A 461,373-nucleotide genomic window follows, 5' to 3' on the forward strand; every position below is an offset into this window, starting at 1 on the left:
TGCAGTATTTGACGATCGCGCTGATGCGAATAGCGATGCGATGTCAAAAGCGATCTCGCTGTGGGAGAATTTATTAGAACAGCAGGAAAAGCGCGATCGCCAAAATCAAGCAGACTGCGAGTCCCAAAAAGTGTGGCTGGCTGACAAACGTCGAGAACTCGAACAAGTACAAAATCAAATTCAAACAATCTTAAATCAAAGTGCCCGCTAATTCAATGAGTAACGGGTAAGCGCAAAAAAACCATAGTACCTTGTGAATACTATGGTTTTTTTGGCAATGACCTACTTATGACCGCGATTTCTACGCCAAAACTGGCACCGGTTGCGGCCAACGGTTCATGACTTTACCAATAACGGCCAATTCTTCCATCAACTTGTCGAACTGATCCGGTGTTAAAGATTGCGGCCCGTCAGACAAAGCTTTTTTCGGATTCGGGTGCACTTCAATCATCAGCGAATCTGTACCAGAGGCGATCGAAGCAAACGCCATTGACGGTACAAACTGCGCCCAACCGGTGCCGTGACTCGGGTCAACCATAATCGGTAAGTGAGTCAGAGTCCGCAACACTGGTACTGCCGACAAATCTAGCGTATTGCGCGTATATTGCCTGTCATACCCGCGAATTCCGCGCTCGCACAAAATCACGTTCGGATTGCCAGAAGCCATGATATACTCAGCAGCCATCAACCATTCTTCAATGGTGGCGGAGATGCCGCGCTTCAGCAAAATTGGTTTGTCTTGAGCTCCGACTTTCTTCAAGAGTGAGAAATTCTGCATATTTCTCGCCCCGACTTGGATCACGTCGGCTACTTCTACGATCGCACTTAAGTCGGCCGCATCCATAACTTCTGTGATAATTCCCAAACCGCTAGCTTCCCGCGCCGCAGCTAGCAATCCCAAAGCACTCTCACCGTGGCCTTGGAAAGCGTAGGGGGAAGTTCTCGGTTTGTACGCGCCACCACGGAGAAAATGAGCTCCAGCAGCTTTGACCCGCATTGCCGTTTCCACAATCATTTCTTCGTTTTCGACCGAGCAAGGGCCTGCTACGATCGCGATCGGGTGATGCAGGCCAATCATCACATTTCCTAAAGGAGTAGCAACTTCTACTGTGCTGGCTTCTCCTTGGCGGTACTCCAGACAAGCGCGTTTGTAGGGTTTTTCCACGCGCAGCACTTCCTCAATCCAGGTGCTCATTTCGCGCAGTTGCATCGGTTCGAGCTCGGCGGTGTCGCCTACCAAACCCATGACAACTTTGTAACGGCCGACGATTTTTTCTGGTGTCAAACCCCAGTTAGTGCGGAGCTCTTCGTCTAGTCGATCGATCTCGGCTTCTGGAGTGCCGGCTTTCATTACAATAATCATATTTTTTTTGCCTTTTTAGTTGGGCTAGAAACGGATGATGACTCTGATGCACTGAGAAAAATAGATGCAATGGCGATCGAGAATCTATTTATATCAGTATTTTTAGCATTGTTGTGGGGCGGGTTCTTGTTCCCTCCCCAAATACTAACTCGCTAATGGTTAACAGCTTAGTTTTTAGCTAATGACTAATGACTAATGACTAATGACTAACTTTTTGGCTTCGCGGCGCGCCACGCTTCTCGCATCCGTCCAAAATTGGTATTAAATTCTTCCCACCCCAGAGTGCTTCCTGAAACTTCTTCATCCCAGGAAGCCGAGAGGACTCCGTAGCTTAATCCCAGAACGCCTAGACCAAAACAGCCCATGCTTACCAGCAATACTGCTGTGTTGGGCAAATCAAACAAGCCGCTGCGGACTACGAAATAGCTGACAAAAAATGTGCAAATTCCCAATAGGGTAGGTATGCCACAGAATACCGCTATGCGGGATATCATGCGTTGGCTGACTACTTCTGGGATGGATTGCGACTCTTTTCCGGTTTTTTTAGCTTTCGGCTGCTTGTCGGCAGAATCCGACTCTAAGGCTAGGCTTGCTTGGGGTTCTGGGGGCTTTTTAGGCGTTTTTTTACGATTCGTTGCCGGTTCAAAGGGCAAGCGCTTGCGGGGTGGTTCGGAGGACATATTTTATCTCTAACCTGAAATCTCGAACATTTTTCAATAAGTCTTGGTGTTTGCCCAAGATTAAAGAATATTGTCGCAAATTTTGGCTTTAGTGTTTAGCCGCGAATGCCTAGACGGGCAATCAATGCTTTGTAGCGATCGACATTTTCCCTTTGGATGTATGCTAGCAGGCGCTTGCGGCGGCTGATCATCATCATCAAACCGCGCCGGGAGGCGAAGTCTTTTTGGTTGATTTTCAGGTGGGCGCTGAGTTTGGTGATGCGATCGGTCAGCATGGCGACTTGGAGATCTGCTGAGCCTGTATCGGTTTCATGGGTTTGGAAGTCGCCCATGATTTCTTGTTTGCGCTGTTGTGTAAGAGCCATGAATTGATTTTAGTTTTTTTTGTACGATTGTCACAATCTCCTATGTTATCACAGGGGAAGCATAACAACGATAAAATTTTTGCCAAGGATGGGTTTGTTTTTTGAGCAGAATAGACTTGAATTGCAAACATACTTAGGACGGGCGGGACGCCCATCCCACAGGAAAAAAAATTGTGGGATGGGCGTCCCGCCCGTCCTGGGTGTTTATTCCCGGCGGCTAGATGTTGTAGGCGATTATCGGCTCAAATAGGCGATCGCCTCACGTATCCAATCATCCGCATCACCTTTGGCGGACAAAGTGCTGTCTTGACTGAGGGTTTGCAGCGCTTGCAAGACTTCAGCCGCAGTGTATCCCATCGCCAGCAGGATCATCTCGACTTCTTCTTGAATAGCTGGGGGGACTCCGGCGGCGACTGAAGTTGTCAAACCTGCTTGCTGTCGCCATTCCGAGAGTTTGCTTTTGAGTTCCAGGGCGAGACGTTCTGCGGTTTTTGTACCCACGCCCGGTGTTTTGGCGAGGATGCGGGTGTTACCGCCGACGATCGCCTGGACTAAATCTTGTAATCCTAAAGTATCGAGAAGTGCGATCGCCAGTTGAGCACCCACACCGCTGACACTCGTCAACTGCCGAAACAAATCGCGTTCTGCCGCGCTGCCAAAACCGTACAATACGATTTGGTCTTCCTTAACTTGCTGGTGGGTAAAAATTTGGGCGACTTCGCCGGATGCTGGCAATTGACCGGTCACGCGGGGCAAAATTTGGATTTCATAGCCGATTTGATTGACTTCCAGAGTCAATATGACGCGGTTGCTGCCTTTGGCGATATCGGCGACTGTGCCTTTGAGATAGCTAATCATAGAGTTAATAATACACCGCTGTTGGCTTTCATCAAACTCGGCGATGATGTTGCGGATGGAGTTGAGGCTAATATTTGTGCGATTCCCTACCCTTCGGGAACTCCTGCGGGAAGATAGCTTCGCTTCACGGATTTTGAGTAAATGGTTAACAAAAGTACGATCGACGGCTATTGAAGTTGATCGATCGTGCGATCGTCTAAAATCTAAAATCTAAAATCTAAAATCTACAATCTAAAATCTAAAATCTAAAATCTAAAATCTAAAATCTAAAATCGATCGATGCCCTCCCACATTTGAGAAAGAGGTATTCGCTGTCCGGCTTTGGCTTCCTGGAATGCCCTTTTGAGACTAGCTTTCACTTCTGCAACTGGAGTATCGTCGGGGTCGTCTTCAGCTTCATCTGTAGGTTCGGGAAGAAGGACGATAATTCGCACGGGGCCCGGAGTGTCTAGTGTTAAAGGTCGATCGAGAATTAATTGACCTTTTTCGTCGATCGTTCCTGTGACTTCAAAGGCTTTCATGTGTTTTACCTGAATTTTTTTGAGTTAATACTATTATATAAGGCAGCCCGAAAAACTTTGTTTTTGTCATATCGTTTCCGGTTGCATCGGGATAAGAAAATCGAGTCAACAGTTAACACTCAACCCTTCAGTTTTTCGACCCGCCCGTCAACAGTCAACAATAATGCCGATGCCACCGGAATTGATATCAATTCAAAATAAGATGCTGTTTAACCAAAGACAAATCCGTCTTACCAAAATTCACAACCAAAGCCACATTGAAATTTTCCAAGGATTTGACAAACCACATAATTTCATTAGAAGCTTTACCTTCATAGTGATTAAACAAAATAGAAAATCGCTTTTCCAACTCTGGTTTAACTTTGCCCGAAAGCAGTACCAGTTTGAGCAGTAAACCCATTGTCCTGCTGGCACCGAGGTTGTACACCAAATCGTAAAAAACGTAGTGGCTGGGGTGTTGGGCATTTTCCACTACTAAGAAGTTGAACAACTGGTGGCAAGTTCCCGCTAACAATATATTATTGAATTTCACGGAGTCATTTTCTCGCAATGTATTTTTGATTTGTTTGTACAAACGGTCATTAAATTGACGCCCGCCGTATTCTGGTTCAACCGAGGATATTAAATATTCATATAAATCCCTTTTAAATGAGGCGTAAGATGGAGTTTTTCTGGCATCTCTCAGGAAAAATTGAGCCTCTTCTTTGTAGCTGCGATCGCCTGCTACTTTTCCGGCAAATTCCCTGACCGCTAAGTGCAGTTCTGCATCGTTCAAAAGTGTGGGATTAGCAGCTCGCTGCACAATTCCTATTTCTGTATTTCTCGGCTCAACCAAATAATTTAAATATTGAGACAAATGTGTTTCAAATTGTCGCTGTCTTTGAAATGCCAGTTTTTGAATGGTTTGTTGGTCTTCCTCAATGCTGCCCTTGCTCAGCAGAGAATACCCGTACAAATAAGGATACCGACAGATCAATTCGCCCAAAGGAGAATCTGTATCTTGTGTCTGCGGTTCCGCCTCTCTATCTAAGGCTTTTACTAAGCGCTCTAGCGTCTGAAATTCTTCACTTTTAGTAAAGAAAGCTATTTGTTCTTGCAAGCGCTTGACTATGTAAAATTCCGTCCCGAATCGGGGAGAACTCTGCTTAAATAAAGCTACTAAATTTGCGATCGCGAACTGGTTGTGTGATTGCAATTGCCAGCGGTTGATCGGGATGTAGCAGCAGCGGTGGAGGATATATTTAAAGTGCTGATCCAATCGCTTGACGGAGACTATACTGTACAAAGTTGCTTCAATCTCTCGATCGGGATAGCCCATGCCGTCGATAAATAGCTTTCGGAACCGCTCGATCACCTGTGCGGGGGATTCTGTTTCCACGCAGGAGACGATGTGATCGTACAATGTCTGTTCGTTGCTGCCACTTGGAACCGTCTGTGAGGGCGGGGTGAGGATGCTGTCTGCATCTGTGTCTACGCTGCTGTCTGCAACTTCTGCGACAACGACTGTCGGTTGTTCCCCCAAAGTTCGATCGGGATTCAAGAACCAATAGTGTTCTTGGCTTAATTGTTTGTTCGCAGCCCAATCTAAAGCTGACTGCAAACTTTCCCCTGTCAATAACAGCGATTCATCTTCGCGGTCTGAAGCCAGCCATGCTTCTAGCGCGGAGCGGTACGGAGCCAATTTTCCTAGCTCTTTTTCTACCCAAAATCGATTAAAAACTGACTGATAAATTAGGTTGGCAACTATTAATTTACCCTGAGATTTAACCACCAGTCCTGACAGTTGCAATTCGATTTTTTCGGGAGAGTATTCTGCTGGTAGTCCCTGCGATTCCCCCGGTTTTGTTGCCTTGACCGGTTGCAAAGCTTGCTGGTACACCGTTAACAGCCGCGTGAGGTCGCAGTGGCTATGGAAAATGCGATCGCGTATGGGTATCAAATGTTGCGGTTCGTCTTCTTCTTCCCAATTTTTAATAATTCTGTGTTTGATTAGTTTTTCAACCTGCTGAGCTTCCGAATTTCTGCCAATAAAAGGCCCGTATTCAAGTACCAAGTGGCAAAGTTTGTGAGTGAGAAACGGTTGGCCGCCCGTCCAAGCTAATATTTCTTGGAGCACTTTTTGGGGGCGAAAAGCTTTCAGGGCTAATCCTTTTGCTAGCGGCAAACTTTCGTGCAGTTGGAATCGACTTAAATGAATCTGCCGTCCAATATTAAAAGGGTTGCATCTTGGATCTCGGATCAATTCTGAGGGGGCTGCTACTCCCATAACAGCAAAAGTCAGGCGATTGTATTCCGGTTGCTCTGCCCGCTTGGAGTAACAAGCCCGGATCAAAGCAAAAAAATCGCTGGTACTGAAATTTAGGCTGCTGATGCTGTCAATGTCATCTAAGAAAATTACCAGATTTTGCTGAAGTGACTTGAGCAAAACTTTTTCGATAAATATCTCCAATCGCTGCACCGGCGATAGCAGTTCGCGATCGTTCCACCACTTGATGGCATCAAACCTGTTTGTGAAGTGTAAACTGCTTGCCATGCGGTACATGATTGCCGCATACCACTTTTGGGGGGAGATATCTGGGCTGCTGATGCTTCTCAATTTGATGGCAGCAAAAACTGTACCTTCGGCTTGCAACCTTTTGGCCGTTTGCACTAGCAGGCTGGACTTTCCCATTTGGGGCGAACTCAACACGTAGCAGAAGTCACCGGCTTTGAGTCCTTCGTAGAGATCGCTGTCTGCCGATCGCCTGACATAGGTGGGCGCCCCGGCAGGCAAATATCCTCCAACTTGATATTGGTACGTTGAGTTGACTTCTGCTGTCATCTGGGAATTCATCAAGATTTTACGCCCCTATGCTGTGCGATCGAAAGGTTACAAATTGCAATTATGGCCAGCTTATACCCTTTTAGAGTTTAAATTTTAGATTTTAGATGGGCGAATGACTTATTCAATAAGGGTTTGGAGTTTGCCGGTTGCATTTGCATTGTTTTTTTTGAATCGGCCTTACTATGGTAGAAAATTTTTGTACCTCTTTCTCTATTGTCTACTAGCTCAGCTTTATCCTCGTCAATCTTTACCGTATCTTTGCAAGCGTTCGCCCCAAATCCTACGATCGGCTGAATCGTAGTGCCGCACTTGATTTTTTACACTCGTTCACATAATTAGATGAATTTTCACTCGATCGGATTGAGAACCCTAAAACGCCGTTTCTTTCACATTTTTTTACAATAATACTTTAAAATTCACCCGGTGGTATGATGTTGGCAGGGAAACTCCTAACCACAGCGCCGTCAACCTTCTGCCTTCAGACAGATCCGCCTGCCGGATGCCGGAGAAAAACGCTGAGGAATGGCTGCCAATAAAAAACCCCAGCGTTTTGCTGAGGACTGCTTGAGTGGGAGATATCGTTAATCTGCGTTTTTTTAGTTGACTTAGATTGCATGGAATTCCATGCTGCTGACTTTCCCCGGGCTTTCGCCTTCGGGGATTCCTAAGAACAAACTTTTCAGGAGGCATCCACAAAAAGTTTAATTCTTAAAGGCTTTGTCAGTACCAGGCTAACCACTTACTCAACTATAAAAGTTAAGTCTGTGGTTAATTGTAGAAGATGCGCCCTGATGGCTTAACTACCCGATGGATTAGCACCCTGATGGCATAACTCCCTGATGGATCGACGCCCTGATGGCTTTCGCTCCACTACCCAAAAAATTCGGGTTGATGGATGATCGTGGACGTTAGTAACACGTCACTTCCGGCGTTTCCGATCACAAGCGGGTGTGCCTGTCTGAATTGATTATGGCAGGCAGATTTATCAGAAGACAAGTGGGCTATTGCATCAACCCATTTCTGACAGATCGGGTTAGCCAAAAAGTGTCAATCTAGGGAAATCAGGGTCATCGAACATGAAAAACAGCATCTTAGTATTAGGGGTAATTGCCTCGGCTGGCTTCGGCTTTTTCCAGGCAGGCAGCGCCAACGCTTCAGCCATCGCCCCTCAACATTCATCAGCCAGCAGTTTGACGGCTTGGGAGAGTCGTCCCGACTTTAACTACACTGGAACGAATGAGGATGGGGAGGCAGAAGAGGTAAAAACGGGTAGTAAAGGCAGGAAATAATTGGCGCTATTGTATGGTTCGCTCTGATGCGGTTGTGGTTGTAGTTGTGGTGCTTGTTGTCCCAACGGCCTCTGATCGAGGTAGTTAAAACTCGATCCCAAGATCAGTCTACCTAATCCCAGGGGTGGGGATCAGTTTCAGAGAACGGTGGATGGGAAAATAAATAGGTAAGGCGAGTCTGTCGGTGGAGTTTCCCGCCTATCAACTTCCTTACCTTCTGATGTTCGGGATTTGGATCTGGCACAATCGTATTTCATCTCGTAAAAACCCAATGGAAAATACTCTCGAAACTACCCGCAGACAGCGCGTATTGACAAGAACCCAGGAACGGCGTCAGGCAACACCCAAAGAAAAACAGTTGATTCACCTGCTGGCCAATATGGCTTGCAGTTTGATTAAATACGACTACAAACACGCAGCGGGGAAGGGCACCCTCCCGCCTTCGGAAAGCAAGCGTTTAGCGGAATGGCACTACCTGCGAGTTCAGCAAATTCGCCGGATCGAACGCTCATTGGAGCCCGTAGCGACCCTTAAGCGCGTGTACTACAAGAGCATCCTCAGTCCGAGAGATCTGAAGTCTTTGAAACTTCTGTGGCTGGAGGAGGACAAAAACCGCGTCAAACGTGTCGATCCTGAGTTGGACGACATTCTCAGCGAAGCTTTGGATCGGGGAGATACTTTAAAACAGCTATTTCACTCGATCGAAGTTAAAGAACGCACCTTTGCAGCAACTCCTCGCCCCGGCGCCGTCCCGCTGTGGGTCAAAGAGTGGGAAGAGTCGGAATATGATATAAACTTTTTTCCGCCTTCGTTCTCTGCATGGGTTTCGATCGTGGACGACTAGGTTCAAGAAAAACTCTTTGACATGGCATCGATCGTAAATTTCAGATGGTAGACTGATTTGCTCTTGCTGCCATTGACGAAGAGTTGGCGGGTGTGAGGCTAAACTAGGCGGCGTTGCGTGCAGGCATCCGAGTACAGAGAAGTAAATCGGAGTCAGTACCATTGTACAATGGGGGAAAACCAGGGCTTCAGCTAATAGCTGATAGCTGATAGCTGATAGCTGATTGTTTCTCATGACTGACTCGATTTCTACTTCTCCTCTAGACTCGGCGGCCGATACAGCCGAACTCCGCTCTCAGTTGAGGTCTGGTTCGGAAAAAACTCAACTGCAACTGCTGCAACAACAAATAGCAGATTCCGGTTGGGATGTATTGATGGAATTTTTATTAGAGCGCAAGTCGGATGCACCGACTGCGGTAATGGGTAAGGCTTACCAAATTCTTTACAGTGCTAATTCTCCGAGAGCGACGGAGTTTTTGCAAGCGAATTTTCCAACTGGGGTTGTGCCGCTGCGATCGGACTCTAACGTTGATTACACTCCGCTGCAACAATTATTGGCGTTACAGGAATTTCAAGAAGCCGATCGCTTGACTTTAGAGAAGCTTTGTGAATTAGCGGGTGAGACAGCTTCCATGAGAAAGTGGCTGTATTTTACGCAAGTTGAGAGTTTGCCGGTGGCGGATTTGCAAACAATTAATACGCTGTGGAAAGTTCATTCCGAAGGCAAATTTGGCTTTTCGGTGCAGCGGGAAATTTGGCTCGGTTCGGGCAAGAATTGGGATAAGTTGTGGCCGCTAATTGGCTGGAAGAAGGGGAATAATTGGACGCGGTATCCGCAAGAGTTTATTTGGGATTTGAGCGCGCCTAGGGGTCATTTGCCGCTGTCGAATCAGTTGCGGGGAGTGCAGCCTTTTGCCGCTTTGATGGCTCACCGTGCCTGGTTGAAGTGAATGGTTTTGGGGCTGGCGTTGCTTAATCAGGGTATGAAAAAAATAACTTGAAAATCCCGAAGTTTTGTGGATACTGGTTTCTATGACTTGCATATTTAGGCTTTCATACCCTAAATCAGCAACGCCTTATTATCAACGAGGCGAACAAAATAAAAAGTCAAAAAGCCCGATCGACCTTTCATCGCTCAATCCGTGACTTTCCCTCTCAGAGCTTTAATCTGGCCTCGCTTGGTTTTGCTATCGAGACGCTTGCGCTGGGAACTACGAGTTGCTTTGCTGGGTTTGCGCCTTTTCGGTATGACGATCGCACTTTTAATGAGTTCTTGCAGCCGTCTCAAAGCCTCCTCCCGGTTTTGTTCCTGGCTGCGGTGTTCCTGCGCTTTGATGACAATCACACCTTCGGAGGTGATGCGCTGGTCGTTGATTTGCAACAAACGCTGCTTGTAGCGATCGGGCAATGAGGAAGCTGGGATATCAAAGCGCAAGTGAATCGCACTCGCCACCTTATTTACATTTTGTCCCCCCGCGCCTTGAGAGCGAATCGCACTAATCTCGATTTCGCGATCGTCTATGAACACTGTATTAGAAATTTGTAGCATGATTCATCAGTGAGATTAAAGATACTGGGAAAGCAGTGCATCTTTTATATATAACTTACTTTGGTAGATCAATTATTTACACTTCTTAGCTGTCAGGATGAATTCGATGAGTTTTTTTCGATCCCATAACTCTATGTCGTTAGATTCAGCAAGGTTGTAAGCATTTTCGGTAAATCTGTTGTTGGTGATGACTCTGCCTTTATTTCCTTTGTAATGTCTGACGGCTCCTGCTACTTCTTGAACTGCTTTAATCCCAACTGTATTTTTGCTTCTTTTCGCTTGAACCACAGTTTTTAATCCATCTTTGTATAAAATTAAATCCGCCCCATAATCTTGACTATCTTGAGTTAAAGTAACAGTATAACCAAAGTTTATAAAATGAACCTCTAGAAAATTTTCAAACTCTTTTCCCGTCATTTCATCCACTTCCAGAATACCACTGTCTAATAAACGCTTTTTTTCCTCTTCTTCTTTCACTGTATCCAATACCGATGTCGCAATCACACCCAAAACGGCAGCGGCTCTTCCAATAAAAGATTTCATAAAATTACATTTTTTTAAAAGGAGTAGTTATGATGGTAGCAGATTTGCTCAGTATAGTTATCTACTAAGATCACAAGTAAGATCACAAGCACAGTGTGATCTTACTTACTGATTTTTTTAGATTCCCGATATTGGACTGGGGCTTTTTGTCTGCACTCAAGTTCAAGTATGGTTCAAAGAGCCAGGTGAAAGTCAAGGGATGTTATAGTTTAGAACTGTAACAAAACTTTAATCACACCCAAACCTTAGGTTTACGAAAAATTACGGCGGATACAGTGACAATGGGCAATGCTGTAGCCTAAGATCGGTTTAAATTGTCAGTATCATCTCAAGGCAAGGGTGCAAAATGGCAGATATCAACGGCACGATGATGCAATATTTCCACTGGTACATTCCCGATCGAGGAACCCTGTGGGATGAGGTGAAAAATCAAGCGAAAGAATTGGCTGATGCGGGTTTTACCGCACTGTGGCTGCCGCCAGCTTACAAAGGAATTGGTGGCAAAAGCGACGTTGGATATGGGGTTTACGACTTATTTGATTTGGGAGAATTCGACCAAAAAGGTTCAATTCGCACCAAATATGGTACTAAGCAGCAATATGTGGAGGCGATCGCAGCCCTGCACAAATCTCAGATCCAAGTATATGCCGATGTAGTTATCAACCACAAAATTGGTGCAGATACAGCAGAGATATTTAAGGCAACTCCTTATCCTCAAAACAATCGGCTAAATCCCAAAGGTGGATTGCAAGAAATCAAAAGCTACACCCATTTTAACTTTCCCGGACGCCAAGGTAAATATTCCCAATTTGAATGGCACTGGTGGCATTTTGACGCAGTAGACTACAACGAATACAATAAAGACGATCGCAGCACAGTCTATTTGGTAGAAGGGAGAATTTTTGATGACTATGTTGCCCTAGAAAATGGCAATTTTGCATATCTGATGGGGTGCGATCTGGATTTTCAGGATCAAGGGGTACGAGATGAAATTATACGCTGGGGTAAGTGGTATCTCGACACAACAGGTGCCGACGGTTTCCGTTTAGATGCAATCAAGCACATATCGTCTTGGTTTTTTCCGGAATGGTTGGATGAAATGGAGCGATATGTTGGCAAAGATTTGTTTGTTGTCGGTGAGTATTGGGCACCAAATATCGATATCCTGCACTGGTATGTCGGTTCAGTTAAGGGCAAAATGTCAGTTTTTGATGTGCCGCTGCATTACAACTTTCATTACGCCAGCCAACAGGGCGGTAACTACGATATGCGCCGCATCTTAGACGGTACAATGATGCAGCAGCAACCGGCTCATGCAGTAACGTTTGTCGAAAACCACGACTCCCAACCGCTGCAAGCACTTGAATCTGTGGTAGAACCCTGGTTTAAACCTCTTGCTTATGCGATTATTCTATTGCGAAGAGAAGGTTATCCCTGCGTTTTCTACGGCGATTATTACGGTGCAGAATATGAAGATTGGGGGCGTGATGGCAATCGGTATAAGATTGTTAGGCCGTCTCATCGATCGCTAATTGACAAGTTTCTCCATGCTCGCAAACACTTCGCCTACGGCCCTCAATATGACTATTTCGATCATTGGAATACCATTGGCTGGACGAGATTGGGCAACGGGAAGCATCCACAAGCAATGGCAGTAATTATGAGTGACGGCCCGGAGGGTTTCAAGTGGATGGAAGTTGGTAAACCTCATGCTAAGTTTGTGGATTTAACAGGGCATATTCAGGAACCTGTTTCTACTAACGAGTGGGGGTGGGGCGAGTTTCGCTGTCAAGGCGGTTCAGTATCCGTGTGGGTTCAGGAAAAAGATTAGTTGCCAGTAATCTGATTTTCTATCTGTAAGGTGCGCCGAAACGCACCCTACAAAAATTAATAAGGTGCGCCGAAACGCACCCTACAAAAATTAATTAATCACCACTACCGGTTTGCAGCGACTCTTCAGAAACTTGCGTCCACTCTGAGTGGAAGAATTCGCCACGCGGTTTGTCGGTGCGTTCGTAGGTGTGAGCCCCAAAATAATCCCGCTGAGCTTGCGTGAGGTTTTGTGGCAATCGAGCGCGCCGGTAGCTGTCGAAATAGTCTAGCGAGGCGCTAAATGCTGGCACTGCAATCCCCAGTTGGCAAGCAGTAGCTAACACGTCTCGCCAAGCCGATTGGCGATCGAGAATGCTCTGTTTGAACTCCGGCGCTAACAGCAAATTCGGCAGATCGGGATCGTCATTGAAAGCTGTTTTAATCTTGTCCAAAAATCCAGCCCGAATAATACAGCCACCCTTCCAAATTCGGGAAATTTCGCTCAAACTTAAGTCATAGTTGTACGACTTCGATGCCGCGCTCAAAAGTGCCATGCCTTGCGCGTAGGAGCAAATCTTCGAGCAGTAAAGCGCATCCCGAACTTTGTTCACAAACTCTTTAGTATCGCCTTCGTACTTGCCACTAGGCCCCGTCAGTTCTGCGGAAGCTCTGACGCGCTCGTCTTTGTAAGAAGACATGATTCTCGCATTCACAGCAGCGATAATTGTGGGAATGCTCACGCCCAATTCCAAAGCACTCATTACAGTCCAGCGGCCGGTACCTTTTTGGCCCGCTGCGTCCATAATTACCTCAACTAAAGGTTGCTTAGTTTCCGGGTCGTTGTACTTGAAAATGTTAGCCGTAATTTCAATCAAAAACGAGTTGAGTTCGTCTGTGGTATTCCATTCGGCAAAAACTTCCTGCAACTGCTGGCCCTCCAATCCGGCAACGTTTTTGAGCAAATCGTAGGCTTCAGCAATGAGCTGCATATCCCCGTACTCAATGCCGTTGTGAACCATTTTCACGTAGTGGCCGGCGCCACCAGGGCCGATGAATGTGACGCAGGGGCCATCATCTACTTGAGCCGCAATTTTGATGAGAATTGGCTCTAGTAGGCCGTAAGCAGTGCGGGTGCCACCGGGCATCATGCTAGCACCGTTGAGCGCGCCTTCTTCGCCGCCGCTGATGCCCATGCCGACAAATCCCAGTCCCATCGATTCTAAATCTTTGGTGCGGCGTTCGGTGTCGTCGTAGAGCGAGTTGCCGCCGTCAATAATCATGTCGCCCGGTGACAGCATGGGTTTGAGCTGGTCGATGACTGCATCTACGGGTTTCCCAGCTTGCACCATGACTAAGATTCTGCGCGGGGTTTCTAGGACATCGACGAATTCTGTCAGAGTCTTGGCGGCTACAATGTTTTTGCCGGGGGCGCGTTTGGCCATGAATTCGTCGGTTTTAGCTGCTGTGCGGTTGTATACAGCCACGGAGAAGCCTCTGCTTTCGACGTTGAGCGCGAGGTTCTCGCCCATCACTGCTAGACCGATTAAACCAAAATTTTGCTTTGTCATGCTAATAACCCGCTGGTTGTTCCCGCTTGAGGATTGATTTGCGAGAGAGGAAAGCGAGGCGGGGTGTACCGCTTTCCGGTGGACTAAAAGTATCGGACAATAGACCTATGAAGTTTAAGCTAACATCTTGCACCATTGTGAATCAGTCTTTCACGGGCGGGCAGGATGCCCACCGCACAAGAAAATTTACTCTTTGCTTCACAGGCATCTTGCGTGTTGTCGATCGTGGTGCAAGATGTCAGTTTAAGTGTATTTTTATATTCTAAAAATTGATGTTTGGTGAATCAGTAGGGTTTTTTTAAGATTTAAGCGATATTAATGACGCGGGTAGGTGATGATAAGGCAGGTATTATGTCGATCGCGGTAACGGTAGATACAAACAAGCGGACATTTTAAGGAAAATTGAGGAGACTGTTGTAACTATGGAAGATTTGCAGTATCTCGCGGCCTGGGTGAAGGAGCAACACGCTCGCGAGTATATTTTGACTTGGCTACTGAGTCAACAGGGGCTGTGGTGGTCTGATGGGGATATTTATCAGGCCGTTTTGCAAAAGTCGGGAAAGCTTTTGAAAGCTTATGTTCAAAAAAGGCAAGCGGGAGAGTTATTTGAGGGAATTTCTGAGAAGTTGGTGGGAGATGATAATTGGGATGATTTGGTGCTGAGTTTAGGGCGAATTGTTGCTGTTTATCAAGAGGAATTGCTGAAGCTGCAAGAGCGAGATCGCAAGGGGGATGGGCTAAAAAAAAATTTGATTAGCCAACCGTTGAGTGGGGATGCTTTGTCGCTTTTGGAAGTGCAGCAAGCTTTGCCCGATCCTTATGCGGATACGTTGACGGGGAGATAATTTGCGATCGACTTTTCGGAGGCACAAGAATCTCAGAAACCGGGTTTCTTCCTATATCTCTCGTACTCAACCAAAACTTGTCGTAGAAACCCGGTTTCTCGCCACGCAGTGAATCCCAAAAACCGGGTTTCTTCCTATATCTCTCGTACTCAACCAAAAAATGTCGCAGAAACCCGGTTTCTCGCCAGCCAACTAAAGAAAATGGATCGATATTCAAGGATTGAGAATAGGTGTAATATCTAGAAGAAATCCGGGAAGTACATCTTCACCCGAAAGTGTAGGCGGTTGGTCAAAAGAGAAATTAATAACTTCTGCTACCTCTTCAGACAACCGATAGATTTCTACTAAAGGCGTTTGCGGGTCAATTAGCCAACCTAAGCGACAGCCGTTAGTTCGATAATACCGCATTTTAGCCCGCAATGTTTCTAGGGAATCACTTTGCGATCGCAATTCTATTACAAAGTCCGGGCACAGGGGAGGAAATTTGCGCTTATCTTCTGCGGATAATGCTTCCCAACGTTCTAGGAGTACCCAAGCAGCATCAGGGGAACGCTTCGCACCGTTGGGTAATTGAAAGACAGTGGAAGAGTCAAAGACTTTTCCCAATCGAGTCTGACGATTCCACAAATTTAGGTCTGTAGTCAAATCGGAATTTCTGATGCCGCTTTCGCCGCCTGTTGGAGGCATAATAATTAGTTCTCCTTCGGGGGTTTGTTCTAATCGCCACTCTTCATTAGCGATGGACAATTGATAAAATTGTTCGTCGGTTAAAGCGACGGCGGCAGGTAGGTTGAGAGTTATAGTTTCCATCGTTGATATTATCGCCAACTAGGTTGGTTTTATTATAGCTCGCACTTTCTGACAATTTTCTCAAAAAGATCGCATTCAACAGTAAAACAGCTATCTCTGCTGTACCTCGAAGGCTAGATCCCCCTAAATCCCCCTTAAGAAGGGGGACTTTGAATCGAACTTTTATCCCCTCGTTAAGAAGCGGGAATTTGTATTTGACTTTTGTCTCCCCCTTTTTAAGGGGGACTAGGGGGGATCGAGACTTTGCCACAAAACAAATGAGATTAATCTATCATAAATCTATCTCGCACAATCATCCCAGAAACCGGGTTTCTTCCGATATTTCTCGTACTCAACTGAAAATTGTCGCAGAAACTCGGTTTCTCGCCACCTAACGAGAGAAATTAGATCGCAAATCCGCGATAATTTATCACAATCACCCGCGCCAAATTCCCCACGCTAACCCACAAGTCCGCCGGGGGTTTTCAACCCCCGTCTCATAGCAAAAGTCCTCTCAAAGAGGACTGAAAGACACATTTTTGAACAAGCATTGCAATATCTCCCCAGTCGGTTTCAACCGACTTTCGCTATGAGACAGGGGTTTTAACCCCTGGCGGATTGTTTGTTTCACTCTAAATATAGCTGCTAGCTTGACGGGTGAACATCGAGCAGTAAATTCCGTTTGATGCTATCAATTCGTCGTGAGTTCCTATTTCTGCTATTTTACCGTTTTCCATGACGGCGATGCGATCGGCAATTTTTGCTAATCCCAATCTGTGACTGATGACTATTGTTGTTTTCCCGGCGGCTATGTGGCGAAAGATGCTGTAAATTTCGTGTTCTGTCTTGGGGTCGAGGGCGGCGGTTGGTTCGTCAAAAATTAGCACTTCGGCTGTAGAAAGCCGCATTAAGGCGCGGGCGATCGCAATTCTTTGCCACTGTCCCCCCGATAAGTCGATGCCGTCTTCTAATTGTTTTCCCAACGGAGTCTCTAAACCTGCGGAAAGACTATTGACTTTTGCGCTAATTCCTGCTTCGGAAATAGCTTCATTAATTGCGGTGTCATCCGACAGTGAAAGCAAGTCGCCGAAACCGACGTTTTCGCGGACTGTGGAGGGGAAACGGGCGTAATCTTGCATAACGACGGCGATGCGCGATCGCACGTATGCTAGAGAGTACGATCGCAAATCTTTGCCATTCCAGTCGATCGTACCACTTGTCGGGTCGTACAGGCGGCCGAGGAGTTTGCCAAGGGTTGTTTTACCCGCGCCATTTTCACCGACAAGCACTAGCATTTCCCCCGGATTAATCGTTAAGTTGATATCTTCAACCGTGCTTTTATTGCTACCGGGATAGCAGAAAGATAGATGCTTAATTTCGATGCCAATTTTATCTTTTGTGGGGCGGAAATCTTGCCCGCCATCTGGTAAACTAGGCAGGCGAGATGCCACATCAACAAGCGGAGACTGCAATTCTGGTTTGAGTTCCAAAAGTTGAAAAATCGGACTAACGCCGAGGGAAATATCGTACAAATTAGTATAATTGCCAATCAGTAATTGCAAACTTTGCTCCACCTGGACAATCAAACCCGAATAAAGCGCCAAATCCCCCAAGGTATAGCGCCCTCCCAAAGCTCCCATTACCACATAAACAAATGGCAAAGCTACTCCTACTCTACTAAACACTGACCAGAAAAGTACAACAATTGCTCCTTTTTTTCGGATGCGTTGCATCTCGCTAAAAAACTGCACAAACTGACTTTGCCAGCGTTTGAGCCAAAGTTCCTGCAAGCCAAACAAACGCAATTCTTTAGCGTATTCTTCCCCGGTCAATACTCTAGCGGATAAGTTCATCTCGCGGCTGATTTTAGCTTGCTTTCTTTGAACTCTCCAGATGATTCTGCTATATTTTCTTTGAATGTAAATTGAGGGAGATGATGAGATTAACATTAGGACTGGCACCCACCAAGCTATGGTAGCAGCAAGGCTAATAGATGGAATAAATATAAAAATTCCCGTGATGGTCATGCTGAGGGTAAATGCTAGTTGCTGTATTTTGGAGACTCCGGTTTTTGCGAGTTCTACTATATTTAATAGTTCCGGGTTTTCAAACAGGGCAATATCGTCGAAATTGGCGACTTTTTCCAGGACTTTTCCTTCGACAAAGCCTTGAACGCGATCGCGCAGGGATGTGGCGGCAAAGGAGCTCATTGTTTCGAGAGAGTCGCCGATTAACTTGAGACTTAAGACTCCCCCAATACTCCACAGCAATATTGGCCGGGAAAGCATCAAAGCAAAAGGCTGTGCTGTTTGGGTTTGCGACAGCAACCGAGATACTTCATCAATGATTAATTTATCTAAAAATAGCACGGCAGATGGGGCGGCACCGCGAATAATGTTGAGTAATATTAAATTGCGGAGTTCTATTGGTGCGGCTTTGATTATCAGGCCGAGGCTGCGCCACAAAGCTTGGAATGTGGTAATTTGGATGGGTTGCATTATTTGTGGGTAGGTGTCGGGTGTAGTCATCCCCGGACGATATATTGTAACAAAGGAAATCCTACGTTGTCAGTAGTAATTTTTCTATTCACTTCTGTCAGGAAGACCAAGGCGCTGATATAGTTCTTTTTGCTTAGGATAGAGGAAAGAATCTTTAAAAGTTTTGCGAGTTTGTGAAGTCAACTCCTCTAACACTCTCTTAAAACTTTTGTGTTTTAAATCTTGAAGCACTTGAGATAAATGAATGCCCGCTGCTAGATGAGGCTGCAAAAGTTCTAGCTCACCAATTGAGAGTATTTGCCAATCTAGATTGACGATTTCTTGCTTTTTCAATAACTCATTTATGTGAGCGCGAAAATCATCACTATTAATTAAATACATCTCTTCAAGAGTAACTAACACTGGCATAAATCTGCTGCAGTCATGAAATTCATCTAGATTACTTGCTCCGGCTTGGCAGGCTTTGATAAAGGTATCAATTTGTATTAAACCTTTTATGACTTGTTTCAAACTATCATTGATCGCCTCTTCAGATGAGAGAGTTTGAGCAGGTAATTTAAATTTGGTTGCTTTACACTCCAAAACTATCGCTACACTACCATCAATAATTGCATAATCAGGAGATTGGGATTTTATATGATTACCAAGGTCGCGTATATCAATAAATTTTTCTGAATTAATAGAGTTATTTAAGATGAGTTTTAAATACTCTTCTAAAACATATCCAAAATAATCAGAAAACTTGTTTGTAAAATTATTAAATAGTTGATAATATATACCAATAGACATTTTATCATCAATTAAACCAGGCACTGGAGCGCACATAAATTCTTGTCCCAAATTCCCAAAACCCTTACTTTTGCAAGGAAATACTAGGGGATATGTCCGCAGAGGATTAAAATCATACATTCTAAATCTACGATCGGTGTTTTTACGCTTGTCATACAAGGTTGTAATTTTAACTTTATCGCCTGCTAACTGGTGAACGACCTGAGAGATAGCTTTATCATCAGGAAGACTAAGACCTTGAGAGCGCAGTTTTTCAAACCCGTTTAAGGAGAACGAAAAATTATTTCTTGCAAATGCAGATGCTGCGAATCCAATATTGATAAATTCATATATAGAGACTCCATTAAGAATTAAAAATTCTTTTTGTATATCGAATTCTGGAATACCTGCCTTACCTACTAAACTATTTGGAATTTCATGGTAAAGTAAGATAGGTCTTGAAAATTGACTGAATTCACTCACCTCAAATGGAAATTGGCTACAGGCTAATCTCAACATCACAAAAGCCGGATTAGAACCCATAAAATTATTCTCTAACTCTTGGTCAAAGGTTATAGGATCGGCTAGTAAGTAATCAGAAACAAGTCTTATAATTGTATTAATGTTTAGTGATTTAAAGTTTTGGCTTGCTATGCTAGGCAACGAAAATCTAACAGCAAATAGGGCAACTCCCGCAGCTATAAAGGGACGCAAGCTATCTTTTCTTTCATAGACAGAGTACAAAACATCACCTAGCCTGAATTTGCTAATTTTCTGACGAATCTTGAGCTCAAGTTTATCTAAATCATCTAAGGTGTTAATTTCCATTTTTTTAGTTTTGCTGTACTTGCTGATTAATTCGATGGCACCACAATGGAATCACAGACGATCGCCCTTTCTATCTCAAACTCTACCAGATCGAGCGATCGCCCTGAATGCCACCATAGCATAAACCGCTTTATGCCAAAGTTATCCAAATGTCAAACGCCGCGCCGTACCATCATCTGTAAATCGCTGTTCGCCAACGCCAACAACTTCCACAATAACTTCGCGTTCAGAAATCGAAAATTGACCCTCGCGCGCGGCAATTTCAACGATGATTTTTTCCTCTTCCAAATACACTTTGTAATTAGTCGTTGCCCAGACACCTTGTTCATGTTCAAAACTGTGTCCGTCGTCCTCATAAAGCGTCCATTCACCGCTTCCGGGCCAAATTCGCATTTTTAATGACTCAACCGGTTCTTCGCTGACAAATTGCCTCACAGGTTCCATCGCAATTATGCCGCCGCCCCGCACGTAAAGCGGCATTCTCTCCAAAGGTGCATAAGCTAAAATGTGCGTCGGGCCCTGATAGCATTCGCCCGTCCACCAATCGTACCAAGTACCCTCGGGCAAATACACGGCGCGGTGTTCAACACCCGGCCGGTAAACAGGTGCAGCCATCAGCGACGGGCCGAGCAATACTTGATCGTAAAGATGATAAGTTGCCCGATCGCGCGGAAATTGATATAGTAACGGTCGCAAAATCGGTGTTCCCGTCGTCGCAGCTTCCCAAAACAACGTGTAAATATAAGGCAACAACTGATAGCGCAAATTCATGTATTCGCGGCAAATCTTCTCAGTGCGATCGCCAAAAACCCACGGTTCGTGCTGCGCCGTACTAATCGCCGAATGACCGCGCATCAAGGGATACAGCATTCCCACCTGCATCCACCGCGCGAACATTTCGGCGGTTGCATTCTCCGCAAAACCCCCGATGTCGCAACCGACAAACGCCACGCCGGAAAGCCCCATATTGCAAAGCATTGGTAGCGACATTTCTAAGTATTCCCACTGCGATTGATTGTCGCCCATCCATACCGAGGAGTAACGCTGAACGCCCGCAAAACCCGATCGCGTCAGCACAAAAGATCGTTCGCCCGAGCGCACTTTTTGCAACCCTTCCGAACAAGCTTTCGCCATCATTAAACCATACAAATTGTGCGTTTCCGCGTGGGTGGCGCCCTCGGATTCCGGGCCTTGCGGTGCATCCAGCGGAAACCAGACGTGTTGGTGGCCGTCGCCAAAAGGCCGTTCTGCGATCGAAGGTTCGTTCATGTCGTTCCAAATCCCCGCAACCCCCATATCTGTAAGGTTTTTGTGCAATTCGCCCCACCACTGGCGCACCTCTGGCCGCAGGAAGTCTGGAAACACCGCTTTTTCGGGCCAAACGTAACCGTGGAATAGCCTTCCCTCTGCGGTGCGGACGAAATAGTCATTCTCCACACCCTGATCGAATACTTCATAATCTCCTTCCGGTTCGTACTTGACACCGGGATCGACAATCGTGACAACCTTAAAACCGGCTGCTTTCAAGTCTGCGAGCAGTTTCGCGGGATCGGGGAAACGCTTCGGGCTCCAGGTAAAAATGCGGTAGCCGTGCATATAGTCGATGTCGAGGTGGATGACATCGCAGGGAATCGCCCGATCGCGAAATTCCTTCGCCAACTCCCGCACAACGTCTTCGGAGTCGTAGCTCCAGCGGCATTGGTGGTATCCCAGCGCCCATTTTGGCGGAAGCGGCATCCGACCGGTTAACTGCGTGTAGGTGGCGAGAATTTGGGCGGGTTCCGGGCCGTAAATGATGTAGTAATCGAGTTCCGGGCCTCTGGTTTCCATCCGCAAAACTCCCGGTTGTTCGGCGCCGATGTCGAATCGACTCCAAAATGTAGTGTTGAAAAAGATGCCGTAAGCGCGATCGGGATTCAGGGCGATGTAAAATGGGATCGCCTGGTACATTTCATCGCTGAGGGAATTGTAGTCAAGCGCGTCTATTGTCCAGTGTGTCTTGACTTCGGAGAGTTTGTCGAGAAAGCCGGTGCGTTGTCCGAAACCGTAGAAGTGTTCGTCTGCTTCGATGCGTTTCCAAGCTGCGGTTGCGTCGGTGCGCCATCCCATACTGGGATCGCAGTCGCTAGCAAAGGGTTTTCCCGATTTGTCAAAGCATTCGACGGAAGCGCTATCGCGCTTGACTGAAATCGTTATTTGCGCTGTTTCAATTTCTATTTTTTCGTCTGTTTCTCGCACTTCAAATGGTGTGATTTCCCACTCTTCGTCAGGGACAGTTATTGATTGCGATCGGCTTTTGAATTCACCTGTCGGGGACATTCGCACTCTGATTAAATTCGGCGCGAGGATGCTGAGGTTTAGGGAAGTTTCACCGCAATTAAAGTGAAAGGTGCGATCGGTTTTATTTATGGATTCTACCGAACCGATTGTTGACCAAGGCTGTTCGGTTTTTTGAAGTTTTCCGAAGTATTGCGGCATATACGATTTGGTAATTGGTAATTGGCAATTGGTAAACCGATCGTGCTATCCGCACTTGACTACCGTCATCTAGCTAAAGGAGGAATATAACTTGTCAGGATTTCAAGTAAATGAACAAATGCCGTAAAATATACTTCAGCCCTACCGGGGCTAGCCGAATAAGCTACTATAAAAAATCAAACAAGTATCAATAAACCCAGTCAAAAATAACTGACACCTTGCACCCTTCTCAATCAGGCTTTATGAACAGGCAAGATGCCTGTCTCACAAGAAAATTTAGTCTTTGTGGAACAGGCATCTTGCCTGTTCTTGATAACGCCAGATGCCTGTTCCACAAGAAAAATTAGTCTTTGTGGAACAGGCATCTTGCCTGTTCTTGATAACGGTGCAAGATGTCAGAAATAACTTAAATCCACTACTATATCGATCGCGCGATTGCTTACCACAACTCCTACGGGATAGCGATTAAATAACTATAGGAATGCTCGCATTAAGTGTGAACTCTTCTCTTCCTTCGCCTCTTCGCGGTTCATTATATGCGGCAAAAAACAAAGTGGAGCTTTCGCTGCACACTTACGAAATCTCCACTTTTATCACTATTCTAGTGGGTGCAAAAACCCTGTTGTCTTCACTCCATTTTACTTGTACAAAACAGCATCTTTCAAAGTAGCGATCTTAGCTAGCGCTTTATCAAGGTCCTCTTGGGACGCGCCGTGGGCAATGATGGCATCGGTCAAATGGTTCACAATTGCATCAAAGTGTTCAGGCTGTAAATTCAAACCTGCGTGTGCTTTCTCCATTGAACGGCCTGAGTATTGCTGGGAGCCGCCAAGGGCATAAGAGATAAAAGCAGTTTGATGGCGGCGCTGCTTTTCCATATCTGTATGATCGAAGAAATAGCTCACTATCTCGTCAGCCAAAACATCGCGGTAAAAATCATCAACCATCTCTTTAATGGCTGACTCTCCACCCATTTTTTCGTACAATGTTGTTGGCATATCGTTTCAGCGAGTTGTTGTTTTTACTTACTCTTTAATTATAGCTGGCAGCTTGGCTTTTTTCGGCTCTGTGAAATATTAATATAATCGCAAATAATTACTTAGTAACTGTTGCGACTGGTGGTATTTTTTAGACCACCCTCTATTTGTCAACTTTATTAACGTTCTATCGCCAGTTAGATATTGTCGATCGCCTTCCCAGCATTTTGACCTAATTCACGGAGTGCTTGTTTTAGCAAGATGTTTGCGACCAAGCCCCAACACGCATCTGTTTTCCAGCTAGCAAACTCAAGAAATTAGTGATAAACCAGATGCCGGATGCGCTCCCGGAAATTAGGCTCGCCCCTGCAATTCCACAAGTTAAAATAAATGGGCGATCGGCTGCTGAGCGGCATCATGTATAATGGAATTGCAAATATAATCGACTCACGACAACGATCGCCTGTATACTGATATTCTGCCGTTGCTAGTGGGTTGCGACACTTCCGGGCGATCGCCCGCAGTTAAGAAAAACCTTTGATTTAAGTACGCGGACTTAAATCAACATTATGATATCCTCCGCCAGGAACGAAGCAATCCCAAGTCTGAGCGATTGCTGCATTTCTATCTGCTGTTTCCTTAAAATTTGATGATTTTTGAGTGCCTTGAAATACTATAGCCAACATCCTAACGCTTTCTCGATCGACTACCTCAACGACTTGCGAGGAGCAATTCTAGCCTCCCCTTATCTAGCCATCAACAACCTCAATCGCGATTTCATTGGCACAAAAGGGTTTTCCGTAGTGTTTCAACGTTCGGAAATCGCCGAAGTAGAACGGCGGTTCCCTTTGTTCAAACCCTATCTAGACCAAGCATTACAGCCTGAATGCAATGCTTTTTACCTCAACCCTTTGTTGCTGGGTGAAGGTTCCCGCGTCGATCCGCATATCGATCGATCTTTGCGATCGTACTGCAAAACTGTTGAACCTCCCGCAGCCGTCAGCGTTTTGTACGTACAAGTACCGCCAAACTTGCAAGGGGGAGAGTTGATACTGCGGCGCAACAAACAGCAAGTCGGGCAAATTAAGCCGCAAGCCAACTCGCTGATCTATTTTCAAGGAGATTTGACTCACTCTGTCAACGCTGTTAAAAGTACCGGAACTCGTTTGAGTTTGGTTTGCGAACAGTACAGCTTGAGCGAAACAGAACTGCAAGATATTCCAGGATTCACAGTAGAGTCTAGGGCCGTGAAAGCAAAAATTAAGTAAGGTTTATTCGCTCCTGGGTGGGGTCGCTTTCACTTGGGTTTACGGTAAACTTAAGGCTCAATCTAAATTGGGACTTTTGAGCATTTCCATCAACTTCCGCTTGCGACTGTGTACTTGCATCAGTTGAGAACGATAAGCAGACCACTGAAGATTTTGCCCACTGTGTAAATAGGCAGCGCGGGCTTTTTCCAACCACTTAATCGCAAGAGTGTACTCGCTTGATTTCCCTTGATCCATAATCGATGCAGCACGCCGACAAGCATTGGCGATTACCCAATCGGGGCTGTGGCTGATAGCAGCCCCCATTACTCGGTGAATCAGTGCTGAGTCGTAATAACTCAAGCCATCAGCAAGGGCGATCGCATCTTCAATCATTCCCTCATCCAGAAAAATATCAACCTTCGCCTCAGTAAAATTCCAACTTTCATTACTTTTCAGAGTTGCTAACAAATCTGCTTTCAAAGTTGACCAACTATCTCTTGCTAACTCCTTCACTAAACTATAATCGCTAAAAGACGGTTTGATTTTAAATATCTGGATTCTAGCATTTAACGCAAGTTCGTCTTCGCCCAACTCAACAGCCAACTCACTCATCGAGATTGCCAGTTGGTAATGGCAATGACCTGACAAATTTAACCCAGCTTGGCAAATTTTCAGAGCTTGTTCTAAGGCTCCCTGTTGTTTTAAAGTTTGAACGAGAGCCAAAGCATCTTCCGCTGATTGCATCTGGGTAGCAGCAGCTTCCACTGCTTCTTCTACTCTCCCCAAACGAGTTAACATCGTCAAGTATTGTTGAGTACAACCTTCTGCTTGGGCTAAGTATAAGTATTCTCGATCGCGTTCCTGGCGATCGAGGATTTGCAAGCGGATTAATGTTAAGTCCTTAGCACAGTCTGGTGCGTCACCAGCCCACACTCCTGACCCAGTAATGTTTCCTTCAAGTACCTGTTGGAGTAGGGGGTCGTCCCAACCTTGGTGTAAAGCTTCCAAGCTCATGCTGAAATCACAATCCCATTCATCTTGCCAAGCTTCTAACATCACCTGGAGATCGATCTCTTCTTCAGCAGTTAGTTGAGCCGTCAAAATGGCTTCTGTCCAAGCTTCATTCAAAGCGTTAGCTATCTCAGAATTGTCAGCGCCAAACTCTTCTACATCATTCCAATCTTCAACGCAGGCTGTGGTGATGGCTTCTAAAATTACTAAGGCGTTGTTGCCATCTCCCTGTGCGCTGAATTCCTGGGCTCGCTGAATTACATCTAAAAGTTCTTCTGTAATCGGGTCTTCCTCCCATCCATCCTCCAAATACCTCACAGCCTCTCGCAAAATTCGTCGTACTTGGTGCCGAAAGGGAGCAGGATCGATGGAGGTGTGGCGGGGTGCTTTGGTAGGTTGGTTTGAAGGTGCAGGAATAGCACTTAAGTTAATGTATCGTTCGATATCATCAATGAGTGATGGTTCTTTTTTTACTAAATGCTGTATTAATTGCTGGGTTTGTACATCGTTGAGGCGATCGAGCAATTGTTCCAGTGTCGGGCCCTGCTCAATTATTTCTGGTTGCCGCATACACAATAACAGCGTCGCAACAATGTGTTTACACCACCCACCGTTATCGTAAGCACAAGTGCAGAATAATGTAGATGCTAATCCGGCATCATCAAAGGGCAGGGTAACACGGTAGGGTTCTACTTCGGAACCCTCCACTACTGCTTGCACCATATTGCCACGCCGGACTGCCCTAGTAACATTGCCCGCTAAATAGTAAGCTTCACCCCGCTTGAGGGATTGGGCAGAGGTGTGAAGCTCGATGGTTGTTTCACTGAGTTTAGGAATGGGCATGAGACTATGCCTCAGCAATTAAAGGATTAGACTCGATTTTACCTGAGAAATACACTTGCTCTACAATTTAATTGCGTCCCGATTTGAGGTTTCCATAAATTTTAATAATCTGTAAAAAAACCCGGTTTCTCCACACCCGTGCCTAAGTGCTGTCTCTGTCTAACTACCAAAATCGGAATAATAGCCAAACTTTTGATGAGTAACAGCCCATACAGCTAGTTTAGCGGGACAACCTCAGCTTAAGATTCCCACAAACAGCGAACAACCCCAAAGATGAAAATAGAACGATACAAAGCATTTTCGACCGACATAGGATGTCGGAGTCAATGAAGCTGCTGGTTGGGTAAAATGCCAAAGGCGATAGACTCACCAATAAAACGGCCAGATTAATTTAAACTAATTAAAAATTAGGCTGCGAAAATCCGATGATCCACAAGAAGAACCGCAAAAAGTTACCCTTATTGGCAGCGTTCTTAGTCTCGCCATTTATTTCTTGGTTCCTGAGTGCGATCGGGCTATTTCTCAGTCTCTGGGTCATCGTACCAGCACCCACGATGTTCTTGTACCCTTTGGCGGTGGGAGCACCCGAAATCAGTCCTTGGTTGGTCGGTATCAATACGATCGCCCTTCTGCTGAACCTGCTCAGACGGCATCAAGGCAAAGTCTACATTATTTTACTCATTTGTAACCTGTTCGCCCTCATCCTGGGCCTGCTTCCCCTGATTCAGTTCCCAGCAGCCAATGCAGCCATAGCTACCCAAATGCAAGCTGTTCTAGGGGAAAACTATTTAGCAGCCGTTCCTCAAGCCGATCGCGCCCAGCTACGCCCTCAACCGTTTATCCTCGCAGATGCCTTCGGAGGAATTCCGATTAGAGACGTTAGGATCGATCGGGCTATTGGATTTGCCCACCCTGACGGAGTTTCACTGCAACTAAACCTTTATCGGCCGATGCAAATTGGCAAATATCCGGCGATTATCACCCTCTACGGGGGAGCTTGGCAGAGAGGCAATCCCGATTCCAATGAGGAATTCAGCCGCTATATGGCCGCCCAAGGCTATTGTGTTGTTGCAATTGCTTACCGCCACGCTCCCAAGTATAGATTTCCTGCTCAGCTTGAGGACGTACAAGCCGCTCTTTCCTATATCAAAACTCATGCTGCTGATTGGGAAATCGATCGAGAGCGAATTGCTCTGATGGGAAGGTCTGCAGGGGCCCATTTAGCAATGCTAACTGCTTATGATTCTAGTGTGCTTCCAGTTCGAGCAGTGGTGAACTATTACGGGCCAAATGACCTGCTCCGGGGATATAATGACCCACCTTTTCCTGATGCCATAAATGTTCGAGCCGTCTTGCGTGCTTTTCTGGGAGGAACGCCAGACGAACTCAACGAGCTTTACCGTCGGGCTTCTCCCATAAATTATATTAAACCGAATCTTCCCCCTTCTCTACTGGTTTATGCAGGTCGCGACCATATCGTTCAGCCTAAGTTTGGCCGATCGCTCTACGAACGATTGCGAGCCACGGGCGATCGGGCTATTTTGCTCGAAATTCCTTGGGCTGAACACGCCTTTGATGCAGTTTTTAATGGCCCGAGCAATCAATTAGCTTTGTACTACACAGAACGCTTTTTGGCTCATGCTCTGAAGTCTTCGGATTACCAACGAGTTAAATAAAAGTTTAAATTTTACTCATTTATGCTCAATAAACGGCGTCTCAAAGTGTTTGAACTATTGCTCTAAGTCTCTTAATTTTAAATTCATAGAAATCCCCATTACTGCGCCGAGAAAGTTTTGTGGTGCGGCAGAATCAAAGCTTACTTCGTCAGCGGTGCGGCAACCACGGGGGGATTGGCCCTACAAATTTCATAGCCGAATTCAGCAACGTCAAAGCGAGAGCCCTTTCTTGGCACACTATATATAGTATCCCTGGGTAAGTCCTGTAAATGTACGATCGCCCCTCAGTTTCAGCGCCCCGCGTCCTGTTACACTGAAATCCTGCGGTTGTGTGCGATCGGTGCGACCCTTCTGAAAAAAACCTAAAATTCTGTAGCCTACAATACATTTATTTGGTTAATGATTGTTTAAACTCTCCAAGTGTAGATTGTGTACTCTCCATAATTCTCCAAAACCCCTAAACGAGTGCGTTGTTTGCTGGACTGCGATTTATCGATCGTCGAACCGTTAAAAACCATAAGTAGTTTTGACCTGAATTCATCGGAATTGATTCGCACAAAATTTTTGAGCTGACCAGGGTGAAGATTAGTTACTAAATTTGTGCAGTGCAGACATCTATCATGTTGACTCAAGTTAGTACAGGCTCTTGTCATCTATTTTATTGCTGCTAATAACCAAAATCCAATCGCATCTGACACTGGATTGTCACGCCAGATGGGCGAAGTGATAGGGCCTCGCTCATCCAATCTTTTAGAGCCTGCCAAAAAAGGCATTCTACCCAAAGTTAGCTTTGACAAAAAATCTTGGGTAAATCCAACATATTCGTCAATAGTTAGACTTTTGCTAACATCTATTTTTTCACAACTACTCGTCCTGCAACCCCAATAAAAATAACCATGAGTGTAAACGAATCGCGCGTTCAAGCCATTTCTCAAATCGTCAACCGCAAACTGATGCCTGCCCGGCCTCCCAAGCGGCTAGAAGATCTGTGGGCAACAGACGTTTTTAGTCTGAGCAAAATGCAAGAAAGTCTGCCCAAAAGTATTTTCAAATCAGTAAAAAACACCGTTCAAACAGGCCAAAAACTCGATGATTCCGTAGCTGATGTAGTTGCAGCAGCAATGAAAGATTGGGCTATTTCCAAAGGAGCCCTGTACTACGCCCACGTATTTTACCCGCTAACCAACAGCACCGCCGAAAAGCACGATGCTTTCATCTCAGTGCAAGGCGATGGCTCCGTCATCTCAGAATTTGCCGGCAAAGTTCTCGTACAAGGAGAACCCGATGGCTCCTCATTCCCCAACGGCGGCATTCGCTCGACTGCGGCCGCTCGCGGATATACAGCCTGGGATGTCACCAGCCCTGCTTATGTCATGGAAACAGACAACGGCATGACCTTGTGCATTCCCACTGTTTTCATCTCCTGGACAGGTGAAGCCTTAGACAAAAAAACGCCGCTTTTGCGTTCCATTGCCGCAATGAACAAAGCAGCAACCCGAGTGTTAAAGCTATTAGGAAATACCGAAGTTTCTCCCGTCAATTCCAGTTGCGGACCCGAACAAGAATACTTCCTGGTAGATTCCAATTTCACCACCAGCCGCCCCGATTTACTGCTAGCAGGTCGCACCCTTTTCGGCAAACCTCCTGCCAAAGGTCAGCAATTTGACGACCACTATTTTGGAGCGATTCCAGAGCGCGTTCAAGTCTTCATGCAGGAAGTAGAAGAAAGAATGTACCGGCTGGGGATTCCTGCAAAAACCCGCCACAACGAAGTAGCTCCCGGTCAGTTTGAAATTGCACCAGTTTTTGAAGCAGCAAACGTCGCCAGCGACCACCAACAATTAACCATGACAATTCTTCGCAACACTGCGAAGAAACACGGTTTTATGTGTTTGCTGCACGAGAAGCCTTTCGCCGGCATTAACGGTTCTGGCAAACACGTCAACTGGTCGGTCGGCAATGCCACCCAAGGAAACTTATTAGACCCGGGCGATACACCGCACTCGAACGTGCAGTTTCTAGTTTTCTGCGGCGCTGTGATTCGCGGAGTTCACAAATACGGGCCGCTGTTGCGCGCGGTAGTTGCTACTGCTAGCAACGACCACCGATTGGGTGCAAATGAGGCTCCGCCAGCAATTATCTCTGTCTATTTGGGTTCGCAATTAGAAGATATCTTCGGGCAAATTAGCCGGGGAGAAATTAAGGACTCTCAAGGTCGGGGAATTATGAACTTAGGTGTAGAAACACTGCCTACTTTCATGAAGGATGCTGGGGACAGAAACCGGACTTCGCCCTTTGCCTTTACTGGAAACCGATTTGAATTCCGTGCAGTAGGTTCCGGTCAGTCTGTTTCCGGGCCGCTGGTGGCAATGAATACAATTCTTGCAGATTCTTTGGACTGGATTGCTAACAAATTAGAAAGCGATTTGGCTAACGGAACTGAACTGCATGCTGCCATCCAAACAATTCTGAAAGAAGTGATGGACGAGCACGGTGCGGTTATATTTGGCGGCAACGGCTATTCGGAAGAATGGCACAAAATGGCCGTTGAGGAACGGGGTTTAGCTAACTTGCGGACTACGGCAGATGCTTTGCCCGTGTTGAAGGAAGGGTACATTGAAGAGTTGTTTGAAAAGACAGGTGTTCTGACTCCCGTTGAATTAGAAAGCCGTTACGATGTTTATGCAGAGCAGTATTTGCTGGCAATTGAAGTCGAAGCAAAACTGGTAATAAGCATGGCCAAAACCATTATTTACCCCGCAGCGGTGAGGTATTTAGCTGAACTTTCCGGCACGATTTCTAAATTGAAAGAGATTGGGATTGAACTGGAAAAAGAAAGTGCCGAAAAAGTAGCGGTGCTGGTTAAGTCCATGATGGATACTGCGAGCAAATTGAGTGATGCTTTGATCAAGCACGATTTTGCTTCGACAGAAGACCATATGCAGTATGCTTCGCAAACAATTCGTCCTTTGATGGATGAGGTTCGCCAGTATGCGGATGCTCTGGAAGGTGAAGTGGCTGATGATTTGTGGCCTCTGCCTACTTATCAAGAAATGCTGTTTGTTAAGTAATAGCAAATTCGGTTAATTGCAGGTTAGATTTGTAAGGACACGGCACTGCCGTGTCCTTACTTGTTTTTGAGCTTAAATCAGTGGTACGCTGAATCTGTCAGAGTCATTAAATACGAACGAGAGTAAGAGTTTTGAAGATTGTTGAGATAGCTAGTAAAAGTATAGGCATTTATGACATGACATGGGAGGCGTTAAGTCCCTCCCCTTTCGCTTTCACTTCGAGCGGATTGACCCGCCTTGGCTGAACTACACAGCTCCCTATCCCATTGCTAAACGCATTTGGGATTGCTTTTATCAGAATATTGTAAGACCCGTTAACATCGGAATTAATTAATTGACCTACCGATGTTTTGTACAACCCTCTTTTGATCCGCCTGCCACTAAATGCAATATCTTTGTCAGTCTTTCCGTACACAGGGATTGGATCTAAACCCAGAAAATTTGCTCGTGAAGTATAAGACTCTTCTTGCACGATCACCTTAATCCCAACCAGTCGAGCTTTGTATTCCAACATCTCAAATAGTCGAGCATGAGGAATGCTGACAAAGTTTTGATTGGTTGGTTTTCCTAAATCAATCTCAGTTTTCCACTGTGCATTCTTGCCAATTACTAAAGTCCCAATTTGTTTCGCGCTTAAAACGCCAACAATTAGGCGACTGGCATGATGTAAGTAATTGTCGATTTTTTGATTGCGACAGCGAGTCAATTGTTGAATGCCGGGTGAAGTTTTGCGATTTTCTTTCAATTGAGATTGTAATTGTGCCTTGCGTTTATTGTAGAACTGATTAATCGACTTCAATGGTCGCCCGTTAATCAGGAGAGGGGTAAAACCCGGCTGATTTGAAGTTAACGCCACTAAGTTATCCAGTCCTAAATCAATGCTAGCTACAAATTTATCATCGTCCAGGGTGGACTCCTGTTCATTATAAATTACCTCAATTACATACGAATCGCATTTTGGTACCAGCCTAACTTGACAAATTCGATCGGGACTGACTTTGGTTTTGATTGAGAGATTAGTACCCGAAAGCTTAATAATTCCTTTCTTCAGCAATTTGCTACTAATTGCTTGAATCGTGTAGGCGAGAATGTTTCGCCCTTTGACCTTATCTTTGTACTTGGGCAGTTTCGGGCGATCGCGTGAATTTAGAGTCATCAACTTTGTAAGCTTTAACCGCTTCAAAAAACGATTTCCAATTCTTGTCCAATATCATCAAAATTTGTTGACTAACCTTAGCAGGTAAAGCCTTGTATGCTTCATGAGACTTTATCAAACGGTTCATTTCGTTGTAATTGATATAGCCCCATCCATAAACAAAACTCTGACGAATGACGTAATTGGCGGCATTGTAGAGATTTTTGGACTTAAAGGCTAATTCATCAATCTGGGCGAAACGGTGTTCCGTAGATTTGTAGATTTAATGATGTGTCGCTCTGTTAGTTGCATTCAGAACCTCCATCTTTCAACAAACGTAACCTTTTTTGTTGACCCTACTGATTATATGATACTATTATTGTTTATCGATGCTTACAAAATTATTAAAGTTTTACAATACCGTTCAACAAATTTAGCGGCGTAGAAAAAGTAATATTGCTGCGAAAAGCTATTATGCGAATTCAATCTCTCTTGAAACAAATGACTCTGGCGGCTCTAGCTTTGGTTTTTGCGATCAGTTGCAGTCGATCGACTCCGAACGTAAACTCTTCTCCTGAAGCAACTACCTCTAGCAGCTTTAGAGTGGCAATGGTCACCATAGGACCTAAAGATAACCACAGTTGGGCTCAATCCTGCTTTGAAGGATTGAATCTAATCAAATATAAATTTAATGCTCAGGTAGACATTACTGACAGTATTGACGGTGAACATAGTGAAGCTGCCATTCGCAAATATGCCCAGTCAGGCTATGACCTGGTAATTGCCGCCAGTGGTGCCTATCTCAAAGCTGCCGAAAAGGTCGCTCAAGAATTTCCGCGAACGAAATTTGCCCTGGTTACAACGTATCCAGGGAATAACAGAAATTTGGGGGCTGTTGCCTTTCGATCGGGTGAGGTGGGGTACCTCACAGGCGCTTTGGCTGCCATGAAGACCAAGAGCAATAAAGTTGGCTATATTGTGGGTGCACCTTATCCGGTTTACAAAGAAGAAGAAGCCTTGTTTAGGCGGGGAGTGAAGGCAACGAATCCCTCTGTTCAAGCCTCGACTGCTTTTCTCAACACTTGGAGTGATACGGACAAAGCCACCAAAGTGGCAACGGATATGGTTGCATCTGGAGTAGATGTTTTGGCATTCAACGCGGATGAGGCAGGGTTAGCCGCGCTAAAAACCGTTACGCAAAAGCCAGGAGTCCTTGTGATTGGTTGGGGAAAGGATCAGTACAAACTGGCTCCCGGCAAAGTCCTAACTAGCGTTCTGGAGGACATTCCCAATCTGGTGCTCAATGCGGCGGTGTTAACCCAGGAAGGTCGCTGGGAAGGAAAACTTTACAAGTTTGGGCTCAAGGAAAAAATCTACGACTTTGCCCCTTTCCGTGGTAGTCTCACGTCTCAGGAAGAGGACACTTTCAAGATTATCCGAGATGCTGTGACGACTGGCCAAATTGATGTTTCTCCTTAGTGTACCGATTAATTGATTTACCAATATTGATCCTAAGTCCGATGCAAAATCAACGCAACGAGCGCGTTCTGCCGATTGCCAGAAGCTCCCGTTCTCATCCCTGGCAACGCTTCTTTTCTATTGCACATCAGCTCCGCTATGGTTTGATATTTTTGGTTCTCCTGAGCTTACTGCCCACAGGTGGCTTGCTGATCTACCTCAGCTTTCAGGCGCAGATCCAGCAATCGCGATCGCTCCAACAAGAGCGTAGTCAGACAGCAGCAGGGCAGATTGATAATTATCTAGATGACTTGAAACGAAAACTGAGCTATTTAGCTAGGGTCAAAGGACTCACAAACTTTCAACCTCAAGCGCAGCAGAGCCTGTTGGAAGGGTTGATTCGTCATCATGATGCTTATGAAGCCGTTGCCATTTTGAACCGGAAGGGAGAAGTTGTCACGTCAGTTTCACCCTACGAACCGCTTAAGTTAGAAAATCCAGCCAATTCGCCACTGTTTATTCGTGCTTTTAAACAACAGGAAGATTATGTCAGTCCTGTAGAAATTAATCCTAAAACTCACCAACCAACCACCATTCTGGCGGTTCCGATTCGGAATGAGCGAGATGAGGTGGATGGGGTGCTATTAGCAGAGATAAATCTCAACTTTCTCTGGTTTGTTGTTTCCCAAATCGAGGTTGGCAAGACGGGTTATGTCTATGTAGTTGATGAGCGTAATTTTCTCATTGCTCAAAAGGGTAGTAACCCAGAAACGTTTCAACTTCAAGATATTTCTAAGCGCCCCTTCTTTCAATTTTTGAAAGCCTCCGAAGATACTAAGCACCTTAACGTTTATCCGGGCCTAAAGCAGGTAGAAGTATTGGGAGCCAGTGCCTTAGTTCGGAGCGTGAATTGGAATGTGGTTGTAGAACTGCCAACGGCTGAGGCCTATGCTCCCGTTTACCAAATGCTCTCAATTATGGGAGGCTCATTGGCGGTGGTGACGATCGTCGCTGTTGGCATTGGCTTTCTATTTATTCGGCAAATTGTGGTGCCACTCCAGCGCTTAACCACGGCAGCTACTGAACTCAGTGCGGGGGAATTAGAGACGCGGGTCAACATTGATAGCCAAAACGAACTGGGGACATTGGCGATCGCCTTTAACAATATGGCAACCCAGTTAGAGGAACTGATTAAAGCAGTTGAAGTGGAACGCAATTTTGTTTCAGCCATTCTTGAAATTGCAGGTGCCCTGGTAGTTGTGCTCGACACGCAGGGACAAATCGTTCGCTTTAACCGAGCTTGCGAACAAATGACTGATTACTCGTTTAGTCAAGTGAAGGGGCGCTACATTTGGGACTTGTTCCCGAACTCAGACTTAGCTGGACAAACCAAAACTACTTTTGAGTCTTTAAAAGCTGGTAATTTTCCCCAGCAGTATGAAGGCAGTTGGGTGAGCAAAGATCAACAACTCAGACGGATTGCCTGGTCAGATACTGCTTTAGTGGACGATCGGGGTGAAATTGAGTACATCATCAAAACAGGGATTGACATTACTCAACGGAAACAGGCAGAAGAGGAACTCAAAGCGTCGGAACAGCGGCTATCTTTTCTATTCCGCCAAAGTACACTGGCAGTGGTGGAATGGGATTTAAACTTTCAAGTCACTGCCTGGAATCCAGCGGCAGAGCAGATTTTTGGTTACACGGCTACAGAGGCGATCGGACACCATGCCGCAGAATTAATTGTGCCTGCGTCTGCCAGAAAGGTGGTCGATCAAGTTATGAACGAGTTGTTGAGTCAGGTTGGAGGAATGTACAGCGTCAACGAAAATATTACGAAAGACGGCCAAACCATTATTTGCGAATGGTTCAATACGCCTTTAGTAGGGGATGCTGGAAAGATTGTTGGAGTTGCATCCTTGACACTGGATATTACTGAGCGCAAGCAAGCCGAAGCTGCTTTAAGGCAAGCAAAAGAGGAAGCTGAGGTTGCACTCAAAACCTTACAGCAAACTCAGGCACAGCTTATTCAGGCAGAGAAAATGTCAGGTTTGGGGCAACTGGTTGCTGGTGTTGCTCACGAAATTAATAATCCAGTCAACTTTATCTATGGCAACCTGAGCCATACTGCCGACTACACGCAAAATTTACTAAAGCTGATTCAGCTTTACCAGCAAACCTATCCAACTAATGCCCAAATTCAGGAAAAAATTGAAGAGTTCGATCTGGACTACATTAGTGAAGATTTGCCCAAAATGCTGACTTCAATGAAGGTAGGAGCCGATCGCATTCGTCAAATTGTCCTGTCGCTACGAAACTTCTCCCGGCTGGATGAGGCAGAAATGAAGCCAGTTGATATCCACGAGGGAATTGACAGCACATTGATGATTTTGCAAAATCGACTGAAGGCAAAACCGGATCATCCTGCTATTGAAATTGTTAAAGAGTACGGCGACTTACCGCGAGTAGAGTGCTATGCCGGACAGCTGAACCAAGTCTTTATGAATATTCTGGCAAATGCGATCGATGCTTTAGAAAACTACGACAATCACCGTTCTCCAAAAGATATCCAAAAGAATCCCAGTTGCATCACTATTCGGACTAAGCTAGTCACAAAAGAAACTGGGCCCGGTTATTCTAAAAACGTGGTCATTCAAGTTCAAGACAATGGATCTGGGATGAGGGAAACTGTTAGACAACAGGCGTTCAATCCCTTCTTCACCACAAAACCAACTGGTAAAGGAACTGGATTAGGGCTATCCATCAGCTATCAAATTGTAGTTGATAAGCACGGTGGCTCCATCGAGTGCTTCTCTCAACCCCATCAAGGAACAGAGTTCCGAATTGAAATTCCTGTTTTGCAAAGCGGTGCTGTAGCACTCGTTGGTAAATAACTGCTATCACATTCCTCATATAGCGTTTCTCATAATAGACACCTATGAAGCTAGCTACAAATCGCGCTGCGATAGTTTATCGAACAGGTTTCGTGAGGGTTTGATGAACGGCATTGTGGGTTTTGAGAGGGCTGTTATATCATTCCGGTGCAACGGGAATTGATATAAAAGGTCGATCGACCTCACAGCCCAGTTTAAAATTGTATCAAATGTCAACACCATGATTTAGCTGTGCTTGTTAGTTGTCGTTCGGTGAGGGCGATCGACTTGGTAAGTCATCGGGAATTTTGGTTACGTCTAATCCTAAAACCTCAAACATAGTTTTTAGAGAAACCTGGTACAGGTTAGCCATAGCAAGTATGTTTTCAGCATTAGGTAGAGCCTTGCCTAATTCCCAGTCAGCTTGTCTTCGCTCGGAAATTCCGATTTTTTCTTTGACTTGAGGGCGTGTTAGTCCAGCTTGTTCTCTGAGTAGTCTCAATGGAGACTTCTCCTTTTCTTGTAAATCTTCTTCTATCATAGGACGGAATATTCATGATGTAAACGTCTTGACAAAGAGTGTGATAAGACGTAAACTTCATGTTGGTAGGCACAACAAAGGCCGCTCAACGAGCCTCCAAGGTCAAAATGCAGGTCTGAAGAACCGCCTTTTTTGTAGTGTCTACCCATTATGCCTGCATACCCTTAGTATTTTCCGGGCTTGGGTGCATGACTCAAGCCCTTTTTCTCAAGACCGAAAAGGTGGTGCCATGTAAAAGGTCGATCGACCTTGCAGCCTGACTCAAAATTGTATCAGCAGTAATTTTTTAACTGTTGGTTTGGTTTGATTGCTTCTTCGGGCCAAAGCTCTCTGGAAGTTCATCTATTTTTTCTATTTGTAGTTCTCGGCAAATTGCTTTCAACTGTTCGAGAGAAAATTTGGGCTCTGTTGCTCCAGATATCCATCTGTGATAGGTGGCGCGGGGAATCCCACATTTAAAAGCGAACTCATCTTGTGATAAGTCGGTTTTGTGGATTCTTAGGGCTTCCAATGGTGAATTGCCCTCCTGTCTTCGTTCTTTTCTTGATGACATTGGATCGTAAAATCTCATATTGAGATGTCATACTTGACAAAATTAAATTGACATCTCATAATGAGACAAAGGTGACATGACAAAGGGCGGCGAGCGCGAGCCTCGTCAAAATGCAGGTTTGAAGAACCGCCTGATTTTTCGTGTCTATCAATTGTGCTGGCATACCCAAGCGTTTTTTTGCGGCAAGGGCGCATACCTCAAGCCTCTTTCCCTCAACGCCGAGAATGACGTGCTATGTAAAAGGTCGATCGACCTCACAGGACAACACAACTCAAAATTGTATCAAAGATCCAGACCATGACTTTGCTGTGCTTGTTAGTTGTCGTTGGGCGAGGGCGATCTTATCAAAGGGATATCGTCAGGGATGTTGGAGATATCGATGCGTAGCAATCTAGCCACGGTTTTGGGCGAAAGCTTTAACTCCCGGCATAGGGCGAAGAAATTATCCGCCCGTGGCATTTTCCGACAATTAACCCAGGAGTTCACTGTATTTAGAGAAACTCCTAGGTTTCGGGCTAGTTGTTCCTGAGTAGCTTCAGCCAATTGGATAGCTTCTTGAATAGTTTCTGGTTTGAGATAGTCTATATCTTGATTCATTCAACTAAAGTTATACAGCTTTAGTTGGCAAAGAGAAACTTTCCAACTAAAGTTGTAAGTGACGGACATGACAGAAGACGGTTGGGCGAGCCTACTTTCGTCAAAATGCAGGTTTGAAGAACCGCCTGATTTTTCGTGTCTATCAATTGTGCTGGCATACCCAAGCGTATGTTCCGGGCAAGGGCGCATACCTCAAGCCTCTTTTCCTCAACCCCGAGGAGGTGATGCCATGTAAAAGGTCGATCGACCTCACAGGACAACACAACTCAAAATTGTATCAAAGATCCAGACCAAAACTTCTCCTTTGCGATCGCACAACTTCCGTGCTATCGTGCCCTTTCTCGAACCATTCCAGATCATGTCCACATCAATTGACAACTTCTACCTAGGCGATGTCGCCTCCAACTTTCACTTTGCAGGCCCGCTGCTAGACTTTGAAGAAGAAATCCAGAATCAATCTCCCTTTCACGATTTAGACTACCTGACAGGCGAAATTAAAAGGGGATTCCTCGACTACGTGCGTCAAGGAATCATGCTAGACGCGATCCGAAAGCTGCGATTGTACAAAGACAAGTTCAAAACTTTTAAAAGTTACTGCGAACAAGCATTAGGTCGGCAGTATTTTTACTGCACACAAATTATCAAAGCTGCTGGAATTTGCCTGCGCTTAATTAAAGCAGGATTTGAGATTTTGCCTAGCTGCGTTGCTCAAGTTGTCCCTTTGTTCAAACACGCAATTACCGACCAATATGGCGACTGTCGTTTACAGGAAAAGTGGCAAGAAGTTGTCGATGTCATACCAAAAGAAAGGATTACTGCAGTAACTATTGCCGAAACCGTTGACAACAATCCCAACCTCCGGCTCAAACAAATTCGCATTAAAACCGACACCTACGCCCTTTTAACGAAAAAAGCAGCCGCAGCAGGCCTGTCAATTTCGGAATTTTTGGCAAGGTTGGTTGGCGAATACAATCCCAGAAATTTAGAGCAGCCAGCGGAACATACTCCCGAACAAGAGGAGATTTTAGACCAATTAGACGCGGAGTTTAAGAAGCCGGCAACGGAAAAGACTTCAACTTCTGCCCAAGGCAAAGTTAAGTCTAAAGGTTTTGGCGTGAAAGTGGAGCCGAAAGGTGGTAAAAAGGAAGTTAAGGCGAAAAGTTCTGAAGGGGAAGTTAAGGCGAAAAGTTCTGAAGGTGAAGTTAAGTTGAAAAATCGGCAAGCTGAAATCAAAGCCGAGAAACAGTCGAATTCATTTAATGAGAAAAATCATGAAGTCATCTGCCCAAAATCCAATCATGCGTCAACTGAAATTAATGGAGGTTCAACTGAACGAAATTCAGTGCCACCTTATTAAAGCCACTGTGTTGAATTGGTGGCAAATAGTTTTGCCTGACGGTCAGAAGATTGCGATCGAGCACGCGGGCGCCGGACACTGGATTTTTCGGGCGAACGGGCTTGAGAAATCTCATCCAGAAGTGCGGCTAGCGGTGTTAAGAGCGATCGCCCAAGGCTGTCGCAGGTAAGTTATCAGAAGGACACGGTTCAGTGCCGTGTCCAGAGAGGGGCTGATGGGGTGGTGGACTGGTGGGCGATCGACATTGCTTAAGGTTGCGATCGGAGTCCAAGATTTAGGCGATCGAGTAATGCTTCTAAATTCGTAAGTGTTCGTTGTTTTATCTTTTAATGCTTCGGTAATCGTGTTTTTTCTCGATGGTGGCGGGAGTTGTCGCAGCAATCCCTTTTTTTAGCTCGATGGTAGCAAGTCATGGCTGTCAGTTGCACTGAGTCAGGGGCTGGGGTGCGAATGGGCGATCCTAAGTAAGGTAATATAGATTGATGGAGTAGCTACGCCTTGACATGAAACTACCTGACTACACCACTGCTTATAAATACCCGATTAAAAGTAAGGTAGAACTGGAAGCGGAGTTTAATAACCTCGCAGAATAATGGCGTGCCCAGACAAGGATGCTGTCATTGGTTGCACAGAAAGAAGTCAATGCAGCCAACTTATCAGAGAATTATTGGCATGGGACAGCCTGTTGCACCATTGATTTTGCGCTATCTTGAACAAAAACCCGATCGTTAGTTTTGGGCGTTGAGCGTCATTAGTGGTGAAAATCCAGTAAAAACCGAACAGCGCGATCGGATGTCCCAAATGGCTCAAGCGTGGATACAATGAGGGAAAAAACGGTTATGTAATTATATTTAGACATATGGTTAAAATTATCTGGACTGACTATATGCAATATAGAGCCGAGTTAAGGGGGTTTGACTTAAGTATCTTGGAAAATATTATTAGATTTTCGGGAGAAAGGTATGATGACACAGTAACGGGAACTCAAATTGTTGTGGGTAAACATAATCAGGAATTGGTTATGATACCTTATGAAACAAACGAAGATTCTATTACTCCGATCACTGTGCATACAACTACTCGTCAACAAATAAAGTTTCGTTTAACAAGTGGGAGATTTGTAATTTATGAATAATCCAAAAATGGCGTATTTTGAAAAAGAGGATATTCTTCATTTAAGGATTTCTGATGAACTGGAAGTCGGAAGTGTGGAAATTAGCCCTAATATTACGGTAGAACTTAATGAAGCGGGTGAATTAATTGGGATAGAGATTATTAATGCTAGTGCTTTTATTCGAGATTCAATTTTAGAATCTGTGCAAGCGAGATTATTAACAGTCTGTGGAAATAAGTAGTTGATTCGTTAATTAGAATGATAAAATCCTAATTATCATGGGTTGTTCAAGAAAATTTAATAATAAGTAACCTATACGGGGTGACTAAAAATATGACTGTAAATGAGCCGACCATAAGATTTAAAATAGTCATACCAGATGAATGGAGTAATAAGGAAAAAGGTGATTTTTGGGAAGATGTGTCAGCAGCTTTATTCCGTAAATATCAATGGGAAGTGACTCAAAATATAGAATTTGAAGGAATGCAGACTGATATCTACGTCAAGAATTCAGAGACTAATGAAAGAGGATTAATTGAATGTAAATTTCAGAAAAATTCTATAGATATAGATCCTCGATATATAGATGCTCCTACTATATTCAAGTTAATGGGTCAAGCTCTTTACAAAGAAGTTGACTTTGCCTACTTACTCTCAACTTCCGATCTTAATGGAAAGGCAAAAGCGGTTGTTTATGAATATAAAGATAAACAAAATAAACCATTTACGTTAGTGAGTTGGAGTTCAGATAAACTTGCTAAAGTATTTATGGATTTACATAATATTAAACTCCCTGAAATCGATCAAATAAGTGGTCGTGTTGAAACCATTACATTATTAGTAACGCATAAAAAAGAATTTTTTTGGGTTGCGGAAGAAATGGGAGAGAGTAATATTCCAGAGTGTGCTACTATTTTCCCAACTCCCAAGACTAAAAGCTATTTGAGTTCAGAAGAATGGAAAAAATACTTTTCCCTTCATAAAATCTGGGAAAATCTTGAAATTACTGTTTTCAATCCAAGAGTAATTGAGCCTAAAGATAAATTAACTAACCAGTCGATTTTAGAAGTTAAAAAAGTAACAGTATCGAAAATTAATCAGGCTGATAGTTTTGATGATTACCATCGTCCATCCCGCCCAGAAGATTTTTTTGGACGTGAGACACATCAAGAGAAGTTTTGGGAGTTTGTCAAAAATGTAAGGGATAAAACCACAGACTTAAGAGTTGTTTCTTTTTCGGGAAATACAGGGTTAGGAAAATCATCTTTAGTTCTTAAATTAGCATCACAATGCGGTAGTAAATCAGAAAACGAAGATAAGAGAAATGTCTATATATATCATATAGATGTTACGAGCGTCAACGAAAAAAACGCAAATCTATTTGTAAGTGCCGCTATTATAAAAGCATTAGAAGGTGCTATTGATAGTAGATTTGTTGAGATTCCTAATCACCTAGTATCTATAAATCCTGAATCACCTTTTCATAGTGAATCAATTCGATTATTAATAGAAAATCTTGAAAATAGTGATAAGGTGATCGTAATCTTTTTCGATCAATTTGAAGAAATTTTGACTAAAGATGCACTTTCATCTCTTTACGGGTTGTTTAAGGACGCAGCTTATGAGATTGATTCTTTAAAAAAGAATATAGTTTTAGGTTTTTGCTGGAGAACCGATGTTCATTTACCCCCAGAACATCCAGCATCTTCTACATGGGAAAAGCTACAAGAGCGACTAAAAAATATTAAGTTGGCTGAATTTTCTGAGTCAGAATCATTAGAATTATTAGATGGATTTCAGGAATATGTAACAACTAAGAAAGATAAAGAATTAGAAATAATTACAAAAGCCACTTCGTTGCGTGACAATCTTTCTAGTCAACCTTGGTTCAATCAACCTTGGTACTTAAAAAGAGAGTGCGGTGAACTTTATAATCAAGATATTGATCAATCTAAACTTGATCCAGACCAGAACAAGGTTATAACCAAGTCTGATATCGAAACAAGCTTTAATAAAGATATTCAGGGAGCTATTATCACTGGAGATGATAAGTGTTTAAAGTATATAGCTAAATTTTCTCCAGTTTCTAAGATGGATGTACGCCGCGAGTTTAATAAAGATGTAATTAGTAGCCTCTTAAAAAGCAAGCTAGTTATTGAAACTGGGGAAAACTATAAAATCTACTGGGATATATTTCGTGAATATTTGTTGGATGGTAAGCTACCTGAAATGATAATAAGCTATAGACCCCGAACTAAGATTTCAACTCTTTTAAAAATCTTTAGATTACTTAAGAGTTGTGAAACAATATCTGACTTAGCAAGTGGATCGGGATATGGGAATGGCATAGTTACAAATGCTGTTCTGGATTTGCAAAACTTTTTTCAAGTAACAAGAAATAAGGAAAACGATAAAATAAGAGCATCAGAGATATTTTTAAATTTAAAAAATGAGGAAATAGCTGAAGAATTAGCGGAAAAAATTGAGGCTCATGTAGTTATCAAAAAAATGTACGAAAAACTGAATCCAGGTGAATCAATGTGGCAAGATGAATTTCATAAATTGCTCGGAGAAATATGGTTTGAGGGAAAAGAAATGAACCAAAAAACTTTAAGCGATTACGCCAGCAAAATGTTGTCCTGGTTTTATTTTGCTGGTTTGCTTGAAAGAAAAGAAGATTGGCTAGTAGTCAGACCAACTCATCCAAAGCAGGGAAAACAAAAGGGGAAACCTGAAGATTGTGATGTTAGTAATAAGCGTAAAATATCTAAATGGAGCGTAGGACACCCCTCCTTATTGGACTTGTTATAATCACAAAGTGATATTTAATTTTTAATGGGTGATATTAGTTATCTACTACATTACTCATCTACAAAAAATCTCGGCTGCAAATCCGATCGCACCAAACCAAAATCACAGGCTAACCAGACATTAAGGATGCGATCGCCCTCGACCTATCAAGTTCTACCAGATCGAGCGATCGCCCTTTAAAATCCCACCATACCATAAACCGCTTCGACGAAATTTTCGGAGATGTCTAATACTCTGCCTTACTCTATTGGATGAAGCAATTTCTCAATTGTCTCCACTAACCTTTCAGGCTCAACAGGCTTGGGAAGATGCCTGTGAAATCCGGCTGCTAGTGCGTGCTGTTGATTTGTCTCACCTGCATACGCTGTCAGGGCGATCGCGGGAATCTCTCCTCCCTCCTGTGTGGATAGTTGTCTGACTTGACGAATCAACATATAGCCATCAATTTGTGGCATTCCAATATCAGCAATCAAAACATCTGGCTTAGATTCATTGAGCTTTTGTAGCGCATCTTTTGCCGAAGATACAGAGATCACTGTGGCTCCCGCTTCCTCCAAAATACATTGAACTAACTCTAAATTGTCTACTTCGTCATCAACGGCCAGGATACATAATCTAGCCAAGGGTGAAGTGTGAGCTTTGAGTGATAGATTATCGTTGTGGTCACTGTTTGCATCATTGCTTCTGGCTAATAAGGGAAGTGTGACAGTAAATGTTGCTCCCTGTCCTTCTCCAAAACTTTCGGCTTTGACAGTTCCACCATGTAGCTCAACGACGTGACGCACGATCGCTAATCCCAGCCCTAACCCACCAAAGGTTCTGGTAATACTGCTATCGGCTTGTCGAAATGTGTCAAATACATAGGGAATAAATTCTGGCTTAATCCCTTTCCCTGTATCCCTGACTTGAATTTGAGCACAGGAATCAATCCTTTTTAGCTCAACTTCAACTCGACCTCCAGTTGGAGTGAACTTAATGGCATTTGTGAGCAAATTCCAGACAACCTGTTGCAATCGGGTAGCATCTCCTAACACATCGCCGACATTGGGTTCTAGGTGAGTTTGAATTTGAATGTTTTTCGCTTGGGCGGCTAAACTAACTGTTTCGATTGCGGCTTTAAGAGTTGTTTTCAAATTAATAGGAGTAGAGTTCAAACTCAGCTTGCCTTGCAGAATGCGAGAAATATCCAGCAAATCCTCAATCAGTTGAACTTGCAACTGGGTATTGCGTTCAATCGTTTCGAGAGCTACCGCCGTCTTGCCAGAATCCAGAGTTCCCCTTCGCAGCAGTCGAGTCCAACCCAGAATCGGATTCAACGGAGTTCGCAATTCGTGCGACAAGACAGCTAAGAACTCATCTTTAATTCGGTTAGCTGCTTCTGCTTGTGTCCGTGCTTGCGCTTCTGACTCGTAGAGCCGTGCTCGGTCGATCGACTGCGCCGACTGCTGTGCCAATGCCAAAACGAAAGCGCGATCGCTCTCGGAAAGTGGGGGAACCGTCGAAAAACTCAGCGACAGTCCACCAACGGCTTGTCCTTCAATCAACAATGGCACTGAAATCCAGGCTTTTGAACCAACCTTGGCATAAGCTTGGGCTAAATCAGGATAACGGGCAATTCGGTTTTCGATAGTTTCTAGCCAAACAGGTTGCCCACTTCGCACCGCTTCTGCCAGAGGATAGGGTGCATGAAGCGAAAAACTGCGCTGAAATTCTCCTACGTGCTCAAAGCCGATCGCTTGAATAATCTCCAGTTCGCTTGCATCCTGGTTTAATAGCGCAACCAAACCAGAACTCGCTCCCAGTGCGGACATTCCCTGTTCAATAATCACCTGAGCCACTTGAGCCGAGGTTAGCGATTCAGACAAAGCCGTCATCACCGCCAGCAGTCGAGCCGTCCGGTTTGCAGCGAGTTCGGCGGCTAATTTCGCTTGTTGTGTTTCATTATAGAGACGAGCGTTATCAATGGCGATCGCTGCTCGCTGAGCCAAATCTTCAGCCAGGGCAATATCTTCCAGGCGGTAGTGGCGATCGGATTCAGTAAACACAAAGGTAATGCTACCCAACACGCGCCCGCGTGCCTGTAGGGGTGCAATGATGCAGGACTTTAACCCAACTCCACGTAAAATTTCCAGGTATTCAGCATTCGGCACTATGGCAACTAACTGTTCATCTGTAATCTCAGTCAGAATTTCAACCTGTCCTGTTTGTATGACTTTAGCCATGCCATACCCATCATCGAGATGTCTGGGAAAGCGTTGAGCCAACTCCCAGCCAAACTTCACTTTTTCAGGATCACAATGAGCCACTGCAACCCGACCAATTGTGCGATCGTCATTCAGCAGATCAACACTACACCAATCTGCAAAATAAGGAACTGCCAACTTTGCAACGCTTTGGAGAGTTTGTTCATACTCTAGCGAAGAGGAAAGGACAGCACTCACTTCCGCTAAAAATGCTGATTTTTCCTGAGAAACCTCTGCTAAAGCACGGGCTGCCTGTTCTTGAACAAGCTGTACTCGTTCGTCTTCGGCTTGCTTGCGTTCAGTAATGTCGCTGAAAGCAGCAATGATATTGATAATTTGTCCCTCTGCGTCAAACAAAGGGGAAGCATTGATCGAGAGAATCCTGCGAGTTCCATCGGCATGGCTAATGCCATGTTCTATACCATAAACAGGCTCACCTGTTTGCATCACCCTCGCAAACGGCAGTTTCTCTTCTGGGAAAGGATGACCCTCCACGGTTGTAATGAACCAGGATGGATCGTTATAGCCTCGCTCCACAATGTCGCTGCGAGTTAATCTTAAAATCCTCTCTGCTGCCCTATTTGCGGCAATAATCTGTCCGGTAGAATCTAGAATAGTGATGCCATCAGGAATAGTTTGGAAGATGCTGGATAATTGCGCTTCACCCTCACGCAGAGCAGTTTCTGCCTGCTTGCGTTGTGTAATGTCGTGCATCACAACAACAGCACCCTGTTTTTCGCCGTTTGCGGCAATAATCGCCTGTCCAGTTGCTAACAGCATTCGCGCCGTTCCATGCTGGGGAACAATCATCATTTCCACATCACGAACGTTGTGTCCTTGCAAGGCCTGGAACAGGGGAATATCCTCTGTATTCATGAGTGTTTTGCCGTCGGGCAAATACAAGTTATAATACTGGGCCCATTTATCCGGTGGAACTGGCTGCTGAGGTAATCCATGAAAATCTTTAGCTGCTTGGTTAAATACCGTCAATATGCCATCGGCATCGCAAGCCACAATGCCAGCTTGAACGTTGTGTAGAATTGCCTTCAAAAAGTGCTGTTCTTTCTGAAGAGTGGCTTCCACCTGCTGGGACTTGGCGATTTCGGCTTTCAATTGTCGATCGCGTGACGATGTTTCAGTGGTGTCTTGGAAGTAAAGAAGTAAGCCATCTTCACTTTTGATGAGGCGAATTTTTAACCACTTGTTGAGTGAGGGGTAGTGTTCTTCAAACTCGATCGCCGTTGGCGTTACGATCGCTCGATGACAATACTTATATAGCTCCGAGGTAAGATCGACCGAAAATACTGTGCATATATTTTTGCCTATCAGGTGTTGCCGCTTCCTGTTTAAAAGCTGCTCTGCTTTATGGTTGACATAGGTGCAGCGCCACTCTGAATTAATAGAAATAAAAGCCTCAGCCATGTGATCGACTATCACCGCAAATCGTCGCGCTTCGAGTGCTTGGCAGTCCGTACATAGCTCTTGAGGAAAATTTACAGTAAGCTCTTCTCGATCATCCAAGGAGTGTGTACGTTCTACATTCATTGCGGTTAGTCCTGCCTATTTACCTATTATGCCAGTTATTGTTAGGGAATCAAGATATAATATGCCCAAAACCTAAGTCATTGAGTGTTTAAGCACACGGGCGATCGGCACTCATGGGAGAGCACCGCTAAAAATTCGTCTTTAATCCGGTTAGCCGCTTGTGCTTCGGATCGTGCAAGGCGATCGCATTCTAACAGTTGTTCTCTTTCTTGTTCTGCTTGCTTGCGCTTTGTTCACGGATGGGGATAGTGCCGACGAGAATCAAGCTAGCGTTTCTTTAACAGCGAACTCATGCAAACTACGCAACTGCCCAGCAACACCCTCGACAAAACGTGGCGACTGTACTAAATCTCTGCCCTAGACATATTCTGTCATTCCTAATTGATAATGCCAAATCCACCAGTTTGGTTGTATAAAAAACAAAACCCGCTTTGTGGGCGGGTTTTAGGTATGGACACAACTGGACTCGAACAAGTGACCCCTACCATGTCAACGTAGTGCTCTCACCAACAGAGCTATGCGTCCCCCGATCGCTTATCCACCGTTAAAAATTTGCTTAGCGGTCAAATTTAACTCGGGAAACACTGCTGATTCAATTCTTTCATCTCCCCGAAACAGCTTAATTTGATACTCACCATCTACTAACTGATAAACCGATAAAGTAGGCTGTTTTGGATAACCAATATAACGGCTACCCCCTAAACCCAAATAATCTACAATCCAATATTCAGGAATCCCTAATGCTTCATAATCAATCATTTTATGTGCATAATCATCGCGCCAATTTGTGCTGACAACTTCAATAACTAATTTAACTGAATTTCCCTGAGTAATAACTGATTCTCTTTCCCAGCGAGACTCATTGGCTTCTACCACTTGTTTATCTAATACAATCACATCTGGATCGTAGCCAGAGTTATCGTTAAATTTAATTGTACATTCCTTGGGAATAAAGTAAGGAAGTTGTAATCGCCTGATTTCTAAACCCAATTCTATCGCTTGAAAACCCGCGCTCGCTGAATGTTTACCAGTTGGATTTGGCATTTCAACAGTAACTCCGTTATGTAATTCATAGCGTCCGTTTTCGGGTTTTCCTTCCAGAAATTCATCAAAACTCATTAACTTCGATATTGCTTGAGTCATGGTAAAGTCTCCAATGCTCTAATATCATTTGATTCTGATTCAGTAGGGTGCGTCAGATTTTTAAGTTCATTATCTAACTAATAGGTTAATTGTCTCGCGAAAGACAAATCTCTCGGTAGGACGGCAAACCTAAAACCCTTGATTTATAAATGATTGAAATTCATGGACACAACTGGACTCGAACCAGTGACCCCTACGATGTCAACGTAGTGCTCTAACCAACTGAGCTATGCGTCCTCACGAATTCCTAATGTAGCAGAACATTCGATCGCCTGTCAAGCATAAATATGAGATTTTTTAAGCGGGCACTCTTGACATCGCCCCTAATGGCGAATCCCCCGCCAAATCTTCACAGTTCGATCGCCCGCACCGCTAGCCAAACTCCCCCCATCAGCACTAAACGCCACCGACAAAACCTCCCCCCCGTGGCCCGTCAGAATTTCCAGCAAACCCCCCGTACCCGCATCCCACAAATAAATCGTGCCATCCCGACTCCCCGTCGCCAAAACCCGACCATCGGGACTCAACGCCACACACAAAACATCCCCAGAATTGTCCCTCATACTCCGCAACAGCGTTCCTCGCCCCTGTGCATCCACCCGCCACAGCTTCGCCGTACCATCCCGACTCCCCGTCGCCAAAACAGATCCCCCCCAGCCCCCCCTTGAGAAGGGGAGATAGAAGAAATCGCAGCAAAAACGATCGCCCGCACCCAATCCCCGTGCTCTGCTAAAGTACAAATCGATCGACCCTTTTGCCAATCCCACAACTGCACAGTCTTGTCCCGACTCCCACTAGCCAAAAACTCCCCGCCAGCACTAAAAGCCACCGCCTCCACCCCGCCAGCGTGACCAGTCAAAGCCGACATCCGCCTTCCCTTATTCAAATTCCACAACTGCACAGTTTTGTCCCGACTGCCGCTAGCCAAAACCTGACCATCCCGACTAAACGCCACAGCAGAAACCCTGTCAGAATGACCAGCCAAAGCGTACCACCACTTACCCTTATTCAAATCCCAAATATGAATCATTTTGTCCCGGCCGCCACTAGCCAAAGTCGCGCCATCAGGACTAAACGCCACACAAGTCACCCAGTCAGAATGACCCGTGAGAGTGTACCACCGCTTACCCGCGTCCAACTTCCACATCTCAATCGTCTTGTCCTCACTGCCGCTAGCTAAAGTCGCGCCATCAGGACTGAAAGCTACCGACGTGACAGCATTAGAATGCCCTACCAGAGTATGAACACACCTCCAAGTAGGCGCGCGTGCGGGTACAACCCTCTGCATCGGCGGCACAGGTATAATTGTGCCTGCAAGCGTTGGCGGCACTGCATTCTGCACCACAGGCGTCCTCTGCGGCGCGGAAATAGCAGGGGCCGCCGGAGTCGGAACCTGTGCCGCCGACTGCTGCGGCTGCAAATCTTTCAATACCTCAGCTACAGATTTGTAGCGCCGACTGAGACTCGATTCGATCATTTTGTCGAGGATGCGACTTAATTTCGGATCAATTGGAACCTTCAAAAAGTCTCGCCAAACCCAAGCATCTTGATTGATATCAAACAAATCAAAAGGAGATATTTGAGTCAGCAAATAAATGCAAGTTACTCCCAAACTGTACAAATCGCTGGCATAAACCGCTTGACCTCTAATTTGTTCCGGGGCCACAAATTCGGGAGAACCGATGACTGTACCTGTTTCTCTCAAACCCTCCACAACTTTTGCAGCGCCAAAATCAACTAAAACTAATTCCCCCGTTAATGTGGGGTAAGTATAAATGATAGGAGTTTGAGAAATGCGGCGGCGGATAATATTGGGCGGTTTAATATCTCGGTGAATTACACTGCGATCGTGCAGGAACTGCAATACTGGCAATAAATCCTTCAGCAGACTGAGAATCTGACTTTCGCTGAAAGGCCCAGCCCGCGCCAACTCTTCTTGTAAATTCTGACCTTCTATAAATTCCTGTACCAAATACTGATAGCGTTCCTGCTGAAAGTGCGCTAGCAGTTCGGGAATTTGCGGGTGTTTCCCCAACTCGTCCAGCCGCACCGCTTCTCGGTTGAATAATTCTGCTGCTTTCTCGCTGCTGCTGGTACCTTGAGATAGCGGGAAAAACTGTTTAATTGCACAGCGCGGTTTTGAGGGTTTGTCTTGGTCTACTGCTAAAAAAGTGCGACCGAAACCGCCGCGCCCCAGGGGTTTGATGCCGCGGTAACGCTCTCTCAGCAACAGTTTGGAGCCGCAATTCAGGCAGAATTGGGTACTATCGGCATTTTGCGGTTTTTGACAAGCGGGGTTTAGGCAGTAACTCATAACTGAACCGAGAAGGAATCAGCAGCACATCTCTATGATACTGAGGCACAAGGGCGATCGACTCTCGCGTTACAATTATAGTCCTGGACGCACGGGCGACCAGAAACCGGGTTTTTAACCAAAATATTTGCTTAAAACTTTCAATCTAGGTTCAAAAACCCGGTTTCTTTGTTCGGGTGCATAAGTCCTAAATTAGAAATTAAATGACTGAAGTCCTTACTACAAACTGGTTAGTAGTCATGACTTTAGTCCTCATAATTTAAGATGTTGCTTTCACTTCCAGAGCATACTCTTTAAACCTTTCCAAGTCAGCCATAAGAGTCGATTCAACTACTCGCGCTAGAAATGAATTGTCCATCAATTTTGCCAGCCAGCCGGGAACTCCATAAGCTACCGTCAGTTTGACAATGCTGCTGTTTTTGCGATCGTAAAATCTTATCGCACCCCGATTTGGCAAACCGTCTACCGATTCCCACTGAATTATCTGATTCGGCACTACTTTGAGAATCCGAGAAAGCCAGCTAAATTCTAACCCGCCAGTTGCGAGTTTCCAGCGCGACAATTCCGGGTTGTCTTCGAGAATGCGAACTGATTCGATCCACTTCATCCAGCGCGGCATTTGCTCTAAGTCTGACCATAGTTGCCACGCTAATTCGATGGGAATTGCTACTTCTACTTGGACGCTGTGTTCTAACCAATCAGTCATACGATTTTAGATTTTAGATTTTAGATTTTAGATTTTAGATTGTGGATTTCTCGTTACTAGGCAGAGCCTAGTAACGCATTTCACTCTTGCTCTGCTTCGCGTTTCCTGTCTAAATACTGGAGGCAGAGCCTCCTGATAGGCATTCCCAGGCTATGCCTGGGAACGAGAGAAAACGAGAGAGGACTAATGACTAATGACTGTAAGCTTCGAGAATTGCCTTAGCCGCTTGATGACCTGAAAGTGTCGCTCCTTCCATGCTATCAATGTAGTCTTGCTGAGTGTAACTTCCTGCTAGAAAGAAATTGGCGATCGGAGTTTTTTGAGCAGGGCGGAAAACATCCATTCCCGGTGCTTCGCGATACAAAGATTGAGCGAGCTTCACTACACTGTACCAAGTCATGTTTAATTCCCGCGCTGACGGGAATAAATCCTGAACTTGCTTAAGTACGTGTTGGGCGATCGCCTCATTACTTTGTTTAATAAACGGATCTCCCGGTGTCAGCACCAACTGCAGCAGCGAACCTTGTCCTTCTTGATAATAATCTTTGGGACTTGTCAGTGCCAAATCTGCAAAACAAGAAAAATCTGCATCTGCTGAATATAGCAAATTATCGATTCCTACAGCGTGGCTCAACTGTTTGCGCTTGGCTTCGTCTTCGAGTTCCGTTACCCAACCGTCGAACCGCAATTGTACTGTAGCCACCGGCACCGCATCTAATTTATAAATGTTGTCAAATTCTGACCATTTGCGCCAAGCTGGGGGCAATATTTTCTGAATTCCGGGCACGTCGCAGGCGAAAACGTAAGCGTCTGCGGTAATATTTTCTTCTGTTTCGCCGTTAGCTACTAGCAAGCCTGTTACGCGGGTTTCTTCGCCTTCTTCAAACTGAATTTCTCTTACTCTGCGCCGCGTGTAAATTTTGGCTCCTTTGCTTTCCAAATATTCCACAATTGGTTTGTGCAAATATTCGTTGGGAGAACCAGCTAGCATCCGCATGACAGAGGCTTCGGTTTTTGATGCAAAGAATTGGAAGATTGTCAACATACACCGGGCTGAAATATTTTCAGTGTCGATAAAACCCAGTGCGTAGGCGATCGGATTCCACATTCTTTTGAGCGAGTTTTGGTTGCCACCTTGGCTGCGGAACCAGTCAGCGAAGCTAACTTTATCCAAATCGCGGATAGTTTTCATTGCCCCGTCAAAGTCTATCAAACCTCGGACGATCGGGCTAGTTCCCAGGGCGATCGCGTTTTGAATTTTGTCTTGTACGGATAGCTGAGATGTCGTGAAAAACGCCTTCAATCCGTGCAAAGGAGCACCCACGGGAAAGCGAAAATCTAAAGAACCAGTTTCGCCGCCTCGATTAATAAAAGTGTGGACGTGTTCTTTGAGGAGCAAATCGTCAAAAGCTCCCACTTTTTTCATCAGCGCAAATAAGTTATAATAGCAGCCGAAGAAGACGTGCAAACCCATTTCAACGTGATTCCCATCGGGATCTACCCAACTGCCGACTTTACCCCCGACAAAGGGGCGGGATTCAAAAATTTCTACTTCGTGGCCAGCCTCCACTAAATCGACTGCTGTGGTCATTCCAGCCAGTCCCGCACCTGCGATCGCAACCCGCATTTTACCTATCCTTTACAGTATTTTTACAAATTGTAACAAAATTTAGAATATCAGAAATATTATTAAAGTTCATAAATGCCGATCGCCATTTGTATAGCCCTCTGAATTCTTGCTAGGACATCGGCACTAAGTTGACCGTAAGGGTCTTGTTCTAGATAAGTCTTTTGGACAGTTATAATTTGCTCGCAGACAGCCAGCGAGTCAGATTCTAAACCTCCTTCACCAGCAGGAATCAAAACCCGAGTCGGAGTTTCGCCTCCTCTAAAATCGCTAGTAAAAGGGACAATCAGTACAGTACGGCTAAATTCATTCCGGCTATCTATGGAAACGACAGCAACAGGACGCTTTTTGGTATCTCCGATCGTTCGCAAAGCTCTAACAAGATAAACTTCGCCTTGTCGCGGATAAGTTTCTGTCATTGTCTCAAAGACCTTCCTCTATTAAAATTTCTTCCATTTGTTCCTGAGCAAATGTTGCCCATTCTTCCTCAAACTCAATATCTTCTTGGCTGCGGTTTTGATAAAATTTCCGCAACTTATCTTCGATTTGCTTAGCGTACCAGAGACGGAGAGCTTGTTCTATCGCCTCCGTCCAATTATCAGTAAGTTGGTCTATTTTATCAGCGAATTCAGCATCAAGGGCTACTAACACTTCTCGCTTTTGAGTAGAATTTGACATACTCATTCTCCTTAATAATTTAAAAACGAGGGTGCGCTGCGGCGCACCTTACAAATTACTTTTACCTCTTTCTTCTCAAAACAGTCAACAGTCAACAGTCAACAGTCAACAGTCAACAGTCAACAGTCAACAGTCAACAGTCAACTAACTTCAAAACATCGGCATCAACTGAAGCGGCCCAATTCCCAACTCTTTAGCAGACACCCAACGCACCTCAAGCAAAGCAACCATATCCTTAAACTGAGGCTGACCGCGAGAAGCACCCATCAACCCTTTGGCAATAATTAAACCGCACCAACCGTTGGTTAATTTACAGCGGCGGTCCCACTTCTTGCGGGCTTCCTGATGCACCGGGTCCTCTTCATTAAACTCCCCAAATAAATACAGCTCGCCATTTTTAGTTTGCAAAATACCTAAGTCGTATTGCTCATCTTGAAAAGGATTTTCGCCCGGATTAAAACCAATCCCCTTCACGCCTCCAGCTTCTTTCAAATCCTGAATCATAGTTTTTGCCTTCGGATGAGAAGTTTGGATCATCACCACCGGCAAACCATCTCCGGCGGTATTAATATCAATTTCTGCACTTTGGTGAAACTGGACACTTTCGCGCAGGAACTCTACCGTTTCCCAAGGTACGGCGCCGAGACTCAAAAATGAATTTTGCGGCACCAAATCGTCCCGCAGCAGTGGCTTGTCAAATTCATCATCATCATCGTCATCATCGTCATCATCGTCATCACCGAGCATCTGTAATAATTCGTCTGACACCTCGGGCATCGTGGAAACTTTAACGGATACCTGTTGAATTTCTCCGTCAGCCTGCGGAACCGGGATGCGGTAGCGGCTGCTAAGAGTGGGAAACGTCTCTGATCCCAATTTCCGGCGGCCGTTGCGGAAAAAGCGATGAAATGCTTCGAGAGCAACTAACATCGTGAGGGCTTCTTCTTCGTAAAGAATCGATCGCAATCCTTCTAAAGGATGCAGGTTGCCGAAATTTGGTTCAATTTCCGAGGGAGGCAACTCGGCTAAATCAATTTCTTCCTCGTCGTCCTCATCAATATCGGTGGCACTTTCAAAGGTGAGAAACAAACAGTCTTGCCCTAAAAAAGCCTGTTCTAAATCTTCAAAAGATTCATCATTGACGACTCGTTCTCGAAACCGTTTTAAGGATTCTAGAGAACGGTAAAGTAAAACTCCGTAATCCATTCTGCCTTGCCCCAATACGGACACGTAGAGGCTGGCGACATCCCACTGATTGATTTCAATAGATATAATTTGGTGTTCGCTCAAAGTCCGCCACGGAGCATCTTGCCAAATTTGAGCAGCTTTTTCCATTAAAACATCAGCATACTGAGGGGGCAACTCAGGAGGTCTGTTGATCGCGACCTCTTCCATGCCGCGAAATATTTCGTCAATTAGGGGCAATTCCGGCACATAGTCAATGGAAATGCCTAAATCTTGAAGTACGCCCCGCAGATAAAATTGAATTTCTCGGTTTTTGACTACTATTTTTTGGGGGCGGACTGCGGGGGCCGGACTTTGGGGATGTTCCATTGCCCGTAGCAGGGCCCGGACGATCGCCTCTGGGCCAGCATCTGGGCCTACCATGTCCATAGCCCTGACGACTCCTTCGGAGCCATCGACCCAGAGAATGCACTCGCCACCAGCTTCTAGAACGTCATCGTCATCTATCATCATGTGTGAGTCAGCATTAGATAAGGGTCGGCGATCGCCCTCCCACACGCTGGGAATTTGAGGTAAGTTTTGTAGCCGACGAAGAGTAGAGCGATTCAGCGCTGCCATAGAGTAAGCCCGTTGGGTGAAGCATTGTTGCGGTGCCGGTAGCCGGTCAACCGCTGCTTCTCAATCATAAACCCTATAGGGGGAGAGGGCATCAAGCTTGGGAACGAGGCGCCACGGGAATTAAAAATTAGAAGCTAAAAATTCTGCCTTCAGCATCTAACCCAATGCCTTCTGGCGAATGCCTGTACAATGGAGCAATAAGATTAAACTCTTAGTATTAGACAGTCTCAGGAGTTCGGCAAATTATGACTCAAGCCATTTCTGAAAAGCGCGGCATTCAAATGACGGACTCTGCTGTCCGTCAAGTTTTAGCCCTGAGAGAGAAACAAGGTAAAGACCTCTGCTTGCGGGTAGGGGTGCGCCAGGGCGGATGCTCTGGAATGTCCTACGTGATGGATTTCGCAGATCCAAGCACTGTGAAATCCGACGATGAAGTGTTCGACTACGACGGTTTTCAGGTAGTTTGCGATCGCAAAAGCATTCTTTATCTCTACGGTTTGGTTCTCGACTTCAGCGATGCTATGATCGGGGGCGGCTTTCAGTTTACTAACCCCAACGCAACTCAAACTTGCGGTTGTGGCAGTTCTTTTTCTACATAAATCGGAAAAGAGGGCATGGGGCAGAAAGTTGTTAACTGCCCCATGCCCTTTTCCATGCAACATCCCAAATCTAAAATCCAAAATCGAATGACCCCTGAAGAATTGTTTAAAGACGGTTTCGATCGCTACCAAGCTGGCGAAGCCCCGGCTAATCTGATCCCCGTGTTTAAAGAAGTGTGCGAAAAAGCTCCCAAAAATGGCAATGCCTGGGCTAGCCTCGCGTGGCTCTACCTGTTGGAAAATAAACCTGCACCGGCTCAAAAGGCAGCGAAAACAGCCGTTAAATTGAACCCTCACGACCCCCAAGCTCGCATCAACCTAGCAGTAGCCATTCTGGATCTCAAAGAAAAAGGAGTGCGGCCCCATGTAGAAGTGGCTCAGCAACTCCTGATGGCTTCGGAAGAGTTGCTAGACGAAGTTAAGAAAAATTTTGAAGAAGGATTAAACAGAAAACCCGACTGGAAGAGTCTCGCCCGCGTTAAACAGTGGCTTCTGGAGCCGTAACCACGCAAAAAAGTCGATTTTGAGGCGGGGATCGAGGAAATCGGCTTTGCGGTTTATTACGACATCGTAATAAATCAATAAATAACTTTATGGAAAACTCAGAAAGTCAGTGCTAGTATTTGAAAACTTAGACGATTCACAAATCCGCTCAGCGGTTTTCAGATTTTACTACGATAATACTAGGAGTTGTAAAAACATGAGCAATGACAGCCACGTTAACATCAAACCAGCAACCCGCAACCACAAAGGTTTCTTTATTCAGCCCGCTTCTTACAAATTGATGAGCATCGATAAATCCGGCTGGGCCTTGATTTGCATGGACAAAGCAGTTTGTCACTATGTAGATCCGGATGATTTGCAATTGCCGAATAAATCGGGAATGTCTGAAGGTTAATTCTGAAGTTTTGAGAGACTTTAAGATGCTTTATTTGAGTAGCTGCCCTCTATGGAGGGCAGCATCTTTTTTTGGTCAGAAAAAAGTCCGGCAACAAAGTCGTGTACAGGATTTAAGGGATAAAAGGATAGAAGGAAGAATTACCGATTACAAATTAGCGATTACAAATTCCCTAATTGTTAGATTTCAAGGCAAAAAGCATCTCCAACTGAGCAGTTGTCGGTTGTGTAGAAGCTGTGGCTACGCTAACTCCTCGGAGAGAATTGAGCAATTCAGCGGCTGCCGGCGAAACTAAATTTGGCTGTACTGCAAGCAAATATTGGTTAGCCCAAGACATGGTTTTTTCCATATCTATGTAAAAGTAACCTTGGTTGGCCCGCGGTAAAGAAGTAGCGATCGCCTGAAAACTCGCACTGCTGCTTAGCGGTTGCGGTGGCGTCGAAGTAATCACATCGACTAAAGGCCCGCCGAAAGCTACAAACACAGAATTTTCATTCAGCCAACCGTGCCCGAATAAAGTGCCTTGCTGGGGTATTTGCCACTCCGTAACTTCTTTGCCCTCAACGGTTCTGGGGGCGACACTGACTGTAGGATTGCTTTTGGCGATCGCATCAAGTTTTTTCAGAGTTGCTTCTGCAGCAGGGCGATCGCTCGTTTCAAAAATCATCGCCGCCCCCAGGCCCAACTGAGACAAAATGCCTTGATTGGAACCGATCGCCCCGATCGCAAATTCCCCATTCATCCAACCAAAAACCTCACGATCGGCATCCAAATCCAACCGCTTAAAACTATTCCTCACCTGCTGAACTCCCCTGTCAACTTCCGGGCTATCTTGTGCCTCAGCGGTTACTTGCGACCAAATTTTATCGATTCCCTTGCCGCCGACTAAAGCAATAGTTTCATCCGGAAATCTGGGCAACAATTTCGATGCGAACTGTGGATTTGGCTGCACGAATTTAGGGTCTAACTGAGCAATAGTTTTTACCCTCAATCCCTCACTATCTGCTCCAATTCCCGCAACCATTGACTTAACTTGTTTGAACTGCGACAACACTGTCCAAGGCAACTGGATATCTGCGGGCAAATTCGCTTTCAATTGCTCAATTGCAGCAGGATAGTCAGCAATATAAACAGTTGCGATGGGATTCTTGACACCAGCACTCTCTGCAAAAAACTTAGTTGTACTCTGCTGCGTAGCGAGGGAGGGTTCTCCTTTAAAAGTATCGATCGCCAATTCCACAGGCTTTTTCAAAGGAGCCATCACTAATTGGTCGTTCAGCAAAGCCACACTGTAGCGCTTGCCAGTTGGCTCTGCAATCTCAAAGATTTTAACTCCTTTATACTCGCTTTCTTGAGTAGTTGCACCGGGCTGAGATTTTAATTTATTAGCAAAATTCCAAGCGCTAATTTTATTTTTCACGCTGACTACTACCAGCAGTTTTGGAGGCTCTGTATTCGTCGCAGCATCAGGGGGCAGCAAAGCGACCATCACCCCCCCTAACCAAGGCTTTAAGTCCCTGTCAAAGTCGATTTGAGTGCCTGCCAAGCTTTGTTCTTGAAAGCCCTTCAAACCCTGACCGATCAACTTTTGAGCTCCTGGCGTGCCAAATCGCTGCAACTGGGCCAACGCTTGGGGATTGGGGGAGATAAACGCGGCCATCATTGCTTCGTCGGGTACAATTTTGGCGCTGTCTTGAGGGTTGGATACTTGTTGGCTCAAACCCTGGAAGTAAAAGTAGACCGCAGCGCTACCTGCTGCGACGGTGGAGGCAGCAATTAGAAGCTTTGATTTTTTTGCAGGCATGGTTTGTGTTCCTTGTGTCCCATATCAGTTTAATCAAAATACAGAAAGCTTGTGAGGAGGCGATCGGGCCGACGCTCTAGTTTTGTATAATTCAAAACAAGTTTGGACGATCGTCTAAACTGCTAGAACTGTGCATTATTGGTAAAAGATGAAAGTAGCGATCGCGGGAGCAACGGGATTTGTAGGTAGCCGGCTGGTGGAGAAGCTGCAAGCTGCGGGACATCAAGTGGTGGTTTTGAGCAGGGATGCGGCGAAGGCTGGCCGAGTTTTTCCCGCTTCAGCTTATCCGAATTTGGAAGTTGTCGCCTACACTCCAGCGGAGTCTGGTGATTGGCAAAAATCGATCGCGGGCTGCGACGCTGTTGTCAATTTAGCAGGGGTTCCGATTGCAGAGGAAAGGTGGACGGAGGCGCGCCAGCAAGCAATTCTGGACAGTCGCAGACTGACGACGGCAAAATTGGTCGAGGCGATCGTCAATGCTAATCCTAAACCATCGGTGTTTGTTAGCGCATCGGCGATCGGCTATTACGGAACCAGCGAAACCGCTGAATTTGACGAAACTAGCCCTGCTGGGGATGATTTTTTAGCAGCAGTTTGCAAAGACTGGGAAGCAGCCGCCCAACCTGCAAAAAATGCGGGAACGCGGCTAGCAATTTTGCGGCTGGGGATAGTTTTGGGAATGGGAGGCGCGCTGGCAAAAATGCTGCCACCTTTTAAACTATTTGCAGGTGGGCCGCTGGGCACTGGGAAACAGTGGTTTTCTTGGGTTCATCGCGAGGATGTGGTTGATTTAATTTTGTACGCTTTGCAAAATTCGCAAGTTGAAGGCGTTTTGAATGCGACAGCACCGAATCCGGTGCGGATGAATGAATTGTGTCAAACTTTAGGGGAAGTTTTAAAGCGGCCTTCTTGGTTGCCGGTGCCAGGTTTTGCTTTAGAAATGCTTTTGGGAGACGGGGCCAAACTTGTTTTGGAAGGGCAGAAAGTGTTGCCGAAACAAACTTTAGCTAGTGGTTTTCAATATCAATATCCGACGCTTAAATTAGCACTCGAAGAGATTTTATCGGCAAGTTAGGAACCTCCGGAATAGAACCCGCCGAATAGAATTCGGGGCTAAACAAACAAAGTCCGCCTGCGCGGACTCAAACAAAATTCCTCGTTACCAGGCTCTGCCTGGTAACGCATATCCAGAGGCTCTGCCTCGCTTTCGCCGAAAGCAGATGAACCATCAAGAAATAGCAACCGGGTTGACAATTCCCGCCGAACTCCCATTCCTTCAAGCTATCTGCTGGCAAATTGCTGATGTAAAAAAATTGAGTTTCACGGAAATGCTAAGCCGCTACGAATCCGGCTGGCATTATTGGGGAGTTTTGGGGAAACCTAGCTCCGAGGAACTGGCTTTTATTCAAGCAATTAGCCAACAGCATCAATCTTGGTTAATAGCGGAACTGGGAAGCAGTTGCTCGCCAAAAACCCCCGAAAATTGGGTAAGTTCTCAAGCAATGTTTAAACGCGAAATTCATCAAAAGATATTAACTGTACTCAGCCACTTGAATGTCGAATTTCTACAGGAATGTCGGGGGTATTTTGGCGGCGGAACGCTGGTAAGTATGGAACACGGAGAATATCGGTTGAGCCAGGATATTGACTTTATGTGTCCGATGGATGATGGCTACCGTCTCCTGCGCCGAAAAGTTGCCGAAGGAGGCTATGATGTGATTTTTGCTAGTCGCGATTCCCTTGGGGATAGCTTCGCTTCACGCATTGTTCTGCCGAACGATATTCAAGCCAACCAGTATGGGATAAGATTTCCAGTTATTGTTGGTGGCACTACTATTAAGTTCGAGATGGTTTGTGAAGGGCGAATTGAGTTTGGCGAACCAAATTATCCAAATTGGTCGCCTGTTCCTTGCTTGAATCAAATCGATAGTATAGCAGAAAAGCTTTTGGCAAATGCGGATCGATGGCCGAGCGATCGTGTAAATTCTAGAGATTTAATCGACTTGGCTATGCAAAGGTTAGCGACTCCGATTCCTCAAGAGGCGATCGACAAAGCTGAAGCAGCTTATCAAGTTATGGAACCGCTCGATCGAGCGATTCAGTATTTCCAAGATCGTCCCGATTATCGGGAAAAATGCTATGAAGTTTTGAGTATCGCAGAGTCAAATAAAGTTATTGACGGTATCGATTTACTAGCTCAGGATTTAGCCCGGGAAATCACAGTCAGGACATTTAGCGAGACTATTTCCTCGTTCCCAAGTAAGCTTGAAGATTAGATGCTTAAATGCTAGATTTGGTATACCTCTCCTCGTTCCCAGGCTCTGCCTGGTAACGCATATCCAGAGGCTCTGCCTCGCTCTTTTCCCTTCTTTTTCCCCTCGTTACCAGGCTCCCCTCGTTCCCAGGCTCTGCCTGGTAACGCATATCCAGAGGCTCTGCCTCGCTCCTTCAAACAAATCATCCGACTCAACAATCAATCAAATCAACTGGCAACAATCCATCCTGACCCATATAATTTCGATAACTAGAATATCTCCAACAAGCTGGATCGTCAACATAGCCGCGCCTAACAGGATTATTGTGGATATACTCCAATTTTTGCAACAGCATTGCCTCATCCAAAATAGCTTGCGGGTGGAACCCTTCTTGCCATAGCTGATATTTTTGGTATTTTTTGTGTAGCTTTTTATAGAAGGCGAGTTGATCGAGGATGTTGGTAACTTGATTTTTTTCAAGCAAGTCAATTATGGAGCGAGCAGTAAATGATTTAAAATTTCTCATTTGCGTTGACAATTCAGAAGAAGTTACGATTAAGTGCAAGTGATTTTCCATCAGCACGTAACCGTGTAAAGCTAAACGCTTCTCCCGTTGCATAAAACTTAAGGAATCTAAGACTATTTGTGCTATTTCTGCTTGAGAAAATACAGGAATCCAGTTGATAATTGTAGTGGTGACAAAGTGCGGTTGGTTGTCGGAATATATTACTTTGTATCTGCTTCTTCCCATTGGGGCGATCGAGGGTTTGTTGGTGGGTTAGGGCGAGGCGGAGCCTCTGGATATGCGTTACCAGGCAGAGCCTGGAAGGGAAATTGAGGGTTTGTTTGAGGGTTGGGGCGAGGCGGAGCCTCTGGATATGCGTTACCAGGCAGAGCCTGGAAGGGAATGGAGGGTTTGTTGGCGGGTTAGGGCGAGGCGGAGCCTCTGGATATGCGTTACCAGGCAGAGCCTGGGAACGAGGGATTTCCTGTTTAAATTATCACACGATCGTAATAATGGTGGCAATATAAAAATATTAATACTCATCTACAAACTGAGGATGAACCCACAGAAATTCGCGGCGTCTGTTCTGCACCCGCACCAAGCCACCAAAGCCAGGATCTTTTGCTTTTAGCAGCGCGTGTAATTCTCGCAAAATCGAGCCTTGGGCACGGATGGCTGCTTCGCCCTGTTGCCAATCAGGGGCATCTCTGTCGCTAGACAAATTAGTCGCTAAATCGCTTCCTTTCAAGGTAGACTCGATGCTTTTTTGTCCTAAATCGAGTTCTTCTTCAATACCTTTGTAGGTGGCTTCATCTAGCATTAGCTTGGTTGCCGAGGCTGCTACAGGTAAGACTAAACTAAGGGTTCCGCTCAAAATTTTGAGATAGGGGGCTGCGTTGGTAAACCATTCGCGCGACACTTCCAATTCATAAACTCCCTTCTTTTTGTCGTTAGGATTTAAGGCGGGAAGCGGTTGACGAGAGTGTTCGCACCAGAGGGTAATTTGCAATTTTGTACTTATCCATTTGGGGCGATCGAAAAACTTCGGATCGACGGGCTTGAAACTGAACAGGCGCGGGCCATCTTTCGCTTCATCGGTGAGCATTTGCATCAGCGACGCAAATTCCTCATCGACTTTGCTGAGAATTATCCGCTGATCCTGAGACAATGACTGAAAGCGTTCTTCACCTCGACGATCGAAAATCACTAAATCTTTTCGGATGATTTTTAGCTCGTCTTTGAAAATATTTCGCAATTGCTGAATGCCGATTTCTTGCGATGGGGGTTGAGCAGTCGGCGCGTTATTCAGCAGACAATCGATGTTTTGCCATTCACCACAGCTTGAAATGGGACAGGGATACTCATCACGATTCTTCTTTTTGCTCTCAATTAGTTTCTCAACCTCAAATAAACCGTTTCCCGGCGCATTCTTACCACAAGTCGCAATGCAGGGAACCATCACATTACATCGCAATCCTTCCCAGAAATTCTCGACTAGCCATTTAATCTCTTCCGTGAGATAAGACAAGAACCGTTCTGGATAAGCAGCCCGCACCGTGATTTTTACATCCGTGTTAACATATTCCAGCAAAGCCCTACCGTTGTAGTCGTTGTCCAGCATCAAACCCCGTTGCCAATGGATACTTTTTTCGTAATTGCAGCGCCCCAGTGAGTATTTGTGCAAGCGCACAATCAATTGATAAAACAATCCTTCTGCTACTGCAAGTTGTCCTCGATCGTCCACAATCCGGCATATTTGCACTTGTTGTCTATCTCCCGCTTCCGGTTGCTCTCCCCAATTGGGCAATTCCGGGCGTGTATCGCGTACAAGTTGAGCAATCAAGCTGGTATTGCTGGGTTTAGCTGGGTCGAGCACCACCCGGTAGGACAAATCGAAGCGTTCCATCAGCTTGAGAAAGATGGGATGTAGTTCTTGCCGGTAGCCGTCCTCGCCTGGAAACGGGGGATTACTCCATAATTCGCCCAGATGCTGAAAATCTACTAAACCGTTGCGACGGCGGGTTGTTTCATCATCGAGTACGAAGCTGATTGCCTTTGCTAGCCAGTCGGGTTTGAGGATGACGATATCCCGCAGTATTGGATCGTAATGGTAATGGATGAAATGCCCCAAGGTATGGGAAATGCGAAGGAAAAGTTCTGCTTGTTCTTTATCGATTCCCTGTTGAGCGCAGATGGCAAGGACATCATCGTAGGGCAGATAGGCTTTGTCGTTTGTCTGCAAGATTTCCCGCACTCGCTGCCACTTGGCGGGAACGGAACGTCCCATTTCGGGAAGAGATGCGGCGACACTAGCAATCTTTTGTTTTAATTCTGCCAGCCCGGTGCAGGAGTTCTGAAGGTCGGGTTTGCTGTCTATATGGAAGAAGTCAAGCACCGTATCACTGCCGAATCGATCCTGAATTTCCTGTCTGTCAATGTCGGGTTGTCGCTGTCCGGGGCCGCCGTGGGTTGCGACTACTAGCACTTTGGCATCTGGTTCCCGATGTTTGATCAGGGTAATCCACTCTTTGACAAAGCCCTGCTGGGGGCCTTCCCGTGGCTTCCACACCACCAGATACACGGCTGGTGCACTGAAAAACAACTGGTGTGTGGGTCGATAAATCGGTTGACCGCCAAAATCCCAACCATTGAGTGAGATATCTGTGTGGCTGTCGGGATGGGTGACAATAACTGGCTTAATTTCAACGCCGTGAGTGGTGGGACGACTTTCTAGCCATTCATCCTCGCGCAATGCTCCCAACAGACAACTCTTGCCCACCTCACCTTCACCGATCAAAATCAGTTTGGCTTCATTCAGGGTGATTTGTGCTTGTGCTTTTGCCCGCAGGTATTGCAAGACGGCTTCAGTGCCTTGCTCATAGGCAGCAGCGAGGTCAGGATTGAGAGGGTTGTTTTTGAGGTCAAGCAGTTGCAACCTGGCGAGGGATGCGATCGCCTCTAGTAGTTCCCTCAGTTGGTTGTTTTTGAGGTCAAGCTCTTGCAACCTGGTGAGGGATGCGATCGACTCTGGCAGTTCCCTCAGTTGGTTGTTGCTCAGGTCAAGCTGTTGCAACCTGGTGAGGGATGCGAGCGCCTCTGGCAATTCCGTCAGTTGGTTGTTGTAGAGGTAAAGCTGTCGCAACTGGGTGAGGGATGCGAGCGCCTCTGGTAGTGACCTCAGTTGGTTGTAGGAGAGGTAAAGCTGTCGCAACCTGGTGAGGCAGCGTATCGCCTCTGGCAGTTCCCTCAGTTGGTTGTTGCTGAGGTCAAGCAGTTGCAACCTGGTGAGGGAGCGTATCGCCTCTGGTAGTGACCTCAGTTGGTTGTAGGAGAGGTAAAGCTGTCGCAACTGGGTGAGGGATGCGATCGCCTCTGGCAGTTCCGTCAGTTCCATGTAGCTAAGATCAAGTTCTATTGCTCCCTGTCGCCGTGCCTGTTCAATGCGCTGCTGTACTTTCCGATAAGCCTCATTTCCTAACATGGCCAATTCCTTGTTTGGATTTTTGTATATGAGTGCGATCGCCTTTTGAGATGACTCGGGCGATCGCCAGACATGATTTGATTTTGAATATTGCTTAACCTCACTTCAAAATAACATCAATATTTTGTTGATCGTGAGGTTTGAGTAAAGGAGAGAATGGAGGGTTTGTTAGAGGGTTAAGGCGAGGCAGAGCCTCTGGGAATGCGTTCCCAGGCAGAGCCTGGGAACGAGATCAACCCCGTTTTTGAGTTTCTGCGCGATCGCCCAAGCATCCTAGAAACCGGGTTTCTGCGATTATTCTGGCATCTTCACGCCGGATTTTGTTAAGAAACCGGGTTGCTGACTCGTGCGCGATCGTGAGCTTTGAGCAAACTCGCCGGATCGGGCCCAGCGGGGATAATGCAGCCGGGATTCAGCGGGAACAAATTGCCGTAATAATCGCGCTTCACAGCCTCCAAATCGCAAGTGCCTGCAACTCCCGGTAACTGGTACAAATCGCGCAGATAAGCTCCCAAATGCTCGTAATCCTGAATGCGGCGCACATTGCATTTGAACAAGCTGTAATAAACAGCATCAAAACGGAATAGAGTAGTAAAAAGCCGCACGTCTGCTAAAGTCACTCGATCGCCACAAAGGTAACGACTCCTCAAGAGCGATCGATCGATCTCGTCTAAAACAGCAAACAATTCACTGCAAGCCGAGTCATAAGCAGCTTGAGATTGCGCGAAACCGCAGCGATAAACGCCGTTATTCACCGATTGGTAAATCTTCTCATTCCACTCGTCAATTTGCGATCGCAAATCCAGAGGATAAAGATCCATTTGAGGATTGCTAGCAAACTCGTTAAACTCCGAGTTTAGCATCACAATAATTTCCGAACTCTCGTTATTGACGATCGTCTTTTTCGAGTCATCCCAGAGTACCGGCACCGTACACCGCCCCTGATAGCCCGGTAAAGCCAACTGGTAAAGTTCCGGCACCGTGTTGCAGCCAAAAGTCTCCGACTCCATCACCCACATTCCCCCTTCAGAGGGATAGACAATCGACACCGATATCGCATCTTCAAGCCCTTTGAGCGCCCTCGTCACCAGAGTGCGGTGCGCCCAAGGGCATCCCGTACCCACAAAGAGGCGATACCGTCCCGCAGCGGGTTGGTAAGGGTTGTCTGGTGCAGTGCTGACAAAGTTGCGGAAACTGCTGGTGGGGCGAATGTATGCTCCGGTGCGATCGGGCGGCGCTAGTTTTGACATCATTAATTGCCACATTGATGTCCAGACAAATTTGCCTAGCTTGACTGTTACGGATGAAGGAAGCGATTTGTTTTTCACAATGCGATTAAAAGAGGTTTGCTAAACATAATCTGCTTATTTTAACTCACATTGCGAGGTTTATTCCCTCGTTCCGAGGAAGAGGCTGGGAACGCAGATGCTTTGGCTCGGCCTCGATTTTGGTTTTGAGTTATAATAATCTACTAAGTCCTTGGCGCTTAACTCAAATTTATGGATTTCACAGGCACTTTAAATCAGATCGTCGCCCTCAGCGTTCAAGATCGGATTCGTCTTGTACAAGCAATCTTAGACAGTATAGCGACAGAACAGGTTCACCCAGACCTGACAGACTTTCAAAAGCAGGAAATCGATCGCCGAATTGATGATTCTGAAGCAAATCCTGATAATGTGCTGACTTGGGAAGAAGTTAAAGCTTCAGTCAAAGCACGAAAATAAACTATGAATTATGCGTTAGTATTCCGTCCAGAAGTTCGTGAAGAAGTGGATGAAGCATACACTTGGTATGAAAGTCAGCAACTAGGACTTGGTGACGAGTTTTTAGACTGTATTGACGAAATGCTCGATCGAATTTGCCAGATGCCGGAGTCATATCCAGTTGTCTATCGCGATGTTCGGCGATCCGTGGTGCGTCGCTTTCCCTATGCTGTGTATTATCGCATTGTATCAAGCCGAGTGATAGTGACCGCCATTTTTCTGGCGTAGCAGAGACTCAACAGCATGGCAAACGCGAACCTAACCAGTTCCCTCGTTACCATGCTCTACCTTCCTCTGTTCCCTCATCTGGGAAGGACTTTTCTAGTCTCTGCCAGAGGCTATTTCAGCATAAGCTCGATCGATCAATCGGCGAGCAACCGTCTGAATTCCCGTATGTTCGTAATAATTGGTAGTCATGTCTAAAAACGCCGCCACATAATCCAATTTGTCATCGGCAACATCAAGGTATTGCTTGAGATGGCCTAAAACTATGGCGGGAGTTAAGCCGCGAGACTGTACTAAATTGTTCATCCAACCTTGCGCTGAGGCGAAACTTGCTGTCACAAATCCGAACTTTTGTGAATTATTTGCGCCGGGAATTAGGTTGCTGATATTTTGGAATGTTGAGTTTTGCTGCAAGGTTGAAGGATTCAATCCGCCTAGGGTATTTTGTGCTACTCTAATGAAGTCCGGGCCGAGGGGAATTAAACCGTCAACACACACTAATGCAGCCATCCGCATCAGAGATTCGCCTCTGTAATGGGATAAATAATTACCAAAGCTTCCCACATTGTCAAGGGAAATATTGTTAAGTTTGCAGAAGGCAATTAGCTCGATCGCCACTTTGACGCACAAGTCGATCGTTTGAGTGGTGTCAGCTTTGGGAGTGAGGCGGTTGAGAAAGGAAAGAAAGCCGATGTTTTCGCCGATTTTACTGGCCATAGCCGTTGCACCTAACGCACTGTCGGCGCTGTCGGCTAACTGGTAAAGCCTGACTACGCCTTGATACGGCTCGTTGGGGTTGGCGTAAAGCTCGATCGCGCGATCGCGAATTTTCCCAACTAATTTGCGCTTTGTTTCCCCTGTCACCGCTTGAATAGTATTATCAAAACCCGTTACATTGTTCCACTCGCCCGGAACAACAAAATCGAGAGATTTTAACATCTTCACAGTGACGCCATCAGACGGCAAATTGTCAACCAATTCCACAATAGATTTGTTCATCACAAACTCCTGAATAGCCAGATTTAAAGTGTTCTTCCAAATACTCCAACTTCGGAAAATCAGATTCCCGATTCCAGATGATTTCCCCAGAACTAAGTAGGTAAGCACAAATAAATATTAGACGACCCGCTCCATTTTTGCAATCCTCTGAGCTTTTGTCTCTTCTCTAACTCTGCGTTCTCTGCGGCCTCTGCGGTTCATTAAAAAAAGTCTTTTCCACAAAACATTTGCATTTCACTCGCCAGCACAAAGTTAAGTTTCATTATATTGACCGACTCAAAATCGCCTAAACGTGTTAAAATAAATGGCGCAAAATAGCAAAAAATAAAATATGACTGTTGCAGTTAACAAAACTCCAGGATTAGCATCGCGCTTAGTAAATGGCGTACTCTCCATCAAGCCTTTGGCCAATCTAGCCAAGCACCAAGCGCGGGAAATGATGATAAAAAGAGCTGAAAAAATCGGAGTGCATTGGCGACAAGAATCCCAAGCACTTTTAGCTCGAAATTGGGATGCAGAATTGCTCAGCGTCCAAAATCCCGATCTTGTTTACCCGAAATATTATCTAACTTCATTCCACGCTTATGAAAAAGGTAATATGAGTTGGGAAGCTGCTACAGAAGTTGAAGTGGCAGCCCGTACAGTTCACGCCGGAATTTGCCCGGAAGCGGGTGCCGAAGGCGATGCTAAACTCCGCGCCAGCTATCACGAAATTATCAAATCTCAAATTGCTTCTTCACCGAAAGATATTGTCGATTTGGGATGCAGCGTGGGAATGAGTACCTTTGCTCTTGGGGATGTTTACCCGGAAGCGAAGATGACTGGGGTGGAGTTGTCGCCTTATTTTTTAGCAGTTGCTAAATACCGTTCTCAACAGCGAGAAGCTGAAGCTTTAAATCAAAAATCTCCGACTTGGGTTCACGCTGCTGCGGAATCTACGGGTTTGCCTGCGGCTGGTTTTGATTTAGTTTCTATTTGTTTAGTTTGTCACGAATTGCCGCAGAAAGCTACTAGAGAAATCTTCCGGGAAGCGAGGCGTTTGCTACGTGTTGGCGGACACTTGACAATTATGGATATGAATCCTCAGTCGGAAGTTTATGCCAAAATGCCTCCTTATATTTTGACTTTGCTCAAGAGTACGGAGCCTTATTTGGATCAGTATTTTGGGTTAGATATTGAGCAAGCTTTAGTAGATTCGGGTTTTGCACAGCCGACAATTACTTGCAATACAGTCCGACACCGCACTATTGTTGCTGAGGCAATATAGCGCTTTTCAGTATAGTGAAGTAGAGATATCGGGTAGGACACGGCAGTGCCGTGTCTAAAGCTGTATTTATTTAATTCGATTGAAAACGGCTATAAATGGTAAAATTGCATAGATATTATTCCATCCTTGGGACGGTGCGTGAGTGTAAATAATCTAATCTGTGGATTTTAAAATTTATGCGATCGCGCCCCCTACCGATAAATAATTCCCGTCCTACCGGATTGGATATTAGGCAGCCGTAGGAGCTATTAACAGCGCCATTCGTTACACATTTTGATAGAACCCTAAAAGAAGGACATCTTCATGAACCCGACAGCCCCCTCTCAAAACGTCATCGATTGTTTGCAGGTTATCTTGGATGCCACTGCATCGAAAAATTACGAGCTTTTTACTACAGTCGGTGATGCAGGCTACAAAGCGAGTATTACACAAAAAATGTTTGACGATGTTAGCGAGCAGCTTGCTTCACGCCTGCAAAAGGGATATTCAATTACTTATTTTGGTGAGATAAAACAAGGTAATTCTCCGATTTATTTGTGGAAGCTGAGTTTTGAAGATGGTGGAGATGAATTTGTGGCACACATGACTATGAATGGAGACCAAGTTGCTGGGATTTTCATCGAATAACATATCTTGCTTGACACGGCGTTTCACTCTCATCTAACGCCGATCGCCTACAACCGTTAATCGGAATCGATCGGGCGGAACAAAGGTGATTCCCCGGCGCGCCGGACGAATTGGCCGATCGATATTCGATACAAACTCACGCGAAGACAGCACCGTTGCTAAAACAAGTTTCATTTCAAACATCGATAACGCCATCCCGATGCAGCTTCGACTCCCGCCTCCAAACGGTAAAAATTCAGAGGCGGAAAACTTGCGCTCTAAAAAGCGATCGGGATTGAATTGAGCGGGATTTTCGTAGGTTTCAGGGCGACGGTGCGCCAAATAGACACAGGGGATTAAAATCGTTCCCGGTTGATATGTATAGCCTTCGAGTTCGATCGTCCGTTTCACCTTGCGCGGCTGCGAAATTAAGGCAATTGGATAAACCCGCAGCGCTTCCTTGCAGACTGCTGTTAAGTAGGGCGACTGCGAAAGCGCGATCGGATCGGGATTCTCGCCCAATTCATCCAATTCCTGCCGCAATCTAGCGAGACATTCGGGAAACTGATGCAGCCAGTAAAACGCCCAAGTCAACGCCGATCCAGTCGTTTCATGTCCCAATAACAACAGCGTCATCAACTGATCGCGCAATTCTCGATCGCCGATGGATTCGCCCGTGTCGTCGCGGGCCATCATCAACACCGACAGAATATCCGTGCGAGACGAATCGAGAGAATGCGATCGCCTCTCGGCAATTTCCGCATAAATCAGCGAGTCAATCTCCGCCATCTGCTGCAAAAACTGCCCCCACGGGCTCCAAGGGCCCAAATTTTGCTGCAACGGTTCAAAGAAAAATTGTATGGAGTAAAGCTCAGAGGTAATCGCCTCTAAAAGCTTGCTGAGCAATTGTTTCAGGCGTTCGTAGCGCTCTCCTGGCACTAATCCAAACACGACTTGCAAGATTACTTGCAGCGAAATTTCTGACATTTCTTCGCGGACTGCGATCGCATCTGGGGCTTTCCAGTCGATCGTCTGCTTTTTCGTCAAATCAACAATCAAATGCCCTTGACTGTGCAACTGTTCCCGATGCAGCGCCGGCATTAATAGCTGTCGCTGTCGCAGATGTCGCGGCCCTTCATTCATAATTAGGGATTCATTTCCCACCAGCGGGCGAAATACGTTGGTCACTTTGCCAAACTCAAAGGCATCGGCTAACGTCGTAAACACCGCCTGAATCGCTTCTGGACGGCCCAGAAACACCACGGGGGGCGAAGCGGGCCCCAACACGCGGGCGGTAAATGTATCGCCGTATTTGGCAGAGTAGCGATCGAAAAATGCGATCGGGTCAGCTACCAGCGAAAGCGTTTGGAACAGAGCAGGAGAACGAGATCCGGTAGGCAGCGTCATTGCAAAACTGGCGATACACAATATTTCTAGTGTATTTTGACATACTCCGAAGTCCTCGATCGACCTTGCACCCTGAAATTTATCTGCGATCGATTGCGAAGGCAAGTAGCAAAAATAGTAATGCTATCGGGATCGATCGCAGATTGTACGGCTAGCTTCCCAGCCTAAACTGCTAAAAGTTGTAGGTTTAGATGAAATGGATGGTAGCGCTCCTTTGGGCATTATGCTCACGAAAATCAAAGGACTTTGGGATACAATTGTTGTAAAAGCTGGTAGCCAGTTGGCTAAATTTGTTATGACATTAACATCCCGTGTTGTTCATAGCGACCCCGATATTCTGGGGGGAACCCCTGTTTTTGTGGGGACTCGTGTACCAATGAGAACCCTACTTGATTATCTTGAGGCTGGTGATTCATTAGAGGTATTTCTAGACCATTTCCCTAGTGTCAGTCGGGAACAGACAATTGCAGCTCTTGAATTAGCCAAGGAAATGCTGACAGCCTATGCGAATCCTGCTTGATGAATGTGCCCCACGACCTTTAAAGCGTGAACTTGCTGATTACGAGATACGCACAGTTGTTGAGATGGGATGGTCAGGAAAAAAGAACCGTGATTGAAGTCGGAGGTTCTTAAAAGTTCTCTAGGCGACGCAGCAAAACAACGCCCATGCACCCGATCGCACAGAGGTTATGTGTTGGGAGCACAGGTAGTCTGCTGCGGGTGATTGACACCGTTAGATCGCTCTATTTCTGCGAGTGTGGTTCCGCAGATTGTACGGCTAGCTTCCCAACCTAACATGACTGTTTTACGCTCTACTCCCCAGCAATAGCCACCGAGTTCTCCAGATTCTCGAATGACTCGGTGACATGGAATTAGATAGCCAATCGGATTGTTACCGATCGCATTTCCTACAGCTCTCGCAGCAGTTGGGCGAGCTACCAGTTGAGCTATAGTCTGATAGGTCGCGATCGCACCAAAGGGCAATTTCAAAAGTGCTCGCCAAACTTGAATCTGAAAGTTAGTGCCTTTTACCAAGAGCGTTAGTGGTTTTTGCTCGCTCAGAGTTTCTGAATTGAAAATCCGGTCACACAATGATTGAGTGGTTTGCTCATCACGAATGATTTCAGCGTTTTTCCAGGTCAATTGCAGTCTTTTTTCGGCGGTTTGTTCGTCTGTTGTCTCTAAGAAATAAAGATTACAAATACCACGAACCGTTGTCGCGATTAGAGATGTGCCAAAGGGGGTATCATGAATGCCATAGCGAATTTGTAAACCTGCTCCGCCTGCTTTGAACTCCCCTGGTGACATTGCTTCCAAGTTCACAAATAAATCGTGTAATCGTCCGGGACTCGATAGTCTCACGTCCAATGTTAGGTCGAGAAGGCTTTTAGTGTGAGTGATTTTTGACTTGGCATATTCAACTGTCAGATATTGCAAAAACCGCTTGGGGCTAATGCCGGCCCATTGAGTAAATAGCCGTTGAAAATGATATTCACTCAGTCCGATGTGTTGGGCCACAGTTGCCAGATTGGGCTGGTTTAGGTGGTGTTGTCGCATAAAGGCGATCGCCCGAGCAATCCGGTGATAATCTTCGCTAGCATAGACACTCGCATTCTGCATCGAAATCATCTAGTCTAAATCAAGGGAATTTTGATGTTTCCTTACTTTAGCCATAGAGTCGGCTCAAAGCCACCCGTTTCTTGCGGTGAATGCAGTCAGTCGATTTTAGATTTTAGATTGAAGAAAGCCACCTAACTGCTAAACCCCGGGGCTTGCGATGAGGATTCAAAGCTTTTTTCTCGATCCACGGATGCCTCGGGCGACTTGTAACCAAATTTATTTCGGTTAGTCAATTAACCGAACTTTCGCTCTCACCCTCCGCGCAACTGCGTCACCAAGTGAACTAATTCAGGTAAAATTAGCTTTTCCACAGCTAGTTTCACACCATTGCTAGAGCCCGGGAGAGAAAAGACTAACTTGCCTTGATACACGCCTGCAACGGCGCGAGAGGCGATCGCCCTTGAACCAATTTCTTGATAGCTCAAAAACCGAAATATCTCCCCAAATCCCGGTAAAATCCTGTCTAGCAAACTCTCCATCACATCATAAGTCGTATCTCGGGGAGCGATGCCCGTGCCGCCGTTAAAAATGATTGCATCCACATCTTGGCGCTGGGAAAAAGCCTGCATTTGCAATACAATTTTGGCCGCATCATCTTTAACAACAGTGTAAGCTACCACAGAGTGACCCGCATCTTTTAGCAGCTTCTTAGTTAACAAGCCGCTATTGTCTGTTTCACGCGAGCGGGTATCGCTAACAGTAATGATAGCGCAATTTACGGTTATTTTAGATAAGTCGGGGTGAGGAATTTGCGTCATAGTTTCTTCTTCTAAGCAATCGGCAATCGGCAACGGGCGATCGGCTAATTACCAATTACCTATTACCAATTACCAACTACCCATTATGCCTTGCTAAATCCTAAGCCGTTTGCTTCCGAGTAGCGTTCCATGAAACGCATAAATCGATCCCATTCTTCGGGACTTCTCATTAGATAAAGAGCTTCCAAACCCGCAGGCTGGCCGTTGATGAACTTAGCCTTAACCTCGCGAGTGAGGAGTTCGCCTTCTTCGTCGATCATGTACATCCCAGTAATGTCTTCGGTACTGGTGCTGCTGAGAGCTTTGGGATTTTCAAAGATAAACGTGGCAGTGCCTTGAGCTCCCGTTTTAGAACGGGTTAGGCGCACTTCGGGCACAGCATCTTCGTCTATACCCCGAGAAAATTGAATTTTAGCCATAATCTGACAGTCGAACCTTAAGGATTGCTTAATTTCTTAATGTTTAATCATAAAACGATTCGGGTACTCGCAAATCAAGACTTGAGAGAGTGGAAGTGGGTGAGAGTTGGTGAGAGTCGGCGAGAGTGAGGGAATTGGAGACAAGGGCGAGGGGAGATGGGTTGGTTCTTCTGAGATATTGCACCATTCTCAATAATCCTTTCAGGGCGGGCAGGATGCCCACCCCACAAGAAAATCTACTCTTTGTGGAACAGGCATCTTGCCTGTTCTTAAGAATGGTGCAAGATGTGAGTTTTTTGTACCTCAAGTTATCCTCTCCCTTGTCTCCCAATTGCCTTAGACGATGTAAGGAGAGTTAATAGGATCGGCCCGCTTTATGGCTACGAGAGTTTGGTAGAGGAGGGCGGATATCTCGCCACGGGTGATATCGTGGGCGGGGCAAAGCTTTTCGCGCGCGGGATAGTTGACCACGATTTTGCGCTCTGTGGCGGTTGCTATCTCGTCGGTGGCAAAACTGGGAATCTGAGCTCGATCGACATAAACGCTCAAAGAATTGGGGTTGCCGCCCGCCAACTGCAAGCCGTTTACCAAAGATACGATCGCCTGAGTTCTAGTCAAATTCTGCTCCGGGCGAAACGTGCTGTCTGGATATCCAGCCAAAAAGCCAGCTCGATTAGCTTCGACGATCGCACCTTGCGCCCAAAAATCCGCCGCCACATCCTTAAAAACCGTCGCCTCACGGCGCGGCACCAATTCCAACGCCTTCGCCAACATCGCCGCATACTGAGCTCTAGTTACAATCTCGTAAGGTTGAAAAGTGCCGTTAGGAAACCCGCTAACAATATTCATCTTTGCCAAGCGATCGATAAAATCTTTAGCCCAATGGGTGCTGATGTCGCTAAACTTTAGCCCGCCAGGAGTCGGAGTTGGCGTCACATTGCCCAAATCAAATAAACCTTTCACCCGCGAAGAATTGAGCTGATTTCCCACCGCAAAAATCTTAATCCCAGTCGCATTTTGCAAGTCGAATTCGCCGTTATTCTGAAAGATATTCCCGCCCAAATCTTGAGCATTACCCATATCTGGCCGCGACTTCCCCGCCGCAGTCAAACCGTATTCCGTATTTTTTTCGATGCGATTATTGCGTAAAATCGGCTGAGATTCCCCCGCTACAACTATACCGGAGCGATTTTCCAAAATTTGGTTATCAGCAATCAAAGGAGCCGACTGAGCTTGCAGAGAAATGCCGAAACCGGTCTTTTGAAAAATATTGCGGCGTATTGCTCCTTTAGCAGTTCCCGTCATAATCACCCCAGCCGCAGAGTTTCCCACAAATATGTTGTCGAGAATCGCAGGATTAGCGCTGCCCGTGGCAAAAACGCCTTCGCGCTCGCATTGAGTGAAAGTGCAGTTAGCCACAGTGGGAGAAGTTGACTCAATCCAGACTCCCGTGCCACGACTATCGAGATTAGTAACAGTTACTCCCCGCAATTGGGAATTAGTTGCTAGTAGTATGGTGATATTTTGGTCTGCAGCGGTGGGACTGACAAATTTGCCGCTGCCTTGAATCAGAATGCCTCTACCTTTGTTAGCTTCATTGCCAATAACTTTTACTCCCGAGGGAATTTCCAAGGGGAATTTTTCGCCACTAGCTGCGCTGTAAGTTGCCGGTGCTAGGTGAATCGTAGTTCCTGATGCAGCGCGGGCGATGATGGCGCGGGCTATAGTTTTGAATGGAGCCGATTGGGTGCCGGCTGCGGAATCGCTGCCTGTTTGTGGGTTGACGTAAAGTGTTGCCATGTTTTTGCCCAAGAGATAATTGGCGATCGAGCTTTTGTGGAATTTTCATTGTCTACCAAGCAGACCCCGGATCTATATTCACCTTTGAGGAGATTATTTAATTGCACCATATCCGCAACATTACTCATCAGCAGTGGCAACTGCAGGGGGATTGTCCCTACAAATCACTAAACTACTAATTTTATGGTCGCCAACCGGGTTTTTTGCCTCCAGTTCAACCGGAAAACCGAGATTTTTAGTCGATAGACCCGATTTTTTTCTGGTTCCCAGTCAGAGGATGGTAACGGATTTATTTCTGGTTCTGATCCGTCTTAATTCCCGGTCAATTTTACAATACAAGACGCATCCAAAACCACTACAACTTCATTCTGAAAAACAGCACAGCTTGTCATTGCTGAAGCTAAGGTGGGAATTTTCCCTTGTTCGAGAGAAAGCCTCGCCTCCGGTGTAGCATCAAATTGATTTAGCCAGCCATCATCCTTTACATACTGAAGAGTCAAAGCATGGCGATCGATCATCCAAAAATCAACTCCATAGCTATTAATAAAGTTTTGCAATACAGCTTGATCTGGAGTGTATTGAGCGCGAATTAAATCGTTAAGTCGCTGCCGATATTTGCTGTAGTAGCCTTTCTGATACGGCACTGCATATTCCTTTGCCACCAGAACCGAACGCTGACTAAATGTTGGCAACTGGTCAGTCTCTGCCGCGATTGAAGCAATCAGGATATCTTTAGGTTGTTGCTCAAAAAATTTGTACAAAGCCGGCATTTTACCTTCTACATACCCGACTATAGGGAATTTTTTGACAAAGCAGGGATAAAGCACCACGGCGACAGCGATTATCGTTGTCGTAATTAGTGCAACAAGATTTTTTATATCAAATATTGTTGCGGTTGTTGATGCCCAATAACCGACTCCATCAATGATTAACGTTAGGGCGATCGCAGTTATCAACACAACAATAAATCGCAAGCTGTAGGCAGTATAGCGACCTGGTTGATACAGCTTAAAAATGGTAGCGTGAGCCGCAAAAAACATCGCTGATGATGCTAAAAATAGCTGAAGCAAAAGCCAGATTTTGCTTTGAATCTGATTTGCTAAGGGAAAAGCCGATCGCAAAAACAGCAGCAGCGGAAATAACAGCCCGACACAGTGAGTTACAGGCGTAAACAGCGACTTGGGAAACATCCCGCTGCCCCGCCCTGTCAACCAATAATCTTTAGGATTTGGATGAAAAAAAGCATTTCTGCCCTTGGGGACAAATTCGGCCATTTGCTTCGCTTCTGCTGCGGTATAAGTTGGGCCAAATTCAGAGTTATCTAAGGCATAGGGCAGCATTACTAAAAAGATTACTCCCAAACCTGTAGTGCAAAATAGGTAATTAGTTCGATCGCCCGACAAGCGCAAACCGCCGTTTTTCCAGCATAGCAGGCGCAAAACTAAAATTCCGGCAGCAACCAAGGCGTAAGGAGGATAGAATAGTCCGATAAGTGCGATCGCTCCCAAACAAGGCAGCAAGGAACTGCGGGACAAATAATATAAAAAAGCCAGAAATATCGGATAGATAAAAGCTCTTGCCGTTGTGGAAGCCAAATCATCTGTCATCCACATATGCTGATTTAGCAGCAAAGATGCAATAAATCCAGTCATCGGCACTGGCAGCATTTCTAGGCAAAGGCCAAAACAGTAATAAGTGGAGATTAAGCCGAGAAATAGCGGCAATATTTTGTGAAGAAATAGCGGATGAATGCCAATTGTTGTGGCTAATTTGTAGAGCGTGCTGTATCCTGCGGGGGCGACTGATTGAAAGTAATTAGCAATGAAATCGTTGGGGAATAATTCAGGATCGACAAACCGCATCATCCAGAAAACGTGCTGCCTCGCATCGTCTTGCACCATATACTCGGCGCTAAAGACTTGCTTGAGTCCTAAAATAGCATAAAGTGCAGCAAATGTCAAGCTTAAAGTCAACCAAAATATTGTGTGCGATCGGGATGTGCGATCGACTGTAGCAGTTAGAAATTTGTGCAACCGAGCTATTAATACCATTTGAGATTTGAGATTTTAGATTAAAGAATTGGGAATGACTGATTTTCCAAAGTACGATTATATTATGCCCGCTCAATGACCCCTAATAAAAAGTGTTTGCCGTAAGGACTTTAGTCCTCACGACAAACAGCTTTACTTTCAACTGCGCCCTATTTTAGATCATTTTCCAGCCCGCACGCCCGCAATTTTAAGGCGAATCCGATACAGACTTGTACTTCCCGTAATATAAAGCGTTTTGCGATCGCTTTCTCCCCAAGCCAAATTAGTCGCCGTCTCAGGTACAGAAATCTTCCCCAAAAGCTTACCATCCGGCGAGAAAATCCACACTCCCCCCGGCCCGGTGCTGTAAACATTCCCCTCTACATCAACTTTTAAACCGTCGGGAACTCCGCCTTGACTAGCGTCTTTTAACTCCGCAAAAAGCTGCTGGTTGGTAACAGTTCCGTCGGGTTTTACATCAAAAACGGCAATGTATCCTGCTTCCGAATTGTTGACATACAGTTTTTGCTCGTCGGGTGAAAAAGCGATGCCGTTCGGCAGCACCAAATCCTTAACCAGCAGAGTTAATTTTCCGTCGGGGGTCAGCCTGTAAACACCGTAAAAACCCAATTCTTCCTGCTCTTTACTAACACCGTATGACGGATCTGTGAAATAAATGCTGCCGTCCGATTTAACGACCAAATCGTTCGGACTGTTGAGCCTTTTTCCCTCATATCTATCCGCCAATGTGATAACTTTGCCGTCTTTTTCTGTGCGGGATACGCGGCGATTTTCGTGTTCGGCAGTAAGTAGGCGATTTTCTTGGTCTAAAGTATTCCCGTTGGCTTTTCCCGAAGGGCTGCGAAATACCTCAACTTGCTGATTTGAGCCGAATTTATAGATGATATTGGCGGGAATATCGCTGAACAGCAAAAAGCCGTCGGGATGCCAAATTGGGCCTTCTATAAATTGGAAATCGCTAGCTAGTTTTTCTAATTTTGCGCTGTCATCAAGAATACGTTGCATGGTATTTTTTTTGTCCTGGTTTTCCGTTTGGGCGGTCAACTTTGTTAAGTTACCCCTGAGTTTCTGGCTGGGGTTGCTGACTGCTAAACTTAATACTATCAACAAGAAACTGATTGTAGCAATTTTGATTGTCATGTTTGCTCGTAACTGAATTACTTCCTTCTCACCATAAGATTACCTATCTTCTTTTTTATTTCTTCCTTTCTTATTTTTTTGCTACAAGAGCGCTATCGCGCCCCTGCGCTAACAGGTCGAAAGCGGTTCGTCAACTCACTATTTGGATAAAAAAAACATAATTCAGAGGGGTATTAAATTCGATAGTACCGTATCTAAGAAAAAAAAGAAGCTCGAAAATGCGAGCTTAATTATATTTAACTTAAAAGGTTTCACCTGTCAACTGTTAAGCTGGAAATGAAACAAATAGCACCGCAATCCCAAGAACGATCGCCCCTATACCCATCACAACAGACCAGAAGCGGTGATAACTCTTAACCGTGGTACCGCTATCGCTTTCAAGCTGAATCAAATCCATCCAAGGTGCAACACCCCGACGGAACCAACCCAAAGCGCTAACATCCATTCCAATCAAACTTTCAACCCGTTTCATGCCAAACATAAAATTACCAATTGGCCCAAAACGAGAAGCATAGCGCAGATAAATCATTCCCGTTGAGTCTTGCAGTTTCAAATCAGAACCGAAGGTATAACCCGCATCACCGCGACCAATTAATTCGCCTTGTAGTTGCGCCGGTTGACCCCGCAAGGGACTTGCGTAAGGGTCAGACATTAAGGTTAAAACATCCAAGTGTTCTGCTTCTTCGTAATTGGGGAACATCACCAAAGTCTTGACCAAAATTCCTGCACCCAAACCGATTAAAGGACAAGCAACCATCATCATCGGGTTTACAGCATACAGCGAAATGCCGATCGCAAAACCCACCGCTAAGCCCAGAGTTTCTGCACTGTACAGTAGCAAATCGAACACAAAATTGCCGTACAATCTCCGCTTGCTCAAATCGTTGCCTTCGCCGATAATTCGGCCCATGTCAAACTCAATATCCAAGCCTAATTGTTCGGCATAAGTGCTCAAAGCGCGAACTCGTTTACCAGTCAGCGGATGAGTCGAGTTCAACTCCATCCACCAACCCCAGGGATTAAACATATCCCACAAAAACACTCGCCCAATTTTTTCCGGTTCCGAAGTAATCCTGTAAGCAGTGCCGGTAGATGTGGCAGCTTTGGCATCGTAAATGCCTAAAGCGCGAGTTCCTTCTAATAAGTGGCTGGGTTCGGTGGCTCTTTGTCCTTCTTCCAAAATACCGTAAGCAATTTTTACCAAAGCGCGAGACAAAGCATTGGGATTTCCGGTTGTTTCGGCTGCAAAATGGTCGGCAAAATATTCTCGCGTCCGCGACAAATACAGTAATAAATAAGTCCCTGCGATGTAAAAAAAATAAGCCACAGCAGCTACAGTACCGGCAGCATCTTTAGCTTTGTCGCCACCACTTCGACCCATTCTTTGAGTTGTAGTGTAAATTAAATAAGTAATCTGCACCAAAGTCGAAGCTAAAGTCATTACTGCAAAGTCCCAGTGGACGATGTGACCGAGTTCGTGGGCGTAAACAGTGGCAATTTCCTCGTCGTCTAAATAGGTAAAAAGACCTTGACTGACGACTAAGCGAGCGCTGTTTGGAAATGAACCGTAAGTAAAAGCAGTAGGGTTTTGGTCGTCGATAATTCCTAAACGCGGAGAAGAGAGTTTTTTCTGCTTGCAAACCTTCTGAATAACTTTTGCTGTTTCGGGACTTAGGCTTTCAATTTCTGCTAGGGAAACCCAGCGCGTATGGTAGAGCCACTTTTGGCTTAAGTCCATCAAGTAAGGCGATAGGAAAAAAGCAGCGATGTTAAAAATCAGAGTTATGGGAAGTGCGATCGCCAATCCGGCGACGGGATCGGGACTGTTGAGAATCAAAACTGAGGCTAATGATAGCGCTAACACCATACCAAACAGCAGGCTGATGGTGACGCCGGAAGCTAAAACGAGATTTCCGCCAGTTTTCTGTATCAGTTTAACGCCGGCTTTGGTGGCTCGCCCTGCCTTGCGTAAAGGGGCATGAGATGACATAATAATCTCCAAAGGTTATTGACAAATGGAAATGACCGTGGGATTTTCTCTATATTTCACTGTTGTAACCTGTTAATACGGATTGCTGTAACGGGTCTCAACAAAAATATAGAATTTCCTCTAGAATTGTTAAGACTGAAAACCGCCCCTAAATTTATTTGTGCGGATTCAATTCACAACTCAAAATTCAAAACCCAACAATCAAAACTATTTAAAAGTTACTGCCATGTCTATTATTGAAATTGCCCAAAAAACGCGCGTATCTGCTAGAAAGTTGGCAGTTTTGTCCGCTGATGCCAAAAATCAAGCTATTGAAGCTATTGCGAAAGCTTTAGAAGCTGCTGCGCCGGATATTTTGGCGGCGAATGCGGCTGACTGCAAGGCGGCTGAGGTGGAGGGAATTGCGAAACCGCTGTACGATCGCCTCAAGTTGGATGAGAGCAAGTTGAAAAGTGCGATCGCGGGCGTGCGCGACGTTGCGAAACTCCCTGAGCCGATCGGCGTCGTGCAAATTCACCGTGAATTGGATACAGGATTAATTCTGAAGCGTGTAACCTGTCCTTTGGGCGTTTTAGGCATTATTTTTGAAGCGCGCCCAGAAGCTTTAATTCAGATAGTATCATTGGCAATCAAATCGGGCAACGGCGTCATTCTCAAAGGAGGCAAAGAAGCAGTCCGTTCCTGCGAAATCTTGACAAAAGTGATACATCAAGCATTAGCAGAAACCGCAGTCAATCCCCAAGCCGTGCAGTTGCTGACAACGCGGGAAGAAACAATCGAACTCCTCAAAATGGATGAATATGTAGATTTGATTATTCCCAGAGGTTCTAATTCCTTCGTGCGGTTCGTGCAGGAAAACACGCGGATTCCCGTGTTAGGACACGCCGACGGAATTTGTCATTTGTACGCAGACAAAGCGGCGGATATTCAGAAAGCAGTAGAGATTTCTGTCGATGCAAAAACTCAGTATCCAGCAGCCTGCAATGCCATTGAAACCTTGTTAGTTCACAGTGCGATCGCCCCTAAAATCCTGCCCGCTGTTGCCGCAGCTTTGCAGCAGAAAAAAGTTGAATTGCGGGGAGACGAAAAAACTCGCGCCATCCTCGAAAATATTGCCGAAGCGACAGAAACAGATTGGTCTACAGAATACAGCGATTTGATTTTGTCAATCAAAATAGTAGATTCTCTGGAAGAGGCAATTAACCATATCAATACATACGGTTCCAGACATACCGATGTCATTGTTACCGAAGACAGCGAAGCAGCCGAAACTTTTTTAAATGGAGTCGATGCGGCCGGAGTTTATCACAATTGTTCGACTCGATTTGCCGACGGTTTCCGCTATGGTTTCGGTGCAGAAGTGGGGATTAGTACGCAGCAAATGCCACCTCGCGGGCCGGTCGGTTTAGAGGGGTTGATTACCTATAAGTATCGAGTTGTTGGAGATGGCCATGTGGCCGCGAGTTATGTAGGAAAAGATGCTAAGGGATTTACACATCGAGATTTGTAATACAAGATTTACGCAACTGGCATAATTAGTAGGGTGCGTCCGAACCCGAGTTCCTGAATAATCACCCTAGAACTGCGTCTGACCCACCCTACAACTCGATAGAACTGTGACACTTACCTAAGTCCCGATTATGACAGAAAATCCAAATCAACCCAGAGAATACGATGCTGTCCTTGGTGGTGAATCTCAAGTGCCATTGTCGGCAGCCGTTTTAGGCGGGATTCCCGGCGTTAAAAGTCGGTTAGCTTCTCCCATTGTTGAGGTTAAAATTGCTGCACTGTCTGAAGCGCTGAAATATGGAGAGCCAGGTTTAGAATTAATAATTGGGGCACTGCAAGATGAATCAATCGCGGTGAGATTTGCAGCCTATTCGCTGCTCAAGGATAGAGATGAATTAAATTTAAAAGGGCAGTTCCAAAAATATTTGCCTAATTATGAGTTTGATGTAATAACAGTAAATGCTCAAGGAAAAGAAAACAGTCGCCGCCGTCATTATGCTCACTTCTTCCCCGAAGACTTAGGGAATGGAAGTGTACAGGAAATGGTTTATATTCCCGGCGGCACATTTATGATGGGTTGCCCAGCAAGAGATAAATATAGAAGAGATAAGGAAAGTCCGCAGCATCAAGTAAGAGTACCCGCTTTTTTTGCAGGCAAATATTCCATCACCCGAGGACAGTGGCAAGCACTGATGGGAAACAACCCATCGTGGTTAAAATTTGAAAAACGTCCTGTACAAGTATCGTGGGATGAGGCCGTCGAATTCTGCGATCGACTCTCGCAACAAACGGGGAAAAAATATCGCCTCCTGAGTGAAGCAGAATGGGAATATGCCTGTCGTGCGGGTACAACAACCCTATTTCATTTTGGGGAAACCATTACCCGGCAATTAGTCAACTATGAGGACGACTACCCCGACAGACCACTCCACTCGAAACAACCAACCGATGTCGGGAGTTTTCCCCCCAATGCCTTTGGACTGTACGATATGCACGGCAATGTTTGGCAATGGTGCAGCGATAGGTGTCACGAAAACTATAACGGCGCACCAACTGACGGAAGTTCCTGGGAAACCACAAATAATTACCGAGTGATGCGTGGCGGCAGTTGGGCTAACTTCGCGGGCCTTTGCCGCAGTGACTATCGCTGCTTGGTCTCGGAGGGCGGTAGGAGGGTGTACGGGGGTTTTCGCGTAGCGGTTTCTTCCTCGTCCTAGTTTTCCCGGCGAGGACTCTTCTTTACCCTTTTACCCTCTGCACTTTTTCCTTTTCCATGACGGCCGAAGGGCGATCGAAATCGCATTTTACCTAAATTTTAAAAGAGAAAGCAGTTAGAAGCTTTCAAAGAGCATAAGTTAGGAGAAAAAGTAGGTGAATAAGCGCGATCGCAGTTGGGATGATTTTAAGAGTGCGCTGTTATATTATTGTTTGTTTCCCACATAGATGGCTGGTAAAACCCACCCAATAGCCTGTAGATAGTGAATCTTAAGCAAAGTGTCCCTCCTTTTTCATCCATCCCAAAAAAAGCGATCGCCCTGACATTCAAACAAACTTAGCTACAATAAGCTATACTGTGCTCGGCGACTCCCCAACTCGAACAATTTGCCGTGGTTTATGTCTAACTCCTCCCTCCTCGCCCCCGGTTCGACTCTCGAAAAACGCTACCGCATTCTCCGCGAATTAGGCCGTGGTGGCTTCGGGCGCACTTACCTCGCCGAAGACATCAACCGCTACAACGAATCTTGCGTACTCAAAGAGTTTTCTCCGGTAGTTCATAGCCCGAAAGCTGCCGAATTGTTCGATCGCGAAGCGAGTATGCTTTACCACCTCCAACACCCGCAAATTCCAAGATTTCGAGAACTCCTGCGAACGGATTTGGGCGGGAATCCATCTTTATTTTTAGTGCAAGATTATATCAAGGGTCAAACCTATGAAGAAATATTGATATCGCGCCAGCAGCAAGGTAAAAATTTTACCGAAGCCGAAGTTACTCAACTGCTATTTCAGCTTTTACCGGTTTTAGAATACATCCACTCAAAAAATTTAATTCACCGCGATATTTCCCCGGATAATATTATTCAGCATGACGCTGACAAACTACCCTTTTTAATTGATTTCGGTTCAGTCAAACAAATCGCAGCCAATGCCGTACTTCAGTTTAACGGACAATCGGATACGGCGATCGGGAAACAGGGTTATTCGCCGGCCGAACAAATGCGGCTGGGTAAAGTTTCTGCTGCTAGCGATTTGTACGCTTTAGCCGTCACGGCTTTGGTACTGCTAAGCGGCAAAAAGCCTCAAAAATTGTACGATATCAATAATAAAACTTGGGATTGGCGATCGCACGTCAGTGTCAGCCCAAATTTAGCCAGCGTATTGGATCGGATGTTAGCAGAACAACCGGGCGATCGCTACCAATCTGCAAAAGCAGTCCGCGAAGCACTCAAAGATCCAAAACTCTCTCACATTGGCAATATAATTTCCCAAATGGTGACAATGAACTTTGTCGGCCGCCCTTTCAAAAACACCACTCAAACTGCTACCAATAATCATACTCCTGTTCACCAAAATCCTCAAATTGTTAATAACAACAGCACATTCAACTTAATTCCTTGGAAAACCCTAGGCAGTTTAAGTGTGATTTTGGTGCCAGGAATTTTAGCTTTTAGTGTAGTCAACTCTGGTTTCACGTTGCCCAAGTTGCCGGAATTACCTAAATTTTCTTCGCGCCAGCCACCTCCCGATACATCCTTAGAGCAAGCCGAAATAATTCGTCAAGAAAAGATTGGTCAACGACGCAAAAATCTCAACATTAATCAAGATATTTTTTATCAAAAAGTGGATGAATTATATTACAATAAATATCCAGAATTCCAAGGTCGTACCTTGACAGAAAAGCCAGAAGATGCTGAAATTAGGCGGAAATGGTATGAAGTTGCTGAGGATTTATTGGACAAGTTGGAGAAAGGAGGAGAGTTGTGAAATTTAAGATAAAATAGGAGTGATTGAACCGCAGAGGGCGCCAAGAGCGCAAAGGGAGAAGGAAAAGGGCAAAAAAAGAGAGGGAAGAGAAAGATAACTTTATCTGGTTTAATACAAATTGGTATAGGCAACGCACTTTTAGTTTATTGCAAAATGGATTCTATTCAACTTACAGGAATTCGCTGTTACGGATATACCGGCTATCTGCCGGAAGAGCAAGTTTTGGGGCAGTGGTTTGAAGTGGATGTTACTCTCTGGCTCGATTTATCGCAAGCTGGAAAAAGTGATGATATTGAACATACTCTTGATTACCGCAGCGCAATTACTTTGATTAAAAAGCTAGTCCAAGAGTCGAAATTTTTATTAATCGAACGCCTAGCAGATACTATTGCTCAAGCGCTTTTACAACTACCGTTAGTCCAAAAAGTTAAACTACAACTCTCGAAACCTGCTGCCCCCATCCCTGATTTCGGGGGTAGAATTACTCTAGAAATTACTAGAAGTCATTAGTCATGAGTTCTTAGTTCTTAGTTCTTAGTCCTTAGTCATCAGTCTTTAATCTGCATTAGTTTGTCGCTAATTACTGATGACTGATGACTGATGACTATTGATTAATTACCACTTCAGCAAGTTAAATTCTTCCATGTCTACGGTATTGCGGTTGCGATAAATCGCCAAAACAATTGCCAAACCCACCGCCGCTTCAGCCGCCGCTACCGTAACTACAAACACGGTAAATACTTGGCCCTTAATTTGTACAGGGTCGAGATAATTGGAGAAACCCATCAAATTGAGATTGACAGCATTCAGCATCAACTCGATCGACATCAACACGCGCACTGCATTTCTGCTGGTAATCAAACCGTAAATACCAATACAGAAAAGTGCGGCGGCTAATAACAGGAAATACTGGAGTTGCAGTTGCATAAATTTTGCGATTTTGTCTCAATCTAAAGTTACTACAAAACTAACACTATGGTGCGCTTAGCGCACCATAATATTACTTAGATTCTGGCGAAGACACATCTCCGGCAGAAACTAATTCGCGAGGTCTTTCCGGCAAACTCAAAGCAGGTGTTTCGGATAGCTTCTTTGACAACAGTTCATCCGGGAAAAAATCACGGCGCGCCAACACAATTGCCCCTACCATTGCCATCAACAAAAACACTGATGCTAACTCGAAAGGCAGCAAAAAGTCGGTGAAGAAATGTTTGGCGATAGTGACGATCGAACTTTCGGCCGGTGCTCCTGTCGTTGCGACAATAGCCCAAGGAGTAGACACCACCATCGTACCCAAAAGCGCAAATAAGCCTACGCAAACTACTGCTGTTGCTATTTGACGCACCCAAGCGTTGGGAATTATGCGGAAATCTTCTCGCTTGTTTACTAGCATGATGGCAAACAAAATCAAGACGTTAACAGCACCAACATAAATCAATACCTGCGCGGCTGCTACAAAATCAGCATTCAGCAACAGGTACAAGCCGGCAATGCTGGTAAATACGCCGCACAGCAAAAATGCTGAGTAAACGATATTGGAGAACAGCACTACTCCTAATGCTCCTCCAATCATCATTACGGATAGTATGCCAAATGAAACAATTTGAACCCCTTCAGCTAGATTCACAATTTTTTATCCTCAATCATTAGTTTTCTATTGTTCGTTTTTACTCATTAGTTAGCAGTCATTAATAATTGGTTATTTCACTAATGACTGATGACTACTGACTAATGACTAATTACCTACTTTTCGAGAATTTCCTCTGAAGGTAGACCTGCGCGCCGATCGCTGCTGGGAACTTCATGAGGGTTAATCACACCTTTCGGCAAATAAGCGAATTCCCGCAGCGGTGTCACCATCGGGTCATCTGTAACCTTGTAAGGTAAACGTCCGAGGGCTACGTTGTCAAAATTCAGTTCGTGACGTTCGTAGGTGGCTAACTCGTATTCTTCTGTCATGGACAAACAATTAGTCGGACAATATTCTACGCAGTTGCCGCAGAAGATACACACTCCGAAATCTATACTGTAGTGCTTGAGCTGTTTCTTCTTAGTTTCTTTGTTAAATTCCCAATCCACCACAGGCAAATTGATCGGACACACCCGAACGCAGACTTCGCAGGAGATGCACTTGTCAAATTCAAAGTGAATTCTCCCCCGAAAACGTTCGGAAGGAATTAGTTTCTCGTAAGGATACTGCACCGTAATCGGTCGGCGTCTCATGTGGTCAAAAGTAACACCTAGACCTTGACCGATATACTTAGCAGCTTGAAGAGTCTCTTTGGCGTATTCGCCTACTTGATTGAGGAATTTTAGCATGGTGTTCTCTCTCTGTACTTGAGTTTTTGGTAATTGCTAATTGATAATAGGTAATTGGTTAACAGCTATTTTTGTTTAGCTGTTGCCCTTTACCTATTATTAATTAACCGCCAAAAGCAAAGGGAAAGGCAAGTTTCAAAGCTGCGGTCAATAGCAAATTAACTAGAGCAACGGGAAGTAAAAACTTCCATCCCAAATCTAGCAATTGGTCGATCCGAACTCGCGGCAGAGTCCAGCGGAGCAGAACTGCCAGAAACAGGAAAAAGTAGGCTTTCAACATGGTCATCGTAATGCCCAGCAAGCCAGTAATTACCTGCAACCAAGGAGTCGTCTCGCTCAATCCCAGGGCATTTGTGAGCACTTCGACAGGAATCGGGCATTCCCAGCCGCCGAGGTACAAAACTGCTACTAGCAGGCAAGAAAGGACGAGGTTAACGTAGGAAGCGATATAGTACAAGGCAAATTTCATGCCCGAGTACTCAGTCTGATATCCTGCTACCAATTCTTCTTCTGCTTCCGGGAGGTCAAAGGGCAACCGTTCGCATTCTGCTAGTGCTGAGATCCAGAAAATCAGGAAACCTGCGGGTTGTCGCCAGATATTCCAGCCGAGAATGCCGTAGTCGGCTTGCTGGTGTACGATGTCGATCGTACTGAGGCTGTTGGACATCATCACAACTGCCAATACTGCCAAAGCTAGGGGAATTTCGTAGCTGATGGATTGAGCGGCTGCTCTGAGTCCACCTAGGAGGGCGTATTTGTTGTTTGAAGCATAGCCGGACATCAGCAAGCCGATCGGCTGAATGCTAGACAGGGCAATCCACAGAAATATCGCTGTCCCCATATCGGCGATCAGCATATGCTCTCCGAATGGCACGATTAAGTAGGAGAGAAAAACTGGAATCACCACAATTACCGGGCCTAGGGTAAATAGTAGCGCGTCAGCTTTTGCCGGTACAATGTCTTCTTTGAATACCAACTTCAGACCGTCAGCAACGGGTGCTAAAACTCCCAGAGGGCCGATGAATTCCGGGCCTACCCGCTGTTGAGCGGCGGCGGAAATTTTCCGTTCCAGCCAGACGCTAGTGAGTACCCCGAAAACGGCAGCGACAATCATCAGCACCATTGGCAGTGGTAGCCAAAGCACTTGGGCGATGTCCGCCGGTAAGCCCCAATTCATGAGGGCTTCTACGAAACTTCCTTGTAAGTCAATTCCTGGGTTCATTTGTCCAGCTTTTGAGCGATCAGCATATAATTTTTCACCCGTCCTTTGTAGGAGTAGGCTTAGAAATCGGGGTCTTTGTAAAGATTTTTAATGCTTTACCGCCTAATAGTATATCGCCCGACAGGCTCCAAGAACGCACAGACAGGGTGAAGTTCTAATTATATGAGCCTGCAGCGTAGCTAATAGGTTGGTAATTTATGTTTGATGGTTGACGGTTGACGGTTGACGGTTGACGGTTGGCTGTTGACTGTTGAGTGTCCGATCGATTTTGAGTAAGAAATCAATCTGGATTTACGTACTCTCGTGTCTCCAACCTCGCTCCCTCCTAGCCCTTCTTAATAACAGGGGGAAACAATATCTGTAGGGGCAAACCCCCCGTGGTTGCCCCGATGCCTGAAACGGCCATTCGAGCGTCGGTGGGGGGTAGGCACGGGGGCACTACCCCTACAAAACCATGATTTTCCTGAGAATGAAACAGCCCTGGGATGCGAGGGGGATCTAGACTCAGCTATAAGTCAGATATAGGCCAAACAAAAGGGCCCAGAGTTAACTCTGGGCCCTTTTGATGCTTTAAAGTGCCTTTCAAATGGTTTAAACCATTGATTTTACGTCACTTCTTTTATGGAACTGGGCAGAATCGAACTGCCGTCCAAAGCGGGTATTTACCTTCCGATCGTTCACAGGTTTATCCCCTCTAATCCTCAGGGCGGGAACCATCTTTATCCCAAATGGGGGGATTTTCTAGTAATTGCTTTCCCAGCTAGCCGACTAGAAACGTTTAGCTAGGGCATCCGTTGGGGGTTGTTATGCTACCGTTAACGGAGTGAGGTGGCATACACTCTAAACCAAGCTCAAGAAGTTTTTAGGCTACAGCTACGGCTTTGCGAGCGAAAGGAACGATGTTGTTCGCATTTACTATTTTTTTTGAGCCGATATTAACGAGAGTAGACTCCCTCTCGACCTGCATCACGGAGCAGCTTTCGCCACCCTGTCGAAACCATTACAGCCCCTCGTGTGTTCTTTAATCATAGACAATATTTCGTGTTCCGTCAAGTCGATTTTGGATTTTGGATTTTGGATTTTCGATTTTGGCACAAAGCTGAGTCGGGAATATTTACATCTTGCACCATTTTCTTGAACAGGCTTTCGGGCCTGTTCCACAAGAGTTGAGTTTTCCTGTGGGGTGGGCATATTGCCCAGGTTTATTGACAAGGGTGCAGGATGTCACCGCTGCCAAGTTTAATGCAAGTTGTCGTCCCAGACGCCGATGTAAATCCGATCGCGCTCGTTGCGTTCGATCGTCCCTTCCAGCGAACCCTTCCTAAACGTAAACCGATTACTTCGGCGCTGCTGCACGTCGCCCAAGCCTTGCAAAATCTCCCGGCTAGCGCCGCCCACCATCCCGTTTAACGCGGTTCGCACTACCAAATCGTCCACCGACGGGGCAAAAGAACCCTCTGTTTGTACTAGCTCGCCCGAATCGCGATCGTAAATGTAGCCGAGAGTAATCCGATTGGGCAATATTTCGTAAAGTGCGGTGCGAGTATTTGGCCAATAGCCCTGCGCTTGAGAGTCAGTGGGTTCTCCCAATTCGGATAAAATCTGACTTTCCGCCGTACCAACGGCATACCCAGGGATTGTGGGAGTCTTCTGATAATTGGTTCCCGCTTGTTCGCTGGGTGCGGGCGATCGATCGGGCGGCAACTCTTTGTCAACAAGTTTTTCTGTTGGTGTGGGTTCGACAGCCTCGGGAGAAGGCGCTGGTGTTGGCGCTGGGGCTGGTGTTGGAGTTTCAGCATCCGGCGCTGGAGTTTCAGCATCCGGCGCTGGAGTTTCAGCAGCCGACGGCGGAGTTTCTCTGGGAGTCGGTGCTGGCGTTGGTGTGGGCGCGGGAATTGGTGCGGGGCTGGAGCGCGCGTCTGGATCTACAGGGGCCGAAGTGCGATCGTCCTGGGCCACCGGTGCGGGTTCTGAAGACGGCCGGTTGAGGAAAACCCTAGCAATCCCGACCAAACCTGCAACAATAAGTGCGATCGCCACGAACCCCAAAATCCACCAAACCTTGCGGTTGTTGTTCCCTGAAGGCACCACAGCAGGCGCTGTTCTCGAACCCGCAGGCGACTGAAACCCGTGTCCCGGAATCACCGCCACCGTCGGCCCGGTGCTCGGCGACGCTGCACCAAGAGGCTGCCCATGCAGCAGCGACAGCCACTCATCCACGGTAGCAGGGCGATTTTGAGCTTCTACCGTCATCCCCCGCATCACCCCAGAGCTGACAGCCGCACTTAGCTGAGGCCGCAAGTCGCGGGGCGAAGGCATCGGCTGGCTGGTACGCAAAATTGCAGCCACCGGCACTTGTGCTGTCAGTAAAGTGTAAAGCGTCGCCGCCATACCATAAACATCTGTGGCGGGCGTATATTTTCCTTGGGCGAAATACTGTTCTGGCGGCGCGTAGCCGTCGGACACCATATTAGTGTGACTTTGGGTTGCACCGGGAGTAAACTCGCGGGCTATGCCAAAATCAATCAGCACGACTTCCTGAGTACCTTGGCGCAAAAGAATGTTTTGTGGCTTGACATCTCGGTGCAGCAAACCCTTTTGATGAACAACTTTTAAAGCAGCGCCAATTTGAGTGATGTAGAGAATTGCAAGATTTTCTGGTAGCGGATTATTTGAACCGACTACATCGCCCAAGTTCTGACCGGCTATGTAGTCCATCACCATGTAAGGCTGGCCGTCTTCCACAAAGAAATCGCTGACGCGCACAATATTCGGATGAACGCAGGAAGCCAACCGCCTCGCTTCGTCTTGAAACTTGCGATCGAACTCAGCAAAATTGGGTTGCTGCCGCAGAGATTCGTTGAGGGTTTTAATGACTACAGGCTGTCCTAAATAGCGGTGATTTGCCCTGAAAGTTATTCCAAAGCCGCCGCGGCCCAATTCTTGTTCGAGGGTGTACTTTCCACCCTGTAAAGTTTTGCCGATTAGCGCATCCATAGGTTCAGGCGATCGCGTACCAGAGAATATGGCTGATTATTGCACGTATGGTCGGCTCTCCTCACCACTCCAAAGAGCGATCGCAATCCTCGATCGGCGTTGCCACTCCTTCCCGAATTGATTCCCGCATCCCCGGCACTGAGAGAAGATACAGTGTCTCCTGCACAGATGCGGAGTCAGAGTCAGATAATAACACTGGATTGCTAGTGTGTCCTGCGATCGCGATCGGTTGAAGTGACTGAATCATGGGAGCGATCGACTGTTGCAACTGCTGTTGATCTTCATTAATTGGGATCATAATTTTCCACTTGTCTAAATACACTTTTCTAATTGATATTGGCTGGCTGTAGACACTGCTACAACTGCCCCAGAAACTTGTCGTACTCTGCGTGTGAACCAACCCAAAACCAGATTACAGTGTCTCCATCCAACTGACCAACTGCTCGATAGTTTTTGGTAATTCGGGCTGAGTAGATTGGTAAGTCTGGATGCACCTTCTTGAAACGCAGGCTTGGATGACTTGGGTCTTCCTTGAACTGGCGATACGCCCCGCGTGTCTGCTGTTGAACTTGTTCGGGTAAATCAGCAAATAATCTACGGAACTCGGTTGTAGTGCTTGACTTCACAATGTTTCTGGATCGAGTTCTTGGGTTTTGCCTGCACGATACTCAGCCATTGCGGTCGCTGCGAGTTTAGCAAGAGCATCTGGGGAACGGGAGAATGCTTGATCCCAGCGCCTCTCGTCTTCAAGTTCTTCCAGAATCATTGAAGCGAGGGCATCTTGCTCGCTGGCAGACAATGTTTTCAACTTGGCGATCGCACGTTCGAGTAACTCAGTCATGGCTACCACACTTTTACAATGAAAATGGCATCCTATCCATTATCCCTTGTTTCAGGCAAGTTGAGGGTAGGTCAAACAAATGCTAGGCTAATTCTCATCATTAATAACTACGGAAAACCCACTTCTATGTTTTCTACTAGCTTTTCCATGTACTTAAATACATCTCTATATCTCGCAAATGCAGGGATTCCACTATTCACTCAGAGTGTTTTATATCAAATTATTTTGGTCATTCCCATTATCATAATAGAAGCTTATATTCACAAAAAGCTACTCAAGCTCAGTATCCTAAAAGCATCTTTTATTGCTTTTATAACAAATATCATATCGACGATTGGGGGAGGTTTTATTATCCTATGTATTGGGGCGTTTATTGGACATATCGTCTTCCACACAACCGTGCCTGTACAGCCTGGTTCTTTTCCATTTCTGCCGTTGGAAATTATGATGACACTCATTCCTATGTTTTTCTTTTCCGTTTACCTAGAATTATTAATAGGGAGTTGGGAAGTAAAAGAAATGGAAAAAAGCCAAGTGAATAAATCATTTTTAATAGCTAATTTATTCACTTACTTAATGCTTGAGGTATTAGCTTTTACCCAACTTGTCAAGGGATACATTGAAGGGCGTGGCTAACCAAAACTTTCTATATCGTCGGCTCGCTGATTGACATCTTCAGCCACCATCATTGCATTGATATGGGTAAAGATGCGATCTAATTCCCCAATGGCGTCGAGTTCCGCTGCCTCTTCTGCCATTAGTTGATCTGCCTTTTTCTTCTCTAACAATTGTTCCATGCGCTGTTGGAGCGATTCACTAAATTTGAACAACTTCCAGCCATCGACTTTTTCAATGCAAATCTCATGGATTAATGAGGAGGGTTTGTTGAGAATTGAAACCATTGTAGGCTCCGAGCTTAGGGTTTTAGGTAGTGAGTAGATTATAGCTTTTGCAGTCCTGGACGCACCATCGAGCGATTCACGGGCAACCACGGGGGATTGCCCCTATAAAAGACCATATATATCGGCTCACCGCGCTCGCAGTACAATACACTATCGAAACGCTGTTCTCGGAACCCTGGCGAGTTGGTAAGCACCCCGACTGTCCAACAATTGATATTGATTTGGCTGCAATCCTAATTGCACAAATTTCTCTGGATATCCCAGCAGCAAAATAGAGGGAGAAGTTGGGTTTTTAGATTCCTTAATGTAGTCGATCGCGCTTCTGACAGCTCGGTAGTAAGTCACCGGCTCTTGGGTATAAAAAACCAGACTTGGTTTCCAGAAACCAACCATAATAAACTCTTCCCCCGGCAGTTTTTGTTGAACCGCAACCTGCGCTAACTGTCTCAGAGGTAACTGGCGGTTGATATCGACCACTTTGTAGGCGGGAGTAAGACCAAAGATGATAAATGCTACTAACCCGATGAGGTTAGCAACCAAAATCCAGCGCTGTTGCCGCTTCCAGAGTAAAAGTGCGATCGCCACCGCTGTAATTATCCAAATCGTACCGCCGACAATCAGCAATCCCGACTGCTGAATTGCTTGGGGAAAATTGGGCATTGCCGGGTCGTCTCCCAGCCAGTTGTAGCAGTAGAAAGTTGCTCCGGCTATAATTAATAAAAATACGACATTGAAAATGTATGTAGCTAACAGCCCTCGCGGTAAAGAATTCGGTTTTTTTTCTAACTTTATCCGCCTGTTATCGGGTTCGTTACCTGCAATAATATCGCTCCACAGCAGCGTTACCAAAATCGCAGCGGCGGGGATTAAAGGCAATACATAACTGGGCAATTTGGTCACGGCGATCGTGAAAAAGCCAAAGATGCAGCCGAACCAAAATAGGGCAAATAAACTCAACTGAGCCGATCGCGGTTGACGACGCCAGTAACTGCGCTGCCAAAAACGGGTGCGGGCGATCGCCACGGGCAAATAAATCGACCACGGTGCAAAACCAACTAGCACTACAAAAAAGTAAAAATACCAAGGCGCGGAGTGCTTGTTGACTACTCCGGTAAAACGCTGGAAATTGTGATAGCCAAAAAAGCTGTCAATATAAGTTTGACCGTTGGCTAAAATAACGAAAATGTACCACGGCAGGGCGATCGCCAGAATAATCAAGATTCCCGACACCGGACGCATTTCGCGCCAAAGTTGTCGAAAATTTCCCAAATACAGCCCGAAGCTGCCAACAATCAGCGCTGGCACGACAATTCCCACAGGCCCCTTAGCCAGAATTGCTAAGGCAATTAGTACGTAAAAAGTCAGATACCACTTATTAGGAAATCGGGAAGCAGAAACGGTGGAAAATTCTGCTTGTTCTCTCTGTTCTTCTAGAGTGTAACCGAGGAAAAATGCGAGGAGTGCCGAACACATACAGCCGACTAATAGCATATCTGAAACGCCAGTCCGTCCCCAGGCAATAGTTTGGGGATTTAAAGCTATTAGGGCCGCACCAATCCAAGGAGTAGAAAAAAAGATTGGGAGATTGAGGGAGTGTCCGAGGGGGGGAGTGTCCGAGGGGGGAGACTTTCCTTCTTCCTCATTCTGTCTTCCTTCTTCCTTCTTCCTTCTTCCTTCTTCCTTCGATAAGGTATAAAATCCGAGGCAAGTCAGACCGATCGCGCACAAAGCCGAGGGAAGACGCACGGCCCATTCGTTAACGCCCAGAGTGCGGTAAGCCACCGCCATCAGCCAGTAAATCAACGGCGGCTTGTCAAACCTGGTTTCGCCGTTGAAATAAGGGGTGATCCAATGCCCTGTCAGCGTCATTTGACGGGCGGCTTCGGCAAACAACGGTTCCGTTTCGTCAACTAAACCGATGTTGCCGAGATTCCACAAGAAACCTACCCAGGCGATCGCGCACAGCCACAACAGCGACAGCAGCTTTGGTGCAATCGGGCGCTTCCTAAACTCTGACAAATTTTTAATAACTTCCTTCACCCAAACTTCCTGCGATTTTAGATTTAAAATTTTAGCTCGCATAGAGAGTCTACCGAAAGATTCGCATTCTCGAAACTCCCAACTCGATCGAATCCGGTTAAACAGAGATCTTGCACCATTCTCAATAAGCTTTGTATGAACAGGCAAGATGCCTGTTCCACAAGAAAATTCACTCTTTGTGGAACAGGCATCTTGCCTGTTCCTGAGAATGGTGCAAGATGTGAGTTAAACAGAGATGTTGCACCATTCTCAACAAGGCTTTCATGGGCGGGATCTCCTGCCCAACCCGTACTCCCCACAAGAAAATTCACTCTTTGTGGAACAGGCATCTTGCCTGTTCTTTATAATGATGCCGCTATGTGAGTTTAACCTCCCATAGCGGCACCATTCTCAACAAGACCGTATAAACCTGCTTTCCCGACCAAAATCTCGGCACCAGCAGCTAAGCGTTCACGGCTGCAAAATTAATTGCCATTCTCTGGCTTTGCTGTTCCAAGCCGGCGAGGATGTCTCCCCGGCGACGAAAGGCCCCCAGTAGCGGCGAGAACCATCCTGAGCAAAAACCACCAGAATGTCTCCCCGTTTGACTTGTAACTTGCCCTCCGGCAGCGATAGCATCAGTCCCTTGCCGCCGCCTTCCCCCGGCGCAAAATCCCAGTGCGCGGGTTTGCCGTAGGATTCCTTGGCTTGCCGCTTCGACAGCAGGGCCACTCGCACTGGGTGTTCGCTGCGGTTGCTGACGCGCAAAAGGCCGGAGGCCTTAACATTTATAGGGATTGAGGAAACCAATTCCTCCTCTGGATCTGGGGGGGTTGGTGTTGAGTCGGGCTTGGGCTCGCTGGCGGTGCCTGCAGAAGCTGTCGGGACTGGGGGAACCGGGGGTGTGCGGGGATGGGCGGTGGCTTGTGAGGGCCAATCGCTCGACTGATTTGAACCGTTGGAGATAGTGATTTCAAAACGTCCTAAAAACATTCCTGTAATTAGGACGATCCACACTCCAATTATGATCTGGTAAATTTTAAGATTCATAAATTTTAGGATTAAAGGATAGGCTGCCCCCGAAAGTAGTCTTAACTATTTTTAATGTAAAACCCGGGGCCGCTGTGCCACAAGATACAGTTACACTTAATTCCTTGACCGTTCTCGGCTATAAGTCCGCGATCGCTTAGTACCATCTTAGATGTTAAATTTTAGATTTTAGATGGCGAGATACTGACCCCGGTAAGAATTTGGAGTTGGTCGGGAGGGGCATTTGTTTACTCATCGGTTTAGCTTTTAAGACCCGTTGAAAAAAAGAGTACCACTATAGGCCCGTACTGCCAACCCCAATAGTCATCAGTCATTCCGCATCTCAAATCTCAAATCTCAAATCTCAAATCGTATAACTTTTATGCAGAATACCCGAATTAACAGATTAATTGATGTTCTGGGCGATCGCCTCCGAGGCTGGCTGAAAAATCCTTGGCGACGGATTTCGCTCCTGCTAATTAGCCTGCTGTTCGGCACTTTTTTGGGAACAGCTATTTCGACAATCACCGGACAATCTGCAGATTGGGATATTATCGCGGCCGGGCTGTTGGTGTTGTTGACGGAGTTCGCCAACTGGCTGGTTTACGCCGGCCCGCGGCCTGTAGCAGGTTCTTTTTGGGTGGATATGCTCAATGCTCTGAAAATTGGCGTGACTTACAATTTATTTGTGGAGGCTTTCAAACTTGGCTCGTGAAAAATGGTGAAATATTTGTCTGCTGTAGATAGTATTTATATAAACCTGTTCTTAAAAAAATCTTAATTTGAACTAGGGTCGGAAGTTTTGAACTCTCCACGACCGGAGTTGGGGCTTGTATCCGTTTTGAGTGAGGTCAAATATTTGTCAATTGCAGATAGGATTTGTACAAAACCCGCTCTGGCATCAAGAGTTTTGAGAAGATGGATCGATCGACTGTAACTCCTGTTGAAATTTTACATCGGTGGCAAGCGGGCGTTAGCGAAGCCCTCGAAGAGGATCGCCCCATCGCTCCCGACTTCGATCACCTGGCTTTTTGGGAACTGGCAGATGATCTGCGAGCGCGCGCTTTTGGCATTACTCCCGACAATGTAGCCGATGTTGTCCGCTGCAAAACCGATTTATTCTTTTCTATTCTTGACGAACTGCATACTTTCCCGCTAAAGTCAAGTGTTTTTCTAGAAACTTTGTGGAATCTTTGGCTGCCGCTGGCCATGCAATTATCGGCTGCCAAACAAAGTTTAAACCGTCCTTTAATTCACGGAATTTTAGGAGGGCAAGGAACGGGAAAAACTACTTTATGCCAAGTTTTGACGCTGATTCTGGGAAAATTGGGATATTCTACTGTCAGCCTTTCTTTAGACGATCTTTACAAGACTTATGCCGATCGCCAACAACTCCAAAAAGCAGACCCGCGTTTAATTTGGCGCGGCCCCCCCGGCACTCACGATATTGACTTGGGAATCGCAGTTTTAGACAAGTTGCGGGGTTCTAAAACTCACAATTTAGCAGCAGTTGACAATCCCAAATCTGATGCCCTCAAACCGGATTTAATTAATAAAAATATAGAAATCCCCAGGTTTGACAAATCAGCCTATGGAGGTGCAGGAGATAGAAGTCAACCCGAAATTATTTCCGGTGCGGATATTGTACTTTTTGAAGGTTGGTTTGTCGGCGTGAATCCGGTGGTTGATGCCAAATTAAACGAGTTTTTGGCGGGTACACCGTTTCCGATTTCCACAGAAAGCGACTGTCAGTTTGCGCGCGATATGAATGCGAAGCTGTACGAGTATCTGCCGCTGTGGAACCGATTAGATCGGTTGATGGTTTTGTATCCCGAAGATTATCGCATTTCTCAAGTGTGGCGCAATCAGGCGGAACGGGAAATGATGGCGGCGGGGAAGTCGGGAATGTCAGAGGCCGAAATTAATCGGTTTGTCGAATATTTCTGGAAAGCGCTGCATCCCGAGTTATTTATTAAGTCGATGGTTGAGGAGGGCGATCGAGTGGATTTAGTAATTGAAATTTTGGGCGATCGCACTGTCGGCAAAATTGGTCGGGCGATCGACTTAAAATTAAGCGATTAGGGACACTTAAAACTAACGGTTTAAGGACACAACAATGTTGTGTCCCTACTGTATTGCAGCTTATCGTGCACTCACTTGACCATTCAGGAGTTATTTATGCAAAAAGTGAGTTGACGCGCGAATTAGAGGGGTAAGGCGCGCCATAAGCACCCTACAATACAGAGGTTTTGCATCGAGGATGGAGAATTTCTAAATTAACTGCCAGGAGTACCAAGATCGAGCGCTTTCTGGATCAAATCGTCGGTAACTTCGCCCGGTGTACCAGAAGGCGTAATGTCGTGAGCCATCGAACGAAAAGCATCGGGATTGCCGCTTGAATCTGCCGGCAGTGGGATCTCTGTAGGAGCGGGAATATCAAATTTAGGTGCAGTTGCAGCGGCTGCGGCTTCGGCGCCGGCACCCGTGCGATCGATGTCACTAACGCTGAATTCTTTTGAAGCTTCGTAGTCTGCGGATACATCAACGGTCGGCAACTTTTGTTCTCCAGCTTCCGCGCTTTCAGTGATCTGCTGAGCCTCAAAGTTTTCAGTGTTATTGACTTCTGTATTATTGATTTCAGACATAGCCGACTCCTTGCTAGTTTTATTTAACAATTCACTGTATCAATTATTACTTGAATCCCAGGCTTTTTCATCTACCCGCAGATGTATCGTTGGCTTCTATCTTAAGGATGATTTATTCTAGGGTAGTGGCTCAACCTTACACCAGTTTCTTAAAATAATGTAAATTTAGGCAAGCTCCAAACCCATACATACTCAGCCATTCCCCATGGTTTTATCTAAAATCTAAAATCTAAAAACTAAAATCGTATTACCTCTCGGGGATGGTGACTTGCACTTACAAATCTTGATATTTATATATTCTGGAAACATTTTTAAGGAATTTTATTTATGAACTCACCCGCCGCGACCAATCCTCACTCTCTCTCCAACGACACTCAAAACATCGTTCAGGCAATCAACGGGTTGGGTACAGATGAAAAACTGGCGTTGCTCTACTTTGTTTATGAAAAAATGGGAGATTCAGTTACACCAGCCGCTCCCGCTGCGGCCGACCCACAATTAGCTCCCATGCTGCTTGATGATTTTTACAAGCTTTCCCATGACCAACAACTGAATATAATGCGCGGTATTGTCAACCGCGACGACACGCCGTATTCTCACGCTTACGGAGCTTTAACTGCTAACAATCAGTTGGTGGTTTGGTATGCTTGGGCTATTGGTATGGGAGAAACAATTGTCGATATCCCCGAAGGATATGAGGCAACTGAGGCGGTCAATGGCGTGTTGGGTCAAATTGAAGGTCTTGAGTTTGAACAGCAAATTACAGTGCTGCGCGACGTAGCTAATAATATGGGCTACACCGATGTTAAACCAATTGCTACTCAGGCGGAAGTAGGGAAAACTTCTAGTCTTTAGAGAAGACTCGGCGGTTCAAACCGCTGCAGAGAGTCAAGCCCAGCCTGCGGATAGACTGATCTTCGCCCTACGTCATCCGCAGACTGAAGAATAAAGGAGACATTAATATCAATTCCGGTTGCACTCATACATGATTGTTGACTGTTGACTGTTGACTGTTGACTGTTGACGGGGGTCGAAAAACTGAATAGTTGAGTGTTAACTGTTGACTCGATTTTATTATTCCGATGCAACTGGAAACGATATAAAACCAGATTTTCTCTGATTAGCCGACATAAATAAACCTCATTGTGTCCGCAGGTTTGTATACTAAATCCGGTTTTAATACTTGCTTTTTTTAGTTGCAGAAGTATAGGGTGTCATGGCGAGCGATCGCAAAACAATCGCTCGCCATGACTATTACATCACTCTTGAGAGCAGCAATTTCCTGTAAATATAATACCCGTTTAACAAAGTCTTGCGACAGCACATTTCAACAGAGTGAACTACATTCACTTCACTCACCCTATCGGGAACACTCTCCTGATTCAAGAGGAGGAGAGGAGGCAGGATTATTCTTGTTCCTCCCTTAATAAGGGGGGACTTGCGGGGGGTGAATTTGACTTTTGCAAGAACTTTAATCATCAATCTTATACCAATTATTAAAAGTCGAAGCACCCCGCGCCAGACTTAGTTCTGGGCGTTTTCATACAGATGCTCCCCTATAATACAATACGGTTCAGTTAAGCCCGATCCCCCCTAGCCCCCCTTAAGAAGGGGGGGACAAGAACTTACTCACAGTCCCCCTTCTTAAGGGGGATGCGAGGGGGATCTCCTAGGAATAAACAGTTTTAACCCAAGCGTATTGCCCTATAATAGACCTCTTGCAAAAAAATAATTAGGACGGGCTCTCCGGCCCATCCCACAAGAAAAAATAACTCTTGTGGGATGGGCATTTTGCTCGTTCCATCAACTGATGAAAAGGATGTTTGCAAGAGCTCTAATCTATATATATCCCTATTTTTCAGAAGTTCTAGAAAAAAGGTTTTCAGTCAGCCACTGAGTTTTTTAGGGCAAACTTTTCGCGGGAATTCCATCCGAAATGTCGAACCTTTTTTAGGTTGACTTTCGGCAGTAATTGTGCCGTCGATCATCTTGACTAAAGAGGCACAAATAGCTAGTCCTAAACCGGTGCCTGCGTATTGGCGAGTTGTTGTTTGGTCGCCTTGGCGGAATTTGTCGAAAATGTGGGGAAGATCGGTTTCACAGATGCCGATTCCTGTATCCCGAACGGTGAGAATTAGCCGATCGCAATTTAATTCCCGCACCTCAATGCAAATGCTGCCCTCATGTGTGAATTTAACCGCGTTGGAAACGAGATTGACCAAAATTTGCCGCAAGCGCAACTTGTCATTAACTATAAACTGATTCTGCAAGGACACGCTGACGGACATGGCCACATTCTTCTCGGTGGCTTGATTTCCGAATTCCAGGGCGACATCCATTACTAAATGCGCTAAATCAAATTTTTCAGTTTTTAATTCTGTGCCGCCACTCTCGATTTTGGAGAGGTCGAGGATATCGTTAATTAGCAGTAGTAGATTTTTGCCGTTATGTAAAATGCGCCCCACCATTTCTGTTTGCTGGCGCGTCAGCAGTTGTTTGTGCTGGCGCAGCAGCAATTGGGAAAAGCCGATAATCGAATTCATGGGAGTTCGCAATTCGTGGGACATGATGCCCAAAAATTGCGATTTTAACTTGGCTGCTTCTAGCAATTGCACTTTTTGCTGTTGAATGCGTCGCCCCTGATTTTCCAGTTCTTCCTGCTGACGAATTAGCAGCTCGTTTTGCAAGTCTAAAAGCTGTTCCTGCTTTTTTAATTTTTCGATCGCCCGCGCGCTGTTAATCGCGATCGCAGCTTGTTTTCCCATCACCGCTAGCAGTTGCTGAGTATGGGCGTCAATCGCCTTAGTGTCTTTCCCGTTGCCGATCGCCAACACACCCAAACGCCCGCTTTCCCCCGACTCGATCGCCGCTGCACAGGCCGCCGCCGGCAGCCCGCCCTCGCCACACTCCGACCGCCACAGTACAGACTCTCCCGTCGCAAATGCTTTCCACAGCAGCTTGTTCTGCACGTGCGGGGTTTGGCCCTCAGCAAAGTTTTCCGTACCCCCGACAGCGGTGAGTTTGAGGCCGCTGCAATCGCACTCCAGGAGAGCAACTAGGCAAAATTCAGCTCCTGCGATCGCCTCTAAAGTCGCGTCCGCAATGGATTGCAACAACTGACCCAAGTTACCCCGGCGCTGGCTCAACAGATTTGTAAAGCGATCGAGCGCCTGCAACTGCCGCCCTCCGTCCCTTACAGTCCCGGCTTCGCACAACTTTTCTGCTGTGAAGTTGGCTTCCGAGTGCGCTTGATGGGGCAAAAATTCTGGTCCTGCTTGAGGATCAACTTGAGTTTGTTGAATCGCGTCCATATCTGTGTACGTTCCCACCCATTCCAAAACTTCCTGACTTTCTGGATTAGCGGGGGTTGCTCTGGCCAGATTCCAGCGGTAAGCGCCCTCTCGTGTCCGCAGACGAAATATAATTTCGTAACTTGGTGGCGGGGACTTAGAAGAGTGCGATCTCGCCAAAAGACGAGGACGGTCTTCTGGGTGGATCTGCGCCAGATAGCCAAAACCCAAAGCTGCTGCTGCTGGTACCCCCGTATATTCCTCCCAGCGCTCACCTAAATAAGTCACCCAGCCGTCGGGATAGGCTTTCCAAATTATGTGAGGAGTTGCCGACCACAGGCAAGCGTCGTGAGTTTCGCACTCACAAACTTGCTGCTGGGGGGATGTTATTTCAGATACTTTGTGTACTATTTCCGGGTCGGAAAACTCCGAGGGAAATGACTTATTGCCGTGATAGGGAGTCATAACTGGTTTTATAAATAAGCAGTGAACTAGAGCCCTAACACCGGCTCTCGACTCGTGCTGCTAGCTTTATTGATTTTGACTGCCCAAGTGCGTCAAAATTTTTTATACTTTAAACTTATCGGGGTAGTGGTATCTTTACCTCTATCAAGGGGCGGACAATGAGATAATTCAGTTAAACTGTTGAAACATTGAGAGCTTACCTGTCCCGATCAAGGCTCGTGCAGACATCGCCGCAAAATAACTTAAAAATTAACTTGCTTTCTTGGCGGCTGCATGAGTATGCTTAAAAATGATGTGCGGCCTGTCAAACCATAAATCAGGACACATTCTCACATTTACTCAGTTTGACTGAGTGAGTTGACGAACGATATTTTAAAAGTTTAGCGGACTATTGGAAGAAAGATGAGTAAAATTCGCGTTGCTTTGATAGAAGACCATGACCTGACAAGAGTCGGCATCCGCACAGCTTTACAACAGCGTGACACTATAGAAGTTGTCGGCGATGCAGCTAACGCTACAGAGGGATTGAAACTGCTTCAGTCTTCAAAACCTGACGTGGCAATTGTAGATATTGGGTTGCCTGATTTTGATGGCATTGAACTTACACAAAAGTTCAAAAAATCCGTAGCGGAGTCTGATCCGGATACCAAAATTTTGATTCTGACTTTTCAGGACAATGAAGAAGAAGTTCTGGCAGCTTTTGCCGCCGGAGCTGACTCTTACTGCATGAAAGATATTAGCTTCGATCAGTTATTAGATGTAGTAAAAGTAACTCACGAAGGTAACTCTTGGATCGATCCGGCGATCGCCCGTATCGTCCTGAAACAAGCTCGCACTCAGGAAGCCACCCCGGAAGAACCGAAGGCTGAGGGCAAAAGAGTCACAATTAAGGCTGCCGAACCCGAGTTTAGCCACATTATTGAGACTTACCCTTTAACCGAACGGGAATTAGAGGTTTTGGAACTGATCGTCCAGGGTTACAGCAATGCTGCCATAGCCGAAAAGCTTTACATTACTGTCGGTACAGTCAAGACTCACGTCCGCAATATTTTGAACAAGTTGTGTGCTGATGACCGCACTCAGGCTGCTGTTCTCGCCCTGCGTTCTGGCTTGGTTGGATGAAGCCTTAATCATCAGGCAAAATCAAGTTAAAAGTAGGGTGCGCTGGGCGCACCTTACGACCATTGATTTAGGGTGTGCAGTGCACACCTACTGACTAATTGTTAGCCAAAAATTAGGGTAAGCAGTGTGTACCCGCCGAGCAATTGTTTGTTGTGAAAAAAGGGATAAAGTGGAAATCAGCATCTATCCCAGTACAGATATTTTTTTAAATATTTTAAAAACTAAATATACCTTAAGATAGATACTAAAAAACTATCCTATTACTAATACTTATTGTTGAGCGATCCCCAGTTAGAGAAATTTCGCTGGCACTGCCAATATTGCGCGATCTCACTTCATAAAAGGCGCAGCCAGAGGCCAGGTTACGATACTTTTAGGAATAGTTAAGCCTTAAAGAAATTATATCCGCAGAGCGATGCTGAGTTCGCTTAAATTTGCGAAATTAAAAGTATCAACTGCTACTGAAATATTTTAGAAAGAGGTATTATGCCCGCTCCAATTGAATTCAAGTTATTTGCTCCCTACAACAAAGGAGCTGCCTTGATTGGCTCTTTTTCTAATTGGGAAGAGATTCCCATGGAAAAAGACGAAGAAGGTTATTTCCGCACGCGAGTTGACTTGGAGGATGGCGTTTATCAATACAAATTTCGCGTTCAGTCGAAAAGCTGGTTTGTGGAAGCGGATCAGTGGGTAGATGTGGTCGATCCCTACGCGACTGACATTGACGATCCTAGTCAAAACGGCCTTGTTCGGATCAAAGACGGCGATCGCATTGTCGATACCTACGTCTGGAAACACGATGACAAACCGCTACCAGCCGATCGGGAATTAGTGATTTACGAAATGCACGTTGCTGACTTTTCCGGCGGCGAAGCCGATCCCCTAGCCCGCGGCAAGTACAAGCACGTCGTCGAAAAACTCGATTACCTCGTCGAACTCGGCATCAACGCGATCGAACTCATGCCCCTCAAAGAGTACCCAGGCGACTACAGTTGGGGCTACAACCCCCGCTACTTCTTCGCTGCCGAGTCCAGCTACGGAACCACCGAAGAACTCAAAAACCTGATAGACGAGTGTCACGGGCGCGGTATTCGCATCATCATGGACGGGATTTACAACCACGCGGAAGCATCGAGCCCCCTCACTCAAATCGATCACGATTATTGGTTTCACCACGAACCCCGCGATCCAGACAACAATTGGGGCCCGGAATTTAACTACGAATTCTATGACGAAAACTTAGGAACTTTCCCCGCACGCCAATTTGCTGGCGATACAGTCCGCTTCTGGATTCAAGAATATCATCTCGACGGCATTCGTTTCGACGCGGCGCGACAAATTGCTAACTACGATTTCATGCACTGGATCGTTCAAGAAGCCAAAAGTGTCGCCGGCCCCAAACCATTTTATACCGTTGCCGAATACATTCCCGAAAATCCCAGCATCACGAATGTAGACGGGCCGATGGACGCCTGCTGGCACGACAGTTTCTATCACTCCATAATTCCACAACTCTGCGGGGACAATTTTGATTTAGAACGGCTCAAAGAGGTAATCGACTGCAAGCGGCAAGGTTTCTTGGGTGCTACGAATGTAGTCAATTATTTGAGTAATCACGACCACGATCGCGTTTTTGCCGAATTGGGCGATCGGGGAATTTTGGATGAAGCAGCATTCAAGCGGGCGAAGTTGGGAACCGTACTGTTAATGACAGCAGTTGGCGTGCCGCTGATTTGGATGGGCGAAGAATTTGGCGAATACAAAGGCAAAACAATCGAGCAATCTAAAATTGACTGGACGCTGCTAGGAAATGACCTAAATAAAAGTTTGTGGGAATACTACAAAGGCTTAATTCACCTGCGTAAAAATAACCAAGCACTTTACACAGAAAATATCGACTTTTTCCACGAAGACCCCGACTCAAAAGTTTTTGCTTACACTCGCTGGAACGATGAAGGTTCGAGAGTTGTAGTAGTGGCGAATATGTCGGAAAATTATCTAGCAGGTTACAGCGTGCCCAACTTCCCGGCAAACGGAACTTGGCACGAATGGACAGGGAATTATGATATTGAATCTGGCGATCATAATATTATGATTGACTTGCCGGAATACGAAGCGAAAGTGTTTGTTTGGCAGTAAGCTGTCATATCAATTCCGGTTACACCGGAATCATTGTTGACTGTTGACTGTTGACTGTAAGTCAAAAAAATGAAAATTGCGCGAATTATTTGTTGGTTGATTCGACTTTACGCCCGACGATGAAGCGCGGATTTGATATCATTCCGGCCTGCGCCGGAATTGATATCACTACAAACTTATAAGGGTTATTTGACAGGTTCTTATCTATAGCAATCCTAAATGATTTGTGTAATTCTTGTAGGGGCAAACCCCCCGTGGTTGCCCCGCCTTGGCTGGGGTAGGCACTCTTAGCACTACCCCTACATATTTTTACAACTGATTTAGGATTGCTATAATTCACAACTCAAAACAGAAACTCTTTTGTGTTCCGCTTCCCGATTGTTAATTTAAACTCCTTATTTCCCCCGATTGATTTTCTAAGCACAATTGCGTTATAGCCGCCGCCGGTATTGGTTTGCTAAAGAAGTAACCCTGACCCATATCGCACTGATGCGACTGCAAAAATGCCAACTGTTCTGCTGTTTCCACTCCCTCCGCAATCACCTGTAAATTCAGGCCTTGTCCCAAGGCGATCGCCAATTTCACAATAGTAGCACCGCTGCTGCCAGTCACCAAATCGGCCACGAAAGATTTGTCTATTTTTAAATTATTGAGGGGAAAGTTTTTCAGAGACCACAGCGAAGAATAACCAGTGCCAAAATCGTCCAGAGAAATTTGAATTCCCATGTCCTGCAACTGCTGCAATACCGACACCGTAAAGCTCACATCTGTCATGGCAATGCTCTCGGTAATTTCTATTTCTAAATACTCCGGCTTTAACTTGGTTTCTGATAAAATTTCAGCGATAATTTGTACCGTGTGAGGTTGCAGAAACTGGCGGGCTGATAAATTCACTGCTATCCGCATCGGCGGCAATCCCAGTAACTGCCACGCTCGATTTTGCAAGCAAGCAGTCCGCATCACCCATTCGTCAATTTGGCAGATTAATCCTGTTTCCTCAGCTAAGGGAATAAAACGATCGGGAGGAATCAAACCGCGTTCAGGATGCTCCCAGCGAATCAGAGCTTCCATGCCCACTATTTTGCCAGTCTTTAAGTTTATTTGCGGTTGATAGTGCAGTACAAACTCAGATTTTTTTAGAGCTTTGTAAAGATGATTTTCTAAGTTAAGATCCTCGGAGACTTTACTGCCGATCGCCTGCGTGTAAAACTGATAATTATTGCGACCTTTCTGTTTAGCTTTGTACATCGCAGCATCAGCATTTTTTAGCAAAGTTTCTGCATCTTCTCCGTCGTAAGGAGCCAAAGCAATTCCCAAGCTAGCCTTAATATAAAGTTCCAGACCCTCAAAATCAAAAGGACTGCTTAAACTCTGGATAATTAGCTGGCAAATCTTAGTTGCTTCCTCAGGGGTGTTGATATTGTACAGCAGCACAGTAAATTCATCTCCGCCCCAACGAGCCATCGAATCCCCCACGCGCAAACACTTAGTCAAACGCCGAGAGACACTTTGCAGCAATAAATCGCCCACTGGGTGACCGAGAGTATCGTTAACATTTTTAAATCTGTCCAAATCGAGAAAGATTACTGCCAGCATTTCTCCATCTTGGTGAGCGCTAGCTAAAGCTAAAGACAGCCTTTCATTAAACAGTAATCTATTAGGTAAACCGGTTAATGGGTCGTGAGAAGCTTGATGTCGGATCATCGCCTCGACGCGCCTCTGCATTGCAGCCATGTACAGGTGAGTTCCTAAAGATTGTGCTAGCTTCTGTTCCTCGCTGCTCCACTTTTGAGCTTCGCCGGTTTTGATTTCTTTCCAAGCTGCAAAGGATTGTCGGGGACGATCGTTCCGGGCGTCCGAACTGCAACGGCCCGCCCACAAAATTTCGGTTTGTATAGGGCTGCGAAAAACGGTGAGACAGCCGATGCACTGTTGGCGATATTGCAGCGGTACTGCCAAAAATGATCGAATGGAAGCTGCGACTAAATTGGCCGATACAGATTTAAGTTGAGGTTCTTTAGAAATATCAGAAATTGCGTACAAGTGCGGTACGAGAAAGCTGGAAACATTGGTGTCAATGGAACTGTAATGCTGAGAATATAGATTTTCAAAAATACCTAATTGGCTGGGATGATTAGCAGTTTGTGCTCGATCGCCTTGGTTGTCCAACCCCATGATCTGCTGCCAAAACGGGCTGAGTTCAAGGTCGATGTCCGGGGGCTGCTGGCCACAGGTATAAAGCAAAGCGGGTCGATCGCCAAACTCGGCTGCAATGTAGAGTCGCCCTCCCGAACCATGCAAATGCTTGACTGTTTGTTCGAGAACTGCTTTCCGAATTTCGTTGAGTTCCAGAGGAGAATGCAGCAAACTGGTAATTTGGTTGATAACCGCTTCGTCGCGCGCTTGCTGTCGAGCTTGACTGAGTAGAAAAGATTGGGCGATCGCAATTGAAAGTTGATCCACCAGCAACTGCACCATTTTCAATTCTCGATCGCTAAACCGTTTCGGTCGGCTGTGGTGAGACACCAACAATCCCCAAAGCTGATTTTGATGCACAATCGGCACCGTCAGAGAAGAACGTGCCCCCATAGCCTTCAGATATTCAGCGTGACAGGGGTCTACAGGGCGATAGCTAATATCTTCAACTGCTAAAGTTTTGCCGGTGTCGGGACAATCTAACCGATTAATTGTTTGATGGTTCAATTCCACATCTACAATCACTCGCTGCCGCGCTTTGAGAAACATTTCCCGAGCACTCTGGGGAATGTCGCCTGGTGGAAAGCGCAAACCCAGCATAGATGGCAAATTGTCGCCGTTGATGGACTCAGCAATTACCTCACCACTACCGTCTGCCTCAAAGCGATAAACTTTTACTCGATCGCTCTGTAAAAAGCTGCGGATTTCTCGGGCAGTTGTCGTCAAAATCTCCTGGAGTTCTAAAGAGTTGCGAATGCGATTGGTAATTCGATTGAGTAAAATCTCTTGTTCTAAAGTCGATCGTGACATTTGTCTAACTTTTGTGCGGGCCATCTCTTTTGATCTCCCGGGCTGTTGACAGCATTTTTACGAGCCACCGTCTTAACTTGCCCTGTATTATACATTACAACACTTTCCCTCTGTCTAGGGGCTTGACCTAACCCAAGAGCGAGAAACTCGGTATCTGGGGATATTTCTGGTTTTCCGACAAATTTGGGTGATAAACGGGGTTTTTCACCGCATTTACAAGGCAAAGAAAGAGCGATCTGACAATTAGTGAGGACGAAAGTTCGATCGAGTTTGAGCACGGCTCAAGTTCTTACTACAAAACAATTGCAGAGTTACAAGGCAAGAGATATAGAGAAACCGGGCTGATGAACCAGCATTCTGGCTCAAGAGCGCAGAATGCTGGGTCGTCAACCCGGCTGGTAAGTATTTATACCCGGAAAGATTGCGTTAAGCCGAGGCCCACATTTCCCGAATTCGATCGGGCAAAAAGCCCGCTATTTCCTGAATTCGCTCCTCGGACAACTCATCCTTCGTTGCCGAAAATACAGCCGCGATCGCAGTTTCCGGTTTTACTCCTGAAGGAAGTGAGCCTTCTAGTTCCACCCTCCGTGCAAACAAATTGCCATCGATCCCCGCAGGTGCAGGCGGGCCGGTCAAAGGCTGACGTATGCGGCTGAGCAATCCCACCAGCGGATTTGTATCTTTCCAGAGGTCTGCTATTTCTTGTTGCAGGGTTTTGTCATCCGTAGGCAAAACTTCTTTGTGCAATTCAGATTCCACGTGCTCGATGGCATCTTTTGTCATCACGTCGCGCATGACCCGGTACACTACTTCGGTAATGTCCCTGGCATCAAAAATATCCTCCAAGTGACCGTTTACCAACACTTTTTCCAAAAACGGCATATCCTTTGAAGCGATAGGAACTGCCGATCCTTTGTGGTGGAGCGAAGTCGGAGGATTCGTTTCCATTTTTTGTAACAGTTTGCGGCCTTTTTCTGTTAACTCAGCTTGTTGAAATGCCACTAAAGGCGGCACTAACTCAGCTCCTCCGTAAGGTTCTCCACTAAAGTCCGCTTTGATAAATTCTCTTTGGTTGAGGTAGTCCAAATGACCGAGCAATTCCGCTTCCGCCACATTGTGACCGACATATTCTTCCGCTGCATTCCTAATTTCCGACTCTCCCTTGGCGTTGCCGCTGCCAATCTTTTTCAGCAAAATGTAAGTCAGGTCGTCTCTGATTGGAATTGTCATTAAAACCTCCTAGGTTAATATCCGGTAAATAAAGCTCATGTAAAAACTGAATTTTTTTACTGGCTTAAATGGTGATGATTACTACTTAAAAACATTGAAGTATAAAGTAGAGTAACAAGTATCTCTCAGCAGATGGAAGTTATTAAAATTAAGTATCGGTTAGAATCTTCCTTTAGGTAGATCCATCTAGGGGAACCCCTGTGTAATGTGTTGAGTATCTTAAAAAGCTGTCGCCACTCTTCAATGCTATTAAGCGAGGATACTTTATTGGTAATGTTTTCCGTATTTATTGCGTGTTGTTACCAAGGCTGACGCACAAAGAGCGCCTAAGTTGGTAATTGGCGCTGGGAGAGGTAGAATTAAGCAGATGCTATGGTGTTAATCAACTGCGGTCGTTTGGTCTGCAGCTTGTAGCGATATGGTATCGGGTTAGACCAAAAACCGATCATGGGAGAGCTACACATACGAGCCAATCTGTTTCAAGTGCCAGTGCGCCACTTGAAGAATGCCTCGGGGAGAAGTTTTTTGATCGTGTTGTTTTTCGATCGGCATTTATGAACTACCCTCATTGGAACAATAAATTGGAATCCTCGTCTTTTATGAGCGGTCAACCCCCGGTTGACAAGCGTCCTGTAGTCTTGGCTGTAGACGACAATCAGGACAACTTAGAGCTGCTGACACAAATACTCGATTTATTGGGATGCGAGTGCGTGGGAGCAGTTGACGGGTACGCAGCTATTTCAGCAGCAGTCGATCGACATCCCGACCTAATCGTACTGGACATTTGTCTGCCGGATATAGACGGTATGGAAGTAGTAAAGCGCGTCCAAGAAAACCCCGATATCAGACATATTCCGATTGTTGCTGTCACAGCACTAGCAAAAGCAGAAGATCGCGCTCGAATTCTCCAAGCCGGCTGCGTGGAATACCTTTCCAAACCTTTTAACATCAAAGATTTAGAAACAGTTATCCGCCAGCATCTCAACTCTTCTCAAAAGCTTTTGATTGAGTTTTAGATTTATAATTAGAATCTCGAACTTGAGGTGCAGAGTCCAAAATGGCGATCGTTCCCGTGCGGCCCGTCTCCAAGGTCGCATCGCGGAGCAAATCAGTGACTCCCACGCCCAAAACCTTTTGGATTAATTCTTTCAGGGGCACTTCCAGAACTGATTCTAATTGTGTCCGCACTTCCAAAGCCAAATCTTGCTGACCGTTCTGAGCCAGTAGTTTTTCGGGTTGAGTAAGCCCATTTTCGACAACAATTATCAATTTGTTATCCAAAAGATTGCAGAGCGCCTGACTCGTTGGGTGTCCGAGTTGAGAGCGGTACAAAGCTTGAATCCCCTGCGAAAGAGTCCGCTCTAAATTCCCCCGAGTAGGTTCTAAGGTTTCCCCTGTCATATTTTTTAGTGAGATAAAGATAAATCAAAAAAACAGTTAACTGTTAACTACTAACTGGTTAACTGTTAACTGCTAACTGTTAACTGTTAGAAATAACCGTCGCGCTATCCGACAGTAACTTGATCAGTTTCCACGCCAGTTGCACCCTTAACACCTTTAGCAATTGTCACTAACTTGTTGACAATTGCCTGATCGGGAACTGTACCTTTGAGAACCACCGTAGTGCCATGTTGAGCCACATAAACAGTCTCAATATCCGCAACATCTGGATTTGCATCGAAAGCCTGAGCCACCCGTTTAGCTAAGCCGCTTTGATCGTATTCTCCATTCAAGCCCATGCGTTCCGGCGGGATTGTCTGAGCGCCCGCAGTAGGTTGAGCTTGTTGAGATTGAGCTTCCGCTACAGGTGCTTGGTAAGCAGGAGCGTCAACAGTTTCTTGATTTTCTAGTTTTTCTAAACCAAACAATCTTTTTAGCCAGCCCATAGAATTTGTCCTCCCACAAAGTTTGTGTTAATTGACTTGTTAATTGACAGTTGGCACGTCGCCGTGCAATTTTTATTCTCAATACCAGGAATTACGATCGCACTCTTGGATGCAGAAACCGATTTTTTTTACAAAAAAGTATCGTTACAGCCATCCACCCCGGTAAAAAAACCCGGTTTGTTGAGTTTGGTGCGCCCATCCTAAATATAATTTACTGTTGTACAACTCCGGCACTCATCTGCCTGGAGACATAATTCTCCGGCTCTCAAACAAATACTTGCGCTGACCATTCCGGCAAATCAAACTTAAACCCTTCTTCCCCAACTTCTACGATTTTGTTGTACATCCACTCGTGCCAAGTTCCCGCAGCCGGAAACTTAGGAATACAGTAATCAGATAGATAAGTATCCGAAAAATTAGCGACAACTACTGCTCGCGTTCCCTCATCGCTCCAGCGGTAATAAGCCAGCACTTTGGCTTCGGGATTTTCGTGGATAAATTCAATATTTTCGGTATAAAGTGCCGGCAAATGTTGCCGCAGCCGAATCACCTGTTTGTAGTATTCCAACAACTCATGATTTGGCTGATTTTTCAACAAAGACCATTGCAGTTTATTCGACTGGTTGGGAGTTTGCCGAGTCGATTGTCCAAACTCTTCCCCCATCCACAGCATCGGTATTCCTACTGCTGTGACTAACAAAACCGCTCCCAATTTAGCGCGTTTAAAAGCCGCTTCTTGATCGATATCTCGAAAGCTGGCTTCGGCCAGCAAGTGGTCACGGTCGTGAGTGGCTAAATAATTGATCACATTAGTTGTGGTTTGATAGCCTTGTTGTTTGGCATCCAAAACTTGCTTGAGCTTTTCGATATCGAAAGTATTCCCCGCGAGATTTTCTATGGCAAAAATGCGAAAACTTTCGTGCCAGCACCCGTCCATCTGCCCGTCTGCAGCGACGAGTTCGGGAAGTTCGGGAATGTGTTCTGCTATGTTGTAAAATGGCTTTTTGTCGGCGGTTTTTTTCGCTTCACGAGTTATCCAGTGTAGGAAATCTCGATTGTCCAACTGCCGCACGGCATCCTAGCGAATCCCGTCGATGTAAACTACCCGCCGCTAATTCGGAGTACCGAATCTAGCGGGGGCTTTTAAGAGAAGCCCAGAGTTTACCCGACTAAGTACCTTGTGTACTTCGTTTTAGAAGCCATCACACCTACGGATACGAAGCCAGTCTGTAGCTCTGTGGTCAACGATTAAACAGGCATATCGGGTCGAAACCAGTGTCGTTGACGTGACAAACTTCTAAAACATTGTCAAGGCTAACATTACCCGCAAGGAGACTCATTCGTGAGTAAAGTTTTCGTTCTAGACACCGACAAACAGCCTCTTAATCCTATCCATCCAGGTAGGGCGAGAATGCTGTTGTCTCAGGGTAAAGCTGCGGTTTTAAGGGCGCACCCTTTCACGATAATCCTGAAAGAGGCGGTATTTAATCCTGATGTAGAGCCACTTCGTATCAAGATTGACCCAGGTGCCCAAACAACTGGATTAGCTCTGGTCAACGACAGCACAGGCGAAGTTGTTTGGATAGGTGAACTACAACATCGTGGCTTCCAAATTCGGGACGCTTTAACTTCACGCCGCCAATTAAGGAGGTCGCGTCGTAACCGTAAAACCCGTTATCGCAAACCTCGTTTCCTTAACCGCACCCGTAACACGGGATGGCTACCGCCGTCTTTAACCAGTCGAGTTGCTAACATCCTGACTTGGGTTAAGCGACTATCTGCACTGTGTCAGATTACTGCCATTTCTCAAGAGTTGGTCAGATTTGACACACAACAGATGGAGAACTCCGAAATTAGCGGAGTTGGTTATCAACAAGGAACTTTAGCCGGATACGAAATTCGTGAGTTTCTTCTTTCCAAGTGGAACAGAACTTGTGCTTACTGCGGTGTAAAAGACACCCGACTTGAGATTGAACATATTCAACCTCGGTCAAAAGGAGGTTCAAACCGAGTCAGCAACCTGTGTTTAGTCTGTCTCCCTTGTAATCAGAAAAAGGGTAATCAGGATATCAAAGACTTTCTCAAAGGTAAACCTGACTTGCTCAAACGAATCTTGGCACAAGCTAAAAAACCCTTGGCTGATACGGCAGCCGTTAATGCAACCCGATGGAATCTGTACGAAAACCTCAAAAAAACAGGCTTACCTGTTGAAGTTGGCACAGGGGGTCGCACAAAGTACAACCGCACGATTCGAGGTTTACACAAGACGCATTACTGGGACGCGGCTTGCGTGGGAGCATCTACTCCAGAACGGTTAATCACAAATGGAGTCAAGCCCTTACTGATTGCCGCTAAAGGGCATGGAACCCGTCAGCAATGCCGCACAGACAAGTTTGGTTTTCCAGTTCGTTATTGTTCTAGAACCAAATTCCACAAAGGTTTTCAGACAGGTGACATTGTAAAAGCCAATGTTACCTCTGGGAAGAAGGTTGGGACTTACGTGGGTCGAGTAGCTACTCGTGCCACTGGAAGTTTCAACATCTCAACAACCGATGGGCTAGTTCAAGGAATTAGTCACAAATACTGCATACACATTCACAAAAAGGATGGCTACGCTTATGTTGCCTAGACCCCGCCCCCCTTTTCCTCCCACCACCAATCTGGGTACAGATATGGTGGGGGTCTCCAAGGGGGAAGAAAGATGAATTTCCCAGCGGGACGAATGCCGAGTTTTGGGTCGAAGTTTTCGTAGTTAAACTCCGGGCCCCAGTAGTTAGCCGGATCTTTGGGAGAGTGTTTGTCGCGGTAGTACCAATAATTGCGATCGATTAGCAATAAGGGACATTCTTCATCGCAGTGGTTCTAAATCCCGTCCAGAATCACCCGAATGCCCCGTCCGTGGCACTCGTCAATCAATTGCTTCAAATCTGCGGTTGCGCCGTAGCTGGACTCTACGGCAAAGAAATCGCGGACTTTGTAGCCCCAGCTATAATCGCCCGGATATTCATTAACTGGCATTAGTTCGATCGCATTTATCCCCAAATCGCACAGATAATCTAATTTCTGCCTCACCTGCTGGAATTTACTGCAACTGTCGGAACCATCCGGCCCCGAAAAATCAGCAACGTGCAGTTCGTAAACGACTAATTCCTCATTTTCCGGGAGTTCTTTGTCGTCGTGCTGCCAAACATAGGTATCAATAATTCGCGCGCCTGCTTTGATGCGAACTGTACTTGTATTAGTAGTGCGGTCAATTTCAGTCGCGTAGGGGTCATTGACTTCTACCCATTCGTCCGGTTCAAAACATGGACTTTGCGACTGAACTCGGAATTTGTATTGATAAATACCGTCTTCTAACTTAATGTTAGTGCGGAAATAACCTTTCTCATCTTTTTCTCAGGAAATTTCTGCCCATTGGGAAAAGGAGCCGATCAGTGTTGTTGGGAGCGAAGAGTTTGAATTCAAGTGCAGCGGCCATGAATACCTGCTTTGCAGAACTTCTAACTGTGATTAGTATTCATTTTTACAATTCGGCAAATTTGTCGCCATCGTTCTTAAGAGTTAAACGTGATTTTAATCAAAAATGTAATTAAAGTAACTAAAACAGAACTTAGGCACTCAAGGGCGTTAACTCAAGGGTTTGAGACTTGTGTTGAGCGTAGGCGAAACCTTGCTTCACTACCTTCTCTGCGGACAGAAACTCGTACTACGTGGGTAAGTCCTATAAAAATTATTCAGCCCTGTTTATGAAAAATAGTCGGGACTGTTTTTAGTTCGGAGTCTGAAACGCTTGATTTTTCGTTGGTAGCGAACTTGCCTTGGAGCCTTGAACCCTTATTCTACGGTTGGCTATCAAAAACTGTCCGAAGTTTTATATGAAAATTAATTTAACTTTTGATAACTAGATAAATCGTGGTGAATATTTAACATTTGTAACTAAAGAAACATTTTTTAGCGGACAGGAATAATACCGTAGAAAGAGGTCATTTTCTGCGGAAACAGCGAGGATGAGCTTGTAATTATAAGGCAAGGGAAACCAGAACATGAATCCTTTATTCAACTGGGTTTTCCCGCGACTTTAAGCCAAGTTTGAGCCGAGAATAGCAATGATTATTTTTGCTTATGTCTTGGTAGCACTTGTTTTATAGTTGTTGACCGGCAAACTTTGTAGAACCAAAATCAGCTTTAACGACTGCTGCTACCTCAGTAATTGGTAATTGGTGAAAATCTCATTCGTCCCTGTTACCCGTTAGATATTCCGAGCAGTGGGTCTAAGGCTCTAAAAGTTTAATGTGGGATGTTGGCGAATTACCGTTACTGTAAAACTCTGGAGTGTTAAAAATGCTAAAACAAATGTGTTGGTTGCCCAGACTCGGAGGCAAGGGAGAAAAGATATTGCACTTACGCACCGATGCCCGTCAGGGGTGGCGGCCTTATACAGCTTGTCCGCAGTTCGCTGTACCCGACTACCGGGAACCGGGCGGTTCTAAGGGATGGGCAACTTATCAGAAGCTGAGAGTTCAAGGGTGGAATTTAATATCGACCGCAGAAGGGCAGCAGTCGATTTTTGGCGAACAGAAAAGTGCTTAAAGAACCAGAAACCGCACCAATAAAAGAAGAGGTAAAATCCTCTTCTTTTTATTAGTTTGGGAGACAGAAACTGGGTTTTTAACCATCCTACTTGGTAGAATGGGTAAGGTGTGCAGTGCTCACCTTACATAATTTTAAGATGTTTGCCAGTTGCAAGTAAATTAGGCGAGCTCCCTTTGTCTCTCTGCTATGGTTGCTCTGCTATCAAACACCGGCTGGCGAGTTTTCAAGTTAAACCGGTATCCGTGGGGGAGGATGTGCAATTTGGCCCCGCAAATCGCTAAACCCTCATCCTTCAAGCGTCCCTCAATATTGTCGTGGAGTTTTTCCGACTCGTCGATGACAGTTACAGCGCTTTCGCCAATGACTTCCAACTCGTCACCGTGGACTAAAATAGCTGTATTTTCGTCAATACCAAATCCCAACACAGCCGGTTGCAGCAAGAGTGCCGTAACTAAGCGTCCCAGACGACCTCGTTGGGCGAAATGCTGGTCGATGACAACTCCTGGAAGGAAACCCATTCCCGGGCCCATTGCTACCACATCAACGCGGGGATTTGTCTCCGAGTCTCCTTCAATAATCATCATGTCTGGCATCATCGCCGCGCCGGCACTGGTGCCGCCAATGATAATCCCTTCAGAGTAGCGTTTGTGCATAGCTGCGTCGAGTTTGGTGTCTTTCAAGCAGCTAATAATCCGCGCTTGATCTCCGCCGGTAAAGAATATGCCCGTGGCTTGTTCGATTGCTTCTAAATAATCTTGATTTTTGGCATCTTCGGGTGTCTGGGTGTCAACTACTCGCACATCTTCAGCGCCGAGTCGCTCAAACACTCGGATGTAATTATCTCCTACTTCTCCCGGCAAGCTTGTCGCAGCCGTCATGATCACAATGTGGGCTTTAGTGCCTCCGGCACACCGCAAGAATTCCCGCAGAATTTTGCAGTCCCCCTCTTTGTCTTCCGCGCCACCAATAATTAGCAACTTTCCCTGAGTTTCCTGGCTCGCCATATTATCTCCACTGTTAATTTATTTAACTTCACTAAAACACAAACTTCTTTTTTCCGAAAACGGCCCAAAGGTATATATAGATACAAAAAAATCTCAGACTTCTACCTCTCCAGGACGCACATAGCTCAAACATTCGGGTTGTTTTTTACTCTGGCTTTGAGCTGTAACAATGTTTTTGTTAAACAAAACTTAACCCTCCCCTAACAAGATAGAGGTGGGTCAAAAATTGAGTTGAATTTATCAAGACTTACCGGCGCGGGGTAATCAATCCGGTTTCTGACGGGATTCTTCGCGACTCCTCCTATTAGTTTCTCCTAGAAATCGGATTGATAAGCGTAAGTCATCAATTAGTCCGATCGCCCGTTAGTGCGATCGCTCGATCAAATTGCTCAATATGGTACTCGCCCGTTCTAAAGGTAGGTGTCTGGGTTTGCCGTTCCAGACAATCTGATATTCGTTGCTGTTTTGACCATCGCCGTAGCCAGAAATTAGCTTCCGGTGAAATGCTTCCTCAGCTAAGTGGTGAACTTTGTCCCTGAGAGCAGTTTGTGCAATCTTCATAATTTGCTGCCTCTTAAATTTTCTTTCACTGTCATAAACAATTATAACTGGGCGGTGTACCTCTCTAAAGTTATAGATTTTATTCTCAAGGTGGAAGGAAGTAGTCATTAGTTATTAGTGCTTAGTTATATGTGCTTAGTTATATGTGCTTAGTCATGAACCTTTAGTCAGATATTGCAGGAAGAAGAAATATTTTCTTACTCTCCTACTCTTCCGCAATGCTGAAGGCAGAATTGCGGAAGAGTAGTTGTCTTAACTGAGCAGTGCAATAATATCTATGCCCGCAGGTAGTATCCCCTGTACCGCCTATAAAGTTAACGTTAAAAATTAGCTCAAAGGAGGTTAGAAAATGCTGCAAGAAAAAAGCACCGAAACAGCCCGCGTTAATGCTCGAAAAACCGATATTTTTGATGTTTTCAATTTCAAACACTATATCGGGCCCAACCCTTATTTAGACACCGCGGCTTTAGTTTTTGATGTAGCGGTAACGGGCGCGAGCGAACCTTTGCCGATCGCACATTACCAGAAAATTATTGGCGATCGCTACCCGCAAATCCTGCACGAAACTTTCTCGAACCATGCCCAACTGTTCGGCCGTACCGCATCAGAAGTAGCCAAACTCGACATGGGTTTGCACTTCCAACACTGGAACATCAAGCCGTGTTCTCACTTTCACAGAATCAGCATAGAAGCACTTCACGCCCGCACCGGCAGAGCAGTAGTGTACGCAGTTTGGGATTGGTTTGAAGCGATCAATCAAAATCAAGACTTTCCCTTGGAAGCACAAATGGGCGCGCTGCAAAATATGTTCCGGCAGTCAGTTTACGGAGGCCCGACAGTTTATTCGTTAATGCGAGCTGCATCTCAAAAAGACATTCCCGTATTTTATTTGTGGGATGAAGGATTGATGCAATACGGGTACGGCAAAAAACTCGTGCGCGGCTCTGCAACTACTTTTGATTCTGACAGCCATTTAGACTCAGATTTTACCACGCGCAAAGACGATTGTAAAGCTTTTCTCGCTACATTAGGATTTCCTGTTCCCAAAGGCGATATCGTCTCCACAGAAAGCGGAGCTCTGGCAGTTGCTAGAGACATTGGCTATCCAGTTGCTGTCAAACCAGTAGTCGGTCATAAAGGAATTGGCGTCACAGCAGATATCCGAGATGCGGAGGAATTGCAGGCCGCTTTTAAAAGAGCAGTTAAGGCAATTCCCGAAACAGAATCGGTGCGAGTAATTGTGGAAAACAGCATCAAAGGATCGGATTTTAGGCTATTGTGCGTTGACGGCAAATTTGTTTCGGCAACTGAACGCCGACCCGCTTGGGTAACAGGGGACGGCGACTCAACAGTTCGCGAATTGATCCGCCGTGAAAACCGCAAACCCCAACGTTTGGATACGCCAACTTCGGCCCTGAGCAAAATTCAGTCCGACGAAGCGATGGAAATGTATCTGGCAGAACAAGGGCTGTCATTGGATAGTGTCCTAGAGGGCGATCGCATTGTGTATCTACGCAAAGTCGCCAATCTTTCCGCAGGCGGCGTCAGCATCGACGCTACCCGCAATATTCACCCGGATAACATTGTTTTGGCTCAAGATATCGCCCTACATTTTCGGTTAGCTTGTTTGGGGGTTGATGTGATAACAGAAACTCTCGCCAAATCTTGGAAAACAGGCAATTTTGGGATTCTCGAAATCAATGCCGCGCCGGGAATTTTTATGCACCTCAACCCGTCTGTCGGCGAAGGTGTGGATGTGCCTTCGCATATTATCGAAACTTTCTTTGAATCGGAAAAATCCGCCAGAATTCCGATTATTACTTTCAACCGAATTTCGGTGCACGATCTGCAAGAAACAATCGACCACATTCTGTTGCAGCATCCCGATTGGACGATCGGTGCCGTTTGTCGCGGGGGACTTTTTGTCAACCGTTCTGAGAAAGTTTTGAATAAGAGTTACAATCTTAACGTGCAAAGTTTGCTGCGGAATCCCAAGCTCGATTTGTTAATTGCTGAATATCCCGGAAATATTTTGGAAGCTGAGGGAATGTTTTATCGGGGAAGCAATATGGTGGTGCTGGACAATCCGGGGGAAACTGAGATGATGTTGGTCAGAGAAAGCACTGATGACGATACTGTTGTGGTGAGGGAAGGAAATAGTATTTCTCTTCGCCGCCAAGGGTTGATCGAACAGTATACTCTGGGAGATGATGAACCCTTCACACGGGTTTATTTGAAGGAAATAGGGACTGTTTTGTAAGCTGTGCCACATTTAAGTTGGCTTTGTAGGGCGGGTATTAAGTACCCGCCCCACCAGATAAAGGCTTTTTCTCGTTCCCGAGTTCTTCCGGAGAAGGAAGTTGGGGATCACCCAGATTGGAACTCGCTTCGTTACACTTAGTTACAATTGGTTTCAATTCCTCAGTCGTGGATGCAGTATTCGTAAGAAACCCGGTTTCTCCCCAGGTTTCTCGTTACCACACCAAGATTTTCGTAGAAATTGGGTTTCTTACGGTAAGTCCTATTGCTGAGATCATAAGTTTTTAAACAATTTAGTTTCTGCGCTGTCGATCGTGCTATCAAGGAACTTCACAAGTCTTTAAACAATTGCACTCCGGTAGCAGAAGGTGTGGAAATATGAATGTTGCGAGCAATTGGTTTAATTCGCTGAAGGAAAGTTTACTGTCCCACCGTCGCTACATTCCAGCAGCGCTGACTGTTTGCACCGGCACGAGTTTGTCATTGGCAGCCGCAGCCGTTGTGTGGCATTCAGAAAACCAACGAATGCAAGTTCAATTTCATCAGCAAGCCGATCGCCTGAATGTAGCATTGCAGCAAAGCATTAACAAAAATTTAGAATTTCTGTACTCACTTGAAGCATTCTACAGCGCATCTAGTGAAGTTAGCAGACAAGATTTTAAGCAATTCACTCAACCTGCACTTTCCCGAAATTCTGCTATACATTCTGTTAACTGGATTCGGCGCGTGCCGGGTGCCCAAAAAGCAGCTTATGAACAAACAATTCGAGCCGAAGGTTTTCCGGCATTTCAAATTTACGAGCGAACTCCTGACAAAAAGCAGGTCAAAGCAAAAGTGCGATCGGAATATTTTCCAATTATTTACAGAGAAGCACTAGAAGAAGATAACAAAGTTATCGGTTTTGATGTTGCCTCCAACCCCGATCGCAAAACAGCTTTAGAGAAATCGGTGAATACCGGGAAAATAGCCGCTTCCGGGCGGATTAGATTAGTCAGCAACAATCAACCGGGATTGCAAGTATTTCTACCAGTACCCCGCCGCACAACTTCTGCTGATAACTCGGTCAACGGCCGCCCAAACCTAATGGGAGTTATTGCGGGTCTGTTTCAGATTACCAATATGGTCGATTTCTCTTTAGAATCGCTAAATTTAGACAAGATTAATTTTTACCTATACGACAACTCCGCTACAGAGAAAGAACGCTTTCTGGTGCGCTACGACTCACAAGCTAAGCAGTTGATAGATAACCCAAAACACGAAAAGCTAGAGTTAACTAATCTCGGACAAATCTGTCAAAATCCTAGTGCTTGCACTCGCCTATTTAACGTAGCAGACCGCCAGTGGAGGCTGCTAGTTTTGCCTGGGAATGGGTACAACAGTATGAGGACGCATCAGGGTTCGCTGGCAATTGGCGCGATCGGGCTATTGATGACTGGCAGCTTGACGATTTACCTGTTGATGTCCCTAGAACGTACCGCAAAAGTAGAACAGCAAGTGTACGATCGCACAATTCAACTAAAACAGCGCACCGCTGAACTAGAAACGGCACTAAAAAATTTGCAGGAAGCTCAATTTAAACTAATCCAAACTGAAAAAATGTCCAGCTTGGGGCAGTTAGTGGCTGGAGTTGCCCACGAAATTAATAATCCTGTCAACTTCATCTCTGGCAACCTGATCCATACAGGCGCATATACCCAAAACTTGCTGGAACTTGTGGAAATATATCAGCAGCAATATCCCAACCCAACGCCCGAAGTGCAAGCGAAACTACAAGAGATTGATTTGGAGTTTATCACTGAAGACTTGCCTAAAATCCTACAATCTATGAATATGGGAGCTGAACGAATCAGCCAGATCGTGCTTTCTCTGCGGAATTTTTCGCGCTTGGATGAAGCTGAAATGAAGTCGGTTGACCTTCACCAAGGCATTGACAGCACCTTGATGATTTTGGATAGTCGGCTGAAAGCCCAACCTGGTTTTCCGGGCATTCAACTCATCAAAGAATACGGAAATTTGCCCTTAGTGGAGTGCTGGGCGGGACAATTGAATCAGGTATTTATGAATGTTTTGAGCAACGCCATTGATGTTTTACATGAAAAAAAGAGTCACATTTTACCAAATGGTAAAAATTCCTATGCTCCGGCTTTTTTACCTAGGATTCGGATTCGCACTGAACTTTTAAGTTCTAATTGTGTATGCGTGCGAATTGCTGACAATGGAGCGGGCATGACGGAGAATGTAAAAAAACGTTTGTTTGATCCGTTTTTTACTACCAAACCTGTAGGCAAAGGTACTGGGTTGGGATTGTCGATCTGCTATCAAATAGTGGACAAACACCAAGGTTCGCTCAGGTGCCTATCGGCTCCGGGAGAGGGAACAGAATTCTGGATTGAGGTGCCGGTGCGACAACAGTCTAAGCAATCTGTTTCTAAGGTTTCACCTGCGGTAAGTGCCAGTTGGAATTAGCGGGAGAAATCTCGCTTCTAGCTGAGTCTTACTGCGAGCATCTCAATGAAAGCAGCCAAGCCCAAAATTGGAGTTTGGAGCCAGGAGACAGGAGCCAGGAGGCAGGAGCCAGGAGGAAAGAGGAAGAAGAGAGGAGGAAGAAGGAAAGAGCCAGAAGAAGTGTTTTTACAAATATGAGATGCTCCCTAATTCCTGTTTAGAAAAGGTGAACTATCCGCACTCTACTGGGGAAAGGTGCGGATTTCGCACTCTACTTTTAACAGTTAACACTTAACAGTTAACTGTCAACTGTCAACTGTTATATTTATTAGCAAGCGGGTGCTAATTTCAGTGAAATATGGTCGAAAAGAAATACAGCACTTCCGGATGTTATGAGGTACAGTAGCAGCAATTAGTAAACCAGTTTTTGAGATGTTTCGGATTAATTAAGTCAAGAGCCACAGCAATTATCGTGTCAACCATTTTAGTGCTGGTTGGTGAAAACTGTCGCAATAAAGATTTAAGTTGCGACCACCATAATTCAATCGGATTAAAATCAGGAGAGTATGGGGATAAACATAAAATAGAAGCACCCACCACGGCAATCATCGATGTAATTGAATCTACTTTATGCGCTGGTAAGTTATCCATCACTACTACGGCTCCGGGCCACAATTGTGGCACTAAACATTTCTCGATAAACACCTCAAATGCTTTGCTATCCATCGAGTTGTCCAGGGTCATTAATGCCACTACTTTCGTGAGGCTAATTGCACCAATTACTGTGACTTTCTTGCCTCGATAAAAAGGTTTGACCGCATAGGCTCTAGTTCCTCGTTGCGAACGTGCATGAGTTCTGGTTAAACCTAGCAATACTCCAGTCTCATCTAAAAATACTAGATTTTTTGGCTCGATATCCTTGACTTTTTCCCAATAGTCTAACCTTAACTTCATCACTCTTTCTGTGCCTGCTTGGCTACTCCTGACTGTTTTTTTTTACGATTTAATCCCAACTTCTGTAAGGCGCTACACATGGCTGTTCTGCCTACCCAATTTCCTGTCTTTTGGGCGAACAACTCACACAATTCTACCAAAGTTGCATCGGGATGTGTGACCACTATTTCTCTTAACTCTTGTGACGCATTATTCAAATGACTGAATCTGGGTTTACCCCTCGGTTTAGGCTGTAAATTCCCCTCTATTTTTTGTTGCTTGACAAGTTTTTGAACTAAGCTTTTACTGCAGGCAAATATTTCTGCTGTTTTTCTGATCGACAGCTTCTGCTCGACATGGGCTGCTACTATTTTGGATCGCAAATCTACTGAGTATGCTTTCATTGGTATATTATTTTTAGTCGATTCTATTGTACCTCATAACATCCGGAAGTGCTGTATCTGGGGTTTTAGCCGTCGTGACAATTTATAATTGTAGCGATGCCAGATTACCAATTATTAACTACGATGTCTTTACAATTTATTAGCATTCCGCCAAAAACCGATCGCAAACCTGTCGCTTTGGTTGTCGCTTTGCACGGATGGGGTGCTAATGCTCGCGATTTGACTTCCTTAGCACCCGTTTTCAATTTGCCGGATTATCAGTTTATGTTTCCCGATGCCCCATTTCCCCATCCCCAGGTAACGAGCGGCAAAGCGTGGTATAACCTTCAAAGCAAAGACGCTCAGGGATTGGTACAAAGTCGGGAATTGCTGAGGGAATTTTTGCTGTCTTTGGAAAGCAGCACGGGTGTGCCTTTGTCTCGCACAATTTTAGGCGGTTTTTCTCAAGGTGGAGCGATGACTCTAGATGTGGGATTGACTTTACCCGTAGCGGGTTTAATTTGTCTGAGTGGTTATTTGCACCCGTCGATTTCGCCAGTTGCTGGGAGTGCTTTGCCACCTGTTTTAATCGTGCACGGTACTCAAGATACTATTGTGCCTGTTAGTGCTGCTGTGCGATCGCGCGAGAGTTTGACGGCTTGGGGAGCTGCGGTGCAGTATCAAGAATTTAAGATGGGACACGAGATTCTGCCGGAAGTTATAGATGTAATGCGAAGTTTTGTTGTAGAAACTGTGTCGAAATCTGATTAAAGGTTTAGTATATAGTATGGCGGAAGTCTCGGGCAGGGGAAAAAAATGAAAACTTTAACCAAAGCATCGCGCGATATTGCTGTACTTACTTCTCAGGACGTGGCAGAATTGGCTGTCCGTTTGGAAGTTGACGATTATACAGATCCTTTTGAGGGATTGAATGATTGGCATTTGTTGCGGTCGCTTGCCTTTCAGCGGCCGGAGCTGGTTGAACCTTATCTCCACCTTCTGGATATGGAAGCCTACGACGAAGCATAGACTGAAAAATCTAGCTCAAAAATTTCGACGGGATTGAGGAAGAAGTTAGCAGCATATTTTGTTGCGGATTAAACAGATGAATTAGAGATTTGAGTCTGTTTTTATCTTAATTTCTTTCTTGATTCTTTTTTATGAAAAAATGACATGAAAGGCAGACGAATTTTACTCGGCGTTAGTGGCGGGATTGCGACTTATAAAGTTTGCGAAGTAGTTTCAACTTTAGCAAAAGCTGGAGCGGAAGTTAAAGTTATTCTTACTGATGCGGCCGGGGAGTTTGTAACGCCTTTGACTTTTGCTACTCTTTGCCGCCATCCTGCTTTTACTGACAAAGATTTTTGGCAAGCAAGTCACGGCCGCCCTTTGCACATTCAATTGGGAGAATGGGCGGAGGTTTTTGTGATTGCTCCTTTGACAGCTAATACTTTGGCTAAGTTGGCGGGGGGTTTTGCTGATAATTTGCTGACTAATACTGTCTTAGCTTCTAATTGCCCAATTTTGCTGGCACCGGCGATGAATACGGATATGTGGGAACAGCCGGCGGTGCAGCGGAATTGGCGGGAAGTGTTGACTTATCGGCGCTATCATGCTGCGAATCCGGGGGCGGGAATGCTGGCGTGCGATCGCGCGGGTGTCGGCCGGATGGCAGAACCTGGTGAGATTTTGCCTCATATTGAATCGCTGTTGTATGCGAAGGGCGATCGAGATTTAGGGGGGCTCCGGGTGTTGATCAGTGCGGGAGGAACGCGGGAACACCTCGATCCGGTGCGGTTTATCGGCAATCCTTCCAGCGGCAAAATGGGTATAGCTTTGGCGCAAGCTGCACAGCACCGGGGCGCGACAGTGACGCTGGTACACAGTATAACTGGGGAGTTGCCGCTCTCAGGTTTGCGGGCGATCGCAGTTACGAGTGCACAAGAAATGCGGCAGGCGATGCTGCAATGCTTTGACGATGCGGATTTGACGGTGATGGCGGCGGCGGTAGCAGATGTGAAGCCGGCTGAGTACAGTAGTGAGAAATTGCCGAAGCGATCGCTCCCGAATTGTTTACCGTTGACACCGGTAGCCGATATTGTGGCAGAGTTGGGAAAATTGAAACAGCCGCACCAAAAATTAATCGGGTTTGCAGCACAAACTGGAGATATTGTCAAGCCTGCTTTGGAGAAATTGCGGACAAAGAAACTCGATGTAATTGCCGCAAACCCGATCGATCAAATAGGTGCAGGTTTCGGCAGCAATACCAATCAAGCAATATTAATTAATGCTGCCGGCAAGCAAGTAGAAATAGCACCTTGCAGCAAGCTAGAAATGGCTCACCGATTGTTTGATTTTGTGAGGGAAGGGTGAGGGCGCGATTTACTCATTAACTGGGATTAATTACTACTGGTTCGGGCGAGAATTCTGATTCCCCAAAATCCGTTGATTCCGAGTCAGCCGACAACTCAGTATCTGCGACAGTAATTTCTAGTTTAAATCCTAATGCTTCGAGCAATTCTACCAAACTATAGATTTCCGAACCTGCACTTTCACTCAGCATCTTGTCGAGTTTTTCGTGATGCTGTTTTGCTGGCTCCGAAAGAGTATTCATCTTGATTCGAGCCTCAATCACCTTTCGGATGGCATTTCTCAAAAGTGCGGGTTCAGGGTCTTTTTCTTCCAAGATAGCGCCGATAAAACCAGCAGCTTCTTCCGGCTCGTGGAGAGATTCAATTAGGTACTCCCGGTGGTTATCACTTGTCGGTGCTTTCACGTTTTTCATAATCTATCCAGTATTCTATAGCTTGTCGAATTTTCTGTTTTTGGGTGCTTTTATCCCCAGCTATGAGGATTACCACAATTGTCACGCCGACTTGTCCGAAGTAGACGCGCTAGCCCGGGCCATAATTAATTCTGAGTTCAAAAACTCATTGTCCCGCTGACTTGAAATCTCCGAGATTACCTTGATCAACTCGGTCAAGGCTAGATTTGATCCTAACTCTAACATTCCGATCGCGGAGGGCATCAAGCCACTCGGTTAATGGCGCCCTACCCTCTGCTGTAGTGTAACGTCGAATTTCTCGGGGTTGTACTTCCATGATTTTATCGTACTTGATTAACAATTTCTCTCGTAAGGGCGATCGACACCGCATTAAATGGGCAAATCATACTTAAGGCAGAGGTATTCGCTCAGCTTTAAGGTACACTTTTTGGCAGGAAACTTTGATTAAAACAGGGCCTTGTGAATGAATTTTAAATCGATCGCAAAAACAAATCTACTATTCGGCAGTTTGATAATTAGCCTCGGATTGCAAGCACTTCCAGCCACAGCGCAAGCAGTCACCGACGCGCAAGTTTCCGCCCTCGTAGAAGCGCTGCGACAAGCCGCCCCGCCTCAAACTGCAAATGACGGAATGTACAGTCAGTGGCAAGTTTTACCAGGCAATATTTCCCGCTGGGCAAAATTCTGTACCAAACAAGATTTAACACCGCAACAATTTGAGGCCGACGCGACAAAAGCCAAATCAATTGTTACCTGTATCGTGGGCGATTTGCTGCGCGACGAATACAAAGCTAGCAGCAACAATGAATTAACCGCTGTACGCCGCGCCGCTTGCTGGTGGATGACTGGGGAATCCGCAGCTTGCAAAAGTGGCGCCACTGCTACTTATGCCGATAAAGTTGTCAACGTTTACCAGCAGCAGCAACCTAAAAAGTAAAGTTTGAGCTAGGGGAATTTAGATTTTTTTGACCGCAGATGGACGCAGATGGTTTTGTGCCGATAGACAGATAAGAGCGATTTGATATCAAATTCAATTATCCTATAAGCGCCAAAGATTCTTGAGAACATTAATCAGCTCTTTCTGTCGTCGAGCGATTACTTCTGCCGTCCATTCCTGTTCCCGCAGCACTTGGGTAGTAAGTGCAAAGGGTGAAACACCTGTATTAGTGGTGAAATACTTCTGTTTTTTCACATCAAAATCATAATTTTGTGCCAGAGTGTTTTTCGCACGAGATAGTAAAACTAAGTTGCCAAGACGATGCACATATTGATCTCGCTCTTCCTGACTAGGAAACCACTTCATCCACTCACTATTAGCCCCTGGATTTTGGGGAAGTACGTGCTCGACAGTAATGTTGGAGAAGTTGTAAGATGCTTCACCTTCTGACAGAGCAGCATCTAAGCGCAGCAAAACATAACGACGAATTTTTTGAACCAGGTAAAGGTCACTATCGAGGACTCTAAGGATATTGTTTGACTCTTCAGGACTAAACTGGAGCGGTGAATTGGAATTGAATAAATCTTCCTCTTGCTCAATAGCAGTAAGCAATTTGCTGTAACGTTCAATGCGCTCATTGATATTGGCGCGGACAATCATTAAACCTGCGGCTAGGCGGTCTAAATCAGTAAAAAAACGCACCAAATTATCCGGGTTATTACGGTTGCGCGACAGGTAGAGAATCGCAGGAGGTATCCAGTCAAAATTATCAATTTTGTTTAACCATTTAAATAGTTGATTAATTTCCTCGGCACGTCGCTCGCTTTCATAGGTTAAGTTTTGAATTTCGGAAAAAGCCTTAGCATAAGGAGCTAAAATTTCATCAATGAATTGCTGAGACCCGGCGGCAGGATTGATGTTTTCCTGAAACTCTTTAAGGATACTCTTGCTAAGTTTTTTCTTTTCCTTAATCATCCGAATATGAGAAAACAAATCTTTGAATAACTCGCGTCCCAGATTCTCCTCGGTATCTTCCCACTTTTTAGTATATTTTTCTTGTTGGCTTTCGGGTATTTTTCCAATAATGTCAGCTTTCAAGATATCAGTTAGGGAGAGATCTAATCCCCTAGTGTTCAACACAGAAAATATACGATATGCAGAGTCAAAGTCAGGCGTAGAAACCACTACCAAGAAGCACTGAGTAATGATGAACTGGGCAAGGCGTATACAGCACTCTTCGCCTATCGCATGGAAACGTTGCAAGAATAAATGTGCATTTTCTCTAATCAGCTTCTGAGTATCCATCAGCTCAACACTGTTCAATTCTTTGAGCTTGTTAATACCACCTTCATTTTGAATATATGCCTTGAAAAAGTCTGCATCTCGCTCGCGCAAAGTCAGACGGTAACGATTATCTATACCCGCGATTAAGCTGCCTTTTTGGTATAGATAAGTGGTCAAGTCATTGGCGTGTTCTGTTGGCAATGATGCCCTGAGAGCAGCTAGTAGTATGGTGAGAGTTGTTAGACGTTGCTGACCATCTACAATTTCAGCATCTGGCGGCCCAGATTTGATCAAAACAATGCTGCCTAGAAAGTACGGGTTGAGTTTATCAATCGTGTCGTTACCATCTCCCAATGATGTTAGCAGGTCTTCCAGCAGTTCCCCAGCTTGCTCATTTGTCCAAGCATAAGGACGCTGGTAGAGGGGAATGGTGAACATAAAGTCATCGCTAAAGATTTTTCTAATGGGGTGTTCCTCACCCTTGATGCTGACACGGTTCATGCTTGGTTCCTGTGTTAGGTGTGGTTGGTAATTGCTTCCCGAAAGTCAATTTTCCCTGTTGCTAGAATACCATGCTCAAGCTTGGAAAGGCGAACTCTCAACTTAGCCTGTGCAGGCTGGTTTCATTCGTCCCGCTGTAGGCTTAAATCTGCGACTGAATTACCCATTTTCGGCCTGGCTTCTCATCAACTTTTGCACGCTTGCTAAAGCTCGATTTAATTCGTAACTCTTTCTTTCTGAATTCTGCAAAAAAGCCTGCTGTTCTTCCTCAATCATTAACACATCCTGCCGCACCAAACCATCTAATAACTTTTGAGCCGCGCCGAAACAAATATTTTTGATAAACCTGCGAAACCACACAGGCAATTTGTGCAGCCGCCAAAACGCATTTAATGAGGTAAAATGAATTAAATAAGCGCGAGTTGCTGTCTCGCTAAGCGGACAAAGCAAGCAGTAAATCTTAAAGTCGCTCCCCAAAGTTGAAACCCAGTGCGGGTAAACGTAGCTCACCTCTAACGGTTCCGGGTGCAGTCGGCGCAGAGATTTAAAAAATAACTGAGAAATTGACCATATTTTATCTATTTTGTAATAACTTTGTGCCTGATAGCGAGCAGTTACTTGATGCTCGTTTTCTTCTAAAGTATCTAACACTGGATTTGCCCAAGCTTGCCAATCATCGTGCAAGTGTCCGTGGTACATATCCATCAAGTTTTCAATTAAAAATGAATAGTGTGCCTGACAGTCGATAACTGAAACTGTGGCAATATAATTGAGATGTTCCCACTCTGGCAAATCCAGTAAATCTATTTTTTTTGCTTGCATTTCCTCGCCGGGAAACAGCCAGATAAAACCGTTTTTTTCCTGGACTGGGTAGCAGCGAATTTTGCAGTTAGGTAGCTTTTGATTTTCTGCTAAATAATCGACTTCGGCGCATTCACCGCTGGCATTTAACCGCCATCCGTGGTAAGCACATTCGATTAAATCGCCTTTAACTTTGCCGTGGCTGAGTTTAACTTGCCGGTGCGGACATCTATCTTCTAAAGCGTTGATTTTGCCGGCACTGTTGCGGAAAAGTACGATCGCCCGATTCCAGATTTTCGCAGCGATGGGCTGAGTTTGTACCTCGGTGCTGCGGGCGATTGCATACCAGCGATCGAGATTAATGCCCAACTCGCGGATGTGAGTTTTTTCGGCCCTTACAGAACCCGATTTTATCGCGTTGTTTTGCATTACAAATGTTCCCAGATTACGCCCATAAAACAACCCAATTTTACAAAATAACAGCCCGGAAAGCAACGACCGTAAATTTTTCTAAATCTCCGTTCTGACAAATACCTATCGCTAGCCAAATGCTTCAACCAGCTTGGCGACAATCTAAATTTTAATAATCTTAAAGCATTGCGAAAGCCGTAGGTGGAACAGTCGGGCCTAAAATCTCTCGTTGCCCCTAATATGTAGCCTATTGTAGCAGGTGTCTCGACTTCCGATATATTATCTAAAAAGACGATTTTTCCGTGCGGATTTAACAATTTTTTAATTGCATCGAGGGCGGTCGGGAGGTTGGGCAGGTGGTGAAAAGTAGCAGCACTAACTATTAAATCAAATTTGCGATCGAGCGCTAATTGACTGGCATCCATTTGGATGTATTCGATATTGGGGGCTGAGCGTTTTTCACGGGCGATGTCCAGCATTTTTGCAGATAAATCGACGGCCACTACATTATCGTAATACTGGGCTAATTCCAAAGCAAGAATTCCCGAGCCGCAGCCAATATCTAATACTGCACCTTTGCTGGTCGATAGATTTTTAATAAAGAAATCGTTCTGGCTTTGCAAGGTGGCAGCGAAATCGTATTCTGTTGCAAAAGCATCAAACATTACAGATTTATTGCGAATTTTGCAGTTACTCTTCAGCATCTATTATTGCTTTATACTCATTCAATAATATTTTAACCGTATATCCACCCCCCTCAACGCAGATATTTTTTTTGTTCGCAAGCTCTGCCTTTTATCTTCCGGGAAACCACACCCAGAAACCGTAACTCATCTTAACAAAAGAATGTAACTGTAGGAAACCTCCAAACCCTTATTGAATCAGTCATTCTCCTTCCTTAAAATCTAAAATCTAAAATCTAAAATCTAAAATTTAAAAAGGTAGGGCTGGGGGCGGGTTTCACCGAGAATAGCAGCCCATAATGGACGATTTATACAACCCACCCCGCTGCAAACCTTAGATTTTTAACACGCCTTCGGGATTCACGGTCAAGAGCGATCGCCTCTGCAAACCCTCCTGGTATAAAATAGCATTAGCTGCCAACAAACCGCTGCTCACTGCCCTTTCCATTAAACCGCACGGAAACGGCATTTTTACCCAATCTCCCGCAAACAAAAGATTAGGTACAGCGCAGCAAGTCTCCGGGCGTTCCGCATAACTACCGGGCGGATAGCCAGAGAAATTCTTTTGATTTACCAATTCCCGGTGCAGCATATTTGCCTCTTTTAATTCCGGTACAATTTCGTACAATTCTTGCTCAAAAGTCGCCAGCAAAACTTCCTGATTCGGAAATTCCTTCTCCTTGTAACAATAAGCGTGCAGTTCCACAACACTACCGCCAGTTTTCTGATTCCACTCGATGAACTGATCCTGAATTCGGTGGTAAAGCGTAATGCTGTCAGTCAGTTTGTAGCCGGAAAGCGAACTGAAATGGCTGTGTTCCCAGGGAAATTCGCGATCGAACCAAAAACGACAGACCGCAAATGGATCGGCTATATTCAAACTCTCGATCCGACTCTGCACCTGCGGATTCACCTCACCGCTAGCCAAACTAAACAAATGCTGCATCCCCGGAACATCAGCCGCCAAAACATAATAATCAGCCTTCAATGTTTCCGCCAATTTTTGCGGCTGCGATTGGTTAACTGCTGCGGCTAACTGTACCTCATCTGCTTTTTCATCGACTACCTTAAATCGAGGCAAATCCCGCTGAGCAGGCCCGCTCACCACTCGTCCTTCGGCATCAAAAACTGCCCCGTGACAAGGACAGTGAAATTGACCGTCGTTCTGTTTCTGAACTGTGCAGCCTTGGTGAGTGCAGCTCAGAGAAATGGCCTCTTTTCCCGACGGTGCGGCGGCAAATACGCTGTCCCCAGCGCCGAAATATTCGGTAGAGTTGCTGTCAGTTAACAGCGCGTTTCGCTTCACCCAAAAAGGTATTTTACTTTGCACGTCTCCAGACTGGTAAGTCAAAGAATCAATCTTGCCGTTTTCCCAACGAATCTCACTGACTGCGACATCTGTCAATACTTTGCCGCCTTTGCTTTCAATGGATCGGGCAATAGGCTGCACCAAACTCGTACCCATATCTTGCCGCGTGCCGTTGAAGGCCAAACCCTCTGGATTTCCGAAAAAGTAAAAGTGGAAAAATTGCATTAATTCTCCCGCGCTCAATTCGTCGGGAGCATTGAGGCTGGATTTGGCAAAAGGCAGAAAATACAAGTCATAAAGCCCGCGCGGAAATTCGCCTTTTACCCAGTCGGCAACTGATATATTGTCGAGGCGATCGAAAGTTTTTTTAGTTTGAAAACCACCGATTTCCCGAAATACTTGCCAGTGAGCGGGTTTTGTAAGATTGATTCCCCACTTGAGCCGATTGGGAGAAGATATCCCCAAATCAACTATATTCCAGGGAAAAGCTGAATGGTTGGGACGGAAAACTTCGGGTTTGTATTTGCCGTCTCGAAACAGAACGGCGTAGGATTCTAAGGATACAAAGTTCTCAGTAATTTCTAGTTCTTCAACCACACTTTTGAGGTTGTAGTATTGCGGAAAAAAACCGTGGAAACCGTGTTCCATCATAAAAGTTTCGTTCCCAACTTGAATCGGCCAACTAGCAATTTTGCCACCTAGTTGCGGCGACTTGTCGAGCAATGTTACGGCGAAACCCCGCTGGGAGAGTTCGTAAGCACAGGCAAGCCCGGCCAAGCCTGCCCCTACAACTGCAACGGTTTTGCGCTGATTCAGCATTCGTGGCAAGTCAAGAGAATCTTGCACAAAAATGGTGGGCTCTGGCTTGGAAAATCGAGAGTAGCCCAGCAGCCCGCCGGCGGCACCGACTCCGAGGAATTTGAGGGCGGTTCTTCGAGAAACTGGTTCGGATAGCGGTGAATTGGTTGATTGACTCATCAGCGGTACGCGGTAACAGGCTTTAAACACAAATACGCCATAAGGCATATATCATAGACCGAAAGCATGATATGTGAAGAAATACTAAGACGCATCCCCCAATTGGATCGCACCGTGCCAAGTTCGATCGCACACAATGTATAGCGGAACGAACAAGGCTTTAGTTATCTAGGAGAGAAACAAGAATCAATAAGGAAAAAGCGATCGACCCCATAGCATAAAATCCTCTAAATAATTAAGGGTTTTTATTTATGTTGCTCAACTCTTGGCAACCGCCGCCAATGATTCTACAAAACTAGGAGATTTTCAGGCAAAATCTTAGGCAAAAGGCAGTCTGGACGAATTGTACGAAATAACTGGAAAGATATCCGAGGGAAAACAATTAACCAGTCGAGTTTTAAGTAAGTGGTCGAGAAAAAACTTAACTATTTTAAAACCAGTAAATACAGAGAATCTATCTACTGAAATCAGTCAATATCTGGTCGCTCGATTCATGATATTCCTCATTCAACACCAAGACCAAACCCGATTTAACTTGAGAAGTCCAGATGTGCCGCAAAAAGTCAAAGACGGCCGTAGAGGTAATGCCGATTAAACCACATCTTGCACCATTCTTAAGAACGGGCAAGATGCCCGTTCCACAAGAGATGAATTTTTTGTGGAACAGGCATATTGCCTGTTCATAAAAGGATTATTGAGAATGGTGCAACATCTCAGTTAAATGCACCTGGCTGCTAGGTAAAAAACAGGACTTACTACGTGAAGAAACCGGGTTTTTGCATAAGTCCTCCTTATGCAAAACTTCTGCATAATTTACAAAACTTTACATTACTCGTGAATTTATTGGTGCGGGGACTCGGTTGGTGCTGGTGTCCACACCCTACGGTAGATATTTGCGGTTGACCTTGAATGCTATAATCCTGCGGCGATCGCCAGCACAGTCAAAATTCCCACCCACATCCCAACTTTTGCCAACTGCTGCCGCCAACGGCGCCCTCAACCGCCCCAAAATCATGCACTACCAATCCCAGCAGCAACGCCAAAAACACACGACTCAGAAAAAAATTAAAAAAGCTATTTTTTACGGTTTGATAGCAATATTTTTCTGCTGGAGTACCGCGAACCTCCCTACAATTGCCCAAAACACAGGCCAGGGCGGGCTTAACGGCCAGGAAATGAGAAATTTGCTCGATCGGGGCAACCTCACTGAAGCCGTAACCAGAATCGAACAAAACTGGGAACAAGACTATCAAAAATACTTTGAACAAGACTTTGCAGCCCGTGCGAAAACCGCCGAAGCAATATCAAAAACTCTCTCCCGCCTAGCAGTTCAAACAAAGAAAAAACCTGCTTTAATTTACGCTATCCCGCGCACCGACCAACTAGAATTAATCTTAATATTGCCCGATCGCCCGCCCATTCTCCGCAGCGTCCCGGAAGCCAAACAAGAGAAACTCCTCTCTGTAGTCCAAGCATTCGGCAGCGAAATCACCAATCCCGTAAAACTCAACACCACCAGCTATCTAGAACCAGCCCAACAACTCTACCAATGGATAATTGCACCCCTAGAAACCGATTTGCAAACAGCAAAAATTGAAACCTTGCTGTTCTGTGTCGGCGCAGGTTTGCGAACCGTACCCCTAGCAGCAATGCACGACGGAAAGCAATTTCTGATCCAAAAATACAGCCTCTCCCGCATCCCCGCCTTCAAACTCACAGACAGCAATTACACCGACATCAGAAACGTGCAAGTCCTAGCAATGGGAGCATCAGATTTCGCAGAAACGGCAAACAAAGAACCGCTGCCAGCAGTGCCGTTAGAACTCGGCGCGATCGCCCGACAGTGGCCCGGTCAATCCTTTCTCAACCAAGATTTCACCATAGTAAACTTGCAATCCCAGCGACTGCAACAAAAATACGGAATCATCCACCTTGCCACCCACGCAGAATTCCGCCCCGGAACCCCAAATAACTCCTACATTCAATTTTGGGACACCCAACTCGGTCTCGATCAAATGAGAGAATTAAAATGGAACAATCCGTCTCTCGAACTATTAGTATTAAGCGCCTGTAGAACCGCCTTGGGAGACAAAGAAGCAGAACTCGGATTTGCAGGTTTAGCGCTGCAATCAGGAGCAAAATCAGCCCTCGCCAGCTTGTGGTACGTCAGCGATGCGGGGACTCTCGCCCTGATGACAGAGTTTTACCAGCAGTTAAAAATCAGCAGGCCAAACGACCCTCCAATCATTAAAGCTGAAGCTCTCAGGCAAGCACAAATTGCCGCGATCGAAGGCAAAGTGACGATCGAAGGCGGTCAACTGCGAAGTGCCCGAGGCGACATTCCCTTGCCCCCGTCCATCCCCAAACTCGACAGCAAAGATTTATCCCATCCGTATTATTGGGCAGCTTTCAGCATTATCGGCAGTCCTTGGTAAGTGGGCCTCTTGACCGACAGTGGTGATAGGCTATAAAACATAAGTAATTTAATATCTGTAGCTGTCGCTCAACAAACCACCACCAACCTGTGACGAATCAAGCGGGAGCCTTCAAGGGGAAAGAAAGATGAAAAAATTAGAATTTTTGCTACAGAAAGAAGGCGATCGCGCCTGGTTGCCCCTAGAAAACTCCGACGTGGAAATTCTAGAAGGCAAATACCGTGTGGTTGCTCGCATTCAGCACCCCAACACCGACATCGAAATTCGCGTTACCCATACTTCCTTCGACCAAGGGGCGCAGCGGAAAGTCCAAAGTCGATCGGCCCGCACCAACCCCGAAGGATTAGTCGTGATCATTCCCTACACCAGGCTCAAACCCGGACTGTGGGAACTCTCATGCTTGCCAGATCCCAAAGCAACACCACTAAAACCTTGGCAGTACGGCGTTCAGTTGGAAGTATTGCCCGCAGAATCGGAAACCTCCGAACCCCTACCGCCGATCGACCAAACCGAACCCGCAACCTCCCCCGCAGCAACACAAATCGCAGCACCGGTCGATCGCCCAGCTCCACAAATTGCAGCACAGATCGATCGCCCAGCCCCACAAATTGCAGCACCGGTCGATCGCATAGCCCCACAAATCGCAGCACAGATCGATCGCCCCGCACCAACCCAAATCGCAGCAGCCGATGCAGCACCGCCGCAGACCAAAATCTACCAATTCCCCATTCCCCAAACCCCCGAACCCAAACCGGGCGTCCAACTCGAACTCGTCCTCGATCGAGAAACCTTCGTCACCCAACTCGGTCGCCCCTTAATCATTTCCGGCAAAATCGACATTCCCCAATCCCCCCAAAAAACCAGAAAAACAGCAACTCTCCTCCCCGAATCCGAAGCCCTAGAACTCAAACAACTCATCGGTTCAGCACAACTGCAAATTTACCTGCGCGACCCCCAAACCTCAAAAATTCTCGCAGAAATCCAGCAGCCGATGCCAGAACAAGTTCCCCCCTGCATCTTTGCTTGCGTCACCTACATTCCAACCGAATGCAAAAGCCGCCTAATTTTAGGAGAAGCAATTCTTAGCAGCGGCGGCGTCACCCTAGCCACCAAACTATTCACAATTACAGCTCGTTTAGAGCACCTTCTACAGGAAATTAAAGACAATTTCATCGAAGAAAAGCATCAAGCTGAACCCTCCCCAACAGCCTCAAAACCGTCTGGAAGCGCCAAAAATATATCCTTCCTCAAGCTAGTAGAAAAATCCTTAGACCCTCCCTCCCCCGCCGAAGCCCCAACCACTGAAGCCCTACCCCCTCTACTGGCTTCGCGTCACACCCCAAGTGCAGGCGGTCTAGAATTGCCCGCATTCGGTAACAAACTGCCCGACAGCAGCCGATCGCAATTGCTGTCAGAAATCTCCAATTCGCCTCGAACGGTCGTAGAGTCGATCGACCCACAAACCAAACCCTCAGACACCCCAACTTCCCCTAAAACAGCGGAAATAGGAGCGATCGACCAAAAACCCGAAAACAGCCCCGAACTAGAAACAACCGCCCCAGAAACCCCGCCAGCACCCACAAGACAGGCATTTCAAACCTTAAACGTCGAAAGTCGATTTTGGTCGCGACTGAGTTCCTTAGCCAGCAACGGCGAATCCCCCGACTGGCTCAAAGCAACCACCCTGTCACCAACTCCAACAGCCGGCGCAAATAGCAGCGACGAAATTGCCGTTGTGGAAGAAAGCAGCTTAACCCAACAGCAACTCGAAACCAGCGAAACAATTTCCGACCCCAAATCCACTAGCCCGGAAGCCAGAGAATTTGTCGTTTTTGACGAACCCCCGCAGCCGAAACAAGTTGCTCAAAAAACCAGAACTGTCGCAGTAGAAGACACTCCCCCGACTCCCTACGTTTTGCCAGAAGACGAGTTAGTACCGATGCCGATTTTGGAATTGCCGCGGGCCGAAATCCTCGCCGGCGGGCCAGTAAAAGTGCAAGTGCAACTGCCGGAATTAATGCCCCGGATTTATGTGAAAGTTTGGGTGTACGATCGACAAACCTACCTGATTCTTGACGGGCCGCGCTGGATTACCGAATTTAAATCTAACGGGTTGGGAAATGTTCGAGCAAGTGTCGAGTTAGAGATTCCCTACGGCTGCATGGAAGTCGAATTTGAGGCGATCGCCGTCGAAATGCAAACTCAGCGGGAAAGTCACAAAGTAAGTGTTCACCGCCAAGTTTTACCCCCAGCCGGGCCAACTTTACCCTTGGATGAGTAAGCCAAAATCCGCGTGCATCCCGGTTCATCCGCTGACATCAGCGGTAAAAAAAAGCCTCTTGACAAAAGACTAGAAAAATCAGGACTTGGCGGCGAGAAGTTGAGGAATATTCTCCGTTTCTCGCCGGCGCGCCCCAGTCTTAATCTACTTATTAGTCAACTGGCGAAACTTCTTTTTAAACTTATTCTTATACACGTAGATCGATCGCTGTAAATCCTCAACTTGCAGCGACATTTGGGCGGCAAAACCGGTGCGGTTCCAAACATCCTCCTCACACTTGCGGCGACAAAAATTCATTGGTTCTGAGTAAACTTTCCTACTAGATAAAGTCGGTTTTGGGCCGCACCAGTGAATCACCGTCGCCTGAGTGCGATCGCCCGCAGGCCCGCTTTCTTCCACCGGAAACTGCTTTCTCAGCAAATCCTGGTCAAAATCCGGCACCAACAACTGCATATCCACATTCTGCACCCGCAGTCGATTTTCTTGTGCCGCCCGGAAAATCATAAAGTTTAAAAACCCCATTTCTCCGTACTTAAATATCCCCGGATTTGCAGCCGTAAAATCTAAAATTTCCACGTATTCTTCCAAGCTAAAAACGCCGCGTTTAGCAAAGAAAGTACCTGTGCAGAAATAGTTCGATCGCGATTCCGACCAACGAAAATTCGGGAAATGCTTCTCAACGCCCGGAATGTCAAAGAAAAATTCCGAAACATCCGCATCCGGGTAATCGTAACAAGGCTTATCTACAATAAAGTCAAAGTCTTGAAAATTAGCCAATTTGAGAACATCGCCCCAGACGATCGTATCGGCATCCAAAACCATAAAATTTGACCAAGGACTTTCCCAGAAAGCAATCATTTTAGTTTTGCCCCAACCAAAACTTCTTTTTCTGAGAACTTCTTCAGAAACAGTTGTGCGATTGATAACTCGCACTCCATAGGATTTTTCCAAGGCACTCACAGAAAACGTACCGTCAATCAACAGACAAATCGGCACATCTCCCAGGAAATAGCGGATGCTAGCACAGCAACCCTTAGCAAACAGATAATCCTGGTCGCAGCAGGCAATAATAATACCAAAATCTTCCATAAACCCTCACTCTTTTACACTAATACCAGTTACCCAAAATAATGCAACTGTAGGCAAGATCCAAACCTTTATGTCATCAGTTATTGCCAATTATTTAATCGAAAATGGTATAACTTGCTCACCCCCAGCGTTTGGGTTTTTTGTTCGGCCAGCAGCTCTATTTTCGACTTCGGCATTTTCGCCAGCTTAACACTAAACTCCTGCAATCGTCTGTAGGCAAAAACATCGTTAAAACCTCTAGGAATCTTGGATCTAGTGGTCGGCCAAGCCACTGAGCTTTCCTGGCGCCAACAGCGGGTCAAGCACCACCCGTTGCAGCCATACTCAAACAACAAAAAAGTTGTGTTAAAATAGCGGGAAATTAAACCCGCCGACGGTTAGTCTCAAAAAGGGCGATCGTCCTGGCAAGTCCTGACGGCAGCGGGCATCAAAAAACCAAAATTGGTCAAGCCTGAACTTTGGTTTGGACTGCGTAAATCTACTTGCCTTTAGGTCTTAGTTCCCCACTCATGGCGGGAAAATAGCCCCGGCTAGGTCGCGAGGTTTAAAGTTAGGTTAAAAAGCTTGACATTAGAGGAGCAAAAGCTGTATAAGGGATGCGACAAGCAGCCATAATCCTACCTAATAAATAATAACTGTCTGTTAAGTCTGGCGTAACCGAGGACTCTGGGCAGTTGTCAGTTAGAGGCAGATTGTGGTCGAACCCGTAGAACCAGTGGTCGATCGCCCGCAGAGCAACTCAAGCAAGTCTGGCGATCGAGAGATGAAATTAGCCCGTGATGGTATAATCAACTGTAATGTAATGTGGGCTTGACCTGAATTGATGCCTGGGCGGTATAAGGGCTCAGCCCCTTAAGTTCAAGCAGAAGTAGAGACGCCTACTGTGAATCAACAGTTATGGATAGGTTCTATTTTGGCAGTTATTGTCAACAGGCAAGCAACCACAAAAATTAGCAGTTGGGAATTGCTGGTCGTCGAGTTGAATAGAGTGTGAAGGTGTGAGGAAAATGAACAGAACTTTTTGGAATTTACTGCTAGTATCCCCGGCAATTCTGGGGCTATCATCAGTCATGAGTGCCACTGCGATCGCCGCAGAAGCAACCGCAACCGCTGAAGCCAACCAGCTAGCTACAGCTCAGTCATCTGAGTCAAAAATTGCAGAAATAGTTGGAGAAATAGTTGCAGAACCAGTTGCAGAACCAGTTGCAGCAGCCCCTGCTGCCCCAGAAAACCTGGCTTTAAACAGCAGCGACGCAGCGGCCCAAACCCCGGTCGTCAACGAAGCAGACGCTGAAAAACTCGCCTCAATCGAACCAGAAACCAGCGAAGCAGCAGTGCCAACAACACTGCCAACAACACTGCACACAACAGGGAGCGACATCGAGTTAGCAGCCCCAAGCGCTCCGACCAGCGCCCCAGTAGCGACTGAACCCCTAGCAGCAGCAGGCACAGCCGAACCCTCGTCCCAAGCATCCGACTTGGCAGTGCAAAGCAGCCAGACAGACACTCCTGGGAAAATTGAAGTGCCAGCAGTCGCCAGCACCCCAGCTATTACCCCAGTTACTACCCCAGTTACTAAGGTAGAAATTGCTCAGACACCAGCCGCCGGAATGGGCGGCCCCATCGTCCCTGTCGCTCCCCAAGCGCTGCCGGCCCAACCGACCGGAACGATGTCCCAGGTGACATCAGTCACTCAGCTCTCCGACGTGCGCCCGACAGATTGGGCATTCCAAGCCCTGCAATCGCTAGTCGAACGCTACAGTTGTATCGTAGGTTATCCCGACGGCACCTACCGCGGCAACCGCGCCCTGACTCGCTACGAATTTGCAGCCGGCGTCAACGCTTGCTTAGACAACATAACCCAGCTAATTGGGTCAACAGGTAACTTAGTTACCCGAGACGACTTAGCCATCCTGCAACGCCTGCAAGAAGAATTTGCAGCCGAACTTGCTACCCTGCGCGGACGAGTAGACGGCCTAGAAGCTCGCACCGCAGAACTCGAAGCCAACCAGTTCTCCACCACCACCAAATTGAATGGAGAAGCCGTTTTTGCCGTCAGCGACACCTTCGTGGGAGATGGTATCCGCCTTGAGGACGATAGAACAGTCACCAACTTCGGCTACCGGGTGCGCTTGAACTTATTGACAAGCTTCACCGGTCGAGACTTGCTCAGAACCCGCTTGCAAGCAGTCAACGTCGCCAACTACGGAGCATCAACCGCTACCGGCACTAACATGGCTCGCTTGGCCTTTGACGGCCAGGAGGGCAGCCAATTCACACTAGACGAACTGTACTATCGTTTCCCGGTCGGTCCGGCTACAGTCTTTGTCGGTCCTAAAGGACTTGACCTGGATGAAATTGCAGACACGGTAACACCCTTTAACTCTACGGGTACTGGTGCCATTTCCAGATTTGGAGTTCGTAACCCGGCCGTATTCCGCGGGCCGCAGGGAGCTGGCGCAAGTTTGACTTTCAACTTGGGCCCCCTCCGAGCTACTGGGGGCTATCTTGCCTCCGACGGCGATGCTCCCGACCCCGCAAACGGCCGGGGCGTTGCCGACGGTTCTTTCAGCGCTCTGGGTCAGATCGGCTTTTTTAGCAGACCGTTTGATTTGGCCTTCACTTACACCCACAAATACAATCGCGCAGGCGATGTTGGCATCATGGGCGGTACGGGCAGTGCCTTGGCTAACCGGCCCTTCGGTCAAGCAACCACTCAAGCAGATAACTATGGCGTGCAAGTTAACTTCAAACCCAGCCGTCGCTTTCAGCTTGGCGGTTGGTACGGTTATACGAAGGCTGAGCAACTGCGGGGGGGCGGCAATGACGCGACGATCCAGAATGGTGCTATCACTTTGGCCCTGGCAGATTTTGGCCGGCAAGGCAACCTCCTCGGCTTCGTCTTCGGTGTACCGCCAAAAGTTACTGAGAGTGATGTCGCCAGAAACCGCGACACCTCTTATCACTTAGAAGGTTTCTATCGCTTCCAAGTCAATGACTTTGTGTCAGTGACACCGGGCGTTTACGTGATTCTGAATCCAGAACACAACCACAGAAACGACGATATCTGGGTCGGACTCCTCCGTACTACCTTTACTTTCTAAGGTTTCCAGACCTCTAGTTACAGCTAAAAGCGGCAGGCGACTGTCGCTTTTATTTATTGGTCATCAGTGGATCGATTTTAGATTTTAGATTTTAGATTTTAGATTTTCAACAGTTAACAGTCATCAGTCAACAGTCAACAGTTCACAAATTATGAATTTTGGCGGCAAATCCCGAATACGGATGTGTAGCCGTGCAGAAATGTGCTACCGCCGACGGGGCCGATTTCGCCATTGCAGAAAAAGCCACCCAGGGGGATGTTTTTGAGGTATCGGCCAAACAGTCGGGAGTCAAAGTTCGATTCGCCGTAAAGCCCTTCACCCCGCCCCAGACAAGAGAACATTAAGGCGCCGACGCTGGATGTACCACTGTACTCGGCGGCCCGCTGATAGCGATCGAGCAGCATTTCTAGGTCTTCTGCGGAGGTGCGCGCGTCCCGCAGGTGAAATTGGATGCGCTGTCCGGGACGGACTCGATCGCCGATCGCAATTGCCCCCACTTTCGGATCTACTCCCAACAGATTGCGGATTAAAAAATCTCCCGGCTCTAATGTCAGCTTGAATTCATCGCTGACTAAGCCTACAAATAACGAATGCTGGGCTAATTCTCGGTCTTCTTCGCTCAAAGTTTGAACTAACTCTCGCAAAGCCTCTAAGGGCGATCGCTCGATGCCCCCGCTGTCGGTATCGTCGGTTTGTTCTTCGAGTTTTAGCAAAATATTGCGCTCTCCTTCCGTCACCCGATAAGGATGCCCGATCGGCCGGCAGCCTTGAGCTACGATCGTTTCCAAAACTATATTGCCGCTCAAAGCTACCCCAACCGTCCCTTCTCGGTAAAGCTGATAGTCGCAAAACAGCGCCGCCCCTCGGCCCGCACCGTCCCCCCCGGCGAGCCCCCCTACCTTGGCCGCGCCCGGATAGGCATAATCTAGCCCTTGGAGCAAATCGTTAATTTTTGCGGAAAAGGGGTCGGCCAAGATGATGAACTGCGGTTCTTCCTGGGCCGGCACGCCCAAGAGATCCACCCAAGTATCCGGGGGACTATCTAAGTCCGGCAGTTCTTCTGCACCGACGTGAAAAGTTCTGACATTCACTCCCGGCAAACGCGCTAGACTCAAGCTGACTGCGGGAGATCCCTCGACTTCTTCGGTGAGGCCGCCCCGGTTCGTGCCGATGACTCCTCCCCCGCCACAGCCCAGGATCGCGGGTACTGGCAGCAGTTCTCGCAGTAAAGGCATCAGCCGAGAATACTCGCTGGCAAAGGCAGACGAGATAAATATCAGCGCTAAATCAGCCGGGCCTTCTAGGTCGCGATCGGCTTGTTCTACAACTTCTTTGAGCGCTGATTCCAAAGACGGACGGGTTGATAAGGCGCTGACCCACTGCATTTGGTTTTCGGTGTACATAAGGCAAACTTCTCTATAAAACTATCTCTATACATTAGGCTAACCGGAACTGGCCACTGGGGGGACGCTATTCTGGGGCGATCGATTCCCCATCGATTGCCGTTCTTGTGTTAACATAAGTTAACATGAGTGTCCCCTTAATCTGTTTAGTGTTAAATGCCGTATTCAGCTAAATCTTAAAAGATAAAGCTCAATACAGTTTGACACACCAACCTCGTGTAATGTTTTCATCAAAAGTAAGGTCAGCTCGACCTACATTGATGCCTGTGGACTCTTCCCCCGCCGACGGGGTAGAGTAAAGCAGGAAGTAGAGACGGGCTGCGATCGTAGTTATGGATGGTTTCTATCTGGGCTGCTGCAACAGCAGCGCATCTCAAGCTATTATTAGCTGGGGTCGCCAGACCGAAACTGCAAATCCCACCCAAACTAACATCCAAAAAGAAAACCTTTCTTACTTAATAAGGTCAACGACCCAGGTCTAAAGACACGCTCGCTTCGAGCCTAAGACTTAAACCACAGTTGACCGGCCTCAGACTTTAGAGGTCTACGTTTTTTGAGTTATGACACCAAGCGGATGCTTAGCTAGTCCCTTGCTCTGTCGTTAACGGTTAAACATCTTTATTTGGGTTAAAGACGTGCCGTTAGCCGAACAAGCTCACTAAACAAAGGCGCGTGCTAACATTACCTAGAAATAGGTCGGGGACAACCATATTCTCCTACACTTTCATACCAACAAGTTTTATGACAACAACACCCCCAGGCAACATCCAAGAAAAAATTGAAGAAGAACTAGAAAGCGCTCGTACCGTCTGTGACACCAAGGGCGCCACTTCCGGGGAATGCGCGGCTGCGTGGGACGCAGTTGAAGAACTGCAAGCAGAAGCTTCCCACCAAAAGCAAGTCAAACCTAAGAATTCTTTTGAAAAATTTTGCGACGACAATCCTGACGCTGCTGAGTGCCGCATCTACGAGGAATAAACGAGCCATTTAGCTCTATCCCTTCCCTCCCGCACCGAAATCTCTATTTTGGGGCGGGAGAATTTTATTTTAGGGGGTTGATCCTGGAAATAATGGCGAGATTTGCCCACTATCCCAATACAATTCAAATCCGCCACATTCCCCCTCGCCGCCAGGGCTGTTTCATTCTCTTGTAGGGGCGGCCCCAATGTCTGAAAGGCTTGTGCAATCGTCTGTGGGCGGGTAGGCATTCTGGGCACTACAAGAGTCAAAATCGCGATTTTCGTGAGAATGAAACCGCCCTGCCCCCAATGGGGACAAGAATTTGCTCTTGCGTCCCCATTGGGGGCCAGGATGGGAAGGAGAGAGCTCAGGAATAAACAGTTTTAACTCAAGCGTATTGCCGTCTATCGTGTCTCAAGTACCCTTCAAACCGCGCCAAGTACCTTAGAAAAGGTAGCAGTAACTAAAACATTAAGACCGTGTTCTGGTTGCTGATTTTTTAGCATTTTTGTAGTAAAATTTGTGACAAATAAGTGAGTATATTTTCCCAAAGATGTTGAGTCTTTTATTGGCAGCCACCGGGCCTTGGTTTCAACCGCTAGTCTGGATGGATTACCGGTTGTCTGTGTTATTAACAATTTCGATCCCGCTGGTAGTGCTGATTTGGGCTGTTGTGGCAAAAGCTGAGGCGATCGTCCGTTTGTCGATTATTTATTGGCGGGTGGCGAGTTTGCTGGCAATTACCCTTTACCTGATGATGGCTGCGCTGCCTGTGAGCTTTGTGTCGTCGGTGATTGGGAGGGCCTTAATTCCTGCTAGTCTGTGGTTTTGGGAGGATTTAAACGAAGAAATTGCCGATCGACCGCAGTCGCCCCTGAAACTGGCTTTTACAGCTTGGCGGTGGGCGATTACTGTTTACAGCGGTTTGGGCGCACTAGCTCAACTTCCCTTCTTAAGCTGTGCCTTTAAATCTCAAATTGAGGTAATTGACGAACCTTTTTGCCGCGTTTGGTTAGACCCACCTTGGCTCTACAAACAAATGTTTCACCCTACCGCAACCCCTCAATTTTTGGGATTTTTGGGTCTGATAGGTTTAGGAATCTATGTAATTTACTTCTCATACTTTGTGCTAATTAGACTAGGAAAACAGGGGAGGTCAGCTACCGGAAATTAAGGGGATTTTAAGTAAGTATTTGCCTCTTAAATAGCCGCTCAAGTCTTCCACAAAAAGCTCAAAAATCCCAACTCACAAAAGCGGAGCCGCATCTAGGAAAAAATTAAACTAACAGCAGGGTGGGTGACGTGAAGTTGCCCAAAAACGGATACAAGCCGCCGACTCCAGTCGTCGAGATCTAACAATTTTAGACTAAGGTTCCAGCTTCCAGATCCATCTGTCGAGAAAATCTAAAATCTAAAATCTAAAATCTAAAATCGACTGACAGCAATGTTATTGGGAAAGACTGTGATGGATAGCAAACAAGCCTACTTACAGTGCTTAGACAGGCTGATTTGGGCCCTCGATAGCCTGGAAGCAAAAGTCGAACCAAGTGAAGTCGCTCGGATTGCCGAACTGATTGTTCAGCCGATGATGGGGCCCTGGCGGTTTTTTCACACTCCCGAACATATTTTTGAGGTGGGGGGAGATGAAGACGCGATCGAGGTTTTGGCAGCTTTATTTCACGATACAGTCTACGTGCAAGTCGATCGCAGCATTAACTTTAACGTCAGCTACTACATCACTCCTGTTGCAAAAGAGGTTAACCAACAACTACAAATTCGGGATCAATCTGAACTGCCGGCGGATGCTATCTTCGAGATGGTAATGCTGGTATTCAATTTTGTACCGGGCCAAGTCCTCCATCCTTTTTCGGGACAAAACGAATTTCTTAGCGCTGTGGTAGCAGCCAAAGCTCTAGAACCATTTCTCAAACGCGAGCAATTGCTTCAAATTGCAGGCTGCATTGAAGCAACCATTCCGTTTCGCTCTGCCGAGTCCGGAGTAACAGTAAGCCAGCGTCTTTATGAGCGCTTGCAAGCAATAAATAGCCTGTTTAACCTCAGTTTGACTGACGAGGAAATGCGGGAAACGGTGAAAAAATCCGTGCGAATCTCTAACCGGGATGTGATGAGTTTTGCTCACCATAGTTCAGCCCATTTTTTGGCAAATACCTGGAATTTACTGCCGGAAACCAATCACAATCTCATCTGCTGCGGTTTTTACACGGTTCGCGACTACCGAGTTGCTTTGGTTAAGATGGAAGGTTTTCTGAATTATCTCAAGCCAGAAATAATTTTCCGGCAGTTTGAGGGATATCCAGACGATCGCACCTATCAGCGGTGGGAAACTACTGCTAAGTACAATCTCGAAATTGCGAAGCTTTATTTGGGGTGCAAGCTGTCTGCTCTCGCCCTGCTAGAAGCTCTCTCTTCTGGTTTGGGAATCGATGTTTCTCTGGCGATGATGATGGGAGGAATTCCGGATCAATCTGTTAACTGTGTGCGCCTGGAAAGCTTTTTCCCACAGATAGAAAAACCTTATCAACCTAAAATTGGTTTAGAAGCGGAAGTATTAAATTTATTAGAAAATGGGCGGGCTAAAAGCACTTCTAAAACCGATTTGGAGAATTCGCCACTGACAACGTTTGTGGTAAAAATTGTTGGCTTTGAGGAAATGCGCTATCAGTGCGCTCGAGCTAAGGAATTTTTTCTACAAAATCTCGACGCTGACGACTTTATTTCCGACTTTAACCCGATAGTTACAGAAATTGTTATTGATTCAATTCTCAAGTTATTTGACACCCGGAAATCTACTATCTACCGATACTACGATATCACTTCTAAGTTAAAGTCCCAACCCGAGAGCCATTTTCCCGATCGCCATTTTCGATCAAAGGGTTAACTAGCTTTAAATACAGTATTTTTGCCTCCTCTATAGAAAAGATTATTCCTCAGCTTATATAAGAGTGGAGCGATTGCACCGTGACAGGATTGATTGACTCGCTTTCTCTACGTCAATCAGCCTATCCATCCCCACACCAACAGCCCTACAGGTAAGTAAGTAGGCGGAATTAAACCGCATAATCTAACACTAGGTAAACAGGTTTAAGTCAGGCAGTAGAGAGCCTGTGGAGACTTGACCGTCGTTTACATAGGGGGGTTTTTTGGCGCCGACTTACTGATGGTGTGGGGCTGGTGGCAAAGATGCTAAAAGTTGATAAAAAATGGAAATTCGCTGCTGTTTGCCTTTGACAATTACTGTGTACAAAACGGGTTTGATAGCTGGCTGTCACTCATCTGAGCTACCCCCGATCAGCGTCACTATAAAAAGCGACTGTTAAAGCACTTCTCCCCACAGCTACAACTGGGGAATAGCAAGTTCAAACAACTTGCAAACCACTAATCCCCAATCAAACCATGCAAACCACAAATTCAATTTACGCTCAATTGCCTCTTTGCTCTTCACTGCCCACACTGAAACGAAATAATACCACTCTTGCCAATCAAAACGTGCGCTATCTCCAACAATCCTTAGTTACAAACGGATATCCCGTCGCAACTGATGGATTTTTCGGCCCAAAAACCGAACAAGCAGTCATCAAATTTCAAAAGGAAAATAAGATTGCTGTTGATGGCATTGTCGGCCCTCAAACTTGGAGTCTATTAGGCGCTTGTTATACAGATGAACCCGGATGTTAAATCAAAGTTAACTAATCTTAGTCGCGCGGGTAGCAAGAAACTGGGTTTTTTCACAGCAATACTTCCTTTACGCCCCCAGAAACGCTAAAAAACCTGGTGGTTGAGCGAAGCCAAAACTCCGTTTATGCCAGTCAAGAGTTTACCCAGGACTATTAACATCATTTCCGCACTTCTGTGCTTTCAAACAACTTGTAAACAACCAATGGAGAATTAAACCATGCAAACCACAAACGCAATTTACATGGAATTACCTTCCTGTAGTTATTTTCCCCTACTCAAACGCAACGATGGCGTCACGCAAAATGAGGACGTTCGCTACCTTCAGCGACTCTTGAACGCCAATGGGTTTTCCGTAACTACTGATGGAGGATTCGGCCCGAAAACCCAACAAGCAGTCATCAATTTTCAAAAGCAACAACAAATCGTTGCTGATGGCATTGTCGGCCCTAAAACTTGGAATAAATTGGGTGTTTGTACAACTATATTTTAAAGTTTGTGCAACCATCTTTTAAAGAGAGTAGGGCGTGCAGTGTGCGCCCTATTTCTCCGTCGAAGTTTCCACCCCACACCACCCATCGGGGGCTCCGTACATTCGATACTTGCGAGCTCGTTTGAAATACAGCATTGCTACCCGATCGTCGGGATTGATTTGTAAAATATTGTGAAATACTTTTTGGGCGGCAACAAATTTTTGTTCGTAGTAAAAATTGAGAGCTTCTTGAAAAACCTCCGCAGTTTGCTGCTTAAGTACAATGCTCTGCTCGGTTTCTGTCTCGTAAATTTCAAACACCGACACAGCATTTGTCTTTCCTTTCACCATTACTCGATCGACAAATCTGTATTTATATTTTTCTGGATCGTCTAGGCGATCGATAATTGCACCGCTAACTAGAATGCCCGAGCCGTAAACCTTAGTCAATCCTTCCAAACGAGACGCGAGATTCACCGCATCAGCAATCACCGTACTTTCCATCCGTTCTCGCTCGCCAATCGTACCCAACATCAAATTGCCCGCGTGCAAACCAATGCCGATCGCGATCGGAAACAAGCCATTTTTTTCTCGCTGCTGGTTATAGATATTCACTTCTTTTTGCATATCAATTGCTGCTCGCACACCATCAGATGGAGAGGTAGGAAACAGTGCCATGACTGCATCACCAATGTATTTGTCAATAAATCCGTTATTTTTCCTAATTGCAGGGCTAACCCTTCCCAAGTAAGTATTAATAAATGCAAAATTTTCAGGTGGTGTCATCTGTTCTGAAAGCGCCGTAAACGAGCGAATATCAGCAAACAGCACGGTCATATCTCTTTCCTGGTTTTCACCTAGTTTTACTTCAATAATACTCGGCTTTTCCAGCAAGTTGAGAAAATCGTGCGGCACAAATCTGCCGTAGGCTGCATTCAGTTTAGCAAGGCGAATTTGCGTGTTAATTCGGGCAACCAATTCCTTTTTGATAAAAGGTTTAGTTACATAATCATTTGCTTCTAAGTTAAAAGCTTCTACCAAATCGGTAGTTTGATTTTTAGCCGTCAGCATCAGAATCGGCATTTCTAAAGGCGAGTATTTTTTGCGGACTTCTCGGCACACTTCATAACCAGTCATCCGCGGCATCATTACGTCAAGTAAAATTAAGTCTGGCTTCAATCCTGATTCAATCAGATTTAAAGCTTCTAAGCCGTTGCTCGCTTGAGTTATCTCATAGTTTTCTATAGAAAGACTGTTAATGATGACTTGAATATTAATTGGTTCATCATCGACAACCAAAATTTTTATTTTTTCATTTTCTACCAAGTCGCTATTGTCTGATAGCTGAGAATTTATTATAGAGGATTCGCCCGCGAATTCAGGAGTGATTAAAATGGGAGAACCCTCGGTTAAACCCGGCTGTATGCTACTAAATTCCGGCTGAGTCTCAGATACAGGCAGAGTAAAGATGAATTGGGAACCGAGGCCTACAGTTGAAGATACCCAAATTTTACCTCCGTGCAATTCCACTAATTGCTGAGCCACCGTTAACCCTAAACCCGTGCCGCCATATTCTCTAGCAGTGGAACCGTCAGCTTGTTCAAAGGATTCAAAAATTCGCTCTAATTTATCTTCGGGGATGCCAATGCCGGTATCGGATACAGTAATGGCTAATTGGGAATTAGGCGGTGATTGTGCGGTGTCAGTTACCAATTCTGCGGAAATTTCTACTTGCCCACTTTCGGTAAACTTAATCGCATTGCCGATTAAGTTGTAAAGTATTTGCTGCAAGCGATTCTCGTCGGCTGCTATTGGCGGCAATCCAGGAGGAACTGAGTTAATCAACTGCAAGTTTTTTTTGCCTACTAATGGCTGAGACAAAGTGAGAATTACAGAGACTATTTCTCGAATACCGACGGACTTAATTTGCAGTTCTATCGTTTTGTGTTTGAGCTGAGAAAAGTCCAGAATATCGTTAATTAAAGAAGACAATCTTTTGCCCGATGATGAAATCAAAGCTAAGTTAAAATTTGTTGACTCAGGCAGTTGTCCAGTAGCACCGTCTATTAAAGATTCTGCAATACCAATAATGCCGTTGAGGGGAGTGCGAAGTTCGTGGGAAGTATTGGCTAAAAATTCGTCTTTCAGTTTGTCGAGTCGCTGCAATTCGATATTTTTAGTTTCTAAGGCAGTAAATGATGCTTGCAATTGTGCAGCCATGCTGTTAAAAGCAGCGGCAAGTACGCCCAACTCGTCGGAACGATCGAGCTTTACAGTTTGGTCAAATTGTCCTTCAGACAAAGCTTTAGCTGCATCTTTTAATTTTAAAATAGGTTGGATAATCCAGCGAGAAGTGAGAATTCCTAGCACAGTTGCCATGCCCAAAGCTGCCAAACATAGCAACACTGTAGTTCGGTTGCCGGCATGAATCTGTTCCATAAAGTCGGCTTCGGGAACGACGACGACAATCAGCCAATCTAAACTTTTGCCGTCTTGGAATGGTAGGACTTTTAAAAATTTCTGCTGACCGTTTATCTCAACATTTATTTGCTGCGGTTTTGTAATTTGGTGCAAGTTTTGAAAGTGATTTTCTAAATATTTAGCTGTAGTTTGCGTTACTGGATCGCTGCTTTCTGTAACTTTAAACAGTTCTTTTTTACCGTTTTTGGTGCGGAAAGGTTTTTCGGGTGTGGAAGTTGCCAGCAGCGTGCCGTTTCTTTTGATAATAAAAGTTTGACCGGATTTGCCTATTTTGAGGCTGTTTAAAAATTGACCGATACTGTCGAGACGCAAAGCAGCAATTAATACTCCTTCTAGCTGTTTCTGGCTGTTGTAAACTGGTTGCAGCGCGCTGACGATCAATGTGGGTTCTAGTAAGGATACATAAACTGAACTCCAAGTTGGTTTCGCTTCTAAAGCCGCATAGATGTAGGAAGGGTGCTGTCGGATGTCGAAGTTTTTGACGTAGGCTGCTACTGTCGTGCGATCGCCCCTATCATTAGTATTGTAAGAATAAAAATTAAAACCTCTAGATTGACCCGATGCGTTAATCAATAAAGTGCCGTTCGACATCTTTTCGCCAGTGCGATATTCTCCATCTTGATTAGCGATCGACGTAAAATTGATATAAGGATATAATTGTACTTGCCGCCACAGATACTTTTCCCAAGCTGACAAGTCTTTCATGTTCACAAAACCCAGTTTCACTGCATCCAGCTTGCTTTGATTGATTTGGTGCGGAGTTTGCAGATAAGTTCTCAAATTTTGCTCTATGCGATTGCTTACCTCGCTCATCAACTGATCCGCAAGGTCATTTACTGCTCTTTGAGAGTTCCTAAATGATAAATATCCCACAATACCCACCGCTGCAAATACTTGCAAGACAAACGGAACTATGAGTACAGTTTGGAGCGTCGCTTTTCCTGAAAGTTTGGCCACCAAGCGCTTGAGAGAAAGAGTGGACATAACATTAATTTAGCTGGAAAGACACAGTTAATACTCGGAGCGAAGATTTACCGCTGGTAAGCATTCTAAACCATTTTGTACTTAAACAAAACTTACGCAAGAAAAGCCTGATTCTTGGTTTCTTCCTTAATCGCTATCCAACCTGAGATTTCTCAGAGAAAATGAGTTTATTTCTCGCATACCTTTCTGCAGTATATTCGAGTTTGAAGTCAAAAGCAGCGCACTCGACAGCGTATCTTTCAGGAAAACTCCCAATTTTGGAGCGGAATGCTTCAGCCTGAATGTATTATGACTGAGGCCAGGTACAAAAAACTGCATAAACACATAAAAATTTATGCTGTCAGCTTAATGCTACTTTTACTACTTTTCATCTAAATCTTCTATTCCAGACCCTCCTTCGGGCACTCTATACATTCGATTCTTCAGAGAGCGCTTGCAGTAAATTGCTGCTAACTTTTCTTGAGGATGTCTTTGGCAAATCTTATTGAATATTTTTGGCGCTTTAGTAAAACTTTGCTCAAAATAAAGCTCCCGACCTCAACGATAGTTGGAACCTAGTCTTGATATGGATCATAAAATATCTGACAAGTAGGTTTTGTAGGATTAAAATGGTTGATACTTTTTTGACATAACTTATAGTATGTGCACTGAGTTCCTGTTATTAAGAAAGGTCGAATTAAAAATAAAAAATTAGCTATCTCTCGCTGAAATTAGCCGCAAAATTAAGCTATATTGTAGCAGATTTCAGGAAAGTGAGATTTGCTATGGCTGACTCTATTGCTCGTCGCTTGGAACAATACACGGTAAAACGATCGCACGAAGTTTTAATCGTCAAGGCCCAAATAGACGGCGAATTCGATGAAATTGCTATTTTTAAAGGCTTTTCTAGCTCCCTGACACGATCGACTGCTTTCGATCCAGAGGTTCCTGTTTTGCCGGAGGAAGCAAAAATTCTCAGTGTCGATCGCGTGGAGAGCCCCTACAATCCAAATAACCCCCGCTATCTTCAGCAGGGGTTATCTTGGGAAACAATGCAGTCTCTATTGTCCGAGGCGGGAGTTTAGCAAAACATTAGGGACACAACGTGAGAAAAACAGTAGGGACACAACATTGTTGTGTCCCTACTACAAAAGCACTATGTCGTTACCCTTAGAGCTAGAGCGTGCCGCCCGCAGCTTGGAAACGAGCTCTCGCACGTTTAATTGCTTGCTTAGCTTTAATTTGCTCTTGGTCAGTGCCACTAGCGGACTTTTCCAAACGAGCTACTGCTTCGGTGTAAGCAGTACGAGCAGCTTCTTTATCAATGGTTTCGCCTTTTTCAGCGCCGTTGACAAGAATAGTAACTTTGTTTTCTTGGATTTCTGCAAAGCCACCCATCAGAGCAATAGACACCCATTCCTTGCCGGGACGGACGCGCATCACTCCGGTATCCAAAGCTGTCAACATTGGAGCGTGACCGCTTAAGATACCCAATTGGCCTGTGGTGCTCGGCAGAATTACTTCTTCAGCATTAGAATCCCAAACAGTTTTGTCGGGGGCCACTACGCGCACAGTTAATGTCATAAATTGTCCTTAGTCATTAGTCATTAGTCAGTAGTCAGCAGTCATTAGTAATTAGTCATTAGTCAGCCGTCGGCTATCATCAGTCACTTAGTTGTTAACTGTTAACTGTTAACTGTTAACAACTAATGACCAATGACTAATGACCAATGACTAATGACCAATGACTAAAATTACTTGGCGTCAGCTTTCATTTTTTCAGCTTTGGCGATCGCCTCGTTGATATCGCCCACCAAATAGAAAGCTTGTTCAGGTAATTCGTCAAGTTCGCCAGCCAAAATCATCTGGAAGCCCTTAATGGTGTCTGCCAGCTTGACGTACTTGCCAGGGGAACCCGTGAACACTTCAGCCACAAAGAACGGTTGAGACAAGAACCGTTCAATTTTGCGAGCGCGAGAAACGGTCAAGCGGTCATCTTCAGACAGCTCGTCCAAGCCCAAAATTGCAATAATGTCTTGCAATTCCTTATAGCGTTGCAGAGTAGACTGCACCTGACGAGCAACACCATAGTGCTCTTCACCGACAACGCTAACTTGCAACATCGTAGACGTAGAATCCAGCGGGTCAACCGCAGGATAAATCCCCTTCGCAGCCAAACCGCGAGACAACACAGTTGTAGCGTCCAAGTGAGCAAAAGTCGTAGCCGGCGCGGGGTCAGTCAAGTCATCCGCAGGTACGTACACAGCTTGAACCGAAGTAATCGAACCTTCGGTAGTCGAAGTAATCCGTTCTTGCAAGTCGCCCATGTCTGTACCGAGAGTCGGCTGATATCCCACAGCCGAAGGCATCCGACCCAACAGAGCCGATACCTCAGAACCCGCTTGCACAAACCGGAAGATATTGTCAATGAACAGCAGCACGTCTTGCTTGCTGACATCACGGAAGTATTCGGCCATCGCCAGAGCCGACAGGCCCACGCGCATCCGAGCACCAGGCGGCTCGTTCATTTGACCGTAAACCAGAGCAATTTTTGATTTGCTGCGGTCTTCTTCGTTAATAACCCCCGACTCGATCATTTCTTTGTAGAGGTCATTACCTTCGCGGGTGCGCTCGCCCACACCACCGAACACGGACACGCCACCGTGAGCCTTGGCGATGTTGTTCACGAGTTCCATCATAATCACGGTTTTGCCGACGCCTGCGCCGCCGAACAAACCGATTTTGCCACCGCGACGGTAGGGTGCGAGCAAGTCAATCACCTTGATCCCGGTTTCAAACACCGAAGGCTTGGTTTCCAGTTCGGTGAAAGCCGGCGGGTTGCGGTGGATGGGCATACTTTCGGAAGTATTGACCGGGCCGAGGTTGTCTACGGGTTGACCGATGACGTTAAAAATCCGGCCGAGAGTTGGGATTCCGACGGGAACTTGGATCGCTTCCCCGGTATCTACTACTTCCATGCCACGCACCAAGCCGTCGGTGGTACTCATGGAAACTGCACGCACTTGGCTGTCTCCGAGCAGTTGTTGAACTTCGCAGGTAACGGCAATGTCTTGACCTGCTTCGTTTTTGCCGGAAATCGTGAGAGCGTTATAGATTTGGGGCAGTTTGCCGCCTGGGAATTTTACGTCTACAACCGGCCCAATGATTTGGGTGATGTAGCCTACGTTCGTTTTTGTTGCGGTGGATACCATGAATAGTGCCTTTGTTAGGATGCTATTTTTCCCGTTATGGAAAAAGTCTTAACATTTAGAAATGCTATTCCTCAGATTACCACTGAACAGACGCACTATTTAGATTTGTATGGGGCTGGTTAAGAGTGATTTTTATGGTTAGTGCCCTCGCTTTTTTTTCCTGTGAGCCGCAGCCAAAGCCCCCATACCCAGCATAGTCCCGAACACTGTGAGTGGTTCGGGGACTGGTTCGGCGGCTAACTCAGCCGACATGGGGAAGTCTTGGAAGCCAAGGTTTTTTCCTGGGCCATCGCCGAAGGAGATTTGTCTGCGCTGAGCCTGTTGGGTCATTTTTTCGGGGGCTAACTCAGCCGAGACGGTGAAGTCTTGGAAGTCAAGGTCGTTTCCTCCGGCATCGTCGTAGGAGATTTTTGTGCCCTGAGCCAGTTGCGCCATTGTGACGGATGAATATTGCCCTGGGCCCTTACCGCCGTTGATGTTTGTAAATGAGTCGTTGGAGTTGTTGTCGAGCCTAAAGTTGCCAAACACGGCTTGCTGACAACCCGCCACCAGACACTCATCTCTCCGGAAGTGGGTGCCGGCGGCAAACCATTCGGGGCTATTCATGAAGGTGCTCGACGAGACGTACTGCTCGAGTGGTTGACCGGTGCCGGTGTCGCTCCACAGCAGCAGGGCATAAATTTGATCCTGCAAAAATGTGAAGGTTTGGGTGATGGAGCCGTTTTCGGAGGTGACTGCGTTGCCGAAGCTTCCCTGCCAGTCATCGGCGCTGCCGTTATCTGAGGGTTTAGTCTCGTAAAACAGTCTGGCGATGTTGCTGTAGCCAGTGTTTGCTGAGTCAGCTTGGGCTACCCACAAGCTCGACTGGTAACCGCCGTGAGATTCCTCGAAGGTAAAGTTTATAGTGGTATCTCGATCGAACTGGATGCCGCGAGTGCCAAACATGAAAGCTCGGACGGGCGTGCAGATGCTGAGCAACATTGTGGTTGCCAAGCTGGCGACTGTAAAAGATGTTTTTTTGACTAGCGTTAAGGTAGTCATAACCCTGATTCCTCCAGTATTGTTACGTAGTAAGGCGCAAAAAGCCATGTTGCCGTGACGCGAATCGACGATCGCGAGCCTGCTATATTTAGGACGATCGTCAAACCTAAAGAAGAGGCTCCACACCAGTGAATCTACAGACAGATCTCACTTAAGGGTGTTTTGGAGTAAATGAGTGCTTCTTCTAAGAGTTTTCACTGACACCAGATTGGCACAGTTTAATCTATCAGAGCAAGATTTTCATCCTGCCTAGACTTCAAACCTACTACATTTACTTCGTTTCGGTAACAGTCTAAAGTTGAGTGCAAGACGGGCAAATATTGGCTTTCATCAAAAATACATAAAAATTTTACTCGAGCTTTATGAAGTTTTGGTAAAGTTCATCCATAAAATATAAAGTTTTTGCGAAAACGTCGGCTGTTCAGTCAGTTGTTCATGAAAGCGGGCTGCAAGCTGCTGGCCCGATGCAGAAAGCAGCGGCGGCGACCGCGAGTAGGGATGTGAGCGAGTTTTTTGCCATTGGAAGCAAGCGGGAGAACAGACCTCGATACTTACGTACTTTTGACTAATATTCCGAGTTTTTCCAACCCCTAACCCTCGCATTCCGCGCCATATTTTCACCAACAGTCCCGGACGCATTAACCGGGTTTTTTAAGGCAATTGGGTCAGGGAAGCAGTGAAAGTCAAAAAAAGAAACCAAGTTTCATTTCCCGCGCCTGACTTCTAGTAAAAAAACTGTTTTTACGTAAATCATAGTAATTAAAAACATACATTTCCTTTTTCAGTCCTAATTATTCGACCAGCAAAAATAGGCGGCTCCTATTGACATGAGAAATTTTTAGGAGTACAAGTAGTAGAAATAAATACGATCGCACTTTAAGCACAATATTTAAACACAATGACACCCAACAAACTACATTTGCTCGGATGGTTATTCATTGTTGGCTGGCTGAGTGCAGCGGCGGGTTCGGCCAACGCGCAACCCATCGCCCCGGCAGCGGACGGCACTAACACACTTGTTACTCCCAACGGCAACCGCTACGACATTTCCGGGGGGGCATTCAGCGGAGATGGGGCTAATCTTTTTCATAGTTTTACTCAGTTCGGCCTCAGCGAGGCTCAAACGGCTAACTTTCTGACTAATCCCAATATTCAAAATATTTTGGGAAGGATTACTGGGGGTAATCCTTCTTTAATAAATGGCTTAATTCAAGTGACGGGAGGAAATTCCAATTTATTCTTGATGAATCCTGCCGGCATAATTTTCGGGCAGAATGCGAGTCTCAATGTGCCTGGATCTTTTAATGCTACTACGGCGACAGGGATTGGTTTTGGGAACAATCAGTGGTTTAGTGCAATCGGCAATAACAATTGGGCAACATTAATCGGGGCACCGAATAGTTTTGCGTTTACAAATTTGCAAGGGGGAAGCATTGTTAATACAGGCAATCTGACGGTGACACCAGGTCAAAGCTTAAGTTTGATCGGCGGTACGGTTGTCAATAATGGTCAGGTAAATGCGCCTAGCGGCAATATTCTGATCAGCGCCGTACCGGGTAACAATTTGGTGCGAATTAGTCAAGCTGGAAATTTATTGAGTTTGGATATTCAGCCGACAGGAAATCAAAGTTCGCTGCCGAACAATTGGACGCAGCCCGTGTTATCTTTGCCGGAGTTGCTGACTGGACAAGGTGTGGCACAGGCGACGGGTTTGACGGTAAATCCCAATGGCGAAGTTGTGTTGACGGGGAATGTTTCTGTGCCTGTAACTGCGGGAACTGCGATCGCATCCGGCAGTATCAATGTCTCTGGCAATACTGGCGGTACTGTAAATATTTTAGGCGACAAAGTAGGAGTTATTGCAGGCAAGATCGATGCTTCTGGGATTAACGGCGGCGGTAATGTACTGATTGGTGGAGATTATCAGGGTTTGGGGACTGTGCCCAATGCTTTGCGGACTTTTGTTAGCAGCGACTCGACAATTAATGCTGATGCTATTAGTAATGGGAATGGCGGGCGAGTCATAGTTTGGGCTGATGAAACTACTCGCTTTAATGGCAATATTACGGCCCGAGGCGGCTTATTTTCTGGGAATGGCGGCTTTGTGGAAGTGTCGGGAAAGCAATCGCTGGATTTTCAAGGATTAGTTGATTTGCGATCGACCTTTGGCATCGCTGGCACCTTATTGTTAGATCCTACTGATATTACTATTAGCGCAGATGCGGATGCAGGCGGGACTTTAGCTGGGGGAGCATTTACGCCCTCGGCGGGTACTTCTACAATTAATAATGGGACGCTGCAAACACAGCTAGGCTTGGGAAATGTGACTATTTCCACTGCGTCGGATTTTCCGAATCAAGGTAATATTACCGTCAGCGCTCCGATTGCTTGGGCTAATAGTAATTCCCTGACTCTGACTGCTAATAATAATATTAATATTAATAATACCAATATCACCACTCAGGGAGGCAATATTACTCTGAATGCTGATAGTGATAATCTAAACGGTGGTGGTGTCCGTATCGTAGGTTCGACGATCGATACTAATGGTGGTAATTTCCTGGGTAATGGTCAGGGGAATCTTGTGTTCGGGCCGGGAATCAATGTCAATAACAGCACAATTAATGCCGGAGGTGGAAACATTGACCTGAATGGTATTGCAGGAAATTCGACAGGGGGAAACAATGTCGGTATTTCTATTTCGGGTGGTACCACATTACAAACTACTGGCAGCGGCAATATTACTCTCAACGGTACTGGCGGGAAGGAGATATTCCTCAAGAATGAAGGTATTGTTGTTACAGGCACATCTAAGGTGACTTCAGCGGATGGAAATATCAGCCTGACAGGGATTGGGACTGGTAACGGAACTTTAGACGGCAACAACGGGATTAACATTAATACCACCAGCACAGTGGAATCGATCGGAACAGGAAGTATTACTTTCAACGGTACTGGCGGGAATGGGACAGATGGTAATAAAGGGATATCTATTGACAGCAGTACAGTGGAATCGCTCGGAACAGGAAGTATTACTTTCAACGGTACTGGCGGCAACGGGACATTTAAGAATCAAGGGATATCTATTACCAACACGAGTATATAGCATTTCTCAGAAAGATGAGGTATGATATAACAGACTTGAACGGAGTGAAAAATATAGAAACCTAAAATGTTATGCAGCTCTAATTAAATGGAAGGCTCTTCGAGCAGTATAGCAATCCTAAATCATTATCATGATTGTGATCTGGGGGGGTGACAAAGAGGCCTAGGAGATAGACCCCATCAGGGTTGCAGCCCGCATACCTTGTTGATAAAAGCGACGTTTATTTGGAGTTAACTTTATTAACTGTTCCACCACATCAGAATATTGTTCGAGATAATTAACCCACTTTTCTCCATCTAAGCCAACACCAAATGTACTCCGTCTTCGATATCTTTTTTTAGGTTCTTGACGCCGACATACATATTTTTCTACCTGCTTTTTCCGAAGAGATGTGCCTTCAAATATTGCCGAACTGTAGGCGAGTGTCATGAGCAGAATTATGTTAATAAGTCGATTTTCTTTTAAGCTAGTTCCTTCCAGATCGTAGCCTCCTGTTTTACAATCTCTAAACATTTCTTCAATGCCCATCCGTTGCTTGTAAGCATCGATAGCTGCCGATAATGAACCTAAATCTGTGAGAATAAACCATGCTTCATCAACCTTCCAGGCTCCATAGTTTCTTTTCCACTTACAAGCAACATCAAATCCAGTGGGACGCCCGTGTTTTCCTAACTCTTTTACCTTGAAAATATAAAGAGGTTCCTGCTACTATTCCTAATTCATCTAACCGCTGCCAAACTAAATGTTCTATTTCGATACAATGATTCCTCTTTATTCTTAAGCAAAAAGACACACCCTTTTCCTTCAGCCAGTTTCCTAAATCGACCGAACAAAATTCACGATCTCCTAAAACGATGACTTTATATTCTGAAAACAATGGTAAAACTTGCTGTAGATTTGTAGTTTGTTCCTCGAAGTTGCTGCTGCCCAATTTCGGCAACAATGACCAGTACAATGGAATTGCTCTTCGCTCCCAGATTAAGCTAACCATGAACAGATTAATACAGCCCCATTGACTGCGATCAATTGCGATTGATAAGCGAGTACCAACACGGCAATAAGTGGTCAACCAATAAGTAATTAATGGGAACCAAATTAATTCGATTGTTAAGTTCTGTAAATCTAAAAATCTTTGTAATTTACGTCGCCGACTTTCGGCTGTAATTAGACAGGGAAATACTCGGGAGAGCCGCTCTAATCTCACTTGTTTTTCTGATTGCATCAAGGATAGCAAAATTGTCATCACCAAAAACTGAGATGGCGTCAGGTGTTTTTGTAAATGAGTCTGGTAGAATCTTGGTATCATTATTTTTTTGGATAGGCAAGCGTGTAACAACTCTGCTGCCTATCTTTTTTTACCACAAGTTGGCTCAATCCTTACTAAATATGGGTTTGGGGCGGGTCGTCACCCCCCCAGGCGATCGGACTATGGTTTTATTACTATTAACAAGAGCTGGTAGAAATATATCTATCCCTTTATTACTTTCGGTGCCATTTCCCCCCGTCCCGGTGATGGTGACAGTCCCGTTCCCCGCCGTTGACTCCACTGTAGAGCTGTTTAGATAAACGCCGGTGTTTTCATTTAAAGTTCCAGCACCTTTACCCGTCAGGCTGACATTTCCCCCAGCCGATCGCACTATAGCGTTTCTCAGAAAGATGAGGTACAATAACAGCAGTGAGTAAACCAATTCCAAAGATCGGATAATGTAACTTGATTGAACGCAAACTCTATCGCTTTTGCTAATTCTCGATAATTAGTCGTCTTGATAGAACGGAGAATGTTTTTGAGTTTTGACCATAAATGTTCAATTGGTGAGAAGTCGGGCGAATAGGGCGACAAGTATATTAATTTTGCCCCTTTCTTTTTGATGGCTTTTTCTATTTCTTCTCCGGTATGAATAGTACAATTATCCATCACTACACAAACCGCTTTCCAGAGTTTTGGTACTAGCTTTCGGATAATAAAAGCCTCAAATGTAATTGTATCAGTTGTCTGGGGGGGTGACAAAGAGGTCTACGAGATAGACTGTATAAGGGTTGCAGCCCGCATACCTTGTTGATAAAAGCGGCGTTTAGAAGGAGTTAACTTCATTAACTGTTCCACCTCCAAAGAATATTGTTCTAGATAATTAACCCACTTTTCTCCATCTAATCCAACACCAAATGTACTCCGTCTGCGATATTTTTTCTTTGGTTCTGTGCGACGAGATACATATTCTTGTACCTGCTTTTTCTTCAGTTCATTACCTTGAAATATTGCTGAACTGTACGCAAGTGTCATGAGCAGAATCATGTTAATAAGTCGGTTCCCTTTGAGGCTTGTTCCTTCAAGATCGTAGCCTCCTGTTTTACAGTCTCGGAACATTTCTTCAATGCCCATCCGCTGCTTATAAGCATTGAGCGCTGCTCGCAATGAGCCTAAGTCCGTGAGAATAAACCAGGCTTCTTTAACTTGATATTTCCCATAGTTCCTTTTCCACTTACAAGCAAGCTCAAATCCGGTAGTAGGTAGAGTTTTCCTCACTTTTTTCCCTTGAACATACAAAGAAGTTCCGGGTACTATTCCTAATTCATCCAACCGTTGCCAAACTAAATGTTCTGTTTCGATACAAAGATTCTTTTTCAGTCTTAAGCAAAAAGACACACCCTTTTCCTTAAGCCAGTTTCCCAAATCAACAGAACAAAATTCACGGTCTCCTAAAACGATGACTTTATATTCTGAAAATAATGGTAAAACTTGCTCTAAATTGGTAGTTTGTGACTCGAAGTTACTATTTCCTAATTTGGGCAACAACGACCAGTATAATGGAATTGCTCTTCGCTCCCAGATCAGGCTAACCATAAAGAGATTAATGCACCCCCATTGACTGCGGTCGATTGCAATTGATAAACGAGTACCAATGCGGCAATAAGTGGTCAACCAATAAGTAATTAAGGGGAACCAAATTAATGAGATAGTTAAGTTTGGTAAATCCAGAAATCTTTGTAGTTTTCTACGCCGACTTTCCGTTGTAATTGGGTAAGGAAATACCCGTGCCAGTCGTTCTAATCTCACTTGTTTTTCTGATTGCATCACAGATAGCAAAGTTGTCATTACAAGAAACTGAGCTTTGGTCAGTTGTTTTTTTAAATGAGTCTGGTAAAATGTTGGTATCATTATTTTTTGGATAGGCAAGCGTGTAACAATTATGCTGCCTATCTTTTTTTAGCACACATTGGCTCAATCCTCACCACCTCTGGGTTTCAGGCTGGTTGTCACCCCCCCAGTGGGGGAACCAAAAGCTTTAGGTTCCCTGACAACAATCAATTCTTTCAATGTTGAGAGTCCGATCGATTTTTCGATTAAAACTACAGGCAATATTACCGTTGGTAGTATGAAAAATCCCGGACGGGCGATCGCCCTTACCAGCACTAATGGTGATATTAATACGACTGCAGGGGCAATTGATACGACATCCACTACCGGAAATGGTGGCCCGATCGCACTCAGTGCTAACAATAGGATTGACGCTAGCAATCTTAACTCTAGTTCCACTGCTGGTAATGGCGGAAAAATCGCTCTCACTAGCACAAATGGCGATATTATTGCAGCCCCAGAAGTAGTTTGGAATTCTAGTTCTAATTCTGGTAGCGCCGGAGATATTGCGATCGCAACTCCCAATCAAGTTGAAATACAAGGCATTGATGCTAAGGGATTGCCCGCTACTGGAAATATTAGCATTAGCGGCAATGAGATTGGCTTTTTGGGAGGCCCAAATTCCGTGCAGGGTAAAGGTACTTTATCAATTCAGCCTTTGCCAGATTTCGGAATTCGCTTCCAGGATGGACTTCCTGACGATGCAAAGGCGATTGATTTAGGGCCACTGTTTTTATCGTCATTGGCTAATGGTTTTAGTGGAATCGTTTTCGGAGGTAACACTACTACAGGCAATATCACTGTAGAGAATTTGCCAGCATCTTTTAAAGACCCTGTAACTTTCAATACTCAAGGCACTATTTCTGTAAATCCCGATAGCTCGATTTTGGGAACTGATAATGCTTCAATTACTCTCAACGCTACAACTAATAACTTAAGTGGCGATATTACTACCCAATCTCAAGATATCACAGTTAACGGCAATACCTTAGTTGGAGATAGTGTCTTAGTCAGCAATGGCAATTCAGCAGGTGGCAATATTCTGTTTAACAATAACATTGATGGCACTGGCAATCTCACTTTAGAAACAGGTACTGGAAAAATTGAGGTAAAAGGTTTGATCGGTGACGCGACAGTATTAGGAAATCTCACCGTCAACAGTGCTGGTACAACTACCTTTAATGCTGTCAAGGCTACCAGTTTCACCACCAATGCTGGCGGTACAACCGAACTTAAGGGCGATGTCACTACAATCGGCGCTCAAACTTATGGAGATGCAGTTACAATTGCCAACAATCCCATTCTCGCAGGCAGCGAAATTACTTTCAACGATACTGTAGACGGCAGCAGCGATTTGACTGTGAAGGCGGTTAGCGGTAATCTTACCTTCAAAAGTACGATCGGCGAAACAATTCCTCTCACAAATTTAACTGCCAACAGCAAGATATCTTTAGGAGGCAATGTCACTACAAGTGGTAGTCAAACTTATGGAGATGCAGTTACAATTGCCAACAATCCGATTCTTTCAGGTGACAGCATTACTTTCAATAATACTGTTGATGGTACCAGCGATTTAACTGTGAAAGCGGCTAGCGGTAATATTACCTTCAAAAGTGCGATCGGCGAAAGGATTCCTCTCACTAATTTAACTGCCAACAGCAAGATATCTTTAGGTGGCAATGTTACTACAACCGGCAGTCAAACTTATGGAGATGCAGTTACAATTGCCAATAATCCGATTGTTTCAGGCGACAGCATTAATTTCAATAATACTGTTGATGGTACCAGCGATTTGACTGTGAACGCGGCTAGCGGTAATATTACCTTCAAAAGTGCGATCGGCGAAACAACTCCTCTCACTAATTTAACTGCCAACAGCAAGATATCTTTAGGCGGCAATGTCACTACAACTGGCACTCAAACTTATGCAGATGCTGTGACTGTTGCCCCAAAATCGGTGTTTTCAGGCAGCGACATTACTTTCAACAAGACAGTTGACGTAGCTGGCAATCTCGGTATTGCGGCTGATAATGTTAATCTAAAAGGAACTGTAACAACCACCAATGACGGCACGCTGACTATTACCAATAAGGTGAATCTCAATATTGATAAAAACCTGAATTTAGACGGTGCATTTATTCAAAAAGGCGGGGGAACTGTTGCGATTAACGGAAATATCGCCACAACTAATGATAACATTAGTTTTAGCGACCCGGTGACATTAAAAGCTCCTGTAAATTTTACACTGGGAGATGCAACAATTGCTTTCGGTTCGAGTTTATCGGCAGGTAGTAACCCGCTGAATTTAACAGCCAGTGAAATTGATTTTTCCGGCAATGTTTCTGGTACGGGCGCGTTAACGCTGCAACCCGCAACAGCCGGACAAAATATTGTTGTTGGTGGAATTGATAACAATACTAGCGCTTTAGATTTGACGGCATCGGAACTTAATTTGATTCAAAATGGATTTAGCTCGATCGCGATCGGGCGATCGGATAGCACCGCCAAGGTTAGCATACCCTACAATCTCACCTTTTTAGACCCCCTAAGTATTCAAGGGGGAACTGGTACGATCGCACTTGATGGCACTCTTACCGGCAATGACAACAGCAGCATTGCTCTCAACGCTTCCACAATTAATTTGAATTATGGCATCAATACCAATAAAAATCCGATCGCTATCAACGGCACTGTCACACTCGGCAACGATATTAATCTCAGTACCGGCGGCGGAGATATTAAGATAATTGGGGCGATCGACGGCAACCATTTGTTGAACTTAGATGCAGCTACAGGCAATGTGCTGGTGCAAGGAAATATCGGAGGGACAGCACCACTTTCTGCTTTGAATGTGACTGCAACGCAGGCGGAATTCACAGGTAACATGGCGAGCAATTCTGGTTTAAATATTGCTGCTGCAAGCACTAAGTTGGGTGGCAATGTTACTACTAATCAGGGCAATATCAATATTAACGGTGTTCTCGGGTTGACGAAAGATGCGATATTGAGTACAGCCGGGGGGAATATTACCTTTGGAGGTGCGATCGACAGTGACAGCATTAATGCCCGCAACTTAACTCTAGCCTCCGGTAGCGGCAGCCTCACTTTCAACGGTGCGGTGGGGGCTACCAGCAAGTTAGGAAATGTTGCGATCGAAAATGCTGGCAATGTGACAGGAAACTCGACAATTAACGCGCAACAATTGACAGCACAAAACACGGAAAAAGTCAATTTATCGGGAGATGTCACCGCAGGCAAAGTCGATATTACTGCCAAGGGCGATATAATCGTTAAAAATATTACTACTAATGGCGGAGAAATTCTCTTTACAAGCGGTAACAATTTCACAGCAGGCAATTTGAATACATCGGCAAACAGTGGCGGTAACATAACTGTTAAGGCGATAACTTCAATTACGGCCGGACAAATTAACTCTAGCGGTATAGTCGGAAATGCCGGCAATGTGTTCTTAGATCCGATCGGCGATATTCAAGTAGAGTGGATCAATGCCCAAGGCGGTACTGGCGGCACCGGGGGCGAGGTCTTTATTGAATCGACGGGAGGATTTTTCCGCGCTACGGGTGCTTTTTCCACCCCACTGTCGCCGACGGGATTTGCTAGCATTTCTACTGCTGGCGGCGCAGGTGGTGGCAAAATTACAATTGTGCACGCTGGGGGAGATGCTGGGCCGCCGATTCAACCGTTTGTGGTGGGGGATGCTGCTAGCAACGGTACGGCGGGTGCAATTACAACAGGACAATCTACCATTACATCGCAGTCGTTTCCGCGTTCTAGTAGTGTTGGTAATATTGTGTTTTTGACGGATGACGCGATCGACCCGACGCCAACCGTTCCGCCCACACCGGAAACAATCCCCCCAACCGTTCCGCCCCTAACGCAAACAATCCCCCCAACAATTCCGCCGACAACGGAAACAATTCCCCCAACAATTCCGCCGACAACGGAAACAATTCCCCCAACAATTCCGCCGACAACGGAAACAATTCCCCCAACAATTCCGCCGACAACGGAAACAATTCCCCCAACAATTCCGCCGACAACGGAAACAATTCCCCCAACAATTCCGCCGACAACGGAAACAATTCCCCCAACAATTCCGCCGACAACGGAAACAATTCCCCCAACAATTCCGCCCCTAACGCAAACAATTACCCCAACACTTCCGCCTCTAACGCAAACAATTACCCCAACACTTCCGACCACAGTCCCGCCAGCAATTCCGCCCCTAACGCAAACAATTACCCCAATAATTCCGCCAACAATTCCCCCAATAACGCGAACCGTTCTGCCAACAATTCCGCCAACAATCCCCCCAATAACGGAAACCGTTTCGCCAATAACGGGAACCGTTCCCCCAATAACGGAAACAACGGGAACCGTTGTGCCAATACTTCCGCAAACAACGGGAACCGTTGTGCCAATACTTCCGCAAACAACGGAAACAAATCAGCAGGTTACGGAAACAAATCAGCAGGTTACGGAAACAAATCAGCAGGTTACGGAAACAAATCAGCAGGAAAATCAGCAAGTAACGGAAACAAATCAGCAGGAAAATCAGCAAGTAACGGTCATCAATCAAGAGGAAAATCAGCCGGTAACGTCAGCCCTAGAATCTGTAGAATATCCCTTAAAGCCGATCGCACCTGTGACAACACTAGCATCGCCCACAGCCGCAGATACACCCGCACCGCAACCTTCAACCCCTGATTCCGAAGACTTTCAACCCCCGAAAACTCCACCGCGAGACAATCCCGCTGTTGCTGCTTCCGATCGAATTTTAACCATCGATCAAAGTATCACCAGTCAATTACCCACCGACATCGTACCGTCCCCACCAGAATCAAAACAACCACCAAAAGTCAACCCTACTTCTAATTTAGTTCTGGGATATGTTCCGTCTCTCGATCGACTTTTTGAAGGTAACGACATACAGAAAATAGTCTGGGGAATCGAAGAAATGAGGAATCAAGAATTTGGAGAATACCTGGGGGTAAAAGCCAACCTCCCAGAGGAAAAAACCTTGATTTCGACATTCCAAGAAACTTTACAAAATATCGAACAGCAAACAGGCAAGCGGTCTGGTATTATCTACATAGTCTCGCGAGCCGATCGACTGGAACTAATTTTAGTTGGTCCGGTGGGGCGGCCGATTCACTACAGCGTCCCCGAAGCCAAAAGAGCAGCTCTTTTCCCCACCGTTAAGGAGTTGCGCGATGAAATCACCAATCCCGCAAAACGCGCTAGTACCAGTTATCTAGCCCCCGCCCAGCAACTATATAAATGGGCGATCGCACCCATAGAAAAAGACTTAGAAAACTTAGGAATTCAGACTTTGTTAGTGTCAGTCGATGCGGGATTGCGAAGCCTGCCCTTTGCCGCTTTGCACGACGGTAAAGGCTTCTTGATGGAAAAATACAGTTTCAGCCTAATTCCAAGTTTTAGTTCGACTAATACCGATTATAAAGCAGTTAGAGATGCCACAGTGATAGCAATGGGAAGGTCAGAATTTGTTGACCAACAGCCCTTGCCCAATGTGCCGATCGAATTGCAGGCTATTGTGGCTCAGTGGCAGGGCCCATCTTTCCTCAATTCCACTTTCACTTTAGATAATCTCAACTCGGAACACGCCAAGGGAGCATTTCGGATCGTTCACCTAGCAACTCACGCTGAATTCAAACCGGGAAAACCGAGCAATTCCTACATTCAACTGTGGAATTCCAAATTGCAGCTCGATCGCATGGAGAGTTTAAATTGGCGCAATCCGCAGGTAGACTTGTTAGTATTGAGTGCTTGTAGAACAGCCTTGGGCGATCGGGAAGCAGAGTTAGGTTTTGGAGGATTAGCAGTAAAATCCGGCACGAAATCTGCTTTAGGGAGTTTGTGGTATGTTGACGATGGAGGCACTTTGGGGCTGATGAGCGAATTTTACAACCATTTGCGAGGAACCACAACTAAGGCAGAAGCTTTGCAACTGGCTCAACAAGCAATAATGTCCGGTAAAGTGCGGCTGGAAAACGGACAGCTAGTAACAACAGGCGGCAAGTTAAATTTACCTGCTAATTTACAACAAGCAAACCAAAATTTTTCTCATCCTTACTACTGGAGTAGTTTCACCATGATCGGAAGCCCCTGGTAAACTGCCATCTTTATTTTTCACCCTCCGCTTCTTAAGGAGGAAAGTTCCTAGAGTAGGGGCAATGCTCACTTGGGAGGGTTGGGGGGGGTTCCCCAATTTCAACTGGCGATCGATCCAGGGGGTTTGGAACTCTATTTCTGTTTCATCACCACCAAAGTAATATCATCAAAAACCTTCTGAGCGCTAATATACTGCCGCACATCATCTATCACAGATTACCTAATGACAATAGCAGGTAAGTCTACTTACCTGCTAATTTACAACAAGAAAAACAAGAGTTTTCCGGTCTTTATTGCTGGAGTCTTTTCACGGTGAGAGTTTTTTTGTAACTCCCATATTTTAAGTAGCAAATTTGTTCCTTCAACAATCATCTCTAACCCGCAGATGGTCTATCTAGGGTTGATTTGTCTCGGATTTACTGCCGCAGTTCCGTAATTGACTCGACAGCCGATATTGAACAAACTCGAACTGCACTCAAGAGGGACAATCTGCTGATCGAGGAGGGCGCTGCAACTGACATACTCGTCGTTATTAGTATCTCTTACCATACATTCGATAGGCTGAGCTCCCGATCGCGCCGACCAACTCTTCATACCTACGACTGCAATCATATGCTGCCAGTAGAAAGCAAATAGCAAAACTCCCAAAAGTACAGCAACGGCTAATCCTGCTTTCAACTTCCAACTATTTAGGACGTTTCCCAAACTATTTTTCACGTTTTCCACTCCAGAAATTGAGCTTTCGGTAGTTATTTCTGGAGTTGTCAAGTTTGTTTGTGTTTGTTCTGTTGGAATTTCAGACATAATGTATCTCCTATGATTGCTGGGATTCGGCTAAGCTGGCAGTTGCCATCGCTATGGCAAACTTTATCAAATTTTAACAAAACTAGCCTGTACCGACAACCGATTCGGGCATCACCGCCAGGGAAGTATGTATATTCACCAAGTGCGATCCTCTTCGTTGGCGTAGCCCCCGTAGGGGCGGGCTTCGCTAACGCCATTTCTATGCCTTTTGAGGTATTGCCCAATTCGCGTTAGCGGAGACCTCGAAGAGGATCGGCTATTTTGCACCGGGCGCAATAGAATAGTTGGTGATGTTCTCGGAAAACGGCTCAAGTGAATCAGCTTTTTTACGAACCGCAGAGAGCGCAGAGGGCGCACAGAAAGAAAAAAGAGAGATATATTGACTTTCACCAATCATTTAGGGTTTCGATAGCAGTTCTAATAACTCAGCTTCCGAAAGTAGTTGAACCCCCAAAGATTGAGCCTTTTCCAACTTAGAACCCGCATCTTCTCCCACAACCACATAATCTGTTTTAGCACTCACAGAACTTGTGACTTTACCGCCTGCTTTGTGAATCAAATCTTTAGCTTCATCTCGTTTCAAAGTGGGCAAAGTTCCCGTCAGCACAAAAGTTTTGCCTGCAAGTTGTAAATTTGTGCTGGCTAAATTGGAATTTTTCACTTCTGACTGCAATTGCAAGCCTGCAGTTTTCAACCGTTCAATTAAACTTTGATTTGCCGGCACTCGAAACCACTGATAAACAGCTTGAGCAATTTCTGGCCCAATACCGTAAACGCCCTCAATAGCTGGGGCTGATGCAGAAGACAAATCTGTCACATTGGTAAATCTTTCTGTCAGCAATTGAGCATTCACGCTGCCGACATGGCGAATTCCTAAAGCATACAATACCCGCGACCAAGGTTGAGTTTTGGAATTGGCGATCGCACTTACCAACTTTTCTGCTAACTTCTTACCCATGCGTTCCAAACTCATCAATCTTTCTACAGTCAAATCGTACAAATCCGCCGCAGAATTGAGCAGATTGCTATCCACCATCTGCTGCACCAACTTTTCGCCAACCCCGTTAATATCGAGAGCATCCCGGCTGCAAAAATGAATCAGCGAACCCCTCAAAATTGCCGGACAAGATGTATTAATGCAGCGAGTAACGGCTTCCCCTTTTTCCCGAACCACAGGCTGTTCGCATTCGGGACAGCAACTAGGCATTTGGAAAAATTGAGCATTTTGGGGGCGAAGTTCTGGCAAAACTCGCACAACTTCTGGTATAATTTCCCCAGCTTTTCTAACAATTACAGTATCGCCAATGTGCAAGTTCAGATCGGATAGTCGATCGCTATTATGGAGAGAAGCCCGCGAAACCGTCGTTCCAGCCAACTGCACCGGTTTCAGTTCCGCTACAGGCGTCAGAGCCCCGGTTCTCCCTACCTGCACGGTGACAGCTTCTACTATTGTAGGCACTTCGGCCGCGGGATACTTCAGGGCGATCGCCCAACGCGGAAATCTCTGAGTAAAACCCAATTGTTTTTGCAGCAAAACCGAATTAATCTTAACAACAACCCCATCCGTCATATAAGGCAAATTTCGCCGTTCAGTATCCCAATATTCGTAATACTCCCGAACCTCATCCAAAGAATAGCAAATCTTGCGATTGGGATTCACCTTAAACCCCATTCGTCGCAACAATTCCAGCGATTCCCACTGCGTTTTACCCTCGTTATCCTGATCTAAATGCAGAGTATAAGCAAAGAAATCCAACCTGCGCTTATCCACAATTTTAGAATCCAACTGCCGCAGCGTACCCGCCGCAGCATTGCGAGGATTAGCAAACAATTGTTCCCCTGCTTTTTCCCGTTCCCGATTAATTTCCTCAAACACAGCTAAAGACAAAAAAGCTTCTCCCCGCACTTCCACAACAGGCGGCGGATTATCTAAATTGAGCTTCAGAGGAATCGAGCGAATAGTTTTTACATTTTGAGTAATTTCCTCTCCCGCAATGCCGTCTCCTCGCGTCGCACCGCGAACTAAAACCCCATTTTCATAGGTTAACGCTAAAGCAGAACCGTCAATTTTTAACTCGCAAACATAGGAAACCCCCCCCAGCCCCCCCTTGCTAAGGGGGGAGTAATTTCCGTCTTTTCCTGATTGCTAATGGAAGATGTTATTCCCTCTTGTCCCCCCCCTTGATAAGGGGGGGTTAGGGGGGGTGCATTTCCTTCTTGAGCGGGGGTTAGGGAGGGTGCATTTCCCTCTTGTCCCCCCCCTTGATAAGGGGGGGTTAGGGGGGGTGCATTTCCCTCTTGAGCGGGGGTTAGGGGAGGTGCTACCCTTTGCCAGCGTTCCTGCCATTTAGCAAATTCTTCAAAATTAAAAGCATTTTCCAAACTGTAGAGAGGAATATTGTGTTTGACACTAAAAAATTGAGTAGCAGGCTGTTCTCCCACCCGCTGAGTAGGACTTTCCGCAGTAATTAAGTCAGGATAATCCGATTCTAATTCTTGTAACTGGCGATAAAGTCGATCGTACACTTCATCTGGCATGATCGGCGCATCGAGAACATAGTAAGCATAGCTAGCTTCCTGTAGCTGCTGCCTCAACTGTTGAATTTGCTGCTGAATTTCTGCTGCCATATCAATTTAAGGTTTTCGATTTTTGATGTTAAATTTTTGATGATAACTCTTCATTTTAGCTCAAAAAAAAGGAGCAAGCAACCTATCTGCTGCCAGAGCGATTTTAGATTTGAGAGGATTAATCTCAATTTGAGCTAAAAACAAAGCTCCAGCAACCAGAAAATCAAAACTTATCCTAATTATCACCCTGCCCAAAAACGGATACTTAATTTCCGACAGGAGTCGCCCGTCGGCCAAAATTTTCGACTCTTGTTCAACCTCCCAGATTAATCTATGGAGTAAATTTCACATCCTTCGACTGATTGAAAGCCGAACTTTGCCAAATCTGTCACGCCGAATTCTCAATTTTAAACTCCCCTGACTCGCCCTTATTTATGCCAAATTCTGGGCATAAATAATCACAAATTTAAGTCGGGAAACTCGGTAAATTTCTTGTTTTCCCCGGACATTGAAGGTTGAAGCTCCTCACCATCTTTTTCGCCGTTCAAGTTGCTAGTGGCGCGGGATTTGGTGAATTCTTGAGCGTTTGGCTTGGTAAAAGCGAGCGGTTCAGCGTGTTCAACCTGAAATACGTTGGCGTAGAGGTTGGCAATAATCTGTTTGCCTCCCTGGGTCAATTCCAAGTAGTTCAAAGCTGCTGGAATGTAAGGAAAAACTCCATTCCAATAAAACTTGGCGTAATTTTGCCGCAAATCTCCCGGAGACTTGTATCCCAAGATTTTATTAGTGCCGACTTCCTCAAATTCGTAGAACAGGGCACTTATTTTTCGCAGGTAATTTGGGTCGCTCAACTGACCGATCAAATCGGCGGCTCTAGCGAGTCCAGAATAATTGTTTCTGTCTTGATGAGTTTCGCTAGCAGGAACTGGAAAGCGCGTCAATTCAATATTGCGCTTGATTTGTTCGGCATCAATTAATGTGTGGCCGCCGAAGCGTTCGTCAATTACGAGTTTTCCTCGATCGACATGATAAGGAGTTAAACTGGCAGAAGTTGCGCCGATTGGCACAGACACCATGCCCCCGTCAATACCCGTAGCGTAGAGTCCCACAGCTTCTTGGTCTTGGCGACAAACACCTTTGACGTAGCCGATATCGTGACACAGCAGCGAAATCAGGTAGTGCAGCCAATCTTCCGGCGACACTCCCCCTTCGCGAATATGCTTGCCCCGGAGAATCTCTTGTCCCACCAAAGCCACGAGCATTGTGTGTTCCACATTGTGGTACAGAGCATCGCAGTTAGCGATATTTTCCAGAGCCATAGTCCCCGCCCAGGCGATAATTTCAGGGTAGTCAGGCTTATACTTGCCGTAGGTGCGGCGGTAGCCGGCCTGCAGCTCTTGCACAAAAGCGTCAATCAGGATAGCAGTTGCATTGAACATCATAAATTCTCCCACTCAGACTGTAGTTACAAACTCGATCGAAAATATCTTGCATAATAGTGGGACTTAAACATTTTCGAGCCGCTTTAGGAGCTCTAACCCCTCGCTGCCAATAGAAAGAGGTCGATCGCCTAAAAATGCCTGAAACCTTTGGTCTAAGTAGATTCATCCCCATTCGAGCTAACAGTTTTTCTCTATTTGGGTTGGAAGCTATTTTGGCTTCAGTTTTTGTTTAAGTCCCGATAGCTGAAAAAATAATCAATGGGCATTCCAATAGGTTTGACCCCTCGGCGTTGAATTTTAAATTTCAGCTAGTCTTGTCAAATCAGAAAATTGCTCTCAAGACTATGCTTCCCAAGATAACCTAATTTCCGAAGCATCCGAACCAACAGAGCGATTTTCGGTATTAAATAGTGGTGAAACAATTTACCTCGTTTCACCGACTAATTATTTGAAGTCCTAGGTGTGAAAGTTATGAACTGTCTGTTTCGGAGTCTCTCCACTGCTACCCTTCGCACTCGCCGGTCGATCGCCCCAAAATACCTAGGATTGTTTGCATTCACGGCTGTTTGCACCGCCGCACCGGCAATGGGTGCGGAGCGAATTTACGTAACTTACGGGGCGCTAGAAGAATCGGTTCCCATCGAATCCCTGACACTCTTCGCCAAAGAAGGCAAAATAGACTCAAACTTGGACGGCTTCGCTCAGTACATCAAAGAATCTCAGCTTACTGAGATTCGCAGCGCCCTGCAAGCGAAAGCTGAAATCAGCCACGTGACGATCGCCCAATTTCTCTACACACCTCAAGGAGAAGTGCTGCTGAAACGCTTGGGCCGAGTAATTCAAACCAAAGCTCGGCAGCCCGGATTTTATGCCATCCGAGCCGCCCTGATTTTAGCAGCCTCAGATCCAGAAGGCCTGACAATTCTCAACGTACTGCAGAAATTCCCCACTTATGGCATCAGGATTGACATCGCTCGCGGCTTGGGTATCGCCAACGAGCTGACATCGCTGATTAATCGTTCCAATCAGACGATCGCCGGAGTCGTCCAGTTGTCGGAAGCACAAGCAGCCTCAGAACCCGCCATACCGGGTGCGGCAATGCTGCAGCCCCAGCTACCGGGCCCCTATACTTGGAAAAAATCATCGGTAATTCTGACGAGTCCAAATCGCCCTCGCACGTTTGATATGGACATTTACTTGCCACAGGGGAGCCGGCAACCTGCTCCAGTAGTAGTAATTTCCCACGGTTTAGGTTCCGATCGAATTTCCTTCCAGTATTTAGCCAAACACCTAGCCTCCTACGGCTTTGCCGTCGCCGTCCCCGAACATTCCGGCAGCAACGCCCAACAAATCCAAAACTTAGTAACAGGTAGAGCCAGTGAAGTAGCAGAACCTACAGAATTTGTCAACCGCCCCCTCGACATCAAAGACCTGCTCGATTATTTAACCAAACTTTCTACAACCGATCCGGCCTACCAAGGGCAGCTCGACTTGCAGCGAGTCGGCGTCATCGGCCAGTCTTTCGGGGGCTATACGGCTTTAGCATTAGCCGGGGCAGGGATTAATTTTGCACAGCTAGACAAAGATTGCGGACTCGAAAACGATACTTGGAACCTCTCCCTGCTGTTGCAGTGCCGCGCCCGCGGTTTAGAGCGCAACGAGTACAATTTCGGGGACCCGCGCGTCAAAGCTGCGATCGCCATCAACCCCATCGTCAGCAGCATTCTCGGAGAAACAAACCTCAGCAAAATCCAAATCCCAGTCATGGTAGTAGCAGGCAGCGCCGATACTGTCGCCCCCGCTTTCCTCGAACAAATTCAACCGTTCACATGGCTGACATCGCTCAACAAATATCTGGTATTGATGATCAACGGGACTCACTTCTCAACGATCGAGGAATCCCCTCAAAGCCTCTTTTTGCCACCAGCAGAGGCGATCGGGCCCGAACCAGCTTTAGCCCGCCGCTACCTCAGCGGACTCAGCCTAGCTTTCATGGAAAGCTATTTGAACAACAAATCAAATTTCCGCCCGTATTTGGAGCCATCCTACGCTTTAAGCATCTCCCGAGACACTCTCGGACTGAGAATTTTGCGATCGCTCACCCCGCAACAACTCCAGCAGTTCAGGTTTTCTCCACCTGCTCGCAGGCCAGTCTCTCCACCTGTCCTCGCTCCTGTTCCTCTACCTTCTCCACCTCCCATAGCTCCCGCTCGTTAGGGTTGAGGTGCGCCTAAGAGCACGCTGGCATATCTTTTGGCGCGGGGACGATTACATCATCGCCTTCATCGCAGCCCCTCCAGTGGACATCGACGGCATTCGCGAACCAGTAGCAGGTTCCTTGATGTACGGTAACAACATGATCACAGGTGCAGTTGTTCCCTCATCAAGCGCGATCGGCTTACACTTCTACCCAATCTGGGAAGCTGCTTCCCTCGATGAGTGGTTGTACAACGGCGACTCTTACCAATTGGTAGTTTTCCACTTCCTGATCGGTGTATTTTGCTACATGGGTCGTGAATGGGAATTGTCCTACCGTTTAGGTATGCGTCCTTAACCAAGAGTCTTCGTGGCTCAATCTTGTTTAGGTAGAGGAGAATATGGTGGTAAGTACACCAATGTTTCAAAAAAATTTTTGTTCAATAAATAACCATCAATAGCTGTGCGATCGAGCTTTGTGATTTTCCCATCCCTGAAGTGCTACGAAGCTACTGCAAAATCTGTGTACTGCCGCATCCCAGGCTCGTGAAATGCCAAAACAATATCTTCCTTGGGAACTCCAGCGCGCACCAAATCCGTTGCAATCCCATCTTCTGTCCAGTCTTCCTCGATCCAGAATTGGCGATCGCGAATCCGAACGTAAACAGTGATACCGGTAATGCGATCGCCCTTTGGCCACCCCAGGTTCATCCAGATGTAGTGACCGTTTTGTTCGTCGGTAATTAAGAATGTTTCGATGTCTTGTTGGGAAGAGCGAGCGCACAATTCTATATACTCGGTCAAAATACGCTTGATTAGTTTGGGATACTCGATTAGTTTATCCATTGTACAATTTCCTTTACTTCTGTATTACTGCAAAGTTATTTATTTTGGAAGTGTTGCTGATGTGGTTGTATAATGGCAATACCCTAATTGAAAGGAAATTAGATTATGCAGGATGCTGCATCCCTAGCCGAAGAGATTGTTCAAGGCAAAGGCTATGTTTTATTGCCCGAACTCTTCACGCCCGGGGAAATTTCAGAAGCCAGATTGCACATTCTCAAGCAGGCCACAGAACAGCCCGCAGGACGCTTTTTGAGGACTGGTGAGCGATCGCGGCTATACAGATTGCTGGATGAAGCAGCAATTTTTGAGAAAATGGTACAGCATCCACGAGTTATTGAAGTTGTGGAGGCGATTTTGGGAAGCGATATGACCCTGGGCGGATTCTCTGCCCATATCCTCTATCCAGGTGCTACGAATATGGGAGCACACGTCGATTATCCCTACTTCACCATGACTCCTCCCTATCCAGCAACACCGGTGATGGAAGTTCAAGCAATCTGGATGATGGAAGACTTTACAGAAATTAACGGTGCTCCTTTGTTTGCAGCAGACACCCAGAAACTGTGCCAATTTCCAGACAAAAAAAAGTTTGCGGAATTAGCCAAGAAAGTCACTGGAAAAGCAGGCTCAGTTGTTCTTTCCCACGGTCTTTGTTGGCACGACACATCAATTAATCACTCAGACCAGCCACGTGTTTCGGTACTAGGAAATTACAATCCAAAATTTATCCGACCCTTGGAAAACCCAGCTCAGCAAATGTCGCCAACTTTCCTAGAGCAAGCCAGCCCAAAACTGAAACAGTTACTCGGTTATGAGTTTCACGCTGCTATTTTCAAGGATGTGCAGATGTTGCAGTCCCACAACAGTGTTGCAGCGGAATAACACTTTTTCCTAGAGCAGAATTTATCAACTTCCTTACGCAGCAAAACTATTAGCAAGTCTTACTGTAGGTCTATCTGCACGGGTTGGCAATCGCAAAAAAAATCCAGGTAGCGTGGCAAGAAATTAATAACAAATTGAAATTGTTAAAACCTTGTGTATTTAGTTAAACAGCAAAGTTATTTTTTGGGGAATTATTGCTTGGTTGTATGGTGGTAATACCTTATTTCCCTAGAGCCTTGCTAAGGATACTGGCAACCGCTGAACATGAACGTTATATTTATTGCGAAAGAAAGCCATGAATCTTCTTCTTCCGATTGTAAATGAAATTATAGAATTGGCAGAAACAGGTAATTTTTTGGGGAGGACAGATGTCTCCTTTAGTTTTTTTTACGGTGGGGGCAATCCTATCTACTTCGTAAACGAAAAAAATATAATCAAATATCGTGAGGCACTATCAAGGGCATTTGATTCAGATGAGGAAATTAAAAGAACCTATACGTTAAAGAAATATGAATCCCTGCTACTAGAGCATTTTAGAGAGTGTTTTTTAAAAAAATGCTTAGCTAAAAACGAGGATGTATCATCGTTTGTGAAAAATCTTAAGGCGGAAAGGATAAAAACATTTTCTGTATTTCGAGACATACATGGAATAGTTTTAAACAGCCCCACAAGTCCCTTGTTATTGGGTGGTTACACAATATACGATCATTGGTAACAAGTTAAGGCTGCATGGCAGTTGTCAAGGGGATTTCCATAGCAGCCTTAAAGAAAAATTGCTCAGGGTCTCGCTGTCGTTCTGGAAAAGGCGCGACAATTAACTTAATATTTGGTTTTCGTTGTCGTTTAACAATACCTAAATCTTGATTTTCTCTGGAAGTGAAATATGAAATCGGGTCCGTTGCCTTACCTTGTTGATGGGCGACGTAAAAATGGTAAAGACCGCGGTAAATCATTTCTAACGAGATGGCATCTATTGGCAAACAGAGTTGGTCAGCAACAGTATCACCTAAATCGACCAAGACAGCATAAAATAGCCAAGTGGCCCAAATTTGTAACTGAATACCGTTGAGAGAACCCGTCCACAAATAACTTAAGCCCAAGAGTCTTTTAACGGTATTAAAGGCTTCTTCAATTCGCCACCGCCTGCGATATAAATCTGCCACAACGTAGGGAGGTAATATCTTAGGGTCAAGTACACTTGTTAAATAAGAATGCCAGGTGTTACCCGAACGAACCTCAATCAAACGTAAGGTGATATATGGCGTTTTTGTGGTTCCTGAACCCAAACGGATTAGACTATCTCGGAGGTCGTAACTCTGGGTGAATACTTGCTCGATTTTAATTGAGGCTCCTTTTTTTAACCGAGTAATTAGGTGAATCTCTCGTTCGATTAATTTGAGCCAAAAGCTAAAATGATAGAAACCCCTATCCAGTAAAAGTAATGTTTGGCCTTCAACCAATTGCAGAATATTTTCTTCTAACTTCACATCAGAAGCTTTGGGATTTTCCAGAAACCAAATTTCGACAGGCAGCCTGGTCATTAAATCTATAACTGTTGCCATTTTCCCGGCCAACTGCCCTTTGGGCAAATCTTCCAGGCTTTTGAGCTTGCAAAATAATGCTTCGAGGGTCGAGCTATCTACTATCCAAACTCGTGAAAATTTCCGCAAGGTAAATTGAATGCTTTCTGGTAGGGGTCGTTGATTTCTCTGGTGCCAAGATGTTCTTAAACTCGGTAATAAATTTTTGAAGACTCCCTCAAATAGTTGAGCTGGAAAACTTAAAAATCTTTGAGACATTGCTTGTTGAGTGACAGTTGTGGGTCGGCACCACAAAAAACCTTCTCTTGCCAGCATTCTTGTGAGTTCTGTCACTCCCGCCACGTCTCGCCACAGTAAAGTTAATACCGCTGCTACCATCAACGGTAGGTTAAGAATTCTCCCTCGTAAACCCAGTTGACGGTAGTAATTTTCTTGTGAGGTGATGGCTGGTGTAAGTAATGCCGATAGTTGCGAGGCAATCACCTCGTCTTCCACCATCGGTCTGGTGGTTTTTTTGGCATGGTCACGGTTGGTTTTTTGACTCTTAGCCATATTTACTGACCTACACAATTGCTCAATTTTTTGTCAATTCTATCGTTTGATAATACCAACGCCCGCAACTATCATGCGGGCCCGCAACTACCAGCGCTTGCCCGCAACTACCAGCGCCGGCCCCCAACTACCAGCGCCGGCCCCCAACGCCAGTCGAGTACACCACTTATTAATAATGATAATCGCTGTCGGTGGGATAGTCCGCCGTATTCAGACTATCCCACCTTTACCCCCTTGTTTGATTATCATTATTATTCAATTATCTTTCTATACAAAGGAGTATTGACAAAATTTACTCCCTTCTAAGTTGTTACCAATGATATACGATTTTGCTTCACAAAAAGACTTTATTGAGTCAAAAATTGACTCAAAAATAGATTCATGTCCTCAAATAGAGTTCAAGGACGATACAGAATATTTAATTGAATGGAAAGCTGAAGCAAGACACTTTGAAAAAGCCATTGAAATTGCTGACGAACATTTTGAGCGATTCGAGCTTATCCTAAGATATGTCCTAGGTTCCGCCACAAATCGCTTTGAAGTTGGCGTTTTAAACTACCAAGGCTGGCGTCATCGTAAAGCTTACATATTGTCTGATATGGGGGAAGTGTCCAACTCATGGACTAGGCATGGCCCAAGAGAGCCGATACCACTTGATGATCCATGTTTTGTAAAGGAGGATACTGGATATCACACTGTTTGGGGTTTTACTACAAAGAAAAATCTTAATAAGTTTCAAAAAAGAATTATGTTGGCAGTTGAATGGATCGGGCAATCAATGGCTGATCCCTCACCACCAAGTGCTTTTATCAAGGCGGCTATCGCTCTAGAAATTATCTTTACATATAACGAAAGGGACATTATTACTCCCTCAATTATGAATCAAATTTCTGAAAGTATAGCTCTTATATTAGGCAGCTCCGTCGATGAAAGATTAAAACTCGAATCAAGCGTAAAAAAATTGTATGGCTTGAGATCGAAGATTGTACACTCTGGCAACAAAGATATTAGTCAAGCCGATTATAAAGCTCTGCTTGAAATAGCACGTTCTGTAATAATAAAGATACTCACATCAGACAAGCTTAATAGCGTTGATTCTGTAGAAGAATTATATACTATTCTCAAAAAAATTAAGTATTCGGGTGATGCAATATCACAAAGCGCTGGAGTCTGATAAACTACTCGCTGATCTCATAATTTACTCTGGCACCGCCAGTCAATACAGCTATAACTCCTGCTCAAACAATAGCCATTAAAGTAGTTGATAGTTGGTAATCGATCGCTCGTGAGGAATAGGTAATTGATTGTTACTAACAGCCATTACCCATTCCTCATGCTAAACCCTAGCTGCCGCCAATTCGAGCGACATCGCGAGCGTTTTCTTCAAACGCAGCCGTCAGCGCATCATCACCGCTTAAACCCGATGCGATCGCCCTTTCAATAGCCTGCAACACCCGCTTATAATCCCTCGGCATCACCTTCACAAACACCGGCACCATCTCATCCCACGCAGCCAGAACCTTCGATGCCTTCGCACTTCCAGTCAAATCAACGTGAGTTTGAAGCATCTGCCGCAAATCGCTAATTTCCTCAACATCCTCCAGTTTTTCCAAATCCACCATCGACATATTGCAGCGAGTTGCAAAATCCCCCGCTTCATCCAAAATGTAAGCAACACCGCCACTCATACCCGCGGCAAAATTGCGCCCGGTTTCACCCAAAACTACAACTTTGCCGCCAGTCATGTACTCGCAACCGTGATCGCCCACACCTTCAACTACTGCGTTAACGCCGGAGTTACGCACCCCAAAACGTTCGCCCGCCATCCCTCGGATGAAAACCTCACCAGCAGTGGCGCCGTAAAGCACTACGTTACCGACAATCACGTTTTCCTCTGCGACGAAGGTAGAATCTGGCGACGGATATAGGATGATTTTGCCGCCGCTGAGGCCTTTGCCGAGGTAGTCGTTAGCTTCGCCTTCGAGCTCCAGGGTGACACCCTTGGGCACGAATGCGCCAAAGCTTTGTCCGGCGCTGCCTTGGAAGTGCAGGTGCACCGTGTCATCCGGCAAACCTTCCCAGTGGCGTTTGGTGATTTCGTTGCCGAGAATTGTGCCGACAACGCGGTTGACATTGGTAATCGGCAGTTTGGCGTGTACTTTTTCACCGTTTTCGATCGCACCTTTGCACAAATCCAACAGTACACTCATGTCGAGAGACTTGGACAACCCATGATCCTGCGCCATCTGACAATAGCGCCCGACATCCGCCCCAACCTCCGGCTGATAAAGGATTTTCGAGAAATCCAAACCCTTAGCCTTCCAGTGTTCCACAGCTTGCTGAGGTTCCAAAACATCAGTCCGCCCCACCATTTCATTCAGCGTGCGGAAGCCCAACTGCGCCATAATTTCCCGGACTTCCTGCGCGACGAAGGTCATAAAGTTTACCGTGTGCTCGGGGTCGCCGGTAAAGTTTTTCCGCAGCAGCGGGTCTTGGGTCGCCACGCCCACCGGGCAAGTGTTCAGGTGACAAACGCGCATCATGATGCAGCCCAATGTCACCAGCGGCGCGGTAGCAAAACCGAATTCCTCAGCGCCAAGCAGTGCAGCAATTACTACATCGCGGCCGGTTTTCATTTGACCGTCAGTTTCCACGACAATCCGGCTGCGGAGATTGTTGAGTACCAAAGTTTGGTGAGTTTCAGCCAGTCCCAATTCCCAAGGTAATCCCGCGTGTTTGATCGAAGTTTGCGGCGAAGCGCCGGTACCGCCGTCGTAGCCGGAAATCAACACGACATCGGCGTGGGCCTTAGCAACCCCGGCCGCGATCGTCCCGACTCCAACTTCCGACACGAGTTTCACGCTAATCCGTGCTTCCCGGTTGGCATTTTTCAAGTCGTGAATCAATTCTGCCAAATCTTCGATCGAATAAATGTCGTGGTGAGGAGGAGGCGAAATCAAACCCACACCCGGAGTCGAGTTTCGTACCTTGGCAATCCACGGGTATACTTTTTTACCGGGCAACTGTCCGCCTTCACCGGGTTTTGCCCCTTGCGCCATCTTGATTTGCAGTTCCCGCGCTTGCGAAAGGTACAAGCTGGTAACGCCGAAACGCCCGGAAGCAACTTGTTTGATCGCGCTGTTTTTCGAGTCGCCGCGATCGTTCGTCCAAGTGTAGCGATCGGGGTCTTCCCCGCCTTCACCGGTGTTCGATTTGCCACCAATGCGGTTCATCGCCACAGCTAAAGATTCGTGGGCTTCTTTAGAAATCGAACCATAACTCATCGCCCCAGTTTTAAAGCGTTTGAGAATAGATTCGATCGGCTCAACTTCCTCAATGGGTATCGATTCCCGCTGTTTGAATTGCAACAAACCGCGCAAGGTAAAATGCTGCTGGTTTTGTTCATTAACCAGCCCCGAATACTGTTTGAAAAGCGTATAACTGCCGTCGCGCACCGACTTTTGCAGCGCGTGAATTGTCTGCGGACTAAACAAATGCGCCTCGCCTTCTTTCCGCCACTGATATTCGCCGCCAACATCGAGAGTATGTCCGCTGGATGGGCGATCGGGGAATGCGTGATTATGGCGTAAAATAGCTTCTTGGGCGAGGACTTCGAGGCCTACGCCTTCAATCCGCGAGGCTGTCCAAGCAAAGTATTTATCGACTACGGATTTGTTTAAGCCGATCGCCTCAAAAATCTGCGCGCCGCGATAACTTTGAATTGTGGAAATCCCAATTTTCGAGGCAACTTTCGTCACACCTTTAGTTGCGGCTTTGACGTAGTTTTTGCAAGCTGTTTTGTACTCGACATTTAGCAGCAATCCTTCGCGGATCGAATCGGCGATCGTCTCAAAGGCCAAATACGGATTAATCGCGCCGCAACCATATCCAATAAGTGTCGCAAAGTGATGAACTTCGCGCGGTTCGCCGGATTCGAGCACGAGTCCTGCCCGCGTGCGCGTACCTTTACGGATCAAGTGGTGGTGCAGGCCCGCAACTGCCAGCAGCGCCGGAATTGGGGCTTTGTCTGGACTAATCCCCCGATCGCTCAAAATGATGATATTCACCCCGGAGGCGATCGCGCTGTCTGCTGCTGCAAAAACCTCTTCTAAGGCTTGTTCAAGACCTTTCACACCGCTTTTGGGATCAAACAAAATCGGCACGGTGATGGACTTGAAATTGCCCTCATTTACGTGTTGGAGCTTAGCTAATTCTTCATTGCTGAGAATTGGCGTTTTCAGTTCAATCAAATGACAGCTTTCCGGTTCCGGTTTGAGCAAATTGCGTTCAGCGCCGATCGTAGTTTCGGCAGAAGTTACAATTTCTTCGCGGATAGAATCGATCGGCGGATTGGTAACTTGAGCAAACAACTGCTGGAAGTATTCATAAAGCAGTTTTGGGCGGTTGGAAAGCACCGCCAGCGGCGTATCCGCACCCATCGCGCCGACAGCTTCCACGCCATCTTTTGCCATCGGTGCTAACAGCAACCGCAGTTCTTCAAAGGTGTAGCCAAAGGCCATTTGCCGCTGCAATAATGTTTCGGGATGAGATTCTGCTACTGCAGGCGCATCTTTGAGTTTGGCGATTTCGACCATGTGCTGGTCGATCCACTGGCGGTACGGGTGTTCTGTGGCGATTTTGGTTTTAATTTCCTCGTCAGAGACGATGCGGCCTTCCTCGGTATTTACCAGGAACATCCGCCCCGGTTGCAAGCGACCTTTTGATACAATTCGTTCTGGGGCGATCGGCAAAACTCCGGCTTCCGATGCCATAATTACCAAGTCGTCTTTGGTGACGCAGTAACGGGAAGGGCGCAAACCGTTGCGATCGAGCACGGCCCCGATCGAAGTACCATCAGTAAAGGCGATCGAAGCCGGGCCGTCCCAAGGTTCCATCAAGCAAGAATGGTATTCGTAGAAAGCTTTTTTCTCGTCACTCATCGACTCGTGGGCTGTCCAAGGTTCGGGAATCATCATCATTACAGCGTGCGGCAAAGAACGCCCAGCCAAAGTCAGCAATTCCAAAGCATTGTCAAAAATCGTCGAGTCGCTGCCTTCGATATTGATTAAATTGGGGATTTTCTTTAAGTCATCGCCGAATAGTTCCGACTCGAACAGCGATTGCCGCGCGTGCATCCAGTTAATGTTGCCGCGCATCGTGTTAATTTCGCCGTTGTGGGCGATGTAGCGGTAAGGGTGCGATCGTTCCCAACTCGGAAAAGTATTCGTGCTGAAGCGCGAGTGAACCAGGGCTAGAGCGCTTTCCATGTCGGGATCGTGCAGTTCGGGATAGTAATCGCCGACTTGCACCGGCATTAACATACCCTTGTAGACGATCGTCCGGCAGGAGAGTGTGGAATTATACCAATATGGGTCTGTGTCAGTCCTGCGGATGGCATTGTGAGCCCGTTTGCGGATGACGTACAGTTTCCGCTCGAAAGCCGCCTCATCGATACCTGCGGCGCGCCGGAGGAACACTTGCTGCATGAAGGGTTCGCTAGATTTGGCGGTGTCGCCGAGGGACGAGTTGTCGGTGGGAACATCGCGCCAGCCCAGCACTTCCTGGCCTTCTTCGGCGGCGATTTCCTCAAAAATGCGTTTGCCGTTTTCGCGTTCACTTTGATTTGGCGACGAGTAAATCGCGCCAACGCCGTACTCGCCTGCTTCGGGAAGTTCGATGTTTAGGGCCGCAGTTACTTTCTTGAGAAACTTGTGGGGCACCTGCATCAAAATCCCTGCCCCGTCTCCGGTGTTGGGTTCGCAGCCGCACGCGCCTCGGTGGTCGAGGTTCAAGAGGATTGTCAGCGCCTGCTCGACAATTTCGTGGGATTTGTTACCCTTCATGTGTACGATGAATCCGACTCCGCAAGCGTCGTGCTCGAACTGCGGATCGTACAGACCTTGCTTTTGTGGCAGTCCGTTGCTGTTCATTTTGATGCTCCTGTCAAAGTGGCGAAAAGATGTTGATCTAGAGTAGAGGATGGGATGTCGATCGCTCTAGTATCATGTATTATATGTGGATCTACTCAATTGGGTATATGTACCCAAAAATCCAAGCTTATTCGATCCGAGTAAAAAAATAGTTAAACCCGATAACTTAACTAGGGAACCCGAAGGTCTCAATATTTATGCTTGAACACTCTTCAATTATTAGCGTATCTCCTGAGATTATGGGCGGAACCCCAGTATTTGCTTGTACTAGGGTTCCGGTACAAACACTTCTGGACTATCTAAAAGCAGGAGAATCCATTGATGATTTTTTAGATGGATTTCCAACCGTAACTAAAGAGCAAGTTATTGCGTTGCTGGAACAGGTAGAAAAACAGCTCGTTGGCATGGTAGCATAACGCATGAAGCTTCTTTTGGATGAGTGTATAGATCGCAAATTTGCCAGAGAATTTGTTGACTATGAGATAAAAACAGTTCCACAAATGGGATGGGCAGGTGTAAAAAATGGTCAACTTCTTGCACTTGCAGAAGCAGAGTTTGATGTTTTCATCACCGTCGATCGCCACTTATCATTTCAACAAAATTTACCAGAGTTTGATATTGCGGTAATTGTTCTACAAGCACCATCTAATCGCTTGGCAGATTTGAAGCCTTTAGCTTCAAAAGTTTTAGCGATTTTAGCAATGGCAACTACTGAACAAGTTACGATTGTCAGTGCATAGTTTTAATAAATACGCTCTATGCAGTTATTCCCAACTACTCAATCCCCCATCGCCAATCAACTCTATAATAACTTTATCGCACTGTTAGTCCGACTTTATCCTCAGCGTCTGGGTGACATTCTCCACCAGCATTGTGCCTTCTCATCAGCAATGAGTATTTCTGAAAAATTGCAAAAAGTCGATCGACTCAAAGCCTGGTTAGATAGCTTTCGGCCGCTTTCTCCCACCCTGGTTGCAGAATTGAAAAAACTCTACGACGTTCGGTTCACTTATCACTCCAATGCGATTGAGGGAAACACCTTGACGCAACGCGAAACCGAATTAGTCCTCGAAACCGGCATCACTGTCGGTGGCAAAACTTGGCGAGAACACCTAGAAGTCATCGGACATCGAGATGCGATCGACTACATTGAAATGCTAACGCGATCGGACACTGCGATCGGTGAATGGGAAATTAAACAAATTCACCACTTAATTATAAGGGCGATCGCCCCGGAGGAAGCTGGACGCTATCGGCAGTTAGATGTCAAAGCCGCCGGTACCGAATACCTCTATCCGCCTCATTATTTGCTTTCGGGTTTGATGCCGGAATTTATCCAATGGCTCAACAGTGATAAAATCAGATCGTTACATCCGCTAGAGTTGGCAGCCGAAGCACATCTTCGCTTTGTTTTGATTCATCCATTTCGGGATGGTAACGGACGCACCGGGCTGCTATTGATGAATCTGCTGCTGTTGGGGGCGGTATATCCCATTGTCATTATGTCTAACCAGATGCTAGCAGTTTTGCAGCAGTCTCAAGAGCTGGATTAGGATTCACCTTTAATCAATATTCAACAACCAGCGCCCTTTCTATGAAGATTTGATGTAGATTGGGGCGATCGAGCTAATAACAGGTGACAACAGCTATGTTGGTTTTGCTATGGTTGTTAAGGCAAGTCGATCGGGCTGAGCACAACTATTGCAAAACTCTACAGTCGGCTAACCAGTCCCCGCAGGTGGGCTTCGATGTTAACTATAGATTAGTTAATCTCAAAAAACAACGTCGTTTACCAAAGGATTCCGCAAGCAATCCTCAAGGAGTAAAAATCATGGTTCAGATTCAAGAAATTTCTCAAGTATCTACCCTGCACGCACCTGCAGCACCCAACGGAATAGCCGCTACAGAATTGCGGCCTTGGGGCTCCTTTACGACTCTAGAAGAAGGCCCAGGATATAAAATTAAGCGGATCGAAGTTAAGTCGGGACACCGCCTCAGCCTGCAAATGCACCACCACCGCAGCGAACACTGGATTGTGGTTTCTGGTACTGCAAAAGTTACTTGTGGCGAAACTGAACAAGTTCTGTTTACAAATCAGTCTACCTACGTTCCTCAGTGCACTTCTCACCGCCTGGAAAATCCGGGAGTTATCCCCCTGGTTTTAATTGAGGTGCAGAATGGCGAATATCTCGGAGAAGATGATATTATCCGCTTTCAAGACGATTATGCTCGTAATGAAAAGGCTAAGTAACTCAAGTTGCTAAAAATATAGGGGTAAGGTGCGCGGCGCGGCGCACTTTACATTCTCCGGGTAAGGTACATGTCTAGGCACATTCTACATTTTCAAAACTCAACATTACTTCCCAATTACCAATTACCAATTACCAATTACTCATAATGATTCATCTGAGCAAAACAGCAGCAACAGAAGTAACGCGCCTCAAGTCGAAGCATCCCAACCCCAATGCTTTATTTCGTCTGGGCGTGGAATCGAGCGGCTGCTCCGGTTTGTCTTATACAATGGCATTTGACGATGCGCCAGCCCCAGAAGACGCTGTATGCGAGTCGGAGGGAATTGAAGTTGCGATCGACCCCCAGCACTTAAAATATCTCAATGAGCTCACCTTGGATTATTCAGAAGACTTGATGGGCGGCGGTTTCCGATTTCACAATCCCAACGCCGCCCAAAGCTGTAGCTGCGGCAACTCCTTTTCTGCCAAGGAATAATCCCTAGGGTGAGACTCAAAGACTTAGAAAAAAGCCAAAAAACCTTCAAATAAGCCGGTCAAGACTACCGATATCGACGCCTGTTCAGGATTAGGAATTGACGGCAATCTCGAACTCATAACTCCCGATACTTACCCCATTAGGACTGAAGCCAACTGTCACAAATAGGGGTGTAAATTTAGGTATGTAGTTGCGCTTCAGCGCTCTTCTCTAAGTTAAGAGCGCTGAAGCGCAACTACATACCTTTGTTTAATGTGCCAGTTGCGTAAGTCCTATATACCTAGGTTCCTAGAAAATTATTCTGGTAAGGTGCGTCGCCCGAAACAATCTGCAAGTGTCATCGAACATCTAACAGTTCCCCACCTACAGATTAGCACCACATCATATACCCTGGATGAGTACAATTAGGTGTATCTCACCTCCGTGATAAGCGCTATAGATGGTTGGTAAAATCCGCTTTTACGATCGCGCAACTTATACTATCACGAATCAACCAGAAATGACCTACAAGCTCGATCGACTATCAACACCATCAAGCTGGCGTACCGAGAATCATCCACTGCATTAACTGCTGCCACTCGGGAGATTGAGCTAATAAATCTGCATCGAATTCATTTCCCGCATCCTGCGAAAACTCGGCGAAAGCTTCCGCCCAATTAATTAGTGTTTCCACAGGCAAATAAGGCGTATAATTCCAAGAACGCTGCAAAAACTCTAGCATCTCAACAGAATGACCAGTGCGGTACAAATACCAAGCAATCCAAACTAAGGTACTGTACTTGATTTGCTTTTCCAACAAACGTATTTTATCGGGCAATTCGGGGCGGGCAAAAAAATTGTCCATGACTGCGGCGAGGGATTTAGCCTGCGGTAAACCTTTGTACATGGCGCTTTGTTCGTGCTGGCGGTAGCAAACAGTTACTTGTTGCAACCACTCTGCTTCGCATCCCATTAAGGCTAAACGCAGCACTAAATCTGTATCTTCCGCCGGGGGAAATCGAGGATCAAATCCGCCGACGCGCTCTAACCACTGACGGCGAAATACCATCGCGCTGGGTAATACTGGTTTCCACCGCAGCCACATTTCTAAGTCTAATTTAGGAACATTTTGCCAGAGTTTGACATCTTTTAGCGGTTCGCCTATACTATTAACTAGACGCCAGCCGCTGTGGACGATTCCTAGATGGGGTTTCGCTGCAAATACAGCCATTTGTGCTGCTAATTTGTCGGGTAAAAAGTAGTCGTCAGCATCGAGAAAAGCTATGAATTCTCCTCGCGATAGCTCGATGCCGTGATTTCTGGCAATCGAAACTCCTTGATTTTGTTGGTAAATGTAGCGAATTCGATCGCCATATTTCTCTAAAACTAATCTGGTATCGTCTCGGGAGCCGTCGTCTACGACAATAATTTCCCAGTTAGTATAGGTTTGGTGCAGAACGCTATCTACGGCTTGGCCGACGTAAGCAGCGCAGTTGTAAGCCGGAATTACTACGCTCACCTGCGGGGTGCGATCGCTCGTAACATTACTCATAATTAATTATCTTAAATTCGATTGCGTCTTTATTTTACAACGAGCGTAGGGTGCGTCAGGAACTGACGCACCCAGTAAGGGCTTCTTGTGTTCATTAATTTGTGGTCAAGAATTTGCCAAGGTAAGTTGGTGCGAGTTCAGTAAATCATGGGGGCGAATTGGCAAAGGGTAGCGATCGCCTTTTACCTTCAAATACTTGTCAACTATTTGCAACACCTGTTCGGGATTGGCTGGCTTGCTCAAAAAATCGGAAGCACCTGTCAATTTCGCTCGGGTGCGGTCAATTATACTGTCTTGACTGGTCAAAAACACGATCGGTGTTTCCCGAAAAGCCGGTGTCTTCCGCAAAAAATTGCACAAAGCAAAGCCGCTTGTCTTCGGCATTACCACGTCCATAAAAATTAAGGCAGGCTTTTGTTTGGCGAGGATGCCCACTCCCTGCATCGGGTCTTGAATTTTTAGGACTCGATACCCCTCCGGCAACAAAATCTGCTCTAAAAATTCGCATACTGTCGGACTGTCATCGATACAAGCAATCAAAGGGCGACCCGGCCCTGCGATCGCCGCGGCCAGGCGCCACTGTTCTATAGGCGACGGCAAGTCTGGTACTGTTCGGAAATTTACTAAACCCTGCTTGATGTAATTAACTAAAGCGCGAGTTGCCACTGTCACGCACTGCTTTTTCTTAAAGGCAATATCCCAAAGAGTATTCTCGCCGTTGAATACGTTACCCAAAGCGATCAAAGAATTAGAGCTAAATCGATTTTGCTGCAACTGGGCCGACGCTTTTAAAAGCGGTGCTTGTTCTGGATCTACCAGCCACAAACCCATTCCTTTCCACTTCTGCCAAATTTCTTCTGTACAACACAGAACTTTCTCTACTTCTGTTAAAGACAGCAGCAAAGAAGAGGTAATTGTAGAAAAATATTTCTGGGACGGACGCCACTCCCGGCGCAAACCCGATTGACCGATCAGAGCAAATAACACTTCGGAAAGGCTGGTGTGGACGATCGCCCTAGCTTGTTCCAAACTCATTTCGCTGGCTGCTATCCCTCGCTGAAGCAGTTGATATTCCCATAGTTCTCCAGCATCCAGGTCTCTGAGATCCACTTGAAAGTTTCGACAGTGTTGCCCGATCGCCCTATACCAGCGCCTCGATCTGTGCGCTCCTCCTGTGGCATACACCAAACAACCCTGAAAAAAGTAAAGTTGCCATTGTTGCTCCCCTTGCTCTAACAGCAGTTTTCCCGTTGCTTGTTTCTGGCTGAGTACAGCCAGAGTATGGGACAACATTTTGTATCCGATTGCGGTAGCAGACATATCAACTCGCATCCCCTGTACTCTGTTTGTACCATTATATAGCTGCTAAGTTTTGAAAGATAACAGTAATATTACTGAATTTGGGTTAAAAAACACCACTAATTGTGTGAATTTAACCCTCTTAGGGAGTGATTCCCCTCAGTAGTTTTAGCCATGAGGATGCAACGCCTATTTGCAATATTAACTAATAACTAAAATACTATTTATGACTAATAACTAATTACCCTCGCTATCTTTGGGAGGTACTGGATCGTAACCCCCTGGATGAAAAGGATGACAGCGTAAAATTCGCTTAACTGCCATTGAGCTGCCGCGGGCCGGCCCAAATCTTTCTATTGCTTCGATCGCGTATTGCGAACAAGTTGGCTGAAATCTACAGGCGTTAGGCAGGTAAGGAGAAATCCCCATTTTGTAGCCTCGGATTAATCCAATTAGCAATATTTTCACAATTTTTACCTCAGCGATTGATTAGATTAATAGCCAAACCTCGTCCCCTACCGCTGTCAGCTAGGTGAATCGAAGGCATTTTCAGCATTTATAATTAAGCAAACTTTTCCCGTCCTAATTATACCTATTTTCCTTTTTATTTTAGATAGTTAAAGCACAATTTGAGGAGATAATATGGTACTTGTCTCTGAGTTCGCTACTTGACCGATACCTAAAAAATTACCGTCTCGATCGTAAACCTGCAACGGATAGGGATGTTGGGGTATTGGGTTGTCGGGGGGGTGGTTGCTACTTTCTTCCTCTCCCCCGATCGGCGTTTCGGGAATTGGGAGGCGCTGTCCTTGAAACCAGCGTTTGGTATATTCAGGGGAAAGGACGATCGCCCCTAAATGTCCCAAAACCGCCGATGGCAAAATCGGGGAGAATTTATTCTCCTGCAATTGCAGTTCCAATTCTTCAAAACTGAGACTTTCCTCGATCGAAAAACCGCTACTTTCGGTACGAGTCAAACAAGCCAAAGTACCGCCTGTATTCAACACCGCGCCCAAATCCCGCGCGATCGCCCGAATGTAAGTACCCGCCCCGCAGGCGATCGACAAATCCAATTCAGGAAAATCCCCCGATCGCCAATCCAAGATTTCCAGCCGGAAAACCTCCACCTTCCTAGCAGCAACTTCCACAGTTTCGCCTTTTCTAGCTAACTCATAAAGGCGTTTTCCTCCCACCTGAACCGCACTAAAACTCGGCGGAAATTGCTCGATTTTTCCTACGAATTTTGGCAGTGCAGCTTGCACTTTTTCCAAACTCAACTCTGGCACCGGTCGAGAATGGATAATTTCTCCTTCTAAATCGTCAGTAGCAGTAGTTAAGCCAAAACGAATCGTGCCTCGGTAAGCTTTATTGTGTTGCAGATATTGCAGCAGTCTGGTTGCTTTGCCAAGGGCGATCGGTAAAACGCCAGTCACAGCAGGATCGAGGGTTCCTCCGTGTCCGACTCGCTTGAGTTTCAATAGCCGGCGCACTCGTCCCACGCAGTCGTGAGATGTCATGCCGGCAGGTTTGTTGAGATTGAGAAAACCGTCAGTAGTCATTAGTCTGAGGGGAGAGGGAAGAAGGAAGAAGGAAGAGGGAAGAAGGAAGAGGGAAGAGGGAAGAGGGAAGAAGGAAGAAGGAAGAGGGAAGAGGGCAACGAACGAAGCAGTGTACGGGATTTAACGGAGAGAAGGAAGCAGGAAAAAGGAAGATGAAAAGTTTTGAAATTGCTTTCATTCGGCTCGCGAAAGCTAACTTTAGTCGCAACGCGAAAGGGGTTTTAAGTTAAAAAGTTCAACATTAAAAACTTAAAACTACAAAGTACCCGCCCAATTATCAATTCCCAATTCCCAATTAGAAAATAAAGTCCGCCTGAGTGATAGAAGAGGGGGCAACTCCGAATAAAGTAGCCAGATTTTCCTTGCTGCTTGTAAGCTGAATAATTGTACTCGGCGAAGTTCCAGTCCCAGCGGAAATGGTGAGTTCGCCAAAGGTGAGGCCGGCCGTCAAGCGAATTTGATCGATACCATCAGTAAAGTCTGTAATCACATCACCATCTGCCGATCGCCCGATCGCAAAAGTATCGTTTCCGGTGCCGCCAGTTAAAGTATCTGCGCCGCGATCGCCGGATAAACAGTCATTGCCGATGCCACCAAACAGCGAGTCATCGCCGGCACCCCCAAAAAGCGTGTCATCGCCCGCGCCTCCCAACAAAGTATCGGTGTCTTGGTTGCCAAACAGCAAATCAGTGCCATCGGCGCCCAGCATTGAGTCAGAACCTTTGCCACCGTAGAAAGTATCGTCGCCGGCGCCGCCCAAAACGCTGTCACGGCCGGCACCGCCGAACAGTATGTCATTACCAACGTCGCCCAGCAGTGAGTCATCGCCGTCGCCGCCGTAGAGGGAATCGTCTGCGGCTAAGCCCAAAATGCTGTCAGGGCCACCCAAACCAAATATCAAGTTAGCCCCCGCAGTACCTCTGAGGGAGTCGGGGCCGCTGGTGCCGCGAGTGCCGCCAGGTGCCCCTCCGGGACTGGTACCGCCGCCGCTGGGGGTTGGGGTTGTGATGGGAATTGGTCGAATTGGCACTGCTGATGGCATGATTCTGAAGATGGGTAGAAATTTGCAATTCTAACTTAGCCTAAAACCGGAAGCTATAAGCTCGCCAACCGCCGAGATGAGAAATATCGATCGCATCCGCCACAGCATAAGATTCGCACAAAAAGCCCTGCACCGGGGAGCCGTCCTCCAACACCAGCGTACCAATTCCCAAAGGCGGGGGAATTTTAGCGACAAATCCGCCGAAAGCGGAGATCGACAACTCCCAAACTTCCACCTCGATCGCGCTACCGCCCTCTATCTGACGCACCAATCCCGGCTTGCCCAGAGCAGTACCCGTCAAAGCGTACAGCTTGTAAATCGGGCTGGTACGGCAGGCGCGAACCAAAATGCCTCCCCCCTCGATTAGTTGATAATTCAGCGGCTCACCGCTCAAATGAGCGCCAACTACGGCTATTTTGACTCGTTCTTCTGAGGAAGATTTGGCGGCGATGGCGGGTTCTGGGACGGTTGGCAGCGGTAGGTTGGTTGCGCCCATAGTTCCCCCCAAGCTAGCGTGCAAAGCAGATCCCAGGCTGCAGAGCGATAAATCGTGCCACGCAGGAGCCATCAGTGTCAATCCTGCGGGCAATCCGCTGCTTTGAAACCCGCTGGGAACTGCGATCGCACACAAATCGAGCAAATTCGCAAAATTCGTGTAGCGCCCGAGATTGGTGTTCAGCGCGATCGGCTCGGCTGCAACTTCTGCGACAGTATAAATCGTGCCTGTCGTGGGAACCGCCAACACATCCATTGACTGCCACTGAATTTCTGCCTGCTGGCGGAGTTCGGCTAACTGGTACGACGCGCGGTAAGCCGCGACGGCATCGTAGCGTTTGCCGCCGCTGATAATTTTGTAGACAATCGGATCGAGATCCTCTGGGTGCGCGTCGAGGAAATCGCCGATCGCGGCCAACCTTTCTGCTACCCAAGGGCCGCCGTAGAGCAGTTCGGCAGCATCCGCAAAGGGTTTGAAGTCAATAGGTGCGATCGTGCAGCCCAAAGATTGCAAGCGCGCGATCGCATCCCGGTAGCGCTGTTCGGCTTCTGCATTCCCGAAAAATTCGAGTTCGCCGTCTCCGGGAACTCCCACCCGCAAGCGGGATAAATCCGGCAAAACTTTCGTTTCAGGGTGACGAGAAAACGCATCCTCAGCGTCAAAACCGCTGGCTACTTGCAGCACGGAAGCTGCATCCGCACAGGTGAGAGCGAACACAGAAACGCAATCGAGCGATCGCACCGCCGGTAGCAGGCCACGAGTGCTGATCGAGCCGCAACTTGGCTTCAGTCCGACAATGTTGGTAAAAGCAGCGGGAACCCGCCCCGATCCTGCGGTATCGGTACCCAGAGCAAAACTCACCAATCCGGCCGAGACTGCTGCGGCGGAACCAGAACTCGATCCGCCCGGAATGTAGCGCGAATCGAACGGATTGCGGCAAACTCCATAAGGCGTGCGGGTTCCCACTAATCCTGTGGCAAATTGATCCATGTTTGTTTTGCCGATCGCGATCGCACCTGCCGCGCACAGGCGCTCGACGACTGCGGACGATCGCGCTGGAGTGCTAGCAAACTGTGGACATCCCGCCGTAGTCGGAACGCCCGCCCAATCGAGATTATCTTTGATCGCAAAAGGTATCCCGTAGAGTGGTAGCTGCTGCGGATCTAGGTTTTTCAAGGCTTTGGCGCGTTCGAGGGTTTCCGCCAGCGGTGCTAAATAAATCCATACCGCCGGATCTGCATAGCGTTCGATCCGATCGTACACGCTCGCGATTACATCTGCAGGCGCGATCGAGCCGGTGCGGTAGCGATCGAGCAGCGAATGAATGTCGAGACTGTTGCTGTAGTTAAATTTTTCCATAATGCACCGTCAGTCGATTTTAGATTTTAGATTTTAGATTTTCGATTGAACAATTGAGTTTACAGGCTTTGCTGGGCGATCGTTATTACTCACGCCCAGAGTACCATTCTCGCTTAACAGGCAAGATGGCTGTTCCACAAAGAGTGTATTGCTTTCTTCTTGTGGGGTGGGCATCCTGCCCGCCCATAAAAGGCTTATTGAGAATGGTGGAACATCTCAGTTCTTACAAATAGAAAGTTAGTTTACCGCATTGGCGATCGTACTCGCATCCAGTCTAGGGCTCGAACTATTTCTTGAGAAATATTTAACCCTGACCTTGCGGGTTTCGTCTTTGTGTGCAGGCAAACTTCGCGATTTCCCATCGCCCCGTCTCATTCCCCGGTTTAATCTTCCAAAAATTTTAATTTTATAAATTCCAGAAAAACCGTTTTTTGTAACATTTTACACATTTTCGCATCAAGTTTGCTGTTACCGTTTGAAACGTAGCAATCTAGTAAGATTGCAAACTACAGTATGCTTACCTTTCAAAAAGCTAAGTGCATTGCTGTTAGTGACAGTCTCGCATAACTCCTTGGGTTGCAAACAGGACTTATACAGACAAAAACCGAAAAAATTTAACCGCTTCTAGGGTTCCGATTTGAATCAGTTTCTAACTCAGCTTAGAAAGTTCAAGTGCTGGTCCGAGAGAAGCAGACTGGTTCTCCCAAGATTTTAATTTTAGGGAAACACTAGCCAGTTACACGGCGGGATAAAAGCCCGGGAGAAACGCGATCGGTCATCAAGACTCGGTTCGTTAGCTCTCGGGCTTTATCCTTGTATATCAGGGGGTTTGCGGAAGCTAAGGAAGCCAAAGAAGGTGCAAAAGCTCGATCGATATATTCACCTCTAATCAGCAACCAGAATCTGCTATGAATATCCCATATTGCTCCCCCAAAATAACGCGATCGCCCTTATCCTACTGCGCCCTATTTTTTATCACCTTGTTTTTTGCTGTCGGCTGCGTCAACCCCGCAATTTATATCAAAACCACGACAGAAACCGAAGCAGCTTCTTCAGTAAGTGCTAACGCAGTTCGCCTCGGATTCAGTGCGTGGCCCGGCTGGTTTCCTTGGCAAATTGCCAAAGAACAAAAGATATTTGAAGTCAACAATGTTCCTGTAGACTTAAAATGGTTTGACGGCTACTTAGAATCGATCAGCACCCTCACAGCAGGACAGATAGATGCTAACAGCCAAACCCTCGGCGATACAGTAAACTCTATATCAGGCGGCGCCGATCAAGTAATTGTTTTAGTCAACGACAACTCGACGGGAAATGACAAAGTGATTGTCGCCGAAGGCATCAATTCCGTTGCCGATTTAAAAGGAAAAAAAGTTGCAGCAGAGGAAGGTACAGTGGATCACTTTCTATTGCTGTTAGGGCTGAGAAAAGCAGGTTTATCAGTGCAAGATATTCAATTTGTACCGCTGGAAACCGGCCAAGCTGCGGCGGCTTTCGTCGGAGGACAAGTCGATGCGGTGGCAGTATTTGCGCCGTTTACCACCCAGGCATTAAAACGCTCGAATAGCAAGGAACTGTTTAGTTCAAAAGATTTTCCGGGGGCGATTTCCGACCATTTGGTATTCACGCGAAAGTTTATCAGCGAACACCCAGATAGAGTCCAAGCCCTGGTCAATTCATGGTTTGCAACATTGGAATACATGAAAGCAAATAAAGAGAAATCTTACGAAATTCTAGCCAACCGCGCCGGAGTTAGCGTTGAGGAATACAAAGAATATGAAAACGGTACTAAGATATTTACGATTGAGGAAAACTTGAAAGCCTTTCAACCGGGAAATGACATGACATCATTGCAGTTTGCGGCGGCAGAAATGACTAAATTCCTCGTCGATGTAAATTTAGCCAAAACCCAACCAGATATCAGCACATTATTTGACGATCGCTTTATCAAAGCTTATGCCGAAGGTAAAAGCTAGGAGGCAAAATTTACGATTTTGCAGACACAAAAAACCTAAAAAAAAATACTTTTTATAATCCCCAAAATCTACTTCAATTACTCGCTCAACTGTTCTGCCATTAAATCATGCCACCAAATCCCGAACCCCGATCGATCCAATCCCACCTCAAGCAAAAAAGCCTAAATCCCACCGTTTTCTGGCGGATTGCGGAAGAGATACCACAACCCCTCAATATTGGGTTAACGGTAACATCGATCGCACTGCCGGTGCTGCTGTGGTGGCTAGTAACAACCTTCGCCAACGTAGACCCCAAATTTTTGCCTTCCCCCGGCAAAGTTTTAGAGGCATTTGGTCGGCTGTGGAACACTCGCGAACTTTTGAAAGACACGGTAGCGAGTTTGTGGCGGGTGGGAGTGGGCTTTCTGTTCGCCTTGGTTTTTTCCATACCAATTGGCGTGCTGATGGGCAGTTTTTCCAGTATTCGTGCCTTGCTTGAACCCATGTTCGGCTTGATGCGATATATGCCCGCACCAGCATTCATTCCCCTACTAATTCTTTACTTGGGCATCGGCGAAGAACCAAAAATAATGCTGATATTTATCGGCGTCTTTTTCTTCAATTCGCTGATGGTGATGGATACGGTCAAGTTTGTTTCAAAAGACTTGATCGAAGCTACTTATATGTTGGGCGGGAATCGCTGGGAAATCCTAACTCAAGTTATTTTTCCCCACGTTTTGCCGGGAATTCTTGATGCTAGCCGCATCAACCTAGCTGCGGCTTGGCAATTGGTAATCGTTTCGGAGTTGATTGCGGCAACCGAAGGCTTAGGCCGCCGGATCAGCGTCGCAGGTCGATTTCTCCGAACCGAGGAAATTTTTGTGGGGCTGATTGTCATTGGGGCAATCGGACTGACTTTTGACTTGCTTTTTCAATATCTGCTGCGGGTTTCTTGTAAATGGTCAATTCAGAAACAGTAAGCAGATGTTGAAGGAATGGGGAAGAAGGAAGAGGGAAGAAGGCAGTGGTGTAAAATACAATTGAAACCCACGCTAGATATCGTTTTTACTCCTAAAATTTGCCGATTTTGGGAATGAAAAAATCAATTTTTTACTTACAATACAGAGGATAAACTCATGTTTCTACAAATCAACAACCTGCACAAAAACTTTGAAACGAAAAACGGTAAATTAGTTGTCCTCAAGGACATCAATATGAGCATTAAGCAAGGCGAATTTATCTGCGCGGTAGGCGCATCCGGTTCGGGCAAATCTACTCTGTTGAGGCAGATTGCGGGATTGGACAAGCCTACAACAGGGGAAGTGAAAATTGACGGCAAGGAAGTTGTTTCGCCTGGGCCGGATCGAGGTATGGTATTTCAGCATTACACTCTTTATCCTTGGATGAACGTGCAGGAAAATGCCGAGTTTGGCCTCAAACTTCAAGGCGTGTCCAAGAAAAAGCGGCGCGAACAAGCTAGCTATTATTTGAGTGTGGTAGGATTGACGCAGTTTGCTTCGTCGCTACCGAAGGAATTGTCGGGCGGGATGAAACAGCGGGTGGCGATCGCCCGCGCCCTCGCTTCTGAACCTAAAGTGTTATTAATGGATGAACCTTTCGGCGCCTTGGATATCCACACTAAAGAATCGATGCACGAATTCATGCTCGATTTGTGGCGTCGCACTCAGATTACAATCTTTATGATTACCCACGATGTCGAAGAAGCGGTGTTTCTTTCCAATCGGATTTATGCTTTGGGCGCTCGTCCCGGTACAGTGAGAAAGGAAATGTCGATTAATTTGCCCGATCGCACTCCCAGCATTAAACGGCACGCCAAATTCCACGATTACCGCGACGAGCTCATGGATTTGATGCGGCAACATGGACAAGAAGCAGTTGCAATGGCTGCTTAAATAGAAATAGGTTTGTATTTGCACTTTTTGGGCGGGCAGGATGCCCACCCCACAAGAAAACTCACTCTTTGTGGAACGGGCATCTTGCCCGTTCTTGAGAATGGTGCAAGATATAAACGGACAGGAAGCAGTTGCAATGGCTGCTTAAATAGAAATAGGTTTGTATTTGCACTTTTTGCACCCGCGCCAACAGTACAACGGCCAACCTAAGTAAGTGGAAACTTAACATCTTGCACCATTGTCAATTACCTATTTAGGCACGGGCAAGATGCCCGTTCCACAAAATTCAATATTATTGTGGAACGGGCATCTTGCCCGTTCTTGAGAATGGTGCAAGATATCAGTGGAGATAAATATTACTTTGGGAGAGGGTAAGTTTTGCCACTACAAAATACTATTGTTTTGTTTCGCTGACCCCCCCAAATACATCAAGAGGAACTTATGGTGCAACTATCATCGATCGACACAAACTCAGAAATTGATTCTGACCTCGTATTAATGCAAGAAACCGTACCAGGCGGCGCGTACTGGTCTGGAGTCGTCAAGCGGGGAAACACCCTGCGAATCACCGATTTAGAAGGCTCTCGCGGCGTTTCCATGCTGTGCTACAACGCCGACAATGCGATCGAACGTTTCAACGCAGCAGACACCGCCAAAATTCAATTCAACGCCTTTCTCAAACAAGGCATGGTGATCTACACAGACATGGGACGCATCCTATTTTCCATCACCCAAGACACATCCGGCTGTCACGATTTGCTAGGAGGATGTAGCAACGCCGTTAGCAATGCTAAAAAATACGGCGAAGGAAACTGGAAAAACTCCCGCGACAACTTCCTCAAAGCCCTAACTCGGTGGGGATTGAGCAAAAAAGATATTATGCCCAACCTCAACTTATTTACTCGCATTGCCGTCAAGCCCGACGGCACGATGGAGTTTCGCGAAGGCTGCGAAAAACCGGGGAGTTTTATCGATTTGCGAGCAGAAATGAACGTATTGACCGTTATCTCTAACTGCCCCCACATCCTGCATCCTGGGTCAATTTACGATCCAAAACCTATCCAAATTCAGATTGTGAAATCCCCCGCACCCGCACCAGACGACTTGTGCCGCACCGCCAACCCGGAAGCCGTGCGCGGGTTCACTAACACCGATGCTTTGTTCGTGCAATAAACTCGATTCCCAACTCAATCTTATCCGCATCAATCTGCGGTGAAATATTCTACAATTTCCTCACAAAAAGTGAACCATGACTGCAACTACCCAACAACTTCTCGATCCAAAAACTGCAATTTATAACGAAGTTTTACCAGCCACATATCCCTGGGCTCGTGTCATCAAAAAAGGACAGATTCTCCGCATTGTAGATTTAGGCGGAAATCAAGCAGTAGATTTTTTAGTTTACAATGCGGATGACCCTTCCGAACGCTACAGCGCCCCCGATACGATCGTCAATCAAGGCAACATCTTTGTCACTACAAACAGCAAACTCATTTCCAACGAAGGGCGAGCCATGATGACCATAATTGCTGACTCCTGCGGGCGGCACGATACCTCCGGTGGCGCCTGTAGCTGCGAGAGCAATTCGGTGCGGTTTGGGTTAGATAAAAAATACCAGCACGCCTGTGTTGAAAATTTCCTCGCCGCAATTCTTCCCCACGGTTTGGGTAAGCAAGATTTAGTCAGCAATATCAACTTCTTTATGAATGTTCCGGTTAGCGAAGATGGCACGCTTGAAATTGTTGACGGCATCTCCGATCCGGGAAGTACAGTTGATTTGCGAGCCGAAATGAACGCGCTAGTTGCTATTTCTAACTGCCCGCAAATGAACAATCCTTGCAATGCTTACAATCCTACGCCGATTCAGTTGATTGTTTGGGATTCCGTGTAAAGTAGGGTGGGCACTCCCTCCGCAATTTTTTTAGGGGCGGGCTAGAAGCCCACCCCACAAGAAAATTTAATGTTTGTGGAACAGGCATCCTGCCTGTTTTTCAGGATAGTTTTAGGGGCGGGCTAGAAGCCCACCCCACAAGAAAATTTAATGTTTGTGGAACAGGCATCCTGCCTGTTTTTCAGGATAGTTTTAGGGGCGGGCTAGAAGCCCACCCCACAAGAAAATTTAATGTTTGTGGAACAGGCATCCTGCCTGTTTTTCAGGATAGTTTTAGGGGCGGGCTAGAAGCCCACCCCACAAGAAAATTTAATGTTTGTGGAACAGGCATCCTGCCTGTTCGACCCACAAGAAAACTCACTCTTTGTGGAACAGGCATCCTGCCTGTTTTTCAGGATAGTACAAGATGTAAGCAGACACCCCTGCAATTCCCAATTACCAATTACCCCAATGTTTAACAAAGTTTTGATTGCAAATCGCGGTGAAATTGCCTGCCGAATTATCCGCACGCTCGATCGCCTCGGAATTGCTTCGGTAGCAGTATATTCTGAAGCCGACGCCCACGCCAAACACGTTTTCGCCGCCAGCGAAGCCGTTTGTATCGGTGCAGCCGCCGCAGCCGAGAGTTATTTGCGGTTCGATCGCATTCTCGAAGTTGCGCGCCAAACAAAAGCTCAAGCTATTCATCCGGGTTACGGCTTTTTGAGCGAAAATGCTGAATTTGCCGAAGCTTGTGCAAGCGAAAATATTGCATTTATCGGCCCGACTCCGACTCAGTTGCGCTGCTTTGGATTGAAGCACACCGCGCGGGAAATAGCCGCTGCAAATCAAGTGCCGCTAACTCCCGGAAGCGAACTTTTAGCAAGTTTAGAGGATGCCCAAAAAGCCGCTGGGGCGATCGGCTATCCGGTAATGCTCAAAAGTACCGCAGGCGGTGGCGGCATTGGTTTGCAGGCTTGTTTTGGCGATCCAGATTTGGCAGAAGCATTTGAAAAAGTACAGCGTTTGAGTCAAAGCAATTTTAAACAAAGCGGCGTTTTTTTAGAGAAATACATTCAAACAGCCAGGCACATTGAAGTCCAAATCTTTGGAGATGGCAAAGGAAATGTCATAGCCTTGGGCGAGCGAGATTGTTCAGTGCAGCGGCGCAATCAAAAAGTAATTGAAGAAACCCCCGCCCCTGCTATTAGCGACGAACAGCGAAATCAGTTGTACGGTGCAGCAGTGCGGCTGGGAAAAGCCGTAAATTACCAGTCAGCCGGTACTGTTGAATTTGTCTTTGATGTCGATGCGAAACAGTTTTATTTTTTGGAAGTCAACACGCGCTTGCAAGTTGAGCACGGCGTTACTGAAGCTGTCAACAACATCGACCTTGTTGAGTGGATGGTAAAACAGGCTTCGGGAGATTTGTTCCCCCTGGAAGAGTACCGCTATCGGCCGCAGGGACACTCAATTGAGGTGCGAATTTATGCGGAAGATGCCGGCAAGAATTTTCAGCCGAGTTCCGGGTTGCTGAATCAAGTTGCCTTTCCCGAAAACGTCCGCTGCGACAGTTGGATAGAAACCGGCACGGAGGTTACTCCTTTTTACGATCCGCTGCTAGCCAAAGTAATCGTTTGCGGGGATAATCGAACCCAGGCGATCGCTCAACTCAAAGCTGCTTTAGATGGCAGTGAAATAGCGGGAATTGAAACTAATTTAGATTACCTCCGCCAGATTTTGGACGATTCCAGATTCAACCGGGGCGAACTGAGCACGCGCTTTTTAAACTCTTTTGAATACGCACCTTTAACGATTGATGTATTGGATGGGGGAACCTACAGCAGCATTCAAGATTATCCGGGGCGGATTGGCTATTGGGATGTTGGCGTGCCGCCTTCTGGGCCGATGGATCATCTGGCATTTCGATCGGCAAATCGTTTAGTAGGAAATCCCGAATCGACAGCAGGATTGGAATTCACAGCGACAGGCCCAACTCTGCGCTTTAATGCCGATACAGTTATTAGTTTGACGGGTGCAACTATGAAGGGAACGCTAAACGGCGAATCGGTGCCGTTTTGGACGGCAATTCCCGTAAAAGCTGGCAGCATTCTCAAGTTAAAAGGCATTCAAGGCGGCGGCTACCGCACTTATTTAGCGGTAAAGCACGGCTTTAATGTTCCCGATTATTTGGGCAGCAAATCAACTTTTGTACTGGGCAAATTTGGCGGACACGCGGGCCGCACGCTGCGTCCGGGAGATGTGCTTAAACTGCTTCAAACTGCAACTCTGGAAGCGGAAATATCTTTGCCTTCGGAACTAATTCCCACCTACAGTAATAATTGGGAAATCGGCGTTTTGTACGGGCCTCATGGCGCGCCGGATTTCTTTACTGAGTCAGACATCGAAATGTTTTTCTCCACAGAATGGCAAGTGCATTACAACTCGACGCGGACGGGCATTCGGCTGATTGGCCCGAAGCCCACCTGGGCGCGTCAAGACGGAGGAGAAGCGGGTTTGCACCCGTCTAACATTCACGATAATGCTTACGCGATCGGCACGATCGATTTTACGGGCGATATGCCTGTAATTCTCGGTCTTGACGGCCCGAGTTTGGGAGGTTTTGTGTGTCCTGCTACTATTGTGCAGTCGGAATTGTGGAAAATCGGGCAACTGAAACCGGGGGACAGCATTCGCTTTCACTGTTTGAGTTTTGCTGAAGCTTTGCAGCGGGAATTAGCACAAGATAAGCAAATTGCTACTTTTTGTTTGCCTGTTTTTGGGAAAAATGCGGAGGAATTGCCCGCAGTTTCCGCTTCTCCAATTTTGCACGAAATTCCTGAATCTCCGGGACAGGTTGCTGTTACTTACCGTCAAGCTGGGGATAAATATATTCTAGTTGAATACGGCCCGTTGGTGCTGGATTTAAATTTGCGTTTTCGGGCGCACGCCTTGATGGAACAGTTGAAAGCAAATCCGTTGCCTGGTGTTATCGAATTAGTGCCGGGAATGCGATCGCTCCAAATTCATTTTGACAGCCGCCCGATTTCGCAACAGCAGCTCATGCAGGCGCTGATTGCGGCGGAGGCGGAACTTCCGGCGATCGAGGATTTGGAAGTGCCGGCGCGAATTGTGCACTTGCCTTTATCTTGGGAAGATGAATCGACGCTGTTGGCCATTGAAAAATATATGCAGTCTGTGCGATCGGATGCACCTTGGTGTCCCAGCAATATTGAGTTTATTCGCCGCATAAACGGGCTTGACAGCATCGAACAAGTCAGAGAAATTGTATTTAATGCTAGCTATTTAGTGATGGGTTTGGGAGACGTTTATTTAGGCGCGCCCGTCGCAACTCCCCTCGATCCGCGCCACCGTTTGGTTACTACTAAATACAATCCCGCCCGCACTTGGACTCCTGAAAATGCAGTTGGCATTGGCGGCGCGTATTTGTGCGTTTACGGGATGGAAGGGCCCGGAGGTTATCAATTTGTCGGCCGCACGGTGCAAATGTGGAATCGGTTCAAACAAACGGCGGATTTCCAGTCTGGTAAACCTTGGCTTTTGCGCTTTTTTGACCAAATCCGATTTTATCCGGTTTCTCATGAGGAATTGCACCGCTGTCGGGAAGAATTTATCGAAGGGAAGTTTCAATTAAAGGTTGAGGAAATCACTTTTAATTTGAGAGAATACAATGAGTTTTTGCATTCTATTGCGGGCAGTGCTGCTGAGTTTAAAGCGCAGCAGCAAGCCGCATTTAATGCAGAGCGCGATCGCTGGGCCGCATCCGGGGAATTTGAAGCTGAAGTGGCAGCAGAATCCTCGGCGGATGTGGGTTCTGAGACGGTGGCGGAGGTTACTTTGCCGATCGGCTGTGAGGCAGTTGTCGCTCACGTTTCGGCGAATGTTTGGCAGGTGCTGGTTAATGTTGGAGATGCGGTTGCTGAAGGCGATCGCCTGTTAATTTTGGAAGCGATGAAAATGGAAATTGCTATTACTGCTGATGTTGCCGGCACTGTTGCCCAGTTGTTTTGTGAAAAGGGGCAAACGGTGACAGCCGGACAAATTCTAGCGGCTGTTCAACCGAATTAATCCCTCTGTTGTCAGTTCGGGGACAGTAGAAGCCGTTGCATAATTGGGGGATGATTTTGATTGTTTTGTGGGATGGGATATCCTAGCCAGTCTAATGTCTTTTCACCTGAGATGTTGCACCATTCTCGCTTAACAGGCAAGATGCCTGTTCCACAAGAGATGAATTTTACAGCACTTCCGGATGTTATGAGGTACAGTAGCAGCAATTAGTAAACCAGTTTTTGAGATGTTTCGGATTAATTAAGTCAAGAGCCACAGCAATTATCGTGTCAACCATTTTAGTGCTGGTTGGTGAAAACTGTCGCAATAAAGATTTAAGTTGCGACCACCATAATTCAATCGGATTAAAATCAGGAGAGTATGGGGATAAACATAAAATAGAAGCACCCACCACGGCAATCATCGATGTAATTGAATCTACTTTATGCGCTGGTAAGTTATCCATCACTACTACGGCTCCGGGCCACAATTGTGGCACTAAACATTTCTCGATAAACACCTCAAATGCTTTGCTATCCATCGAGTTGTCCAGGGTCATTAATGCCACTACTTTCGTGAGGCTAATTGCACCAATTACTGTGACTTTCTTGCCTCGATAAAAAGGTTTGACCGCATAGGCTCTAGTTCCTCGTTGCGAACGTGCATGAGTTCTGGTTAAACCTAGCAATACTCCAGTCTCATCTAAAAATACTAGATTTTTTGGCTCGATATCCTTGACTTTTTCCCAATAGTCTAACCTTAACTTCATCACTCTTTCTGTGCCTGCTTGGCTACTCCTGACTGTTTTTTTTTACGATTTAATCCCAACTTCTGTAAGGCGCTACACATGGCTGTTCTGCCTACCCAATTTCCTGTCTTTTGGGCGAACAACTCACACAATTCTACCAAAGTTGCATCGGGATGTGTGACCACTATTTCTCTTAACTCTTGTGACGCATTATTCAAATGACTGAATCTGGGTTTACCCCTCGGTTTAGGCTGTAAATTCCCCTCTATTTTTTGTTGCTTGACAAGTTTTTGAACTAAGCTTTTACTGCAGGCAAATATTTCTGCTGTTTTTCTGATCGACAGCTTCTGCTCGACATGGGCTGCTACTATTTTGGATCGCAAATCTACTGAGTATGCTTTCATTGGTATATTATTTTTAGTCGATTCTATTGTACCTCATAACATCCGGAAGTGCTGTATTGTGAACAGGCACCTTGCCTGTTCATAAAAAGCTTATTGACAATGGTGCAAGATGTCTTTTCACGGAAGGCGGGACACGCCACAAGAATCATCCTCAAATTGTGCAACCCCCGCTCATTTAATCAAGGTTTAGCAGCAGTTACCCCTCCAAAAGGGTGGGGATACCTTAATCAAGCAGGCTAGTGGAAAAGTGCCCCCCAATTTTCGGCGGCGGGCAGTTTTTCGGAAGGCTTAGCCGCTGTCAAGCGCGATGACAAATCTGGCTTTATCAATCAAACTGGAAAGCTATTCATTTAGCAGGTTCGATGCTCTGTTTAGGCTTTAAATTTGTTTAAGTCTCGTTAACTTAACTCCAGCCGCTCAGAATTGAGCGGCAAACCATCCTCAAATACCAGCAATTCTCCCGGCTGAATTTGCGTCCAAACTTCGTTATCTGTCAGCGGAAAAGTGGCAATAACAGCCACGCGATCGTCCTCGTTGGTCAATTCTCGAAAATCGACAGTTACATCTTCGTCGATCGAGTGAGCGCTAGCAAAAGGTGCTTGTCGCACAATATAATGCAGATTAGTAGAACAGTGGGTGAACAAGTGTTCTCCATCGGAAAGTAAATAATTAAAAATTCCGTGTTGTGCTAAAGTTTTAGTAATTTCCTCTAGTACCGGGTAAATTTCCCCTAAAGCAGGCTTACTTTGAGGAAAAGTAGAGCGCAACTTTTCTAATATCAAACAAAATGCTTTTTCGCTGTCAGTTTTGCCAACCGGTTTGTAAACTCCGGCACATTCTGGATGAAAATTTTCGAGATTTCCGTTGTGAGCAAATACCCAATAACGTCCCCAAAGTTCCCGAATAAAAGGGTGGCAGTTTTCCAGAGCAATTTTGCCTTGCGTGGCTTTGCGGATGTGAGCAATGACGTTAGTTGAATGAATGGGATAGCGACGCACTACTTCTGCAACCGGAGAAGCAATCGCAGGTTTAGAGTCTATAAAAAGGCGACATCCCAAACCTTCAAAGAAAGCAATTCCCCAACCGTCTTGATGAACGTCCGTTTTGCCCCCCCTTGCAGAAAAACCCTCAAAAGAAAAGCAAATATCTGTCGGAACATTGCAGTTCATTCCCAGTAATTGGCACATAGCTTTTAAGTCTCTGGAGTGTGGATCGATCGCGCAGCTATTGGCAGCTACAGATTTGCGGTGATAATATTATAGTATTAACGGGTTAAATACACTTAATATTTGGCTTAATCAACCTTAATAATACTGAAGTTAAAAACTTGGCTAGCTAAAACAATCGATTGTGTTTCTGTCGGAACGATGTTACACGCTGACTCGCTCCCCACTTTTTACGTGCATACAGCGAGTCTAAAGTATTAGCGCTATGGAAAAAATGATATAATTTTGATTATTTTGTGACCTCGTTTGAAGGGAAATAATAACCGTCCGCAAATTCAAAAAATTTTCCTGCACCTCTGGATAAATAAAATATCATGGCTGAATAGAGGACGAGCTTTTTTAGGAGATCCCTCTATTTGCGCGATCGTACTTCGGAAGAACATTAGAACCAGTAAAAAAGATGGATGAAATAAAGTCTGGTTTAAATATTATCTGGGAAAATCCGAAAGTTGTTTGATATCCCTCAAAACAATTTGAGGCTTCCCTTTGTACTGTTCTACCTTCCCGCTAATATAAACGTAGCCGCGTCCTTGACCCGCATAACGCTTGTCAATCAGCCGCTTTAAAGGTGCCATCGTCTCAGTCTCAGCATCCGGTATCCACAAGTCTAATTTATGATAAACCGAACCAGCATAAATTAGAGCATTATTGCCTATCCATTTATTAATCCCAGCCTGCAAATCGCAGAAAATAGTAATAGATTTAGCTGTCTCGGAAGCTGCCAATATTTTTGGATAATCCAACCTCAAGGAAAACGTTCCTCCCGTTGGTTTCGACAAGCGAAATTCTTCAACAATTGAGGCGCGCATCGACCACCAAGGCAGTAAATTAGCATAGTTGCGACAGGGAATTTTGGCATTGGTAATCGGATTCCAAATCATCAGATTGTAAGCTTTTGCTGCCGATTCTGCCTCAGTCATTTGGCGGTGGTACAATCGGGAGCGCCCGTATTTCACAAAGTAGGGACTCCAGCCTTCTGCAATCAGTTTTAGATTGTAATTTTCCTCATCTTTATGCACGTAACAAAGGAGGCGACCATAATTGTCGCGGTGTTTTTCCACCGCAATTTCTATGGGATCATCTGTATCAAATTCTATGTCAATTTGAGCAAGTCCGCCATCTGCTGTGGCGAAGTATTTTTTAGCCATTTCCGAAGCTGCTTTGCCCGCAGCAGTTATAGGTTTGGAGCCTCCCGAATGACTTTCTTCTGTATCGACGCAAATCAGGCGCAGAGACTCGGTTTTGCCGTTGAGAGAAATTTTGATGCTGTCGCCATCAACTACTTTAGTTATTTGCAGGTTCTGAATTCTGGTTGCCATATTTTGAACCCTGTTAGACCTGAGATTTGATGCACATATTGGTAGAATTGTACATGAGTTTGCTATCTGTTGACACTGCAAGCTGTATTTTTATATTAATTTTTGCAAAGTGTTGCACGATTAATCGTCAAACACGTCAATCAAATCTTTTTAGTTCAAAAACTATACGCTCCTCCTGCAATAAAACTATTATTTTAGTTATGATAAATTATTCAATAATCCCCTAAATTATTATTTACTTTATGACTGACCTAATTTCGGAACTAGCTCCCGAACAAAAAGCTCTTATTCCAGTTTATATGGAAAAGTGGGAAGGCATCATTCTTTCTACAAAATCTATTAACTATCAGGAAGCTACAGCAGCTATCCAACTGGCTTACGCCACGCTAGGGAGACAAAAACCTATAATTATTTTTTGTAGTAGTCCTTTTGCTGCTTTGTCGCGAATTATCGAAATTCAATTATCCATTCAGTTTGGCGATCGCTTACAAGCATTGACAAATATATACTTCGATCCCTACTTCCAAGCAATGTTTAGAGTACACCGAGAAATGGACAGATTAAACAGAGAGAATTATAGAGATATCTGGTCATTAATGCGATGGCACTATAAGCTTTTCTCCACAATCCAAGTTATATATAGATTAAACATGACGAATAAGCTCAGAATGATACCTGACGATGAACTAACATTTTACTTGCAGAAATATCGTAAAAATTTATATCTAAATCCAATAAATTGTGCAGGTAATTATATTAGTGGAAAAGTAGAATTAGGGTCGGGAGCAATTGATTATTGTGTTGATGTTTTGAATTTGTACGAGCGCACCAAATGGCAAGTGATTCTATCATTAATTCAGGAATGTGGCTGGATTTTCGCTTTTGAAGGCATTGCAATTGTATGCGATCGCCCGATCAAAATATCTTTGGACATTAACAACTGGAGTTTAGACTAAGCACCTCTTAAAGCACGGTTAGATTTCAACTTAAGAACGGCAATGGTCGCTGGTGAAGAGCTATGAGGCTCAACCACTAGCATAGATGCCGACGACCGTTGACGTTCTCTTCGGCTGACAACCTCAAAAAAAAACTGTCTGCGATAGTTTCAACAGACAGCGTAAGGGTAGAAGATTGAGAATTCAGCTAAAAATCTCAAATCTACCTGCCATGAAGTTTGAACAATTACGGGAATTTCGTCAACAAGCTTATGAATGTCTCGGCAATGCCAAAGACGCCACCTTTGAACTAGCAGACGCGATAATGACGACTCGCCACGTCTCATGTTTAGGAGATTTAGCCCTCAATCCCTTATTTCGGCGTGAGTGGTCAAGCGTCTACGAAGCGCTGCAAGATTGTAGACCAGACCGAGACCAATTGATGCAACTATATATCCAACAGATGTCACAAGTGGAACGTCCAGTATTAGCGATCGATCATACAGCATGGTTGAGACCCCATGCACCTACTCTCAAAGAACGGACCTATGAACATCAACCCACAGCCTTACCTCACGGCATACCTGTTGGTATCGGTCAAGGATATAGTACGATCGCACTGATACCAACGATTAGCGGGAGTTGGGCGCTGCCATTAAGACACGAACGTATTACCAGTTGGGACAACCCAATCGGTAAAGGCGCTGAACAATTGGCACAAGTCTGTGAATATCTTCAGAATAGACCCATCGCCCTATTTGATAGTGAGTATGGGTGCGCCCCTCTGGTTAAAGCTACTGCTGCGATCGCCGCTGATAAACTAATGCGTATTCGCTCCAATCGTTGCTTATGGTCAACACCCCCAGCCTATAGTGGTAGAGGACGGCCAAAAATTCATGGAAACCAGTTTAAGCTTAACGACTCCTCAAGCTGGTGGGAACCAGAACAAACCCTGGAATCCCTTGAGCCGAAACTCGGACGAATCAGGTTGAGAACATGGGATAACTTACATTTCCGAGGTAGTCCCAAACATCCGATGACTCTGATTTTAGTAGAACGCTTAGACACTGTAACGGGTCAATTAAAAACTCAACCTTTGTGGTTAGTTTGGGTTGGTGTTCAAATGCCACCTCTTACAGAAATTTGGCAACTATATCTACGTCGTTTTGCCATCGAACACTGGTATCGCTTAGCGAAACAAACATTGCATTGGACAATTCCGAAGCTAAGCACTCCAGAACAATGTGAACGATGGAGTGATTTGATGCCATTGCTAACTTGGCAATTATGGTTAGCTCAAGATTTAGTCAGGGAAATTCGTCTACCCTGGCAAAAGCCTCTCCCTGAATTGACACCTGGAAGGGTTGCACAATCAATGCTTCCACTTTTAATTAGGATTGGGAGTCCGGCTGTTGCTCCCAAATCCCGAGGAAAATCGGCTGGATGGTCATCCGGTAAACTGCGCGCTCAAAGATGTCGCTATCCCGTGGTCAAAAAGGGTAAAGGTCGGTTCCAAAACTCTCCCAAATTCGTAATTTAACCTTAGAAAACTCTTTCTAAATTCACTAGAATTTCACTCAGCGTTAGCTGAGTCAATTTGTGCTTAGTCTAAACTCCAATTAACAACTACCTCGCAGCCGAAGGAAAATCTGCTATTCAGTTCGCCGATGGTTATGGTATGTCTCTCGAATTGAGCGATAAACTAACGTTCTGGAACCCGTGTCAAGTTGGTCGGTAATTTGATATGCCGATCAGGCGATGGCGCCACCCCAAGCATCGGTATTTTTATTCAATAGGATATTAATGCTTGAATTTTTTTGCATAATTTATCAATTCAGGGAAAAAAGCCCGAAAATCTGATTCAAGCTGCTGATAATTAGCCGTCAAATCTTCAACTCCACCTGCTAAGTTATTTGTCCGCTTAAGTCTGGCCGACATTCTTGTAAGAGTGATGCCTATTTCGGCAATTTCCTGGTACGAGCAGAGCAAGTCACGGGCAATTATTGTTGGCAGCACCCGCTGGAGAGATTCAGGCAATATATCGCGGTTGTCTTGCAGGATTTTATAGACATCCTGAGAAAAATCGCGGAGCGGAATTTCTGAATATTCCAGCCAATTTTTAGCCAAAAAGTGGTCGTAAAACACGTCAATCAAAACTCCAGCAAACCTGCGTCTGTGACCGCAAACAAGGCTTTTACTCGATCGCACTATTGGGTGAGAGTCCGTGTAGCTATCTACTTTGCGGTGCAAATCGATGCCCTTCCTAATTTCATCGGGATAAAGGTTGACGGCCGTTCCTTTGACAAAATCTCCTAAGAGGTTGCCAATCAGGGATTCTGGCGTGCCTTTTGATAAGAATAGATGAGCCAAATAATTCATTGCTACCGTAAAAATATCTAAGATAGCATAATGAGAAAGAATAATGGCTGTTCTAGAATGTGTAAAACCGGGTGCTAAACTCGGTCAAATTATTCTTGCGGCCGCTCTTACTGTTCTCGCTGCTGTCGATCGCGTTCTGGCAAAAATTCAAGACTTGGGATATGACCCAGAAATTCGTCATGTCAACTATCCGTCTGGAGTTCACGTCTTGGCAATTCTCAAAGACGAACAGCACAAGCAAGCAGTTGATGATGACTACTTGCTGGAGGATTGGCTACAGGTAAGGTCTGAAATTAACGCCGATGCCGTTCATCTGTGGCGCGGTAAATAAGCTGTTTTTGGTATATCCGTGAATCTTGGATAACAAAAGAGCGATCGCCTAACTGTAGTATGCGGGCGATCGATCTACCCACCTTCAAATATTGCTTGCGATCGATTGATGCTCGATCGCAAGCAACAAGAGCTTAAATCTTTCATACATAATTTGCTAAATTACGATCGGCTACATCTCTCGACGGAACAATCTAATAGCTTCTCCAGCATCAGTTTCGGCCATCAAAATACAGCGTTTCATCAAATCGAGATCGAGGTTGTTGAGTCCGGGTAGCTGACTGCGATCGCTATTTTCATAGCTACCATCTTGGAGATGATATATCTTCAGTAATCCATCTTCCCAAAACCACACCTCTGGAACACCCAAAGCTTTATAGCGCTCTAACTTACTGATTCCTCCACTGGTAAAGACAACTTCGATCGACAAATCGGGAATTGGTTTTACACTCCCAATGTAGTAGGATTCGTCTGCTTGCACAGAGACAACTCCCGATCTTTCCTGCGTCATTGCCCCTGTGGGCTTGAAGAAAATTCCCTGTTCGACGAGAAAGGTAGTCACTAAGTAACCGATAACATGAGCAAAAGTTTCGTGGTCTTCTCCAGGCATCAGAATCTCAATCGTCCCATCATAGTAAAATAGTCGCACTCTAGGGGAGCCTTCAAAGCCTTTTTGGATAAATTTAAACCGTTCCCACATTCCATGATGAACAATTCGCTGATCTGTGGTTTTGCTAAGTAGTGGAGGCATCGCGCTCAGATCCAGTCCAGAAGTTATCTTGATTGTAGCTCATATTTAACAATTAAACCACAGATGAACGCTGATGTAATTTTATCTGCGTTCATCTGTGTTTATCTGCCTACATCTGCTGTTACAAAATACCCCTACGCACCACCCCGCAATTTATCCAAAACCGTCCGGTCTTCCAAAGTCGAAGTATCCCCAGAAACCTCTTGTCCCGCAGCCAAAGAACGCAGCAAACGCCGCATAATCTTCCCGCTTCGAGTTTTCGGCAAAGCATCGGTAAATCGAATTTCGCCGGGACGGGCGATTGCCCCAATTTCCTTAACAACGTGCTGCTTCAATTCCTTAGCCAATTCATCGCTAGGTTGCTGCGAGTTGTCCAGCGTGACAAAAGCCACAATGTCCTCACCTTTAATCTCATCCGGTTTACCAACAACCGCAGCTTCCGCCACCGCTGGATGCGATACCAAAGCTGACTCGACTTCCATCGTGCCGAGTCGGTGTCCGGCCACATTAATTACATCGTCAACGCGGCCCATTACCCAGAAATAACCGTCTTTGTCCTTGTGCGCGCCGTCCCCTGCAAAGTACACGAATTCCCCATCTTTCGGGTGCAAATATTCCCAATAAGTGCGGCGGAAGCGATCGGGATCGTTGTAAAGCGTCCGCATCATTCCCGGCCAAGGATGTTTCACCACTAAATAACCGCCACTTTCGTTAGTTACTGGTTCGCCATCTTGGTCAACAATATCGACCACAATTCCAGGGAACGGTAGGGTTGCAGAACCGGGTTTTGTAGGAATTGCACCGGGCAAAGCGGTAATCATAATTCCCCCGGTTTCTGTTTGCCACCAAGTATCGACTATCGGACAATTCGAGTTGCCAATTACTCGTTGATACCACATCCAAGCTTCAGGATTAATCGGTTCGCCGACGGTTCCTAACAATCGTAAAGATGACAAATCTCTGGCATTTGGCAATTCTTCACCCATTTTCATAAAGGTGCGAATGGCGGTGGGTGCAGTGTAGAAAACTGTGACGCCGTATTTTTCAATTACATCCCAAAAACAGCCGGGATTAGAAGGGCGAGGAGCACCTTCATACATTAAAGTTGTCGCGCCGTTGGACAGCGGCCCGTAGACTATGTAACTGTGTCCGGTAATCCAGCCGACATCAGCAGTACACCAGTAAACATCGGTATCTTGGAGGTCGAATATCCACTTGGTTGTCATGTGGGTATAAAGGTTATAACCCCCCGTTGTATGGACGACTCCTTTGGGTTTTCCGGTACTTCCAGAAGTGTAAAGAATGAATAGTAAATCTTCGCTATCCATCGGTTCGGCAGGACAGTCAGCGGATGCACCTTTTTGCAATTCATGCCACCAGCGATCGCGCCCTGGTTCCATGTCAATTTGCTGCTTGGTGCGCTGAACTACCAGAACGTTGGTAACGCTGGGTACGGCATTATTTGCTAGTGCTTTGTCTACTTGTGTTTTGAGACCAACTGCTGCATCTTTGCGGAAGCCTCCGTCGGCGGTGATGACGAGTTTTGCTTGGCCGTCGTTGAGGCGATCGCGCAAAGCTTCTGCACTAAAACCGCCAAAAACAACGCTGTGTACTGCACCGATTCTGGCGCAGGCTAGCATGGCGATCGCAGCTTCAGGAATCATGGGCATATAAATGCCGACGCGATCGCCCTTTTGAACTCCCAATTCTTTGATAACGTTCGCCATTTGGCAGACTTCGCGGTGGAGTTGCGCGTAGGTGAGGGTGCGAGAGTCTCCGGGTTCGCCTTCCCAAATCAGGGCGGCTTTATTTTTGCGCCAAGTGGTTAAGTGGCGATCGAGACAATTGTAAGAAATATTAATTTTACCGTTGACAAACCATTTAGCAAAAGGCGGCTGCCAGTCGAGCACGGTATCCCACTTTTGGAACCAGTGCAATTCTTGGGCCGCGAGTTCTGCCCAGAATGCTTGGGGGTCAGCTTTGGCTTTGTCGTAGAGGGCTTGGTACTCTTCTAGGCTTTTGATGTGAGCTTTTTCGGAGAATTCAGCGGGCGGCTGAAATAGCCGTTTTTCTTGCAGAATTGATTCGATGGTATCTTGTGACATCGTTCTTAACTTTAGCTTCGGTTAGTCTTTTTAACTATTGTTTGCATAAGTTGGGGCAAAAGTATGTTTATTTTCCTTAAGACTTTGGGGAATTTTCTAAATGTTGGGACTGTATTAGAAATTATGGTAGCGGTAAATGCTCAATTTTATCTTGGTACTCATCATCAAACGATCCTTGATAAATCAAAATCAGTTCGTCAATATTTTGACCAACACTCATCTTGGTATTCAGGATAAATATTCCTGGAATATGGCGATTTTGCTCTAGATGATCTGTTAAATGAACAGGCATAGAGCGACGGTTGTTGGTAACAAGAATGAAATTGTGGATTTCGCACCAAATAAGAATTTCTGGATCGAGAGTGCCTTTGGAAGGGGCTGTTAGTTCTCCCACTGCTAGAACAACCTGATCGGGATTGCGTCTGCGAATTTGGTTGACATACGCAGGCTCGACATTTTCATCAAAGAGATACTGGATTGGCATCAGCTTTTCTCCTTGCATCTCTTTCTGCTCTCAGTTTGCGGATTTTTTCATATACTGGACGAGGATTGCGACGTTGTTCTTCTCGCATTTTTTCTCCCCATTCCAACCATTCGGTTATGTACTTACCGACTGCTTCTTTGTTGTGCAGGTAGTACAAAATGGTCGCATAAACTTGTTCGAGGGTGAGGGATGTATAAATGTTAGCGATTTCTTCGGGAGTTCGGGCGCGAAACAGGTATTCATAAAGAATGGTTTCGATGCCGATACGGGAACCTTTGAGCCGAATATCGTCAGGTCTCAGGAAGTTGAAGTAGTCTTCTAGTTGCGTGGTTTGGTGGTTGGCTTCATGAGATTGCTTGTCTTTATTAATTTCTGTTACCTCGGGAACCAGCACAATTACTTCGGCTCGGCTGTTGCGATATAACTTGAGCGGTTCACCAACGCACAATTGTCCTCGATCGTCGATCGTTGCCATCACTTTAATTGCTTTCATACAATCTACCTACCCGATTTACAGGAGCGATATCTGGTAAGATTATATCATAACAAATCCGATGGTAATGCTTTTATAATTTACATTAACAGCCGATCGCACTAAAGCCATGACCCAAAAATTGGAAGCAAGCCAACTTTCTCTAAACGACGTTCGCCGCCTTCTCAAATTGGAAAGACAAACAGGAGGAGGTTTTACTGATTTTTTCTCTCTGGAACCTCTGACGGATTTTGAACAGCAGGAATTATTGCTAATCGGTAAGCACTTTTGGCGTCATCTAGAAGCAGGGAAAGTTTCTGCAAAACTGGTTAAATTTTTAGTGCTTTCACCGTTAATGAGATTAGCAGGATTTTTTGATATTCCGATCCTGCTGACAATGGAAGATAGCATCCCGATCGAGGTTGAAGATGGGGATACTTTAATTAAAGGGCGGTTGGATGTTTTAGCCGTAAATCAGCCGGATGCAGAGCTCGCGGCTGCACAGTTTTGGATTTTGGTAGTGGAGGCGAAGAATAGTGCGATCGCACCTTTGACTGGTTTGCCGCAACTCCTGACTTATACTTATAAAAGTTTGCAGCAGCAATCGTCTGTTTGGGGATTGACGACGAATGGTGAAAGTTATCGGTTTGTGCGGGTGACGCGCGGAAATCCTTGCACTTATCAGATTTTACCGGAATTGAATTTGATGGACAAAGAGCGATCGCTCTTGTTGGCGCAAGTGTTGAAAGCTATTTGCAAGTTGCAGAATGTGCAGTTGCAGTTGGCTTAACAAGGGCGATCGCATCCGATGTTATGGTGACGGTGGAGTCCTGTGCTCGATCGGTGGAACCTTTTGTACAGGAGTTGGCGGTTGTTCAGTCTGCAAAAGTTCGATCGTACTTGGTGTTAAAGGAATCGTCACTAGGAGGATGGGTACAAAAACTTTCTCTAAGAACCATTTGATATCTGAGTTAGACTGCTTCTTCAAAAAGTTCCGTCTATTATTCGGTTTTTCTGGTTTCATTTTTTTTAATCTCTCTCTACATTTCCTACGATATCTGGATTTTTTGTGTTCGGGGGCGATCGTCAAATTAGCCTCCCAAATTAGTTGTTAAGTAAAATTTTGAAGAGATTGTGAGTTGGGATTGAATGATTTGTGAAAGAGTTTGTGAGAAAAAACTCACAAATCACTTTTGGCTTAGAAATTTGTGAAAATTAACTAGGAATTGACTGAACAGCTATGCTAAAGCTCTGAGTTATGCTAATTTAAGAGAAAGCAGGCAAGTCAATGATTGAGGTAATATCGAGATGATGAGTCAACAAGAGTTCGATGCCATTTACCCAAACGAGCTTACTCCAAAACAGCATAAAGTGCTAGAGGGGTTCTTGAAAGGAGAGTTAGATAAAACAATCGCTAAGTATATAAATCCTCAAAAGAAAATAAACCCCAACTCTGTCTCTAGTCATATTTCAAATATTTGCCAGGACAAATTTAATATCAAAAATGAGCCGGGTGGAGGATATACGCAACGTGAAGAGCTGATTCTATTATTTGTCAAATATAAACCGGAATTAGTTTGTGAAGAGTTATTAAAGGAATTCAGGGAAAGAACCCCTGAAGCTCCAAAAGCATTAGAATGGCCAGAAGGGCCAGTGCGATTAAATTCTGAGTTTTATATAGAGCGTTCTAGAATGGAATCTGACTGTTATCAACAGATTTTACAGCGGGGGTCAATGATTCGCATTAAAGCTCCCAAGTTGATGGGGAAAACTTCTTTGTTGTATCGCATTATGGAATGCGCGAATACCAATAATTATCGGTTAGTACGTTTAGATTTTAGAGAGGCTGAAAAAGAAATTTTTAGTGATATAAATAAACTTATTAAATGGTTTTGCTTGAATATCAGCCGAGAGCTCAAACTAGAATCTAATATCGACAAACTGCAGGCGGGTGGAGGCATTCTTATGAATTGCAAAAACTACTTTGAAGATCAAGTTTTAGCAGCTAAAGATAGTCCTTTAGTATTGGCTTTAGAAGAAATAGACTGTATTTTTTGTTATAAGGAAATTTCAGAAGATTTTTTTAGTATGTTACGAAGCTGGTTTGAAAAAAGTCGGAAAAGGGAAGGATGGGAAAAATTGCGAATGGTGCTGCTTTATTCTACAAATGTGTACGTGAAATTACCTGTTAATCAATCCCCATTTAATGTCGGATTTGAAGTAGAGTTGACAGAATTTAGCCAGCAAAATATTCTAGATTTAGCCAGCCGCCATCAATTATCTTGGGGAACTGATGAAGTTGTCGCATTGATGGCAATGATTGGCGGTTATCCTTATCTGGTACGCAAGGCGCTTTATCATTTGAAGGATTCCAATCTATCTTTAGCAGACATTTTGCAAAATGCAGCTACAGAGGTGGGAATTTACCGCCAGTATTTGCAGGATCACTGGGCCAACTTGCAAAATTATTCTGAACTCAAAGCCGCTCTCCAACAAGTTGTTTCTGCAGACAGTGCGGTCAAATTAGAACAGGTGCTAGAATTTAAGTTATTGAGTACGGGTTTAGTCAAGAAAAATCAGCATGGTATCACTCCTAGCTGTCGGTTATATCGGGATTATTTTGGAGAAAAATTTCGAGATAAGAGTCGGGAGTAAAACCATATTATGGCGGTTTATCAATATCAAGTTGGTGGCTGTTTAGAGTACGAACATCCTACCTATGTTAAGCGTCAGGCCGACAGCGAACTTTATGACAGTTTGATAGCCGGAGAATTTTGTTATGTGTTGAACTCCCGGCAAATGGGCAAATCTAGCTTGCTAGTACAAACGATGAAACGCTTGCGCGAAAAAGCAGGCTTTAAATGTATGGAGATAGATTTAACAGATATCGGTAGGGAGAGTTCAGACTGCTGGTATTTTGGGATTATTTCTGAGTTAGTTCGGGATGGCGCACTCTCAAGAAAGGTGGATGCTGACAGTTGGTGGCAGCAGCGACAATTGCTGTCGCCATCTCAACGATTGAGTCAGTTTATTGAAGATATTTTACTAACAGAAATATCGCAAAATATTGTTATTTTTATTTATGAAATTGATTCGATTTTAAATCTGAGCTGGAAAGATGACTTTTTTCTTTTAATTCGGGCTTCTTATAACAAAAGAGCAATGAATTCTGAATATAAGCGCCTTGCCTTTTGTCTTTTGGGAGTTGCGACGCCAGCAGATTTGATTCGCGATAAAGACCGAACACCCTTTAATATTGGCAAAGCTATTGATTTAACAGGGTTTACTTTTGAGGAAGCTCGACCTGCTTTAATTCCTGGCTTAATGGGAGAGCGATCGCCAGAGATATCGGAGGAGATATTAGCTGAGGTTTTTAATTGGACAAACGGGCAACCTTTTTTAATGCAAAGACTGTGCCGACTGATGGTATATCAATCTGCCCGTGGGATTTCTGATGTGAAAGCTTTAGTGCAAAAGTACGTCATTGACAATTGGGAAGCAAATGACGAACAAGAACATTTAAAAACAATTAGAAAGCGCTTGCTGCTTGACTATCAAGACCGGACGGCGCTACTGCTGGGTATTTATCAGCAAATATTGACGGACGCAGATCGGAAAATTTGTGCAGATAATAGTCTAGATCAAAGAAGGTTACAACTCTCAGGATTGGTCGTCAAACGCAACGGATATCTGCAAGTTTATAACCCCATATACGCAGATATTTTCGACCTCAATTGGGTACAACAAGAATTAGCGAAACTCCGCCCCTACCAGGAAAACTTCGCCGCTTGGATCGCCTCAAATCGTGAAGATACTTCCCGACTGTTGCGTGGTCAAGCATTGGATGATGCGTGGGAATGGAAAAAAGGAAAACGTTTGAGCGACGAGGATAATGATTTTTTGGAGGACAGTCGAGATGAGAAACTAAAAGAATTAATGACAAATAATGAATCATTAAGAGAATTCCGTAAACAATTCAGGGAAGTTTTCCAAATTGAAGAAGCTGGACGCAATGCCTTAAAGCTTTTTCAGTCGAAGAGAAAACAAATAGAAGCCTTGCGGGCAGCTATAAAAGCAGGAGAAGATTTAAAGAAATGGATGCCAGACAATCCCCCGCTTTCCGAATATCCTATTACCAATATCCTGTTAGCTTTGCAGGAAATTCTTGCTAAAATCCGCGAACGATGCCAGTTTGTCGGACATAATGGCAGGGTAAATAGCGTCTGTTTTAGCCCCACTGGAAATGCGATCGCTACTGCTTCAGATGACAGCACGGCCAAATTGTGGGACTTGCAAGGTCACTGCTTGATGAATTTCATTGGACATAATGGCAGTGTAAATAGTGTGAGTTTTAGTCCCACAGGAGATGCGATCGTTACTGCCTCAGATGACAAAACCGCCAAATTATGGGACTTGCAGGGCAATTGCTTACTCACTTTCACCGGACATAATTACTTGGTGAAAAATGTCAGTTTTAGTCCAACTGGAGATGTGATCGCTACTGCCTCATTTGACGGCACAGCCAAATTATGGGACTTGCAGGGCAATTGCTTACTCACTTTCGCCGGACATAATTACTTGGTAACAAATGTCAGTTTTAGCCCAAATGGAGATGTGATAGCTACTGCCTCATCTGACAAAACTGCCAAATTGTGGGACTTGCAGGGCAACTGCTTATTAACATTCACCGAACATAATGACTCAGTATGGAGTGTCAGTTTTAGCCCAAATGGAAATGCGATCGCTACTACTTCATCTGACAAAAGTGCCAAATTGTGGGACTTGCAGGGCAACTGCTTACTAACATTAAACAGACATAATGACCTGATAACAAGTGCCTATTTTAGCCCAAATGGAGATGTGATCGCTACTGCATCAGATGACAAAACTGCCAAATTGTGGGACTTGCGGGGCAACTACTTGGTGAGTTTCACAGGACATAATAACTGCATAAATAGTGTCAGTTTTAGCTCTACAGGAGATGCGATCGCTACTGCATCAGATGACAAAACTGCAAAATTATGGGACTTGCAGGGCAAATGCTTGGTAACATTCACCGGACATAATAAATCGGTAACAAGTGTCAGTTTTAGCCCGACAGGAGATACGATCGCTACTGCATCAGATGACAAAACTGCGAAATTGTGGGACTTGCAGGGCAACTGCTTGCTAACATTCACCGGACATAATGACTCGTTATGGAGTATCAGTTTTAGCCCGAATGGAGATGTGATCGCGACTGCCTCATCTGACCGAACCCCGAAATTGTGGGACTTACAGGGCAAATGCTTGATAACATTCGCCGGACATAATCACTTGGTAAATAGTGTTAGTTTTAGCCCAAATGGAGATGTGATCGCTACTGCTTCATCTGACAGAACCGCAAAATTGTGGAACTTACAGGGCAACTGCTTGGTAACATTCACCGGACATAATAACTCGGTAAATAGTGTCAGTTTTAGCCCGAATGGAGATGCGATTGCTACTGTCTCATCTGACAAAACTGGTAAATTGTGGGACTTGCAGGGCAACTGCTTGGTAACATTTACCGGGCATAATCACTCGGTAAATACTGTCAGTTTTAGCCCCGCAGGAAATGTGATCGGGACTGCCTCATCTGACAGAACCGCAAAATTGTGGGACTTGGAGGGCAACTGCTTAGTAACATTTATCGGACATAATCACTTTGTAAATAGTGTCAGTTTTAGCCCCACAGGAGATACGATCGCCACTGCTTCATCTGACTGCACTATCAAATTGTGGGACTTACAGGGGAATTTACTGGCGGACTTTAGCGGATATAAAGGCAATTTGCTCAAAGGTGAGGCAGATTTTGTGGAGTTAAAAAGTCCGATTTATAGTATTTGTTTTAGTCGGGATGGGAAATTTTTAATCACGGGTTCCCAGGATGGAAAGGTGCGGTTTTGGCCCGTGGAAAGTTTGGACGAATTGTTGGCGAGGGGCAGGGAATGGCTTGGTGAGAAAATTTAACCGCTGATGCACGCGGATGATTTGAATTTAGCAACGATTTTACGATTCTTTTTCACTTGATCAAACTGCTATTAGCTTTACCCACTTTAGACACCAGAATTATTGAATAATTCGGGTATCTAGCAGACTACAAGCCGGAAATTTAAAAGTCAAGATTTATTAAGATTTTACAAAAAAGCGATGACAAATCACAAATTATGTATCTAAAATAAGAGACAATTTGACCCGGAAACTGAAGGTAAGAAAATGTCTGAACTTAGACAAAATCTAATTACCAGAGATTGGGTAATCATCGCCACCGAACGGGCGACAAGACCGGATCAATTCGCTAACAAAAAAAAGTGGGCTGCCGTAGTGCCACCGCACCGCGCCGATTGCCCGTTTTGCGTGGGAAATGAGGAAGACGCAACCTTAGAAACTTGCCGTTTGGGCGATCGCACTGGCTGGAAAGTCAGGGCAATTTGCAACAAATATCCCGCCCTCTCCCCGACAGCAGAATGGATGAGGATATCATCGGGAATTCACCGCACGATGGCGGGAATCGGCTTTCACGAAGTAATTGTCGAACATCCGCGACACGATTTGACGACAGCTTTGTTGAGTGTTGAAGAAGTTGAAAACATACTTTTAGTATACCGCCAGCGCTATGTAGAAATTAGAAAAAATCCCCACATTGAAACAATTATTATCTTCAAAAATCACGGCGAAACTGCCGGAACTTCTCTCGAACACCCCCACTCGCAGATAGCAGCGACACCCGTGGTACCCAGCCAATTCCGCAGTCGCATCGACGAAGCTATTAGATATTTTGATGACACGGGAGAATGTCTGTTTTGCCGGACTTTGGAAGACGAATTAGCGGCGAAGGAAAGAGTGATTTGTGAGAGTGAACATTTTGTGGCTTTTATCCCTTACGCTGCACTTTCACCGTTTCACACTTGGATTTTTCCGCGCCGGCATTCCTCTTCGTTTGATGAAATTACTGATGCGGAAATTACGGATCTGGCTGATACTTTGAAAACTGTACTGGCTAAGCTTTATTACGGATTGAACAATCCCGATTACAACTATAATGTTCGATCGGTGCCGATCGCTCAACGGGCAACAAAATACTTTCACTGGTATATTGCAATTATTCCCAGAGTCACCAAGCAAGCTGGGTTTGAGTTGGGCAGTGGGATGTTTATCAATACTGCTTTGCCGGAAGAAAGTGCGGCTTTTTTGCGATCGATCGAAATTCCTAGCGACAGTAATTTCCCCCCCATCTAAAGTATCCTACATCACAATACGTCAAATTTACTTCAAATTGGGGTGGAAATGCACGCAGCCACTCTGATTTGCGAGTCTGTCTTGGGAGAGGAAACTGATATTATTGGAGATTTGATATTTGAGATTAAAGAATTGGGAATAACGAATGCTCTAATGGTTTAGATCATCTGCCTAAAGTTGGATTCTTTTTTTAAACTGGTATAACTTACGCTCTCAAGTTATGAACGTACAAATACTTATGGATTTTACCAAACTCACAATAAACTTTCGAGATACTGCCAGCCGTCGTCGCTAAAAGTAGCTCTCAACATATCTCTAATTTTGGCATCGATCGATAATATCCCCTCGCCCGAGTCACCATTCTCGCCGATTTCGCAACTGTCTTCAGACATATGTTCTTGGATATGGGCCAGAGTAGAGGCGAAATTAGCCAGAAAATAATGTTCGTGCACCCACGCTGTCGGATCTGGTATTTCTGCACTCCCAAAAGCTCGATCGACTAAATCTTTGTTGGCAACATCGTCAGTCTGGTTTTTCATGTTGAGCTCGATTTAGGTAGAACTGGTAACTTATCCCATTTTAAGCTTAATAGTCAACAGGATCGCGATCCTGATCGACCACAACAGTGACAAATTTGTGTCGTTTGTGCGATCGCGATCTTAATTTTTTTGTCGATCGCGTGTTATCATTTTACCTCAAACTCCGTGACCAATAATTTTCACCTCGGGCAAAATACACTTGGGTATCATTCCGTGAACTCCTTTTTGGGGATTGTTGACAGCCTGCGTAATCCGAAAATTTACCGCGATGGAACACCAAACATAAGCCTCTTCTTCTTTGAAACCTGCAAACTTTTGCAGCCAATAAACCGTCTGTTTTACCGCCATCTCAAACGCTTCATCTAATGTTCTACCGAATCCCATAATCACAATATGAGTAGGCGTTTCTGCAAACGGAAATATCAGAAAAAAATCTTTGTGTAAGAGGATTTGAATAGTCCCGTCCATCGAAGTTTCTATAGCAGTACCGCCAACTTCACCATCTCCTTGTGCCGAATGTCCGTCGCCGATGGACAGTAAACCGCCACGCAGAAAAACAGGTAAAAATAGCCGCGTTCCTGCTTGCAGTTCCTGATTGTCCATATTGCCGCCGTAGCGCTCTGGAGGAATAGAAGAACGGTTGATTTCGGCATTGGCAACGCCGATAATTCCAAAAAAAGGATGCAGGGGAATCCCAAGGCGGCTACCTGGGGGAAATTCGGCAGTTTTTTGCTGTAAATCTAGCGGAATAAACCGCAATTTAGGTTCGGAAAAATAGTCAGGTAATGCTCCCCATCCGGCGCGAATTGCATTAAATCCTACTGGTAAACTCGGGTAAACATCCTCAATGTGAATTTCTAAAACGTCTCTTGGTTCGGCATTGTTAACATAAATCGGGCCGGTCAGCAAGTGGGGGCCGGGGCCAACTTTGCGGTGGGGAGGCAAATTCTGACAAATATCTAAAAATTCGGGGGTGAGAAATTCCGGCGGCGCTTTGTCAGCAACATAATATCCTGAATAGGTTTCGATGTCGATGCGATCGCCCGAATCCACCCTTAAAGCAGGTTCGATATTCGGAGAAAAACCGCCCAAGTGTACGGTGTTGCAGTTAGCCTTGAGAAGGTGGCGAGTCATGGGATTTTAGATTTTAGATTTTAGATTTTAGATTGAAGGAAGGGTGTTAAGAATGTTATATCGCAAGTCTCAAGCATTTTTGACAAAGATTTTTTTTAATGAACCGCAGAGGGCGCAGAGGGCGCAGAGAAAGAGAATTGAGAGATAAGAAGAGGTGAAAAAATGGTTCAAGTTTGTTAGATGTGAGATATTTTACTAATTTCTTAACTTTTTGATAACTTTGGTAGTTTAAAATTTCGAGTCGAGAATCTAAAATCGATGGTTTTTTTTCTTCAGACTAATGACTAATAACTAATGACTAATGACTAATGTTGACACCATTGCCCGATCAATTAAAAAATTCTAGAGATTTGCCCCGCAATCCCTGGTTTTTTGCTGTTTTGATTTTGATTGTCCTACTGCTAGGTTTCATTATGCAATCTTACCTCAACCAACCTCAACTTTTAACCGATCCGTTTCTGCAACTCCCAACAGTAAACTCGGTGCGAGTTGTCTGGTTTACCGAGTTTGCTGGTACTCGCAACACTGTTGCTTACGGCGAAAATTTGAATCAAACTGTGACGGCAAATACTACCAAGCTGAGCCGCACTCGCGAAGACAAAGACTCTCACATTTCCGATGAAATCAAACAAAGCATAATTGACAGCAATCCAATTGTCCGCGACATCTGGCGCCACGAAGCAGAAGTCCCCAATTTAAAACCCGGTGTTCGCATTCCTTATCGAGTCACCAGCGAAAGGAAAGACGGCGCATCTGTCAGCAGCAAACTTTTCACTCTTTCTCCGACACCAGCAGCAGGAATTGCGCTCAAAATCCTCCTCACTTCCGACCATCAATTGATGCCTATGACAGCAGCAAATCTCCAGAAAGTAGCCGAAACAATTGGGAGAGTTGACGCGGTTTTTATGGCAGGAGATTTAATTAATATACCCGATCGCGCTTCCGAATGGTTTGACGACTACCGAGGCCGCGCCTTCTTTCCCTCTCTGCAAGGTCGCGCATTTTCCGAAGTGGACAAAAACGGCATCAAAACCGTTTACAGCGGCGGCGAACTGATCCAACACGCGCCTTTATTCCCCGCGATTGGCAATCACGAAATCATGGGTCGCTTTGCAACCAACAGCACACTCGGGGACCAATTTAACGATCCTTTTCCCCGCGCCGCTGCCGAAAAAATATACGCTCAACGTGCTGCATCTGTGAATCCCAAAAATGACTCTTCAGTGCGGGAAATATGGCTAAAAAACAATAGTTTTAATAGCGATACCTATGACGAAATTTTCAATTGGCCGGGAGGCAAAAATTACTATGCTGTGACTTTTGGGGACGTGCGGTTAGTTACTTTGTATGTTACGAATATTTGGCGGACTCCGAATTTAGATCCAGGTGCGAGAGGCAGGTATCGCGAACGGGACGAAGATTTTAATAATCCCGAAAAATGGGGATACGGACAGCATATTTTTGAGCCGATTGTCAAGGGCAGCGCTCAATATAATTGGCTGCAACAAGAGTTAAAGAGTGCGGAATTCCAGCAGGCAAAATATAAAATTGTGATGTTTCACCACCCGCCGCATTCTCTGGGCGACAATATTGTACCTCCTTATACTGACCCAGTGCAAATAGTCGATCGCGCTGAGAATGGCGAGATTAAAATGGTGCGTTACGAGTATCCGAAACAGCAAGATTATCTGATTCGGGATGTAGTGCCGCTACTAGAAAGAGCGGGGGTGCAGTTGGTATTTTACGGGCATTCGCACTTGTGGAATCGGTTTGTAAGTTCCAGCGGAATGCACTTTTTGGAGACTTCTAATGTTGGCAACAGTTACGGTGCTTTTGCGGGGGAAAAGCGCCGATTTGTGCCGCCGGGATATCGGGAAGATTACAGCGCAATTGGAGACCCGAACGGATTGGAACCTGTGGTGCCGACTGTTGCGCCTTTGTTGGCAGAAGACGGGCGGCCGCTGCCTTATATTGATAGCAATGATATTACGGCTTTTACTATTTTTGATACGGGTAGTGGTGTTGTGAGTAGCTACTATTTTGATACGCGGAAACCCGAGTCGGAAGTGGTGAAGTTTGATGAGTTTAAGTGCGACAGGTAAGGGCACGGCATTGCCGTGTCCCTACAAATATCTGAGTCAACTGAGATGTTGCACTATTGTCAATTAGCTGTTTAGGAACGGGCAAGATGCCCGTTCCACAATAAAGAAATTTATTCTTTGTGGAACAGGCATCTTGCCTGTTATTGAAAATAGTGCAATATGTAAGATTAAACTGAGATGTGGCACCCTTCTTAATTACCTGTTTAGCAACGGGCAAGATGCCCGTTCCACAAGAAAGAAATTAATTTTTTGTGGAACAGGCATCTTGCCTGTTCTTGAGAAGGGTGCAAGATGTAAGATTAAACTGAGATGTTGCACCCTTCTTAATTACCTGTTTAGCAACGGGCAAGATGCCCGTTCCACACAACTCAATTTTATTGTGGAACAGGCATCTTGCCTGTTCTTCAAAATGGTGCAAGATGTAAGATTAAACCTTGTCTTTCGCAGGCGGTACTAAACCTGTTTTATTCAAACCGGCATCAATCTGCCTGAGCAATTTAAAATCGTCTTCGGGTAAAGAATTAACAGGCGAGTGTTTTTCCAGAAACGAGAATGCTTGCCGAAATTCACGCGGCCGGGAGTCGATCGCACCATCGAAGTGACAAGGTACAATCTTTTGAAAGTCCCAACTCGCCACTTTATCCACCCAATCAAGAGTTTCCCTCGGCGCGCGGTTGAGAATCAGTGTCTGCAAAATCGGCGCGACAAACAACCGCCCTCCTCCCCGCAAAGCCTCAAACGATCGCTCCCAATGTGTTTTCCACTGGAACGGGTACAACCCGAAATAAGCTTTCCTAGAGCGTTCTGGCGCTTCTAGTGCCCTGGCAAATACCTCCGACCACCGCGGCACTTCCAGCACGCTAGGCGTAAAATACATGGCAAATAAGGCGATTCTCTGCCACCCTTTGCGCCGATTTTCGTGGGTGTCTGCCACCGTGTCCAAGGCGGTGTCTTTGGCGTGAAATAGCAGTGGGTACGAGTCGAGTTGGACGATCGCGGGCGGATTTTCGGGAATCGAAACCACGGAATCTGTTAACATCAGCGTGCGCGATCGCCTGTGAAATAACGCAACTTCTGCAAATCTGCCCAAACCGAGGTCGAGGGGGCCGAGAATTGCCCAGTCAAATTGATCGGCTAAGGGCGTGTTGCTGCTGTCTAGGGGCAGTACAGAGGTGCGTTTCGCGGGAAAACCCAGCCAACTCAGCGGCAAATTCATGGGGAAACTCCACTGCTGCGGGGCGACCAACACCTGCGCTTCGGGAAAACACCTCGCAAAGGGGCCGACAAAAACTTTGTGCTCGATCCCCGAAACCGTTGTCAGCAGGATGTACTTAACCTCGCCGTGCTCTGCTACTAACTCTTTTACCAAGCGGATGCACTCAGGAGTCGGTGCAACGGGGGCGTAGACGAGAAGGCCTTCGGGTTCTAGTTTAATTACTGTCATCCGAATCGGGACGACAACGTAAAAAATGCCTTGTAGCTGGTCAAAAGTCCAGATTGTGTCCTTGACTATTTCCTTGCGGATGGTGCGCCGCTTGCTGTAGGGATAGAGGGGGACGACCGGCCAAAAGGCCCAAGAATAGTCCCGAGAATCAATCTGTGCTGATGTTGGTATGCCTTCGCCCTCTGCCACTGCGCGACTCCTTGCCGATGTTTTTGTACGTGCGTGCGATCGAACTGTTTTTATCTTATTTCACTCGTGTTGCGCGGATTCGAGGAGTTGAAAAGGGGTTATGGACGATTCCCTACGGGATAGCTGCGCCGCGCGTGCTTTTGGAACACTCAAGCAAGAATTACGCATGGGGGCTAGAAACCCGGTTTCTACGAGTTTTGGGACGAGTCACGAGAAATAGAAGGAAGAAACCGGGTTTCACCAGGCCTGGGTGCGAGAACTATTAAACCAACTGTTCAGGATCGATGCCTAGTTCCCGCAACCGCGCCGCTAGTCTTTCCTCTCGCTGTTGAGATTCTGTCAGTTGCTGTTGAGATTCTGTGAGTTGCTGTTGAGCTTCAATTACTTGCTGTTGAGATTCTATCAGTTGCCGTTCCGCCGCCGTTGCTCTTTCACCCGGACTCAAAATCAACCCTCCTTGGGCCGTAAACCACCGCAACCACAACCGATTCATACTCTTATAAGTGCCTTGCCACCAACCTAAACTCAACTGCAACTCAGGAATAAATAACCGCCCATCAATTAATTCTGCAGGTTCATAGTGGCCTCCTACAAGATGAAAAGCTCGCAATTCATCCGTGTAGCGACTGAAAATAAAATAGTAAGGAATCCGCAAAATTTGTTCATAAACTTGCCACTTAGTCGGCGGTTCCCCAGCTTGCTGAACAGTCCGCCCTAAATCTTCATCTTCAGTGCCCGGCGATAGCAATTCCACCACCACAAACGGATTTACCCGTTCTTGCCAAACTACATAACTCAAACGCATATCGCGCCCTTGATAAAGCCTTGGCACACCCACCGCAGCAAACCAATCCGGGCGTTTATGCCAGCGCGGTTGTGTTGCATCGTAATACAAATTTAGGTCACTGGCTGTAAAGACTTGTTCCGCATCCCATCCCGGCGGCAAAAACGTGAATTCCAAGAGTTGCGGCTGATCTAAATGAAATGTATCTGGCAAACCGGGCTCCTTTGGATCTTCGCTAGGTAAATCATACATTGTTGGCAAACTCTGCCGGGGGTCTAAAGGCGGTTCAGCTTGAGCAGGCGGGTAAGTCGGGAATGTCATAATGAATTCTGAGGTTGCTTATCCTGATATGATTATAACCTTGTGAGAATGTCTTGCATTTTCAAAGAATTCCCATTAACTCTCAATCTCAAATCTCAAATCAAAACTCCAAAATCGATATGACTCAAAACTACCGCATCACTCTTTTACCAGGAGACGGCATCGGCCCTGAAATTATCGCTGTGGCGGTAGATGTCCTGAAACTTGTCGGTCAACAATTGGACATCGGCTTTGAATTTCAAGAAGCTTTAATGGGCGGTGCTGCTATTGACGCAACAGGCCATCCGCTGCCAGAAGAAACACTGGAAAAATGCCGCAACTGCGATGCAGTATTGTTAGCAGCAATTGGCGGTTACAAGTGGGATAATTTGCCCCGCGAACAGCGCCCGGAAACTGGATTATTAGGACTGCGCGCCGGATTGGGATTGTTTGCAAATTTGCGTCCGGCGACTATTTTACCGCAATTGGTTGATGCTTCTAGTTTGAAACGGGAAGTTGTCGAAGGCGTGGATATTATGGTCATCCGCGAACTCACAGGCGGTATTTATTTTGGCAAACCGAAAGGCATTTTTGAGACGGAAACAGGCGAAAAACGCGGTGTTAATACGATGGCTTACACCGAGTCGGAAATTGACAGAATCGGGCGAGTGGCTTTTGAGACGGCCAGGAAGCGCGGGAAAAGGCTGTGTTCCGTTGATAAAGCGAATGTTTTGGATGTTTCGCAACTGTGGCGCGATCGTATTATTGCCCTTTCTTCAGAATACCCTGATGTCGAACTTTCTCACCTCTATGTTGACAACGCAGCCATGCAGTTAATTCGCTGGCCCAAACAGTTCGATACAATTGTCACCGGCAATTTATTCGGCGACATTCTTTCCGATGCGGCGGCAATGCTAACTGGTAGTATTGGGATGCTGCCTTCTGCTAGTTTGGGAGCAAGCGGGCCGGGGGTTTTTGAACCCGTGCATGGTTCCGCACCTGACATCGCTGGACAAGATAAAGCAAATCCCATCGCCCAAGTTTTGAGTGCGGCAATGATGCTGCGCTACGCCTTAAATCAACCGGAAGCTGCTAATAAAATTGAGCAAGCAGTTGTCGAAGTTTTGGATCGAGGTTATCGCACTGGTGATATCATGTCGGAAGGCATGAAACTCGTTGGCTGTCGGGCAATGGGCGATGCTTTAATTGAAGTTTTGCAAGGTTGATTTATTTACCTTTACTCGTTCCCAGGCTCTGCCTGGTAACGCCTTTCAGGAGGCTCTGCCTCCATTAAAACAAAGCAAACGAGACATAAATTTGGAGGCAGAGCCTCCGGGTATTAATTACCAGGCAGAGCCTGGTAACTAGAAAACGAGACAATTAATTCTTACTCGTTCCCAGGCTCTGCCTGGTAACGCATTTCAGGAGGCTCTGCCTCCACTAAAACAAGGCAAAGGAGACAGAATTTTGGAGGCAGAGCCTCCGGATATTAATTACCAGGCAGAGCCTGGTAACTAGAAAACGAGACAATTAATTCTTACTCGTTCCCAGGCTCTGCCTGGTAACGCATTTGAGGAGGCTCTGCCTCCATTAAAACAAGGCAAACGAGACAGAATTTTGGAGGCAGAGCCTCCGGATATTAATTACCAGGCAGAGCCTGGTAACTAGAAATTTTAATGTTCCGCTGTCAAAAGCTGAAATTGCTCGGTATCGATGCGATTTGCTTGATACAAAGTTTGAGCAATTTCCGAAAGCGCTAACACAGAATGTGCGCGATAACCATTAGCCTGCAATTTATCTTTAACTCCCTGTTCGTGGTCGATCAATACTACAATATCTTCCACATTCAACCCAGCCGATTTTAACTTGCCCGCGCCTTCCATCACGCTTTTGCCACTAATCAAAATATCATCGACTACGACAATCGTTTCTCCTGCCTGAAAATGCCCCTCAATCAATTTGCCAGCACCGTAAGTTTTCACCTCCTTACGCGGGAAAATCATCGGGCGTTCCATCCGCAATGCTAAACCGGTTGCGGTGGGTAAAGAACCGTAGGGAATTCCGGCAATGCGATCGAATTTTAAATCCTTGAGAATGTCTGCATAAGCGCTGACAATTTGGTGGAAAATCTGGGGAATTGAGATAATTTTCCGCAAGTCGATGTAATATGGAAATACGGCTCCCGATGCTTGTACGTGGTCGCCAAAAACTACGCAGCCGATGTCATAAAGTTGCAAGATTAAATCGCGGTGAGGTTCCGGTTGCAAAAAGCAAACATCCGGCAGCCACAGTTCGCAAGTGGGACTACCTTCGATCGCCCGCAGCCTCTGTTGATTAATATTATCCCGCAATTTCTCAATTTCTCGGCGCGGCTCTTTCCCCGCTAATAAACTCGGGGGGACGGGCAGCAATAAACCTTCACCATTCTTGCTTAAACCGGCCGCCAGCAGTTGTGCGAGGTCATTTTCTTCTGTGAGGTCATTTTCTTCAGCGATGTCTCCTTCGACTAAAATTAGGCGTTCAGGAGCAGCTTGGCGGATGCGCGCCAACATATCCGGCATTACTCCTACTTCTAAACCGACTTTTTCGGGAGTTCCCCAAGTTTGAGAGAGTCGGACTAATTGCAAGTACAAAGGATTTTTTGGCGTCGGGTATTCTTGCACAGCCTCGGCTGAGGGGTTGGCGGTGGCACAGAGTACAAAAACAGTTTTTCCAGCGTATAACAAAAAAGGCGCTACTTGGTCGAATCCGGCATAGGGACTTAAGGTAATAGCGTCAACTTGCCAGTCTTGAAATACAATTTTGGCAAATACTGTGCTGGTATTTAAATCGCAGTGTTTGGCATCTAAAATTACTGGCAGGTGAGGGGGAATAATGTTTAAAATTTCTTGCAGCAATGCCCAACCGGGAATACCGAGAGATTGGTAAAAACCGAGGGTGATTTTGCAGGCACAGATTAAATCGGCTGTTTCGTCGATCGCACTTTTTACCTTTGCAAACAAATCAGTTACAAAACTTTGAGTTTCCTCCCCAGTCATAGAAACCTGCGGGGGCAAGGTTTCCGGGTCTGGATCGAGGGCTAAATACAGCAAACTTTGATTGGTTTCAACAGCCGCTAACAGTTTATCGAAAAAGTCGGTTCGATCGCTCATAGTGTGTTAGGAAGGTAAGGGGAATTAAAAAAATTGCAGCTCAAAGTGGGATTGGTGTTGTGCCGGAAGAAACCGATCCCCGTTGAAATTGAAATTAAGAATCTTTTAAGATTGTAGAATGTAAAGAGCAGGAAATCTGTAACTTTGGGAGCAGTTTCATGGGGAATGATTTTCTGGTTGGCTACACCGGTGATTGCACCTAAGCCGCAGCAAGTCAATTAGTTGTGGTAAAGTAACCAGTGTCCGGGCGGGGATTTTATCGGCATTCCCTGCGGTACGCGAGTTTAGCAAATGCGAATTTGCCAGGGGCAGATTTGAGAGAAGTAAATTTTAGGGAAGCTAATTTATCGGGGGCAAATTTGAGCGGCGCTTCTTTGTGGCCAGCTAATTTACAAGGCGCTAATTTGACTCAAGTTAATTTAATCCAGAGCCCGTTTGACGGGGTTAATCTAAAAAATACTACCGTTGCAGGTGTTATTTCGGTTGACGGTAGTATTAAATAGAAGCAGAAGTTAAAGCAATGCCCGCCTTATATTATGGATAGTAATAAATGAGCGCTACGATCGACTTTAGGATTTGGGACGAGTTGCTGCAACGCTACGTTGACGATTTGGGCCGGGTCAATTATCGGGGCTGGAAAGCTGAGGGGGCAGAGGTTTTGAGGGCGTGGCTGGAAAGTTTGGCCGATGTGGATTTGGCGGATTTTACTGATGCGGATGCGCGGCTGGCGTTGTGGCTGAATGCGTACAATGCGATCGCAATTTCTCAAGTTCTCGAAGTATATCCGATCGCGTCGATCCGTCCCAAAGTTTTGGGAATTCCCAACTGGCTGAGTTTTTTGGATTTTTTCACTCGTTCAAATGTGATTATTGGCGGCAAAAAGTACAGTCTCAATCAAATCGAACACGCAATTTTGCGGCCGGAATTTGCGGAACCGCGCATCCATTTTGCATTAGTTTGCGCTTCTGTCGGGTGCCCGCTGCTGCGTCGCGGGGCTTATTTCCCGGAGTCGGTACGGACTCAACTAGAAGCGGATGCCAGCCGTTTTATTCACAATCCTGATAAGGTGCGATATGATGCCCAGAAAAAGACGCTTTATTTGAGCAAGATTTTTAAGTGGTACGGCGAGGATTTTGTGAAGGCGGCGGGTTCGGTGGCTGATTATGTGGGCGGTTATTTGGGGCCGGAGGCGGCTGTGGGCGATGGATGGGCGATCGTTTTTTTGCCTTACGACTGGAATTTGAATCGGGTTGATGGATAAAATTTGCGCCTGTGGGTAGGTGTTTTTTTGAGGGAGTAATTTTTTTCGGCTGTCGTTACCCCTTCAAATTGCCAGATTCAACAGGGCGATCGGACGGCTGCACTCGCACTCCCAGCGCTGGCAAGGGTTCAAAATGCAGTATCTATGGCTTTGTGAGGGGTTTTGGGGTGATTGGATAGCTGGCACGGCTGACACTGCCACAATCGCACTCTAACCACGGCTGCACGGTCGGAGCGCTGGCAAGGTAGCAAGGTCGGAGCGGCTGTACGGCTGCACGACTGCACAGGCTGGCAAGGTCGGAGCCGTCGCACGGTCGCACTTTGTTACGGTCGGAGCCGTCGGAGCGGTGACGGTCTAGCTTTTTTGCGTCACAGTCCCACGTCACAACACCACACTTTTTTATTCTTTTCCTAAATACATCTGTCTTTGTTTGTCTAGTTGAATCTCATAAAATTCATCAATTGTATAGTTGTGTTTTTGCATGGTAATAATATCTATCCATTTAAGTTGCCTAAAATTTTCTTCAAATTCAAGGTCTATCAGTTCATATTTAAGACATTTTAAACAGCAATATAAAGTTACTCCATCTTTAATCAAATATTTTATCCTTGTTTCTTTTTGGCAGGCTGAGCAAATTGGGTCGTAGTCTTCATCTCTTTCAAATCCTCTTATTTTTTGTAAGTAATCATGTTTATTATATTTTTTATCACAAACAAAGCATTGGCATTCTTTTATATCATTTTTAAATACGACAAAGCTTAATGATGAACAGTCAGGACATAATACTCTCAATCCGCTTTCACTCGTCTCAATACTATCTATTTCTTTTTTAAACTTATCTAATCTTTGTTTTCTATAAGCTTTAAACTCAGTGGCAATTGATTTTATTTTTTGAAACTTTTGTTGTTGTTTAACTGTACTGTTAACTTTTAAATCGCTTTCCCAAAATTTTATAATTTCGTCTAAGGCTAACGCTACGGTATATTGACATTCACTTAATGCTATATTAACTTCAAAATGTTCAATTTTATTTCTCAAAGATTTAAGATTCTTTATAGGTTCCTCATTAAAATTAAAGTTTGGAATAATTTTTTTTAGTCTTTTAATTAACTCATCATAATACACGCTACTAAAATCCCCAGTTACAAGTTTTTCGGGGGTTGCTTCCTCTGTTTTTTGAAATATTAAACTCCAATGTTCTTGTTTGAGTCTTTCTTTTAGTAATAATTGAATTCCCGCATACAGGTGCAGAACAGAATATTTCCATGAATCCTTAGATTGGGAAGTTTTCTTCAACATAGGTTTTACTGCTGTATAAATATAATCTATGCCGTTATCTAATAAAGTTAATTTAATATTTTTTTCCATTTATTTAACACTAAAGGTAGTTGTACAATTTCTCAAAGCTTAAATTAATTAATATGAGATATTGAGGTGATTATAACCTATAGTCGATTTATGTCAATAAGTTGAGGTAGCTCTAAAGGTTACTAGCTTTAGGTGGTGGGGAAATATCGAAAGGGTCGGAGCGGTCGGAGCGGTTGCAGCGCTTGCACGGTCGCACCTTACCACAGTCAGAACGGTGGCGGTATAGCTTTTTTTTTTCGTCTAGGCTGCGAGAGGTTCTAAATTTTGAGGTCTTGACATCTAGTGTTGATGTGAAATAGGATATGATTAAAAAATAAAAGTTATTTAGGAGACAAAAAATTATGACTATGAATAAAGCCTCTGTTCGTGATTTAATTTGGCAAGATAAAAGAAAAGATTTGAAAGACTGGTGTGAAAATACTTGTAAGCGTAGTTTAAATCAAATGATTATTCGGGATACTCTAAAAAATTCAGATACTACCTCTGATGTTAAAAAAATTTATGATATTTTTTTAGAAATAGTCCATAAAATACTGCTTCCACAAGATCCTCATGAACAATTTAAATATAAACGTTCAATATCAGAATCTATTAGCAAAATTTTTAGGGAACACTATTCTCTAACCGATATTCAGAAACCGATTATAGATAGTTCTAAATTTTTAGGTGAAGAAGTTTATAAGTATTTAGATTATGTAACAGATGTTGATAAATTTTTTAAACATCTTTGGCAATGTTTAAAAGATTATAAATATGATGATGAAATAATTGGTATTGCTTGGGTAGCTGCATCAGAATTAGTATCTGTTGGGTAATTGTAGCGGTATCAAGTTCTAAATCTAGTTTTTTTCATGACGTACCGATAAGGCTTGTAGGCACTAGGCGGGGAAATTAGATTATTCTGATAGAGCTTTCGCGGTTGCAAGTTTTAAACGGGGATAAACCTGTTTTTTCCAACAAGCTAAATTTTTGTCACAATAAAATAAATGTTACTGAGAGGTACACGACATGACCCGAGAGGAAGTAGTGCAACGAATTGAGCGGGCTGCCAATCAAAAATTTAGTAGACTAGATTTATCAGGGTTGCAGTTGGAAGAAGCGCCACCGGAAATTGCCAAGTGTATAAATCTGGAAAAGCTTAACCTCAGTTGCAATCAGATTACTTCCATTCCCGAGTGGCTCGGGCAACTGCCGAATCTGGAATGGCTTAGCCTTGAGGGAAATCAGATTACCTCCATTCCAAAGTGGTTGGGGCAACTATCCAATCTGACAGGGCTTGTCCTTAGTAAAAATCAGATTACCTCCATCCCAGAAACGCTGGGGCAACTGTCGAATTTGGAACACCTTGACCTCTATAAGAATCAAATTACCTCCATCCCAGAAACGCTGGGGCAACTGCGTAATTTGAGAAGTCTTTTACTCCCTGAAAATCAAATTATCTCCCTTCCGGAATCAATTGGGCAACTGTCCAATCTAAAAAATCTTTTCCTTCATGAAAACCAGATTACCTTCCTCCCGGAATCAATTGGGCAACTGTCCAATCTAAAAATTCTTTCCCTCTATAAGAATCAGATTACCTCCATCCCGGAAGCGATTGGGCAACTGTCCACTCTGGAAGTGCTTAACCTCAGCCAGAATAAAATTACTCAAATTCCAGAGGTGATCGGGCGACTGTCCAATTTGAAAAAGCTGATCCTCCATGAAAATCAGATTACCTTCCTCCCGGAATCAATTGGGCAACTGTCCAATCTAAAAATTCTTTCCCTCTATAAGAATCAGATTACCTCCATCCCGGAAGCGATTGGGCAACTGTCCACTCTGGAAGTGCTTAACCTCAGCCAGAATAAAATTACTCAAATTCCAGAGGTGATCGGGCGACTGTCCAATTTGAAAAAGCTGTTCCTCCCTAACAATCAAATTATCTCCCTTCCGGAATCAATTGGGCAACTGTCCAATCTAAAAAATCTTTTCCTCCATGAAAATCAGATTACCTCCATCCCGGAATCAATTGGGCAACTGTCCAATCTGGAAAAGCTTAACCTCAGCCAGAATAAAATTACTCAAATTCCAGAGGTGATCGGGCGACTGTCCAATTTGAAAAAGCTGTTCCTCCCTAACGATCAAATTACTAAAATCCCAGAGGCGATTAGTAGTATGAAGAATTTGAAAAAACTAAATTTGCGAGGTAATCCGATGTCGATGCTCCCGAAAGTTCTGGGGCACGGTCAAGATTATGGAGGTTGTGGTGATTTGCGAACTATTCGCGACTCTTACTTCCACACCAGCAATTTAGCCCTACCTGAGCTAGATGCTAAGCACCAAAAAATTGAATCTGAGGGAGATTTTGACGCTGAAACTCTTCAAGATGCCAAACGACGGATAACTGCTTCTATTGTGCAGCGACAGGGACAGGCTGAATTTCGACGTAAGTTGTTAATTGCTTACGGGGGTCGATGTCCAATAACTGATTGTGATGTAGAGTCAACTATCGAAGCAGCACATATAATCCCCTATCAAGGTACTCACACCAATCATTTAACAAATGGTTTACCACTCAGAGCTGACATACATACTTTGTTCGATTTGCATCTACTGTCAATTCGACCTGATACCAAGGAAGTGGTAATTGCCCCTGAACTCGTTGGCACGTGTTACCAAGGTTTGGCTGATCGAAAATTGACTTTACCTCAAGATCAAAAAACAACACCAAATCAGAACGCTCTCAACAAACATTATGAAACTTTTCTCAGCAAATCCAAGATTAGTCAGCTCAACGTTTATAATTTCTAGTTTGGAAAATTTGAGTTTCCCTGCCTATCCGTTTATAAAAATAGTGCTTTTTTCCTCAAAGCAGCACTGATGTCCGTTTATGGCAATGGTATTAACTGCCCAGCAACTAATCCTGTCTTACAGTTATGTCTTACGTTTCGCTATTCCGTAAGGCAACCGAGCCACACCACTTCCACGTTCTAGGCGGGAAAATTTGATATCCTGATGTAGCAGCAAGGGTTACAAGTTCTAATGGGGGGGAAATGATTTATGACGAGTAACTACGATAACAGATTCGATGGCAAGCGTATCTATAAATTTGCGAGTGGATCACAAGCTGAATACGAGATTCGTGGAAACAGAATTCACAAATTCATGTCAGGATCGCAGGCTGTGTTTGAAATTCGCGGTAACCACATTCACGAGTTTACGACTGGTTCCCAGCCGACTTACGAGATTCGAGAAAACAAGATTCATAAGTATATGTCAGGATCACTACCTGACTACGAAATCAGGTAATTTGCCTATCCTGATGTAACTCCAATGGGTTCAGGCTCTAGGCTGGGAAATAGGTTTTTCCCAGCCTATATTTATTTAGCAAAGTAAGGTTGGTGATATTCTCACGTCACTATCTAAAAATGGTGTGACTGTTAGCCAAACTTACAGGTTGCAATCAACCTAAATCCCTATCAGGGATTGAAACATGGCCTCAATCAGGTTGAGGGTGGAGATTTTCACTAATCGGTAGGTGGTTAGATGAATGCTAACCAATTAGCTATTGATCCGCCATTAAACCTCTCCACTCAAAATCTGTTGAACCGTCAAACTTAGCTGTGGAAACATCGGAGATACGATCGCCTCCCCATCCCGAAACACCCCAACCTCAACATATTGCCCATCCTGAAGCCGCAAAACCGTCACAACTTGTTCAATTGGATCGATCGCCCAATACTCTGCAATGCCCCGCGCTGCGTACTGAGCTCGTTTGCGCTCGTAATCCCGATCCCTGCCCACTCTACCCCGACTGACTACCTCCACAACAAACCGAGGAGGCAACATATCGAAAGTGATAGTTAGCCTGTTTGCTGTCAGGGGAATGTGTTCAAGTTCCAGAATTATCAAATCCGGGTAGCGGTTGGCGGCATCTCCCGATCGCAAAACAGCAACTTGAACCTCGCAATTATGCGTTTTAATCAGTCTAAGTGGCACTAGCCCGCTGCTAGCCACATAGAAAAATAGATAGTTAGCAATGAAATTATTAGGTTCAGATTCTGGCGGCAAAGCGATTAATTCCCCATCAATTAACTCATAGCGTTGATCCGTATCATTTGAGTAATTAAGGTACTCGTCAAAAGTTAATTTTTTAGATTCAGCTTGTACCATAAAATTACCTTCCTTAATTTATTCGTCCCTTGCTGCTGGGAGTTTGTTTATATAGAAACGGTTTCAACCGCCGAAAGATATCAATCAAATCTGCTGTGCAAGTTCAGCAGGTGTCCCAGCCTCCATCGACAATCAACCCACAAGTGACATATTAATAACTATCACAGTTCAAATCCTCTGGAATATTAAAAATGATTTCAGATAAATTTCGACGCGAGTTGCGGGAACAAGCCAAACTCTGGCAAGCAGAAGGACTCATCGATACTTCATTCTACCAACAACTTTCGGAACGCTACCAATTCAACACACTCGAAACCGCCTCCCGCAACCGTTTCCTCAGCATTCTCATCAGTCTCGGCGGCATTCTCCTCGGTATAGGAGTCATCACCTTTGTAGCCGCAAACTGGCAAGTTTGGTCGCGAGAAGTGAGAGTTGCGCTGCTGCTAAGTCTTTTCGTAGCAGTCAATGCAGCAGGTTTCTATCTGTGGCGCATTCCCCCATCCCGAAACAAAAACTCCAATCTCAATATTCCCCTAACAATAGGGCGAAACAAACTCCTAGGTGAAGGATTGTTGCTGTTAGGATCTCTGATTTTAGGAGCCAATATGGCTTTGATGGCACAAATGTTTCACATTGGCGGTTCTTCCTACGGACTTTACCTCACTTGGGGAATCGGCGTGCTCGGAATGGCTTACAGTTTGCGGTTGACTTCCTTGGGCGTTTTGTCCGCACTTTTAGTCGGTTTAGGCTATTGGCTGGCCGTGTTAGATTGGTCTTCCAAAGTCGAGTTTTCTTGGCTGGAAGTTTTGGTGCGGCAAATGCCGATCGCAGCCAGTATAATGTTTGTGCCGCTGGCTTATTGGTGTCGATCGCGTGCTATTTTTGCCCTAGGTGCGATCGCGATAATTTTCTCCCTACAAGTTTCTATTGTCCAAGGGTTAAATCCAACCTGGGGTACAGCAATTTTTTGTGCTTTACCGCCCGCTTTGCTGTGGGGATACGACGATGCAATCTGGCCGAAGGTACACAGCAGGCTGTTTCAACCTACGGCCCGCAGTTTAGCACTGCTGTTTCTCGCCAGTTTGTTTTATTTTCTTTCTTTCCACTGGTTGTGGCAAGATTCGCCGAATCCTGGCCAAACGGAGCCCGATTGGGTTTTGCTGGCAAATGTGGCTGTGTTGGGCGGTTTCACGGTGTTTGAATGGCTGCGCTTGGGACGTTTGGAACTGCGGCGGCCAAAACAAAAAGCAGTGGATTTGACTACAAGTGCGATCGGCATTTTAATCCTCGCCAGCGCCTTAATACCGCTTTTTCACCTCAATTTTACTCCCATTCCTCAATTAGCGACTTTTCTGTTCAATGTTTTATCATTTCTGCTCGCTGTCGGCTTAATCCGAGAAGGTTTAGCATTAGGCAACCGCCAGACTTTTTGGGGAGGCATGGTATTAATCACCCTGCAAATTATCAGCCGAGTATTTGAATATAACACAGGATTGTTGCTCAAATCTTTTGTATTTGTTTTGTGCGGAATTGGCGTAATTGCTGCGGGTTTGTGGTTCGAGCGCCACTTCGCAAAAATCCCCGCTGAATAGAAAATATTCATCTCTCTCTTCTCTAACTCAGCGCCCTCTGCGGTCTCTGTGGTTTAATCATTCCGAAACAACCGTAAACAATATAACCCATACCTAATATGAACACAAACAACATTGACTTATTAGTTGAAAATCCAGATACAACAAATGTGTTTCAGCTTCCCCCGGAAGCAAAACGCCTTCCTGCGTGGCGGCTGTGGATTCCTTTGCTCTTGCAAATCGGACTAATTGCCGCCGTACCTGCCACCGCCGTTTACACTTTTATTACTGGCAAAACAGTTGTCCTGCAAACAGCACCAGTAGACCCTTACGACTTTTTGCGCGGATATTACCAAGTTTTGAGCTATGATATTTCTGCTAGCACAAATCTCCAAAAACTCCCCGGCTGGAAAGATTTGCCTAAGGAAAAAATATATTGTTCGGCCGGAGTTGTTTGTCCACAAAATACGAACACTGTCAAGGCAAAAACCAGTTTTTATGTAATCTTAGAAGCGCCAAAAGCCGCCACTAATCCCGGCCGCCCCCAAGCTTGGAAACCCGTCCGCGTCAGTCTGGAAAATCCCACTAATTTGCCAGCCAATCAAATCGCAATTAAGGGCAAATATAACGGTTGGCAGATGGAATACGGCTTAGAAACTTATTATATGCCAGAGGATGAAAGGGAAAAAGTCAATCAGGAGATTAGCGAAGCTCAAAGGAACCAGCGACAATCATTTTTGGTAGAAGTAAAGGTTGACAAAACAGGCCATGCTGTGCCTGTGAGTTTGTGGGTGCGCGATCGCAATTATCGATTTTAGCCAAAAAGGGCCAAAGGTCGATCGGGCTTTTGGTCTAGCTTTGAGTATTTTAGCTTAGGGAGGAGGCTGCTGGTGGGCGATTCCCTACCGCAACGGGCCCGCAGGCGCGATCGGGATAGCTTCGCTGGCGCAGACATTTCAATTGCCAACAACCCAGGAGAATCTATTAAGATATATAAGACTTGTGCAAATCTTGCCAGTTCAAGGGCGCAAGTCATGACTCTACTGGAGCTTCTCATGTTAGCCGAGCTAATCTCTGCCAGACGAATACTCAAGACCAAACTCCTCGACTTCTTAGGACTTCCCGAAAATTGCCAAGACAAAACAGATCAACTCGTCAACCGAATTGTCTCCCTGGTGGAAGCAAATCCAGCCGAACAAGAAAGATTTTGGGAGACATTCAAAAGTGAATTAGCCGTCGATCCGGTAGAATTAGAAACAATACTCAAGTGTTCGCCTGCAGAACGCCAGCAGTGGATTGAACAAGACAAACTTCCTGTTCTAGAATACCGCTCTTTCCGCAAATCAGGAATCCATTTAGAATATCCCGTTCACGACAGAAGATTCATCTTAAGTCTAACGCCAACCGATATTAATAATTGGCGCAAAGAACCCAAAGGACTAATTAAAAATAATCCCCAAATACCCACCCCAATCAATACAGAAAACCCCGCAGAAAACGAACAATCCCGAGTAGCTTTTAGTTCCGAGTGGGAAAAAATCATTGCCGACTGGAAAGAACAAGGTTCGGCGGAAATTTCAGCAACCTTCCAGCTAGCTTACTGGACAGTTTGGGCGTCGCGCTGGGCAAAAGAAAATCAGCTCAACAGCTTTAAAGCAATTAATAAATATAAGGAAATCTACGAAACTCACCAGCAGGAATGGTATCAGCGAAAAAATCAAGCAGTCAAGTTACTGATTGAAATGCCCTACGCCATGCTTTACTTCTACCGTCCGGCGGATGCTGACAAATTATATCTCGAACTGTGCGACGACCACCAGGAAATGATGAAAGATGCCTACTATTGGGACAAGTGGGACTTTTTCTATCAGAACCGCAAACTTGTAAATAAGTGCCGCGAATGTGTGTACTGCGAAACCAAAGATTATTACTCGCTTTACTACCTGGAAATCAAGAGCGACAAGTTTCCCGATTTTAGTTTTTCTTTCCACACGCCGTACACAATAGGCAGAAAGTTTTTGCCGCATCCAGAAACGCTGCCTTATGTAGACCACGTAGAACAAGACGGCATTTTTCGCTTTGGCCGTCCGCTGCTGGAACAAGAGAAAGCTATTCACACAGAAAAGGATGTATTGCTCAAGTTTGAGGCGGCTTTGGCAGAAGCGAAAAAGTTTGTTTAGTTATTAGTTATTAGTGATTAGTCATTAGTCATTAGTAGACTTATTGCAGATTTTTTTGATTGATAGGGAAACGGCCGATAAACGCAGATGCTTTTACAGATTGTTTGCAAGGAAAGGCAATCTTGTCTACTAATGACTTTTGACTAATGACTTTTGAACTTGGATTACTTGAATGCTGCCGCCAGCATAAAGTTTTGGTTGTTGAGTTCATTCTGAATTGTACGATCGCAATCCCACCTCGGCAAACCAACTCCCCAAGTCAGTTTCGCTCAGCTTCCAAGCAGTTTCATTCTCAGACAACCACCAAAATACAGCCAACCCTGGCCAAAATACCGGATTTGTATGCCGAGGAAAATCTACCAAAATGAATAGACAACCGGGCTTGAACACGCAGTATACTTCGTGAAAGATTTGTCGCAATTGCGCCGATCGCATTTCGTGCATCGCAACGCTGCTGTGTACTCCTGTCAAACTGACAGTCGGGAAAAGGCATCGACTCAGCAAAAGCCTCTACATAATTGGCTGATAGTAAATTTTTCCTGGCCCGTTCGAGCGATCGCGGCGAAGCGTCAAGCCCTGTGATATCCTGGGAATATTGCACCAGAAATTGCCTAGTTTGACCGCTACCGCAGCAACGGTCTAAAACTTTAGTTTCCGCGCTGACGGTCAAATTTTGCACGGCTAGTTGGCCCAAACGAGCATCGCCGCCTACGCTCAAAGCAGCAAGACGCGCGATCGCATCGTACAGTCACTGATACCGATAACTTAAATCTCTAAAAATTGTTCCCATAGTTAAAATTATGTATACCTTGCTATCGACTTAAGATATTATTAACTTATATGATAAAGATAAGTAACAGAACTGAGATATTGGGAGAGCTGTAACCGCTATGGGTCGTGTGGGAGTATTGCTATTAAACTTGGGCGGGCCAGATCAAATCGAGGATGTCCGTCCTTTCCTGTTCAACTTGTTTGCTGACCCGGAAATCATTCGCATTCCGTTTCCCTGGATGCAAAAACCGCTCGCCTGGTTGATTTCGACCCTGCGCTTTCAAAAATCCCAGGAAAACTACCGCCAAATCGGGGGCGGCTCTCCTTTGCGGCGGATTACCGAGGAACAAGCGGCTTCGCTGCAAGAAGTCTTGCAGTCCAAGGGACAAGATGCTCGAGTATACGTGGGGATGCGCTACTGGCATCCTTTTACCGAAGAGGCGATCGCCAAAATTAAGCGCGATCGCATCGAACATTTGACAATCTTGCCGCTGTATCCTCAATTTTCCATCAGCACCAGCGGTTCTAGCTTCCGGCAGCTAGAAGAAATGTGGGGCAAAGATCCAGCCCTCAAGGATATCGAATATACCGCGATTCCTTCTTGGTATAAGCGGCCAGGCTACATTCAGGCAATGTCGGAACTGATAGCCCAAGAACTAGACCACAATCCTGAACCCGATCGAGTTCACATCTTTTTCAGCGCCCACGGCGTCCCCCTCAGCTATGTAGAAGAGGCTGGAGACCCCTACCAGCGCGAGATTGAAGATGGCACTCGTCTGATTATGGAACATTTGAACCGATCGAACGAACACACTCTAGCTTATCAAAGTCGGGTTGGCCCGGTGGAATGGCTCAAGCCTTACACCGAAGACGCGATTACCGAATTGGCAGAAAATGGAGTCCAAGATTTGTTGGTAGTTCCGATTAGTTTTGTTTCCGAACACATCGAGACTCTGCAAGAAATTGACATGGAGTATCGAGAATTAGCAGAAGAATCAGGGATTAAAAATTTCTACCGAGTGCCGGCACTGAATACTCATCCGGTGTTTATTGAAGCCTTGGCCGATTTAGTCATCGAGTCGATCGAATCTCCCAACGTTAAATTCTCTGATGTTATACGCCCTTCCAAGAAAGTGAAAATGTACCCTCAAGAGCAGTGGGAGTGGGGTTTGACCACGGGGGCGGAAGTCTGGAATGGTCGTGTGGCGATGATTGGTTTTGTGGCACTATTGCTGGAGTTAATTACGGGTCAGGGCCCGCTACATTCGATCGGATTGCTTTAAATTGACAGTTGACAGTTGACAGTTGACAGTTGACTGTTGACTGTTGACAGTTGACAGTTGACTGTTGACTGTTGACTGTTGTTACAAATGACTAATGATATCAAATCGGTTGGTATCGGAATTATTCATCTCTCTCTTCTCTTCCTCTGCGGTCTCTGCGGTTAAATAATTCCGAAACAACCGCAAACAATATGACTAATCACCAATAACTAATCACTAATTAATCAGGATCGCGCTTGCGGCGGCGGGGATTTCCCCTATCGCCCGGTATTCCCTGACTTCTGTACCAGCGATACCACTCTTTAGAACTGCGAATTGCCAGCCACAGCAGCATCATCGCAACTAACCCTCCCTGCCGCGGTGCGTCAAAGGCAAACAAAACCAAGGAAATGCACAGAACATCTTGGAGGAAAATCACCCAAATTGGCAAACCCCGCAGCCGATAAAACCATCCTGCTTGTACCAGTTGCAGCACTAAGGCCAACAAACCTCCGACAATACCAATTATCCACAGCATCCAAGGGTGAGCAATAATTTCGTCGATCGAACTTACTTGAGCGATCGAAATTCCCATAATTGCTCCTACAATGGGGCTGAAAATAATTTGCACAACTTGCAGTACCCGCTGTCCTACAAAGGTTTTAGAAGCAAATAACTCTAACAGCGACCAACTCACCAAGATGGTGATAGCCACCTGGGGGGGAACCCCCGACAATAGAGGTATTTCCGACCAAAGTTTGTCAATCCGCAACAAACCAATTAACAGCAGGGGCAGGGCAATTCTCATACCCCCTGCCGCAGACGCAGAGAGTGCGGCTAGGAGTCCAACCATAATAATAATTCAGTTTCTAACGTCAGCTAAAGCCTCGATCTATTTCAGAATTTAATTCCCCTGATGACTGGCTGTGATTTGAGCGATCGAACTCAAAGTGCGGCTTGAGGTTAAATATCACCTTCTATTGTAAGTGTATCTGCTTAATCGCTGCTTGGCACTCCGAGATTGTCGATCGACACCAGGCAGTTGACTGTTAACTGTTGACTGTTGTCAGAAGAAAGGAGGCAGCATTCAACCAGGATTGTGATTAAATTAGCTTAAGCACCCGAAGCCTTCTTCTCTCTGACAACAGTCAATTAACAACACTCAACAGTCAACTAACTTCTTATGTCTGATTCATTATTTGCCGATGCCAGCCGCCGATTAGAACGAGCCTTAAAATATGTGTCGCTTTCCGAGGATACTATTGAACGGCTGAAACACCCCAAATCCAGTTTAATTGTATCGATTCCCGTGCGGATGGACGACGGTTCCCTGCGAATTTTTCAAGGTTATCGGGTGCGCTACGACAATACCAGAGGCCCGTCTAAAGGAGGAGTGCGCTATCATCCGGAAGTATCCCTTGATGAAGTGCAATCCTTAGCATTTTGGATGACTTTTAAATGTGCAGTTTTGAACTTGCCTTTTGGAGGAGCCAAGGGCGGAATTACTCTCAATCCCAAGGAATTGTCCAAACTGGAATTGGAACGGTTGAGCCGGGGCTATGTCGATGCGATCGCAGATTTTATCGGCCCCGATGTTGATATTCCAGCGCCGGATGTGTACACCAATCCCATGATTATGGGTTGGATGATGGATCAATACAATATTATTAAGCGGCAGCTTTCTCCAGCGGTTGTGACTGGTAAACCCGTGACAATTGGCGGCAGTTTGGGCAGAGATACCGCAACAGCAATGGGTGCTTTTTTTGTAGTACAAACTCTTCTACCCAAATTTGAGCTAAATCCTCAAGATACAACTGTAGCAGTACAAGGTTTTGGTAATGCCGGTGCAGAAATAGCAGAACTGCTCTGGAAAGCAGGTTACAAAGTTGTTGCTGTCAGCGATTCCCAAGGGGGAATTTATGCTAAACAAGGTCTGGATATCCCGAGTATTCGAGGCTTTAAAAACTCTAACAAAGGTATCAAAGCTCTTTACTGTGAAGGTTCTGTTTGCAATATTATCGAACACGAAATCTTGACAAATGAGCAACTCTTAGCATTAGATGTAGACGTGCTGGTGCCAGCAGCTTTGGAGAATCAAATAACTGAAGCCAATGTTAATGATGTTAAGGCTAAGTTTATTTTTGAAGTAGCTAACGGGCCGATTGATTCTGCTGCTGATTTGGTTTTAGAAGCGAGGGGAATTCAAGTAATCCCTGATATTTTAGTCAATGCCGGAGGCGTAACGGTTAGTTATTTTGAGTGGGTGCAAAACCGCAGCGGGCTTTATTGGACGCTGGAGGAAGTCAACCAGCGGTTGAAGCATAAAATGGTAGAAGAAACTGAGGCAATTTGGAAAAAATCTCAGGAATTGTCAGTTTCCATGAGAACTGCTGCTTACGTGTACGGGTTAAATAGACTCGGAGAAGCTATGAATGCGAAGGGAACGCGGGATTATTACATAAACGGTTGAGAAAAGTGCGATCGGGGAAGCCCGATCGCACAATCTTACCGCAGTTATTCGAGAAGAGTGCAGTCTACGAACCGACTTGGCAAAACTTGGCTTTGAATTGGAGAATTTTAGGTTTGCACGCAGCCGTTTATTTTACCGCAACTTTGCTGTTGCAGAAGCGGAAAGATATTTTCAAATATAGCAACCGCCAAGGCGGTTAAGCCGCTGTGCGAAGCACAGCTTCCATTGCATCTCTCAGACAGCCGTATTGAGTTAGTTGTTTACGAATTCGACTCTTTAACCATGACCAACATCGCTCAATTTTGTTAAGATCGGGAGAATAAGAGGGTAAGTATTTTAACTGACACCCGGCTGCTTCAATTAATTGAATAATATTTCCACCTTTATGAAAAGTGGCATTATCTACAATTAGTATTTGCCCGGGTTTGAGCGTCGGTATTAAACAAGCTTCTAACCAAGTTTCAAAGACCGTTCGATTACAAGAACCCTCAACAGTAAAGGGAGCCAATAACTGCCCATTACAAAAGCCAGCAATCATATTAATCCGCCCTTGCCTCCTCCCACTTTTGAGATCGTAAAACCGCTGACCTCTTTCATTCCATCCATAGCTATAATTTTCTCTATTGTCCATCCCTGCTTCATCTATATACACTATTTCTTCGGGTTTATACACGACTATCTCTTCTCTAAATTCAGCTCGTTTTATTTCATTTCGCTCTTGATAACCATAAGTTTTTTTTTGCGAGTGAACCCGATTTTCTTTAAAGCTCTTGATATAGTACGATCGCTAATTTCTTCCGACCATAGTTGAGCCATCTCTACTTGAGTTTTATCTCCATTAACCTCGACAAATTTGGTAAATTTTCCCCAGTCAGTAATTTTATGCCCATTCCCAGGTGGTTTATTCGGCAGTGCTTGAAAGTCCCCTGTCTCGCGTTCCCGCTTCAACCATAATCGAATCGTGTCACGACTAATACCGAATAGAACACTGGCTTCACTAATCTTTAAGCCATCAAGCTTGATGGCTTGGATCACTTTTTGCCGGAGATCGTAACTGTAGGGTTTGGGCATGGGTTTCTATAAGAGCACAGCCTGCGCCAGATTAAGGTCTACTTCCAGTCTATAGCTTAACCGCCTTGGCGGTTGCTATAAGTAGGTCATCCGGGTATTAGAGCCCCGACTTCTTGGTCGTGCATTTTTGTGCAACTCAAAAAAAAGAAATCCCCAAAGCCAGGGGATTTCTGATACTTAAGCCGATCGCTAAATCTATTTAGTCTCCGGCATCAAACACTTATCGGAATCGCAGCCCGCCGGCCCCGAATCCATCATTTCACCTAAGTCATAGCGACTTAGTGCCGCATGAAAAACATCTATTTGGCGGCGCCCTACAGTCTCTTCCACCATCTTGGTGTAAATTTCCTTGCTCACCGGTTCAAAGGGTAGACGCGGGAAAGTTTCAAGAGCATCAAACCTAGCCAAAAGCGCTGCGGAAATGTAGCCTTCATCATCGCGAATGGCTTCATAAATCCGAGTGCCCAAACTTTCAACTTCATTTTCGCGCAGTTCAATCGTGGCCGAAGTGTTATGGCGGACATAGAACTTTTGCACCTGCATATAAAAGTCCATTTGTGCCGCCGCTGAGAATTTGTTAATGTCAATTTCATCAGCACCGGGTAAATCAGCCCAACTTACCGCAACGGGTATTTCTACCAGCCATTCCGTGCAGCGTTCGTCGAAGGGATTGTTCAGCAAATTGCCGTTTTCATCTTTGTCAGATTGAGACGGAATCACATTGTATCCGTAGTCGATGCAGGCGAGGGCTACGGGGTCGTTTTTGCCGAAAGTGATTCGGCGAATGAAACGCTGGGCTTTCGGTGGATGCCAGCCGGGAGAAGCACCTGTCAGCAGAGATTTAGTACCCGATGGTTGAACCGTTGTGCAGCGATTTGGGCGTTTTAAGGAATGGCGATCGCAATAATCCCATACTACCCGATTGACAATCTCGCGCCAACCACTCAAATACTCTTCTTCCCGCTGTTTAAAAGCGATTCCTTGCGGAGTTTGCGGGCGGCCTTCCACCCACCAGCGCAGCCACTCAACGCCAAAAGCATGAACGAAGAAATCGAACAATCCCGTGAAAGATACGCCGACAATCGGGTCTAGTTCGCGGCTGTATTGATAGCGGGGTTCAAGAAATTTGTGATTGAGAAGTACCGCGACAGATAGAGCCGCAGCCCTGAAAGCTTCCTCCTGTTCTTTGAAGTTGTAAGGATCAATTTGATTGAGGTGGACCTCCGCCAAATTACAGTGGAAATTAGAGCCGATGATTTCCAGTTTTGTTACCCTAAAGGCTTTTTATCCTCTAGTTCTACAGATTCCATTTTACCTGTAGCTCGGCGTACTTTTTCATTTACGGGAGTTGTAAATGCCCCGCACTCTTGCCAGGATTATGTTCTTCAAAAAAGAAGGTTCACCCGGTACGCTCTACGGTGGTAAAGGATTTTTAATTCCCTTACTTACCTCGGAGTTAACATCTCAGTCTTCTCCGATTTTGCGAGGTTTTTAACGTGAGGCAAAATTACTTACCACACGGGTTTAAGCCCACGCGGACTAACCGATGATCTAACTCGCCAGCAGTCATATTAGGATGGCGTTCCTGCAACCAGTCTTTAGCTTTTCCTTCGTCGTAAGCTTTCAAAAATTCAAGTTTAAGACTCGGTGTTGAAAGTAAATCAACGTTAGATCGAGCTACGGCTTCGCCGGCCCATTGAATCGCACCTTCGCCGCTGTAATACTGTTTGCGGACAGCATCAATACATTCTTCTAGTGTAGGTTTGGTATGGAAAACTCGCGTATGGTTAGCCATCCGAAGGGCATCGCGTTCTGGATCTATTCTCCAGTTGCCGCTTTCATCTTGTTGCCACAAATTATTTTTAGCATTTGCCCCCAGTTCGTCATCAAAAGAAAACTGACGCATTCCGGCCGATCTTCTAATATTTCCTGCGACGATCGTGACCGCCGCTTCATCTATCAACACACAGCATTCAACTGAATTTAACTGCCGCCCTAAAGCTTTATTCAAAATAGCGGCGCAGCGCTGATAAAGGTCGGGCAATTTCACCGGATTGGCTACTCCGCCAAAACCTTTTAAAGGTTCTCCCACCGGGCGAACGTCGCTCAAATCGATGAATACTTGAACTTCTCCTGCAAATCTTTCATCTGTGGATAATTCCAGCAAAGTTTGATAGGAGTTTACCCAACCTTGGCGAGAATCTCCGACATAAATAGTTGCGGTTTTTTCTGCTATTTTTACTTCTGTTTCTTCACGGCGCGACTGGGCGGGTGTAGAGCCGATTTCGCCTTGCATGGTTAGGGTTAGACGGTTGCGAATCGGCGGCAGTTGATTGATATATTGTGGTTCCAAGACGGCCCCAGTGCCGCAGCCCATCATTGCCAAATCCATCAACAAACCAAAGGAACGCCAGTCGAGAATATTTGTTGAGGAGCAATTATATGCACCGGAAAAATTCTCTGGTTGTTCGATCCATTTGCTGCCGCCTACCCACAGCCAGCGGCCTGAAGCGAGGGTTTTGAGCTGGTTTTGCATCCGGTGCAGCAGTTGTGTTTCTTCGGGGGTGAGGTTTCCCAGCTTTTGCAGCCCCTTGACTGTTCGATCGCACACCTCCTCCCAAGTCTCCCTTCCCGTCTCGGTACGGCGGCTGTACGTCCTGAAAAATACTGGATTGGCTGCGGGTGCTGTTTCGGGGAAATCGGACAGGTTGCGTTTCTCGCGGGCACTCGATCGCTCTAATTCTCGAACCATAGGTTGTGTACTGACGTGTCGGAATATATCAACAGACTATGAATATACAACAGGATTCAGATTTAGGGTGAAAGCTTGATAAATTTGACAATTTGCACTAAATATGGGGCTTCGGACTCGGGAAGGTCGATCGGGCGAGCGCTACAGCCATTACACGGTGTAAGTTCCGTTTAAGGCGAGGCGATCGATAACGCTATTTTGAATCTCATCCGAGAATTCGGGAAACGGCTTTATCGCATGACTACTCTCTTTGCTTCCGCGCTTGAAAATGGAAATTATAATTCGAGAGTTAATCACTTATCACTTATCACTTATTAGACATCTTCCAAAAAGGCTGTGAAGAACAGGCTGGACGGCCTGTTCCACAATAATTATGGGAGATGTCTATTACTTATTATTACTTTATCAATCAACGTGTCCGGTTAGTATCAAGACTAATAGTGTAAACGACTCAACGATCGGTCTGATTAATATTGATATCGGCACGATTAGAATGAAACCTGCAAATCTCGACCAAACCCTGGGTGTTTGCATAAAGTGCAAACCGAGTGCCGCTGCAATTAGAATGGCTACTACCCAACTCAAAATAGGTGTTATATTATCCCAATCACTTTCGATCATATTTCCGAAGATATTGGCTAATGGATTGGTTAAAAAAAGCCAAATTCGATCGAAGTCTGTTAAGCCCAGAGAATTTTCTATCCAGACATCGGCTTGATTGGGTTTGTGGGGCAAGTCATAAAAAGCGCCGCATTGAAACGATTGTCCGCTGTATCTAATATTACACTGCGATACTACTTCCAACGATCCTACCTTAAATTCAATCTCAAGCGATCGACCTTTCAGGTTCGTTCTACATCGATTGATGTTATTGGAGGCATCTTTCCAATCGCATGAAAAAGAATGTCCGGACACGATCGTAATTCGATGACCTTCACGGGCTAACCCAGAGCTAGACCCTTCGCCAATTCTCAATTCTGCAACTGATCCAGCTACAGAAATCGGCCCGCCCCAAAAAATGATGCCGATCGCAATAATTAGGCAATAAGCGGCGATCGCCAAGGGAGAGTGTAGCAACCTTTTTTTTAGATTCATGATTCGAGTTCAATTTTAAGGAAAATAACTTTAATGAGTTGTTAAAAACTCAATATTTGGCAACAGGGGGTCTTGAACAACCCCCACACCGTTAAATCCCCAACGTTCGAGCAGCTTTTTGACAGAAGAACCAGAAATCGATTCTACCCCGAATCGATCGGCAACCTCAGCAGCGTGGGCGTTGAGATAACTCAAAGCGTCATAGTCTTCGCGAAACATCAGCAGGTAACTAACTGCAGCATCTGGATTGGGATTGGCACAGAGATATTTGCCGTCACTGCGGGAACGGAGCAAGTAAAAAACTTGAGATAACATCTTATCTTTATTGTCAAAATAATATGTTACCTCAAATTGGGAATTTTGAACTTGTACTCTCGCGTAGCCGAAGTATTTGGAATTGCCCGAACGATTTTAGATTGACCATTAGAACTAAGGCCAACTGTCACATGACCATCGACTTGTAGCCAGTTGGCCTTAGTCCTGCAATTTGAGAGTGTAGAAAAGTTGAGTTGTTTTCAACTTTCTACCTAAAAACTACATAATTGATGCCTAAAATCGCTGGGAATCTAGCAGTTAAATCAAAGTCAGTGCTAAACCTTTAATCCCTCGCCCGTCACCAATTTGACCGACGATCGAAGCTTGACCGGTCGTCAAATTGATATTGTACAGGCTGGAAACTCCGCCAACTTCGATCGCAGCCAAAGCCGTCTCGTTACCGCCAAAACTCCTGACATCAAAGCCGAGAACGGTACCAGCATCAATTCCCAAAGACCCGATCGTATTCAACACCCCATTATTCGGCGGATCTTGCCGCACCAAAACGTCTAAATTGGTGTCAATTGCAAATAGTGTCGTCGAAGTTGCTCCCGGAAAGTTATTCACATACGCAGCCCCGCCAGCCGCGCCGGGATTGCCAAAATTAGGATCGCCCGATCGGTAAGCCAAATTCGCGTCGAGTTGAATTCCCCCCGTCAGCGTGTCAAAATCGACAATTGCCCCCGTATCCGGGTTGAGGCGGGCGTTTTGACCGGCTTGATTGACAAACCGAATTCGATCGACTGTCGGATTGAAATCAAAACCCGCAGCCCCCGGAGTTAGGGGAACAGCAAACTCCCCGCTACCGACAGCAGTTGCAGCGCCAGTCACCGGATTGATCGCGTACAAGCGATTGCTAGAACCCACACCGTAAAGCAAACCGTTAGCGGGGCGAAAATCAATTCCCAGCAAGCTTTCTCCCGGCTGCAACCCAGTAACTGCCGCGTCGCTGAGAATCGCCCGCGGTGCCGCCTCGTTAAAACCGACAATTGTTTCGGCGCCATTTCTGACAGTTAAAGCGTAAGCTGTAGGCAAAGGCAAAGCCAAACCGTTAATCTGTCTCCCGTCGGCAATTTGACCGACAAAGGAAGCTTGACCGCTACTTAAATTGATATTGTACAAACCCGAAATGCCACCAACTTCCAGCGCCGCCACTGCCACCTCGCGGCCGCCAATACTCCTGACATCAAAGCCGAGAACGCTAGTAGCATCAACTCCCAAAGATCCGATCGAATTCAACACTCCATTATTTGGCGGATCTTGTCGCACCAAAACATCCAAATCGCTGTCAATTACAAACAGCGTTGTCGAAGTTGCCCCTGCAAAGTTATTCACATACGCAGCCCCAGCAGCCGCTGGAGTTGATCCAAAATTGCGATCGCCCGCCCGGTAAGCCAAATTCCCGTCGAGTTGAATTCCCCCCGCCAGCGTGTCAGAATCGACAATTGCCCCGTTATCCGGGTTGAGGCGGGCGTTTTGATCGGCTTCATTGACAAACCGAATTCGATCGACTGTCGGATTGAAATCAAAACCCGCAGCCCCCGGAGTTAGAGGAACAGCAAACTGCCCGTTACCGACTGGACTTGCTTCGCCAGTCATCGGATTGAGAGTATACAAGCGATTGCTAGAACCCACACCGTAAAGCATACCGTTAGCCGGCCGATAATCAATTCCCAGCAAACTCTCTCCCGCTTGCAATCCAGTCACGGGCAAATCTGATATCACACTTCCCGGATTGGAAAGACTAAAACCGACAATCCGATTAGCAGGAGTTAAAGCATAAGCCGTTGTCAGCGCTGGAGGCGGGGGATTGGGAACAACGCTGCCAATGTTATTAGTGAAACTTGCCTGGTTAAGTGAACTTGGTCTCACCCCTCTGAGAGTAGCGAGGAATTCTCCAGTCACCCGGTCTTGAATAACAGTATCGTTTCCAGCTTCTTGAATATTCAAGTCGCTAAAACTGAGACCTTCCCCCAAACCGATTAAATCTGTACCGACTGCAAAATCGGCGATCGCGTCCGCATTTGCCAAACTAACACCGCCGCTGGTACGGAAAGGATCTGCCTCAGCGTAGCGCCTCAAAACAAATATGTCTGCGCCGTCTCCGCCTATCAGGATATCAGTATCTCTATCGCCTGACAAAACATCATTGCCGGAGTTGCCCGATATGGAATCGCTGCCTTTTCCGCCCACTAAAAAATCGTTATCTTCTCCGCCGTTAACAATGTCATTTTCTAAATCTCCAAACAGCGAATCTTGACCCGTATTACCATCAATTAAATCGCTTTGCTTACCTCCATAAATGCTATCATTACCGGAGTTTCCGGCAATGGTGTCATTGCCCATCAAACCAAAAATTAGGTCATTTTCTGGAGTTCCTGCAAGCAAGTCTGCTTGGGCGGTGCCTCTAATTTCTGCCATGTTCTAATTACCCTCTAAATTTGATAGTTCTGTTGCCTAACGGCGGTGGTATTCTCAGTCAAAATATCACAAATTCGCACTTTTAGGAGAGTTTTTCTTATTTTCGGCTGTAGGGGTGGGTTTCAATTTAAAGTATTACACGCAGCTAAAATGATATATAAACCTGCACCCCGCTTCAAATAAACCCACTCCTAAATACAGATCACTTAGCCGTATTTTCTAGTTTGCTGTGTAGCCAAGGGCGATCGCAGCTCAACTGCAAACAGGCAAGCTGAAATGTTTAGCGGTGCGAACCTATGAAATTTTGTACTGCGTTCATTAGTAATATACGCTGACTCTCTAATTTTGGATCTGTGCAGTCAGAAATTATTTTTCAACTTTAATCTTAAAGCCTGCCAAGGCCGGCTTTGTCTGTGTAGCGGCGGCCTCTATCGCTCAATATAAAGTGGAGTATAAATGCGGAATTGGCATAATAAGTTAGTTGAACAGTCGTTTTCAGACGACTTAAGCTTTCAGGCAGGGGTTTAAATCCCTGCCTGAATCGGAGTTTCACGTTTGATCTCTTCCCCTGCTTTTTCAAACTTTCAGCAGTGCTTTAGAAGCTGATTCCCCTGCGAGTTTGAGTTGCGATCGCAATTTGAGGTTCAACAACAGCAAGACAGTCCACTGACTCAGTATGGAGAGCAAAATCGTATTTTCTGACGCTGGGACAGACCACAAAGGCCAAAACCCACTAAATGTTAAAGACAACCAGAGAATAGGAGCTTTTTGTGGGGTTAGCAAAAGCAGAGATAAAATCAGAGGCGGTAACGAAATAGCGCCACCGACTGTGCAGGCGGCCAAAATTTCCTGATTTCGGGTTTTGGTAAATAGGAATAGTTGGGTGATGGCTGCGTAAATGAGGAGCAGATTCAGGCAGCAAATTACCCCCCAAAATTCGTTGATATCAGGTTTTTCTAACAGCGCCCAAGGTGTTAAAATTATTACTGAGCTGAGGAAATTGAGCGCGATCGCAACTACAGCCGGACTTTTATCGCTCCAAATTAAATCGAGTATTGGGTAGCGTCGCCACAGCTTCTGATTGCTGGGAACAATTTGTTTCCGATACCTCGCCCAATCGTACAAAGATTGTCTGTCAGATGTTAAAGCTGCAATTAAAGCTAAGAACATCACCAAATTCAAGAGCAGTAAAATGGGGAAATTACTGTCTACTGGGGGGTTTGATTGGAGTGCAAACCCTAAAAATATTACCTGACAGCAGATAACTAGCAAATAACTTTGCCGCTTGCTCAAAACTGTAGCGCTGGGATTGGGAAAGCGACGCTGCCATCCCTGCCACATCCAGTAGGTTCCTGTACCACAAACCAAGAGAGACAAAACAAGGCCACTCGCAATATTTGTACCCACTGGCGAGTAAAACCATTGCAACTTGTCTAAGTTTTCAACTAACGAATCGAAATCACCTTTATCAACTAGAAAAAGCTGATATCTCAGCATAGCAAGGGGAGACAAAAAATGTAACACATCCAAAGCAGTTCGCGTGAGCGGGAGCCAAGAAATCCCAAACACAACAAAAACCGTAGCGCTAGCCAACCAAGGTTGAAGTCCTCCCAACCAACTGGTTGTCAATCCAAATAGCATCGCAGTGCTGTAAAACAAAGCACAGCTAGCTGCAACTGCTATGTAGAAACATAAAATTTCATTCAGGGGTATTTGAGCAGCTAATCCAGCGTACAAATGCAGCGGTACTGTCAGAATTGCTGCTAGATACAGTAAAATTGGGACGCCGAGAATTTTGCCCAGAAAAATTGTTTTAGCAGACTGGGGACTGAGGCGAATAAAGTTGAGCGTCCCGCGGCGTTCCTCCTTGTCTAAGTCGCTGACAAGCATATAAGTCCCTGCTACTAATAAAGCTAAGACGCTCAATATGCTCAGCCAAATGAATATCTCTAGCCACCACTCCCGCCAGTCAATGGCTAAGTTGCCCAAGGCATCTCTGACGCACCCCTTAGAGGAATTGGCAGTCTCTAAAGCGCAAAATCTGTTATAGATGGGGTAAGTCTGATTCCAATTAGGAGGGGTAACGGGTATCTGGGCGCTGTAATACATGAATAGCAGCAGTTGACCGCTTAGGGAAAAAGCCGAGGCGATCGCCATATTGCCAGTATTCAAGCGACCTTTGATTTCTCGAAATAACTGGGGATTCCAGTTGCCTATTTTGTCGAGTAAGCGGAGTGTCATTGGTTATTGGTGATTAGGAATGGGTGATGAGTTAGTTATAACTCACGGTTCATCTTGGTAACGGGGGAAAAAGCAAATTAGGATGCTTGCTGGTGTCCCATCTTGAGGAAGATGGTTTCTAAGTCTTCTTGAGTGCAGTGGAATTCGGTTAGGGGAATGTTGGCGGCGACGAGTTCCCGTAATAAATTTGCGGCATCTTCCGGGCTTCCTGAAAAATCAACGCACACCTGTTGAGTTTCCCGGATAATTGCCCAATTTTCCACCCAAGGAAAGTTTTTTAATGCCGATGTTAGCGCTTCTAATTTATTTCCTAAAACCGACATGAAAATTTGCTGGCGGCTGAGGCGTTTGTAAAGTTCTTGTAACGGTGCGCTTTCGACCAGATATCCGAGTTCCATGATACCAACCCAGGTACAAAGTTCGGCTAAGTCGCTGAGAACGTGAGATGATATGACTACGGTCATGCCGGCTTCTTGCAAAACTTTGATAATTTCGCGGAACTGCATTCGGGCGATCGGATCTAAGCCAGAAACGGGTTCGTCTAACAACAACAATAGCGGTTCGTGGATAATAGTTCTCCCCAAACTCAGGCGCTGTTTCATTCCCCGCGACAGGGTGGAAATTAAGCTGTTGCGCTTGTTGGTTAGTTGCACGAGTTCTAACACGGAGTTGATTCGCTCTCGGCGGCGCGGTTGCTGGAGGTTGTAGAGTCGGGCAAAATAGTCTAAATAATCCCAAACAGTCAAGTCGTCGTAGAGGGGAAAGTCGTCGGGAAGAAAGCCGATGCGCTGTTTGAGAATTGGGTGCGATCGATCGCGCAATAACCTATCCCCATTGATGTAAATTTCCCCTATAGTCGGTTCCTCAGCCGCCGCCAGCATTCGCAGCAAGGTAGTTTTGCCGGCACCGTTGGGGCCGATCAGTCCGCATACTTCGCCTGCTGCTACTTGCAAATCGATGTCATTGACGGCTATATGGCGATCGAATTGTTTCGTGAGTCCGCGAGTTTCTATTGCTAGTTGTTTTGCCATGTTTGGAGGGTGAATGAATTTTTATTGGTGCATTCCTGGCATGGAAATAGAAGTCTACAACTAGCCTAGCCCGTTCTTCAATGAATTGTCAGCCCCGTTCTGAAATTAAAAACTCAAACGCTTTTATATCTGCTATGCCCGCAGCCCACGAGCATCTAATTTACCTGAGAAAGGCTATATATCAAGTCTGCACAGAAAATTCCTCTGGATCGATATTCCAATTTACCCAGCGAATTGCCTCCCTAGCTGAGTTCAGGTTAGGTGGAACTCTCAAAGCGTGAATGAATCCCGTACTCGGACAAGTCATTTTTAACAAATAAATCGGCTCGTCCCTAGGGTGATCTATTTTTAATAGTGCATATTCCTGCCAACTATGTATTTGTTTTGCTTCCAACTCTTGACAAATGCGATCGTAACCAATTCCTTGAATTAACACTCGCCGAAGTTCGGCATTATCTTCTGATAACAGCCATTGGGATTGCCATTGGTTCGGGTGTAGTTGACAGTATTTTTCAGGCAATCTGACGCCATGATAATAGTAAGAATTCCATCCATCCGCAAACTCAATAGCAGGTTCTCCTTCAGCGTGCAAGCGGTTTTGACTGTCAAAGCGCAGGTGGCGCGGGCGATCGCACACAAAGCAAAACGTTTCCAAGGGAAATATAAAACCGCAATGCTCGAAAAGCAGGTTTTGGCAGCGAAGTATTTCTTGTGTCTTTTGGGAAAGATTGACGCCTAATGAATAGATATACAATTGAGTCAAATAGATTTCTTTAAACAAAGTCCTGGGGGTTATAGGGAATTGCACCAGGTCTAAAAAATGACTGGGAATAACATTCCCCGTTCGTTCCGATGGCTTATATTCGTAAAACAATTCGACCATTAGCGAACTCAGTGTCGTGTCTGCTTCGCGTTCGATTGTCATTCGATCGAGCTCATACTTCCACACGGCCGGACTTGCAAAGTCTCTCACAATCGATGGGAACATGGACATCCATTTCCCGTCCAGCTTTTTCCCCAATCTATTCCTGTGCCATTCGTCTGAGCAGTTTGGTGAATGGTCGCCTTTTGGCAAGTTGAAGATTTGGAGAAAAGCGTCGCGGGGACTGCTGCAAACAATAACTTCGGGTTCTTCTAGGCCAATAGCTGCATAGGCAACTTTGACTGCTTCTGTGGCTTTTTGAGCATCAATTGGTCTAGTCGAGAGAGTAAGACGTTTCTGTGCGAGTTCGCCTAACACGCTGATATTGGTAATTCGAGTGTTGTTGAGAATATCCAGTATTGTCAGATTGGTGAGCTTACGCAAAGCGTTGATGTCGGTAATTGGATTCCTGCTGAGATCCAGCCTTGTCAGATTGGTAAGCGAGCCGAGAGAGCTGAGGTCGGTAATTTCATTGCTGAGGAGATCCAGCCTTGTCAGATTGGTAAGCGAGCCGAGAGAGCTGATGTCGGTAATTTGATTGAGGTTAAGATTCAGGCTTGTCAGATTGGTGAGCGAGCCGAGGGAGCTGATGTCGATAATTCTATTGTAGCTGAGATCCAGTGTTGTCAGATTGGTGAGCGAGCCGAGGAAGCTGATGTCGGTAATTTGATTGTAGCTGAGATTCAGGCGTGTCAGATTGGTGAGCGAGCCGAGAGAGCTGATGTCGGTAATTTTATTGTTTTCGAAATTTAGGGTGGTCAGATTGGTGAGCCAGCCGAGGAAGCTGATGTCGGTAATGTGATTGTAGCTGAGAGCCAGTTCTGTCATGCTTGAAAGTATCTGCTCCGCTTCTTGTGCGTCATCAGTGCCAGCCTTTTTTAACAACAATTTAACTGTGTGCCTTGCCTCTTCTGAAAGACTGTCAATATGCCTGCACCAGTCGGCAAAGCTGCTAAAACTCATTGGCTCGTTGGGTTGTTTTTCTGACATAAAACACTCCGAGATGGGTAATGGGGCATGGGGCATGGGGCATGGATAATGGAAGACTGTTGACTGTTGACTATTACCAATCGCCCTTGCGTACCTTCTGTTACTGAATTAAGTCTACTATTTCAAATCTTCCAGCTTAATCCGAGGATCGACAGCTTTGAGCAGCAAATCTGCCAACAAATTCCCTACAATCAACATGGTCGCACCCATCATCAAACTTGCCATTACTAAATACAAATCTTGATTGTTCACCGCATCCAGAGTCAGCTTTCCCAAACCCGGCCAATTAAAGAAATATTCGGCAATAAACGCACCGCTCAACAAACTAGCAAACTCAAAACCCAACAGCGTAATCAACGGATTAACAGCATTCCGCAAAGCATGAATGTAAATTACTCGATCGTCCGGCAAACCTTTCGCCCGTGCTGTTCGGATATAATCTTGACGCAACACATCCAAAAATTGTCCGCGCATCAATCTTTGCAAACCCGCAAAACCAGTAAGGCTGAGGGCGACAGTTGGCAAAATTAAGTGCCAGCCGTAATCGAGGATTTGACCCCACCAAGGTAAGTCTGCGTGGTCAATGCTTGTCATTCCTCCGACGGGAAACAGAGGCGAAGTATTCTGAGCAAAAAATAGCAGCAGCAACGCTGTGATAAAGCTCGGAAATCCTTGTCCCGTGTAGCTGACTACTTGCAGAACTCGATCGACTGTGCGGTTTTGATTGACGGCGGCGACAATTCCCAAGGGAATCGCGATCGCCCAAGTTACAATCAAAGATGCGATCGCCATCAATAACGTCGCCGGTACCCGTTCCCACAGCAGCGAAGCTACGGATCGCTGATACACAAAACTCGTGCCAAAATTCCCCCGCGTCACAATTTGTTGCAGCCACAGCCAATACTGCACAATCGCTGGTTTATCTAAGCCGAACTGCTGTTCGAGTTGCTTGAGTGTCTCCGGCGAAATCTTCGGATTTTGGCTCAAAGTATCCAAGTAATTTCCCGGTGCTAGCTCAATAATTGCAAAACAAAGCATCGATGCCAAAAATAGGGTTAAAAGTGCCTGCAACAGTCGCTTGACAACATAAGTAAATGTCTCGCCACCAAACAGAGAATTCAACATCCGCCAATTTCGATTTAACTTAAGAGAAGTCATACAATTTTAGATTTTAGATTTTAGATTTTAGATTTTAGAATTGTGAATGATATTAATTCCCGTTGCATCGGAATGATTTAACCGGTCTTGACGCAGATCTCACAGAGGAAGAGAAGAGAGAGATGAATAATTCCGATGCAAAGGTCAAGGATATTATTTGTCAGTAGTTTTTACTCAGCAGTCAACAGTCAACTGTCAACAGTCAACTGTTAACAGTCAACTGTTAACTAACTAATACTCCACTAGCGTAACAATTGGCACATCCGGCAATTTCTGCCTGCCGCCCAAAGCCTGCAATTCAATGATAAAAGCAAAACCGACAAGCTGGCAGCCAGCTTGTTCCAACAATTTAGCCGTCGCCGCCGCTGTTCCGCCAGTGGCTATTAAATCGTCCACAACCAGCACCCGGCTGCCGGATGCCATCGCATCTTGGTGCATCTCCAGTCGATCGACACCATACTCCAACTCGTACTCAGCAAAATGAACCGCACCGGGCAGTTTCCCCGGTTTGCGGACAGGAATAAAGCCTATTCCCATTTTATAAGCCAAAGGCGCGCCAAAGATGAAGCCTCGGGATTCCATGCCCACCACATAGTCAACAGACATTGCAGAGCATTTTTCGGCTAAGCTGTCAATGGTGTAGCTGAGCCCTTGCGGGTCGCGCAGCAAAGTTGTAATGTCTCGAAACATAATTCCCGGCTTGGGGAAATCAGGAATGTCGCGAATCAGAGATTTGAGATCCATAAGCTTGCAGATCGGCGTTGAGGGTAACGAGGCATCAAAAATGGTACAATAATAACGTCTAAATTTAAAAATTTAAAAATAAAAATTAAAACTAAGAGCTTCTTTAATTTTTATTCTTTAATTGCTTAATCCTTTACGTACTATGTAAACAAATGTCATAATTCCCTAACAACAGGGTTGAATATCAACATTTGTCACCCTAAGATATAAAGTCAAAAATCTAATATCTAAAATCCAATGATTAAGTTGGCAGCACGAGTGGGTGAGGTTCCTCCTTCCATAACCTTGGCGATCGCCGCTAAGGCTAAAGCCATGAAGGCCGAAGGGATTGATGTCTGTAGTTTGAGTACGGGAGAACCCGACTTTGATACGCCCGAACACGTTAAAGCAGCGGCAAAACAAGCTTTAGACGAGGGGAAGACTAAGTACGGCGCTGTGGCTGGGGAACCGCAGTTAAAAGCTGCGATCGCCCGCAAACTCCAATCCGACAACAATCTCAACTATCAACCAGAAAATATCATTGTCACCAACGGCGGCAAGCATTCGCTCTACAATCTGATGATGGCTCTGATCGAGCCTGGAGAGGAAGTAATTATTCCGGCTCCCTACTGGCTGAGCTACCCCGAAATGGTGAAACTCGCTAGCGGCAAGCCAGTAATTGTACAGACTGATGCTTCTACAGCATATAAAATTACACCGGAACAACTGAGTCGAGCGATTACTCCCAAAACCAAGTTATTTGTACTGAATTCGCCTTCTAACCCGACGGGAATGGTGTACACTCCGGCGGAAATCAAAGCATTGGCTGAGGTGATAGTCGATCGAGATATTTTAGTCGTTTCTGACGAAATTTACGAAAAAATTATATATGACGGCGCCCAACACGTCAGCATCGGTTCCCTGGGCAAAGAAATCTTCGATCGCACTCTCATCAGCAGCGGTTTTGCTAAAGCTTACTCGATGACAGGCTGGCGAGTCGGTTATTTGGCCGGGCCGAGCGAATTAATTAAAGCCACCGGCACCATTCAAGGTCACAGTACCTCAAATGTGTGTACTTTTGCACAGTACGGCGCGATCGCAGCTTTGGAAAGCAGCCAAGAGTCTGTCGAAAAAATGCGTCTGGCTTTTGCCGAAAGGCGTCAGGTAATATTTGAATTACTCGATGCAGTCCCCGGAATTAGCTGTATTAAACCAGACGGTGCTTTCTATATGTTTGTCAACATCAGCAAGACTGGAATGAATTCTCTGGAATTTTGCGACGCTTTCTTAAAACAGCAGCAAGTAGCCGTTATTCCGGGGATTGCTTTTGGGGCAGACGACCACATTCGCTTGTCTTACGCCACCGATTTAGGCACCATTAAAAAAGCCGTAGAAAGGCTCGATAAATTTGTCCGCAGCATCTAAAAATTAGTCTGTTGACTGTTGACTGTTGACTGTTGACTGTTGACTGTTGACTGTTGACTGTTGACTGTTGACTGTTGACTGTTAACGGTTGACTGTTAACGGTTAACGGTTGACTGTTAACGGTTAACTGTTCACAACTGACAACCCACAACTGACAACTGACAACCAACAACTGACAACTGACAACCAACAACTGACTAATAACTAAAGCTGTTTAGTCATGATTTCTTTGAGCAAATCCAGCCCTTTCTTAACTCGCCGAGAAACAGTCACCGCACTGATGCCCAAGCGTTCAGCCGTTTCTTTCTGTGTCAAATCGTAGAGAAAAACAAACTCCAATATCTCGCGAGTCCGTTGTTCCAACATAGCCAAAGCTTGCTGTACGCGAATTTGATCCTCTTGCGCCAACTGAAAACTCCGATACTTAGTATCGGGAACCAATTCTCCCAGACAAGTAGCCCCCTCATCTTCATCTTGCACCGGCGCGTCTAAACTCAGAAGCGATCGGTTGAGATGGGCCAACTTAATTTCTTGCCATTCTTCTAAAGAAACCTCAAGCACTGCTGCTACTTCCGCATCCGTAGGTTTGCGGTTGAACTGCACCTGCAAATCCTTGATCGCTGCTACTGATTTGCGTTCCAGGGACTGCCAGTGGCGGGGAAATCGCACAGAAGGGCTTTTGTCCCGCAGGTAGTGTTGAATTTCGCCCCGTATGTAGGGAATTGCAAAGGAGCTAAAAGCGTGTCCCTTCGCGACATCAAACCGCTCGATCGCCCTGATCAACCCAATACACCCGACTTGCAGCAAATCGTCGTAGCTTTCACCGCACTGGTTGATCCAGTGGTAAACTTCTTTTCTTACCAGTCCAATATTCTGTTTAACTAACTGATTGCGGATTTCATTCGATGCAGAAAGTTGGTACTCGCGCAACAATTGCAAATTTTCGCTTTTTAGCTCGTTCGGCGCTGTGGTAGACATGGTGACATAAGGGTTGGTAGAGCAGAGGACGGAGGTTGCTTTAGATCTAGCTTCTAATATAGTCTAAAACAATTCACTTTTAGCTAGTGTAATCCTAGCACTTAATAGGTGTGATACCGGACACACCAGTTTAACTTTCGGAACGTGAACGGATTTAGCGGGATTATCAGAAGGTTTTCGGCATAAGGCAGACTTTTACCAGGTAGAAGGCCTTCGACCGAATCCCCAATTTAACCAGGTTTTTTTAAAAATATATTATAAGCTGAAAGCGCTTTGAATACAATACTTTAATTAATAAAAAATCCCAAGTTTATAACTTGCCAATGACCACAATTTAATCATAAATTTAGTCATTAGTCAACAGTCCTAAGTTATATTGCTCAAGACTGTTGGCTAATGAAGAGCGAGCAGTACCTTTAGGGCAAAAAACTGCTTAAGTTCGATCGATCCCGACAGCCAATTTTACGCTACAGAAGGCTCAATGCGAGCGTAAAACAAACCCCGAATTTTCACGTCCAGAGCCGGTCTAGCTCCCAAATCAGTATCAGAAGGCTGCGTGCTCTCAAAAATCCCGCCAACTTCGCCAGTGGCGCTATTGACTTTAGCAACTTGCAGAGAAATTTTGCCCGCTTTGGTGCGGGTGTCAGCGACCTTAACATTAGCCCGCACACGTTTGGAATTGTCAGAAGCCGGAAGCGCTACAGCATTGTCATAGCCAGTCGATACCCCGCGACCTTTAGGGTCTAAAAAGCCTGCGCTGCGGTAAGACGGAACGTTAAACTCCCCTCTCAAATCGGTGGAAGTATTGATAGCAACCACTCCGGGATCGGAACTAGCAACTAATTCTTTAATGGTAAACAAGAAAGGTACTTGTTCTCCGCCCGGTAACTGAATGGTAATTGCTTGAAAATCCAAGCCGTCTTCTTCTGTGAAAGTCAGAGTTCCGTCAGTACCGACCTTGAGCGTACCTTGAACTTGGTCAATGCTGGACGTGAACCGGGTCAGCAATTTACCAGGCACAAATTCCGCTTCTTGGCGTTTGTTTGCTGGTTCTTCCTTGACAAAATAAGTTGTGGGCTGCAAACACAAACCAGTCAGTTTATAGGTTCCGCCCGCTTCAATGGGGATCGATCCCCGAGAAGTTTCTGCCAAGCTAGGGCAGTTATTAGCCAATCCAGTACCTCTAATCTCGTCGTAGGTGAGCAACTCAGTAGTTGCCACCGTCGTGTCAGGAGCAGAAGAACAAGCAACCAGCGCACTCATGCAAAATGCTAAAAGTGCAACAATTAAAGCACGATATTTCATTGCAAACCTCAATATCCAACATCGGATTATATTAAGAAAAAGCCCTACTTCGAGCAAAATATAATTGCCCGCCGGCAGGCTAGGCCAGCGCTTAGGGCAGCATTTAGATCCAGATCGCTCGCTTCACCGAGACCGGCATTGACTCAAAAAATCAAGCTAGTGCGCCGTGAAAATAAGCATGAACTTATGATTTCTCAATCATGTTCGGATCGCAGCCCAATACACATGGTACGACGGGTTGTGCTCTTTTCCTGACTTGGATTGCAAATTAATATTGCTTAAGTCAACCTACTTAAGTTACTTTGCTTATGACCCCGAATGGCGATCGCGACTAGCTCGATTAGTCGGCTGACCAAAAGGCTGGGGACAAAGGCCTTGTAGATTTCAAAGGAAGCAGCAGTATGGACAACGGCAAAGATTTAGAGTCAGAAAAGTTGCAGTCTCAAATGCAATCAGTGACAGAGGCGATTCGGACTTTAGCCGAAAGTTGTCAGGGAGACAGTCTGCTGCTTTTGGCCCTGCTGCGGAGGCTGGAAGCTTCGCACCGGGAAATTCGGGACGGTTTGTTTCAAGCGTCTTTTCCCGACAACCGCCAAGCACTTTACAAACTGCTCAGGGATATTGAAGCCAATGGCGGCTGGCCTTACATCCACCGCCTGAAACTTCGAGCGCTCTTGGGGTACACCCAACAATTATCTCCTCTAGAAGATTCTCCAGCCGAGTCGCCACAAGACTCGGCCGAAACTCCCCAGGACGTTAAATAGTTTTGAGTGATGAGTTTAGTGAGTTTTACATTAACTCATCACTCATCACTGAGTTGCCCGATCGCACCTAGAACCCAAAAGGTGTAGGAACAGGTGTAGGAAAAGGTATCGGGTTCGGCACCGGCGTCGGGAATATCGGCGTCTGGCCCGGCATTGGCAATAGTCCGGGAGTCGGGGGGATCGAACTAATTGATAGCAGAGGCGAATCAGAATCAGGCAAACTAACTGTCGGCGGAGTTGGAATCCTCGAAGCAGTCGGCGTCGGAGTCGGTGCTTCCGTGGGAGTTGGAGTCGGTGCTTCCGTGGGAGTCGGAGTTGGTGCTGCTGTGGGAGTCGGAGTCGGAGTCGGAGTCGGAGTCGGAGTCGGAGTCGGAGTCGGCGTCGGAGTCGGAGTCGGCGTCAGAGTCGGCGTCGGAGTCGGTGCTTCCGTGAGAGTCGGCCTCGCTTCTTCGGTGAGAGTCGGCGTCGCTTCTTCCGTGGAAGTTGGAGCCGGAGCTGGACTTGGAGCCGGAGCTGGACTTGGAGTCGGAGCTGGACTTGGAGTCGGAGTAGGAGTATCAGTCGGAGTTGGAGTTGGAGGATCTGCAATTGTGGTTGTAACTGTAGTGGTAGTTGTAGTTGTAATGGTGCCTGGCCTGGGAGTAATCGGCCCAGTCACAGCGATAAAATCGTTGACATCGACCAGCGCCGCCGGAGTGTCTGTCAAAATTGCTAAAAGCTTGCCGTCGATCGTAATTACTGTATCCCTGACATTTGCACCGTTGCCTTGGCTAACTACCAGTTGACCGAAAGATAAATTGCTCGGCAGTCCAAAGAAATCCTCTGCCTCATTGTAATCAGTAATTAAAACCAAACTGCCAGGCCCGGCTCCCAATCCAAAGACATCGCTGCCGCTGCCACCAGTCAGAGTATCCGAACCCTCGCCTCCGATTAAAGAATCATTACCCTCTGCTCCAAATAAATTGTCATTGCCGAAACTGCCCAAAATTGTATCGTCGCCGATACCTCCGGCCAAGGAGTCATCGCCAAAACCGCCGTCGATACCATCATTACCCTTGCCACCAAACAAAAAGTCATTACCTTCATCTCCCAGTACCGAGTCGTCGCCTTCATCGCCGCGAAGGGTATCGGAACCGCCGCCGCCAAAAACTGTATCGTTAGCCTTGCCACCGAATATCTGGTCATTACCAGCGTCTCCGAAGAGCGAATCGTTGTCGGCATTGCCGTACAAAGTGTCGTCGCCGTCCTCGGCACTCAAATAATCGTTGCCCTCACCGCCCAACATTTGATCCCTACCGCTGCCGCCGTTGAGAGAATCGTTCCCAAAATTCCCGTAGAGAAAGTCATCATCAGCATTCCCGAACACGGAATCGTCGCCGTCATTCCCTGTGAGCGTGTCGTTGCCAGTACCGCCGGCAATCACATCAAAGCCTCCGTTGCCAAGAACTAAGTCGTCCCCTGCATCTCCCACCACGCTGTCTATCCCGTCGTTGCCTTCGAGGATGTCGTTGCCCAAACCGCCGCGAATCGAGTCGTCGCCGTTCCCGCCGGAAGCAAAATCGCGGCCTTGGTTGCCAATAAGTTCGTCATTTCCTTCACCGCCAATCACCGAATCTGCTCCGTCACCTCCAAGAAGCTGGTCGTTGCCGGCGTCGCCCTCTAGGGTGTCATCTCCTCCGCCACCCACGGCCGTGTCATCGCCATCTAAGGCGCGAATTCGATCGCTCAGCGGAGTTCCTAGAATAAAGTCGTTGCTGTCTGTGCCGATCAGGTTTGCCATACGGGATACACCGCTCCTCAATAAAATAAATTGTTTGAAATTAGGCTAATCGCCTTCGTGACAAGGGATTGCTGCTTGCCTACGTTAGCATAATTGAGATTTTGGCAATCTGGCGAAGGGGCGCTGGAAGTTTTGCTCGTGTCCGCAGTTGCGATCGGGGCTGGTATAATGCCCGATCGGCAATCTAATTTAGTTATTCTGGATTTTTTAAAATATAAATTAGTCGATCGCATTCAAAGAACTCAAACTCGACAAACGAAATGATGAAGAATGAAAAATGAATAACCTTTTTCATTAGTCAACAGTCATTAGTCATTAGTCATTAGTCATTAGTCATTAGTCATTAGTCATTAGTCATTAGTCAGCAGTCAACAGTCAGCAGTCAACAGTCAACAGTCAACAGTCAGCAGTCAACAGTCAACAGTCAACTTTTATTCAGTAATAGGTAACACTATCTCAAATTCACTTCCTCCCCCCAAGGTAGAATTCACATTAATTGTTCCGCCGTGGGTTTCGACTACAATCTGGCGGGCGATCGCCAATCCTAACCCCGTACCTTTTCCTACTGCCTTCGTTGTGAACAGATGGTCAAAAATCCGCTGTTTCACGGCTTCTGTCATGCCCGCACCGTTATCAGCAATCAGAATTTTGATGTGTCGATCGCCCGACTGACTGGTACGAACTGTGATACAGTGTGGATTCGCTTTAATTGCCTCCAAACTGCGTCCTTGGTTTGATTCTTCTAGGGCATCGATCGCGTTAGCAAGCAGGTTCATAAAGACTTGGTTCAGTTGACCGGGAAAGCATTCGATGGGGGGGAGATTGCCGTAGTCTGTGACGACTTCGATCGCAGGATGATGTTCGTTGGCTTTGAGTCGGTGTTTCAAAATCAAGATGGTGCTGTCAATGCCCTCATGGATATTAAACGGAACTTTGTAGTCTTTATCGGCTCTGGAGAAAGTGCGGAGGCTGGTGCTAATCCCGCGAATGCGATCGCACCCCACTTTCATCGACAACAGCATCTTTGGCAAATCTTCTAAGGCATACTCTAAATCAATATCCTCAGCATTTTCTTCAATTTCCTCGCCGGGATTTGGCAGTTTTTCTTGATATAATTTTAAGTGACAAATCACATCTTTGATCGTGGTCGTTGCTTCCTCAATATTCCCGCTAATAAAGCCGACAGGATTATTGATTTCGTGGGCTATTCCTGTGACGAGATTGCCCAAGGTGGACATTTTTTCGCTTTGCACGATCTGTAACTGTGCTTGCTGCAAATCAAAGAGCGATCGCTCTAATTCTTTTGCATAAGCTTGAGATTGTCGGTACAAGCGGGCATTTTCTAGAGAGATAGCGGCTTGGACGCACAAAAGTTGGATGACTTCAGTGCGATCGTCTGTAAATGCAGCAACTGTCAAGTTATTTTCCAGATATAGCAACCCGATTAATTTACCCTGATTTAAAATCGACGTGCACAGCACACTTTTTGGCTTTTTCTGCATCAAATACGGATCGGCAATAAAATCGTTTTGTACTGCTGCATTATCCAAAACCACAGTTTTCCAAGTCCGCTTAACATAGTTAATCACAGCAGCGGGAACCTCGTCGCTAGGTGACAGCGGTACAGACATTGAGATGACATCTTGATGGAAGGAAGCTACAGCTTCGATGGCGAGATTCCCATCCTTAACCAACAGCAGAACTGCTTTGGTTGCCCCGGCATTTTCCATCACCACAGACATCAGTGCAGCCAGCAATTTTTCTAATTGAATTTCACTTGATAGAGTTTGGGAGGCTTTGAGAATAGTCGCGAAATCGAGGGCTTCGTAAATACTGCTACTGCTAGATAGAGTTGTGTGCAAGGTTTGATGTAAAACTGACGATTTATTGATTGTGTGGAGGCGGGTTTCGCTGATGCCAAAACGATTTTCTCTTGCCTGCAATATGGGAGCAAGAAGTTGGGGGTAGCGTTTTTCTAAGTCATTGATTTTGGCTTTCGCGCCCCAGTGAGCGTAACAGTAGTAGGCGTCTTGCATATAGGCTTGCGCCACTTTTTCTTTGCCCCAATCGAGGTAGAATTTAGCGGCTAATTCGTTAGCAAGGGCTTCTTCTTGGATGTATTTGTTTTCTTTCGCTCCAGAAATGGCGCGATCGTACATTTCAATAGCTTCTGCCCTCTGTCTGGCAACTCGGTATCTCTCTGCTTCTACCAACTGCCACTTATGCAAATAATTCATGGGGGCGTGTTCTGCCCAATGCTGCAACTTCCTTTGATTTTCCTGAACTCGTTGGCGCTGCGTTTCTAACTCCGTCTCGGACTCAGGAGTTGCCAGGGCTATGAGTGAGTCATAGAAATATAAACCAGCTTCGGAAATAGTTCCTACGCTTCCGGCTATATACTGTCTTGCTCGATCGACATCTACGGAGGCCCGAGCAATGTCTTCCAGCAGGAATCTCAACGTTGCCCTGTACAGATAGAAGATGCAGAGTCCGTAAAAATCGTTAGAGGCAAGCGACTGAGAAACCAGCTTCTCCTCATAGCCTTCCTGTTCAAAGGAAATCTCCAAGTTGTTTGGATTACCCAATAAAAACAGCGTTGTTTCCCAAAAAACCGAACAATAATTTGCTGTCGTTAGTTGGTTGAGGTCGAGTAATTGCTGACGGTATGCCCGAATTTGGGACTCAAGTTCTACCAAAGGTTGACCGCACCAGTAGGCATTTATACAAAATGCCTGCCCACCATACCCGACAAACTCTAGATTGCCTGTTTCTAATCCGGCTTGATAGCCTGCCTGAATAATGGGGATGGTATCCCGCAAATGCGATTTGCGATGGTACAAACAGAGTCCGATCACAGAAAAAGTTGCAGAACGAATATTTTTGGCCTCCGCAACCCTCGCAAGACCATAAGCTAATTGGCCAAACTGATCGGCTACCGTCACATCTTGTAGAAAGTGGTTGAGAAAAATGCCATAACAACTATAGCTATAAGCTGAACTACGACTGTTGCCATATTGGATAGATAAATTTACCTGTAAGGCCGTCACCAGTGCAAACAAAGACGAACCAACCAGATAACAAGCTGACGCCATACTTGCCGCTACTTGCATCGTGGCCAGCTTTTGGGGGTTTACCATCGCTGGCAGATCAAATAACTCTTCAATCGGGCGATCGCCGATCGAGCTATTAATTTCCTGCACTGCTTGCTGAATATCTTCTGATGTAGGGCGATCGGGCAATTCAACTCCTAATTCTTTGAGACTCAACAAACCGATAGCAATTGCTTCTAAAAACTTGTTCTGGGACGATAAGGTCTGAATTTTAACGATGTAAACGCTCACTCGGTCTAGGGGAGTTCTGGTATGATGAATCACAGTGTCAATCCACTGATTCATCTGTTCAAATTCCCCACAGAGTGAAGCCACTTCGGCGGCTATGTCGTGCAATTTCAAGGTCATCTCGTACTGTCGTTGCCAAGCGCTCTCTCCAAGCAAATTTAGCCCGATCGCAGCATACTCACGCGCCGCTTGATAAGCAGTAGCGCCTCTGGCTTTGCGGCAAGCCGTGAGGTTGAGTTGTGCCAAATCATCACGTTGTGTTTGGTCTTCAATCAGCGCAATACCATAATTCAACTGATTGACGACGGAAAAAATTTGCTCTTCTATAGCTGCGGGTGAAATTTGCTGGGTCAGCAATTGTCCAATCTGATAGTGAACACGCGATCGCTCTTGTTGGGGAATTAAAGAATAGGCAGCTTGCTGAACGCGATCGTGCACAAACTTGTAATTCACCACCTCCGAATTTTCTGTCTCCTCCCGTCTTTCTCGCCCCATATAAAACTTGTAGATTTCACTTTCAGGCAGGATTAACCCCTCTTGCAAAGCCTTCCACAAATCCGTCGCCGTTTCCGTTTCTAGTTGCTGGGAGACAACTGCCAAAGTCCCCAAATCAAACTGATTCCCCACACAAGCAGCCAACTTCAACACATTCTGAGTCGCTGGCGGCAATTTTTGTAACTGCAACGCCATAAACTCTACCACATCATCCGTCAGCGCTGCCTCCCGAACTCGCACAATATCGCACTGCCAATAACTAGCAACCCGGTCAAACTCAATCAGCCCATCCTGATGCAGTGCTTTGAGAAACTGCGTTGCAAAAAAGGGATTTCCTTGGGTTTTTTGTGCCACCAAATCAGTCAACGGTCTTACCAAAGATGGAACACAATTGAGCGTATCAGCAACCAAATGATTTAGACTTTCGGAACTCAACGGTTCCAGGGTAATAGTATTCACCATTGCCCCAGCTTTGACCGCTGCATCCAGTGTCAGTATTAACGGGTGCGCTGCAAATACTTCATTATCTCGGTAGGCACCAATTACTAATAAATAGCCGGTTGCTGAATCGGCCACCAGCATTTTCATTAACCGTAGCGAGGCAGAATCTGCCCACTGCAAGTCATCCAAAAACATCACCAGGGGATGTTTGGGTTTTGTGAACACTTTAATAAAGTTTTGGAACAGCAAATTAAACCGATTTTGTGCTGCTGTTCCTGATAATTCTAGTGTGGGTGGTTGGGGCCCAATAATTTTTTCTAGTTCGGGAATTACTTCAATAATGACTTGTCCGTTATCCCCCAGTGCTTGCAATATTTTAGTTTGCCATTTTTTCAACTGCTGGTCACTTTCGCTCAACAATTGTCCCATTAAGTCTCGAAATGCTTGTACAAAAGCTGAGAAAGGAATGTTGCGGTTAAATTGGTCGAATTTGCCTTTAATAAAATAGCCGCGCTGGCGGACAATTGGTTTGTGAACTTCATTCACAATGGCAGTTTTCCCAATACCAGAAAAACCAGCTACTAGCATCATTTCAGTTGTGCCACTACTCACCCGCACAAAGGCTTCGAGTAGGGTTTCTACTTCAGTCTCGCGACCGTAGAGTTTTTCTGGGATAATGAATCGATCGCCCATATCCCTCTGCGCGATCGTAAAACTCTTGATTTTACCCTTTTCTTCAAGTTGCTCTAAACAACATTCTAAGTCTAATTTTAGTCCCAATCCACTCTGATACCGGTCTTCGGCATTTTTCGCCATTAATTTGCTGACAATCTCCGAGATTACGGGTGGGATTTCAGGATTAATTTCATGCAGTGACGGTGGTTGCTTAGCAATATGACAGTGTACCAATTCCATTACATCGTTGGATTGAAACGGCAATTGTCCCGCCAGCAATTCGTAAAAAGTCACGCCCAAAGAGTAAAAGTCAGTGCGGTAGTCAATGCCGCGATTCATCCTTCCGGTTTGTTCGGGAGACAAATAGCCGAGTGTCCCTTCCAGCACGTTAGGATTCATCAAGATTTGAGTTTCCCTTGGCAGCAAAGATGCAATACTAAAGTCAATAAGTTTAACTTGTTTTGTTTGGGGATTAATTAAAATATTGGCGGGTTTAATGTCTTTGTGAATTATTCGGTGGCGGTAGAGTATATCTAATGTATCACTCAGGTCGATCGCCACTTGCAAAAACTCGCTCAGAGTCGGCTGAGTTTCCCCTTGTTCCCTCCATTCTTTCAGAGAAATTCCCCCAAAGTCTTCCATTACCAACGCATAGCTGTTGTGGTAGGCTTCCAAGCTGTAGGTTTCGATGATTCCGGGCAAGTTGAGGTTTTTGGCGATCGTGTACTGATTGCGAAATTGCACCAGTTCGCTGAAGTTGGGATACTGACTCCGCAAGACTTTGATGGCTACTGGCTGTTTGTCGTCAATACGGAAAGCTCGATAAACTAGGGTGCGAGTTCCTGAGTAAATGCGATCGAGAATTTGATAACCTGTCAATGTAAAATTTATACTTGCCATACTTTTATTCTTCCCGTCCTCAGCGGGCTATTTCCACATTAGCAGAAGCGAATACAGTTTCCCAGTTCAGTAATTATTAAATTAATATGACATATAATCATCAATATTTGTGAGGGGGATCACTGAAAACAAGCACTTTTTAAACTGAGCCAGCCCTATTTTTATTAAAAATTAAATAGCCTCATCCATATTGGAATAGTGAATAATAAACTAACGCAGCCGAGGCCGATCGCAGTTACCGCTAATTCGCGATCGAGATTGAAAGCTTCGGCCAACAATGTAGTACCAAAAGCAGGAGGCATCGCCATTTGCAGCACTAGCACAAGTCGCGGCGCGCCCGCGATTCCCAAAAACGTTAATCCCGTGCCAATTACCAAGGGAACTAACAGCATTTTAATCGCCAGACAAGCCAAAATTGGTTTGAGGTTGTGCAAGGAATTCAACTTGCTCAACTGCATCCCGATCGTAATTAAAGCTAAAGTAATTACAGTCCAAGCGCCTGTTGTTAACAATTCTGCGATTTGTGGCGACAGCGGCAAGCTGCGCGAGACAAACCCTAGACCAAAAGCCCACAGTGCCGGATTCTGAAAAATTGCCCGTAGGGGACGTAACCAACTCTGAGGGCGATCGCTTTTACCGCAGTGAGAAGCAATAGCAACTCCCAGTATATTGATTCCCATGGTAGTGCCTAGCAAGTCGTAAAACAACGCCCAGGCAAAGTGTTCCGAGCCTAATAAAGACAAGGTGACGGGAATGCCTAAAAAACCCGTATTACCCACCATCGTTGCCAATAAGAAGCTGCCTTGAGTGGGCAAACTCCAAGCGCTGGTGTGTTGCGGGCTATTTTGGGCGATCGGATTAAGAGTCTTAAAACGTTCCTCGCCGACACCGAAATTTATCAAAATCCAAGCGAGTCCTCCACCTGCTAGAATTGCCGCCCAAGCTATCAGCGGCGCCTTCCAAATAGCGCCCGACAAATTGGCGCTGCGGATAAAAGCCACAATGCTCAATGGCGTGCCAAAGAAGAAAAGAAACTTGGCTAAATATGTAGAATAGCTTCTTGGTAGCAGGCGGCCGAGAAAAAATCCCAACGCCACCCATCCGATCAGATTTAGATAAAGTTTGAGCAGCGGATTTTCTAAATAAAGCATGATTGACTAAATATTTACTAAATACTTACGCATATCCACTACTTTTGCCAAAAAAGCCCACATTTACCCTACCGCCGCAGCTTTCCCTTGCACCGCAGGGCTAAATATTAATGATTATTCAGCCTCGCAGATAATTTTCCACACAGACCTTGACATCCACAGAAGCGCGTGTCATGATTAAGTTGAGGAATAAGTCAACATAGGTGAAAACTATGGCACGGCAAGCAAAACAATCGTCTCAAGTCAAAAGTTCCAGCAGCCAAGCAGCCTCCCATACTCGCACCAAGTTTACCCTCTACAATTTTGCCGGAAACGCAAAGGCATTCTATCTAGTCGATCGCATTAATTTAGAAAGAAAGCCCGGTGATATCCCAGAAAAATCCGTCGCTCACAGCATCATCATCATCGACCGTTCCGGGTCAATGTGTTATGAGTTAGAACCGCTGAAAGAAACCCTAATCAAGCTTTTGACCTTAGACGAATACAACAATTACCAGCTAATTGTCAGCCTGATTTCCTATGCTGGCAATGGAGACGTAATTTGTCATTTCCAGCGAATTCCCATTCAAGAAGTGCTGAAGTTTGACTCTCAATACATCAAAGAAATTCAAAAAATCCACACGGCTGGCTGTACCTGCATATCGCAGTCGATGCAACTCGCTAAATCTCTGGTTAAAGCGGGAGAAATGACAGCGATCAATTTGCACACAGACGGCTATGCAAATGACCCAAGTGCCAATTCGGAAGCTGCCAAACTAGGGGAAATTTGCGAAGAACTCAAAGACATGGATGTGTTTGCCAACACGATATCCTATGCCTGTGCTGACTTCAAACTGCTATCCAAAATTGCCAATACATTATCGGGAAATTGCATCCGCGCTGGCGAAGTCAAAATGGTTTATGATGCTCTTTACGACAGCACCAAACTGTTAGGCATTTCCGTTGCACCTGCGCTGGAAGAACCGTTGATTAAGGAATATGACTATCAAGTTTTTGTTTCCAAAAGTGGCAAGAAAATCAACGGTTCATCGAGCACGCTGAAAATCTGCGGGCTGAAAGCAGACGATCGGGGACTGTTTTACAAATATCAGAAAATCGCCAAAGATGAGTATGACAAACTAGATGTTCCCGTTGCTCAAACTGATGAGTCGGTGTTTGCTTTTGCCAAAGCTAACCTCGCTGACGGCAATTTAAATACGGCTAAGTATGCGCTGGCGAGTACCTTCGATGCTACTTTGACGGAAAAACACGCGAAAGCTTTGACAAATGCCCAAATAGCCGAGTTTACAGAAGATTTGGAACAGGCTGTTTTTGCGCCTGATGTGTTGAAAAATCATGAAATTGGCGATCGGGTAAAAGTCAGCGAGAAAATTTCCCTGCTGGAGTTAATCAAGATATTGGAGGAAAACAGCAACAGCATCATCATCAACTTGAAACACTTGCAAGAAAATTATCAGCGAAAAGGTTTGAAGCGAATTGAAGGAAAGCGAGACGAAAACGGCAACCTTGTCAAGCCTTGGCTGAAAACTGAATTCTTAGATGGTGGCGAATACGTGCAAATGGGTTCATTTGCCATCAATCAAAATACCGCTACTATCAATATGCTGATTACCCGAAAAGCTAAGCTGGTAAAAGTTGAAGATGAAAGTTTAATCGCAGAAGTGGCGGGAATTCTAGTTACCGACCTCAATACTTTCAACAATTATACCATTGTCAGCGACGGCGAAGTTAATATTAAGTCGCTGCGAACCAAAATCAGCAGCAAACCAGTGTTTGATTTGCTCAATAAATGCGGTGTCCTTGAAAAAGAAGGTTCGCCTGTGCAAGAATTTGACTTCCGTTCAGAGTACGATATTAAGTTAGATAATTTGCCGCTAGTGCCTTTTGATGGGCGTTACGGCAGCCTTGACGGAGTGTTTGAGGAAATCGCAAACATTAAAATTCTCTCCAGCATTCTCTCGGCTCATTTGAAGGAAGAATCCCAGGCTTACACAGCGGAACAATTGGAAGAATTGAAACAGCATTATCTGTCAAAAAGCCTTAACATCAACTTTCCGACGACGACGGAATACACGGAATTAAAAAGTGCGATCGCCAACGGTTCAGTAGATTCGCGAGTCAGCTACAAAATCGACATCGGCAGCAAAAACATCCTCAACTTCGGCAAATTGCACTCTGCCAACAAATTTCTCGATCGCCTTTATGAGGTTTACCACAAAAACACGGGCGAAAAGCTAGCAAAACCGACATTTGACATTACCTTAGATGAGCCTGTTGTCTTCGCCCACAAAACGCTGTCGTCCCGAACAAAAATCACCAAAGTTGACGACTTGATGAAACTAATTTTCGATGAGTTTTTGGGGTTGGAGGATAACGGAATTGTTAGCGCTACTTTAGCCAAAGTGGGTGCAGATAGTTTGCTGCGCCTTTTGCAAGCGAAATGGCAGGGAGAAGATGTCAAGCGAGAGGAGTTTGTCGCTGCTTTAACTAATGCGAATGAGCGACTGGAAGCTTATGCGGAAAAAGTGTACAGCGAAAAAGTTTCACCGCTGGTTTTCTACATCGGTTCTACCGGACTTATCCCGGATGAAATGGAGGCAAAAGCGGCGACTGCTGATGAAATTAATTCTAAATACGGCAACTTGCAATTTTCTAAAGATGAGCAAGAGGGGATGTTTTTTGAAGTCGGCGACTGCATTATTAGCGTGTATGCTAAGAATGAGTATTTCACAGTAGGAAAGTAGGAATTAGGGTGGGCAAATGCCCACCTTGGTTAAACATGGCTGATTGAAATGAACCGCAAAAGCCAGGGTAAGCTCATCTAATTTGGTATAAATTGTACTTGACAATGAGTCAAATAAGTGAGATGACAACAATGCCACCCAATAAAATATTTAGGAATACATTTTATGTCTCAGGGTTTTGAGATTAAATCTACCTCTGGCAAAAAAAGCTCTCTTCCTCAACTACCGCTCCGGGAAGTAGCAGAGATTCAAGATATTCAACAAAGTTTAGTAGCACATTTTGCAGATATTAAAGACCCCAGAGTCGAGCGAACTAAGAAACATCAACTCACCGATATCCTAGCGATCGCAATTTTCGCTATCATCGCCGGAGCGCAAGGGTGGGAAGACATCGAGAATTATGGCATTAGTAAAAAAAAGTGGTTAGAAGAGTTTTTGACCTTACCTTATGGTATCCCTTCCGATGACACTTTTCGTCGAGTATTTGAGTTCATTGACCCAGAAGCATTGAATCGATGCTTTGGACGATGGGTAGAAACTCTCGTCACTAAGACAGGAGGAGAAATTATTCCCATTGATGGTAAGACAATTAGAGGTTCTTATGACCGCAATCAAGGCAAATCGGCCCTTCATGTTATTACTGCTTGGTCTTCTGAACAACGTCTGGTTTTGGCGCAGATGAAAGTGGATGATAAATCGAATGAGATCACGGCTATTCCGGCATTATTAGAGTTGCTAGACATCACTGATTCTATCATTACTATTGATGCTATGGGGACTCAAACTGAAATTGCTCAAAAGATTATTGAAAAAAAAGGAAATTATGTCCTGACACTTAAAGCTAATCATCCGACTCTCCATCATCAGGTTAAAGAATGGTTTGATAGAGCTTCTGCACAGCAATTTTCCGGGATTGATGTCAGTTATGAGCAACGGATTGAGTCCGGTCATCATCGGCGAGAAATCCGTCAAGTTTGGTCGGTGCCAATTACGGTCATTGCTGAGCTTTACCAACCGCGATTATGGGCGGGATTAAAAAGTGTGGTCATGGTTGTTCGAGTGCGTCATCTTTGGAACAAAACTACTCGGGAAGTGCAATTCTATCTAACTTCTTTAGATAGTGATGCCCAACTTTTGGGTCGAGCCATCCGAAAACATTGGGGGATTGAAAATCAGGCTCATTGGACTTTAGATTGTACCTTTGCTGAAGATGCTTGCCGGATTCGCTCTTTCCACAGTCCCCGGAATTTGGCTGTCCTGCGACGTATTGCGCTGAATGCCCTCAACTGCGAACCTACTTACAAACGTAGTCTTCGACAAAAAATGAAACGGGCCGCTATGGATAATGATTATCTGATTCAAATTATCAGTTCTTGTTTTCTTGACAAGATCTTAGATTCTTCGGATTCCTTTTGTCAAGCATAATTGAGACGCTCTTACCCTGCCGCAAAAGCGTAGTCGATGGTAACAAATAAGGTAAAAAAATATGGATACACCACCACTGCCACAACCCCAACTCGATCGCACACCGATCACTTTCGATCAATATGCAGCCTACACCCCCGAAAAGCTAGAACTGCGGCATGGTTTCTATGGCTATGGAGGGCAAGACTTGACAGGTTTTTATCTTGCAGTATTGGCAAATATGGGGTTACGGGAAGCTGTTCGTCATGTACCGCTTGCACTATGGCTAGAGGCAATTCAAGAGTTAGCTTTGCAAAGTCCGAAACTCAACTTTGATACTGAGCTCGGGGAAGCTATGCTTAACCGATTGAACCGAGGATTGGAAGATTTGCAAGCCGTTGCAGACTATTTGGAAGAACAAGGTTAGTCGCGGCATAAACAGCAAAAACGAAACGCGATTCGTTTTTCACTTCCCAAATTAACTGGTAACGAGTAAAAACCCTTTTTCTTACGGGTAATTCACAGAACAATATATTACTTAAAACGGGATTTCCTCATCTTCCTCTTCCACCGTCTTAGCCCTCATCCGCCAACTCGTAATATACTCAATTTGCACATCAATTTTGTTAATCGCTTCCCCTAACCGCTTTTGGATGTATTGAGTCAGCGTCACCATAAAATCTAACTCAACTCCCACAGATAACGCAAGTTTTGCCAAGCTCGCAAAATCTACCTTTAAAATAGAGGAACTGGATAACTTAAAATCGGAAGTATTTTTCTTATTTTGCACCAACATTGCTTTTTTAATGCGCTCTTTCAGATGCTCAACTTCTGAATCCAGTAACTTCCATTCAGGCAAAATTTCTTTGTACCTTTCCCCCAATGCTGTTAAATCCTCACTCTCCGGTTCCGGCGCAATTTTCTTAGTAGATTTCCGCCGTTGCTGTACATTAGAATTTAACCGCAAACTAGCAATATCCTCAACTTCCAAAGATGGATGAGCGATGAGTTGGCCTAACTGTTTTTGAATTTCTTTCGTCAGCGTCACCGGAAAATTCAACTCAATTCCCTCAGTTTGCGTCAGTCTGGCCAGCGTCATAAAATCAACTTTCATCGTTATCGAACTGGAAAGCTCAAAATAAGAACTGTCTTTGAGCTTTTGGGCCAGCATCCCTGCTTTAATGCGTTCTTTCACTTCAGCGATTTCTGAATCTAGTGGCTTCCACTGAGATTCTATTTCCTGATATTTTTCACCCAATGCTGTCAAGTTTTCCGTGGCGGGTTCGGGGTAACATTGGGGAAGGATTTCTAGCAGGCGGCGATGCACTCCAGCTAAATAAACCGCGTCCATCTTGGCATATTCTAGCTGATTCTGGGTCAGAGGACGCTTTGCCCAATCGCCGCTTTGTTCTGTTTTATCAACATAAGCAATGCCGCAAAGTGTTTCTATTAAACTTTTGAGTTGTCGGTTGGGTAATGGCAGGATGTAATAAGGAATCTGTCTCGCCATTTTCAATGTGCAGGTGACATTTTGAACGTCATCATTGCCCAGAAATCTGATGTCATAGCTGGCGTTGTGCAATACTTTTTCAATATCTGGATTGACCATGATTTGGTTGATGAAATCTTTTGCTAATTCTGGTTTATCCAAGACATCTAGTAGAAAAGTTCCATCTCCGGTCGAATCTGTGGAGTCAGCTAACACCTGAATCAGAGATAATCTGGGGTTGGATTTATAGTCGGCTATTTCTGTGTCAACCCACAGGATTTTAGCTTGGGAAAATTTAGTGATGAGTGCTTTGATGTCGTTGGCTGCTGTTAAATAAGGCATTTTTACAGACTTTTGCTATTAACTTTTTGATTCTCTTATGCTATAGCAATTATTGGCTCGATTGTCAACGATTCAAGCGTCGGGCATGGCATTGCCGTGTCCTGGAGGCACGCAAACCTCAGAAACCCGGTTTCTTCCTATATTTCGCGTTCCTGTTCACAAAACTCGTAGAAACCGGGTTTTTAGCCTTCAGTTTAAAAAAAGAATGCAGTCGATCGCACTATTGAGGATTCCCGCGAACTTCCTCTAAAAACCAGTTGCCTACTTCTGTATTGTCCGTCTGGCGACTGCGGCGCAAACCCTCCTCTAATAAAGCAACTTTTAGCCCCGGCAAAATTTGAGATTCCGTCAGCCGTTCGCTTCCCCGGTTAGCAATTATTTTGAAAGCAATAACTTGCGCTTTTTGTACGTCTACTACCCAATACTCAGACACTCCTAATTCTTCATAAATCATTTTTTTGGTTCCCAAATCGTCAACGAGAGAACTGTCGGCAATTTCAATTGCTAAATCTGGGGAAACGAGGCTATCTAAATTCACTACTGAACTGCCGCGAGGTGCCGTTTGTACCCGGTCTCCGATGTAGTAAGAAGCATCAGGTTGAGCGCCTCTGACCCCTGTTTTGGCGTAGCTACAGTTGACCAGCAGTCTCATTTTTATACCTTTAGCAAGGCCAAATAAATTGATTAAGATGACGATAATTCCGTTGTCATCAGCATGAGCAGCCCCGACTGCTGCCGTTTCAATCCTCAACTGTCCGTTATAGTAGTAGCATTTTGCTCGATCGTACTCCGGCTGTTTAATAATTTCTATATATTCATCCCAAGTCGCTGTAACCCAGGTATCAGTTAGTAGTTTGGTTTGGGGTTGACTCATCATTACCTCACCGGAAAATTTATTTGAGTTTTGACTAAAGACTTTTGACGATAGATGGTTAATTTTTCACTTGTCACTATGTATGATTGTAGAGGAGGGAAGATTATTTTCAATAAATTCCTGTCTTATTTTTATAAGAGGTAAATACAATGAGTGCTAAAGAATTATTACTCCAAGAAATGGAAAATATTCCAGAATTCATATTAGAAGAGGTTTGGGATTTTCTGCTATTTCTCAAAAACAAATATCAAAAAGACCAGCTAGAAAATAGCCTCCTAAGTGAATCTTCCCTGCAAAAAGACTGGTTGAGAGCGGAGGAGGATGAAGCATGGCAACATTTGTAAAAGGTGATGTGGTTGTGGTTCCCTTCCCATTTTCAGATTTAACGCAAGCCAAGCGCAGACCAGCTTTAATTCTAGCCACTTTAGAGGGAAAGGATCTAATTCTTTGTCAGATTACTAGCTAGATTATTAGCGATCGTTATGCTATTGGCCTTCAAAGTAGCGACTTTAGTGAGGGGGGGCTCAACCAAAACAGCAACATTAGACCTAATCGCTTGTTTACAACAGACCGAGGCATCATACTCTATAAAGCGGGTCAGGTTAAACTTGAGAAGTTGAATGAGGCGATCGCTAAGATAGTCGAGATACTTCAGCGGTAATTCTGTACATTTAAGCAGTAAGGTGCGCCTAGCGCACCCTACAAACTATTAACCTATGACTATTCTGCCACTTCCTCACATTCCAATTCTTCGGCCGATTCTTCACCAGCAGGCGGCACTAAAGCCACAGCTACGATCGAATCATCCTCATCTAACCGCTGCACCCGCACACCCGTTGCTGTGCGCGATTGAGTAGAAATTGCACTCACAGCCTGACGGATAATAATACCTCGGTTGGTAATGATCATCAACTCGTCACCTTCGTTGACAATTCGCAGGGCAGCTACCTGATCCTTACCCTTTTTAGACTTGAATTTAGTAGCCGTCAATCCTTTGCCAGCCCGTCTTTGTAGGCGGAATTGAGAAACTGGAACCCGCTTGCCATAGCCGTTGGTGGTGATTACCAACACGGAAGGAACTTCGCTGCTAACTGTCGAAATTTCTTCGACCTCTTCGCCTTCAATTTCCTCGGCTTGCAGTTCTAATTCTTCGTCTTCCAGTTCCGCATCTTCAGTTTCCAATTCAGCAATTTCTGCTACTTCAAAATCCGCGTCTTCAGTTTCTAAGAGAGCAATATTAGCTCCCTCAAATTCCGCATCTTCAGTTTCCAATTCAGCAATTTCGGCAACAATTGAACTCGGCAAAATGTCCATGCTGATCAACTCATCGCCCGATCGCAATTTCATCGATTTTACACCCCGCGTCGCCCGGCCGACTGGGCGCAACTGTTCGTGATTGGTGCGGAAATGAATTGCCATCCCTTGGCGCGTACCGATGATGATGCTGTCACCCACTTTTGCTCTCCGTACCCAGCGCAGTTGGTCGCCTTCTTCAAGAGAAATCGCGATTAATCCATTAGTACGGATGTTGCCAAAAGCTGAAAGTGCGGTTTTCTTGATGTAGCCGCCGCGAGTCAACATTACCAAGTATTCTTCGCTGGTGAATTCTGTCACTGACACCATAGAAGTGATTTTTTCTTCTATAGGAATCGGCAGCAGTTGCACCACGGGAGTGCCGCGGGCCGTCCGCGAACAGATGGGGATTTGATAAGCTTTGACAGAGTAAACTACGCCCCTGTCGCTGAAGAACAAAACGCTATCGTGATCGCAGCAGGAAAGGAAATGTTCTACTCCGTCGTCTTCTTTCATTTTCGCGCCTGCTTTGCCGCGAGTAGCGCGACTTTGAGCCTCGAAAGTGCTGACAGGCATCCGCTTGATGTAGCCTTGCTCTGTAATCAGAATAATTGCTTGTTCGTTGGCAATTAAATCTCTTTCATCGATTTCTCCTTCGGCGTGTTCGATGACGCTGCGTCTAGGAGTGGCGATTTTGGTTTGGATTTCGACTGCTTCAAATTCGGCGATTTCTAAGATGCGTTCCCGGCGCGCTAAGATATCTTCCAAATCGGCGATTTTAGTTCGCAGTTCTTCGTGTTCTTGCTGAATTTTTTGCGCTTCTAATGCGGTCAAACGCCGTAACTGCATTTGCAGAATTGCGTCTGATTGCTGTTCTGAAAGACCGTAATTATCCATCAATTCTTGTTTCGCTGCGGCGGAGTCGGCAGCGGCGCGAATTAGGTGAATAATTGCATCTAAGTTATCTAGGGCAATTAATAAGCCTTGCAGAAGGTGGTCGCGTTCTTCTGCTTTGCGGAGCTCATATTGAGTCCGGCGAGTAATTGTCTCAATGCGGAAATCTAGGAAGACATTGAGGAATTGGGAGAGCGTAAGTAGTTGGGGTTCCCCATTTACTAGCGCTAACATATTGGCTCCAAAGTTGGCTTGGAGGGGTGTTTGTTTATAGAGGTTGTTGAGGACGACGCGAGGATAAGCGTCGCGTTTGAGTTCGATCACGATCCGCATTCCGTCTCTATCGCTTTCGTCGCGAATGTCGGAAATTCCATCTAATCTTTTGTCGTTGACAAGTTCGGCAATTTTCTCAATTAGGGCTGCCTTGTTTGTTTGGTAAGGCAATTCGGTGATAATAATTGCTTCTTTGTCGGGACGGCCCGGATGTTCAATGGTTTCAATGCCGGCGACTCCGCGCATTGTAATCGAACCGCGCCCGGTGGTGTAAGCATCGCGAATGCCGCCTCTACCCAGAATTTGCCCTCCGGTGGGAAAGTCCGGGCCAGGGATGTACTGCATCAATTCCAGGTCAGTAATTGCTGGATTGTGAATTAGTGCTAATAAACCGTCAATTATTTCGCCTAAATTGTGCGGCGGAATGTTGGTAGCCATCCCTACAGCAATCCCGGAGGAACCGTTGAGCAAAATTTGGGGAATGCGTGCCGGGAGTACGAGGGGTTCTTGCTGGGAACCGTCGAAGTTGTCGCCGAAATCAACTGTTTCCGAGTCGATGTCGCGCAGCATGGAGTCGCTAGTCAAAGCTGTGAGGCGACACTCGGTGTACCGCATGGCAGCGGGCGGGTCGTTGTCAACGGAGCCGAAGTTGCCGTGGCCGTTGATCAGGCGTTCCCGCATGGAAAAATCCTGAGCCATCCGCACCAGGGCGTCGTAAACCGCTGTATCTCCGTGCGGGTGATACTTGCCCAGCACCTCCCCCACGACGCGGGCGCATTTGCGGAAAGGTCGATCGGGAGTCAAGCCCAATTCGTTCATGGCGTAGAGAATGCGTCGGTGAACGGGCTTGAGACCGTCCCTGGCATCTGGTAGCGCCCGACCGACTATTACGCTCATGGCGTATTCCAAGTACGATCGGGACATCTCATTACCCAGATCCGTCGGGATTATCCGCGACTCAGAGATACTCATAGGTTGAAAAACTCCGTTAAAAATTTAAATTTGACCGCTATAAATCTCAAAAATGCGATAAAATCGGTTTGGATTCAGTAGAGCTGCCAAATATTGCAAATTACTCCTGAAATTATATCACAATTTGCCTTATAGTTTATGGGAAAGTGGCCAGAAAAATTAACGGACGAAACAAGGACAATTGATAATTTGTCAGTTGGTGATTTTGTCAGCGGTTGGCAAAAGCTAGAAAGGTTTTTTTAGGCGGTCGGGTTTCATGCTTTAGTGAGTTTTTTTGACGGTCATATAAGAAATTAAAATGGTTACTCGATCGAAATTTTAATTTCACAAAGCCGAAGACCGAATTAAAGCAAACAGAAAATCTAAAATCTCAAATATAAACTCTAAAATCTGCTGATGCTACCCGTCATCTACTCCGAAGATTTCTTGCTGCACAAGACTGGAATGCTTCACCCAGAGCGACCAGAACGTTTAACGGCGATCGTCAACGCTCTGAAAGCTGCTCCTTGGGCGACTCAAATTGAGTGGCAACTGCCCACCCCAGTGGCGCAGCGCGAAAAAGCACTGTTCTCGGCTATCAAAAAAGTTCACTCGCAAAGATACATCAAAGAAGTCGAACATTTGGCTCATCGGGGAGGCGGCTACCTCGACGGTGATACGCCGATTTCTGCTGAAAGTTACGACGTAGCGCTGCTAGCGGCGAGTGCTTGGCTCGATGGGGTCGATCGAGTGGTGGCTGCGGGGAAACCGGCTTTTGTGCTGGCAAGGCCGCCGGGACACCACGCCGAAAACGCCCGCGCGATGGGTTTTTGCTTGTTTTCCAATGCTGCGATCGCTGCTCACTACGCCCTGGAACAGCCGGGAATCAACCGCGTCGCCGTCCTCGACTGGGACGTGCACCACGGCAATGGCACTCAATCCTTGGTGGAAAACTGCCGCCAAATTGCCTACTGTTCTCTGCACCAATCTCCGTGCTATCCGGGAACTGGAGATGCCGAGGAGCGCGGTGCCTACGAGAACGTGCTGAACATTCCCCTGTATCCGGGCGGTGGCATAGCTGAATACCTGAACGCCTTTGAATCTCTTGTCGTGCCTTTTTTGTCCAAATTTGAACCGGATTTGTTGATTGTCAGCGCTGGTTATGACGCTATTGCGTCCGATCCGCTGGCGAGCATGACTCTGGCTCCGTCTGATTTCGGTACTTTCACCGGATACTGCCTGCAAATCACCCGTCGCATCGCCTTTGGTTTGGAGGGGGGTTACGCGCTGAAAGAGTTGGCCGAGTCGGTTGTGGCGACTATTGACCGATGCCTCAATTAGCTGGAAAATTGGCATAGGGAAAAATAAGGTTGAGAAGCGGTGAGGACGGGATGGAGAGTTGTTGAGGGCGATCGGCGAAGCGATTATTTGGCGATCGTGCTTGATGGCCTTTTTCCCTCTTCCTTCTGACTTCTTCCCTCTTCCTTCTGAGTTCTTCCTCCTGACTTCAGTGACAAGCATCACAAATTTAAGAGATCCAAGTCACTGGGCATCAAAGTCTTGGTCACAGATTTTTAACAAAAAAATCACACTGTGTCAATGTTTTCGATCGCCTGTGAAGTCGCTCCCACAGTGCATAATACAAATACAACAAGCCTGTTAAAATTTTATCGGTCTCAATCAACTAGGAGGTTTATCATGTCAGTATCCCAAATGACACTCGAAGAGTTATTTGGTCAGGTCATGTTCTCCAGCGTCGTGACTCGCCACGACCGGAGACAGCTCAGATCTGCACTCTTAGAAAGAACACTGAATGATGATGAGTATGCCATCATCAACCGACTGCTGTATAACGTGCGTCGCGGTTGGGTAAAAATTGTCGATTAAAGACTTGGCAGCCGCTCCCTGTAGGGGAGTTAATACCATTTTCGATTTTCGATTTTCGATTAAAGAATTGGTAATGACTGATAACTATCGGGGTTGAGATCACGGACATACTGTTACATTTTTTGTGGAACTCATTACAAGCATAACTTGCCACTTCGGGAAGTTTTTTGCGTTTAATACTTGGCTCGAAAGTGTGATGTGTTTGACCATAGTGTTAATTATCATCAACATCTAGCTACACATCAGCCTATAGGTAGAGATAATTATAAAATAACAGGTTTCGGGTGCATCTCTACTTGTTGAAAACTTGTGAGTTTTGAGTTGTTAACTGAAAAGTTATAATTAACTCAAAACTCATAATTTTTTGGATTTGAGAGGGGAGATTGGAGAGTGGGAAAACTGATGAATATCAGGGTTGAAAACCGCTCTCAAGTGAATATTTTTTAAACTGATATTAAGAATCAAAACTATAAGGAGTTTCCGGTTGAGGAGGAGTGTGCGATCGTTACCAGCACAGCCAGTCGCATAGGTCGATCGACCATTCCGGCAATTTGAGCTCAGAAGTGTCAAAATATTAACAACCAGTTCATCCCCAAAATATATGGCTCCCGCCGTTTTAATTGAAAATCTTCAGAAACGCTACGGCACTGTAGAAGCCGTTAAAGATGTTTCCTTCAAGGTAGAACCGGGGGAAATATTTGGTTTGCTAGGCCCCAACGGTGCAGGCAAAACCACCACCCTGCGGGTACTTTGTACTTTAACATCGCCAGACAGCGGACGCATTGAAGTGTCTGGCATTTCTGCTGTCAGTCAGCCGAGAATTGCCAGACAAAAACTCGGCTACGTCGCCCAAGAAGTTGCTCTCGATAAGGTGCTGACTGGGCGGGAACTCCTGCAACTGCAAGCAGCACTTTACCATTTGCCGCGCCCTACGATTAAAGGGCGGATTGACGAAATGGTGAAACTCCTCGGTTTGGAGGAGTGGGAAAATAAAAAGACGGGTACTTATTCCGGCGGTATCCGCAAACGCCTCGACTTAGCTGCTGGGTTGCTTCACCAGCCGGATGTTTTGGTGTTAGACGAACCGACTGTCGGGCTCGATATTGAAAGCCGGGTGGTGGTGTGGGATTTCCTGCGGCGCTTGCGGGAGGAAGGTACTACGGTTTTGATTACGAGTCACTATCTCGAAGAAGTGGACGCTTTGGCCGATCGCGTGGCGATTATTGACAAGGGTACAGTGATTGCTGAGGGCACGCCGGAGGAGTTGAAAAATCGGGTTGGGGGCGATCGGGTGACTTTGCGGATTCGGGAGTTTTCGCCGATCGAAGAAGCCGAAAAAGCTAAAACTCTGATGGAATCTCTGCCTTTTGTGCAGGAAGTAATTGTCAACGCGGCTCAAGGAAATTCTCTGAATTTAGTAGTAACACCGCAAAGCGATGCGCTGGTGACTATTCAGCAAGCTTTAAAAAATGCGGGATTGCCTACTTTTGGGATTGCTCAATCTCGGCCGAGTTTGGATGATGTGTATTTGGCTGCGACTGGTAAGACGCTGTTGGATGCGGAGTTGGCTGCTGCTAGCAACCGCGATTTGAAGGCGGAGCAAAAACAGGCGATGCGATCGTAAATTATACCAACTGGTGGAAAGCGGCATCTGTAGGGACACGGCACCGCCGTGTCCTTGTAATACGGTAAATTTTCATTATCAGAGCAACCCTTCACGAAGATCGCAACACTCTCATTCAGGATGACAATTATAGGACTTACGCAAAGCCTCTATATATACTGTTTTGTAGCGGCAATCCCCCGTGGTCGCCCCCGTCTGTGGTGATGTTGCATCCAGGATTGTTTTATATAACATACTGCCCAAATGGCATAAGAGTTTATTTTTCAATTATTATCGAGTTTCATAGTTGTGACTCTCTTTCATAATTTTTTTCACAACGAAGTTCCCGGACAAGTTCACAAATTTCATCGATTGTCATCGGATTGGGATCGGGTGCTAATGAGTCTCTACATCGCCGCAACTCCTCCCAATCAAAACCTGCTTTTAGCTTGTGAAAAACAGTGCTATCTGCTGTAACAGTAACTGTATATCTATCCCCGGGCTTCAGTTGACTTTCAATCTCAGCCGGAATTTATAACTTACTGTCGGGATTTAAATCAACAGTAAGTAATATTAAATTTGCCAAGGAATTATTGCAGGTGTTTAAAAATTATATTTTTCACCTTTTTCGGCAAAGATTCCCTGATTTTGACCAAAGTAGCGATCACCCTTGATGACATCAATTTATCCTCAAATATTGTTAAGAGTTCCGAAACTAAATTAATATGTAGCGTTTACCCATTTTACTACAATTTTCTCCTTTCATTCCAGCTACTCGATGAACAGCAATAGCAGCAGCTACCCCGCCCTCTCACCTCCAAATAGCCTATAATCAAAGCATCCTGCCAAAATCGCTTTCAACATATTTCCTGTAAACATAATCACAACAGTCAAAATCAACAACAAGCAATTATGAGCGGTACTGTTACATCCCCCAACAACCTCAACCAGCCGCGGCCACTCTCCACGGCATCCGCTGACACTTCCAGTTCCCTACTGGGCGACTTCATCCAAGAAACACTCGCCTTAACCAAGCGCCTGTTTATTCAATTGCAGCGCCGCCCCTCGACGCTAGTTGCAGGCATTATTCAGCCGCTGATGTGGTTGGTTTTGTTCGGAGCTCTGTTTGAAAATGCTCCCGCAGGCTTGTTCGGCGAAAGCCAGAATTACGGACAATTTCTCGGCGCTGGTGTAATCGTTTTTACTGCATTTGCAGGGGCGCTGAATGCTGGTTTGCCGATTATGTTCGATCGCGAGTTCGGATTTCTCAACCGCTTGTTAGTCGCGCCGCTGGCTTCGAGATTTTCGATCGTCCTGGCTTCGGCTATTTTTATCGTCACCCTCAGCTTTATCCAAACCGGCACAATCGTTACAGCGGGCGCGTTTTTGGGCGCGGGATTCCCCGGAATTGCCGGACTAGGGGCGATCGCTCTGATCGTGCTGCTGTTAGTTTTGGGCGTCACCGGCTTGAGTCTGGGTTTAGCCTTCGCTCTCCCCGGTCACGTAGAATTAATTGCGGTAATTTTTGTTACTAACTTGCCGCTGTTATTTGCCAGCACAGCCCTCGCGCCCCTGTCATTTATGCCAGAGTGGCTGCAAGTTGTGGTGACTCTCAATCCTCTGAGTTATGCGATCGAACCCATCCGCTATTTGTACCTGCACAGCGATTGGTCGCTAGCAAGTGTCGTGATGCACGCTCCTTGGGGTAATGTGACGTTTGGAGGAGCGCTGTTAGTATTGCTAGCCTTTGATGCGGTAGCGCTGCTGAGCATTCAACCGCTGCTGAGACGCAGGTTTGCTTAGGGCGATCGCGGCCTATCTGCGGGCGATCGTTTAACCTGCACCGTCAATTGTAGGGACACGGCAAGAGCCCATTGGTGTCAACTTAACGTCAAACCCAGTCACACAATGGTGTTGGACTATTAAGCCTAGATCCCCCCTAGCCCCCCTTAAGAAGGGGGGAACCGGAAATGGATCAAAGTCCCCCTTCTTAAGGGGGATTTAGGGGGATCTGGACTCAGGTAAAAACGAGATTTATCAAGGCTTTCAGGCGATTGTTGACACCAATGGGCATTGCTGTCTCCTTAGCTCCAGTGAAGTAATATAATATTTAGTCGCAAGTCAGAATATTGTTTAGATAGAATTGTTTTTTTGAAAGTTCAACAAATAAATTATGAACACCAAAACTTCCAAATCGGGCAAATTGATGATTGGGATTGCTGCAAGCGCGATCGCCTCCTGTGCTCTGTTCTCCCCTCAAGCAAGCTTCGCTCAAGCCAGCGGTTTAAATAATGCCCAACCGCTGCAAGACTTTCAAACTCAAGACAATACCGACCCATTTTCCGGCCAAAGCAGCGGAAGCGCAATATTTGATTTAATTCACAGATCCAATTTGGGAGGCGGCCGCAGCATGGAAGAATTTAATAACGAACAGCGCCAAAATTTGAACGATGCGGCCACAGAATTTCGCAACAAACAGCGCCTACTACTGGAAAAGCAAGCTGTACCTTCAGAAGGGGCGATCGCACCAGCAGAAATTACCGCCCCCGTCCCTTAAATTTACAATTTTTGTTCGCAGTAAGGACTTTTTTAGGTTCGTAGTTGCGCTTCAGCGCCGGCCGGCGCTAAAGCGCAACTACAAACGTTTTTTCAATTTGCCAATTGCGTGAGTTATCACATCATTTCGCCCTTAATCCCGTTCCAACCACGCGCGCATTTTACCCGGATTAAGCAAACCGTAAGGATCGACCAACTCTTTAAACTGCAACTGTTCCACATTAATACTTTTCATCCCTCCATCTTCCAATATATAAGTGTGAGGATTAGCAATCAGTGCGCCTTGCTCTTCGTGATAGCGAATAATTTCATTGAGCCGTGATTCCGTAGTGTAGCGAACTATTTGCAAAGCTGCGGCGATCGCCCTGCCATTCATCCGCAAAAACTCCAAGTGCATCATCACCTCATCCCCATAATAATTGTACAGTTCCTCAATCAATTTCAAACCTTTATCTGGGGGAAAAAGCGTCTGCAAATAAGTCAGAGACGGGTCAGCGCTGCGAGCGTGTAGAGTCGTATGATTCCAAGTAAATTCAGCAATTGCTGCGCCTTTGCTCGCTGCTTGCGCGTTTTTTTGATAGCAAATTGTGCCGCCATATTCGCCCACCAAATCTTGCAGCGGTTCCAGACAAGATTCAGCTACCATTAACAAAGCGCAGTGCTTACCTTCAGGAATCTCCTCGCGGAAAGCAGCAAAATAAGCAGGAATCGGCCAAGCACAAACACAAATTAGTTTTTTGATAATTCCGTCAGCATCGCCCAAAGCTTGACCGAAGTTTGCCGATGTCATAAAATCGTCAAAAGCGACGATGATTTCCGCCCAAGGATAAGCAGGGGCGAGGGGAATTTCTAACTCAGTAATAATCCCATTTGTGCCGTAAGCGTGATTGACTTTCTGCACTTCATCGCCGCGCAATTCGATGACGCGGGGCTCGTCTTCCATTGTAACGACTCGAACCGCATGAAGATTTCCCCGATCGCGCAATTGCCCGTAAGTTATCGAACCAATTCCCCCGCTACCGCCACCGATAAATCCTCCAATCGTTGCGGTGCGATAGGTTGAGGGAACCATCCGCAATTCCCAACCAGTTTCTCGCGCTTGTTTGTCGAAAACCGACATTTTCACCCCCGGTTCTACGCAAGCTAAACCCGGTTTTATCCAGCGGATACTGTGCATTTTGGTGGTATCTAAAATGACGCCGCCGTTGAGGGGAATGCACTGCCCGTAATTGCCCGTTCCTGCACCTCTAACAGTTAGCGGAATTTTGGATTTGACGCAGGCTGCCGCAATCCGCAAAACTTCGGCTTCGCTGGCGGGACGAACTACTAAATCTCCTGTTTTATCACTTAAGAGAGGTTGCAAAACTGGACTGAAGTGATAATAGTCTTGAGATAGCTTGAAAACTTGCGCGCGATCGCTAATTATTTCGATTCCCGAGAGTTCCGAAGAAAAAGCATCCCAGTCAATACTTTGAATCGCAGTTGCAGTCATTTTTTTTCCTCAATCCTGACAGTATTATATGTTGTTTCAAGCAGAGCTTAGTAACATAAAATACTAACAGCAATGTTTCTTTAAGCAGTAAAGTGCTTATGCACGCACTCTACATATAGAAGTTCTGCCTCCAGGACTGCTTTTTTCAATTAACAAATCCCCCAAACACTGCCATACCGTAGTATTTCCAAGGAACTGCAACAGTCTCAAATCCAGCTTTTGCCAGCATTTCCAAATGTGCCGAAAGTGTAGCGAGGCGATCGGGATTAGAATACCCGTAAGACACACTCGTTCCCACATTTGCACGAATTTGTGCTAAGGTTTCCCCCTGATTTCGCGCCCAATCTTCTCGCGCCGCTTGGTAAATATCTTTCATTTCTGCCGATTCTGCTAAAAGAGGATCGGCATTCCAAAAACATCCACTAGCATTTAAACTTTCGCGAATCCGTTGAAACAACTTCAGCTTCATCTCGTCCTCAAGATGGTGAATTGCCAGAGATGAAATGCAAGCAGTGAATTTATCGCTCAAGCCGGAAAAATTTGGATTGTTCGCCCATTCTCCAAAATCCATTTCTAAACCAGTCCACCGGGCTGCGTATCCTGCAGACTCTATTTTGGCGCGGGCAAAATCAAGCATTCGCGGCGAGTAATCGACAGCAACTATTTCCGCAGACGGGTAGCGTTGGAGAACTTTTAAAGTGAGTTCCCCCGTACCGCAGCCGAGTTCTAAAATGCGGTGGTTTGCGTTAGCAATGCAGCCGGCTAATACATCCAGCATTTCGTCATATTTAGGTAAAAGTCGCCGAATGCCAGTATCAAAATCAGCAGTATTGACGAAAACTTCTCCCGGAAAAATTTCCTTGTTAGTAGGTGAGACAGTAGAGTCAGAATTCACGATCGCCAACCATAGACTACAATTGCTATCCTAACCGAGATAGAACAAAAAATGCGTAAACTAGGGACACGGTACTGCCGTGTCCTTACTCGATCATCTATAATTCACTCAACAGAAAACCACTATAAACTTATGCGTATTTTTACGGATAACCGAAACACTCGCGGTAAACAATAATTAACCATCCGTTGCACCCAGAGAGTCTTGCTTTACGCCGGAGGCCAGCAAAACAGTCTGAACCAGCAGTGTTATGTTAGTAGTGCATAAATTCAAATAAAGATTAAACCTCAGACTTGAGGATACCATGCGCCAGTTGATTTCTCGCAGTCGGGCTGCCATCAGCCAATTTATTTACAAGGGAATTCTGCTTGCGGTGACAATTTTATTTTGTGTAGGTGTAGGAGTAGCGATGGCAAATATGTCTCGTCTTTCCTCCACCCTAATCGAATCGCAAGCCCTCCAAAATGCCACCCTCTATGCCCAAGCTATTAAAGAAGCCCGCACCCTTTACAGTTCGGATGTTGTCACTCCTCTAAACACCGCTAAAGCAATTAACTTTACTCACGACTACAACCCGACAAAAGTAACAATTCCGGTACCGGCCACTTTCTTAATAGAACTCGGCAAAAATCTCACCCAAAAAAATCCCGAAGTATCACTTCGTCTCTACAGCGACTACCCGTTTCCCTGGCGGCGAGAAGAAGGCGGAGTCCGAGACGATTTTGAACGGCAAGCTATTACCTATTTGACGAAAAATCCGACACAAAATTTTTTCCGAGTTGATAATTTTCGCGGCAAGCCGGCCTTTCGATATGCCGAGGCCGATCTTCTAAGTTCAAGCTGCGTTAACTGTCACAATACTCACCGCGACAGTCCTAAGACTGATTGGAAAGTGGGAGATCTGCGGGGGATATTAGAAATTACTCAACCTCTCGATACCATCACTCAAAATACTCAAAGTGAACTTAAAAACCTGTTTTTACTGTTAGTAGGACTTTCAGTTTTAGGGGTGACAGGATTAACTTTAGCTATCAGCAGGTTGCGCCAAAATGCTAAACAATTAGAACAGCGCGTCCGGGAACGCACGGCACAATTGCAAGAAACTAATGTAGAATTGCTGAAAGAACAGGAAAAGAGCGATCGCCTGCTGCTCAATATTTTACCCGAATCCATTGCTGCTAGGTTAAAAGACGGTCAAAGCTGTATTGCTGACCGCTTCGCAGAAGTCACGATTTTGTTTGCGGATATCGTAGGCTTTACCGTGCTTTCATCACAAAGATCTCCCGAAGAATTGATCGAGTTTCTCAACGAAATTTTTTCAGCCTTCGATTGTTTAACCCAAAAGTACGGCTTGGAAAAAATCAAAACAATTGGAGATGCTTACATGGTAGTGGGAGGCTTGCCAAATCCCAGCACTAACCACGCCGAAAGCATTGCGGAAATGGCTTTAGATATGCAGGAGGAAGTAGCAAAATTTAATGCCAAACATCATGCAGGAATTAACATCCGCATCGGCATCAATACCGGGCCTGCAATTGCGGGGGTTATTGGCACTAAAAAATTTATTTATGACCTCTGGGGCGATGCCGTCAATACAGCAGCCCGCATGGAATCCCACGGGATTGCCGGCGCGATTCAAGTCACACAATCAACTTACGATATCTTGCGAAATAAGTATCTGTTTGAAGACAGAGGAATTATCCACATCAAAGGCAAGGGCGATATGAATACTTATCTGCTTGCAGGCAGGCTAGTCAGCGCAGTTGCGGTTTAATTTGTTTATTATATTATTAAGGGGTCTGCTAGTTAGTCGGAAGTCATCAGTCATTAGTCCTTAGTCGTCAGCCAAGAACTAACAGTTAATGGTTGCGGGCTGTTGACTACGGACAATTACAGGAATTACACAGGGGATGTGAGAAACCCGGTTTCTGCGCGGTTGCTTCGTTGACACACCCAAAATTGATTACCAGGAACCCGTTTTTTTTTCCTATTCCCTAAACTCGCCCTTTGCCCAATAGTAAATTTTATGTTCTTGCGGATTTTATCATTCTTGAGTTTTTTCAGATCTCGCTTGTCTAGGCAAATAGCTTTGTGGATATTTGCTAGCATTCTTGTCATAGAGGGAATTATTTTAGTTCCCTCTTATTTTCGGCGCGAAAATGAACTTTTAAGCCAACTGGAACAGGTATCTCGGGCGACGGTTGAGTCCCTAGAATTTTTGCTCCAACAAGATATTTCTGATCGCACTTTCTTGCAAGAAGAAGTAAAAAATATTACTAAGGATTCTCAAGTAGTCTTAGGACTATCTATTTACCAAGCTAACGGTGAGCTAATATATACACTTGGCGAACCCCCCCAAATCAGTTTAAAGCAACTAAAAAAAGCTCGTATAGTTCACCATCATAATTTCGATGGCAAGCGCTACGATATTGCTTGGACGGAGCGACATTTGGGAGGCGATTACATCTTAATTGTTCGCCACGATGCTTCCACCGTTCAACCGGAACTCTACGCATTTATCGGGCGGATTGCTGTTCTAGTCATCATTATATCAGCCTTTGTCACTTCTGTGACTATGTTCTTTTTAGGGGTGACAGTAATTGCACCTATCTTGAGCTTGCGCGATGACTTGATCGCTGCTGGAGACGCTTTGAGCAAAGATCGAGAACAACCTGATTTCTACTCTCTGTCTGTCAAGCGCGATGACGAGTTGGGAGAACTCATGCTCGCATTCAATCAAATGTTTCACCGAGTATACAAGGAAATCGCACAGCGAAAACAAGCTGAGGAAGTATTGCGCGCCGAACAAGAAAAGTCGGAACGTTTATTACTAAATATATTACCCGTAATGATTGCCGATCGCCTAAAACAAGGTCAGATAAATATTGCGGACGGCTTTGCCGAAGTTACGGTTTTGTTTGCTGATATTGTGGGCTTTACCGAAATATCTTCGCGCACGTCTCCTGAAGAATTAGTCGAATTACTTAACAAAATATTTTCATGTTTCGATCGCTTGAGCGAGCAATACGGCTTAGAAAAAATCAAGACGATAGGTGACAATTATATGGTAGCAGGCGGTTTGCCGCTTCCCTGTACAAATCACGCCGAATCTATTGCCGAAATGGCCCTGGAAATGCAGCAAGAAATTATGAAATTCCGCGACGAATGCGGTAAACCTCTCAATATCCGCATTGGCATTAATACTGGGCCTGTTGTAGCAGGTGTCATCGGCACTAAAAAGTTTATTTACGATTTGTGGGGAGATGCTGTGAATACAGCAAGCCGCATGGAGTCTCAGGGACTTCCGGGTAAAATTCAAGTTAGCAACTCAACTTATGAGTTGCTGTGCGATAAGTATTTGTTGGAAAAGCGCGGTAAAATTAATGTTAAAGGCAAAGGATCTATGACGACTTATTTGCTCAAAGGCCGAAAATTGTAACTGACTATTTTAACCATCGCCCGCGAATACGTGGTATGGGGGCTGACGTTGCAGGACAGCCGCCCTCGACACCAAACTAGATTTTTTTTGAACGAACCGCGAAGACGCTAAGGACACGTTGGGCGAAGCCGTTCCCGAAGGGTAGGAAGAGAAGAAGAAAGAAGAAAAAATAAAAAGTTCATAAGTGAGTGAAAATTGCTATATTAAAAAGCGACTTAATATTAGTTTGATTGGTAAAAATGACTGCGGATCAGGAACATAATTATTCAAATTCACCGATTTGGCAGCCCTTCACGCAAATGAAAACGGCTGGCCCGCCGCTGAAGGTAATTCGCGGCAAAGGATCGGTGCTGGAATTGGCAGACGGGCGGCAAATTCTCGACTGCATTTCTAGTTGGTGGGTGACTGTTCATGGGCACAGCCATCCGGTTCTGGCGGAGGCTCTTTACGCACAAGCCCAAAAATTAGAACACGTAATCTTTGCGGGGTTTACTCACGAACCTGCCGAGAAACTTGCGAGTAAATTGCTAACTCATACGCCTGCTTCTTTAACGCGGATTTTCTTTTCGGATAACGGTTCTACTGCTGTTGAAGTTGCTCTGAAAATGGCATTTCAATATTGGCGCAATCTCGGAGAAACTAACCGTACTAGCTTTATTAGTTTTGAGGGAGGTTATCATGGCGATACTGTGGGCGCGATGTCTGCTGGCCGAAGTTCACTGTGGTGGGAATCTTTTGCACCTTTAATGTTTCCTGGGGATGTTGTTCCTTTTCCCGCGACTTTTGACGGCGATGAGGAGGTGGAAAGCAAGGAGGCGGCGAGTTTAGAGAAGTTGGAGTTTTTGTTAAAGCAGGGCGGCTATGCGGGAATTTTTATCGAACCTTTGGTGCAAGGTGCCGGGGGAATGCGAATGTGCCGCCCTGAGTTTTTGCAGGATCTCGCACAACTTGCCCGCCAGTTTCATGTATTGTTGATTTACGATGAAGTAATGACTGGTTTTGGTCGCACGGGCGAACTGTTTGCCTCGCTTAAATCGGGAACTTCACCGGATATCCTGTGTTTGTCTAAAGGATTGTCTGGCGGCTGCTTGCCACTTGCTGTCACAATGGCATCGGAGGATATTTATCAAGCTTTCTGGCGAGATGAATCGGACAAAGCTTTTTTTCACGGTCATTCTTACACCGGAAATCCCTTAGCTTGTGCGGTGAGTGTAGCATCTATGGAGCTTTTGGAGCAAAACCCAAATGTTTATCAAGGGATGGAAAAACTGCACCGCCAATATCTGAATCAATGGCTGAGAAATCATCCTAAACTCGAACGGATTCGGACTTGTGGCACCATCGCAGCAATGGATGTGAAAACCGAAAGCGTTTCCGGTTATTTTAATGACATCGCTCCTGTATTGAAAGCCCAATTTCTCGAAGCGGGGTTTTTGCTCCGCCCCTTGGGAAATACGCTTTACTTGATGCCTCCCTACTGCATTTCTTCTGATGAACTCGAATCGATTTATCGGGTAATTCGTCAGGTTTTGGATACTCTGTAAACCCTTTAATTTTAGTAATGAATTTACCCAATTGGAACGATTTGGCTGACGACGCGCTGGCGGGCAAATGTCTCTCTCGCGAGCAATCTTTAGCCGTATTGCGCGCACCGGATGAGGTTTTGCTGGAACAACTAAACGCAGCTTATCGGGTGCGCCGCCACTACTGGGGAAACCGAGTCAGGCTGCACTATTTGTTAAACGCTCAAAGTGGCCTTTGTCCTGAAGATTGCCATTATTGTTCTCAGTCAAAAATTTCGACTGCGGAAATTGAGAAATATCCGCTTTTAGCTAAGGAGAAAATTCTGGATGCCGCCCAACGCGCAGCAGATTTAAAAGCTGGTACGTTTTGTTTGGTGATTTCGGGTCGCCAACCCAGCGCATCTACTTTCGATCGCGTTTTGGATGCTGTCGAGACTGTGAAGGCAAATCATAACCTGAAAATCTGCGCTTGTTTGGGATTGTTGAGCGAGGAACAAACTCACCGTTTGGCAAAAGCTGGAGTCGATCGCGTAAATCACAATCTCAATACTTCCGAATCATATCATACGGACATTTGCACGACTCACACTTTTGGCGATCGGGTGGAAACCGTCGAACACGTAAAAGCAGCGGGAATCACAACTTGTTCCGGCGGAATTTTGGGGATGGGCGAATCGGATGATGATGCGATCGATTTAGCGCTTTCGCTTCGCAAGTTGGGCGTTACTAGCGTGCCGATCAACTTTTTTATTCCGATTCCCGGCACGCCATTTGCAGACGTGAATCGCTTAACTCCCCGCCAATGTTTGCGAATTCTCTGTTTGTTCCGATTTTTGCTCCCTAGCCAAGAAATTCGGATTGCTGGGGGACGAGAAGTGCATTTGCGATCGCTGCAACCTCTCGGACTCTACCCCGCTAATTCTATCTTTGTGGGCGATTATCTGACAACTCCCGGACAAGCTGCCCATCAAGATTGGGACATGATTCGAGATGCGGGATTTGCGATCGAATCCCCCGAAGGTTCTCTCTTAGAAGTTGATTCAGCAGTTACCAAATCCGAACAAAAAACCCTGGCTGTTTAACTCTTACACCAGTAGTCAATCGGATGAAATAGAGTAGGACACGGCCGTGCCTCTCGTCGTGTCAACTTAATGTCAAACCTAGTACCAGTCTGCTGTTTGACTATTAGGGTTCGATCCCCCCTAGCCCCCCTTAAGAAGGGGGGGACAAGAGTCCGATCAAAGTCCCCCTTCTTAAGGGGGATTTAGGGGGATCTAGACTCAGGTAAAACCAATATTTATCAAGAGTTTTAGTCTTAAGTTGACACCAATGATATCGTGGAGTGTCCCTACGGTTGACATTCTTCAATCTAAAATCTAAAATCTAAAATCTAAAATCCTACAAGAGGGGGAAATTGTGGACAAACGCGAAGAAATTACGATCGCAGAATACCAGCTAACTGCCGAATCTTTCCGAGCAGGAACTTGGCATCATGACGTATCCCAAAATCGCGAGGCACTGACCGCTGCTATACCCCGCAATCCCGGTAAAATTCTCGATATAGGATGCGGGCCGGGACGAGATTTAGTAGCCTTCAAGAGCCAAGGACACACGGTTGTAGGCTTAGATGCAACTCCAGCTTTTGTAGAAATAGCAAAAGAGTTGTCAGGATGCGAAGTTTGGCAGCAATCTTTTCTGAATCTCGACTTGCCGAATGCAGAATTTGACGGTATTTTTGCCAATGCTTCCCTGATTCACGTTCCCAGCGATGAGATGGTGAAAGTGCTCAAAGATTTGCACAAAGCCTTAGTTGTTAACGGTGCAATTGTCATGTCAATGTGCCGGGGAAATTGGGAAGGATACGACGACCGACCGACGGGAAAACGCTATACTGCCGGATGGGAATATCATACTTTAGCGCCTTGTTTAGAACAAGCGGGATTTGCAATTCTCAATCACTACTATCGCCCCCCCGGCTTACCCCGCGAAGCTCAATCTTGGGTAGTAATGGTGGGCAGAAAAATCTAACGTAAATTGGAAATTGGGAATCGGTAATTGCGAATCATTCCCCTCTCTTCCTCTGCGCCCTCTGCGCCCTCTGCGGTTAAAGAAAAAAAATTATTCACCAATTGACAGAGGATTGTTGTATAATCTACATTCAAATAAACCACTTTGTGAACCTTAAATCAAAATTAATATGACAGAGAAATCCCACATTTTTTTAGCGGGTGCTAGTCGAGGAGTCGGCTTAGAAATCGCGAAATGTCTGATAGCACAAAATATGCAAGTAACTGCACTTTTGCGATCGCCCGCAACCAGCACCGAATTACAAGGAATGGGCATCAAAGTCGTGAATGGCGATGCTTTGGATGCTGCCGCTATGGAAGCGGCAATGGCTGGCGGTGAGCCAATTCATGCCGTAATCAGCACAATTGGCGGCTTGCCCAAAGATGGGGAAAGAGCCGATTATTTGGGCAACAAAAACTTGATTGATGCGGCTGTCAAAGCAGGCGTGCAAAAATTTATTTTAGTTTCATCGATCGGCAGCGGTAACAGTGCCGCTGCTTTGCAACCGCAAGTTTTGGAAACTTTGGGCCCGGTTTTAATTGAAAAGGAAAAAGCCGAAAATCATTTGATAGCAAGCGGGATGATTTATACAGTGATTCGTCCGGGCGGACTCAAATCGGAACCTGCAACAGGCAACGGTATTTTAACAGAAGATTGTCTAGTCGCTGGAACTATTCACCGGGCGGATGTAGCGCAGCTAGTTTGTCAGTGTTTAGTTTCTGATGCTGCTAACAATAAAGTTTTGTCGGCGGTAGACAGGCAAATGCTTTACGGCAATCCAGAATTTGAGGTATTAAATCTTTAGGGGTGGGTTTAGCGCAAATAAGCTGTTTCGCATCTAAATTGTATTTTTTGGGCGGGCTAGAAGCCCACCCCACAAGAAAATTGAACTTTTGTGGAACAGGCATCTTGCCTGTTCGGGCGGGCTAGAAGCCCACCCCACAAGAAAATTCAATTCTTGTGGAACAGGCATCTTGCCTGTTCAAAAAAAGGGTGCCTGATGTGAGTAAAACCCGATCGCACTCAAGAATCGAAAGGCTTAATCCACGATCGCCCGATCGCCCAATCCAAAACCAAACCCGCGATCGCAAACAATACCACACTCTCAACACCGCCAACAGCAAACGGCAATAAGTCTTGTAGTGCGGGCATCTTGCCCGCCTCAAAAGAAAGTCCAGCATCCAACTGTCCAAAAGCCCGTACCAACCCAAAAGCCAACACCGCACCCGATTTAAGCTGCGGGTTAACATCTCGGCGAATCGCATAGCGGTAAGTCACGCCGAACAAAAAACCGCCCACAAGTGCGATCGCCCCTCGGAAGGCAAAATTTAGGTCAATTTCCCTTACCTGCAAACTCGCCAGAGAATCCCACCTATCCGCCAGAATTAAGCTATTACCAAGGGCGATCGCCCCAAAACCCAGCAAACAAGACAAACCAGCAACAGTCCCTGCCTTCAAAGATTCTACCCGTTCAGCCGCACTAAAATTTGACGAATCCTTCACAGCGCCCTCATTTCAAAAATGGCTCAAATTGACTTATCATAAGGTTTGTAGTCACTTTGTACAGTTTGTTCAATAAATAGCTATGGATATTTTGTCACTCGGTTGGGTTTCGGTGCTAGTTCTGTTCTCCTTCTCAATTTCAATGGTCATTTGGGGACGCAACGGTTTCTAGATTCCACAATAGCTTGCGGGGCAAGCTTTTTAACTGCCCCGCATTTTTTTTGATCCTATTTAACACAATCAAAATAACAGGATTTGGAAACATGACAGCCAAAAAAATCTTAATGTTAGTCGGCGACTTTGTAGAAGACTACGAAGTAATGGTGCCCTTCCAAGCACTGCAAATGGTAGGTCACACCGTCCACGCCATCTGCCCGGACAAAGCTGCAGGCCAAACAATTCGCACCGCAATTCACGACTTTGAAGGCGATCAAACCTACAGCGAAAAACCCGGTCACAACTTCAGTTTAAACGCGACTTTTGACGAAATTAACCCGGCAGACTACGACGCTTTGATTATCCCCGGAGGACGCGCCCCAGAATACATCCGCCTCAACGAACAAGTGCTGCAAATTACCCGCTACTTTGCCAACAGCAAAAAGCCGATCGCATCTATTTGTCACGGCTTGCAAGTCCTAACCGCCGCCGGCGTACTCGAAGGCAAACGCTGCACTGCATACCCGGCTTGCAGCCCTGACGTACTCCGGGCCGGCGGCAAATATACAGAAGTTGCCGTTACCGACGCTGTAGTCGATGGCAACTTAATTACTGCCCCCGCGTGGCCGGCTCATCCTAATTGGCTAGCTGAATTCCTGAAAGTTTTGGGAACGAAGATCGAACATTCAGAGAAAGTCGAAGTATGACTATTTTGACAGTCAAAGTTAAACCGAATTCCAAACAGCAAAGCATCGCAGAACAACCCGACGGCAGCCTCACAATACATCTCAAGTCGCCGCCAGTCGATGGTAAAGCCAATCAAGAATTAACCATGCTGTTGGCGAAAAAGTTTAAAGTGTCGAAATCGGCGATCGGCATTAAATCCGGTTTTTCCTCCAGAAATAAACTTGTGGAAATACCAATCGAACCTTTAACTTTGAAATAAAGGTAATAACACATCTATCTAAAGAGGGATACAGACTCAACTTTAAAATTATATATTAATAGTTGTAGAGTTAGAATAAAAAATTATGACCATTGAAAATAGAGTCGAAGCAACAGCGAAGAATATTGAAGGCAAAATCCAAGAAGCTGCTAGCGAAGTTACAGGCAATCAGAAAGATAAATTAGAAGGTCAAGCCAAGCAAGACCAAGCATCAGCAATTCACCTGAAAGAAGACCTCAAAGATAAAGCAAAAGAGATTGTAGACAAAGCTTAGTAACTGTATTCGCTACAAGTTTCCTGCCTACTAAATCCCGCAAACGATATGTTTGCGGGATTTTTTTTATAATGAGCCTAAATCATTTGTACCAAGCTGGGGGGGTGACAACCAGCCTGAAACCCAGAGGTGGTGAGGATTGAGCCAATGTGTGCTAAAAAAAGATAGGCAGCATAATTGTTACACGCTTGCCTATCCAAAAAATAATGATACCAACATTTTACCAGACTCATTTAAAAAAACAACTGACCAAAGCTCAGTTTCTTGTAATGACAACTTTGCTATCTGTGATGCAATCAGAAAAACAAGTGAGATTAGAACGACTGGCACGGGTATTTCCTTACCCAATTACAACGGAAAGTCGGCGTAGAAAACTACAAAGATTTCTGGATTTACCAAACTTAACTATCTCATTAATTTGGTTCCCCTTAATTACTTATTGGTTGACCACTTATTGCCGCATTGGTACTCGTTTATCAATTGCAATCGACCGCAGTCAATGGGGGTGCATTAATCTCTTTATGGTTAGCCTGATCTGGGAGGGAAGAGCAATTCCATTATACTGGTCGTTGTTGCCCAAATTAGGAAATAGTAACTTCGAGTCACAAACTACCAATTTAGAGCAAGTTTTACCATTATTTTCAGAATATAAAGTCATCGTTTTAGGAGACCGTGAATTTTGTTCTGTTGATTTGGGAAACTGGCTTAAGGAAAAGGGTGTGTCTTTTTGCTTAAGACTGAAAAAGAATCTTTGTATCGAAACAGAACATTTAGTTTGGCAACGGTTGGATGAATTAGGAATAGTACCCGGAACTTCTTTGTATGTTCAAGGGAAAAAAGTGAGGAAAACTCTACCTACTACCGGATTTGAGCTTGCTTGTAAGTGGAAAAGGAACTATGGGAAATATCAAGTTAAAGAAGCCTGGTTTATTCTCACGGACTTAGGCTCATTGCGAGCAGCGCTCAATGCTTATAAGCAGCGGATGGGCATTGAAGAAATGTTCCGAGACTGTAAAACAGGAGGCTACGATCTTGAAGGAACAAGCCTCAAAGGGAACCGACTTATTAACATGATTCTGCTCATGACACTTGCGTACAGTTCTGCAATATTTCAAGGTAATGAACTGAAGAAAAAGCAGGTACAAGAATATGTATCTCGTCGCACAGAACCAAAGAAAAAATATCGCAGACGGAGTACATTTGGTGTTGGATTAGATGGAGAAAAGTGGGTTAATTATCTAGAACAATATTCTTTGGAGGTGGAACAGTTAATGAAGTTAACTCCTTCTAAACGCCGCTTTTATCAACAAGGTATGCGGGCTGCAACCCTTATACAGTCTATCTCGTAGACCTCTTTGTCACCCCCCCAGGTACCAAGACGATGCTTAATTGGGGTTATTCGTTGGGTGGGGACGGGTTGATCAACATTATTGGTGCGTGGCAAAATTCATCTGCGAACCACCCCTACAGATTTTAGTAATTCATAATGCAAAAGCATTAATTTGGTGGCGGGAATTGTCTCCCTTGCATAAGTTGTGCCATCTTGAGGAGAAAATAATACCTCCAAAGCACTGCGATTAAATTCCATCACCACTGTTCCTACTTGTCCTTTACAGCACTTCCGGATGTTATGAGGTACAATAGAATCGACTAAAAATAATATACCAATGAAAGCATACTCAGTAGATTTGCGATCCAAAATAGTAGCAGCCCATGTCGAGCAGAAGCTGTCGATCAGAAAAACAGCAGAAATATTTGCCTGCAGTAAAAGCTTAGTTCAAAAACTTGTCAAGCAACAAAAAATAGAGGGGAATTTACAGCCTAAACCGAGGGGTAAACCCAGATTCAGTCATTTGAATAATGCGTCACAAGAGTTAAGAGAAATAGTGGTCACACATCCCGATGCAACTTTGGTAGAATTGTGTGAGTTGTTCGCCCAAAAGACAGGAAATTGGGTAGGCAGAACAGCCATGTGTAGCGCCTTACAGAAGTTGGGATTAAATCGTAAAAAAAAACAGTCAGGAGTAGCCAAGCAGGCACAGAAAGAGTGATGAAGTTAAGGTTAGACTATTGGGAAAAAGTCAAGGATATCGAGCCAAAAAATCTAGTATTTTTAGATGAGACTGGAGTATTGCTAGGTTTAACCAGAACTCATGCACGTTCGCAACGAGGAACTAGAGCCTATGCGGTCAAACCTTTTTATCGAGGCAAGAAAGTCACAGTAATTGGTGCAATTAGCCTCACGAAAGTAGTGGCATTAATGACCCTGGACAACTCGATGGATAGCAAAGCATTTGAGGTGTTTATCGAGAAATGTTTAGTGCCACAATTGTGGCCCGGAGCCGTAGTAGTGATGGATAACTTACCAGCGCATAAAGTAGATTCAATTACATCGATGATTGCCGTGGTGGGTGCTTCTATTTTATGTTTATCCCCATACTCTCCTGATTTTAATCCGATTGAATTATGGTGGTCGCAACTTAAATCTTTATTGCGACAGTTTTCACCAACCAGCACTAAAATGGTTGACACGATAATTGCTGTGGCTCTTGACTTAATTAATCCGAAACATCTCAAAAACTGGTTTACTAATTGCTGCTACTGTACCTCATAACATCCGGAAGTGCTGTATGTAATTTAATGATTTGTTTTGTTTCAAAATGGGTTGCTTCTAAGTCTTCTGTTAAAGCAACAATATCTAGGTCTTTAATTGTTTTCATTATTTTTACTTCAGTTTTGGACTTGGCTGGGGGCGGATTGAGCAAGATTAGTCCTGGAGGCAGAAACCGCGTTTTTACCGAAATACTGCATCCCGGCCTTTAACTAGGAGTGAAAAACCCGGTTGCTTTGGTTCTGATGCGTCAGTTCTAAGGATTATTGGGCCGTGGCAAAATTCACAGGTTAACCCGCCCCATGCCCGATGCGATTTTCGATTTTCGATTAAAATTACCAATCAATCTGAAATCTAAAATCTAAAATCTAAAATTGCCCCATGCTCATGCCCACAAAAAAGCCAGGGATGGATATCCCCAGCTCGAAACATACCACAATTAGTTTTGAGAGTTGGTAGGGCGATGTTTCAGAATCGACCCCACCCACTTTTACCCAAATTAAATCAGGGTAATGTCAGCAGCCGTAATGCCCGGTCTGCCATTCAGAATTGCCAGCGTAACTACTCCGTCAGCAGTACCAACACCGTTAGAGTCAAATCCTAATCGTCCGGTTGCATTTTCATAAAAGATGAACGGATCTGATGCGGCAGCCCCGGCTGGACCAAACTGGCCAGTGTAAGGACCGCTCTCAAGCACCAAGAACGACCTCGAAGAAAGTCGATTCGTACCTTCGACTGCACTCAAGCCGGGGAAGCTGTTGAACTGCAAGATAAACTTGTCTTGACCCGCCACAAAATCGCCGATTTGGTCTGGGCTACTACCAACTTCGCCCTCGCCGAAGTTGTTGTAGTAGAAGCTGTCATTGCCTGAGCCACCAAGCAGCGTGTCAGCACCAGGCCCGCCGCCGAGAGAGTCGTTACCGTCGCCCCCGATTAAATAGTCGTTCCCAAAGCCGCCCAGCAGGGTGTCGTTCCCGCCCCCAGCATTTAAGGTATCGTCCCCGAATCCTCCGAGGCTACTATTGAATGTGTCGCCGAACAGGATGTCATCCCCGTTACCAGTAGTGACCACATCAGTGCCGTTGCCACCAATAATGAAGTTGCTGCCTAAGGTATCGGTAATCAAGTTGGCGACTGTGCCGCTAAAGGTGACGCCACTAGCGTAGGAGATGAAGTCGTTACCCGCAACGTTGCCAATTACGCGATCGCGCTCGCTGCCAAAGATGATGGTGTCACTTCCCTCGCTACCGTTCATGAGGTTGGTGACGGTGAAGCTGCTGCCAGTAGTAGGATTGGTGTAGCCAATTAACAGATCGTTGCCCAGCCCGCCTTCGAGAGTAATTAAAGCAGTACCAGTACCAGCAAAAATGGCATTGGTAGCATCGATAGTATCGTTGCCATCTCCACCGGCTGCATTAGTAAAGATACCGCTCAGGCTGTCGTTGCCTTCACCGCCGACCATTGTATCCGTCACAAAAGCTGCAACGATCGTGTCATTGCCCACTCCGCCGTCGAGCAAGTTGCGACCCGCGAAGCCTGCAAATGCACTGGAGGCGCCTACACTCGAAATTACATTCGGCACTGACGCCGACACGATGAAGTCGTCGCCTGCACCTCCCAACGCAGTATCAGAAGTCGCAAAAACGTTGATCGTGTCGTTACCGTCGCCGCCCTCAAAGAAGTTTCTGCCACCGCCAAACTCGCCGATCGCGCCGTAGAGAGAATCGTTACCGCCACCGCCAATCAAGGTGGTTCTCTCAATGCCGAGCGTGATGACGGTGGAAGCAAATGGGCTTGTCTGGGTAGTGTTGGTAATGACTAAGATGTCGTCGTCAAGATCGCCCGACAGGTAGCTGTTGCTGGCCACACCTCTTAGGGTGTCGTTGCCTCTACCGCCAAAGAGACTGTCTCTTACATTGATACCTACAACTAAGTCGTCGCCCAAATCACCTCGCACGTAGTTGCTGCCTTCATTGCCAGCGAAACCAATACCCAAACCACCCTCTAAAGAGAGGTTGTTGCCACCGCCTGCGATGAAGAAGCCGAGCGAGTCATTGTCCTTACCGCCGTAGAGGGAGTCTCCTCTCTGCGCCCCTCCCAGCATCGTATCTCCGCCCTGATTACCAAACATCAGGTTAGCTTCGACAGTACCTTGGAGGAAGTCTTCTCCCTCGCCGCCGTACAGAGTAGCGCGGGCTTCAGCGACTATGGTGTCCGAGCCTGCGTCGCCAAACAGCAAAGCCGGAGTGCGCTGAGATCTGATTGAATCTTCGTCGTCGCCGCCGTATAGGGTATCGTTCGGGCCAACTGAAACCAGAGTATCATTATCGCCTTGGCCAAATATTAAGCTGCCGCCCAGGGTGGAAGTTCTAATGAAATCCGCCCCGGCTCCGGCGAATACTGTATCCGGGCCTAGTCCCGGAAGGTTTAAATCTAGTTGATTAGGATTGTCATCTAACGTTGTCATAAAGCTTCACTCCTCTACTTGTTGGTCATCGCTGGTGCGACTACAGACACTGCCTAGAATACCGAATGTTTGGATTCCGCTGTAGTTTAACCTGTTTGCCAGCCGCAAGTCTAGCCTACTGGCGTTAACCCTGTCTAGACTTTCTCCCTCGCGGATTTTTTGCTTGTAAGCTTTTATTTTCAAAGTCTTCACCCTTTAATAATCCTGGTGCACTGTCTCAGGTGCTCACGCTCAATAAGACGCGGCTCATATTCTTAATGTTCCATTCTGGATGGGCGGTCGGGGATCGCGTCCAGGGGAGGAAATTAAAGATTAAAAAAGGCAGATCTGGGTGATCGGGAAGACAAGGGAAATTGGGAGATTTGTTAATTGGTAACAAGGCTTTGTGGCAATTTCCGGTTTTCCAGGCAGGGCCGTCATTTAATAATTCTGGCCCGGATTGAACTCGCCAACCGCTCCGGGCTTTAAAAGTCTACGCCCCGCTTAAGTTCTACGCCCCGATCGCCGTAGTGTTTGTGACAGTATACCTCGGAGTGTACGCTTGCCAAGTCAAAGTAAGCGTGGGGTTTGTGGCAGCGCCCGGTGATAATGATTTCTGTATCCCGCGGCTTGCGTAGCAGGGCTTCGACGATCGGCTCTACCGGCAGCAGTTCTAAGTCTACTGTGGGATTGAGTTCGTCTAGAATAATCGTTTTGTACCAGCCGCTGGCGATCGCACATTTGGCGATTTCCCAGCCACGTTCTGCTTCGATGCAGTCTAGCTCTTGCTGTTGCCCCCGCCAAACTATAGCATCTCGGCCGCACCGCTGGTGGTCTACTAGCTGGGGATAGCTTTGCCGCAAAGCTGCGATCGCCGCATCTTCTGTATAACCGGTGCCGCCTTTGAGCCACTGCACGATTAACACCCGGTGAGATTGGTCTTGACTGATACCCCTACCTATTGCCTGCAAAGCTTTGCCCAAAGCGCTCGTAGACTTGCCTTTCCCCGCTCCCGTGTATATTTCGATACCGGAAATATGATGCTCTGCCGCTGCGGGGTGATAGTGGGGCTTCATTTCTGAGTGTAAGTCGGCAATCTCCAGCAAAGCTTCCGGGGCCGCTCGGCCTGTGGCGATAACTTCTAAATATTCTGGTTTGTTTTTGAGGGTTTGGACTACTTCGTCAACTGGCAGCAAACCCAAGTCCAATACGGGGTTTAGTTCGTCTAGTACCACGACGGAATAGAGTTCGCTGGCGATCGCTCCTTTGGCGATATCCCAGCCTCGCTGAGCTTCTGCGCGATCGAAGCGGGTGATTGCTTCGGCCCCAAAATATTCGGCTCTGCCGGTTCGCACTTGGTCGATCAAGTGCGGAAATGCTCGTTGCAAGGCTTCTATTGCCCCGTCTTCGTCGTAGGAGCGGCCGGGGCCTTTGAGAAAGCGCAGCAACAAGACTCGCGTGGGCGAGTCAGAATTAATACCCAGCCCGATCGACCGCAACACTACTCCCAAAGCTGCCTGAGACTTGCCTTTACCAGCGCCGTCGTAGACGTGAATCTGACCCACGGCGCGTTCCGACCGGGATGAGGCTGTCCGAATACCAATGCCATTCCTTACCATAATCAGCAGTTGTTTGAGTCTGTATCGGGGTGGGTATTCGATCGCGCGCCTTGAATGTTTAATTTTTCCATTCTGTTGGCGGATCTCAACAGATTATACGATAAGTTCTAACCCCCAATCTTTTAAGCAGCGATTTAACCCAATCAAGTGCTCAAACCTCCGGTTAAGATTATTCCGCCTGTACTGTACAATTAAAATTTAACACGGACTGATATACCTAAAAGCTTATGATTGCGAGTGTTTTCCCATTTCGGACTGTTTTGGTGCAAATTTTAATTATGTTTTTGGCGATCGCGATCGAATCGTGGTTTCTGCAAAAACTACTTAAACTCGGCCCCAAAACCAGCATTGAATATACAGCCATCCTCAATCTATCTAGCACTTGCGTAGGCTGGTTAGTTTTCTTCGGAATTGAAAGCGTTCTTCCCAAAGATTTGCGGCAACAGCTCATCGGTTATATTTTATTAGGTCGAGGGGAGAATGTTTATGCTCCAATAACTATGATAGCCCTCTCAGTATTGGCAGTAACTTTTTTAGCTAAATGGCAGGGATTAGAAATCATAGAAAACATGGTTTCCGGCAATAAAAAAGCTTCCAAGCCTCAGTTATTAGGACCGGCAACCCTCACCCGCCGTCCTGCCAAAAAAACTTTTCAAGTAACTACCCAATTTGGGGGAATTTTAATCGCCCACACGGTGAGCAATTTCGTTATTTTAACCGTATTGTTTTTGCAAAGCGTCAATAATAGAAATTTATGATGAAGCAATTGTGGGATGTCACTCAGCAACTAACTAAGCTGACGAGCAACGTTTGGGAAACCAATAAAAAAATCCAAAAGGCGATGCTTCCGCCTAAAGTGGTCCACTGGAAGACGCCTTTACTGCTCAGCATCTTTTTAGCTTTGCTGACGGTGGGGGCAGTCACTGACGGGCGGACGAGAACTCTGCTTTTTGATATGAGTTGGTTATTTTTTACACTGTCAATGGGTTTGCTGACTAGCCAGGAACCTTTTGTTATTAAACGAGTAAGTCTGAGTCCGTGGGTGACAAGCATCTTAATTGGCTTGTGGTTGCTGCTAAGATTGCCGTCGGATAGGAAGGAAATAGCATGGATATCCGGCCCACTTATAGCAGTAGTAGTTCTTGCTATCATACTGATTTGGAAGAGCGAGTCAAAACGGGAAAGTATCAGGTCGTTGGTGCGCCCTCAGTTTTTGATGATTACTCTAGTTCACGTGCTGTTTTCCTGTTGGTTTGCATTTCACTTTTTAATTCAAGGTTGGATAGAACAGTATCCGAGCATTTTATCGCAGGACTTCAGGCAAAGCGATTATGTGGTGACATTTCAACAGCCAACTATTAATCGCTCCCGAGGAGTTGTCATCCTTAATGCAATGGAGCGATACCTGCAAAATGAAGCCCGCACAAAGCCGTGGGCGCAGGTAGAGCAAATGTTAATAGATATTGACAACAAACGATTTTTCCTGCGGAATCAAGCCTTAAAAACAATTGGGGTAGTCCCAGAAGATGCGAGTTGGGATGTCAAAACTTCGATCGTCCAAGGGGAGTCCCGCTATCAGTTAGAGATGCAGGCAACTTGGCTGGGGCTGGTTTTTAGACCGGAAATATATTCGTTTACCAAATCTTGCGAGCTGTTCGATATAGGTAATAGGGCTAATGTAACCTGCAGTGCGATCCAACGCTCTCAACCCGGACAGAAAAAAGATGGAACAGCAGGGGACAGTCAAGTTTGATTCTCTCTCTGTTACCTAATGGCGATCGGTATAGTGGGAGAGTGGGAGAGTCTGATAGTCTGAGATGGAAAAAATCCTCTTTCTTCCTTCTTCCCTCTTCCCTCTTCCTTCTTCCTTACACTAAAGCATGGCGAAAATTTCCAGCGGGTTAATAACTAGATGAATTTGAGAAGAATCTTCACAGTCGCGACCAATGTATTTTGGGAAGTAATTCGCGATCGCATCCTTTACTTAATTATTATTTTTGCTCTGTTGATGGGCGCATCGGTACGGTTGATACCGGAATTGGCGGCGACCACCGAAAAGAAAATTATCTTAGATATCGGTTTGGCTGCTATCAGCATCCTCGGTCTAATTGCCACAGTTTTTGTGGCTACCGGACTGGTCAACAAAGAAATTGAAAAGCGGACTGTTTATCTGTTAGTCGCCAAGCCGATAAGTCTGGCTGAGTTAATTGTGGGCAAGCACTTAGGGGTGTCGGCGGTGCTGGCGGTGCTGGTAGCAGCAATGACTGTTATCTATCTGGCTATTTTGAGTTTGAGCCGGATTCCTTTCCCTGTGGGAAGCATTTTAATCGCTTCGCTATTCATCTGGTTTGAACTCTGTCTCATGGCCGGTGTCGGGATTTTATTTGGGGTTTTTAGCAGTTCGCTGCTGGCAACTTTACTGACATTTGGCGTTTATTTGATGGGACATTCGACGCGGGATTTAGTGGCTTTGGGTAAGTTAACTAAAAATCCTGGCCTTGAACAATTGATGATGGGACTTTATCTGGTTTTACCGGATTTAGCCAGATTCAATTTGAGAAATGATGCTGTTTACGGACAAGTGCCTTACTTAGCGGGTTTGATTACAGATGCTGGCTACGGTTTGCTGTATGTAGTGCTGCTGCTGTCAATTGCGATCGCCATATTTTCCCGCCGGGAATTTTAAAGCGCGCATTCCCCACTTTCAGGCTAATTGTTTGTAGTGAGGACTTTCGTCCTCACTACAAACCACTTTTATTATCGACTTAGCGCGCTAAGATATAGACAAGGTTATCGCTCAGCAATCTCGACTAAAACTCAAACTTTTATTGGTAAAATGAGGTGACTTATGACTACTGTAATTCACAAACCGATATCGCAGCTCAAGATTACTTGGCCGCTGCTACCCGATGATTTCATCCTACCAGACGACCCCGTGGAAAATATAGAACATCCTTTAATCTCTAACGGTTTGCGCCAGTCTGTAGTGGATTCCCCGGAACTAATGCAAGACGCACTAATAGTTTCTAATTTTGCTTTGTGTGCTGCTGTGGACGATCGCACTATTTGCAAAGCCCCCGACTGGATGTACGTGCAGCCGGTTCAACCTTGGCCTCACAACTATCCCCGCCGCAGTTACACGCCTCATACCGAAGGAACTGTGCCTTTTGTAGTGATGGAATTTCTATCAGCTACTTACGGCGATGAATATTCTGTCGAACACACAGAAGAAATCGGCAAGTGGTTTTTTTACGAACAAGTAATCAAAGTTCCTCGGTATGTCATTTTTCGACCGCATACAGGCAGAATAGAAGTTTATGCGCTTGAATCAGAGCGTTATGACAATCAAAATCCTGATGAAAACGGCCGTTATTTAATACCTGGATTAAATCTATTGTTGGGAGTGTGGCAGGGAACTCGCGAAGGTAGAACGGGATATTGGCTGCGCTGGTGGACGGAGGGCGGAGAACTGCTTTTGTGGCCGGAAGAAAGGGCAGAAAATGAACGCCAGCGGGCAGAAAATGAACGCCAGCGAGGCGATCGCCAACAGCAAGACAAAGAGTTAGCCGAGACGCTGCTGGAACAGGAAAGACAGCGAAATCAAGAACTTTTGGCTCGATTGGCAGCCCTCGGTATCGATCCAGAATAGCATTAGAAGTCCGATGGAAGTCGGAAGAAGGAAGAGGTTCGAGGGAAGAAGGGAACCCGATCGAGATATGCTTTCTTCATCCTTCTTTATTGAGTCTGCTTTCTTACTTATATGTTGGTAAAAACAGGTGAAATTATGTTAAGAGAAAAACTTGAAGAATTAAAAAATATTTTCGCACAAATGGAACGGGCTTTGATTGCCTACTCCGGCGGAATTGACAGCACTTTGGTAGCCAAAATCGCTTTTGATGTGTTGGGCGATCGGGCTTTGGCAGTGACGGCTGTTTCGCCGTCTTTACTGCCAGAAGATTTAGAAGATGCCCGCATTCAAGCAGCAGAAATTGGCATTGCCCACCAGGAGGTACAAACTCAGGAAATGGCAAATCCAAATTACACTTCTAACCCGGTTAATCGCTGCTATTTCTGCAAAAGCGAACTGCACGATACTTTGAAACCCCTAGCACTAGCAAAGGGTTATCCTTATGTGGTAGATGGGGTGAATGCTGACGATTTAAAGGATTACCGTCCCGGAATTCAGGCTGCGAAGGAACGCGGCGCGCGATCGCCTTTGGCCGAAGTAGGAATCACTAAATTTGAAGTGCGACAATTGGCAAAAGAATTGGGTTTGCCTTGGTGGGACAAACCGGCTCAACCTTGTTTGAGTTCGCGCTTTCCTTACGGCGAAGAAATCACCGTTGGAAAGTTGCAAAGAGTGGGGCGCGCAGAACGGTATTTGCGACAGTTGGGGCTGAAAAATTTGCGAGTGCGATCGGACGGAGATACGGCTCGCATTGAGTTACCCGCAGAGGAGATTAAGGAGTTTGTGCTAAATACGGATTTGCCTGCATTGGTGGCGGTGTTCCAGGAGTTTGGTTTTGTGTACGCGACTTTGGATTTGGAGGGGTTTCGCAGCGGCAAATTAAATCAGGTTTTGCAGCCGGAATTGTTGCAGGCAAAAGGTTGATTAATTTTCCAGAATACAAAAAATTTCTCATGATTGATGTAGTTTGGGACATGGACAAAGGGGAACCATGTCAATCGAACCTTTACAGTGGCGTTGGTTCATCAGGGTATGAAAAAAATAACTTTAAAATCCCAAAGCTTTGTGGATACTGGTTTCTATGACGGGCATATTTAACGTTTCATACCGTAAATCAGCAACGCCTAGGATGTTTGCCGTAAATTTGGGATGTGCCATGTAATAGCAAATCCGGTTTTATAGCCTTTCTCAGAAAGATGGAGTACGCCGCAACCCTGTGTTGTCAAGCTTTTGAAGTTGAATTGTGCACCTCATCTACCCAAGAACCGCTATAATACCCCCTTTATTTCTTACTCCCCCTTGGCTCGGACTTCGTTTGACTCTATGCAGCGGTTTCCACCGCCGATTCATAAAGAGGGTGGCTAACTTTCAACGCCCGAGTCTTATCAAGGAGTAGCTGGCGGAATTTGCTGTGGCTGCATTTGCTGCTGCTGATTTTGGAGCTGAAGTTGCTGCTCTTGGATCTGAATTTGCCGATTCTCAAGATCTATTTGCCGCTGTCTGTCTTCAAGTTCCAGTCTTCTGTCTTCAAGTTGCAGTCTTCTATCTTCTTCTTGCCGCAGTCTGTCTTCACGTTGTAGCTCTCTGTCTAGCAGTCTGTCTTGACGTTGCTCTTGTCTGTCTTGACGTTGTTCGCGAAGCTGTCTGAGCTGATTTCGCCGCTCGAAATCCCCTCCCAAAAATAAGTTTTGAAAAGCGTTGATAGTTGCTTGAAACCCAGTAAAAACGCCGCTAACAGCGCTGATGCCACTTGCAACTCCTGTTATTGGCTGCAAGAAACGGTTGATATTGTCTCCTACCCTAGCATAGCCCGATCGCGCTACCAGAATCACATCGTCGTTGCGGAGAGTGGGGTTATTATTAGGATTCAACCCTTGAGCAAAATCTACCTCGATCGTGCGGCGAGAAACAGTACCATTGGGGTTCAATCGCAATAGTTCTACCTTGTCTTTTTTTGCCCGCAATTGATTGAAACTGCCTGCGGTCAGCAAAGCTTGGTGCAGCGATGTACTAGGCCGCACCTGCAAAGCCCCAGGCCTAATTACTTCTCCTACAATATTGATGCTAATCGCGTTCGGAGAAAAACTACTATTTGCGACTTGAGAAACTTCAGCTAAGTCTACAGTAGCTGCTGTCGGGATAATTACGCTATCTCCTTCTTGCAGCAAAATATCTTGAGTGGCGTCGCCTTTGTGCAGCAAATCCCACAGATTTACCATGATAGTTTGTTCAGTGCTGCCTCTGACTCGGCGGCGGATTTGCACGCGGCGAATGTCAGCTTCTGTAGTGATACCACCAGCAATTTTCAGTGCTCTAGTTATTGTTGGTAAGCCTACAACTGCTCCTTGCTGTTGGTCGATAGCTACAAAACTCAACTCTGTTTGTTGGTTGCTCGATCGCACATCCGAAGCAAATACAGTATAAGGCCCCGGCCGGTTTACTTCCCCGACAATTACCACGCCAATTGGTTTAGTAATATCAGCGGAAAAATTAGCACTGGCTCTTTGACGAACTTCTTGAGTATTCAGGGCGCTTGCTGTCGGTACAAAAATTGTATCTCCATCTCGAATGGTGACATCTTGACGCAAATTTCCCGTGTCTAAAAAATTCTGCAAATCTACCGTAGTAACTTGGTCCGGCCCGCCTCTGCGGGAACGGCGAATTTGGACATTTCGCATATCTCCTGCTGATGTCACCCCTTGTGCAAGTTGCAGCATTTCCATCAAAGTCGGGAATTTGACTCCTCCTCCTTCTCTAGTGGGATTAATCTTGTAGGAACCCGGGCGAGTAACTTCACCCGCAAGACCTATATTTAGGGGGCGAGCGACCATCAGAGTCACGGTAACAACGGGAACATTGATGAAGGGTTCGTATCGCCTGGTAATTACGTTAGCGGCTTGTTCCAGCGTCAACCCTTGAATTGAGACGCTGCGAATGATTGGCAAATTGAGCGTCCCGTCAACTAACACTTGATATTCTCTGCTGAATTCAGGGACGCCGAAGATCTCTAAAGCAATGCGATCGCCCGAGCCTAAAGTATAAGCTGCTTCTGGTGTCAGCGAACCCACATTGCCACTCGGCGGCAAACTCGAACCCGGAAGAGGCGGCGGCGGTACTCTCGGCCGGTTTGGGGTAGGAGTGGCTCCAGGAGTTCTGACCGCCGGTAACTGAGCTCTACTAGGCAGCGAACTCAATAGCACCAGGAGTGCTGACAAACTCAGACTTGTAGCGGTTTGAACGGTATGTTTCATCTTTCTTCCCTGGTTGCAGCCTGCCAATGAACAAGAGCAATGTAGCTAGGTGATTTTAGTTTATTTTCCCTGCTGTTTAGTGTAGCCTCGCTTCGCTGCAAAATCCACAGGTGGGATCATAAAAATTGTGCGATCGCACTTAACTATTTTGCCCCTTGTTTGTAAAGAAAGTGTAAAGCTCGCCAACTGTTCTCAGGATTAGGATCTCGTTTGAGCAAAATTTTTAATACATAACTCGGGATACAAATCAACCCACCACAGAAAGGAGATAGGAAAAAACCGCCCTGATTTGAGGTAAAATGTTAAATAATTCTCTCTGCGGGACAAAGACAAGTGTCACTAAAATTGGATAAAGTAATTCCCTGGGGACGCTGCTTGGATGAATACATAGGAATGTTTAGCTTGACATCAAGTGACCTCAAGCTAGCAATTCTTGATTGTGCGGGCGGCCCGGCGAGTTTCAATGCCGAAATGACTCGCCAAGGTAAAAAGGTAATTTCTTGCGATCCAGTTTATCAGTTTAGTGCGGTGGAAATTGGCGATCGCATCCAAGAAACATATCAAACTGTCATTGACGGTGTTAAAGCCAATGTAGACGGCTACTTGTGGAATAATTTTGAATCGCCGTACCAGCTAGGCGAAGTGCGAATGAAAGCGATGCAGGAATTTTTAGAAGATTTTCCCTCTGGCTTACAGCAAGGCCGATACATTAATGCTGAGCTGCCAGTTTTGCCTTTCGAGAACGGTAAATTCGATTTAGCTTTGTGCAGCCATTTCTTATTTGCTTATTCTCACCTACTTTCCGAAGAATTTCATTTGGAAGCAATTACAGAAATGTGTCGGGTTGCGAAGGAAGTCCGGGTATTCCCTCTATTGCAGAGTTTTAGCGGGGAGGAATCAGATCACTTAAACCCGATCATCACAAAATTGAAAAAGAGAAGTTTTAGTGTAGAAATGCAAGAGGCTCCCTACGAGTTTCAAAAAGGCGGAAATAAGATGCTGCGAGTTAGGGGGCGAATGTAATTCGCGGCTGCGGAGGGCATGGCAATTTGCGATCGCTTATTTCAAAAAAATTAGATAAGCTAAGCATAAGGTCATGCCTCATCTTGGGGTTCGCCAATCGCACGCTGGAGTGCATGGCGAATGTGGATAATCCTCACCGTTGGTATAGGTTGATCGTCAAAAATAGTGAAGAGTATGCGATAGGTGGTTTTACCACTTCCATACAGAAGCTGGCGAATTTCTTGGCTGAAAAATGCGTTTTCACGGGCTAAAACACAACGACGCGGCATTTCTTGGAGTGAGGAAATCGCTTTAATCAGGCCCTGATACCATGCTTGAGCGCGTTCGGGAGTCGTGAATTGGGAAAAGTTCAGAAACGCTGCATCAGCTTCAGATTGAGCTGTACTGGAAAAGTCAATGCGATACATTATGCTTCCAAAGAAAGTCCGTATTTCTGGTTTTGTCTATCGACAAACTCTTCCAGAGTAGAAAACTGACCCCGATCGAAGTCATCAAGTCCGCGTTGAATCCCTTCTAATGCCTCGAAGAAATCGCTTTCATCAAAGCTAAGTCCGAACGCGATAACAGCTAGAGTAACGCTGGTTATATCTTGTCCTGTACTTTCCGCCCGTTGGCGTAGGAGTGCTTCGATTTGGGGGGGTAAGGTGAGTGTAAGAGTCATAAAAGTTATGATGAATGGTTAACTTTATTTTCTAACTTTATTTTGGCATAGGTAGCCCAAACGATCGCTTCCTAGACTATCGGCCCATTCCTGAACCCGATCGCACCCAATGCCCGTCTTGTTTGTCTGGTAATCTTGCAAGGCTGCGAGACTTTGGGCGATCGTTTGTTCTTCGCTGAGGGGTTGAAACTCATTTGCTGTGTCAATTTCTACCCACTGAGATCCCTCCATTTCCGGGGCAATTTCTGCGATTGTTCAAAGTCGCTGAGATTACCGTTGGACTGATTCAGCCATGAAAGCACGATCGCCTTAACCGAACCGCTGGGCATGGCTTCAATTTGGGCGTGGAGTTGCTTTAGAGATTGAGCCATTGGACAATAGAGAGTGACTGATTTAATTTTAGCGCAGTCTCAAATATTTGTGGAACTATAACGCACAGCTTCAGCAGATTTTTGATAATTTTTCAATCGATGTTAGAGTGGATGCTGGAAAAAAATGCCGCACGGATAGAGCGACGAGCTTATTTCTCGGACACCACGTTTTCTTTAGTAATTCTAATCAAAAACCGCCGAGCTTCATTTACTGCTTCAGAATCGGGAAACATCTCTGCAACATCCGGTTCTAAACGAATATTTACACCACCAAATGTCTTTCGTCCAGATCCTACCCTTCTTACACCCAACTTCCTCCAATCATATTCCGACCGAAGATGATCGTCCATCCCTGTTTCATCCTTCTTCATAAACTTCTCGCTCCACTCGTGTTACTTTTCTGGCGCTAATCAAACGAATAAAATCTGCTCTTTCTGTATACGACACTATCAATAAATTACCTTGCTGGGACTCTCCAACAATAATATAGCGATCTTCTTCATCAGAGTGATGCGGAGCGAAGAAATCGACGTAGAGGGGAGCGTCAAAAACCGTTTTGACTTCCTCAAATGAGATACCATGCTTGGACAAATTGACCGCAGCCTTGTTTTCATCTCACTCGAATTTCATAAAGATCCCAAATCAGCATCTTTGATATAATATTACACCTAGAAGCACAACTCAAACAAACTTATGCCACAAACAGTCTGGATCGCACGACACGGAAACCGCATCGACTTCGTTAACCCCGACTGGTTTCTCACCGCAGAACGCCGCTACGATCCCCACCTTTCCGACGACGGTCACGTTCAAGCTAAACAACTCGCAAATCGCCTCAAAGGTGAAGGAATTTCTCATATTTTTGCTTCCCCTTTTCTGCGAACTGTCCAAACAGCAAATCACGCGGCCGAAGCTCTCGATTTGTCAATTAAACTAGAGTGGGGACTGTGCGAATGGCTGAATCCTGAATGGATGACAGAAATGCCGGAAACTGAGTCCGTCGAAGCTTTGTGCAGGCGTTTTCCCAGGATTGATGCTTCCTACAAAGGCGGTATTGCTAATTATCCCGAAACCGTGGAAGCTTGTTTCAAAAGGGCGGGGGAAACGGCTAAACGCCTCGCGGCTGAGTTTCCCGAGGATCTGTTATTAGTAGGTCACGGTGCGTCGGTTTTAGGAACTGCGATCGGGCTGGCGGGCGGTGCGGAAACGGAAATTAATGCTTCTCTGTGCTGTTTGGTAAAAGTGGTGCGGGGTGAGGGAGAATGGTCGATCGCACTTAATGGCGATACTTCTCACCTGACTGACTCTGAAGCCGTGATTCGGTTTAATTAAAGTTGAGATTCGTGCGAAAAATCACATTTTATGCTATGTGTGTAAGGTGCGCCGATGTGCACCCGAGGTTAATCTGATTAGTCCGAATCTGGGTGTTATTGTTTAATCTCGATCGCACATTTTAAATCAAAAATCTTAAATCGGTATGGCTGGACACAGTAAGTGGGCGAATATTAAACGCCAAAAAGCTAGAGTTGATGCCGTTAAAGGCAAGGTATTTGCTAGAATATCTCGCGAAATTATTGTCGCGGCCCGCAGCGGAGTTCCCGATCCCGCTGGCAATTTTCAACTGCGGACGGCTATTGAAAAAGCCAAGGCGGCGGATATTCCTAATGAAAACATAGAAAGGGCGATCGCCAAAGGTGCTGGCTTGGCGGGGGGAAGTTCGGAATTAGAAGCTATTCGCTACGAAGGTTACGGCGTTGGCGGAGTTGCTATTCTGATTGAAGCGCTGACAGACAACCGCAACCGCACAGCCGCTGACTTGCGAGAAGCTTTTACTAAAAATGGCGGCAACTTGGGCGAAACTGGTTGTGTGGGCTGGATGTTTGACCACAAAGGAGTTTGTACGGTACGCGGCCCGATTGATGAGGAACAATTGTTTGAAGCGTCGCTAGAGGCGGCTGCGGAATCTTATGATTTGATATTAATTGATGAGGATACTGAAGGTGCAGAGGTATTTACAAGCGTGGCTAATTTGGAACAGTTGGCGGATGTTTTGAAACACAAAAAGTTTGCAGTTTTGCAGTCGGAAACTCGCTGGATTCCCAGCAATACAGTGGAAATAGATAATCCTGAAAAAGCTCGATCGCTCCTTAAGTTAATGGATGCACTCGAAGATTTGGACGACGTGCAAAGTGTGACGGCGAATTTTGAAATGACCGATGAATTGATGTCTTCGATCATGGTTTAATGCTTTAAAACTTTAAAGATGAGGGTTCTGGAGCGTCCTGCTGGCACTGCAAAAGACGAAAACTCGCCCGCAGGACGATCGCGCTACACTATTACCAGGAAACGAATCCCTATCTGTACGCGAGTGGGGAGTGTCAATCCAACGCATTGCTGAAAAAGCTGCATTGAAAATCTCAACCCACAGTAAAGCCATGCTAGATAACAACGAAAGCAAAAGAGACAGCACCCACTCAGAAGAAGTTCTCTCAGTAACCGAAGTATCCGAAACCAAGGATCGATCCAAATCGGAGGTGCAGGCTGAACCAGGGGATAAATCCAATTGGTTCGGTTCCATGTTCGGAGCCGTCTCTGCAAGCGCGAGTGCGTGGGGGGATGCGGCGACGAGTGCGGGAAGTGCGATTGCGAATACTGCGAGTGCGTGGGGGGATGCAGCGGCGAGTGCTGGAGATGCGATCGTGAATACTGCGAGTGCGGTAGGGAATGCGGCGGCGAGTGCTGGAAGTGTGATCGTGAATACTGCGAGTGTGGTAGGAAATGCGACGGCGAGTGCCGCGAGTGCGATTGTCAATACCGCGAGTGCAGTAGGAAATTCGGCGGCGAGTGCCGGCAGTGCAGCACTGCAAGTTCCCAATTCTTTGGGTTCAGCCCTCGGTTTGATTTCCCAGAGTCCTATCTTGAAAAAACTGACTGAAAATTTCAAAATCGACTGGTTAGTTAATGCGATCGATAAAGTTGATGTAGTGACTGCCGAGGGGCAAGTTCGAGAGTTGCAGCGCCAATATCCTCACGAGAAACCTCAAGAAATCGCACATCGCTTAATGGTGGAAAAAGCCTTGCTAGCGGCAGGAAGTGGCTTGGTTAGCAGTTTAGTTCCGGGCGCAGCTTTGGCATTAGCTGGCATGGATTTAGCGGCAATGACGGCGTTATCCGCCGAGTTGGTTTATCAAATAGCTGCTGCCTATGGAATGGATTTGCAATCGAGCGATCGCAAAGGAGAAGTTGTCGCTATTTTCGGTTTATCCTTGGGTAGCAATTTAGCGATCGAAGCTGGAGTTACGCTGGTCAGCAATATTCCCTTGGCGGGTGCGGTGATTAATGCTAGCGCCAGTGCGACAATGATTTACGCGCTGGGATACGGTGCTTGTCGGTTTTATGAAGCGCATCTCGATTCCTCGAAAATCGAAACCAAGCTCGAAGATTTACGAGAAGTCTTGCAAGCGGAAAGTGAGCAATATTTAGAGAAAGCGATCGCACAAGAAACGGTGATGGATTGGATTTTGGTGTATGTCGTCTATACCAGCCAAAAATTCACCCGATGGGATGAGTTATTACTCCAATTACAAGCGGCTAATTTAAATCCCACGTCTTTAGCGGAGATTGAAGCTGTGAAAAATAAGTCTAAATTGCCTCCCAAGTTGGATATTTTACTCGAACAACTCGAACTCGACTTTGCCGAACCACTTTTAAAGCGATGCACTGAGATGATTGAGGCTGACGGTGAAATTAATGAACAAGAGGGGAAAATTTTGCTGACAATTCAACGGGCTGTTTTGAGCAAAAGAAAGCAAGCTCAAAAGCAAGCTTAGCCAACTTCGATCTAGGATGCGGTATCGGAAGCCACTGAAGCACAAACTGAAGTCTAAGCTAGATCACCAACTCCCCCGTGCGTTCACGCCCGGAAATGTCAAATCCAAGGCTCATAAACTGGCTCAAGCGAATGGGGTAAAACTCTGGGACGATAACAGTTAATTGATTTAGTGATTCGAGCTAAAAAATAAGGGATCTATGAACCAAGAATCCCAGTCTATGAAAGAGCGGGGAGTGTCATTTGAAACAAAAAAAGTTGGCACTCTTGCAGTCGGAAACTCGCTGGATTCCCAGCAATACAGTGGAAATAGATAATCCTGAAAAAGCTCGATCGCTCCTTAAGTTAATGGATGCACTGGAAGATTTGGACGACGTGCAAAGTGTGACGGCGAATTTTGAAATGACCGATGAATTGATGTCTTTGAGTATGGTGTAACGATCTAAATCACCAGATTTTTGCCATCCGCAAGACAAATCCCGGTAACTCTGGATCGCCGCTGACTGTTTCAGGATTATCTAAGATTTCAGGTTCGCGATCCGGACGGTAGATGTAGACTTTTCTGTTTTTGCGATCGAGCAAAAAGCCGAGCGATACACCGTTGTCAATATATTCTTGCATCTTGTTTTGCAATACCTTGAGAGTGTCACTAGCAGACCGCAATTCAATCACAAAGTCGGGACAAATCGGTGCGAATGAGGCTTTTTGTTCTTCAGTTAAGGCATTCCAGCGCTCTAGTTTAATCCATGAGGCATCGGGGGAGCGGGTTGCTCCATTCGGCAAGGTAAAGCCTGCACTGGAGTCAAACGTTTCACCTGTGCCATCTTGTTCTGCCCAGTTCCCCAATTGTAGGGCAATCTTACCGTTTCGATTCCCTGTATCTGAAAAGGCGGGTGACATAATAATGACTTCCCCACTGGCAGTACGCTCAATTCTCAAATCGCGATTAACTAGACAGAATTCATAAAACTGTTCAACAGTCATCGATTGAATCGCAGGGAAATTGACCGTCAGTGGGACGCTTTCGGTTTGAATTAGCAGCGTCGTCATGGTTTTTCCTGAGTTGGTGCAGGGGTGAGAGAATACCTTGAGCTTACACTATTTTAGCTTTGCGATCGAAAGTCTTAGTCGATCGGGAAGTCGGAGGCTGGTATCCGTTTTTGGGCGGTGTCAATAATCTTTTTTCCCAGTCAGCAAATAAGTAACCATGTATCCCTTGCCCTTGATTTGAATGGCGCCGCGCTTCTGAAAAGTATATTTATCTTTTAATCTCTCGTAGGTTTCGGCGGTGACTTGAATGCAGCCGGTAATCCCGTGGGATTCCATGCGCGAAGCAATATTTACTGTGTCGCCCCAGAGGTCGTAAATAAACTTTTTTAAGCCGATGACGCCGGCAACGACAGGGCCACTGCTAATCCCGATCCGAATGCTGAAAGGTTCCAAATGTTCTAAACTGAGGAGCCGAATTTCGTGCAGCATATCGATCGCCATGTTCGCAACCGCCTCCGCGTGATCCTCTCGGGCCGTAGGCAAACCGCCGACAACCATGTAAGCGTCACCAATAGTCTTAATTTTCTCCAAACCGTGGCGATCGGCCAAGTGGTCAAAAGCCGAAAAAATATCGTTGAGCACTTCCACCACCGCCGTCGCTGAAATTCTCGACGAAAGCTCTGTAAACCCCACAATGTCGGCAAACATCACAGTCACTTCCGCAAAACTTTCGGCGATATTGTGTTCATTGTCCTTCAAACGCAGGGCGATCGCTGCCGGCAAAACGTTCAGCAGCAGTTGCTCGGATTTAGCTTGTTCGAGTTCCAACTGTAGGTAAGCAGCCTGCAACTGTTCGGCTTGGCGAATTCTTTCTCCGGCTAGCTTTTCTATTTGGGCCGTGCGGCTCAAAGATGTCAGCATATATGTCACCGGAATCAGAGTCCACAGCATCCCCATCGTCAGAGTTCCCCAAGAGCGCCAGTGCTTGCGAAGCCTGCGAATTTCCGGCGTTGCAGACACGTACATAGACCACTGGCGGCTGCTAATTTTCAGCCGCCTTCTGCAAGCTGTATAGTTCGGGCCTGGATTGTCAAGAATCGGGCAGTTTTGCATCAGGGCTCGGTCAGCAGCGGCTGATGCTGGAAGCACTTGTTGGCTCGCGGATTGGAACTGCACCGCAAATTGCTGAATTTGTCCGTTACCAGGCAGATTTTTGAGAACCGGGTTCACCGTTTGCGGTAACAGCGACGGTGCTTCTTGCTTGTCTGGAGCCTCGCTGACGAGATAAATATTGAGGTATTCGGTATTGCGTCCTTTTAAAGAGGTTTGGAAAATATCTTTGCCTCGAAATACGCCCAGAACAAATCCTTGTAGCAGTTGGCGACGGGATTCCAGGGTAGTCGGTTTACTGCTGTTTTCGTAAATCGGAACTATAGCCAAAAGACCTAGTTCCGGGGAATTGCCCTGAGTTAGGCCGATGTAGTTGGTGACAATCATTTCTCCCGTATCGCGTCCTATATCGAGCGCGGCGCGGATTTCTGGGTGGGAGGCGAGGTCAAAGCCTAATACTGTCTCGTTTCCGGCTGGTGGTTCGACGTAGAAAGCCGGGAAGTATTCGGAACGCTGGAGGGCCTTGCGGAGTTCTCCTCGCGGGCCGCGCTCTGTAATCTCAAAGCTGGGATCTGTTTCGGTTCTAGCTTTGGTTTCGTAGTTGCGCCGCTCGGAATTGCGGACGCGGGGGGCCCAAGCCAGGAGTTGCAGGCTGGGGTGGACGGATAGGGGCCGGGCGACAAACCGGGCAAAAGACGAACGCTCGACGGCGCTGAAGGCTTTCATGTAGTCGCTGAGGGCGAGAACAGTATCTAAGTCGGAGTTAAGCTGGCGTTCGATGCCGATCGAAATATCGTCAATGCGGCGGTGCATTTCGTAGTCGCGGCGCTTGTCTTCCCAGTCCCAAACCAAGGCGAATGTCAGAAGCGACAGTCCCACACCCAAACCCAGCGTCAACGCGGCTGGAATGTAGCGAGACCAGGATAAAGGTAGTTTTTTCAGCATATTTGCCTAGCGAATAAGGGCAGCAGATGAGCACACCGCTGAGTGCGATTTGTTTCCGCCTCTGAGTGCGGTTAATTCAAAACCCTGATAACTCAAGCACCGAGGGCAATTGGGAATTAAAAGTTATGTCTTGAAACTTTTAAATTAATTTCCGATCGCTCAGCAGGGGATTTCAATCCAGAATTCCGCTCCCTGTCCGGGCGCTGAGATGCACCGCAGACTTCCCTTATGTTTTTCTACCACAATCTGATGGCTGATGGATAATCCCAAGCCGGTTCCAGCTCCTACGGGCTTGGTGGTGAAGAACGGGTCAAATAGCCGCTTGCGAACCTCTTCGCTCATTCCCGGGCCACTGTCGGCGATGCAAATTACAATGCGATCGCAATCACTGAGCTGGTTTTTACTGTGGCTTTTCAAACCAGCTTTTTTCATGAGGGTGCGAATCACGATCGTCCGAGGTTCCGGTTGGTTTTCTAGAGCGTCGATCGCATTACTGATAATATTTAGAAATACCTGGTTTAACTGACCCGCACAACAGTCAATTTTGGATATTTTTCCGTACTCTTTAATGATTTCAATCCCGTTTTTTATATTTGCCTGATGCAATCTGTGCTGCAATATTAACAGTGTACTGTCAATTCCTTCATGAACGTCTACCAACTTCATTTCTGATTCATCCAGTCGCGAAAAGTTCCGCAGCGACAACACAATATTACTGATTCTTTCTACTCCTACTCTCATGGAATTTAGCATTTTTGGCAAATCTTCCTTCAGAAAATCTAACTCTAAGTCCTTAACTTTTTCAGCAATCTGAGGAACTGGGGACGGGTAGCATTGCTGGTAGAGATTCAAGAGTTCTATTAAATCGTGAAAATAGTTGTATGTGTGAGAAATATTGCCGTTAATAAAAGTGGCTGGATTGTTGATTTCGTGGGCGATGCCAGCCACCATCTGACCGAGGCTCGACATTTTTTCGGATTGAACTAATTGGATTTGAGCGTTTTGTAGTTGTTCGTAGGCTTCTTGTAATTGGGCGGCTTGTTTTCTTAATTGAGATTCGGAAGCTTGAAGTGCGGCGGCGGAAATTTTGCGGTTCGTTATATTTTCAATCATCCCTAAGTTGTAAATAGGTTTTCCTTCGCCGTCTCGAATCATAGTAGCTGTCACATTTACCCAAACAATTTTACCTGTAGCGGTAATCTGGCGGAGTTCGATTTGATAGTGAGTAATTTCTCCGCGCTCAAGAGACTCAGCAACTTGGACATTTTTTTGATAATCGTCGGGATGCCCAAGTTCTATAAATGTTTTGCTCAGCAATTCTTCGGGGGTATATCCCAGCATTTCGTAGTAAGTTTTATTGACTCGCACTAACTTGTTATCATCTAAATTAGCTAAGTAGATAGCGATGGGTGCATCTTCAAAAATTGTGCGAAACAGTTCCTCGCTGGCCCGGACTTTAGCTTCTAGGGAAAGCCTATCGGTGATGTCTTCAAACGTAGACAAAATGCCGACAACATTGCCGGAATTGTCGTGTAAAGGTATTTTATTTGTATCCAGACAGCATGGGGTGCCGTCGGCTTGCATTTTGGATTCTATGATGTGATATTCTGGGGTGTTTGTTGCCATGATGCGGCTGTCGCCGGCTCGAAAAACTTCTGTTTCTTCCGGCTTCCAGGGCATATCGAAGTCGGTGAGACCGGTGATTTCGCTGGGGTGATTGAAACCCGCGACTTTAGCAAAGTTTTTGTTACCTCCCAAGTAAACTAAATCTCGATCTTTCCAGGCGATTAACTGAGGGATATTATTAATTACCAACCACAGCATATTTTGGGATGTTTGCAAGGCTTCGGTACGTTCTAGGACGCGCTTTTCAAGTTCTTGATTGGCTTCTTGCAGGGCGATTTTTGACTCGCTGAGGGCGATTTCTGCTAGCTTGCGATCGCTGATGTCGATTGTCACCCCTTCCCACAGTATATCGCCCCCAGGTTGCGCTTCGGGGCGGGCGATGCCGCGAATCCATTTCAGTTTTCCCGATGGCGTTACAAGCCGCCCTTCATATATCCAAGGTTTTAACGTTGCGCCGGAAATTGCGATTGATTCTAAAAGGACTTTTAGGTCTTCTGGATGCACCGTTGACCACATTAAATCCGAGTTTTCTTGAACTTTTTCTGGATCTAATTCGTAGAGTTCCCAACAGCCTGAACTGACATAAATGAATTCATCGGAACCGTCGGGATGCAGCAAGTATTGATAAATCATTCCCGGCACATTGGCGGCCATTTTTTGGAATCTGGCTTCGCTTTGCCGCAGTGCTGATTCTGCAAGTTTACGATCGCTAATATCAATCAACAAGCCATCCCAAATAATGTTATCTTTTTCGCCCTGTTCTGGTCGCGAAGCCCCGCTAATCCACTTAATCCGATCGCCCGGAAAAACTAATCTACCTTCCCACCGCCAAGGCTCTAAAGTTTTAGCTGAGATAGCAACTGATTCGTGGAAGCTGGGCGCATCCTCTCGATGAATCCTTTCGATCGCGGGAATAGCTGATTTTTGGAGTACCTCTGGTTCTAATTCCCAGAGTTCGCGGCAGCCGGAACTGACGTAGGGGAATGACAAAGTACCGTCTGCTGCTAACTGAAATTGATAAATCATCCCGGGAAGGTTGGCGGCTAGTTTTTGAAACCTCGCTTCGCTTTGCCGTAGTGCTGTTTCTGCTTCTACGCGATCGGTAATATCGTAAAATGCCGATAAAATTGCTGCTTCGCCGTTAAAATTAATCGAACGCATCGACATTTTCACCCAAAACAAACTGCCGTTTGCTTTCCTAAGGCAGATTTGTTCGCTGTCGCTAAAGCCGTTTTGTTTGACTAATCCTATCAATTGACGGTGGTCATTGATATTGGCATAAAGTTCAATTTTTTTGCGCCCGATAAGTTGTTTGCAACTCAAACCTAAACTTTCTCCGAGGGCAGGATTTGCATACAAAATAACGCTGTCTTCTAGGCGCGTAATTGACATGGGAACGGGAGTCACAGTGGCGATCGCCCGCAATCTTTCTTCGCTTTCTTGCAGGGCTGTTTCGGCTGCTACTCTTTTGCTAATATCGTTCTGAACTCCGATAAAATGAGTTAATTTCCCCTCATTGTCTAGGATGGGGGAAACGATTAATTCGTTCCAAAAAGGAGTTTGGTCTTTGCGATAATTTTTGAGAACTACCTGAATTTCGGTTCCTGCTCGCAAGCTGCTGCGGAGTTTATCTAATTCGGCCTGATCGGTATCGGGGCCTTGCAAAAACCGACAGTTGCGTCCAATAACTTCTTCGGTGCTGTAACCAGTCAGTTTCTCAAAAGCAGGATTGCAGTAGATAATAGGTATGTCATGCCTGCTAGCATCCGCGATGAGGATACTGTTGCTCGAAGCTGCGATCGCCCGCTCTAGGAGAGACAGGTGGAAAGAGTCTGTTGTCATCTGTGGCAATATCCAAATTCCCAGGGAGGGGACAGAACAATAAAAAAATATAAATCGCTTGAGCCATTCTTATTGTATAATTTTATTCTTAATTTAGCCTTGTTAACAAAGCCAGCAGCCAAAAAAAGCCTGCGGCGGAGGCTAGTAATACTATTTTAGATTTTAGATTTTAGATTGGCAATGACTGATTCGAGCATGGTTTGAAGCTTGCCTACAGTTGCCTTCGGGTTTAAAAGTAGTAGAGCCGAGGCATTCGGTACTTATCCACAAAACAGAAGGTGAAAATACCGAATGCGACAACAAAACAGAAGGTGAAAATACTGATATTTTCAACTTTTTTTCTTCTTTTTCTTCCATCCGGCTCGTCAACCCTTTTAAATTGACAAGCTAAGGCAAGAACCCTGAGCCGTTTTGCTTACTTCTATCCTGGCTTGAAAAGCTTCTTTCAGGTGGGGCATATGGGTAACGGTGAGGATGCAGGCGAAGTCGGAGGCGATCGCATTAATTGCAGCAATCAGCCGATCGCACCCTTCAGCATCCTGAGTTCCGAATCCCTCATCAATAATCAACATTTGCAAAGCCGTGCCCGCCCGCTGAGACAGCAGTCTCGCCAGCGCCAGCCGAATTGCAAAATTAATCCGAAAAGCTTCACCGCCCGAGTAAGTTTCGTAGGCGCGAGTACCGCGAGCATCAGCAATTAAAATGTCTAAAGTGTCAATCAATTTAGTTGCTTTTTTAGAAGCAGCAGCCCGCTGAGTAATAAATTGAACGTGCAATTGATTCGCGCTCAATCTCGACAATATCTGATTTGTTTCAGCTTCAAGTTGCGGCAAAACATTTTCAATCATTAAAGCTTGAATGCCGTTTTTACCAAATGCTTGGCCCAACTCTTGATAAACTCGCTGCTGGCGTTTAGCAACTTGCATTTGCTCTTTTTGAGCTACTAGCTGAACTTGCAGATTTTCCAGATTTTGCTGCTGCTGCTGGAGGCGTCCGAGACTTCCCAAATGTTGGTCTAACTGCTGGCGGCGGCGACCCATTTGCTGTTCGATCGCACTTATGCGGGCTGTGGGATCAGGATGTTCTTGCAATTGCTGGTTCATCGCGGCAGTTTGAGCGCTGACAGCTTGCAAATCTCGATCGCGCACTGCGATGGAATTGGCTATTTCATTAACCCGCTGCTGCACTTGCGGGTACTGCACAGTTGCCGATCGCAATTTTTCGGCGCGGGCGATCCAAAACTGATCTCGGCGCATTTCGCTCCGCACGTGTTCGTGCTGTTCCAAATTATAGCCAACTTCCGCAATGTATCTATCTAAAGACTGAATTTGCTGCTGTATTTCCGAGCTATTTTTTTGCTGTTCTAACTGTTGCTGTACTGTGGCTAATTGAGTTTGCAAATCCGGGCGGCGAGCATTAATTTTATTCAGTTTCTGCTGAGCGTCTTTGATTTGAGCTTGCTTAATTTCCGCCCACCGCAAGCGCTTTTCATCGCTGCGGGCGAGGGAGTGACTGCGATCGCTATAATTGAGCTGTTGCAGTTGCTGTTCGATTTGCTGGAGTTCGCCCAAATCCTCGGCTGCATACTCGCCGGTGCGTAGCAACCGTTCTATTTCTGCCGCGTCTTGACGCATACTTTGCAGCCGGTTTTCGTCTTGGCCCAGGCTATCTAATTGTGCTTGTAAATGACTGCGACGTTCGCGCAATTCTTGGTAGGGCGCTAATTCCTCTTCTAGTTCGCGGTATTCATGTCTGAGGACTTGAATTTCGCGCTCGGAGACGGCCAACTGTTCGCGCACAACCCACAGTTGGTTCCAGATTTCCTGCTGTTGGGTGTGGTGTTTTGTGACTACCAAATTCCAGTAGTGTTCGTCTAAAGGTCGATCGCACAAAGGACAATTGCCAAAATTTGCATCCCGCACCATTAAAGGCGAATTCGATGGCTGGTTTTCCGCAAAATTCGAGGCTTTACCTTCACCTGCGCTGGTTTCTCCTTCATGTTTCCGCAGCAGTTGCAGTTTTTGGTCGATCTCGGCGAGTCTGGTTTGATAGTCGCGGCTTTTGGCTTGCAGGTTTCCTAGAAAGTCGTGCCTTTCTTGACCTTTTTCGCGGACTCGCTGCTGATAAACTCGCTTGTTTTCCAACTGCAAAATTTGATTGGCGATGGCCGAGATTTCCTGCTGTAATTGCGGCTGTCGCTTCTGCTGCTGAACTTGCACCTGTCGGTTGATTTCGTCTAAGCGGGCGGTTAAACCGGCGCGGGCGCGATCGAGCTTTTGCTGCTTTTGCTGCTGCTGTTGTAGCAGCGGCGAAACTTGCAGTTGCAGTTGCTCTAGTTCGTTGAGGCGCGATCGAACTGCGTGCAACTGTGCGAGTCCTTTATCAACATCCGGCTGCTGTTTGAGAATTTCCAGAACATCTTTTTCATCTTGTTCTAAAACTTCTAATTGAGCTTGCAACTGCTGAATTTTGCTTTGCAAAAAGCTCAGTTCTTGCCGTTGCTGTTCTTGCAATTGCTGACGCTGATTTTGGGCTTGTTGATTGGCCTTAAATTTGCCCGCCATAGTCTCTTCTGTGGCTTGCAAGCTTTGGAAATACGCGATGCCTGCTGTTATTTCCTTTTCTTGCTCTAGGAGGGCTTGTAGCTCATTTTGCTGCTGTTTCGCTGCGCTGAGTTCTTGCTGCAAGCGGCGGCATTCTTGAGTGATATTGTAGTGCTGTTGCTGGTGGCCGGCGAGGAGTTTTTGCCAAGTTTGCCGGTTGTGGTGCTGGAGTTGCAGTTGCTGCAACTCGGTTGTGTCGGCTTGCTGCTGCTGCTGAAGCAAATCGGTTGCTTGCTGCAATTGAGTTTGTTCGGCGGCGATCGTCTCTTTTTGTTGCAGTTGCTCTTGTACGGTTTGCAAACTCTGTTTGAGCACTTCGACTTGAGCTTTAAATTGTTTGGACGTATCTTTGGCTTGTTCGGATAAAGTATCGTAGGAGTCGAGTTTGAGCAGGTTGGCTAAAACTTGTTTGCGTTCGATCGGCTTTTTGAGCATAAATTCATCAGCTCGCCCCTGCCGCAAATACGCCGAGTTGATGAAAGTATCGTAATCTAGTTTGATGTGTTCGAGGATTTTTTGCTGAGTTGTTCTCAGGCCTTTGTCTGTAAGCGTGCGAAAATTGAGTTTTTCCTCAGTCACTGCAGAATTCAAGCTGACTTGAAATTCCACACTTCCCGATTGTCCGCGCCGGCGGTTGCGAATCACCCGGTAGATTTGGCCGCCGGTGGAGAAAGTGAAATCAACGCGCACATCTGTTTCGCCAATGTGGATGATATTGTCTTCCGTATCGCTGCGGCAACAGCCCCAAAGTGCCCAGCATATGGCTTCTAAGAGGGAGGATTTGCCAGCACCGTTAGGCCCGCAAATGCAAGCGGTGTGCAAGCCGCGAAAGTCTAAAGCAGCTTCGCGATAGCTGAGAAAATTTTTGAGTGTAAGTTGTATAGGAATCATTTAGGCCATCGCGCCATACAATCTATCTATAAATAACACTATTTGTACGCTGTTGCCTAGTTATTCAATCCAGATCCAGAACAATTGTCAGTGCTTCTGCAATTTCTTCCATAATTGTCTCGGACAGGGTTCCGAGTTGTCGGACAAATCTTTGTTGCGAGACGGAACGGACTTGAAAAGTATCGGCGGCGGAGACTTTAGCCAAGCCATTTTCTGATGTCGGTTCGAGCTGTACCATCCAATCAAGCGGGGAAAAAAGATCGTTCCATGCTGTAATTGGAACAATTACTTTGAGGCGCAAATTTCCCACTTCATCATCGCTGACAACCACAACAGGTCTAGTTTTGCCAATTTCATCTCCCACCGTTGGATCTAGTCTGACCACCCAAATTTCGCCCTTACGCATTAGTTTCTACCCCTGCGTTGAGGTATTCTTCCTCTGAATCGAAATACGGTTCGCTGTCGGGCGACCACAAATCGTGCAGCGGCCCTCCTGGTTCATACAAAGGAACCGCTGCTTCTGCTGCGGCTCTGAGTCTCCGCTTTCTCTCAACTTTGCGCTGGGCTTTTTCTTCTATTTCTTCGCGCATCATCCGCGAAGCTGTTTCGATGATTTCTAGGCGTTCTTCTGCTGTGAGATTTTTGAGTGCTGCTAAGATTTCTGTTTTGGTCATGGTTTTTTCGGGGGGGGGTGGTGAGAAAGTGCGATCGATCCCATATCTTGCACCATTTTCAAGAACAGGCTTTCCGGCCTGTTCCACAAAGAGTGAATTTGATTGTGGGATGGGCATCCTGCCCGTCCATAAAAAGCTTATTGAAAATGGTGCAAGATATAAGATCGATCCAACCATCATTATATCTTTCACAAAAATCAATCTCGGCGCTCTCTGCTTGTGGCGTACCCTACATCGATCGCATAGGCAGATTTTCCATCATCAAAAAGGGTTGACTGTATTCCTACAGCCAACCCCGCGCCTATTTATTTGTCCTGCGTTTGCTCAAACAGCAACACTACCGGGCCATATTCGGGAACGTATAGCCGACACCGACTAACAATCCCACGTCAGCTCCGTCAACAAAACCAATATTCAATCCCGCTGTTGCGGTTAAATTTCTCGTCAGCGGCACATCTACACCCCCCGAAATCAGGAAGCCAAAATTACCGTCATCTCCGGTAGTAACTATCACGCCAGCACCTGCATAGGGAGCAGCACTAATCACAAAATCCTCGCTGACTTCGACGGTCTCTTGAGATACAAAATCGAAGGTAACGGGAACTACAAGAGTTAAGTTTTCGCGGAACAAAACAGTCGGTCTCACCGACAAATTGTTCGTCAGACCGATTTTGCTAATAATCGCAAATGAACCGTCGCCTAAGGCTGAATCTCCGCCAAAACCTACATTGCCGCCAATGCCGACGTAGCTGGGCCCAGAACGAGTAGCTCGGCCTGGTCGGATTTGAGTTCCTTGAGCCACTTTTTCAGTTGGTTCTGAGGCAGTTTCAGTTGGTTCTGAGGCAGTTGCGGGTTTTTGGGCAACTTTCGGTTGGTTTGTCAAAGCTGAGGCGGAAGTGCTGACAGGATTGCTCAACAATTCTTCTGCTGTTTTGACTTCTTGTTCTTCCTTCGTTGCTGTTACTTCAAGATTATTGTTCTCGGCAACAATTGAGGTAGGTCGATCGCTCTTTTTGGCAGTCTCGACTGTTGACTCCACTTTGACGCTATTATCAGCAATTTTAGCGGTTTCTTCCGAATTTTCAGTCTCAGCAGCAATGGAGGTATTTTGCGCTGTTTCTGTCTCAGCAATTTCCGATGTTGCTGCTTCTGATTTTTCTGGTGCAGCAATAGATACTTGCAAGTTGGCTGCCGGTTCGGAGGCTGCTGGCTCTGCCGATTCTGTTAGTTCGCTCCAACTGATAGAATCAATTTTTTTATTACTAGCCGTTGTTTCTGCGTCGGGTTTAACTGCTGAAGTTGCCGCCGGCTCAGAAGTTTGGTCAATATTTTGAGCTGCGATTGTTGCAGTTGTACCGATATCGGGCAAGTTGCCAGTTTCAGCTTTCGCTGACATGGGACTGCAACAAACAGCTAAAGCAGCAAGATTTATTAACGCGAAAGTAGACTTGGAAAATAGACTATTCATAGAAACTCCTCAATGAACCGTGTGTTAAAAGTGTAAGTGTTTGAGGGCGACCGTTGAGAGCTTTGCCAAAAAAAGACACAAATCGGAGTTGTGTTGTTCCTAGATTGGCACTCAACCGTTGAAGAGTCAACTCTCAAGCTGATTAGATTTAAGAACTGACGGCCGGTTTAGAGGCTAATTTAAATTTACCTATCCATCGGCTAAAAATCAATCCTAGGGATGATTTCACCCTGGCTCCTGTTTAATTGAGGGGTTGATCGCGCGCCTCGCTTGCATTCTACAATACTGTACTTGGGGGCACTGCACTCGCAGCCACGCCGAAAAAATCCGGTTTTTGAGGACGCACCAGCTCGCAACCAAGAGACAACAAGCTTTCAAAACAGTTTTGGCCGCCCCGCCGTCCAAAGCAAGTGCAGTTAAAACAAGGCGATCGGCTGCTGCACAGTCTCGGACAAGTAATGTAGAATAATAGCACCGATCCGAGCAATATTTATGACTCGATCCTGTCAATATTCCTGAATATTATGAAAATTGTGTAAAATTTAGTGTTCTATTTGTAAAATTTAGCCTTCGCTTTCGCTCAGGGTCTGACCATCTAACAACAGCACGCAACTAAACAAGTAAAAAAATACAAATTATCTGATATCAACCTGACTTTATGAGCAAAGTTCTAGTCATATTAGGCGAATTGAGCGATCGCGACATCGATTGGATGCTCGCCAACGGCACCCGCACCCAAATCCTCCCCGGCACAACCCTGATCACCGAAGGTAAGCCCTTAGACGCGCTGTACATAGTTCTGGATGGAACTTTGAGCGTTGCTGTATCATCTTTGGGCGATAAAGAAATTGGAAAAATTATTTCCGGCGAAGTTCTGGGCGAAATGTCTTTTGTAGACGGGAGGCTTCCTTCTGCTAGCGTCACGGCAATTGAAGAGTGCCTCATCCTATCAATTCCGAGGCGGCTGCTAACTGAAAAACTAGAGCAAGACGTGCTTTTTTCCCTGCGGTTTTATCGGGCGATTACCAAATTTCTGTCGTCGAGACTGCGGGGTACAGTCCAGCGCTTCGGCGATGATAGTGAGGGTTTAATATATCAAGAACCCGACGACGAGGGCGCTATCCCGGAAAATGTCGAAAATCCCGATTTGGCTGAATCGAGATTTCAATGGCTGTTGCAGCGTTTGAAGGGGAGTTGAAGGAAGAAGGAAGAGGGAAGAGGGAAGAAGGAAGAGGGAAGAAGGAAGAGGGAAGAAGAGAAAAGAACACCTATTTTCACTTTCCAATTTCCAATTCCCAATTACAATTAGAAAACATATTTTTCAGCGACGCGCCAATAGCGGGAAAAACGCTTCAAATCAATGTAACCCTCGTAGCGGACAAAGGCTTCGGGTGGCAAAACTTCTACTGGGTGCGAGATATTAATTTCCCGGCAAATATCCTGAAACCGAGGACTGGGACTTTCCGCAGTCACCACTTGATTCGCGCCGGATTCGATCGCAAAAGCGATAACTTCCGCAGCCACATCGCCCCGCCGAATAACTACCGGCAACTCCAGCAAACATTCGTAAATAAACACAATTCGTTTGAGACTCAACTGCCATTCATCAATGAGGGCATCATCCCAAACCCAGATGGCCGGTGCCTCTGGGTGCGCTTGAAAAGCGGGGCCTCCAGGACTCAAACAGTCGCCGTGCAGCCAAATAATCGGATTGTTCATAAATTAGTAATTGTTGACTGTTGACTGTTGACTGTTGACTGTTGACTGTTGACTGTTAATTTATGACAACTGATAACTGCCTACTGACAACTGACTTTTTAATTTGTGCGACCTTTTTTAGGGCGATCCCAACTTTTAGAACCGCCGCTACGATCGACCTTTTCTCCCTGAGGAAACAACTGCCCTTCCAAATATTCGTAAGTTCCCTCAAAATCGCATTGCCCATAAAGAGGACAATCGCGACAATAAACCGCCTTAGTGTAACGCTCCAAATTTTCCCGATTAAAAAAATAAGGTTTGTGACTAAAAGTGCTGGCTACCCACTGCCAAGAAAGATTATTGCTCGCCGGATCTCCATCTAGCAAATGTTGCAAAAACCAGCGAGCTCCGGCTTGCCAGCGCACGTGGCGCCAGTGTACGAGATAAGCGGCAGTCCACATCCGCTGATGGTTGTGCAAATAACCAGTTTCTCGCAACTCGCGGCTGAAACTGTCGATGCAAAACAAACCAGTCGTGCCCTCGATGACATCCTCCGGCAGAGTTTCGCTGTAATATGAGGCAGTGTAACCAGTTTTGTAGGGTTCCCGGTCTTGCCAAATCCCGTTGCCCAATTCGGCATACAGTCGCTGCCAATAATCCCGCCAACCCAACTCGTTGACGAGTTTTACGGCCTCTTCTCGATGCCGCACCTTCTCCAGCACGGCATCCCGGACTTCCGCAAGACTCAAAACTCCGTAGCGCAAATAGGGCGACAAGCGCGTTATCGCACCGTTGAGGAAATTGCGGGTTGAGGCGTACTTGCCGGGATCGACTTGTTGCAGGGCTGTCTCGGCTGCTTTCCGCCCGCCTGGGGTTGGGGGTACGCTGCTGTCCCGGGCGGCGGCTTCGGGGAACTGTTCACGCACGTAGGCAATTAATTCGTCGCGGTTGGCAAATTCCCGCTTCATGTCCTGACTCATTGTTTTTTCAAGCGCCTGCTATTCTTTCCTCATGTTAAAGCTATTCGATCGGGCGTGCGGGTCGATCGCCCTGAATTGCCCTTCACTCCTGGTAACTCACATCTTGCACCATTGTCAGCAACAGGCAAGATGCCTGTTCCACAAAAGATAAATTTTCTTGTGGAACAGGCCGGAAAGCCTGTTCCTAAAAGGCTAATTGAGAATGGTGCAATATCTCAGTGGTAACGTACAGTTTGCCCCAGCAGCAATCGATCGTCGGTTCGCAGCCAAAATTACCATCAAAGTGAATACACTTTAATCGTAAATATGCTCTGCTGCTTTTATAGTAGTTTCTAGCAAAGTACATCTATCCCTCGATTCACAGAAATTTGATAGAAATTTGATAGAAACCTGAAACCCTTACAGAACCTTGAAAAATCAATATGTACGCTAAAACACCAGCCCTACCAGAGACGATTACTGTTCAGTCCGATAAAGGTAGCCTTCGGTTACAATTCAGCACTAAGTACAATCCCATTTTTGGCGGGAAGCGGAAGCATCAGGGTTTAGGGATGAAAGACACACCCGAGAACTGGCAAAAAGCAGTTGCGATTGCTTACCGGATTGAAGGTGACTTGCAGCACCCAGACTGGCAACAGTTGTTTGACCCCAGTTTTGCTAAGTACGGTTTAAAAACCAAGTACACCGCTGAATTGAAATTAGCAGCACCAATACCTGAGCCTGAACCTGAGATGACAGTAGGGGCAATGTGGGAGGATTACTTGATTTGGAAACAACCACAATTGCAGCCGACTACGTTTGAGACTATTTTTCGCGGAACTTACACCAACATCATCAAAGGATTGCACTGGGATTATTCCCGACATGAATTTATTGACAATGGAAGTGAAATATATAGCCTCTTGCTTTCAGACAGCAATCTAGAGCAACGGATTACTCAACAAACTGCAAGTGTTAGAAATAAAGTACGGGTTCAAGCCGAACTTTCTCAAGCTTTTGCCAGATTACAATCTATGGGTAAAACAAAGCTTACTGTTAACCCGTTTGTGACTATCGGTGGAAATACAGAAAATAAAAATGATAAGTACAAACCAACTATTAACGCAGCAGGAGAAGTTAAAGAATGGTGGGAGACTGATAATACTGACATTGATTCTAATGAAAGCGACCGTCGCGCTTTTACTAAGGAAGAGCGAGATACTATTATCAAGGCATTCTATGAGTCTTCAAGTCGGAGACATCGCCAAGCTGCGCCGTTAGTTGAATTTCTGTTTTTAACTGGATGTCGTAGTGGTGAGGCTTTCGCAATGCGATGGCAAGATGTATTTATTGGACGTGACAAAAACTATGTCAGATTTAGTAAGTCTTATAACGGACGATTGAAAAACACTCAAGTTACTAAAACGGGTGAGGTGCGACTGTTCAAAATTTACCCTAAGCTTAACGATTTGTTGAATCGGATTAAGCCTATTAACGCTAAATACACTGATTTAGTTTTTGTTAATACACAAGGTAATTCTTACAACACGAATACTTTTGGTGACTTATGGCAAGAGGCCCGTTGCGGTGCAAAAGATAAAGTTTATCGCTATCCCGGCATAGTTACACAACTTGCAGAATCTGGCGCAATCAGTTGCTACCTCAGTCCTTATCATACCCGCCATACGTTCATTACCCTTATGGCAGAGGCTGGCACAGACTTACTTTTGTTAGCTACTGCTTGCGGTAACAGCGTTGAGATAATACAACGACATTATTTAGGGGTTAATACAGAAGCAAACTTCCCAGATATCTAACCTGTTTTTACCTGTAGAGAGTGTTAAAGTAAGTACACTCAGGGATAGATATAATACCAAAATCTTATGGAAACTTTTCCGGCGGACGCTCAAGCGATCGCCAGCTTAGCTAACGGACAGCAGCAAGGTACAAAACAACTGGAAAACAGCGAAATTCCAGAGTTCGATCGAGCCATGATGCGCCGCTGCATAGAATTGGCTCGCCGCGCTCTCGGCAAAACCGCACCCAACCCCCTTGTCGGTTCTGTAATTGTCCGAGACGGCAAGATTGTCGGCGAAGGGTTTCATCCCGGTGCCGGTCAACCTCACGCCGAAGTTTTTGCGCTCCGGGAAGCGGGGGAACTCGCCGAAGGAGCGACCGTCTACGTCAACCTGGAACCCTGCAACCACTACGGGCGGACTCCTCCCTGTTCCGAAGCTTTAGTTAAGGCCAAGGTGGCAAAAGTAGTGGCTGGCATGGTCGATCCGAATCCTTTGGTAGCTGGAACTGGGCTGGCTCGGTTGCGAGAGGCTGGCATTGAAGTGGTGGCGGGAGTGGAAGGGGAAGCTTGCCAAAAACTCAACGAAGCTTTTGTGCACCGGATTTTGTACCGCCGGCCTTTTGGAATTTTGAAATATGCAATGACTTTGGACGGTAAAATTGCTACCAGTAGCGGCCACAGCGCTTGGGTGACAGGCGAGGAGGCTCGGAGCGAGGTACACCGGGTGCGCGTCGGCTGCGATGCTGTGATTGTTGGGGGAAATACGGTGCGTCTGGACAATCCTCGACTGACAAGTCACCAGCCTGATAGGAATAATCCCCTGCGGGTGGTGATGAGTCGCACTTTGGATTTGCCGAAGTCGGCTTGGTTGTGGGAAACCTCTGTGGCGGCTACTTTGGTGCTGACTGAGCCTGGGGTTAACCGCGAATTTCAGGAATTTTTGATCGCAAAAGGGGTGGAAGTTGTGGAATTGTCGCCGCTGACGCCGACTAATGTTATGGGTTATTTGTACGATCGATCTTTTCTTTCTGTACTCTGGGAATGTGGCGGCACTTTGGCGGCCGAGGCAATTGCTGAGGGTGCAGTTCAAAAAATTATGGCTTTTATTGCTCCTAAAATTGTCGGTGGTCAAGGAGCTCCAACTCCTGTAGGAGATTTGGGGTTTTCCGCAATGACTGATGCTTTGACTTTAGAGCGGGTTTCTTGGCGCGCAGTGGGTGCAGATTGTCTAGTGGAAGGCTATTTGAAAATTAAAGATTGAAAGTTAAAAGCGACTCTTTTTAGTTTTGGATTTTTAACTTTTTTTATGGTTGAAATTCTGATTTGGAGTTTGATGGTTGGCAGTCTCGGCTTGGAGGCGACGCTCGCGGGTGTATTGGTGAGCCGCGAGCAATTGGCTGCGTGGCAAAAATACAATGAGGAGGAGGAAGTTTTGACTCGGTACGAATCTCAAGAGGATAATTTTAATGCGCCTGAAAATGCGCCCTCCAATGGCAATCCCAAACCCGCTCCTAATGCTGTTGATTTGACGGTTTGGGAGTACAAGATTGTGCGGGCTAGCAACGATTTGTTTCGCAATCCTGCGATTTTTCACAAGCTATGCCGGGAAGAGGCGGAAGTTGGCTGGATTTTGCTCGAAAAGCTCGATGACAGGCGGGTGCGGTTCAAACGTCCGATCGCGCTCCGGGACGCCCCGAGGCCAAATTTACCGCCGTTTGACCCTTACCGCACTCATTACGGCCCGATCTCGAATGCGATGAGTTGGGCTGCCGCGATCGTGTTTCTGAGTGCGATCGTGCTTCCTGCTGTTTTGGGCTATGCTTTGGTGTCTACTACTCTCACCCGAAGTCGCTCTAATTGGCCTCCGGCACCTGTTCAATCTTTGCCCTCTCCTAGGGGGTAAGAAACTAATAAGTGAAAGATCGGCCCAATGGAAGAGGGAAGATGGAAGAGAGAATTGTTTGTTTTAATATCAAGTACGGTCAAAAATTTATAATTAGGTTTGTAGTGAGGACTTAAGTCTTCTCTTCTCTTAAGAGGGTGACAACAAACAATTATATTATAAGTCATTAACCGGACAGTATCTAAGTGACAAACCCGCAGAATTATTTAATTATAAATTTTTCTTTAATTCTGCATTCTGTCTTCCACCTTCTGATTTGGACTGCCTTCGAGTGTAAACCCTCATGTCATAGAAGCGGCGTGGGAGAAGGAGCAGCTAGCAATCTCAAGTCATAATTTGTATCGCCTTGAAATTGAGAAACGCGGACGAAATAAATCCCCGCAGGTAAAGGCCCATTGCTGACAATTGTTTCTGAAGCCGTGCTTAAATTGTTAGACGAAGCAATAAGATCGTCTCCTCCCACTGCGCCGTTGCCGTTGAGATCTTGAATTAATTCAACATCAACATCTGCACTCAAACCGTCAACAGTTACACTGAAAAGGCTGGGAGTATTGAGGATGAAACTGTAAATGTCGGCTGGTTCAGCAGCTCCCACAAAATCGCTCGCCGTTTGAATTTCTGTGAGAATGCCTAGGCTTTTTGCTGCGTTCAAATTGTCGGCGGGATCTGGGAGAGTGGTCAACAGTCCTTCTTGTTGACCGAATTGAAGGTAATGGTCGATCGCACTTTTAACTGCGCCGCTATTGACTGCTGCTCCTACCAGCGGATATTTTTCTAGATAAAAGCTGGGATCGAAGAAAACGCTGGGTTTGCGGTTTTCTACTTGACCGACTTTGAAGTAGTGTTCAAATGGGGTAAATTGATTTGTTTGGACTGCTATCTGAACGTCGGGGTTGTTTGTTAAATAGAAACCAACATCGAAGAATGGGTTGGGGTTGCGAACTTCAAATTGACCGTATCTGATAAAGTGATCAACGACTGAAACGCCGTTGAGTTTGGCTGATACCGCTACATCTGTATTGGTGTCTAAATAATAGCTGGCGTCGAACAGGGCATTCGGGTCGCGATTTTCAAATTTGCCAATTTTTCGGTAGTGATCGAAAGGACTCGATACCGTGCCTCTGGCAACTGCTACGGCGACATCTGGGTTGTTTTCGAGATAAAATTTGCTGTCGAACAGTGTTCTGAGGGTTAGCATTATTAAAAAAATCTCTCTGGACTTTAGTCTGGAAATTGCACGATCGAGAATCCAGTTTACATCAAAGTTTTGTTTTGTGAGGATGTCTTAATTATGGCTAAATCTGGACTGATGGCAATGCTGCGCCGCGCTGCGAGTATTGCTCAGAAATCAAGGGAAACGGGCATTCCGGCTGATGAACTGCTGGGGATGCTGAGCGCTGGCATTCCCAATTCTCCCATATCTCGTCGCCGCTTGCTGCACGGGGGTTTAGCTGCTGCGGGGGCTGTGACTGCTGCGACTTTTACCAGGGATGGAGGGGGAGCTTTTGCTCAACAGGGCGGGCGATCGCCGATTTTGGTTGTGGGTGCAGGGATTGCGGGTTTGACGGCGGCTTATCGCTTGCGCCAAGCGGGTGTGCGTGCCGATATAATCGAGGCAACTAACCGCGTGGGGGGGCGGATACGCACGGTTCCCAAGGTGGCTGGAACGCTAATTCCGGCGGAGCTGGGGGGAGAATTTATTGACACCGGCCACACTAATTTAATCTCGCTGGCGACGGAATTGGGTTTGCGGGCGATCGACTTAGTTGAGGTGCAGCGCGGATTTGTGAAGGATACTTTTTTCTTTCAAGGGCGCCGCTTTTCTCTTGAGCAATTAATCGCGGAATTTGCGCCGCTAGCGAATAAAATTACTGCTGATTTGGAGGCGGTTGGCGATGAAATTAGCTATCTTGATTTTACGGAAGCAGCGGAAAGATTGGACAATCTTTCGATCGCTGAATATGTAGACCAAGCTGAGACGAGCACGCTTGTCCGGCAGTTACTCCGCATTGCTTACACGACTGAATACGGGCGAGATCCTGAAGAACAGTCGGCGTTAAATCTGCTGTTTTTAATCGGTTCTGAGCCGGGCAGTTTTGAATTGTACGGCAACAGCGATGAGCGTTATCAAATTGACGGTGGTAATAGTCAAATTATCAACAGTTTGGCGGGTCAATTGTCTGGTTCGATCGAGGCGGGGACGGTTTTGGAAGCGATTACTCTTTTGCCGGATGGCCGCTATCGGGTAAATTTGCGATCGGGACAAAGCGCGTTCGAGCGCACTTACGAGCGAGTTTTGTTAACTTTGCCGTTCAGCACTCTGCGAGACGTTAATATTAACGTACCTTTGCCCCAACCAAAGCGTAGGGCGATCGAGCAATTGGGTTACGGTACTAATTCTAAGTTAATTACTGGCTACCGCAGCCGGATTTGGCGGGAACTTTATCAATCGACTGCTTCTGTTTATAGCGATTTAGGATTCCAGAATACCTGGGAAGCTACGCCTTTTGCTCCTACTCCTAACGGTTTAGTTACTAATTTTACAGGAGGAAGGCAGGGTTTGTCGATCGGTGCGGGAACTCCAGAAGACCAAGCACAAAGATTTTTGAACCAATTTGAAAGAGTTTTTCCCGGAGTGAGAAATTTGCGAACGGGCAGAGCTGTGCGAGCTTATTGGCCGGGAGAACGCTTTTTCAAAGGTTCTTATGCCTGCTATTTAGTCGGACAGTGGACGCAAATGTACGGCGTTGAAGGCGAACGAGTTGGCAATTTATATTTTGCCGGGGAACACACTTCCCTGGAAAATCAAGGTTACATGGAAGGCGGTTGCGAAACTGGACAAAGAGCGGCTGTTGAAATTTTGCAAGATTTGGGTTTGGTAGCTTCTGCTGATGCTTTGAATGCTCGAACTGCGAGCAGTTTGAACAGTCGCCGTCCGAGCCGGAAAATTCCCGGAGCGCGGAATCTTGGCAATAGAAAGCCGAGTATTAGATAATCTCGTAAGGTGCGCCTCGGCGCACCTTACTGATCAGCCCAGACATATCTAAATCTTACAGTCAAGTTTGATGAAATTCTTGTGGGGTGTCCCGCCCGCCCAAAAATACAATTTAGATGGCCAACAGCTTATGGCATACAACTTATCAAATAATCTCGTCCGGGTTAATTCCTCGATCGCGCAAATATTCAGCCAGTCGTTCGGCACGCTCACGTTCGCGATCGGCCCGTTCACGTTCGCGATCGGCCCGTTCACGTTCTCCTGCTAACTGTTCTACACCCCATAAAAGCAGATTTCCTGCTTCATCCCACCAGCGCAACCAATAACCTGAACGCTGTTCTTTCTCCCCTCGCCACGTTCCTAAATACAAACCAATATCTGCCATCCAGTGGCGACCTTCCGCGTCGGGAAATTCTAATTCGTATTTGCCATTTTGCAAGCGATATACTTCCAGCAAGCCAGTTTCTGGATCAAAAATGATGTAAGTTGGTACTTGCAGAATTTGTTCGTAAAAAAACCACTTTCCCGGAGGAAAAGTACGTTTGACAGAATATTCACCGCCGTCTGTTTCCGACAAGAATTCCATGACAATGGTGGGAATTTCTCCTTCCAAGTTGGGGGTATAACTTTTGCGGTCTATTCTCGATTCGGCGGGCAGTACCGACGGTACATAAACCCAATCTGGTGCTTTGATTACTAACTCGCCGTTGACAGTAGCGCAAATGCCAAAGTTGCTGGCTATCAGCATTCGTGGCCCGATCAATCCTCTCAGTTCTAAGATTTCTCGCAGTGCTCCAGCAATTAGCGGTTGACCTGTATTCTCCACTGGTTTTTCTTCTAATTGGAAGTCGTCTGGCAACTTCTCCCAAGTTACGATCAGTTCTAACGTTTTTTGTCCTGGGTTATCTTGAGTAACGACCATGACTTTACTTTACTTTCTAAAGTTTGATGTCTTATCATAGCACAATGCAGCGTGAGCGTGGCGCGCCATACATATAGATATGCTACCCTAAATTTTAGCTGCATTATATTGTAGAATTACCTTCATAAATTGCCGAAAAAAGCATGATTTATTTACATTTAACAGTAGCTTTATCGATTTTGCTAATGTCGCCGCTCTCCGCTCGCCCTTTGCTTACAGACGCTACAAATACACTTGCTCAAAACTCACCAGTTGACGAGCCGTTTTGCTACATGAAAACCCCCGACGGCAAAACAGTAGACTTGGGCAAGTTGTGCGAGAAACAGCCAGCATCGGGAATTTCCCAAACTTGCATTCCCGGTTCCAACATTGCTGCAAAAGTGTCTATTGCGGCGGCAAATTATGACGGCAACTTTTTCAGCGGTCAAGTGCTTAATCAAGGCTGCAAAATAATCAAGAATGTCAAAGTCAATTATGAAGTTTTGGACGAGTCAGGCAATTTAATTGATAACGGATTTATCTACGCGGAACCAGTTACTCTTGCGCCCGGACAGTCAGCCGCCTTTCGGGGCGAAGTTGTCGCCGGGGATCAGGTACTAGCGACTCATGCAGACGGTCAGGAATGATTGTTGAGATTTTATATTTTAGGTTTTAGATTGAAGAATTGGACAATTAACCCCACGGATGAATCGATGGGCTTTGTATCCCGGATGCTTTTGGTAAAGAATGATTGTGGAGATTTGCCCGATCGCTGATATTATATTCAGGCTCAGATATCTCTATGACTTACGCAGAGATCCCCCTAAATCCCCCTTCAAAAGGGGGACTTTGAATAATAATCTTGTCCCCCCGTTACTAAGGGGGGTTAGGGGGGATCGAAGTTTGAATATTCTTGCAGAGATCCCCAAAAACAGAATTTGCGAGGGCAAAATATCTTGAAAACTCGATCGACATACTGGCAAATCTTACCCTACCTCCGTCCCCAAAAACAAACCATCGGTAAAGCATTAGCTTGTACCGTAGTATTTACCATATTTTGGCCGATTATAGCGTGGCTAGTTGGCGAAACAGCAAAATTTATAGGTAAAGGAGATTTACAAGGGTTCGCTCAAATTGCTGCACTCAGCGCCATTATATTTCTAATTCGCGGTACAGCCCAGTACGGTCAAGATACGCTGATGGCAAAAGCTGCTTTGACTATTGCTTTAGAAATCCGCAAAAAAGTCTACTCCCACCTGCAAAAACTCAATCTCGGCTACTTTGAAACTGCCAAAACTGGAGACTTGTCCTACCGCCTCACCGAAGATATTGATCGCATTGGCGAAGTCGTAAATAAATTTTTTCATCAGTTTATCCCTTGTGTTTTGCAGCTAATTGCCGTCCTGGGATATATGATTTATCTCAACTGGCAATTAACTTTAGGTGCATTAATTATTGCACCGCTGATGGCTATTTTAATTGGTTGGTTTGGCGAGAAACTGCTAAGTTACTCGCGCCAAAGTCAAAATCGCATCTCTGATTTATCCGCGCTGCTGACCGAAGTATTCAGCGGCATTCGCTTAATCAAAGCATTTGTGGCTGAAGACTACGAAATTGCCCGCTTTGCAGAAGAAGCAGAACAAAACCGCCGCGCTAAGTATTTGTCAGAACGAATAAAAGCACTTCAGTTCGTTGTAGTTGGCTTTTTGGAAGCGATGAGCGTGATTTTGCTTTTTTTCCTGGGAGGTTGGCAAATTTCTCAAGGAAATCTTACAGGTACTCAATTTATCAGTTATATCGCAGGGGTGGCACTTTTAATTGACCCCATCGCTATCACAACTGCTAATTACGGGGATTTTAAGCAGGGAGAAGCTTCTAGCGATCGCATTTTTGAATTATTAGCAATTGAACCAACAGTAGTCGAAAAACAGGGCGCGATCGAACTTCCCCATGTTACAGGCAAAGTCGAATATCGCAACATTAATTTTGCCTATAACTCAGAGACACCCATTCTGCAAAATATGAGTTTGTTGGTGCTTCCCGGAGAAATGATTGCCCTTGTTGGTGCATCCGGTGCGGGTAAAACTACTTTAGTAAACTTGTTACCGAGATTCTACGATCCGCAAGCGGGACAGATTTTAATTGACGGTATTGATATTCAAGATGTCACCTTAAATACTCTGCGCAGGCAAATCGGAATTGTACCGCAGGAAACGATTTTATTTTCGGGTACGATTGCTCAAAATATCGCTTTCGGTCAATCTTATTATGAACTGAAAGATGTTCAAAAAGCTGCGGAGATTGCTAACGCTCATCAATTCATTAGTCAGTTTCCCGACGGCTATCAAACTTGGGTAGGAGAAAGGGGCGTAAATTTATCTGGGGGACAAAAACAAAGAATTGCGATCGCCCGTGCAGTTTTGCTCGATCCCAGAATATTGATTTTGGATGAAGCGACATCGGCGCTGGATTCGGAATCCGAAGGTTTAGTGCAGGAAGCGCTGGAAAGATTGATGCGCGATCGCACGGTGTTTATTATCGCGCACCGCTTGGCTACTGTGCGGAGAGCCGATCGCATTTTAGTTTTGGAAAAAGGCAGAATTGTCGAATCTGGGACGCACGAGGAGTTGCTGGAAAAGGGCGAGCGCTACGCAGGCTACTACGCTCAACAGTTTAGTCAGTAGGCTACGTTAGAAACCGGGTTTTTGGCCATTTCTGCTGGCCTCAACAAAGTATTCTCGAAAAAAACCCGGTTTCTGACCACCCCTGGGTCAGTGATGTTCTAGATGAATAGCGCATATACTTAAAATACAACAACTACTCAAGATATTAAACACAACGAGTCAGTACAACCATGCCTGCTAAAGATGCCTTTCACGAAGTCGTTAAAATCGCTCTCCAGAAAGATGGATGGCAGATTACTCACGATCCATACACTTTACAGGCAGGAACTCTCGAACTTTACATCGACTTGGGTGCCGAAAAGGTGGTTGCGGCAGAAAAAGACGGACAGAAAATCGCCGTTGAAATCAAAAGCTTTATTGGCCCATCCAAAATATCCCAATTTTACACAGCTTTAGGACAATTCATTAGTTATCGAGCAGCTTTACAACAACAAGAAACTGACCGCATTTTATACCTGGCAGTACCCAGTAATGTCTACGATAGTTTTTTCACAATGGGGTTTATTCAGTCTTTAGTTCAACAAAATCAAATTCATTTGATGATTTACGATATAGAGCAAGAGGCGATCGCACAATGGCAAATGTAGACCTTTATAGGCAGCACATCCAAAATCTGCTCTCCCAACACGCTAGTCTTGTTTGGGATGAGCGCATTCAGGCTCAAACTATCTTTGATGTCGAGCGCGATCATTATCAATTAGTATATGTAGGCTGGCGCAATCAGCGGCGAATTTATGGCCCGGTTTTGCACCTGGATATTATGGACAATAAAATCTGGATTCAGCAAGATGGAACCGAGGTGGGTATTGCTAACGAACTCGTAGAACTGGGAGTTCCCAAAGAAGATATTGTACTTGGGTTTGACCCGCCTATTCTGCGAAAATTGAGTGAATTTGCGATCGGATAAACTTTCGGGTTTTTTCTATGTGATTGTCGCCACAATGCTTGGTCCCTACGGGGGTTTGCGCCCAACACAAAAGGCGATCGCTAATCAACCCAATTTTCTAAGGTTAATCCTGGGATACGGGACAATTCTCTAACATTATTCGTCACCAGTGTCAGCCCCAAACTGATTGCTTGGGAAGCTATCAGCAAATCCATTGCACCCACGACAATACCTTGACGTTCTAATCCTGCTCTAATTTGTCCATAAGTTTGCGTGTTTCTTTCATCAAAAGGAACTACTGGTAAGGTTATTAAAAACTGAATGAGTGCAGCCCGATTTTGCTCTTGACGCTGACTTTTGTAAACGCCATACTCAAGTTCGGCAATAGTAATAGAGGAAATACCGATATCAAAAATTTCAAGTGTTTGGAATTTATCGAAAACTTTTTGTGGTTTTTGCTTGATGATGTAGATACAGATGTTAGTATCGAGTAAAAATCTCATTCTAAAGCCTCTCTCGTCTCCAAAGGAAGCTGCTCCCTGACTAGCATAAAGTCGTCGGAGAACATATTTAAACTATTAAAAAAAGTTGTCCAAGGATTTTCTTTGGAGATCAGGACAAGAGCTTCTCCTATTTTTTTGACGTACACTTCATTTCCTGCGAAATGGAATTCTTTGGGTAATATGACTGTCTGGTAGTCATCAGCGATCGATAATTTAGCAGTATTCATTGTTTTTCCTCCAAAGTGATTTAAGTTAGAGTTTAAATTGACTGTCCGCTTGCTCCAATTAAATTGTAGCAGAGGATGGTAGGTTTAGTTGTCCCACTCTCTGCGATGATTAATTTTCAACAGCCCCTAAAGCTTTGAGCGTGGCTTTTTCAACTTCCGTTAAACCCGTAACTCCTGCAATATTCATGTTTTCATAAGGTCTGTCACTTTTGAGTATTTTGAGGCACTCACCAGTCTCAATATCCCAAATCATAATTGTGCCATCGCGACTGCCAGTAGCAATCAATTTACCATCATAATTGAAGGTCAATGAGTTGATTGTACTGGTATGATATTGCAAAACTTTTAGACATTCACCTGTACGAATATTCCATAATCTTACCGTTCGATCGACACTTCCACTCGCAACTAACTCACCCGAATAACTAAAGGCAACTGAACGTATCCAATCAGTATGCCCGTGAAAAATATTGAGGCCTTCACCGGTGTTGATATCCCATAGTCTTACTGTTTGATCGATACTTCCACTGGCAAGTATTTCACCGTTTTGGCTAAAGGCGATCGCGCGTGCCCAACCGGTATGCCCCTGCAAGATTTGGAGGCATTCACCAGTATGGATATCCCACAGCCTCACCGTTCCGTCATAACCTGTACTGGCAAATATTTCGCCCAAAGGACTGAAGGCAACCGAGTATAATGAACTGTTATGCCCTTGACAGGTTTTGAGGCATTCACCAGTGCGGATATCCCACAGCCTCACCGTTTGGTCATAACTACCACTGGCAATTATTTCACCCGAAGGACTAAAGGCGATCGATCGTACTTCTTGTCCACTCTCTAGCAAAATATTTAGGCATTCACCACTGCGGATATCCCACAGCCTCAGCGTTTGGTCATAACTTCCGCTCGCAAGTATTTCACCGTTTGGATGGAACGCAACTAAATGTACCCGATCAAGATGACCCTGCAAGATTTGGAGGCACTCACCAGTGTTGACATCCCACAGCCTGATTGTTTGTTCGTCATCGCCGCTGGCAAGAATTTCACCGTTTGGACTGAAGGCTACTGACCTTACTTGAGTGCTATGCCCTTGCAGCGTATTCAAGCATTCACCGCTGTTAATAGCCCACAGCCTCAGCGTTTGGTCATAACTACCGCTAACAAGTATTTCACCAGCAGGATGGAAAGCCACTGACCCTACTTGATTACAATGCCCTTGCAAAGTATTCAAGCATTCACCAGTGCGGATATCCCACAGTTTTGCTGTTTGATCGAAACTTCCACTTGCGAGTATTTCGCCCGAAGGACTCAAGGCGATAGACCGTACTTGATCGAAATGTCCCTCCAAAGTTTTGAGACATTCACCGCTACCGATATTCCACAGCCTCACTGTTTTGTCGGCGCTTCCACTAGCAAGTATTTCCCCAGCAGAATCGAAAGCAACTGAAAAAACGTTTTTAGTATGACCTTGCAAAGTTTTGAGACATTCACCAGTATCGACATTCCACAGCCTTAATGTTTCATCGCCGCTTCCACTGGCAAGCATCTCACCCGCAGGATGGAAAGCCACGGCAAATACAACTTTAGTATGGCCTTGCAAAATTTTGCAACATTCACCCGTGTGAATATCCCATAACCTTATCGTGCGATCGAAACTCCCACTAGCAAGTATATTTCCATCAGGATTGAAGGTGACAGACATTACTGATTCGGTATGTCCCTGCAAAACTTTTAAACATTCACCAGTCTGGACATCCCATAACTTGATTATTTTGTCATAACTCGCGCTAGCCAGTATCTCACCGTCAGGACTGAAGGCCACTGACTCCACCACGTTGGTATGTCCTTTACAAGTCAATATTTCTCTGCCAGTGCTAGCTTCCCACAAGCGAACTACGCCATCACTATCACCTGTAGCTAACAGTTTGCCATCAGGACTAAATATTACTGACCGAACGCTGCCGAAGATTTTAGTAAAAGCAGAATTAGCCAAATTCGCTTCAGCAAAATTGACGTGGCGCAGCGTCGCATTTGTAAAATCTGCACCTAAAATAACGGCACTAGAGAGGTCTTTACCTTCTAAAGCAGTCTTGTCCTTTTTTAACAACAGCGTCGCCGCATTCCCTCCCACATAACCTACTTCACTTTCAGTTTGGCCCCGCGTTGCTTCCAGAATTTCCAGAAGTGGCAAGACCCCGGTTTCTGAAACCATCGGCAACAACAAATCCATGACTGCTTTCGTCAGTGGCGCTTGTCCGAAACTCTGACGAAGTTTACTTAAATTTTCAGCAACAAATCCCTGCAAGGGGGCGATAAGTTGGTTGTTATTTCTCTTCTGGGCCTGAAGCTGACAATAATTAGACCAAGTGTACGATCCAGGTTCTGCATCAGGATTTACACAAGACTGTTCCGGCTTAACTAATTCAGTAAAATCTGCGGCCAAAACTCCCAATTCGGCTGCAAATTTATAAGCGACAAAAAACTCTAACAACGAACGATGCGCCGGGGTATAATCCCCATCTGCATTGCGGATCAGCATCGTTTGACCCATCATGTCATAGTGCCAGTGGTCTAAGTCTTTTTCCTCTTGCACGAGGGAACCAAACAGGCTGCGAATGCGATCGGGAAAACCGCGATAATTCAGGCTCATTTGGTCAGTAGACAGCATTTCCCAAGACAATTCGCACAAAAAGTAAAGCTTATCTGCTAAAGAAGTAAAAGTGCGTTCTGCTTTGATATCTCTCTCTATCTTCCGCCGCACCGCATACAGATAGATCCGCGACATATCGACTGGTTTTCCAGCTTCAATATCCGGCAATGCTTCCAAAATTAACTCGGTCATCACCGGGCGACGGGCTAAATCCAATAGTTGCGAGTTTCCCATCACTTTTTCCACAGTCGCTGCTTCTGTTTGAAATGACAGCGCTAGCCGAATTTGGTCGTCGTTAAATTTCTCTAATTCTAAGACTTCAAATTGGGGAGTTTCGCCTGTTAAAATGGTTGTTGATGCTTGCAGTTCTGCATTGAACAATGCCCGTCCTTCCTTGCCTTCAGGAAAGTGTTCGGTACGGCAAGTGAGGATGACTTTTGCGCCAGGAACGACGGCTTTTGCTAATTCCCAGAAGTTGTTGATGGTTTCTTGCCGATCGCACTTAGCGGCCATTTCATCAAAACCATCGAAAATCAACAGAAATTTGCCCATGCGATTCAGTTGTTCAAAGGCCGAATAACCCGCCAAAGGTATCTCGTGCTTCCGAAAGAAAAACTCGGAAAATAGCGACTCAACGCTAACTGCTTTGGCGTAATCTCGCAAAGGAATTACTAACGGTAAACGCGGACGTTCTAAGCCGCGCTTTTGAGCATCTCGGTAGCGTTGCAGTGCCATCCAAGCATAGTGCATCGCAAACCAAGTTTTCCCCGTCCCAAATTCTCCTAAAACTGAAATATGTTCTTTTACTGGATCATTCAACCACAGGTCAATATAACCTTCAATCCAGCCATCTCGCCCGTCATAATGACTCACGCCTATCTTGCGGTGAGTATCGGGGTCAATTTCTTCTTTTGTACAGGCTAACGGCACATATTTAGTATCAATTCCTCGGCTGGTAATTTCTGTTTCTAGCCAATCCAGATAAGCAGTAAAATCGGCATCTTGGTCGAGTAATTCATCGAAGGTATAACAAGCTAAATCGCGATTTTCGGCTTTCTTTACTTCATCCCGCGCTGCGCGACTGATGCGGCGGGCGGTGACTAACCAGCCTTCATCGGTGCGCTGTTTTTCCACCGACTCGCGCAGGGCTGAGATATCCCTGATTCCTGCTTCTCCGGCAATTCCGCGCACTAAAATGCGATCGTACTTTTTGCGTCTGACGGGAACATTGATAATCAATTCAAAATAGTTGTCTTCCCAAATTTCATATTTCTCAAACTGATAATTTAATGTTTCAAACCAACCTCGAACTTGTTGCGATAAAATAAAAACTTTAGACTTTTGAATATTGCTTGATTCGGCTGCTGGAAGTGCGGGATAATCTTCAGCTTCCAACCGCGCAAATTCGGTGCGAATTCCTTCAATAGTGGGGAGGCGTTCGATGCGATCCATTACCATAGATAAACGTTTTTGCAAAGAGGCGATCGAATTTCCCATCATCACATCTCCCAGCGTCCGCGTCCGCTTTGCTACTTCCATAAACACGGCGGCAAATGCCATGAATTCCCGTCGGGGGTCAATGCCTAAATCTCTAATTTCTTTGCCTAAAGCACTCTCCTTCAGATATTCATCGCCTGCTTGAATTAAAATGGCTGGGCTATCGGACTCGAAAGCTTTGCGAAATGCTGATTCAATCTCTTTTTGGCGAAACAGTTCTAAAATCTGCTTGGGTTTGCCAGCGCCGTATTCTACTAAAGTATAAACATAGACTCCCGCGAAATCGGCTGGCGGAGCATCGGGGTCGAGGTTAAATCTTTTTAATAATTTGATGACTGTTTCGTTGCGCTGAAACTTGTCTTTGACGGTGCCGAAGGGAATTGCCGTCAGGAGGCTGATAACTAAGTCGAGACTAATTAGCATGATTTAGGCTTTCCTGTTTTTCCGTTGAAGTAATGCTCAAATCTAGAATCGGTAGGCTGTGTCCCTGAAATGTGTTGCGGGCGATCGCAAATTGCTCTATTTTTATGTTAACCCATCACTTAGACACTCCGACCACAAAAACCGGGTTGTTACCAAAAGACGCGTTGTAGCCCGAACAGCCCGTAACAACCCGGTTTTTGGGTTCCCATGCGCTCCGACTCCTCGAAACCGGGTTGCTACCAAAAGACAGGTTGCAGCCTGCCGATTCGCTAAAAAAACTGCTGGTTGAGCGAAGTCGAAACCCGGTTTCTGAGCCATCATGCTATTACAACAGATATTAGCATTTTTTACTAAATATGACTACTATAATACCGCGAAAAAACCGATACATATTGTAGTAATAATAGCTCTCATATTAGTGGTCATATCATAGTTATAAAAGTTAAAATATAGATAACTAACAAATAAAACTTGCTATCTATGAAAATACAATCTTCTGTCTTAGTCCACCTGGGATTTGGCAAATATGTACGCTCGGATCGAGTAACAGCAGTAATACCAATTGAAGAAGAACGCGGGCCTGGTCGGCGCACTTTTGTGCACGTAGACGGCGAAGCAGACCCGATCGTTGCTTCGCGCGCAGAAGATACAATTGTTCGCGATTTGGTGCAGGAACCCCGCGAAATAACTCAAGCTCGGCAGCAACAAGAAATCCTGCAAGATTTGCTGGCAGATTTGAGCAATGTTAACGTCACCGTGCGCCGGATTAGCCGCGATGAAGGCGGACTCGATCTAGAACTTTTAGAGCGTCGGATTCGCCAAATTTTAGAAGCCTAAAAATTAAAGACCGCCCGGGCGGTCTTTCATATTGTTGGTGTCGCTAAAAATTTTAAGTTTCGGGTTTCAATGTAATTTCGATGTCCGCTAAACCGGTGAGTTTTTCCGCCACTTGCTCTTCTTCAACTTGCGGTACAAAAATAATTAAACCTCCCGGAACGCACTCAATAGAAACCGGAGTCATGCCCATGATTTCGCCATCTACAACCACTTTTTGAGGCGGATCGGCACTAATTTTTACTTTTTTTGCCCGCAAATAACCGATGTCGTCGCGATCAGTAGGATTTCCGCTCAAAGCTGTTTGCAATAGGTGATAAGAAGCTGCGATCGCCCCAGCTTTATTCTGAGGCGCCACCAGCGTCACGTCCAGCAAGCCGTCATCAAAAATAATCCCCGCCGGGCCTTGAGCTAAAATGGAAGTAGGCGGCGCTGCATTCGCCACGGTGACGGCCACAGCAGTAAGGCTGATAATTCTATCGTCGGTTTCGATTTCCGCTTCAAATCTTTCTAAATTGTTTAACTGTTTAATTCCTGAAAGAATGTAAGCCAGCATTCCCCAGCGATTCTTCATTTCGCGATCGGCAAGTTCGACGGTTTCCGCCTCAAAACCCACTCCAGCTAACAAAACCATCGGCATTTCACCGTTGCAAATCGCCGCATCCACCACCCGCGTCAACCCTCCAAAAATAGTGGCGCAGGCGGTTTCAATTGTATTCGGAATGTCTAAAGCATTAGCAAAAGCATTAGCCGTTCCCCGCGAAATAATTCCTAAAGGAATATTTGTGCCCACAATCGCCCCAGCGACTGCGGATAATGTGCCGTCCCCCCCGCAAGCAATAATTGCCTCAACTCCTCTAGCAACTGCTTCGCGGGCGATTTGATCTGCGCCTAATTCTGGGGTTGTCAGCCGAATGTCTAAGTCAATAAAAGGCTCTAAAAGTTCTTGAATTTTAGCTAAGTCTTGGTCGGGGTCGCTGTGACCGGCGACGGGATTGAAAATTAGGCAAGCTGAACGTTCCATATTTGGTAATAGGTAATGGGTAATGGCGAACCTGAAATCCAGGGTTTTTTGTCGTTTGTATCCCAGTTTCGAGCGCCATCGCATCCCCCTTAATAAGATTCATTTTGACTGTTCTTATCGCCCCCTTATTAAGGGGAGTTAAGGGGGAGCAAGACTCAACTATAACCCTGATTTAGCCATGGTTTTAACATTAAGTTAACACAAAGGCCATGCCCGCTAAACTTGGACAACAACCCTCACCTATTTTTCAAAGGTTTAATTAAGACTTGACAAAAGTCCACTCTAAGACTTCGCGGGGAGCTTTGTGCAACGCTTCCTTGATTTCCTTGTTGCTGTCGAACTTGACTTTATCCAAAAGGCACGCTTCGACGTTCACCGTAAACTTATCTTCTTCAAAAGGCCAAGGAGTTACAGTCACGAGTTCGTTGCTGTGCTGTAAAATATCGTAGCGCTTGCCGTCCGGGCCGACACTAATTTCTAAAGCTCGTTCTCCGGCGGGTAACTCGCGGCTGCAAAGAATTAATGATAGCCGATCGCACCACTGGAAAAAAGCATAAGCTGCCTTAGCATCTTCCTCAGAAATATTCAACTCTTTTTGCCATTTTTTTTGATTTTCTAGTTGTTCGTCCAAAAACTCGTCGAGTTCCTTGGACTCTCCCCGCTTTCCTTCATTGAGATAGCTCATGTGCATAGAAATCAGCATTGCTACCCACCTACCGCGATATAGGGAATTCTGCGCCATGGCTTTAATTTTCGGCAGAGAAGTTTCCGTCTGCAAGGTAAAATCAAAGGGCGCGCCCGCTTCAGTCAAAATATTTTCTTCCCATTCTTTCTCCAAATCATCGTGATGGGAAATAGCCGCTATGGTTTCGTAGAGGCGAAGCGGAGATTTCGAGCGCTTCCACTGTCCGCCAAGTTGCGCCGCGAGTAAAGCGTGGGCGCGGTGGTAAATAATTTCCCAGCCGGTGGCGGTTAAGTTAGCAATCATTGAATTTTTCTCCTCAATTAAGTTGATACAAGTATTTTGTGCGAGCATTCGGCTCTCGATCGCCCCCGGCGCCTTAAAAAGGGGGGAACCGGAATCGGTCAAAGTCCACCTTTTTAAGGGCGATCGAGACTTGCAGAAAAACGAAAGTTAAATCACAAAAGGTTCGATCGGGATATCCTGCCATTTGCCCTCAAATCGTTCGACAACCAAAGGTCGGATGCGGAACTTCGGGGGACACCCATCGAGAACATCAATCCGCAAACACGAATAAGGACGGCGTTTGTGGGAACCTTGACCGCTGCGGCCGACAAATAGCAAAGATTCCGCTACCCGCCGGCTGGCTGTTTCGGAACCAGACTGCCGCGCTAACCGATAAGCTTCAGGACTCAATGCTTCCTGCAACATCGGCCCTTCCGGGCGCTGGCGGCGGAGACTGTGGCCGCTTCCCCCGCAGACAATCCAATTAATCCCAGAGTCGCCGTGTCCAGTATCCCCAGTCCGCAGGTATTCCAAACAGTGAGCGTGGCCAGTCAGCACCAAATCTACTAGCGGACGCCCCCGCGCCACATCCCCAACTGCATCGGCCACCCCGTCAAGCACCTCGCGCAATCGCAACCGAACCGCCAAAGTTTGAGCTTGATTCCACTTTGTCGCCTCTGTCACGTAGGGGGGATGGTGCAGGTAAATTACCCGCCCCCGCACTTCGGAATCGCGCCAAGAGTTAATCAGCCTTTTTTTCAGCCATTCGAGCTGTTCAACGTCCGTGGCGGCTGTTTTGTGGGATGACAGTTGTTTGTCAATATCCATCAACATTTCGTCAACTTGCTCTAACTTGGCCCCCAAGTCGTCTAGCTGTTCGGCTTCCTCGGGAATTTCGGGCTTGAGCCGATCGCACATTTCGAGCATTGCCAATTTTTCTTGTTCCAATTTGTGACGATCGAGTTCCAAATCCTGGCGGCGAATGTCGCCCTGTTTGGTTTTCGGGATCGGTAATGGTTCGTTGAAGGTGTTGGAGTCGAGGGCGAAGAAGTCGATGCCGCCGCTGCGGAAGGTGTAGTAGCGGTTGGGTAAGCGGGTAAAGCGTCCGGGTTGGTAGCGGATGCAGCGGCCTGTGCTGGTGCTGGCGGTGTAGTGGGCGTCTAGGTGGCGATCGATCTCTCCCGGCATTTTGTGAGCTTGCAGGTAGTCGAGAAACGCTTTGGCGTAGGCATTTCCGCGATCGGAACCGTGCCAGCCGACATCGAGATCCAACTTGGAACCCAACAGCCGCCGCAGCGGCAAAGCTGTCGCTGACAGAATGCCGTAGACTATCGGCAAGTCGTAATAGTCGTGGTTTCCCGGTACGGGCAAAAACGGAAAATTAAACACCATGCGATCGTAGGCAATCCGAGACGGATGCTCGCCACCGACTATAAATTCTCGGTAGGGGCGAATAAAGTTTTGCAAGTAATATTCGCTGGAACCTACGAGATAAACTACATCGCCGGTGTGGAGGACGAAACGGCAAGTTTCGCGCTCGGAGACCATCTGTTCGGCAATCTGCCGCTGGGGATTGTAGCCGCGGTGATTGCCCGTGCCGCTGTCGCCTACGACTAAAAACGAAAACTCTGGAGAGTCGGTGGTTTGAGATTCCAAAACCATCCGAGTTTGGTCGATTCCCCGATCGACGATCGAGTGTTCTTGCCACCGCACCCGCTCTTTCATTTTGCGGATTTTGACTGTTATTTGCGGGTCGGAAACGAATTTCAATTCACCTCTTCTCCAAAATTGCTGAGTTCCTAGTTATTAATTTTGCAGCGATCGGGGGAGTTTTTACCTCTCTCTAAAAGCTGAAAATCGAGGCGCGGGTACTCAGAAACCTGGTTTTTAGGAGAATCCTGCCTGACAACTGACATATTGCACCATTCTCAATAAGCTTTTTATGAACAGGCATCTTGCCTGTTCCACAATAAAATTCATCTCTTGTGGAACAGGCAAGATGCCTGTTAAGCGAGAATGGTGCAACATCTCAGTTACAACTCACATCTTGTCGCATTCTCAATAAGCCTTTTATGGGCGGGCTCTGGGGCCGAGCCCACAAGAAAATTCACTCTTTGTGGCACAGGTCGTCGGGCCTTTTCAGCGAGAATGGTGCAATATGTGAGACGATCGCACTCCCCGACTCCAAGCGCGATCGATCCCTACACCCTGCCCCAAGTGGGCAACCTCAGATAGAACGCAGTAAAAAAATATAAAATGGAAGCAATACAACTGTCTTTATTCTCAAAAGAGGAAGAACCAATTCCTGCCAAAAAGCAGAAGAAAGCAAAATTAGGGCGTTACGAACGCATCCAACGCGAACTAGAAGCAAATGAATGCGACCCCTACAAGATATTCATTGATATTGAATCTCAGTCACTGCCAAAATCAGACTATACATTTGTCGATCTTTTTTGCGGTGCTGGCGGCATGACCCAAGGTTTATTGCAAGCAGGTTTTCGACCAGTAGCAAGTGTTGAAATTAATGCCATAGCCTCGGCAACTCACACAAAAAACTTTCCCGATTGCCATCACTTGTGCGACGATATAAAAAACTTAAATCCCCAAAAGTTGCTCACTGAAATTGGTTCGCCAGAAGTTCATGTTGTGGTAGGTGGGCCGCCGTGTCAAGGCTTCTCAGTTGCAGGAAAACGCGACCCCAACGACCCTCGAAATCGCTTATTTAGAGAGTTTGTCCGCGTTGTCTCTGAAATACGTCCTTGGTATGTTGTCATGGAAAACGTACCCGGAATATTGACTATACAAAAAGGATCTGTTAAGCAAGCGATTTGCGATGCTTTTGAGGAAATTGGCTATCCCCATATGTCCGTTGCTGTTCTGGAATCAGCCGCCTATGGAGTCCCGCAAATCCGCCCGCGAGCCATTTTTATTGCCAATAGATTTGGGATGCAAAATCCCTATCCGAAGCCGCAATTGTTGCCCGAACAATATAAAGCGATTGAGTCAGCAATTGATGATTTACCAGAGTATACTCCCATACCGGAAATTAACCACGAATGGACTCGTCATTCTGTTGAGTACATGGAAAGACTTGCTAAAGTTCCACCTGGTGGTTCTTTGTATGAAAGCTACGCCGATGCTTTCAAGCGACAGTATCGGGGAAAACCGAGCATGACTGTTAAAGAAAATCACGGTGGCACTCATATTCATCCTTATCTCAATCGCGTTATTTCCGCTCGCGAAATGGCTAGATTGCAAAGTTTCCCGGATTCATTTATTTTTGAAGGTTCAATGAAAAAGGCAATGTGGCAAATTGGAAATGCCGTGCCGCCCCGTTTAGCAGAGTGTATCGGTTTTGCACTTATTCCATATTTGAGCGATATTGCTTTGAACAAACCTAGTAAAGTTACTCTTCCAGGCAAAGCCATAGAATTAGCAAATAAGATATTACTGATTTTCGTCGCGACGCTGAACTTTTAATAATATATTACTGGCCAACTTTGGTGTACCTGCTTTTTCACATAAAAAATTAATTAATTCAGTAAAAGTCTTTGGGGGATTTTTGTACTTTTGAGACTGTTGCTGTAATAAATCAACTATTGAGTCCGGGTATTCGTCCAATAAATCGCTCAGAAACTCATCGGGCGACTGTGCTATAATGTTCCAAGGAGCTAGATCGTTTTCTCTAAAATCCTTGAGATTATTGGTGACAATGATATCAGCTCCAGCAGTTACGGCTGCGGCAAGAACGTGACGCTCTTTAGGGTCATTTGTCATTGCTTCCTCTAGCCCGACAGGCACTTCAACCATCGCTTCAGGAAAAGCTAATTTGATTTGATTTTCAAGATTCTTTGCTTTCTCCTGCGAAAGCTTTCCTCCACCGATCAGGTGGTCTATTGCCTCATTGAGGATTTTCTGAGACCAATATGGTAAATACAAACCTTCATCAGCAGTGGAAAGCAGAGTATCGCGCAAATACATCGGGAACAGGACACAAGCATCAAGTACAACACTAAGTTTAGTCATATTAGAGGTTAAATTAGTCCTATTCCTCGTACAAGCCAGCTTCCTCAGTCATCTCGATTAGCTCATCCAAGAGTTGGCGGCGCTTGACTTTCCGCTGTTCCTTATAAATCATTAAATCTTGGAAAAGTATGCGCCGATGGGAACCAACTTTGATATGGGGAATTTCTCCGTTTTCCAGTAATTTTACTAAAAATGGTCGCGATACATTCAGAATATTAGCAGCTTGCTGCGTCGTCAGTTCGCGATTGTAACGAACTATCGAAGCAGCCTGATCTGATGCCATTTCTTGTACAGCTTGACGCAGGATATTGCAGACTGATTCTGGAATTAGAATCTCTTCTCCATTACTTGTGACTAATTTGGGCTGTGCAGATTCTCGGCTGAGTAGTTGTGCTAATTGTGCTATTGATTCTTGTTCTTTTTCTGGAGGTAAAACAGACTCTGGCGATGCTTTTTGCTTCAACATAGCAAGTCTCTCTTTTAATGTGTTTTTGTCTGATTTATGTAGTTTTGGACTCACTTCGAGCAAAGAAACCGGGTTTTTCACAAAAATATTTCGTTGCCACCAGCAGATTCGCGAAAAAACCCGGTTTCTGGCTACCCGCGTGTAAGTCTCCGGCGCATACTCAGTTGTTTTCACGATAACACTTTCCGCGCCATAAACGCAATATCCGAAACAAACGAAATATTCAAATTTGTATGAAGCAAGGTCGCAGTGTACATCCTTGCGGTTAGGGAAAATGAGCTTTGTATTGGCTTATGATTCAGACTTTTTGAGTATTCTTACTATTTCTTCCAGCAGTTTATCTATGGCACTTGAGCAATCGACTTGAGTTGCGTTCGGGAGGGATTCGCTTTCTCTAATTTGCTCATGCAGAAAACCATGACTTATGTGTTTTTGGATCTTTAGTCTCTGCCCCTTCATTACCTCTTTAAAAGACGTGGTGCCGCCAGAATAATTATTTTCTACTTCCTGAAAGTTTCTACAGTTAAATATAGGAGGTACATGATCCATAATTGCACGAGTAACCATGCCAGTCGCATAATAATTTCCCTTAGAATAGTTACTATTTAGTTCCTCACATAATTTTATAAGTTTTTTTAAATCAAATCTTGATGGTTTTGATGAAATGTCTTTAAGTTCCTGTAGTCTGCTTTCATTAATAAAAGGGGGATTGAGTGGCACATTTAAAGCTTGATCGACCTGATTTTTTGGTTTATTTATACTCGCGATCTTCTCCACTTCAGCTATTCCTTCAAATGTAATACAAACAGCATAATTAATAGAATCCAAATCAAATCTATGACCTAGAAAACCTTGATGTATTAAGTAGTTTGTAATACTGATAACTTGATTTTCAGATAAACCTATATCCTTAGTAATATAACCAAGACGAATATATTTATCTGGATCGTCTGCGGTAGCTTTATAAATACAATATAGGACTTGATAACGCTTGATTTTTTGTTTTTCAACTGCGATATCGACATTTTCGACATTTGGAGCTGACCTCAATAAACGCTCAGTGCTATCGCTCAGATTTTGAGTGACCTGCTTTTCTACTTCAGCTATTCCTTTAGATGTAATCGAAACATCATAATCAATCTCATCTCTCCATAGAGGACATGAATTATCTATTTTTATGAAATCCTGCGTGGATAAGTATTCGGAAATACTGAGAATTTCACTTTCCGGTAAATTTATAGACTTAGCAATATAAGCAAGAGAAATATTTGTCGAAGATATATTTAGAAGATCAGGAGCTTTATAAACACAATGCAAAAAATCAAAATGTTTCTTGTTTAGTTGTTCAAAATATTGACTATCGACGTTCATAGTTAACCTCAATAAAATCTTTGTACTAGCGTTTACATTCAGTATCTCTCAACAGTATATTATATACTGCTTGCTTTCTACAAATATGCCCACGTCGTGCGAAGGAATCTGAAATAATCGTTCTAGATTCTTAGTTGCTGGCAATGGTTTACCTTCAGCTTGACGACTCTCGATTAGTAACTCTATTACCTCTCGTACATTGTAGATAGCTTCTTCATAAGAATCTCCGTGAGTTACCGGCTGCATTACATCCTCAAATTCCGGCAAAAACACGACAAAGCATCGATCTTCTTCTGACCATTGGATAACAATTGTATATTTCATGGTTCTGAAGTTTCGGGTTGAAATTATAGTCCTGGACACCCTAGCCCACAAAGAAACCGGGTTTTTTAACTCTTATTGAGGGTTTTAAGCAAGTATTGTGGTGAAAAAACCCGGTTTCTGGCTACCCGTGCGATCGTCCTGAATTATTATACTCGATCGCCCGATCGCCCGAAATTCCCCCTCCCGACTGAAGACGGATGCTTCGCAGATGTACAATAAGACGATCGCATTCCCCAACTCCCACCGTGATAGAGCGCTACACTTTGCCCGAAATGGGCAACATCTGGACTGAAACCGCCAAGCTTAAAACCTGGCTGCAAGTAGAAATCGCTGTCTGCGAAGCTCAAGCCGAACTCGGCTACATCCCCGCCGCCGCAGTCGAAGAAATCAAAGCTAAGGCTAATTTTGACCCCAAACGAGTCCTCGAAATTGAAGCCGAAGTCCGCCACGACATGATCGCTTTCTTGACAAATGTCAACGAATATGTAGGCGATGCCGGACGCTACATCCACCTCGGCTTAACCAGTTCCGATGTGCTCGATACCGCTTTGGCGCTGCAATTAGTCGCCAGCGTCAATATCTTGTTAGAACGTGTCGAAGAATTGAGTCAAGCTATTCGCTATCAGGCTCAACAGCATCGCAATACCGTCATGGTTGGCCGATCGCACGGAATTCACGCCGAACCCATCACCTTTGGCTTTAAACTAGCAGGATGGCTGGCCGAAGTCTTTCGCAACCGCGCCCGATTGGTGAATTTGCGATCGTCCATTGCAGTCGGCAAAATCTCCGGCGCAGTCGGAACCTATGCTAATATCGATCCGCGAATTGAAGCGATCGCCTGTCAAAACCTCGGACTCGAACCCGATACCGCATCGACTCAAGTCATTTCGCGCGATCGACACGCCGAATACGTCCAAACCTTAGCACTGTTAGCAGCATCGATCGAGCGTTTTGCAGTAGAAATCCGCAACCTGCAACGCACCGACGTTCTCGAAGTCGAAGAATTCTTTTCCAAAGGGCAAAAAGGCTCATCCGCCATGCCCCACAAACGCAACCCGATTCGATCGGAAAGACTCACAGGAATGGCGAGAATCGTCCGCGCCAACGCCGTCGCCGCCTTAGAAAATGTGGCGCTTTGGCACGAACGAGACATCTCTCACAGTTCCGTAGAACGGATGATTTTGCCCGACAGTTCTACAGTAACTCACTTCATGTTAGTAGAAACGACAGACTTAGTAAAACACCTGCTAGTCTATCCCGAAAACATGAAACAAAACATGAACCTTTACGGCGGAGTCATCTTCAGCCAGCGGGTGATGTTAGCCTTAGTAGAAAAAGGCACGAGTCGCGAAGACGCATACAAAATTGTGCAATCTTGTGCTCACGAAGCTTGGAACAAACCGGGCGGCAATTTCTACAATTTAATTGCTAAGGACGATCGGGTAACAGCTAAGATGACCACCAAAGAAATTGATGATTGTTTCGATCCGCAGTATCAATTGAGGCACTTAGATTTAGTGTATCAGCGCTTGGGAATTTGAGGACAATTAACAATTAAAAATGACTCAGAGAGAGAAGAGAGCGAGCGTTCTCGCGCTTGTCCCACAGTCCGCCGGGGGTTTTAACCCCCGTCTCATAGCTAAAGTCGGTTAAAACTGAGATGTTGCACCATTCTCGCTTAACAGGCAAGATGCCTGTTCCACAATAAAATTGATCTCTTGTGGAACAGGCATCTTGCCTGTTCCTAAACAAATAATTGATATTGGTTCAATATCTCAGTTAAAACCGACTGAAAGACTCATAAAATAAAAGTTTTAGAGAAATATTTCAGTCCTCTTCAGAGGACTTTAGCTATGAGACAGGGGTTGAAACCCCTGTCGGTCGGGCCGACTGGCAGACAAGACGAAAAACGCGAAAATCCCCGAAAATATGAATTGTGAAAAGCCATATAAAACCTCAAATTAACAGAGTTATGAAAATTAGTCGATTTACAAAATATCTAATTGTATTCATCCTCGTATTACTATCTACAACCACACTGAATTATACAACGTCGATTCGCGCCCAGGAGCCGCCACAAGTGCAAATTACCCAACCAGAACAAAACCCAGTAGTACCTGAAAGTATTTTCATGAGTCAACTTCCCAGTTCGGCGCGACTGGTTGACATCCGCACCGTAAATCCCAACATTCGGCTCGATATCCGATACGCCACTACTAACAATTTCTTGAAACGAAAACTTTACCCTATATCGAAATGCGCCTTAAGAAGTTCTGTTGCTCAACAGTTAGGGCTAGTTCAAACAGATTTGGAAAAAATCGGATTGGGTTTGAAAGTTTACGATTGCTACAGACCTTTCTCTGTCACTAAACAAATGTGGCAAGCTTGGCCAGATCCGCGCTATGTTGCTAATCCTGCTAGGGGTTCGCGACACAATCGCGGTGCTGCTATTGATTTGACTTTAGTCGATCGCACTGGCAAAGAATTAGAAATGCCCACACCTTACGATGATTTTACCGAAAAAGCTCACGGAGATTATCAAGGCGGCAGCGCGGAATCTCGGAAAAATCGTCAAGTGCTTAAGAATGCGATGAAAAAACACGGATTTATGAGTATCACAACCGAATGGTGGCACTTTGATTCGGAAGATTGGCAGAAATTTGCGATTCTTGATATATCGCTTGGGGCGATTCCTTAATTCTACTATTTATTAATAGTCGCAGATCCAGGTAGGGCACGGCAGTGCTCATTCGTGACAACTTAAGACTGAAACCCTTGATAAATCTCGCAATTAGCTCAGTCTAGATCCCCCTAAATCCCCCTTAAGAAGGGGGACTTTGAGAAGACTCTTATCCCCCCTTATTAAGCTATGCCTTACTCACATCTTTCTTAACAAAATCAGGCTTGACATCCGGGGGGGAATGGGTGGAAACTAATTTCCATGTACCAGCAATGTCATGCAAACGTTGCCAGCCTCGCCACAGGGTCTTGACACCCGGTTCACCATCACATGAACGTCCTAAAAATCCACCTAATTTTGCAATCCAACGAATGCAATTACTTAAAGTTGGGGGTGATTCACTAGGGATAGGAGTCCCATGAATTGTGCAGTAAAGTGCTTGCCATTCATGGGTTTCGAGAATGGTGTCCCCTCCCAGCTCAGGATGATGACGAGATTCGTAAATCATCCACAATAACCGCCATGCCACAATTGTGTAGGTTGAGATTGCCCGTTCGATGCGCTCGGCAGTTTCTAATTGTAGCTGTTCTAAACCGCATCCACTTTTAAGAACGTAATGATAGCGTTCGATTAACCAACGGTAACTGTACCAGCGTAAGCACTGGACAAGATCAGAGAAACCATTAATGGGCAAGGTGGTCAATAACAACCAGCTTACAGGCTTCTCTGTGGTCGGTGGGTTGTTTTCACTAGCCAGAATCACTTGCACTGTCAGCGGCTGTAAATTTTGGTGGTGAGGGTGGCTTTGAGGAGGTAGAATTTCGACTGTTGTAGCCTGCAGGTTCAGAGTCGCTTTACGAGCTTCTCGCTGCGGATTAGCTCGCAATTCCAAGTCCAGTTGTCCGGCGATCGGTACTTTGGCGATCGCACCTTGTAGTCGCTCTACTTCTTTTGTACCATCAGAGTTCTTGACTTGACGGTTGTGATAGGCGCGAATTAACAACTGAGAATTCTCAGGTCTTTCAGTCGCTAAAAAGTCATAGATGTCGGCTTCGCGATCGGCTACCGTTAGTACAGTAATTGATTCTGGCATCACCTTCTGGGTCGCATCAAGAGCTGTTAACCAACGTTGGCTTTCTTTGTCTTTGGTTTCGGTTTGATTTCTGGAATGCTTCTTACCAATAGTCGCAGGATCTCGCGCCCATACTTGTTGGTGCAACACTCCTAATGGTACTCCATTGGCAGAGCTACAAAATACTGAGTGAACTTTCAGACCCCGACTGGTGGCACTATCCAAGTGTCCCATTCCTTTCTTGCTGGGATGGTGGGTGAAATTCAGTTCTGTGGTGTCCTGAATCGCCAGAACCATTGGGTGTACTTTGATTCGTTCGATGGTACTTCTTTGGTGGGCTTGGCGAATCGCATCTGACGAGACTCGTGGAGATGACCAAAAGTCATAAGCCCCTTGGGTGGCTGCCCAATCCCCTGATGCTTGTGGCACAGTGGCATGGGGCTGTGAGGCTAAGTCTGAGACAATTCGCACCAGTCTTTTCTGGCGACGCCGATCGCCTAAACAAGCAAATTGTAGTTCTGCTACTGCCCATTCTGCCGTCATAGTTCCTCACTCGCCTCTGATACCGTAATTTCAGGCTTACTTGATTCGGTTCCTGGTTGTCAATCCTACTCCAAGGGAGCGAGCGCCCGGAGGTCGCTCCGGCTTGAGCCGGAGCGCCTTTGTTAAGAAAGATGTGAGTAAGGCATAGCTTCTTAAGGGGGGCTAGGGGGGATCTGAGCTTAATACTCAAACAGCAGTCTGTGATTGGGTTTGATGTTAAGTTGTCACCAATGGGTACTGCCCTGTCCCTACAGATGTCAGGAAAATTATCGCAATTTTACCGAAAATTCGTATTCGTATCCCCGGAAATTTGAGTGTAATTGTAATGTGTAATTGCCTGTTACTGGCATTTTTCCAGTCCACTCTGTTTCATTGTCCTGATAAGGATCTCCGGCTAAAAGTTTGCCACGGGGAGTTATAATTTGCGGGAAAACTTCTTGCCGATTCCTCACAGTCATTGTTTGACCTTTGCGGGCGCGAATCCGGTAAGAGTGGCTGCCGCCGCCGATAATTCGACCTTTGACGATCGCCTCATCTCCTCCCGGTCGAAAATTAATCTGCTGGTTGATGTTAGAACAACTGCTTTCGGTGCGTCTTTTCGCAACCCAACCGGGAACTGGATCGGTAATTCGCAACCAACCGTTTTGTTCTTCGGCAACTGAAACAAAGGTATTATTTTTAAGTTTTCCTACTATGTTGCTGCCCCTTACTTGGGGGATCGATCGCACATTTAGCGGTGGATTCTGATCGCTGACTACAGCCTGGCTGATTTTGCAACCCGAATTTGGCGGTGTGACAACTACTGGCCGAACTTTTCGCCCAGAGACTCCTGCAACTAGCGAGGATTGAACAGCCGGGGTTTTTGCAGGTTGGGGTTGGGATTTCGGAGATTCTGCAGCCTGGGTTTGTGCTTGCAAAGGTTCTGGTTGCCGAGATTCGGGATTGTTCGTCGGCGCTGCAATCTGGTTTCTGGTGGATGCCGGAGATTCAGTGAGGGGAGGATGGGATTGTTTCATCGTACCCGACTGTATAGTTGCAGCAGCCACTCCCACCGCTGTTGCCAGTCCTGCTAAGCTTACTGTGATGATTTGACCCTTGGTAAATGACATAAAAAACCCTCTCTGTATCTATACTAATAATTTTTGTTTGGGAGTTGAGGCGAGGGAGCATCTCATATTTGTAAAAACACTTCTTCTTCCTCCTTCCTTCTGACTCTTTCCTCCTGACTCCTGGCTCCTGACTCCTAACTCCAATTTCTAGCTTGGCTGCTTTCATTGAGATGCTCCTTGGGGCGATCGCCAGTTAATTTATAGTCGAAATACCTAGTGCGGCCCACAGGGTCAGGATTTTTAGATAAAATTTCAGATCCATAATTGCCGCAATAATTTGAGTCAATATATACTGGACGCCTATACTGATGGTAATCTTGCTCTGGGGTATTTGCGCGCAAATTTGCGAAGGTAAGCGTTCAGCGCGAGGTACATAAAATGTCAAAATTGATTCCTCTGAGATTACAACCGCCTCGCGATCGATTGTTGGAGGAGGTGAAGCAGGAAGTCCAAGCAGGACGATCGCAGTCTTTGCACGCCGCTGTGCTGGCTAACCTCAGTCAAGACTCGCCGCCTCTTGGTGTTAACCCCTGTTGGGATGTGGAAGTGAAAGCGGGCAACCGTCCGAGTTTTCGGCTTCCTCCCAAAGCAAGCATTGCTAAAGTCTTCGATCGCGCCGGCGGTAAATTGGTAATTTTGGGAGCGACGGGTGCAGGCAAAACTACGACGCTGCTAGAATTAGCTCGGGTGTTAATTTCCCGTGCCCAAAAAGATGCTAGTTTGCCCGTACCAGTGCTCTTTGAACTCGGATCATGGAAAGCAGAATCTGGGGCGATCGCAGATTGGTTAATTGCTCAACTTCAGTTCAAATACAGCATCTCTCCGGCTGTCGGCAAAAAATGGCTTGCCGAACAACAATTGCTGCCTCTCCTCGACGGCTTGGACGAAGTAGAAACCCACCGCCAAAATAGCTGCATTCAAGCAATCAATCAGTTTGTGGAAAGCGAATTTAAACCCAAACATTTAGTAGCTTGCAGCAGTTTTGAAGCTTACAAAAACTGCGAAACTAGATTTCGCCTGCAAGCAGCGGTTTTATTGAAACCTTTAAGAGAAACTCAAATTCAAAATTATCTGCTAGAAGCCAGAAGCCGCGAACTTTGGTACAGCATTGAGCACGAGCCGGAGTTGTTGAAATTGGCAAAAGTTCCCTTGCTTTTGAGCATGATGGCTTTGGCTTACGACGATATTTTAATTGAAGCTTGGAAGCGCATAACTTCTGCCGAAGAACAGCGCAAATATCTGTTAACTGCCTATATTCGCCACCAAATCACCGGGGAAGTCAAGCAGTATCCCAGAGGTAAAGAACTGCGGCCGGAACAAATTCGCCACTGGCTGGGATGGTTGGCCAGAAGAATGGAACAGCAAGGCATTCAAGAATTTTACCTCGATCGCATACCGTCTAGCTGGCTGCAAACAGCCGATGAACGGCGCAAGTATCAGTTTGGAGTTAAGCTGCTTGGCGGGCTGATTTGGGTGATTTTGGGATTAATTGCCAGCCTAGTCTCCGGGTCAATTTGGGGATTAATTGCGGGTGCTGTTGCTGCGGTAATTAGTGCTTTGTTGCCGGGAATTCCGGGGATTGAAAGTTTTATATTGCGCCTCGTGCTGTGGTCGAACGGCTACATTCCTTGGGATTACAGGCGTTTTCTCGATGCTGCGACCGATCGCCTGCTGCTGCAAAAAACGGGCGATCGGCGCTACCGATTTATTCACGATTTACTGCAAAAACATTTTTCGGAAATCTAAATGCCGGAACTTGACAAAAACAAATATAATGGATGTAACTGTGAAGGAGATTCCAATATTTGAGAAGCAAAAGGAAACTCAATGACTGTAAAATTCATTCTGAGCGAATACGTTGACCAAGCACTGGCTGAAGCCCTGTATGACAAACTTGAAGATCATAGCTTTGTAGGTAAAATTCCCGTTTGCAAGGGAGTCATCGCCTTTGGTTCAACTTTAAAAGAGTGTCAAAATGAGTTGCGCTCAACTTTGGAAGACTGGATTTTGCTAGGGTTGAAATTGCGACATCGAATGCCCGTCATTGACAATATTGATTTAAATATGGGATAGCTTGTCAACTACCACACATTCATCCTACAAAAAAGTTGGCGGTATTTTGGCCATTTGAAATAGCTGTTCCGCCGTAAATTCTAATCCCTCAAAAAGTGGATCTTTTAATAGGGTATTTCCCATATAAGTCTGCGGTGCTGCATCGGGGTAAAAAACTGTAATGCTTCTCGCCTTGCTATCTACTATCCAAACCCGCAATACCTTAGCATCTAAATAATCTCTCGCTTTAGCAGCTAACTGACCGAAAGTTTGTTCGGGTGAAATAATTTCTATGACTAATTCTGGGACTACAGGACAGGCTTCATCTTGATTCCAGTCAGGAGATAAGCGTTGGTAAGAAACATATAAAAGGTCTGGTACTGGCACCCAGTCTCGCCCCTGCCGGGTTAATTTTACCGCCCATTCTACACCAATTTCTCCCCGTTCGTCACCCCACTGTTCGAGGAGTTTTATTAGGCTTCTGGTGAGGCGAGAATGAAATTTTTTAGGTGACATTTTCGGTACTGCTTGCTCGTCAATAAGTTCGTAGGTAATATCGCCTTCTCCTTCGGGAAGAGTGAGAAACTCTTCCAGAGTGAGTTGAGTTTTTGTGTGGAGCATAATATTCCTCTGCTGTGGGCAGGCAAGTTAGTATTATTTTAACTTAAATATTCATTGACATAATACAAATGTTATGATAAAGATTGGCAAAGTCTCAGGTTTTAACTCTCAAATTTGCGATCGCATCCTCATCCACACCCCCGAAAGGTTAAGATTCTAGTCTGACCCTCCTGCAATCATTGCTTAACCTCCTATGGCAGAAACCTTATTGTTCAACGCCCTCCGCGAGGCGTTAGACGAAGAAATGGCCCGCGACTCCGCCGTATTCGTACTCGGCGAAGACGTAGGTCAATACGGCGGTTCCTATAAAGTCACCAAAGACCTCTACAACAAATACGGCGAACTTAGAGTGCTCGACACCCCGATCGCCGAAAATAGCTTTACAGGCATGGCAGTAGGCGCAGCAATGACGGGACTGCGGCCGGTCATCGAAGGCATGAACATGGGCTTTTTGCTGCTGGCCTTCAACCAAATTTCCAACAACGCCGGAATGCTGCGCTACACATCAGGCGGCAACTTCAAAATGCCAATGGTAATTCGCGGGCCCGGCGGCGTGGGCCGGCAACTCGGCGCGGAACACTCCCAGCGCTTAGAAGCATATTTCCAAGCAGTACCCGGTTTGAAAATAGTCGCCTGTTCGACTCCCTACAACGCCAAAGGACTCTTAAAATCAGCCATCCGCGACGATAACCCGGTTCTGTTTTTCGAGCACGTTCTTCTTTACAACCTCAAAGAAAATTTGCCAGAAACAGAATATTTAGTGCCGCTGGACAAAGCAGAAATTGTGCGATCGGGCAAAGATGTCACTATCCTGACTTATTCTCGGATGCGGCACCACGTCATGCAAGCCGTGCCCGCACTGGTAAAAGAAGGTTACGATCCAGAAGTAATCGACCTAATTTCTCTCAAACCCCTGGACATGGAGACTATTGGCGCATCCATTCGCAAAACTCACAAAGTAATTATTGTAGAGGAGTGCATGAAAACAGGAGGCATCGGTGCTGAACTAATTGCCTCAATCAGCGATCGATTTTTTGACGAACTCGACGCACCGGTTTTACGCCTGTCTTCACAAGATATTCCCACACCTTACAACGGCAATTTGGAAAGACTGACAATTGTCCAGCCCACTCAAATTGTCGAAGCCGTCCAAAAAATGGTAGCATTGCGAGTATAAATAGTCATCAGTCATTAGCCATTAGTCATTAGTTATCACTCTTTGGTTGTTCGCTAAAACTAACGATATCTGCCCGCAGGACATTGATGCTAAAACACGGATGCACAGATTGATTATTTCTTCCACCTAACTACTGACTAATGACCAATGATTAATGACTAATGACTAATGACTAATGACTAATGACTAATAATTAAATATGCAAAAACAACGTTCCATATTAGCCCTAATTTTTGTTCTAATCATCGCCGCCATTACTGTAATAGTAACAATTCCGACGCGGCTGGGATTAGACTTGCAAGGAGGGTCGCAACTCACAATTCAAGTAAAAACTACCCCCACAATTCCCAAAATTGACCAGGGAATGTTAGAAGCAGTGCGGCGGATTGTCGAAAACCGCGTCAACGGTTTGGGTGTTTCCGAAGCATTAGTCCAAACAGTAGGAGAAGACCAAATTCTCGTGCAGTTGCCCGGAGTAAATGACCCGCAGCAAGCAGAACGAGTTTTGGGCGGCACGGCCAAGCTAGAATTTCTGGAACAACTGCCCGGAACAGAAGCACAATTAGCCATTGAAAGGCAGTTGCAGCAGGAATTGCTGGTCAAACAAGCAGAATTGAAAATTAGCCCTAATGAGGCGGCTATTAAAGAAAATCAGGCTGCTTTGACAAGAAGCAATGAGGCGATCGCCAAACTCTTCAAAAGCAGCGGCCTCGGTGGCGAAAACCTCAAAGATGCTCAACCTCAACCCTTGGCCTCTGGGAACAACTGGAACGTTGCTCTTGTTTTCGATACCCAAGGAGGCGAACTCTTTGCCCAACTCACGAAAAATTTAGCCGGCACCGGACGCAGTATTGGTATTTTCCTAGACGAAAGAATGATCAGTTCTCCAGTCGTCGGCGTTGAATTTGCCCAAACAGGAATTACTGGTGGGAGTGCCGTAATTCAAGGCAACTTTACAACCCAAGAAGCCAACGATTTGGCAGTGCAATTGCGGGGCGGCGCTTTGCCGGTGCCTGTCGAAATTGTAGAAAACCGCACTGTCGGCGCTAGCTTGGGTAAAGACAGCATTCAAAGCAGTATTAACGCAGGTATCGGCGGCTTAATTCTAGTCTTGATTTTCATGGTGGCCTACTATCGACTCCCCGGCGTAATTGCTAATATTTCTCTGTTAATTTATGCTCTGTTAACTTGGGCAGCTTTCGTGCTTTTGGGAGTGACATTAACGCTGCCAGGAATTGCGGGTTTTGTGCTCAGCATCGGGATGGCCGTAGATGCTAACGTGCTGATTTTTGAGCGCACGCGGGAAGAGTTGCGGGCCGGGAAATCGCTTTATCGCTCTGTAGAATCGGGTTTTTACCGCGCTTTTTCCAGCATTTTAGACGGCAATGTCACAACAGTTATTGCTTGTGTTGCTTTGTTCTGGTTAGGCGCTGGTTTAGTTAAAGGGTTTGCTGTAACTCTGGCATTGGGAGTATTAGTGAGTATGTTTACTGCGCTCACTTGCAGCCGCACTCTGCTGTTCGTAGTATTGAGCTTTCCAGCATTGCGGAAACCTCAGTGGTTCTGTCCTAATTTGTCGAAAACTGCTAACACTTAACAGTTAACAGTTAACAGTTGACTGTTGACTGTTGACTGTTAACTTCTTCCTTCCTTCTTAAATCCGTTACACAATCCGTTAGACAATCCGTTGCCGAACTTCCTTCTTCCTTCAAATTATGAAATTCAGTGTAATCAAATATCGATCGCTCTGGTGGAGTATTTCCGCGGCTATAATCCTCGCAGGTATAGTGTCGATGGCGATTTCTTGGACTCGTCCCGACATCCGCGCACCGCTGCGCCCCAGTTTGGACTTTATCGGCGGTACTCGGCTGCAATTTGAACTTGACTGCACGAAACCAGAAAATTGTAAACCCATCGATATTGCTGCTGTCCGCCAAATCCTCGACACCCAGGGTTTAGCGGGCAGCAGCATTCAAGTTATCGGCCAAGAACAGCAGGGTTTGTCGCTGCGAACAAAAACTTTGGATGTCGAACAGCGGACTAAGTTGCAAGCAGCTTTGAGCGAAAAAATAGGCGTTTTTGCTCCTCAATCTACTCAAATTGATACGGTTGGGCCTACCCTCGGCAAACAGTTGTTTACTTCGGGTTTGCTGGCTTTGTTGGTTTCTTTTGCTGGAATTACTGCTTATCTGACCTTCCGATTTCAGTTGGATTATGCCTTTTTTGCTTTTGTGGCTGTGTTTCACGACGTGTTGGTCACGCTTGGTGTTTTCTCATTTTTAGGTTTAGTTCAAGGAGTGGAAGTTGACAGTTTATTTGTGGTAGCGCTCTTGACACTTATCGGTTTTTCTGTTAACGATACGGTGGTAATTTACGATCGCGTGCGCGAAGTAATCAAGCTAAATCCGGGACAGTCGATCGATCAAATTGTCGATGATGCTGTCATGCAGACGCTGGGAAGGTCAATTAACACAACGTTTACCACGCTGCTGACATTGTTTTCAATCTTTTTGTTTGGCGGCGAAACCCTCAAATACTTTGCTTTAGCCTTGATTATCGGTTTTATTGCTGGTTCGTATTCGAGTATTTTCGTTGCCAGTACGCTACTAGCTTGGTGGCGCAGTCGCACCGGCAACTCCATCCCCGTCCCCGCAGAAGGAATCAACCAGTCAGAGGAAGTTTAATTGAGTGTTGACGGTTAACTGTTGACGGTTAACTGTTGACGGTTAACTGTTGACTGACTAATAATAAATCATCAATAACCAATAACCAATGACAAATGACAAATGACAAATGACAAATAACCAATGACAAATGACGAAACTTTTCAAAGTGAAGTCCAAAGGCTTCACAAACTAACAGTTTACGGCCGCTGGTTAACTGTGATATTGCTGTGGATTAGCGTCGGTTCTTTGAGCATTTGGGGTTTGCGCCGCGAAATCGCTTTGTGGTTAGAACACTTCACTTGGGTGGCGGTGCGCTACGGTTTATCTTTCCATCGCTGGCCGACTCTCGGTTTGGGTTTGTGCTTGGGAATGACTTTAGCAGTGCTAACTTGGCAAAGTCGCAATATGGTGCGAGGATTGCCCCTGCGGGAAAAACAGAGTTTGGAACAACAAGTTCGCCGCATTCGCCAACAGGGGCCGAGTCATCCTTTGTGGAAGTGGGTTTGCAAAGGTTCGCGGTAGCCGACGGGCTTTATTCTTTAATATCTTAAAGAGAGACGAAAGTTTGACTCTTAAGCGGTTTCAACGGCCGAGTCCCTAACTTTTATTGCTTCTTCCTTCTTCCTGACATCCGTTACATCCGTTACATCTAAAATGTTGCACCATTCTCAATAAGCTTTTTATGAACAGGCAAGATGCCTGTTCCACAAAGAGTGAATTTTCTTGTGGAACAGGCATCTTGCCTGTTAAGCGAGAATGGTGCAAGATCTCAGTTACATCCGTTACATCCGTTACAGTAATCCGTTGCCGAACTTCCTTCTGTTGTATCACGCAAAGCGAGGCAACATCTGTGCTACGGAAGACTGTTGAAGTGGAATTTCGATCGCAAATTCTGCTCCTTTTCCCGGTTCCGAAGAGCACTTCAATTGGCCACGGTGTTGATTGACAACAATTTCATAGCTAATCGACAGTCCCAAACCCGTTCCTTGGCCGACCGGCTTAGTAGTAAAAAAAGGGTCAAACAACCGCTTCCGAACATCTTCTGTCATTCCCGGGCCGTTGTCAGAAATTTTAATTATTACCTTTTTTTTCTCACTTAACTCCGTGCGAATCCGAATCGTAGGAATCAGGCCGGTAGACTTAGAAACTGATGATTGAGTTTTTGTACAAGACTGCTTTTCCTCGCCTGATTGGGACTTTTTCGGGATTTTTTTATCAAAATTTTCGTATTTATTAGACTCAACCAGAACGTAAATTGCATTAAGTAAAATATTCATAAATACCTGATTGAGCTGTCCGGGATAGCACTGCACCAGCGGCAAGTCGCTGTATTCTTTGTAAATTTCGATCGCCTCCTGCCCCGGTTTCCCTTTAAGCTGGCTTTGCAAAAGCATAATCGTGTTGTTGATACCTTCGTGAATGTTGACCTGCTTCATTTGAGCTTCGTCTAATCTGCAAAAATTCCGCAGCGACAAAACGATGTCGCGCACTCTTTCTGCACCTTGCTGCATAGAATTTAAGACTTTCGGCAAGTCTTCTAGCACATAATCGAGTTCGATTTTTTCTGCTTCCGCTTCAATTGCTGCGATGGGTTGGGGACAGTGCTGTCGGTAGATATCGAGCATCCGCATTAAACCTTGCGTGTATTCTTTAGCGTGATGCAAATTGCTGTAGATAAAGCCGATCGGATTGTTGATTTCGTGAGCTACTCCTGCTACTAACTGCCCCAAAGAAGACATTTTCTCTGTTTGAATTAGTTGAGTTTGAGTGCGCTGAAGTTCCAGCAGGGCAAGTTCGAGCTGTTGGGCTTGATGTCTTAATTGCGCTTGCGACTCGCGCATCACCACGGTGGATAACTCGTGAATTTGCAACTGAGAAAGCAGCAGTTGGTGTACGTCTAAAAGTTTGTAAGTTTCCGGTTCTACTTGTACTACAATTGGTTCGTGGATTAGTTCTGGCGATCGCTCCAAAGACTGCCGCACTGCCGTCATAATTGAGGTGTCGCGATCGAGAACCAACATATCAGTTTTAGTAAAGCGGTAGAGTATGAACAAAGGCTGTTGAGAAAATAACTCCAAACTGTAGGGGCGGCTCATGTGTTCAAAATAACGCCGCCGCGAAATCATCCCTATAAACTTTCCTTGCTGAGTGATGATGATGCCGGGCACTAAAGGGTTTGCTTGAAAAATTTTAGCAACTTCGTCCCCCGGGCACTCTGATTCTAGGAGAAAGTCGTACAAGGTTAATTCCTGTAGAGTCGATGGCAAACTAAGCGGTGATTTCAGGGGACTCAACCCGTCATTTTCATACACTGCTCCCTCCTTTGGTAATTGACCGTAGCGGTTGGCTGCTGGAGTATTGCTTACTATTTGTACTGCATTTTCTATTTTTTTATAGCTATGAAATTAACTCTACTTTGCTCGCTCAAATTGAGTTAATTCAGCAGAATTTTTTGGATCTTAAATCGTGCGGGTGTCACCCGAAACGCTATTGCAGGTTAGATTAATTTAACAGCAGACACTCCTTTGAAACCTAATTATGTAGTAAATTTGACCGATCCAAGATTCTACTAATCCGAATATAACAGTCATAACTATTTTTAATGTTTGATGACATTAATTTGGTTCAGATTGATAGACATCTGCGACCTGTGGTAGTACATTTGGTATTACCCCTTGCGTAAAATTATATTACAATAAGACAAGAATAGCGACAAATCTGCAGCCGATCGCCTATTTGACAATTCAGGCCAAATCGGTGTCGGCGAATTGCCAAGAAATGTCAATTGTCAGTTTTTTCGCACAAATGCCGATCGCACTCAACCCGAAGATTGTATGGTAGGTAGTCTCCGAGCTAGGGAAAGCCGATTGCGAGCAATTTGTCAAGTTCGGCAGTTTATACTTTACCCACATCGAGACTCCAAAGGTTTATCGACGAAATTTTTCCCGGCCGATGCTAAAGTTGTGCGATCGCAACTAAAACTCACATTCCACACATCCGCTTGATGTGCCTTAAAAGTTTCCCGAAAAGTACCGTCGGGGCACCAACTTGAGATTCAAATTCTGTCGCTGGCAAATGGGACACGGAGAATCAAGAGGAAGCAGAAGCAAATAATTCTGTTTTACCGGATATCTTACACCTCTGTCAGCAAGAGGCTTTCCGGCCTGTTCCACAAAATATCAAGTTTCTTGTGGGGTGGGCCCCAGAGCCCGCCCATAAAAGCCTTACTGAGAATGGTGCAACATCTCAGTTTTACTCGAACTTTCGCCAACTTCAACTTCAATTTGAGGAAGTTGGTTTGGTGGCGATTATATTTCGATCATTATTACTTCTCCTCCCCCTTGATTTTAGGCAATTCTCATTAGAAACTCTAAGATGTTGATTTGAGGAACCTCGGGGGGTGGGGTTTGGTTGGGCGATCGCACTGAGCTAAATTGAAATGACATTTGAGGAAAGTAAGCGACGGTTTTCATGTGCGGTTTCCCGAACTAGAGGTGGTAATTATATACACGGCGGGACGATCGTACTTTCAGTACAATGTCAGTATCTCAACCTGTACATCTGTTGAGTCTGAGCCTCTGAGAGTGTGAAACTCGCTTTTATCCTTTGGCTGTCTGGATAGAAGGTTTTTCAAGGGTGGGGCGTTGCGAGGGCCAGAAGCAGACAGTTAACTAAACGGCACAAGGAGATAGGGACAGATAGGATAAGCCCACAAGCGAGAGAGTGAGGGAATTTTCATCATCATACCTTGAGAAAATCACGACAGCAGCAGCAAGATCACCCAAAAGAATGATTGATTCAACAAAAGTTGCGTGTTATATTTCAATATAAATCTATACAAAAATATTTTTACCTAAAAGGAGAACAAAAAATGGACACACCTACAGATCGCGCACAAGAACCAGTCGGGACAAGAGAGCTCGAATCAATACCTGTATCTGAAAAAGTTTCGACCCAAAAAGTTGCTGAGGTTAATTTTGAAACGACTCCTTTACAAACCCCTGCTTATACTCAGGAAAAAGTTAGCGTCGAGGAGGTAAAAATTAACGGCGACGATTTGGTTGCTAAAGTTAAAGAACTGATTCACGAAGGAAATATCCGCCGCATCATTATCAAAAATGAAGAGGGACGGATTTTGGTAGAAGTTCCTCTGACGGTGGGAGTAGTCGGTGGAGTCATCGGTGCGGCCTTGTTTCCCGTCATTGCAGCAGTAGGAGCGATAGGTGCATTAGTCGCTCACATGACCATCATCATTGAAAGAACAGAATAAAAAAAATTCAGTTGTTAGCAAGGCTCCTGTCCGGTTAATTTCCCGTAATAAAGCTTGTTGGTCGTGAGTTACGATCGTCATCTCTTTATGGATGAGAAAAAACTTGCCTTTATTACTAAAAAGTTAAGTGTGGTTATCTAACCGGGCTTAAACAAATTTCAAGCATAAACTCGCTTCATCAAGAGAGGGGTAGTAAGTGTTACTACTCCGTTCTCTTTTTTCCCGATTTCTCTGATGAATTGTCTTCCCACTCCGGCCGTAAAGCTGCCACTTTTAAGGATGTAATGAATCATCTATGATGACGCTAAATCCTCGACTAATCTTGCTTGGGTGACAATGATTCATTACCTCTAGCCGCCGTTGATTCATTTCACTGAATGATCAAGGCACTGTCCTTAAAAAATGGGGTAATAATTTATGGTAAGTTACTCGGACAGCGTGTGCCACCATCGGCGAGAGGTGGTTTGGCTCACTTTCTCCCAATAATTCGCCTAAATAGTTCCTAAACTCCCGTTTTTGGGCTTGATGACGAAAGATATCGTCAAATCTTTGACACCATTTATAAAAGCAGGGGGGCATTGCGGCGGAGGTTGTCTCTTTCATTGCTCATCTTTTAAGTTTATATGCTTGCAGAGCAAGTATATAAACTCATTTAGCCCGTATTTGTTGTTTAAGTCCGGCTAATCCTATTCCCTTGGAGGACTCAGACAATCAGTCGGAGGGTAGAGCCTGGTTAATGCCTTTGCTAGTTAGATTCGATACAGATGAAGGAAAAACCAAAAGTTCTCTAAACTTCCTAAGCATTAAGCTGTTAAGCATTTAAACTGGGTATGACCAAAACGCGCAAGGTTTACACAGGAATCTTGACTAAACCTTGACTAAATCTTGACTAAACCTTGACTGAATCTTGACTAAATCTTGACAGTGAATCGAAGTAAGTGATTTAAATGCTGAACAGCTTAGTTCAAGTTTTCAAACCAGAGCATCTCCTACAGACCAATATTTTTTGAATAGTTGTGGCTAAGATAATTATGAAACCTAACGAAGAAAATAGCTCTAGCCGTGAAATTCATCAAGAAGTTCACACCGATGCAACTAACGGTCACGTCAGTACAACGCGAACTACTACAAGTGTTCCGAGTACAACGGGGAAAGCTTCTAAAGAAGCAGCTCATCACCAAGGTTATGTACAGGGTGAAATGGCCGAAAACCACCGCCAACTTGGAGTCCAAGAAGTCCGCGATAATGAGAATGCGGGCCGCGGGTTACTGTTAGGAATTCTTCTTGCTTCTTTGGCAGGCTTAGTTCTGGGCAGTGTATATTACTTCAATCGGGGTGAGGAGGCTCCTACTCCTACTGCTGCTCCTGTGATTGTTGTACCGAAAGCGAATCAGCCTTCAGCAACACCTGCTCCGACTCGGACTATAGAGAGAGAAAAAACGATCATTCAAAAGATTGTTCCGGTTCCGGTTCAACCAAGTCCAGCTCAAAAGGCTACGCCGGCTCCTCAACCAAGTCCAGCTCAAAACGCTACGCCGGCTCCTCAAGCAAATCCGGCTCCCAATATCAATATTACGGTTCCAAATTCACAGCAGCAAGATGCACCCGCTCAGCAAGCAGCGCCGACTCCATCTTCGCCGTCAAATAATACCAATACTACGGTTCCGACTCCGCAGGATGAGCCAGCTTCTCCTCCGGCAACTCCAGCACCTGAGAGTTCAGCTACTTCATCTCCAACTCAAGATGATGGTGCTTCTGGAGCAGGTACGAGCGACCCAACTAATACGGAAAGCCAGAGCGATTCTAATCCTACGGATACGGGTGTACCTGATAGCAACTCCGGCGCAGAGGGTACGACTGGTTCACCGCAATAGAAGTTGGATGTTTAATTAGTCCGCCTGGGGTTCAAACCCCAGACTCATCGCTAAAGTCCTTTAAAGCTGATATCTTGCACCATTGTCAGCAACAGGCTTTCCGGCCTGTTCCACAAAATATAAATTTTATTGTGGAACAGGCATCTTGCCTGTTCATAAAAGGCTAATTGAGAATGCTGCAACATATGAGTTAAAGAGGACTTTTTTTTATGGTTTAAACTGAGATATTGCACCATTCTCAATAATCTTTTTTGGGCGGGATCTCCTGCCCAACCCCTACTCCCCACAAGAAAACTCATTCTTTGCCGAACAGGCGCGAAAGCCTGTTAAGCGAGAATGGTGCAACATCTCAGACTAACCGGACATTGTGGCTGAACTCAAGAAACCTGGTTTCTGCAATGGAAAACGTTTTAAGATTGTGCCAACCTATCCTAAGAAACGGTTTGGTGAACTAATTTAACTTTCCCTAAAGCCGTCTTCCGGCTGTCAAAGAGTTTCATCACGCCGGAGGAGATGGTCTCGATGACATTGGGAGCGCAGTAAGAGAGAAACTCTTCGGAGGAAGTAGGATCTGCAAAAAACTCTTGAGCTTTCTTCAACAAGTTTTCAGTTTCAGCAAAGCCGATAGATTTGATAATAAACGTACCTACGGGAGAGTTTTTAATATCATAGCGAGATTCTTGATTTCGTCCTACTGCTAACAAATTTAAAACCTCTCTTTCTAACTGACTTTCTAATGGGTAGGCGCTCTGTTTTTTGGGCAAGTAATCCTCCAAAACCGCTGTTTTAGATCCGGGTGCGCGCAATTCTCCCATCATAGTTGAAAGCGGAATCTCGCGGCCCAAACGGTAGGAAAGAGCTTCTAAAATGGCGATAGTAATTAGCTTGATACCCAGATAAACTTTAGCAACGGCGATATTTTTCCGAGTTCTGGCAATCAGGTTAGCGTAGGTTTCATCGTCCGGCTCTTGCCTAAACTGCTGGAAAACCAGTTCGGGTGTGAGGAACTTCAAAAATCCTTCCATTTTTTGCAGAGACTTGCGATATTCGGCAACAGTATACAAATTGGCATTGCCCAATTCGTGGTTGGTTTCTGGCATCAAGTTCCAGGTATTGTCTAAGAAATTAGAGGAATTGGGAGAGGCAAAATTCTCTACATCCCGATTTGCTAACCTGACCGCTCGCTTGACAATTTCTACGGTTTGGGCATCGCTCCATGCCAAGTTAAAATCGCGATTCGCACTTACCAAACGCTGGTGCAACAGTTCGATCGCGCTCAAACCACTGGGCGAAACCGGGCGAAAAGGAATAGTAGCCTCAATGCAAGCTGTTATCTCAGCGATCGTACTAGCTGGCAAAAAAGGCTCCAAACATTTGGCAGCAATAACAGCACTCAAAAATTCGTTTTGACCGGCAAACGGAGAGAGAGTCTTGCCGGGAATAAACCCAAAGACTGAGGCCACTAGGTGATACATGGCATCGTCGGGCAGTTCGCTTTCATCTCTAATAACTAACTGCGATCGCACCTCTTTGACAAAAGGACAAAGGGCGCTGCTAATATTGAAACTAACGCCCTGATCGACTTGCACGTACACGAGGTCGTGAAACAGCGCAGCCAGCACCTCGATCGGATCGACTGACCCCCCGACCTCAAAAATGTGTTCCGACGTGTGAAAGTAGCGCCAAGGCCCTCTCATCGTTTGAATGATTAGCTCAGCTATCTGCTCCAGCTTTGGAATGTCTACTCGACCTTCCAATTGCTCGATCGAGCTTACCAAGCAATCCAAGCACCGTTTTTGTTCTGCCAAAAGCTCCATTTACACACCTCCAGTGCATTCCCTGATTGTCTTGCGCTTGATTGCATGGTATCAAAACGCGCTGCGATCGTGCCATGATTCGTAACTCAAAAATTGCAAATTTTAGGGTGAAACAGGGAGAGGGGGCGAGGAATAGAGGAAGAACGAGGAAGAGAGAGGCAGAGCGAGGGAGAGCGAGAGCGAGAAATTAAATATTAAAAATTCGGGCGTTGTGGAGATTAGGGCAACTTCGGCTATCGGTATCATAAATTACAGTAAATATGATAAAAAGTGGGTAAAAAATTGATGAATTTTTGATGAAATTATGATGAATTTTTGACAAAAGCTGTGCCTGGGTAGCATTTACACCAGCTTCAAACTGCGGTGGTATAAATCCTGCATCCGACCTCAGAATAAGATTCGTAGACGTGCTGATAAACCTATTGACATTTGGGCTGATACACTTCAGTTGAGTATCTTTCGGGAAATCGAGCTAAAGCTTCCTCGATCGCCACTTTAACTGCTGCCTTGGTTTGCTGTCGCCTCCCCCAATCTCATACTAACAGAACTTCCACAACTGTGACCAGTGATCCTGGCATCATGCAGCACAAAATCCGACAATAAACATAGGAACATCGGGGCGTTTCACTGGCTTCATTAAATAATTGGACAACATCAATCGAGCTTAAATACCCCCTTAATCCCTTAGTCCCTCTCTGCTGGGACTTCGTATGTTTAGAAGCGATTTCAATCGCCTAATCCATTGTTAGATTCCCACCTTCTTTCAGAAGTCGGGGTTCGGGGGGATTGTGTCTTTGGAGCCGCTGTTTACTGCATCCGATCGATCGTCCGATACTGCACCGCCTCCCCGACATGATTCGTTTTCAAGCTTTCATCCCCCGACAAATCAGCAATAGTTCTAGCAACCTTCAAAATGCGATCGCTCGCCCTCGCCGAAAGCCCCAATTTCCGAATCGCCATCTCCAATAAATTCCGAGAAGCATCATCCAACTGACACCATCTGTTAATGTGGCTGCTTTGCATCTCCGCATTACAGCGCAAACTAGATTCCGACTGAAAACGGCGAGTTGCGAGTTCTCGCGCCCGCTGCACCCTCACCCGCACCGGTTCCGACTCTTCCCCCGTCGGTTGTCGCGTAATTTCCTCGGGTTTCAAACGATTAACCGCCACTTGCAAATCAATCCGATCCATCAAAGGCCCCGAAAGTTTTGCCCAATATTGCTCCCTCTTTTGTGGTGAACAAGTACACTGTTGAATCGAATCGCCGTAATAACCGCAAGCGCAAGGATTCGTACTCGCAACTAATGTAAATTGAGCCGGAAACATCACCGATTGTCTAGTTCGAGAAATCGTCACATAGCCATCTTCCAGCGGTTGTCGCAAAAACTCCAAAACATCTCTTTTAAACTCAGTTAATTCATCCAAAAAAAGAATGCCGCGATGTGCTAAAGAAATTTCACCCGGACGCGGAAAACTGCCGCCACCAACCAAAGAAGGGCCTGATGCCGAATGGTGAGGACTGCGAAAAGGTCGATCGCCCACCAAGCTTCCCTTATCCTTCAACAACCCCGCCACCGAATGAATTTGAGTTACATCCAAAGCTTCATCAAAAGTCAGCGGCGGCAAAATACCCGGCAAACGCCTCGCCAACATCGTCTTACCGCTCCCTGGCGGCCCCACAAAAATTAAATTGTGTCCCCCCGCCGCCGCAATTTCCAAAGCCCGCCGCGCGTGAATTTGCCCCTTTACATCCTTTAAATCTAGACCCAAAAACCGGGTTTTTGCTAACTCTTCTCGACCGTTTACTTCTACAGGCGAATAAACTTCAGGATTGTTCAAAAAATCAGTAACTGCAAAAATATTCTCAAAACCATAAACAGATATTCCGTGCACCAAAGCCGCTTCCTGCGCGTTACCAGCCGGTACCACCAACCCGGAAATACCCATTTTTTGAGCAGCAGCGGCGATCGGCAAAACTCCAGCCACAGGCCGCAAACTCCCATCTAAAGAAAGTTCCCCTAAAAACAAATAATCTCCCAAAAGTTGACCGCTGACTTGTTCCGATGCTGCTAAAATGCCAATGGCGATCGGCAAATCAAAACTCGGCCCTTCCTTCCGCAAATCCGCCGGAGTCAAATTAATCACAATACTCCGCATCGGAAAAGCATATCCCGAATTTTTGAGCGTAGCCTTAACCCTTTCTTTAGCTTCTTGCACCGCAGAATCTGGCAATCCCACAACCACAATTTTCGGTAGCCCGCCTGACACATCAGCCTCAACACCAACCTTTACCGCGTCAATTCCAACGATCGATGCACTCCAAACCCTAGCAAGCATTTTTCTTTATCCTTAATTTGCCTGTCCTTGATTCATCATCTATTATGATTAACAATGACTAATGAATATCGGAAGAGGCAAGAAAAACTTTTCCTTGCCTCTTCTTTTTCTCCTCTTCCTTCTCTCCTGCTGGGTCTTCCCTCGAACCTCTTCCCCTTCCCCCTTCCCACTTCCGCCCTCTTCCTTCTTCCTTCTTCCCTCTTCCCTCTTCCTTCGTTAACCACCCATGACAACTCAAGAAACGCTTTTCAGCAAAATCATCCGCAAAGAGATTCCGGCAGACATCGTTTATGAAGACGACTTGGCCCTCGCGTTCAGAGATATCCATCCGCAAGCGCCCGTCCATATCCTCGTCATTCCCAAACAGCCTATTGCCAAATTAGCCGATGCCGAGTCTGGAGATCATGATCTCATGGGACACTTGCTGCTGACTGTCAAGCGGGTAGCAGAACAACTCGGACTTAGCAACGGCTATCGCGTCGTCATTAATAGCGGCAGCGACGGCGGCCAAACTGTAGACCACCTGCACCTTCACATTCTCGGCGGTCGGCAGATGAAGTGGCCCCCAGGCTAAAGCCTAATTTTTACGCAGAACTTGCGGACTCATCCTCAGAAACCCGGTTGATTTCTATTGCCCAGCGCCTCAGAAACCGGGTTTCTTTTTTCGTCAAACCCGCTTGATTCGAGATTATTGAGAATGCAGCCCGATCGCACTAAAAACCAGCTTTTCAGTATTCTCCCGATAAAAATTTCCCCTCGCAGAAGCCACCAGTTAGATGTTAATAAATATTAAAAATTATCTCTTCAAGACCTAATTAACAGATATTTAGATAGAAAGAGAATTGACCTGAACAAAAATAATTGGCTCGAACTGTTGAACCAAGCTACAGACAATAGATTCAGTTCTTCAGATCGCTATATTTAAACCGTGTGGTGTGTAATTTTACTTTGTAAAAGACTACAAAAATTTACCAAGAATCCAGTTTTTGTAAATGTTTGTAAAATCTTTAAATTGTCACCAGTAATTCCTTGGCAAACTTTAGTGAATGGTGTTACTAATATAAACGTGGGGCATTCCCACAATGAACATTGAAAATTCAATTAAGCCATCATAAACCAAATGACAACAACCGTACAGCGTCGCGAAAGCGGCAACGTTTGGGAACGGTTCTGCGAGTGGGTAACTAGCACTGACAACCGGATTTACATCGGTTGGTTCGGCGTCTTGATGATTCCCACCTTGCTGAGTGCCACCATCTGCTACATCATCGCCTTCATCGCTGCTCCTCCTGTGGACATCGACGGCATCCGCGAACCAGTTGCTGGTTCCTTGATGTACGGCAACAACATCATTAGTGGTGCTGTTGTGCCTTCATCGAATGCGATCGGGCTTCACTTCTATCCCATCTGGGAAGCAGCTTCCCTCGATGAATGGTTGTACAACGGCGGCCCCTACCAATTGGTAGTATTTCACTTCCTCATTGGCGTTTTCTGCTACATGGGTCGTGAATGGGAATTGTCCTACCGTTTAGGTATGCGTCCTTGGATCTGCGTCGCTTACTCTGCACCAGTTGCAGCCGCAACCGCAGTATTCTTGATTTACCCGATCGGACAAGGCAGCTTTTCTGACGGTATGCCCTTGGGTATCTCCGGTACATTCAACTTCATGATCGTGTTCCAAGCCGAGCACAACATCCTGATGCACCCCTTCCATATGTTGGGAGTTGCTGGTGTCTTCGGCGGTGCTCTGTTCTCCGCTATGCACGGTTCCTTGGTAACATCTTCTTTGGTTCGCGAAACAACCGAAACTGAATCTTTGAACTACGGTTACAAATTCGGTCAAGAAGAAGAAACCTACAACATCGTTGCAGCCCACGGCTACTTCGGTCGGTTAATCTTCCAATACGCGAGCTTTAACAACAGCCGTTCTTTGCACTTCTTGTTAGGTGCATGGCCAGTTGTCGGTATCTGGTTTACCTCTTTGGGTATATCGACAATGGCTTTCAACCTGAACGGTTTCAACTTCAACCAATCGATTATCGACTCTCAAGGTCGCGTCATCAACACTTGGGCTGATGTCATCAACCGCGCTAACCTGGGTATGGAAGTAATGCACGAGCGCAACGCTCACAACTTCCCCCTCGACTTGGCCGCCGGTGAAGTCACCCCAGTAGCAATGGTTGCTCCTTCCATCAACGGCTAAATTTAGCTTTTGATTTAACAAAAAGCGCTCCTAGAAATAGGGGCGCTTTTTGTTTTGGCAAGTAGAATTTGAGAGATTTTTTTCTGTTAAATCCGTTAAATCCGTTAAATCCTATATACTGCGCCTTGCCGAACTTCCCGATCGATCTGATATATTGATTAAGAATTATGATTTTTAGCAATCATCAAAGTGGCGATATTTAACAGGCCCAAATTGGAAAAACTCGCGGTTCATAAATCTAAAATATTAGCCTGGGCGATCGCACTTTTTAGCGGCATTTTGATGGCATTGACAACCGCACCAGTCAATGCTTGGCTATTGGCTTGGGTAGCCCTAGTTCCCCTCTGGGTCTTGGTTGTTAGTTATGAACGACCAATAATAACACAAAAAAAACCAAAATTTATTGTCCTTCCTGCTTCATTTTTGCTTCTTCCTTTACTCTGGGGAATTGGCTATCACGGATTAGCTTTATCTTGGATTATGGGAATTCACCCCATGACTTGGTTGGGAGTTCCTTGGTGGCCGAGTTTGGCGATCGCACTTTTTTGCTGGGCTTTCATCACTCTGTGGGGAGCCGCCTTAGTTGCCGTTTGGGCGTGGCTATTTGCGATCGCAATTTCCAAAATTAGTGGCACAGGCATCTTGCCTGGGATTTCCCAAAAAATTAGTGGCACAGGCATCTTGCCTGGGATTTCCCAAAAAATTAGTGGCACAGGCATCTTGCCCGTGATTCGCGTTTTAATTGGCACAGCTTTGTGGTGTGCCTTAGAAAGTATTTGGAGTACAGGTTCGCTGTGGTGGACATCCCTATCATATACGCAAAGCCCCCACAATTTACCAATATTGCACCTCGGTCAACTCTCCGGCCCCAGCGCCGTAACAGCCGCTATTGTAGCAGTAAATGGCTTAATTGGCGAAGCTTTTATTGAAGGAAGAAGGAAGAAGGAAGAAGAAAGAAGGAAGAAGTGGATTGCTTATATTTTGCCTGCTAGTTTGTGTGTAGTTTTGCATATTGTAGGATGGAGTTTGTACAATCGCCCTTTGAATCAAGAAGCTGCAACCGCTTTAAAAATTGGCATTATTCAAGGCAATATTCCTAACGAGATTAAGTTTGACTCAGGGGGTTGGGGGCGCGCTTTGGAAGGTTACACCACTGGATACAAACAGTTAGCAGACAGAAAAGTCGATGCTGTGTTAATTCCAGAGACAGCTTTGCCTTTTATCTGGACAAACGAGTATCAGCGTTCTACTCTTTCCTTTTACCAAGCTATTCTCGAACGCGGCGTTGTGGCTTGGGTTGGAGGATTCGGACAGCAAGACAATAGTATCACTAACAGCTTATTGGCCATCGATCGCACGGGAGAAATTGTGGGTCGCTACGATAAACTCAAGCTAGTGCCTTTAGGTGAATATATCCCTTTTTACGAAATCTTAGGCGGGATTATTAATCGCCTTTCTCCCTTAGATGCTCATTTAGTACCCGGTAATTCTAAACAATTGTTTGATACGCCGTTTGGCCGCGCCATTGTCGGAATTTGTTACGATTCTGCCTTTGCGGAAATTTTCCGATATCAGGCAGCGAATGGAGGCGAATTTATGATCACCGCTTCCAACAATGCCCATTACAAACCGCCGATGTTGGATCAACATCATGCTCTCGATGTGATGCGGGCAATAGAGACGGATAGATGGGCGGCTATCGCAACTAATACGGGTTATTCTGCTTTTGTAAATCCTCGCGGTGAGACGATTTGGAAGTCGGGAATTAATACTTATGAAGTCCGAGATGCTACTATTTATCGGCGGCAAACGCGGACTTTGTACGTGCGGTGGGGAGATTGGCTGACGCCTGTATTGTTAGTATTGGCTGGGTTAATGCGGTTTCTTGTTAAAAATTAACCAGAAGCTTTTAGATTTTAGATTTTATCTACCCATCTAAAATCTAAAATCTAAAATCGAATGACTCTACTTATCTTTCACCTGTTCGTGAACGCTAGGAGATAAAGAAATTAAATCGTCGATATTGATCTGCATGGCAGCACAAATATTATCCAAAGGCAAATCATTGGCATCGTGTCCGAAGGGATTTTCTATTTCAATGCCGATTTCTTCGATACCGAACAAAGTAAAACTAATTAAAGCCACAACTGCGCCGGTTCCCCAAGTCAAATCGTTCACCATTTGAAAGGGCAGTGCTAAACAGTAAAGCAACAATAATTGTTTCAAGTGAATCGCGTAAGCCAAAGGGATAGGCGTCTTCAAAATCCGCTCGCAGCCACCTAATACATCAATCATAGAGTTGAGCAACTCATTCATAGCCGTTAACTGATAGACATTCAGGCAATTGCGCTCGTACTGCTCGTGCATATAATCCTCAATCCAAAAGGCAATTTCTAGGGGAGGATTGTTCATTGATTTGAGTTTTTGGTACTGCGCTGGGGACATTAATGCCTCCAATTCTGGATTTACTTTTTGTTGCCGCAAGTGCAGTTTCATCGCCACTGCAAAGGCAGGTAACAGGCGCAGGACTGACTTTTTGATTACGATATCCTGCGGCTCTTTTTCCTCAATTGCTACCCAGATTTGGCGCGCCAAATTGCGGACGTTGTTGACTAAAGTACCCCACATTTTTCTCCCTTCCCAAAATCTTTCGTAGGCTGTATTTGTCCTAAAAACTAACAGTAAACCCAGGACAATACTCGGTACAATACTCGACAAAATGGGCATGGAAACTGGCAACTTAAAAAAGTGCAGCAGGGAAATAAGAACTCCAAAGCCCCCGCACAGCAAAACGCGGGGCAAAATTGAGGGAATGACAGACCCGCGAACCTGTAATGCAATTTTAAACCAAGGTGGTCGATCGCCACTCATGCAAGTCTCCTCATTAAATTAAATTAGCCCTGCCCTAGCGCGGGCAGCGCAAATGCCTGGTAAACCTAGTTCTTCGGCTGTCACCAGTCGATTGGAGATTCGAGATTTTAGATTGACTCCACAGATAAATCTGGAGGGTTTGAACTTTGGTCTAAAATTTTTTGGTCTCCACCACTGCTGTCAGCGCTTGTATCCCTATTTGGGTGGGGTGAGAGCTTCCAAAAAAAGCTTTCCTACAAACAACCTTTGGATTTTACCCACAAAACTCATCTTTAGGCTCAATTTAAAATCTAAAATCTACAATTGATTGACGCTGTGACTTAATTCGGTAAGATTAACTATGTATCTTTAAACCTCAGCTTCCGTGCAAGAGCTACCCACATCTGTGCCCCCGCATTTTCACCGATTGCCAAACCAACGGTGGCAAATTTATTCGCCTCAACCACAGCAAGCCGAACAGTTTGCCACGGAAATCGGTTTGTCGCCTTTGCTAGCACAGGTGCTGATTAACCGCGGCATCGATTCTCTGAAAGAAGTGCAAGAGTTTATCGAACCGGAATCTCTGGTTTTGCCCGCGCCAATGGATGAGTTTCCCGATTTGGCTGCGAGTGTCAAATTGTTGCGGGAGGCGATTTCGCAAGGGGAAAAAATTGCGATTTGCGGCGACTACGATGCTGACGGGATGACGAGCACCGCTTTGTTGCTACGCGCTCTGAGGGCTCTGGGGGCGAATGTGGATTATGCTATTCCCAGCCGGATGCGAGAAGGTTATGGGATTAACAATCGCATTGTAGAAGAATTTCACTCCGAAGGTGTCGCTCTCATTCTCACGGTTGACAACGGAATTGCAGCCTACGGCCCGGTTGCCAGAGCGCGAGAACTCGGTGTCAAAGTTATTATTACAGACCACCACGACTTGCCGCCAAAACTGCCGCCGGCTGATGCTATTCTCAACCCCAAATTAATCGCGGAATCTTCACCTTATCGCGGTTTGGCTGGCGTAGGCGTTGCTTATGTTTTGGCTATTACTTTGGCTCAGGATATGCAAAAAGTGGGCGGGTTGGTGAATCCGCTGCTGGAGTTATTTACGTTGGGAACTATTGCGGATTTAGCGCCTTTGACAGGAGTTAATCGGCGCTGGGTGAAGCGGGGCTTGCGACTGTTGCCTCACTCGCAATTGGCGGGTATTCAGGCTTTGATTCACGTGGCTGGAGTGCAGCCGGGAAGTGCGGAAAGTTTACCTCTTCTGAATTCAAAAAGCCAAGCTAGCCATACGTTAAAGCCTGAAGATATTGGTTTTAGGCTTGGCCCCCGGATTAATGCTGTGGGGCGGCTGGCTGACCCTCAAATTGTGATAGAGTTGCTGACTACGGACGATCGCGAATTGGCTCTCAAAAACGCGATGCAGTGCGAACAAATCAATCAGCGCAGGCAGGAGTTGTGCCAGGAAATTGAGCAAGAAGCCATCGCTTGGTGCGAGAAAAGTGATCTCGATTTGCAACAAGAACGAGTTTTAGTTGTCGTGCAACCCGGTTGGCACCACGGGGTGATCGGGATTGTGGCTTCTCGGTTAGTGGAACGCTACGGCGTACCTGTGTTTATTGGTACTTTTGAGGATGAGGCTGTAGGGGCGGTTGCCCATAAAATTATCAGGGGTTCGGCGAGGGGAATTCCTGAGTTTAATGTATTTGACGGGCTGAATTTTTGCGCTGATTTATTAACTAAATTTGGCGGACACAAAGCGGCTGGCGGTTTTTCTATGCCTGCTGATAACCTCGAAGAATTCCGCAATCAACTGTCAATTTTTGCCAATCAATGTTTGCAACCGGAACACCTAAAACCGCTGGTTTCAGTAGATGTGCAGGCAGATTTGGCAGAGATTAATCTCGATCTTTACCGACAAATTGATGCTCTGGAACCTTGCGGGATTGAAAATAAGGCTCCTGTATTTTGGACGCCTAATGTTTGCATAACTGAACAGAAAATTGTTGGTAAAGGAGGTCACGTTAAACTAACTGCAACTCAAGATGGAAATTTATCGGCTAGTGTGAAGGCGATTGCTTGGCGTTGGGGGGAATATTTTCCTTTGCCTCGGCGGGTGGATATTGCTTACCGATTGCGGGAAAATAGTTTTAATGGCAAGACATCGGTTGAGTTAGAATTGTTGGGTGTCCGGCTGCCCGCAAATGCTGCTACTTCTAGGCCGCCGATGTTCGGAAAAGTGGAGTTTGATTATTGCGATCGCACTTATTCTTGCAGTCTGTCTCCTGCTGGCTCGATCGAGGAATTGAGAATTCGCAATTCTCAAGGACAAGTTTTGGCTGTTGCACCTGGACAAAATATCGGTTTGTTAGGCAACTCCCGCAAAGATGCTAGAGAAGTCGATGTATCTCTACCTTTTTTTGAGAATTTGATTCAAACTGCTAAACACGCCCTCGGTATTTGATAACTCGGTATTTGATAACCCGGTATTTGATAACAAAGCAGGTGCAGCAGGGAAAAGTGGCGATCGAGCGTTTTGAATTTTGAATAATTTAAAACTCAAAACTCCCAACTCTCGATCGCCCCGCAGCGTGCTATAATTACAGGTCGCCGCCTCTAGCTGCCAACAGAAAAATCACGATCGGGCCCGAAAGCACGACGGCTGCGAGTAAAGCTACCTGAACAATGAGTTGGTAGTCTACACCAGCCATACCACTGAAAAGATCGGTTATAAAGTCCATGTGTCCTCCTGACTGTAGTGATTAAGTCTAGATTGTTGAATTAGAAAATCCGCTTCTGATTTTACCGGGCGATCGTCCCTATTTTTTAAGGAACTTTACAAAATTCAACAAAATGTAAACTATGATCGACCTCCCAGTCACAGGGAACCGGGGACTTGAGGCCCCTTCCGAGAAAGTGCCCCCAATCTAAAATCTCCAATCTACAATCGAACCGCCCCTTCGGGATCTGGGCCTCTGGCACTGGCAATTGATATACTTGAAGAACCCCAATCTCCTAAAGTTTGGTATTTTCCAGATGATGTTCCGAATCTAAAATCTAAAATCTAAAATCTAAAATCTAAAATCAAACTATGGCTACTTGGCGTTGTGTAAAACAGTGCGGTGCTTGTTGTTACCTCGACCCAACAGAGCGCCCTGACTTAGATGAGTATTTATCTGAAGATGAATTATCGCTCTATTTAAGCTTAGTCGGAGATGACGGTTGGTGTATCAATTTTGACAAAGCGACCCGAGAATGCGGAATTTATGGCGATCGACCGCGCTTTTGTCGGGTAGACTCAGAAGTGTTTCAGGATATGTATGGCGTGGAGCCGGCCCAATTGAACGATTTCGCGATCGACTGCTGCTTGGAACACATTGAAGACCTTTATGGCGATCGATCTTTGGAAATGATCCGCTTCAACTCTGAAGTCGGAATTCTCGCCTTACCTGACAACTAACAATCTCCCAGTCTCTCACCGGGAGAGTGTCAAAATAAACAAATCAAGGAAATATCGCGCAGTTGAGTTGAGCTATGAGCAATCGAGAGGGTTTTACAGGCGGATTTATTGCCGGAGCTGCAGTTGGTGGCTTGGTGGGTGCAGTTTTGGGCGCGGTGCTGTCGCGGCGCGCTGCTGAAGCTTTGCTGAATGAACCTTCAGACGCAAAAACTAGAAAAATCCGCCAGAGGAAAGGCAGCCAACTCGAAGCCGAAGGGATGGAAGTAGCAAGGCTGAGTTTAGAAGATAAAATTGCCCAGCTAAATCAGGCAATAGATGACGTGCGGCTGCAACTCGGCGACGTAAACGGCAACGCCCAAGCGCCCGGTGGCGAGGGTTCGATCGCTCAAGACTCCTAACTCCATTTAAGATTTTAGAGTAGTCGGGCAGATCTATGCGGGCTACTCACATCTTGCACCATTCTCGCTTCACAGACCCGAAAGGTATGTGAAGCAAAGAGTTATTTTTAGTGTGGGCCGTTGCTCTTCTAGCCCGCCCGCAAATAGCCTGATGCTCCCCCTCTCCCCCAGCTATGCTAAACTTTAAGCTAAAGTGTCTGTAAACTTTACTCAAACTTCAACGAGAAAATATGAGTTATTCCATAGGCCTTTTGGCAACCACGCTGTCCACATTTCTGCAAATCTATGTAGTCCTAATGATTTTTCGGGTGCTATTAAGCTGGTTCCCGAATATCAATTGGTACGATCCCCCCTTTTCAATTTTGAGTCAGTTAACAGACCCTTACCTGAATCTATTCCGCTCGATTATCCCCCCCTTAGGAGGGATTGACTTTTCGCCGCTGATTGCGTTTTTTGTACTTCAGTTCGGCTCTGAATTCTTGATCGGTCTTTTAACCAACTTGCAAACAGCCTTGTAGTTAGAAAAGCTTAATTTTTTAAGCATCGAGCGTAAATGGTTTGGCAGACATAGCTGTCGGCAACTAAATTTTAGATTTGAGATTTTTAGATGAACTCCCCGGTTGAAAAGCTGGGGAGTTTATCGTACATGAGAAATGAGAAATTGCCCGCAACTCAACAATCTCAAATCTAGAATCTACAATCGAAAACAGCATCGCGCTTTCACGGGCAGCCAACCCAAAATCTCAAATCAGCAATCTAAAATCTCAAATAGTTTTGTTAACGGCGAACCACGCCAGTAAAACCTGTAGCTTTAAATTGCTTGAGTTTCAAAGGTGTTCTCTGATTGGCCGCAACGGAAATTCTGAGCTGAAAATCGCTAACTCCGGGAGGAACTTCTTCTATAGAACCCAAGCGAGTGCGATTTTGCATCACCGGATTGTCGTCGGCATCATAAATGCGGCCGAAAATATCGGCATTGACAACTGGTTTGCCGGTGCTATTTTCAGCTTTCCCAGTAATCAAAAAGCAGGTAGCTTCCATAGAACTGCCGCTGGTGACTGTTCCTTCTCCCATTTCGGCAGGACATTCGCGATAAGAAAGGTCGGAAAGTTTAATCTGCGTCAGAGCCCAAGCAGGTGGAGTGAATACCAAACTAAAAATTCCGATTAGGCAAGTAGCAAAAAAAAGGCTGATAGCTCGAAATTTCATAAATGGCGGGGCAAGTATATTTTAATTCTCAGCTTAGCGCGAATTTAGCCTCAAATTTCTACTTATAGGAATTCGGAAAACTACAGCTACTTTTTGAAGAAATGGCATTAGTCTAGACCTAAATGCTGTCGCAAGGCTTGGCGCATCACATCGACTGGGACGGATTCTTGATCCAGCCAAATTTTTAAGGCTGCTGCTCCTTGTTGAACTAGCATTTCGAGTCCGTCAATAGCTCGCGCTCCCCGAAGCTTCGCATCTTTGAGAAACTGCGTAGGATTAGGGGTGTAAATTAAATCATAGACGATCGCACCTGCTGAAATTCGATCAATCTCACCAGCAGCAACCGGCGACTTTTCCCCCTGCGGATACATCCCCACGGGCGTCGTGTTCACCAGCAAATCTGCCTGCGAGATTAACATTGACAAATTATCCCAAGTATGAACCTGCAAATTCTGCACCGGCATCGGAGAATTGACCCAACTCTGCTGAAATTCCCCTAAATTTTGTTCGCTGCGACCGACAACGTGAATCTCTGCACATCCCAATTGAGCGCATCCAGCCACAACAGCCCTCGCCGCCCCGCCATTCCCCAAAATTACCGCTACTTTCTGACTCCAATCGGAACCCCCCCTAGCCCCCCTTGGTAAGGGGGGGGACAGGATTGAACAGCCGTATTGCCCCTTTCTAAGGGAGAAATCGCGTCTTTAGCCCCCCCTTGGTAAGGGGGGGTTGGGGGGGTTTGCAGCGGTGCGAGAAAGCCTTCAACGTCAGTATTTGTGCCGCACCAACCTTTGTCAGTTAGGTATACGGTATTGACTGCGCCGATCGCTCGGGCGATCGGGGAAACTTCCGACAGCAGCGGTAAGATTGCTTGTTTGTGCGGAATCGTGATGCTAAATCCCCGAACGCCGATCGCCGCAAATCCTGCAAGAGCAGCTTTTAAATCCCCTGGTTTTACCGGAAACGGCAGGTAAACAAAATCGACTCCCAAGTGGGAAATAGCAGCATTGTGCATCGCCGGCGACAGAGAATGTTCGACGGGATGGCCAATTACTCCCAACAGTTTAGTAGTGCCTTTAATCATTTTTGTTAGTTGACTGTTGACTGTTGACTGTTAACGGTTGAGTTTTGTTAGTTTTCATACCACATCCTGCTACAGTTGGGCCCTTATTCTTTAGTCGGCTAGGAGTGAACTTCGTTGGTTCAGAAGCGATTTTCCTCGCCGAGTGACTGTAAACCGTCAACTGTTAACTGTCAACTCTCAACTCTCAACTGTTTGCCGAAACTCTTTGGCGTCAGCCAAAATCGGATTGACATCAAACCAATAATCCTCGCCGTAACGGTATTCAAACACCCAGAGACTACGCAGCAAGATTTGGTATTTAGTTTCCCCGTTCACAGTTTTGGTAGCGGATACTTGGCGCAGCAATTGCCACTCCTCCGGTTCGATCGCCAAAGTAAGCTGGTGGCGGCGCTGGATGATCACATTTTCCAAAGTTTCCCGCGACAGAGGAGGGTCTTGTTTCTGCAGACAGCTATACAGCAGTTGCAGCAAATTTCGGACATGACCACCGCTGACTCGACACAGGCGATCGAGAGTTTCCGCAGAGTCGAAAACTTGGCCAACCAAAGCATAGCGCTGCCAAGGGTGCACCGTCGGAAAAGCCCGCGCCAGAACCATCTGTCGCAGCAATTCCACACCCTCAGAGCACTCAGAACCGTCGCTCAACTGCACCGGCACCATCGGCAAAACCTTCGGATCTACCCCAAATCGATTAGTCAACTGGCCCAAATCGTTAGAGAAAATCAGCACCAAAGGAATTGTATACACGACGTGGCAATTGAGTCTTGCCAACTGTTCGCCGCGATCGACAAACAGGTATTCCGGCAGCCGCCGCCCCGTCGGTTTCGCGCACAGGTGTATGCGATCGAGATTATCGATAATTACTACAAGTCCTTGTTTCCCTTGTCGTTTGAGTTCTTGATTAGCCGGCTCCAGCAACTCCTTATTAAGCACATCTAAAATTACATTAGTTCGCGGCTCCAGATATTGCCTCAACTCCGATCGCAGATTCGGAGCATCTTTCGCCTTAGCAGTAATTTTGCCAATTCCCAAGGCCAGAGAAAATTCTCCCTCCGTGCTGGCATTTATTTCCCCCAAACCAGGGACATTAGCTTCAGCGCTCAAGTCTATTTGAGTTTGAAAAACATCAGCAACCCCTTTGAGCAAAGCTTTAAAACCCCTCGGTTGCAGCTTGATTTTCATTTTCTCGATGCTTTCGCTCACCTGACGAGCAACGCTCAACAAAATGTCAGTGATATCTACATCTGCCATGTCTAAGTCCTTACTAGACTCAAAGTAAACAACATGAAATCCTTGTTGCTGCAATTGAGCTTGCAGCCGCAGCAATTCTGTTGATTTACCCGAGCCGATGTGACCGGTGAATAATTGACAGGTAGGTGAATCCGGGGACAGACGGCTGATGGTGCGCTCCAATTGTTCTACGATTGTGCCACCCCGCACTGATGAAAAATCGATATAGTATTGTCGGTCTTCTTGATTTGCTACTGCCAGGGTGTAGCTGGGATTGCAGGCGCTATAAAATTTCTGTAAATTTAGTTCCATACCCTGTTCCATCTTTCACAACATTATGCCCTAATAGCTTATTCGTTTCGCCACTTTACTAATCAGAACAAGTGACCACTTTATTCTGATATTTGATGGAGAACTCACTATCTTGATTTATTCCTAAGCCCGCCCTCCCAAATTCTACTTTTTTTGGGCGTAGTGGGAATAAATAAAAGTCACTAATACCTCTCCTAACCAAGTAATTTCTCCTCGTACAGCGAGCGCGACTTCATTGACCTCACAGACGAAAAATTGACACTAATGTTCTCGAATCAAGTGAGTATTGGAGTACGGTTAACCGAAGAAAAAACAGGTAGTAATCAGGTATCCATAAACCAGGTTTTTTAAATAATACCTTGTAGATTGAACTATTGTGAACCGAAACCAACAAAATATTTTAGATTGGCTATTTTAGATGGGAGCAAAAATTTAACATCTAAAATTGATGGCGTTGGGTACGAGCTCCTCAACCCAGCCTACTTTCTTAGAGCCTTTTGACTTAGGCGCGAAGGTGTGGTTTAAGAAACCGGGTTTCTCGGTGTGATTTTTTTTGGGAGCTACTTATTTTTGATCAATTCTACCATTTTGTGACCGACACCTGCTGCCGAAGCGGGATTTTGGCCTGTGACGAGCCTCCCGCTGGCCACAACGCAAACTTGAAAATTAAGAACTTTCCTAAAATTAGTCTCGCATTCAATTAATTTGTACTCCAGTAAAAACGGCACTATTTCACCCAGTCCCACAGTGGCTTCCTCTTCATTGGTAAAAGCAGCCACAGTCTGATGTGCAATCACGTGCTCACCCCCGACTACTTAAGATTAACTAACGCCGCCAGCCCGTGACTGACAGCACCGACAATGCCACCTGCTTCATAAATAGCACCAATCCCAGCAAGTTCCTGGTTATCAGCAAAATCCCACATTGTATCGTGTCCCCCGCCTAGAAAATAGCCCCTTATTCTGCGGAGTAAATTTGTGCAGGATTGAGAGTATTTCCCACTCGCGCCACTTGCCACCCGCGGCTTTTGGTGAATTGTATTTTGCCGAATAATTGACGTTCATCCAAAACTACTTCTTCCCGATTTAATAGCAATTAGACAAGCCGTTGCTTCGGAATTTTGCTGGAGCGTTATTCCCGACTACTTGTATACAAATTGGGTGAAATAAAATCGCTTGACACTTGTCCCCAAACCTGCACAAGCTTTTAGTAATCGGCTTTGGCTAGCTTTTCGGAAATCTGAAAGACAGTTGCCAAAAATCAAACGGAGGTTAGAATCTTATCAATTTTAATAATTCTATTAACGCGAGGCTAACCCTCAAAATCCGTATTCCCCGGCACTGCTGGCGAACGAGAATTAGGACTTTATAGCGGTTCTCATTAGGATAAGGTACAGGCTCATAATGCCGAAAAGAATAAGCTCCTCGTTTGGGGTGTACTTTATCCAATTGCCAACCACTATCTCAATGTGCCATTTTTGTAGAAATACTTGACTTTCGCCCAGTTTTGTAGAAGGTACAAGCGCTATGATTGGGGTAGATCTTGCACAAATCTAAGCTGTTAAAAAACATATAAAGCTTCCCCAGCAAAAACAAAATTGTGTAACACAGTGCTCAGAAACTTTATGGAGTTATCCTAATTATTGACAAGTCAATAAACATACATTAATTTTATAAAAACATCTATCTAGCATAAAGCCGATTAAGGTAATGTCAAGCCTGCAAATTCCTACGAAAAAAAAGTCAACAGGCTGAACAGATAGAGCAAGTAAGAGTCCGGTTAGTGGCGCAATTACGAGCCACTGGGATTGACATTGAACAGCTATGAAACAACCTTAATGAGAAGTTAAACCAACCTTATCTTGACCTTGACGCAGGTCTAGTATGCTTTGTTTAATTCACCGGAAAAGCTGATGCAACTATCACGACGAAAGTTTTTTACCTTGGCAGGAGCGAGTGCTGCTGGCACTTTGATGATGTCTCCTCTAGAAGCGCTTTATGCCAGAAAAGCGAATGGTCAATCAGTATTTGGGGGGGGGTATGGGCCCCTCATAGCCGATCCGAATGGATTGTTAGATTTACCCCGTGGGTTTCAGTATGAGGCTTTTTCACGAACCGGCGAAATGATGAGCGACGGTTCCCCTGTTCCCGGTGGTCACGATGGCATGGCGGCTTTCCCAGGTCCCCAAAACACGGTGATTCTGGTTCGCAATCACGAACTGAGCCCGAATTCTACAACACAAGTTGTGGGTCCCAATCCTTACGATCCTCTTTGCAAAGGCGGAACAACCACACTACAGGTTGGTCCCAATCGTCAGCTCATCAACCACTACACTTCACTTAGTGGCACCTATCGAAATTGTGCGGGTGGCCCGACTCCCTGGGGTTCTTGGATTACTTGCGAGGAAAATGTCTCGACTCTGGCGACTAATAGACCTGGCAATGCGACAAATGTCTCGAAATCTCACGGCTACAACTTTGAAGTTCCGGCTCAGGCAACGGTTCCTGTGAATCCCGTACCTTTAGTTGCGATGGGACGGTTTAACCATGAAGCGGTGGCGATCGACCCCAAAACCGGAATTGTCTACGAGACTGAAGACCGAGGAGATAGTCTCTTCTATCGCTTTATCCCATCTCAACGGAACAATTTAAGCGCCGGTGGCACTCTACAAGCGCTGAAGATTAAGAATATGCCTCAGGCAAAGACTTTTGCAGGCTTTCCCAAGCGCCAACCCATGCCGGTGGAATGGGTGACAATTGACAATCCTGACCCTGCTACGGATACGGTACGGGTCGAAGGTTTCGGTAAAGGTGCTGCCCAGTTTGCTCGTGGGGAAGGCATCTGGTACGGCAATGGTGAAGTTTACTTCTGTTGTACGAACGGTGGCTCTGTTGATGCTAATGGCAGACCCAACGGATTTGGTCAGGTTTGGCGGTATCTTCCCGATCAAGATATGATCGAACTTTTTGTTGAGGCTAAATCGGCTGAGGAACTGGATGGGCCTGACAACATTGTTGTGGCACCTAATGGTGATCTGATCATTTGCGAAGATGGCAATGATGAGCAGTTCTTGGTGGGCGTAACTCCCAACGGGGAACTGTATCGTCTGGCAAAAAATGCTATCAACGATCGGGAATTGGCGGGAGCGTGCTTCTCGCCGGATGGTAAAACTTTGTTCGTTAATATCCAAACCCCAGGCATTACGTTTGCTATTTGGGGTCCTTGGATGTCTCAACGAGGAGCATAACATTATTGCCTTATAGTGCGAGCATTTTATTTGCCTGTAAAACGCTCTTATGTTCGCACTCAGCAGAATATGACGAATCACGCCGGATTGTGGCAATATCCGGTGTTGGTTCTCTAGAAAATTATGAAAGTTTAAAGGTTTGTGGGAGTTTGAAGAGTCGTGCAATACGTCCGCCAGTCGAAACGAGTGTTTTATTCTCTGGTAATGATGTCGATCGCCTTTGGCGTTGATTTATCTCAATCTAGGGATTCAGTCGCTCAAATACCCGTTGATTATGTTTGCTATATACAGACGAGTGATGGTCGAACGATCGACTTAGGTAAGCTTTGTGGAAGTAGTGGCAGAGGCCGCCCGATCGCTTTACAGCCCAATGACCAGGCCTTTCTTAATAGTTATCAACGATCGTTGAGCAAACGGCTCAATTCATCCTCATCCGAGGTTGTGTCTCGCGTTCAGCGAAATCCCCAAGCTGCTATTGAACGTGCGCGCGGGATATGTAATGCGCTCAGTGCGGGAATGTCGATCGACTTGCTGCAACCTCAAGGCAATGCTGAAGTTGATGCGCTTAACGCTTTGGCTCCTAAATATTACTGCTCTGAGTTTGACGACTGAGCAAGGAAGTAACTAGATTTTGAAGGGAAGAAAGGGTTGATTAACGGTAAAACTTTTTCTGACATTTGCTAACAATCACTTACATTTACAAGATGTCTTTATGCCATCTAAAATGAATTTAGCCGAGCCGATGAATGGTGAAAAACATTCGTAGTAAGGAACCTCTATATCAATAATTTGCGTCTACATTATCAAAGCAAATAATCAAATTGGCTAAATGCGGTCACGCCAAAACCAAGCTGAACCCTCATAGTACAAGTGGTTCTACAGTTTTCTACGGGCGGCAGGTTGATACGCATTGGTTGAGTTCTCATCTCAACTTATAGCGGTTGACAATTGGATGCAGTACACCCCAAACGACGAACTTCTTCTTTTGGGCATTCTGAGGCTGTATTTCATCCTAATGACAACTGGTATAATATCCTCTTCATCAGCTTTCATCAGTGGTTAAAAATTCCAAATTAATCAAGACAGCGCAACAACAAACCTGTCATAAAAAAGGGCTGGCAATTACGCCAGCCCTGCAACTAATTTAAGATGTTAAATTATTGCTAATTTAACATCTTAAACCTCAAATCAATCTAGCTTCTGTCAGTAGCAGCTACTGGCTCAAAGCTTGGAACCACCAACTCATCATTCTGCTTGGTGAGTTGATTGTACAGCCGTTCGGTATTCGGGAAATTCGCAGCCGGCAGAGTCGGAAAGCGACGGTAAGGAACAGTATCCTCGCCAAACGCTTCGGCATATTCAACGCTGTTCAACATGGCGTTGATAAAGCCCTTAATCCCTTTACTTGCCAAGATTTGGTTGTACGTCCGAATCTCCGCTTGATTGCGGGGAGCGCGGCCCAAGAAGTGCTTGGTTCCCAACTCAATCACCTTAGTATTGGGATAAGGTGCGTAGAATTGTTTGACGTACAGCGACGAACAGCCCAAAGCCTCAATGAACTCCTTGAGATTGATTTCATTGTTGCCCAGTCTGCTTTCCAGCGCCGTGAATTCATTCTTCACAACATACGGGTTGATGTCGCGCTCAAAAACTTGACGGTAAGCAGCTTGAATTAAAGTTTTCAAAGCTACTTTGTCCGAAGTAGTCGTCAGCTTGAACACCTTAGTTTGTTCGCGCCGCTTGCTGACACCTTGAGCGAGGCTATTTTGTAACTCGAACTCGCCCCGATCGAGCGCAGTGCCGAGTTCGATAAACCGAGGAGTTTCGGGTGTCTGAGCTTGGACATTTTGCTCAGCGACGGAACCCGATCGCATCGTCCGCATCGACAAACCACCGGCAGTCACATAGCGCTCGTAGGGCACTGTATCTTCCCCAAAAGCTTCGTTGTACTCCGTGCTGTCCAGGATGCTATCAACCAGCGCGTAGAAACCCTTCTTGGCACAAATGTCAAAGTAAGCGTTCATTTCCTGGCGGCCGTAGGTAGGGCGTCCCAGGAGTCGGCGGTGAATGTACTCGATCGCCTTACAAACGTACAGCTTGCTCCAGTACATATTGCGGAACACGTCAGACTTCGCCAACATCCGAATAAACTCGCGCATCGGAATCTCGCCGTTTTCCAGCTTAATTTCCGCCACCTTTTGGCGCTGACCGTCGAACACGTCGCGACCGAACACTTGCAGGTAAGCTGCCCGAATCACCGCTTGGGTGGAACTTTCGGTAAATTTGACGCTCGCCGTACTGTTGTAGCCGCTGGCTACAGAAGCACCGCGGCCACTGGCTTTTCTCGGAGCAGTGTAGCCACCCGGCAACTGGTCTAATTTAAAGACCTTGGGGCCGAGAGAGCCTGGAGCCTTGCCGCGGGCTTGCGGGTTGCTCAATTGGTTTTCAATCCCCGCACCTTGACGGATCAGGATGCGGCGGGTGTCCTTGCCGAAGGGAGCGGGACGGCTCTTGGGGTTGCGAGTTTCTTGCGGGAAAATCGCGCCGAACTGAATTTCTAAGGGGTCATTGCCAACACCGTAAACGTGCTGTTCTGGTAGCGGCTGAGTGTAATCTGCAAACAAGGTGATGAACTGAGGCACCTTGCGGTACGGAGCGCTGAAATTGAACAAATCAATTTGCGGGCCCCAGTTGCGACATTCCTGAGCTTCTTGGCCCAAACCGCGCAGGTAAGGCACGGTTTCTTCGCCGAAGTAGTCGGAATATTCCTGGGAATAAACCATTGCGTCTACGAGGGCTGCCAGGCCGCCTTTGGTGACGATCGCAAAATACTTGCTAAATTCCTCCCGCGAGCTCAAACCGCGACCTAGGAAGTGACGAGCGGCTAATTCTACAGCACGGCTGTTGACAAACGGCTCGTAGAATTGCTTGCGGTACAGAGGAGATTTGCCAAGGCGACGAATAAACTCTTTCATCGAGATTTCGCCATTTTTGACCTTGGATTCCAAGTCAGAAATGCTTTGGCTGTATGCGCGGGTAATATCGCGCTCGAATACTTGGCGGTAAGCTGCTTTGATTACTTCGAGCTTTTCGACCGAAGACAGACCGGTTTTCATGACGAATTTCGACCGTCGCTCGGCTGCGTTGAAGTAGATTTGAGGCAGTTGCAAGCCTTGCTGGTCGTTGCTTTCGCGCTGCCGCACCTTGTCTGAAGGTGTGGGAGCTTTGAATTCGGTAATAGCTACGTCGAAATACTGTCCGACGATCGCACTTGCCTCTGCATTGTTTTTGAAATAGCCCAAAGATGCTGCCTTCATTTCCTGCATTGCCACAATTGTGGCCGCCGAAGAGCAAGCATTTTCGATGATTTCCCGCAATCCGCGCACGTTCACCGAAATAATGTTCGGGTCGCCCGCGACGATCGCGTAGGTGATGTAGCGCAAAAACCAGCTCAAGTCCCGCAGAGATTTGGTCATGTTGCCCGGGCCGTAGCGCGAGACATTGATCGGCTGAAATCCTGCTGGGAGCGGGCCGCTGTAGCCGCCACCGTTGCCAGAAAATAGATTTCCCAGCCCCAAGAATCCGCCGCCACCGCCACCGCCGTTGCCGCCGCCTGCGCGACCTTCAACGTAGGTAACAGTTCCCAGTTTCATGGCTTCAGAGACATCCGCCGAACCGCGACGAGTCGCCCCTGCCAAAGCCATCGCAGGTTCTTGTGGTCTTTCCAAGAATGCCAGCGGGGAACCGCCGGTAAAAATCCGGTTGGCTGCGCGGGATACTATCAGTTCCGAGTTTTTGGTCAGCGTCGCAGAGATATCGATCCGCAGACCCCCTGAACTGAAATAACTTGCCAGTTCGCTGAGTTCGCCCCGCTGTAGAAAGCGGTCTTGCTGTTCTGCTTGCGAAATTGTTGCGACCGGTACAGTTTGATATAGTTGCGGACGCGCAACCGAGCTTCCACCACTTGCCTTTACAGTCATTAGACTCCTTCGCTCCCTATCTAAATAGTTGCAGCATTTAACCCGACTAACCTTGCCTTCTCATGCAGGGCAAAGTAGGTATTTTTGCTTTGTTTACTTTTTGCCTTTACCCGTCACGAGGTTCGGGCGCGCTTACTTTCTTAGATTAAAATGTTTTGGTTTCATCTTTCTGCCTGCCGGGAAATGTCCGATCCGAAGGCAGGCACGGGGTACTCCCTCCGCTGCGCTCCGCCGGCATACCCGTGGAAAAAAAGACTCGGCAGGAGAGTTGCCTTTGGGCGATCGCAGCAAGTGCCGTCAATTAAGGGAAAAGAAAATCAAAAATTTTCTTGTGCCTTTTTCTGGATCTGTGACTTTCTGCGGAAAGACGCCTCCGCTTTACCCGAAAGCTCAGCGGTGGGTTATTGACAGTCCTGGTTTGTTAAAAAGCCTGCCGACATTTATTGTATAGATTTAAGAGAGCGTATATGAGAAAAAATGATAAGTTTTATTACGCAGAAGCTGTCAGGGCTTGGCTATCAGGGGTTAGTCGATCGCCCGATCCCTCTGTTTGAGGCTTCCCAATGCCAGCGAAGCGACACTTTTGTTGCGAGTAACGCAGCCACAGAAGTGCATTGCGTAGCGCTGTTACCCCGTAGCTACTGACAACCAATCTCAAAACCCACGCCCTATTACCTCACCTATGGATACTACGCCTGATATCAGCGCTGCCGTGCGACGGCTTTACGATACTTTCCCTTTCCCGCCCGATCCTTTGTCAGACGAACCGCCGCCTGGGTACAACTGGCGCTGGAGTTGGCCTGATGCTTACAATTTTTGCACCGGGCAAAAGCCGCCAAAACTTGATATTCGGATTTTAGATGCTGGCTGCGGCACTGGTTCGAGCACTGATTATCTGATTCACCTCAATCCCGAAGCTTCGGTGACGGCGATCGACCTGAGTGAAGGTGCTTTGAAAGTAGCACAAGAACGCTGTCGGCGATCCGGAGCGCGCGAAGCTGATTTTCGCCACCTCAGCCTGTACGATGCCGCCGAGTTACAGGGCGAGTTCGATTTGATTAACTGCGTGGGCGTGCTGCACCACTTACCCGATCCGATCCGGGGCATTCAAGCGCTGGCGGCGAAGTTGGCAGACGGCGGTTTGATGCACATTTTTGTGTATGCTGAGCTCGGACGTTGGGAAATTCAACTGATGCAAAGGGCGATCGCACTTCTTCAAGGCCCGCAAAAAGGTGACTATCCCGATGGTGTCAAAGTCGGTCGTCAAATCTTTGCTTCTTTACCAGAAAACAACCGTCTTGTCAAGTACGAAAAACAGCGTTGGGCAGCAGAAAATCAGCGAGACGAATGTTTTGCTGATATGTACGTTCACCCGCAGGAAATTGACTACAATATTGAGACTTTGTTCGAGTTAATTGATGCTTCGGGATTGGAATTTACTGGTTTTTCCAATCCGGGATATTGGCAGTTAGAAAGACTTTTGGGTAAAGCGCCGGAATTGATAGAAAGAGCTCAGGGTTTGACGGAACGGGAGCTTTATCGATTAATTGAATTGTTGGATACGGAAATCACTCATTACGAGTTTTTCTTGGGCAAAAAGCCTGTTAATAAAATTGATTGGTCGGACGATAAGGCCCTTTTGGCGGCCATTCCAGAGTTGAGTGGTTGTATGCACGGTTGGCCTAGTCAACAAGTGTTTGATTGCAATTATCAATTGATCAATTTGTCAAGTGCGGAATTTGAGTTTTTGCAAGGTTGTGTACCCCCCCCAGCCCCCCCTTGCCAAGGGGGGGAGAAAGAGGGAAGCCCGTCTGGCAAAAGCATAGGAGAGATTTTGGCGGATGTGGAGATGGGATTGGATGAAGTGCGATCGATCTTATCAAAACAGCTAATTTTGCTAAAGCCTGGTCAAATCTAAGGGCGGGCTCTCCGGCCCAACCCCTACTCCCCACAATCAAATTAGCTTTTTGTGGAACAGGCATCTTGCCTGTTCTTTGCTCGGAGTAGAATTTCTGTTAAATTCCCAATTAATCAAGGCTTTACAGTTGGAGGATTAACAGCCGTAATTTGTGAATAACGAGCGAAATCAGCAATGTTAAAAGTTAGGATATGGGTTAAACCATGAACTAGCATAGCAGCAACTAGCCGCGCATCATGAACATTGACACCTATAACGTTATACGTTATCACCAGTCGCTCCCATTCTTGATAAATTGCTTCGGTATCCAACAAGAGAGGAAAAAGCTGTTTTAAGCGATTAATTTCTGCCTCTGCTTCTGTTGCAGTACGCCCTAATCCATTTCTCTGGATCGGGCGCGTGCAAACGTTCCAAAACTCGATCAAATTTTGGGGTACGATATAAAGTTGTTCTCCGCGATCGCGCAGAGTAATCACGGCATTAACGGCATCAGGATTCATTGGATGTGCTGTATCGATGCTACGTAGCAGTATGTTTGTATCGACGAGAAACGGCATTTAACCTCTGTCTCCATAAATGCTCTCTCTGCTAATAGCTTCATCTGAAAGAGTGGGGAAATTTAGGGTACGATGACTGTCAACCCATTCTTGAAATGCTATTGACCATTCTGTTGGGGTAGCTGTTTCATAAAATGGACGTTGTTGAGGTTCAATTAGCTGTTTGAGCATCGCATCTAGTAATGGTTTAATCTGATCCGCCGTGCGGCTGGTGATTTTTGCCAAAACTTCAGTAATAGTCTGTATTTCTTGTTGGTGAGATTGCTGAAGATTGTGCAGCATAGTTATCCTTGAGTGTAAGTTTTTGGGTTGACGATAACAAAATCAATCGCACTTTTTAAATTGATTTTAATATTATAACTCTAGCGCAAAGCCTAGGAAGTAGGCGATTGCTCGTTCCCAGGCCAAAGCCTGGATGCACGTACTAGGATTTTCTGTGATTGCGAACGTAGTGAAGCAATCTCAAAGCTGACGCACCTTTGCCAAATCCCAAATCCCAAATGGATTGACACAGGCCCCCGTCTGCGGCTACGCTTTCAAGTTAGAGGTTGCTTTGCTTGTAGAGGAAGTAGCCCGCGTCGCCCAAAAATCTAGTTGCACTGCCCAAAGCTGCTGGTAACAGCAATGGACAGCTAACCGCCAAACTGATCACAGCAGTCTGGAGGCTAACGGAGTATCTTAACATCCTCTGTAGCCGCCCTGCTATGTGTTGAAATGCGGGGCGGCTGGGTTTTTGGGTTTTTCTAGAAAACCCAAAACCAGGAGAACATAATTATGTCACAGGAATTCTTGCCTGACGACAACAAATTTGATCGCGCAAATGACGACTCAGCAGCAGAATCGGAACAGGATGTGGTTTGTGTAACGGTGACAGGTTCGCCCAAGGGTGTCAGGGAAACCATACTCACTTTGTACCGCCTGGGATTTGCCGAAGTCGGCGATTGGAGTCCCGTACAGCGTGCAGCGAATCCGAAGCAAGTGATGAGTGTGCTGATTCGCCGTCGGAAGCGCAAAGCGTAGGTGTTTGCTCGTTCCTAGGCCTTAGCCTGGGAACACATTCCATGAGCATCTGCCTCCTGTTTTTATTTTTATCCGTTAGCGAGGCAGAGCCTCTGGATCTCGGTTCCCAGGCTAAGGCCTGGGAACCAGTTAAAGTAATTGAGAATGGTGCAACATCTCAGTTTAATCTTATTCCTTTACTGACTTTCGTGCGCTCGCGCCCACGCACTTAATTTATACAGTAGTAGTTCTGTCGCATCATAAAGCCGTTAAAACAATTAAACCATTATTTTCTTGTGTTCATATTAATAGTAATAGCAAAAAAGACTATCTCTATTGAAATAGCCGCTGTTCCGCCAGCAACTCCCCCAACTTCTATCCCAAGAGCTGGTAATAAACAGACAATTACAGCAGTGATTATTTTTGACAACATATAATTTATTTTTTACTCGCATTAGTTACGAGCATTATTGTTATTTTTATATTATCCTAAAATCAGGTTATTTTTATTTGTGACTATTATCATAAAAAATTGTGATATTCATCATAGTAGGGATACCCGTGTTAATGTAAAAAGACTAGGGCGTAGTGGTGGGAATGGTAGAGGCAGGACTCCCACTCTGGTACTTTTTGCTCGTTCCCAGGCTAGAGGCTGGGAACGCATTCCATGAGGCTCTGCCTCCTGTTTTTATTTTTATCCGTTAGCGAGGCAGAGCCTCTAGATCTCGGTTCCCAGGCCTTAGCCTGGGAACCAGTTAATTGAGCGGATACGATAAAACTATATGTAAATAGAATTTATGAGTTGGCAGGCAATCTTATGTTCAAAAATCTTGTGATTGGTCTAATCTTCACTGCCGAAGTTTTTTTACCTTCTTTTTCTGATAAAAGCATCCCTACCCCATTGCTCACAGTTCAAAATTCCGACCCATATCCGGCGGCTGACAAAAATGGAGACTACCACATTGTTAACGGAAATAGTGGAATCATGCCTTTTATGTGGGAAGCCGTAGATCCAGAAGGTTTGAATGTTCGCTGCGAAGATAGAACAGGTGATATAGCATTTCTTACAAAGGTGAGGTACAATAACAGCAGTGAGTAAACCAATTCCAAATATTTGCTGATGTAACTTCACTAAATGCAAACTCTATGGCTTTTGCTAACTCTTTATAATTAGGTGTCTTGATAGAACGGAGAATATTTTTAAGTTTTGACCATAAATTTTCAATTGGGGAGAAATCCGGCGAATAGGGCGACAAGTATATTAATTTAGCCCCTTTTTTTTGGATGGCTTTTTCTACTTCTTCTCCGGTATGAATAGTACAATTATCCATGACTACACAAGCACCTTTCCATAACTTTGGCACTAATTTTCGGATAATAAAAGCCTCAAATGTAATTGCATCAGTTGTACCTATTAAATTAACTGATGTTAGGACTTCTTTGACCGATATAGCTCCAATTATTGAGACATTTCTTCCGCGTTTATTCGGTTTTGATCCCTTGGCTCTTGAACCTTTTAGAGATCGAGCATATAACCTAACCATTGCCAAGTTTACTCCACATTCATCAATGAATATTAAGTCTTTGAAACAAACTTCTCTAATTTTTTGCCAGAACTCGTATCGCAGGTTCTGAACCCTGTCAGTGCCTTTGTCTGACGGGAAAAGAGTTTTTTTTTCAAAGTCATGTTTAAGAGTTTTGCCATTCTTCCCATCGTTGCTACGCTGATGGTAAAACCAATTTTTTGGTACAGTAAATAACGGAGTTCTTCGAGAGTTGCATCATTGTTTGCTTCAATCAATTCCGCTAAAATTAGCAGTTGTTCTGCATTCAGTTTTAATTTGACTCCACATCGCTCAGTGCGAGGAGCAATGTTTTGGGTGTCACGATACTGTTTAACCAATTTTTGGACAAAACTTAGGGCTACACAAAAACGGTTAGCTATTGCTCTTTGTGACAGCGGTTCATTATGGTACACATCCATAATTTTTTGTCTAAAATCAATCGAATAAGTTTTCATTTTTACTAATGCGTGATCCTTGCTAAAATTTGAGATAGTTGTCATTCTAGTGACTGCTGCGGGTCGAGGGACTACTGCTCGAAGATCGCCCTATTTAATTAGAGCTGTATAACATTTTGAAGTTCTATATTTTTCACTCCGTTTAAGTCAGTTATATTATACCTCATCTTTCTAAGAAATGCTATAGTAACCAAATGGATATACTTAATTCGCCCGTTAATAGGGTTATACCAAATGGAGAAAAATTTGATGCTGTGGGAATTTTTCTTGACCGACGGGGGAAACCTTGGCTATGGGTTGGAAGTCATTCTATGGGCAGGTATCGCTGCTGGGTCAGAGCTAATAAGAATTATGTACAACCATTTCAAAGAATTAATCGCAACATGGAATAGCGTTTTTAACTAAGGATACCTCTGAAAAAACCCGCTTCACTATGTGTGTGGCGGGTTTGTATTTGATTCACAAATATGTTTTTTCATAATGTTAAAAGCTACTAAGATTAAATATAAATAAAACCCACTAATTAAATTAGTGGGTTAGTTTAAATAGAATCTAAGATTTAGCTTAAATAAATACTATCGAGCCAGGTTTAAAACACTTTTCACAACTCCTTTGACAGGTGTCTCTCCAACAGCAACACCACCTGCAAATGCTCCTCCCACACCAGGGCAATAGGGTAATAAGGCAGCAGCAGGGGGGAAAACTGATGCGGCAAGACTATCAGCACCCATACATATAGCAACTACAGTAACATAAGCAACTGCTGCCTCGACAGCAGGCTTTACAAGCTCGTTTGTGATAGCTTCCTCTACAACTGCCGAACTTATCGCAACTAGGCTGCCAGTGTTACTACCTTCAAGATTCATCAATGGAATCACTTCAGAGTAGGCATAAGCAGGCTTTTCCATACATCCTAAAACTAAGACTAGAGCAAGGATAACAGCTATTAAACGTTTAAACATTGTTTATTTTCCCTAGTGTGAAAGAATTACCTTTTTCTATTTAACCTATTTTTAAATTCAGCGTCTACCGAAAAAATACTTAAACATCAACTCTTTACATATAGACCTGTGACGCAAAAAAGCTAGACCCTGCCAACCTTGCCAACACTCCGATCGCTCCGAGCGACCGCGCTAGACCCGCAACACTCCCACCGCTCCAACCGTGGTTAGGTGCAATTGTGCCAGCCGTGGCAGTCCTCACCATCCAATCACCTCAAACTCACCCACACCGCGCTATATGGTGCAATTTTGGAGCCGTGCCACCCATGTCAGCCGTGGCAAGTGTCGAGCCGATCGCCCCGTGTCGATCGGACAGTGCTACCCAGCTTGTTGATTCAATGAAAATCACTGCGGCCGCCGCTTTTCTCGGATGTGTAAACATTTTAATAACAATAGCAATCCTGGAAGGTAAAAGATGACACAAGCCCACAAACAGAAACTTACCTTTGAAGAGTACCTCACCTATGAGGACGACACCGACAACCGCTACGAATTAATTGATGGAGAGTTAGTAACATTGCCACCCGAATCGGGCCCCAACAATTTCATTGCTAACTATCTACTATTCACTCTGGCTAGTAGCGGGTTCATCCCACTGAGGCTGATCAGAACACATATGTGCGAAATCGAAGTTCCCATCCTGCGGGAGGGCGACGCAGCTAACCGCTACCCAGATTTGGTGGTTTTGCGCCCCGAACACATCTTGCTGACAGCAACCAGGCTAACCATCACCCAAACTATGCCACCTCCTCAGTTGGTTGTCGAGGTTGTTAGTCCAGGTAGAGTTGGGCGCGATCGCGATTACATTAGCAAACGAGCCCAATATGCAGCGCGGGGTATCCCTGAATATTGGATTGTTGACCCTCAAGAGCAGATAGTAGCGGTACTTCAACTAGAATCGGGTGAGTATGTCGAAGTTGGGATGTTTCAAGGGGAACAAACACTTGTTTCTCCAACATTTCCGCAGTTGAATATAACGGCTGGACAAGTTTTGGGAGGAGAGTTTCAGTTGTAGAATGCGCCAAATTGCATAATTTTCACCAGAAAAACGAGCGAGAAGCCCCTGGCTTTAGACATGGGGAGGAAAGCGGCAGCGACTTCAGTCGCCTTGAAATATTTTTAAAACCCATAGCTATAGCCATCTTTTTTGTGGATTGCTTTGCAATACTTGTGGCTAATACCTGTTACTCTCCCAGCCTTCGTTACGATATCAAAACTGCCTGAAGCACGGCATAGAAGCCGCCCTGTATAAGAGCCGACTTTCTTCCCTGCGGTAACGGTTGCGCTGACAATATCGCCAGTCTGAAACCCTTTGTGAATTTGCACTCTGGACTTGTGCCGAATGGGAAATCCGTACTGGTTTGTGCCGCACATCTGTCGTGTCCCCTGACCTTTTGCCACAATCAACAAAGGCTTTGAAGTCAATACTTTGAGCGTGTCAACGCTGCCCACACACGCAGCATCAAGCCAGTGCGATTTAGCCAACCCTAACCGATGGCGATTGAACTTAGTTTGTCCGCCCGTGCCAGTAGTGACGGGCAATCCCGTTTCTTTAAGTGCATTAAATAATGCCCATCGGGTTGAGTTGACCGCTGCTGCATCTTTGAGTGGTAGCTTTGCTTGTTTGAGGATGCGGTTTAACAGGTCGGGTTTAGCTGCCAGGAATGCTCGAATATCCTGATTGCCTTTCTTTTGATTGCAATCGTGACAAGCCAGTGTCAAATTGGAAACCCTGTCAGAGCCACCTCTTGACTTGGGCTGAATGTGCTCAACCTCAAAAGGTACATTTTCGGCCGAGCAATAAGCACACTGCCGATGCCATTTTTCCAAGAGATACTGCCGGACTTCGTAACCCTGCAATTCTCCCTGCTGATACATAACGCCTGAGATTTCAGGGTTTTGCATGAGTTGAGAATCAAACCGCACTAACTCTTGAACAATGCTGGCAACGGGAGCGAGTCGAATCAATTTGCGAACCCATGTAAGTGTTGTTTCGACTTGGTGTTGCAAGGATGGAGCGAGCCAACCATCGGGGCGAGTGCGATTGAGGAATCGCGCCTTACGGTATCGAGTTTTGCGATTGCGTCTTCCTCGCCTAAGTTGACGGCGAGAGAGAAGTGCATCTTTAATTTGCTGGCCCCGGTGTTGCAGTTCGGCTCCGAAGATAATCTTGTTGTCCTGTTTGATTGCAACCCCCGTGACTTTCGATCCCGGATCTAATTTCAGTTCTAGCGGTTCAGGCTTCGTCTCAACTGCTTTTTTCAAAACAATCGTAAACGGATAGCGGCGAAATACCGCTGCTTTTCCAGCTTTCAGCAATGACCTTGCTATTCCTGGTTTACAGGGTGATAGCGGTTTGCGATTGGTATCAATTACAAAGACAAAGTTAGACATTGTTGCGTCTCCTCTGATTGCTCGTAATGTTCGCTTCGCCAATGTTTTTAAGGCTTGTCATGTTGGCTGCACTTCCTTAACCCATTACAGATGTTTAACAACCAACGATAGGGCTACAAACTAGCGACGCATTTGTAGGTATCGTGACCTTAAAAACGTAGAGGCTTGTTGCGTCTGAGGCTGGTCATGTTCTGGCTTGTATCCCGCTCGAAGAGTCGGACAGTCTACAAGCCCCTGCCTTTAGGCATGGGGTTCATGACCTAAGCTACCTTGGGGCAAATTTCGACTTTGACAGTCATACCTACTTTATTGAGCATTGCAATCAGACTGTCAACGGAAAACTGCCCTATTTTACCTTGAGTTAGAGCTTTGATTCGATCGTTGGACTGTTGGAGATGTTGAGCCGTTTGATCGAGAGTCCAACCGCGCTCTTTAATCTGATGAGTCAGGGCGAGAATTAGTTGCGATCGGATTAGTAAGTTATCAGCTTCTTCAGATGAGAATCCGAGGTCTAGAAAGATATTATCGACTGCTTGGGTAATAGTATTTTCGCTCATTGTTCCGGTTCTCTTGAGTTTAAACGATTTTGTAACAACTCTTGGTAGCGTTTCTGCCCAACTTCGATATTTTTCTTAGCTGTTTTCTGAGTTTTCTTTTGGAAGGCATGGAGCACATAAATAGCTTCTTCAAATCTAGCAATATAGAAAACCCGATAGGCATTTTCTGTCCGAATCCGAATTTCTTCAACGCCTTTACCTACGATCGACATCGGTTTAAAGTCTGGTGGTTGTATGCCCTGCTGGAGAGTCCAAAGTGAAAAACCGGCTTCTTTTCGGGCATCTTCAGGAAGAGATTGGATTTCTTCGCGGGCAGGGCCAACCCACCGAATCGGCTTGATGGTCATCGAGTTTGTTGAGAATCGAATACTGTGACAATTATACTCAAGTATTGCCTTAAGTATTTTATTTCTTCAGCGCTCTATGTCGGTTAGTTCAGCCGCCGATTTGAGACATTGTGCGGCTGTAATTTCCTTGAGTAGTTCCCGAATCTCGCTGTTTGAAATTAATCTCCGGTTTAATCTCCAATATGTGCCGCACTCGATCGCGCAATTCGCTTGTAGGAGTCCCACCACGCAGAGCAGTTTTTAAGTCAATTTGACCGGTTTCGTTCAGCAGACAAGGCCGCAGCCACCCGTCAGCAGACAAACGCATCCGGTTGCAGCGATCGCAAAAACACTCGGACATTTGGCTGATAAATCCTAAAGTGCCCTTCGCCCCCGGAATTTGAAACACATCCGCCGGCCCATTTCCGCGAATTCCCGACTCGGCTAACCCGTATTTCTCGCTAATTTGTTGCCGCAATTCGGCTGATGCTACCCAACCTTTATCGCCAAATAAATCCCCATTCCCGATCGGCATAAACTCAATAAAACGAACGTGCCAATTCCGGTTAATTGTTAACGCCGCTAAATCCAATATTTCGCTGTCATTCACACCGGGAATTACCACAACATTCAGTTTCAGCGGGTCGAATCCAGCTTGATAAGCCGCTTGAATTCCCTCCCAAACCTGCGTCCACCGCGATCGTCCCCGACTACCAATTATCTTGTCGAAAGTCTCCGGTTCCAGCGAATCCAAACTAATATTAATCCGGCGCAAACCCGCCTTGTAGAGATTTTCCGCCATTCCCGCCAGCAAAAATCCGTTGGTTGTCATGGATAAATCTCGCGTTTCGGGCATTGAGGCGATCGACCTCACCAATTCCACCACCCCAGGCCGCAGCAGCGGTTCCCCTCCAGTCAAGCGAAACTTTGTAAATCCCACGGGTATAAAAACTTCCCGCAGCAGAGTTAGCAATTCCGAGTGAGTTAACAACTGCTGTTGCAATACATAGTCCAACTCGCTACCTTCTGGCATACAGTAGAGACAGCGGAAGTTGCAGCGGTCTATCAAGCTAATCCGAAGGTAGTCTACGGTATCCATGTCAATAGTTTGTAATATTATTTAATTATAAATGCTGACTCGATTTTCTGCAATTATCGGCTGTAGAGTAAATCGATAATCTAAAATCTCTAATCTAAAATACAATTGATATCATCCAAAAAGGGATACAAGCCCCCAGCTCCCGACTGTAGAGTAAATAGATAATCGATAATCTAAAATCTAAAATTGCTACATTTATGTTTTTTGAATTTGAAGCTGATTTTGTCGAAGCTTTGCGCTGCATTCCGATGCAGGTACGTCTCAAGTTAGATACTTGCGGCATTAAATTAAAGTTGCAGGATTGGAATCATTTCAACCAAGCAGAACGGCAAAGTCTTGTAGAGTTACCTTGCTTGAGTGAATCAGAAATTATTGATTACCGAGAAAAGCTAAATCAAATATTAATTCAACAGACAGGCAAACCGGGAACTGATTTGGCTGTTGATGAAAATCCCCCGTGGATGGATGGTGCAACTGTACCGGAGCCGGTTTCTGCAAAAGCGCAAGAGCTCGGCGTGACAATTTCTTTGGCCCAGTGGGCGAGTTTGCAGCCGCTACAGCGATTTGCTTTGATTAAGCTTAGTCGATCGAGCCACGAGAATAAAAATTTCATCCCGGCACTTCAAGAGTTTAAGGTTATTGAATGAGAGCAAATTTTAATTAACTCTTCTAGAGCGCTCTTGGCGCAGAGTCTCCAGAAGAGAGAGTCACCTCATCGATGCGCCCGATCGTCCTTTCTCACTTCTCACTAAGTAAGCCTCACTTAATGAGAAGCACGAGAACAATGTGTAAAAAAGTGTTGTCTGGCGGTGGGAGAGGTAGGGTGAGGTCGATCGGGCATTTAACGGCTTGAGGTTTCCGACGCGCCCGACACCAAATTCTGAAAATATGATTAATTTTATTTTAAGTATTGTTACCGCAGCGTGGTATGATTTTTGTGAGTTTGCAAAGCACTCGCCTGCTACCTGCATTAGTTTCTGAGCTTCGTGAACACGCAAAACACACCCACCGAACCCGCAGCAGCAAACGAGGATATTCCTCAAGCTGGCACAGTCTCGACAGTTTCGACAGCTTCGTCCGAGACTAGCAATCCCATGCAAGACTTTTATCGCCTCCAACAAGAGTTGTTGGCGTACACCCTTGCTTTTACGGCGATTATTTTTATCTCCGTTTGGATTTTTTACTCCCTCAACATTGCCCTGAATTATTTGCTTGGGGCGAGCACAGGTGTGGTTTACTTAAAGATGTTGGCTAGAGACGTTGAACGAATCGGCAGCCAAAATCAGCGCATCAGCAAGACAAGGCTCGGTGTGTTTTTAGCGGTGATGATAGTAGGAACACAGTGGAATCAGCTACAGATTTTACCGATATTTTTGGGATTTCTGACTTACAAAGCTGCGCTGTTGGTTTACGTGATCCGAAGTGCATTAGCACTAGACTACAGGTAGGTCAGGCAATTCGAGCAAAACTCAACTCATCGATTTGTATGGGGAAGCCCGTTGAATGGCAATGCTTGACGTTCTAAACACCTTTAATCGTTTCCCCCTCGCCAAATTGGAAGTTGGCCAGCAGTTGTACTGGCAACTCGGCAATCTGAAAGTGCACGGGCAGGTTTTTCTAACCTCGTGGTTTGTAATTGCCGTTTTAGTCGTAGTTTCGATTTTAGGAACCAGCAAAATCCAGCGAATTCCCAGCGGAATGCAAAATTTTATGGAGTATGCGCTGGAATTTATTCGGGACTTGGCTAAAAACCAAATTGGGGAAAAAGAATATCGCCCTTGGGTACCGTTTATTGGTACATTATTTCTGTTCATCTTTGTGTCAAACTGGTCTGGCGCTCTAATTCCTTGGAAGCTGATTAAGCTGCCATCAGGCGAATTGGGAGCTCCTACCGCTGACATCAATACGACGGTAGCATTTGCACTGCTGACTTCTCTAGCATATTTTTATGCAGGTCTCAGCAAAAGCGGCTTGGGGTATTTCGCCCACTATGTTGAACCGGTGCCTTTCATGTTGCCGTTCAAAATCATAGAAGATTTCACTAAGCCTCTGTCCCTAAGTTTCCGTTTGTTTGGCAACATTCTTGCGGACGAATTGGTGGTCGGAGTGCTAGTGTTGCTAGTGCCTTTATTTGTTCCTCTGCCAGTGATGGTTCTGGGACTATTTACCAGTGCAATTCAAGCTTTGATTTTTGCTACCTTAGCCGCAGCCTACATTGGTGAAGCTCTAGAAGGCGGTCACGGCGAAGAACACCACGATTAACTAACGATAAACGGCGAAGCATGAATGAGGAAAAAGAAAATTTCCTCTCCTCAAACTTCCTCCCGTTAAATCGGACAATTCTGTAGACTTTCTCCTCTCAATTTTGTACTTTAGATAAGGAAAATCATCATGGACTCAACAGTTGCTGCCGCTTCCGTAATTGCCGCCGCTTTGGCAGTAGGTTTAGCCGCCATCGGCCCTGGCATCGGTCAAGGAAATGCAGCAGGTCAGGCTGTAGAAGGGATTGCCCGTCAGCCGGAAGCAGAAGGTAAAATTCGCGGCACCTTGCTGTTGAGTTTGGCGTTCATGGAAGCGCTCACAATTTACGGTTTGGTCGTAGCCCTAGTGCTGCTGTTTGCCAACCCCTTCGCATAATAATTGGAAATTTTAGATTTGAGGTTTTGGCGATTCTAATCCAAAATCTCAAATCTAAAATCAATTAAGCGAATTAGATGGAAGCCGTCAAAAAATCATGATGCACTGGACAGTATTACTAGCAGTTGAAGAAGCGGCTAAGGAAGGGGGACTGTTTGATCTAGATGCTACGCTGCCTCTGATGGCGGTGCAGTTTTTAATTCTAGTCGCAGTCTTGAATGTAATTTTTTACAAGCCGCTCAGCAAGTCAATTGACGATCGCGCCGATTACATTCGCAACACTCAAGTCTCCGCCCAAGAACGCTTGGCAAAAGCTCAGCAACTAGCGCAGCAGTACGAGCAAAAACTGGGAGAAACTCGCAAACAGTCTCAATCAGTAATTGCTGCTGCTCAAGCTGATGCCCAAAAAATTGGGGCAGCCAAAGTAGCTGAGGCTCAACAAGAAGCTCAAGTCGCGCGAGAAAAGGCTGGGCAAGAAATAGAGCAGCAAAAGCAAGAAGCAATGCGCTCACTAGAACAACAAGTAGACGCGCTCAGCGGCCAAATTCTCGAAAAGCTATTAGGGCAGTCGCTGGCCAAATAGCGAGACAGAAGAGTTTTAGATTTTTGATGGAATCTTAAATCTAAAATCGCTTCACCCAATCTGCACGCGCAATTATGGAAGAGTATCATGGGGACTGTTTTATTGCTAGCCACAGAAGCTAGCGGCGAAGGTGGTTTCGGTTTAAATTTCGATATTTTAGAAACCAACCTGATTAACCTGGTCATTATTATTGCAGTGCTGTTTTATTTCGGGCGCGGATTTGTAGGTAAAATCCTGACTGAGAGGCGTTCGGGCATCCAAGAGGCGATTCAAGAAGCAGAAAAACGCCAAAAAGATGCAGCAGCAGCTCTAGCAGAGCAACAGCAAAAATTGACTCAAGCGCAAGCAGAAGCGGAACGAATTCGTGCCGCTGCTGAAGAAACTGCCAAGAAAGCAAAAGAAGCAATTCTAGCTCAGGCAGCGCAAGACGTTGAAAGAATGAGAGCAACAGCAGGTCAAGAGTTGGAAGCGGAGCGGGAAAGAGCGATCGCCCAACTGCGATCGGCGGTTGTATCTCTGGCATTAGCAAAGGTGGAAAGCCAGCTAAAAACTAGCTTGGACGACAGCGCTCAACACCAATTAATCGATCGCAGCATTGCGTTACTGGGAGGCTAAAACGTGAGTACAGTCAGCACAGAAGTCTTACAGCCTTACGCATCTGCCTTGATGTCACTGGCTCAGTCCAGCAATCTCTCAGAGAAGTTCGGCGAAGACATTCGTTCCTTGCTGAGCCTGCTAGAAGGTTCGGAAGACTTGCGTCAATTTTTAGCCAATCCGCTGGTAAAACCGGATGCTAAAAAAGCCGTGATTCAGCAAATAGCGGGTGAAGAAATGAACCCCTTGATGCACAGCTTTCTGAAGCTATTAGTAGACAAAGGAAGAATTCTTTTTTTAGAAGGAATTGGCAAACAATACTTGGCAAGGCTCCGAGAACTCAACCAAACAGTATTGGCTGAAGTTACATCGGCCGTCCCGCTTTCAGACGCTCAACAGCAGACTGTGCGCGAGAAAGTGCAGGCGATGACCAGCGCTAGTCAAGTAGAAATTGAAACCAAAATAGACGCAGATTTAATCGGCGGTGTGATAATCAAAGTAGGCTCTCAAGTAATTGATGCCAGCCTGCGGGGACAATTGCGCCGTCTGGGAATTCGCTTGAATTCCTGATTTAAGGAAGCAGGAAGTTCGGCAAGGAGCAATGTACGGGATGTAACGGATGTAACGGAGAGAAGGAAAAAGGAAGAAAGAACAAGGGAAGAATCAAACAGGAATTAGGAATAAATTAATTTCTGTTTTCGAGCTGTTAGTCCCAAATTCTTACTACCAAATCCCAATACTTTATGACCGAAAACATCGACTGACAACTGACAACTAACAACTGACAACTGACACATAATAACTAACATGGCAGCAATCAGACCTGACGAAATTAGCAGCATTATTCGCCAGCAAATTGAGCAGTACGACCAAGACGTAAAAGTCTCTAACGTCGGTACTGTTCTGCAAGTAGGCGACGGCATTGCCCGGATTTATGGCTTGGATAAAGCCATGTCTGGGGAATTGCTAGAATTTGCCGACGGCACCGTGGGCATTGCACTGAACCTCGAACAAGATAACGTGGGTGCAGTGTTGATGGGCCAAGGCCTCGGCATTCAAGAAGGTTCGGCAGTTACTGCTACTGGCAGAATTGCTGAAGTCCCCGTGGGTGAAGCAATGTTGGGACGGGTAGTTGATGCTTTGGCCCGTCCGATTGACGGCAAAGGAGAAATTAAAACTACTGAATCGCGCTTGATTGAATCTCCGGCACCGGGGATTGTTTCTCGCCGTTCTGTTTACGAACCCATGCAAACAGGAATTACCGCTATTGATGCGATGATTCCGGTGGGAAGAGGACAGCGGGAACTGATTATCGGTGACAGACAAACCGGTAAAACTGCGATCGCGATCGACACGATTATTAACCAAAAATCGGAAAACGTGATCTGCGTTTACGTGGCGATCGGTCAAAAAGCTTCTACAGTAGCTAACATCGTCAACGTCCTGCAAGAAAAGGGCGCGATGGACTACACGATCGTAGTAGCAGCCAACGCTAGTGACCCCGCAACCCTGCAATATTTGGCTCCCTACACAGGTGCTAGCTTAGCCGAGTATTTCATGTACAAAGGCAAGCACACTTTGGTCATTTACGATGACCTTTCCAAACAAGCACAAGCTTACCGCCAAATGTCTCTGTTGCTGCGCCGTCCTCCCGGTCGCGAAGCTTATCCCGGAGACGTGTTTTACCTGCACTCTCGCTTGCTAGAACGCGCTGCTAAATTGAGCGACGATTTGGGCGAAGGCAGCATGACTGCTTTGCCAATTATCGAAACCCAAGCTGGTGACGTTTCTGCTTACATTCCGACGAACGTAATTTCGATTACCGACGGTCAAATCTTCCTTTCTTCTGACTTGTTTAACGCTGGTTTGCGTCCTGCAGTAAACCCCGGTATTTCGGTATCGCGGGTAGGTTCGGCGGCTCAAACTAAGGCGATGAAAAAAGTAGCCGGTAAGGTGAAACTGGAATTGGCGCAGTTTGAAGAACTGGCAGCATTTTCTCAGTTTGCTTCTGACTTGGATAAAGCTACTCAGAATCAATTGTCGCGCGGTCAGCGCTTGCGGGAACTGTTGAAACAGCCCCAAAGTTCGCCTCTGCCGATGAACGAACAAGTGGCTGTAATCTATGCCGGTATTAACGGCTATATGGATGACATCCCTGTGGAAAAAGTCAGCAAGTTTACTGTTGGTTTGCGCGACTATTTGCGGACTAGCAAGCCGAAGTACGGCGAAATTGTTCAAGGCGGAAAAGCTTTGACTGATGAAGCTGAGAAGCTGCTGAAAGAAGGCATCGCAGAATACAAGCAAACTTTCTTGGTTTCTGCGTAAATCGAGTTGGAATTTTGAACCGCAGATGAACGCGGATAAACGCAGATTATCGGAAGTTCATCTGCGTTTATCTGCGTTTATTCGCAGTTTTAATTAAAAAGATGCGGGCCAGGGACTAAGGAGAAAATTATGGCAAATCTGAAAACTATTCGCGATCGCATTAAGTCGGTCAAGAACACTAAAAAGATTACAGAAGCAATGCGCTTGGTGGCCGCTGCTAAGGTGCGCCGCGCTCAAGAACAGGTGACGGCTACTCGACCTTTTGCCGATCGACTGGCAGAGGTATTGTATGGTTTGGCGGAACGCTTGCAGTTTGAAAACCTGGATTTGCCGCTGCTGAAAAAACGCGAAGTGCGGACTGTGGGGCTTTTGGTCGTTTCGGGCGATCGGGGTTTGTGCGGTGGCTACAATAGCAACATCATCAGATACGCGGAAAATCGCGCTAAGGAAATCAAAGCTGAAGGCTTAGACTACAAATACGTGTTGGTAGGACGCAAAGCTACTCAGTATTTCCAGCGCCGCGAACAGCCGATCGATGCTACTTACGCTAACTTAGAACAAATTCCCACAGCGCCGGAAGCGGCACAAATTGCTGACGAATTGCTTTCCTTGTTCCTGTCAGGAACTGTGGACAGAGTTGAGCTAATTTACACCAAGTTTGTGTCGCTAATTAGTTCGCGTCCGGTAATTCAAACCTTGCTGCCCCTCGACCCCCAAGGTTTGGAAACTCCCGATGATGAAATCTTCCGCTTGACATCGCAAGGCGGACAGTTTCAAGTATCGCGCGAGAAGGTTGCTTCACCTACGAAGAGTTTGCCCAGGGACATGATTTTCGAACAAGATCCGGCGCAAATTCTGGAGGCTCTTTTGCCCTTGTATTTGAACAACCAATTGCTGCGGGCTTTGCAAGAGTCTGCTGCTAGCGAGTTGGCTGCGCGGATGACGGCGATGAACAATGCTAGTGAGAATGCTAGCGATTTGATTGGTAGTTTGACGCTGACTTATAACAAGGCGCGGCAAGCGGCAATTACTCAGGAAATCCTGGAAGTTTGCGGCGGTGCTGAGGCTTTGAATGGTTAGGTTAGGGTTGACAATTTGTTGATTTTATGCTAGGCGTCTGAGGGAACTCAGGCGCTTTTTTTTTAAGCAACGGAGGACACGGCAATGCCGTTTCCCTACCCAAAATAATCCATCTTTCTGGCTCAGATGTAACAATCACCCATTAATTGTAGGGAAACGGCCAGGGGCGGTGTCCTGACTGTGGGTAATATCAATTCCGATGCCACCGAATTTGGGATTAGACTATCTTCGCGCGTTCGTCTAACCAGCGCTGAAATGACTTCTGACTTTCTCCAGATGGTTTACCGAGAATGATATTTTTGATGCTAATGTCTTCGTCAATATCAGGCCAGTGGATTCCATCATTTCCACCAATAAATCGCCAATTATTGCGTTCGTTTGGTGTGCTATGCAATACCCGCGGATACCAAGCTAAAGGAACAGAAATAGTACGACCATCGGATAGATCGAGTGTTAGCGTGTCGTCTGTAACAACTACGTTTTGTGCTTGGGGGATTTCTAGCAACTCAACCATTAAAGAAGTCATTCCAACCTGCTAATAACTGCGATCGCCTATTCCTGCACAATCTCATACAAATCTTCGATCGACAAATCAAAAGTCCTTGCCAACTTATGCAAGGCTGTCACATCAACTGTTGCTAATCCGGGCGATCGGGCATAGGTTCTGAGGGTACTGTAGACTACGCCCGATCGCTCTGAAACTTCTTTCAGCGTCCAGCCTTTCTCAGCAGCCCACTCTCGAATCCGCAATCTAATTAAGCCCATAAGCTCTTGAGTTGTGATTGATATAAGTCAGAGGATTGTACTGTAAAAAGCGATCGCCTACTCTTTTACCACCTCCACCAAATCTTCCACCATCACGTCAAAAGTACGTGCCAACTTCAGCAGACAAGTAAAATCAACCATTGCCATTCCCGGAGAACGTGAATAGGTGGTGAGTGTGCTGTAAATGACTCCCGATCGCTCAGAAACCTCTTTGATCGTCCAGCCTTTCTCAGCAGCAAATTCTTTAACCCGCAATCTAATTAAACCCATTGACAAAAAACTAGATTTACTCTGGGATAAAATTTTATCGTAAAAAGCGATCGCTCACTCCTGCACAATTTCCACCAAGTCTTCAATCATTACATCAAAGGTGCGAGCCAACTTGTGTATAGAAATAAAGTCAATGGTTGACACTCCCGGACAGCGGGCGTAGTGTCTGACGGTGCTGTAAATTACTCCCGATCGTTCTGAAACTTCTTTCAGCGTCCAGCCTTTCTCGCTAGCTAGTTCTCTGACTTTTAACCTGACTAAACCCATACTTGACAAATGATGGTACACCATCATAGGATGGTTTTATCGTAAAAAGCGATCGCCCCAACGTCTGGAAAACTCAAGGACGATCGCCTATCAAAGTTCAAATCCCATATAAGGGACTGCTCTATCTATCAAATTCCCAAATCAGGAATCTATCTATCCAAATCAGGAATCGATCTATTCAAATCAGGAAACTTATCAACTATGTTAGCAAGCTTTCGACCAAAATCAACCCCCAGACACAGATTGAGCCGGTTTGTGACGAAAGAGGCGATCGCGCGGCTGCTGAAAATCAAGGTAGAACAAATATATCGCTTCGAGTGCTGGGCGCATATCCTGTACGTGTACGCCAAAGGCATGAGTCGGTTTGTGAGTTATGCCGACTTTCCGCCTGTTTTGGGAGTGGAATCGCCCTCTGGTTTAGATTTTGGTTATTGGAAGCGCCGGATAGCGAGTCAAAAAGAGAGACACGCACCGGATTTTTGGGTGGATTTTTATGCGGCGAGATTTCAGAAAGCTGTTTGTGTTTCTGAATTGTTGGAGTGGGGGGAAATGGTAGGGGTGATTAAATTGATGTTAAGTCGAATAGCTCTGGAGTCGCTGCGAAAGGTTTATGCACAAGAGAAATCTCTGCTAGAAAATTTCTAAATTATGACTGAAACACGGGTGATTAGAAATCGGTTTTTTTTGCGACAATACTTCACGCCCCGCCTTTAACTAAAGTAAAAAACCCGGTTTCTTTGGTATGCGTAACTCTCATAAACTCCGGCCCCCCCTGTAGTGGCGGTGCCCCCGTGCCCGCCCGAAAGATCGGGGCAACCACAAGGGGATTGCCCTACAGGAATTACTCGCAGCAAACATTCAAAAAATTGCTACAAGCTCGAATACAACAGTTATAATTTCTCCATGCGCTTCCCCTTCTATCTCAGTTAAGCCCATGAGTAACCTTTCAAACATCCCTGACGGAGGCGATTTACCCGATCGCTACAGGAATGTAGGAGAACAAATCCAAGCATTCTTCGATTTTGCCGAAAACAATCCCGATCGCGTTGTTCCTGTGTTCGTCAACATCTGAGAAACTCAAACATCACTAATGAAAGTTATCGCAGCACTCGCTAACAACGATAAGTATGTTTTAGATAAAGAACTCAACTCTTGGCTTTCGATGTGGGAGAAACTACCGTAAAAGTGCGGCTACTCATCACGCAATAAATTCTCATCGTATCAATCATAATAGTAATAAGTGAGTTGGGTAAAAGCGAGGAAATAACTATGGTCACTGCTACTGCTGTACAGGATAATTTTACTCTAGAAGATTTCACGGTCGCTCCGCCCGACAACATGGAATTGGTAGACGGCCAACTTGTGGAGAAAAATGGCATGACACTAAAGACAAGTAAAATTCAGTCAAAGCTAAGTCGTTACTGGGGAGATTACAAAGATTCTAGCGGACAGGGAGGAGAAGTCTATACTGAACCACCTTGTCGCACTAACCAACAAATTCGCCGCCCCGATGTCGCTTATCTCACACCCGAATTAGTTGCACAATTTGGCAATCTTGCCACTTTACCCCAAAGTTTTCCGTTAATTGCCGAAATAGTTTCACCCACCGATATCGCTGAAGATGTCTTTCTCAAAGCACAGGAATATTTAAAATCTAGCTGTCAGGAAGTTTGGCTAGTTTTTCCCGAAAGTCATTTAATATTTGTGATGACTCAAAATCAAATATTGACATTTAGATCCGGCGATACCGCCAGCACCCAACAAATCCTGATCGGTTTTAGCATCGATGTCGATCGATTGCTAGCTTAAACTAAATTCTACAACCTTTCATTTAGCAGCACGCGACACAAAACTCTCCTCTACCCGTTGCACCAGTTCTTAAATCAAATTGCTACAATATTCTTAAGACTCCCCCAGTCCGCCTTCGCGGACTTCGTTTGTAGAGCATCGGAATTCTATTCGGTGGTATTTAATTAATCTCCCACCATTATCGGAGCAAACCGCCATGTCAGACGACTTTTCCTTAGACGAGCTTTTAAATAGAAGTTACTACGCCTTCAAAGACGCAGAAAACCAAGTGGGACAGTGCAATGTTTTAGTCATCGGCAAAACCGGCGTCGGCAAAAGTACCCTGATAAATTCCGTTTTTCGCCAACGCTTAGCAGAAACCGGAGTCGGCCGCCCCATAACTCAAGGCATTCGCCAATATACCAAACCGAATTGCCCAATTACAGTCTACGATACTCCCGGACTCGAACTCAACGCCGAACAAATTAAAATTATTCAATTAAACGTTGCAAAACTAATAGAAGACCAAAGACTCCTGCACCCAAAAGAACACATTCACGTCATCTGGTACTGCATCAATCACAGCGCCAATAGAATAGAATCTGTGGAGGAAAACTGGCTAAAAGAAATGGAAGTCAAAGATGTACCAGTTCTTTTAGTGCTGACTCAGACGACATCTAAAAAGCCGGGCGAGTTTTTCAAGCAACTGGAACACATGAATTTGCCCGTCAGTCAAATCATCCCCGTCATGGCTGAGCCGGAAGAAATTGATGAGGATTATACAGTAAAATCTCACGGTTTAGATAAGTTGGTAGATGCAACTTTTCAACTGCTGCCGGAAGTAGCTAAAAAAGCTTTTGTTAAAGAACAAATTGCTAATATTGCGCTCAAATCCGATATGGCATTTAAGTATCTAAGTGCTTATGTCGCAGGTTCTGCAATTGTCGGTGCGACTCCTGTACCCTTTGCTGATGCGCCGATTTTGATGACGATGCAAACGGCAATGATTGCTAATATTACTGTAATTTTTGGAATGCCCTTTGATAAGGGGTTTATTTCGGCGATGCTGTCTGCTATTAGCGGCGCTGGTGGGGTGACTGCTGTTGGCAGAAGTATTGTTACTAATTTGATTAAAATGATTCCTGGTGCGGGTACAGTTGTCGGCGGTGCTATCTCTGGTGCAACCGCAGCAACTCTCACGCTGGCCCTCGGTTTGGCTTACATTGAAGTGCTTAAAGCTTATATGAAAGCTCAAGTTAATGGGGAACAACTTTCTTTGCAGCAGTTGACAAAGATGTTTGTGGATTTTTATAAGGATTATGCTAGTTCTGGGCGTAAAACTTTGAAGGATGACAAACCGAATCAACCTAAACCTCCCAATCAAATTAATATTGATTAGATGGGGAATTGGTAATGGGGAATTGGTAGGATATAGAGGTTTTCCGCAAGTCCAGTCACTGCACCGATCGCAAAAAGCACTACAATATCAGTGAATGCTGCACAAGGAAGTAAATGGCTATGGTAATGGCTGCCGTTTTATCAGAAAATGTTTCTCTAGAAGACTTTATGGCTAATCCCCCCGAGTGCATGGAATGGGTGGACGGGCAAATCGCGGAGAAAAATGGCATGACAGTAAAACATAGTCGAATCCAATCTAGACTAGATTATGGTTGGAGAAGTTATAAGATATCTAGCGGACAAGGCGGCGAAGTGTATACAGAAGTTCCTTGTCGTACTGACAGGCGAGTGCGCCGTCCAGATGTAGCTTATCTTACTCCTGAACTTGTTGCTCAATATGGCGATGTTCCTACTTTGCCTCAAAGTCCGCCGTTAATTGCTGAAATAGTTTCTCCTACTGATATTGCGGAAGAAATATTTCTAAAAGCACAAGAATATTTAGATTCAGGTTGTCTGGAAGCTTGGCTTGTTTTTCCAGAAAGTCGCTGGATATTGATCATGACTCAAAGTCAAAAGTTAACCTTTAACCTGGGTTCTACAGTCAGCACTCAGCTAGTGCTGGGGGGTTTTAGTGTTCCTGTTGACGAGTTGTTGGCTTGAAGCTCTAAAATTAATTAGGTATAAGTCCTTTTTGGCAGGCTTGGCCCGTGAGGCTTGTAATAATTTCTGAAAAAGTCATTGACAAAATGCCGCGGGTTCGCCCCGCTAATTAATAAAAAAAATTATCAATAAAAAATGCAGTTGTAAAATTGCACCAAATCACAAACAGCGGTAAAATACTTATTGCTTTGTTTGCAAATGTAGCGTAAATTCCAATTGGGGAATTAAAACCAATCATTGAAATATGTCTAAGACTTACACTGTTGAATTGATCCACCAAGGCTCTACCTATACCGTAGAAGTGCCGGAAGATAAACAAATTCTGCAGGTGGCCAACGCTGCGGGCATTGATCTGCCTAACTCTTGCAATGCGGGGGTTTGTACTACTTGCGCTGCTAAAGTTATTGAGGGTGAAGTTGAGCAAGTTGATTGCATGGGCGTCAGTCCCGAACTTCAGGCAGAAGGTTATGTGTTGCTGTGCATTGCTTATCCCCGATCGAACTTGAAGATAGAAACAGAAAAAGAAGAGATTGTCTACGATCGCCAATTCGGTAAATCCTAGGACTAAGCTAAAATTGACCTCAGTACCGTTAGCGGTAAAACCACTATGGATCGCCCTATGACCACCCATTTCATTTCCGCAGAAGTTGACCTCCAGGAGACTCCCGAGCAACTGCACTCGGCTATTGAAATTGAACTGCAAAAGTACGGCGAACCCCTGCGGTGGGCCGTCACAGACGTGGATGTCGATCGGCAAAAGGCTGTGGTAGAAGGCTACGTGCTCGTGGAAGCATCCTCCGCAACACCGTGAACCCCCGCCCTTTGACAGTGGTTTTGATAGTCCCCACAGGCGTTGGAGCCTCGATTGGTGGGTTTGCAGGAGATGCGCTGCCGGTGGCTAGGGCGATCGCCCAAATTTCAGACACCCTGATCACTCACCCCAACGTCCTCAACGGCGCTCAACTTTATTGGCCGATACCTAACGCTCTCTACGTTGAAGGTTACGCCCTTGACAAATTTGCTGCCGGATGTTGGGGACTGCAACCGGTACATCAAAATCGCATCGGCTTAATCCTCGATTCCGCGATCGAACCAGACTTGCAGTTGCGCCACTTGCAAGCGGCTGATGCAACGAGAGCTACATTGGGTTTGAATATAACTGATTGTGTTTTAACCGATCGCCCCCTGCAAGTCGAATTGCGTATTTCTGAATCAGGGGCATCCTGGGGGACGATCGGCAATCCAGACAGTTTATTGCGCGCTGCGGAAAAATTAATCAAACAAGCAAGAGTAGAGGCGATCGCAGTTGTAGCAAGATTTCCCGACGATGAAGGCAGCCTCGCCCTCGAAAACTACCGCCGCGGCAAAGGAGTTGACCCCCTCGCCGGCGCGGAAGCTGTGATCAGCCACCTCGTCGTCAGGACGTTTAAAATCCCCTGCGCCCACGCCCCCGCGCTGTCTGCGCTTCCCCTCGATCCGCACCTGTCCCCGCGATCGGCTGCGGAGGAAATCGGCTATACTTTCCTACCTTGCGTGCTTGCGGGCCTCAGCAAAGCTCCGCAATTGGTAACGCCAGAAAGCCAGCAGCACAATCAATTATCAATTACCGCCGATCGAGTCGATGCGGTGGTCATACCCGCCACAGCCTGCGGCGGCAGTGCTATTCTGAGTTTGAGTGGGCGATCGTCAGTACAAATCATCGCTGTGGGGGACAACAAAACCCAGATGCAGGCGACTCCAGAAAAACTCGGAATCAAAGCTTTGCAGGTAAACTCATATTTAGAGGCGATCGGAGTTTTGGTCGCTTTGCGAGCCGGCATCAGTCCAGCTTCCTTGGGTGCAGACATCTCCTCCCTGCGTTGTTTGTCTGACTAAACTAAACAAATCTAAAATCTCAAACCTCAAATCTAAAAGTGATTAAGTGGCAGAAAAAATTCCCGAAAACCCTGAAATTGAACCCTTGACGCGCACCCAAGTTTTAATAGCAATGGGCGTGACAGCAATTATGTTGCTGGCGGTAGCTAAATTGTGGTTGCTATTTGGATCGGTATCGCTTTTGCCAGTCAAATTGATAGGAATCGACTTGCTCAACGGAGGTGCGATCGGATTGGCAATTACAGCCGGGAGTGCGATCGTTTATCACCTCTGGCCGGGTTATCGCCGGAGTGCTGATGTTTACTTGGAAGTAGTGCTCAAACCTTTGTTTTGGCCGGATTTGATTTGGCTGGGACTGCTGCCGGGACTTAGCGAAGAATTGCTATTTCGAGGCGTGATGCTGTCTGCTTTAGGATTGAATGTTACCAGTTTAGTTTTATCGAGTTTTTGTTTCGGTATTCTGCACTTGGGAGGCATGGATCAGTGGCCTTATGCTGTTTGGGCAACGGCTGTCGGATTGCTGTTGGGTTACAGCGTTTTAGCTACTGGGAATTTGTTAGTGCCAATTACCGCTCATATCTGTACGAATTTGATTTCTAGCTGTGTTTGGAAGTGGGAACACAATGCGGTGAAGCGGTAGCTCGATCGCAATTCCAAAGCGATTGAAATCGCGCCTGCGCGGAATATAGCAATAAATGCCAACGCGCAAGGGGGTTTTTAGATTGAACGAACCGCGAAGACGCTAAGGGCGCGAAGGAAGAGGAAGAGTTCACAGAGGTGAAAAGGTTTTAACCGCCGAGTTTTATCTGTGTTAAGGTAGTTTATAACTGCTCGATCGCACAATCAACTCACCTTGACGTGGATCGCGGCTGAAGATAAAAGCTCCTTCTTGAGTTTCGCCGCTTGACAAAAAATCAATTTGTTGATCGCCGGATTCCAAGACTTCGCCGTTGACGCGCAGTTCGGCAATAATTTGCACAGACTCTGCCGTTTCGCCGCCCGTGTTGGTCACTATAAACGGTACGTAAAATTGCCCTTGAGTTTCACGAATAGGCGTGTTCCGAGTGACAGAAATAATCGGAGGTTCCTCTTTTTTACTCACCCAGTTGTAGAGTACGAGCCCGGTGAGGGTAAAAAGGATAAAGCAGGCGATCGCAAATGTCACCCATTCAGCAAAAGTTCTTTTTTCTTGCTGTTCGTTATTGCTTTCACTCATACCGTCAACCTCCCCGCCGCGCCGCCAATAGTCGCCGGCAATCCTAATACTAACGTATAGCTCAACCAAATCGACCACGGGTCGTCAAAACTAAGTTTGTGAAAAAAAAACATCATAAATGCAGAAGCCGCCAGCGACACTAAATACGCCATGACAGTTTCGCTGAGGGGACGCTGAAAAAGCCCTTGCTGCTGCTGCCGTTTTGCTTGATAAGTAAAGCCTGCTACAAATACAATACCGTAGGAAATTAGCAGCGAAGCAGCGATAATTGCTAATTGCCAAGGTGGCGAAATAGCAGCAGCTAGCATGGGAATTTCGTCAGTTGGGGCGATGTTGAAAGCAATGATCATCGCGCCGATTAAAGTAGCGCCGATATCTGCTAAAGTTGGGTTAATGGTAGGTTCGCTGTCGGTATCTGAAGTTTGATAGCGATCACCGCTCAAAAAACCGTTCGCCAGGGCAACTCCCAAGGAAAACGGCAGGCCTTCAAAGATGATTTTCCCCAAAGTTTGTTGCAGCGGAGTCTCCGGGGTAATTTCCCTGAGCAAAAACAGGACAAAAGCCGCGCAGACAATGCCGATGGCGATTGCTTCTACGGTATCGATTGCAGCATCTAGCCAGCGGATGTCCTTAGTTTTGCGAAAACCTTCAGTGCGAGTCAGCAAGAAAACAACGATAAAAGTAGTTGCGATCGCGATCGAATTTTCCGCTGGTTTAGTATACGAACCGATCCACCAAACCTCCATCGTATAAAGCAGGGGAGTACCGAACAAAAAGCCGCCCGATGCACCTCGAATGATGTCGTTTAGTTCATTTGACCACTGATTTTTGCGTCTTTTTGATTTCTTCATTTTTTAGTGAAAACGTACCTCAAAAAAGGTAATCTATAATTTAACATATTTTAAGTGTTATCGTAGATAGCATTTGCACTCAACTTGGTGCATAAGCTATTAAAAATTCCTTTCTAGAAATTCCCGCTTGAGTACAAATTGCTCTCAGTGTCTCTGATTTTATTTGAGGGTGGTTAGGCATTACTAACGGAGTCTCCGTGCCATCCTGATTCTATAGCACCCTGACCCTATATTCGCCTTCTCTAATAATCCGACAACCCAACAACTGAAATGTTCTGATGACTCATCTTTTAGAAGCATCGACAGGAAACTTTGACATTAAATAGCCACCTCTGCTTCTACTAAAAAAGTCTCGATCGCAGGTGATTCGTTTTCCATTGTTTCTTTGCCAAATACTTCGATGTAGCAACGAATAGCTGACTTGACATCAGCTAATGCTTCTTCATAGGTGTCACCTTCACCAACTACGGCACCTTTGATACCAAGGGGATAGGCTACATAACCATCGGGATGTTTTTCAATGATGATTCTAAATTGTTTTGTCTTCGTCTCTTTATTTTTATGCTAAGTTAATTCACCACACCCGCGCGATCGCATAAGCATCAAAAATAGCATCAACGCTCAAAATCGGTATCTGTTCCGCCATAGATTGTGCAATTATCAGCCTGTCAAATGGATCGCGGTGATGCAAAGGCAGTGAAGCCACAACCTCAATGTGGTCGAAAGTTATTTCCAGTATCTCAATTCTATTAACTGCGAGCTGCTGCTTGATAAACTCCATAAAAGGCATACTAAAATTTAGCCGACCTATACTATGTTTTATCGCCATTTCCCAGACGCTAGCTGTACTGAGGAGAATATCGTTCTCTCCGTTGTCAATTAGCGATCGCCCTGTTGCGGTGAGTCTCGAATTGTCTGTCGTATACCAAATAAAGGCATGAGTGTCCAACAACAACCTCATTCCATGTATTCCTTAAACTCTTCTAGCGGTTCGTCAAAATCATCCGACATCCAAACCATTCCTTTGGCACTTCCTGCTTGCCGATTGGGTTTAGCTTGTTTGGGAATTACTACCAATTTTACAAGAGGCTGGTTATCTTGAGTAATCGCCACTTCTTGGCCTCTCATTGCCGCTTCGATTAATTCCACAAGCTTTTCTTTTGCCTCAACAATGTCTACTTGATACATAATTCGTTCCTCTTTATACCCTTTTATATTTTAGATTGGGAATGACTAATGAAGCTTGCGATATAGCGGTTCTCAAGAAAGTGAGGTATGCCCTATGCCCTATGCCCGATAGCACCTCATCTTTCTGAGAAATGCTATATTGTATTTTCCTCAAGGAAAAGACCATATTTGTTTTACTCTATTTCGCACTTGCGCCAAATCATCAGGGGTTAATATTCCCAGTCTCCTTTCAACTAAACTTTTTTGTAATGTGTTCACTTTATGTAAGCGAACCACTGAAGGTCGCTTTAATCCTGCTTGTTGCCATTCCTGAATTTCGACATCAAAGTTTGTACGAGTAATTTGACTGGTTATCTTGGCAACAATCATGTCTTCATCTCCTGTGTCCAACAGTACCAAACCAGGACGGCGTTTAGTTTCGGCTGCACCCGCAAAGATGAATCCGACTAGAACTAATTCTCCAGACTGATAATTAGTCATAGCTCAAATCTCATCGTAAATTGCATCTTCTTCGCTGTAATCGGCAAAGAATTGTGTGGCAGCAAGACGATGCCAATCTGTTTTCTCCTCTACTTCATCTGGTTCTGAGTTTGTTTGTTCATTCACCAGAATGATAACTCTTACATCTTGGTTGACTGCCAAGTATTTTAAAATGTCATCGGTCAAGTTTATTTTTCCTTCCGATGTAACTTTTGCTGGAAATTCGTAGGCTTTCATAATGTGAGTTTTAGATTTGTGTTCGACCAGTTATTGCTACCTTAACATAATCTCAATTCAACAAATCCTCTTCCTCCAAATCAACAGACTGCAACTGAGCCGGTGTAGCAGGAATCGCCGCAATAATTGCATCGATTACCTTCGCCACCGGAATAATCTCCATTCCTAACTCTGGCACCGGTTGATTCTTAGGAATAATCGCCCTTTTGAAACCCAATTTCGCCGCCTCCCTCAGCCGCAACTCTAATTGGGAAACCGGCCGCACCTGTCCCCCCAAACCAACTTCCCCAAGCAAGACAGTGCGTGCATCAACCACCCGATCGCGAAAACTGGCCACAACGGCGATCGCAACTGCCAAATCCGCCGCCGGTTCATCCACCTTCAACCCGCCCACCGTCGCCAAAATCACATCTAATTTAGATAAAGGAATCCCCACCCTTTTCTCCAAAACAGCTAAAATTTGCTGCAATCTAGCATTGTCCACACCAGTAGTAGTGCGGCGCGGCGAACCGAAACTTGCAGGGCTAACTAACGCCTGAATTTCCACTAAAATCGGTCGAGTTCCTTCACAAGTAACAGTCGTCGAAGTACCGGGAGAAAATTCATCTCTATTCCCTAAAAACAACTCCGACGGATTATCTACTTCTCGCAAACCGTTTGCTACCATTTCAAAAACGCCGATTTCATGAGTCGCGCCAAAACGGTTTTTCATCGATCGCAAAAGTCGATGAGAAGCAAAGCGATCGCCCTCAAAATAAAGTACAGTATCTACCAAATGTTCCAAAACCCTCGGCCCCGCCAAAGCTCCATCTTTAGTAACGTGACCGACAATAAATAAAGTAATGTTTTCCCTTTTCGCAACCTGCATCAAAGCAGACGTACATTCCCGCACCTGAGCCACCGAACCCGGAGCCGATGTTAAACTAGCAAAATAAATAGTTTGGATGCTGTCAATCACCGCCACATTCGGTTTCAGCGCTTCCAACTCCCGCAAAACAACCTCTAAATCCGTCTCGGGAAGCAAATAGAAATTCTCCGCTGAATTGTCCTCGGAATCCCTTTTAGCTTCCCCGTTGCTGGCAGATTTATGCCCGCCGTTGCTTGACAATTCAACCGGATTAGCCACGCCCAAACGCTGCGATCGCAACTTCACCTGCTGGCCGGACTCCTCCGCACTGACATACAGTATCCGATCCTTGCGGGCCAACATATTCGCCACCTGCAACAGCAGCGTCGATTTCCCGATTCCCGGTTCCCCGCCAATCAACACCAGCGATCCGGGAACAATCCCGCCTCCCAAAACTCGATCGAGCTCCCCGTAACCAGAAGGCCAGCGAGACTGAGTTTGGTCGGAAATCTGCGATAATCTGAAAGATACCCTTGGTTGACCCTTCGACTTATCAGGGGGCGAACCGCCCACTGTCTTAGTTGTCACCCCAGTTAAACCAGCCCGCGACACACCAGCAGTAGGTTGCTCTAACTGCTCGTCAAAAGAATCCCACTTCTGACAGCTAGGACACCTGCCAAAATATTGTGGTGAATCATACCCGCATTCCCGACAAATATATTGTATTCGAGGCTTAGGCATTGTTTACTATGATAAATAGTCACCCTAACATTTAGAAAAGTCTGAGTTAAAGCACTTATCAAGCTTTCAGACCCATCCCCACACATAATTCAATTTGTGTCTTCTATGATAGGGTACAAAAAATTAACATTATCTGAAATGTAACTTAAGGAGTGCTCGGTAACTTGGAAAACCATAAAGAAAAAATTCTGGTAGTCGATGACGAAGCCAGTATCCGCCGCATTCTGGAGACTCGCCTTTCCATGATTGGCTACGATGTCGTCACCGCTGCTGACGGCGAAGAAGCTCTCGAAACATTTCGCAACACCGAACCCGACTTAGTGGTTTTGGACGTGATGATGCCGAAGCTAGACGGTTACGGCGTCTGTCAGGAGTTGCGTAAAGAGTCAGACGTGCCCATCATCATGCTAACCGCTTTGGGAGACGTAGCCGATCGCATCACCGGTTTAGAATTGGGCGCCGACGATTACGTCGTCAAACCTTTCTCTCCCAAAGAACTAGAAGCCCGCATCCGTTCGGTACTGCGGAGGGTTGACAAAAACGGCGCATCGGGGATTCCCAGTTCGGGAGTCATCCACGTCACCAATATTAGGATTGACACCAACAAGCGCCAAGTTTACAAAGGCGACGAACGAATTCGGCTCACGGGCATGGAATTCAGCTTGTTAGAACTGCTTGTCAGCCGTTCTGGAGAGCCTTTTTCGCGATCAGAAATTTTGCAGGAAGTGTGGGGATACACGCCTGAACGCCACGTAGACACCCGCGTAGTGGACGTTCACATCTCGCGGCTTAGGGCAAAGTTGGAAGACGACCCCAGCAATCCCGAATTAATTCTCACCGCCCGCGGCACCGGTTATCTCTTCCAGCGAATTGTCGAAATTGGAGAAGTAGGATAAAGTCACTTGGCAGTTGGCAGTTGACGGTTGACGGTTGACGGTTGACAACCAACAGTCAACAGTGAACAGTCAACAGTGAACAGCCAACAGCGAACAGTCAACAGCCAACTGACAAATGACAAAATCTGATCCCAATAAAGTTTTGCGGCAATTGCCCTTAGTTGCAGGAGGGTTAGCAGGTACGCTGCTAATGGTAAACCGCTTGCTGACAGAGCAAATTACAGATTCTCAAGCTCGATCGGACGCTTTGGGAGTAATTATCAGCGCTTTGCTGATTTTAACAGGTTTGCTGTGGCAGCAGGTGCAAGCGCGATCGCCCGATTCCGTAAAACTTATCGGCGAAGAAGGTTTTGAATTTGCGCCGGATTTGCCGGATGCTGTGAAAATAGAATTAGCCTGGGCGTCGCGTTTGCTGTTGACAAATACCGCCACAAGGTCGATCGTAGTTGTGTATCAAGGAAAAGTTTTATTGCGGCGCGGTATTTTAGGCATCAATCCCGAAGTCAAACCGGGGCCGATTTTGCAGCGAGTGCTCGACAAAAACAAACCAGTTTATTTAGTAAATCTCAATATTTATCCCGGGCGAATAGAATTTGACTATTTGCCAGAAAATACTCAAGGAGTCATCTGTCAGCCGATCGGCAGCCAAGGCGTTTTAATCTTAGGTGCTAACGCACCCCGCAGCTACACAAAACAAGATGAAAACTGGGTTGAAGGGATTGCCGACAAACTAGAAAATACCCTCATACAGCACCTAAATTGTTAGTTGATACCAATGTATTGCTAACCGTATAACCTGCTACAATCCAGTGTAAGATTTAAAAATGGCACAAAAAACTCTCTGGAAAAATTGGAGAATGTTGCTCGGTATCGGTGCCCTGGTTATGGCAGTGTTGATTAGCCTATCTGGGTCTTTAGCACAAATACCAGCTAACTTGCCCTGCAATTTGGAAGGAGATGTACCAATCCACAAGAACACTGTTTTTTACTCGGCAGTGCTTTTTTACAACTCTACAGCTATGCCGCTGACAGGCATAATTGTGCTGGTGGTGTCGATTCTCATTCCTCTTTCGCATTATTCTGAAGTGACGGAGGAGACAAAGGTTCTGGCTTGTACTAGCGCCGCTGCAATTATGTTGTCTTTGCTAGCTTTGATGCTCGCGGTGTATAGTGCTTTTTCACTGCTGGTATTCGGCCAGTATCAGCACCTTACCAGTGCAGAGTTTGACGGTTACACATACAACTTAGGCTTCAAAAGTTCTTATGTCGTCATTGGCAAATGCGATCGCTTCAATATTCGCTGTGGTTGCTCCGTGGATATCACTTTAGACTCTGAAGACTATCCTGGAAATTCAGTAACTCCTAGCCTTGAACAAAATGTTAAAACAAAAATTATTTATTTTAAGACTAAAAGTCGGACTATTCCTATTTCAAAGTAGCGCGTTAAAATCTAACCTTTAAACCCAGCTACTATGACAACTAATTTGCTCCTCAATCTGCACCGTTTACCCAACCGCTTATCGATCGAGGGTTCTATCGGTATTGAGCTAGTCAAAGGACTCCTAGTATTTCGCCCACCAAAATACAGGAGCGAATAGAAACCTTAATCGCTCAAAAAACAGAATCAGCTCTCACTTCTGAAGAACAAACAGAACTAGATCAATATCAACAATTGGTTGATTATCTAAATTTGGTTAACGAAACGATAAAGAAAGCTCTTTTGTATCCTCTACACGGTACTGTCAAGCGCTATGATGACCCCTTTGAACCTGCTGCACCGTCAGAAGATTGGGAAGTGCTGCAATGATTGTACTGGATACTCATATATGGGTGTAGTGGGTTGACCACAATGCGCGACTGACTCAAAAACACCAGGACTGGATACCACAATATCAGTCTCAAGGTTTAGGAGTTAGCATAATTTCTTGTTGGGAAGTCGCTAAATTGGTAGAGCTGGGAATACTAACTCTGTCCATTTATTATTCAGTCACCCAAACTCACGGATTTTCACCGCGCTCCTGCTGACCAACTTATTGTAGCAACAGCGAAAATACATGAGTCCCCGGTGCTGACGGCTGACGCGAAAATTTGGTCAGCTCCTGAAGTGCAGACTCTTAAATAATAGAAGTGGAAATGTGTGGATTCTGTTTACATTTATAAGTTCGTAGGGTGCGCTTAGCGCACCTTACTAGCTCAAAACTCTCAACTCAAAACTCAAAACTACTAGCGAGCCCAGTCAGTACCGCGCCACAGCGTAAAAAACAAAACACTAGAAATTAGCGCGCCCAGCAGCCACTTAATAGCATTTTTAAATAACCCCACGCGCTGACTTGACTGAACCGCAGCGCTTTGCGTCTGTAACCGTTCCTTAGCCGGAGTAATTCTCGAAAGAATTTGCTCTTTCAATTGCTGTGGGTTTTGCGTATCCGCTGGTACCCCCAAACGGGTAAGTTCCCCGGCCAAATTCCTTAAATCTTCAGGACTACCCTTATTCAGCCGTTCTTCCACCTGCTGCAACTGAGCTAATTGTTGGTTTGCTTGAGTAGTAATTTGCTGGTTGTTTTGGTTGTTGACGTAGATAGTGCCAAAAATTCCCAAAGGCAGCATCAACAGAAAAACCAGACCTAGCAGCAGACACACCCAAGACAAAACCTTCAAAAAAACGTCTTCCAAGCCTTTGCGATCGTACCCTTCGCCAAAAAATATCAGCGCCATTGCCAGTAAAGGAACTGGCACCCGTTCCACTACAGCCCCAATTGTTTGCAATTCCCAGAGGCGATTGCCAAAATTTGCTGGTATAAGAACTGCGATCGTATCTAATACAGACAAAATTAATAGACCGTAGCCAATCCAACGTAGTCTGTAGATAGAAAAACCTTGTTCGCCTTGTAAGTCATTCATAAAATAATCAGAGTTGTTGTTAAGAAAAATCTCTCTTGACCCCGCCCAAGAACGGATACAAGTCCCCGACAACAGTCGTGGAGAGTCAAAAATTTAGACTCTTGTTCAAGCTTCCAGATTCACCTGTGGAGTAAATCTAAAATCTAAAAGCTAAAATCTAAAATCGACTGACTCGACTCAAGGAGCGGGAAATCGCGGCTGCCACCACCCATACCAAGAAACCCAAGCATTCTCTAGAATTTTTTTGGCATTTTCTGGAGTTGTTTTATCCAAAGGCACAGACATCTGAGTCCACAAACAGCGTCGGTCTTGAATATTTCCCCTACCCAACAACCAAAACAGAATACGGTTTGGCTGCCAATCGCGAGTATTTCGATTATATCTAAACTGTTGGGAAGTTACTGTAGGACTGCCATGAGGATTGATACATGAACTCAAATACAGTCGATTTTGCTGTTGCAAAAGTCCGTGAAACCCCGCGCCTTGAGTGTTTGCCAATGTTAGTCTACCAGGATTCGACTTAAGAATAGTATGTCCCTTCATCATACCTTCCACATCCCCAATGCTGTCTACCCCATAGCGCATCTCTATTTCTAGAGGTATGCTATTTTTTTGATATTCATATTTCCTGGCAGCTTTGAATCCTGAATTCTCCCTAATTGCCAGCGGCGCGCTCTTGTTTAGTTTCCAATCGGCTAGAGGCACCGACTCGGGAAACTCAAACGGGGTTGCCACATTCTTGCCGTCTGATGGATAGAAAACCACTTTTCCGGCAACCAACAAAACCCCTCCCAAAGTCACAGCCAACAGGGAAAGCCTAAGTGGTTTCCAAGAGGTAATAGCCATTAGCAATTCTGTCCTTCCTTATTTTGGGGTTGGTCTTTCAAAATTGCAAACCAGCAGAATAACCCGAAAATAGAGACAGCAATCATCGAAAAGATTACCGAACCACTTCCTTCGTGCCAGTATTTAAATGCTTCGGATTGAGATAGCGATACCAGGACAGCCATGAGAGCAACTCGCGCGGCATTTACTATAAATGCAGTAATTATGGCCACGAATGGTAATACAATTTTCTGACCCCTCGTGGTAGGAAACATCAGCAAGAAAACCAGAGCCATTCCTAACAATTGTAGTATCGCATTAACTCCCGAACAGCCGTGATAAACTTCCACGCTGCCCTTTTCCAAGATTAGAAAAACCCCTTTCCTCACCACTTCAAATCCTAGATAGTGGAGGAGGAAAGCTGAGAATTTTGCTGTTAATAGGGCTACATCAACGAATACTCCGATCAATCCGGGAGGAATAACTATATAGGCAAGAATTAGAAGTTCCTGCCAATATTGTTTCAGTCCTTTTGTTCCAGAAGCCAGCAATGCGAGACTGATTCCCGACAAAAAAGGTGTTGCTCGGATAAAAAAGTCGTATCCAGATATGGACGAACTTTTGAGCAATATTAAACCAATTAACGATGAACCAAAGAAGCTGGCAAAAATTCCGCTTTCAAAAGTTAAGGATTCGTGCCTTTCCCAAATGAGAAATGCTACTATTCCCCAAAACAGTAACATTGTGCCGAACAGGTCAGTGTCGTTGGTTCTGGAAGTCAGAGTTAGGTGTAGGGCAATCAAACCGGAGCCGATGCCTAACAGCCAGTATTTAGGTTCTTGGACGTGCTTGAGCCAGTTTATTTCGGTCATTGCTGCTTTTTGTTTTTCCTAAAAGCTTCTAAAATGCTTAATCTTGTAACTCTATTAAAATTATCAGCTACAAACCCTTGAATTTATGGGTTTTTGATGATTTTTAACTAAATCTTCACAAAGATTGACAAGAGCGAATGTCTGTGATATTTATTTGCCGCTAATTAAATCTGAAGTTAGGCGCAAAAACCAAAGAAAACAGGTTTTTTAACTCTGAGCGATCGCACTCCACGAAAGATTTTCTTTCCTCAAACCCGGTTTCTGCGCCTAGAGTTTAAATGTAAAGCTTGAACGCAAGACAGAAACCTTTCTTGGACGCACTCTTGAGCTTGAAAACCAGTTTTTTACCGAGGCTGGTTTTTGGTAGCCCGTGCGTCCAGGAGTAGATTAATTAGAGTAAACTTTCCGGTAGTAAGTTTGATATTCCTCCGAAAGCAGGGGTTCCCACCACTCCCGATGGGCTAAGTACCATTCTACCGTCTGCCGCAAACCTTCTTCAACGGTTACTGAGGGAGTCCAACCTAACTCAGTTTTAATTTTGCTGGCATCAATAGCGTAACGCCGATCGTGCCCCGCTCTGTCTTTGACAAATGTGATCAATTGTTCGCAAGGACGGGCGGGTAAATCCTCAGCTAATTCGTCCATTAGCTGACACAGCATTTTTACTAAATCGAGATTTTTTACCTCGTTGTTGCCGCCAACATTGTAGGTTTCCCCAGGCTGACCACGGTGAATAACGGCATCTAAAGCGCGGCAGTGGTCGAGCACGTAAAGCCAATCTCGCACGTTTTGACCGTCGCCGTAAACTGGCAGCGGTTTGCCCAATAGCATATTGATGCACATTAATGGAATGAGCTTTTCTGGGAAGTGATAGGGGCCGTAATTGTTGGAACAATTGGTGATAATTGTCGGGACGCCGTAGGTGTGGAAATAGGCGCGGGCGAGGTGGTCACTGCCAGCTTTGGAGGCTGAGTAGGGACTGTTGGGCGAGTAGGCAGTTGTTTCTGTGAAGGCTGGGTCATCGGGGCCGAGACTGCCGTAAACTTCGTCGGTAGAAACGTGAAGGAAGCGCATTTGTGCTTTGAGAGAGGACTCATCAATTGCTTCAAAATGCTTGCGGAAGGCTTCTAAAAGTGTGAAGGTTCCGACAACGTTTGTTTGAACAAAGGCGGCAGGCCCGATAATTGACCTGTCAACGTGGGATTCTGCGGCAAAGTGGGCGACTGTGGTGATGTTTTCTTCTTTGAGCAAGGTATCGACTAGGGTACGATCGCAAATATCCCCCTGCACAAACCGAAAATTTTCTCCTCCTTCCAAAGTTGCCAGGGTTTGTCTGTTGCCGGCGTAGGTTAAAGCGTCGAGTACGACTACTCGATCGCCCGGATAGCTGCTGCACCAGTGATGCACAAAATTCGCTCCGATAAATCCAGCCCCGCCCGTCACCAACAATCGGCGAGGGGCTCGCTCAATGCCTTGAGTCGCGTTGTCTGCCATAAAAATAAGAGTTCTTCCAATAACTAAGCCTTTACAAAAGTAGCCTTAAAAGTAGTTTGTCACCAGGTGTTTGCCAGTCTGTAACTAAATTTTCTACTGTCTCACCCCAGATGTTCTAATTTGGGCGCGATCTAAGTATTGGTTCACAAAACTTGAACTTCTACCGAGCTCTTAGCCGAAACGCATACAGAGTAAGCATTGCAAAATTTTAAGCTGGCAAATTTAAATTTGAATTGCGTGAGGCTATAGCTGACTTTTGCGATCGATCCTCGATATGGGCGGCGCGCAGAGTTGATACATTTGTAAAGAGCTGTTACCATTAATTTTTTAATTATCCTTTACAATCTCCAGAGCACCATGAAGAAGTTTCAAGTGTTAGCTGGCATTGCTTCCGTCGTCGCGATCGCAAGCAGTATCGCTGTTTGTGACGCCGCATCTGCTTTCCCCTGTTCCTACAGCAAATCTGGGGCGGCTAAATCTGGTTCTGCGACAACGATCCTAGGTTCCGGCGGCTCTGAGCGAATCAATCCGTGGAAATCCTACAAAACAGCAGCTCTCGGTTTCCTAGGTTTGGCTGGAGTTTTCGGTGGCGGAGCGGCCTACATGAGCTACCGTGCCGGCAAGCGCGCCTCTGCTGCTTGCGCTGCGATGACCGATAATTTTGAAGTTTTTGAAGAGTCGCTCGATCCGATCGCAGATGCAGGTGTTTCTGGAGACATGGAAGTTCCGGCGTTGCTCGATTTGGCGCCGGCGGGTGCTGTAGCTGAGTCAGCAGATGCGGTTGCAGCCGTTCGTGAACACCCGGAAGCTCCGGGTGGTGAGCTGGATTTGCCAGTTTCGCCAGTTGCTGAGTTGAGTTCTGAAATTGCGCTCGAACAAGTCCAAAGCGCGAGCATCTAATAGTTATCTCAAACCACAGTATTCGTTTAGCGCACCTCCAATCTTGCAAGATTGGAGGTTTTTTCAGTTTAAATTATCTACTCTACAATTGCTTATCCGGGCGATCGCGAAGCAGTGCAAACAATAGACCAATAAATCGATAGCACACAATATCATATTCCGGCTAAGCAAACGAGTGTTGAATTAATATCAATAAAAAAAACTCTTGCTACAATCATCAATCTCATACCAATTATTAAAAGTCGCCGCTCCCCGTCAGGACAAGGCTTTGCCGTTTCCCTACTGTATGTGAACTGTATTTGATCCGATTGAAAACTTCTATAAAATTAGATGAGTCAAAGCGAGACAGTAGGCGGCCGAGGCGATCTCTGAAAAGGCCCTCGATATCAATCTGAGGTTAGACGGCAAGGGTGCAAATCGCCTGCTATCGTTGGAAGTATAGCCCTACAGATTACAACTATAGGTTATTATGAATGCTTGGCGCGATCGATTCAATCAATTTACAGGTAAAACTCGACTGGCAGTTTGCCGGGTGTTCGTTCACCTACAAGGCGAAGAAGTTGCACCGCTGTTAGGAGTTCTCAACCGCACCGCCCGAGAAGCAATTGATGCCGATGGCGACATAGCAATTTTAGGGGAAGGTCTTGTAGAAATTTGCAATCACCTGTTGCAGTACGACAACTACTGGCAATCAGCCGCCAATGAAGGCGATGTTTTTTGGAATGAAGGCGAAGCCGGCGATTATGTGGATGAACTTTTCATTGATTCAGCCGATCGCTATCTCAGCGAGCCTCAATACAGCACATCGGTTTACGATAAAAATTCCCCATTGTCTTTGCCTGTAACTAGAAATGTCGTGGTGATGCTGACAGTTGCGTATGAAGGCGAAGTTCCTGCTTTAGAAACGGACCTTGCTGACATCAGCGCGCTGAAAGTCGGTTTAAAAGCCCTGATTAATTTACATTACCAAGAAAGGCTCCGAGCTGTGCAAGTTCACTTTTCTCCCGCACAGTTGGGAGACGAACTTACCAACGACCAAGTGTTGGTAAATTTCGCCGAACTTATTCCCCTTTAAGGAAAGAAGAAGTTCGGCAACGGATTCAGTAACGGCTCTAACGGATTTCGGGAAGAAGGAAGAAGGAGCAATTCTCAAACAACCCATCCCCAATTACAAATTACCAATTACAAATTACTATTTATGATGCTGCGAAGACTAACAATTTATTTAATGGCCTTAACTTTTTTAGGGACGGCAACCGCCTGCGGTTCTTCTCGGACACAAACTTATACAAATCCTGCTGGGAATCCAAATATTAACACAGTGCGTCCTGCACCAAATAATAACTTGAGTCAAGGTCAATATCCTGTACAGCAAGCTACCTACGACGATGCGAATGGCGAATACAGTTTAATTGTGCTGAATACTCCCGCCGGCAGTCCCCCAGTTTACCGCACTAGGGATTTGCAAATGGCTCGCTTAACAAACGAAGAAATATCGGCAGGCAAAAAAAGTTATCTAAATGTGGCTAACAATCAAGCGGTTCTGCATTTGACAGAAGATTTTAAAATAGAGTACGTTCACAACGTTACCGAAACTGTTCCTAATCCTCAAACAGGTCAGCCACAAACTGTAGTAGTGCGCCAGCAATCTGGCTTCTGGGCACCGTTTGCTGGAGCTGTTGCCGGTCAGGCGATCGGCAGTTTGTTATTTAGACCACGATATTATATGCCGCCAGTCTATCAGCCGGGGATTATGACAGGATATGGCGGGTATGGTAATACTTACGGCCAAGCTGTTCAGCAGTATCAAACTCGGTATCGAACGGCGCCTCCGGCTGTGAGAAACCGTCAAGTTTTAAGGACAACCGGCCGTTTGCGATCGCCCACATATAACCAGCCAGTAAGACCCTCAGCACGGCCAAATGGCAATCGATCGACCGGTTCGGGTTACGGTGGCAGCACTTTGAGGCGATCGCCGCAGCAACGTCGAAATCAATACAAGCGGCAGCCGAGTTTTGGTAGTGGCAGGAATTCTCGTCAACCTAGTCGGAATCGCTCTTTCGGCGGCAGAAGGCGCTGAGTTGAAGAGGGCAAAAATCAGCAACTGACATCGGTAAAAGTTGATTTTATCTACCCTCTCCATACCCCGCCGCCGCCGGTATGGAGAATGAAAACTTTGGAATAATTGATTGAGCCTTCTCTGTTTCCCCCAGACCCAAAAAATATGTGATTTAATTTCTACATTGATATGTAGGTGACAATATGTCTTCTTCACAACCCCCGTCAGGGGAAAGAAACCCTCTAGGATTGGATGAATTGATTGCGATCTTGGTTGCCTTCGGCACGATGGGAGCAATTTTATTTTGGGTAACAGGTAAAAATCCCGATCGATTGAATGCCAGAAATTGGCAATTTCCAGCCGTTTTTTCTCAACCTGCTGTCACACCCGCGAGTCCGGGAATATTAACGCCAGAATCGCCCAGTTCGGATGTACGATCGCCCGGTACAACCCTGATTCCCTCAAAATCGGATGTCGCACCTGTGGGACCTTTAGGGCCGATTTTACCGCAAAATCCTCCGGTGGGGGTGATCGTTGTTCCTCCCATGCCAATTGCGCGATCGACTCCCGCTCCAGCAATTACCAATCCCGCTCCAGCAATTACCAAAGCCGATAAACCCAAAGCCGATAAACCCAAAGCCGATAAACCCAAAATTGCGCCCGTTAGATTCTCCGATGTTCCAGACAAATATTGGGCGCGTCCGTTCATTGTCGCTTTAGTCGATCGGAAAATTTTTGCTGAGTCCACTGACAGCAAATTTCGTCCCGACGAACCGATGACGCGAGCCGAACTAGCGCGTTTGATTCAGCGAATGTCCGACGACAAGAAGCCGATCAGAAAACCAATTGATTTTAAAGACGTAAAAGACAAGAGTCCTGTTGCTCCTGCGATCGACCACACCGTCACAACTGGATATCTTAAAGGATACCCAAACAATGAGTTCCGTCCCGAAAAACAGATTCCGCGTGTCGAAGTCATCGCAGCTTTAGCGAGCGGTTTGAGCCTGAAACCATCAACAAAAGCAACCAAAATTTTACAAGTTTATACAGACAGGGCAAAAGTGCCGAAATGGGCAGTTAACAAAGTAGCCTCAGCCACAGAAGCTGGCATAGTTGTCAACCACCCGAAGCGCACACTTTTGCAGCCTAATAAAACAGCAACTCGCGCTGAAGTAGCAGCCATGGTTTACCAAGCTATGGCCAAAAAAGGCCAAGTACCTGCTAAGTCTTCTAAGTATGTTGTGAAGTCTTTAAAGTTGCCTAAGTAATATTTTAGGGGCGTTGCTCCTAGCCCGCCCCACAATAACATTTAATCGCCCTTATTTGTAGTCAGGACTGAAGCCTTCTCACTACGAACCAGCTAGATTAATCTTGAAACACCATAATGCTGCCCGAATAGCAAGCTACCCAAACCTGATTAGTTTCCGGATCGTAAGTAATCCCGATCGGGCGTGAATTAACCTTCACTGTTTGCAGCACTTTCATATCGCTCGTCCTAACTTTGCTAACAGTATTCGAGAAATAGTTGACCACATAAAGCAGTTTTCCCTGGTCAGAAATTGTCATACTGCGGGGGGCTTTTCCAGTCGAAACTTGGTCTACCACTTTACCAGTCTTCAAGTCAATTTTTGCCACATTCCCTCCACCATTTAAAGTGGCATACAGATAGTTTCCATTGGGATCGATCGTCAAATGACGCGGCGCATTGCCAATATTTCTCAGCCATTCTACCGAAAAGTCTATGAGATTCACTTTCGCAATATCGGAAGAACCCATGATGGCAACATAGGCATTTTTTGAGTCGGGAGTAACAACAATACCCCGAGGATATGCACCCAGTTTCACTCGCTCGATTTCGAGATTTTTATTGATATCAACTACGCTCAAATCCCAACTGCACCAATTGCTAGCGAGCGCGAAGCGATTGTCAGGCGAAACAGCATTGAATTTCGGAACTGCACCTACAGGAATTACCTTTTCTATGTTCAAAGTTTGGGTATTGATGCGGTACAGAAAACTTTGGTCGTGTTTGGCCGCTGGAGAACACCTGTCGGTTCCCGGATTTCTAAACCCCGAACCGTACATTTTGTAGTTGGAGACGTAGCCATATTTGCCATCGGTTGAAAAAGCAGCTTCTACGGGAGAGCCTTTATAATTACCTTTGAATTTAGAAAAGCCGAACTTCGACAAGTTGACTGTATCGGGAATAGTCTTGACTAATTTAAAGTTCCTGTCGTAAACTGTGATTGTGTGGCGGTACATCATGTTTTGAGCAAAAAACAAACCCGCTCCCGAATAAACTATTGATTTGGGGGAGATGTTGCCGTAAATTGTTTTTTTCAAGGTCATTTTTCCTTGAGTGTTATCGGGAGGATTTACTAGCTTTGTGGCTGGTAATTCACTTTCTTTATCTTCGGAATTTTCAGTTTTAAAGGGTGGCAAAGATGGTTCTTGAAATCGAGGTTCTTGGGGCTGAGTTTTAGTTTGATCTTCGAGTTCGTTTGTGTTATCTGTGGGGGTAGGAGATGGCGAAGATGGATCGATATTGGGCGCGATTTTTTCCGCACCTTCAATGCTCGCGTCTTCCGGTTTACCTTTCAGTGCTGACAAGGTTTTAGGGCCAACAATTCCGTCAACTTTCAGGTTGTTGTCTGCTTGGAACTTTTTCACAGCAGCCTGGGTTACAGCACCGTAAAATCCTGTGGGCTGGCGACGAAAATAGCCTGCGTTTTGTAGAGTTTTCTGAAGTTGGGCTACTTCCGGGCCTGAATCACCTTTTTTGATGGCGAGTGCGGGGTTGACTAAATTGACAATTGTGAGAGCGATCGTAAAGAAAAGTAAAGGAGTATAGGCTAAATTCAGGTGCCTTTTTGAGTGGGTCGATCGAGTTTGACCCGCAGCCGTTTCCCAAGTTTCAGCTAAATGTAGGTAGGCCAGTCCGTCCATAGTTTTTACCGGGTATTTTTGGTGCTATGATACACCAGTTAACTTTGATGAAAGAGAGAATCTTATTATAATCAAACTTAGGGTAAAATCTCCAAGCAGTTTTTAATGGTGCAAGCAAGTAGGAGCGATCGACAATGTGGAGTGGGGAAAAAACAACCGCAGAATCAACGACAAAAGAATCCCGCCAGAAGACGTTGCTGTGGGACGATGACGGGGGACTTTGCCAGCGGGCTTGGGTAGAAATCGATTTAGCAGCTTTAACTCACAATGTAAAACAGCTTAAAAAACTCTTATCTTCCCATACAGAACTGATGGCAGTTGTGAAAGCGGATGCTTACGGACACGGTGCTGTTGCAGTCAGTCAAACAGCATTGCAAGCAGGTGCTAGTTGGCTGGGAGTGGCGACAATTCCCGAAGGAATAGAATTGCGAGAAGCTGGGATAGAAGCGCCGATTTTGCTGTTGGGGGCAACCCATACAGCCCAACAGGTAAAGGCGATCGCCCATTGGCACTTGCAGCCCACTATTTGTACTGCCAAACAAGCCCTAATTTTTTCGGAAGTTCTCGCTGGTCTTAACCAATCTTTGCCGGTTCACGCTAAGTTAGATACGGGAATGTCTCGATTGGGTACGCCCTGGCAAGAAGCCACAGAATTTGTGCAATTAATCAAGCGGTTGCCCAATTTAAGATTAGCCAGTATTTACTCTCACTTGGCGACAGCAGACAGTCCCGATCCCGCAGTTATGATAGAGCAGCACCAGCGGTTTCAACAGGCGATCGAGCAAATTAAAATAGCAGGAATTAACCCCCCTCGCCTCCACTTGGCTAACTCTGCTGCAGCCCTCGCTGACCCGGATTTGCACTACGATTTAGTGCGAGTCGGTTTAGCTACCTACGGTCTTTATCCAGCATCTCACTTGCAGTCGAGATCCAATTTGAAGCCCGCAATGCAGGTAAAAGCTAGGGTAACGCAGGTGAAAACAATTGAAGCAGGAACCGGCGTCAGTTACGGCTATCAATTTATAGCTCAGCGGCAGACACAGATTGCCGTAATTGGTATCGGCTATGCAGATGGCATTCCGCGCAATCTTTCTAATAAAATGCAGGTTTTAGTCAGGGGTCAATTCGTGCGGCAAGTGGGCGCGGTAACCATGGATCAGTTAATGCTGGATGTAACTGATATTCCCGATTTAGAAGTCGGTGAAGTGGTGACGCTGTTGGGCAAAGATGGGGAATATCAAATTACTGCTGACGATTGGGCCGCGACTTTAGGAACTATTTCGTGGGAAATTCTCTGCGCTTTTAAACACCGATTGCCCCGCGTAGCAGTAAACTATTAACAGTAGTCCGGCAGGGGTTTAAACCCCTGCCTCATAGCTAAAGTCGGTTTTAACTGAGATGGTGCACCATTCTCGCTTAACAGGCTTTCCGGCCTGTTCCACAATAAAATTCATCTCTTGTGGAACAGGCATCTTGCCTGTTCCTAAACAAGTAATTGACAATGGTGCAACATCTCCGTTAAAACCGACTCAAGATTTTGAGCGAGGAAATTATTGATTTTAGTCCTCTTTGAGAGGACTTCCGCTATGAGACAGGGGTTTTCAACCCCTGTCGGACTCTCGGAATAAGCGATAAGACTGAGACTGCAATTCTCAATTCCCAATTCCCAATTGCCAATTAACATGACAGTTATTCAGACGTTTTTACCAATAGCCCAAACCTTCTATTCTCAGCTAAATGCAGAAAGAACACAAGCCTTGGAAATAGCCCAAGAATTCTCAAAAAAATTCGTAGAATTGGGGTTTAAAATTGTACCTCAACTGCTGTGGGCGATCGGCATTTTGTTAATTACGCGATTTGCGATCGACTTTGCCGGCCGCGTGACTCGCCGAGCACTGAGTCGCACCGAAGCCACGCTGCGGAAATTCTTAGTTCAAGCTGCTGAAATTACGATTTTGGTAGTGGGAGTAGTCGCCGCTTTGAGTCAGTTGGGAATTCAAACTACCAGTGTGGTTGCGGTGGTGGGTGCCGCGGGTTTGGCGATCGGTTTGGCGTGGCAAAATACTTTGTCGCACTTTGCTGCTGGGGTAATGTTGATTAGTTTGCGGCCCTTTGAAGTCGGAGATGGGATCGAAGCTGCGGATGTTAAGGGAGTGGTGGACAGCATCGGGATTTTTTCAACAACCGTGGTAACAGACGATCGCATAAAAATTATTGTCCCGAACAATCAGTTGTTTAACGGTACATTGAAAAATACCACGGCAATGGGAACGAGGCGAGTAGACTTGAAGATTGATATTGGCGATCGGCCAATTCGTCCAACTGTAGCTGAGTTATTAGAAATTGCCCACTCTCACCCGCTGGTGTTGGAGAATCCGCCCCCGACTTGTTTGGTCGCCGAGATTACTCCCGATACAACTATTTTATCTCTCCGGCCTTGGTGCGCGTCGGTGGCCTACGAACAAGTGCGATCGCAAGTTCAACAATACGTCAAAGAGGCAATGGATGGCGACAACAATCAAGAACAAGAGATATAAATCTAAAATCTAAAACCCAAAATTTATCCGAGGTATTTCCCATGAGCAAGTGGTATCCGCAGCAAATTTTGCAAGAACCCGGTGTCAGAATCACCGCAACGGAGAAACAAACAATTCTCAGCAAATTTCCGCCTCCCGACGAAAACGGTCAAATCTATGCCGATGGGGTTTTTGAAGGCGGCGGCGTGCGCGGAGTTGCATTTTTAGGAGCACTCAGGTGCTGTAGCGATTTGGGCATCCAGTGGCGAAAATTGGCAGGTACTTCGGCAGGTGCCATTACTGCCGCAGTATTGGCAACCGACTTGTCAATTGATGATTTAGAGGAAATTTTAGGACAGCTCGATTACAGTATATTTTTAACTCAAAAAAACAGTCCTCTAATTTTAAACGGCGACCCCGCCGACGACTTGCAATCTCCTGCTTGGACGCTGCTTTTCCTAACAGTTAGCCGTCAGATGGGAGAATATTCGGCGCAGCCGTTCCGGCAGTGGCTGGAAGCAATGCTCGGTCGAGGTAACTTGCACACTTTTGCCGATGTCAAACAAATCGTAAAAGACCGGGAATTAAAAGTAGTAATCTCTAACCTCACTCGCGGTGAAATGTTGGTGCTGCCCGACGACTTACATCGGCGCGAATCGACAGATTCCGATGCTTTGTACGAGCAGTTGCGCCTCCCAAGCGCTGAACATTTTAGCGTCGCTGAAGCCGTTCGGTTGTCGATGAGTATTCCCCTATTTTTTGAACCAGGAAAACTCGGCGATGACTTAATTGTAGATGGCGGAATTTTGAGCAATTTCCCCCTGTGGATTTATGACAAACAATCCGTCGGTGCGACTCCTGCGTCGCCGCGCTGGTTTACCTTTGGGTTTCGATTAGTCGATACCGGAATTGAGACTAAAGCTAAGATTGATACTCCCCTGTCGATGCTGGCGGCGATGTTCAGAACGATGATGAAAGCAAGAGACCGCTATCACCAGCGGGAAATGGATAAGGGCAGGGTGATTAATATTGATGTGACTGAAGCTGGGGTGACGACGACGGACTTTAATCTCGACGGCGATCGCAAGGCTAACCTATACCGCTTGGGGTATTTGTATACTAAGAGGTTCTTTTTGAGTTCCAATTTTAGTTGGGAAAATCACTTGAAGGCTAGGGGCTTTGGGGAGTAGGTTTCGAGTCTGGAGTTGGGCCAGAGGGGGAGATTGGGGGAAATCTGCCTTTTGCCTCCGGCGGAAAGTATACAGAGTAAGGGATTGAGGAATTTTTCAATTAGGGGTTGGCAAAAAGAAGATGTGTGTGCTATAGTTAGTTACTGTCATCTTGGAGAGGTGGCTGAGTGGTCGAAAGCGGCAGATTGCTAATCTGTTAAGGGTGTTAACATCCTTCGAGGGTTCAAATCCCTCCCTCTCCGTTCTAGAGCTTCTAGGAAAAAATTCCTTTTAATCAAATTTTTGGACGGGCTAGAAGCCCATCCCACAAGAAAATTTTGTGGGATGGGCTTCTAGCCCGTCCCAATTATTTTTGCAGTTCAAGTCTAGTCTAGGCGCAATAATCAACTACTAAATCTAATTAAGCACTTTCATCGCTTCGACAAATTGCCGCGATATAAATGGCAAAATCTCTTCATTCTTGCTATTCTCTTTGCCCTCGGTAAATACAACCAATAAATACGGCCGCAAACCCGCTATTTCAATATAAGCAGCATCGTGACGAACTTGACTTGTCAGCCCCGCTTTTGACCACAATTTTGCTGATTCTGGCAATCCCCCACCTAAAAAACCTGTAACTTGATTTTCGGGATCTGCCTCTAATTCTGCTGGGTCTAAACTGCGTTTCATTAAACCCATCATTTCTTGCGATGCTTGGGCAGAAACAGCTACGCCGCCGATTATACTGTGCAGCAAACGCGCCGCTGCATTTGTGGTCAGCATATTTCTATTTTCCATTAATTCTCCCAGAAATGCTCGCTCGCGACCGTAGGGGCCGTCACACCAGGTTTTTTGATTGGCGTTAATATTTTGTAATTCCGGCCAATCCAATGATTGAAAGTAACGGTTGACGATGTTTCGCTGCTGTTTCCAAGTTTCAAAGGGGGCGGGTGATAATTCTGGCCCGCTGGTGGTGCCGGTGAGGGCATCTACTACTAAACTGGTGGCGTCGTTGCTGGAATCAACTATCATATCTCGGACGGCGCGTTCTAATTCTGGCGATGTTTTAATCATGCCTTTTTGCGCCCATTCCCAGATGGCAACGAGGTAGAATAATTTGACGATGCTGGCCGGATAAATTCGTTCGGAACTTCTGGCGCTAAAACCTCGGGGTTGATATTTCCAAAATTCTTCTGCACTCAGGGCCCCGCCTGTATTGACTCGCACCGGCGGATCGTAGACTATCCAGGTAATGGCTATACGATCGCCACTTAAGCCTGTAAATTCTGACAATGCGGAGTCTATAATGCTACTGCCGAGGGTTTCTAATTGTTCGTCTTTGTGAAAAAATGTCATGGTTAATGGCTGACGCTTAACGGTTAACGGCTAGCAGCTAATGGCAATCTATCGTTAAATGCGAACAATTAACAGCAAACAATGAGCAATTAGCAATGGCCAATTATCAATTATCTGATGTTGTGGAGTACCGAGCCCGATCGCACATAAATATTTACGATTCCCCCAAGTGCGATCGATTGGCAACTCAAGCAGCGCTGGGGCGACATTTGCGAGTAGTTGACCCCCCCCAGCTTATGAAGGGGGGGAGAAATGGCATAGACTCGGTTGTTCAGGGGGATACAACGGCTGTGATGGTGCGGCTGTGCGAAGATGATTATCCGGGATGGCTAGATATTCGAGATGTTGAGTTGCTCGATGTGGCAGAAACAGTGTATCATCCTCTGGTGGTTTCTGAGGCGGAAATCAAGGAAAAATTACCAATAGTAATTACTTTCACTCGCCAGGCTATGAACCAATCCAATTATTATCTTTGGGGCGGTACAGTCGGGCCAAATTATGATTGTTCGGGCTTGATGCAAGCTGCTTTTGTTGCGGCGGGAATCTGGTTGCCGAGGGATGCTTATCAGCAGGAAGCTTTTACTAAACCTATTAGTATCACTGCTTTAGAATCGGGGGATTTAGTATTTTTTGGTACGCCGGAAAAAGCAACTCACGTAGGATTGTATCTCGGAGAGAACCGCTACATTCACAGTTCGGGACAAGCACAAGGTCGCAACGGTATCGGTATCGATGTTTTGTCGGAGGATGGGGATCTAGTCAGTCAAGCTTATTACCAGCAATTGCGGGGATATGGTAAAGTTGTGGCAAGTTATCAACCTAGTTAGTTGTTGACGGTTGACGGTTGACGGGTGACTGTTAACTAATGACTAATGACTAATGACCAATGACTAATGATTACTGATGTTATCTAACAAAGAAATGGACGCTGCATTATTTTTGGAAAAATTGGCGGGACAGCAGGCTGCCTTTGAGGTTGTTCCCGACGTTTCGGTGGTGGTGCCGGTGTATAATGAGGTGGAAAGTTTGCCTCATTTGATTGAGGCGATCGCCTCTTCTATCCAACCATCTGGACTCAGCTATCAAATTATTTGTGTAGATGACGGTTCTAAGGACGGTTCTGCTGAACTTCTCCAGCAGTTAGCCAGCACTCGCAATGACCTTTGTGCTGTAATTTTGCGCCGCAATTACGGGCAAACTGCTGCCATGTCGGCAGGTTTCGATCGCGCTCGCGGCCGTGCTATTGTTACCCTAGACGGCGATTTGCAAAATGACCCGGCTGATATTCCGCTGTTGTTGGCAAAGTTAAATGAAGGCTACGATTTAGTTAGCGGATGGCGCAAAAATAGGCAAGACAATACTATTAGCCGGTTGATTCCTTCTAAAATTGCTAACTGGTTAATTGGTCGCGTTACAGGCGTAACTTTGCACGACTACGGCTGTTCTTTGAAAGCTTATAAATCCGAGTTGGTAGCAGACTTGAATTTGTACGGGGAATTACACCGCTTTTTGCCAGCGTTGGCGTTTATTGAAGGGGCGAGAATTGCAGAACTGCCTGTGCGACATCACGCCCGCCGTTTCGGTCAAAGTAAGTACGGAATTTGGCGGACTTTTCGCGTGTTGATGGATTTGTTAACTATTTCTTTTATGAAAAAGTTCCTGACTCGACCGATGCACGTTTTTGGACTTTTGGGACTGAGTTCTATGACGTTGGGGACGGTTTTAGGGATTTATTTGACAGTCTTAAAATTTGCTTTTGGTCAAAGTATTGGCAATCGTCCTTTGCTGATTTTGGCTGTGGTTTTGCTGTTAACGGGCGTGCAGTTATTTTGTTTTGGTTTGCTGGCGGAAGTGATGATGCGGACTTATCACGAGTCGCAGGGAAAACCTATTTATCGCGTGCGCGAGGTGTTTGGTTCTAAGTGACTAAATGACTTTTTTTCATCTTCCCGATCCCCCCTAGCCCCCCTTAATAAGGGGGGGATAAGAGTATCTTCATAGTCCCCCTTATTAAGGGGGATTTAGGGGGATCGAGACTTAGATAAAAATGACAGAGACAGTGGGTTTTAGGCTTAAGTTGACACCAATACTTTCTAACTCATTACTTTTTGAGCTTGTCGGAGAGATGTAATAGTTGCGATCGCGTGTTCGGCGACTGCATCTATTTCTGCTTCGGTATTGAACCGGCCAATACCAAACCGAATTGAAGCGTAAGCTAATTTGTCCGATCGCCCGATCGCTGCTAAAACATGAGATGGAGATATTTTCGCCGAAGTGCAAGCAGATCCCGAAGAAACTGCCGCCGCCGGTTGCAAACCTAACATCAACGCTTGACCGTCAACCCCGCCTACACTAATATTGAGATTCCCTGGCAATCTCTTCGTAGCGTGACCGTTGAGAAAAACATCGCCCAATTCACTCAAGTTTTCCCACAAACGCTGCCGCAAATTAACCACTCGTTCTGTTTCCGACGGCATTTCTGCAATTGCCAATTCTACTGCTTTGGCAAACCCAACTATTTGCGGTGGGTAGAGAGTTCCCGATCGCATTCCCCGTTCGTGTCCTCCTCCGTGCATTTGCGGCGCTAGCTGCACTCTCGGTTTGTTGCGGCGCACGTAGAGAGCACCGATCCCTTTTGGCCCGTAGATTTTGTGGGCTGTCAAGGACATTAGATCAATATTCATCTCCTCTACGTCGAGGGGAATTTTGCCGATCGCCTGTGCCGCATCTGTGTGAAAAAGAATGTCATTTCCGCGACAAATTGCTGCAATTTCTGCGATCGGCTGAATGACTCCTATTTCGTTGTTAGCCGTCATCACTGAAACTAAAATTGTCTCGGCCCGAATCGCTTTGATCAAATCACCTATATCAACCAGCCCGTCGCTTTTGACAGGTAAAACCGTGATGTCAAACCCCAATTTTTGCAAATAGGTACAGGGGTCAAGAATTGCATTGTGTTCGGTTTTTACTGTGATAATGTGCTTTCCTTTACTGAAATAAGCTTCAGCGATGCCTTTAATCGCTAAGTTATTTGCTTCGCTGGCGCCGCTGGTAAAAACAATTTCTTCTGGGGAGGCGTTGATCGCTTCTGCTATGATTTGTCGTGACTGTTTTACCGCTGCTTCTGCTTCCCAGCCGTAGACGTGGTTGATGCTGGCTGCGTTGCCGAATTGTTCGGTGAAATACGGCAGCATCGCATCAACTACCCGTGGATCTACGGGGGTTGTGGCGTGATTGTCGAGGTATATAGGACGTGCGGACATAGTGCAGGGTTGGGTGAAAAAAGTGTTAGGTTTATTGTAGACGAGCCCTTTGTTCTACAACAAAACTTTATATTTAACAAATATTTGTGAAGATTTATGCGAGCTGACATTCAGGGATTAGAAATTACTCTCGGTGAGCTCAAGCACCTCACCGGCGCGGGGCCCGATCGCGTATACCGGCCGCCGACAGCGACTAAGTTCGCCCGCGAAGCTTTGAAAACTGTCGGTTTAATTGTTTTGGTTCTAATCAGTTGTTGGCTGCTGGTTGCGATATTTCCTAGAGCTTATTTGTTGTGGTTGGCCCTTCACTTCGCTGCGATAGTCGGTTTAATCTTTGAGGATGCGTGGAAAATTCGATGCAGTCGGCAAAACCAACATTTAATCAATCTTTTTGATGATGTCGATCGCTATAACGGTATCATCAAAGCGATCGCCATTAATGATCTGATAGAAGATGCTGGCAATGTGGAAGTCAAAATCGGCGATCGCGCAAAAGTAGTTCAAGCTTTGCAGCTAATCAGAGACGATTTAGTGCGAGCTTTGAAAACTGAAAGAATTCTTAGGGAAAACAAAAAGTTTGTCGCTACTAACTCCGAATTATTTGCCAATAACTTAAGAAATTTGAATGCCCTGCAAATTAGCGATCGAGCCAGCGAACAAGGGCGATTGCTCAACGAAGCTTTGCAGGTAGCCGTAGGAGTTCAAGCAGAAATGAAAAAGTTGCAAGAGCTAAACGCTGCTAATTTTAAAAAGGGCAAAAGTTAGTAGTGTACACGGCTGTGTGCGCCTCTTCCCCAGTAGCAACATGAAGCTTACTGAACCGAGCGAACTCAAACACATTCTCCAAATTATAACTTATGAGAATGGTGAAAAAAATATCATAACTATTGTAAATTTTTTCCTGTTACGTAACAGGTAAGGATATCTTGGAAAGGTGACGT

Annotated in this window: 408 protein-coding genes, 3 tRNA genes, 1 other RNA gene, 12 pseudogenes and 1 riboswitch (1 of these 425 only partly in view); of the genes and pseudogenes, 204 read left to right on the forward strand and 220 right to left on the reverse strand. The window is 45.8% G+C overall.

Features of this window, described 5'->3' with window-relative positions; all coding sequences use genetic code 11:
• Positions 1 to 211 carry the final stretch of a dynamin family protein gene (locus tag D0A37_RS18770; RefSeq protein ID WP_242716597.1) on the forward strand. 2,390 nt of this gene lie to the left of the window's left edge, so the window shows 211 of its 2,601 coding nt (coding positions 2,391–2,601); its start codon lies off the left edge, out of view; it ends in the stop codon at positions 209 to 211.
• 90 nt (positions 212 to 301) lie between these two features.
• Here the strand turns inward: D0A37_RS18770 and aroF are convergent, their stop codons facing one another.
• From aroF to D0A37_RS18800, 6 genes are all read right to left on the reverse strand, one after another.
• Entirely contained in the window at positions 302 to 1,363 is a 1,062-nt protein-coding gene (aroF, locus tag D0A37_RS18775) for a 3-deoxy-7-phosphoheptulonate synthase (RefSeq protein ID WP_242716599.1), read from the reverse strand.
• A gap of 206 nt (positions 1,364 to 1,569) precedes the next feature.
• Entirely contained in the window at positions 1,570 to 2,043 is a 474-nt protein-coding gene (locus tag D0A37_RS18780; RefSeq protein ID WP_242716601.1) for a PAM68 family protein, read from the reverse strand.
• A 95-nt stretch (positions 2,044 to 2,138) separates the two neighbouring features.
• Positions 2,139 to 2,408 carry a 30S ribosomal protein S15 gene (gene rpsO / locus D0A37_RS18785; protein ID WP_242716603.1) on the reverse strand — a complete coding sequence of 90 codons (270 nt, stop codon included), beginning with the start codon at positions 2,406 to 2,408 and terminating at the stop codon, positions 2,139 to 2,141.
• 234 nt (positions 2,409 to 2,642) lie between these two features.
• Complete coding sequence (gene ruvA / locus D0A37_RS18790) at positions 2,643 to 3,266, reverse strand: Holliday junction branch migration protein RuvA (RefSeq protein ID WP_190742029.1); 624 nt, start codon at positions 3,264 to 3,266, stop codon at positions 2,643 to 2,645.
• A 266-nt stretch (positions 3,267 to 3,532) separates the two neighbouring features.
• Positions 3,533 to 3,787, reverse strand: coding sequence for a type II toxin-antitoxin system RelN family antitoxin (locus D0A37_RS18795; RefSeq protein ID WP_242716605.1), 255 nt, complete (start codon positions 3,785 to 3,787; stop codon positions 3,533 to 3,535).
• A 187-nt stretch (positions 3,788 to 3,974) separates the two neighbouring features.
• Positions 3,975 to 6,620: a Sll1247 family protein gene (locus D0A37_RS18800; protein WP_242716607.1), complete on the reverse strand. Its 2,646-nt coding sequence runs from the start codon at positions 6,618 to 6,620 to the stop codon at positions 3,975 to 3,977.
• Between the two features lie 1,067 nt (positions 6,621 to 7,687).
• Between D0A37_RS18800 and D0A37_RS18805 the strand changes: the two genes are divergently transcribed.
• From D0A37_RS18805 to D0A37_RS18815, 3 genes are all read left to right on the forward strand, one after another.
• Complete coding sequence (locus D0A37_RS18805; protein WP_242716609.1) at positions 7,688 to 7,900, forward strand: hypothetical protein; 213 nt, start codon at positions 7,688 to 7,690, stop codon at positions 7,898 to 7,900.
• Positions 7,901 to 8,171: 271 nt separating this feature from the next.
• A complete protein-coding gene (locus D0A37_RS18810; protein ID WP_242716611.1) occupies positions 8,172 to 8,744 on the forward strand; it encodes a hypothetical protein in 573 nt (190 codons plus the stop codon).
• A 232-nt stretch (positions 8,745 to 8,976) separates the two neighbouring features.
• Positions 8,977 to 9,693, forward strand: a complete 717-nt coding sequence (locus D0A37_RS18815) for a GUN4 domain-containing protein (protein ID WP_242716613.1) — start codon at positions 8,977 to 8,979, stop codon at positions 9,691 to 9,693.
• A 185-nt stretch (positions 9,694 to 9,878) separates the two neighbouring features.
• Here the strand turns inward: D0A37_RS18815 and arfB are convergent, their stop codons facing one another.
• Both arfB and D0A37_RS18825 read right to left on the reverse strand, forming a co-directional pair.
• Positions 9,879 to 10,292, reverse strand: a complete 414-nt coding sequence (gene arfB, locus D0A37_RS18820; RefSeq protein ID WP_172187556.1) for an alternative ribosome rescue aminoacyl-tRNA hydrolase ArfB — start codon at positions 10,290 to 10,292, stop codon at positions 9,879 to 9,881.
• Positions 10,293 to 10,364: 72 nt separating this feature from the next.
• Positions 10,365 to 10,835, reverse strand: coding sequence for a restriction endonuclease (locus D0A37_RS18825; protein ID WP_242716615.1), 471 nt, complete (start codon positions 10,833 to 10,835; stop codon positions 10,365 to 10,367).
• A 346-nt stretch (positions 10,836 to 11,181) separates the two neighbouring features.
• Between D0A37_RS18825 and D0A37_RS18830 the strand changes: the two genes are divergently transcribed.
• Positions 11,182 to 12,666 carry an alpha-amylase gene (locus D0A37_RS18830; RefSeq protein WP_242716617.1) on the forward strand — a complete coding sequence of 495 codons (1,485 nt, stop codon included), beginning with the start codon at positions 11,182 to 11,184 and terminating at the stop codon, positions 12,664 to 12,666.
• 94 nt (positions 12,667 to 12,760) lie between these two features.
• On the opposite strand, the gene gnd is transcribed toward D0A37_RS18830, so the two are convergent.
• Entirely contained in the window at positions 12,761 to 14,215 is a 1,455-nt protein-coding gene (gene gnd, locus D0A37_RS18835) for a decarboxylating NADP(+)-dependent phosphogluconate dehydrogenase (RefSeq protein ID WP_242716619.1), read from the reverse strand.
• 422 nt (positions 14,216 to 14,637) lie between these two features.
• On the opposite strand from gnd, the gene D0A37_RS18840 reads away from it, so the two are divergent.
• On the forward strand, positions 14,638 to 15,060 hold the full coding sequence (locus D0A37_RS18840; protein ID WP_242716621.1) for a hypothetical protein: 423 nt from the start codon (positions 14,638 to 14,640) through the stop codon (positions 15,058 to 15,060).
• 213 nt (positions 15,061 to 15,273) lie between these two features.
• On the opposite strand, the gene D0A37_RS18845 is transcribed toward D0A37_RS18840, so the two are convergent.
• From D0A37_RS18845 to D0A37_RS18860, 4 genes are all read right to left on the reverse strand, one after another.
• Positions 15,274 to 15,870: a Uma2 family endonuclease gene (locus tag D0A37_RS18845; RefSeq protein ID WP_242716623.1), complete on the reverse strand. Its 597-nt coding sequence runs from the start codon at positions 15,868 to 15,870 to the stop codon at positions 15,274 to 15,276.
• Positions 15,871 to 16,481: 611 nt separating this feature from the next.
• The gene (locus D0A37_RS18850) at positions 16,482 to 18,347 is read right to left on the reverse strand and encodes an ABC transporter ATP-binding protein (RefSeq protein WP_242716625.1); all 1,866 of its coding nucleotides are present in this window, start codon (positions 18,345 to 18,347) and stop codon (positions 16,482 to 16,484) included.
• A gap of 84 nt (positions 18,348 to 18,431) precedes the next feature.
• On the reverse strand, positions 18,432 to 19,943 hold the full coding sequence (locus tag D0A37_RS18855) for a hypothetical protein (protein WP_242716627.1): 1,512 nt from the start codon (positions 19,941 to 19,943) through the stop codon (positions 18,432 to 18,434).
• Between the two features lie 141 nt (positions 19,944 to 20,084).
• On the reverse strand, positions 20,085 to 22,421 hold the full coding sequence (locus tag D0A37_RS18860) for a glycoside hydrolase family 31 protein (protein ID WP_242716628.1): 2,337 nt from the start codon (positions 22,419 to 22,421) through the stop codon (positions 20,085 to 20,087).
• A 255-nt stretch (positions 22,422 to 22,676) separates the two neighbouring features.
• On the opposite strand from D0A37_RS18860, the gene D0A37_RS18865 reads away from it, so the two are divergent.
• The gene (locus D0A37_RS18865) at positions 22,677 to 22,826 is read left to right on the forward strand and encodes a hypothetical protein (protein WP_242716630.1); all 150 of its coding nucleotides are present in this window, start codon (positions 22,677 to 22,679) and stop codon (positions 22,824 to 22,826) included.
• A 233-nt stretch (positions 22,827 to 23,059) separates the two neighbouring features.
• Here the strand turns inward: D0A37_RS18865 and D0A37_RS18870 are convergent, their stop codons facing one another.
• Complete coding sequence (locus D0A37_RS18870; RefSeq protein ID WP_242716633.1) at positions 23,060 to 23,419, reverse strand: group I truncated hemoglobin; 360 nt, start codon at positions 23,417 to 23,419, stop codon at positions 23,060 to 23,062.
• A 635-nt stretch (positions 23,420 to 24,054) separates the two neighbouring features.
• Here D0A37_RS18870 and D0A37_RS18875 point away from each other — a divergent pair.
• Entirely contained in the window at positions 24,055 to 24,666 is a 612-nt protein-coding gene (locus D0A37_RS18875) for a 2OG-Fe(II) oxygenase (protein ID WP_015176299.1), read from the forward strand.
• A gap of 57 nt (positions 24,667 to 24,723) precedes the next feature.
• Here the strand turns inward: D0A37_RS18875 and D0A37_RS18880 are convergent, their stop codons facing one another.
• Complete coding sequence (locus tag D0A37_RS18880; protein ID WP_242716635.1) at positions 24,724 to 26,502, reverse strand: SWIM zinc finger family protein; 1,779 nt, start codon at positions 26,500 to 26,502, stop codon at positions 24,724 to 24,726.
• Between the two features lie 425 nt (positions 26,503 to 26,927).
• Here D0A37_RS18880 and D0A37_RS18885 point away from each other — a divergent pair, with 425 nt between their 5' ends.
• Positions 26,928 to 28,178: an alpha/beta hydrolase gene (locus D0A37_RS18885; RefSeq protein WP_242716636.1), complete on the forward strand. Its 1,251-nt coding sequence runs from the start codon at positions 26,928 to 26,930 to the stop codon at positions 28,176 to 28,178.
• Positions 28,179 to 29,074: 896 nt separating this feature from the next.
• The gene (locus D0A37_RS18890) at positions 29,075 to 31,249 is read left to right on the forward strand and encodes a glutamine synthetase III family protein (RefSeq protein WP_242716638.1); all 2,175 of its coding nucleotides are present in this window, start codon (positions 29,075 to 29,077) and stop codon (positions 31,247 to 31,249) included.
• Between the two features lie 169 nt (positions 31,250 to 31,418).
• Here the strand turns inward: D0A37_RS18890 and D0A37_RS18895 are convergent.
• Positions 31,419 to 32,696 (reverse strand): annotated as a pseudogene (locus tag D0A37_RS18895) (RNA-guided endonuclease InsQ/TnpB family protein).
• A 162-nt stretch (positions 32,697 to 32,858) separates the two neighbouring features.
• Between D0A37_RS18895 and D0A37_RS18905 the strand changes: the two are divergent.
• Positions 32,859 to 33,863, forward strand: a complete 1,005-nt coding sequence (locus D0A37_RS18905; protein ID WP_242716643.1) for a BMP family protein — start codon at positions 32,859 to 32,861, stop codon at positions 33,861 to 33,863.
• Between the two features lie 41 nt (positions 33,864 to 33,904).
• Positions 33,905 to 36,736 (forward strand): PAS domain S-box protein, encoded by a 2,832-nt coding sequence (locus D0A37_RS18910; RefSeq protein ID WP_242716645.1) that lies wholly within the window; start codon positions 33,905 to 33,907, stop codon positions 36,734 to 36,736.
• 238 nt (positions 36,737 to 36,974) lie between these two features.
• On the opposite strand, the gene D0A37_RS18915 is transcribed toward D0A37_RS18910, so the two are convergent.
• The gene (locus tag D0A37_RS18915) at positions 36,975 to 37,256 is read right to left on the reverse strand and encodes a helix-turn-helix domain-containing protein (RefSeq protein WP_172187560.1); all 282 of its coding nucleotides are present in this window, start codon (positions 37,254 to 37,256) and stop codon (positions 36,975 to 36,977) included.
• Positions 37,257 to 37,542: 286 nt separating this feature from the next.
• Positions 37,543 to 37,809 (reverse strand): helix-turn-helix domain-containing protein, encoded by a 267-nt coding sequence (locus D0A37_RS18920; protein WP_039887004.1) that lies wholly within the window; start codon positions 37,807 to 37,809, stop codon positions 37,543 to 37,545.
• A 76-nt stretch (positions 37,810 to 37,885) separates the two neighbouring features.
• Here D0A37_RS18920 and D0A37_RS18925 point away from each other — a divergent pair, with 76 nt between their 5' ends.
• Positions 37,886 to 38,110, forward strand: a complete 225-nt coding sequence (locus D0A37_RS18925; RefSeq protein ID WP_242716647.1) for a hypothetical protein — start codon at positions 37,886 to 37,888, stop codon at positions 38,108 to 38,110.
• A 14-nt stretch (positions 38,111 to 38,124) separates the two neighbouring features.
• Here the strand turns inward: D0A37_RS18925 and D0A37_RS18930 are convergent, their stop codons facing one another.
• Positions 38,125 to 38,406, reverse strand: coding sequence for a helix-turn-helix domain-containing protein (locus D0A37_RS18930; protein WP_242716649.1), 282 nt, complete (start codon positions 38,404 to 38,406; stop codon positions 38,125 to 38,127).
• 358 nt (positions 38,407 to 38,764) lie between these two features.
• Between D0A37_RS18930 and D0A37_RS18935 the strand changes: the two genes are divergently transcribed.
• The 4 genes from D0A37_RS18935 (at position 38,765) to D0A37_RS18950 (ending at position 43,688) form a co-directional block, all read left to right on the forward strand.
• Positions 38,765 to 39,763 carry a hypothetical protein gene (locus D0A37_RS18935; protein WP_242716652.1) on the forward strand — a complete coding sequence of 333 codons (999 nt, stop codon included), beginning with the start codon at positions 38,765 to 38,767 and terminating at the stop codon, positions 39,761 to 39,763.
• Between the two features lie 10 nt (positions 39,764 to 39,773).
• Positions 39,774 to 39,932, forward strand: coding sequence for a hypothetical protein (locus tag D0A37_RS18940; RefSeq protein WP_242716654.1), 159 nt, complete (start codon positions 39,774 to 39,776; stop codon positions 39,930 to 39,932).
• Between the two features lie 958 nt (positions 39,933 to 40,890).
• A complete protein-coding gene (locus D0A37_RS18945; RefSeq protein ID WP_242716656.1) occupies positions 40,891 to 41,118 on the forward strand; it encodes a DUF2283 domain-containing protein in 228 nt (75 codons plus the stop codon).
• 92 nt (positions 41,119 to 41,210) lie between these two features.
• Positions 41,211 to 43,688, forward strand: a complete 2,478-nt coding sequence (locus tag D0A37_RS18950; RefSeq protein ID WP_242716658.1) for a restriction endonuclease — start codon at positions 41,211 to 41,213, stop codon at positions 43,686 to 43,688.
• Positions 43,689 to 43,927: 239 nt separating this feature from the next.
• On the opposite strand, the gene D0A37_RS18955 is transcribed toward D0A37_RS18950, so the two are convergent.
• The 12 genes and pseudogenes from D0A37_RS18955 to D0A37_RS19000 all read right to left on the reverse strand — a co-directional run bounded on the left by D0A37_RS18955 (position 43,928) and on the right by D0A37_RS19000 (position 55,747).
• A complete protein-coding gene (locus D0A37_RS18955) occupies positions 43,928 to 47,476 on the reverse strand; it encodes a PAS domain S-box protein (protein ID WP_242716660.1) in 3,549 nt (1,182 codons plus the stop codon).
• Positions 47,477 to 47,927: 451 nt separating this feature from the next.
• A tRNA-Val gene (locus D0A37_RS18960) sits at positions 47,928 to 48,001 on the reverse strand.
• Between the two features lie 9 nt (positions 48,002 to 48,010).
• On the reverse strand, positions 48,011 to 48,619 hold the full coding sequence (locus D0A37_RS18965) for a Uma2 family endonuclease (RefSeq protein WP_242716662.1): 609 nt from the start codon (positions 48,617 to 48,619) through the stop codon (positions 48,011 to 48,013).
• A 163-nt stretch (positions 48,620 to 48,782) separates the two neighbouring features.
• Positions 48,783 to 48,856, reverse strand: a tRNA-Val gene (locus D0A37_RS18970).
• A gap of 86 nt (positions 48,857 to 48,942) precedes the next feature.
• Positions 48,943 to 49,218 (reverse strand): WD40 repeat domain-containing protein, encoded by a 276-nt coding sequence (locus D0A37_RS29515; protein ID WP_445242553.1) that lies wholly within the window; start codon positions 49,216 to 49,218, stop codon positions 48,943 to 48,945.
• 24 nt (positions 49,219 to 49,242) lie between these two features.
• Positions 49,243 to 49,386 (reverse strand): annotated as a pseudogene (locus D0A37_RS29520) (hypothetical protein); the annotation flags it as partial.
• A 44-nt stretch (positions 49,387 to 49,430) separates the two neighbouring features.
• Positions 49,431 to 50,933, reverse strand: a pseudogene (locus D0A37_RS18975) (protein kinase domain-containing protein); the annotation flags it as partial.
• 259 nt (positions 50,934 to 51,192) lie between these two features.
• A complete protein-coding gene (locus tag D0A37_RS18980) occupies positions 51,193 to 51,639 on the reverse strand; it encodes an SRPBCC family protein (RefSeq protein ID WP_190662856.1) in 447 nt (148 codons plus the stop codon).
• 190 nt (positions 51,640 to 51,829) lie between these two features.
• Positions 51,830 to 53,266, reverse strand: coding sequence for a 9,9'-di-cis-zeta-carotene desaturase (gene zds, locus D0A37_RS18985; protein ID WP_242716664.1), 1,437 nt, complete (start codon positions 53,264 to 53,266; stop codon positions 51,830 to 51,832).
• A 62-nt stretch (positions 53,267 to 53,328) separates the two neighbouring features.
• Complete coding sequence (locus tag D0A37_RS18990) at positions 53,329 to 53,685, reverse strand: type II toxin-antitoxin system PemK/MazF family toxin (protein WP_242716666.1); 357 nt, start codon at positions 53,683 to 53,685, stop codon at positions 53,329 to 53,331.
• 4 nt (positions 53,686 to 53,689) lie between these two features.
• The gene (locus D0A37_RS18995; protein ID WP_242716667.1) at positions 53,690 to 53,944 is read right to left on the reverse strand and encodes a hypothetical protein; all 255 of its coding nucleotides are present in this window, start codon (positions 53,942 to 53,944) and stop codon (positions 53,690 to 53,692) included.
• A gap of 150 nt (positions 53,945 to 54,094) precedes the next feature.
• Entirely contained in the window at positions 54,095 to 55,747 is a 1,653-nt protein-coding gene (locus D0A37_RS19000) for a DUF6930 domain-containing protein (RefSeq protein ID WP_242716669.1), read from the reverse strand.
• Between the two features lie 245 nt (positions 55,748 to 55,992).
• Between D0A37_RS19000 and D0A37_RS19005 the strand changes: the two genes are divergently transcribed.
• The 3 genes from D0A37_RS19005 (at position 55,993) to D0A37_RS19015 (ending at position 57,244) form a co-directional block, all read left to right on the forward strand.
• Positions 55,993 to 56,346 carry a HesB/IscA family protein gene (locus D0A37_RS19005; protein WP_006632680.1) on the forward strand — a complete coding sequence of 118 codons (354 nt, stop codon included), beginning with the start codon at positions 55,993 to 55,995 and terminating at the stop codon, positions 56,344 to 56,346.
• An 87-nt stretch (positions 56,347 to 56,433) separates the two neighbouring features.
• The gene (locus tag D0A37_RS19010) at positions 56,434 to 56,850 is read left to right on the forward strand and encodes a tetratricopeptide repeat protein (RefSeq protein ID WP_242716671.1); all 417 of its coding nucleotides are present in this window, start codon (positions 56,434 to 56,436) and stop codon (positions 56,848 to 56,850) included.
• A gap of 196 nt (positions 56,851 to 57,046) precedes the next feature.
• Positions 57,047 to 57,244, forward strand: coding sequence for a hypothetical protein (locus D0A37_RS19015; protein WP_172187588.1), 198 nt, complete (start codon positions 57,047 to 57,049; stop codon positions 57,242 to 57,244).
• A gap of 172 nt (positions 57,245 to 57,416) precedes the next feature.
• Here D0A37_RS19015 and D0A37_RS19020 read toward each other — a convergent pair whose 3' ends face one another.
• Positions 57,417 to 59,048: a DUF3352 domain-containing protein gene (locus D0A37_RS19020; protein WP_242716673.1), complete on the reverse strand. Its 1,632-nt coding sequence runs from the start codon at positions 59,046 to 59,048 to the stop codon at positions 57,417 to 57,419.
• Between the two features lie 148 nt (positions 59,049 to 59,196).
• Here D0A37_RS19020 and thyD point away from each other — a divergent pair, with 148 nt between their 5' ends.
• Entirely contained in the window at positions 59,197 to 60,123 is a 927-nt protein-coding gene (gene thyD / locus D0A37_RS19025; protein ID WP_242716675.1) for a thylakoid membrane protein ThyD, read from the forward strand.
• Between the two features lie 145 nt (positions 60,124 to 60,268).
• Positions 60,269 to 61,324, forward strand: a complete 1,056-nt coding sequence (locus D0A37_RS19030; protein ID WP_242716677.1) for a nucleotidyl transferase AbiEii/AbiGii toxin family protein — start codon at positions 60,269 to 60,271, stop codon at positions 61,322 to 61,324.
• A 190-nt stretch (positions 61,325 to 61,514) separates the two neighbouring features.
• Here the strand turns inward: D0A37_RS19030 and D0A37_RS19035 are convergent, their stop codons facing one another.
• The 3 genes from D0A37_RS19035 to D0A37_RS19045 form a co-directional block, all read right to left on the reverse strand.
• The gene (locus D0A37_RS19035) at positions 61,515 to 62,054 is read right to left on the reverse strand and encodes an REP-associated tyrosine transposase (protein WP_242716678.1); all 540 of its coding nucleotides are present in this window, start codon (positions 62,052 to 62,054) and stop codon (positions 61,515 to 61,517) included.
• Between the two features lie 286 nt (positions 62,055 to 62,340).
• The gene (locus D0A37_RS19040) at positions 62,341 to 65,289 is read right to left on the reverse strand and encodes a COR domain-containing protein (RefSeq protein WP_242716680.1); all 2,949 of its coding nucleotides are present in this window, start codon (positions 65,287 to 65,289) and stop codon (positions 62,341 to 62,343) included.
• Positions 65,290 to 65,612: 323 nt separating this feature from the next.
• Positions 65,613 to 66,554: a glutathione S-transferase family protein gene (locus tag D0A37_RS19045; protein ID WP_242725623.1), complete on the reverse strand. Its 942-nt coding sequence runs from the start codon at positions 66,552 to 66,554 to the stop codon at positions 65,613 to 65,615.
• A 234-nt stretch (positions 66,555 to 66,788) separates the two neighbouring features.
• Here D0A37_RS19045 and D0A37_RS19050 point away from each other — a divergent pair, with 234 nt between their 5' ends.
• Together D0A37_RS19050 and D0A37_RS19055 are read left to right on the forward strand one after the other, a co-directional pair.
• A complete protein-coding gene (locus D0A37_RS19050; RefSeq protein ID WP_242716682.1) occupies positions 66,789 to 67,013 on the forward strand; it encodes an addiction module protein in 225 nt (74 codons plus the stop codon).
• A 3-nt stretch (positions 67,014 to 67,016) separates the two neighbouring features.
• The gene (locus D0A37_RS19055) at positions 67,017 to 67,280 is read left to right on the forward strand and encodes a type II toxin-antitoxin system RelE/ParE family toxin (protein ID WP_242716684.1); all 264 of its coding nucleotides are present in this window, start codon (positions 67,017 to 67,019) and stop codon (positions 67,278 to 67,280) included.
• Between the two features lie 93 nt (positions 67,281 to 67,373).
• On the opposite strand, the gene D0A37_RS19060 is transcribed toward D0A37_RS19055, so the two are convergent.
• Positions 67,374 to 68,276, reverse strand: coding sequence for a hypothetical protein (locus D0A37_RS19060; protein WP_242716686.1), 903 nt, complete (start codon positions 68,274 to 68,276; stop codon positions 67,374 to 67,376).
• A 331-nt stretch (positions 68,277 to 68,607) separates the two neighbouring features.
• Between D0A37_RS19060 and D0A37_RS19065 the strand changes: the two genes are divergently transcribed.
• Positions 68,608 to 69,543, forward strand: a complete 936-nt coding sequence (locus D0A37_RS19065; protein WP_242716688.1) for a class I SAM-dependent methyltransferase — start codon at positions 68,608 to 68,610, stop codon at positions 69,541 to 69,543.
• A 303-nt stretch (positions 69,544 to 69,846) separates the two neighbouring features.
• Positions 69,847 to 70,170, forward strand: coding sequence for a hypothetical protein (locus D0A37_RS19070; RefSeq protein ID WP_242716690.1), 324 nt, complete (start codon positions 69,847 to 69,849; stop codon positions 70,168 to 70,170).
• A 33-nt stretch (positions 70,171 to 70,203) separates the two neighbouring features.
• Here D0A37_RS19070 and D0A37_RS19075 read toward each other — a convergent pair whose 3' ends face one another.
• On the reverse strand, positions 70,204 to 71,556 hold the full coding sequence (locus D0A37_RS19075; RefSeq protein WP_242716692.1) for a cytochrome P450: 1,353 nt from the start codon (positions 71,554 to 71,556) through the stop codon (positions 70,204 to 70,206).
• Positions 71,557 to 71,592: 36 nt separating this feature from the next.
• Here D0A37_RS19075 and D0A37_RS29120 point away from each other — a divergent pair, with 36 nt between their 5' ends.
• Entirely contained in the window at positions 71,593 to 71,724 is a 132-nt protein-coding gene (locus tag D0A37_RS29120) for a hypothetical protein (RefSeq protein ID WP_278187091.1), read from the forward strand.
• 55 nt (positions 71,725 to 71,779) lie between these two features.
• On the forward strand, positions 71,780 to 72,076 hold the full coding sequence (locus D0A37_RS19080) for a DUF433 domain-containing protein (RefSeq protein ID WP_242716694.1): 297 nt from the start codon (positions 71,780 to 71,782) through the stop codon (positions 72,074 to 72,076).
• Between the two features lie 167 nt (positions 72,077 to 72,243).
• Here the strand turns inward: D0A37_RS19080 and D0A37_RS19085 are convergent, their stop codons facing one another.
• The 7 genes from D0A37_RS19085 to D0A37_RS19115 all read right to left on the reverse strand — a co-directional run bounded on the left by D0A37_RS19085 (position 72,244) and on the right by D0A37_RS19115 (position 81,334).
• On the reverse strand, positions 72,244 to 73,176 hold the full coding sequence (locus D0A37_RS19085; RefSeq protein WP_242716696.1) for a bifunctional helix-turn-helix domain-containing protein/methylated-DNA--[protein]-cysteine S-methyltransferase: 933 nt from the start codon (positions 73,174 to 73,176) through the stop codon (positions 72,244 to 72,246).
• Positions 73,177 to 73,427: 251 nt separating this feature from the next.
• Entirely contained in the window at positions 73,428 to 73,934 is a 507-nt protein-coding gene (locus D0A37_RS19090; RefSeq protein WP_242716698.1) for a MogA/MoaB family molybdenum cofactor biosynthesis protein, read from the reverse strand.
• A gap of 83 nt (positions 73,935 to 74,017) precedes the next feature.
• Complete coding sequence (gene psb28 / locus D0A37_RS19095) at positions 74,018 to 74,353, reverse strand: photosystem II reaction center protein Psb28 (RefSeq protein ID WP_242716700.1); 336 nt, start codon at positions 74,351 to 74,353, stop codon at positions 74,018 to 74,020.
• A gap of 336 nt (positions 74,354 to 74,689) precedes the next feature.
• The gene (locus D0A37_RS19100) at positions 74,690 to 76,153 is read right to left on the reverse strand and encodes a DUF1565 domain-containing protein (protein WP_242716702.1); all 1,464 of its coding nucleotides are present in this window, start codon (positions 76,151 to 76,153) and stop codon (positions 74,690 to 74,692) included.
• Between the two features lie 311 nt (positions 76,154 to 76,464).
• A complete protein-coding gene (locus D0A37_RS19105) occupies positions 76,465 to 78,204 on the reverse strand; it encodes a hypothetical protein (protein WP_242716704.1) in 1,740 nt (579 codons plus the stop codon).
• A gap of 159 nt (positions 78,205 to 78,363) precedes the next feature.
• Positions 78,364 to 79,344: an SMP-30/gluconolactonase/LRE family protein gene (locus D0A37_RS19110; RefSeq protein ID WP_242716706.1), complete on the reverse strand. Its 981-nt coding sequence runs from the start codon at positions 79,342 to 79,344 to the stop codon at positions 78,364 to 78,366.
• A 265-nt stretch (positions 79,345 to 79,609) separates the two neighbouring features.
• A complete protein-coding gene (locus D0A37_RS19115; protein WP_242716708.1) occupies positions 79,610 to 81,334 on the reverse strand; it encodes a zinc metalloprotease HtpX in 1,725 nt (574 codons plus the stop codon).
• A gap of 226 nt (positions 81,335 to 81,560) precedes the next feature.
• Here D0A37_RS19115 and D0A37_RS19120 point away from each other — a divergent pair, with 226 nt between their 5' ends.
• From D0A37_RS19120 to folB, 4 genes are all read left to right on the forward strand, one after another.
• Positions 81,561 to 82,844, forward strand: coding sequence for a glutamate-5-semialdehyde dehydrogenase (locus D0A37_RS19120; protein WP_242716710.1), 1,284 nt, complete (start codon positions 81,561 to 81,563; stop codon positions 82,842 to 82,844).
• A gap of 130 nt (positions 82,845 to 82,974) precedes the next feature.
• Entirely contained in the window at positions 82,975 to 84,060 is a 1,086-nt protein-coding gene (locus tag D0A37_RS19125; RefSeq protein WP_242716711.1) for a formylglycine-generating enzyme family protein, read from the forward strand.
• A 397-nt stretch (positions 84,061 to 84,457) separates the two neighbouring features.
• Positions 84,458 to 85,825: a serine/threonine-protein kinase gene (locus tag D0A37_RS19130; RefSeq protein ID WP_242716712.1), complete on the forward strand. Its 1,368-nt coding sequence runs from the start codon at positions 84,458 to 84,460 to the stop codon at positions 85,823 to 85,825.
• 153 nt (positions 85,826 to 85,978) lie between these two features.
• Positions 85,979 to 86,335 carry a dihydroneopterin aldolase gene (folB, locus tag D0A37_RS19135; RefSeq protein ID WP_242716713.1) on the forward strand — a complete coding sequence of 119 codons (357 nt, stop codon included), beginning with the start codon at positions 85,979 to 85,981 and terminating at the stop codon, positions 86,333 to 86,335.
• Between the two features lie 105 nt (positions 86,336 to 86,440).
• Here the strand turns inward: folB and nuoK are convergent, their stop codons facing one another.
• The 9 genes from nuoK to D0A37_RS19180 form a co-directional block, all read right to left on the reverse strand.
• On the reverse strand, positions 86,441 to 86,746 hold the full coding sequence (gene nuoK, locus D0A37_RS19140) for an NADH-quinone oxidoreductase subunit NuoK (protein ID WP_228042566.1): 306 nt from the start codon (positions 86,744 to 86,746) through the stop codon (positions 86,441 to 86,443).
• A 79-nt stretch (positions 86,747 to 86,825) separates the two neighbouring features.
• Entirely contained in the window at positions 86,826 to 87,452 is a 627-nt protein-coding gene (locus D0A37_RS19145) for an NADH-quinone oxidoreductase subunit J (RefSeq protein WP_242716714.1), read from the reverse strand.
• Between the two features lie 116 nt (positions 87,453 to 87,568).
• Entirely contained in the window at positions 87,569 to 88,144 is a 576-nt protein-coding gene (gene ndhI / locus D0A37_RS19150) for an NAD(P)H-quinone oxidoreductase subunit I (RefSeq protein ID WP_242716715.1), read from the reverse strand.
• A 103-nt stretch (positions 88,145 to 88,247) separates the two neighbouring features.
• The gene (gene nuoH / locus D0A37_RS19155) at positions 88,248 to 89,366 is read right to left on the reverse strand and encodes an NADH-quinone oxidoreductase subunit NuoH (RefSeq protein WP_242716717.1); all 1,119 of its coding nucleotides are present in this window, start codon (positions 89,364 to 89,366) and stop codon (positions 88,248 to 88,250) included.
• A gap of 619 nt (positions 89,367 to 89,985) precedes the next feature.
• Positions 89,986 to 90,376, reverse strand: a transfer-messenger RNA (tmRNA) gene (gene ssrA / locus D0A37_RS19160).
• 229 nt (positions 90,377 to 90,605) lie between these two features.
• Positions 90,606 to 92,363, reverse strand: a complete 1,758-nt coding sequence (locus D0A37_RS19165; protein WP_242716719.1) for a serine/threonine protein kinase — start codon at positions 92,361 to 92,363, stop codon at positions 90,606 to 90,608.
• 61 nt (positions 92,364 to 92,424) lie between these two features.
• Complete coding sequence (locus tag D0A37_RS19170; protein WP_242716721.1) at positions 92,425 to 92,661, reverse strand: type II toxin-antitoxin system Phd/YefM family antitoxin; 237 nt, start codon at positions 92,659 to 92,661, stop codon at positions 92,425 to 92,427.
• 58 nt (positions 92,662 to 92,719) lie between these two features.
• Positions 92,720 to 92,989: a ParE family toxin-like protein gene (locus D0A37_RS19175; protein WP_242716723.1), complete on the reverse strand. Its 270-nt coding sequence runs from the start codon at positions 92,987 to 92,989 to the stop codon at positions 92,720 to 92,722.
• Positions 92,986 to 93,204, reverse strand: coding sequence for a hypothetical protein (locus tag D0A37_RS19180; protein ID WP_242716725.1), 219 nt, complete (start codon positions 93,202 to 93,204; stop codon positions 92,986 to 92,988). The genes D0A37_RS19175 and D0A37_RS19180 overlap by 4 nt, the downstream gene beginning before the upstream one ends.
• A gap of 18 nt (positions 93,205 to 93,222) precedes the next feature.
• Between D0A37_RS19180 and D0A37_RS19185 the strand changes: the two genes are divergently transcribed.
• The gene (locus tag D0A37_RS19185) at positions 93,223 to 93,840 is read left to right on the forward strand and encodes a hypothetical protein (RefSeq protein ID WP_242716727.1); all 618 of its coding nucleotides are present in this window, start codon (positions 93,223 to 93,225) and stop codon (positions 93,838 to 93,840) included.
• Here the strand turns inward: D0A37_RS19185 and D0A37_RS19190 are convergent.
• The 4 genes from D0A37_RS19190 to D0A37_RS19205 all read right to left on the reverse strand — a co-directional run bounded on the left by D0A37_RS19190 (position 93,837) and on the right by D0A37_RS19205 (position 97,175).
• Positions 93,837 to 94,106 carry a hypothetical protein gene (locus D0A37_RS19190; RefSeq protein WP_242716729.1) on the reverse strand — a complete coding sequence of 90 codons (270 nt, stop codon included), beginning with the start codon at positions 94,104 to 94,106 and terminating at the stop codon, positions 93,837 to 93,839. The genes D0A37_RS19185 and D0A37_RS19190 overlap by 4 nt on opposite strands.
• 150 nt (positions 94,107 to 94,256) lie before the next feature.
• On the reverse strand, positions 94,257 to 96,188 hold the full coding sequence (locus D0A37_RS19195; RefSeq protein ID WP_242716731.1) for an ArnT family glycosyltransferase: 1,932 nt from the start codon (positions 96,186 to 96,188) through the stop codon (positions 94,257 to 94,259).
• The gene (locus tag D0A37_RS19200) at positions 96,170 to 96,475 is read right to left on the reverse strand and encodes a hypothetical protein (protein ID WP_242716733.1); all 306 of its coding nucleotides are present in this window, start codon (positions 96,473 to 96,475) and stop codon (positions 96,170 to 96,172) included. The genes D0A37_RS19195 and D0A37_RS19200 overlap by 19 nt, the downstream gene beginning before the upstream one ends.
• 121 nt (positions 96,476 to 96,596) lie before the next feature.
• Positions 96,597 to 97,175: a hypothetical protein gene (locus D0A37_RS19205; RefSeq protein ID WP_242716735.1), complete on the reverse strand. Its 579-nt coding sequence runs from the start codon at positions 97,173 to 97,175 to the stop codon at positions 96,597 to 96,599.
• A 361-nt stretch (positions 97,176 to 97,536) separates the two neighbouring features.
• Between D0A37_RS19205 and D0A37_RS19210 the strand changes: the two genes are divergently transcribed.
• On the forward strand, positions 97,537 to 97,869 hold the full coding sequence (locus tag D0A37_RS19210; protein ID WP_242716737.1) for a DUF565 domain-containing protein: 333 nt from the start codon (positions 97,537 to 97,539) through the stop codon (positions 97,867 to 97,869).
• Positions 97,870 to 98,072: 203 nt separating this feature from the next.
• Positions 98,073 to 99,236: a glycerate kinase gene (locus D0A37_RS19215; RefSeq protein WP_242725625.1), complete on the forward strand. Its 1,164-nt coding sequence runs from the start codon at positions 98,073 to 98,075 to the stop codon at positions 99,234 to 99,236.
• A 194-nt stretch (positions 99,237 to 99,430) separates the two neighbouring features.
• On the opposite strand, the gene D0A37_RS19220 is transcribed toward D0A37_RS19215, so the two are convergent.
• Positions 99,431 to 99,799, reverse strand: coding sequence for a hypothetical protein (locus D0A37_RS19220; RefSeq protein ID WP_242716739.1), 369 nt, complete (start codon positions 99,797 to 99,799; stop codon positions 99,431 to 99,433).
• A 327-nt stretch (positions 99,800 to 100,126) separates the two neighbouring features.
• On the opposite strand from D0A37_RS19220, the gene D0A37_RS19225 reads away from it, so the two are divergent.
• The gene (locus tag D0A37_RS19225; RefSeq protein ID WP_242716741.1) at positions 100,127 to 100,654 is read left to right on the forward strand and encodes an orange carotenoid protein N-terminal domain-containing protein; all 528 of its coding nucleotides are present in this window, start codon (positions 100,127 to 100,129) and stop codon (positions 100,652 to 100,654) included.
• A gap of 1,031 nt (positions 100,655 to 101,685) precedes the next feature.
• Here D0A37_RS19225 and D0A37_RS19230 read toward each other — a convergent pair.
• On the reverse strand, positions 101,686 to 103,554 hold the full coding sequence (locus tag D0A37_RS19230) for an ATP-binding protein (protein WP_242716743.1): 1,869 nt from the start codon (positions 103,552 to 103,554) through the stop codon (positions 101,686 to 101,688).
• A 402-nt stretch (positions 103,555 to 103,956) separates the two neighbouring features.
• Between D0A37_RS19230 and D0A37_RS19235 the strand changes: the two genes are divergently transcribed.
• Positions 103,957 to 104,676, forward strand: a complete 720-nt coding sequence (locus tag D0A37_RS19235; RefSeq protein WP_242716745.1) for a response regulator — start codon at positions 103,957 to 103,959, stop codon at positions 104,674 to 104,676.
• 486 nt (positions 104,677 to 105,162) lie between these two features.
• Complete coding sequence (locus D0A37_RS19240; protein WP_242716747.1) at positions 105,163 to 106,815, forward strand: alpha-amylase family glycosyl hydrolase; 1,653 nt, start codon at positions 105,163 to 105,165, stop codon at positions 106,813 to 106,815.
• Between the two features lie 381 nt (positions 106,816 to 107,196).
• Here the strand turns inward: D0A37_RS19240 and D0A37_RS19245 are convergent, their stop codons facing one another.
• Positions 107,197 to 109,845: an EAL domain-containing protein gene (locus D0A37_RS19245; RefSeq protein ID WP_242716749.1), complete on the reverse strand. Its 2,649-nt coding sequence runs from the start codon at positions 109,843 to 109,845 to the stop codon at positions 107,197 to 107,199.
• Between the two features lie 402 nt (positions 109,846 to 110,247).
• Complete coding sequence (locus D0A37_RS19250; protein WP_242716750.1) at positions 110,248 to 111,051, reverse strand: DUF2267 domain-containing protein; 804 nt, start codon at positions 111,049 to 111,051, stop codon at positions 110,248 to 110,250.
• A gap of 599 nt (positions 111,052 to 111,650) precedes the next feature.
• Here D0A37_RS19250 and D0A37_RS19255 point away from each other — a divergent pair.
• Complete coding sequence (locus tag D0A37_RS19255) at positions 111,651 to 112,067, forward strand: response regulator (protein WP_242716751.1); 417 nt, start codon at positions 111,651 to 111,653, stop codon at positions 112,065 to 112,067.
• Here D0A37_RS19255 and D0A37_RS19260 read toward each other — a convergent pair.
• Together D0A37_RS19260 and D0A37_RS19265 are read right to left on the reverse strand one after the other, a co-directional pair.
• The gene (locus D0A37_RS19260) at positions 112,033 to 112,452 is read right to left on the reverse strand and encodes a Na-translocating system protein MpsC family protein (protein ID WP_242716752.1); all 420 of its coding nucleotides are present in this window, start codon (positions 112,450 to 112,452) and stop codon (positions 112,033 to 112,035) included. The genes D0A37_RS19255 and D0A37_RS19260 overlap by 35 nt on opposite strands.
• A gap of 104 nt (positions 112,453 to 112,556) precedes the next feature.
• Positions 112,557 to 112,937, reverse strand: a complete 381-nt coding sequence (locus tag D0A37_RS19265; RefSeq protein ID WP_242716753.1) for a BON domain-containing protein — start codon at positions 112,935 to 112,937, stop codon at positions 112,557 to 112,559.
• Between the two features lie 24 nt (positions 112,938 to 112,961).
• Here D0A37_RS19265 and D0A37_RS19270 point away from each other — a divergent pair, with 24 nt between their 5' ends.
• Entirely contained in the window at positions 112,962 to 113,141 is a 180-nt protein-coding gene (locus D0A37_RS19270) for a hypothetical protein (protein WP_242716754.1), read from the forward strand.
• 61 nt (positions 113,142 to 113,202) lie between these two features.
• Here the strand turns inward: D0A37_RS19270 and D0A37_RS19275 are convergent, their stop codons facing one another.
• Positions 113,203 to 114,000 carry an alpha amylase C-terminal domain-containing protein gene (locus D0A37_RS19275; RefSeq protein WP_242716755.1) on the reverse strand — a complete coding sequence of 266 codons (798 nt, stop codon included), beginning with the start codon at positions 113,998 to 114,000 and terminating at the stop codon, positions 113,203 to 113,205.
• A 279-nt stretch (positions 114,001 to 114,279) separates the two neighbouring features.
• Here D0A37_RS19275 and iscB (D0A37_RS19280) point away from each other — a divergent pair, with 279 nt between their 5' ends.
• The gene (gene iscB / locus D0A37_RS19280; RefSeq protein ID WP_242716757.1) at positions 114,280 to 115,566 is read left to right on the forward strand and encodes an RNA-guided endonuclease IscB; all 1,287 of its coding nucleotides are present in this window, start codon (positions 114,280 to 114,282) and stop codon (positions 115,564 to 115,566) included.
• Positions 115,567 to 115,799: 233 nt separating this feature from the next.
• Here iscB (D0A37_RS19280) and D0A37_RS29525 read toward each other — a convergent pair whose 3' ends face one another.
• Positions 115,800 to 116,009, reverse strand: coding sequence for an alpha-amylase family glycosyl hydrolase (locus tag D0A37_RS29525; protein ID WP_445242416.1), 210 nt, complete (start codon positions 116,007 to 116,009; stop codon positions 115,800 to 115,802).
• A 1,269-nt stretch (positions 116,010 to 117,278) separates the two neighbouring features.
• Here D0A37_RS29525 and D0A37_RS19290 point away from each other — a divergent pair.
• Positions 117,279 to 117,527, forward strand: coding sequence for a hypothetical protein (locus D0A37_RS19290; RefSeq protein ID WP_242716759.1), 249 nt, complete (start codon positions 117,279 to 117,281; stop codon positions 117,525 to 117,527).
• Positions 117,528 to 117,688: 161 nt separating this feature from the next.
• Here the strand turns inward: D0A37_RS19290 and D0A37_RS19295 are convergent, their stop codons facing one another.
• Together D0A37_RS19295 and D0A37_RS19300 are read right to left on the reverse strand one after the other, a co-directional pair.
• The gene (locus tag D0A37_RS19295; RefSeq protein WP_242716760.1) at positions 117,689 to 118,534 is read right to left on the reverse strand and encodes a cyanophycinase; all 846 of its coding nucleotides are present in this window, start codon (positions 118,532 to 118,534) and stop codon (positions 117,689 to 117,691) included.
• 363 nt (positions 118,535 to 118,897) lie between these two features.
• Positions 118,898 to 119,095: a hypothetical protein gene (locus tag D0A37_RS19300; protein WP_006632734.1), complete on the reverse strand. Its 198-nt coding sequence runs from the start codon at positions 119,093 to 119,095 to the stop codon at positions 118,898 to 118,900.
• Between the two features lie 349 nt (positions 119,096 to 119,444).
• Here D0A37_RS19300 and D0A37_RS19305 point away from each other — a divergent pair, with 349 nt between their 5' ends.
• The 3 genes from D0A37_RS19305 (at position 119,445) to D0A37_RS29125 (ending at position 123,997) form a co-directional block, all read left to right on the forward strand.
• Complete coding sequence (locus tag D0A37_RS19305) at positions 119,445 to 121,355, forward strand: ATP-binding protein (RefSeq protein ID WP_242716761.1); 1,911 nt, start codon at positions 119,445 to 119,447, stop codon at positions 121,353 to 121,355.
• A gap of 377 nt (positions 121,356 to 121,732) precedes the next feature.
• A complete protein-coding gene (locus tag D0A37_RS19310) occupies positions 121,733 to 123,820 on the forward strand; it encodes a CHASE domain-containing protein (protein WP_242716762.1) in 2,088 nt (695 codons plus the stop codon).
• A gap of 45 nt (positions 123,821 to 123,865) precedes the next feature.
• Positions 123,866 to 123,997, forward strand: coding sequence for a hypothetical protein (locus tag D0A37_RS29125; protein WP_278187092.1), 132 nt, complete (start codon positions 123,866 to 123,868; stop codon positions 123,995 to 123,997).
• A gap of 192 nt (positions 123,998 to 124,189) precedes the next feature.
• Here D0A37_RS29125 and D0A37_RS19315 read toward each other — a convergent pair whose 3' ends face one another.
• Entirely contained in the window at positions 124,190 to 124,753 is a 564-nt protein-coding gene (locus D0A37_RS19315) for an IS630 family transposase (RefSeq protein ID WP_242715923.1), read from the reverse strand.
• On the reverse strand, positions 124,753 to 125,136 hold the full coding sequence (locus D0A37_RS19320; protein WP_242715925.1) for a helix-turn-helix domain-containing protein: 384 nt from the start codon (positions 125,134 to 125,136) through the stop codon (positions 124,753 to 124,755). The genes D0A37_RS19315 and D0A37_RS19320 overlap by 1 nt, the downstream gene beginning before the upstream one ends.
• Positions 125,137 to 125,259: 123 nt before the next feature.
• Between D0A37_RS19320 and D0A37_RS19325 the strand changes: the two genes are divergently transcribed.
• From D0A37_RS19325 to coaBC, 3 genes are all read left to right on the forward strand, one after another.
• Complete coding sequence (locus D0A37_RS19325; protein ID WP_242716763.1) at positions 125,260 to 125,886, forward strand: alpha/beta hydrolase; 627 nt, start codon at positions 125,260 to 125,262, stop codon at positions 125,884 to 125,886.
• A gap of 45 nt (positions 125,887 to 125,931) precedes the next feature.
• Positions 125,932 to 126,144, forward strand: a complete 213-nt coding sequence (gene isiD / locus D0A37_RS19330; RefSeq protein WP_006632739.1) for a protein IsiD — start codon at positions 125,932 to 125,934, stop codon at positions 126,142 to 126,144.
• Positions 126,145 to 126,288: 144 nt separating this feature from the next.
• On the forward strand, positions 126,289 to 127,488 hold the full coding sequence (gene coaBC / locus D0A37_RS19335) for a bifunctional phosphopantothenoylcysteine decarboxylase/phosphopantothenate--cysteine ligase CoaBC (protein WP_242716764.1): 1,200 nt from the start codon (positions 126,289 to 126,291) through the stop codon (positions 127,486 to 127,488).
• Positions 127,489 to 127,504: 16 nt separating this feature from the next.
• On the opposite strand, the gene D0A37_RS19340 is transcribed toward coaBC, so the two are convergent.
• Positions 127,505 to 127,900 carry a helix-turn-helix domain-containing transcriptional regulator gene (locus D0A37_RS19340; RefSeq protein WP_242716765.1) on the reverse strand — a complete coding sequence of 132 codons (396 nt, stop codon included), beginning with the start codon at positions 127,898 to 127,900 and terminating at the stop codon, positions 127,505 to 127,507.
• Positions 127,901 to 128,363: 463 nt separating this feature from the next.
• Between D0A37_RS19340 and D0A37_RS19350 the strand changes: the two genes are divergently transcribed.
• Positions 128,364 to 128,837, forward strand: coding sequence for a hypothetical protein (locus tag D0A37_RS19350; RefSeq protein ID WP_242716766.1), 474 nt, complete (start codon positions 128,364 to 128,366; stop codon positions 128,835 to 128,837).
• 102 nt (positions 128,838 to 128,939) lie between these two features.
• Here D0A37_RS19350 and D0A37_RS19355 read toward each other — a convergent pair whose 3' ends face one another.
• The 5 genes from D0A37_RS19355 to D0A37_RS19375 all read right to left on the reverse strand — a co-directional run bounded on the left by D0A37_RS19355 (position 128,940) and on the right by D0A37_RS19375 (position 135,432).
• Entirely contained in the window at positions 128,940 to 130,622 is a 1,683-nt protein-coding gene (locus D0A37_RS19355) for a DUF262 domain-containing protein (protein WP_242716768.1), read from the reverse strand.
• 159 nt (positions 130,623 to 130,781) lie between these two features.
• Positions 130,782 to 131,852, reverse strand: a complete 1,071-nt coding sequence (locus D0A37_RS19360; RefSeq protein WP_242716770.1) for an aromatic ring-hydroxylating dioxygenase subunit alpha — start codon at positions 131,850 to 131,852, stop codon at positions 130,782 to 130,784.
• Complete coding sequence (locus D0A37_RS19365) at positions 131,852 to 132,538, reverse strand: class I SAM-dependent methyltransferase (RefSeq protein WP_242716772.1); 687 nt, start codon at positions 132,536 to 132,538, stop codon at positions 131,852 to 131,854. Before D0A37_RS19365 ends, D0A37_RS19360 begins: the two co-directional genes overlap by 1 nt.
• Positions 132,539 to 132,851: 313 nt before the next feature.
• Positions 132,852 to 134,852: an FAD-dependent oxidoreductase gene (locus D0A37_RS19370; protein ID WP_445242417.1), complete on the reverse strand. Its 2,001-nt coding sequence runs from the start codon at positions 134,850 to 134,852 to the stop codon at positions 132,852 to 132,854.
• A 406-nt stretch (positions 134,853 to 135,258) separates the two neighbouring features.
• Positions 135,259 to 135,432 carry a hypothetical protein gene (locus D0A37_RS19375; RefSeq protein ID WP_242716774.1) on the reverse strand — a complete coding sequence of 58 codons (174 nt, stop codon included), beginning with the start codon at positions 135,430 to 135,432 and terminating at the stop codon, positions 135,259 to 135,261.
• Positions 135,433 to 135,667: 235 nt separating this feature from the next.
• Between D0A37_RS19375 and D0A37_RS19380 the strand changes: the two genes are divergently transcribed.
• Entirely contained in the window at positions 135,668 to 137,239 is a 1,572-nt protein-coding gene (locus D0A37_RS19380; protein ID WP_242725630.1) for a CHAT domain-containing protein, read from the forward strand.
• A 127-nt stretch (positions 137,240 to 137,366) separates the two neighbouring features.
• Positions 137,367 to 139,520, forward strand: coding sequence for a hypothetical protein (locus D0A37_RS19385; protein WP_242716776.1), 2,154 nt, complete (start codon positions 137,367 to 137,369; stop codon positions 139,518 to 139,520).
• Between the two features lie 144 nt (positions 139,521 to 139,664).
• Here the strand turns inward: D0A37_RS19385 and D0A37_RS19390 are convergent, their stop codons facing one another.
• Positions 139,665 to 140,609: a hypothetical protein gene (locus D0A37_RS19390; RefSeq protein WP_242716778.1), complete on the reverse strand. Its 945-nt coding sequence runs from the start codon at positions 140,607 to 140,609 to the stop codon at positions 139,665 to 139,667.
• Positions 140,610 to 141,616: 1,007 nt separating this feature from the next.
• Between D0A37_RS19390 and D0A37_RS19395 the strand changes: the two genes are divergently transcribed.
• Entirely contained in the window at positions 141,617 to 143,713 is a 2,097-nt protein-coding gene (locus tag D0A37_RS19395; protein ID WP_242716779.1) for an iron uptake porin, read from the forward strand.
• 149 nt (positions 143,714 to 143,862) lie between these two features.
• Here D0A37_RS19395 and D0A37_RS19400 read toward each other — a convergent pair whose 3' ends face one another.
• Positions 143,863 to 145,116, reverse strand: coding sequence for an FIST signal transduction protein (locus D0A37_RS19400; RefSeq protein ID WP_242716780.1), 1,254 nt, complete (start codon positions 145,114 to 145,116; stop codon positions 143,863 to 143,865).
• A gap of 741 nt (positions 145,117 to 145,857) precedes the next feature.
• On the opposite strand from D0A37_RS19400, the gene D0A37_RS19405 reads away from it, so the two are divergent.
• The 5 genes from D0A37_RS19405 (at position 145,858) to D0A37_RS19425 (ending at position 150,262) form a co-directional block, all read left to right on the forward strand.
• Complete coding sequence (locus D0A37_RS19405) at positions 145,858 to 146,094, forward strand: Calvin cycle protein CP12 (protein WP_242716781.1); 237 nt, start codon at positions 145,858 to 145,860, stop codon at positions 146,092 to 146,094.
• 535 nt (positions 146,095 to 146,629) lie between these two features.
• Positions 146,630 to 147,250 (forward strand): DUF3177 family protein, encoded by a 621-nt coding sequence (locus tag D0A37_RS19410; RefSeq protein WP_242716782.1) that lies wholly within the window; start codon positions 146,630 to 146,632, stop codon positions 147,248 to 147,250.
• Positions 147,251 to 147,541: 291 nt separating this feature from the next.
• Positions 147,542 to 148,975, forward strand: coding sequence for a hypothetical protein (locus D0A37_RS19415; RefSeq protein WP_242716783.1), 1,434 nt, complete (start codon positions 147,542 to 147,544; stop codon positions 148,973 to 148,975).
• A gap of 515 nt (positions 148,976 to 149,490) precedes the next feature.
• A complete protein-coding gene (locus D0A37_RS19420; protein ID WP_242716784.1) occupies positions 149,491 to 149,772 on the forward strand; it encodes a peptidoglycan-binding domain-containing protein in 282 nt (93 codons plus the stop codon).
• A gap of 217 nt (positions 149,773 to 149,989) precedes the next feature.
• Positions 149,990 to 150,262, forward strand: a complete 273-nt coding sequence (locus tag D0A37_RS19425) for a peptidoglycan-binding domain-containing protein (RefSeq protein WP_242716786.1) — start codon at positions 149,990 to 149,992, stop codon at positions 150,260 to 150,262.
• 48 nt (positions 150,263 to 150,310) lie between these two features.
• Here D0A37_RS19425 and D0A37_RS19430 read toward each other — a convergent pair whose 3' ends face one another.
• Positions 150,311 to 153,706 carry an ATP-binding protein gene (locus tag D0A37_RS19430; protein ID WP_242716787.1) on the reverse strand — a complete coding sequence of 1,132 codons (3,396 nt, stop codon included), beginning with the start codon at positions 153,704 to 153,706 and terminating at the stop codon, positions 150,311 to 150,313.
• Between the two features lie 764 nt (positions 153,707 to 154,470).
• On the opposite strand from D0A37_RS19430, the gene D0A37_RS19435 reads away from it, so the two are divergent.
• A complete protein-coding gene (locus D0A37_RS19435) occupies positions 154,471 to 154,770 on the forward strand; it encodes a DUF7734 family protein (protein WP_242716788.1) in 300 nt (99 codons plus the stop codon).
• Positions 154,771 to 154,861: 91 nt separating this feature from the next.
• On the opposite strand, the gene atpC is transcribed toward D0A37_RS19435, so the two are convergent.
• The 3 genes from atpC to D0A37_RS19450 form a co-directional block, all read right to left on the reverse strand.
• Positions 154,862 to 155,269 (reverse strand): ATP synthase F1 subunit epsilon, encoded by a 408-nt coding sequence (gene atpC, locus D0A37_RS19440; RefSeq protein ID WP_190663502.1) that lies wholly within the window; start codon positions 155,267 to 155,269, stop codon positions 154,862 to 154,864.
• A 170-nt stretch (positions 155,270 to 155,439) separates the two neighbouring features.
• Positions 155,440 to 156,897 (reverse strand): F0F1 ATP synthase subunit beta, encoded by a 1,458-nt coding sequence (atpD, locus tag D0A37_RS19445; RefSeq protein WP_242716789.1) that lies wholly within the window; start codon positions 156,895 to 156,897, stop codon positions 155,440 to 155,442.
• 138 nt (positions 156,898 to 157,035) lie between these two features.
• The gene (locus tag D0A37_RS19450) at positions 157,036 to 157,938 is read right to left on the reverse strand and encodes a PEP-CTERM sorting domain-containing protein (RefSeq protein WP_242716790.1); all 903 of its coding nucleotides are present in this window, start codon (positions 157,936 to 157,938) and stop codon (positions 157,036 to 157,038) included.
• Between the two features lie 898 nt (positions 157,939 to 158,836).
• Between D0A37_RS19450 and D0A37_RS19455 the strand changes: the two genes are divergently transcribed.
• Positions 158,837 to 161,044, forward strand: a complete 2,208-nt coding sequence (locus D0A37_RS19455; protein WP_242716791.1) for a two-partner secretion domain-containing protein — start codon at positions 158,837 to 158,839, stop codon at positions 161,042 to 161,044.
• A 162-nt stretch (positions 161,045 to 161,206) separates the two neighbouring features.
• On the opposite strand, the gene D0A37_RS19460 is transcribed toward D0A37_RS19455, so the two are convergent.
• The 5 genes from D0A37_RS19460 to D0A37_RS19480 form a co-directional block, all read right to left on the reverse strand.
• Positions 161,207 to 161,572, reverse strand: coding sequence for a hypothetical protein (locus D0A37_RS19460; RefSeq protein WP_242716792.1), 366 nt, complete (start codon positions 161,570 to 161,572; stop codon positions 161,207 to 161,209).
• Between the two features lie 112 nt (positions 161,573 to 161,684).
• Positions 161,685 to 162,350: a hypothetical protein gene (locus D0A37_RS19465; protein WP_242716793.1), complete on the reverse strand. Its 666-nt coding sequence runs from the start codon at positions 162,348 to 162,350 to the stop codon at positions 161,685 to 161,687.
• Positions 162,351 to 162,414: 64 nt separating this feature from the next.
• Positions 162,415 to 162,732 (reverse strand): hypothetical protein, encoded by a 318-nt coding sequence (locus D0A37_RS19470; RefSeq protein ID WP_242725859.1) that lies wholly within the window; start codon positions 162,730 to 162,732, stop codon positions 162,415 to 162,417.
• The gene (locus D0A37_RS19475) at positions 162,693 to 163,052 is read right to left on the reverse strand and encodes a transposase (RefSeq protein ID WP_242716795.1); all 360 of its coding nucleotides are present in this window, start codon (positions 163,050 to 163,052) and stop codon (positions 162,693 to 162,695) included. Before D0A37_RS19475 ends, D0A37_RS19470 begins: the two co-directional genes overlap by 40 nt.
• A 6-nt stretch (positions 163,053 to 163,058) precedes the next feature.
• Positions 163,059 to 164,201 carry an IS4 family transposase gene (locus D0A37_RS19480; protein WP_242715560.1) on the reverse strand — a complete coding sequence of 381 codons (1,143 nt, stop codon included), beginning with the start codon at positions 164,199 to 164,201 and terminating at the stop codon, positions 163,059 to 163,061.
• A 106-nt stretch (positions 164,202 to 164,307) separates the two neighbouring features.
• Between D0A37_RS19480 and D0A37_RS19485 the strand changes: the two are divergent.
• Positions 164,308 to 170,337: pseudogene (locus tag D0A37_RS19485) on the forward strand (CHAT domain-containing protein); the annotation flags it as partial.
• 389 nt (positions 170,338 to 170,726) lie between these two features.
• Here D0A37_RS19485 and D0A37_RS19490 read toward each other — a convergent pair.
• Positions 170,727 to 171,140, reverse strand: a complete 414-nt coding sequence (locus D0A37_RS19490) for a hypothetical protein (RefSeq protein WP_242716798.1) — start codon at positions 171,138 to 171,140, stop codon at positions 170,727 to 170,729.
• Between the two features lie 12 nt (positions 171,141 to 171,152).
• On the opposite strand from D0A37_RS19490, the gene D0A37_RS19495 reads away from it, so the two are divergent.
• Positions 171,153 to 171,374: a hypothetical protein gene (locus D0A37_RS19495; protein WP_242716799.1), complete on the forward strand. Its 222-nt coding sequence runs from the start codon at positions 171,153 to 171,155 to the stop codon at positions 171,372 to 171,374.
• Between the two features lie 163 nt (positions 171,375 to 171,537).
• On the opposite strand, the pseudogene ligA reads toward D0A37_RS19495, so the two are convergent.
• Both ligA and D0A37_RS19505 read right to left on the reverse strand, forming a co-directional pair.
• A pseudogene (ligA, locus tag D0A37_RS19500) lies at positions 171,538 to 173,768 on the reverse strand (NAD-dependent DNA ligase LigA).
• Positions 173,769 to 174,166: 398 nt separating this feature from the next.
• The gene (locus tag D0A37_RS19505) at positions 174,167 to 175,147 is read right to left on the reverse strand and encodes an Npun_R2479 family HD domain-containing metalloprotein (RefSeq protein ID WP_242725634.1); all 981 of its coding nucleotides are present in this window, start codon (positions 175,145 to 175,147) and stop codon (positions 174,167 to 174,169) included.
• A 474-nt stretch (positions 175,148 to 175,621) separates the two neighbouring features.
• Between D0A37_RS19505 and D0A37_RS19510 the strand changes: the two genes are divergently transcribed.
• Both D0A37_RS19510 and D0A37_RS19515 read left to right on the forward strand, forming a co-directional pair.
• A complete protein-coding gene (locus tag D0A37_RS19510; protein WP_242716800.1) occupies positions 175,622 to 177,367 on the forward strand; it encodes an alpha/beta hydrolase in 1,746 nt (581 codons plus the stop codon).
• 52 nt (positions 177,368 to 177,419) lie between these two features.
• Positions 177,420 to 177,701, forward strand: a pseudogene (locus D0A37_RS19515) (photosystem II q(b) protein); the annotation flags it as partial.
• A 146-nt stretch (positions 177,702 to 177,847) separates the two neighbouring features.
• Here D0A37_RS19515 and D0A37_RS19520 read toward each other — a convergent pair.
• Positions 177,848 to 178,192, reverse strand: a complete 345-nt coding sequence (locus tag D0A37_RS19520) for a XisI protein (RefSeq protein ID WP_242716801.1) — start codon at positions 178,190 to 178,192, stop codon at positions 177,848 to 177,850.
• Positions 178,193 to 178,297: 105 nt separating this feature from the next.
• Between D0A37_RS19520 and D0A37_RS19525 the strand changes: the two genes are divergently transcribed.
• A complete protein-coding gene (locus tag D0A37_RS19525) occupies positions 178,298 to 179,074 on the forward strand; it encodes a phytanoyl-CoA dioxygenase family protein (RefSeq protein WP_242716802.1) in 777 nt (258 codons plus the stop codon).
• A 295-nt stretch (positions 179,075 to 179,369) separates the two neighbouring features.
• Entirely contained in the window at positions 179,370 to 179,789 is a 420-nt protein-coding gene (locus D0A37_RS19530; RefSeq protein WP_242716803.1) for a hypothetical protein, read from the forward strand.
• A gap of 4 nt (positions 179,790 to 179,793) precedes the next feature.
• On the opposite strand, the gene D0A37_RS19535 is transcribed toward D0A37_RS19530, so the two are convergent.
• Complete coding sequence (locus D0A37_RS19535) at positions 179,794 to 181,113, reverse strand: IS4 family transposase (protein ID WP_242725472.1); 1,320 nt, start codon at positions 181,111 to 181,113, stop codon at positions 179,794 to 179,796.
• Positions 181,114 to 181,483: 370 nt separating this feature from the next.
• On the opposite strand from D0A37_RS19535, the gene D0A37_RS19540 reads away from it, so the two are divergent.
• Entirely contained in the window at positions 181,484 to 182,341 is an 858-nt protein-coding gene (locus D0A37_RS19540) for a HEPN domain-containing protein (protein WP_242716804.1), read from the forward strand.
• Between the two features lie 169 nt (positions 182,342 to 182,510).
• Here the strand turns inward: D0A37_RS19540 and gltB are convergent, their stop codons facing one another.
• The gene (gltB, locus tag D0A37_RS19545) at positions 182,511 to 187,097 is read right to left on the reverse strand and encodes a glutamate synthase large subunit (protein ID WP_242716806.1); all 4,587 of its coding nucleotides are present in this window, start codon (positions 187,095 to 187,097) and stop codon (positions 182,511 to 182,513) included.
• Positions 187,098 to 187,294: 197 nt separating this feature from the next.
• Between gltB and D0A37_RS19550 the strand changes: the two genes are divergently transcribed.
• The 5 genes from D0A37_RS19550 (at position 187,295) to D0A37_RS19570 (ending at position 189,824) form a co-directional block, all read left to right on the forward strand.
• Entirely contained in the window at positions 187,295 to 187,513 is a 219-nt protein-coding gene (locus tag D0A37_RS19550; RefSeq protein ID WP_242716807.1) for a DUF433 domain-containing protein, read from the forward strand.
• A 3-nt stretch (positions 187,514 to 187,516) separates the two neighbouring features.
• The gene (locus tag D0A37_RS19555) at positions 187,517 to 187,837 is read left to right on the forward strand and encodes a DUF5615 family PIN-like protein (protein ID WP_242716808.1); all 321 of its coding nucleotides are present in this window, start codon (positions 187,517 to 187,519) and stop codon (positions 187,835 to 187,837) included.
• An 18-nt stretch (positions 187,838 to 187,855) separates the two neighbouring features.
• Complete coding sequence (locus D0A37_RS19560; protein ID WP_242716809.1) at positions 187,856 to 188,650, forward strand: Fic family protein; 795 nt, start codon at positions 187,856 to 187,858, stop codon at positions 188,648 to 188,650.
• Between the two features lie 278 nt (positions 188,651 to 188,928).
• Positions 188,929 to 189,348 (forward strand): phosphomannose isomerase type II C-terminal cupin domain, encoded by a 420-nt coding sequence (locus D0A37_RS19565; RefSeq protein ID WP_190693399.1) that lies wholly within the window; start codon positions 188,929 to 188,931, stop codon positions 189,346 to 189,348.
• Between the two features lie 146 nt (positions 189,349 to 189,494).
• Positions 189,495 to 189,824 (forward strand): HesB/IscA family protein, encoded by a 330-nt coding sequence (locus tag D0A37_RS19570; protein ID WP_006630924.1) that lies wholly within the window; start codon positions 189,495 to 189,497, stop codon positions 189,822 to 189,824.
• A 532-nt stretch (positions 189,825 to 190,356) separates the two neighbouring features.
• On the opposite strand, the gene D0A37_RS19575 is transcribed toward D0A37_RS19570, so the two are convergent.
• The 4 genes from D0A37_RS19575 to truB form a co-directional block, all read right to left on the reverse strand.
• A complete protein-coding gene (locus tag D0A37_RS19575; RefSeq protein ID WP_242716810.1) occupies positions 190,357 to 191,355 on the reverse strand; it encodes a glycosyltransferase family 2 protein in 999 nt (332 codons plus the stop codon).
• A gap of 105 nt (positions 191,356 to 191,460) precedes the next feature.
• Positions 191,461 to 192,675: a response regulator gene (locus D0A37_RS19580; RefSeq protein WP_242716811.1), complete on the reverse strand. Its 1,215-nt coding sequence runs from the start codon at positions 192,673 to 192,675 to the stop codon at positions 191,461 to 191,463.
• 216 nt (positions 192,676 to 192,891) lie between these two features.
• The gene (yidD, locus tag D0A37_RS19585) at positions 192,892 to 193,122 is read right to left on the reverse strand and encodes a membrane protein insertion efficiency factor YidD (RefSeq protein ID WP_190655801.1); all 231 of its coding nucleotides are present in this window, start codon (positions 193,120 to 193,122) and stop codon (positions 192,892 to 192,894) included.
• A 149-nt stretch (positions 193,123 to 193,271) separates the two neighbouring features.
• Positions 193,272 to 194,213, reverse strand: coding sequence for a tRNA pseudouridine(55) synthase TruB (gene truB / locus D0A37_RS19590; RefSeq protein WP_242716812.1), 942 nt, complete (start codon positions 194,211 to 194,213; stop codon positions 193,272 to 193,274).
• Between truB and D0A37_RS19595 the strand changes: the two genes are divergently transcribed.
• Positions 194,170 to 194,337, forward strand: a complete 168-nt coding sequence (locus tag D0A37_RS19595; RefSeq protein ID WP_242725862.1) for a hypothetical protein — start codon at positions 194,170 to 194,172, stop codon at positions 194,335 to 194,337. The genes truB and D0A37_RS19595 overlap by 44 nt on opposite strands.
• A gap of 171 nt (positions 194,338 to 194,508) precedes the next feature.
• Here the strand turns inward: D0A37_RS19595 and D0A37_RS19600 are convergent, their stop codons facing one another.
• Genes D0A37_RS19600 through D0A37_RS19610 form a run of 3 tightly spaced genes read right to left on the reverse strand, consistent with a single transcriptional unit; the run spans position 194,509 to position 197,284 of the window.
• Positions 194,509 to 195,255, reverse strand: coding sequence for a calcium-binding protein (locus D0A37_RS19600; protein ID WP_242716813.1), 747 nt, complete (start codon positions 195,253 to 195,255; stop codon positions 194,509 to 194,511).
• A gap of 40 nt (positions 195,256 to 195,295) precedes the next feature.
• Positions 195,296 to 197,110, reverse strand: a complete 1,815-nt coding sequence (gene atzF / locus D0A37_RS19605; RefSeq protein ID WP_242716815.1) for an allophanate hydrolase — start codon at positions 197,108 to 197,110, stop codon at positions 195,296 to 195,298.
• 33 nt (positions 197,111 to 197,143) lie between these two features.
• Positions 197,144 to 197,284, reverse strand: coding sequence for a hypothetical protein (locus D0A37_RS19610; protein ID WP_242716817.1), 141 nt, complete (start codon positions 197,282 to 197,284; stop codon positions 197,144 to 197,146).
• A 439-nt stretch (positions 197,285 to 197,723) separates the two neighbouring features.
• Positions 197,724 to 197,875: riboswitch (guanidine-I (ykkC/yxkD leader) on the forward strand.
• A gap of 143 nt (positions 197,876 to 198,018) precedes the next feature.
• Here D0A37_RS19610 and D0A37_RS19615 point away from each other — a divergent pair.
• The 6 genes from D0A37_RS19615 to uca all read left to right on the forward strand — a co-directional run bounded on the left by D0A37_RS19615 (position 198,019) and on the right by uca (position 206,937).
• Positions 198,019 to 199,086, forward strand: a complete 1,068-nt coding sequence (locus D0A37_RS19615; protein WP_242716819.1) for an ABC transporter substrate-binding protein — start codon at positions 198,019 to 198,021, stop codon at positions 199,084 to 199,086.
• Positions 199,087 to 199,193: 107 nt separating this feature from the next.
• Positions 199,194 to 200,045, forward strand: a complete 852-nt coding sequence (locus D0A37_RS19620; RefSeq protein ID WP_242716821.1) for an ABC transporter permease — start codon at positions 199,194 to 199,196, stop codon at positions 200,043 to 200,045.
• 156 nt (positions 200,046 to 200,201) lie between these two features.
• A complete protein-coding gene (locus D0A37_RS19625; RefSeq protein WP_242716822.1) occupies positions 200,202 to 200,978 on the forward strand; it encodes an ABC transporter ATP-binding protein in 777 nt (258 codons plus the stop codon).
• Between the two features lie 441 nt (positions 200,979 to 201,419).
• Complete coding sequence (locus tag D0A37_RS19630; protein ID WP_242716823.1) at positions 201,420 to 202,151, forward strand: urea amidolyase associated protein UAAP1; 732 nt, start codon at positions 201,420 to 201,422, stop codon at positions 202,149 to 202,151.
• A gap of 76 nt (positions 202,152 to 202,227) precedes the next feature.
• Positions 202,228 to 202,869, forward strand: a complete 642-nt coding sequence (locus tag D0A37_RS19635) for an urea amidolyase associated protein UAAP2 (protein ID WP_242716824.1) — start codon at positions 202,228 to 202,230, stop codon at positions 202,867 to 202,869.
• 450 nt (positions 202,870 to 203,319) lie between these two features.
• Complete coding sequence (gene uca, locus D0A37_RS19640) at positions 203,320 to 206,937, forward strand: urea carboxylase (protein WP_242716825.1); 3,618 nt, start codon at positions 203,320 to 203,322, stop codon at positions 206,935 to 206,937.
• Positions 206,938 to 207,121: 184 nt separating this feature from the next.
• Here uca and D0A37_RS19645 read toward each other — a convergent pair whose 3' ends face one another.
• Together D0A37_RS19645 and D0A37_RS19650 are read right to left on the reverse strand one after the other, a co-directional pair.
• On the reverse strand, positions 207,122 to 207,685 hold the full coding sequence (locus D0A37_RS19645; protein ID WP_242715923.1) for an IS630 family transposase: 564 nt from the start codon (positions 207,683 to 207,685) through the stop codon (positions 207,122 to 207,124).
• Positions 207,685 to 208,068, reverse strand: a complete 384-nt coding sequence (locus D0A37_RS19650) for a helix-turn-helix domain-containing protein (protein WP_242715925.1) — start codon at positions 208,066 to 208,068, stop codon at positions 207,685 to 207,687. Before D0A37_RS19650 ends, D0A37_RS19645 begins: the two co-directional genes overlap by 1 nt.
• Before the next feature lie 279 nt (positions 208,069 to 208,347).
• Here D0A37_RS19650 and D0A37_RS29530 point away from each other — a divergent pair.
• Positions 208,348 to 208,422: pseudogene (locus D0A37_RS29530) on the forward strand (hypothetical protein); the annotation flags it as partial.
• A 44-nt stretch (positions 208,423 to 208,466) separates the two neighbouring features.
• Here D0A37_RS29530 and D0A37_RS19655 read toward each other — a convergent pair.
• The gene (locus D0A37_RS19655) at positions 208,467 to 209,255 is read right to left on the reverse strand and encodes a class II glutamine amidotransferase (RefSeq protein WP_242716826.1); all 789 of its coding nucleotides are present in this window, start codon (positions 209,253 to 209,255) and stop codon (positions 208,467 to 208,469) included.
• 467 nt (positions 209,256 to 209,722) lie between these two features.
• Positions 209,723 to 210,613, reverse strand: a complete 891-nt coding sequence (locus D0A37_RS19660; RefSeq protein WP_242716827.1) for a thermonuclease family protein — start codon at positions 210,611 to 210,613, stop codon at positions 209,723 to 209,725.
• Positions 210,614 to 210,855: 242 nt separating this feature from the next.
• On the opposite strand from D0A37_RS19660, the gene D0A37_RS19665 reads away from it, so the two are divergent.
• Together D0A37_RS19665 and D0A37_RS19670 are read left to right on the forward strand one after the other, a co-directional pair.
• Positions 210,856 to 211,569, forward strand: coding sequence for a hypothetical protein (locus tag D0A37_RS19665; protein ID WP_242716829.1), 714 nt, complete (start codon positions 210,856 to 210,858; stop codon positions 211,567 to 211,569).
• A gap of 211 nt (positions 211,570 to 211,780) precedes the next feature.
• Positions 211,781 to 213,088: an NF041680 family putative transposase gene (locus tag D0A37_RS19670; RefSeq protein WP_242716831.1), complete on the forward strand. Its 1,308-nt coding sequence runs from the start codon at positions 211,781 to 211,783 to the stop codon at positions 213,086 to 213,088.
• Between the two features lie 260 nt (positions 213,089 to 213,348).
• On the opposite strand, the gene D0A37_RS19675 is transcribed toward D0A37_RS19670, so the two are convergent.
• Positions 213,349 to 213,927: an acyl carrier protein phosphodiesterase gene (locus tag D0A37_RS19675; RefSeq protein ID WP_242716833.1), complete on the reverse strand. Its 579-nt coding sequence runs from the start codon at positions 213,925 to 213,927 to the stop codon at positions 213,349 to 213,351.
• 43 nt (positions 213,928 to 213,970) lie between these two features.
• Here D0A37_RS19675 and D0A37_RS19680 point away from each other — a divergent pair, with 43 nt between their 5' ends.
• Positions 213,971 to 214,258 carry a hypothetical protein gene (locus D0A37_RS19680; RefSeq protein WP_242716835.1) on the forward strand — a complete coding sequence of 96 codons (288 nt, stop codon included), beginning with the start codon at positions 213,971 to 213,973 and terminating at the stop codon, positions 214,256 to 214,258.
• 171 nt (positions 214,259 to 214,429) lie between these two features.
• Here the strand turns inward: D0A37_RS19680 and D0A37_RS19685 are convergent, their stop codons facing one another.
• The 4 genes from D0A37_RS19685 to D0A37_RS19700 all read right to left on the reverse strand — a co-directional run bounded on the left by D0A37_RS19685 (position 214,430) and on the right by D0A37_RS19700 (position 218,090).
• Positions 214,430 to 215,008, reverse strand: coding sequence for a Uma2 family endonuclease (locus D0A37_RS19685; RefSeq protein WP_242716837.1), 579 nt, complete (start codon positions 215,006 to 215,008; stop codon positions 214,430 to 214,432).
• Positions 215,009 to 215,142: 134 nt separating this feature from the next.
• Complete coding sequence (acs, locus tag D0A37_RS19690; protein ID WP_242716839.1) at positions 215,143 to 217,113, reverse strand: acetate--CoA ligase; 1,971 nt, start codon at positions 217,111 to 217,113, stop codon at positions 215,143 to 215,145.
• Positions 217,114 to 217,234: 121 nt separating this feature from the next.
• Positions 217,235 to 217,597: a DUF5615 family PIN-like protein gene (locus tag D0A37_RS19695; RefSeq protein WP_242716841.1), complete on the reverse strand. Its 363-nt coding sequence runs from the start codon at positions 217,595 to 217,597 to the stop codon at positions 217,235 to 217,237.
• Positions 217,575 to 218,090 (reverse strand): DUF433 domain-containing protein, encoded by a 516-nt coding sequence (locus D0A37_RS19700; protein WP_445242418.1) that lies wholly within the window; start codon positions 218,088 to 218,090, stop codon positions 217,575 to 217,577. The genes D0A37_RS19695 and D0A37_RS19700 overlap by 23 nt, the downstream gene beginning before the upstream one ends.
• Before the next feature lie 109 nt (positions 218,091 to 218,199).
• Between D0A37_RS19700 and D0A37_RS19705 the strand changes: the two genes are divergently transcribed.
• Complete coding sequence (locus D0A37_RS19705) at positions 218,200 to 218,859, forward strand: restriction endonuclease subunit R (protein WP_242716843.1); 660 nt, start codon at positions 218,200 to 218,202, stop codon at positions 218,857 to 218,859.
• 21 nt (positions 218,860 to 218,880) lie between these two features.
• On the opposite strand, the gene D0A37_RS19710 is transcribed toward D0A37_RS19705, so the two are convergent.
• Entirely contained in the window at positions 218,881 to 219,093 is a 213-nt protein-coding gene (locus tag D0A37_RS19710) for a hypothetical protein (protein ID WP_242716845.1), read from the reverse strand.
• A gap of 284 nt (positions 219,094 to 219,377) precedes the next feature.
• Here D0A37_RS19710 and D0A37_RS19715 point away from each other — a divergent pair, with 284 nt between their 5' ends.
• The 3 genes from D0A37_RS19715 (at position 219,378) to galT (ending at position 225,329) form a co-directional block, all read left to right on the forward strand.
• Positions 219,378 to 220,724, forward strand: coding sequence for an AAA-like domain-containing protein (locus tag D0A37_RS19715; RefSeq protein WP_242716847.1), 1,347 nt, complete (start codon positions 219,378 to 219,380; stop codon positions 220,722 to 220,724).
• 9 nt (positions 220,725 to 220,733) lie between these two features.
• Positions 220,734 to 224,060, forward strand: coding sequence for a WD40 domain-containing protein (locus D0A37_RS19720; RefSeq protein WP_242716848.1), 3,327 nt, complete (start codon positions 220,734 to 220,736; stop codon positions 224,058 to 224,060).
• Between the two features lie 246 nt (positions 224,061 to 224,306).
• Positions 224,307 to 225,329, forward strand: coding sequence for a galactose-1-phosphate uridylyltransferase (gene galT / locus D0A37_RS19725; RefSeq protein WP_242716850.1), 1,023 nt, complete (start codon positions 224,307 to 224,309; stop codon positions 225,327 to 225,329).
• Between the two features lie 254 nt (positions 225,330 to 225,583).
• On the opposite strand, the gene D0A37_RS19730 is transcribed toward galT, so the two are convergent.
• Together D0A37_RS19730 and D0A37_RS19735 are read right to left on the reverse strand one after the other, a co-directional pair.
• Positions 225,584 to 225,868, reverse strand: coding sequence for a hypothetical protein (locus D0A37_RS19730; RefSeq protein WP_242716852.1), 285 nt, complete (start codon positions 225,866 to 225,868; stop codon positions 225,584 to 225,586).
• 156 nt (positions 225,869 to 226,024) lie between these two features.
• Positions 226,025 to 227,002: an acetamidase/formamidase family protein gene (locus D0A37_RS19735; protein ID WP_242716854.1), complete on the reverse strand. Its 978-nt coding sequence runs from the start codon at positions 227,000 to 227,002 to the stop codon at positions 226,025 to 226,027.
• Positions 227,003 to 227,310: 308 nt separating this feature from the next.
• Here D0A37_RS19735 and D0A37_RS19740 point away from each other — a divergent pair, with 308 nt between their 5' ends.
• Positions 227,311 to 229,104 (forward strand): purple acid phosphatase family protein, encoded by a 1,794-nt coding sequence (locus tag D0A37_RS19740; RefSeq protein ID WP_242716856.1) that lies wholly within the window; start codon positions 227,311 to 227,313, stop codon positions 229,102 to 229,104.
• A 427-nt stretch (positions 229,105 to 229,531) separates the two neighbouring features.
• On the opposite strand, the gene D0A37_RS19745 is transcribed toward D0A37_RS19740, so the two are convergent.
• A complete protein-coding gene (locus tag D0A37_RS19745) occupies positions 229,532 to 230,737 on the reverse strand; it encodes a DUF4336 domain-containing protein (protein WP_242716857.1) in 1,206 nt (401 codons plus the stop codon).
• A 262-nt stretch (positions 230,738 to 230,999) separates the two neighbouring features.
• Positions 231,000 to 231,842, reverse strand: coding sequence for a Uma2 family endonuclease (locus D0A37_RS19750; RefSeq protein WP_242716859.1), 843 nt, complete (start codon positions 231,840 to 231,842; stop codon positions 231,000 to 231,002).
• 119 nt (positions 231,843 to 231,961) lie between these two features.
• On the opposite strand from D0A37_RS19750, the gene leuB reads away from it, so the two are divergent.
• Complete coding sequence (leuB, locus tag D0A37_RS19755; RefSeq protein WP_242716861.1) at positions 231,962 to 233,047, forward strand: 3-isopropylmalate dehydrogenase; 1,086 nt, start codon at positions 231,962 to 231,964, stop codon at positions 233,045 to 233,047.
• Positions 233,048 to 233,494: 447 nt separating this feature from the next.
• Here the strand turns inward: leuB and D0A37_RS19760 are convergent, their stop codons facing one another.
• Entirely contained in the window at positions 233,495 to 234,973 is a 1,479-nt protein-coding gene (locus D0A37_RS19760) for a bifunctional orotidine-5'-phosphate decarboxylase/orotate phosphoribosyltransferase (protein WP_242716863.1), read from the reverse strand.
• 239 nt (positions 234,974 to 235,212) lie between these two features.
• Between D0A37_RS19760 and D0A37_RS19765 the strand changes: the two genes are divergently transcribed.
• Entirely contained in the window at positions 235,213 to 235,476 is a 264-nt protein-coding gene (locus D0A37_RS19765; protein ID WP_242716865.1) for a pentapeptide repeat-containing protein, read from the forward strand.
• A gap of 47 nt (positions 235,477 to 235,523) precedes the next feature.
• Entirely contained in the window at positions 235,524 to 236,234 is a 711-nt protein-coding gene (locus D0A37_RS19770) for a DUF547 domain-containing protein (protein WP_242716867.1), read from the forward strand.
• Between the two features lie 399 nt (positions 236,235 to 236,633).
• Here D0A37_RS19770 and D0A37_RS19775 read toward each other — a convergent pair whose 3' ends face one another.
• On the reverse strand, positions 236,634 to 237,602 hold the full coding sequence (locus tag D0A37_RS19775; RefSeq protein WP_242716869.1) for a hypothetical protein: 969 nt from the start codon (positions 237,600 to 237,602) through the stop codon (positions 236,634 to 236,636).
• Positions 237,603 to 237,943: 341 nt separating this feature from the next.
• On the opposite strand from D0A37_RS19775, the gene D0A37_RS19780 reads away from it, so the two are divergent.
• Together D0A37_RS19780 and D0A37_RS19785 are read left to right on the forward strand one after the other, a co-directional pair.
• A complete protein-coding gene (locus D0A37_RS19780; RefSeq protein ID WP_242716871.1) occupies positions 237,944 to 238,417 on the forward strand; it encodes a hypothetical protein in 474 nt (157 codons plus the stop codon).
• Positions 238,418 to 238,610: 193 nt separating this feature from the next.
• Positions 238,611 to 240,392: a leucine-rich repeat domain-containing protein gene (locus D0A37_RS19785; protein WP_242716872.1), complete on the forward strand. Its 1,782-nt coding sequence runs from the start codon at positions 238,611 to 238,613 to the stop codon at positions 240,390 to 240,392.
• A gap of 768 nt (positions 240,393 to 241,160) precedes the next feature.
• On the opposite strand, the gene D0A37_RS19790 is transcribed toward D0A37_RS19785, so the two are convergent.
• On the reverse strand, positions 241,161 to 241,754 hold the full coding sequence (locus D0A37_RS19790) for a Uma2 family endonuclease (RefSeq protein ID WP_242716873.1): 594 nt from the start codon (positions 241,752 to 241,754) through the stop codon (positions 241,161 to 241,163).
• A 191-nt stretch (positions 241,755 to 241,945) separates the two neighbouring features.
• Between D0A37_RS19790 and D0A37_RS19795 the strand changes: the two genes are divergently transcribed.
• The 3 genes from D0A37_RS19795 (at position 241,946) to D0A37_RS19805 (ending at position 245,505) form a co-directional block, all read left to right on the forward strand.
• A complete protein-coding gene (locus D0A37_RS19795) occupies positions 241,946 to 243,346 on the forward strand; it encodes a DUF2157 domain-containing protein (RefSeq protein WP_242716874.1) in 1,401 nt (466 codons plus the stop codon).
• Positions 243,347 to 243,444: 98 nt separating this feature from the next.
• Positions 243,445 to 244,143 carry a GDYXXLXY domain-containing protein gene (locus D0A37_RS19800; RefSeq protein WP_242716875.1) on the forward strand — a complete coding sequence of 233 codons (699 nt, stop codon included), beginning with the start codon at positions 243,445 to 243,447 and terminating at the stop codon, positions 244,141 to 244,143.
• A gap of 72 nt (positions 244,144 to 244,215) precedes the next feature.
• A complete protein-coding gene (locus D0A37_RS19805) occupies positions 244,216 to 245,505 on the forward strand; it encodes a hypothetical protein (RefSeq protein WP_242716877.1) in 1,290 nt (429 codons plus the stop codon).
• Positions 245,506 to 245,797: 292 nt separating this feature from the next.
• Here the strand turns inward: D0A37_RS19805 and D0A37_RS19810 are convergent, their stop codons facing one another.
• On the reverse strand, positions 245,798 to 246,223 hold the full coding sequence (locus tag D0A37_RS19810; protein ID WP_445242419.1) for a class I SAM-dependent methyltransferase: 426 nt from the start codon (positions 246,221 to 246,223) through the stop codon (positions 245,798 to 245,800).
• A gap of 172 nt (positions 246,224 to 246,395) precedes the next feature.
• Between D0A37_RS19810 and hemH the strand changes: the two genes are divergently transcribed.
• Positions 246,396 to 247,559, forward strand: coding sequence for a ferrochelatase (hemH, locus tag D0A37_RS19815; protein ID WP_242716878.1), 1,164 nt, complete (start codon positions 246,396 to 246,398; stop codon positions 247,557 to 247,559).
• 220 nt (positions 247,560 to 247,779) lie between these two features.
• Here the strand turns inward: hemH and D0A37_RS19820 are convergent, their stop codons facing one another.
• Positions 247,780 to 248,391: a DUF4126 domain-containing protein gene (locus D0A37_RS19820; RefSeq protein ID WP_242716880.1), complete on the reverse strand. Its 612-nt coding sequence runs from the start codon at positions 248,389 to 248,391 to the stop codon at positions 247,780 to 247,782.
• Between the two features lie 330 nt (positions 248,392 to 248,721).
• Here D0A37_RS19820 and D0A37_RS19825 point away from each other — a divergent pair, with 330 nt between their 5' ends.
• Positions 248,722 to 250,008: a Glu/Leu/Phe/Val family dehydrogenase gene (locus D0A37_RS19825; protein WP_242716882.1), complete on the forward strand. Its 1,287-nt coding sequence runs from the start codon at positions 248,722 to 248,724 to the stop codon at positions 250,006 to 250,008.
• 5 nt (positions 250,009 to 250,013) lie between these two features.
• Positions 250,014 to 250,208, forward strand: a complete 195-nt coding sequence (locus tag D0A37_RS19830) for a hypothetical protein (protein ID WP_445242420.1) — start codon at positions 250,014 to 250,016, stop codon at positions 250,206 to 250,208.
• Here the strand turns inward: D0A37_RS19830 and D0A37_RS19835 are convergent.
• From D0A37_RS19835 to D0A37_RS19890, 12 genes and pseudogenes are all read right to left on the reverse strand, one after another.
• A protein-coding gene (locus D0A37_RS19835) for an IS630 family transposase (protein WP_242716884.1) occupies positions 250,205 to 251,079 on the reverse strand; the annotation gives its coding sequence in 2 pieces (ribosomal slippage) (positions 250,205 to 250,747 and positions 250,750 to 251,079; 873 coding nt in all). The two genes, D0A37_RS19830 and D0A37_RS19835, sit on opposite strands and share 4 nt — an antisense overlap.
• Positions 251,080 to 251,274: 195 nt before the next feature.
• A complete protein-coding gene (gene nrdJ / locus D0A37_RS19840; protein WP_242716886.1) occupies positions 251,275 to 252,309 on the reverse strand; it encodes a ribonucleoside-triphosphate reductase, adenosylcobalamin-dependent in 1,035 nt (344 codons plus the stop codon).
• Positions 252,310 to 252,586: 277 nt separating this feature from the next.
• On the reverse strand, positions 252,587 to 253,831 hold the full coding sequence (gene nrdJ / locus D0A37_RS19845; protein ID WP_242716888.1) for a ribonucleoside-triphosphate reductase, adenosylcobalamin-dependent: 1,245 nt from the start codon (positions 253,829 to 253,831) through the stop codon (positions 252,587 to 252,589).
• Between the two features lie 405 nt (positions 253,832 to 254,236).
• Positions 254,237 to 254,926, reverse strand: coding sequence for a hypothetical protein (locus D0A37_RS19850; protein WP_242716890.1), 690 nt, complete (start codon positions 254,924 to 254,926; stop codon positions 254,237 to 254,239).
• A 30-nt stretch (positions 254,927 to 254,956) separates the two neighbouring features.
• On the reverse strand, positions 254,957 to 255,241 hold the full coding sequence (locus D0A37_RS19855; RefSeq protein WP_242716892.1) for a hypothetical protein: 285 nt from the start codon (positions 255,239 to 255,241) through the stop codon (positions 254,957 to 254,959).
• Between the two features lie 258 nt (positions 255,242 to 255,499).
• Positions 255,500 to 257,662: a DUF4394 domain-containing protein gene (locus D0A37_RS19860; RefSeq protein ID WP_242716893.1), complete on the reverse strand. Its 2,163-nt coding sequence runs from the start codon at positions 257,660 to 257,662 to the stop codon at positions 255,500 to 255,502.
• Positions 257,663 to 258,238: 576 nt separating this feature from the next.
• Positions 258,239 to 259,903, reverse strand: coding sequence for a hypothetical protein (locus D0A37_RS19865; protein WP_242716895.1), 1,665 nt, complete (start codon positions 259,901 to 259,903; stop codon positions 258,239 to 258,241).
• Positions 259,904 to 259,980: 77 nt separating this feature from the next.
• Positions 259,981 to 260,934, reverse strand: a complete 954-nt coding sequence (locus D0A37_RS19870) for an ABC transporter ATP-binding protein (RefSeq protein WP_242716897.1) — start codon at positions 260,932 to 260,934, stop codon at positions 259,981 to 259,983.
• Between the two features lie 181 nt (positions 260,935 to 261,115).
• A pseudogene (locus tag D0A37_RS29535) lies at positions 261,116 to 261,619 on the reverse strand (DUF6745 domain-containing protein); the annotation flags it as partial.
• Between the two features lie 609 nt (positions 261,620 to 262,228).
• Positions 262,229 to 262,882: pseudogene (locus tag D0A37_RS19880) on the reverse strand (leucine-rich repeat domain-containing protein); the annotation flags it as partial.
• Between the two features lie 81 nt (positions 262,883 to 262,963).
• Complete coding sequence (locus D0A37_RS19885) at positions 262,964 to 264,004, reverse strand: ABC transporter permease (protein WP_242716899.1); 1,041 nt, start codon at positions 264,002 to 264,004, stop codon at positions 262,964 to 262,966.
• 231 nt (positions 264,005 to 264,235) lie between these two features.
• A complete protein-coding gene (locus D0A37_RS19890; protein ID WP_242716901.1) occupies positions 264,236 to 264,748 on the reverse strand; it encodes an adenine phosphoribosyltransferase in 513 nt (170 codons plus the stop codon).
• A 237-nt stretch (positions 264,749 to 264,985) separates the two neighbouring features.
• Here D0A37_RS19890 and D0A37_RS19895 point away from each other — a divergent pair, with 237 nt between their 5' ends.
• A complete protein-coding gene (locus D0A37_RS19895) occupies positions 264,986 to 266,152 on the forward strand; it encodes a pyridoxal phosphate-dependent aminotransferase (RefSeq protein WP_278187093.1) in 1,167 nt (388 codons plus the stop codon).
• 204 nt (positions 266,153 to 266,356) lie between these two features.
• Here the strand turns inward: D0A37_RS19895 and D0A37_RS19900 are convergent, their stop codons facing one another.
• A complete protein-coding gene (locus D0A37_RS19900; protein ID WP_242716902.1) occupies positions 266,357 to 267,130 on the reverse strand; it encodes an RNA polymerase sigma factor SigF in 774 nt (257 codons plus the stop codon).
• 462 nt (positions 267,131 to 267,592) lie between these two features.
• Entirely contained in the window at positions 267,593 to 268,435 is an 843-nt protein-coding gene (locus tag D0A37_RS19905; RefSeq protein WP_242716903.1) for a photosystem II manganese-stabilizing polypeptide, read from the reverse strand.
• Positions 268,436 to 268,836: 401 nt separating this feature from the next.
• Here D0A37_RS19905 and D0A37_RS19910 point away from each other — a divergent pair, with 401 nt between their 5' ends.
• Positions 268,837 to 269,199: a hypothetical protein gene (locus D0A37_RS19910; protein WP_242716904.1), complete on the forward strand. Its 363-nt coding sequence runs from the start codon at positions 268,837 to 268,839 to the stop codon at positions 269,197 to 269,199.
• A 67-nt stretch (positions 269,200 to 269,266) separates the two neighbouring features.
• Here D0A37_RS19910 and D0A37_RS19915 read toward each other — a convergent pair whose 3' ends face one another.
• Complete coding sequence (locus tag D0A37_RS19915; RefSeq protein WP_242716905.1) at positions 269,267 to 270,979, reverse strand: calcium-binding protein; 1,713 nt, start codon at positions 270,977 to 270,979, stop codon at positions 269,267 to 269,269.
• Between the two features lie 93 nt (positions 270,980 to 271,072).
• Between D0A37_RS19915 and D0A37_RS19920 the strand changes: the two genes are divergently transcribed.
• Complete coding sequence (locus D0A37_RS19920; protein WP_242716906.1) at positions 271,073 to 271,243, forward strand: hypothetical protein; 171 nt, start codon at positions 271,073 to 271,075, stop codon at positions 271,241 to 271,243.
• Between the two features lie 167 nt (positions 271,244 to 271,410).
• Here D0A37_RS19920 and D0A37_RS19925 read toward each other — a convergent pair whose 3' ends face one another.
• On the reverse strand, positions 271,411 to 276,828 hold the full coding sequence (locus D0A37_RS19925) for a trifunctional serine/threonine-protein kinase/ATP-binding protein/sensor histidine kinase (RefSeq protein ID WP_242716907.1): 5,418 nt from the start codon (positions 276,826 to 276,828) through the stop codon (positions 271,411 to 271,413).
• Positions 276,829 to 276,992: 164 nt separating this feature from the next.
• Entirely contained in the window at positions 276,993 to 277,979 is a 987-nt protein-coding gene (locus D0A37_RS19930; RefSeq protein ID WP_242716908.1) for an AEC family transporter, read from the reverse strand.
• A 212-nt stretch (positions 277,980 to 278,191) separates the two neighbouring features.
• On the opposite strand from D0A37_RS19930, the gene D0A37_RS19935 reads away from it, so the two are divergent.
• From D0A37_RS19935 to D0A37_RS19945, 3 genes are all read left to right on the forward strand, one after another.
• A complete protein-coding gene (locus D0A37_RS19935; RefSeq protein WP_242716909.1) occupies positions 278,192 to 280,723 on the forward strand; it encodes a vWA domain-containing protein in 2,532 nt (843 codons plus the stop codon).
• A 165-nt stretch (positions 280,724 to 280,888) separates the two neighbouring features.
• A complete protein-coding gene (locus tag D0A37_RS19940; protein ID WP_242716910.1) occupies positions 280,889 to 282,148 on the forward strand; it encodes an ISAs1 family transposase in 1,260 nt (419 codons plus the stop codon).
• A gap of 61 nt (positions 282,149 to 282,209) precedes the next feature.
• Positions 282,210 to 282,554, forward strand: a complete 345-nt coding sequence (locus D0A37_RS19945; protein ID WP_242716911.1) for a hypothetical protein — start codon at positions 282,210 to 282,212, stop codon at positions 282,552 to 282,554.
• A 111-nt stretch (positions 282,555 to 282,665) separates the two neighbouring features.
• Here the strand turns inward: D0A37_RS19945 and D0A37_RS19950 are convergent, their stop codons facing one another.
• Both D0A37_RS19950 and D0A37_RS19955 read right to left on the reverse strand, forming a co-directional pair.
• A complete protein-coding gene (locus D0A37_RS19950) occupies positions 282,666 to 283,958 on the reverse strand; it encodes a ribonuclease D (protein ID WP_242716912.1) in 1,293 nt (430 codons plus the stop codon).
• Positions 283,959 to 284,178: 220 nt separating this feature from the next.
• The gene (locus D0A37_RS19955) at positions 284,179 to 284,835 is read right to left on the reverse strand and encodes a Uma2 family endonuclease (protein WP_445242421.1); all 657 of its coding nucleotides are present in this window, start codon (positions 284,833 to 284,835) and stop codon (positions 284,179 to 284,181) included.
• 146 nt (positions 284,836 to 284,981) lie between these two features.
• Here D0A37_RS19955 and D0A37_RS19960 point away from each other — a divergent pair, with 146 nt between their 5' ends.
• Together D0A37_RS19960 and D0A37_RS19965 are read left to right on the forward strand one after the other, a co-directional pair.
• Positions 284,982 to 285,176 carry a hypothetical protein gene (locus D0A37_RS19960; RefSeq protein ID WP_242716913.1) on the forward strand — a complete coding sequence of 65 codons (195 nt, stop codon included), beginning with the start codon at positions 284,982 to 284,984 and terminating at the stop codon, positions 285,174 to 285,176.
• The gene (locus D0A37_RS19965) at positions 285,161 to 285,298 is read left to right on the forward strand and encodes a hypothetical protein (protein ID WP_242716914.1); all 138 of its coding nucleotides are present in this window, start codon (positions 285,161 to 285,163) and stop codon (positions 285,296 to 285,298) included. The genes D0A37_RS19960 and D0A37_RS19965 overlap by 16 nt, the downstream gene beginning before the upstream one ends.
• A 254-nt stretch (positions 285,299 to 285,552) precedes the next feature.
• Here D0A37_RS19965 and gyrA read toward each other — a convergent pair whose 3' ends face one another.
• Positions 285,553 to 288,264 carry a DNA gyrase subunit A gene (gyrA, locus tag D0A37_RS19970; RefSeq protein WP_242716915.1) on the reverse strand — a complete coding sequence of 904 codons (2,712 nt, stop codon included), beginning with the start codon at positions 288,262 to 288,264 and terminating at the stop codon, positions 285,553 to 285,555.
• 396 nt (positions 288,265 to 288,660) lie between these two features.
• On the opposite strand from gyrA, the gene D0A37_RS19975 reads away from it, so the two are divergent.
• The 5 genes from D0A37_RS19975 (at position 288,661) to D0A37_RS19995 (ending at position 294,290) form a co-directional block, all read left to right on the forward strand.
• Positions 288,661 to 289,584, forward strand: a complete 924-nt coding sequence (locus D0A37_RS19975) for a histone deacetylase family protein (RefSeq protein ID WP_242716916.1) — start codon at positions 288,661 to 288,663, stop codon at positions 289,582 to 289,584.
• Positions 289,585 to 289,941: 357 nt separating this feature from the next.
• Complete coding sequence (locus tag D0A37_RS19980) at positions 289,942 to 290,130, forward strand: hypothetical protein (RefSeq protein WP_242716917.1); 189 nt, start codon at positions 289,942 to 289,944, stop codon at positions 290,128 to 290,130.
• 601 nt (positions 290,131 to 290,731) lie between these two features.
• Positions 290,732 to 291,754, forward strand: coding sequence for an ABC transporter ATP-binding protein (locus tag D0A37_RS19985; protein ID WP_242716918.1), 1,023 nt, complete (start codon positions 290,732 to 290,734; stop codon positions 291,752 to 291,754).
• Positions 291,755 to 292,645: 891 nt separating this feature from the next.
• Entirely contained in the window at positions 292,646 to 293,536 is an 891-nt protein-coding gene (locus tag D0A37_RS19990) for an ABC transporter permease (RefSeq protein ID WP_242716919.1), read from the forward strand.
• Positions 293,537 to 293,906: 370 nt separating this feature from the next.
• Positions 293,907 to 294,290 (forward strand): hypothetical protein, encoded by a 384-nt coding sequence (locus D0A37_RS19995; RefSeq protein WP_242716920.1) that lies wholly within the window; start codon positions 293,907 to 293,909, stop codon positions 294,288 to 294,290.
• Positions 294,291 to 294,422: 132 nt separating this feature from the next.
• Here the strand turns inward: D0A37_RS19995 and D0A37_RS20000 are convergent, their stop codons facing one another.
• Both D0A37_RS20000 and D0A37_RS20005 read right to left on the reverse strand, forming a co-directional pair.
• Positions 294,423 to 295,781 carry an FAD-binding oxidoreductase gene (locus D0A37_RS20000; protein WP_242716921.1) on the reverse strand — a complete coding sequence of 453 codons (1,359 nt, stop codon included), beginning with the start codon at positions 295,779 to 295,781 and terminating at the stop codon, positions 294,423 to 294,425.
• A gap of 145 nt (positions 295,782 to 295,926) precedes the next feature.
• Complete coding sequence (locus tag D0A37_RS20005; protein ID WP_242716922.1) at positions 295,927 to 296,676, reverse strand: class I SAM-dependent methyltransferase; 750 nt, start codon at positions 296,674 to 296,676, stop codon at positions 295,927 to 295,929.
• A gap of 304 nt (positions 296,677 to 296,980) precedes the next feature.
• Between D0A37_RS20005 and D0A37_RS20010 the strand changes: the two genes are divergently transcribed.
• The 6 genes from D0A37_RS20010 to D0A37_RS20035 all read left to right on the forward strand — a co-directional run bounded on the left by D0A37_RS20010 (position 296,981) and on the right by D0A37_RS20035 (position 304,510).
• Positions 296,981 to 298,450, forward strand: coding sequence for an adenylate/guanylate cyclase domain-containing protein (locus D0A37_RS20010; protein WP_242716924.1), 1,470 nt, complete (start codon positions 296,981 to 296,983; stop codon positions 298,448 to 298,450).
• A 252-nt stretch (positions 298,451 to 298,702) separates the two neighbouring features.
• A complete protein-coding gene (locus D0A37_RS20015) occupies positions 298,703 to 300,115 on the forward strand; it encodes an adenylate/guanylate cyclase domain-containing protein (protein ID WP_242716926.1) in 1,413 nt (470 codons plus the stop codon).
• A gap of 239 nt (positions 300,116 to 300,354) precedes the next feature.
• A complete protein-coding gene (bioA, locus tag D0A37_RS20020) occupies positions 300,355 to 301,659 on the forward strand; it encodes an adenosylmethionine--8-amino-7-oxononanoate transaminase (protein WP_242716928.1) in 1,305 nt (434 codons plus the stop codon).
• Positions 301,660 to 301,676: 17 nt separating this feature from the next.
• Entirely contained in the window at positions 301,677 to 302,720 is a 1,044-nt protein-coding gene (gene bioB / locus D0A37_RS20025; RefSeq protein ID WP_242716930.1) for a biotin synthase BioB, read from the forward strand.
• 334 nt (positions 302,721 to 303,054) lie between these two features.
• Positions 303,055 to 303,666, forward strand: coding sequence for a class I SAM-dependent methyltransferase (locus D0A37_RS20030; protein WP_242716932.1), 612 nt, complete (start codon positions 303,055 to 303,057; stop codon positions 303,664 to 303,666).
• A gap of 169 nt (positions 303,667 to 303,835) precedes the next feature.
• The gene (locus tag D0A37_RS20035; protein WP_242716934.1) at positions 303,836 to 304,510 is read left to right on the forward strand and encodes an SDR family oxidoreductase; all 675 of its coding nucleotides are present in this window, start codon (positions 303,836 to 303,838) and stop codon (positions 304,508 to 304,510) included.
• A gap of 33 nt (positions 304,511 to 304,543) precedes the next feature.
• Here the strand turns inward: D0A37_RS20035 and D0A37_RS29130 are convergent, their stop codons facing one another.
• A complete protein-coding gene (locus D0A37_RS29130) occupies positions 304,544 to 304,678 on the reverse strand; it encodes a hypothetical protein (RefSeq protein WP_278187094.1) in 135 nt (44 codons plus the stop codon).
• Positions 304,679 to 304,728: 50 nt separating this feature from the next.
• On the reverse strand, positions 304,729 to 305,208 hold the full coding sequence (locus D0A37_RS20040) for a hypothetical protein (protein WP_242716936.1): 480 nt from the start codon (positions 305,206 to 305,208) through the stop codon (positions 304,729 to 304,731).
• Between the two features lie 82 nt (positions 305,209 to 305,290).
• Here D0A37_RS20040 and petN point away from each other — a divergent pair, with 82 nt between their 5' ends.
• The 5 genes from petN (at position 305,291) to D0A37_RS20065 (ending at position 307,933) form a co-directional block, all read left to right on the forward strand.
• The gene (gene petN / locus D0A37_RS20045) at positions 305,291 to 305,380 is read left to right on the forward strand and encodes a cytochrome b6-f complex subunit PetN (RefSeq protein ID WP_071883976.1); all 90 of its coding nucleotides are present in this window, start codon (positions 305,291 to 305,293) and stop codon (positions 305,378 to 305,380) included.
• 91 nt (positions 305,381 to 305,471) lie between these two features.
• Positions 305,472 to 306,071, forward strand: a complete 600-nt coding sequence (locus tag D0A37_RS20050) for a DJ-1/PfpI family protein (protein ID WP_242716938.1) — start codon at positions 305,472 to 305,474, stop codon at positions 306,069 to 306,071.
• Entirely contained in the window at positions 306,068 to 306,310 is a 243-nt protein-coding gene (locus D0A37_RS20055) for a DUF167 domain-containing protein (RefSeq protein ID WP_242716940.1), read from the forward strand. The genes D0A37_RS20050 and D0A37_RS20055 overlap by 4 nt, the downstream gene beginning before the upstream one ends.
• A gap of 85 nt (positions 306,311 to 306,395) precedes the next feature.
• Positions 306,396 to 306,584: a CsbD family protein gene (locus tag D0A37_RS20060; RefSeq protein WP_242716942.1), complete on the forward strand. Its 189-nt coding sequence runs from the start codon at positions 306,396 to 306,398 to the stop codon at positions 306,582 to 306,584.
• A gap of 206 nt (positions 306,585 to 306,790) precedes the next feature.
• Positions 306,791 to 307,933 (forward strand): IS4 family transposase, encoded by a 1,143-nt coding sequence (locus D0A37_RS20065; RefSeq protein WP_242716944.1) that lies wholly within the window; start codon positions 306,791 to 306,793, stop codon positions 307,931 to 307,933.
• A gap of 98 nt (positions 307,934 to 308,031) precedes the next feature.
• Here the strand turns inward: D0A37_RS20065 and D0A37_RS20070 are convergent, their stop codons facing one another.
• The gene (locus D0A37_RS20070; RefSeq protein WP_242716946.1) at positions 308,032 to 308,172 is read right to left on the reverse strand and encodes a hypothetical protein; all 141 of its coding nucleotides are present in this window, start codon (positions 308,170 to 308,172) and stop codon (positions 308,032 to 308,034) included.
• A gap of 79 nt (positions 308,173 to 308,251) precedes the next feature.
• On the opposite strand from D0A37_RS20070, the gene D0A37_RS20075 reads away from it, so the two are divergent.
• The gene (locus D0A37_RS20075; RefSeq protein ID WP_242715925.1) at positions 308,252 to 308,635 is read left to right on the forward strand and encodes a helix-turn-helix domain-containing protein; all 384 of its coding nucleotides are present in this window, start codon (positions 308,252 to 308,254) and stop codon (positions 308,633 to 308,635) included.
• A complete protein-coding gene (locus tag D0A37_RS20080) occupies positions 308,635 to 309,198 on the forward strand; it encodes an IS630 family transposase (protein WP_242715923.1) in 564 nt (187 codons plus the stop codon). Before D0A37_RS20075 ends, D0A37_RS20080 begins: the two co-directional genes overlap by 1 nt.
• A gap of 496 nt (positions 309,199 to 309,694) precedes the next feature.
• Here D0A37_RS20080 and D0A37_RS20085 read toward each other — a convergent pair whose 3' ends face one another.
• Together D0A37_RS20085 and D0A37_RS20090 are read right to left on the reverse strand one after the other, a co-directional pair.
• The gene (locus D0A37_RS20085; protein ID WP_242716948.1) at positions 309,695 to 311,662 is read right to left on the reverse strand and encodes a calcium-binding protein; all 1,968 of its coding nucleotides are present in this window, start codon (positions 311,660 to 311,662) and stop codon (positions 309,695 to 309,697) included.
• Positions 311,663 to 312,126: 464 nt separating this feature from the next.
• The gene (locus D0A37_RS20090) at positions 312,127 to 313,260 is read right to left on the reverse strand and encodes a cob(I)yrinic acid a,c-diamide adenosyltransferase (protein ID WP_242716950.1); all 1,134 of its coding nucleotides are present in this window, start codon (positions 313,258 to 313,260) and stop codon (positions 312,127 to 312,129) included.
• Positions 313,261 to 313,487: 227 nt separating this feature from the next.
• Here D0A37_RS20090 and fraC point away from each other — a divergent pair, with 227 nt between their 5' ends.
• The 5 genes from fraC to larE all read left to right on the forward strand — a co-directional run bounded on the left by fraC (position 313,488) and on the right by larE (position 317,872).
• The gene (fraC, locus tag D0A37_RS20095; RefSeq protein WP_242716952.1) at positions 313,488 to 314,018 is read left to right on the forward strand and encodes a filament integrity protein FraC; all 531 of its coding nucleotides are present in this window, start codon (positions 313,488 to 313,490) and stop codon (positions 314,016 to 314,018) included.
• The gene (locus D0A37_RS20100) at positions 314,015 to 315,013 is read left to right on the forward strand and encodes a DUF5357 family protein (RefSeq protein WP_242716954.1); all 999 of its coding nucleotides are present in this window, start codon (positions 314,015 to 314,017) and stop codon (positions 315,011 to 315,013) included. Before fraC ends, D0A37_RS20100 begins: the two co-directional genes overlap by 4 nt.
• A 159-nt stretch (positions 315,014 to 315,172) precedes the next feature.
• Entirely contained in the window at positions 315,173 to 315,946 is a 774-nt protein-coding gene (locus D0A37_RS20105; protein WP_242716956.1) for an ABC transporter permease, read from the forward strand.
• A 162-nt stretch (positions 315,947 to 316,108) separates the two neighbouring features.
• Entirely contained in the window at positions 316,109 to 316,909 is an 801-nt protein-coding gene (locus D0A37_RS20110) for a Uma2 family endonuclease (protein ID WP_242716958.1), read from the forward strand.
• A gap of 135 nt (positions 316,910 to 317,044) precedes the next feature.
• Positions 317,045 to 317,872, forward strand: a complete 828-nt coding sequence (larE, locus tag D0A37_RS20115) for an ATP-dependent sacrificial sulfur transferase LarE (protein ID WP_242716960.1) — start codon at positions 317,045 to 317,047, stop codon at positions 317,870 to 317,872.
• A gap of 461 nt (positions 317,873 to 318,333) precedes the next feature.
• Here the strand turns inward: larE and D0A37_RS20120 are convergent, their stop codons facing one another.
• Positions 318,334 to 320,199, reverse strand: coding sequence for a polysaccharide biosynthesis/export family protein (locus D0A37_RS20120; RefSeq protein WP_242716962.1), 1,866 nt, complete (start codon positions 320,197 to 320,199; stop codon positions 318,334 to 318,336).
• A gap of 333 nt (positions 320,200 to 320,532) precedes the next feature.
• Here D0A37_RS20120 and D0A37_RS20125 point away from each other — a divergent pair, with 333 nt between their 5' ends.
• On the forward strand, positions 320,533 to 321,222 hold the full coding sequence (locus tag D0A37_RS20125) for a class I SAM-dependent methyltransferase (RefSeq protein ID WP_242716964.1): 690 nt from the start codon (positions 320,533 to 320,535) through the stop codon (positions 321,220 to 321,222).
• 71 nt (positions 321,223 to 321,293) lie between these two features.
• Here the strand turns inward: D0A37_RS20125 and D0A37_RS20130 are convergent, their stop codons facing one another.
• From D0A37_RS20130 to D0A37_RS20155, 6 genes are all read right to left on the reverse strand, one after another.
• A complete protein-coding gene (locus tag D0A37_RS20130; RefSeq protein ID WP_242716966.1) occupies positions 321,294 to 321,629 on the reverse strand; it encodes a type II toxin-antitoxin system RelE/ParE family toxin in 336 nt (111 codons plus the stop codon).
• Positions 321,629 to 321,883, reverse strand: a complete 255-nt coding sequence (locus D0A37_RS20135; protein WP_242716968.1) for a hypothetical protein — start codon at positions 321,881 to 321,883, stop codon at positions 321,629 to 321,631. Before D0A37_RS20135 ends, D0A37_RS20130 begins: the two co-directional genes overlap by 1 nt.
• Before the next feature lie 24 nt (positions 321,884 to 321,907).
• Positions 321,908 to 322,114 (reverse strand): hypothetical protein, encoded by a 207-nt coding sequence (locus D0A37_RS20140; RefSeq protein ID WP_242716970.1) that lies wholly within the window; start codon positions 322,112 to 322,114, stop codon positions 321,908 to 321,910.
• A complete protein-coding gene (locus tag D0A37_RS20145) occupies positions 322,093 to 322,254 on the reverse strand; it encodes a hypothetical protein (protein WP_242716972.1) in 162 nt (53 codons plus the stop codon). Before D0A37_RS20145 ends, D0A37_RS20140 begins: the two co-directional genes overlap by 22 nt.
• 149 nt (positions 322,255 to 322,403) lie before the next feature.
• Positions 322,404 to 322,625, reverse strand: coding sequence for a hypothetical protein (locus D0A37_RS20150; protein ID WP_242716974.1), 222 nt, complete (start codon positions 322,623 to 322,625; stop codon positions 322,404 to 322,406).
• The gene (locus D0A37_RS20155) at positions 322,612 to 322,845 is read right to left on the reverse strand and encodes a BrnT family toxin (RefSeq protein WP_242716976.1); all 234 of its coding nucleotides are present in this window, start codon (positions 322,843 to 322,845) and stop codon (positions 322,612 to 322,614) included. The genes D0A37_RS20150 and D0A37_RS20155 overlap by 14 nt, the downstream gene beginning before the upstream one ends.
• Positions 322,846 to 322,947: 102 nt before the next feature.
• Between D0A37_RS20155 and D0A37_RS20160 the strand changes: the two genes are divergently transcribed.
• The 4 genes and pseudogenes from D0A37_RS20160 to D0A37_RS20175 form a co-directional block, all read left to right on the forward strand.
• On the forward strand, positions 322,948 to 323,586 hold the full coding sequence (locus D0A37_RS20160) for a histidine phosphatase family protein (protein WP_242716979.1): 639 nt from the start codon (positions 322,948 to 322,950) through the stop codon (positions 323,584 to 323,586).
• Between the two features lie 145 nt (positions 323,587 to 323,731).
• Positions 323,732 to 324,499 (forward strand): YebC/PmpR family DNA-binding transcriptional regulator, encoded by a 768-nt coding sequence (locus D0A37_RS20165; protein ID WP_242716981.1) that lies wholly within the window; start codon positions 323,732 to 323,734, stop codon positions 324,497 to 324,499.
• A 190-nt stretch (positions 324,500 to 324,689) separates the two neighbouring features.
• Positions 324,690 to 326,084 (forward strand): hypothetical protein, encoded by a 1,395-nt coding sequence (locus D0A37_RS20170; RefSeq protein ID WP_242716983.1) that lies wholly within the window; start codon positions 324,690 to 324,692, stop codon positions 326,082 to 326,084.
• Between the two features lie 269 nt (positions 326,085 to 326,353).
• Positions 326,354 to 326,521: pseudogene (locus D0A37_RS20175) on the forward strand (YebC/PmpR family DNA-binding transcriptional regulator); the annotation flags it as partial.
• A gap of 9 nt (positions 326,522 to 326,530) precedes the next feature.
• Here D0A37_RS20175 and D0A37_RS20180 read toward each other — a convergent pair.
• From D0A37_RS20180 to D0A37_RS20210, 7 genes are all read right to left on the reverse strand, one after another.
• The gene (locus D0A37_RS20180) at positions 326,531 to 327,133 is read right to left on the reverse strand and encodes a Uma2 family endonuclease (RefSeq protein WP_242716985.1); all 603 of its coding nucleotides are present in this window, start codon (positions 327,131 to 327,133) and stop codon (positions 326,531 to 326,533) included.
• A 120-nt stretch (positions 327,134 to 327,253) separates the two neighbouring features.
• Positions 327,254 to 329,128 carry an adenylate/guanylate cyclase domain-containing protein gene (locus tag D0A37_RS20185; RefSeq protein ID WP_242716987.1) on the reverse strand — a complete coding sequence of 625 codons (1,875 nt, stop codon included), beginning with the start codon at positions 329,126 to 329,128 and terminating at the stop codon, positions 327,254 to 327,256.
• A 159-nt stretch (positions 329,129 to 329,287) separates the two neighbouring features.
• Positions 329,288 to 332,596 carry a PAS domain-containing sensor histidine kinase gene (locus D0A37_RS20190; RefSeq protein WP_242716989.1) on the reverse strand — a complete coding sequence of 1,103 codons (3,309 nt, stop codon included), beginning with the start codon at positions 332,594 to 332,596 and terminating at the stop codon, positions 329,288 to 329,290.
• 374 nt (positions 332,597 to 332,970) lie between these two features.
• A complete protein-coding gene (locus tag D0A37_RS20195; RefSeq protein WP_242716991.1) occupies positions 332,971 to 336,090 on the reverse strand; it encodes an AAA family ATPase in 3,120 nt (1,039 codons plus the stop codon).
• A 64-nt stretch (positions 336,091 to 336,154) separates the two neighbouring features.
• Positions 336,155 to 336,496: a type II toxin-antitoxin system PemK/MazF family toxin gene (locus D0A37_RS20200; RefSeq protein ID WP_242716994.1), complete on the reverse strand. Its 342-nt coding sequence runs from the start codon at positions 336,494 to 336,496 to the stop codon at positions 336,155 to 336,157.
• Positions 336,489 to 336,881, reverse strand: coding sequence for a hypothetical protein (locus D0A37_RS20205; RefSeq protein ID WP_242716995.1), 393 nt, complete (start codon positions 336,879 to 336,881; stop codon positions 336,489 to 336,491). The genes D0A37_RS20200 and D0A37_RS20205 overlap by 8 nt, the downstream gene beginning before the upstream one ends.
• Positions 336,882 to 337,101: 220 nt before the next feature.
• Positions 337,102 to 338,232 (reverse strand): outer membrane protein, encoded by a 1,131-nt coding sequence (locus D0A37_RS20210; RefSeq protein WP_242716997.1) that lies wholly within the window; start codon positions 338,230 to 338,232, stop codon positions 337,102 to 337,104.
• A gap of 658 nt (positions 338,233 to 338,890) precedes the next feature.
• Here D0A37_RS20210 and D0A37_RS20215 point away from each other — a divergent pair.
• Positions 338,891 to 339,430, forward strand: coding sequence for a cyclic nucleotide-binding domain-containing protein (locus tag D0A37_RS20215; protein WP_242716999.1), 540 nt, complete (start codon positions 338,891 to 338,893; stop codon positions 339,428 to 339,430).
• Positions 339,431 to 339,537: 107 nt separating this feature from the next.
• Here the strand turns inward: D0A37_RS20215 and D0A37_RS20220 are convergent, their stop codons facing one another.
• Both D0A37_RS20220 and D0A37_RS20225 read right to left on the reverse strand, forming a co-directional pair.
• Complete coding sequence (locus tag D0A37_RS20220) at positions 339,538 to 339,951, reverse strand: hypothetical protein (RefSeq protein WP_242717002.1); 414 nt, start codon at positions 339,949 to 339,951, stop codon at positions 339,538 to 339,540.
• 98 nt (positions 339,952 to 340,049) lie between these two features.
• The gene (locus tag D0A37_RS20225) at positions 340,050 to 340,910 is read right to left on the reverse strand and encodes an FAD-binding domain-containing protein (protein ID WP_242717003.1); all 861 of its coding nucleotides are present in this window, start codon (positions 340,908 to 340,910) and stop codon (positions 340,050 to 340,052) included.
• 551 nt (positions 340,911 to 341,461) lie between these two features.
• On the opposite strand from D0A37_RS20225, the gene D0A37_RS20230 reads away from it, so the two are divergent.
• The 3 genes from D0A37_RS20230 (at position 341,462) to D0A37_RS20240 (ending at position 344,590) form a co-directional block, all read left to right on the forward strand.
• Positions 341,462 to 342,706 (forward strand): tyrosine-type recombinase/integrase, encoded by a 1,245-nt coding sequence (locus tag D0A37_RS20230; protein WP_242717005.1) that lies wholly within the window; start codon positions 341,462 to 341,464, stop codon positions 342,704 to 342,706.
• 66 nt (positions 342,707 to 342,772) lie between these two features.
• Entirely contained in the window at positions 342,773 to 343,948 is a 1,176-nt protein-coding gene (ribD, locus tag D0A37_RS20235; RefSeq protein WP_242717007.1) for a bifunctional diaminohydroxyphosphoribosylaminopyrimidine deaminase/5-amino-6-(5-phosphoribosylamino)uracil reductase RibD, read from the forward strand.
• A gap of 45 nt (positions 343,949 to 343,993) precedes the next feature.
• On the forward strand, positions 343,994 to 344,590 hold the full coding sequence (locus tag D0A37_RS20240) for a hypothetical protein (protein WP_242717009.1): 597 nt from the start codon (positions 343,994 to 343,996) through the stop codon (positions 344,588 to 344,590).
• 286 nt (positions 344,591 to 344,876) lie between these two features.
• Here the strand turns inward: D0A37_RS20240 and D0A37_RS20245 are convergent, their stop codons facing one another.
• Entirely contained in the window at positions 344,877 to 345,788 is a 912-nt protein-coding gene (locus D0A37_RS20245) for a calcium-binding protein (protein WP_242717011.1), read from the reverse strand.
• A gap of 93 nt (positions 345,789 to 345,881) precedes the next feature.
• Here D0A37_RS20245 and D0A37_RS20250 point away from each other — a divergent pair, with 93 nt between their 5' ends.
• Positions 345,882 to 347,585 (forward strand): flavin monoamine oxidase family protein, encoded by a 1,704-nt coding sequence (locus tag D0A37_RS20250; RefSeq protein ID WP_242717013.1) that lies wholly within the window; start codon positions 345,882 to 345,884, stop codon positions 347,583 to 347,585.
• 145 nt (positions 347,586 to 347,730) lie between these two features.
• Here D0A37_RS20250 and D0A37_RS20255 read toward each other — a convergent pair whose 3' ends face one another.
• Entirely contained in the window at positions 347,731 to 348,507 is a 777-nt protein-coding gene (locus D0A37_RS20255; RefSeq protein ID WP_242717015.1) for a Uma2 family endonuclease, read from the reverse strand.
• A gap of 143 nt (positions 348,508 to 348,650) precedes the next feature.
• On the opposite strand from D0A37_RS20255, the gene D0A37_RS20260 reads away from it, so the two are divergent.
• The 4 genes from D0A37_RS20260 to D0A37_RS20275 all read left to right on the forward strand — a co-directional run bounded on the left by D0A37_RS20260 (position 348,651) and on the right by D0A37_RS20275 (position 352,077).
• Entirely contained in the window at positions 348,651 to 349,133 is a 483-nt protein-coding gene (locus D0A37_RS20260; RefSeq protein WP_242717017.1) for an FxLYD domain-containing protein, read from the forward strand.
• Between the two features lie 309 nt (positions 349,134 to 349,442).
• Positions 349,443 to 351,170 carry an ABC transporter ATP-binding protein gene (locus D0A37_RS20265; protein WP_242717019.1) on the forward strand — a complete coding sequence of 576 codons (1,728 nt, stop codon included), beginning with the start codon at positions 349,443 to 349,445 and terminating at the stop codon, positions 351,168 to 351,170.
• A gap of 170 nt (positions 351,171 to 351,340) precedes the next feature.
• Positions 351,341 to 351,757 (forward strand): XisH family protein, encoded by a 417-nt coding sequence (locus tag D0A37_RS20270; protein ID WP_242717021.1) that lies wholly within the window; start codon positions 351,341 to 351,343, stop codon positions 351,755 to 351,757.
• Positions 351,745 to 352,077 carry a XisI protein gene (locus D0A37_RS20275; RefSeq protein WP_242717022.1) on the forward strand — a complete coding sequence of 111 codons (333 nt, stop codon included), beginning with the start codon at positions 351,745 to 351,747 and terminating at the stop codon, positions 352,075 to 352,077. Before D0A37_RS20270 ends, D0A37_RS20275 begins: the two co-directional genes overlap by 13 nt.
• An 80-nt stretch (positions 352,078 to 352,157) precedes the next feature.
• Here D0A37_RS20275 and vapC read toward each other — a convergent pair whose 3' ends face one another.
• The 3 genes from vapC to D0A37_RS20290 all read right to left on the reverse strand — a co-directional run bounded on the left by vapC (position 352,158) and on the right by D0A37_RS20290 (position 357,356).
• The gene (gene vapC, locus D0A37_RS20280; RefSeq protein WP_242717023.1) at positions 352,158 to 352,559 is read right to left on the reverse strand and encodes a type II toxin-antitoxin system tRNA(fMet)-specific endonuclease VapC; all 402 of its coding nucleotides are present in this window, start codon (positions 352,557 to 352,559) and stop codon (positions 352,158 to 352,160) included.
• Positions 352,556 to 352,786 carry an antitoxin gene (locus D0A37_RS20285; protein ID WP_242717024.1) on the reverse strand — a complete coding sequence of 77 codons (231 nt, stop codon included), beginning with the start codon at positions 352,784 to 352,786 and terminating at the stop codon, positions 352,556 to 352,558. Before D0A37_RS20285 ends, vapC begins: the two co-directional genes overlap by 4 nt.
• Positions 352,787 to 352,895: 109 nt before the next feature.
• Positions 352,896 to 357,356 (reverse strand): WD40 domain-containing protein, encoded by a 4,461-nt coding sequence (locus D0A37_RS20290; RefSeq protein WP_242717025.1) that lies wholly within the window; start codon positions 357,354 to 357,356, stop codon positions 352,896 to 352,898.
• A 480-nt stretch (positions 357,357 to 357,836) separates the two neighbouring features.
• On the opposite strand from D0A37_RS20290, the gene D0A37_RS20295 reads away from it, so the two are divergent.
• Positions 357,837 to 358,193 carry a hypothetical protein gene (locus D0A37_RS20295; protein WP_242717026.1) on the forward strand — a complete coding sequence of 119 codons (357 nt, stop codon included), beginning with the start codon at positions 357,837 to 357,839 and terminating at the stop codon, positions 358,191 to 358,193.
• A gap of 52 nt (positions 358,194 to 358,245) precedes the next feature.
• On the opposite strand, the gene D0A37_RS20300 is transcribed toward D0A37_RS20295, so the two are convergent.
• The 3 genes from D0A37_RS20300 to D0A37_RS20310 form a co-directional block, all read right to left on the reverse strand.
• Positions 358,246 to 359,214, reverse strand: coding sequence for a YegS/Rv2252/BmrU family lipid kinase (locus D0A37_RS20300; protein ID WP_242717028.1), 969 nt, complete (start codon positions 359,212 to 359,214; stop codon positions 358,246 to 358,248).
• 259 nt (positions 359,215 to 359,473) lie between these two features.
• Positions 359,474 to 360,202 carry a DUF3891 family protein gene (locus tag D0A37_RS20305; protein ID WP_242717030.1) on the reverse strand — a complete coding sequence of 243 codons (729 nt, stop codon included), beginning with the start codon at positions 360,200 to 360,202 and terminating at the stop codon, positions 359,474 to 359,476.
• 147 nt (positions 360,203 to 360,349) lie between these two features.
• Positions 360,350 to 361,951, reverse strand: coding sequence for a metallophosphoesterase family protein (locus tag D0A37_RS20310; protein ID WP_242717032.1), 1,602 nt, complete (start codon positions 361,949 to 361,951; stop codon positions 360,350 to 360,352).
• Positions 361,952 to 362,437: 486 nt separating this feature from the next.
• Here D0A37_RS20310 and D0A37_RS20315 point away from each other — a divergent pair, with 486 nt between their 5' ends.
• Positions 362,438 to 363,661 (forward strand): DNA cytosine methyltransferase, encoded by a 1,224-nt coding sequence (locus D0A37_RS20315; protein WP_242717034.1) that lies wholly within the window; start codon positions 362,438 to 362,440, stop codon positions 363,659 to 363,661.
• Here the strand turns inward: D0A37_RS20315 and D0A37_RS20320 are convergent.
• The 4 genes from D0A37_RS20320 to D0A37_RS20335 form a co-directional block, all read right to left on the reverse strand.
• Positions 363,629 to 364,207, reverse strand: coding sequence for a PIN domain-containing protein (locus D0A37_RS20320; RefSeq protein WP_242717036.1), 579 nt, complete (start codon positions 364,205 to 364,207; stop codon positions 363,629 to 363,631). The two genes, D0A37_RS20315 and D0A37_RS20320, sit on opposite strands and share 33 nt — an antisense overlap.
• A 19-nt stretch (positions 364,208 to 364,226) precedes the next feature.
• A complete protein-coding gene (locus tag D0A37_RS20325; protein ID WP_242717038.1) occupies positions 364,227 to 364,847 on the reverse strand; it encodes a helix-turn-helix domain-containing protein in 621 nt (206 codons plus the stop codon).
• A gap of 117 nt (positions 364,848 to 364,964) precedes the next feature.
• The gene (locus D0A37_RS20330) at positions 364,965 to 366,044 is read right to left on the reverse strand and encodes a hypothetical protein (RefSeq protein ID WP_242717040.1); all 1,080 of its coding nucleotides are present in this window, start codon (positions 366,042 to 366,044) and stop codon (positions 364,965 to 364,967) included.
• Positions 366,045 to 366,092: 48 nt separating this feature from the next.
• Positions 366,093 to 366,368: a type II toxin-antitoxin system HicB family antitoxin gene (locus D0A37_RS20335; protein ID WP_242725651.1), complete on the reverse strand. Its 276-nt coding sequence runs from the start codon at positions 366,366 to 366,368 to the stop codon at positions 366,093 to 366,095.
• A 245-nt stretch (positions 366,369 to 366,613) separates the two neighbouring features.
• Here D0A37_RS20335 and purB point away from each other — a divergent pair, with 245 nt between their 5' ends.
• Positions 366,614 to 367,909, forward strand: a complete 1,296-nt coding sequence (gene purB / locus D0A37_RS20340; protein ID WP_242725653.1) for an adenylosuccinate lyase — start codon at positions 366,614 to 366,616, stop codon at positions 367,907 to 367,909.
• Between the two features lie 13 nt (positions 367,910 to 367,922).
• On the opposite strand, the gene D0A37_RS29135 is transcribed toward purB, so the two are convergent.
• Positions 367,923 to 368,057, reverse strand: coding sequence for a hypothetical protein (locus D0A37_RS29135; RefSeq protein ID WP_278187095.1), 135 nt, complete (start codon positions 368,055 to 368,057; stop codon positions 367,923 to 367,925).
• Between the two features lie 283 nt (positions 368,058 to 368,340).
• Between D0A37_RS29135 and D0A37_RS20345 the strand changes: the two genes are divergently transcribed.
• Positions 368,341 to 369,066, forward strand: a complete 726-nt coding sequence (locus D0A37_RS20345; RefSeq protein ID WP_242717042.1) for a M15 family metallopeptidase — start codon at positions 368,341 to 368,343, stop codon at positions 369,064 to 369,066.
• 169 nt (positions 369,067 to 369,235) lie between these two features.
• Here D0A37_RS20345 and D0A37_RS20350 read toward each other — a convergent pair whose 3' ends face one another.
• On the reverse strand, positions 369,236 to 370,663 hold the full coding sequence (locus tag D0A37_RS20350) for an IS4 family transposase (protein ID WP_242715793.1): 1,428 nt from the start codon (positions 370,661 to 370,663) through the stop codon (positions 369,236 to 369,238).
• Between the two features lie 266 nt (positions 370,664 to 370,929).
• Positions 370,930 to 371,772, reverse strand: a complete 843-nt coding sequence (locus D0A37_RS20355) for an SH3 domain-containing protein (RefSeq protein WP_242717044.1) — start codon at positions 371,770 to 371,772, stop codon at positions 370,930 to 370,932.
• Positions 371,773 to 372,150: 378 nt separating this feature from the next.
• Here D0A37_RS20355 and D0A37_RS20360 point away from each other — a divergent pair, with 378 nt between their 5' ends.
• Positions 372,151 to 373,518 carry an NACHT domain-containing protein gene (locus D0A37_RS20360; RefSeq protein WP_242717046.1) on the forward strand — a complete coding sequence of 456 codons (1,368 nt, stop codon included), beginning with the start codon at positions 372,151 to 372,153 and terminating at the stop codon, positions 373,516 to 373,518.
• Positions 373,519 to 373,599: 81 nt separating this feature from the next.
• Positions 373,600 to 373,845 (forward strand): type II toxin-antitoxin system HicB family antitoxin, encoded by a 246-nt coding sequence (locus D0A37_RS20365; protein ID WP_242717048.1) that lies wholly within the window; start codon positions 373,600 to 373,602, stop codon positions 373,843 to 373,845.
• A gap of 24 nt (positions 373,846 to 373,869) precedes the next feature.
• Here D0A37_RS20365 and D0A37_RS20370 read toward each other — a convergent pair whose 3' ends face one another.
• Complete coding sequence (locus D0A37_RS20370; RefSeq protein ID WP_242717050.1) at positions 373,870 to 374,445, reverse strand: Uma2 family endonuclease; 576 nt, start codon at positions 374,443 to 374,445, stop codon at positions 373,870 to 373,872.
• 193 nt (positions 374,446 to 374,638) lie between these two features.
• Between D0A37_RS20370 and D0A37_RS20375 the strand changes: the two genes are divergently transcribed.
• The 4 genes from D0A37_RS20375 (at position 374,639) to D0A37_RS20390 (ending at position 378,810) form a co-directional block, all read left to right on the forward strand.
• On the forward strand, positions 374,639 to 375,622 hold the full coding sequence (locus tag D0A37_RS20375; protein ID WP_242717051.1) for an alpha-ketoacid dehydrogenase subunit beta: 984 nt from the start codon (positions 374,639 to 374,641) through the stop codon (positions 375,620 to 375,622).
• A 199-nt stretch (positions 375,623 to 375,821) separates the two neighbouring features.
• Complete coding sequence (secD, locus tag D0A37_RS20380; RefSeq protein WP_242717053.1) at positions 375,822 to 377,219, forward strand: protein translocase subunit SecD; 1,398 nt, start codon at positions 375,822 to 375,824, stop codon at positions 377,217 to 377,219.
• A 118-nt stretch (positions 377,220 to 377,337) separates the two neighbouring features.
• Positions 377,338 to 378,306: a protein translocase subunit SecF gene (gene secF, locus D0A37_RS20385; protein WP_242717055.1), complete on the forward strand. Its 969-nt coding sequence runs from the start codon at positions 377,338 to 377,340 to the stop codon at positions 378,304 to 378,306.
• A 123-nt stretch (positions 378,307 to 378,429) separates the two neighbouring features.
• Entirely contained in the window at positions 378,430 to 378,810 is a 381-nt protein-coding gene (locus tag D0A37_RS20390; protein ID WP_242717057.1) for a hypothetical protein, read from the forward strand.
• Positions 378,811 to 378,885: 75 nt separating this feature from the next.
• Here the strand turns inward: D0A37_RS20390 and D0A37_RS20395 are convergent, their stop codons facing one another.
• Both D0A37_RS20395 and D0A37_RS20400 read right to left on the reverse strand, forming a co-directional pair.
• On the reverse strand, positions 378,886 to 379,026 hold the full coding sequence (locus D0A37_RS20395; RefSeq protein ID WP_242717059.1) for a hypothetical protein: 141 nt from the start codon (positions 379,024 to 379,026) through the stop codon (positions 378,886 to 378,888).
• Between the two features lie 89 nt (positions 379,027 to 379,115).
• Complete coding sequence (locus D0A37_RS20400; RefSeq protein WP_242717060.1) at positions 379,116 to 380,600, reverse strand: sensor histidine kinase; 1,485 nt, start codon at positions 380,598 to 380,600, stop codon at positions 379,116 to 379,118.
• A gap of 456 nt (positions 380,601 to 381,056) precedes the next feature.
• Here D0A37_RS20400 and D0A37_RS20405 point away from each other — a divergent pair, with 456 nt between their 5' ends.
• Positions 381,057 to 381,293: a hypothetical protein gene (locus D0A37_RS20405; protein WP_242717063.1), complete on the forward strand. Its 237-nt coding sequence runs from the start codon at positions 381,057 to 381,059 to the stop codon at positions 381,291 to 381,293.
• An 866-nt stretch (positions 381,294 to 382,159) separates the two neighbouring features.
• A complete protein-coding gene (locus tag D0A37_RS20410; RefSeq protein WP_242717065.1) occupies positions 382,160 to 382,558 on the forward strand; it encodes a DUF4342 domain-containing protein in 399 nt (132 codons plus the stop codon).
• A gap of 182 nt (positions 382,559 to 382,740) precedes the next feature.
• Here the strand turns inward: D0A37_RS20410 and D0A37_RS20415 are convergent.
• Positions 382,741 to 383,161 (reverse strand): annotated as a pseudogene (locus tag D0A37_RS20415) (transposase); the annotation flags it as partial.
• A 428-nt stretch (positions 383,162 to 383,589) separates the two neighbouring features.
• Here D0A37_RS20415 and D0A37_RS20420 point away from each other — a divergent pair.
• The gene (locus tag D0A37_RS20420; protein ID WP_242717067.1) at positions 383,590 to 384,432 is read left to right on the forward strand and encodes a hypothetical protein; all 843 of its coding nucleotides are present in this window, start codon (positions 383,590 to 383,592) and stop codon (positions 384,430 to 384,432) included.
• 50 nt (positions 384,433 to 384,482) lie between these two features.
• On the opposite strand, the gene D0A37_RS20425 is transcribed toward D0A37_RS20420, so the two are convergent.
• The 3 genes from D0A37_RS20425 to D0A37_RS20435 form a co-directional block, all read right to left on the reverse strand.
• The gene (locus D0A37_RS20425) at positions 384,483 to 384,731 is read right to left on the reverse strand and encodes a hypothetical protein (RefSeq protein WP_242717069.1); all 249 of its coding nucleotides are present in this window, start codon (positions 384,729 to 384,731) and stop codon (positions 384,483 to 384,485) included.
• Positions 384,732 to 384,863: 132 nt separating this feature from the next.
• Complete coding sequence (locus tag D0A37_RS20430; protein ID WP_242717071.1) at positions 384,864 to 386,249, reverse strand: hypothetical protein; 1,386 nt, start codon at positions 386,247 to 386,249, stop codon at positions 384,864 to 384,866.
• Positions 386,250 to 387,056: 807 nt separating this feature from the next.
• Entirely contained in the window at positions 387,057 to 388,586 is a 1,530-nt protein-coding gene (locus D0A37_RS20435) for a YifB family Mg chelatase-like AAA ATPase (protein WP_242717072.1), read from the reverse strand.
• 226 nt (positions 388,587 to 388,812) lie between these two features.
• Here D0A37_RS20435 and D0A37_RS20440 point away from each other — a divergent pair, with 226 nt between their 5' ends.
• From D0A37_RS20440 to lnt, 3 genes are all read left to right on the forward strand, one after another.
• Positions 388,813 to 389,160 carry a histidine triad nucleotide-binding protein gene (locus tag D0A37_RS20440; RefSeq protein WP_242717073.1) on the forward strand — a complete coding sequence of 116 codons (348 nt, stop codon included), beginning with the start codon at positions 388,813 to 388,815 and terminating at the stop codon, positions 389,158 to 389,160.
• 546 nt (positions 389,161 to 389,706) lie between these two features.
• Positions 389,707 to 390,789 (forward strand): photosystem II q(b) protein, encoded by a 1,083-nt coding sequence (psbA, locus tag D0A37_RS20445; RefSeq protein ID WP_242717074.1) that lies wholly within the window; start codon positions 389,707 to 389,709, stop codon positions 390,787 to 390,789.
• Between the two features lie 282 nt (positions 390,790 to 391,071).
• Entirely contained in the window at positions 391,072 to 392,688 is a 1,617-nt protein-coding gene (lnt, locus tag D0A37_RS20450) for an apolipoprotein N-acyltransferase (protein ID WP_242725656.1), read from the forward strand.
• A gap of 66 nt (positions 392,689 to 392,754) precedes the next feature.
• Here the strand turns inward: lnt and D0A37_RS20455 are convergent, their stop codons facing one another.
• Entirely contained in the window at positions 392,755 to 393,660 is a 906-nt protein-coding gene (locus D0A37_RS20455) for a bestrophin family protein (protein ID WP_242717075.1), read from the reverse strand.
• Positions 393,661 to 394,024: 364 nt separating this feature from the next.
• Between D0A37_RS20455 and recJ the strand changes: the two genes are divergently transcribed.
• Positions 394,025 to 396,106, forward strand: a complete 2,082-nt coding sequence (recJ, locus tag D0A37_RS20460) for a single-stranded-DNA-specific exonuclease RecJ (RefSeq protein WP_242717076.1) — start codon at positions 394,025 to 394,027, stop codon at positions 396,104 to 396,106.
• 136 nt (positions 396,107 to 396,242) lie between these two features.
• Here the strand turns inward: recJ and psb30 are convergent, their stop codons facing one another.
• The gene (gene psb30 / locus D0A37_RS20465) at positions 396,243 to 396,383 is read right to left on the reverse strand and encodes a photosystem II reaction center protein Ycf12/Psb30 (protein WP_242717077.1); all 141 of its coding nucleotides are present in this window, start codon (positions 396,381 to 396,383) and stop codon (positions 396,243 to 396,245) included.
• 350 nt (positions 396,384 to 396,733) lie between these two features.
• Between psb30 and D0A37_RS20470 the strand changes: the two genes are divergently transcribed.
• The 3 genes from D0A37_RS20470 to D0A37_RS20480 all read left to right on the forward strand — a co-directional run bounded on the left by D0A37_RS20470 (position 396,734) and on the right by D0A37_RS20480 (position 398,018).
• Positions 396,734 to 397,102 carry a YkgJ family cysteine cluster protein gene (locus D0A37_RS20470; RefSeq protein ID WP_242717078.1) on the forward strand — a complete coding sequence of 123 codons (369 nt, stop codon included), beginning with the start codon at positions 396,734 to 396,736 and terminating at the stop codon, positions 397,100 to 397,102.
• 74 nt (positions 397,103 to 397,176) lie between these two features.
• Entirely contained in the window at positions 397,177 to 397,500 is a 324-nt protein-coding gene (locus D0A37_RS20475) for a ssl2009 family thylakoid membrane protein (protein WP_242717080.1), read from the forward strand.
• Positions 397,501 to 397,730: 230 nt separating this feature from the next.
• On the forward strand, positions 397,731 to 398,018 hold the full coding sequence (locus D0A37_RS20480) for a YggT family protein (RefSeq protein WP_193976712.1): 288 nt from the start codon (positions 397,731 to 397,733) through the stop codon (positions 398,016 to 398,018).
• Between the two features lie 259 nt (positions 398,019 to 398,277).
• On the opposite strand, the gene D0A37_RS20485 is transcribed toward D0A37_RS20480, so the two are convergent.
• From D0A37_RS20485 to D0A37_RS20505, 5 genes and pseudogenes are all read right to left on the reverse strand, one after another.
• Positions 398,278 to 398,709, reverse strand: coding sequence for a hypothetical protein (locus D0A37_RS20485; RefSeq protein WP_190657424.1), 432 nt, complete (start codon positions 398,707 to 398,709; stop codon positions 398,278 to 398,280).
• A 107-nt stretch (positions 398,710 to 398,816) separates the two neighbouring features.
• Positions 398,817 to 399,793, reverse strand: a pseudogene (locus D0A37_RS20490) (shikimate dehydrogenase).
• A gap of 177 nt (positions 399,794 to 399,970) precedes the next feature.
• Positions 399,971 to 401,335: a P-loop NTPase fold protein gene (locus D0A37_RS20495; protein WP_242725659.1), complete on the reverse strand. Its 1,365-nt coding sequence runs from the start codon at positions 401,333 to 401,335 to the stop codon at positions 399,971 to 399,973.
• 560 nt (positions 401,336 to 401,895) lie between these two features.
• Positions 401,896 to 402,132 (reverse strand): type 1 glutamine amidotransferase family protein, encoded by a 237-nt coding sequence (locus D0A37_RS20500; protein ID WP_242717081.1) that lies wholly within the window; start codon positions 402,130 to 402,132, stop codon positions 401,896 to 401,898.
• Positions 402,133 to 402,292: 160 nt separating this feature from the next.
• Positions 402,293 to 402,430, reverse strand: coding sequence for a hypothetical protein (locus D0A37_RS20505; protein WP_242717082.1), 138 nt, complete (start codon positions 402,428 to 402,430; stop codon positions 402,293 to 402,295).
• Between the two features lie 817 nt (positions 402,431 to 403,247).
• On the opposite strand from D0A37_RS20505, the gene D0A37_RS20510 reads away from it, so the two are divergent.
• Both D0A37_RS20510 and D0A37_RS20515 read left to right on the forward strand, forming a co-directional pair.
• A complete protein-coding gene (locus tag D0A37_RS20510; protein ID WP_242717083.1) occupies positions 403,248 to 404,582 on the forward strand; it encodes an alkaline phosphatase PhoX in 1,335 nt (444 codons plus the stop codon).
• A gap of 159 nt (positions 404,583 to 404,741) precedes the next feature.
• Complete coding sequence (locus D0A37_RS20515; protein WP_242717084.1) at positions 404,742 to 405,194, forward strand: hypothetical protein; 453 nt, start codon at positions 404,742 to 404,744, stop codon at positions 405,192 to 405,194.
• A 581-nt stretch (positions 405,195 to 405,775) separates the two neighbouring features.
• Here D0A37_RS20515 and D0A37_RS20520 read toward each other — a convergent pair.
• A complete protein-coding gene (locus tag D0A37_RS20520) occupies positions 405,776 to 408,562 on the reverse strand; it encodes a phycobilisome rod-core linker polypeptide (RefSeq protein ID WP_242717085.1) in 2,787 nt (928 codons plus the stop codon).
• Between the two features lie 150 nt (positions 408,563 to 408,712).
• Here D0A37_RS20520 and D0A37_RS20525 point away from each other — a divergent pair, with 150 nt between their 5' ends.
• Complete coding sequence (locus tag D0A37_RS20525; protein ID WP_242717086.1) at positions 408,713 to 408,970, forward strand: hypothetical protein; 258 nt, start codon at positions 408,713 to 408,715, stop codon at positions 408,968 to 408,970.
• An 82-nt stretch (positions 408,971 to 409,052) separates the two neighbouring features.
• Here D0A37_RS20525 and D0A37_RS20530 read toward each other — a convergent pair whose 3' ends face one another.
• Positions 409,053 to 409,220, reverse strand: a complete 168-nt coding sequence (locus D0A37_RS20530) for a hypothetical protein (protein WP_242717087.1) — start codon at positions 409,218 to 409,220, stop codon at positions 409,053 to 409,055.
• A 24-nt stretch (positions 409,221 to 409,244) separates the two neighbouring features.
• Here D0A37_RS20530 and D0A37_RS20535 point away from each other — a divergent pair, with 24 nt between their 5' ends.
• Positions 409,245 to 410,480: a class I SAM-dependent methyltransferase gene (locus tag D0A37_RS20535; RefSeq protein ID WP_242717089.1), complete on the forward strand. Its 1,236-nt coding sequence runs from the start codon at positions 409,245 to 409,247 to the stop codon at positions 410,478 to 410,480.
• 113 nt (positions 410,481 to 410,593) lie between these two features.
• Here D0A37_RS20535 and D0A37_RS20540 read toward each other — a convergent pair whose 3' ends face one another.
• The 3 genes from D0A37_RS20540 to D0A37_RS20550 form a co-directional block, all read right to left on the reverse strand.
• Positions 410,594 to 411,037, reverse strand: a complete 444-nt coding sequence (locus D0A37_RS20540; RefSeq protein WP_242717091.1) for a type II toxin-antitoxin system VapC family toxin — start codon at positions 411,035 to 411,037, stop codon at positions 410,594 to 410,596.
• The gene (locus D0A37_RS20545; protein ID WP_242717093.1) at positions 411,038 to 411,319 is read right to left on the reverse strand and encodes a hypothetical protein; all 282 of its coding nucleotides are present in this window, start codon (positions 411,317 to 411,319) and stop codon (positions 411,038 to 411,040) included.
• 259 nt (positions 411,320 to 411,578) lie between these two features.
• Positions 411,579 to 411,722 (reverse strand): hypothetical protein, encoded by a 144-nt coding sequence (locus tag D0A37_RS20550; protein WP_242717095.1) that lies wholly within the window; start codon positions 411,720 to 411,722, stop codon positions 411,579 to 411,581.
• 89 nt (positions 411,723 to 411,811) lie between these two features.
• Here D0A37_RS20550 and D0A37_RS20555 point away from each other — a divergent pair, with 89 nt between their 5' ends.
• Both D0A37_RS20555 and D0A37_RS20560 read left to right on the forward strand, forming a co-directional pair.
• Entirely contained in the window at positions 411,812 to 412,057 is a 246-nt protein-coding gene (locus D0A37_RS20555; RefSeq protein WP_242717097.1) for a hypothetical protein, read from the forward strand.
• Between the two features lie 880 nt (positions 412,058 to 412,937).
• On the forward strand, positions 412,938 to 413,135 hold the full coding sequence (locus tag D0A37_RS20560; protein ID WP_242717099.1) for a hypothetical protein: 198 nt from the start codon (positions 412,938 to 412,940) through the stop codon (positions 413,133 to 413,135).
• On the opposite strand, the gene D0A37_RS20565 is transcribed toward D0A37_RS20560, so the two are convergent.
• From D0A37_RS20565 to D0A37_RS20575, 3 genes are all read right to left on the reverse strand, one after another.
• Positions 413,101 to 414,056, reverse strand: a protein-coding gene (locus D0A37_RS20565) for an IS630 family transposase (protein ID WP_242715677.1) whose coding sequence is annotated in 2 segments (ribosomal slippage) — positions 413,101 to 413,723 and positions 413,723 to 414,056 — 957 coding nt in all. Because the reading frame shifts where the segments join, the coding sequence is not laid out codon by codon here. The genes D0A37_RS20560 and D0A37_RS20565 overlap by 35 nt on opposite strands.
• 575 nt (positions 414,057 to 414,631) lie before the next feature.
• On the reverse strand, positions 414,632 to 415,018 hold the full coding sequence (locus D0A37_RS20570; RefSeq protein ID WP_242717101.1) for a hypothetical protein: 387 nt from the start codon (positions 415,016 to 415,018) through the stop codon (positions 414,632 to 414,634).
• 259 nt (positions 415,019 to 415,277) lie between these two features.
• Positions 415,278 to 415,439: a hypothetical protein gene (locus D0A37_RS20575; RefSeq protein ID WP_242717102.1), complete on the reverse strand. Its 162-nt coding sequence runs from the start codon at positions 415,437 to 415,439 to the stop codon at positions 415,278 to 415,280.
• Between the two features lie 33 nt (positions 415,440 to 415,472).
• Here D0A37_RS20575 and D0A37_RS20580 point away from each other — a divergent pair, with 33 nt between their 5' ends.
• Positions 415,473 to 416,072, forward strand: coding sequence for a Uma2 family endonuclease (locus D0A37_RS20580; RefSeq protein ID WP_242717103.1), 600 nt, complete (start codon positions 415,473 to 415,475; stop codon positions 416,070 to 416,072).
• 104 nt (positions 416,073 to 416,176) lie between these two features.
• Here the strand turns inward: D0A37_RS20580 and iscB (D0A37_RS20585) are convergent, their stop codons facing one another.
• The 4 genes from iscB (D0A37_RS20585) to moaA all read right to left on the reverse strand — a co-directional run bounded on the left by iscB (D0A37_RS20585) (position 416,177) and on the right by moaA (position 419,433).
• Complete coding sequence (iscB, locus tag D0A37_RS20585; protein ID WP_242717104.1) at positions 416,177 to 417,451, reverse strand: RNA-guided endonuclease IscB; 1,275 nt, start codon at positions 417,449 to 417,451, stop codon at positions 416,177 to 416,179.
• A gap of 260 nt (positions 417,452 to 417,711) precedes the next feature.
• Positions 417,712 to 418,008, reverse strand: a complete 297-nt coding sequence (locus D0A37_RS20590; protein WP_242717105.1) for a helix-turn-helix domain-containing protein — start codon at positions 418,006 to 418,008, stop codon at positions 417,712 to 417,714.
• Positions 418,005 to 418,355: a type II toxin-antitoxin system RelE/ParE family toxin gene (locus tag D0A37_RS20595; RefSeq protein ID WP_194009249.1), complete on the reverse strand. Its 351-nt coding sequence runs from the start codon at positions 418,353 to 418,355 to the stop codon at positions 418,005 to 418,007. The genes D0A37_RS20590 and D0A37_RS20595 overlap by 4 nt, the downstream gene beginning before the upstream one ends.
• A gap of 88 nt (positions 418,356 to 418,443) precedes the next feature.
• Positions 418,444 to 419,433, reverse strand: coding sequence for a GTP 3',8-cyclase MoaA (moaA, locus tag D0A37_RS20600; protein WP_242717106.1), 990 nt, complete (start codon positions 419,431 to 419,433; stop codon positions 418,444 to 418,446).
• Between the two features lie 197 nt (positions 419,434 to 419,630).
• On the opposite strand from moaA, the gene D0A37_RS20605 reads away from it, so the two are divergent.
• The 9 genes from D0A37_RS20605 (at position 419,631) to D0A37_RS20645 (ending at position 426,652) form a co-directional block, all read left to right on the forward strand.
• Entirely contained in the window at positions 419,631 to 420,080 is a 450-nt protein-coding gene (locus D0A37_RS20605; RefSeq protein ID WP_242717109.1) for a nitrate reductase associated protein, read from the forward strand.
• Between the two features lie 339 nt (positions 420,081 to 420,419).
• Complete coding sequence (locus D0A37_RS20610; protein WP_006631103.1) at positions 420,420 to 420,881, forward strand: ATP synthase subunit I; 462 nt, start codon at positions 420,420 to 420,422, stop codon at positions 420,879 to 420,881.
• A gap of 55 nt (positions 420,882 to 420,936) precedes the next feature.
• Positions 420,937 to 421,695, forward strand: coding sequence for a F0F1 ATP synthase subunit A (atpB, locus tag D0A37_RS20615; protein ID WP_242717111.1), 759 nt, complete (start codon positions 420,937 to 420,939; stop codon positions 421,693 to 421,695).
• A gap of 129 nt (positions 421,696 to 421,824) precedes the next feature.
• Positions 421,825 to 422,070, forward strand: a complete 246-nt coding sequence (gene atpE / locus D0A37_RS20620; protein WP_242717122.1) for an ATP synthase F0 subunit C — start codon at positions 421,825 to 421,827, stop codon at positions 422,068 to 422,070.
• A 97-nt stretch (positions 422,071 to 422,167) separates the two neighbouring features.
• A complete protein-coding gene (locus D0A37_RS20625) occupies positions 422,168 to 422,653 on the forward strand; it encodes a F0F1 ATP synthase subunit B' (protein WP_242717123.1) in 486 nt (161 codons plus the stop codon).
• Between the two features lie 87 nt (positions 422,654 to 422,740).
• Positions 422,741 to 423,268 carry a F0F1 ATP synthase subunit B gene (locus D0A37_RS20630; protein WP_006631107.1) on the forward strand — a complete coding sequence of 176 codons (528 nt, stop codon included), beginning with the start codon at positions 422,741 to 422,743 and terminating at the stop codon, positions 423,266 to 423,268.
• Between the two features lie 3 nt (positions 423,269 to 423,271).
• Positions 423,272 to 423,817, forward strand: coding sequence for an ATP synthase F1 subunit delta (atpH, locus tag D0A37_RS20635; RefSeq protein WP_006631108.1), 546 nt, complete (start codon positions 423,272 to 423,274; stop codon positions 423,815 to 423,817).
• Between the two features lie 237 nt (positions 423,818 to 424,054).
• Positions 424,055 to 425,572: a F0F1 ATP synthase subunit alpha gene (gene atpA / locus D0A37_RS20640; RefSeq protein ID WP_242717124.1), complete on the forward strand. Its 1,518-nt coding sequence runs from the start codon at positions 424,055 to 424,057 to the stop codon at positions 425,570 to 425,572.
• Positions 425,573 to 425,701: 129 nt separating this feature from the next.
• The gene (locus D0A37_RS20645) at positions 425,702 to 426,652 is read left to right on the forward strand and encodes a F0F1 ATP synthase subunit gamma (RefSeq protein ID WP_242717125.1); all 951 of its coding nucleotides are present in this window, start codon (positions 425,702 to 425,704) and stop codon (positions 426,650 to 426,652) included.
• Positions 426,653 to 426,869: 217 nt separating this feature from the next.
• On the opposite strand, the gene D0A37_RS20650 is transcribed toward D0A37_RS20645, so the two are convergent.
• From D0A37_RS20650 to D0A37_RS20665, 4 genes are read right to left on the reverse strand one after another with little or no spacing between them, the layout of a single operon-like run.
• Positions 426,870 to 427,178, reverse strand: a complete 309-nt coding sequence (locus tag D0A37_RS20650; protein WP_242717127.1) for a DUF2442 domain-containing protein — start codon at positions 427,176 to 427,178, stop codon at positions 426,870 to 426,872.
• Positions 427,179 to 427,204: 26 nt separating this feature from the next.
• A complete protein-coding gene (locus tag D0A37_RS20655) occupies positions 427,205 to 427,417 on the reverse strand; it encodes a helix-turn-helix domain-containing protein (RefSeq protein ID WP_242717129.1) in 213 nt (70 codons plus the stop codon).
• A gap of 57 nt (positions 427,418 to 427,474) precedes the next feature.
• Entirely contained in the window at positions 427,475 to 427,687 is a 213-nt protein-coding gene (locus D0A37_RS20660; protein ID WP_006631112.1) for a helix-turn-helix domain-containing protein, read from the reverse strand.
• 54 nt (positions 427,688 to 427,741) lie between these two features.
• Positions 427,742 to 427,954 (reverse strand): helix-turn-helix domain-containing protein, encoded by a 213-nt coding sequence (locus D0A37_RS20665; protein WP_190735550.1) that lies wholly within the window; start codon positions 427,952 to 427,954, stop codon positions 427,742 to 427,744.
• A gap of 201 nt (positions 427,955 to 428,155) precedes the next feature.
• Between D0A37_RS20665 and D0A37_RS20670 the strand changes: the two genes are divergently transcribed.
• The 9 genes from D0A37_RS20670 (at position 428,156) to D0A37_RS20710 (ending at position 434,315) form a co-directional block, all read left to right on the forward strand.
• The gene (locus D0A37_RS20670; RefSeq protein ID WP_242717131.1) at positions 428,156 to 428,599 is read left to right on the forward strand and encodes a hypothetical protein; all 444 of its coding nucleotides are present in this window, start codon (positions 428,156 to 428,158) and stop codon (positions 428,597 to 428,599) included.
• A gap of 289 nt (positions 428,600 to 428,888) precedes the next feature.
• Positions 428,889 to 429,026: a hypothetical protein gene (locus tag D0A37_RS20675; RefSeq protein WP_242717133.1), complete on the forward strand. Its 138-nt coding sequence runs from the start codon at positions 428,889 to 428,891 to the stop codon at positions 429,024 to 429,026.
• A 197-nt stretch (positions 429,027 to 429,223) separates the two neighbouring features.
• Positions 429,224 to 429,763 carry a Uma2 family endonuclease gene (locus D0A37_RS20680; RefSeq protein ID WP_242717135.1) on the forward strand — a complete coding sequence of 180 codons (540 nt, stop codon included), beginning with the start codon at positions 429,224 to 429,226 and terminating at the stop codon, positions 429,761 to 429,763.
• Positions 429,764 to 429,959: 196 nt separating this feature from the next.
• Positions 429,960 to 431,141 carry a YcjF family protein gene (locus tag D0A37_RS20685; RefSeq protein WP_242717137.1) on the forward strand — a complete coding sequence of 394 codons (1,182 nt, stop codon included), beginning with the start codon at positions 429,960 to 429,962 and terminating at the stop codon, positions 431,139 to 431,141.
• A gap of 113 nt (positions 431,142 to 431,254) precedes the next feature.
• Entirely contained in the window at positions 431,255 to 431,800 is a 546-nt protein-coding gene (locus D0A37_RS20690) for a Uma2 family endonuclease (RefSeq protein ID WP_445242422.1), read from the forward strand.
• Between the two features lie 244 nt (positions 431,801 to 432,044).
• The gene (locus D0A37_RS20695; RefSeq protein ID WP_242717141.1) at positions 432,045 to 432,362 is read left to right on the forward strand and encodes a 2Fe-2S iron-sulfur cluster-binding protein; all 318 of its coding nucleotides are present in this window, start codon (positions 432,045 to 432,047) and stop codon (positions 432,360 to 432,362) included.
• A gap of 57 nt (positions 432,363 to 432,419) precedes the next feature.
• Complete coding sequence (locus D0A37_RS20700; protein ID WP_242717143.1) at positions 432,420 to 432,611, forward strand: DUF8621 family protein; 192 nt, start codon at positions 432,420 to 432,422, stop codon at positions 432,609 to 432,611.
• Positions 432,608 to 433,675, forward strand: coding sequence for a DUF3326 domain-containing protein (locus tag D0A37_RS20705; protein WP_242717145.1), 1,068 nt, complete (start codon positions 432,608 to 432,610; stop codon positions 433,673 to 433,675). The genes D0A37_RS20700 and D0A37_RS20705 overlap by 4 nt, the downstream gene beginning before the upstream one ends.
• 46 nt (positions 433,676 to 433,721) lie before the next feature.
• Entirely contained in the window at positions 433,722 to 434,315 is a 594-nt protein-coding gene (locus tag D0A37_RS20710; protein WP_242717146.1) for a CPBP family intramembrane glutamic endopeptidase, read from the forward strand.
• Between the two features lie 171 nt (positions 434,316 to 434,486).
• Here D0A37_RS20710 and D0A37_RS20715 read toward each other — a convergent pair whose 3' ends face one another.
• The 7 genes from D0A37_RS20715 to radA form a co-directional block, all read right to left on the reverse strand.
• Positions 434,487 to 434,891, reverse strand: coding sequence for a TIGR02588 family protein (locus tag D0A37_RS20715; RefSeq protein ID WP_242717147.1), 405 nt, complete (start codon positions 434,889 to 434,891; stop codon positions 434,487 to 434,489).
• Positions 434,888 to 435,742, reverse strand: coding sequence for a TIGR02587 family membrane protein (locus D0A37_RS20720; RefSeq protein ID WP_242717148.1), 855 nt, complete (start codon positions 435,740 to 435,742; stop codon positions 434,888 to 434,890). Before D0A37_RS20720 ends, D0A37_RS20715 begins: the two co-directional genes overlap by 4 nt.
• A 574-nt stretch (positions 435,743 to 436,316) precedes the next feature.
• Positions 436,317 to 436,703: a type II toxin-antitoxin system VapC family toxin gene (locus D0A37_RS20725; protein WP_242717149.1), complete on the reverse strand. Its 387-nt coding sequence runs from the start codon at positions 436,701 to 436,703 to the stop codon at positions 436,317 to 436,319.
• Positions 436,700 to 436,930 carry a type II toxin-antitoxin system Phd/YefM family antitoxin gene (locus D0A37_RS20730; protein WP_242717150.1) on the reverse strand — a complete coding sequence of 77 codons (231 nt, stop codon included), beginning with the start codon at positions 436,928 to 436,930 and terminating at the stop codon, positions 436,700 to 436,702. The genes D0A37_RS20725 and D0A37_RS20730 overlap by 4 nt, the downstream gene beginning before the upstream one ends.
• A gap of 150 nt (positions 436,931 to 437,080) precedes the next feature.
• Entirely contained in the window at positions 437,081 to 437,410 is a 330-nt protein-coding gene (locus D0A37_RS20735; protein WP_242717151.1) for a type II toxin-antitoxin system PemK/MazF family toxin, read from the reverse strand.
• 3 nt (positions 437,411 to 437,413) lie between these two features.
• Positions 437,414 to 437,647: a hypothetical protein gene (locus tag D0A37_RS20740; RefSeq protein WP_242717153.1), complete on the reverse strand. Its 234-nt coding sequence runs from the start codon at positions 437,645 to 437,647 to the stop codon at positions 437,414 to 437,416.
• 52 nt (positions 437,648 to 437,699) lie between these two features.
• A complete protein-coding gene (radA, locus tag D0A37_RS20745) occupies positions 437,700 to 439,235 on the reverse strand; it encodes a DNA repair protein RadA (protein ID WP_242717155.1) in 1,536 nt (511 codons plus the stop codon).
• 164 nt (positions 439,236 to 439,399) lie between these two features.
• Between radA and rpaB the strand changes: the two genes are divergently transcribed.
• From rpaB to D0A37_RS29145, 5 genes are all read left to right on the forward strand, one after another.
• Positions 439,400 to 440,131 carry a response regulator transcription factor RpaB gene (rpaB, locus tag D0A37_RS20750; RefSeq protein ID WP_071587789.1) on the forward strand — a complete coding sequence of 244 codons (732 nt, stop codon included), beginning with the start codon at positions 439,400 to 439,402 and terminating at the stop codon, positions 440,129 to 440,131.
• 115 nt (positions 440,132 to 440,246) lie between these two features.
• Positions 440,247 to 440,897 carry a cofactor assembly of complex C subunit B gene (locus D0A37_RS20755; RefSeq protein WP_242717157.1) on the forward strand — a complete coding sequence of 217 codons (651 nt, stop codon included), beginning with the start codon at positions 440,247 to 440,249 and terminating at the stop codon, positions 440,895 to 440,897.
• A 58-nt stretch (positions 440,898 to 440,955) separates the two neighbouring features.
• The gene (locus tag D0A37_RS20760; protein ID WP_242717159.1) at positions 440,956 to 441,570 is read left to right on the forward strand and encodes a hypothetical protein; all 615 of its coding nucleotides are present in this window, start codon (positions 440,956 to 440,958) and stop codon (positions 441,568 to 441,570) included.
• Between the two features lie 33 nt (positions 441,571 to 441,603).
• On the forward strand, positions 441,604 to 441,729 hold the full coding sequence (locus D0A37_RS29140; RefSeq protein ID WP_278187096.1) for a hypothetical protein: 126 nt from the start codon (positions 441,604 to 441,606) through the stop codon (positions 441,727 to 441,729).
• Between the two features lie 74 nt (positions 441,730 to 441,803).
• A complete protein-coding gene (locus tag D0A37_RS29145) occupies positions 441,804 to 441,938 on the forward strand; it encodes a hypothetical protein (protein ID WP_278187097.1) in 135 nt (44 codons plus the stop codon).
• 416 nt (positions 441,939 to 442,354) lie between these two features.
• On the opposite strand, the gene hpsJ-A is transcribed toward D0A37_RS29145, so the two are convergent.
• From hpsJ-A to rfbB, 4 genes are all read right to left on the reverse strand, one after another.
• Positions 442,355 to 443,032: an HpsJ-like protein, cyanoexosortase A-associated gene (gene hpsJ-A / locus D0A37_RS20765; RefSeq protein ID WP_242717161.1), complete on the reverse strand. Its 678-nt coding sequence runs from the start codon at positions 443,030 to 443,032 to the stop codon at positions 442,355 to 442,357.
• A 177-nt stretch (positions 443,033 to 443,209) separates the two neighbouring features.
• Positions 443,210 to 443,878, reverse strand: coding sequence for a cyanoexosortase A system-associated protein (locus D0A37_RS20770; RefSeq protein ID WP_242717163.1), 669 nt, complete (start codon positions 443,876 to 443,878; stop codon positions 443,210 to 443,212).
• Entirely contained in the window at positions 443,878 to 444,729 is an 852-nt protein-coding gene (gene crtA, locus D0A37_RS20775; RefSeq protein ID WP_242717165.1) for a cyanoexosortase A, read from the reverse strand. Before crtA ends, D0A37_RS20770 begins: the two co-directional genes overlap by 1 nt.
• A gap of 387 nt (positions 444,730 to 445,116) precedes the next feature.
• On the reverse strand, positions 445,117 to 446,223 hold the full coding sequence (gene rfbB / locus D0A37_RS20780; RefSeq protein WP_242717167.1) for a dTDP-glucose 4,6-dehydratase: 1,107 nt from the start codon (positions 446,221 to 446,223) through the stop codon (positions 445,117 to 445,119).
• Between the two features lie 357 nt (positions 446,224 to 446,580).
• On the opposite strand from rfbB, the gene D0A37_RS20785 reads away from it, so the two are divergent.
• The 4 genes from D0A37_RS20785 (at position 446,581) to D0A37_RS20800 (ending at position 450,450) form a co-directional block, all read left to right on the forward strand.
• The gene (locus D0A37_RS20785) at positions 446,581 to 447,123 is read left to right on the forward strand and encodes a hypothetical protein (protein WP_242717169.1); all 543 of its coding nucleotides are present in this window, start codon (positions 446,581 to 446,583) and stop codon (positions 447,121 to 447,123) included.
• A gap of 469 nt (positions 447,124 to 447,592) precedes the next feature.
• Positions 447,593 to 448,198 carry a DUF1517 domain-containing protein gene (locus D0A37_RS20790; RefSeq protein WP_242717171.1) on the forward strand — a complete coding sequence of 202 codons (606 nt, stop codon included), beginning with the start codon at positions 447,593 to 447,595 and terminating at the stop codon, positions 448,196 to 448,198.
• Between the two features lie 123 nt (positions 448,199 to 448,321).
• The gene (locus tag D0A37_RS20795; protein WP_242717173.1) at positions 448,322 to 449,203 is read left to right on the forward strand and encodes a hypothetical protein; all 882 of its coding nucleotides are present in this window, start codon (positions 448,322 to 448,324) and stop codon (positions 449,201 to 449,203) included.
• Positions 449,204 to 449,385: 182 nt separating this feature from the next.
• Positions 449,386 to 450,450, forward strand: a complete 1,065-nt coding sequence (locus tag D0A37_RS20800) for an S-layer homology domain-containing protein (protein WP_242717174.1) — start codon at positions 449,386 to 449,388, stop codon at positions 450,448 to 450,450.
• A gap of 97 nt (positions 450,451 to 450,547) precedes the next feature.
• On the opposite strand, the gene D0A37_RS20805 is transcribed toward D0A37_RS20800, so the two are convergent.
• The gene (locus D0A37_RS20805) at positions 450,548 to 452,128 is read right to left on the reverse strand and encodes a peptidoglycan-binding protein (RefSeq protein WP_242717175.1); all 1,581 of its coding nucleotides are present in this window, start codon (positions 452,126 to 452,128) and stop codon (positions 450,548 to 450,550) included.
• A 134-nt stretch (positions 452,129 to 452,262) separates the two neighbouring features.
• Here D0A37_RS20805 and alr point away from each other — a divergent pair, with 134 nt between their 5' ends.
• The 4 genes from alr (at position 452,263) to D0A37_RS20825 (ending at position 456,076) form a co-directional block, all read left to right on the forward strand.
• A complete protein-coding gene (gene alr / locus D0A37_RS20810) occupies positions 452,263 to 453,468 on the forward strand; it encodes an alanine racemase (protein ID WP_242717176.1) in 1,206 nt (401 codons plus the stop codon).
• Positions 453,469 to 453,810: 342 nt separating this feature from the next.
• Positions 453,811 to 454,665: a mechanosensitive ion channel family protein gene (locus D0A37_RS20815; RefSeq protein ID WP_242717177.1), complete on the forward strand. Its 855-nt coding sequence runs from the start codon at positions 453,811 to 453,813 to the stop codon at positions 454,663 to 454,665.
• Between the two features lie 41 nt (positions 454,666 to 454,706).
• A complete protein-coding gene (locus tag D0A37_RS20820; RefSeq protein ID WP_242717178.1) occupies positions 454,707 to 455,834 on the forward strand; it encodes a patatin-like phospholipase family protein in 1,128 nt (375 codons plus the stop codon).
• A gap of 153 nt (positions 455,835 to 455,987) precedes the next feature.
• A tRNA-Ser gene (locus tag D0A37_RS20825) sits at positions 455,988 to 456,076 on the forward strand.
• A 154-nt stretch (positions 456,077 to 456,230) separates the two neighbouring features.
• Here the strand turns inward: D0A37_RS20825 and D0A37_RS20830 are convergent.
• On the reverse strand, positions 456,231 to 457,169 hold the full coding sequence (locus D0A37_RS20830; protein ID WP_242717179.1) for a serine hydrolase: 939 nt from the start codon (positions 457,167 to 457,169) through the stop codon (positions 456,231 to 456,233).
• 95 nt (positions 457,170 to 457,264) lie between these two features.
• On the opposite strand from D0A37_RS20830, the gene D0A37_RS20835 reads away from it, so the two are divergent.
• Both D0A37_RS20835 and D0A37_RS20840 read left to right on the forward strand, forming a co-directional pair.
• Positions 457,265 to 457,996, forward strand: a complete 732-nt coding sequence (locus tag D0A37_RS20835) for a C40 family peptidase (protein WP_242717180.1) — start codon at positions 457,265 to 457,267, stop codon at positions 457,994 to 457,996.
• A 94-nt stretch (positions 457,997 to 458,090) separates the two neighbouring features.
• Positions 458,091 to 459,095, forward strand: a complete 1,005-nt coding sequence (locus tag D0A37_RS20840; RefSeq protein WP_242725666.1) for a glycosyltransferase family 2 protein — start codon at positions 458,091 to 458,093, stop codon at positions 459,093 to 459,095.
• Between the two features lie 167 nt (positions 459,096 to 459,262).
• On the opposite strand, the gene D0A37_RS20845 is transcribed toward D0A37_RS20840, so the two are convergent.
• The gene (locus tag D0A37_RS20845; protein ID WP_242717182.1) at positions 459,263 to 460,432 is read right to left on the reverse strand and encodes an IscS subfamily cysteine desulfurase; all 1,170 of its coding nucleotides are present in this window, start codon (positions 460,430 to 460,432) and stop codon (positions 459,263 to 459,265) included.
• Positions 460,433 to 460,528: 96 nt separating this feature from the next.
• Between D0A37_RS20845 and D0A37_RS20850 the strand changes: the two genes are divergently transcribed.
• Positions 460,529 to 461,197 carry a hypothetical protein gene (locus tag D0A37_RS20850; protein WP_242717184.1) on the forward strand — a complete coding sequence of 223 codons (669 nt, stop codon included), beginning with the start codon at positions 460,529 to 460,531 and terminating at the stop codon, positions 461,195 to 461,197.
• Positions 461,198 to 461,373: the final 176 nt, after the last annotated feature.

The organism is Microcoleus vaginatus HSN003, assembly GCF_022701255.1.
Classification (GTDB): Bacteria; Cyanobacteriota; Cyanobacteriia; order Cyanobacteriales; family Microcoleaceae; genus Microcoleus; species Microcoleus vaginatus_B.

Bases quoted from the DNA above. Each gene is read 5' to 3' on its own strand.
- D0A37_RS20525 (WP_242717086.1), top strand. From the start codon at position 408,713: ATGTTTTGGTTTCATCTTTCTGCCTGCCGGGAAATGTCCGATCCGAAG.
- D0A37_RS19505 (WP_242725634.1), bottom strand. From the start codon at position 175,147: ATGTTCAATGCAACTGCTATCCTGATTGACGCTTTTGTGCAAGAGCTG.
- D0A37_RS20055 (WP_242716940.1), top strand. From the start codon at position 306,068: ATGACTATTTTGACAGTCAAAGTTAAACCGAATTCCAAACAGCAAAGC.
- D0A37_RS20170 (WP_242716983.1), top strand. From the start codon at position 324,690: ATGCTAGATAACAACGAAAGCAAAAGAGACAGCACCCACTCAGAAGAA.
- D0A37_RS19570 (WP_006630924.1), top strand. From the start codon at position 189,495: ATGATTCATCTGAGCAAAACAGCAGCAACAGAAGTAACGCGCCTCAAG.
- D0A37_RS19435 (WP_242716788.1), top strand. From the start codon at position 154,471: ATGGCTGACTCTATTGCTCGTCGCTTGGAACAATACACGGTAAAACGA.
- D0A37_RS20420 (WP_242717067.1), top strand. From the start codon at position 383,590: ATGAAACCTAACGAAGAAAATAGCTCTAGCCGTGAAATTCATCAAGAA.
- D0A37_RS20605 (WP_242717109.1), top strand. From the start codon at position 419,631: ATGTTTTTTGAATTTGAAGCTGATTTTGTCGAAGCTTTGCGCTGCATT.
- atpD (WP_242716789.1), bottom strand. From the start codon at position 156,897: ATGGTATCCACCGCAACAAAAACGAACGTAGGCTACATCACCCAAATC.
- D0A37_RS19975 (WP_242716916.1), top strand. From the start codon at position 288,661: ATGCTACCCGTCATCTACTCCGAAGATTTCTTGCTGCACAAGACTGGA.
- D0A37_RS19995 (WP_242716920.1), top strand. From the start codon at position 293,907: ATGAACACCAAAACTTCCAAATCGGGCAAATTGATGATTGGGATTGCT.
- D0A37_RS19820 (WP_242716880.1), bottom strand. From the start codon at position 248,391: ATGGTTGGACTCCTAGCCGCACTCTCTGCGTCTGCGGCAGGGGGTATG.
- D0A37_RS20395 (WP_242717059.1), bottom strand. From the start codon at position 379,026: ATGCCTGTTCCACAAGAAAATTCACTCTTTGTGGAACAGGCATCTTGC.
- larE (WP_242716960.1), top strand. From the start codon at position 317,045: ATGTTAAGAGAAAAACTTGAAGAATTAAAAAATATTTTCGCACAAATG.
- nrdJ (WP_242716888.1), bottom strand. From the start codon at position 253,831: ATGGTTCGAGAATTAGAGCGATCGAGTGCCCGCGAGAAACGCAACCTG.
- D0A37_RS19010 (WP_242716671.1), top strand. From the start codon at position 56,434: ATGACCCCTGAAGAATTGTTTAAAGACGGTTTCGATCGCTACCAAGCT.
- D0A37_RS19225 (WP_242716741.1), top strand. From the start codon at position 100,127: ATGAACTCACCCGCCGCGACCAATCCTCACTCTCTCTCCAACGACACT.
- D0A37_RS19355 (WP_242716768.1), bottom strand. From the start codon at position 130,622: ATGAACCGTGTCAGCATCAAGGGTGAGGAACACCCCATTAGAAAAATC.
- iscB (WP_242717104.1), bottom strand. From the start codon at position 417,451: ATGTCTAACTTTGTCTTTGTAATTGATACCAATCGCAAACCGCTATCA.
- D0A37_RS20140 (WP_242716970.1), bottom strand. From the start codon at position 322,114: ATGGAGGGATCTCAGTGGGTAGAAATTGACACAGCAAATGAGTTTCAA.
- ribD (WP_242717007.1), top strand. From the start codon at position 342,773: ATGGAAACTTTTCCGGCGGACGCTCAAGCGATCGCCAGCTTAGCTAAC.
- D0A37_RS20840 (WP_242725666.1), top strand. From the start codon at position 458,091: ATGGACGCTGCATTATTTTTGGAAAAATTGGCGGGACAGCAGGCTGCC.
- D0A37_RS19070 (WP_242716690.1), top strand. From the start codon at position 69,847: ATGAACCCGACAGCCCCCTCTCAAAACGTCATCGATTGTTTGCAGGTT.
- secF (WP_242717055.1), top strand. From the start codon at position 377,338: ATGAAATTCAGTGTAATCAAATATCGATCGCTCTGGTGGAGTATTTCC.
- fraC (WP_242716952.1), top strand. From the start codon at position 313,488: ATGATTGCGAGTGTTTTCCCATTTCGGACTGTTTTGGTGCAAATTTTA.
- D0A37_RS19700 (WP_445242418.1), bottom strand. From the start codon at position 218,090: ATGAAAGCAATTAAAGTGATGGCAACGATCGACGATCGAGGACAATTG.
- D0A37_RS19230 (WP_242716743.1), bottom strand. From the start codon at position 103,554: ATGACTCCCTATCACGGCAATAAGTCATTTCCCTCGGAGTTTTCCGAC.
- D0A37_RS20240 (WP_242717009.1), top strand. From the start codon at position 343,994: ATGGTTGAAATTCTGATTTGGAGTTTGATGGTTGGCAGTCTCGGCTTG.
- D0A37_RS20135 (WP_242716968.1), bottom strand. From the start codon at position 321,883: ATGACTCTTACACTCACCTTACCCCCCCAAATCGAAGCACTCCTACGC.
- D0A37_RS19600 (WP_242716813.1), bottom strand. From the start codon at position 195,255: ATGCCATCAGCAGTGCCAATTCGACCAATTCCCATCACAACCCCAACC.
- D0A37_RS20735 (WP_242717151.1), bottom strand. From the start codon at position 437,410: ATGACTAATTATCAGTCTGGAGAATTAGTTCTAGTCGGATTCATCTTT.
- D0A37_RS20520 (WP_242717085.1), bottom strand. From the start codon at position 408,562: ATGACTGTAAAGGCAAGTGGTGGAAGCTCGGTTGCGCGTCCGCAACTA.
- D0A37_RS20070 (WP_242716946.1), bottom strand. From the start codon at position 308,172: ATGGAATTTAATCGCAGTGCTTTGGAGGTATTATTTTCTCCTCAAGAT.
- D0A37_RS19110 (WP_242716706.1), bottom strand. From the start codon at position 79,344: ATGACAATCAAAATTGCTACAATCAGTTTCTTGTTGATAGTATTAAGT.
- D0A37_RS18915 (WP_172187560.1), bottom strand. From the start codon at position 37,256: ATGATAGAAGAAGATTTACAAGAAAAGGAGAAGTCTCCATTGAGACTA.
- D0A37_RS19520 (WP_242716801.1), bottom strand. From the start codon at position 178,192: ATGGATAAACTAATCGAGTATCCCAAACTAATCAAGCGTATTTTGACC.
- D0A37_RS19865 (WP_242716895.1), bottom strand. From the start codon at position 259,903: ATGACACTCCGCTTACTCGACAAAATAGGCAACTGGAATCCCCAGTTA.
- D0A37_RS19665 (WP_242716829.1), top strand. From the start codon at position 210,856: ATGACTGACCTAATTTCGGAACTAGCTCCCGAACAAAAAGCTCTTATT.
- D0A37_RS20225 (WP_242717003.1), bottom strand. From the start codon at position 340,910: ATGAGTCAGGACATGAAGCGGGAATTTGCCAACCGCGACGAATTAATT.
- D0A37_RS18855 (WP_242716627.1), bottom strand. From the start codon at position 19,943: ATGGAAATTAACACCTTAGATGATTTAGATAAACTTGAGCTCAAGATT.
- D0A37_RS20495 (WP_242725659.1), bottom strand. From the start codon at position 401,335: ATGGAACTAAATTTACAGAAATTTTATAGCGCCTGCAATCCCAGCTAC.
- D0A37_RS20655 (WP_242717129.1), bottom strand. From the start codon at position 427,417: ATGGGCTTAATTAGATTGCGGATTCGAGAGTGGGCTGCTGAGAAAGGC.
- truB (WP_242716812.1), bottom strand. From the start codon at position 194,213: ATGACTACTGACGGTTTTCTCAATCTCAACAAACCTGCCGGCATGACA.
- D0A37_RS20540 (WP_242717091.1), bottom strand. From the start codon at position 411,037: ATGCCGTTTCTCGTCGATACAAACATACTGCTACGTAGCATCGATACA.
- D0A37_RS20315 (WP_242717034.1), top strand. From the start codon at position 362,438: ATGGAAGCAATACAACTGTCTTTATTCTCAAAAGAGGAAGAACCAATT.
- D0A37_RS20285 (WP_242717024.1), bottom strand. From the start codon at position 352,786: ATGAATACTGCTAAATTATCGATCGCTGATGACTACCAGACAGTCATA.
- zds (WP_242716664.1), bottom strand. From the start codon at position 53,266: ATGCGGGTTGCGATCGCAGGTGCGGGACTGGCTGGAATGACCACAGCA.
- D0A37_RS20575 (WP_242717102.1), bottom strand. From the start codon at position 415,439: ATGTTTACACATCCGAGAAAAGCGGCGGCCGCAGTGATTTTCATTGAA.
- D0A37_RS20205 (WP_242716995.1), bottom strand. From the start codon at position 336,881: ATGCCCATCCCACAATCAAATTCACTCTTTGTGGAACAGGCCGGAAAG.
- isiD (WP_006632739.1), top strand. From the start codon at position 125,932: ATGAAAACTTTAACCAAAGCATCGCGCGATATTGCTGTACTTACTTCT.
- D0A37_RS20215 (WP_242716999.1), top strand. From the start codon at position 338,891: ATGAGCAAAGTTCTAGTCATATTAGGCGAATTGAGCGATCGCGACATC.
- D0A37_RS20725 (WP_242717149.1), bottom strand. From the start codon at position 436,703: ATGAGGTTGTTGTTGGACACTCATGCCTTTATTTGGTATACGACAGAC.
- D0A37_RS19305 (WP_242716761.1), top strand. From the start codon at position 119,445: ATGCTGCAAGAAAAAAGCACCGAAACAGCCCGCGTTAATGCTCGAAAA.
- D0A37_RS20275 (WP_242717022.1), top strand. From the start codon at position 351,745: ATGGCAAATGTAGACCTTTATAGGCAGCACATCCAAAATCTGCTCTCC.
- psbA (WP_242717074.1), top strand. From the start codon at position 389,707: ATGACAACAACCGTACAGCGTCGCGAAAGCGGCAACGTTTGGGAACGG.
- D0A37_RS20290 (WP_242717025.1), bottom strand. From the start codon at position 357,356: ATGCTAATTAGTCTCGACTTAGTTATCAGCCTCCTGACGGCAATTCCC.
- D0A37_RS19220 (WP_242716739.1), bottom strand. From the start codon at position 99,799: ATGTCTGAAATCAATAATACAGAAGTCAATAACACTGAAAACTTTGAG.
- D0A37_RS19715 (WP_242716847.1), top strand. From the start codon at position 219,378: ATGATGAGTCAACAAGAGTTCGATGCCATTTACCCAAACGAGCTTACT.
- secD (WP_242717053.1), top strand. From the start codon at position 375,822: ATGCAAAAACAACGTTCCATATTAGCCCTAATTTTTGTTCTAATCATC.
- D0A37_RS20830 (WP_242717179.1), bottom strand. From the start codon at position 457,169: ATGACATTTTTTCACAAAGACGAACAATTAGAAACCCTCGGCAGTAGC.
- D0A37_RS19085 (WP_242716696.1), bottom strand. From the start codon at position 73,176: ATGCAGAATGCGAGTGTCTATGCTAGCGAAGATTATCACCGGATTGCT.
- D0A37_RS20755 (WP_242717157.1), top strand. From the start codon at position 440,247: ATGACAAAATCTGATCCCAATAAAGTTTTGCGGCAATTGCCCTTAGTT.
- D0A37_RS20730 (WP_242717150.1), bottom strand. From the start codon at position 436,930: ATGTATCAAGTAGACATTGTTGAGGCAAAAGAAAAGCTTGTGGAATTA.
- D0A37_RS19650 (WP_242715925.1), bottom strand. From the start codon at position 208,068: ATGAAAGCATACTCAGTAGATTTGCGATCCAAAATAGTAGCAGCCCAT.
- psb28 (WP_242716700.1), bottom strand. From the start codon at position 74,353: ATGGCTAAAATTCAATTTTCTCGGGGTATAGACGAAGATGCTGTGCCC.
- D0A37_RS19635 (WP_242716824.1), top strand. From the start codon at position 202,228: ATGACTGCAACTACCCAACAACTTCTCGATCCAAAAACTGCAATTTAT.
- D0A37_RS19065 (WP_242716688.1), top strand. From the start codon at position 68,608: ATGACTGTTGCAGTTAACAAAACTCCAGGATTAGCATCGCGCTTAGTA.
- ruvA (WP_190742029.1), bottom strand. From the start codon at position 3,266: ATGATTAGCTATCTCAAAGGCACAGTCGCCGATATCGCCAAAGGCAGC.
- D0A37_RS19265 (WP_242716753.1), bottom strand. From the start codon at position 112,937: ATGGGCTGGCTAAAAAGATTGTTTGGTTTAGAAAAACTAGAAAATCAA.
- D0A37_RS19955 (WP_445242421.1), bottom strand. From the start codon at position 284,835: ATGATGAGTCAACCCCAAACCAAACTACTAACTGATACCTGGGTTACA.
- D0A37_RS19020 (WP_242716673.1), bottom strand. From the start codon at position 59,048: ATGCCTGCAAAAAAATCAAAGCTTCTAATTGCTGCCTCCACCGTCGCA.
- D0A37_RS20700 (WP_242717143.1), top strand. From the start codon at position 432,420: ATGACCACCCATTTCATTTCCGCAGAAGTTGACCTCCAGGAGACTCCC.
- D0A37_RS20080 (WP_242715923.1), top strand. From the start codon at position 308,635: ATGAAGTTAAGGTTAGACTATTGGGAAAAAGTCAAGGATATCGAGCCA.
- D0A37_RS20295 (WP_242717026.1), top strand. From the start codon at position 357,837: ATGAAAATACAATCTTCTGTCTTAGTCCACCTGGGATTTGGCAAATAT.
- D0A37_RS19905 (WP_242716903.1), bottom strand. From the start codon at position 268,435: ATGAAATATCGTGCTTTAATTGTTGCACTTTTAGCATTTTGCATGAGT.
- D0A37_RS20210 (WP_242716997.1), bottom strand. From the start codon at position 338,232: ATGAATAGTCTATTTTCCAAGTCTACTTTCGCGTTAATAAATCTTGCT.
- coaBC (WP_242716764.1), top strand. From the start codon at position 126,289: ATGAAAGGCAGACGAATTTTACTCGGCGTTAGTGGCGGGATTGCGACT.
- D0A37_RS20370 (WP_242717050.1), bottom strand. From the start codon at position 374,445: ATGCTCCACACAAAAACTCAACTCACTCTGGAAGAGTTTCTCACTCTT.
- D0A37_RS20800 (WP_242717174.1), top strand. From the start codon at position 449,386: ATGTCTTCTTCACAACCCCCGTCAGGGGAAAGAAACCCTCTAGGATTG.
- D0A37_RS19790 (WP_242716873.1), bottom strand. From the start codon at position 241,754: ATGGTACAAGCTGAATCTAAAAAATTAACTTTTGACGAGTACCTTAAT.
- D0A37_RS20195 (WP_242716991.1), bottom strand. From the start codon at position 336,090: ATGATTCCTATACAACTTACACTCAAAAATTTTCTCAGCTATCGCGAA.
- moaA (WP_242717106.1), bottom strand. From the start codon at position 419,433: ATGGATACCGTAGACTACCTTCGGATTAGCTTGATAGACCGCTGCAAC.
- D0A37_RS20685 (WP_242717137.1), top strand. From the start codon at position 429,960: ATGTCAGACGACTTTTCCTTAGACGAGCTTTTAAATAGAAGTTACTAC.
- D0A37_RS19370 (WP_445242417.1), bottom strand. From the start codon at position 134,852: ATGCCTTATGGCGTATTTGTGTTTAAAGCCTGTTACCGCGTACCGCTG.
- D0A37_RS19310 (WP_242716762.1), top strand. From the start codon at position 121,733: ATGAATGTTGCGAGCAATTGGTTTAATTCGCTGAAGGAAAGTTTACTG.
- D0A37_RS20335 (WP_242725651.1), bottom strand. From the start codon at position 366,368: ATGAAATATACAATTGTTATCCAATGGTCAGAAGAAGATCGATGCTTT.
- D0A37_RS19615 (WP_242716819.1), top strand. From the start codon at position 198,019: ATGAATATCCCATATTGCTCCCCCAAAATAACGCGATCGCCCTTATCC.
- D0A37_RS20110 (WP_242716958.1), top strand. From the start codon at position 316,109: ATGACTACTGTAATTCACAAACCGATATCGCAGCTCAAGATTACTTGG.
- D0A37_RS20440 (WP_242717073.1), top strand. From the start codon at position 388,813: ATGACAACTCAAGAAACGCTTTTCAGCAAAATCATCCGCAAAGAGATT.
- D0A37_RS18920 (WP_039887004.1), bottom strand. From the start codon at position 37,809: ATGTCATCAAGAAAAGAACGAAGACAGGAGGGCAATTCACCATTGGAA.
- D0A37_RS20715 (WP_242717147.1), bottom strand. From the start codon at position 434,891: ATGAGTGAAAGCAATAACGAACAGCAAGAAAAAAGAACTTTTGCTGAA.
- D0A37_RS19210 (WP_242716737.1), top strand. From the start codon at position 97,537: ATGCAGAATACCCGAATTAACAGATTAATTGATGTTCTGGGCGATCGC.
- D0A37_RS19525 (WP_242716802.1), top strand. From the start codon at position 178,298: ATGCAGGATGCTGCATCCCTAGCCGAAGAGATTGTTCAAGGCAAAGGC.
- D0A37_RS19430 (WP_242716787.1), bottom strand. From the start codon at position 153,706: ATGTCCACTCTTTCTCTCAAGCGCTTGGTGGCCAAACTTTCAGGAAAA.
- D0A37_RS19795 (WP_242716874.1), top strand. From the start codon at position 241,946: ATGATTTCAGATAAATTTCGACGCGAGTTGCGGGAACAAGCCAAACTC.
- D0A37_RS19800 (WP_242716875.1), top strand. From the start codon at position 243,445: ATGAACACAAACAACATTGACTTATTAGTTGAAAATCCAGATACAACA.
- D0A37_RS20820 (WP_242717178.1), top strand. From the start codon at position 454,707: ATGAGCAAGTGGTATCCGCAGCAAATTTTGCAAGAACCCGGTGTCAGA.
- D0A37_RS20535 (WP_242717089.1), top strand. From the start codon at position 409,245: ATGGATACTACGCCTGATATCAGCGCTGCCGTGCGACGGCTTTACGAT.
- atpB (WP_242717111.1), top strand. From the start codon at position 420,937: ATGGCAATGCTTGACGTTCTAAACACCTTTAATCGTTTCCCCCTCGCC.
- D0A37_RS20480 (WP_193976712.1), top strand. From the start codon at position 397,731: ATGAGTTATTCCATAGGCCTTTTGGCAACCACGCTGTCCACATTTCTG.
- bioA (WP_242716928.1), top strand. From the start codon at position 300,355: ATGACTGCGGATCAGGAACATAATTATTCAAATTCACCGATTTGGCAG.
- D0A37_RS19940 (WP_242716910.1), top strand. From the start codon at position 280,889: ATGTCTCAGGGTTTTGAGATTAAATCTACCTCTGGCAAAAAAAGCTCT.
- D0A37_RS19770 (WP_242716867.1), top strand. From the start codon at position 235,524: ATGAGCGCTACGATCGACTTTAGGATTTGGGACGAGTTGCTGCAACGC.
- D0A37_RS19055 (WP_242716684.1), top strand. From the start codon at position 67,017: ATGAATTATGCGTTAGTATTCCGTCCAGAAGTTCGTGAAGAAGTGGAT.
- D0A37_RS19215 (WP_242725625.1), top strand. From the start codon at position 98,073: ATGGATCGATCGACTGTAACTCCTGTTGAAATTTTACATCGGTGGCAA.
- D0A37_RS19990 (WP_242716919.1), top strand. From the start codon at position 292,646: ATGAGCGGTACTGTTACATCCCCCAACAACCTCAACCAGCCGCGGCCA.
- D0A37_RS19455 (WP_242716791.1), top strand. From the start codon at position 158,837: ATGACACCCAACAAACTACATTTGCTCGGATGGTTATTCATTGTTGGC.
- D0A37_RS19565 (WP_190693399.1), top strand. From the start codon at position 188,929: ATGGTTCAGATTCAAGAAATTTCTCAAGTATCTACCCTGCACGCACCT.
- D0A37_RS20815 (WP_242717177.1), top strand. From the start codon at position 453,811: ATGACAGTTATTCAGACGTTTTTACCAATAGCCCAAACCTTCTATTCT.
- D0A37_RS20300 (WP_242717028.1), bottom strand. From the start codon at position 359,214: ATGGAACGTTCAGCTTGCCTAATTTTCAATCCCGTCGCCGGTCACAGC.
- D0A37_RS19670 (WP_242716831.1), top strand. From the start codon at position 211,781: ATGAAGTTTGAACAATTACGGGAATTTCGTCAACAAGCTTATGAATGT.
- ndhI (WP_242716715.1), bottom strand. From the start codon at position 88,144: ATGCTAAAATTCCTCAATCAAGTAGGCGAATACGCCAAAGAGACTCTT.
- bioB (WP_242716930.1), top strand. From the start codon at position 301,677: ATGAATTTACCCAATTGGAACGATTTGGCTGACGACGCGCTGGCGGGC.
- D0A37_RS19550 (WP_242716807.1), top strand. From the start codon at position 187,295: ATGCTTGAACACTCTTCAATTATTAGCGTATCTCCTGAGATTATGGGC.
- D0A37_RS20330 (WP_242717040.1), bottom strand. From the start codon at position 366,044: ATGAACGTCGATAGTCAATATTTTGAACAACTAAACAAGAAACATTTT.
- D0A37_RS18825 (WP_242716615.1), bottom strand. From the start codon at position 10,835: ATGAAATCTTTTATTGGAAGAGCCGCTGCCGTTTTGGGTGTGATTGCG.
- D0A37_RS19555 (WP_242716808.1), top strand. From the start codon at position 187,517: ATGAAGCTTCTTTTGGATGAGTGTATAGATCGCAAATTTGCCAGAGAA.
- arfB (WP_172187556.1), bottom strand. From the start codon at position 10,292: ATGCTACAAATTTCTAATACAGTGTTCATAGACGATCGCGAAATCGAG.
- D0A37_RS20060 (WP_242716942.1), top strand. From the start codon at position 306,396: ATGACCATTGAAAATAGAGTCGAAGCAACAGCGAAGAATATTGAAGGC.
- D0A37_RS19580 (WP_242716811.1), bottom strand. From the start codon at position 192,675: ATGTCTGCTACCGCAATCGGATACAAAATGTTGTCCCATACTCTGGCT.
- radA (WP_242717155.1), bottom strand. From the start codon at position 439,235: ATGCCTAAGCCTCGAATACAATATATTTGTCGGGAATGCGGGTATGAT.
- D0A37_RS18810 (WP_242716611.1), top strand. From the start codon at position 8,172: ATGGAAAATACTCTCGAAACTACCCGCAGACAGCGCGTATTGACAAGA.
- folB (WP_242716713.1), top strand. From the start codon at position 85,979: ATGGATTCTATTCAACTTACAGGAATTCGCTGTTACGGATATACCGGC.
- D0A37_RS18830 (WP_242716617.1), top strand. From the start codon at position 11,182: ATGGCAGATATCAACGGCACGATGATGCAATATTTCCACTGGTACATT.
- gltB (WP_242716806.1), bottom strand. From the start codon at position 187,097: ATGAACAGCAACGGACTGCCACAAAAGCAAGGTCTGTACGATCCGCAG.
- D0A37_RS19390 (WP_242716778.1), bottom strand. From the start codon at position 140,609: ATGGAAGATTTTGGTATTATTATTGCCTGCTGCGACCAGGATTATCTG.
- D0A37_RS19530 (WP_242716803.1), top strand. From the start codon at position 179,370: ATGAATCTTCTTCTTCCGATTGTAAATGAAATTATAGAATTGGCAGAA.
- atpC (WP_190663502.1), bottom strand. From the start codon at position 155,269: ATGACATTAACTGTGCGCGTAGTGGCCCCCGACAAAACTGTTTGGGAT.
- D0A37_RS19720 (WP_242716848.1), top strand. From the start codon at position 220,734: ATGGCGGTTTATCAATATCAAGTTGGTGGCTGTTTAGAGTACGAACAT.
- D0A37_RS20630 (WP_006631107.1), top strand. From the start codon at position 422,741: ATGGGGACTGTTTTATTGCTAGCCACAGAAGCTAGCGGCGAAGGTGGT.
- D0A37_RS18930 (WP_242716649.1), bottom strand. From the start codon at position 38,406: ATGAATCAAGATATAGACTATCTCAAACCAGAAACTATTCAAGAAGCT.
- D0A37_RS18990 (WP_242716666.1), bottom strand. From the start codon at position 53,685: ATGACAGAAACTTATCCGCGACAAGGCGAAGTTTATCTTGTTAGAGCT.
- D0A37_RS19320 (WP_242715925.1), bottom strand. From the start codon at position 125,136: ATGAAAGCATACTCAGTAGATTTGCGATCCAAAATAGTAGCAGCCCAT.
- D0A37_RS20230 (WP_242717005.1), top strand. From the start codon at position 341,462: ATGAAAGACACACCCGAGAACTGGCAAAAAGCAGTTGCGATTGCTTAC.
- nuoH (WP_242716717.1), bottom strand. From the start codon at position 89,366: ATGAACCCAGGAATTGACTTACAAGGAAGTTTCGTAGAAGCCCTCATG.
- D0A37_RS20000 (WP_242716921.1), bottom strand. From the start codon at position 295,781: ATGACTGCAACTGCGATTCAAAGTATTGACTGGGATGCTTTTTCTTCG.
- D0A37_RS20150 (WP_242716974.1), bottom strand. From the start codon at position 322,625: ATGAAGAAGGATGAAACAGGGATGGACGATCATCTTCGGTCGGAATAT.
- D0A37_RS19365 (WP_242716772.1), bottom strand. From the start codon at position 132,538: ATGCTGAAGAGTAACTGCAAAATTCGCAATAAATCTGTAATGTTTGAT.
- D0A37_RS19125 (WP_242716711.1), top strand. From the start codon at position 82,975: ATGACAGAAAATCCAAATCAACCCAGAGAATACGATGCTGTCCTTGGT.
- D0A37_RS20050 (WP_242716938.1), top strand. From the start codon at position 305,472: ATGACAGCCAAAAAAATCTTAATGTTAGTCGGCGACTTTGTAGAAGAC.
- D0A37_RS20845 (WP_242717182.1), bottom strand. From the start codon at position 460,432: ATGTCCGCACGTCCTATATACCTCGACAATCACGCCACAACCCCCGTA.
- D0A37_RS20075 (WP_242715925.1), top strand. From the start codon at position 308,252: ATGAAAGCATACTCAGTAGATTTGCGATCCAAAATAGTAGCAGCCCAT.
- D0A37_RS19625 (WP_242716822.1), top strand. From the start codon at position 200,202: ATGTTTCTACAAATCAACAACCTGCACAAAAACTTTGAAACGAAAAAC.
- D0A37_RS20850 (WP_242717184.1), top strand. From the start codon at position 460,529: ATGCGAGCTGACATTCAGGGATTAGAAATTACTCTCGGTGAGCTCAAG.
- D0A37_RS19680 (WP_242716835.1), top strand. From the start codon at position 213,971: ATGGCTGTTCTAGAATGTGTAAAACCGGGTGCTAAACTCGGTCAAATT.
- D0A37_RS20200 (WP_242716994.1), bottom strand. From the start codon at position 336,496: ATGCGTAAGGGCGAAATTTGGGTGGTCAGACTAGATCCAACGGTGGGA.
- D0A37_RS19425 (WP_242716786.1), top strand. From the start codon at position 149,990: ATGCAAACCACAAACGCAATTTACATGGAATTACCTTCCTGTAGTTAT.
- D0A37_RS19710 (WP_242716845.1), bottom strand. From the start codon at position 219,093: ATGAAACCAGAAAAACCGAATAATAGACGGAACTTTTTGAAGAAGCAG.
- D0A37_RS18910 (WP_242716645.1), top strand. From the start codon at position 33,905: ATGCAAAATCAACGCAACGAGCGCGTTCTGCCGATTGCCAGAAGCTCC.
- D0A37_RS20305 (WP_242717030.1), bottom strand. From the start codon at position 360,202: ATGATTGCTAACTTAACCGCCACCGGCTGGGAAATTATTTACCACCGC.
- D0A37_RS19105 (WP_242716704.1), bottom strand. From the start codon at position 78,204: ATGGTATTAATAGCTCGGTTGCACAAATTTCTAACTGCTACAGTCGAT.
- D0A37_RS19410 (WP_242716782.1), top strand. From the start codon at position 146,630: ATGTTGAGTCTTTTATTGGCAGCCACCGGGCCTTGGTTTCAACCGCTA.
- alr (WP_242717176.1), top strand. From the start codon at position 452,263: ATGTGGAGTGGGGAAAAAACAACCGCAGAATCAACGACAAAAGAATCC.
- D0A37_RS19785 (WP_242716872.1), top strand. From the start codon at position 238,611: ATGACCCGAGAGGAAGTAGTGCAACGAATTGAGCGGGCTGCCAATCAA.
- D0A37_RS19400 (WP_242716780.1), bottom strand. From the start codon at position 145,116: ATGTACACCGAAAACCAAATGCAGTGGGTCAGCGCCTTATCAACCCGT.
- D0A37_RS20590 (WP_242717105.1), bottom strand. From the start codon at position 418,008: ATGAGCGAAAATACTATTACCCAAGCAGTCGATAATATCTTTCTAGAC.
- D0A37_RS18880 (WP_242716635.1), bottom strand. From the start codon at position 26,502: ATGCCCATTCCTAAACTCAGTGAAACAACCATCGAGCTTCACACCTCT.
- D0A37_RS20220 (WP_242717002.1), bottom strand. From the start codon at position 339,951: ATGAACAATCCGATTATTTGGCTGCACGGCGACTGTTTGAGTCCTGGA.
- D0A37_RS19775 (WP_242716869.1), bottom strand. From the start codon at position 237,602: ATGGAAAAAAATATTAAATTAACTTTATTAGATAACGGCATAGATTAT.
- D0A37_RS19885 (WP_242716899.1), bottom strand. From the start codon at position 264,004: ATGACTTCTCTTAAGTTAAATCGAAATTGGCGGATGTTGAATTCTCTG.
- D0A37_RS19980 (WP_242716917.1), top strand. From the start codon at position 289,942: ATGTCAGTATCCCAAATGACACTCGAAGAGTTATTTGGTCAGGTCATG.
- D0A37_RS20435 (WP_242717072.1), bottom strand. From the start codon at position 388,586: ATGCTTGCTAGGGTTTGGAGTGCATCGATCGTTGGAATTGACGCGGTA.
- D0A37_RS20010 (WP_242716924.1), top strand. From the start codon at position 296,981: ATGCGCCAGTTGATTTCTCGCAGTCGGGCTGCCATCAGCCAATTTATT.
- D0A37_RS18945 (WP_242716656.1), top strand. From the start codon at position 40,891: ATGAATAATCCAAAAATGGCGTATTTTGAAAAAGAGGATATTCTTCAT.
- D0A37_RS18845 (WP_242716623.1), bottom strand. From the start codon at position 15,870: ATGGAAACTATAACTCTCAACCTACCTGCCGCCGTCGCTTTAACCGAC.
- D0A37_RS20645 (WP_242717125.1), top strand. From the start codon at position 425,702: ATGGCAAATCTGAAAACTATTCGCGATCGCATTAAGTCGGTCAAGAAC.
- D0A37_RS18860 (WP_242716628.1), bottom strand. From the start codon at position 22,421: ATGCCGCAATACTTCGGAAAACTTCAAAAAACCGAACAGCCTTGGTCA.
- thyD (WP_242716675.1), top strand. From the start codon at position 59,197: ATGAAAGTAGCGATCGCGGGAGCAACGGGATTTGTAGGTAGCCGGCTG.
- D0A37_RS19985 (WP_242716918.1), top strand. From the start codon at position 290,732: ATGGCTCCCGCCGTTTTAATTGAAAATCTTCAGAAACGCTACGGCACT.
- petN (WP_071883976.1), top strand. From the start codon at position 305,291: ATGGATATTTTGTCACTCGGTTGGGTTTCGGTGCTAGTTCTGTTCTCC.
- D0A37_RS18995 (WP_242716667.1), bottom strand. From the start codon at position 53,944: ATGTCAAATTCTACTCAAAAGCGAGAAGTGTTAGTAGCCCTTGATGCT.
- D0A37_RS20550 (WP_242717095.1), bottom strand. From the start codon at position 411,722: ATGTTAAGATACTCCGTTAGCCTCCAGACTGCTGTGATCAGTTTGGCG.
- D0A37_RS18980 (WP_190662856.1), bottom strand. From the start codon at position 51,639: ATGACTGATTGGTTAGAACACAGCGTCCAAGTAGAAGTAGCAATTCCC.
- D0A37_RS20430 (WP_242717071.1), bottom strand. From the start codon at position 386,249: ATGGAGCTTTTGGCAGAACAAAAACGGTGCTTGGATTGCTTGGTAAGC.
- D0A37_RS19490 (WP_242716798.1), bottom strand. From the start codon at position 171,140: ATGTCTGAAATTCCAACAGAACAAACACAAACAAACTTGACAACTCCA.
- D0A37_RS19130 (WP_242716712.1), top strand. From the start codon at position 84,458: ATGTCTAACTCCTCCCTCCTCGCCCCCGGTTCGACTCTCGAAAAACGC.
- D0A37_RS19540 (WP_242716804.1), top strand. From the start codon at position 181,484: ATGATATACGATTTTGCTTCACAAAAAGACTTTATTGAGTCAAAAATT.
- D0A37_RS19465 (WP_242716793.1), bottom strand. From the start codon at position 162,350: ATGATACCAAGATTCTACCAGACTCATTTACAAAAACACCTGACGCCA.
- D0A37_RS19405 (WP_242716781.1), top strand. From the start codon at position 145,858: ATGACAACAACACCCCCAGGCAACATCCAAGAAAAAATTGAAGAAGAA.
- lnt (WP_242725656.1), top strand. From the start codon at position 391,072: ATGGCATTGACAACCGCACCAGTCAATGCTTGGCTATTGGCTTGGGTA.
- D0A37_RS20795 (WP_242717173.1), top strand. From the start codon at position 448,322: ATGATGCTGCGAAGACTAACAATTTATTTAATGGCCTTAACTTTTTTA.
- D0A37_RS19705 (WP_242716843.1), top strand. From the start codon at position 218,200: ATGACCCAAAAATTGGAAGCAAGCCAACTTTCTCTAAACGACGTTCGC.
- hemH (WP_242716878.1), top strand. From the start codon at position 246,396: ATGGGTCGTGTGGGAGTATTGCTATTAAACTTGGGCGGGCCAGATCAA.
- D0A37_RS19255 (WP_242716751.1), top strand. From the start codon at position 111,651: ATGAGCGGTCAACCCCCGGTTGACAAGCGTCCTGTAGTCTTGGCTGTA.
- D0A37_RS19315 (WP_242715923.1), bottom strand. From the start codon at position 124,753: ATGAAGTTAAGGTTAGACTATTGGGAAAAAGTCAAGGATATCGAGCCA.
- D0A37_RS19080 (WP_242716694.1), top strand. From the start codon at position 71,780: ATGCTCACGAAAATCAAAGGACTTTGGGATACAATTGTTGTAAAAGCT.
- D0A37_RS19030 (WP_242716677.1), top strand. From the start codon at position 60,269: ATGAACCATCAAGAAATAGCAACCGGGTTGACAATTCCCGCCGAACTC.
- D0A37_RS19460 (WP_242716792.1), bottom strand. From the start codon at position 161,572: ATGGGCATTGAAGAAATGTTTAGAGATTGTAAAACAGGAGGCTACGAT.
- D0A37_RS29140 (WP_278187096.1), top strand. From the start codon at position 441,604: ATGACAACTAATTTGCTCCTCAATCTGCACCGTTTACCCAACCGCTTA.
- D0A37_RS19740 (WP_242716856.1), top strand. From the start codon at position 227,311: ATGTTGACACCATTGCCCGATCAATTAAAAAATTCTAGAGATTTGCCC.
- D0A37_RS19760 (WP_242716863.1), bottom strand. From the start codon at position 234,973: ATGAGCGATCGAACCGACTTTTTCGATAAACTGTTAGCGGCTGTTGAA.
- D0A37_RS19165 (WP_242716719.1), bottom strand. From the start codon at position 92,363: ATGGATGCGCTAATCGGCAAAACTTTACAGGGTGGAAAGTACACCCTC.
- D0A37_RS20250 (WP_242717013.1), top strand. From the start codon at position 345,882: ATGGCTAAATCTGGACTGATGGCAATGCTGCGCCGCGCTGCGAGTATT.
- D0A37_RS19395 (WP_242716779.1), top strand. From the start codon at position 141,617: ATGAACAGAACTTTTTGGAATTTACTGCTAGTATCCCCGGCAATTCTG.
- D0A37_RS19205 (WP_242716735.1), bottom strand. From the start codon at position 97,175: ATGAATCTTAAAATTTACCAGATCATAATTGGAGTGTGGATCGTCCTA.
- crtA (WP_242717165.1), bottom strand. From the start codon at position 444,729: ATGACCGAAATAAACTGGCTCAAGCACGTCCAAGAACCTAAATACTGG.
- D0A37_RS20345 (WP_242717042.1), top strand. From the start codon at position 368,341: ATGAAAATTAGTCGATTTACAAAATATCTAATTGTATTCATCCTCGTA.
- D0A37_RS19890 (WP_242716901.1), bottom strand. From the start codon at position 264,748: ATGGATCTCAAATCTCTGATTCGCGACATTCCTGATTTCCCCAAGCCG.
- D0A37_RS20320 (WP_242717036.1), bottom strand. From the start codon at position 364,207: ATGACTAAACTTAGTGTTGTACTTGATGCTTGTGTCCTGTTCCCGATG.
- D0A37_RS19495 (WP_242716799.1), top strand. From the start codon at position 171,153: ATGATTGCTGGGATTCGGCTAAGCTGGCAGTTGCCATCGCTATGGCAA.
- gyrA (WP_242716915.1), bottom strand. From the start codon at position 288,264: ATGAGTATCTCTGAGTCGCGGATAATCCCGACGGATCTGGGTAATGAG.
- D0A37_RS19965 (WP_242716914.1), top strand. From the start codon at position 285,161: ATGGCAACATTTGTAAAAGGTGATGTGGTTGTGGTTCCCTTCCCATTT.
- D0A37_RS19045 (WP_242725623.1), bottom strand. From the start codon at position 66,554: ATGTGGCAATTAATGATGTCAAAACTAGCGCCGCCCGATCGCACCGGA.
- rpsO (WP_242716603.1), bottom strand. From the start codon at position 2,408: ATGGCTCTTACACAACAGCGCAAACAAGAAATCATGGGCGACTTCCAA.
- D0A37_RS20770 (WP_242717163.1), bottom strand. From the start codon at position 443,878: ATGGCTATTACCTCTTGGAAACCACTTAGGCTTTCCCTGTTGGCTGTG.
- D0A37_RS19900 (WP_242716902.1), bottom strand. From the start codon at position 267,130: ATGTCTACCACAGCGCCGAACGAGCTAAAAAGCGAAAATTTGCAATTG.
- D0A37_RS19190 (WP_242716729.1), bottom strand. From the start codon at position 94,106: ATGGTTTCAATTCTCAACAAACCCTCCTCATTAATCCATGAGATTTGC.
- acs (WP_242716839.1), bottom strand. From the start codon at position 217,113: ATGTCACAAGATACCATCGAATCAATTCTGCAAGAAAAACGGCTATTT.
- D0A37_RS18850 (WP_242716625.1), bottom strand. From the start codon at position 18,347: ATGCAACCCATCCAAATTACCACATTCCAAGCTTTGTGGCGCAGCCTC.
- D0A37_RS20680 (WP_242717135.1), top strand. From the start codon at position 429,224: ATGGTCACTGCTACTGCTGTACAGGATAATTTTACTCTAGAAGATTTC.
- D0A37_RS19195 (WP_242716731.1), bottom strand. From the start codon at position 96,188: ATGCGAGCTAAAATTTTAAATCTAAAATCGCAGGAAGTTTGGGTGAAG.
- D0A37_RS19200 (WP_242716733.1), bottom strand. From the start codon at position 96,475: ATGCCTGTTCCACAAAGAGTGAATTTTCTTGTGGGGAGTACGGGTTGG.
- D0A37_RS19960 (WP_242716913.1), top strand. From the start codon at position 284,982: ATGAGTGCTAAAGAATTATTACTCCAAGAAATGGAAAATATTCCAGAA.
- D0A37_RS19610 (WP_242716817.1), bottom strand. From the start codon at position 197,284: ATGCCCACCCCACAAGAAGAAAGCAATACACTCTTTGTGGAACAGCCA.
- D0A37_RS29125 (WP_278187092.1), top strand. From the start codon at position 123,866: ATGAAAGCAGCCAAGCCCAAAATTGGAGTTTGGAGCCAGGAGACAGGA.
- D0A37_RS19850 (WP_242716890.1), bottom strand. From the start codon at position 254,926: ATGAATCTAAAAAAAAGGTTGCTACACTCTCCCTTGGCGATCGCCGCT.
- galT (WP_242716850.1), top strand. From the start codon at position 224,307: ATGTCTGAACTTAGACAAAATCTAATTACCAGAGATTGGGTAATCATC.
- D0A37_RS20425 (WP_242717069.1), bottom strand. From the start codon at position 384,731: ATGAGTTTTCTTGTGGGGAGTAGGGGTTGGGCAGGAGATCCCGCCCAA.
- D0A37_RS20555 (WP_242717097.1), top strand. From the start codon at position 411,812: ATGTCACAGGAATTCTTGCCTGACGACAACAAATTTGATCGCGCAAAT.
- D0A37_RS20625 (WP_242717123.1), top strand. From the start codon at position 422,168: ATGATGCACTGGACAGTATTACTAGCAGTTGAAGAAGCGGCTAAGGAA.
- D0A37_RS19895 (WP_278187093.1), top strand. From the start codon at position 264,986: ATGATTAAGTTGGCAGCACGAGTGGGTGAGGTTCCTCCTTCCATAACC.
- D0A37_RS19950 (WP_242716912.1), bottom strand. From the start codon at position 283,958: ATGCCTTATTTAACAGCAGCCAACGACATCAAAGCACTCATCACTAAA.
- D0A37_RS20160 (WP_242716979.1), top strand. From the start codon at position 322,948: ATGCCACAAACAGTCTGGATCGCACGACACGGAAACCGCATCGACTTC.
- D0A37_RS18925 (WP_242716647.1), top strand. From the start codon at position 37,886: ATGACAAAGGGCGGCGAGCGCGAGCCTCGTCAAAATGCAGGTTTGAAG.
- D0A37_RS19235 (WP_242716745.1), top strand. From the start codon at position 103,957: ATGAGTAAAATTCGCGTTGCTTTGATAGAAGACCATGACCTGACAAGA.
- D0A37_RS18805 (WP_242716609.1), top strand. From the start codon at position 7,688: ATGAAAAACAGCATCTTAGTATTAGGGGTAATTGCCTCGGCTGGCTTC.
- D0A37_RS20570 (WP_242717101.1), bottom strand. From the start codon at position 415,018: ATGTTTAAACGTTTAATAGCTGTTATCCTTGCTCTAGTCTTAGTTTTA.
- D0A37_RS20165 (WP_242716981.1), top strand. From the start codon at position 323,732: ATGGCTGGACACAGTAAGTGGGCGAATATTAAACGCCAAAAAGCTAGA.
- D0A37_RS20595 (WP_194009249.1), bottom strand. From the start codon at position 418,355: ATGACCATCAAGCCGATTCGGTGGGTTGGCCCTGCCCGCGAAGAAATC.
- D0A37_RS19510 (WP_242716800.1), top strand. From the start codon at position 175,622: ATGAACTGTCTGTTTCGGAGTCTCTCCACTGCTACCCTTCGCACTCGC.
- atpE (WP_242717122.1), top strand. From the start codon at position 421,825: ATGGACTCAACAGTTGCTGCCGCTTCCGTAATTGCCGCCGCTTTGGCA.
- D0A37_RS20665 (WP_190735550.1), bottom strand. From the start codon at position 427,954: ATGGGTTTAGTCAGGTTAAAAGTCAGAGAACTAGCTAGCGAGAAAGGC.
- aroF (WP_242716599.1), bottom strand. From the start codon at position 1,363: ATGATTATTGTAATGAAAGCCGGCACTCCAGAAGCCGAGATCGATCGA.
- D0A37_RS19170 (WP_242716721.1), bottom strand. From the start codon at position 92,661: ATGATCCCAATTAATGAAGATCAACAGCAGTTGCAACAGTCGATCGCT.
- D0A37_RS19675 (WP_242716833.1), bottom strand. From the start codon at position 213,927: ATGAATTATTTGGCTCATCTATTCTTATCAAAAGGCACGCCAGAATCC.
- D0A37_RS19420 (WP_242716784.1), top strand. From the start codon at position 149,491: ATGCAAACCACAAATTCAATTTACGCTCAATTGCCTCTTTGCTCTTCA.
- D0A37_RS19250 (WP_242716750.1), bottom strand. From the start codon at position 111,051: ATGACAATTCCAATCAGAGACGACCTGACTTACATTTTGCTGAAAAAG.
- D0A37_RS20740 (WP_242717153.1), bottom strand. From the start codon at position 437,647: ATGAAAGCCTACGAATTTCCAGCAAAAGTTACATCGGAAGGAAAAATA.
- D0A37_RS29130 (WP_278187094.1), bottom strand. From the start codon at position 304,678: ATGCCTGTTCCACAAGAATTGAATTTTCTTGTGGGGTGGGCTTCTAGC.
- D0A37_RS19480 (WP_242715560.1), bottom strand. From the start codon at position 164,201: ATGATACCAACATTTTACCAGACTCATTTAAAAAAACAACTGACCAAA.
- D0A37_RS19360 (WP_242716770.1), bottom strand. From the start codon at position 131,852: ATGCAAAACAACGCGATAAAATCGGGTTCTGTAAGGGCCGAAAAAACT.
- D0A37_RS19060 (WP_242716686.1), bottom strand. From the start codon at position 68,276: ATGAACAAATCTATTGTGGAATTGGTTGACAATTTGCCGTCTGATGGC.
- D0A37_RS20760 (WP_242717159.1), top strand. From the start codon at position 440,956: ATGGCACAAAAAACTCTCTGGAAAAATTGGAGAATGTTGCTCGGTATC.
- D0A37_RS20785 (WP_242717169.1), top strand. From the start codon at position 446,581: ATGAAGAAGTTTCAAGTGTTAGCTGGCATTGCTTCCGTCGTCGCGATC.
- D0A37_RS18780 (WP_242716601.1), bottom strand. From the start codon at position 2,043: ATGTCCTCCGAACCACCCCGCAAGCGCTTGCCCTTTGAACCGGCAACG.
- D0A37_RS20355 (WP_242717044.1), bottom strand. From the start codon at position 371,772: ATGTCATTTACCAAGGGTCAAATCATCACAGTAAGCTTAGCAGGACTG.
- D0A37_RS20670 (WP_242717131.1), top strand. From the start codon at position 428,156: ATGTTAGCAAGCTTTCGACCAAAATCAACCCCCAGACACAGATTGAGC.
- D0A37_RS20180 (WP_242716985.1), bottom strand. From the start codon at position 327,133: ATGACGACGCTGCTAATTCAAACCGAAAGCGTCCCACTGACGGTCAAT.
- D0A37_RS20120 (WP_242716962.1), bottom strand. From the start codon at position 320,199: ATGAAACATACCGTTCAAACCGCTACAAGTCTGAGTTTGTCAGCACTC.
- D0A37_RS19855 (WP_242716892.1), bottom strand. From the start codon at position 255,241: ATGTTATCTCAAGTTTTTTACTTGCTCCGTTCCCGCAGTGACGGCAAA.
- D0A37_RS19930 (WP_242716908.1), bottom strand. From the start codon at position 277,979: ATGCTTTATTTAGAAAATCCGCTGCTCAAACTTTATCTAAATCTGATC.
- D0A37_RS18950 (WP_242716658.1), top strand. From the start codon at position 41,211: ATGACTGTAAATGAGCCGACCATAAGATTTAAAATAGTCATACCAGAT.
- D0A37_RS20130 (WP_242716966.1), bottom strand. From the start codon at position 321,629: ATGTATCGCATTGACTTTTCCAGTACAGCTCAATCTGAAGCTGATGCA.
- D0A37_RS19185 (WP_242716727.1), top strand. From the start codon at position 93,223: ATGAAAATGGCATCCTATCCATTATCCCTTGTTTCAGGCAAGTTGAGG.
- D0A37_RS19040 (WP_242716680.1), bottom strand. From the start codon at position 65,289: ATGTTAGGAAATGAGGCTTATCGGAAAGTACAGCAGCGCATTGAACAG.
- D0A37_RS19730 (WP_242716852.1), bottom strand. From the start codon at position 225,868: ATGAAAAACCAGACTGACGATGTTGCCAACAAAGATTTAGTCGATCGA.
- D0A37_RS20720 (WP_242717148.1), bottom strand. From the start codon at position 435,742: ATGAAGAAATCAAAAAGACGCAAAAATCAGTGGTCAAATGAACTAAAC.
- D0A37_RS19000 (WP_242716669.1), bottom strand. From the start codon at position 55,747: ATGGCAGCGCTGAATCGCTCTACTCTTCGTCGGCTACAAAACTTACCT.
- D0A37_RS19340 (WP_242716765.1), bottom strand. From the start codon at position 127,900: ATGAAAAACGTGAAAGCACCGACAAGTGATAACCACCGGGAGTACCTA.
- D0A37_RS19535 (WP_242725472.1), bottom strand. From the start codon at position 181,113: ATGGTGGAAGACGAGGTGATTGCCTCGCAACTATCGGCATTACTTACA.
- D0A37_RS19245 (WP_242716749.1), bottom strand. From the start codon at position 109,845: ATGGCCCGCACAAAAGTTAGACAAATGTCACGATCGACTTTAGAACAA.
- D0A37_RS19660 (WP_242716827.1), bottom strand. From the start codon at position 210,613: ATGGCAACCAGAATTCAGAACCTGCAAATAACTAAAGTAGTTGATGGC.
- D0A37_RS19180 (WP_242716725.1), bottom strand. From the start codon at position 93,204: ATGACTGAGTTACTCGAACGTGCGATCGCCAAGTTGAAAACATTGTCT.
- D0A37_RS20485 (WP_190657424.1), bottom strand. From the start codon at position 398,709: ATGAAATTTCGAGCTATCAGCCTTTTTTTTGCTACTTGCCTAATCGGA.
- D0A37_RS20360 (WP_242717046.1), top strand. From the start codon at position 372,151: ATGTCAAAATTGATTCCTCTGAGATTACAACCGCCTCGCGATCGATTG.
- D0A37_RS18955 (WP_242716660.1), bottom strand. From the start codon at position 47,476: ATGAATGTAGAACGTACACACTCCTTGGATGATCGAGAAGAGCTTACT.
- D0A37_RS20015 (WP_242716926.1), top strand. From the start codon at position 298,703: ATGTTCTTGCGGATTTTATCATTCTTGAGTTTTTTCAGATCTCGCTTG.
- D0A37_RS20035 (WP_242716934.1), top strand. From the start codon at position 303,836: ATGACAGAGAAATCCCACATTTTTTTAGCGGGTGCTAGTCGAGGAGTC.
- D0A37_RS20695 (WP_242717141.1), top strand. From the start codon at position 432,045: ATGTCTAAGACTTACACTGTTGAATTGATCCACCAAGGCTCTACCTAT.
- D0A37_RS20690 (WP_445242422.1), top strand. From the start codon at position 431,255: ATGGCTATGGTAATGGCTGCCGTTTTATCAGAAAATGTTTCTCTAGAA.
- D0A37_RS20410 (WP_242717065.1), top strand. From the start codon at position 382,160: ATGGACACACCTACAGATCGCGCACAAGAACCAGTCGGGACAAGAGAG.
- D0A37_RS19325 (WP_242716763.1), top strand. From the start codon at position 125,260: ATGTCTTTACAATTTATTAGCATTCCGCCAAAAACCGATCGCAAACCT.
- D0A37_RS19415 (WP_242716783.1), top strand. From the start codon at position 147,542: ATGGATAGCAAACAAGCCTACTTACAGTGCTTAGACAGGCTGATTTGG.
- D0A37_RS19935 (WP_242716909.1), top strand. From the start codon at position 278,192: ATGGCACGGCAAGCAAAACAATCGTCTCAAGTCAAAAGTTCCAGCAGC.
- D0A37_RS20650 (WP_242717127.1), bottom strand. From the start codon at position 427,178: ATGACTTCTTTAATGGTTGAGTTGCTAGAAATCCCCCAAGCACAAAAC.
- D0A37_RS18905 (WP_242716643.1), top strand. From the start codon at position 32,859: ATGCGAATTCAATCTCTCTTGAAACAAATGACTCTGGCGGCTCTAGCT.
- D0A37_RS19100 (WP_242716702.1), bottom strand. From the start codon at position 76,153: ATGGCAACACTTTACGTCAACCCACAAACAGGCAGCGATTCCGCAGCC.
- D0A37_RS19735 (WP_242716854.1), bottom strand. From the start codon at position 227,002: ATGACTCGCCACCTTCTCAAGGCTAACTGCAACACCGTACACTTGGGC.
- D0A37_RS20255 (WP_242717015.1), bottom strand. From the start codon at position 348,507: ATGGTCGTTACTCAAGATAACCCAGGACAAAAAACGTTAGAACTGATC.
- D0A37_RS19825 (WP_242716882.1), top strand. From the start codon at position 248,722: ATGTCTGATTCATTATTTGCCGATGCCAGCCGCCGATTAGAACGAGCC.
- D0A37_RS19035 (WP_242716678.1), bottom strand. From the start codon at position 62,054: ATGGGAAGAAGCAGATACAAAGTAATATATTCCGACAACCAACCGCAC.
- D0A37_RS19860 (WP_242716893.1), bottom strand. From the start codon at position 257,662: ATGGCAGAAATTAGAGGCACCGCCCAAGCAGACTTGCTTGCAGGAACT.
- D0A37_RS20390 (WP_242717057.1), top strand. From the start codon at position 378,430: ATGACAAATGACGAAACTTTTCAAAGTGAAGTCCAAAGGCTTCACAAA.
- D0A37_RS18935 (WP_242716652.1), top strand. From the start codon at position 38,765: ATGTCCACATCAATTGACAACTTCTACCTAGGCGATGTCGCCTCCAAC.
- D0A37_RS19560 (WP_242716809.1), top strand. From the start codon at position 187,856: ATGCAGTTATTCCCAACTACTCAATCCCCCATCGCCAATCAACTCTAT.
- D0A37_RS19915 (WP_242716905.1), bottom strand. From the start codon at position 270,979: ATGGCAAACCTGATCGGCACAGACAGCAACGACTTTATTCTAGGAACT.
- D0A37_RS20145 (WP_242716972.1), bottom strand. From the start codon at position 322,254: ATGGCTCAATCTCTAAAGCAACTCCACGCCCAAATTGAAGCCATGCCC.
- D0A37_RS20270 (WP_242717021.1), top strand. From the start codon at position 351,341: ATGCCTGCTAAAGATGCCTTTCACGAAGTCGTTAAAATCGCTCTCCAG.
- D0A37_RS19005 (WP_006632680.1), top strand. From the start codon at position 55,993: ATGACTCAAGCCATTTCTGAAAAGCGCGGCATTCAAATGACGGACTCT.
- D0A37_RS20245 (WP_242717011.1), bottom strand. From the start codon at position 345,788: ATGCTAACCCTCAGAACACTGTTCGACAGCAAATTTTATCTCGAAAAC.
- D0A37_RS20675 (WP_242717133.1), top strand. From the start codon at position 428,889: ATGAGTAACCTTTCAAACATCCCTGACGGAGGCGATTTACCCGATCGC.
- D0A37_RS20350 (WP_242715793.1), bottom strand. From the start codon at position 370,663: ATGACGGCAGAATGGGCAGTAGCAGAACTACAATTTGCTTGTTTAGGC.
- D0A37_RS18885 (WP_242716636.1), top strand. From the start codon at position 26,928: ATGATCCACAAGAAGAACCGCAAAAAGTTACCCTTATTGGCAGCGTTC.
- D0A37_RS18870 (WP_242716633.1), bottom strand. From the start codon at position 23,419: ATGCCAACAACATTGTACGAAAAAATGGGTGGAGAGTCAGCCATTAAA.
- D0A37_RS19450 (WP_242716790.1), bottom strand. From the start codon at position 157,938: ATGACTACCTTAACGCTAGTCAAAAAAACATCTTTTACAGTCGCCAGC.
- D0A37_RS20835 (WP_242717180.1), top strand. From the start codon at position 457,265: ATGGCCAATTATCAATTATCTGATGTTGTGGAGTACCGAGCCCGATCG.
- D0A37_RS18840 (WP_242716621.1), top strand. From the start codon at position 14,638: ATGGAAGATTTGCAGTATCTCGCGGCCTGGGTGAAGGAGCAACACGCT.
- D0A37_RS19595 (WP_242725862.1), top strand. From the start codon at position 194,170: ATGCCGGCAGGTTTGTTGAGATTGAGAAAACCGTCAGTAGTCATTAGT.
- D0A37_RS20790 (WP_242717171.1), top strand. From the start codon at position 447,593: ATGAATGCTTGGCGCGATCGATTCAATCAATTTACAGGTAAAACTCGA.
- vapC (WP_242717023.1), bottom strand. From the start codon at position 352,559: ATGAGATTTTTACTCGATACTAACATCTGTATCTACATCATCAAGCAA.
- D0A37_RS19300 (WP_006632734.1), bottom strand. From the start codon at position 119,095: ATGAAGATTGCACAAACTGCTCTCAGGGACAAAGTTCACCACTTAGCT.
- D0A37_RS19240 (WP_242716747.1), top strand. From the start codon at position 105,163: ATGCCCGCTCCAATTGAATTCAAGTTATTTGCTCCCTACAACAAAGGA.
- hpsJ-A (WP_242717161.1), bottom strand. From the start codon at position 443,032: ATGAATGACTTACAAGGCGAACAAGGTTTTTCTATCTACAGACTACGT.
- D0A37_RS19385 (WP_242716776.1), top strand. From the start codon at position 137,367: ATGAAAAAATTAGAATTTTTGCTACAGAAAGAAGGCGATCGCGCCTGG.
- D0A37_RS19910 (WP_242716904.1), top strand. From the start codon at position 268,837: ATGGACAACGGCAAAGATTTAGAGTCAGAAAAGTTGCAGTCTCAAATG.
- D0A37_RS20185 (WP_242716987.1), bottom strand. From the start codon at position 329,128: ATGCTGAAAAAACTACCTTTATCCTGGTCTCGCTACATTCCAGCCGCG.
- D0A37_RS19050 (WP_242716682.1), top strand. From the start codon at position 66,789: ATGGATTTCACAGGCACTTTAAATCAGATCGTCGCCCTCAGCGTTCAA.
- D0A37_RS19350 (WP_242716766.1), top strand. From the start codon at position 128,364: ATGAATTTTAAATCGATCGCAAAAACAAATCTACTATTCGGCAGTTTG.
- atpA (WP_242717124.1), top strand. From the start codon at position 424,055: ATGGCAGCAATCAGACCTGACGAAATTAGCAGCATTATTCGCCAGCAA.
- psb30 (WP_242717077.1), bottom strand. From the start codon at position 396,383: ATGGACTTTATAACCGATCTTTTCAGTGGTATGGCTGGTGTAGACTAC.
- D0A37_RS20475 (WP_242717080.1), top strand. From the start codon at position 397,177: ATGAGCAATCGAGAGGGTTTTACAGGCGGATTTATTGCCGGAGCTGCA.
- D0A37_RS20085 (WP_242716948.1), bottom strand. From the start codon at position 311,662: ATGACAACGTTAGATGACAATCCTAATCAACTAGATTTAAACCTTCCG.
- D0A37_RS19575 (WP_242716810.1), bottom strand. From the start codon at position 191,355: ATGAGTAATGTTACGAGCGATCGCACCCCGCAGGTGAGCGTAGTAATT.
- D0A37_RS20510 (WP_242717083.1), top strand. From the start codon at position 403,248: ATGCAACTATCACGACGAAAGTTTTTTACCTTGGCAGGAGCGAGTGCT.
- D0A37_RS19115 (WP_242716708.1), bottom strand. From the start codon at position 81,334: ATGTCATCTCATGCCCCTTTACGCAAGGCAGGGCGAGCCACCAAAGCC.
- D0A37_RS18865 (WP_242716630.1), top strand. From the start codon at position 22,677: ATGCCTGTCTCACAAGAAAATTTAGTCTTTGTGGAACAGGCATCTTGC.
- uca (WP_242716825.1), top strand. From the start codon at position 203,320: ATGTTTAACAAAGTTTTGATTGCAAATCGCGGTGAAATTGCCTGCCGA.
- D0A37_RS18795 (WP_242716605.1), bottom strand. From the start codon at position 3,787: ATGAAAGCCTTTGAAGTCACAGGAACGATCGACGAAAAAGGTCAATTA.
- D0A37_RS20470 (WP_242717078.1), top strand. From the start codon at position 396,734: ATGGCTACTTGGCGTTGTGTAAAACAGTGCGGTGCTTGTTGTTACCTC.
- D0A37_RS18800 (WP_242716607.1), bottom strand. From the start codon at position 6,620: ATGAATTCCCAGATGACAGCAGAAGTCAACTCAACGTACCAATATCAA.
- D0A37_RS19925 (WP_242716907.1), bottom strand. From the start codon at position 276,828: ATGGCAAGTATAAATTTTACATTGACAGGTTATCAAATTCTCGATCGC.
- D0A37_RS19780 (WP_242716871.1), top strand. From the start codon at position 237,944: ATGACTATGAATAAAGCCTCTGTTCGTGATTTAATTTGGCAAGATAAA.
- D0A37_RS19750 (WP_242716859.1), bottom strand. From the start codon at position 231,842: ATGACATTCCCGACTTACCCGCCTGCTCAAGCTGAACCGCCTTTAGAC.
- D0A37_RS19075 (WP_242716692.1), bottom strand. From the start codon at position 71,556: ATGACGCTGCCTACCGGATCTCGTTCTCCTGCTCTGTTCCAAACGCTT.
- atzF (WP_242716815.1), bottom strand. From the start codon at position 197,110: ATGGAAAAATTTAACTACAGCAACAGTCTCGACATTCATTCGCTGCTC.
- D0A37_RS19120 (WP_242716710.1), top strand. From the start codon at position 81,561: ATGTCTATTATTGAAATTGCCCAAAAAACGCGCGTATCTGCTAGAAAG.
- D0A37_RS18815 (WP_242716613.1), top strand. From the start codon at position 8,977: ATGACTGACTCGATTTCTACTTCTCCTCTAGACTCGGCGGCCGATACA.
- D0A37_RS20065 (WP_242716944.1), top strand. From the start codon at position 306,791: ATGATACCAACATTTTACCAGACTCATTTAAAAAAACAACTGACCAAA.
- D0A37_RS20805 (WP_242717175.1), bottom strand. From the start codon at position 452,128: ATGGACGGACTGGCCTACCTACATTTAGCTGAAACTTGGGAAACGGCT.
- D0A37_RS20365 (WP_242717048.1), top strand. From the start codon at position 373,600: ATGACTGTAAAATTCATTCTGAGCGAATACGTTGACCAAGCACTGGCT.
- D0A37_RS19295 (WP_242716760.1), bottom strand. From the start codon at position 118,534: ATGGCGAGCCAGGAAACTCAGGGAAAGTTGCTAATTATTGGTGGCGCG.
- rfbB (WP_242717167.1), bottom strand. From the start codon at position 446,223: ATGGCAGACAACGCGACTCAAGGCATTGAGCGAGCCCCTCGCCGATTG.
- D0A37_RS20375 (WP_242717051.1), top strand. From the start codon at position 374,639: ATGGCAGAAACCTTATTGTTCAACGCCCTCCGCGAGGCGTTAGACGAA.
- D0A37_RS19015 (WP_172187588.1), top strand. From the start codon at position 57,047: ATGAGCAATGACAGCCACGTTAACATCAAACCAGCAACCCGCAACCAC.
- D0A37_RS20580 (WP_242717103.1), top strand. From the start codon at position 415,473: ATGACACAAGCCCACAAACAGAAACTTACCTTTGAAGAGTACCTCACC.
- D0A37_RS19630 (WP_242716823.1), top strand. From the start codon at position 201,420: ATGGTGCAACTATCATCGATCGACACAAACTCAGAAATTGATTCTGAC.
- D0A37_RS18890 (WP_242716638.1), top strand. From the start codon at position 29,075: ATGAGTGTAAACGAATCGCGCGTTCAAGCCATTTCTCAAATCGTCAAC.
- leuB (WP_242716861.1), top strand. From the start codon at position 231,962: ATGACTCAAAACTACCGCATCACTCTTTTACCAGGAGACGGCATCGGC.
- D0A37_RS20100 (WP_242716954.1), top strand. From the start codon at position 314,015: ATGATGAAGCAATTGTGGGATGTCACTCAGCAACTAACTAAGCTGACG.
- D0A37_RS19260 (WP_242716752.1), bottom strand. From the start codon at position 112,452: ATGACAGGGGAAACCTTAGAACCTACTCGGGGGAATTTAGAGCGGACT.
- D0A37_RS20455 (WP_242717075.1), bottom strand. From the start codon at position 393,660: ATGAGTGGCGATCGACCACCTTGGTTTAAAATTGCATTACAGGTTCGC.
- D0A37_RS20190 (WP_242716989.1), bottom strand. From the start codon at position 332,596: ATGACAACAGACTCTTTCCACCTGTCTCTCCTAGAGCGGGCGATCGCA.
- D0A37_RS19945 (WP_242716911.1), top strand. From the start codon at position 282,210: ATGGATACACCACCACTGCCACAACCCCAACTCGATCGCACACCGATC.
- D0A37_RS20660 (WP_006631112.1), bottom strand. From the start codon at position 427,687: ATGGGTTTAATTAGATTGCGGGTTAAAGAATTTGCTGCTGAGAAAGGC.
- D0A37_RS20090 (WP_242716950.1), bottom strand. From the start codon at position 313,260: ATGGTAAGGAATGGCATTGGTATTCGGACAGCCTCATCCCGGTCGGAA.
- D0A37_RS19695 (WP_242716841.1), bottom strand. From the start codon at position 217,597: ATGCCAATCCAGTATCTCTTTGATGAAAATGTCGAGCCTGCGTATGTC.
- D0A37_RS19870 (WP_242716897.1), bottom strand. From the start codon at position 260,934: ATGGCAAAACAACTAGCAATAGAAACTCGCGGACTCACGAAACAATTC.
- D0A37_RS20260 (WP_242717017.1), top strand. From the start codon at position 348,651: ATGATTTATTTACATTTAACAGTAGCTTTATCGATTTTGCTAATGTCG.
- D0A37_RS19655 (WP_242716826.1), bottom strand. From the start codon at position 209,255: ATGTGCCAATTACTGGGAATGAACTGCAATGTTCCGACAGATATTTGC.
- D0A37_RS18965 (WP_242716662.1), bottom strand. From the start codon at position 48,619: ATGACTCAAGCAATATCGAAGTTAATGAGTTTTGATGAATTTCTGGAA.
- gnd (WP_242716619.1), bottom strand. From the start codon at position 14,215: ATGACAAAGCAAAATTTTGGTTTAATCGGTCTAGCAGTGATGGGCGAG.
- D0A37_RS19290 (WP_242716759.1), top strand. From the start codon at position 117,279: ATGCTAAAACAAATGTGTTGGTTGCCCAGACTCGGAGGCAAGGGAGAA.
- D0A37_RS19620 (WP_242716821.1), top strand. From the start codon at position 199,194: ATGCCACCAAATCCCGAACCCCGATCGATCCAATCCCACCTCAAGCAA.
- D0A37_RS20105 (WP_242716956.1), top strand. From the start codon at position 315,173: ATGAATTTGAGAAGAATCTTCACAGTCGCGACCAATGTATTTTGGGAA.
- D0A37_RS20545 (WP_242717093.1), bottom strand. From the start codon at position 411,319: ATGCTGCACAATCTTCAGCAATCTCACCAACAAGAAATACAGACTATT.
- D0A37_RS19090 (WP_242716698.1), bottom strand. From the start codon at position 73,934: ATGACGCAAATTCCTCACCCCGACTTATCTAAAATAACCGTAAATTGC.
- D0A37_RS19645 (WP_242715923.1), bottom strand. From the start codon at position 207,685: ATGAAGTTAAGGTTAGACTATTGGGAAAAAGTCAAGGATATCGAGCCA.
- D0A37_RS19685 (WP_242716837.1), bottom strand. From the start codon at position 215,008: ATGCCTCCACTACTTAGCAAAACCACAGATCAGCGAATTGTTCATCAT.